Source organism: Pseudomonas aestiva (assembly GCF_039908605.1).
Classification (GTDB): domain Bacteria; phylum Pseudomonadota; class Gammaproteobacteria; order Pseudomonadales; family Pseudomonadaceae; genus Chryseomonas; species Chryseomonas aestiva.
Genome location: NZ_CP150916.1, coordinates 2,872,053 through 3,323,524, shown reverse-complemented (window position 1 = coordinate 3,323,524; position 451,472 = coordinate 2,872,053). Strand labels below are relative to the sequence as shown.

General features: G+C 65.6%; 397 protein-coding genes, 3 tRNA genes and 9 pseudogenes (2 of these 409 cut by a window edge). 205 read left to right on the top strand and 204 right to left on the bottom strand.

What is annotated here, in order from left to right; all coding sequences use genetic code 11:
• From uvrB to flhB, 33 genes and pseudogenes are all read left to right on the top strand, one after another.
• A protein-coding gene (gene uvrB / locus AABM56_RS15445; protein WP_133862415.1) for an excinuclease ABC subunit UvrB crosses the window boundary here: on the top strand, positions 1-1,144 show its 3' portion. 866 nt of this gene lie to the left of the window's left edge; only the last 1,144 of its 2,010 coding nucleotides appear in the window; its start codon lies beyond the left edge, outside the window; it ends in the stop codon at positions 1,142-1,144.
• 221 nt (positions 1,145-1,365) lie between these two features.
• Entirely contained in the window at positions 1,366-2,847 is a 1,482-nt protein-coding gene (gltX, locus tag AABM56_RS15440) for a glutamate--tRNA ligase (RefSeq protein WP_133862414.1), read from the top strand.
• 64 nt (positions 2,848-2,911) lie between these two features.
• Positions 2,912-3,523: a YitT family protein gene (locus tag AABM56_RS15435; protein WP_133862413.1), complete on the top strand. Its 612-nt coding sequence runs from the start codon at positions 2,912-2,914 to the stop codon at positions 3,521-3,523.
• Between the two features lie 113 nt (positions 3,524-3,636).
• Positions 3,637-4,749 (top strand): histidinol-phosphate transaminase, encoded by a 1,113-nt coding sequence (gene hisC, locus AABM56_RS15430; protein ID WP_133862412.1) that lies wholly within the window; start codon positions 3,637-3,639, stop codon positions 4,747-4,749.
• 13 nt (positions 4,750-4,762) lie between these two features.
• Positions 4,763-5,632 (top strand): annotated as a pseudogene (locus tag AABM56_RS15425) (prephenate dehydrogenase/arogenate dehydrogenase family protein); the annotation flags it as partial.
• Between the two features lie 53 nt (positions 5,633-5,685).
• On the top strand, positions 5,686-6,372 hold the full coding sequence (gene cmk / locus AABM56_RS15420) for a (d)CMP kinase (RefSeq protein WP_007160398.1): 687 nt from the start codon (positions 5,686-5,688) through the stop codon (positions 6,370-6,372).
• 140 nt (positions 6,373-6,512) lie between these two features.
• The gene (rpsA, locus tag AABM56_RS15415) at positions 6,513-8,192 is read left to right on the top strand and encodes a 30S ribosomal protein S1 (protein WP_007160397.1); all 1,680 of its coding nucleotides are present in this window, start codon (positions 6,513-6,515) and stop codon (positions 8,190-8,192) included.
• Positions 8,193-8,380: 188 nt separating this feature from the next.
• On the top strand, positions 8,381-8,668 hold the full coding sequence (gene ihfB, locus AABM56_RS15410) for an integration host factor subunit beta (RefSeq protein WP_133862410.1): 288 nt from the start codon (positions 8,381-8,383) through the stop codon (positions 8,666-8,668).
• 245 nt (positions 8,669-8,913) lie between these two features.
• Positions 8,914-9,135 carry a hypothetical protein gene (locus tag AABM56_RS15405; RefSeq protein ID WP_133862409.1) on the top strand — a complete coding sequence of 74 codons (222 nt, stop codon included), beginning with the start codon at positions 8,914-8,916 and terminating at the stop codon, positions 9,133-9,135.
• A 138-nt stretch (positions 9,136-9,273) separates the two neighbouring features.
• Positions 9,274-10,248 carry an NAD-dependent epimerase/dehydratase family protein gene (locus tag AABM56_RS15400; protein ID WP_263258895.1) on the top strand — a complete coding sequence of 325 codons (975 nt, stop codon included), beginning with the start codon at positions 9,274-9,276 and terminating at the stop codon, positions 10,246-10,248.
• Positions 10,245-11,294, top strand: a complete 1,050-nt coding sequence (locus AABM56_RS15395; RefSeq protein ID WP_133862407.1) for a glycosyltransferase family 4 protein — start codon at positions 10,245-10,247, stop codon at positions 11,292-11,294. Before AABM56_RS15400 ends, AABM56_RS15395 begins: the two co-directional genes overlap by 4 nt.
• 10 nt (positions 11,295-11,304) lie before the next feature.
• Positions 11,305-13,287, top strand: a complete 1,983-nt coding sequence (locus AABM56_RS15390) for a nucleoside-diphosphate sugar epimerase/dehydratase (protein ID WP_133862406.1) — start codon at positions 11,305-11,307, stop codon at positions 13,285-13,287.
• Positions 13,288-13,508: 221 nt separating this feature from the next.
• Complete coding sequence (gene rfbB / locus AABM56_RS15385; protein ID WP_133862405.1) at positions 13,509-14,573, top strand: dTDP-glucose 4,6-dehydratase; 1,065 nt, start codon at positions 13,509-13,511, stop codon at positions 14,571-14,573.
• Between the two features lie 72 nt (positions 14,574-14,645).
• Positions 14,646-15,527, top strand: coding sequence for a glucose-1-phosphate thymidylyltransferase RfbA (gene rfbA / locus AABM56_RS15380; RefSeq protein WP_133862404.1), 882 nt, complete (start codon positions 14,646-14,648; stop codon positions 15,525-15,527).
• Positions 15,527-16,063, top strand: coding sequence for a dTDP-4-dehydrorhamnose 3,5-epimerase (gene rfbC / locus AABM56_RS15375; protein WP_133862403.1), 537 nt, complete (start codon positions 15,527-15,529; stop codon positions 16,061-16,063). The genes rfbA and rfbC overlap by 1 nt, the downstream gene beginning before the upstream one ends.
• Entirely contained in the window at positions 16,060-16,974 is a 915-nt protein-coding gene (rfbD, locus tag AABM56_RS15370) for a dTDP-4-dehydrorhamnose reductase (protein ID WP_133862402.1), read from the top strand. The genes rfbC and rfbD overlap by 4 nt, the downstream gene beginning before the upstream one ends.
• A 59-nt stretch (positions 16,975-17,033) precedes the next feature.
• On the top strand, positions 17,034-17,336 hold the full coding sequence (locus AABM56_RS15365) for a ComEA family DNA-binding protein (RefSeq protein ID WP_133862401.1): 303 nt from the start codon (positions 17,034-17,036) through the stop codon (positions 17,334-17,336).
• Between the two features lie 144 nt (positions 17,337-17,480).
• Positions 17,481-17,822, top strand: coding sequence for a flagellar hook-basal body complex protein FliE (gene fliE, locus AABM56_RS15360; RefSeq protein ID WP_132832054.1), 342 nt, complete (start codon positions 17,481-17,483; stop codon positions 17,820-17,822).
• 14 nt (positions 17,823-17,836) lie between these two features.
• Entirely contained in the window at positions 17,837-19,645 is a 1,809-nt protein-coding gene (gene fliF / locus AABM56_RS15355) for a flagellar basal-body MS-ring/collar protein FliF (RefSeq protein ID WP_133862400.1), read from the top strand.
• Positions 19,632-20,642, top strand: a complete 1,011-nt coding sequence (fliG, locus tag AABM56_RS15350) for a flagellar motor switch protein FliG (RefSeq protein WP_133862399.1) — start codon at positions 19,632-19,634, stop codon at positions 20,640-20,642. The genes fliF and fliG overlap by 14 nt, the downstream gene beginning before the upstream one ends.
• Before the next feature lie 67 nt (positions 20,643-20,709).
• Positions 20,710-21,489 (top strand): flagellar assembly protein FliH, encoded by a 780-nt coding sequence (fliH, locus tag AABM56_RS15345; RefSeq protein ID WP_133862398.1) that lies wholly within the window; start codon positions 20,710-20,712, stop codon positions 21,487-21,489.
• A complete protein-coding gene (gene fliI, locus AABM56_RS15340) occupies positions 21,479-22,825 on the top strand; it encodes a flagellar protein export ATPase FliI (protein WP_017642072.1) in 1,347 nt (448 codons plus the stop codon). The genes fliH and fliI overlap by 11 nt, the downstream gene beginning before the upstream one ends.
• Before the next feature lie 6 nt (positions 22,826-22,831).
• Positions 22,832-23,275: a flagellar export protein FliJ gene (gene fliJ, locus AABM56_RS15335; protein WP_133862397.1), complete on the top strand. Its 444-nt coding sequence runs from the start codon at positions 22,832-22,834 to the stop codon at positions 23,273-23,275.
• 44 nt (positions 23,276-23,319) lie between these two features.
• Positions 23,320-23,676: an Hpt domain-containing protein gene (locus tag AABM56_RS15330; RefSeq protein WP_133862396.1), complete on the top strand. Its 357-nt coding sequence runs from the start codon at positions 23,320-23,322 to the stop codon at positions 23,674-23,676.
• 76 nt (positions 23,677-23,752) lie between these two features.
• Positions 23,753-25,153 (top strand): flagellar hook-length control protein FliK, encoded by a 1,401-nt coding sequence (locus tag AABM56_RS15325; protein ID WP_133862395.1) that lies wholly within the window; start codon positions 23,753-23,755, stop codon positions 25,151-25,153.
• 119 nt (positions 25,154-25,272) lie between these two features.
• Entirely contained in the window at positions 25,273-25,794 is a 522-nt protein-coding gene (gene fliL / locus AABM56_RS15320) for a flagellar basal body-associated protein FliL (RefSeq protein WP_133862394.1), read from the top strand.
• Positions 25,795-25,802: 8 nt separating this feature from the next.
• On the top strand, positions 25,803-26,774 hold the full coding sequence (fliM, locus tag AABM56_RS15315) for a flagellar motor switch protein FliM (protein WP_017642077.1): 972 nt from the start codon (positions 25,803-25,805) through the stop codon (positions 26,772-26,774).
• 56 nt (positions 26,775-26,830) lie between these two features.
• On the top strand, positions 26,831-27,286 hold the full coding sequence (gene fliN / locus AABM56_RS15310) for a flagellar motor switch protein FliN (RefSeq protein WP_133862393.1): 456 nt from the start codon (positions 26,831-26,833) through the stop codon (positions 27,284-27,286).
• A gap of 3 nt (positions 27,287-27,289) precedes the next feature.
• Complete coding sequence (gene fliO / locus AABM56_RS15305; protein WP_133862392.1) at positions 27,290-27,703, top strand: flagellar biosynthetic protein FliO; 414 nt, start codon at positions 27,290-27,292, stop codon at positions 27,701-27,703.
• Entirely contained in the window at positions 27,700-28,497 is a 798-nt protein-coding gene (gene fliP / locus AABM56_RS15300; protein ID WP_133862391.1) for a flagellar type III secretion system pore protein FliP, read from the top strand. Before fliO ends, fliP begins: the two co-directional genes overlap by 4 nt.
• Before the next feature lie 28 nt (positions 28,498-28,525).
• Positions 28,526-28,795, top strand: a complete 270-nt coding sequence (gene fliQ, locus AABM56_RS15295) for a flagellar biosynthesis protein FliQ (protein ID WP_027597972.1) — start codon at positions 28,526-28,528, stop codon at positions 28,793-28,795.
• 3 nt (positions 28,796-28,798) lie between these two features.
• Positions 28,799-29,575 carry a flagellar biosynthetic protein FliR gene (gene fliR, locus AABM56_RS15290; protein WP_133862390.1) on the top strand — a complete coding sequence of 259 codons (777 nt, stop codon included), beginning with the start codon at positions 28,799-28,801 and terminating at the stop codon, positions 29,573-29,575.
• A 12-nt stretch (positions 29,576-29,587) separates the two neighbouring features.
• Positions 29,588-30,736, top strand: coding sequence for a flagellar biosynthesis protein FlhB (flhB, locus tag AABM56_RS15285; RefSeq protein ID WP_133862389.1), 1,149 nt, complete (start codon positions 29,588-29,590; stop codon positions 30,734-30,736).
• On the opposite strand, the gene sodC is transcribed toward flhB, so the two are convergent.
• A complete protein-coding gene (sodC, locus tag AABM56_RS15280) occupies positions 30,729-31,256 on the bottom strand; it encodes a superoxide dismutase family protein (protein WP_133862388.1) in 528 nt (175 codons plus the stop codon). The two genes, flhB and sodC, sit on opposite strands and share 8 nt — an antisense overlap.
• A 249-nt stretch (positions 31,257-31,505) precedes the next feature.
• On the opposite strand from sodC, the gene flhA reads away from it, so the two are divergent.
• From flhA to AABM56_RS15210, 14 genes are all read left to right on the top strand, one after another.
• Positions 31,506-33,608: a flagellar biosynthesis protein FlhA gene (gene flhA / locus AABM56_RS15275; RefSeq protein WP_252977320.1), complete on the top strand. Its 2,103-nt coding sequence runs from the start codon at positions 31,506-31,508 to the stop codon at positions 33,606-33,608.
• 10 nt (positions 33,609-33,618) lie between these two features.
• The gene (flhF, locus tag AABM56_RS15270; RefSeq protein WP_133862386.1) at positions 33,619-34,950 is read left to right on the top strand and encodes a flagellar biosynthesis protein FlhF; all 1,332 of its coding nucleotides are present in this window, start codon (positions 33,619-33,621) and stop codon (positions 34,948-34,950) included.
• Positions 34,951-35,042: 92 nt separating this feature from the next.
• Complete coding sequence (gene fleN / locus AABM56_RS15265) at positions 35,043-35,873, top strand: flagellar synthesis regulator FleN (protein WP_133862385.1); 831 nt, start codon at positions 35,043-35,045, stop codon at positions 35,871-35,873.
• Positions 35,870-36,610: an RNA polymerase sigma factor FliA gene (fliA, locus tag AABM56_RS15260; RefSeq protein ID WP_027597968.1), complete on the top strand. Its 741-nt coding sequence runs from the start codon at positions 35,870-35,872 to the stop codon at positions 36,608-36,610. The genes fleN and fliA overlap by 4 nt, the downstream gene beginning before the upstream one ends.
• 87 nt (positions 36,611-36,697) lie before the next feature.
• A complete protein-coding gene (locus AABM56_RS15255; RefSeq protein WP_169853335.1) occupies positions 36,698-37,072 on the top strand; it encodes a chemotaxis response regulator CheY in 375 nt (124 codons plus the stop codon).
• Positions 37,073-37,091: 19 nt separating this feature from the next.
• Positions 37,092-37,880 carry a protein phosphatase CheZ gene (locus AABM56_RS15250; RefSeq protein WP_133862384.1) on the top strand — a complete coding sequence of 263 codons (789 nt, stop codon included), beginning with the start codon at positions 37,092-37,094 and terminating at the stop codon, positions 37,878-37,880.
• Positions 37,881-37,906: 26 nt separating this feature from the next.
• Entirely contained in the window at positions 37,907-40,144 is a 2,238-nt protein-coding gene (locus tag AABM56_RS15245) for a chemotaxis protein CheA (RefSeq protein WP_133862383.1), read from the top strand.
• Between the two features lie 82 nt (positions 40,145-40,226).
• Positions 40,227-41,345, top strand: a complete 1,119-nt coding sequence (locus tag AABM56_RS15240) for a chemotaxis response regulator protein-glutamate methylesterase (RefSeq protein WP_133862382.1) — start codon at positions 40,227-40,229, stop codon at positions 41,343-41,345.
• Between the two features lie 34 nt (positions 41,346-41,379).
• On the top strand, positions 41,380-42,120 hold the full coding sequence (locus AABM56_RS15235; protein WP_133862381.1) for a flagellar motor protein: 741 nt from the start codon (positions 41,380-41,382) through the stop codon (positions 42,118-42,120).
• An 11-nt stretch (positions 42,121-42,131) separates the two neighbouring features.
• Positions 42,132-42,995, top strand: a complete 864-nt coding sequence (motD, locus tag AABM56_RS15230; RefSeq protein ID WP_133862380.1) for a flagellar motor protein MotD — start codon at positions 42,132-42,134, stop codon at positions 42,993-42,995.
• A 35-nt stretch (positions 42,996-43,030) separates the two neighbouring features.
• Complete coding sequence (locus AABM56_RS15225; RefSeq protein WP_133862379.1) at positions 43,031-43,819, top strand: ParA family protein; 789 nt, start codon at positions 43,031-43,033, stop codon at positions 43,817-43,819.
• Between the two features lie 57 nt (positions 43,820-43,876).
• The gene (locus AABM56_RS15220; RefSeq protein WP_133862378.1) at positions 43,877-44,782 is read left to right on the top strand and encodes a chemotaxis protein CheW; all 906 of its coding nucleotides are present in this window, start codon (positions 43,877-43,879) and stop codon (positions 44,780-44,782) included.
• A gap of 73 nt (positions 44,783-44,855) precedes the next feature.
• Positions 44,856-45,335, top strand: coding sequence for a chemotaxis protein CheW (locus tag AABM56_RS15215; RefSeq protein WP_007160357.1), 480 nt, complete (start codon positions 44,856-44,858; stop codon positions 45,333-45,335).
• Positions 45,335-45,751 carry a DUF2802 domain-containing protein gene (locus AABM56_RS15210; protein WP_133862377.1) on the top strand — a complete coding sequence of 139 codons (417 nt, stop codon included), beginning with the start codon at positions 45,335-45,337 and terminating at the stop codon, positions 45,749-45,751. The genes AABM56_RS15215 and AABM56_RS15210 overlap by 1 nt, the downstream gene beginning before the upstream one ends.
• A 27-nt stretch (positions 45,752-45,778) precedes the next feature.
• Here AABM56_RS15210 and AABM56_RS15205 read toward each other — a convergent pair whose 3' ends face one another.
• Positions 45,779-46,702, bottom strand: coding sequence for an aspartyl/asparaginyl beta-hydroxylase domain-containing protein (locus AABM56_RS15205; protein WP_133862376.1), 924 nt, complete (start codon positions 46,700-46,702; stop codon positions 45,779-45,781).
• A 170-nt stretch (positions 46,703-46,872) separates the two neighbouring features.
• Here AABM56_RS15205 and AABM56_RS15200 point away from each other — a divergent pair, with 170 nt between their 5' ends.
• On the top strand, positions 46,873-47,412 hold the full coding sequence (locus tag AABM56_RS15200; RefSeq protein ID WP_133862375.1) for a DUF2058 domain-containing protein: 540 nt from the start codon (positions 46,873-46,875) through the stop codon (positions 47,410-47,412).
• 9 nt (positions 47,413-47,421) lie between these two features.
• On the opposite strand, the gene AABM56_RS15195 is transcribed toward AABM56_RS15200, so the two are convergent.
• Both AABM56_RS15195 and AABM56_RS15190 read right to left on the bottom strand, forming a co-directional pair.
• On the bottom strand, positions 47,422-48,066 hold the full coding sequence (locus AABM56_RS15195) for a YciC family protein (protein ID WP_133862374.1): 645 nt from the start codon (positions 48,064-48,066) through the stop codon (positions 47,422-47,424).
• A 30-nt stretch (positions 48,067-48,096) separates the two neighbouring features.
• On the bottom strand, positions 48,097-48,663 hold the full coding sequence (locus AABM56_RS15190; RefSeq protein ID WP_133862373.1) for a cysteine hydrolase family protein: 567 nt from the start codon (positions 48,661-48,663) through the stop codon (positions 48,097-48,099).
• Positions 48,664-48,940: 277 nt separating this feature from the next.
• On the opposite strand from AABM56_RS15190, the gene AABM56_RS15185 reads away from it, so the two are divergent.
• Positions 48,941-49,726, top strand: a complete 786-nt coding sequence (locus AABM56_RS15185; RefSeq protein WP_133862372.1) for a DUF2076 domain-containing protein — start codon at positions 48,941-48,943, stop codon at positions 49,724-49,726.
• Between the two features lie 58 nt (positions 49,727-49,784).
• On the opposite strand, the gene AABM56_RS15180 is transcribed toward AABM56_RS15185, so the two are convergent.
• Positions 49,785-50,222, bottom strand: a complete 438-nt coding sequence (locus AABM56_RS15180) for an Lrp/AsnC family transcriptional regulator (RefSeq protein ID WP_263258899.1) — start codon at positions 50,220-50,222, stop codon at positions 49,785-49,787.
• A 150-nt stretch (positions 50,223-50,372) separates the two neighbouring features.
• On the opposite strand from AABM56_RS15180, the gene yedA reads away from it, so the two are divergent.
• Together yedA and AABM56_RS15170 are read left to right on the top strand one after the other, a co-directional pair.
• Complete coding sequence (yedA, locus tag AABM56_RS15175; protein ID WP_133862370.1) at positions 50,373-51,281, top strand: drug/metabolite exporter YedA; 909 nt, start codon at positions 50,373-50,375, stop codon at positions 51,279-51,281.
• A gap of 40 nt (positions 51,282-51,321) precedes the next feature.
• On the top strand, positions 51,322-51,987 hold the full coding sequence (locus tag AABM56_RS15170) for a YceH family protein (RefSeq protein WP_133862369.1): 666 nt from the start codon (positions 51,322-51,324) through the stop codon (positions 51,985-51,987).
• Here the strand turns inward: AABM56_RS15170 and AABM56_RS15165 are convergent.
• Genes AABM56_RS15165 through AABM56_RS15140 form a run of 6 tightly spaced genes read right to left on the bottom strand, consistent with a single transcriptional unit; the run spans position 51,975 to position 58,609 of the window.
• The gene (locus AABM56_RS15165) at positions 51,975-53,555 is read right to left on the bottom strand and encodes a BatD family protein (RefSeq protein ID WP_133862368.1); all 1,581 of its coding nucleotides are present in this window, start codon (positions 53,553-53,555) and stop codon (positions 51,975-51,977) included. The genes AABM56_RS15170 and AABM56_RS15165 overlap by 13 nt on opposite strands.
• Positions 53,552-55,225 (bottom strand): tetratricopeptide repeat protein, encoded by a 1,674-nt coding sequence (locus AABM56_RS15160; protein WP_133862367.1) that lies wholly within the window; start codon positions 55,223-55,225, stop codon positions 53,552-53,554. The genes AABM56_RS15165 and AABM56_RS15160 overlap by 4 nt, the downstream gene beginning before the upstream one ends.
• Positions 55,222-56,226 (bottom strand): VWA domain-containing protein, encoded by a 1,005-nt coding sequence (locus AABM56_RS15155; RefSeq protein ID WP_347883446.1) that lies wholly within the window; start codon positions 56,224-56,226, stop codon positions 55,222-55,224. Before AABM56_RS15155 ends, AABM56_RS15160 begins: the two co-directional genes overlap by 4 nt.
• Complete coding sequence (locus AABM56_RS15150) at positions 56,219-56,713, bottom strand: DUF4381 domain-containing protein (protein WP_187979867.1); 495 nt, start codon at positions 56,711-56,713, stop codon at positions 56,219-56,221. Before AABM56_RS15150 ends, AABM56_RS15155 begins: the two co-directional genes overlap by 8 nt.
• Entirely contained in the window at positions 56,710-57,648 is a 939-nt protein-coding gene (locus AABM56_RS15145; protein WP_133862364.1) for a DUF58 domain-containing protein, read from the bottom strand. Before AABM56_RS15145 ends, AABM56_RS15150 begins: the two co-directional genes overlap by 4 nt.
• A gap of 1 nt (position 57,649) precedes the next feature.
• Positions 57,650-58,609, bottom strand: a complete 960-nt coding sequence (locus AABM56_RS15140) for a MoxR family ATPase (RefSeq protein WP_133862363.1) — start codon at positions 58,607-58,609, stop codon at positions 57,650-57,652.
• Between the two features lie 317 nt (positions 58,610-58,926).
• Here AABM56_RS15140 and AABM56_RS15135 point away from each other — a divergent pair, with 317 nt between their 5' ends.
• Positions 58,927-61,017: an LTA synthase family protein gene (locus AABM56_RS15135; RefSeq protein ID WP_133862362.1), complete on the top strand. Its 2,091-nt coding sequence runs from the start codon at positions 58,927-58,929 to the stop codon at positions 61,015-61,017.
• A 58-nt stretch (positions 61,018-61,075) separates the two neighbouring features.
• On the opposite strand, the gene AABM56_RS15130 is transcribed toward AABM56_RS15135, so the two are convergent.
• The 3 genes and pseudogenes from AABM56_RS15130 to AABM56_RS15120 all read right to left on the bottom strand — a co-directional run bounded on the left by AABM56_RS15130 (position 61,076) and on the right by AABM56_RS15120 (position 62,357).
• The gene (locus tag AABM56_RS15130) at positions 61,076-61,291 is read right to left on the bottom strand and encodes a cold shock domain-containing protein (protein WP_166655908.1); all 216 of its coding nucleotides are present in this window, start codon (positions 61,289-61,291) and stop codon (positions 61,076-61,078) included.
• 120 nt (positions 61,292-61,411) lie between these two features.
• Positions 61,412-61,720 (bottom strand): annotated as a pseudogene (locus AABM56_RS15125) (cold shock domain-containing protein membrane protein); the annotation flags it as partial.
• A gap of 166 nt (positions 61,721-61,886) precedes the next feature.
• Positions 61,887-62,357 carry a Dps family protein gene (locus AABM56_RS15120; RefSeq protein ID WP_132832088.1) on the bottom strand — a complete coding sequence of 157 codons (471 nt, stop codon included), beginning with the start codon at positions 62,355-62,357 and terminating at the stop codon, positions 61,887-61,889.
• Between the two features lie 211 nt (positions 62,358-62,568).
• On the opposite strand from AABM56_RS15120, the gene aspS reads away from it, so the two are divergent.
• From aspS to AABM56_RS15045, 15 genes are all read left to right on the top strand, one after another.
• A complete protein-coding gene (gene aspS, locus AABM56_RS15115; protein WP_133861231.1) occupies positions 62,569-64,344 on the top strand; it encodes an aspartate--tRNA ligase in 1,776 nt (591 codons plus the stop codon).
• A 105-nt stretch (positions 64,345-64,449) separates the two neighbouring features.
• Complete coding sequence (locus tag AABM56_RS15110) at positions 64,450-65,196, top strand: YebC/PmpR family DNA-binding transcriptional regulator (protein WP_133861230.1); 747 nt, start codon at positions 64,450-64,452, stop codon at positions 65,194-65,196.
• A complete protein-coding gene (gene ruvC / locus AABM56_RS15105; RefSeq protein ID WP_007160336.1) occupies positions 65,196-65,756 on the top strand; it encodes a crossover junction endodeoxyribonuclease RuvC in 561 nt (186 codons plus the stop codon). The genes AABM56_RS15110 and ruvC overlap by 1 nt, the downstream gene beginning before the upstream one ends.
• A 46-nt stretch (positions 65,757-65,802) precedes the next feature.
• Positions 65,803-66,405 carry a Holliday junction branch migration protein RuvA gene (ruvA, locus tag AABM56_RS15100; protein WP_133861229.1) on the top strand — a complete coding sequence of 201 codons (603 nt, stop codon included), beginning with the start codon at positions 65,803-65,805 and terminating at the stop codon, positions 66,403-66,405.
• 4 nt (positions 66,406-66,409) lie between these two features.
• Positions 66,410-67,462, top strand: coding sequence for a Holliday junction branch migration DNA helicase RuvB (gene ruvB, locus AABM56_RS15095; protein WP_133861228.1), 1,053 nt, complete (start codon positions 66,410-66,412; stop codon positions 67,460-67,462).
• A gap of 51 nt (positions 67,463-67,513) precedes the next feature.
• Complete coding sequence (gene ybgC, locus AABM56_RS15090) at positions 67,514-67,963, top strand: tol-pal system-associated acyl-CoA thioesterase (RefSeq protein WP_263258900.1); 450 nt, start codon at positions 67,514-67,516, stop codon at positions 67,961-67,963.
• A gap of 2 nt (positions 67,964-67,965) precedes the next feature.
• Positions 67,966-68,658, top strand: a complete 693-nt coding sequence (tolQ, locus tag AABM56_RS15085; protein WP_133861226.1) for a protein TolQ — start codon at positions 67,966-67,968, stop codon at positions 68,656-68,658.
• Positions 68,659-68,669: 11 nt separating this feature from the next.
• A complete protein-coding gene (gene tolR / locus AABM56_RS15080; RefSeq protein WP_133861225.1) occupies positions 68,670-69,116 on the top strand; it encodes a protein TolR in 447 nt (148 codons plus the stop codon).
• The gene (gene tolA / locus AABM56_RS15075) at positions 69,113-70,219 is read left to right on the top strand and encodes a cell envelope integrity protein TolA (RefSeq protein ID WP_252977172.1); all 1,107 of its coding nucleotides are present in this window, start codon (positions 69,113-69,115) and stop codon (positions 70,217-70,219) included. The genes tolR and tolA overlap by 4 nt, the downstream gene beginning before the upstream one ends.
• Positions 70,216-71,514 (top strand): Tol-Pal system beta propeller repeat protein TolB, encoded by a 1,299-nt coding sequence (gene tolB / locus AABM56_RS15070; RefSeq protein WP_133861224.1) that lies wholly within the window; start codon positions 70,216-70,218, stop codon positions 71,512-71,514. The genes tolA and tolB overlap by 4 nt, the downstream gene beginning before the upstream one ends.
• A gap of 59 nt (positions 71,515-71,573) precedes the next feature.
• On the top strand, positions 71,574-72,095 hold the full coding sequence (pal, locus tag AABM56_RS15065) for a peptidoglycan-associated lipoprotein Pal (protein ID WP_007160328.1): 522 nt from the start codon (positions 71,574-71,576) through the stop codon (positions 72,093-72,095).
• A 6-nt stretch (positions 72,096-72,101) separates the two neighbouring features.
• The gene (ybgF, locus tag AABM56_RS15060; RefSeq protein ID WP_133861223.1) at positions 72,102-72,929 is read left to right on the top strand and encodes a tol-pal system protein YbgF; all 828 of its coding nucleotides are present in this window, start codon (positions 72,102-72,104) and stop codon (positions 72,927-72,929) included.
• 71 nt (positions 72,930-73,000) lie between these two features.
• Positions 73,001-73,651, top strand: a complete 651-nt coding sequence (gene queE / locus AABM56_RS15055) for a 7-carboxy-7-deazaguanine synthase QueE (protein WP_133861222.1) — start codon at positions 73,001-73,003, stop codon at positions 73,649-73,651.
• A gap of 2 nt (positions 73,652-73,653) precedes the next feature.
• A complete protein-coding gene (gene queC, locus AABM56_RS15050; protein WP_133861221.1) occupies positions 73,654-74,328 on the top strand; it encodes a 7-cyano-7-deazaguanine synthase QueC in 675 nt (224 codons plus the stop codon).
• Between the two features lie 60 nt (positions 74,329-74,388).
• A tRNA-Lys gene (locus AABM56_RS15045) sits at positions 74,389-74,464 on the top strand.
• A 173-nt stretch (positions 74,465-74,637) separates the two neighbouring features.
• On the opposite strand, the gene xerC is transcribed toward AABM56_RS15045, so the two are convergent.
• From xerC to AABM56_RS15020, 5 genes are all read right to left on the bottom strand, one after another.
• The gene (gene xerC, locus AABM56_RS15040) at positions 74,638-75,771 is read right to left on the bottom strand and encodes a tyrosine recombinase XerC (protein WP_133861220.1); all 1,134 of its coding nucleotides are present in this window, start codon (positions 75,769-75,771) and stop codon (positions 74,638-74,640) included.
• Positions 75,768-76,079 (bottom strand): DNA-binding domain-containing protein, encoded by a 312-nt coding sequence (locus tag AABM56_RS15035; RefSeq protein WP_263258902.1) that lies wholly within the window; start codon positions 76,077-76,079, stop codon positions 75,768-75,770. Before AABM56_RS15035 ends, xerC begins: the two co-directional genes overlap by 4 nt.
• A complete protein-coding gene (gene mobH / locus AABM56_RS15030; protein ID WP_347883445.1) occupies positions 75,982-77,631 on the bottom strand; it encodes a MobH family relaxase in 1,650 nt (549 codons plus the stop codon). Before mobH ends, AABM56_RS15035 begins: the two co-directional genes overlap by 98 nt.
• Positions 77,632-77,862: 231 nt before the next feature.
• A complete protein-coding gene (locus AABM56_RS15025; RefSeq protein ID WP_347883444.1) occupies positions 77,863-78,216 on the bottom strand; it encodes a type II toxin-antitoxin system RelE/ParE family toxin in 354 nt (117 codons plus the stop codon).
• A 4-nt stretch (positions 78,217-78,220) separates the two neighbouring features.
• Positions 78,221-78,502: a type II toxin-antitoxin system ParD family antitoxin gene (locus AABM56_RS15020; protein ID WP_263258904.1), complete on the bottom strand. Its 282-nt coding sequence runs from the start codon at positions 78,500-78,502 to the stop codon at positions 78,221-78,223.
• A gap of 125 nt (positions 78,503-78,627) precedes the next feature.
• Here AABM56_RS15020 and AABM56_RS15015 point away from each other — a divergent pair, with 125 nt between their 5' ends.
• Entirely contained in the window at positions 78,628-78,993 is a 366-nt protein-coding gene (locus tag AABM56_RS15015) for a DUF3742 family protein (protein WP_133861217.1), read from the top strand.
• An 18-nt stretch (positions 78,994-79,011) separates the two neighbouring features.
• On the opposite strand, the pseudogene AABM56_RS15010 reads toward AABM56_RS15015, so the two are convergent.
• The 5 genes and pseudogenes from AABM56_RS15010 to AABM56_RS14990 form a co-directional block, all read right to left on the bottom strand.
• Positions 79,012-80,549 (bottom strand): annotated as a pseudogene (locus tag AABM56_RS15010) (conjugal transfer protein TraG N-terminal domain-containing protein).
• A 22-nt stretch (positions 80,550-80,571) separates the two neighbouring features.
• Positions 80,572-80,952 (bottom strand): hypothetical protein, encoded by a 381-nt coding sequence (locus AABM56_RS15005; RefSeq protein WP_133861216.1) that lies wholly within the window; start codon positions 80,950-80,952, stop codon positions 80,572-80,574.
• A gap of 2 nt (positions 80,953-80,954) precedes the next feature.
• Positions 80,955-82,328: pseudogene (locus AABM56_RS15000) on the bottom strand (integrating conjugative element protein).
• Between the two features lie 17 nt (positions 82,329-82,345).
• Positions 82,346-83,292: pseudogene (locus AABM56_RS14995) on the bottom strand (TIGR03756 family integrating conjugative element protein).
• A complete protein-coding gene (locus AABM56_RS14990) occupies positions 83,289-83,726 on the bottom strand; it encodes a TIGR03757 family integrating conjugative element protein (RefSeq protein WP_178083901.1) in 438 nt (145 codons plus the stop codon). Before AABM56_RS14990 ends, AABM56_RS14995 begins: the two are co-directional and overlap by 4 nt.
• An 812-nt stretch (positions 83,727-84,538) precedes the next feature.
• Between AABM56_RS14990 and AABM56_RS14985 the strand changes: the two genes are divergently transcribed.
• Together AABM56_RS14985 and AABM56_RS14980 are read left to right on the top strand one after the other, a co-directional pair.
• A complete protein-coding gene (locus AABM56_RS14985; RefSeq protein WP_263258941.1) occupies positions 84,539-84,781 on the top strand; it encodes a DUF1173 domain-containing protein in 243 nt (80 codons plus the stop codon).
• 85 nt (positions 84,782-84,866) lie between these two features.
• A complete protein-coding gene (locus tag AABM56_RS14980; protein WP_133861213.1) occupies positions 84,867-85,085 on the top strand; it encodes a hypothetical protein in 219 nt (72 codons plus the stop codon).
• Positions 85,086-86,368: 1,283 nt separating this feature from the next.
• Here the strand turns inward: AABM56_RS14980 and AABM56_RS14975 are convergent.
• Positions 86,369-86,713: a hypothetical protein gene (locus tag AABM56_RS14975; protein WP_263258907.1), complete on the bottom strand. Its 345-nt coding sequence runs from the start codon at positions 86,711-86,713 to the stop codon at positions 86,369-86,371.
• A gap of 2,549 nt (positions 86,714-89,262) precedes the next feature.
• Positions 89,263-89,646, bottom strand: a complete 384-nt coding sequence (locus AABM56_RS14970; RefSeq protein WP_133861211.1) for a histone-like nucleoid-structuring protein, MvaT/MvaU family — start codon at positions 89,644-89,646, stop codon at positions 89,263-89,265.
• A gap of 632 nt (positions 89,647-90,278) precedes the next feature.
• Here AABM56_RS14970 and AABM56_RS14965 point away from each other — a divergent pair.
• The 4 genes from AABM56_RS14965 to AABM56_RS14950 all read left to right on the top strand — a co-directional run bounded on the left by AABM56_RS14965 (position 90,279) and on the right by AABM56_RS14950 (position 95,247).
• Positions 90,279-90,737, top strand: coding sequence for a hypothetical protein (locus tag AABM56_RS14965; protein WP_133861210.1), 459 nt, complete (start codon positions 90,279-90,281; stop codon positions 90,735-90,737).
• Positions 90,738-90,984: 247 nt separating this feature from the next.
• Positions 90,985-91,179, top strand: coding sequence for a hypothetical protein (locus AABM56_RS14960; RefSeq protein WP_263258908.1), 195 nt, complete (start codon positions 90,985-90,987; stop codon positions 91,177-91,179).
• Positions 91,180-91,443: 264 nt separating this feature from the next.
• Entirely contained in the window at positions 91,444-91,626 is a 183-nt protein-coding gene (locus AABM56_RS14955; RefSeq protein ID WP_133861208.1) for a hypothetical protein, read from the top strand.
• A gap of 1,524 nt (positions 91,627-93,150) precedes the next feature.
• The gene (locus tag AABM56_RS14950; RefSeq protein WP_347883443.1) at positions 93,151-95,247 is read left to right on the top strand and encodes an EAL domain-containing protein; all 2,097 of its coding nucleotides are present in this window, start codon (positions 93,151-93,153) and stop codon (positions 95,245-95,247) included.
• 134 nt (positions 95,248-95,381) lie between these two features.
• On the opposite strand, the gene AABM56_RS14945 is transcribed toward AABM56_RS14950, so the two are convergent.
• Positions 95,382-96,104: a Crp/Fnr family transcriptional regulator gene (locus tag AABM56_RS14945; protein WP_133861206.1), complete on the bottom strand. Its 723-nt coding sequence runs from the start codon at positions 96,102-96,104 to the stop codon at positions 95,382-95,384.
• Positions 96,105-96,179: 75 nt separating this feature from the next.
• Positions 96,180-96,380 carry a hypothetical protein gene (locus AABM56_RS14940; protein ID WP_133861205.1) on the bottom strand — a complete coding sequence of 67 codons (201 nt, stop codon included), beginning with the start codon at positions 96,378-96,380 and terminating at the stop codon, positions 96,180-96,182.
• A 2,093-nt stretch (positions 96,381-98,473) separates the two neighbouring features.
• On the opposite strand from AABM56_RS14940, the gene AABM56_RS14935 reads away from it, so the two are divergent.
• A complete protein-coding gene (locus AABM56_RS14935; RefSeq protein ID WP_166655897.1) occupies positions 98,474-99,223 on the top strand; it encodes a VRR-NUC domain-containing protein in 750 nt (249 codons plus the stop codon).
• Positions 99,224-100,620: 1,397 nt separating this feature from the next.
• On the opposite strand, the pseudogene AABM56_RS14930 reads toward AABM56_RS14935, so the two are convergent.
• From AABM56_RS14930 to AABM56_RS14920, 3 genes and pseudogenes are all read right to left on the bottom strand, one after another.
• Positions 100,621-100,827: pseudogene (locus AABM56_RS14930) on the bottom strand (Crp/Fnr family transcriptional regulator); the annotation flags it as partial.
• Between the two features lie 38 nt (positions 100,828-100,865).
• A complete protein-coding gene (locus tag AABM56_RS14925) occupies positions 100,866-101,066 on the bottom strand; it encodes a hypothetical protein (protein WP_133861203.1) in 201 nt (66 codons plus the stop codon).
• 248 nt (positions 101,067-101,314) lie between these two features.
• The gene (locus AABM56_RS14920; protein WP_263258910.1) at positions 101,315-109,879 is read right to left on the bottom strand and encodes a glycoside hydrolase family 94 protein; all 8,565 of its coding nucleotides are present in this window, start codon (positions 109,877-109,879) and stop codon (positions 101,315-101,317) included.
• 900 nt (positions 109,880-110,779) lie between these two features.
• On the opposite strand from AABM56_RS14920, the gene AABM56_RS14915 reads away from it, so the two are divergent.
• The 3 genes from AABM56_RS14915 (at position 110,780) to AABM56_RS14905 (ending at position 112,461) form a co-directional block, all read left to right on the top strand.
• The gene (locus tag AABM56_RS14915; RefSeq protein ID WP_133861201.1) at positions 110,780-111,172 is read left to right on the top strand and encodes a RidA family protein; all 393 of its coding nucleotides are present in this window, start codon (positions 110,780-110,782) and stop codon (positions 111,170-111,172) included.
• Between the two features lie 331 nt (positions 111,173-111,503).
• On the top strand, positions 111,504-111,974 hold the full coding sequence (locus tag AABM56_RS14910) for a hypothetical protein (RefSeq protein ID WP_133861200.1): 471 nt from the start codon (positions 111,504-111,506) through the stop codon (positions 111,972-111,974).
• Positions 111,975-112,326: 352 nt separating this feature from the next.
• Entirely contained in the window at positions 112,327-112,461 is a 135-nt protein-coding gene (locus AABM56_RS14905; RefSeq protein WP_263258912.1) for a hypothetical protein, read from the top strand.
• A 67-nt stretch (positions 112,462-112,528) separates the two neighbouring features.
• On the opposite strand, the gene AABM56_RS14900 is transcribed toward AABM56_RS14905, so the two are convergent.
• On the bottom strand, positions 112,529-114,520 hold the full coding sequence (locus AABM56_RS14900) for a bifunctional diguanylate cyclase/phosphodiesterase (RefSeq protein WP_133861198.1): 1,992 nt from the start codon (positions 114,518-114,520) through the stop codon (positions 112,529-112,531).
• A 185-nt stretch (positions 114,521-114,705) separates the two neighbouring features.
• On the bottom strand, positions 114,706-116,622 hold the full coding sequence (locus tag AABM56_RS14895; RefSeq protein WP_347883442.1) for a methyl-accepting chemotaxis protein: 1,917 nt from the start codon (positions 116,620-116,622) through the stop codon (positions 114,706-114,708).
• A gap of 428 nt (positions 116,623-117,050) precedes the next feature.
• On the opposite strand from AABM56_RS14895, the gene AABM56_RS14890 reads away from it, so the two are divergent.
• From AABM56_RS14890 to AABM56_RS14880, 3 genes are all read left to right on the top strand, one after another.
• A complete protein-coding gene (locus AABM56_RS14890; RefSeq protein ID WP_347883441.1) occupies positions 117,051-117,293 on the top strand; it encodes a DUF1654 domain-containing protein in 243 nt (80 codons plus the stop codon).
• A gap of 57 nt (positions 117,294-117,350) precedes the next feature.
• A complete protein-coding gene (locus AABM56_RS14885) occupies positions 117,351-117,875 on the top strand; it encodes a GNAT family N-acetyltransferase (protein WP_133861195.1) in 525 nt (174 codons plus the stop codon).
• A gap of 186 nt (positions 117,876-118,061) precedes the next feature.
• Positions 118,062-121,136: an autotransporter domain-containing protein gene (locus AABM56_RS14880; RefSeq protein ID WP_347883440.1), complete on the top strand. Its 3,075-nt coding sequence runs from the start codon at positions 118,062-118,064 to the stop codon at positions 121,134-121,136.
• 85 nt (positions 121,137-121,221) lie between these two features.
• Here AABM56_RS14880 and AABM56_RS14875 read toward each other — a convergent pair whose 3' ends face one another.
• The gene (locus AABM56_RS14875; protein WP_133861194.1) at positions 121,222-122,142 is read right to left on the bottom strand and encodes a substrate-binding domain-containing protein; all 921 of its coding nucleotides are present in this window, start codon (positions 122,140-122,142) and stop codon (positions 121,222-121,224) included.
• Positions 122,143-122,156: 14 nt separating this feature from the next.
• Positions 122,157-124,142: a methyl-accepting chemotaxis protein gene (locus AABM56_RS14870; protein ID WP_133861193.1), complete on the bottom strand. Its 1,986-nt coding sequence runs from the start codon at positions 124,140-124,142 to the stop codon at positions 122,157-122,159.
• Between the two features lie 380 nt (positions 124,143-124,522).
• Between AABM56_RS14870 and AABM56_RS14865 the strand changes: the two genes are divergently transcribed.
• The 6 genes from AABM56_RS14865 to AABM56_RS14840 all read left to right on the top strand — a co-directional run bounded on the left by AABM56_RS14865 (position 124,523) and on the right by AABM56_RS14840 (position 133,373).
• Complete coding sequence (locus AABM56_RS14865; protein ID WP_133861192.1) at positions 124,523-124,804, top strand: hypothetical protein; 282 nt, start codon at positions 124,523-124,525, stop codon at positions 124,802-124,804.
• Positions 124,805-125,117: 313 nt separating this feature from the next.
• Complete coding sequence (locus tag AABM56_RS14860) at positions 125,118-125,381, top strand: hypothetical protein (RefSeq protein WP_133861191.1); 264 nt, start codon at positions 125,118-125,120, stop codon at positions 125,379-125,381.
• 289 nt (positions 125,382-125,670) lie between these two features.
• Positions 125,671-127,860, top strand: coding sequence for a TonB-dependent siderophore receptor (locus tag AABM56_RS14855; protein ID WP_133861190.1), 2,190 nt, complete (start codon positions 125,671-125,673; stop codon positions 127,858-127,860).
• A gap of 83 nt (positions 127,861-127,943) precedes the next feature.
• Positions 127,944-129,194 carry an enterochelin esterase gene (fes, locus tag AABM56_RS14850; protein WP_347883439.1) on the top strand — a complete coding sequence of 417 codons (1,251 nt, stop codon included), beginning with the start codon at positions 127,944-127,946 and terminating at the stop codon, positions 129,192-129,194.
• Positions 129,195-129,216: 22 nt separating this feature from the next.
• The gene (locus AABM56_RS14845) at positions 129,217-129,423 is read left to right on the top strand and encodes an MbtH family NRPS accessory protein (RefSeq protein WP_133861188.1); all 207 of its coding nucleotides are present in this window, start codon (positions 129,217-129,219) and stop codon (positions 129,421-129,423) included.
• 20 nt (positions 129,424-129,443) lie between these two features.
• A complete protein-coding gene (locus tag AABM56_RS14840) occupies positions 129,444-133,373 on the top strand; it encodes an enterobactin synthase subunit F (protein ID WP_133861187.1) in 3,930 nt (1,309 codons plus the stop codon).
• Here the strand turns inward: AABM56_RS14840 and AABM56_RS14835 are convergent.
• From AABM56_RS14835 to fepD, 3 genes are read right to left on the bottom strand one after another with little or no spacing between them, the layout of a single operon-like run.
• Positions 133,370-134,176, bottom strand: coding sequence for an ATP-binding cassette domain-containing protein (locus tag AABM56_RS14835; RefSeq protein ID WP_133861186.1), 807 nt, complete (start codon positions 134,174-134,176; stop codon positions 133,370-133,372). The genes AABM56_RS14840 and AABM56_RS14835 overlap by 4 nt on opposite strands.
• The gene (gene fepG / locus AABM56_RS14830; RefSeq protein ID WP_133861185.1) at positions 134,173-135,171 is read right to left on the bottom strand and encodes an iron-enterobactin ABC transporter permease; all 999 of its coding nucleotides are present in this window, start codon (positions 135,169-135,171) and stop codon (positions 134,173-134,175) included. Before fepG ends, AABM56_RS14835 begins: the two co-directional genes overlap by 4 nt.
• Positions 135,168-136,163, bottom strand: a complete 996-nt coding sequence (fepD, locus tag AABM56_RS14825; protein ID WP_133861184.1) for a Fe(3+)-siderophore ABC transporter permease — start codon at positions 136,161-136,163, stop codon at positions 135,168-135,170. The genes fepG and fepD overlap by 4 nt, the downstream gene beginning before the upstream one ends.
• Before the next feature lie 126 nt (positions 136,164-136,289).
• Here fepD and entS point away from each other — a divergent pair, with 126 nt between their 5' ends.
• On the top strand, positions 136,290-137,519 hold the full coding sequence (gene entS / locus AABM56_RS14820) for an enterobactin transporter EntS (RefSeq protein WP_347883438.1): 1,230 nt from the start codon (positions 136,290-136,292) through the stop codon (positions 137,517-137,519).
• A 217-nt stretch (positions 137,520-137,736) separates the two neighbouring features.
• Here entS and fepB read toward each other — a convergent pair whose 3' ends face one another.
• On the bottom strand, positions 137,737-138,705 hold the full coding sequence (gene fepB, locus AABM56_RS14815) for a Fe2+-enterobactin ABC transporter substrate-binding protein (protein WP_133861182.1): 969 nt from the start codon (positions 138,703-138,705) through the stop codon (positions 137,737-137,739).
• Positions 138,706-138,979: 274 nt separating this feature from the next.
• On the opposite strand from fepB, the gene AABM56_RS14810 reads away from it, so the two are divergent.
• The 4 genes from AABM56_RS14810 to dhbA are packed head-to-tail and all read left to right on the top strand — an operon-like array spanning position 138,980 to position 143,425.
• Positions 138,980-140,167, top strand: coding sequence for an isochorismate synthase MenF (locus AABM56_RS14810; RefSeq protein ID WP_263258917.1), 1,188 nt, complete (start codon positions 138,980-138,982; stop codon positions 140,165-140,167).
• Positions 140,164-141,789: a (2,3-dihydroxybenzoyl)adenylate synthase gene (locus tag AABM56_RS14805; RefSeq protein ID WP_347883437.1), complete on the top strand. Its 1,626-nt coding sequence runs from the start codon at positions 140,164-140,166 to the stop codon at positions 141,787-141,789. The genes AABM56_RS14810 and AABM56_RS14805 overlap by 4 nt, the downstream gene beginning before the upstream one ends.
• A gap of 8 nt (positions 141,790-141,797) precedes the next feature.
• On the top strand, positions 141,798-142,658 hold the full coding sequence (locus AABM56_RS14800) for an isochorismatase family protein (protein ID WP_133861179.1): 861 nt from the start codon (positions 141,798-141,800) through the stop codon (positions 142,656-142,658).
• A gap of 11 nt (positions 142,659-142,669) precedes the next feature.
• The gene (gene dhbA, locus AABM56_RS14795) at positions 142,670-143,425 is read left to right on the top strand and encodes a 2,3-dihydro-2,3-dihydroxybenzoate dehydrogenase (RefSeq protein ID WP_133861178.1); all 756 of its coding nucleotides are present in this window, start codon (positions 142,670-142,672) and stop codon (positions 143,423-143,425) included.
• 418 nt (positions 143,426-143,843) lie between these two features.
• Here the strand turns inward: dhbA and rapA are convergent, their stop codons facing one another.
• Positions 143,844-146,678, bottom strand: a complete 2,835-nt coding sequence (rapA, locus tag AABM56_RS14790; protein ID WP_263258918.1) for an RNA polymerase-associated protein RapA — start codon at positions 146,676-146,678, stop codon at positions 143,844-143,846.
• A gap of 105 nt (positions 146,679-146,783) precedes the next feature.
• On the opposite strand from rapA, the gene AABM56_RS14785 reads away from it, so the two are divergent.
• The 4 genes from AABM56_RS14785 to AABM56_RS14770 all read left to right on the top strand — a co-directional run bounded on the left by AABM56_RS14785 (position 146,784) and on the right by AABM56_RS14770 (position 148,368).
• A complete protein-coding gene (locus tag AABM56_RS14785; RefSeq protein ID WP_133861176.1) occupies positions 146,784-147,050 on the top strand; it encodes a hypothetical protein in 267 nt (88 codons plus the stop codon).
• Positions 147,051-147,052: 2 nt separating this feature from the next.
• Positions 147,053-147,637 carry an alpha-ketoglutarate-dependent dioxygenase AlkB gene (locus AABM56_RS14780; RefSeq protein WP_133861175.1) on the top strand — a complete coding sequence of 195 codons (585 nt, stop codon included), beginning with the start codon at positions 147,053-147,055 and terminating at the stop codon, positions 147,635-147,637.
• Complete coding sequence (locus AABM56_RS14775) at positions 147,634-147,792, top strand: hypothetical protein (protein WP_007160293.1); 159 nt, start codon at positions 147,634-147,636, stop codon at positions 147,790-147,792. The genes AABM56_RS14780 and AABM56_RS14775 overlap by 4 nt, the downstream gene beginning before the upstream one ends.
• A 129-nt stretch (positions 147,793-147,921) precedes the next feature.
• A complete protein-coding gene (locus AABM56_RS14770; RefSeq protein ID WP_133861174.1) occupies positions 147,922-148,368 on the top strand; it encodes an Hsp20 family protein in 447 nt (148 codons plus the stop codon).
• Between the two features lie 66 nt (positions 148,369-148,434).
• Here AABM56_RS14770 and AABM56_RS14765 read toward each other — a convergent pair whose 3' ends face one another.
• Positions 148,435-149,343 (bottom strand): LysR family transcriptional regulator, encoded by a 909-nt coding sequence (locus tag AABM56_RS14765; RefSeq protein WP_133861173.1) that lies wholly within the window; start codon positions 149,341-149,343, stop codon positions 148,435-148,437.
• Between the two features lie 91 nt (positions 149,344-149,434).
• Between AABM56_RS14765 and AABM56_RS14760 the strand changes: the two genes are divergently transcribed.
• From AABM56_RS14760 to aroQ, 6 genes are read left to right on the top strand one after another with little or no spacing between them, the layout of a single operon-like run.
• Entirely contained in the window at positions 149,435-150,385 is a 951-nt protein-coding gene (locus tag AABM56_RS14760; protein WP_347883436.1) for a ketopantoate reductase family protein, read from the top strand.
• Positions 150,382-150,777: a VOC family protein gene (locus tag AABM56_RS14755; protein ID WP_133861171.1), complete on the top strand. Its 396-nt coding sequence runs from the start codon at positions 150,382-150,384 to the stop codon at positions 150,775-150,777. The genes AABM56_RS14760 and AABM56_RS14755 overlap by 4 nt, the downstream gene beginning before the upstream one ends.
• Before the next feature lie 8 nt (positions 150,778-150,785).
• On the top strand, positions 150,786-151,244 hold the full coding sequence (locus AABM56_RS14750) for a MaoC family dehydratase (RefSeq protein WP_133861170.1): 459 nt from the start codon (positions 150,786-150,788) through the stop codon (positions 151,242-151,244).
• Entirely contained in the window at positions 151,241-152,473 is a 1,233-nt protein-coding gene (locus tag AABM56_RS14745; RefSeq protein WP_133861169.1) for a CaiB/BaiF CoA-transferase family protein, read from the top strand. The genes AABM56_RS14750 and AABM56_RS14745 overlap by 4 nt, the downstream gene beginning before the upstream one ends.
• The gene (aroE, locus tag AABM56_RS14740; RefSeq protein ID WP_133861168.1) at positions 152,470-153,288 is read left to right on the top strand and encodes a shikimate dehydrogenase; all 819 of its coding nucleotides are present in this window, start codon (positions 152,470-152,472) and stop codon (positions 153,286-153,288) included. Before AABM56_RS14745 ends, aroE begins: the two co-directional genes overlap by 4 nt.
• An 8-nt stretch (positions 153,289-153,296) precedes the next feature.
• On the top strand, positions 153,297-153,743 hold the full coding sequence (aroQ, locus tag AABM56_RS14735) for a type II 3-dehydroquinate dehydratase (protein WP_133861167.1): 447 nt from the start codon (positions 153,297-153,299) through the stop codon (positions 153,741-153,743).
• Between the two features lie 325 nt (positions 153,744-154,068).
• Here aroQ and AABM56_RS14730 read toward each other — a convergent pair whose 3' ends face one another.
• On the bottom strand, positions 154,069-154,899 hold the full coding sequence (locus AABM56_RS14730; protein ID WP_133861166.1) for a GNAT family N-acetyltransferase: 831 nt from the start codon (positions 154,897-154,899) through the stop codon (positions 154,069-154,071).
• The gene (locus AABM56_RS14725; protein ID WP_133861165.1) at positions 154,890-155,411 is read right to left on the bottom strand and encodes a cupin domain-containing protein; all 522 of its coding nucleotides are present in this window, start codon (positions 155,409-155,411) and stop codon (positions 154,890-154,892) included. The genes AABM56_RS14730 and AABM56_RS14725 overlap by 10 nt, the downstream gene beginning before the upstream one ends.
• 88 nt (positions 155,412-155,499) lie before the next feature.
• On the opposite strand from AABM56_RS14725, the gene AABM56_RS14720 reads away from it, so the two are divergent.
• From AABM56_RS14720 to AABM56_RS14695, 6 genes are read left to right on the top strand one after another with little or no spacing between them, the layout of a single operon-like run.
• Positions 155,500-157,722 carry an ABC transporter substrate-binding protein gene (locus AABM56_RS14720; protein ID WP_133861164.1) on the top strand — a complete coding sequence of 741 codons (2,223 nt, stop codon included), beginning with the start codon at positions 155,500-155,502 and terminating at the stop codon, positions 157,720-157,722.
• Positions 157,719-158,696, top strand: coding sequence for an ABC transporter permease (locus AABM56_RS14715; protein WP_133861163.1), 978 nt, complete (start codon positions 157,719-157,721; stop codon positions 158,694-158,696). Before AABM56_RS14720 ends, AABM56_RS14715 begins: the two co-directional genes overlap by 4 nt.
• 5 nt (positions 158,697-158,701) lie before the next feature.
• Positions 158,702-160,159: an ABC transporter permease gene (locus tag AABM56_RS14710; protein WP_133861162.1), complete on the top strand. Its 1,458-nt coding sequence runs from the start codon at positions 158,702-158,704 to the stop codon at positions 160,157-160,159.
• On the top strand, positions 160,156-161,808 hold the full coding sequence (locus AABM56_RS14705) for an ABC transporter ATP-binding protein (RefSeq protein WP_133861161.1): 1,653 nt from the start codon (positions 160,156-160,158) through the stop codon (positions 161,806-161,808). The genes AABM56_RS14710 and AABM56_RS14705 overlap by 4 nt, the downstream gene beginning before the upstream one ends.
• Positions 161,805-162,341 carry a GNAT family N-acetyltransferase gene (locus AABM56_RS14700; protein WP_133861160.1) on the top strand — a complete coding sequence of 179 codons (537 nt, stop codon included), beginning with the start codon at positions 161,805-161,807 and terminating at the stop codon, positions 162,339-162,341. The genes AABM56_RS14705 and AABM56_RS14700 overlap by 4 nt, the downstream gene beginning before the upstream one ends.
• Positions 162,338-162,910: a GNAT family N-acetyltransferase gene (locus tag AABM56_RS14695; RefSeq protein ID WP_347883435.1), complete on the top strand. Its 573-nt coding sequence runs from the start codon at positions 162,338-162,340 to the stop codon at positions 162,908-162,910. Before AABM56_RS14700 ends, AABM56_RS14695 begins: the two co-directional genes overlap by 4 nt.
• Before the next feature lie 35 nt (positions 162,911-162,945).
• Here the strand turns inward: AABM56_RS14695 and AABM56_RS14690 are convergent, their stop codons facing one another.
• The 10 genes from AABM56_RS14690 to AABM56_RS14645 all read right to left on the bottom strand — a co-directional run bounded on the left by AABM56_RS14690 (position 162,946) and on the right by AABM56_RS14645 (position 173,966).
• Positions 162,946-164,157, bottom strand: a complete 1,212-nt coding sequence (locus tag AABM56_RS14690; RefSeq protein WP_133861158.1) for a NarK/NasA family nitrate transporter — start codon at positions 164,155-164,157, stop codon at positions 162,946-162,948.
• A gap of 403 nt (positions 164,158-164,560) precedes the next feature.
• Entirely contained in the window at positions 164,561-165,082 is a 522-nt protein-coding gene (locus tag AABM56_RS14685) for a DUF4142 domain-containing protein (protein ID WP_133861157.1), read from the bottom strand.
• Between the two features lie 123 nt (positions 165,083-165,205).
• Positions 165,206-165,961 carry a hypothetical protein gene (locus AABM56_RS14680; RefSeq protein WP_133861156.1) on the bottom strand — a complete coding sequence of 252 codons (756 nt, stop codon included), beginning with the start codon at positions 165,959-165,961 and terminating at the stop codon, positions 165,206-165,208.
• Positions 165,961-166,155 (bottom strand): hypothetical protein, encoded by a 195-nt coding sequence (locus AABM56_RS14675; RefSeq protein WP_017642174.1) that lies wholly within the window; start codon positions 166,153-166,155, stop codon positions 165,961-165,963. Before AABM56_RS14675 ends, AABM56_RS14680 begins: the two co-directional genes overlap by 1 nt.
• Before the next feature lie 94 nt (positions 166,156-166,249).
• Positions 166,250-167,491, bottom strand: coding sequence for an alanine transaminase (gene alaC / locus AABM56_RS14670; RefSeq protein WP_347883434.1), 1,242 nt, complete (start codon positions 167,489-167,491; stop codon positions 166,250-166,252).
• A gap of 133 nt (positions 167,492-167,624) precedes the next feature.
• Positions 167,625-168,197 carry an ANTAR domain-containing response regulator gene (locus tag AABM56_RS14665; RefSeq protein ID WP_027599890.1) on the bottom strand — a complete coding sequence of 191 codons (573 nt, stop codon included), beginning with the start codon at positions 168,195-168,197 and terminating at the stop codon, positions 167,625-167,627.
• 11 nt (positions 168,198-168,208) lie between these two features.
• Positions 168,209-169,405, bottom strand: a complete 1,197-nt coding sequence (locus tag AABM56_RS14660; RefSeq protein ID WP_347883433.1) for a CmpA/NrtA family ABC transporter substrate-binding protein — start codon at positions 169,403-169,405, stop codon at positions 168,209-168,211.
• Between the two features lie 242 nt (positions 169,406-169,647).
• On the bottom strand, positions 169,648-172,029 hold the full coding sequence (locus tag AABM56_RS14655) for a penicillin acylase family protein (protein ID WP_133861153.1): 2,382 nt from the start codon (positions 172,027-172,029) through the stop codon (positions 169,648-169,650).
• A gap of 145 nt (positions 172,030-172,174) precedes the next feature.
• Positions 172,175-172,954 carry a hypothetical protein gene (locus AABM56_RS14650; RefSeq protein WP_133861152.1) on the bottom strand — a complete coding sequence of 260 codons (780 nt, stop codon included), beginning with the start codon at positions 172,952-172,954 and terminating at the stop codon, positions 172,175-172,177.
• Between the two features lie 43 nt (positions 172,955-172,997).
• On the bottom strand, positions 172,998-173,966 hold the full coding sequence (locus AABM56_RS14645) for an alpha/beta hydrolase (RefSeq protein ID WP_133861151.1): 969 nt from the start codon (positions 173,964-173,966) through the stop codon (positions 172,998-173,000).
• Between the two features lie 135 nt (positions 173,967-174,101).
• On the opposite strand from AABM56_RS14645, the gene aroC reads away from it, so the two are divergent.
• The 13 genes from aroC (at position 174,102) to AABM56_RS14580 (ending at position 184,989) form a co-directional block, all read left to right on the top strand.
• Positions 174,102-175,193 carry a chorismate synthase gene (gene aroC / locus AABM56_RS14640; RefSeq protein WP_187979723.1) on the top strand — a complete coding sequence of 364 codons (1,092 nt, stop codon included), beginning with the start codon at positions 174,102-174,104 and terminating at the stop codon, positions 175,191-175,193.
• A gap of 14 nt (positions 175,194-175,207) precedes the next feature.
• The gene (locus AABM56_RS14635) at positions 175,208-176,371 is read left to right on the top strand and encodes an MFS transporter (protein ID WP_133861149.1); all 1,164 of its coding nucleotides are present in this window, start codon (positions 175,208-175,210) and stop codon (positions 176,369-176,371) included.
• A gap of 123 nt (positions 176,372-176,494) precedes the next feature.
• Positions 176,495-177,109, top strand: a complete 615-nt coding sequence (locus AABM56_RS14630) for a methylthioribulose 1-phosphate dehydratase (protein ID WP_133861148.1) — start codon at positions 176,495-176,497, stop codon at positions 177,107-177,109.
• Entirely contained in the window at positions 177,106-177,657 is a 552-nt protein-coding gene (locus AABM56_RS14625; protein WP_133861147.1) for an acireductone dioxygenase, read from the top strand. Before AABM56_RS14630 ends, AABM56_RS14625 begins: the two co-directional genes overlap by 4 nt.
• A complete protein-coding gene (gene mtnC, locus AABM56_RS14620; protein WP_133861146.1) occupies positions 177,654-178,340 on the top strand; it encodes an acireductone synthase in 687 nt (228 codons plus the stop codon). The genes AABM56_RS14625 and mtnC overlap by 4 nt, the downstream gene beginning before the upstream one ends.
• Positions 178,341-178,442: 102 nt before the next feature.
• Positions 178,443-178,658, top strand: coding sequence for a PLD nuclease N-terminal domain-containing protein (locus AABM56_RS14615; protein ID WP_007159012.1), 216 nt, complete (start codon positions 178,443-178,445; stop codon positions 178,656-178,658).
• Positions 178,659-178,754: 96 nt separating this feature from the next.
• Complete coding sequence (gene speE / locus AABM56_RS14610; RefSeq protein WP_347883432.1) at positions 178,755-179,606, top strand: polyamine aminopropyltransferase; 852 nt, start codon at positions 178,755-178,757, stop codon at positions 179,604-179,606.
• Between the two features lie 103 nt (positions 179,607-179,709).
• Positions 179,710-180,051 (top strand): ribonuclease E inhibitor RraB, encoded by a 342-nt coding sequence (locus tag AABM56_RS14605; protein WP_133861144.1) that lies wholly within the window; start codon positions 179,710-179,712, stop codon positions 180,049-180,051.
• A 257-nt stretch (positions 180,052-180,308) separates the two neighbouring features.
• Positions 180,309-181,718, top strand: a complete 1,410-nt coding sequence (locus AABM56_RS14600; RefSeq protein WP_133861143.1) for a circularly permuted type 2 ATP-grasp protein — start codon at positions 180,309-180,311, stop codon at positions 181,716-181,718.
• Between the two features lie 62 nt (positions 181,719-181,780).
• Complete coding sequence (locus AABM56_RS14595) at positions 181,781-182,734, top strand: alpha-E domain-containing protein (RefSeq protein WP_158891247.1); 954 nt, start codon at positions 181,781-181,783, stop codon at positions 182,732-182,734.
• Positions 182,731-183,531: a transglutaminase family protein gene (locus AABM56_RS14590; protein ID WP_133861141.1), complete on the top strand. Its 801-nt coding sequence runs from the start codon at positions 182,731-182,733 to the stop codon at positions 183,529-183,531. Before AABM56_RS14595 ends, AABM56_RS14590 begins: the two co-directional genes overlap by 4 nt.
• A gap of 97 nt (positions 183,532-183,628) precedes the next feature.
• The gene (locus AABM56_RS14585; protein WP_347883431.1) at positions 183,629-184,366 is read left to right on the top strand and encodes a proteasome-type protease; all 738 of its coding nucleotides are present in this window, start codon (positions 183,629-183,631) and stop codon (positions 184,364-184,366) included.
• 533 nt (positions 184,367-184,899) lie between these two features.
• Positions 184,900-184,989: transfer RNA gene (locus AABM56_RS14580), tRNA-Ser, on the top strand.
• A gap of 74 nt (positions 184,990-185,063) precedes the next feature.
• On the opposite strand, the gene AABM56_RS14575 is transcribed toward AABM56_RS14580, so the two are convergent.
• The 3 genes from AABM56_RS14575 to AABM56_RS14565 all read right to left on the bottom strand — a co-directional run bounded on the left by AABM56_RS14575 (position 185,064) and on the right by AABM56_RS14565 (position 187,280).
• Positions 185,064-185,876 (bottom strand): HDOD domain-containing protein, encoded by an 813-nt coding sequence (locus tag AABM56_RS14575; protein ID WP_133861139.1) that lies wholly within the window; start codon positions 185,874-185,876, stop codon positions 185,064-185,066.
• 184 nt (positions 185,877-186,060) lie between these two features.
• Positions 186,061-186,789: a UDP-2,3-diacylglucosamine diphosphatase gene (gene lpxH / locus AABM56_RS14570; protein ID WP_347883430.1), complete on the bottom strand. Its 729-nt coding sequence runs from the start codon at positions 186,787-186,789 to the stop codon at positions 186,061-186,063.
• Positions 186,786-187,280 carry a peptidylprolyl isomerase gene (locus AABM56_RS14565; protein WP_007158996.1) on the bottom strand — a complete coding sequence of 165 codons (495 nt, stop codon included), beginning with the start codon at positions 187,278-187,280 and terminating at the stop codon, positions 186,786-186,788. The genes lpxH and AABM56_RS14565 overlap by 4 nt, the downstream gene beginning before the upstream one ends.
• Before the next feature lie 146 nt (positions 187,281-187,426).
• Here AABM56_RS14565 and AABM56_RS14560 point away from each other — a divergent pair, with 146 nt between their 5' ends.
• Positions 187,427-189,115: a glutamine--tRNA ligase/YqeY domain fusion protein gene (locus AABM56_RS14560; RefSeq protein ID WP_133861137.1), complete on the top strand. Its 1,689-nt coding sequence runs from the start codon at positions 187,427-187,429 to the stop codon at positions 189,113-189,115.
• Positions 189,115-190,500, top strand: a complete 1,386-nt coding sequence (cysS, locus tag AABM56_RS14555) for a cysteine--tRNA ligase (protein ID WP_133861136.1) — start codon at positions 189,115-189,117, stop codon at positions 190,498-190,500. Before AABM56_RS14560 ends, cysS begins: the two co-directional genes overlap by 1 nt.
• A 150-nt stretch (positions 190,501-190,650) precedes the next feature.
• Here cysS and AABM56_RS14550 read toward each other — a convergent pair whose 3' ends face one another.
• Positions 190,651-191,967 carry a DEAD/DEAH box helicase gene (locus tag AABM56_RS14550; protein WP_133861135.1) on the bottom strand — a complete coding sequence of 439 codons (1,317 nt, stop codon included), beginning with the start codon at positions 191,965-191,967 and terminating at the stop codon, positions 190,651-190,653.
• A 138-nt stretch (positions 191,968-192,105) separates the two neighbouring features.
• On the opposite strand from AABM56_RS14550, the gene AABM56_RS14545 reads away from it, so the two are divergent.
• Complete coding sequence (locus AABM56_RS14545) at positions 192,106-193,998, top strand: alkaline phosphatase family protein (RefSeq protein WP_347883429.1); 1,893 nt, start codon at positions 192,106-192,108, stop codon at positions 193,996-193,998.
• Between the two features lie 18 nt (positions 193,999-194,016).
• Here the strand turns inward: AABM56_RS14545 and AABM56_RS14540 are convergent, their stop codons facing one another.
• The 7 genes from AABM56_RS14540 to AABM56_RS14510 form a co-directional block, all read right to left on the bottom strand.
• Positions 194,017-195,132, bottom strand: a complete 1,116-nt coding sequence (locus AABM56_RS14540) for an FUSC family protein (RefSeq protein ID WP_347883428.1) — start codon at positions 195,130-195,132, stop codon at positions 194,017-194,019.
• Positions 195,133-195,240: 108 nt separating this feature from the next.
• Positions 195,241-196,485, bottom strand: a complete 1,245-nt coding sequence (locus AABM56_RS14535) for a TIGR03862 family flavoprotein (protein WP_133861133.1) — start codon at positions 196,483-196,485, stop codon at positions 195,241-195,243.
• A 53-nt stretch (positions 196,486-196,538) separates the two neighbouring features.
• On the bottom strand, positions 196,539-197,780 hold the full coding sequence (locus tag AABM56_RS14530; RefSeq protein WP_133861132.1) for a zinc-dependent alcohol dehydrogenase: 1,242 nt from the start codon (positions 197,778-197,780) through the stop codon (positions 196,539-196,541).
• Between the two features lie 154 nt (positions 197,781-197,934).
• Positions 197,935-198,711 (bottom strand): NYN domain-containing protein, encoded by a 777-nt coding sequence (locus AABM56_RS14525; RefSeq protein ID WP_133861131.1) that lies wholly within the window; start codon positions 198,709-198,711, stop codon positions 197,935-197,937.
• A 12-nt stretch (positions 198,712-198,723) separates the two neighbouring features.
• Positions 198,724-199,650: a histone deacetylase gene (locus AABM56_RS14520; protein ID WP_133861130.1), complete on the bottom strand. Its 927-nt coding sequence runs from the start codon at positions 199,648-199,650 to the stop codon at positions 198,724-198,726.
• Entirely contained in the window at positions 199,647-200,279 is a 633-nt protein-coding gene (locus AABM56_RS14515; RefSeq protein WP_133861129.1) for an exopolysaccharide biosynthesis protein, read from the bottom strand. Before AABM56_RS14515 ends, AABM56_RS14520 begins: the two co-directional genes overlap by 4 nt.
• Entirely contained in the window at positions 200,276-201,892 is a 1,617-nt protein-coding gene (locus AABM56_RS14510) for a histidine kinase famiy protein (protein WP_133861128.1), read from the bottom strand. The genes AABM56_RS14515 and AABM56_RS14510 overlap by 4 nt, the downstream gene beginning before the upstream one ends.
• Before the next feature lie 171 nt (positions 201,893-202,063).
• Between AABM56_RS14510 and tesB the strand changes: the two genes are divergently transcribed.
• The 3 genes from tesB (at position 202,064) to AABM56_RS14495 (ending at position 204,879) form a co-directional block, all read left to right on the top strand.
• Positions 202,064-202,924: an acyl-CoA thioesterase II gene (gene tesB, locus AABM56_RS14505; protein ID WP_133861127.1), complete on the top strand. Its 861-nt coding sequence runs from the start codon at positions 202,064-202,066 to the stop codon at positions 202,922-202,924.
• Positions 202,925-203,036: 112 nt separating this feature from the next.
• Positions 203,037-204,485, top strand: a complete 1,449-nt coding sequence (locus AABM56_RS14500) for an ATPase domain-containing protein (RefSeq protein ID WP_133861126.1) — start codon at positions 203,037-203,039, stop codon at positions 204,483-204,485.
• A gap of 25 nt (positions 204,486-204,510) precedes the next feature.
• Positions 204,511-204,879 carry a response regulator gene (locus AABM56_RS14495; RefSeq protein WP_133861125.1) on the top strand — a complete coding sequence of 123 codons (369 nt, stop codon included), beginning with the start codon at positions 204,511-204,513 and terminating at the stop codon, positions 204,877-204,879.
• Positions 204,880-204,960: 81 nt separating this feature from the next.
• On the opposite strand, the gene AABM56_RS14490 is transcribed toward AABM56_RS14495, so the two are convergent.
• Positions 204,961-205,212, bottom strand: a complete 252-nt coding sequence (locus AABM56_RS14490; protein ID WP_017642209.1) for a CsbD family protein — start codon at positions 205,210-205,212, stop codon at positions 204,961-204,963.
• Positions 205,213-205,348: 136 nt separating this feature from the next.
• On the opposite strand from AABM56_RS14490, the gene AABM56_RS14485 reads away from it, so the two are divergent.
• From AABM56_RS14485 to cadR, 3 genes are all read left to right on the top strand, one after another.
• The gene (locus tag AABM56_RS14485; RefSeq protein WP_133861124.1) at positions 205,349-206,752 is read left to right on the top strand and encodes a hypothetical protein; all 1,404 of its coding nucleotides are present in this window, start codon (positions 205,349-205,351) and stop codon (positions 206,750-206,752) included.
• A gap of 169 nt (positions 206,753-206,921) precedes the next feature.
• A complete protein-coding gene (locus AABM56_RS14480) occupies positions 206,922-207,101 on the top strand; it encodes a hypothetical protein (protein WP_133861123.1) in 180 nt (59 codons plus the stop codon).
• A 222-nt stretch (positions 207,102-207,323) separates the two neighbouring features.
• Entirely contained in the window at positions 207,324-207,794 is a 471-nt protein-coding gene (gene cadR, locus AABM56_RS14475; RefSeq protein ID WP_133861122.1) for a Cd(II)/Pb(II)-responsive transcriptional regulator, read from the top strand.
• 7 nt (positions 207,795-207,801) lie between these two features.
• Here cadR and rimO read toward each other — a convergent pair whose 3' ends face one another.
• Complete coding sequence (rimO, locus tag AABM56_RS14470) at positions 207,802-209,127, bottom strand: 30S ribosomal protein S12 methylthiotransferase RimO (protein ID WP_133861258.1); 1,326 nt, start codon at positions 209,125-209,127, stop codon at positions 207,802-207,804.
• A gap of 306 nt (positions 209,128-209,433) precedes the next feature.
• Here rimO and AABM56_RS14465 point away from each other — a divergent pair, with 306 nt between their 5' ends.
• Positions 209,434-211,275 (top strand): potassium transporter Kup, encoded by a 1,842-nt coding sequence (locus tag AABM56_RS14465; RefSeq protein WP_133861257.1) that lies wholly within the window; start codon positions 209,434-209,436, stop codon positions 211,273-211,275.
• Positions 211,276-211,321: 46 nt separating this feature from the next.
• Here AABM56_RS14465 and AABM56_RS14460 read toward each other — a convergent pair whose 3' ends face one another.
• The 5 genes from AABM56_RS14460 to AABM56_RS14440 form a co-directional block, all read right to left on the bottom strand.
• On the bottom strand, positions 211,322-211,627 hold the full coding sequence (locus AABM56_RS14460; RefSeq protein ID WP_133861121.1) for a hypothetical protein: 306 nt from the start codon (positions 211,625-211,627) through the stop codon (positions 211,322-211,324).
• A 96-nt stretch (positions 211,628-211,723) separates the two neighbouring features.
• A complete protein-coding gene (locus AABM56_RS14455; protein WP_347883427.1) occupies positions 211,724-212,998 on the bottom strand; it encodes an AcvB/VirJ family lysyl-phosphatidylglycerol hydrolase in 1,275 nt (424 codons plus the stop codon).
• Positions 212,999-213,005: 7 nt separating this feature from the next.
• Entirely contained in the window at positions 213,006-215,663 is a 2,658-nt protein-coding gene (gene mprF / locus AABM56_RS14450; RefSeq protein WP_347883426.1) for a bifunctional lysylphosphatidylglycerol flippase/synthetase MprF, read from the bottom strand.
• 191 nt (positions 215,664-215,854) lie between these two features.
• Positions 215,855-215,931: transfer RNA gene (locus AABM56_RS14445), tRNA-Met, on the bottom strand.
• Positions 215,932-216,021: 90 nt separating this feature from the next.
• The gene (locus AABM56_RS14440) at positions 216,022-216,168 is read right to left on the bottom strand and encodes a hypothetical protein (protein WP_166655896.1); all 147 of its coding nucleotides are present in this window, start codon (positions 216,166-216,168) and stop codon (positions 216,022-216,024) included.
• A gap of 171 nt (positions 216,169-216,339) precedes the next feature.
• On the opposite strand from AABM56_RS14440, the gene AABM56_RS14435 reads away from it, so the two are divergent.
• The 3 genes from AABM56_RS14435 to dinB all read left to right on the top strand — a co-directional run bounded on the left by AABM56_RS14435 (position 216,340) and on the right by dinB (position 218,114).
• Positions 216,340-216,666: a hypothetical protein gene (locus AABM56_RS14435; RefSeq protein WP_347883425.1), complete on the top strand. Its 327-nt coding sequence runs from the start codon at positions 216,340-216,342 to the stop codon at positions 216,664-216,666.
• Positions 216,667-216,689: 23 nt separating this feature from the next.
• Positions 216,690-216,923: a hypothetical protein gene (locus AABM56_RS14430; protein WP_017642220.1), complete on the top strand. Its 234-nt coding sequence runs from the start codon at positions 216,690-216,692 to the stop codon at positions 216,921-216,923.
• A 93-nt stretch (positions 216,924-217,016) separates the two neighbouring features.
• Entirely contained in the window at positions 217,017-218,114 is a 1,098-nt protein-coding gene (gene dinB / locus AABM56_RS14425) for a DNA polymerase IV (RefSeq protein WP_133861117.1), read from the top strand.
• A 4-nt stretch (positions 218,115-218,118) separates the two neighbouring features.
• On the opposite strand, the gene AABM56_RS14420 is transcribed toward dinB, so the two are convergent.
• Positions 218,119-220,887, bottom strand: coding sequence for a response regulator (locus AABM56_RS14420; protein WP_133861116.1), 2,769 nt, complete (start codon positions 220,885-220,887; stop codon positions 218,119-218,121).
• A 212-nt stretch (positions 220,888-221,099) separates the two neighbouring features.
• Between AABM56_RS14420 and AABM56_RS14415 the strand changes: the two genes are divergently transcribed.
• The 5 genes from AABM56_RS14415 to mazG all read left to right on the top strand — a co-directional run bounded on the left by AABM56_RS14415 (position 221,100) and on the right by mazG (position 227,539).
• Positions 221,100-221,990: an alpha/beta hydrolase gene (locus AABM56_RS14415; RefSeq protein WP_178083900.1), complete on the top strand. Its 891-nt coding sequence runs from the start codon at positions 221,100-221,102 to the stop codon at positions 221,988-221,990.
• Positions 221,991-222,070: 80 nt separating this feature from the next.
• Positions 222,071-222,970, top strand: a complete 900-nt coding sequence (cysM, locus tag AABM56_RS14410; protein WP_007158967.1) for a cysteine synthase CysM — start codon at positions 222,071-222,073, stop codon at positions 222,968-222,970.
• The gene (gene rlmD, locus AABM56_RS14405) at positions 222,957-224,321 is read left to right on the top strand and encodes a 23S rRNA (uracil(1939)-C(5))-methyltransferase RlmD (RefSeq protein ID WP_133861115.1); all 1,365 of its coding nucleotides are present in this window, start codon (positions 222,957-222,959) and stop codon (positions 224,319-224,321) included. Before cysM ends, rlmD begins: the two co-directional genes overlap by 14 nt.
• Positions 224,322-224,384: 63 nt before the next feature.
• Positions 224,385-226,625 carry a GTP diphosphokinase gene (gene relA, locus AABM56_RS14400; protein ID WP_133861114.1) on the top strand — a complete coding sequence of 747 codons (2,241 nt, stop codon included), beginning with the start codon at positions 224,385-224,387 and terminating at the stop codon, positions 226,623-226,625.
• A 68-nt stretch (positions 226,626-226,693) separates the two neighbouring features.
• Positions 226,694-227,539 (top strand): nucleoside triphosphate pyrophosphohydrolase, encoded by an 846-nt coding sequence (gene mazG / locus AABM56_RS14395; RefSeq protein ID WP_133861113.1) that lies wholly within the window; start codon positions 226,694-226,696, stop codon positions 227,537-227,539.
• 421 nt (positions 227,540-227,960) lie between these two features.
• Here mazG and AABM56_RS14390 read toward each other — a convergent pair whose 3' ends face one another.
• Complete coding sequence (locus AABM56_RS14390) at positions 227,961-228,275, bottom strand: EscU/YscU/HrcU family type III secretion system export apparatus switch protein (protein WP_133861112.1); 315 nt, start codon at positions 228,273-228,275, stop codon at positions 227,961-227,963.
• Positions 228,272-229,846 (bottom strand): flagellar hook-length control protein FliK, encoded by a 1,575-nt coding sequence (locus AABM56_RS14385; RefSeq protein WP_133861111.1) that lies wholly within the window; start codon positions 229,844-229,846, stop codon positions 228,272-228,274. Before AABM56_RS14385 ends, AABM56_RS14390 begins: the two co-directional genes overlap by 4 nt.
• Before the next feature lie 107 nt (positions 229,847-229,953).
• Between AABM56_RS14385 and ccmA the strand changes: the two genes are divergently transcribed.
• Genes ccmA through AABM56_RS14335 form a run of 10 tightly spaced genes read left to right on the top strand, consistent with a single transcriptional unit; the run spans position 229,954 to position 237,665 of the window.
• Positions 229,954-230,559, top strand: a complete 606-nt coding sequence (gene ccmA, locus AABM56_RS14380) for a cytochrome c biogenesis heme-transporting ATPase CcmA (protein ID WP_133861110.1) — start codon at positions 229,954-229,956, stop codon at positions 230,557-230,559.
• Complete coding sequence (ccmB, locus tag AABM56_RS14375) at positions 230,556-231,227, top strand: heme exporter protein CcmB (protein ID WP_133861109.1); 672 nt, start codon at positions 230,556-230,558, stop codon at positions 231,225-231,227. The genes ccmA and ccmB overlap by 4 nt, the downstream gene beginning before the upstream one ends.
• A 10-nt stretch (positions 231,228-231,237) precedes the next feature.
• A complete protein-coding gene (locus AABM56_RS14370; protein WP_133861108.1) occupies positions 231,238-231,984 on the top strand; it encodes a heme ABC transporter permease in 747 nt (248 codons plus the stop codon).
• Positions 231,981-232,157: a heme exporter protein CcmD gene (gene ccmD / locus AABM56_RS14365; RefSeq protein WP_133861107.1), complete on the top strand. Its 177-nt coding sequence runs from the start codon at positions 231,981-231,983 to the stop codon at positions 232,155-232,157. Before AABM56_RS14370 ends, ccmD begins: the two co-directional genes overlap by 4 nt.
• The gene (ccmE, locus tag AABM56_RS14360; RefSeq protein ID WP_133861106.1) at positions 232,154-232,609 is read left to right on the top strand and encodes a cytochrome c maturation protein CcmE; all 456 of its coding nucleotides are present in this window, start codon (positions 232,154-232,156) and stop codon (positions 232,607-232,609) included. The genes ccmD and ccmE overlap by 4 nt, the downstream gene beginning before the upstream one ends.
• Positions 232,606-234,567, top strand: coding sequence for a heme lyase CcmF/NrfE family subunit (locus AABM56_RS14355; protein ID WP_133861105.1), 1,962 nt, complete (start codon positions 232,606-232,608; stop codon positions 234,565-234,567). The genes ccmE and AABM56_RS14355 overlap by 4 nt, the downstream gene beginning before the upstream one ends.
• Positions 234,567-235,100: a DsbE family thiol:disulfide interchange protein gene (locus AABM56_RS14350; protein ID WP_133861104.1), complete on the top strand. Its 534-nt coding sequence runs from the start codon at positions 234,567-234,569 to the stop codon at positions 235,098-235,100. Before AABM56_RS14355 ends, AABM56_RS14350 begins: the two co-directional genes overlap by 1 nt.
• Positions 235,097-235,555 (top strand): cytochrome c-type biogenesis protein, encoded by a 459-nt coding sequence (locus AABM56_RS14345; RefSeq protein WP_133861103.1) that lies wholly within the window; start codon positions 235,097-235,099, stop codon positions 235,553-235,555. Before AABM56_RS14350 ends, AABM56_RS14345 begins: the two co-directional genes overlap by 4 nt.
• Positions 235,549-236,733, top strand: coding sequence for a c-type cytochrome biogenesis protein CcmI (ccmI, locus tag AABM56_RS14340; RefSeq protein ID WP_263258931.1), 1,185 nt, complete (start codon positions 235,549-235,551; stop codon positions 236,731-236,733). Before AABM56_RS14345 ends, ccmI begins: the two co-directional genes overlap by 7 nt.
• A 35-nt stretch (positions 236,734-236,768) precedes the next feature.
• Positions 236,769-237,665, top strand: a complete 897-nt coding sequence (locus AABM56_RS14335; protein ID WP_133861101.1) for a hypothetical protein — start codon at positions 236,769-236,771, stop codon at positions 237,663-237,665.
• Here the strand turns inward: AABM56_RS14335 and AABM56_RS14330 are convergent.
• Positions 237,591-239,696, bottom strand: a complete 2,106-nt coding sequence (locus AABM56_RS14330) for an NAD(P)-binding protein (RefSeq protein WP_133861100.1) — start codon at positions 239,694-239,696, stop codon at positions 237,591-237,593. The genes AABM56_RS14335 and AABM56_RS14330 overlap by 75 nt on opposite strands.
• Positions 239,697-239,866: 170 nt before the next feature.
• Between AABM56_RS14330 and AABM56_RS14325 the strand changes: the two genes are divergently transcribed.
• Together AABM56_RS14325 and AABM56_RS14320 are read left to right on the top strand one after the other, a co-directional pair.
• Positions 239,867-246,472: a response regulator gene (locus tag AABM56_RS14325; RefSeq protein WP_133861099.1), complete on the top strand. Its 6,606-nt coding sequence runs from the start codon at positions 239,867-239,869 to the stop codon at positions 246,470-246,472.
• 6 nt (positions 246,473-246,478) lie between these two features.
• Positions 246,479-247,393, top strand: coding sequence for a diguanylate cyclase (locus tag AABM56_RS14320; protein WP_133861098.1), 915 nt, complete (start codon positions 246,479-246,481; stop codon positions 247,391-247,393).
• On the opposite strand, the gene AABM56_RS14315 is transcribed toward AABM56_RS14320, so the two are convergent.
• The 8 genes from AABM56_RS14315 to AABM56_RS14280 all read right to left on the bottom strand — a co-directional run bounded on the left by AABM56_RS14315 (position 247,390) and on the right by AABM56_RS14280 (position 256,203).
• Positions 247,390-248,436: a diguanylate cyclase gene (locus AABM56_RS14315; RefSeq protein ID WP_133861097.1), complete on the bottom strand. Its 1,047-nt coding sequence runs from the start codon at positions 248,434-248,436 to the stop codon at positions 247,390-247,392. The two genes, AABM56_RS14320 and AABM56_RS14315, sit on opposite strands and share 4 nt — an antisense overlap.
• A gap of 96 nt (positions 248,437-248,532) precedes the next feature.
• A complete protein-coding gene (gene cheB, locus AABM56_RS14310) occupies positions 248,533-249,570 on the bottom strand; it encodes a chemotaxis-specific protein-glutamate methyltransferase CheB (RefSeq protein WP_133861096.1) in 1,038 nt (345 codons plus the stop codon).
• Positions 249,567-251,753, bottom strand: coding sequence for a hybrid sensor histidine kinase/response regulator (locus AABM56_RS14305; protein WP_133861095.1), 2,187 nt, complete (start codon positions 251,751-251,753; stop codon positions 249,567-249,569). The genes cheB and AABM56_RS14305 overlap by 4 nt, the downstream gene beginning before the upstream one ends.
• Positions 251,750-252,277 carry a chemotaxis protein CheW gene (locus tag AABM56_RS14300; protein WP_133861094.1) on the bottom strand — a complete coding sequence of 176 codons (528 nt, stop codon included), beginning with the start codon at positions 252,275-252,277 and terminating at the stop codon, positions 251,750-251,752. The genes AABM56_RS14305 and AABM56_RS14300 overlap by 4 nt, the downstream gene beginning before the upstream one ends.
• Positions 252,274-253,521, bottom strand: coding sequence for a protein-glutamate O-methyltransferase CheR (locus AABM56_RS14295; RefSeq protein ID WP_133861093.1), 1,248 nt, complete (start codon positions 253,519-253,521; stop codon positions 252,274-252,276). Before AABM56_RS14295 ends, AABM56_RS14300 begins: the two co-directional genes overlap by 4 nt.
• Positions 253,518-253,973 carry a chemotaxis protein CheW gene (locus tag AABM56_RS14290; protein WP_133861092.1) on the bottom strand — a complete coding sequence of 152 codons (456 nt, stop codon included), beginning with the start codon at positions 253,971-253,973 and terminating at the stop codon, positions 253,518-253,520. Before AABM56_RS14290 ends, AABM56_RS14295 begins: the two co-directional genes overlap by 4 nt.
• Positions 253,974-253,975: 2 nt before the next feature.
• On the bottom strand, positions 253,976-255,781 hold the full coding sequence (locus tag AABM56_RS14285) for a methyl-accepting chemotaxis protein (RefSeq protein WP_133861091.1): 1,806 nt from the start codon (positions 255,779-255,781) through the stop codon (positions 253,976-253,978).
• 221 nt (positions 255,782-256,002) lie between these two features.
• Positions 256,003-256,203, bottom strand: coding sequence for a general stress protein (locus AABM56_RS14280; RefSeq protein WP_133861090.1), 201 nt, complete (start codon positions 256,201-256,203; stop codon positions 256,003-256,005).
• Between the two features lie 642 nt (positions 256,204-256,845).
• Here AABM56_RS14280 and AABM56_RS14275 point away from each other — a divergent pair.
• From AABM56_RS14275 to cysE, 3 genes are read left to right on the top strand one after another with little or no spacing between them, the layout of a single operon-like run.
• A complete protein-coding gene (locus AABM56_RS14275; RefSeq protein WP_133861089.1) occupies positions 256,846-257,388 on the top strand; it encodes a helix-turn-helix transcriptional regulator in 543 nt (180 codons plus the stop codon).
• Positions 257,389-257,397: 9 nt separating this feature from the next.
• The gene (locus AABM56_RS14270; RefSeq protein WP_133861088.1) at positions 257,398-257,964 is read left to right on the top strand and encodes a GNAT family N-acetyltransferase; all 567 of its coding nucleotides are present in this window, start codon (positions 257,398-257,400) and stop codon (positions 257,962-257,964) included.
• A 15-nt stretch (positions 257,965-257,979) separates the two neighbouring features.
• Positions 257,980-258,768, top strand: coding sequence for a serine O-acetyltransferase (gene cysE / locus AABM56_RS14265; RefSeq protein ID WP_133861087.1), 789 nt, complete (start codon positions 257,980-257,982; stop codon positions 258,766-258,768).
• On the opposite strand, the gene AABM56_RS14260 is transcribed toward cysE, so the two are convergent.
• Genes AABM56_RS14260 through AABM56_RS14245 form a run of 4 tightly spaced genes read right to left on the bottom strand, consistent with a single transcriptional unit; the run spans position 258,750 to position 264,134 of the window.
• Positions 258,750-259,490, bottom strand: coding sequence for an NUDIX domain-containing protein (locus tag AABM56_RS14260; protein ID WP_133861086.1), 741 nt, complete (start codon positions 259,488-259,490; stop codon positions 258,750-258,752). The two genes, cysE and AABM56_RS14260, sit on opposite strands and share 19 nt — an antisense overlap.
• Before the next feature lie 5 nt (positions 259,491-259,495).
• Positions 259,496-262,051 (bottom strand): mechanosensitive ion channel domain-containing protein, encoded by a 2,556-nt coding sequence (locus AABM56_RS14255; RefSeq protein ID WP_347883424.1) that lies wholly within the window; start codon positions 262,049-262,051, stop codon positions 259,496-259,498.
• 20 nt (positions 262,052-262,071) lie between these two features.
• Positions 262,072-263,115, bottom strand: a complete 1,044-nt coding sequence (locus AABM56_RS14250) for an AraC family transcriptional regulator (RefSeq protein WP_133861085.1) — start codon at positions 263,113-263,115, stop codon at positions 262,072-262,074.
• Positions 263,112-264,134, bottom strand: coding sequence for a hypothetical protein (locus AABM56_RS14245; protein ID WP_133861084.1), 1,023 nt, complete (start codon positions 264,132-264,134; stop codon positions 263,112-263,114). The genes AABM56_RS14250 and AABM56_RS14245 overlap by 4 nt, the downstream gene beginning before the upstream one ends.
• 196 nt (positions 264,135-264,330) lie before the next feature.
• On the opposite strand from AABM56_RS14245, the gene AABM56_RS14240 reads away from it, so the two are divergent.
• From AABM56_RS14240 to AABM56_RS14230, 3 genes are all read left to right on the top strand, one after another.
• Positions 264,331-266,385: an NADPH-dependent 2,4-dienoyl-CoA reductase gene (locus AABM56_RS14240; protein ID WP_347883423.1), complete on the top strand. Its 2,055-nt coding sequence runs from the start codon at positions 264,331-264,333 to the stop codon at positions 266,383-266,385.
• Between the two features lie 287 nt (positions 266,386-266,672).
• Complete coding sequence (locus AABM56_RS14235; RefSeq protein ID WP_178083899.1) at positions 266,673-267,986, top strand: chromosome partitioning protein ParA; 1,314 nt, start codon at positions 266,673-266,675, stop codon at positions 267,984-267,986.
• 11 nt (positions 267,987-267,997) lie between these two features.
• Positions 267,998-268,921, top strand: coding sequence for a 1-aminocyclopropane-1-carboxylate deaminase/D-cysteine desulfhydrase (locus tag AABM56_RS14230; RefSeq protein ID WP_133861082.1), 924 nt, complete (start codon positions 267,998-268,000; stop codon positions 268,919-268,921).
• Here AABM56_RS14230 and AABM56_RS14225 read toward each other — a convergent pair.
• Positions 268,894-269,874: a DUF1853 family protein gene (locus AABM56_RS14225; protein WP_133861081.1), complete on the bottom strand. Its 981-nt coding sequence runs from the start codon at positions 269,872-269,874 to the stop codon at positions 268,894-268,896. The two genes, AABM56_RS14230 and AABM56_RS14225, sit on opposite strands and share 28 nt — an antisense overlap.
• A gap of 40 nt (positions 269,875-269,914) precedes the next feature.
• On the opposite strand from AABM56_RS14225, the gene AABM56_RS14220 reads away from it, so the two are divergent.
• The 3 genes from AABM56_RS14220 to AABM56_RS14210 are packed head-to-tail and all read left to right on the top strand — an operon-like array spanning position 269,915 to position 272,624.
• Entirely contained in the window at positions 269,915-270,799 is an 885-nt protein-coding gene (locus AABM56_RS14220) for an NAD(+) kinase (RefSeq protein ID WP_007158929.1), read from the top strand.
• Positions 270,799-271,758, top strand: a complete 960-nt coding sequence (locus AABM56_RS14215; protein ID WP_133861080.1) for a metallophosphoesterase — start codon at positions 270,799-270,801, stop codon at positions 271,756-271,758. Before AABM56_RS14220 ends, AABM56_RS14215 begins: the two co-directional genes overlap by 1 nt.
• Positions 271,755-272,624 carry a rhomboid family intramembrane serine protease gene (locus AABM56_RS14210; RefSeq protein ID WP_347883422.1) on the top strand — a complete coding sequence of 290 codons (870 nt, stop codon included), beginning with the start codon at positions 271,755-271,757 and terminating at the stop codon, positions 272,622-272,624. The genes AABM56_RS14215 and AABM56_RS14210 overlap by 4 nt, the downstream gene beginning before the upstream one ends.
• Here AABM56_RS14210 and AABM56_RS14205 read toward each other — a convergent pair whose 3' ends face one another.
• Positions 272,625-272,948, bottom strand: a complete 324-nt coding sequence (locus AABM56_RS14205) for a hypothetical protein (protein WP_133861078.1) — start codon at positions 272,946-272,948, stop codon at positions 272,625-272,627.
• A 69-nt stretch (positions 272,949-273,017) separates the two neighbouring features.
• A complete protein-coding gene (locus AABM56_RS14200) occupies positions 273,018-274,784 on the bottom strand; it encodes a thiamine pyrophosphate-requiring protein (RefSeq protein WP_133861077.1) in 1,767 nt (588 codons plus the stop codon).
• A gap of 111 nt (positions 274,785-274,895) precedes the next feature.
• On the opposite strand from AABM56_RS14200, the gene prmB reads away from it, so the two are divergent.
• Both prmB and AABM56_RS14190 read left to right on the top strand, forming a co-directional pair.
• Complete coding sequence (prmB, locus tag AABM56_RS14195; RefSeq protein WP_133861076.1) at positions 274,896-275,810, top strand: 50S ribosomal protein L3 N(5)-glutamine methyltransferase; 915 nt, start codon at positions 274,896-274,898, stop codon at positions 275,808-275,810.
• Positions 275,811-275,860: 50 nt separating this feature from the next.
• On the top strand, positions 275,861-277,180 hold the full coding sequence (locus tag AABM56_RS14190) for a DEAD/DEAH box helicase (protein WP_133861075.1): 1,320 nt from the start codon (positions 275,861-275,863) through the stop codon (positions 277,178-277,180).
• 55 nt (positions 277,181-277,235) lie between these two features.
• Here AABM56_RS14190 and AABM56_RS14185 read toward each other — a convergent pair whose 3' ends face one another.
• From AABM56_RS14185 to AABM56_RS14170, 4 genes are all read right to left on the bottom strand, one after another.
• A complete protein-coding gene (locus AABM56_RS14185; RefSeq protein WP_133861074.1) occupies positions 277,236-279,068 on the bottom strand; it encodes a bifunctional diguanylate cyclase/phosphodiesterase in 1,833 nt (610 codons plus the stop codon).
• 114 nt (positions 279,069-279,182) lie between these two features.
• The gene (egtD, locus tag AABM56_RS14180) at positions 279,183-280,145 is read right to left on the bottom strand and encodes an L-histidine N(alpha)-methyltransferase (protein ID WP_133861073.1); all 963 of its coding nucleotides are present in this window, start codon (positions 280,143-280,145) and stop codon (positions 279,183-279,185) included.
• Positions 280,146-280,148: 3 nt separating this feature from the next.
• Entirely contained in the window at positions 280,149-281,432 is a 1,284-nt protein-coding gene (egtB, locus tag AABM56_RS14175) for an ergothioneine biosynthesis protein EgtB (RefSeq protein ID WP_133861072.1), read from the bottom strand.
• A 98-nt stretch (positions 281,433-281,530) separates the two neighbouring features.
• On the bottom strand, positions 281,531-282,760 hold the full coding sequence (locus AABM56_RS14170) for a carbohydrate porin (protein ID WP_133861071.1): 1,230 nt from the start codon (positions 282,758-282,760) through the stop codon (positions 281,531-281,533).
• A gap of 208 nt (positions 282,761-282,968) precedes the next feature.
• On the opposite strand from AABM56_RS14170, the gene AABM56_RS14165 reads away from it, so the two are divergent.
• Complete coding sequence (locus AABM56_RS14165) at positions 282,969-283,913, top strand: NAD(P)-dependent oxidoreductase (RefSeq protein ID WP_133861070.1); 945 nt, start codon at positions 282,969-282,971, stop codon at positions 283,911-283,913.
• A gap of 231 nt (positions 283,914-284,144) precedes the next feature.
• Entirely contained in the window at positions 284,145-288,491 is a 4,347-nt protein-coding gene (locus AABM56_RS14160; protein WP_347883421.1) for a DEAD/DEAH box helicase, read from the top strand.
• A gap of 3 nt (positions 288,492-288,494) precedes the next feature.
• Here AABM56_RS14160 and AABM56_RS14155 read toward each other — a convergent pair whose 3' ends face one another.
• Positions 288,495-289,220, bottom strand: a complete 726-nt coding sequence (locus AABM56_RS14155) for a TorF family putative porin (protein WP_133861068.1) — start codon at positions 289,218-289,220, stop codon at positions 288,495-288,497.
• Between the two features lie 469 nt (positions 289,221-289,689).
• Here AABM56_RS14155 and AABM56_RS14150 point away from each other — a divergent pair, with 469 nt between their 5' ends.
• Positions 289,690-289,821: a hypothetical protein gene (locus AABM56_RS14150; RefSeq protein ID WP_007158915.1), complete on the top strand. Its 132-nt coding sequence runs from the start codon at positions 289,690-289,692 to the stop codon at positions 289,819-289,821.
• Positions 289,822-289,903: 82 nt separating this feature from the next.
• Here the strand turns inward: AABM56_RS14150 and AABM56_RS14145 are convergent, their stop codons facing one another.
• From AABM56_RS14145 to AABM56_RS14125, 5 genes are all read right to left on the bottom strand, one after another.
• The gene (locus tag AABM56_RS14145; RefSeq protein ID WP_133861067.1) at positions 289,904-290,668 is read right to left on the bottom strand and encodes an ABC transporter ATP-binding protein; all 765 of its coding nucleotides are present in this window, start codon (positions 290,666-290,668) and stop codon (positions 289,904-289,906) included.
• 34 nt (positions 290,669-290,702) lie between these two features.
• Positions 290,703-291,815 carry a succinylglutamate desuccinylase/aspartoacylase family protein gene (locus AABM56_RS14140; protein ID WP_133861066.1) on the bottom strand — a complete coding sequence of 371 codons (1,113 nt, stop codon included), beginning with the start codon at positions 291,813-291,815 and terminating at the stop codon, positions 290,703-290,705.
• 37 nt (positions 291,816-291,852) lie between these two features.
• A complete protein-coding gene (locus tag AABM56_RS14135) occupies positions 291,853-292,563 on the bottom strand; it encodes an ABC transporter permease (protein WP_347883420.1) in 711 nt (236 codons plus the stop codon).
• Positions 292,560-293,300, bottom strand: a complete 741-nt coding sequence (locus AABM56_RS14130; RefSeq protein WP_133861065.1) for an ABC transporter permease — start codon at positions 293,298-293,300, stop codon at positions 292,560-292,562. Before AABM56_RS14130 ends, AABM56_RS14135 begins: the two co-directional genes overlap by 4 nt.
• A gap of 102 nt (positions 293,301-293,402) precedes the next feature.
• Positions 293,403-294,182 (bottom strand): transporter substrate-binding domain-containing protein, encoded by a 780-nt coding sequence (locus tag AABM56_RS14125; RefSeq protein WP_133861064.1) that lies wholly within the window; start codon positions 294,180-294,182, stop codon positions 293,403-293,405.
• A 501-nt stretch (positions 294,183-294,683) separates the two neighbouring features.
• Between AABM56_RS14125 and AABM56_RS14120 the strand changes: the two genes are divergently transcribed.
• The gene (locus AABM56_RS14120) at positions 294,684-295,148 is read left to right on the top strand and encodes a hypothetical protein (protein ID WP_133861063.1); all 465 of its coding nucleotides are present in this window, start codon (positions 294,684-294,686) and stop codon (positions 295,146-295,148) included.
• Here AABM56_RS14120 and AABM56_RS14115 read toward each other — a convergent pair.
• The 27 genes from AABM56_RS14115 to AABM56_RS13985 all read right to left on the bottom strand — a co-directional run bounded on the left by AABM56_RS14115 (position 295,088) and on the right by AABM56_RS13985 (position 327,640).
• A complete protein-coding gene (locus tag AABM56_RS14115) occupies positions 295,088-296,191 on the bottom strand; it encodes an FUSC family protein (RefSeq protein ID WP_133861062.1) in 1,104 nt (367 codons plus the stop codon). The genes AABM56_RS14120 and AABM56_RS14115 overlap by 61 nt on opposite strands.
• 2 nt (positions 296,192-296,193) lie before the next feature.
• Entirely contained in the window at positions 296,194-297,915 is a 1,722-nt protein-coding gene (locus AABM56_RS14110; protein ID WP_347883419.1) for an ATP-dependent DNA ligase, read from the bottom strand.
• Entirely contained in the window at positions 297,912-298,931 is a 1,020-nt protein-coding gene (locus AABM56_RS14105) for a ligase-associated DNA damage response exonuclease (protein WP_133861060.1), read from the bottom strand. The genes AABM56_RS14110 and AABM56_RS14105 overlap by 4 nt, the downstream gene beginning before the upstream one ends.
• A 60-nt stretch (positions 298,932-298,991) precedes the next feature.
• Positions 298,992-299,738, bottom strand: a complete 747-nt coding sequence (cobA, locus tag AABM56_RS14100) for a uroporphyrinogen-III C-methyltransferase (protein WP_133861059.1) — start codon at positions 299,736-299,738, stop codon at positions 298,992-298,994.
• A 253-nt stretch (positions 299,739-299,991) separates the two neighbouring features.
• Complete coding sequence (locus tag AABM56_RS14095) at positions 299,992-301,662, bottom strand: bifunctional protein-serine/threonine kinase/phosphatase (RefSeq protein ID WP_133861058.1); 1,671 nt, start codon at positions 301,660-301,662, stop codon at positions 299,992-299,994.
• Between the two features lie 73 nt (positions 301,663-301,735).
• Positions 301,736-303,769: a M13 family metallopeptidase gene (locus AABM56_RS14090; protein ID WP_347883418.1), complete on the bottom strand. Its 2,034-nt coding sequence runs from the start codon at positions 303,767-303,769 to the stop codon at positions 301,736-301,738.
• Positions 303,770-303,919: 150 nt separating this feature from the next.
• Entirely contained in the window at positions 303,920-305,371 is a 1,452-nt protein-coding gene (nuoN, locus tag AABM56_RS14085; protein ID WP_347883417.1) for an NADH-quinone oxidoreductase subunit NuoN, read from the bottom strand.
• Between the two features lie 7 nt (positions 305,372-305,378).
• Positions 305,379-306,911, bottom strand: a complete 1,533-nt coding sequence (nuoM, locus tag AABM56_RS14080) for an NADH-quinone oxidoreductase subunit M (protein ID WP_133861056.1) — start codon at positions 306,909-306,911, stop codon at positions 305,379-305,381.
• A gap of 27 nt (positions 306,912-306,938) precedes the next feature.
• Positions 306,939-308,786: an NADH-quinone oxidoreductase subunit L gene (gene nuoL, locus AABM56_RS14075; protein ID WP_133861055.1), complete on the bottom strand. Its 1,848-nt coding sequence runs from the start codon at positions 308,784-308,786 to the stop codon at positions 306,939-306,941.
• Positions 308,783-309,091 (bottom strand): NADH-quinone oxidoreductase subunit NuoK, encoded by a 309-nt coding sequence (gene nuoK, locus AABM56_RS14070; protein WP_007158894.1) that lies wholly within the window; start codon positions 309,089-309,091, stop codon positions 308,783-308,785. Before nuoK ends, nuoL begins: the two co-directional genes overlap by 4 nt.
• Before the next feature lie 25 nt (positions 309,092-309,116).
• Complete coding sequence (gene nuoJ, locus AABM56_RS14065; protein ID WP_133861054.1) at positions 309,117-309,629, bottom strand: NADH-quinone oxidoreductase subunit J; 513 nt, start codon at positions 309,627-309,629, stop codon at positions 309,117-309,119.
• A gap of 9 nt (positions 309,630-309,638) precedes the next feature.
• Positions 309,639-310,187, bottom strand: coding sequence for an NADH-quinone oxidoreductase subunit NuoI (gene nuoI, locus AABM56_RS14060; RefSeq protein ID WP_017642306.1), 549 nt, complete (start codon positions 310,185-310,187; stop codon positions 309,639-309,641).
• Positions 310,188-310,197: 10 nt separating this feature from the next.
• Positions 310,198-311,208: an NADH-quinone oxidoreductase subunit NuoH gene (gene nuoH, locus AABM56_RS14055; protein ID WP_133861053.1), complete on the bottom strand. Its 1,011-nt coding sequence runs from the start codon at positions 311,206-311,208 to the stop codon at positions 310,198-310,200.
• Positions 311,205-313,922 (bottom strand): NADH-quinone oxidoreductase subunit NuoG, encoded by a 2,718-nt coding sequence (gene nuoG, locus AABM56_RS14050; RefSeq protein ID WP_347883416.1) that lies wholly within the window; start codon positions 313,920-313,922, stop codon positions 311,205-311,207. The genes nuoH and nuoG overlap by 4 nt, the downstream gene beginning before the upstream one ends.
• A 138-nt stretch (positions 313,923-314,060) precedes the next feature.
• Positions 314,061-315,410 (bottom strand): NADH-quinone oxidoreductase subunit NuoF, encoded by a 1,350-nt coding sequence (gene nuoF / locus AABM56_RS14045; RefSeq protein WP_347883415.1) that lies wholly within the window; start codon positions 315,408-315,410, stop codon positions 314,061-314,063.
• On the bottom strand, positions 315,407-315,907 hold the full coding sequence (gene nuoE / locus AABM56_RS14040; protein WP_187979635.1) for an NADH-quinone oxidoreductase subunit NuoE: 501 nt from the start codon (positions 315,905-315,907) through the stop codon (positions 315,407-315,409). The genes nuoF and nuoE overlap by 4 nt, the downstream gene beginning before the upstream one ends.
• 2 nt (positions 315,908-315,909) lie before the next feature.
• Positions 315,910-317,694 carry an NADH-quinone oxidoreductase subunit C/D gene (gene nuoC, locus AABM56_RS14035; RefSeq protein WP_309740159.1) on the bottom strand — a complete coding sequence of 595 codons (1,785 nt, stop codon included), beginning with the start codon at positions 317,692-317,694 and terminating at the stop codon, positions 315,910-315,912.
• Positions 317,695-317,745: 51 nt separating this feature from the next.
• The gene (locus AABM56_RS14030; RefSeq protein ID WP_007158886.1) at positions 317,746-318,420 is read right to left on the bottom strand and encodes an NADH-quinone oxidoreductase subunit B family protein; all 675 of its coding nucleotides are present in this window, start codon (positions 318,418-318,420) and stop codon (positions 317,746-317,748) included.
• Positions 318,421-318,430: 10 nt separating this feature from the next.
• Positions 318,431-318,844, bottom strand: coding sequence for an NADH-quinone oxidoreductase subunit A (locus tag AABM56_RS14025; RefSeq protein ID WP_347883414.1), 414 nt, complete (start codon positions 318,842-318,844; stop codon positions 318,431-318,433).
• 259 nt (positions 318,845-319,103) lie between these two features.
• A complete protein-coding gene (locus tag AABM56_RS14020) occupies positions 319,104-319,865 on the bottom strand; it encodes a secretin N-terminal domain-containing protein (RefSeq protein ID WP_347883413.1) in 762 nt (253 codons plus the stop codon).
• On the bottom strand, positions 319,862-320,392 hold the full coding sequence (locus tag AABM56_RS14015; protein WP_347883412.1) for a histone acetyltransferase HPA2: 531 nt from the start codon (positions 320,390-320,392) through the stop codon (positions 319,862-319,864). Before AABM56_RS14015 ends, AABM56_RS14020 begins: the two co-directional genes overlap by 4 nt.
• A gap of 12 nt (positions 320,393-320,404) precedes the next feature.
• Positions 320,405-321,583, bottom strand: coding sequence for a cupin domain-containing protein (locus AABM56_RS14010; protein ID WP_347883411.1), 1,179 nt, complete (start codon positions 321,581-321,583; stop codon positions 320,405-320,407).
• 58 nt (positions 321,584-321,641) lie between these two features.
• The gene (gene purB / locus AABM56_RS14005) at positions 321,642-323,012 is read right to left on the bottom strand and encodes an adenylosuccinate lyase (protein ID WP_347883410.1); all 1,371 of its coding nucleotides are present in this window, start codon (positions 323,010-323,012) and stop codon (positions 321,642-321,644) included.
• An 87-nt stretch (positions 323,013-323,099) separates the two neighbouring features.
• On the bottom strand, positions 323,100-323,720 hold the full coding sequence (hflD, locus tag AABM56_RS14000; RefSeq protein WP_347883409.1) for a high frequency lysogenization protein HflD: 621 nt from the start codon (positions 323,718-323,720) through the stop codon (positions 323,100-323,102).
• On the bottom strand, positions 323,717-324,826 hold the full coding sequence (gene mnmA / locus AABM56_RS13995; RefSeq protein WP_347883408.1) for a tRNA 2-thiouridine(34) synthase MnmA: 1,110 nt from the start codon (positions 324,824-324,826) through the stop codon (positions 323,717-323,719). The genes hflD and mnmA overlap by 4 nt, the downstream gene beginning before the upstream one ends.
• Before the next feature lies 1 nt (position 324,827).
• Positions 324,828-325,280: an NUDIX hydrolase gene (locus AABM56_RS13990; RefSeq protein ID WP_280306471.1), complete on the bottom strand. Its 453-nt coding sequence runs from the start codon at positions 325,278-325,280 to the stop codon at positions 324,828-324,830.
• A gap of 128 nt (positions 325,281-325,408) precedes the next feature.
• The gene (locus tag AABM56_RS13985) at positions 325,409-327,640 is read right to left on the bottom strand and encodes an NADP-dependent isocitrate dehydrogenase (protein WP_347883407.1); all 2,232 of its coding nucleotides are present in this window, start codon (positions 327,638-327,640) and stop codon (positions 325,409-325,411) included.
• A gap of 423 nt (positions 327,641-328,063) precedes the next feature.
• Here AABM56_RS13985 and AABM56_RS13980 point away from each other — a divergent pair, with 423 nt between their 5' ends.
• Entirely contained in the window at positions 328,064-328,273 is a 210-nt protein-coding gene (locus AABM56_RS13980; protein ID WP_280306473.1) for a hypothetical protein, read from the top strand.
• A 423-nt stretch (positions 328,274-328,696) separates the two neighbouring features.
• Here AABM56_RS13980 and AABM56_RS13975 read toward each other — a convergent pair whose 3' ends face one another.
• Positions 328,697-330,163 carry an inorganic phosphate transporter gene (locus tag AABM56_RS13975; RefSeq protein ID WP_133861038.1) on the bottom strand — a complete coding sequence of 489 codons (1,467 nt, stop codon included), beginning with the start codon at positions 330,161-330,163 and terminating at the stop codon, positions 328,697-328,699.
• 82 nt (positions 330,164-330,245) lie between these two features.
• A complete protein-coding gene (gene queD / locus AABM56_RS13970; RefSeq protein ID WP_347883406.1) occupies positions 330,246-330,602 on the bottom strand; it encodes a 6-carboxytetrahydropterin synthase QueD in 357 nt (118 codons plus the stop codon).
• 172 nt (positions 330,603-330,774) lie between these two features.
• Here queD and AABM56_RS13965 point away from each other — a divergent pair, with 172 nt between their 5' ends.
• Complete coding sequence (locus AABM56_RS13965) at positions 330,775-331,392, top strand: hypothetical protein (protein ID WP_347883405.1); 618 nt, start codon at positions 330,775-330,777, stop codon at positions 331,390-331,392.
• Here AABM56_RS13965 and AABM56_RS13960 read toward each other — a convergent pair.
• The 3 genes from AABM56_RS13960 to AABM56_RS13950 form a co-directional block, all read right to left on the bottom strand.
• A complete protein-coding gene (locus tag AABM56_RS13960; RefSeq protein WP_133861035.1) occupies positions 331,347-333,218 on the bottom strand; it encodes an ABC transporter ATP-binding protein in 1,872 nt (623 codons plus the stop codon). The two genes, AABM56_RS13965 and AABM56_RS13960, sit on opposite strands and share 46 nt — an antisense overlap.
• A gap of 94 nt (positions 333,219-333,312) precedes the next feature.
• Positions 333,313-333,864: a peptidylprolyl isomerase gene (locus AABM56_RS13955; protein WP_133861034.1), complete on the bottom strand. Its 552-nt coding sequence runs from the start codon at positions 333,862-333,864 to the stop codon at positions 333,313-333,315.
• A 65-nt stretch (positions 333,865-333,929) separates the two neighbouring features.
• Positions 333,930-334,820 carry a LysR family transcriptional regulator gene (locus tag AABM56_RS13950; protein WP_133861033.1) on the bottom strand — a complete coding sequence of 297 codons (891 nt, stop codon included), beginning with the start codon at positions 334,818-334,820 and terminating at the stop codon, positions 333,930-333,932.
• Between the two features lie 172 nt (positions 334,821-334,992).
• Here AABM56_RS13950 and AABM56_RS13945 point away from each other — a divergent pair, with 172 nt between their 5' ends.
• The 3 genes from AABM56_RS13945 to rarD all read left to right on the top strand — a co-directional run bounded on the left by AABM56_RS13945 (position 334,993) and on the right by rarD (position 337,414).
• On the top strand, positions 334,993-335,583 hold the full coding sequence (locus tag AABM56_RS13945; protein ID WP_133861032.1) for a DUF3060 domain-containing protein: 591 nt from the start codon (positions 334,993-334,995) through the stop codon (positions 335,581-335,583).
• Positions 335,584-335,657: 74 nt separating this feature from the next.
• On the top strand, positions 335,658-336,509 hold the full coding sequence (locus tag AABM56_RS13940) for an EamA family transporter (RefSeq protein ID WP_347883404.1): 852 nt from the start codon (positions 335,658-335,660) through the stop codon (positions 336,507-336,509).
• Positions 336,506-337,414 (top strand): EamA family transporter RarD, encoded by a 909-nt coding sequence (gene rarD / locus AABM56_RS13935; protein WP_133861030.1) that lies wholly within the window; start codon positions 336,506-336,508, stop codon positions 337,412-337,414. The genes AABM56_RS13940 and rarD overlap by 4 nt, the downstream gene beginning before the upstream one ends.
• Here the strand turns inward: rarD and AABM56_RS13930 are convergent.
• Genes AABM56_RS13930 through puuE form a run of 4 tightly spaced genes read right to left on the bottom strand, consistent with a single transcriptional unit; the run spans position 337,411 to position 340,356 of the window.
• Positions 337,411-337,911, bottom strand: a complete 501-nt coding sequence (locus AABM56_RS13930) for an ureidoglycolate lyase (RefSeq protein ID WP_133861029.1) — start codon at positions 337,909-337,911, stop codon at positions 337,411-337,413. The two genes, rarD and AABM56_RS13930, sit on opposite strands and share 4 nt — an antisense overlap.
• Positions 337,908-338,915 (bottom strand): allantoicase, encoded by a 1,008-nt coding sequence (gene alc / locus AABM56_RS13925; RefSeq protein ID WP_133861028.1) that lies wholly within the window; start codon positions 338,913-338,915, stop codon positions 337,908-337,910. The genes AABM56_RS13930 and alc overlap by 4 nt, the downstream gene beginning before the upstream one ends.
• 23 nt (positions 338,916-338,938) lie before the next feature.
• Entirely contained in the window at positions 338,939-339,451 is a 513-nt protein-coding gene (gene uraD / locus AABM56_RS13920; protein WP_133861027.1) for a 2-oxo-4-hydroxy-4-carboxy-5-ureidoimidazoline decarboxylase, read from the bottom strand.
• Complete coding sequence (puuE, locus tag AABM56_RS13915) at positions 339,448-340,356, bottom strand: allantoinase PuuE (protein WP_187979621.1); 909 nt, start codon at positions 340,354-340,356, stop codon at positions 339,448-339,450. Before puuE ends, uraD begins: the two co-directional genes overlap by 4 nt.
• Positions 340,357-340,572: 216 nt before the next feature.
• Between puuE and uraH the strand changes: the two genes are divergently transcribed.
• On the top strand, positions 340,573-340,944 hold the full coding sequence (uraH, locus tag AABM56_RS13910) for a hydroxyisourate hydrolase (protein ID WP_347883403.1): 372 nt from the start codon (positions 340,573-340,575) through the stop codon (positions 340,942-340,944).
• Between the two features lie 69 nt (positions 340,945-341,013).
• Here uraH and AABM56_RS13905 read toward each other — a convergent pair whose 3' ends face one another.
• Positions 341,014-342,060 carry an SGNH/GDSL hydrolase family protein gene (locus tag AABM56_RS13905; RefSeq protein ID WP_133861024.1) on the bottom strand — a complete coding sequence of 349 codons (1,047 nt, stop codon included), beginning with the start codon at positions 342,058-342,060 and terminating at the stop codon, positions 341,014-341,016.
• 194 nt (positions 342,061-342,254) lie between these two features.
• Positions 342,255-342,578, bottom strand: coding sequence for a helix-turn-helix transcriptional regulator (locus AABM56_RS13900; protein ID WP_133861023.1), 324 nt, complete (start codon positions 342,576-342,578; stop codon positions 342,255-342,257).
• Between the two features lie 92 nt (positions 342,579-342,670).
• Between AABM56_RS13900 and AABM56_RS13895 the strand changes: the two genes are divergently transcribed.
• Positions 342,671-343,768, top strand: coding sequence for an NADH:flavin oxidoreductase/NADH oxidase (locus AABM56_RS13895; RefSeq protein WP_347883402.1), 1,098 nt, complete (start codon positions 342,671-342,673; stop codon positions 343,766-343,768).
• A 213-nt stretch (positions 343,769-343,981) separates the two neighbouring features.
• Here AABM56_RS13895 and guaD read toward each other — a convergent pair whose 3' ends face one another.
• The 4 genes from guaD to xdhA are packed head-to-tail and all read right to left on the bottom strand — an operon-like array spanning position 343,982 to position 349,962.
• Positions 343,982-345,292 (bottom strand): guanine deaminase, encoded by a 1,311-nt coding sequence (gene guaD, locus AABM56_RS13890; protein ID WP_347884128.1) that lies wholly within the window; start codon positions 345,290-345,292, stop codon positions 343,982-343,984.
• A 17-nt stretch (positions 345,293-345,309) separates the two neighbouring features.
• A complete protein-coding gene (xdhC, locus tag AABM56_RS13885) occupies positions 345,310-346,134 on the bottom strand; it encodes a xanthine dehydrogenase accessory protein XdhC (RefSeq protein ID WP_133861021.1) in 825 nt (274 codons plus the stop codon).
• Positions 346,131-348,530: a xanthine dehydrogenase molybdopterin binding subunit gene (gene xdhB, locus AABM56_RS13880; RefSeq protein ID WP_347883401.1), complete on the bottom strand. Its 2,400-nt coding sequence runs from the start codon at positions 348,528-348,530 to the stop codon at positions 346,131-346,133. The genes xdhC and xdhB overlap by 4 nt, the downstream gene beginning before the upstream one ends.
• A complete protein-coding gene (xdhA, locus tag AABM56_RS13875; RefSeq protein ID WP_133861019.1) occupies positions 348,523-349,962 on the bottom strand; it encodes a xanthine dehydrogenase small subunit in 1,440 nt (479 codons plus the stop codon). The genes xdhB and xdhA overlap by 8 nt, the downstream gene beginning before the upstream one ends.
• Before the next feature lie 312 nt (positions 349,963-350,274).
• On the opposite strand from xdhA, the gene AABM56_RS13870 reads away from it, so the two are divergent.
• Entirely contained in the window at positions 350,275-352,845 is a 2,571-nt protein-coding gene (locus AABM56_RS13870) for an EAL domain-containing protein (RefSeq protein ID WP_347883400.1), read from the top strand.
• On the opposite strand, the gene AABM56_RS13865 is transcribed toward AABM56_RS13870, so the two are convergent.
• Positions 352,842-353,480, bottom strand: a complete 639-nt coding sequence (locus AABM56_RS13865) for a LysE family translocator (RefSeq protein ID WP_347883399.1) — start codon at positions 353,478-353,480, stop codon at positions 352,842-352,844. The two genes, AABM56_RS13870 and AABM56_RS13865, sit on opposite strands and share 4 nt — an antisense overlap.
• Before the next feature lie 181 nt (positions 353,481-353,661).
• Entirely contained in the window at positions 353,662-355,113 is a 1,452-nt protein-coding gene (locus AABM56_RS13860) for an efflux transporter outer membrane subunit (RefSeq protein WP_347883398.1), read from the bottom strand.
• A 98-nt stretch (positions 355,114-355,211) separates the two neighbouring features.
• Here AABM56_RS13860 and AABM56_RS13855 point away from each other — a divergent pair, with 98 nt between their 5' ends.
• The 5 genes from AABM56_RS13855 to AABM56_RS13835 all read left to right on the top strand — a co-directional run bounded on the left by AABM56_RS13855 (position 355,212) and on the right by AABM56_RS13835 (position 362,421).
• On the top strand, positions 355,212-355,829 hold the full coding sequence (locus tag AABM56_RS13855; RefSeq protein ID WP_133861015.1) for a TetR/AcrR family transcriptional regulator: 618 nt from the start codon (positions 355,212-355,214) through the stop codon (positions 355,827-355,829).
• Between the two features lie 76 nt (positions 355,830-355,905).
• Positions 355,906-357,021 (top strand): efflux RND transporter periplasmic adaptor subunit, encoded by a 1,116-nt coding sequence (locus AABM56_RS13850; RefSeq protein WP_133861014.1) that lies wholly within the window; start codon positions 355,906-355,908, stop codon positions 357,019-357,021.
• On the top strand, positions 357,018-360,116 hold the full coding sequence (locus tag AABM56_RS13845; protein ID WP_347883397.1) for an efflux RND transporter permease subunit: 3,099 nt from the start codon (positions 357,018-357,020) through the stop codon (positions 360,114-360,116). The genes AABM56_RS13850 and AABM56_RS13845 overlap by 4 nt, the downstream gene beginning before the upstream one ends.
• A 65-nt stretch (positions 360,117-360,181) precedes the next feature.
• Entirely contained in the window at positions 360,182-361,468 is a 1,287-nt protein-coding gene (fabF, locus tag AABM56_RS13840; RefSeq protein WP_133861012.1) for a beta-ketoacyl-ACP synthase II, read from the top strand.
• A 338-nt stretch (positions 361,469-361,806) separates the two neighbouring features.
• A complete protein-coding gene (locus tag AABM56_RS13835) occupies positions 361,807-362,421 on the top strand; it encodes a TetR family transcriptional regulator (RefSeq protein WP_133861011.1) in 615 nt (204 codons plus the stop codon).
• Between the two features lie 143 nt (positions 362,422-362,564).
• Here the strand turns inward: AABM56_RS13835 and AABM56_RS13830 are convergent, their stop codons facing one another.
• The 3 genes from AABM56_RS13830 to AABM56_RS13820 are packed head-to-tail and all read right to left on the bottom strand — an operon-like array spanning position 362,565 to position 365,348.
• A complete protein-coding gene (locus tag AABM56_RS13830; protein WP_133861010.1) occupies positions 362,565-363,491 on the bottom strand; it encodes a sugar ABC transporter substrate-binding protein in 927 nt (308 codons plus the stop codon).
• Between the two features lie 46 nt (positions 363,492-363,537).
• Positions 363,538-364,326: a TIM barrel protein gene (locus tag AABM56_RS13825; protein ID WP_133861009.1), complete on the bottom strand. Its 789-nt coding sequence runs from the start codon at positions 364,324-364,326 to the stop codon at positions 363,538-363,540.
• 5 nt (positions 364,327-364,331) lie between these two features.
• Complete coding sequence (locus AABM56_RS13820; protein ID WP_347883396.1) at positions 364,332-365,348, bottom strand: Gfo/Idh/MocA family oxidoreductase; 1,017 nt, start codon at positions 365,346-365,348, stop codon at positions 364,332-364,334.
• A 182-nt stretch (positions 365,349-365,530) separates the two neighbouring features.
• Between AABM56_RS13820 and AABM56_RS13815 the strand changes: the two genes are divergently transcribed.
• Positions 365,531-367,516 carry a sigma-54-dependent Fis family transcriptional regulator gene (locus AABM56_RS13815; RefSeq protein ID WP_133861007.1) on the top strand — a complete coding sequence of 662 codons (1,986 nt, stop codon included), beginning with the start codon at positions 365,531-365,533 and terminating at the stop codon, positions 367,514-367,516.
• Positions 367,517-367,588: 72 nt separating this feature from the next.
• Here AABM56_RS13815 and AABM56_RS13810 read toward each other — a convergent pair whose 3' ends face one another.
• From AABM56_RS13810 to cydP, 7 genes are all read right to left on the bottom strand, one after another.
• Positions 367,589-369,550, bottom strand: a complete 1,962-nt coding sequence (locus AABM56_RS13810; RefSeq protein ID WP_347883395.1) for a methyl-accepting chemotaxis protein — start codon at positions 369,548-369,550, stop codon at positions 367,589-367,591.
• Between the two features lie 478 nt (positions 369,551-370,028).
• Entirely contained in the window at positions 370,029-371,990 is a 1,962-nt protein-coding gene (locus AABM56_RS13805) for a methyl-accepting chemotaxis protein (protein WP_347883394.1), read from the bottom strand.
• A gap of 216 nt (positions 371,991-372,206) precedes the next feature.
• Positions 372,207-372,503: a cyd operon YbgE family protein gene (locus tag AABM56_RS13800; RefSeq protein ID WP_133861251.1), complete on the bottom strand. Its 297-nt coding sequence runs from the start codon at positions 372,501-372,503 to the stop codon at positions 372,207-372,209.
• On the bottom strand, positions 372,490-372,606 hold the full coding sequence (gene cydX / locus AABM56_RS13795) for a cytochrome bd-I oxidase subunit CydX (protein WP_007158843.1): 117 nt from the start codon (positions 372,604-372,606) through the stop codon (positions 372,490-372,492). Before cydX ends, AABM56_RS13800 begins: the two co-directional genes overlap by 14 nt.
• 25 nt (positions 372,607-372,631) lie before the next feature.
• Entirely contained in the window at positions 372,632-373,771 is a 1,140-nt protein-coding gene (gene cydB / locus AABM56_RS13790) for a cytochrome d ubiquinol oxidase subunit II (RefSeq protein ID WP_133861004.1), read from the bottom strand.
• Positions 373,772-373,781: 10 nt separating this feature from the next.
• The gene (locus tag AABM56_RS13785; protein ID WP_347883393.1) at positions 373,782-375,395 is read right to left on the bottom strand and encodes a cytochrome ubiquinol oxidase subunit I; all 1,614 of its coding nucleotides are present in this window, start codon (positions 375,393-375,395) and stop codon (positions 373,782-373,784) included.
• A 33-nt stretch (positions 375,396-375,428) separates the two neighbouring features.
• Positions 375,429-375,572: a cytochrome oxidase putative small subunit CydP gene (cydP, locus tag AABM56_RS13780; RefSeq protein WP_166655895.1), complete on the bottom strand. Its 144-nt coding sequence runs from the start codon at positions 375,570-375,572 to the stop codon at positions 375,429-375,431.
• 260 nt (positions 375,573-375,832) lie between these two features.
• Between cydP and AABM56_RS13775 the strand changes: the two genes are divergently transcribed.
• Both AABM56_RS13775 and AABM56_RS13770 read left to right on the top strand, forming a co-directional pair.
• Positions 375,833-376,093, top strand: coding sequence for a hypothetical protein (locus AABM56_RS13775; protein WP_133861002.1), 261 nt, complete (start codon positions 375,833-375,835; stop codon positions 376,091-376,093).
• A gap of 56 nt (positions 376,094-376,149) precedes the next feature.
• On the top strand, positions 376,150-377,151 hold the full coding sequence (locus AABM56_RS13770; protein ID WP_133861001.1) for a dipeptidase: 1,002 nt from the start codon (positions 376,150-376,152) through the stop codon (positions 377,149-377,151).
• 27 nt (positions 377,152-377,178) lie between these two features.
• On the opposite strand, the gene AABM56_RS13765 is transcribed toward AABM56_RS13770, so the two are convergent.
• From AABM56_RS13765 to AABM56_RS13740, 6 genes are all read right to left on the bottom strand, one after another.
• Complete coding sequence (locus AABM56_RS13765) at positions 377,179-378,366, bottom strand: NAD(P)/FAD-dependent oxidoreductase (RefSeq protein ID WP_263259136.1); 1,188 nt, start codon at positions 378,364-378,366, stop codon at positions 377,179-377,181.
• 150 nt (positions 378,367-378,516) lie between these two features.
• A complete protein-coding gene (locus AABM56_RS13760; protein ID WP_347883392.1) occupies positions 378,517-380,985 on the bottom strand; it encodes a PAS domain-containing protein in 2,469 nt (822 codons plus the stop codon).
• Positions 380,986-381,203: 218 nt separating this feature from the next.
• Complete coding sequence (locus tag AABM56_RS13755) at positions 381,204-382,652, bottom strand: amidase (RefSeq protein ID WP_347883391.1); 1,449 nt, start codon at positions 382,650-382,652, stop codon at positions 381,204-381,206.
• Positions 382,653-382,673: 21 nt separating this feature from the next.
• On the bottom strand, positions 382,674-383,891 hold the full coding sequence (locus tag AABM56_RS13750; RefSeq protein ID WP_133860997.1) for an MFS transporter: 1,218 nt from the start codon (positions 383,889-383,891) through the stop codon (positions 382,674-382,676).
• A gap of 10 nt (positions 383,892-383,901) precedes the next feature.
• Positions 383,902-384,828, bottom strand: coding sequence for a transporter (locus AABM56_RS13745; RefSeq protein ID WP_133860996.1), 927 nt, complete (start codon positions 384,826-384,828; stop codon positions 383,902-383,904).
• Between the two features lie 65 nt (positions 384,829-384,893).
• Entirely contained in the window at positions 384,894-385,862 is a 969-nt protein-coding gene (locus AABM56_RS13740; RefSeq protein WP_347883390.1) for a helix-turn-helix domain-containing protein, read from the bottom strand.
• 183 nt (positions 385,863-386,045) lie between these two features.
• Here AABM56_RS13740 and AABM56_RS13735 point away from each other — a divergent pair, with 183 nt between their 5' ends.
• Positions 386,046-387,038: a dienelactone hydrolase family protein gene (locus tag AABM56_RS13735; RefSeq protein WP_347883389.1), complete on the top strand. Its 993-nt coding sequence runs from the start codon at positions 386,046-386,048 to the stop codon at positions 387,036-387,038.
• Between the two features lie 260 nt (positions 387,039-387,298).
• Positions 387,299-387,748, top strand: coding sequence for a DMT family transporter (locus AABM56_RS13730; protein ID WP_133860994.1), 450 nt, complete (start codon positions 387,299-387,301; stop codon positions 387,746-387,748).
• A gap of 127 nt (positions 387,749-387,875) precedes the next feature.
• Here the strand turns inward: AABM56_RS13730 and AABM56_RS13725 are convergent, their stop codons facing one another.
• The 6 genes from AABM56_RS13725 to AABM56_RS13700 form a co-directional block, all read right to left on the bottom strand.
• A complete protein-coding gene (locus AABM56_RS13725; protein WP_187979593.1) occupies positions 387,876-388,778 on the bottom strand; it encodes an allantoinase PuuE in 903 nt (300 codons plus the stop codon).
• Positions 388,779-388,830: 52 nt separating this feature from the next.
• Entirely contained in the window at positions 388,831-389,700 is an 870-nt protein-coding gene (locus AABM56_RS13720; protein WP_347883388.1) for a MurR/RpiR family transcriptional regulator, read from the bottom strand.
• A gap of 36 nt (positions 389,701-389,736) precedes the next feature.
• Positions 389,737-390,972, bottom strand: a complete 1,236-nt coding sequence (locus tag AABM56_RS13715; RefSeq protein ID WP_347883387.1) for a cysteine desulfurase-like protein — start codon at positions 390,970-390,972, stop codon at positions 389,737-389,739.
• Between the two features lie 20 nt (positions 390,973-390,992).
• On the bottom strand, positions 390,993-391,727 hold the full coding sequence (locus AABM56_RS13710; RefSeq protein ID WP_347883386.1) for an amino acid ABC transporter ATP-binding protein: 735 nt from the start codon (positions 391,725-391,727) through the stop codon (positions 390,993-390,995).
• On the bottom strand, positions 391,724-392,401 hold the full coding sequence (locus AABM56_RS13705) for an amino acid ABC transporter permease (protein WP_133860989.1): 678 nt from the start codon (positions 392,399-392,401) through the stop codon (positions 391,724-391,726). The genes AABM56_RS13710 and AABM56_RS13705 overlap by 4 nt, the downstream gene beginning before the upstream one ends.
• A 64-nt stretch (positions 392,402-392,465) precedes the next feature.
• On the bottom strand, positions 392,466-393,242 hold the full coding sequence (locus AABM56_RS13700; RefSeq protein ID WP_133860988.1) for a transporter substrate-binding domain-containing protein: 777 nt from the start codon (positions 393,240-393,242) through the stop codon (positions 392,466-392,468).
• Between the two features lie 508 nt (positions 393,243-393,750).
• Here AABM56_RS13700 and AABM56_RS13695 point away from each other — a divergent pair.
• Positions 393,751-394,983 (top strand): glutamate carboxypeptidase, encoded by a 1,233-nt coding sequence (locus AABM56_RS13695; protein ID WP_347883385.1) that lies wholly within the window; start codon positions 393,751-393,753, stop codon positions 394,981-394,983.
• A gap of 56 nt (positions 394,984-395,039) precedes the next feature.
• Here AABM56_RS13695 and AABM56_RS13690 read toward each other — a convergent pair whose 3' ends face one another.
• Positions 395,040-396,011, bottom strand: a complete 972-nt coding sequence (locus AABM56_RS13690) for an endonuclease (protein WP_347883384.1) — start codon at positions 396,009-396,011, stop codon at positions 395,040-395,042.
• 221 nt (positions 396,012-396,232) lie between these two features.
• Here AABM56_RS13690 and AABM56_RS13685 point away from each other — a divergent pair, with 221 nt between their 5' ends.
• On the top strand, positions 396,233-396,427 hold the full coding sequence (locus tag AABM56_RS13685) for a hypothetical protein (protein WP_187979588.1): 195 nt from the start codon (positions 396,233-396,235) through the stop codon (positions 396,425-396,427).
• Positions 396,428-396,564: 137 nt separating this feature from the next.
• Here AABM56_RS13685 and AABM56_RS13680 read toward each other — a convergent pair whose 3' ends face one another.
• From AABM56_RS13680 to AABM56_RS13660, 5 genes are all read right to left on the bottom strand, one after another.
• The gene (locus AABM56_RS13680; protein WP_347883383.1) at positions 396,565-396,819 is read right to left on the bottom strand and encodes a DUF2790 domain-containing protein; all 255 of its coding nucleotides are present in this window, start codon (positions 396,817-396,819) and stop codon (positions 396,565-396,567) included.
• A gap of 165 nt (positions 396,820-396,984) precedes the next feature.
• The gene (locus AABM56_RS13675) at positions 396,985-398,157 is read right to left on the bottom strand and encodes an MFS transporter (RefSeq protein WP_347883382.1); all 1,173 of its coding nucleotides are present in this window, start codon (positions 398,155-398,157) and stop codon (positions 396,985-396,987) included.
• A 77-nt stretch (positions 398,158-398,234) separates the two neighbouring features.
• Positions 398,235-398,723 (bottom strand): DUF3237 domain-containing protein, encoded by a 489-nt coding sequence (locus AABM56_RS13670; RefSeq protein ID WP_347883381.1) that lies wholly within the window; start codon positions 398,721-398,723, stop codon positions 398,235-398,237.
• A gap of 41 nt (positions 398,724-398,764) precedes the next feature.
• On the bottom strand, positions 398,765-400,099 hold the full coding sequence (locus AABM56_RS13665) for an alginate export family protein (RefSeq protein ID WP_347883380.1): 1,335 nt from the start codon (positions 400,097-400,099) through the stop codon (positions 398,765-398,767).
• Positions 400,100-400,226: 127 nt separating this feature from the next.
• A complete protein-coding gene (locus tag AABM56_RS13660; RefSeq protein ID WP_347883379.1) occupies positions 400,227-401,435 on the bottom strand; it encodes a serine hydrolase in 1,209 nt (402 codons plus the stop codon).
• A 198-nt stretch (positions 401,436-401,633) separates the two neighbouring features.
• Between AABM56_RS13660 and AABM56_RS13655 the strand changes: the two genes are divergently transcribed.
• From AABM56_RS13655 to AABM56_RS13640, 4 genes are all read left to right on the top strand, one after another.
• On the top strand, positions 401,634-402,254 hold the full coding sequence (locus tag AABM56_RS13655; protein WP_347883378.1) for a helix-turn-helix domain-containing protein: 621 nt from the start codon (positions 401,634-401,636) through the stop codon (positions 402,252-402,254).
• Positions 402,255-402,641: 387 nt separating this feature from the next.
• The gene (locus tag AABM56_RS13650; protein WP_273862194.1) at positions 402,642-402,992 is read left to right on the top strand and encodes a CidA/LrgA family protein; all 351 of its coding nucleotides are present in this window, start codon (positions 402,642-402,644) and stop codon (positions 402,990-402,992) included.
• Positions 402,985-403,668, top strand: coding sequence for an LrgB family protein (locus tag AABM56_RS13645; RefSeq protein ID WP_187979580.1), 684 nt, complete (start codon positions 402,985-402,987; stop codon positions 403,666-403,668). The genes AABM56_RS13650 and AABM56_RS13645 overlap by 8 nt, the downstream gene beginning before the upstream one ends.
• 188 nt (positions 403,669-403,856) lie before the next feature.
• Positions 403,857-404,078: a hypothetical protein gene (locus AABM56_RS13640; RefSeq protein ID WP_133860976.1), complete on the top strand. Its 222-nt coding sequence runs from the start codon at positions 403,857-403,859 to the stop codon at positions 404,076-404,078.
• A gap of 138 nt (positions 404,079-404,216) precedes the next feature.
• On the opposite strand, the gene AABM56_RS13635 is transcribed toward AABM56_RS13640, so the two are convergent.
• The 6 genes and pseudogenes from AABM56_RS13635 to AABM56_RS13610 all read right to left on the bottom strand — a co-directional run bounded on the left by AABM56_RS13635 (position 404,217) and on the right by AABM56_RS13610 (position 408,926).
• Positions 404,217-404,462, bottom strand: a complete 246-nt coding sequence (locus AABM56_RS13635; RefSeq protein ID WP_347883377.1) for a hypothetical protein — start codon at positions 404,460-404,462, stop codon at positions 404,217-404,219.
• Positions 404,463-404,813: 351 nt separating this feature from the next.
• A pseudogene (locus tag AABM56_RS13630) lies at positions 404,814-405,050 on the bottom strand (SDR family NAD(P)-dependent oxidoreductase); the annotation flags it as partial.
• A gap of 69 nt (positions 405,051-405,119) precedes the next feature.
• Positions 405,120-405,611: a DUF4126 domain-containing protein gene (locus AABM56_RS13625; protein WP_347883376.1), complete on the bottom strand. Its 492-nt coding sequence runs from the start codon at positions 405,609-405,611 to the stop codon at positions 405,120-405,122.
• Between the two features lie 168 nt (positions 405,612-405,779).
• Positions 405,780-406,208, bottom strand: a complete 429-nt coding sequence (locus tag AABM56_RS13620) for a nuclear transport factor 2 family protein (protein ID WP_187979577.1) — start codon at positions 406,206-406,208, stop codon at positions 405,780-405,782.
• Between the two features lie 343 nt (positions 406,209-406,551).
• Complete coding sequence (locus AABM56_RS13615; protein WP_347883375.1) at positions 406,552-407,277, bottom strand: RNA methyltransferase; 726 nt, start codon at positions 407,275-407,277, stop codon at positions 406,552-406,554.
• A complete protein-coding gene (locus AABM56_RS13610; protein ID WP_347883374.1) occupies positions 407,277-408,926 on the bottom strand; it encodes an NAD(P)/FAD-dependent oxidoreductase in 1,650 nt (549 codons plus the stop codon). Before AABM56_RS13610 ends, AABM56_RS13615 begins: the two co-directional genes overlap by 1 nt.
• A 245-nt stretch (positions 408,927-409,171) precedes the next feature.
• Between AABM56_RS13610 and rlmE the strand changes: the two genes are divergently transcribed.
• Positions 409,172-409,798: a 23S rRNA (uridine(2552)-2'-O)-methyltransferase RlmE gene (gene rlmE / locus AABM56_RS13605; RefSeq protein ID WP_187979574.1), complete on the top strand. Its 627-nt coding sequence runs from the start codon at positions 409,172-409,174 to the stop codon at positions 409,796-409,798.
• 338 nt (positions 409,799-410,136) lie between these two features.
• Positions 410,137-410,508: a hypothetical protein gene (locus tag AABM56_RS13600; protein ID WP_347883373.1), complete on the top strand. Its 372-nt coding sequence runs from the start codon at positions 410,137-410,139 to the stop codon at positions 410,506-410,508.
• Positions 410,509-410,628: 120 nt separating this feature from the next.
• On the opposite strand, the gene AABM56_RS13595 is transcribed toward AABM56_RS13600, so the two are convergent.
• From AABM56_RS13595 to AABM56_RS13585, 3 genes are all read right to left on the bottom strand, one after another.
• A complete protein-coding gene (locus tag AABM56_RS13595; protein ID WP_347883372.1) occupies positions 410,629-412,287 on the bottom strand; it encodes a methyl-accepting chemotaxis protein in 1,659 nt (552 codons plus the stop codon).
• Positions 412,288-412,637: 350 nt separating this feature from the next.
• The gene (locus tag AABM56_RS13590; RefSeq protein WP_347883371.1) at positions 412,638-413,648 is read right to left on the bottom strand and encodes an alpha/beta hydrolase; all 1,011 of its coding nucleotides are present in this window, start codon (positions 413,646-413,648) and stop codon (positions 412,638-412,640) included.
• Positions 413,649-413,720: 72 nt separating this feature from the next.
• A complete protein-coding gene (locus AABM56_RS13585) occupies positions 413,721-414,473 on the bottom strand; it encodes a DeoR/GlpR family DNA-binding transcription regulator (protein ID WP_347883370.1) in 753 nt (250 codons plus the stop codon).
• A 104-nt stretch (positions 414,474-414,577) separates the two neighbouring features.
• On the opposite strand from AABM56_RS13585, the gene AABM56_RS13580 reads away from it, so the two are divergent.
• Positions 414,578-415,174, top strand: a complete 597-nt coding sequence (locus AABM56_RS13580) for an NUDIX domain-containing protein (RefSeq protein ID WP_273862184.1) — start codon at positions 414,578-414,580, stop codon at positions 415,172-415,174.
• Between the two features lie 36 nt (positions 415,175-415,210).
• Here AABM56_RS13580 and AABM56_RS13575 read toward each other — a convergent pair whose 3' ends face one another.
• Together AABM56_RS13575 and AABM56_RS13570 are read right to left on the bottom strand one after the other, a co-directional pair.
• Positions 415,211-415,771, bottom strand: a complete 561-nt coding sequence (locus AABM56_RS13575) for a DUF1993 domain-containing protein (protein WP_347883369.1) — start codon at positions 415,769-415,771, stop codon at positions 415,211-415,213.
• Positions 415,772-415,809: 38 nt separating this feature from the next.
• Positions 415,810-416,443: pseudogene (locus AABM56_RS13570) on the bottom strand (pyridoxamine 5'-phosphate oxidase family protein).
• Between the two features lie 306 nt (positions 416,444-416,749).
• Here AABM56_RS13570 and AABM56_RS13565 point away from each other — a divergent pair.
• Positions 416,750-417,454, top strand: a complete 705-nt coding sequence (locus tag AABM56_RS13565; protein ID WP_347883368.1) for a glutathione S-transferase family protein — start codon at positions 416,750-416,752, stop codon at positions 417,452-417,454.
• Positions 417,455-417,562: 108 nt separating this feature from the next.
• Here AABM56_RS13565 and AABM56_RS13560 read toward each other — a convergent pair whose 3' ends face one another.
• Both AABM56_RS13560 and AABM56_RS13555 read right to left on the bottom strand, forming a co-directional pair.
• Entirely contained in the window at positions 417,563-418,708 is a 1,146-nt protein-coding gene (locus AABM56_RS13560; protein ID WP_347883367.1) for a mechanosensitive ion channel family protein, read from the bottom strand.
• Positions 418,709-419,203: 495 nt separating this feature from the next.
• Positions 419,204-421,219, bottom strand: a complete 2,016-nt coding sequence (locus tag AABM56_RS13555; RefSeq protein WP_347883366.1) for a U32 family peptidase — start codon at positions 421,217-421,219, stop codon at positions 419,204-419,206.
• 359 nt (positions 421,220-421,578) lie between these two features.
• On the opposite strand from AABM56_RS13555, the gene AABM56_RS13550 reads away from it, so the two are divergent.
• Positions 421,579-422,952: an MFS transporter gene (locus AABM56_RS13550; RefSeq protein WP_347883365.1), complete on the top strand. Its 1,374-nt coding sequence runs from the start codon at positions 421,579-421,581 to the stop codon at positions 422,950-422,952.
• A 75-nt stretch (positions 422,953-423,027) separates the two neighbouring features.
• On the opposite strand, the gene AABM56_RS13545 is transcribed toward AABM56_RS13550, so the two are convergent.
• Positions 423,028-423,927, bottom strand: a complete 900-nt coding sequence (locus tag AABM56_RS13545) for a LysR family transcriptional regulator (protein ID WP_058790481.1) — start codon at positions 423,925-423,927, stop codon at positions 423,028-423,030.
• 97 nt (positions 423,928-424,024) lie between these two features.
• Here AABM56_RS13545 and AABM56_RS13540 point away from each other — a divergent pair, with 97 nt between their 5' ends.
• Both AABM56_RS13540 and AABM56_RS13535 read left to right on the top strand, forming a co-directional pair.
• The gene (locus tag AABM56_RS13540) at positions 424,025-424,645 is read left to right on the top strand and encodes an RraA family protein (RefSeq protein WP_133860938.1); all 621 of its coding nucleotides are present in this window, start codon (positions 424,025-424,027) and stop codon (positions 424,643-424,645) included.
• Between the two features lie 15 nt (positions 424,646-424,660).
• Positions 424,661-425,530: an NAD(P)-binding domain-containing protein gene (locus tag AABM56_RS13535; protein ID WP_347883364.1), complete on the top strand. Its 870-nt coding sequence runs from the start codon at positions 424,661-424,663 to the stop codon at positions 425,528-425,530.
• 66 nt (positions 425,531-425,596) lie between these two features.
• Here AABM56_RS13535 and AABM56_RS13530 read toward each other — a convergent pair whose 3' ends face one another.
• Positions 425,597-426,481 (bottom strand): LysR substrate-binding domain-containing protein, encoded by an 885-nt coding sequence (locus AABM56_RS13530; RefSeq protein ID WP_347883363.1) that lies wholly within the window; start codon positions 426,479-426,481, stop codon positions 425,597-425,599.
• A 147-nt stretch (positions 426,482-426,628) separates the two neighbouring features.
• Here AABM56_RS13530 and AABM56_RS13525 point away from each other — a divergent pair, with 147 nt between their 5' ends.
• The 4 genes from AABM56_RS13525 to AABM56_RS13510 all read left to right on the top strand — a co-directional run bounded on the left by AABM56_RS13525 (position 426,629) and on the right by AABM56_RS13510 (position 430,771).
• On the top strand, positions 426,629-427,501 hold the full coding sequence (locus tag AABM56_RS13525) for a transketolase (RefSeq protein ID WP_347883362.1): 873 nt from the start codon (positions 426,629-426,631) through the stop codon (positions 427,499-427,501).
• Between the two features lies 1 nt (position 427,502).
• The gene (locus tag AABM56_RS13520) at positions 427,503-428,504 is read left to right on the top strand and encodes a transketolase family protein (protein ID WP_282282843.1); all 1,002 of its coding nucleotides are present in this window, start codon (positions 427,503-427,505) and stop codon (positions 428,502-428,504) included.
• Positions 428,505-428,512: 8 nt separating this feature from the next.
• On the top strand, positions 428,513-429,358 hold the full coding sequence (locus AABM56_RS13515) for an NAD(P)-dependent oxidoreductase (RefSeq protein WP_347883361.1): 846 nt from the start codon (positions 428,513-428,515) through the stop codon (positions 429,356-429,358).
• A gap of 84 nt (positions 429,359-429,442) precedes the next feature.
• On the top strand, positions 429,443-430,771 hold the full coding sequence (locus AABM56_RS13510; RefSeq protein ID WP_347883360.1) for an MFS transporter: 1,329 nt from the start codon (positions 429,443-429,445) through the stop codon (positions 430,769-430,771).
• Between the two features lie 108 nt (positions 430,772-430,879).
• Here the strand turns inward: AABM56_RS13510 and AABM56_RS13505 are convergent, their stop codons facing one another.
• Positions 430,880-431,812: a LysR family transcriptional regulator gene (locus AABM56_RS13505; RefSeq protein ID WP_347883359.1), complete on the bottom strand. Its 933-nt coding sequence runs from the start codon at positions 431,810-431,812 to the stop codon at positions 430,880-430,882.
• A gap of 103 nt (positions 431,813-431,915) precedes the next feature.
• Between AABM56_RS13505 and AABM56_RS23130 the strand changes: the two are divergent.
• A pseudogene (locus AABM56_RS23130) lies at positions 431,916-433,441 on the top strand (NADH-quinone oxidoreductase subunit L).
• Positions 433,438-435,885: a DUF2309 domain-containing protein gene (locus AABM56_RS13490; RefSeq protein ID WP_347883357.1), complete on the top strand. Its 2,448-nt coding sequence runs from the start codon at positions 433,438-433,440 to the stop codon at positions 435,883-435,885. Before AABM56_RS23130 ends, AABM56_RS13490 begins: the two are co-directional and overlap by 4 nt.
• A gap of 96 nt (positions 435,886-435,981) precedes the next feature.
• On the opposite strand, the gene AABM56_RS13485 is transcribed toward AABM56_RS13490, so the two are convergent.
• From AABM56_RS13485 to AABM56_RS13475, 3 genes are all read right to left on the bottom strand, one after another.
• On the bottom strand, positions 435,982-436,395 hold the full coding sequence (locus AABM56_RS13485; RefSeq protein ID WP_347883356.1) for an NUDIX domain-containing protein: 414 nt from the start codon (positions 436,393-436,395) through the stop codon (positions 435,982-435,984).
• A gap of 105 nt (positions 436,396-436,500) precedes the next feature.
• Entirely contained in the window at positions 436,501-436,704 is a 204-nt protein-coding gene (locus AABM56_RS13480) for a hypothetical protein (protein ID WP_347883355.1), read from the bottom strand.
• A 185-nt stretch (positions 436,705-436,889) separates the two neighbouring features.
• A complete protein-coding gene (locus tag AABM56_RS13475; protein ID WP_347883354.1) occupies positions 436,890-438,044 on the bottom strand; it encodes an epoxide hydrolase family protein in 1,155 nt (384 codons plus the stop codon).
• 87 nt (positions 438,045-438,131) lie between these two features.
• Between AABM56_RS13475 and AABM56_RS13470 the strand changes: the two genes are divergently transcribed.
• Positions 438,132-438,740, top strand: a complete 609-nt coding sequence (locus AABM56_RS13470; RefSeq protein WP_347883353.1) for a TetR/AcrR family transcriptional regulator — start codon at positions 438,132-438,134, stop codon at positions 438,738-438,740.
• Between the two features lie 118 nt (positions 438,741-438,858).
• Here AABM56_RS13470 and AABM56_RS13465 read toward each other — a convergent pair whose 3' ends face one another.
• Entirely contained in the window at positions 438,859-439,809 is a 951-nt protein-coding gene (locus AABM56_RS13465; protein WP_347883352.1) for a LysR family transcriptional regulator, read from the bottom strand.
• 100 nt (positions 439,810-439,909) lie between these two features.
• Between AABM56_RS13465 and AABM56_RS13460 the strand changes: the two genes are divergently transcribed.
• The gene (locus tag AABM56_RS13460; RefSeq protein ID WP_347883351.1) at positions 439,910-441,163 is read left to right on the top strand and encodes a cation:dicarboxylase symporter family transporter; all 1,254 of its coding nucleotides are present in this window, start codon (positions 439,910-439,912) and stop codon (positions 441,161-441,163) included.
• 4 nt (positions 441,164-441,167) lie between these two features.
• Here the strand turns inward: AABM56_RS13460 and AABM56_RS13455 are convergent, their stop codons facing one another.
• The 12 genes from AABM56_RS13455 to AABM56_RS13400 form a co-directional block, all read right to left on the bottom strand.
• A complete protein-coding gene (locus AABM56_RS13455; protein WP_347883350.1) occupies positions 441,168-442,760 on the bottom strand; it encodes an argininosuccinate lyase in 1,593 nt (530 codons plus the stop codon).
• Positions 442,761-442,819: 59 nt separating this feature from the next.
• Positions 442,820-444,058, bottom strand: a complete 1,239-nt coding sequence (locus AABM56_RS13450; RefSeq protein WP_263259162.1) for an OprD family porin — start codon at positions 444,056-444,058, stop codon at positions 442,820-442,822.
• A 247-nt stretch (positions 444,059-444,305) separates the two neighbouring features.
• The gene (locus tag AABM56_RS13445; protein ID WP_133860913.1) at positions 444,306-444,989 is read right to left on the bottom strand and encodes a DUF1989 domain-containing protein; all 684 of its coding nucleotides are present in this window, start codon (positions 444,987-444,989) and stop codon (positions 444,306-444,308) included.
• Between the two features lie 19 nt (positions 444,990-445,008).
• Positions 445,009-445,668 (bottom strand): amino acid ABC transporter permease, encoded by a 660-nt coding sequence (locus AABM56_RS13440; RefSeq protein WP_133860912.1) that lies wholly within the window; start codon positions 445,666-445,668, stop codon positions 445,009-445,011.
• The gene (locus AABM56_RS13435; RefSeq protein ID WP_218568707.1) at positions 445,668-446,321 is read right to left on the bottom strand and encodes an amino acid ABC transporter permease; all 654 of its coding nucleotides are present in this window, start codon (positions 446,319-446,321) and stop codon (positions 445,668-445,670) included. Before AABM56_RS13435 ends, AABM56_RS13440 begins: the two co-directional genes overlap by 1 nt.
• Positions 446,322-446,324: 3 nt before the next feature.
• Positions 446,325-446,966, bottom strand: a complete 642-nt coding sequence (locus tag AABM56_RS13430; protein ID WP_133860911.1) for an urea carboxylase-associated family protein — start codon at positions 446,964-446,966, stop codon at positions 446,325-446,327.
• A gap of 10 nt (positions 446,967-446,976) precedes the next feature.
• Entirely contained in the window at positions 446,977-447,594 is a 618-nt protein-coding gene (locus AABM56_RS13425) for a DUF1989 domain-containing protein (protein WP_133860910.1), read from the bottom strand.
• Between the two features lie 8 nt (positions 447,595-447,602).
• Positions 447,603-448,451, bottom strand: a complete 849-nt coding sequence (locus AABM56_RS13420) for a transporter substrate-binding domain-containing protein (RefSeq protein ID WP_263259163.1) — start codon at positions 448,449-448,451, stop codon at positions 447,603-447,605.
• 200 nt (positions 448,452-448,651) lie between these two features.
• On the bottom strand, positions 448,652-449,536 hold the full coding sequence (locus AABM56_RS13415) for a MurR/RpiR family transcriptional regulator (protein ID WP_133860908.1): 885 nt from the start codon (positions 449,534-449,536) through the stop codon (positions 448,652-448,654).
• A gap of 130 nt (positions 449,537-449,666) precedes the next feature.
• Positions 449,667-450,374, bottom strand: coding sequence for a FadR/GntR family transcriptional regulator (locus AABM56_RS13410; protein ID WP_133860907.1), 708 nt, complete (start codon positions 450,372-450,374; stop codon positions 449,667-449,669).
• A gap of 64 nt (positions 450,375-450,438) precedes the next feature.
• Complete coding sequence (locus AABM56_RS13405) at positions 450,439-450,777, bottom strand: L-rhamnose mutarotase (RefSeq protein ID WP_133860906.1); 339 nt, start codon at positions 450,775-450,777, stop codon at positions 450,439-450,441.
• Between the two features lie 39 nt (positions 450,778-450,816).
• A protein-coding gene (locus AABM56_RS13400; RefSeq protein ID WP_133860905.1) for a zinc-binding alcohol dehydrogenase family protein crosses the window boundary here: on the bottom strand, positions 450,817-451,472 show its 3' portion. Its footprint extends 355 nt past the window's final position; the window shows 656 of its 1,011 coding nt (coding positions 356-1,011); its start codon lies off the right edge, out of view — the gene reads right to left on this strand; the stop codon is at positions 450,817-450,819.

The window sequence follows — 451,472 nt, the reverse complement described above, 5'->3', positions numbered from 1 at the left end:
TCGCTTCGACCTGGAAATGATCCTCGAACTGGGCTATTGCAACGGTATCGAGAACTACAGTCGCTACCTGTCCGGGCGGGGTCCGGGCGAGCCGCCACCCACTCTCTATGACTATCTGCCGAGCAATGCTCTGCTGGTGATCGACGAATCCCACGTCACCGTTCCGCAGATTGGCGCCATGTTCAAGGGCGACCGCTCGCGCAAGGAAACCCTGGTGGAATACGGCTTCCGCCTGCCCTCGGCGCTGGACAACCGGCCCCTGAAATTCGAGGAGTGGGAGGCCGGTGCGCCCCAGACCATCTTCGTTTCGGCTACCCCCGGTCCCTATGAGGAAGAGCACGCCGGCCGCGTGGTCGAGCAGGTGGTGCGCCCCACCGGCCTGGTCGACCCCATCATCGAGATCCGTCCGGCCACCACCCAGGTGGACGATCTGCTCTCCGAGATCCGCCTGCGGGTGGCCCAGGAGGAGCGGGTGCTCTGCACCACCCTGACCAAGCGCATGGCCGAGGACCTCACCGACTACCTGGCCGACCACGACGTACGGGTGCGCTACCTGCACTCGGACATCGACACCGTGGAACGAGTGGAGATCATCCGCGACCTGCGCCTGGGTACCTTCGACGTCCTGGTAGGCATCAACCTGCTGCGCGAAGGCCTGGACATGCCGGAAGTCTCCCTGGTAGCGGTGCTCGACGCGGACAAGGAAGGCTTCCTGCGTTCCGAGCGTTCGCTGATCCAGACCATCGGCCGGGCGGCGCGCAACCTCAACGGCAAGGCCATCCTCTATGCCGACAACATGACCGGCTCCATGCAGCGCGCCATCGACGAGACCGAACGCCGGCGCAACAGGCAGCTGGCCTTCAACGAAGAACACGGCATCGTGCCCCAGGGCATCAAGAAGGACATCCGCGACATCATGGAAGGCGCCGCGGCCCCGGGTGCCAAGGGTAAGCGCCGAGTGGCCAAGGCCGCCGAGGACCAGGGCGAATACGCCGCCGAACTGCGCTCGCCGAGCGAGATCGGCAAGCGCATCCGTCAGCTCGAAGAGAAGATGTTGCAGCTGGCGCGCGACCTGCAGTTCGAATCCGCCGCCCAGCTGCGCGATGAGATCCAGGCACTGCGCGAGCGCCTGGTCCAGGTCTAGGAGCCTGTACCTGTTCTGCTACGCGTCGGCCAAGCTGCGTTGAAAATAGCTTCGGAATGCTCATTTACCCTTCGTAAACTCCGCTTCCTCAGCTATTTTCGCCTTGCTTGGCTCTAGCTCGCGAGAACATGAACAGGCTCGGGCTTTCCGCCAACTGGCAGCGCCAGGGCTGGCGCTGCTACCATTCCGCCTTTGTCCCTTCGCGTTTTTCGAGAAAGCCGATGACCACCGTTCGCACGCGCATCGCGCCGTCGCCCACCGGCGACCCGCATGTCGGTACCGCCTATATCGCCCTGTTCAACCTCTGCTTCGCCCGTCAGCACGGCGGTCAGTTCATCCTGCGCATCGAGGATACCGACCAGGTCCGCTCGACCCGCGAATCCGAACAGCAGATCTACGACGCCCTGCGCTGGCTGGGCATCGAGTGGGACGAGGGCCCCGACGTCGGCGGCCCCCATGGCCCCTATCGGCAGAGCGAGCGCGGCGAGATCTACTGGAAGTACGCCCGGGAGCTGGTGGAGAAGGGTCATGCCTTCCTCTGTTTCGCCACCCCGGAAGAACTCGACCAGATGCGCGCCGAACAGCAGGCACGGGGCGAGACCCCGCGCTATGACGGTCGCGGCCTGCGGCTGACCCCGGAAGAGGTGCAGCAGCGCCTGGACGCCGGCCAGCCCTATGTGATCCGCATGAAGGTCCCGGAGGAGGGCGTCTGCGTCGTCCCCGACCTGCTGCGCGGCGAGGTCGAGATCCCCTGGGATCGCATGGACATGCAGGTGCTGATGAAGGCCGACGGCCTGCCTACCTACTTCCTCGCCAACGTGGTCGACGACCACCTGATGGGCATCACCCACGTCCTGCGTGGCGAGGAGTGGCTGCCCTCGGCGCCCAAGCTGATCAAGCTCTACGAATACTTCGGTTGGGAGCAGCCCCAGCTCTGCTACATGCCGCTGCTGCGCAATCCCGACAAGAGCAAGCTTTCCAAGCGCAAGAATCCCACCTCGGTGACCTTCTATCAGCGCATGGGCTACCTGCCCGAGGCCATGCTCAACTACCTCGGCCGCATGGGCTGGTCCATGCCCGACGAGCGTGAAAAATTCACCCTGGACGAGATGGTCGAGCATTTCGACCTTCAACGCGTTTCCCTGGGCGGTCCGATCTTCGACGTCGAGAAGCTCTCCTGGCTCAACGGCCAGTGGCTGCGCGAGCTGAGCCCCGAGCGCTTCGCCGCCGAGGTGCAGCAGTGGGCGCTCAATCCCGAGTACCTGCTCAAGATTGCCCCGCTGGTGCAACAGCGGGTCGAGACCTTCAGCCAGATCGCCCCGCTGGCCGGCTTCTTCTTCAGCGGCGGCCTGAATCTGGAGCCGGCGCTGTTCCAGCACAAGAAGCTGTCCGCCGATCAGGTCCGCCTGGTCATGCAACTGCTGCTGTGGAAGCTCGAAGCCCTGCGCCAGTGGGATAAGGAACGCATCACCGCGGTGATCCAGGCGGTCGCCGAGCACCAGCAGCTCAAGTTGCGCGACGTCATGCCGCTGCTGTTCGCCGCCATCACCGGTCAGGCCAGTTCGGTCTCGGTGCTGGATGCCATGGAGATCCTCGGTCCGGACCTCACCCGCTTCCGCCTGCGCCAGGCGGTCGAGCTGCTGGGTGCGCCTTCCAAGAAGGAAACCAAGGAGTGGGAGAAGCTGCTGGCCGAACTCGGCTGACAGTCTCCCGGCCGACCCCGACCCCGACGTCGGGGTCGGCTTCCCCTCGCGCCAGGATGGCCCCATGACCTCCGTGACTCCCCAACGGCACAATCTGCTCGAAGATGTGCTGGCCTTGCTCAGCGCGACCCTGATGATCGCCCTGGCGGTCAACCTCTATCGCCAGGCCGGCCTGCTCACCGGCGGTACCGCAGGCCTGGCCTTTCTCGCCCAGTACGGCACGCGCCTCTCCTTCGGTCAGGCGTTCTTTCTCATCAACCTGCCGTTCTACTGGCTGGCCGTGCGGCGCATGGGCTGGGCCTTTACCCTGCGGACCCTGGCGGCCGTGACCCTGGTGTCGCTGCTGACCGAGTTGACCCCGCACTTCATCGCTTTCAGCGCACTGCAACCCCTCTATGCCGCGGTGATGGGCGGCGTCCTGATGGGCGTGGGGCTGCTGATCCTCTTCCGTCATCAGGCCAGCCTCGGCGGCATCAACATTGCCGTGCTCTATCTGCAGCAGCGCTATGGCTGGCGAGCGGGCAAGGTGCAGATGGGCATCGATTGCCTGATCGTCCTTCTGGCGCTGTGGGTCGTCGAGCCCGGCGCCATCCTCGTCTCGATCCTGGGCGCCGTGATCCTCAATCTGACCCTGGCGATCAACCATCGGCCCGGGCGTTACAGCGCCATCAGCTAGGGGCTTTCCGTCGCGCAGGCGCAACTTCGATTGGTCCGCGACCCGCCTTGGCTTTAAGATGGCGCCCATTTTCGGCGGCCCGACCGTCGTCATTGCAAGTTGAAGAGGTCTCCATGAGCTGCGATTTCCTGGCACAAGCCCTTCCCGGCGTACAGAAACTTTCGCCCTACGTGCCTGGCAAGCCTGTCGATGAACTGGCCCGTGAACTGGGCATGGCACCGGCCAGCATCGTCAAGCTCGCCAGCAACGAGAACCCGCTCGGCCCCAGCACCAAGGCCCTCGAAGCCATTCGTGCCGAACTGGCCGAGCTGACCCGCTATCCGGATGGCGGCGGCTTCGACCTCAAGCAGGCCCTCAGCCAGAGATTCGGTGTGGCCGCCCCTGGCATCACCCTGGGCAACGGCTCCAACGACATCCTCGAACTGGTCGCCCGGGCCTATCTGGCGCCCGGCTACAACGCCGTGTTCAGCGAGCATGCCTTCGCCGTCTATCCGCTGGTGACCCTGGCCATCGGCGCCGAAGGCCGCAGCGTCCCGGCCAAGGACTACGGGCATGACCTCGACGCCATGCTCGCCGCCATCGATGCCGAAACCCGGGTGGTCTTCATCGCCAATCCCAACAACCCTACCGGCACCTGGTTCGACGGCGAGGCCCTGGCACTCTTCCTCGCCCGCGTACCCGAGCACGTCCTGGTGGTACTGGACGAGGCCTATATCGAATACGCCGAGGGCGACGAGCTGCCGGACGGCCTGGCATTCCTTGCCCAGTACCCCAACCTCGTCGTCTCGCGTACCTTCTCCAAGGCCTATGGCCTGGCCGCCCTGCGCGTCGGCTATGCCTTCTCCTCGCCGATCGTGGCCGACGTCCTCAATCGGGTGCGCCAGCCGTTCAACGTCAATAGCTTGGCCCAGGCCGCGGCCTGTGCGGCCCTGGCCGACAGCGACTACCTGGCCCGCAGTCGGGCCCTCAACGATGCGGGCATGGCCCAGCTGGAAGCCGGTTTCCGCGACCTCGGCCTGGCGTGGATTCCTTCCCGTGGCAATTTCATCGCCGTGGACCTGGGGCGCGACGCCGCGCCGATCAACCAGGGGCTGCTGCAGGAGGGCGTCATCGTGCGGCCCGTCGCCGGCTATGGCATGCCGACCTTCCTGCGCGTCTCCATCGGCACCGAAGCGGAAAATGCCCGTTTCCTGACGGCGCTGAGCAAGGTCCTGGGTCGTGGCTGAAGTGGCCACCCTTCTGATCGACCGTCTCGTCGTTGTCGGCCTGGGCCTGATCGGCGGCTCCTTCGCCAAGGGCGCTCGCGCCAGTGGTCTCTGTCGTGAGGTGGTCGGGGTCGATCGCGATCCCGAGACCCGCCGGCTGGCGGTCGAACTGGGTGTGGTCGACCGCTGCGTCGCCGAGCTGGACGATGCCTGCCCGGGTGCCGACGTCATCCAGCTCGCCGTGCCCATCCTGGCCATGGAGCGCGTGCTGGCCGATCTCGCGGCCTTGCCGCTGCAGGGTGCCATCCTCACCGACGTCGGCAGCGCCAAGGGCAACGTGGTGCGCGCCGCTCGCCAGGCCTTCGCCGGCCAGTCGCTGCGCTTCGTGCCGGGTCATCCCATCGCCGGCTCCGAGCGCAGCGGCGTCACGGCAGCCAACGCGGCGCTGTTCAATCGGCACAAGGTCATCCTCACGCCACTGGAAGAGACCCTGCCGTCCGATCTGGACAAGGTCGACCGGCTCTGGCGCGCCATAGGGGCCGATGTCGAACACATGACCGTCGAGCATCATGACCAGGTCCTCGCTGCCACCAGCCACCTGCCGCACCTGCTGGCCTTCAATCTGGTGGATTCCCTGGCCAAGCGCAGCGAGAACCGCGAGATCTTCCATTACGCTGCTGGCGGTTTCCGCGACTTCACCCGCATCGCCGGCAGCGATCCGACCATGTGGCACGACATCTTCATCGCCAATCGTGAAGCCGTGCTGCAGGCCCTGGACACCTATCGCGCCGATCTCGACGAGCTGCGCGGCGCCATCCAGGCCGGCGATGGTCAGTTCCTCATGGAGGTGCTGACCCATGCCCGCGGCGCGCGCGAATATTTCGGGCGCATCCTCGCCAGTCGTACCCAGGCCGGCGCTCAGGTCGCCGTCCATCAATCTCTTACGGAGGGGCACTCATGAGCAGTACCGCACCCGTCATCACCCTCGATGGCCCCGGCGGTTCGGGGAAGGGCACCCTCGCGGCGCTGGTTGCCCGCCAGCTGGGCTGGAATCTGCTGGATTCCGGCGCGCTCTACCGCTTGCTGGCCTTCGCCGCCCGCAACCATGGCGTTGACTACACCAACGAGGAATCGCTCAAGTTGCTGGCGGCCCACCTGGACGTCCAGTTCCTTGCCGGGCATGAGCACGGCCAGCGCATCATCCTCGAAGGGGAGGACGTCACCGACGTCATCCGTACCGAGGAAGTCGGCGCCGGCGCCTCCCAGGTCGCTACCCTGCCCGCCGTGCGCGATGCCCTGCTGCAGCGCCAGCAGGCGTTCCGCGAGGCGCCCGGTCTGGTCGCCGATGGCCGTGACATGGGCACCGTGGTGTTTCCGGACGCCGAGCTGAAGATCTTTCTGACCGCCGGTGCCGAGGAAAGAGCACAGCGGCGTTATCTTCAGTTGAAGCAGAAGGGCGAAAATGTTAGCTTGCCTGCCCTCCTGGAAGAGATCCGTGAGCGGGACGCCCGCGATAGTCAGCGTAGCGTTGCTCCGCTCAAGCCGGCCGACGATGCCGTCGAGCTGGATTCCACGCATCTCTCCATACAACAGGTATTGGAACGCATCCTGACCCTGGCCGCCGAGCGCGACCTGGCGGGATGAAGGCCGAGACTCATCCGAGTCGTCGGTGAAAGCTACCGGGAACCAGTCGCATCCCGGCAGCCGGATGGTAACCACTCACCCCGCATGGGCTGGTCATGCGGTAGCCGGATACATCGGGTATCCATACAACAGGTATGAACATGAGCGAAAGCTTCGCAGAACTCTTTGAAGAAAGTCTGAAATCCCTCGACATGCAGCCGGGCGCCATCATCGTCGGCACCGTGGTGTCGATCGATGGCGACTGGGTTGTGGTCGATACCGGCCTGAAATCCGAAGGCCTGGTTCCGCTCGAGCAGTTCTACAACGAACAAGGCGAGCTGACCATCAACGTGGGTGACGAAGTCCACGTAGCCCTGGATGCCGTCGAAGACGGTTTCGGCGAAACCAAAGTGTCTCGCGAAAAGGCCAAGCGCGCCGAATCCTGGCTGGTCCTGGAAGCCGCGTTCAGCGCCGACGAAGTGGTCAAGGGTGTCATCAACGGCAAGGTCAAGGGCGGTTTCACCGTCGACGTCAGCGGCATCCGCGCGTTCCTGCCGGGCTCCCTGGTCGATGTCCGTCCGGTGCGTGACACCACTCACCTGGAAGGCAAGGAACTCGAGTTCAAGGTCATCAAGCTGGACCAGAAGCGCAACAACGTTGTCGTTTCCCGTCGCAGCGTCTTGGAAGCCGAGAACAGCGCCGAGCGTGAAGCCCTGCTGGAATCCCTGCAGGAAGGCCAGCAAGTCAAGGGTATCGTCAAGAACCTCACCGACTACGGTGCGTTCGTCGACCTGGGCGGCGTAGACGGCCTGCTGCACATCACCGACATGGCCTGGAAGCGCATCAAGCATCCGTCGGAAATCGTCAATGTCGGCGACGAGATCGACGTCAAGGTGCTGAAATTCGACCGCGAGCGCAACCGCGTCTCCCTGGGTCTGAAGCAGCTGGGCGAAGATCCGTGGGTCGCCATCAAGGCCCGCTACCCGGAAGGCACCCGCGTTCAGGCGCGCGTCACCAACCTCACCGACTACGGCTGCTTCGCCGAGCTGGAAGAGGGCGTGGAAGGCCTGGTGCACGTGTCCGAAATGGATTGGACCAACAAGAACATCCACCCGTCCAAGGTCGTTCAGGTCGGCGACGAAGTGGAAGTCATGGTTCTGGATATCGACGAAGAGCGTCGTCGTATCTCCCTGGGCATCAAGCAGTGCCGCGCCAACCCGTGGGAAGAGTTCTCGGGTCAGTTCAACAAGGGCGACCGCATCTCCGGCACCATCAAGTCGATCACCGATTTCGGTATCTTCATTGGTCTGGAAGGCGGCATCGACGGCCTGGTACACCTGTCCGACATCTCCTGGAACGAAACCGGCGAAGAAGCCGTGCGTCGCTTCAAGAAGGGTGACGAGCTGGACACCGTGATCCTGTCCGTTGACCCGGAGCGCGAGCGCATCTCCCTGGGCATCAAGCAGCTGGAAGACGATCCGTTCTCCAACTACGCCTCCCTGAACGAGAAAGGCACCATCGTGCGCGGTACCGTCAAGGAAGTCGATGCCAAGGGCGCTGTCATCACCCTGGCCAACGAGATCGAAGGCGTCCTGAAGGCGTCCGAAATCAGCCGTGACCGCGTCGAAGACGCCCGTAACGTGCTGAAGGAAGGCGACGAAGTCGAAGCCAAGATCATCAGCATCGATCGCAAGAGCCGCGTGATCAGCCTCTCCGTCAAGTCCAAGGACGTTGACGACGAGAAGGAAGCCATGAGCTCCCTGCGTAGCAAGCAAGAGCCTGCTGCTGGCCCCACCACCATCGGCGACCTGATCAAGGCGCAGATGGAAAGCCAGAACTAAGTTCGAGCTTGAATAAAAGGCGACCCTTCGGGGTCGCTTTTTTTTGGCTGGCGAAAAGTGGGCAGGGTGGTCATGGCCCGTAAAAAGTTGCCGGGACCAAAGTCGCCCGCTTGACTTTTCAAAAATCCGTCGGCGTGCTAAAAGTCCTTGGAGGTGATCTAGCCGCTTGATAACGAAGGAAAAAATCCATGACCAAGTCGGAGTTGATCGAGCGCATCGTTTCCTATCAGGGGCAGTTGTCGTCCAGGGATGTCGAACTGGCGATCAAGACCATGCTGGAGCAGATGGCCCAGGCACTTTCCACTGGAGACCGTATCGAAATCCGCGGCTTCGGCAGCTTTTCGCTGCACTATCGCGAACCCCGTACGGGGCGCAATCCCAAGACCGGCGAGTCGGTACTGCTGGACGGCAAGTTCGTTCCGCACTTCAAACCAGGCAAGGAGCTGCGGGACAGGGTCAACGAGCTGGAGCCATAAAGCCGTCGTCCACTGCCGGTCTTTTCTCTATCTGCCCGACAAGAGTTTGATTTTCCTTGTTTTTTTGGCTAGCTCGAAGTCGTCAAAAAAGCGTTATTCATAAGGTTGGTATCGGTATTTTGACGTTTACAAAAAAAGTCAAGCCGTTTTGATATTTTTGTAGACGGGTTCCGATTTTTGTATGAGACTTCCTTCACATAAGGTCTTGGGTGACCTCGTAGTCCACGCCGAGTGAGGAAGTTGTCATGCGCCACTATCTTTTCATCTGGATCGGTATCGCCGCCTGCTTCACCAGCATGCACCTCGGTCATCCCTTCCTCGCTGTAGCCGCTCTGGCCGGTAGCTGGATGGTTGCCCTGTTCCTGCAGCCCGCTCAGCGCGTCGAGAGCTTCTCGCGCCACTACGTTGGCCAGCCGACCGCTCGCTTCCAGGCCGTCGAAGTCCAGGCTTCCGCCAAGACCTTCTAGGTTCTCAAGTTTTTCGGCCCGCCGAGCTCAGGTTCGGCGGGCTTTTTTATGCCTGCGTTCTGCGTGGCTAGGCCCTCGCGGGGCAATGTCTTACCATAAGCGCCCTTTCCTGGCTGACTGGCACGGCGCAACGCATTGATGGAACGCAAGATTCTGGTGACTGGGGCGGGGGGCTTCGTCGGCGCAGCCCTGGTTCGGCAGCTACAGGCCAAGGGGTATCCGGTGGTCGCCGCGCAGCGCCAGCCGGCAGCTGCCTCGATCGCGGGCGAGGTGATTCCGGTGATCCGTGAGTTGTCCGCCGATACCGACTGGTCCGCGCCCCTGGCAGGGGTGGATGCCGTCATCCATCTCGCCGCCCGGGTCCATCAGCTGGGCGAGCAGCCAGGCGTGGTCAGCGAGGCTCGCTACGATGAGGTGAATCGGGCGGCAACCCTCAAGCTGGCCCGGGATGCCCAGGCTGCCGGCGTCCGTCGCTTCATCTTCGTCAGCAGCATCAAGGTCAATGGTGACTGGACCCTTCCCGGCAAGCCCTTTCGCGCTGACGATCTGCCCGCACCCACCGATGCCTACGCGCGTTCCAAGGCCGCTGCCGAACAGCAGCTGCTGGCGCTGATGGCCGAGACCGGGCTGGAAGTGGTCATCGTGCGTCCACCACTGATCTACGGGCCTGGGGTAAAGGCCAATGTGGCCCGTCTGCTGGACACCCTGGCGCGGGGCGTACCGCTGCCACTGGGGGGCGTTCGGCACAACAGGCGCAGTCTGCTCGCGCTGGAGAATCTGCTCGATCTGTTGATCCTGTGCATCGCGGCGCCCAAGGCGGCCGGGGCCATCCTGCTGGTCAGCGACGATGAAGATCTCTCCACCGCCGAGCTGCTCGAATCGCTGGCCGAAGGCCTGGGTCAGAAACCCCGGCTGATCGCCGTTCCGTCCGCCTGGCTCGAATGGGGCGCCAGATTGCTGGGGCGGGGCGAGGTGGCGCAACGTCTCTGTGGGTCGCTGCAGGTCGACATCCGGCCCACCAAGACCTTGCTGGGCTGGCAGCCCCCGCTGTCGGCGCGGGCTGCCTTGCGTGCGCTGGGCGCGCAACGGGCCGGTGCGGAGGGTCGGAAATGATGCTGTTCCTGTTGCTCCTGGCTGGCGGCTGCAGCTGGCTCGGCACGGCGGCGCTGCGCCGCTATGCCCTGTCCGGAGGCCTGCTCGACGAACCCAACGCGCGCAGTTCGCACCAGGTGGCGACGCCTCGAGGCGGCGGCCTGGCGATCGTCGTGGTGTTCGTGCTCGGCTGTGTGGTGCTGCGACTGCTGGGGCAGCTTGATCCGGCTTCCTGCGGCGTCCTGATAGGAGCGGGGCTGCTGGTGGCAGTGCTCGGCTTCGTCGACGATCATCGGCACGTGGGCGCCGGCTGGCGTCTGCTGGGTCACTTCCTGGCGGCGCTCGCTGCCCTGCTGTGGCTGGGCGGCTATGGCGCGCTTCCTGCGCAGCTGTCCGCTGTTCTGGGGCTGCCCGGCTGGCTGGTGATGACCCTTGGCGTCCTCTATCTGGTCTGGCTGCTTAATCTCTACAACTTCATGGACGGTATCGATGGTATCGCCGGCGTCGAGGCGCTCGTCGTCTGTCTGGGCATGGCGCTGATCTATGCCGTGACCGGCCAGGGCGCCTTGCTGGGCGCACCCCTGCTCCTGGCGGCGGCCGTGGGTGGCTTCCTATGCTGGAATTTTCCGCCAGCGCGCATCTTCATGGGTGATGTCGGCAGTGGCTTTCTCGGTCTGATTCTCGGCATGCTGTCGTTGCAGGCGGCACTGGTGGAGCTGTCGCTGTTCTGGGCCTGGCTGATCCTGCTCGGCGTCTTCGTGGTCGATGCGACCTGGACCCTGTTGCGGCGGCTGAGCCGGGGCAAGAAGCCCTACGAGGCTCATCGCACCCACGCCTATCAGTGGGCCTCCCGTCAGCATGGCGCCCATCGCCCGGTGACCCTGACGGTACTCGCCATCAACCTGTTCTGGTTGCTGCCTATCGCTTTGCTGGTGGGGCTGGGGCTTTTAAGTGCCATACTGGGGCTCTTGCTTGCCTATGGGCCTTTGCTTTGCCTGGCCCTTCGATACCATGCTGGGACCGATGAGGTAGCCATGGCTGCGCAGTCCACCGGATTCAGGGATTAGGGACACTGACATGTTGCGTGACCATCTGGTCAAGCTGAACCGGCGTACCAAGAGAGTCATCCAGGTCGCGGTCGACCTGTTGCTGATCTGGCTCTCGCTCTGGTTGGCCTTCTATCTGCGCCTGGGTTCCGTGCAGATGATCGAGCCCTTCAGCGGGCACGCCTGGCTGTTCATCACTGCGCCGGCCATCGCCATTCCCCTGTTCATCCGCTTCGGGATGTATCGCGCGGTCATGCGCTACCTGGGCAACGACGCCCTGATCGCCATCGCCAAGGCGGTGACGCTGTCGACGCTGCTGCTGTCGGTAGTCATCTACTGGTATCGCGACCTGCCGGAGATCGTTCCGCGTTCGATGATCTTCAACTACTGGATCGTCAGCCTGATCCTGATCGGCGGCCTGCGTCTCGCGCTGCGCCAGTATTTCCTGGGCGACTGGTATCGCGCCATTACCGTGCCCTTCATCAAACAGCCGGACGAACTGCCACGGGTCGCCATCTACGGCGCCGGCTCGGCGGGCAATCAGCTGGTCGCGGCGCTGCGCATGGGCCGGGCCATGCGTCCGGTGGCCTTCATCGACGATGACAAGAGCATCGCGAATCGCATCATTGCCGGTCTCAAGGTCTACACCCCCAAACACATCCAGCAGATGATCGATGAAACGGGCGCCGAGGAGATCCTTCTGGCGATCCCGTCCGCTACTCGTGCACGGCGGCGTGAGGTTCTCGGTCTGCTGGAACCCTATCCGCTGCACGTCAGAACCGTGCCGCGGATCAGCGACCTGGCCTGCGGTAAGGTACAGGTGGACGACCTCCAGGAGGTCGATATCGCCGATCTGCTGGGACGGGATCCGGTGACGCCCCGGCCCGAGCTGTTCGCCCGTTGCATCACCGCCCAGGTGGTGATGGTGACCGGGGCAGGGGGATCCATCGGCTCCGAGCTGTGCCGGCAGATCATTGGCCAGAAACCGCGCACCCTGATCCTGCTCGACCACGCCGAATTCAACCTCTACAGCATCCACCGTGAGCTGGAGACCTATATCCAGCGCGAAGCGCTGCCGGTCACCCTGGTGCCGGTGCTGGGCTCCATTCGCAACGCGCCGCTGCTCCTGCAGGTGATGCGGCACTGGAAGGTGGCCACCCTCTACCATGCGGCAGCCTACAAGCACGTGCCCATGGTCGAGCACAACATTGCCGAGGGTTTCGGCAACAACGTTTTGGGCACCCTCAATGCCGCCCAGGCGGCCATCCAGGCTGGCGTGACCAGTTTCGTGCTGATCTCCACCGACAAGGCGGTACGGCCCACCAACATCATGGGCAGTACCAAGCGCCTGGCCGAGATGATCCTGCAGGCCCTGAGTCGCGAGGCGGCGCCCGTGCTGCACGGGCAAACGGATGGTATCCATCAGGTCAATCGCACCCGCTTCACCATGGTGAGATTCGGCAACGTGCTGGGCTCGTCCGGTTCGGTCATCCCGTTGTTCAGGACCCAGATCCGCAAGGGTGGGCCGGTCACCGTCACCCATCCCAAGATCACGCGTTTCTTCATGACCATCACCGAGGCCGCCCAACTGGTCATCCAGGCGGGCGCCATGGGCGAAGGCGGAGACGTCTTCGTGCTCGACATGGGCGAGCCGGTACGCATCGTCGAACTGGCCGAGCAGATGATCAAGCTATCGGGCCTGAGCGTCCGCTCGCCGGCCAATCCCCATGGCGATGTCGCCATCGAGTTCACCGGGCTGCGACCCGGTGAAAAACTCTATGAAGAGTTGCTCATCGGTGACGACGTGAGTCCGACTTCCCATCCGAAGATCATGCGTGCCAGCGAAGACTTCCTGGCCTGGGATGCCTTCCGGGCAGCCCTCGTCGAGCTGAGTCGCGCGATCGATGCGGGTGATTATCTCCGCGTCCGGCAACTGTTGCGCGACACCGTCGCCGGCTATTCGCCAGAGGGCGACATCGTCGACTGGCTGCACGGCAAGAGATCCATCGAGTGATCCCGTCCACGCTTTCTTTCAGCCTGGATTTGAAGCCGAGCACAGAAGCGGCAGCCGCCCAGCGCTAGGCTGAACTTTCTTTTCCTGCCACTGTTTAACTCAGGTCTTTGGGTACATAGCCGCGGCTGTGACCCAAGCCAGGGATGGCTGCGCCGTCCTCCGATGTCTCGTCCGCAGCGCCGGGCGCGATGATGTACAAATCGATATAGGCAGGATTCAGGATGAAGGTACTGGTAACAGGTGGCGCGGGTTTCATTGGTTCCGCCGTGGTACGTTTTCTTATCAATGAGACCCAATGCAAGGTTGCCAACGTCGACAAGCTGACGTACGCCGGTAACGTGGATTCCCTGGCCGAAGTCGCCGACTCCGACCGCTATGAATTCCACCAGGTGGACATCTGCGACTTCGCCGCCCTGCAGCAGGTCTTCGCGTCCTTCCAGCCCGACGTGGTCATGCACCTGGCTGCCGAGTCCCACGTGGACCGCTCCATCGAGGGCCCTGCCGCCTTCATCCAGACCAACGTGGTCGGCACCGGCGTCATCCTCGAGGTGACCCGTGCGTACTGGAACGACCTGGCGCCTGAAGCCAAGGCAGCCTTCCGTTTCCACCACATCTCCACCGACGAGGTCTACGGCGACCTGCACGGTACCGACGACCTCTTCACCGAGACTACGCCCTATTCCCCGAGCTCGCCCTATTCGGCCAGCAAGGCCGGCAGCGACCATCTGGTACGTGCCTGGGGTCGGACCTACGGCCTGCCGGTACTGGTGACCAACTGCTCGAACAACTACGGTCCCTATCACTTCCCCGAGAAGCTGATCCCTCACGTCATTCTCAATGCCATCCATGGCAAGCCGCTGCCGATCTATGGCGACGGCTCCCAGGTACGTGACTGGCTGTTCGTCGAAGATCATGCCCGCGCCCTCTATACCGTAGTGACCCAGGGCGAGGTCGGCGAGACCTACAACATCGGTGGCCACAACGAGAAACGCAACCTGCAGGTCGTCGAGACCATCTGTGACCTGCTCGAAGAACTGGCTCCGCAGAAGCCCGACGGTGTCGAGCGCTATCGCGACCTGATCACCTTCGTCAAGGATCGTCCCGGTCACGACATGAGATACGCGATCGACGCCAGCAAGATCGGCCGCGAGCTGGGCTGGACGCCGGCAGAGACCTTCGAGAGCGGCATGCGCAAGACCGTAACCTGGTACCTGAACAATCGTGAGTGGTGGCAGCGGGTACTGTCCGGCGCCTACCGCCTCGAGCGTCTCGGCGAAGCCGTTTAACGATCCTATCGCGGACACGCCCGCGGGCGTGTTCGACCGACAGCAACAGTCAATTTTCAGAGGACGATTGCCATGAGCAAATACAAGGGAATTCTGCTGGCCGGTGGCTCCGGTACCCGTTTGCACCCCATTACCCTGGGCGTGTCCAAGCAGTCGCTGCCGATCTACGACAAGCCCATGATCTACTATCCGCTGTCCGTGCTGATGCTGGCCGGTATCCAGGAAGTCCTGATCATCTCGACGCCGGCCGACCTGCCCGGCTTCCAGCGCATGCTCGGCGACGGCAGCCACTTCGGCATGCAGCTGAGCTACGCGGAGCAGCCCAGCCCGGACGGCCTGGCCCAGGCCTTCATCATCGGTCGCGAATTCGTCGGCGATGACAACGTCTGCCTGGTCCTCGGCGACAACATCTTCTACGGCCAGCACTTCAGCGAGACGCTGCTCAAGGCTGCCAGCGTGGACAAGGGCGCCACCGTCTTCGGCTACTACGTCGCCGACCCCGAGCGTTTCGGTGTGGTCGAGTTCGACGAGCAGGGCAAGGCCCTGAGCATCGAAGAAAAGCCCAAGAAGCCGAAGTCCAACTATGCCGTCACCGGTCTGTATTTCTACGACAACGACGTGCTGGACATCGCCGCCAACATCAAGCCGTCGCCCCGGGGCGAGCTGGAAATCACCGACGTCAACAACGAGTACCTGCGCCGTGGCTCGCTGAACGTTTCCCTGCTGGGCCGCGGTTTCGCCTGGCTGGACACCGGTACCCACGACGCCCTGCTGGAAGCCGGCCACTTCGTCCAGACCATCGAGAAGCGTCAGGGTCTGAAGGTCGCCTGCCTCGAAGAGATCGCCTTCCAGAAGGGCTGGATCACCTGCGAGCAGATGGCCATGCAGGCCGAAGCCCTGAGCAAGACCGGTTACGGTCAGTACCTGGCGCGGCTGTGCAAGGAGCAGGACTGATGCAGGTCTTCGACACCGCGATCCCGGACGTCAAGCTGATCGAACCCAAGGTCTTCGGTGACGACCGCGGCTTCTTCCTGGAGTCCTTCCAGGCGGAGCGCTATGCCCAGCAGGCGGGGATCACCCTGCCGTTCGTGCAGGACAACCATTCGCGTTCCGCCCGGAACGTGCTGCGTGGTCTGCATTTCCAGCGCAGCAAGCCGCAAGGCAAGCTGGTGCGCGTGGTGCGCGGCGAGGTGCTGGACGTGGCCGTCGACATCCGTCGCGGTTCGCCCACCTTCGGCAACGTGGTCGCCGAGATCCTCTCCGAAGACAACAAGCGCCAGCTCTGGATACCGCCGGGCCTGGCCCACGGCTTCGTGGTGCTGTCGGAAACCGCTGATTTTGAATACAAGTGCACAGATTATTACGATCCCTCTGATGAAGGGTCTTTGATCTGGAATGATCCGGATCTGAATATCGACTGGCGGGTAACGGATCCCATCCTGTCCGCCAAAGATGCACAAGGCCTTCGATTGGCGGAGCTGTATAGATGAAGATACTGGTTACCGGAGCTAACGGTCAGGTCGGACGCTGTCTGACCGATCGTCTTCAGCGTTCAGAACTGGCATGGGAGGCCCATGGACGTGCCACTCTGGATATCGCTGACGAAGGCTCGGTAACCAGCCATCTCGAGCGGTTCGCTCCGGACGTCGTGATCAATGCGGCCGCCTACACGGCGGTCGACAAGGCCGAGCAGGAACCCGAGATCGCCGCCCGCGGCAATATCGAAGGTCCTGCGGTGCTTGCCCAGGCCTGCGGCGCCGCCGGCATCGCCCTGCTGCACCTGTCCACCGACTATGTGTTCGACGGTACCGCCACCGAACCCTATCAGGTCGAGGATCCGGTCAGTCCGTCCGGGGTCTACGGCATGACCAAGCTGGAAGGGGAGAACCGCGTGCTCTCCGCCTGCCCGCGCTCGGTGGTGCTGAGAACCGCCTGGGTGTTCAGCGAGCACTGCAACAACTTCCTCAAGACCATGCTGCGGCTCGCTGCCGATCGTGACGAACTGCGGGTGGTGAGCGACCAGGTGGGTTGCCCGACCTACGCCGGCCACATCGCCGATGCGCTGTTGCAGATCGCCGTCCAGGCCGAAGCCCGGCCTGAGCAGACGGCCTATGGCCTCTATCACTTCGGCGGCGACAGCGGCCTGAGCTGGTGCGACTTCGCGCGCTACATCATCGATGCCGGCGAGGAGCTAGGCATGCTGGAACGGGCGCCGCTCATCACCGGCATCGCCACGTCCGAATTTCCCACCCTGGCCAAGCGCCCGGCCTATTCCATGCTGGATTCCAGCGCGCTGGAGCAGCACTTCGGCATCCCGCCGAGCGACTGGCGCCAGGGCGTTCGCCAGACCCTGCTGGCCCTCCAGACCGAGCATGCCCAGGCAGGGTCTCTGGTGAGTTGACCGTCTGACCCTTTGCGTTAAGCTCTCCGGATCAAACAGCGGAACAGGGAGGTTCCTCTATGAGATTCGTCTGGATAGTGACGTTGCTGGCCCTGTTCGGTCCCTGGGCCAATGCCTGTGAGCCTGGCACGGGTGCTGCACCCAAACCTGCCGCGAATGCCAGCCTGGCACCCCTGAACATCAATGTCGCCGACGTCACCGCGCTGCAACGGCTGCGGGGGATAGGGGCCGTCAAGGCACAGGCGATCGTCGACCATCGCCAAGCCCATGGCGCCTTTGCCTCGGTGGACGAGTTGCTCGAGGTCAAGGGCATCGGCAAGGCCCTGCTGCAGCGCAACCGTGAACTGCTCAGCGTCGACTGATTTTCGGCAAACTTTAACCGTCCCTCTGCACCTTTTTCCCAAGCCATTGTTCTGGCTGGATTTTTAGGATCTGGCACAGGCATTGCTCTATCTCTGACACGAGTGGGTACGGCGTCAATTTCCCGTGCCAGAGGAGCAGAGCAAATGGTTCAAGGTGTCGAGTTCAATCGGTTGATGCTGGAAATGCGTTCCATGCAGACCGAAGCCATGGCCCGGTCGAAAGCCGTGGTAGCTCCGGCTGCCGGCGCGGAGCAGGTCCAGGGTCCGAGCTTCGCCGACATGCTCAGCAAGGCCGTGGGCTCCGTCAACGAGACCCAGCAGACCGCTGGCGAGATGGCCAAGGCCTTCGAGCTGGGGCAGGGCGGCGTCGACCTCACTCAAGTCATGATCGCTTCGCAGAAGGCCAGCGTCTCCGTGCAGGCCTTGACCCAGGTGCGCAACAAGTTTGTTCAGGCGTACCAAGACATCATGCAAATGTCGATTTGAGGACGGTCTAGAAAATGGCTGAAGCTCTCACCAACGCACCCGTCCCGACGACCAAGCCCGAGGCTGAAGACAAGCCCAAGAAGTCGCTGCTGGGGCTCAGCTTTCTCGACAACCTGTCCGACATGCCGCTGCTGCGGCAGATGGGGCTGCTGATCGGCCTGGCCGCCAGCGTCGCCCTGGGCTTTGCCGTGGTGCTCTGGACCCAGCAGCCGGACTATCGGCCGCTGTACACCAGCATGAATGGTCTCGACGCCAATCAGGTGCTGCAGGCCCTGGGCGCGGCCGACATCGGCTACAAGGTCGATCCGAATTCCGGCGCCCTGCTGGTCAAGTCCGACGACCTCGGCCGGGCGCGCATGAAGATGGCCGCGGCCGGCATCACCGCCTCCGATGGCAATGTCGGCTTCGAGCTGCTGGACAAGGAGCAGCCGCTGGGCACCAGCCAGTTCATGGAGGCGGCCAACTATCGGCGCAGCCTGGAAGGCGAACTGGCCCGGACCATCTCCAGCCTCAACAACATCAAGGGCGCCCGGGTGCACCTGGCGATCCCGAAGAGTTCGGTGTTCGTCCGTGACGAGCGCAAGCCGAGCGCCTCGGTACTGGTCGAGATGTATCCCGGCCGTACCCTGGATGCCGGTCAGGTCATGGCCATCATCAATCTGGTCGCCACCAGCGTGCCGGAACTGGACAAGTCCCAGGTCACCATCGTCGACCAGAAAGGCCAGCTGCTGTCCGACCAGCAGAATCTCTCCGAGCTGTCGATCGCCGGCAAGCAACTGGACTACACCCGCAAGATGGAAGGCTCCCTGACCCAGCGCGTGCAGAACATCATGCAGCCGGTGCTGGGCAACGGCCGCTTCAAGGCCGAAGTGGCCGCCGATGTGGACTTCAATGCCGTGGAGTCGACCTCCGAGCAGTTCAATCCGGATCAGCCGGCCCTGCGCAGCGAGCAGCAGAACAGCGAGCAGCGTCAGACTTCCGGCGGCGGCGCCCAGGGCGTGCCCGGTGCCCTGTCCAACCAGCCGCCCGGTCCGTCTTCGACCCCGGAGAAGGCCGGTGCCCAGGGTGGTGGCGCCAACTACATCGCTCCCGGCCAGCCGCTGCGTGACGCCAACGACCAGTACATCTACGACAGCAAGACCAGCCTGCCGGCGACCCTGCCGTACCCAACCGACAAGCGTGAGCAGAACACCCGTAACTACGAGCTGGACCGCAGCATCAGCTACACCCGTCAGCAGCAGGGCCGTCTGCGTCGGCTTTCCGTCGCGGTGGTGCTGGACGATCAGGTCAAGGTCGATGCGGCCGGCAAGGTCAGCCATCAGCCCTGGACCCCCGAAGACCTGGCTCGCTTCACCCGTCTGGTGCAGGATGCCGTGGGCTTCGACGCCAGCCGTGGCGACAGCGTGAGCGTGATCAACGCGCCCTTCGCCCCGGTGCAGCAGGAAGAGATCGAGAGCATTCCCTTCTACCAGCAGCCCTGGTTCTGGGGCGTGGTCAAGCAGGCCCTCGGCGTCCTCTTCATCCTGGTGCTAGTCTTTGGGGTGCTGCGCCCGGTGCTGAAGAATCTGTCCGGTGGCAACACCAAGGACGCCGCTGCCCTGGCCGCTGCCGGTGGTGCCGGTGCCCTGGGTGCCGGTGGTCTGGATGGCCTGTCGGACGATCTGGCCGACGACAAGGTGAGCCTGGCCGGTCCGGCGCCGCTGTTGCTGCCGAGCCCGAGCGAGGGCTATGACGCTCAACTGACCGCCATCAAGCAGCTGGTCAACGATGATCCGGGCCGTGTCGCCCAGGTAGTGAAGGATTGGATCAATGGCGACGAATGAAGCGCAACTTTCCAAGGTAGAGAAGGCCGCGATCTTCCTCCTGTCGCTGGGCGAAGCCGATGCCGCGCAGATCCTGCGCCACATGGGGCCCAAGGAGGTGCAGAAGGTCGGTACCGCCATGGCCCAGATGCGCAACGTCAACCGCGAACAGGTCGAGCGGGTGCTGGGCGACTTCATCGAGGTGGTGGGCGACCAGACCAGTCTGGGCGTGGGCGCCGACGGCTACATCCGCAAGATGCTCACCCAGGCCCTGGGCGAGGACAAGGCCAGCGGCCTGATCGACCGCATCCTGCTGGGTGGCAACACCAGCGGTCTGGACAGCCTGAAGTGGATGGAGCCGCGGGCGGTGGCGGACGTGATTCGCTACGAGCACCCGCAGATCCAGGCCATCGTGGTGGCCTACCTGGATCCCGACCAGGCGGCCGAAGTCCTTGGCCACTTCGATCACAAGGTGCGCCTGGACATCGTCCTGCGCGTCTCCTCGCTGAACACCGTGCAGCCGGCGGCGCTCAAGGAGCTGAACCTGATCCTCGAGAAGCAGTTCTCCGGCAGCGCCAGCACCACCCGTACCGCCCTGGGCGGCGTCAAACGTGCCGCCGACATCATGAACTACCTGGACAGCTCGGTCGAAGGCCCGCTGATGGACGCGATCCGCGACGCGGATCAGGATCTGTCGGGGCAGATCGAGGACCTGATGTTCGTCTTCGACAACCTGTCCGATGTCGACGATCGCGGCATCCAGGCGCTCCTGCGCGAGGTGTCCTCGGATGTGCTGGTGCTGGCGCTCAAGGGCGCCGACGATGGCATCAAGGAGAAATTCTTCCGCAATATGTCCAAGCGCGCGGCCGAGCTGCTGCGCGACGACCTGGAAGCCAAGGGGCCGGTGCGACTGTCCGAGGTGGAGGGGGCGCAGAAAGAGGTGCTCGCCGTGGCCCGCCGCATGGCCGACGCCGGCGAGATCGTGCTCGGCGGCAAGGGTGGCGAGGAAATGGTCTGACGGCTTGCCGGGATTGGCCTGTGCTTTGCTAAGGTCTGGTCAGTAGCGGTTTTCTGACGGACAGGTAATGAGCAAAGAAGCGGCGAGCGAACTGATCAGGGCGCGGGATCTGGAAGCCTTCGACGTCTGGCGACTGCCAGCCTTCGACAGCTTCGACACGCCTGCAGAAATCCCTGTGCCCGCGGCAGCCGAGCCCGAGCCCCAGCCGGAGCCCCAGATCGAAGAGGTCCCGGTCGAAGAGGTCCAGCCGATCACCCTCGAAGAGCTGGAGGCGATCCGCCAGGAGGCCTACAACGAGGGCTTCGGCACCGGCGAGCGCGACGGCTACCATGCCGGCCAGCTCAAGGCGCGCCAGGAAGCCGAGGCGGCGCTGACCGCTCGCCTCGCCAGCCTGGAAACCCTGATGAGCCATCTGCTCGATCCCATCGGCGAGCAGGACCAGGCCCTGGAGGCCGGCATGGTGCAGCTGGTCCGGCATATCACCCGCGAAGTCATCCAGCGCGAACTCACGCTAGACTCCAGTCAGTTGGTTCAGGTGGTGCGCACGGCGCTGAAGCTGCTGCCCATGGGTGCCGAGAACATCCGCATCCAGGTCAGCCCCCAGGACTTCGAGCTGATGAAGGCCTTGCGTGACCGCCACGAAGAAAAATGGCGCATCCTCGAGGACGAGACCCTGATGCCTGGCGGTTGCCGGATCGAGACCGAGAGCAGCGTCATCGACGCCAGCATCGAGACCCGTCTGACCCAGGCGCTGACCCAGCTGGCCGAACAGCAGCGCCACCAGGCGACCCAGCCCCAGGAAGCCGATCTGCACATCGACATCGAGGATGCCTCCCATGCGTCTTGAGCGTCTGAGTTTCGAACGCCGCCTCAGCGGCTACGATGAAGCCATCCGGGTGGAGCAGCAGCCGGTGATCGAAGGCCGCCTGCTGCGCATGGTCGGTCTGACCCTGGAGGCCGAAGGCCTGCGCGCCGCCGTCGGCAGTCGCTGCCGGCTGATCAATGGCGGTGGCTATCAGCCGGTGGAGGTCGAGGCCGAGGTGATGGGCTTCAACGGCAACAAGACCTTTCTCATGCCGGTGGGCAGCCTGGCCGGCATCGCGCCCGGCGCCCGGGTGGTGCCGGTGCCGGATACCGGTCGCCTGCCGATGGGCATGTCAATGCTGGGGCGCGTACTGGATGGCCTGGGCAACGCCTTGGACGGCAAGGGCCGCATGCGCGCCGAAGACTGGGTGCCGATGGACGGCCCCACCATCAACCCGCTCAAGCGCGAACCCATCAGCGAGCCCCTGGACGTTGGCATCCGCAGCATCAACGGTTTGTTGACGGTAGGTCGCGGCCAGCGTCTCGGCCTGTTCGCCGGTACCGGCGTGGGCAAGAGCGTGCTGCTCGGCATGATGACCCGGCTGACCAAGGCCGAGATCATCGTGGTCGGGCTGATCGGCGAGCGGGGCCGCGAGGTGAAGGAATTCATCGAGCACATCTTGGGCGAGGAGGGCATCAAGCGGGCGGTGGTCGTGGCCTCGCCGGCGGACGATGCGCCCCTGCTGCGCCTGCGCGCGGCCATGTACTGCACCCGCATCGCCGAATACTTTCGCGACAAGGGCAAGAACGTGCTCCTGCTGATGGATTCCCTGACCCGCTATGCCCAGGCGCAGCGGGAGATCGCCCTGGCCATCGGCGAGCCGCCGGCGACCAAGGGCTACCCGCCGTCGGTGTTCGCCAAGCTGCCGCGCCTGGTGGAACGGGCCGGCAACGCAGAAAAAGGTGGGGGTTCGATCACGGCGTTTTATACTGTGCTCTCGGAAGGCGACGACCAGCAGGATCCCATCGCCGACTCGGCGCGTGGCGTGCTGGATGGTCACTTCGTGCTGTCGCGGCGGCTGGCCGAGGAAGGGCACTATCCGGCGATCGACATCGAGGCGTCCATCAGCCGGGTCATGCCCCAGGTGGTCAGCCCGGAGCATCTGCGCAACGCCCAGCGCGTCAAGCAGCTCTGGTCGCTCTATCAGCAGGCCAAGGACCTGCTCAGCGTCGGTGCCTATGTGCCCGGCGGGAATGCCGAAACGGATCTGGCGATCGCCCGCTATGCGCCCATGCAGCAGTTCCTGCGCCAGGGCTTGCGCGAAAGCGAATCGCTGGAGCAGAGTTCCGCCAATCTCCAAGCCGTATTGGGAGGCTGATAGATCATGAAAGGCAGAGCCGAGCGTCTGGGTCCGGTGGTGGAGATGAGCGAGCGCGACGAGCGCGACGCCGCCCAGCGCCTGGGGCAATGCCAGCAGCAACTGGCCCAGGCCGAGTTCAAGCTGGGTGAATTGCAGCGCTATCGCGAGGATTACCAGCAGCGCCTGGTGGTCAATGGCAGCCGTGGTGTCACCGGGCAGTGGCTGATCGGCTATCAGCGCTTTCTCAGCCAGCTGGAAGAGGCGATCGGCCAGCAGGAGCGCAACGCCCAGTGGCACCGCGACGTGGTGGCCAAGGCGCGTACCCAGTGGCAGGAGCGCTATGCCCGCCTCGAAGGCCTGCGCAAACTGGTCGAGCGCTATCGCCAAGAGCAGCGCCAGGTCGAGGACAAGCGCGAACAGAAACAGATGGACGAATACGCCCAGCGGGCGCGCTCGACCTATATCTAGGCCGGGCCCCGCCTTCGTTCCTTTTCTTGTCAGTGAGAATGCCGATGTTTTCCTCCCATCTCGATCCGGAAACGCTCGACGCCCTGCGCGACTGCATGGAGGAGGAGTACGTCGATCTCATCGAAACCTTTCTGCTCGATTGCGAAGAGCGCATCGCCGAACTCAAGCGCAGCGTGATCGGTGGCGATGCCGAGCAGGTCCGCCAGTTGGCGCACAGCTTCAAGGGTAGCGCCGGCAACATGGGCGCCGCGCCTCTGGCCCAGCTGTGTCGGGACGTGGAGGAGGGCGCGCGGCGCCGGGCGACCACCGCCGAACTGGCCATGGGCGTTTCCGCCATGGAGCGCGAATTCGCCATCGTCCGCATTCTGTTCAAGGTCGAGCGGCAACGCTACGCGGGCTGACCTCGTCAAAGCGCTGGCGTTTCCAGCTGGCGCGCAACTTGCTAGATACCCGGAAACCCGTCGTTCGGAGCTCTCCATGGCCGTCGTGCCCGATTTCCTTTTGAATACCGCCACTTCTCCAGCCGGTACCGGCCGGGCGGCGGCCAAGACCCCTTCCCAGTATCGCCCGGCAGCCCAGGAGCGGTTCGCCGATGTCTTCGCCCAGGAGCAGCCGCGTGAGCCGGTGCGCAGCGAAAAGCCGCGCGACACCAGCGACAGCAAGGCCCCGACCCAGGCGCGCAAGAACGAACCCGGGCGAGCCCGGGATGGCGATGACCGGGTGAAGCGCTCCAGCAATGACGACCGCACGGCGGACGCCAAGCCCGAGGTCGACAGCACCGCCAAGAGCGACGCGCCGTCGGCAGCCGCTACCGACGACAGCGGCAAGACCTTGCCGGTGGCCCAGGGCGAAGACGCCAAGGCGCCGGTGGACGCGGTCCTGGATCCGCTGTTCATGTTCGGCATGACCGGTCAGTTCCCGCAGCCGGTAGCTACACCTGTGGCAACGCCTCAGCTTCCGACCGGGACGGCCGCGGACGCCGCAGCCACCGCCACTGCCCAGGCCCTGGATCCGGCGGCGCTGCTGGGCGCTGCCGTGGCAACCGTAGCCCAGACGACCACCCCGGGTGTCGGCACGGGCACTACGGCCACTCCGGCCAAGCCCGGCGAGCAGCAGGCCGCGGACGATGGTCTGGCGCAACTGCTGGGCCAGGTACCCCAGACCCAGGGTGACGCCGCCAAGGCCGCCACCAACGCCAACAACCTGGCGGCCACTCAGCTGCAAGGCTTGCTGCCGGCTGATGGCGCTCCCGCTCAGGTGGCGGATCAGGCGGCCAGCGCGGCCCTGGCTGCGACCCTGGACAAGGGCGATGGGCAGGACGCGGCGGTACCGAGCAAGAGCGATGCCTTCGCCGACAAACTCACCGCCCTGTCCCAAGCCCTCAGCACGCCCGCTGCGACAGCTCGCCCGGTCACGGCCACGGTGCCTGGCCAGCCGCTCAGCCCGCAGGCAGGTAACTTCAGCGAGGCGGTGGTCGACAAGGTCATGTGGATGTCCAGCCAGAATCTCAAGACCGCCGACATCCAGATGGAGCCGGCGCAACTGGGCAAGCTGGAGGTGCGCATCGACATGACCCAGGACCAGACCCAGGTCACCTTCGCCAGTCCCCACGCCGACGTGCGCGAAGCGCTGGACAACGGCAGCCAGCGCCTGCGCGAACTCTTCGCCCAGCAGGGCATGAACCTCGCCAACGTCAACGTTTCCGATCAGTCGTCCGGTCAGGCCTGGCAGCAGTCGCAGCAGGGCGGCCAGAGCGATAGTTCGCGTCGCGGCAGCCGCGGCGCGGGCGGGGGCGAGGACGAAGCGGTGGCGAATGTCGCCGAAACCCGTGGCGCGGCGACGCTCGCGGCGCGCAGTCTGGTCGACTACTACGCGTGACGGGCCGCTGGTTGCCAGGTGACAGCCTCGGCCGCACCTGCTATATCCCCTTCGTATCAATAGGTTAGCTGCGTCACCCATCAGGGGTGACGCGCAGCACAGGATTCGGTCGAGCACTTATGGCGAAGAAGCAGGCCCCTGCGGCAGAGGGTGCAGCCGCGGAAGGCAAGGGCAAGGGCAAGCTCAAACTCATCATCATCATCGTCGTGGCCCTGCTGCTGGTCATTGGCGCCTCGGTGGGCGCGACCTGGTTCCTGCTCGGCAAGAAGAGCGCGGAGCCCGAGCACGCCGCGCCGGCCGCTCCGGCGGCACCCGTGCACCTGGCGGCGGTCTACCAGGCGCTGGTGCCGGCCTTCGTGGTCAACTACAACGCCGACGGTCGCCAGCGCTACATGCAGGTCACGGTGACCCTGATGGGGCGCGACCAGGCGCAAATGGAGGCGCTCAAGGCGCAATTGCCGCAGGTCCGCAACCAGCTGGTCATGCTGTTTTCCGGCCAGGACTTCAACAGCCTCCTGACGCCGGTGGGCAAGGAGATGCTGCGCCAGCAGGCCACCAGCAAGGTTCAGGAGCTGGCGAAGAAACTGACCGGCCAGACTGCCATCGAACAGGTATTGTTCACCAATCTCGTCCTGCAATAGGTAACGCCATGGCCGTGCAAGATCTGCTCTCTCAGGATGAAATCGATGCCCTGCTGCACGGGGTCGACGATGGCATCGTCGAGACCGAGACCGATGCCGAGCCGGGCACCATCAAGGGCTATGACCTCACCAGCCAGGATCGCATCGTCCGCGGACGCATGCCGACCCTGGAGATGATCAACGAACGCTTCGCCCGCTATACCCGGGTCAGCATGTTCAACCTGCTGCGGCGTTCGGCCGACGTCTCCGTGGGCGGGGTGCAGGTCACCAAATTCGGTGAATACATCCATTCGCTGTACGTCCCCACCAGCCTCAACATGGTCAAGATGAAGCCGCTGCGCGGTACCGCGCTGTTCATCCTCGATGCCCGGCTGGTGTTCAAACTGGTGGACAACTTCTTTGGCGGTGACGGCCGCCACGCCAAGATCGAGGGCCGGGAATTTACCCCCACCGAGCTGCGCGTTGTGCGCATGGTGCTCGACCAGTGCTTCGTCGATCTCAAGGAAGCCTGGGGCGCCATGCTCGACTGCCAGTTCGAATACATGAACTCCGAGGTCAACCCGGCGCTGGCCAACATCGTCAGTCCCAGCGAAGTGGTGGTGGTGAGCACCTTCAACATCGAGCTGGATGGCGGTGGCGGCGAACTGCACGTGACCATGCCCTATTCGATGATCGAGCCGATCCGCGAAATGCTCGATGCCGGTTTCCAGTCGGACGTGGATGACCAGGATGAACGCTGGGTCAAGGCCCTGCGCGAGGATCTGCTCGATGTGCGCGTGCCGCTGGAGGCGACGGTTGTCCGGCGCCAACTCAAACTCCGCGATATCCTCAACATGCAGCCAGGCGACGTGATTCCGGTGGAAATGCCGGAGGAGATGCTCATGCGAGCCAACGGCATGCCCACCTTCAAGGTCAAGATGGGCGCACGCAAGGGCAACCTGGCCCTGCAGATTCTCGAACCGGTCAGCCGCGGCCGCTGAGCGAAAACCGTTTTTTCCGTCCGGGCCGCGGCCCGGCGTAGCACGAGACCCACACGATGGCAGACAACCCCGAAGAACAAGCCCTGGCGGACGAGTGGGCCGCGGCCCTGGCCGAAGCCGGCGATGCCAGTCAGGACGATATCGATGCCCTGATGGCTCAGGGTACCCAGGTCGAAGCCCCCAAGCCGCCCAAGGCGCCGGTGGAAGAATTTGGTCAGAGCAGTGGGGGTTTGGCAGTGACTGGCATGGAAGGGCCCAACCTGGATGTGATCCTGGACATCCCGGTGACCATCTCCATGGAGGTCGGCCACACCGACATCTCCATTCGCAACCTGCTGCAACTCAACCAGGGCTCGGTCATCGAGCTCGACCGTCTGGCTGGCGAGCCGCTGGACGTGCTGGTGAATGGTACGCTGATCGCCCACGGTGAAGTGGTGGTGGTGAACGAGAAGTTCGGGATCCGCCTGACCGACGTCATCAGCCCCACGGAACGTATCAAGAAGCTGCGGTGATCCATGAAGAGTCTGCTCCTGCCGCTGGGTCTCCTGCCCCTGACCGCGCGTGCCGCCGAAGCCACCTCGCCGGGGCTGGATGTGGGGGCGCAGGTCGGTCAGCTGCTGCTCGGCCTGCTGCTGGTGATCGCGCTGATCCTCGGTCTGGCCTGGCTGGTGCGTCGGGTGCAGCAGCAGGGGCCGCGTGGCCAGCAGGTGATCAAGGTGATCTCCACCCAGCACCTGGGGCCGCGCGAGCGGCTGGTGCTGGTGCAGGTCGGCCAGGAGCAGCTGCTGATCGGCGTCGCTGGCGGACGGATCACGCCGCTGCACAGCCTGCGCGAGCCGGTGCGACTCGGCGAGACCGAGGCGCCGGCGCCGGAATTCGCCCAGCGCCTGCTGGAACTCATCAGCCGCGATCCCAAGGCGAAACCATGATTCCTTCGCGTCTACCGGCCGGTCTGGGGCGCACCCTGGGCTGGCTGCTGGGCCTGGCCGTGCTGCTGTTCGCGCCCCTGGCGCTGGCGCAGCAGGCCGGGCAGGCCAATCCACTGTCGATTCCGGCCATTACCCTGAGTACCAACGGCCAGGGTCAGCAGGAGTACTCGGTCAGCCTGCAGATCCTGCTGATCATGACGGCGCTGAGCTTCATTCCAGCGTTCGTCATGTTGATGACCAGCTTCACCCGCATCGTCATCGTCTTCGCCATTCTGCGTCAGGCGCTGGGTCTGCAGACCACGCCGTCCAACCAGGTACTGGTGGGCATGGCGCTGTTTCTCTCGCTGTTCATCATGGCGCCGGTGTTCGACCGCATCAATACCACTGCCGTGCAGCCCTACCTGAACGAACAACTCAGTGCCCAGGATGCCATCGCCCGCGCCCAGGTGCCGATGAAGGACTTCATGCTGGGGCAGACCCGGCAATCGGACCTGGACCTGTTCATGCGGCTGTCCAAGCGCACCGACATTCCCAGTGCCGATCAGGCGCCCTTGTCGATCCTGGTGCCGGCCTTCGTCACCTCCGAACTCAAGACCGCCTTCCAGATCGGCTTCATGATCTTCATTCCCTTCCTGGTCATCGACTTGGTGATCGCCAGCGTGCTCATGGCCATGGGCATGATGATGCTGTCACCCATGATCATCTCGCTGCCGTTCAAGCTGATGCTGTTCGTGCTGGTGGATGGCTGGGCGCTGATCATGGGTACCCTGGCCAGCAGCTTCGGTACCGTCTAGCGGTGCCCCCTTTGCGTGGAGAAGCGAAATGACCCCTGAAGTCGCCGTCGATCTGTTTCGCCAGGGCCTCTGGCTAACCGCGCTGCTGGTGGCCGTGCTCGTGGTACCCAGCCTGATCGTTGGCCTGATCGTGGCGGTGTTCCAGGCGGCGACCCAGATCAACGAGCAGACCCTGAGCTTTCTGCCGCGGCTGATCGTCACCCTGTTGACGCTGATCGTGCTGGGACCCTGGATGGTCAGGCAGCTGATGGAGTTCATCCAGACCTCGGTTGCCAACATCCCGCGGCTGATCGGCTAGCCCATGCTCGCCCTCAGCGACGCCCAGATCGGCGGCTGGGTCGGCAGCTTCCTGTTTCCGCTGTTTCGCATCGCCGCGCTGTTGATGACCATGCCGATCATCGGCACCACGCTGGTCCCGGTGCGGGTGCGCATGTATCTGGCCCTGGCCTTGAGTCTGGTGCTGGTACCGACCCTGCCGCCGATGCCGCAGGTGGATGCCATCAGCCCCCGGGCTTTGCCGCTGATCGTCGAGCAGATCCTCATCGGCGCGGTGATGGGCTTCAGCCTGCAGCTGTTCTTCCACGTCTTCGTGGTGGCGGGGCAGATCATCTCGACCCAGGCGGGCCTGAGCTTCGCGTCCATGATCGACCCGGTCAACGGCGCCTCGGCGCCGGTGATGGGCCAGTTTTTCACCATGCTGGTGACGCTGCTGTTCCTGGCCATGAACGGCCACCTGGTGGTATTCGAGATCCTCGCCGAAAGCTTCGTCACCCTGCCGGTGGGGGATACCCTGAGTGTCGAGCACTTCTGGCAGGTCGCCGGGCGGCTGGGCTGGGTATTGGGCGCCGGTATCCTGCTGGTGCTGCCGGCCATCACCGCGCTGCTGGTGGTCAACATCGCCTTCGGCATCATGACCCGCGCAGCACCGCAGCTGAACATCTTTTCCGTCGGCATGCCGCTGATCGTGGTGCTGGGCATGGTCATCGTCTGGCTCGGCACCGCCGACATCCTCTCCCACTATGAAAGTCTCGCTAGCGAGGCGCTGCAGTGGCTGCGCGAACTCGCCCGAGCCCGCTAGGAGATATGCCACATGGCTGAATCCGATGGCGAAGACCGCACAGAAGACCCCACGGAGAAACGCAAGCGTGATTCCCGGGAAGAGGGTCAGCTCCCGCGATCACGCGAACTCGGTACGGTGGCGGTCATGCTCTCGGGGGTCGGCGGCCTGCTGATGTATGGCGCCTTTCTCGGCGGCAAGCTGCTGGAGGTGATGCGCAGCAACTTCTCCCTGCGGCGGGAAGAGGTCATGGACGAGCGCTTCATGGGCACCTTCCTGCTGGCCTCGGGCAAGGCGGCGATGATCGGCATGCTGCCGATGATCGCCCTGGTGGTGATCGCCGCCATCATTGGTCATATCGCCCTGGGCGGCTTCCTGTTTTCCGGCAAGGTGCTGGCGCCCAAGCCGAGCCGGATGAATCCCATGTCCGGCATCGCCCGGATGTTTTCCAAGCATTCCCTGGTGGAACTGCTCAAGGCGCTGGGCAAGTTCTTCATCATCCTGGGCGTGTCGGTGATGGTGCTGATGAGCGAACGCACGGCGCTGCTGCAGATCGCCAAGCTGCCGACCGAACAGGCGCTGCTGCACAGCATGCAGGTGGTGGGGCATGCCACCCTGCTGCTGGCCCTGGGGCTGCTGATCATCGCCGCGGTGGACGTGCCTTTCCAGATCCTCAGCAATCGCAAGAAGCTGATGATGACCAAGCAGGAGATCAAGGACGAGTACAAGGACAGCGAGGGCAAGCCCGAGGTCAAGGGCAAGATTCGCCAGATGCAGCGGCAGATGGCGCAGCGGCGGATGATGGCCGAGGTGCCCAACGCCGATGTGGTCATCACCAACCCGACCCACTTCGCCGTGGCGCTCAAGTACGATGCGGCCAAGGGTGGGGCGCCGGTGCTGGTGGCCAAGGGCAGCGATTTCACCGCGTTGAAGATCCGCGAGATCGCCCAGCAGCATCAGGTCTCGCTGCTGGAGTCGCCGGGGCTGGCGCGGGCGGTGTACTTCTCCACCGAAGTGGACCAGGAGATTCCGGCCGGTCTCTACGTCGCCGTGGCCCAGGTCCTGGCCTATGTCTATCAGCTCAGGCAATTCCGCGCCGGACGCGGGCGCAAGCCCAAGCTGTCCGATCTGCCCATCCCGCCGGATCTCCTGCGGGATGAGGAGGGGAAGGCGCCTACTTGATGACGCCGCAGGCGACGCGCGCGCCGCCACCGCCCAGCGGCTTGGGCTGGTCGGCGTAGTTGTCGCCACCGGCATGCACCATCAGTGCATGGCCCTTGAGCTCTTCGAGGCGCTTCAGGCGCGGCGCCAGCACCGGCTGGGTGGCCTGGCCGTCGGCGGTCACATAGAGCGCCGGCAATTCGCCCAGGTGGCCGTCGTCCGACCAGGGCGCGCTGTGCTTGCCGGTGTTGCGCGGATCCAGATGGCCGCCCGCGGCGCCACCTGCGGTCAGGGTGCCATTCACCTCGGCCGCGCCGCAGTTGGGCTTGGTATGGACATGGAAGCCATGGATGCCGGGCTCCAGGCCCTTGAGATCGGGCGTGAAGACCAGGCCGTACTTGGAACGGGTCACCTGTACGCTACCGACGCTTTCGCCCACACCGTCGGTCGTGACCTTGTTCAGCGGGATCGTCAGGGATTCGGCCGCCTGGGCGGTTCCGACCAGGCAGGTAGCCAACAGCGTCGCGGTCCAGATTCTCATGATGATGTTCCTCGGATAGGCGCGCTAGCGCAGGTCCCTAGACAGACTCATGGCCGCCGCCCGCGGTTCAGCCGACGATTCCGGCGATCCGTAACCAGTCCTGTATCACCCCCGGGAAAACCTCGCTGATTCAAGGTCTTGAGCAGTTGGCCCGGAGCTTGCTCAAGCCCCTGCGAACAGTGCGCTGCGTCAACTTTCCGTGACGCCGGCACCGGCAAGCGAGGAATGGGTGTGAAAGTCGACAAATCCATGATGATGGGCAACATGCGCGGTCTGGCTCGCGGCAACCTGGGCGTGCCGCTGGCCGTCCTGGCGATGCTCGCCATGATGACGCTGCCGATGCCGCCTTTCCTGCTGGACGTGCTGTTCACCTTCAACATCGCCCTGTCGATCGTGGTCCTGCTGGTCAGCGTCTACGCCCTGCGGCCGCTGGACTTCGCGGTCTTCCCGACCATCCTGCTGGTGTCGACCCTGCTGCGCCTGGCGCTGAACGTGGCCTCGAGCCGCGTCGTGCTGCTGCACGGCCAGGACGGCCACGATGCCGCGGGCAAGGTCATCCAGGCCTTCGGCGAGGTGGTGGTCGGCGGCAACTACGTGGTCGGTGCGGTGGTGTTCGCCATCCTCATGATCATCAACTTCGTGGTGGTGACCAAGGGTGCCGGCCGTATCTCCGAGGTGTCGGCGCGTTTCACCCTGGACGCCATGCCCGGCAAGCAGATGGCCATCGACGCCGACCTCAATGCCGGCATAATCGACCAGGTCGAAGCCAAGAAGCGTCGGACCGAAGTGGGCCAGGAAGCCGACTTCTACGGGTCGATGGACGGTGCCAGCAAATTCGTCCGCGGTGACGCCGTCGCCGGTCTGCTGATCCTCTTCATCAACCTCATCGGCGGCATGGCCATCGGCATGGCCCAGCACGGTCTGCCGTTCGGCGAAGCGGCGCGCATCTACGCCCTGCTGACCATCGGTGACGGCCTGGTCGCCCAGGTCCCTTCGCTGCTGCTGTCGGTCGCCGCTGCCATCATGGTGACCCGGGTGTCCTCGGCGGAGGACATGGGCCAGCAGGTCAATCGTCAGATGTTCGCCTCGCCCAAGGCGCTGGCAGTCTCGGCCTTCATCATCATCGCCATGGGCCTGGTCCCGGGCATGCCGCACCTGCCGTTCCTCGGCCTGGGCGGTGGCGCCGCCGCCGGTGCCTGGCTGATCTACAAGCGCCAGCGCCAGGCCAAGCAGACCGCCGAGGTGGAAGCCAAGAAGCAGCAGGACCTGGCCCCCGTACAGCGTCCGGCCGAGGCCAAGGAGCTGGGCTGGGATGACGTGACCCCGGTGGACATGGTCGGTCTGGAAGTCGGCTACCGGCTGATCCCCATGGTCGATCGCAACCAGGGTGGCCAGCTGCTGGCGCGGATCAAGGGCGTGCGCAAGAAGCTGTCCCAGGACCTCGGCTTCCTCATGCCGTCGGTGCACATCCGCGACAACCTTGACCTGCTGCCCAACGCCTATCGTCTGACTTTGATGGGCGTCAGTGTGGCCGAGGCCGAGATCTATCCGGATCGCGAACTGGCCATCAACCCCGGTCAGGTCTACGGCTCCCTCAACGGCGTCGCCGCCAAGGATCCGGCATTCGGTCTGGAGGCCGTCTGGATCGACGTCACCCAGCGCGACCAGGCCCAATCCCTCGGCTACACCGTGGTCGATGCCAGCACCGTGGTTGCCACGCACCTCAATCAGGTGCTCTTCAAGCACGCCCACGAGCTGATCGGTCACGAGGAAGTCCAGCAATTGCTGCAGGTGCTGGCCAAGAGTTCGCCCAAGCTGGCCGAGGAACTGGTGCCCGGCATCGTCTCCCTCTCGACCCTGCTCAAGATCCTCCAGCAGCTGCTGCAGGAGCAGGTACCGGTCCGCGACATCCGTACCATCGCCGAAGCCATCGCCAACGTCGGGCCGCGGAGTCAAGATCCCGCCGCCATCGCGGGTGCCGTGCGGGTCGCCCTGTCCCGCGCGATCGTCCAGAACATCGTGGGAATGGAGCCTGAGCTGCCTGTTATCACCCTTGAGCCAAGGTTGGAACAGATGTTGCTAAGTAGTATGCAGAAGGCCGGTCAAGGCGCCGAGGACGGCATGTTCCTCGAGCCTGGCATGGCTGAAAAACTGCAGCGTTCCCTTATCGAGGCAGCGCAGCGTCAGGAAATGATGGGTAAGCCAGTGGTGCTGCTGGTGGCCGGTGCGATCCGCGGGATGATGTCCCGCTTCGCCCGGATGGCGGCACCGAACATGAGTGTACTGGCCTACCAGGAAATTCCGGACAACAAGCAGGTCACCATCGTCGCTACCGTTGGCCAGAATGGCTGAGGTCTAGATCATGCAAGTCAAACGTTTCTTCGCTGCCGATATGCGTCAAGCCATGAAGTTGGTACGCGACGAGCTGGGCCCGGATGCCGCCATCCTCAGCAACCGCCGGGTCGCCGGCGGGGTCGAGCTGACCGCGGCGCTGGACTACCAGGCTCCGGCACCGGCCGCGCCCAACGCGGAGCTGCAGGCGGAGTTGCGCAAGACCCATGCGAAGATCGCCCAGGCCCATGCCGACCTCAGCATCCGCGCCCCGGGCGTGCCCTCGGCCGCGCCGAAGGACAAGCAGCTGCTGGGCGCCATCAGCGCCGCCGACAGCCGTCGCGAGCCGGTGATCGCCCCGCCACGTGCCCCTCAGCCCACCGCCGCCGCTGCGCCTGCCGCCAGTGCCGCGCCGGAAGACCGCCGCGCCCTGGAAGCCATGCGCAGCGAACTCAGTGGCCTGCGTGAACTGCTGGAAGTCCAGCTTGGCTCCATGGCCTGGACCCAGGTGCAGTCCACCCGTCCGCAACAGGCCGGCCTCTGGCGCCGTCTGCAGCGCATGGGCCTGCCCGCCGATCTGGCTCGCCACCTGCTCGACAGCGTCGCCAAGATCCAGGACCCGCGGCATGCCTGGCGCATGCTGCTGGCCAATTTCGCCCAGCTGGCCAAGACCACCGACGCCAAGATCCTGGAGGAGGGCGGTGTTGTCGCCTTCGTCGGTCCGGCCGGCATGGGCAAGACCACCACCCTGGCCAAGCTCGCCGCCAACTACGTGCTCAAGTACGGCCCCCAGAGTCTGGCGCTGGTCAGCATGGACAGCTTCCGCATCGGTGCCCAGGAGCAGATCAAGACCCTCGGCCGCATCCTCGACGTGCCGGTCACCCTGGTCGATCCCGGCCAGTCCCTGGCCCAGGCGCTGGCACCCCTGGCGCGCAAGCGCCTGGTGCTGATCGACACCGCGGGCATGCCCGCCAATGATCCGGCGCTCAAGGTGCAGCTCGAAGCCCTGGCCAACCGCCAGTTGAAGATTCGCAATTATCTGGTACTGGGTGTCACCAGCCAGAGCCAGGTGCTCAAGGCGGCCTACCACAGCTATCGGCGCTGCGGCCTGAGCGGCTGCGTGCTGACCAAGCTGGACGAAGCCGCCAGCCTCGGCGAAGCCCTGGGCCTGGCCATCAGCCAGCGTCTGCCGGTGGCCTATATCGCCGACGGCCCGCGTATCCCGGACGACCTGCATCCGGCCCGCAGCCACCAGCTGGTGAGCCGTGCGGTGAGCCTGCAGGCCTCCGAGGAGCCGAGCGAAGAAACCATGGCCGGCATGCTTGCCGGCCTGTATCAAGGCAATGCCCGCCGCGCCGGTTAGCGCAGACGAACGGTAGTGGTGCATTGCATGCCTGGGCACGCCAAATGCACTTAGTCTAAAGTGTGACGGATTTCAATCAAAGGTATCAGGCAATGGGTAGCATGCATCCCGTCCAAGTCATAGCGGTCACGGGCGGTAAAGGCGGTGTCGGCAAGACCAATGTGTCGGTCAACCTGGCCTTGGCCCTGGCCGATATCGGGCGGCGCGTCATGCTGCTCGACGCCGACCTGGGCCTCGCCAACATCGACGTTCTGCTCGGCCTGTCGCCCAAGCGCACCCTGGCCGACGTCATCTCCGGCGAGTGCGAGCTGCGCGACGTGCTGCTGCACGGCCCGGGCGGCATCCGCATCGTTCCGGCGGCCTCGGGCACCCAGGCGATGGTCAATCTGACGCCGGCCCAGCACGCCGGTCTGATCCAGGCCTTCAGCGACATCAGCGAGAACCTCGATGTGCTCATCGTCGATACCGCTGCCGGCATCGGCGACCAGGTGGTCAGCTTCGTTCGCGCCGCCCAAGAAGTCCTGGTGGTGGTGTGCGACGAGCCCACCTCCATCACCGATGCCTACGCCCTGATCAAGCTGCTCAATCGCGACCATGGCGTCACCCGTTTCCGGGTTCTGGCGAACATGGCGCTGACGCCCCAGGAAGGTCGCAATCTCTTTGCTAAGCTGACCAAGGTGACCGACAGATTCCTGGATGTCGCCCTGCAGTATGTGGGCGCCATTCCGTTCGACGAGGCGGTGCGCAAAGCCGTACAGAAACAGCGCCCCGTGTTCGAAGCCTTTCCGCGTGCCAAGGCCTCGCTGGCCTTCCGTGCGGTAGCTCAGAGAGTCGATGGCTGGCCGTTGCCCGCCAATCCGCGCGGCCATCTCGAGTTCTTTGTCGAGCGCCTTGTGCAACCAGCCATCGGTACCCACGCATGACAGCATCCAGCGGGCTTCGCATGTACAGCAAAACCTCGGAACGTACCCAGCAGGAGCAACTCATCAACCGCTACGCGCCGTTGGTGAAACGCATCGCCTACCACCTCCTGGCGCGTCTGCCGGCCAGCGTGCAGGTCGAGGACCTGATGCAGGCCGGCATGATCGGTCTGCTGGAGGCCTCGCGCAAATATGACGCCGGCAAGGGCGCCAGCTTCGAGACCTACGCCGGCATCCGCATCCGCGGCGCCATGCTCGACGAGGTCCGCAAGGGCGACTGGGCGCCGCGCTCGGTGCACCGCAACACGCGCATGGTCACCGACGCCATTCGCGCCGTGGAAGCGCGCACGGGTCGCGACGCTAAAGATTCCGAAGTCGCGGCCGAACTTAAATTGAGTCTGGATGAGTACTACGGCATCCTTGGCGACACCATGGGGAGTCGCCTGTTCAGTTTCGACGACCTCATGGAGGGTGGTGAGCATGGGCTCGAGGAGAGCGGTTCGCATGAACTCGAACCCGGTCGCGGTCTGGAAGACGAGCGCTTCCGCAAGGCCCTGGCCGACGCCATCGCCAATCTTCCGGAGCGTGAACGTCTGGTGCTCTCGCTGTATTACGACGAGGAACTCAACCTCAAGGAAATCGGCGAGGTGCTGGGCGTGAGCGAGTCACGCGTCTGCCAACTTCACAGTCAATGCGCGGCACGCCTGCGGGCGCGGCTGGCGGAATGGCGTTCGCGTTAACCGGCTGGTACTCAGGCTACTACGATTGCTTAGGCGCGCCTTGCGGCGTGTGTGCGGATTAGGACGGAGGTCGACTTGGACAAGAACATGAAAATCCTCATCGTGGATGATTTTTCCACGATGAGACGCATCATCAAGAATTTGCTGCGCGATCTGGGATTCACCAATACCGCCGAAGCAGACGACGGCAACACCGCCCTGCCGATGTTGCAGAGCGGCAACTTCGATTTTCTCGTCACCGACTGGAACATGCCCGGCATGACCGGCATCGACCTGCTGCGCCAGGTACGCGCCGATGCGCGCCTGAAGACCCTGCCGGTGCTGATGGTGACCGCCGAGGCCAAGCGTGAGCAGATCATCGAAGCCGCTCAGGCCGGCGTGAATGGCTATGTGGTCAAGCCTTTCACCGCCCAGGTGCTGAAAGAAAAGATCGACAAGATCTTCGAGCGGGTGAACGGCTGAAGAAAGCCGCGGGGACGTTATGGATCAGCTTGGCACCAACAGCTTCAGCGACTTCGAGTCGAATCTAAAACAGCACGCCCAGGAGCTGGTGAAATGCCTGGAAAGTGGCGACTTCACCCAGGCGGTGCATGTCATCAATGAACTCAACCAGTTGCGTGACCGGGGGCTCTACCAGGAAGTCGGCAAGCTGACCCGCGAGTTGCACAACGCCATCGTCAACTTCGAGATCGATCCGCGCGGCATGGCCGGCGAAGAGGTCTCCCAGATCAGCGATGCCACCGATCGTCTCTCCTACGTGGTGAAGATGACGGAGAACGCCGCCAATCGAACCATGGATCTGGTGGAGGAGAGCGCGCCCCTGGTGGGCAACTTCGGCGACGAAGCCCGTGCCGTGCATGCCGACTGGAAGAAGTTCATGCGCCGGGAAATGGGCGCGGACGAATTCCGCGAGCTGGCCAAGCGCGTCGATGCCTTCCTCAGCCACAGCGAGAGCAGTGCCGAACAACTGTCGGCCAAGCTCAACGACATCCTCCTGGCGCAGGACTACCAGGACCTTACCGGTCAGGTGATCAAGCGCGTGGTCAATCTCGTCGGGCAGATCGAGAAAGACCTCGTCAAGCTGGTGATGATGGCCAGCCAGGTCGATCGCTATACCGGCTTCAGTCACGATCACAGCGCGCTGATCGAACAGAATCGAAAAGAAAAGACGATGAAGGGTGAAGGTCCGCAGATTCATGCCGATAAGCGTGAAGACGTCGTGGCCGCTCAGGTCGACGTCGACGATCTTCTATCCAGTCTGGGCTTCTGACCCAGACCCTCTTGGGGAGTGCAGGAATGAGCTTCGACGCCGATGAAGAGATCCTCCAGGATTTCCTGGTAGAGGCCGGCGAGATTCTCGAACAGTTGTCGGAACAATTGGTCGAGCTGGAAAGCCGTCCGGATGACATGGATCTGCTGAACGCCATTTTTCGTGGCTTCCATACCGTAAAGGGCGGTGCCGGTTTCCTGCAGCTCCATACCCTGGTCGAGTGCTGTCATATCGCGGAAAACGTTTTCGACATCCTGCGCAAGGGCGAACGCCGCGTGGATGCCGAACTGATGGATGTGGTGCTGCAGGCGCTGGATTCCGTCAATGAGATGTTTGGTCAGGTTCGGGAACGCGAAGAGCCGACCCCGGCCTCGCCCGAGTTGCTGGCGGCGCTGGCCCGCCTGGCCGATCCGGCCGGCAGCGAACCGGCGCCGGTAGCGGCTGCGCCCGTAGCTGCCACTCCGGTGGTCGCGGCACCGGCGCCCGCCGCTGCTGCTGCAGCTGCCGAGCCGGAATTGAGCGATGCCGATTTCCAGAATCTGCTCGATGCCCTGGGTAGCGAGCCGAGTGCGGCAGCGGCAGCGCCTGCGACCGCCGGTGGTGACGACATCACCGATGACGAATTCGAAGCCCTGCTTGATCAGTTGCACGGCAAGGGCAAGTTCCATGACGCGCCGGCCGCTGCGCCGGTTGCTGCCGCAGCGCCTGCTGCCGTTGCCGCAAGCGGTGATGACATCACCGACGATGAATTCGAGGCCCTGCTGGACGAATTGCACGGCAAGGGCAAGTTCGTCGCGAACGAGGCCGCGGCACCGGCCGCAGCAGCCCCGGCTGCAGCGGCTCCGGCGGCGGCGGGTGGTGACGAGATCACCGACGACGAATTCGAATCCCTGCTCGACGAATTGCACGGCAAGGGCAGATTCAGTGGTCCCGCGGCAGTTGCCGACACTGTAGCCGCACCTGCTGCTGCTGCGCCGGCACCGGTAGCTGCGCCTCAGCCTGCACCTGCACCCGCGCCGAAACCGGCTCCGGTTGCCGAGGCCGCGGTGCCCAAGCCGGCAGCGGCAGCGCCCGCCGAACGTCCCACCAGCGAGGCGGAGACCACCGTGCGGGTCGATACCGCACGGCTGGACGAGATCATGAATATGGTCGGCGAGCTGGTACTGGTGCGTAACCGCCTGGTGCGTCTGGGCCTGAACAGCGGCGACGAGGCCATGGCCAAGGCCGTGTCCAATCTCGACGTGGTCACCGCCGATCTGCAGACCTCGGTCATGAAGACGCGGATGCAGCCGATCAAGAAGGTCTTCGGCCGCTTCCCGCGCCTGGTCCGCGATCTGGCGCGCAGCCTGAAGAAAGAGATCAATCTGGAGCTGGTCGGCGAAGAAACCGACCTGGACAAGAACCTCGTCGAGGCCCTGGCCGATCCGCTGGTGCACTTGGTGCGCAACGCGGTCGACCACGGCATCGAAGGACCGGCCGAACGTGAAGAGAACGGCAAGTCCCGCGCGGGGCGTGTAGTGCTCTCCGCCGAGCAGGAAGGCGACCATATCCTCCTGTCGATCTCCGATGACGGCAAGGGCATGGACGCGGATCTGCTGCGCAACAAGGCCGTGGAAAAAGGCCTGCTCGACCGCGACGCGGCCGATCGCCTGACCGAGACCGAGTGCTTCAACCTGATCTTCGCCCCGGGTTTCTCCACCAAGGCCGAGATCTCCGACATCTCCGGTCGTGGCGTGGGCATGGACGTGGTCAAGACCAAGATCAGCCAGCTCAACGGCACCCTGAACGTCTACTCGACCAAGGGCCAGGGCTCCAAGATCGTCATCAAGGTGCCCCTGACCCTGGCGATCATGCCGACGCTGATGGTGATGCTGGGCAACCAGGCCTTCGCCTTCCCGCTGGTCAACGTCAACGAGATTTTCCACCTCGACCTGTCCCGCACCAACGTGGTGGACGGCCAGGAAGTGGTGGTGGTGCGCGACAAGGCGCTGCCGCTGTTCTACCTCAAGCGCTGGCTGGTGCCCAATGCGGCCCATGTGGAGCAGGGGGAAGGGCATGTGGTGATCCTCTCGGTGGGCACCCAGCGCATCGGCTTCGTGGTCGATCAGCTGGTGGGCCAGGAAGAGGTGGTCATCAAGCCACTCGGCAAGATGCTGCAGGGAACGCCCGGCATGTCCGGAGCGACCATCACCGGCGACGGGCGCATCGCGCTCATCCTCGATGTGCCCAGCATGCTCAAGCGCTACGCCCGTCGCGGACTCTGAGTCGGCCCGATACGAGCGGCGTCGGGCCCTGGGCCTGGCGCCATCGGGCGGCCTGCGCCGCCCCAGTTAGGAGTTTCAACGTATGCCGGTAAAAGTACTGGTGGTGGACGATTCCGGCTTCTTCCGGCGTCGGCTCAAGGAAATCCTGGCGGCCGATCCCAACATCTCGGTGGTGGGCACGGCCAGCAACGGGCGCGAAGGGGTCGACCAGGCCCTGGCGCTGCGACCCGATGTCATCACCATGGACTACGAGATGCCGATGATGGACGGCATTACCGCGGTCCGCCACATCATGCAGAAGTGCCCGACCCCGGTGCTGATGTTCTCCTCGCTCACCCATGAAGGCGCCCGGGTCACCCTGGATGCCCTGGATGCTGGCGCGGTCGACTTCCTACCGAAGAATTTCGAGGACATCTCGCGCAATCCCGCCAGTGTGCAAAAGCTGCTGTGCGAGAAGATCCACCATATCGCCCGTTCCAACCGGCGCTTCGCCGTGGCCCCCAGCGTCGCGCCGGCTACGCCCGCGAGTACCGCGACCGCGCCGGCCACCGCTCGCCCGGCGGCGCGTCCGGTGGCGCCCAGCAGCGCTCCTGCCAGTCATGCAGCCACGGCTCCGGCTTCGCCGCCGCCCAAGCGCAAGCACTATCGCCTGGTGGCCATCGGCACCTCCACCGGCGGCCCGGTCGCTCTGCAGCGGGTGCTTACCCAGCTGCCAGCCAATTTCCCGGCACCGCTGGTGCTGATCCAGCACATGCCGGCGGCCTTCACCAAGGCCTTCGCCGAGCGCCTGGACAAGCTCTGTCGCATCAGCGTCAAGGAAGCCGAGGACGGCGACCAGTTGCGTCCGGGACTGGCTCTGCTGGCACCCGGTGGCAAGCAGATGATGGTGGACGGCCGCGGCACGGTAAAGATCCTGCCCGGCGACGAGCGCCTCAACTACAAACCCTGCGTCGACGTGACCTTTGGCTCCGCGGCCAAGGCCTATGCCGACAAGGTGCTGGCGGTGGTCCTGACCGGCATGGGCGCCGACGGCCGCGAAGGCGCGCGGATGCTCAAGCAGGTCGGCAGCCAGGTGTGGGCCCAGGACGAAGCCAGCTGCGTCATCTACGGCATGCCCATGGCCATCGCCAAGGCCAATCTGGCCGACGCCATCTATGGCCTGGACGACATCGGCAGACACCTGACCGAGGCCTGTTCGTGACGGCAGGCGGTCTCTGGCCAGAAGGGCATTGAGCGTGGACGTTCTCAGTCTCATCGGCATCCTGCTGGCCTTTACCGCCATCATGGGTGGCAACCTGCTGGAGGGCGGTTCCTTTACCGCCTTGGCCAACGCTCCGGCGGCGCTTATCGTGGTCGGCGGCACTCTCGGTGCCGTCCTGTTGCAGACCCGCCTGCCGGTACTGCGCCGGGCCCTCACCATGCTGGCCTGGGTATTCGTACCGCCACGGCTGGACCTCGTTGGCGGCATCCGCAAGGTGGTCAACTGGAGCAACGTTGCGCGGAAGGAAGGCTTGCTGGGTCTCGAACCCCTGGTCGCCCGCGAAGCCGATCCCTATGCCGCCAAGGGCCTGCAGCTGCTGGTGGACGGCACCGAGCCCGAGGCCCTGCGCAGCATCCTCGAGGTGGATCTCTACGGCCAGGAAGATCGCGACATCGCTGCCGCCAAGGTTTATGAAGCCATGGGTGGCTATGCACCCACGGTCGGGATCATCGGCGCGGTGATGGGTCTGATCCATGTCATGCAGAATCTCGCCGATCCCTCCCAGCTGGGCAGCGGCATCGCCGTGGCCTTCGTCGCCACCATCTATGGTGTCGGCTTCGCCAACCTGCTGTTGCTGCCGGTCGGCAACAAGCTCAAGGCGCTGGCCCAGCAACAGTCCCGCTACCGGGAAATGCTGCTGGAAGGGCTGATGTCCATCGGCGAGGGTGAGAATCCCCGCTCCATCGAAATGAAGCTGCAAGGTTTTCTGGACTAGGAGGACGCCGCATGCCTCGTCGCCGCCGCCGTCCCGAAGAACACGAGAACCACGAACGCTGGCTGGTCTCCTACGCGGACTTCATTACCCTGCTGTTCGCCTTTTTCGTGGTGATGTATTCCATCTCTTCATTGAACGAAAGCAAGTACAAGGTGCTTTCGGACAGCCTGTCGGGCATCTTCAGTCAGCCGGAGCGCTCGCTCAAACCCATTCCCCTCGGCGATCAGCGTCCCGCGGGCGTGACACCGACGGTGATGGACGCCAGTGCCGCTCAGCCGGCCAGGGGCACCCCCAGCGACCCGCTGCAGCAGATCGCCGACAGTGTGCGCGCCACCTTCGGCGATCTCATCGCCGGCGACCAGTTGAATATCAAGGCCAGTGAGATGTGGCTGGAGATCGAACTCAGCTCCAATCTGCTGTTCGCCAGCGGCGACTCCCTGCCGAGCAATCCCGCCTTCGGCCTCATGGAGAAGGTGGCCAAGATTCTGGCGCCGTTCAAGAATCCGATCCAGGTACAGGGCTATACGGATGACCGCCCCATCAGCACGGCGCTGTATCCCACCAACTGGGAACTGTCCGCGGCGCGGGCGGCCAGTATCGTGCGGCTGCTGATCGGCAACGGCATCGCGCCGCAGCGCCTGGCCGTGGTGGGCTATGGCGCCTATCAGCCGGTGGTCGACAACACCAGCGACGTCAATCGCGCCCGCAATCGGCGCGTGGTTCTGCTGATCTCGCGCAATCTCGACCTGTTCCGGCCACAGAGCACCTTGCAAAATCCGTCGACTGGCACACAATCTGCAGGATCGCCTGGAGAACTGGCGCCCGGGGTGGCGCCTGTCAAATCTTCGTCGCCGGTCACCAAGCCGGCACCTTGACCCGGCTGGTCGTGTCGTCGGGAGGAAGTCTGCACATGAGAGTCTGGGCTGTCGCCAATCAGAAGGGTGGGGTGGGCAAGACCACCACCACCGTTGCCCTCGCCGGGTTGCTCGGCGATGAAGGCAAGCGCGTCCTGCTGGTGGATCTCGATCCCCACGGCTCACTGACGAGCTATTTCGGTCAGGATCCGGACAGCCTCGAACACAGCGCGTTCGACCTGTTCCAGCACGGTGGTCAGGTTCCGGAGGGCCTGCCGAAGCGGCTGCTGCTGCCCACCAGTCATCCGCAGCTGTCGATGCTGCCGTCCAGCACGGCGCTGGCTACCCTGGAACGTCAGTCGCCCGGCCAGAGCGGCCTGGGCCTGGTGATCTCCAAGAGCCTGGCACAGCTGTGGAACGACTTCGATCATGTGCTGATCGACAGTCCGCCGTTGCTCGGCGTGCTGATGGTCAATGCCCTGGCGGCCAGTCAGCATCTGGTGATTCCGACCCAGACCGAATTCCTCGCGCTCAAGGGGCTCGAGCGCATGGTCAACACCCTGACCATGATCAACCGCTCGCGCAAGCAGGCGCTGCCCTACACCATAGTGCCGACCCTGTTCGACCGCCGTACCCAGGCCTCCATCGGTACGCTCAAGGTGCTGCGCAGCACCTATCCGGCGCAGCTGTGGCAGGCCTTCATTCCCATCGATACGCGGCTGCGCGACGCCAGTCGTTCCGGGCAGGTGCCGTCGCGCTACGAGATGAACAGCCGCGGCGTCATTGCCTACCGGGCGTTGCTGCGGCATCTGCTCGACGGCGCGCCCAGCAGCCAGGTCGCCTGATTCAAGTTTTCCACCCTGCCGGCCGATAGGCTGGACAACTCACCCACGTAGATCGCCATGAGCCAACCGACGTCTCTCGACAATCGTCCTCAGCGTGTCCTCCAGGGCTATCTCGATGCCCTGTTGCTGGACGCGTTCCTGGAACTGCCGACCGCCGAATCCACGCCGGTCGTGGCTTCCGTGGTGGCACCGGCGGCGCCGATCGCCAGCGTGAGCGAAGACGAATTCGCCGCCGCGGTGCGCGAGGAGCTCGAACGGGATGCCGCGTGGCAACCCCGGGTCGTGCCGCTGGCAGCCCGCCGTGCCGGCGTCGCCCTGCCCGAGGTGCTGCAGCCTGCAACCCAGGTGCCGTTGCCGCCGGAAACCGACATCGAGCTGGACTGGCGCGTCCCCGAACTGGCCCCCGCCGCCGAGCCGGCGCGTCCGGTGGTGGAGGGCATTGCCCTCGGTACCCCGGCGGTGCAGCCCGCCGCCGCGGCTGGCGTACCGCCCGGCGCCGTGCACCTGGAAGGTCGCCCCGAGTGGGGCGAAGAACCCTTCGAATGCCTGCTGTTCGACGTGGCCGGCCTGACCCTGGCCGCGCCCCTGGTGTGCCTGGGCTCCATTTACCCGCTGACCGACGAAGAGTTGACGCCGCTGTTTGGTCAGCCAGACTGGTTCCTGGGCCTGCTACCCTGCCAGGCAGGCAACCTGCGCGTGCTCGACGCGGCGCGTTGGGTAATGCCCGAGCGCTACCGCGACGACTATCGCGAAGGCCTGAAATTCGTTATATCGCTGCAAGGCCTGGACTGGGGCCTGGCCGTGCATGGCGTCAGCCATTCGGTACGGCTGGATCCCGCCGAGGTCAAATGGCGGAATCAGCGCGCTACCCGGCCGTGGCTGGCCGGTACGGTGATCGATCAGATGTGTGCGCTGCTGGATGTGGCGGCGCTCGCTGAACAGGTGGTGGGTGGCCGTCGCTAGGGCTGTCCGCTGCAACTAACCGGCGGGTTCGCCCGCTTCGCCGCACGTGCGGTATTTGACGAGGCTAGGGAACATGAAAAAAACGTCCGCACAGGGTTCCGAAGATCCGGTCCTGCAATGGGTCACCTTCCGCCTGGATAACGAGACCTACGGCATCAACGTGATGCAGGTCCAGGAAGTCCTGCGCTACACCGAAATCGCTCCGGTCCCGGGTGCGCCGAGCTACGTGCTGGGCATCATCAACCTGCGCGGCAACGTGGTGACGGTGATCGACACCCGTCAACGCTTCGGTCTGCTGCCCACCGAGGTCACCGACAACACCCGTATCGTCATCATCGAGGCCGACAAGCAGGTCGTCGGCATCCTGGTCGACAGCGTGGCCGAGGTGGTCTATCTGCGGCAGTCGGAGATCGAAACCGCACCGAACGTCGGCAATGACGAGTCCGCCAAGTTCATCCAGGGCGTGTGCAACAAGAACGGCGAGCTGCTGATCCTGGTCGAGCTCGACAAGCTGATGACCGAAGAAGAGTGGTCGGAGCTGGAAAGCATCTGATGCTCGTCGGGCTGATCCTGCTCAGCGTTGCCCTGGGGCTGGCCTGTGCCGGCCTCGGCGGTTGCTGCTGGTTGCTCTGGCAGCGCCAGCAGCAACAGGCGGCCAAGCTGGCCGAGCGGGAGGCCCTGGTCGACAAGCGCATGCAGATCCTGCTCAAACGCCTGGAAACCTACCAGGCCGGGCAGGTACGCATGGGCGAACAGGTGCAGGGGCTGGCCCAGGTGGTGGCACCCTTGCCCGATCGCCTGACCCAGATCGAGCAGAGCGATCCCACCAGTCTGTCGTTTTCCCAGGCGGCACGCCTGGTGGGGCTGGGCGCCAGCGCCGACGATCTCACTCAGGCCTGTGGTCTGTCCCAGGCCGAAGCCGAGCTGGTGGCGCGGCTGCATCGGCAGCGCCAGCAGCGTTCCGGCTGATCAGGCCGGTGGCGCAGGATCGCTGCCTCAGCTGACGATCCAGTGGTAGAGCGCAATCACCACCAGTACCGCCAGCACTGGCTTGGCAATGCGGTAGGCCTTGGGGTGGCGCCGCTTGAACTTCTTCACGCCACCCCCGATGCGATCCCCAAACCTCTTGCTGAAGGCATAGGCCTGGTTGATGCCGCCGACGCGCTCCCCTTCGACGTTCTGCGGCGCCGTGGCGCTGCCGAGGAAACGGCTGACCGCCTGATTGACGCGGGTCAGCAGACGGTTGCGCAGCGGACGCTCGACGTCGCAGAAGAGGATGACCCGGGTCTGATCGGTCTCGTTCTTGACCCAGTGCACGTACGTTTCGTCGAACATCACGTCTTCGCCGTCGCGCCAGGCATAGGGCTGGCCGTCGACATAGATGCGACAGGCGTCCGAGTTCGGCGTGGCCAGGCCCAGGTGGTAGCGCAGCGAGCCGCCGAAGGGATCGCGATGGGGATTCAGATGGCTTCCACCCGGCAGCAGGGCGAACATGGCGCCCTTGACGTTGGGGATCTGCCGCACCAGTTCGACGGTCCGCGGGCAGAGCGTCTGGGCGGAAGGCAGCGGCTCGCCATACCAGGTCAGGTAGAAACGCTTCCAGCCCTTCTTGAAGAAGGAACCGAAGCCGGCGTCATTGTCCTTTTCCGCGGCGCGGATATAGCCCTCATCGAACAGCCGCAGGGCTTCGACGCGAATCTCCTGCCAGTTGTCCTTGAGCACGTCCAGCTCGGGAAAGCGGCTGCGATCCAGATAGGGCTTGGACGGCACGCTGGAAAACAGGTACATCAGGGCGTTGTAGGGGGCGAACACCGCCGAGTGGTTGACCAGCTGCCGCAGGAAGGGCAGCCGAGCGCGTCCGCGAAGGTGGACGAAGAGCACGCTGGCGACGAAGAGCAGGACGATCGCGAAGGTAATCATGGGCGAATTGTGATCGGCAGCGCCCGAACCAGGGGCGGATAGGTAATGACCGCATTATTTCACCCCAGAGAAAGGCTTGCACTCGCTTCGTCGGCTGCGCAGGATGGACACCCTGGCGCGCGGCCGCTTTCGAGCCGCGCCCCCTTGGATGATCTAGACGAGTCGTATCGATGAGCATGTCCCTACGCGACCAGCTGCTGAAAGCCGGATTGGTCAATGAAAAGCAGGCCAAGCAGGCCGTCAAGCAGAAGCAGAAGCAGACCCGCATGGAGCATCGCGGGCAGACGGAAAAGGACCGCTCCCAGGAGCTGGCCGTCCAGCAGGCCCAGGCGGAGAAGCTGGCCAAGGACCAGGAGCTCAATCGCGCTCAGGAAGACAAGAAGAAGCGCAAGGCCGAGCAGGCACAGATCAAGCAGTTGATCGAAACCAGCCGCCTGCCCAAGCTGAGCACCGAGGACTACTACAACTTTGTCGACGACAAGAAGGTCAAGCGTCTGTCGGTCAACGTCATGATGAGAGACAAGCTCAGCAAGGGCAGTCTGGCCATCGTGCGCTACGAAGGCCGCTACGAGGTGGTGCCCCGGGCTACCGCCGAGCGCATCCAGGAGCGCGATCCCAAGCGGGTGGTGCTGCTCAACGTGCAGAGCGGCGAGCCGGATCCGGACGATCCCTATGCCGCCTATCAGGTTCCGGATGACCTGATGTGGTAAGTGGCCAGGTCAGGCGTTCTGCCTGACCAGCATGTAGATGCGGTAGACGGCGATGCTTGGGATCAGCTGCAGGAAGCCCGAAAGGGTCTGCAGTGCGATCTCCGTTACCGCGGCCTCGGCGAAATGCCGGGTGATCCAGGCGTCGAGCAGCCAGGCCGGCAGGACCGTGGCCAGGATGCACGCCAGCAGGGTGAAGAAGTGCCCGCGGCTCAGCCGGAAGCTGCCACGCAGGGCGTCCAGCGGCGCCCGCCCCTCCAGCACCAGCAGATTCTCGGCGAAGGCCAGCTTGGCCATGATCAGAAAGCCCGGCACGATCAACAGCGAGAAGCCCAGCATCACCAGCCCCGAGGTCAAGGCCGCGAGGAGAGCGAAGCGTGGCCAGAGCAGCAGGGCGGCGCCCCAGGCGCCGCTCAGGCGCGGGGTATTACCCTGGGTGCGTGCCTCCAGAAAGATCAGCAGGGCGGCGGTGTACAGCGGATAGCAGAGCAGGCTCACCAGCATGTCCCACAGGCCGCCACTGGCGCCGAAGCGTTCCAGCACCTGATAGCGCAGCAGGGCTTCGAGCAGGAGCCAGGGCAGGGTGAGGACGGCCAGGGGCCGCAGATTGCGGGCAAAGAAAGACAGCGAGTCGCGCAGGATATCGACAGGGTTCATGCAGCTCTTCCAGACGGGCAGGAGGGCAGTCTAGCAGGGCGACCCGTTCGTCCGCAGACGTTCGAGCATGGCCGCGCTGGAGGTGACGGTGGCGTATTCGCCGTGCAGATTGGCCATGGCCATCGCATGGACCTCCTCGGCGCTACGCGGCCGACCGGCGAAGTCGGTCTTGGCGAAGGTGTAGCAGGCGTCTTCGGCGACCCAGGTGGTGAAATCGAGATTGCCGGCGCTGCGCGCGGTGGCCTCCACCGAGTTCTCGCTGGCCACGCCGCAGATCAGCAGTGAGGCTATGCCGCGCTGGTGCAGCCAGTGCTCCAGGCCACTGTTGGCGAAGGCGTCGGGGACCTGCTTGTCGAACACCGTCTCGCCGGACAGCGGCGCCAGCGCCGGCTGGAATTGCACGCCGGGCTGTCCCGGCCAGAACACCGAAGTCGGACTGCGCGACAGGTGCCGGACGTGTAGCAATGGCGCTCCGGCCTGACGCCAGGCCGCCAGCAGGTCGCCCATGCGCAGCTCGGCGTCCGGGTGGTTGCGTGGGCCCAGATGGGGCGCGCGGATCCCCTGTTGCTGGTCGATGAGGATAAGCAGCGGCGGCATGGGCGAGTCTCGCGGGGAAAGCGGCAGACTCCCCCAGCACAGGCCGGTTGTCCAGTCACCGGCGCGGCGCTGGAACTCGTCACCCCGCTGTCCCTTCAGAAGAGAGATGCCAAGGCGGGGAGGGCTGGCTGAATCCGCGCTGAACATAGCGCGGGTCCTGCTTGAAAAGCTGCTACAACGCCTCTATCTGGCATAGCAGCGCAGGCTGCTGCGCCTTTCGATATCCAGGCCGTTCCCAGGGGAAGGCCGCCAGTAGACCGTCTGCGGGAGGGTCATCATGCAACGCGAAGAAAGCCAGCTGATCGAAGGTCTGTTCGACCGTCTCAAGACCACGGAAGCCCAGACCGCACCCCGTGACCGGGAAGCCGAGGCGCTGATCCAGCAGCGCCTGCGCGAGCAGCCCGCGGCTCCCTATTACATGGCCCAGGCGATGCTGATCCAGGAGGCCGCCATCAAGCGGCTGGATCAGCGCGTCAAGGAACTGGAAAGTCAGATGGCCCAGGTCCAGCAGAATCGTCCAAGCAGCGGTGGCTTCCTCTCCAGCCTGTTCGGCGGTGGCAGCAGCCAGGCAGCGGGCGGTCAGGCACCGGCCAACGCCGCGCCGTCGCGCGGTTGGAATGACCCGGGTCCGGTAGCGCCGCGTCCCGCCAATCCGGGTTATGCCCAGCCCAATCCCGGCTATGCCCAGCCCGCATCCGGCTATGGCGCGCCCCAGGCCGCGCCTTCCCGCATGGGCGGCTTCATGGGCGGCGCGCTGCAGACCGCGGCCGGGGTAGCCGGTGGCGTGCTGGCGGCCCAGGCCATCTCGGGCCTGTTCCATCACTCGCAACCCGAGGAGATCGTCAACGTCATCAACGAGACCCCGACCGCCGACCAGGGCCTGGCCGATGCCGGCTCCCAGGGAGGCTGGGCGGACAACGCCAGCTACGACAATGGCGGGGGTTTCCAGGATGCCGGTGGCTTCCAGGATAACGCCGGCTTCCAGGACGCCGCCGACTATGGCGATACCGGCGGTGGTGGCGGCTTCTTCGACGACAGTGGCGACGACGACTCCTTCATCTAGGGGAGCGCGCTCTGCCAGCCCTGGTGCCGCGAGGCGCCGGGCCTTTTTATGCGCGTCTTCAGCTGGGCATGAGCGGCAGCGGGCGCTCGAAGGGCGTCGACAGCACCACCACGGTCCGGCTCATGCCGAATCGGGTCAGCTGATCGATGAGGCTCTCCAGTTCGCCCATGTCGCGTACGGCGACCCGCAGCATCAGGCAGTCGTCGCCCGTGACCCGGTGGCAGGCGAGCAGCTGGGGGAGGGCCTCAAGTTTCTTCAATACCGGGCCCTGGCTGGTGCTGTGCAGGCGCAGCGAGATCAGGCATTCGGTGCCGTAGCCCAGGGCGCCGCGGTCGATACGGGCGCCATAGCCGGTGATGATGCCGGCGTCTTCCAGCTTGGCGATGCGTTCGGCGATGGCCGGGGCGGAGAGGCCCAGCCGGCGCCCCAACTCCGCGTAGCTGGCGCGTCCGTCCACCAGCAGCAGGTCGATGAGCCGACGATCGATATGGTCCATATCCGTTTCCCTGCCTTCGAATCGAAGGTCGCCATCCCTAAAAGTATGCTGAATCAAAGGCTAGTCGGCCGTTTCTCTCTTGACTGTATCTTAGCCGGCGCATCACGTGCTTCTACAATGGCAGCCTGACCCCTCAGGAAGCTCTCGCGCATGGACACCTCCGCCTCGCCCTGCCTCGCGCCGCCACGCCTGCCCAGCTGGCTGCCGCTGCTGGCAGCCTTCTTCGCGCTCTATGTGGTCTGGGGTTCCACCTATCTGGTGATTCGCATCGGCGTGGCCCATTGGCCACCGCTGTTGATGGCGGGGCTGAGGTTTCTCATCGCCGGGAGTCTCCTGCTGGGCTGGTTGCGCTGGCGCGGGGCGCCCTGGCCAACGGCGCGCGAGACCGCCGCGGCCGCGGTGATCGGCATCCTGCTCCTGGGCGTCGGCAACGGCGGGGTGACCCTGGCCGAGCATTGGGGCGTGACTTCCGGTATCGCCGCCTTGTCGATCGCCACGGTCCCCCTGTTCACCCTGCTGTTCGGTCTGCTCTGGGGGCAGCGCAATACCCTGCTGGAATGGGCCGGCATCGCCCTGGGCCTGGTGGGGATCGCCCTGCTCAATCTGGGCGATACCATGAGCGCCACGCCGCTCGGGGCAGCGGTGATCCTGCTCGCCGCGGCCGCCTGGGCCTTCGGCTCGATCTGGAGTCGCTACCTGCCGTTGCCGCGTGGCGCCATGGCCAGCGCGGTGGAGATGCTGGTGGCGGGCGCGGTGCTGCTCGGCGCCAGCTACCTCAGCGGCGAGCGCCTGCAGCACTGGCCGGCCCTGGGTGGCTGGCTGGCGCTGGGCTATCTGGTGGTGTTCGGCTCGCTGATCGCCTTCAGTGCCTATCTTTATTTGCTGGGGCGGGTACGGCCGGCGGCCGCCACCAGCTACGCCTACGTTAATCCGGTGGTGGCGGTGCTGCTAGGTACCCTGTTCGCCGGCGAACGGATCGGTGCGGCCGAAGCGCTGGCCATGCTGGTCATCGTGGGCGCGGTGGTGCTGATCGGGCTGCCGCAGTGGCGACGGCTTTGAGAGCAGGCTAGGCTGGCGCGTCATCCAAGCGGAGTCCGCCATGAGCCAAGCAGTCACCCCCGCCTTTGCCGAAGAGCCGCTGGAGGCTACCGAGATCCGCGTCCTCGGCAGTCTCATCGAGAAGCAGCTGACCACCCCGGAAAGCTATCCCCTGACCCTCAATGCCCTAGTGCTGGCCTGCAACCAGAAGACCAGCCGCGAGCCGGTGCTCAACCTCACCCCGGGCGAAGTGGGGCAGGGACTGCGACGTCTGGAGGAACGCGGCCTGGCCCGCCTGGTCATGGGCAGCCGGGCGGATCGCTGGGAACAGCGGCTGGACAGGGCCCTGGAACTCCCTCCACCCCAGTGGGTGCTCTGCGCCCTGCTGTTCCTGCGCGGGCCCCAGACCCTGGGCGAATTGCTGGCCCGCAGCGGCCGGATGCACGCCTTCGATGATACCGAGCAGGTGCGCCACCATCTGGAGCGGCTGATCGCCCGCGGCCTGGCCACCGGCCTGGGGCGACAGCCTGGCCAGCGCGAAGAGCGTTATCTGCATCTGTTCGGCAACGCGGCAGAACGCGATGCCCAGGTTGCGCAGCTGGGTAGTGCCGCCGAGAGCGCTACCCCTGCCGGCGGACGCGAAGGCCGGCTGGAGGCGCTGGAAGCCCGTATCGCCGCCCTCGAAGAGCGGTTGGCGCAGCTGGAAGAAGCCGCTCAGCGCGGATAGAGCGGTGGCAGGGTGTCGTGCACGGCTGCCGGCGTCAGCGGCGGCAGGGCATTGATCGCCTGCCAGAGCGTCTCGCCCTGCCAGCGCTGACCGGCTTCGCTGTAGAGCGCCCCATTGAGGTCGTCGAGCGCGGCGGCCAGGGGCTCGAAACGTGCCCCCATGGCCGCCAGGGTTTCCGGTTGCTGTCGGGCCCAGGCGTCCAGGGCATGACGGGTGACGTGGGGATCGTTGCTCTGGCAGGCGCGGCGCAGCTCTTCGCGCTGCAGGCGGCTGTCGAGATCGGGCACGGTCGGCAACACCGCCGGCTGACGGCGGGCGCGCCACCAGAGGCCGAAGCCGAGCAGGGTGGTCAGGGCGAAGAAGGCCGTCGCCAGCTGCCAGCGCCAGAGTCCGCGGTCACTGCCGGTGATCTTGGCCGCCGCTGATGCCACCGGTTGCAGCGTCGGATCCTCGGCGACCACCAGGGGCTGGGCGGGCAGGGTGGCGCGTTCGAGGGTATCGGTCTCGGTGTTCCACCAGACCACCTCCACCGGCGGCAGGACCTTGTCACCCGTGGATGTGGGAATCAGGGCGACCCGTTCCTCGCGTTGCCCGACCAGCCCGCGCGCCTGGGTCTGCAGCGACAGCCGCGGTTGCTCGGCATAGCGCTTCACGCCCTCGATCTCGGGCAGCACCAGCGGGGGGAGCTGACCGGGTGCCAGGCCTTCGGCACGCAGCTGCAGCGTGCGGGTCAGGGCGCTGCCCTCGCGGGCGTCTTCCGGCGCGGGATTCCATTGTTGCGTCAGGGTCAGGCTGCGCGCCGGCACCCAGGGCGTCTGCGGCGGATAACTGGCCGGTTGTGGCAGAACCTCCAGGGTCAGCGCCGGGGTGCGCAGCTGGATAGGCTGGCCAGCGCGCGAGCTGTCGTCGAGGCCACCGGCGAGGGTGGCGCTGAAGGTCTGGGGCGGCAGCACCAAGGTACCGCTCTGCAGCGGATGGATGGCGTAGCGCCATTCGATCACGCCATGCCGTACCCCCTCGACGTCGCGCTCGTAGACCTGGGGGGTGCCGAGCAGATCCACCCTCGCATCGCTGGGATTGGGCGGGGTGAGCACATGGTCGTCATAGAGCGCCACGGCGTGGTAGAGGCGGATGGTCAGGATGGTCTCCGCCTGCACATAGAGCCGGGTGCGCTCCACCGCGGCTTCCAGATAGACCGGTTCGCGGGCCTGGCGCCTGGCGGCAGTGGCCTCCACGGTAACGGTCAGCGGCTGGCTGCGGGCGCCGTCCAGGGTCAGGGCGGGAATGGTCAGGGCGCCGCTGGCTTTGGGTTGCAGGGTCACGTTCCAGCGCGTGGTCACCCGCTCACCGGGCGGCAGGCTGTTCTGCCGCACCCCGAGCACGCGGAAGTCCTGCTCGAGCGGGCCGAGATCGGGCTTGCCGAACTGGGCGGGGTCGGTGGTCTCGAGGATGAGCTCCAGCGTCTCGTTCTGACTGAGCTGGTTCCGCTCCAGACGGGCGCTGAGATCCGCCGCCTGGAGCAGGGGCGCGAGCAGCGCGAGGGGCAGCAGCAACGGATAGGACTTCATTGCAGCGCGTTCTCCTCGCGTTGTTGTTGCTGGTACCAGAACTTGCGGCGCAGCAGCTCGGCCGGGTTGTCGGGGATCTCCCGCAGCCACTGTTCGGCCGCCTGACGCTGTTCTTCCGCCAGGGGATCTTCGGCATAGGCGGGACTGACGAGCCAGTCCGCGCCGGCCTGGGCCTGCTGCTGCGGGCTGGCCGCGGCGGCTGCAGCGGACGGCGGGGTACCGCTATTGGCCGGTTCGTCCGCCTGGGCGCTGCTCTGGCTGGCGTTCTGCGCCTTGCGACTGCGGGCGGCGGCCTCGGCCTGGGCTGCGGCGCGTTGGGCGAGCAGGCGTTCGAGGCGATTGCGATTGCGCAGGGCGGGGGTCAGATCCGGGCGCAACACCAGCGCCGCCCGGTAGGCGCGCAGGGCCTCTTCCAGGCGTCCGGCCATGGCCAGGGCGTTGCCGCGATTGTAGTGGCCGTCCGCCGACGGATCCCGGGCGAAGGCCGCGGCGGCGCCGCTGAAGTCGCCGGCGCGATAGAGCGCCACGCCGCGCCAGCGCTCGTCGCTGAAGAGCTCGGCGGCCGCGCCAGCCTGGTCGTCGGCCAGCAGCTGCAGGGCCTGCTGGTCGCGACGCAGCCAGAGGTCGTCCCAGCTGCCGGCCTGCGCCGGAGGGGGCGTCAGCAGCAGACAGAAGGGCAGGCTCAGCAGCCAGCCGCGGCGCGCGCCGCAGGCGACCAGGAGCAGCAGAGGCAGCAGCAACAGGTAACCCTGGTCGCGCCAGTCCGCGGGGGCCCGGCCGTCGCTGGCTCGCACAGCGCCGGGACGCTCCAGCAGGCCGAGACGGCGCAGGTCGCCGTCGTCACGCTGCAAGCGCTGATAGTGCCCGCCCAGTGCCTGGGCGACGCCCTGCAGGTGGCCTTCGTCCAGTCGGGCGATGCGGATGCCGCCGGCGGCGTCGCTCAGGTAGTTGCCGGTCTCGGCGGCCACCGGCGCGCCCTGGGGCGTACCCGGGCCGAGGATTGCCAGCTGGCGCAGCCGACCCTGCAGCTGGCGCTCGATACCCAGGCGCTCGCGGTCGTCCAGGTCGCTGGCGATGAGCAGCAACCGGGCACTGGCGCTGGGCGCCGGACCGAGCAGCTCCAGGGCCTGGGCGATCCCCAGGTCGGCGCGCTGCCCGGGCACCGGCATGATCGACGGCCGCAGCGCCTTGAGCAGGTTGTCCATGGTCGGCAGGTCGTCGGTCAGGGGCACCAGGGTGTGGGCGCTGCCGGCATAGACGACGATGGCAGTCTCGCCGTCCTGGCGCGCCTTGAGCAGATCCTGCAGCTTGCGCTGCACGGCCAGGAGGCGGTTCGGGGTGACGTCGGTGGCGAGCAGGTCGGGCGTCAGCGCCAGCACCACCACCAGCGGATCGTTGCGGCGAAAGCTCTGGGCTTCGCTCTGCTGCCAGCTGGGGCCGGCCAGCGCCACGCAGGCCAGCACTCCGGCCAGGCCCAGCAGCACCAGGCCAAGGGGCGAGCGCTGGCGATCGCTGTCACTGAGCAGCCAGGGTTGCAGCGCCGGAGGCAGCAGCGCCTGCCAGTGCCCGTGGCGATGCCGGCGTCGGCGCAGCGAGCCGATCACCAGGGCGACCGGCACCAGGGCCAGTAGCCACCCGGGACGCAGGAACAGCGGCAGCCAGTCGTTCATCGGGCCTTGCCTCCACGCTGCCAGCGCTGCGGCCACGGCAGGCGGCCGAGCGCCAGGGCCAGGGCCAGGCCGAGCAGCAGCGCCCCGGCCAGCGGCCAGGGATAGAGTTCACGGGTGGGACGGGCCTGGTCCGGCTGCTGGCGGATGGGTTCGAGGCGATCGAGCTGGCGCGACACGGCGGCCAGTTCGGTGCTGGATCTCACCCGGAAATAGGCGCCGTTGGTGACCTCGGCGAGGTGACGCAGCATGGGTTCGTCGAGATCGCTGGGTGTCGCACTGGCGCCCAGGGTGTCCGGATCGGCACCGATGCCGAGGGTATAGACGCGTACCCGCTCGCTGGCCGCCAAGCTGGCCGCCACCTCGGGCGTCACCACGCCGCCGTTGCTGGCGCCATCGGTGACCAGGATCAGGGTGCGGCTGTTGTCCGGCCGCTTGCGCAGGTGCTTGACCGCCAGGCCCACGGCGTCGCCCACCGCCGTGTTGCGCCCGGCCAGGCCGATCTGGGCTTCTTCGAGGAGGGCATGCACGGTGCGTCGGTCGGCGGTCAGGGGCGCCTGCAGATAGGCCTGGGAGCCGAACAGGATCAGGCCGACACGATCGCCCTGGCGACTGTCGATGAAGCGGCCGAGCAGTTGCTTGACCAGCGTCAGGCGGCTGACATTCTCGTCGCCTAGCGGCATGTCCGGGGTGTCCATGGACCCGGAGACGTCCACCGCCAGCAGGAGGTCGCGCCCGCTTACGTCCAGCGGCTGGGATGGTCCCACCCATTGCGGGCGCGCCGCGGCGGCCAGGATCAGTAGCCAGCCCAGCAGAAAGGGCAGCAGGCGGCGAGTGCCGCTCAGGCCGCCGGTGTGACGGATGCGTCCGCCCAGGTGTTCGAGTTCACCGAGGAATTCCACGCGCAGGGCCGCCTGGCCGCTGTCGGCCGCGGGCAACAGCACGCGCAGCGCCCAGGGCAGCGGCAACAGCAGCCACAGCCAGGGCCAGGCGAATTCAAACATGCTTGCGGATCCAGGTGGCGACGGCGTCCTGCAGGCCGTCGATGACGCGGTCATTCAGGCGGCAGTCCGGGCGATAGCCGCCGTCCACCAGAATCATGTAGCGCGTCAGGCCGGCCGCCGGGCAGCGCGAATCGAGAAAGGCCAGCCAGTCGCGGCCGCTCAGGGTCTGGCTGAGCTGATCCGGATAGCTGGCGCGGCAGAGGCGCTTGAGCAGCGCATTCAGCGCCTGCAGCCAGGGTCCGGCCGGCGCGCCATAGGGACGCGGCAGGCGGGCCAGTTCGGCCAGGGCGGTGGTACGCAGATCCTCTTCGGTGGTCGCCTCGACGGGGAGCGCGCTGTCCAGCGGCCGCCGGCCGCGACGGTGGCGCAGAAAGAAACCCAGGGCCACCACGACCAGCAGCAGCAACCACCAGCCCGGCGCCGGTGGCCACCAGGCCGGTTCCGCTGGCAGCCGCAGCGGCTCCAGCGTCGGCAGGCCGGGGGTCACGAGGTGTACCCCGGGCGATGTTGCCGCAACAGGTGCCGCAGCTGTTCGACCAGATCGTCCGCCGTGGACAGCGGCAGCAGCGGAATGCCCAGGCGCAGGCTGAGTTCGGTCCAGCGTTCACGGCGCTGCGCGGCCTGCTCGGCATAGCCCTGGCGGACGTCGGCGCGATCGGTATCCAGCTCGACCTCGGCCTGGCCGCTGGTGAAACGCAGCAGGCCGGCCTGAGGCAATGCATGATCCAGCGGATCGGAGAGCGGCAGCAGGACCAGGTCACTGTGCCGCGAAAGCAGGGTGAGGTGCTGCTCGGTGGCCACGTCCAGGCTGCGCTCGTCGCAGATCACCAGCGCCAGGCTGCCGGGACGCAGCACCTCGCGAGCACGGCGCAGGACCTGGTTGAAGGTGATGCGCGGCACCTGGGCCAGGGCCGGGTCCTGCAACGCCCGATTGGCGTTGACCAGGTGATCGAAGAAGCGCAGCAGATTCTGCTTGCTGCGCCGTGGGCGCACCTCGTGCAGGCGTTCGCCGCCGAAGATCATGCCGCCGATACGGTCGTTGTGCTCCAGCACCGCCCAGCCGATCAGCGCGGCCAGCCGCCCGGCCAGCACCGACTTGAATTGCTGGCGGGTGCCGAAGAAGGTCCGTGGACTCTGCTCCAGCAGGAGATAGACCGGGCGCTCGCGCTCTTCATGGAACAGCTTGGTATGGGGTTCGCGGGTGCGGGCGGTGACGCGCCAGTCGATGGCCCGGACGTCGTCGCCGGGCTGATAGGCGCGCACCTGGTCGAAATCCACCCCGCGGCCGCGCAGGCGCGAATGGTGCAGGCCGATCAGCGGGCTGCGGCGTCCGGCGGCGGAAAACAGCTGCACCTCGACCACCCGGTGGCGCATTTCGATGAGCTCGGCCAGGCTCAGTGTCACGCCGTTGCGCTCGGCCATCTCAGGCCACGGCCACCAGATCGAGGATGCGCTGCACCACCCGGTCGTGATCGATGCCGGCGGCTTCCGCCTCGAAGGACAGGATGACGCGGTGGCGCAGGACGTCGAAGACCACCGCCTGGATATCCTCCGGGCTGACGAAGTCCCGCCCGGCCAGCCAGGCATGGGCGCGGGCGCAGCGATCCAGGGCGATGGAACCACGCGGGCTGGCGCCATAGGTGATCCAGTGCGCCAGGTCCTGGTCGAAGCGCCCCGGGGTGCGGGTCGCCATGATCAGCTGGACCAGGTATTCCTCCACGGCATCGGCCATGTACAGCCCGAGCACCTCGCGACGAGCCGCATTGATCTCCGCCTGGGTGACGCGCTCGGTTGGCAGGGTCTCGCCGTCCAGGGCCTCGCCACGGGCCTGGGCCAGGATGCGACGCTCCACGGAGGCGTCGGGGTAGCCGATCTTGACGTGCATCAGGAAGCGATCGAGCTGGGCCTCGGGCAGCGGATAGGTGCCTTCCTGCTCGATGGGATTCTGGGTGGCCATCACCAGGAAGAGGTCGGGCAGGGCATAGGAGGTGCGGCCGATGCTCACCTGGCGTTCGGCCATGGCTTCCAGCAGCGCGGACTGCACCTTGGCCGGTGCCCGGTTGATCTCGTCGGCGAGCACCAGATTGTGAAAGATCGGCCCCTGCTGAAAGGAGAAGGTCGCCGTGTCCGGGCGATAGATCTCGGTGCCGGTGATGTCGGCCGGCAGCAGGTCGGGCGTGAACTGGATGCGGTGGAAATCGGCCTCCAGGCCTTCCGCCAGGTCCTTGATGGCCTTGGTCTTGGCCAGCCCCGGGGCACCTTCCACCAGCAGATGACCATCCGCCAGCACCGCGATGAGCAGGCGCTCCACCAGGGTTTCCTGGCCAAGGATCTGGCTGGTCAGGTAGGTGCGAAGCATCTGCAGAGCGTCACGGTGAGCCATGGGACATCCTGAATACGGCACTGGAGCGGTCAAGGGTGCTGGATTTTACTGCAAGCGGCGGCTGCCGCCCATGCCTGTGCTGACGTCGCAACCAGAGCAGTCCTTGACGAAATTTTGACGAGCTCCTGCTCAGGCTGGGCGATTGACGACGCGGTGGAGGTCTCGCTTCGGCCAAGCCCGAGCGGCCAACACTGGCGCGATCGCGCCGGAGGGTTAAACTCCCACGCCTGCCGACCGCGCCCGAGGCCTCTGCGTGGCCGATCCCGAGCCGCTGGCCACGCGCCGCGAATCCCTGCTGCTTTTGACAAGGTGTTTTCATGTCGCAAACGGAAGTCCCCCAATCCCCGCGCACCCCCGGCATCCGCCCGGTGCCGACGCTGGGCAGCCACCTGAGCTTCGTCCTGGGCTGCGGCCTGGCGCTGCTGGTCATGTTCACCCTGCTGCGCCTGGCATTGCTGGCCTACAACACCGACCTGATCGGTGATTCGCCCTTCGCCACCTTCGCCGAGGCCTTCTTCAACGGCGCGCGCTTCGACCTGCGCCTGGTGGTCTATATCTGCGTGCCCTCGCTGCTCTGCCTGTTGAGCGCCAGAGCCATGGCCGCGCGCCGGTTGCAGGCCGGCTGGTTCACCCTGGCTGCCAGCCTCTGCCTGCTGCTGGGCGTCGGCGAGCTGAATTTCTATCGCGAATTCCACCAGCGCCTGAACAGCCTGGTGTTCCAGTACATGCAGGAAGACCTGCACACCGTCACCAGCATGATCTGGAACGGCTTCCCGGTGGTGCGCCTGCTGCTGGCCTGGGCTGTGGCGACCCTGCTGCTGGGCCTGGTGTTCTTTGGCGTCGAGCGGGCCACACGGCGTCATGTCGCGGCGCGACCGGCCGCCTGGTATCGCCGGGGCGCGGTCTTCATGCTCTGCCTGGTGGTAGCCGTCATCGCCGCCCGTGGCACCCTGAGGTCCGGGCCGCCGCTGCGCTGGGGCGACGCCTATACCACCGATTCGATGTTCGCCAACCATCTGGGTCTGAACGGCACCCTGACGCTGATCAATGCCGCCGAGAACAGCTTCTCCGATCATCGCGACAACAGCTGGAAGGCCACCATGCCGGCCGCCGAGGCGCTGGCCACCACCCGGCAGCTCCTGCTGACCCCGCGTGACGAACTGATCGACGCCGACAAGGCTGCCGTCCGCCGGATCTACACCCCGCCCACCGATGGCCAGCTGCCCAAGCTGCGCAACGTGGTGGTGATCCTCATGGAAAGCATGGCCGGTCGCTATATCGGTGCTCTGGGCAACGAAGACGGTATCACCCCCAACTTCGACGCCCTGGCCAAGCAGGGCACCCTGTTCACCCGCTTCTTTTCCAACGGCACCCATACCCACCAGGGCATGTTCGCCACCATGGCCTGCTTCCCCAATCTGCCGGCCTTCGAGTACCTGATGCGCATGCCCGAGGGCGCCCACCAGTTCTCCGGTCTGCCGCAACTGCTCAGCACCCGCGGTTTCGACGACGTCTACGTCTACAACGGCAACTTCCAGTGGGACAACCAGTCCGGCTTCTTCAGCAACCAGGGCATGACCCGCTTCGTCGGTCGCGAAGACTTCGTCAATCCGGTGTTCATGGACCCGACCTGGGGTGTCTCCGACCAGGACATGTTCGACCGCTCGGTGCAGGAACTGGACGCCCTGGCCAAGGCGCCGGACGGCAAGCCCTTCTATGCGCTGCTGCAGACTCTGTCCAACCACACTCCCTATGCACTGCCCAAGGACCTGCCGGTCGCCCCGGTCACCGGCCACGGCTCGCTCGACGAGCACCTCACCGCCATGCGCTATGCCGACTGGTCGCTGGGGCAGTTCTTCGCCAAGGTCAAGCAGGAGCCCTGGTACCAGGACACCCTGTTCGTCATCGTTGGTGACCATGGCTTCGGCAACAACGAGCAGATCACCGAGATGGACCTGTCGCGCTTCAACGTGCCGCTGCTGCTGATCGGTCCGGGCGTGCAGGAAACCTTCGGCGCCCGTCGCGACACCGTGGGCAGCCAGATCGACGTGGTACCCACGGTACTGGCCCGCTTCGGCAAACCGACCCAGCACCAGTGCTGGGGCCGCGACCTGCTGGGCCTGCCCCAGGGCGATCCGGGTGTGGCGGTGATCAAGCCCTCGGGCAGCGACCAGACCGTGGCCCTGGTCACCGGCGATCGCATCCTGGTCAAGCCGCGTGATCGCGATGCCGTGCTCTATCGCTATCACCTGGGCACCCAGGCCGGTGGCGAGGTGCTCAAGGGCGACGCCAGCGCGCCCGAGCTGCAGAAGCGCCTGGAGGCCTTCATCCAGATCGCCACGGCAAGCCTGCTCGGCAACACCACTGGCATGAACGACAGCAAGGCAGCGGCCGCCCAGCGGCAGTAGTCTCGCGCGCCCATGAAAAAGGCCGCCCATGGGCGGCCTTTCTTTTGGCTGGTACGGATCAGGCCGCGATGATCACGTCCTCGGCCTGCAGGCCCTTGTCCCGCTGGATCACCGAGAACTCCACGCGCTGGCCTTCCATCAGCACCCGATGGCCTTCGCCACGGATCGCGCGGAAGTGCACGAAGATATCGTCGCCGGTATCGCGGGAGATGAAGCCGAAGCCCTTGGAGGTGTTGAACCACTTCACCGTGCCGCGCTCGCGGTCATCGGCCAGCGGGCGTGCCGGGGCGGCCGCAACGGGCGCCGGACGCGCCGCCTGGCGCGGGCGCGCCTCGGCATCGACCACCGGCGCACTGCCGGCCTGGCCGCGAAACTTCTCCGGCAGGCTGGCCAGGGCGGCGACCAGGGTCAGCGCCAGCGGCACCAGCTCGGCCGGCAGGCCGCCGATCTGCTCGAGGGGCGCCAGCAGTATGAAGGTCTGGGCCACGACGGCGAGCACCAGCAGGACACTGGCGAGTTTCTGGGCGCCGCTGCTGCGGCTACGGGAGAAGGGTGTGAAGAGGAGGGTGGCAAGACCCAGCAGGGCCAGGTGGATGGACTCGGGTTGATCGAAGGACGAGGTATCGGACTGCAGTCCGGGAATCGCCGATAACAGGAGCGCAGCAGCGCCCACCACGACATGGACAGTAGATAACGTGTTCAATGTGAAATCACCTTGGGATAGATAACACGGGTCTGCCGAAACTGCCGGAGCGGTGCCCGACAGCGGAATGACCCGGCGCGAAAAGCGCGTCCTTATTAAACCCAAAAGGTGAGGGCCGCTCAATCATGGCACCGTCGCGGGCCGTGGCCCGAGACGGTAGCCGGACTCAGGCGGCCAGCAGGCTGCGCAGCATCCAGGCGGTCTTTTCGTGGGTCTGCATGCGCTGGGTCAGCAGATCGGCGGTGGGCTCGTCGCTGACCTTGTCCAGCAGCGGGAAGATGCCCCGGGCGGTCCGCACTACGGCTTCCTGGCCCTGCACCAGCAGCCGGATCATCTCCTGGGCGTCCGGTACGCCTTCCTCTTCCTTGATGCTCGACAGCCGGGCGTAGGCGGCATAGGTGCCCGGCGCCGGGAAGCCGAGGGCGCGAATGCGCTCGGCGATGTCGTCCACGGCGACCGCCAGCTCGGTGTACTGGGTCTCGAACATCAGGTGCAGGGTGTTGAACATCGGCCCGGTCACGTTCCAGTGGAAGTTGTGGGTCTTCAGATACAGGGTGTAGGTGTCGGCCAGGAGGCGCGACAGGCCCTCGGCGATCTGGGCACGATCTTGTTCGGCGATTCCGATGTTGATTTCCATGCTGACGGCTCCTGTGCGTCGGTTGCGAAGGGCTCCGAGGCTATCACAGAACCGCTGGCCGTTTAGCCAGTGTTCGCGTGTCGAGCTGCGCGCCCGGCTACGGTAAAATCGTGACGGATGATATAGAATCTCCCGTTCAGTCGAGCACCCGGTCCTGCCGGCCCGGTGCCTCCACGCATTCAGCCTGTTCTAGAGAAGCGAAACCACGACCATGATGCGCAGCCACTATTGCGGCCAGTTGAACGAGAGCCTGGACGGCCAGGAAATCACCCTCTGCGGTTGGGTCCACCGCCGCCGTGACCACGGCGGGGTCATCTTCCTCGACATCCGCGATCGCGAAGGCCTGGCCCAGGTGGTGTTCGATCCGGATCGCGCCGAAACCTTCGCCAAGGCCGACCGCGTGCGCAGCGAATATGTCGTCAGGCTCACCGGCAAGGTGCGCCTGCGTCCCGAAGGCGCGCGCAATGCCAACATGGCCTCCGGCGCCATCGAGGTGCTGGGCTACGAGCTGGAAGTGCTCAACGAGGCGGAGACCCCGCCGTTCCCGCTCAACGAGTACACCGACGTCGGTGAAGAGACCCGCCTGCGCTATCGCTTCATCGACCTGCGTCGTCCGGAGATGGCCGAGAAGCTCAAGCTGCGTTCGCGCATCACCTCCAGCATCCGCCGCTACCTGGACGAAAACGGTTTCCTCGACGTGGAAACCCCGATCCTGACCCGGGCCACCCCCGAGGGTGCCCGCGACTACCTGGTGCCCAGCCGCACCCATCCCGGCAGCTTCTTCGCCCTGCCGCAGTCGCCCCAGCTGTTCAAGCAGCTGCTGATGGTCGCCGGCTTCGATCGCTACTACCAGATCGCCAAGTGCTTCCGTGACGAAGACCTGCGTGCCGACCGCCAGCCGGAATTCACCCAGATCGACATCGAGACCAGCTTCCTCGATGAAAAAGACATCATGGACATCACCGAGACCATGGTGCGCAACCTGTTCAAGGAAGTGCTGGACGTCGAATTTGGCGAGCTGCCGCACATGACCCTGGCCGAAGCCATGCGTCGCTTCGGTTCCGACAAGCCTGACCTGCGCATCCCGCTGGAGCTGGTGGACGTGGAAGACCAGCTCAAGGACGTCGACTTCAAGGTCTTCGCCGGTCCGGCCAACGATCCCAAGTGCCGCGTCGCCGCCCTGCGGGTACCGGGCGGGGCGAGCATGCCGCGCAAGCAGATCGACGACTACACCAAGTTCGTCGGCATCTATGGCGCCAAGGGCCTGGCCTACATCAAGGTCAACGAGCGCGCCGCCGGCGTCGAGGGCCTGCAGTCGCCCATCGTCAAGAACATCCCGCTGGACAACATCAACGTCATCCTCGACCGCGTCGGTGCGGTGGATGGCGACATCGTGTTCTTTGGCGCGGACAAGACCAAGGTTGTCTCCGAAGCCCTGGGCGCGCTGCGCATCAAGCTCGGCCACGACCTCAACCTGCTGACCTGCCAGTGGGCGCCGCTGTGGGTGGTCGACTTCCCGATGTTCGAGGAAAACGACGATGGCAGCCTGACCGCCATGCACCACCCCTTCACCTCGCCCAAGTGCGACCCGCAGGCGCTCAAGGCCAATCCGGGCGCAGCCCTGTCGCGGGCCTACGACATGGTGCTCAACGGCACCGAGCTGGGTGGCGGTTCCATCCGTATCCACGACAAGAAGATGCAGCAGGCGGTCTTCGAGGTCCTCGGCATCAGCGCCGAGGAACAGGAAGAGAAATTCGGCTTCCTGCTGGACGCCCTCAAGTTCGGTGCACCGCCCCATGGTGGCCTGGCCTTCGGTCTGGATCGCCTGGTGATGCTGATGACCGGCGCCTCCTCGATTCGCGAAGTCATCGCCTTCCCGAAGACCCAGAGCGCGGCCGACGTCATGACCCAGGCGCCCGGCGCCGTCGATGCCAAGGCCCTGCGCGAGCTGCACATCCGCCTGCGCGAGCAGCCCAAGGCGGAATAGGTCCTATCGGAGGAGGGCGCCCAGGTGGATGCCCTCCATTTCCCTTTTCAGTGCGCCGCGGCCCTCGCCGCCGGTGCCGTCATCGTCAAGAGATTGGAGTAGCTTATGGCCGGTCATTCCAAGTGGGCCAACATCAAGCATCGCAAAGAACGCCAGGATGCCAAGAAAGGCAAGATCTTCACCAAGATCATCCGTGAGCTGACCGTGGCCGCGCGCCAGGGCGGCGGCGTTCCTGCCGACAATCCCCGCCTGCGTCTGGCGGTGGACAAGGCGCTGACCGCCAACATGACCCGCGACACCATCGACCGGGCCATCGCCCGTGGCGTGGGTGCCGGCGAAGGCGAGAACGTCGAGGAACTGACCTATGAAGGCTACGCCCCGAGCGGTGTCGCCATCATCGTCGAAGCCATGACCGACAACCGCAACCGTACCGCGGCCGAAGTTCGCCACGCCTTCAACAAGTGCGGTGGCAACCTGGGTACCGACGGTTCGGTGGCCTATCTGTTCGAGCGCAAGGGCCAGATCAGCTATGCCCCCGGCCTGGACGAAGACGCCCTGATGGAAGCGGCCCTGGAAGCCGGTGCCGACGACGTGGTGGCCAACGACGATGGCTCCATCGACGTCTTCACCAGCTTCGCCGACTTCATCGCCGTCAACGAAGCCCTGACCGCCGCCGGCTACAAGGCCGACGAAGCCGAGGTGACCATGATCCCCTCGACCTCCGCGACCCTGGATCTGGACACCGCGCAGAAGGTGCTCAAGCTGATCGACATGCTCGAAGACCTGGATGACGTGCAGAACGTCTATTCCAACGCCGACATCCCCGAGGATGTCATGGAGCAGCTCGGCTGATGTCCCTCTACGAGCGCCTGCCGCCCGATGCGCCCGGCACCCTGGTGCTGGGCATCGACCCGGGCTCGCGGCTGACCGGCTTCGGCGTGGTGCGCGACACCGGGCGGGGCTGCGAATACGTGGCCTCCGGCTGCATCCGTACGGGAAACGGTCCGTTGCCCGAGCGGTTGCAGATCGTCTATCGCGGCGTGCGCGACGTCATCGCCCAGTACGGGCCGGTCACCATGGGTATCGAGCAGGTGTTCATGGCGCGCAACGCCGATTCGGCGCTCAAGCTGGGACAGGCCCGGGGTGCGGCCATCGTCGCCGGTGCCGAGGGTGGCCTGGAGATCTCCGAGTACACCGCGAGCCAGGTCAAGCAGGCCGTTGTCGGCAACGGCGGGGCGGACAAGCAGCAGGTGATGCTGATGGTCATGCACCTGCTGCGGCTGACCGAAAAGCCGCAGATCGACGCCTCCGATGCCCTGGCCATTGCCCTGTGCCATGCCCATACCCGGCAGAGCCTGGTGCCCCATGGTCTGCTGGCCACCCGTCGCCGCGGCGGTCGTCTGCGGCTCTAGTCCTATTCGCTCAACCCTCTCGCTCCAACGTTAGGAAGGTAACCCTGTGATCGGTCGTCTACGTGGCACCCTAGCGGAAAAGCAGCCGCCGCATCTCCTGCTCGACGTGGGCGGAGTCGGCTACGAGGTCGAAGTGCCCATGACGACCCTTTATCGGCTGCCGGCCCAGGGTGAAATCGTCACATTGCATACCCACCTCGTGGTACGGGAAGATGCGCACCTGCTGTATGGGTTCGGGGAAAAGCGCGAGCGTGAGCTGTTTCGCGAGCTGATCCGGCTCAATGGTGTCGGCCCCAAGCTGGCCCTGGCGTTGATGTCCAGTCTCGAGGTGGATGAATTGGTTCGCTGCGTGCAAGCCCAGGACACGGCCGCCCTGGTCAAGGTGCCAGGGGTGGGCAAGAAGACTGCCGAGCGCCTGCTGGTCGAGCTGAAGGACCGCTTCAAGGCCTGGGAAAGCCTGCCCGGCATCGCTCCCCTGGTCCTGCCGAACCAGGCCGCCGTCGTGGCCAGCGCCGAGGCCGATGCGGTCAGCGCCCTGGTCGCCCTGGGCTTCAAGCCCCAGGAAGCCAGCCGCGCCGTCGCCGCCGTGGAGGGGGAAGACCTTTCCAGCGAGGAACTCATCCGTCGCGCCCTGAAGGGCATGGTCTGATCCCATGATAGAAACCGATCGCCTTATCTCGGGCACTGGCCGCGACCGTGAGGAATTCCAGGATCGCGCCATCCGTCCGGTGCGTCTGGCCGACTACATCGGCCAGCCGGTGGTGCGCGACCAGATGGGGCTGTTCATTCAGGCCGCGAAGGGCAGGGGCGAGGCCCTCGACCACACCCTGATCTTCGGCCCACCGGGCCTGGGCAAAACCACTCTGGCCAACATCATCGCCCAGGAAATGCAGGTTTCCCTGAAGAGCACCTCGGGCCCCGTGCTGGAACGCCCGGGCGATCTCGCCGCGCTGTTGACCAACCTGGAAGCCGGTGATGTGCTCTTCATCGACGAGATCCATCGACTCTCACCCATCGTCGAGGAGGTGCTCTATCCGGCGATGGAGGACTATCAGCTCGACATCATGATCGGCGAGGGTCCGGCGGCTCGCTCCATCAAGCTGGATCTGCCGCCCTTCACCCTGGTCGGCGCGACCACCCGCGCCGGCATGCTGACCAATCCGCTGCGCGACCGCTTCGGGATCGTCCAGCGTCTGGAGTTCTACGGCACCGCGGATCTGGCCACCATCGTCACCCGCTCGGCCGGCATTCTCGGTCTCGCCATCGAGGCCGAGGGGGCCATGGAAATCGCCCGCCGGGCGCGTGGCACGCCGCGGATCGCCAATCGCCTGCTGCGGCGGGTGCGGGACTTCGCCGAGGTGCGCGGGCAGGGTCACATCAGCCACGACATCGCCAGTCGTGCCCTCGATCTGCTGGACGTCGACGCCCAGGGTTTCGATCACCAGGATCGCCGTCTGCTGCTGACCATGATCGACAAGTTCGACGGTGGTCCGGTGGGCGTCGACAGTCTCGCTGCCGCCATCAGCGAAGAGCGTCACACCATCGAAGATGTGCTGGAACCCTATTTGATCCAGCAAGGCTATATCATGCGCACGCCGCGCGGACGGGTGGTGACCCGCCATGCCTATCTGCACTTCGGGCTCAATTTGCCGACGCGTCTGGCCCAGGGTGGTACACCCGATCTGTTCGAAGTCAATGGTAATTAAATGCAGTTGCGAACATTTCTGATTGGCAACGGCGAGGCTAGGTTCTAGAGTATGCACGCGCAATCGCGGAGCCCGTCGCCGTCCGTCCTCAGGTGTCGTGTCTACTACGAAGATACCGATGCCGGCGGCATCGTCTATTACGTCAACTACCTCAAGTTCATGGAACGCGCCCGCACCGAGCGACTGCGCGCGCTGGGCTATGTCCAGTCCGAACTCGCCCGGGATGGTCTGCTGTTCGTCGTCCATAGCAGCGAAGCGCGCTACCATGCGCCCGCGCGACTGGATGACGAGCTGCTGATCGGTGCCGAGGTGGTCGAGGCGAAGCGCGCCAGCCTCAGGTTTCACCAAGAGGTCCGGCGCGCCAGGGACGCTGTCCTGCTCTGTGAAGGGTGGGTGACGGTCGCCTGTGTGCGTGCTGACAGCTTCAGGCCCAGGGCTATCCCTGCAGCCATGCGAACGGTTCTTGCCGGAAATCCGGCGTCAATTCAATCAGGAGATTAAGCGTGCAACCCAACGTCGACCATACGTCCATGTGGAGCCTCATTGCCAACGCCAGCTTGGTGGTGCAACTGGTGATGCTCATCCTGGTCGCAGCCTCTGTCACGTCCTGGATCATGATCATCCAGCGCGGCAATGCCATGCGCGCCGCCAAGCGTTCCCTGGATGCCTTCGAAGAGAAATTCTGGTCGGGCATCGATCTGTCCAAGCTGTATCGCCAGGCCGGCAGCAACCCCGATCCGGACTCCGGCGTCGAGCAGATCTTCCGCGCCGGCTTCAAGGAATTCTCCCGCCTGCGTCAGCAGCCCGGCGTGGATCCCGATGCCGTGATGGAAGGCGTCTCGCGCGCCATGCGCGTCGCCATCTCCCGTGAGGAAGAAAAACTCGATCAGGCCCTGCCGTTCCTGGCCACCGTCGGTTCCACCAGCCCCTATGTGGGTCTGTTCGGTACCGTCTGGGGCATCATGAACTCCTTCCGCGGCCTGTCCACTGCCCAGCAGGCGACCCTGGCCACCGTGGCTCCCGGCATCGCCGAAGCCCTGATCGCCACCGCCATCGGTCTGTTCGCCGCCATTCCCGCCGTCGTGGCCTACAACCGCTTCGCTGCCCGCTCGGAAATGCTGATCAACCGCTACTACACCTTTGCGGACGAATTCCAGGCCATCCTGCACCGCAAAGTCCACACCAGCGACGAATAAAGAGGTATCCCATGGTCCCTCGCCGCAAGAAACGCAAGCCCGTCGCCGAGATGAACGTGGTGCCCTACATCGACGTGATGTTGGTGCTCCTCGTCATCTTCATGGTGACGGCGCCCATGCTCAACCAGGGCGTCAAGGTCGACCTGCCCAAGGTCGACAGTCAGGCCCTGCCGCAAGACAACGACAAGCAGATCCTCACCGTCTCGGTGAAGGCCAACGGTACCTACTACTGGAACGTCGGTTCCGAGGTGGATACCGATCAGAAGGCCAAGTCCGAGACCGCGGTGTCGCTGCCCCAACTGAGTCAGCAGGTCGGTGCCATCATGCGTCAGCGGGCGGACACCCAGGTGTTCATCCGGGGTGACAAGGCTGCCAACTACGGTGTCGTGGCCGGCGCCATGGGTGCCTTGCAACAGGCCGGCGTGCCCAACGTCGGGTTGATTACCGAGGCGCCTTGATGCGACACCGCGAGCGTTCGTCGTCCGAAAGTTATTTCTGGCCGGTCATCTGGGCAGTCGCCCTGCATGTGCTGATTTTCGGCCTGCTGTTTGTCAGCTTCGCCTTCACCCCTGAATTGCCCCAGTCGCGTCCGGTCGTCCAGGCCACCCTGGTCCAGCTCAAGTCCAAGAGTTCCGCGCAGGTGCAGACCGAGCAGAAACTGGCGGGGGAGGCGAAGAAGACCGCGGCCAAACAGTACGAGCAGGAGCAGCTGGAGCAGCGCCGCGAGCAACAGGAAGCCCAGCGCGAAGCGGCGGCGGCCAAGGCGGCTCAGCAACAGAAGGAAGCCCAGCAACAGGCCGCGGAACAAAAGAAAGCCGACGACGCTCGAAAGGCGCAGCAAGCGGAAGCGGCGGCCAAAGCCGCCGAAGCCAAGGCTGAGGCCGAGAAACAGTCCGAGGCCGCCAAGGCGGCTGCGGAAGCCAAGCAGGCTGTCGAGCAGAAGAAGCAGGCGGATATCGCCAAGAAGAAGGCCGACGAAGCCGCCAAGCAGAAGGCAGCCGACGAAGCGGCCAAGAAGGCGGCGGCCGAAGCAGCCAAGCAGAAATCGGCGGAAGAGGCCAAGCAGAAGGCGGCGGCAGAAGCGGCCAAGAAAGAGGCTGCAGCCGAGGCTGCCAAGAAGAAAGCGGCAGACGACGCCAAGAAGAAGGCTGCCCAGGCAGCTGCACGCAAGGCGGCGGAAGACAAGAAGGCACAGGCGTTGGCCGAATTGCTGTCCGATGATACCCAGCGGCAGCAGGCACTGGCCGAAGAGCAGGGCGACGAGGTGGCATCGAGCTTCGATGACCTGATCGTGCGTCTGGTCAGCGAGCAGTGGACGCGACCGCAGTCGGCGCGCAACGGTATGAGCGTCGAGGTGCAGATCAACATGCTGCCAGACGGCACCATTACCAGCGCGACGGTTACCCGCTCCAGTGGCAACAAGGAATTCGATAATTCAGCGGTATCGGCCGTGCGTAACGTCGGTCGTATCCGTGAGCTGCAGCAGCTGGATCGCAAGACCTTCGATCAGCTGTACCGTCAGCGCCGCATGATCTTCAAACCGGAGGACCTGAGTCTGTGAACACCCTGATCCGTTACATCCTGCTGGGCCTGGTCCTGGTGGTGGGCTCCGCCCAGGCGGCCGATCCGCTGGTGATCTCCAGCGGTAGTGATCGTGCCATTCCGATCGCCGTCGTGCCCTTCGGCTGGCAGGGTGGTCAGCCGCTGCCGGAAGACCTGGGCAATATCGTCAGCGATGACCTGCGCAACTCCGGGGTGTTCTCGCCGATTCCACGCCAGAACATGCTGAGTCAGCCGAGCCAGGCCAGCGAAGTCATCTTCCGTGACTGGAAGGCGCTGGGCGCCAATTACGTGCTGGTAGGCAATGTCGTGCCCAACGGTGGCCGCCTGCAGATCAGCTACGCCCTCTTCAACGTCTCCACCGAACAGCAGGTCCTGACCGGCAACGTCGGCGGCAGCACCGATCAGCTGCGCGACATGGCGCACTTCATTTCGGACCAGGCCTATGAAAAGCTGACCGGGGTGAAAGGTGCCTTCTCGACGCGCATCCTCTATGTGACCGCCGAGCGCTTCTCCGCCACCAACACCCGTTACACCCTGCAGCGCGCCGACTATGACGGTGCGCGTGCCGTTACCCTGCTGCAGTCGCGTGAGCCGATCCTGTCGCCGCGTTTCGCGCCGGATGGCAAGCGCATCGCCTACGTTTCCTTCGAGCAGCAGCGCCCGCGCATCTTCATGCAGTACATCGACACCGGTCGCCGCGAGCAGCTGACCAACTTCGAAGGCCTGAATGGCGCGCCAGCGTTTTCGCCCGATGGCAATCGCCTGGCATTCGTGCTGTCCAAGGATGGCAACCCCGAGATCTATGTGATGGATCTCGGCTCGCGTGCCATTCGTCGTGTGACGAATGACTCCGCCATCGATACCGAGCCCTTCTGGGGCAAGGATGGCCAGACCATCTATTTCACCTCCGACCGTTCCGGCAAGCCGCAGATCTACAAGACCAGCGCCAATGGCGGGGGTGCTGAGCGCGTGACTTTCGTCGGTAACTACAATGCCAACCCGAAACTTTCGGCGGATGAAAAGACCCTGGTCATGGTGCATCGTCAGGAAGGTTTCACCAACTTCCAGATCGCTGCGCAGGACCTCCAGCGCGGCTCTGTGCGGGTACTTTCCAACACCAGCCTCAACGATTCGCCCACTGTTGCGCCCAATGGCACCATGCTAATCTACGCCACCCGCCAGCAGGACCGAGGCGTACTGATGCTTGTCTCCATCAATGGTCGCGTCAGGATTCCTATTCCCACCGCCCAGGGTGACGTGCGCGAGCCTTCCTGGTCTCCTTACCTGAACTGACGGCTAATTAGAAAAGTCCTTAGTTACACCAACATTGCGGTTCTTTTAGGAGTTACATGATGGAAATGCTGAAATTCGGCAAGTTCGCTGCGCTGGCTCTGGCCATGGCCGTGGCCGTAGGCTGTTCCTCCAAGGGCGGCGACGCCTCCGGTGAAGGCGCTGGTGCTGGCGCTGGCGCCGGTGCTGTCGACCCGAACGCTGGCTACGGCGCCAACTCGGGTGCCGTCGACGGCAGCATGGGTGACGAAGCCGCTCTGCGCGCCATCACCACCTTCTACTTCGAGTACGACAGCTCCGACCTGAAGCCGGAAGCCATGCGCGCTCTGGACGTTCACGCCCGTGACCTGAAGGCCAGCGGCCAGCGCGTCGTTCTGGAAGGCAACACCGACGAACGCGGTACCCGCGAGTACAACCTGGCGCTGGGCGAGCGTCGTGCCAAGGCCGTTCAGCGCTACCTGGTGCTGCAGGGCGTGTCCCCGGCTCAGCTGGAGCTGGTGTCCTACGGTAAAGAGCGTCCGGTTGCCGTCGGTCACGACGAGGCTTCCTGGGCTCAGAACCGTCGCGTCGAGCTGAAGAAGTAATAAACGATGTCCAAGCGCCTGCAGTTCTTGATCGCCCTGACCCTTGGTGTACCGGTTGTCGCCGGGGCTCAGGTTCCCGTACAGGATGGTAGTTATGGCGTTGCCCAGTCCGCTGGGCAAGGCTATGGCAACGCAGGCGCGGCCAGTGCCGGAAACGGGGCTCCCGTTTCCGGCATGGGTCAACTGTTCATGCAGTTGCAGCAGATGCAGGACGATATCGCGCGCCTGCGTGGCCAGGTCGAGGTTCAGGAAAACGAGATCCGCCAGCTCAAGCAGGAAGGATTGGATCGTTACCAGGATCTGGATGGCCGTATTTCCCAGCTTTCTTCCGCTCCTGCCAATGCAGGTGCCGGAGCCGCTGCGGGTGCCGCCCAAGGGGGTGCCATCGCGGCCAACAATACGCCGACCCCACCTGCTTCCGCAGGGGCACCTGCCGCCAGTAGCGAACCGGGCGATCCAGCGAAGGAAAAGCTGTACTACGACGCTGCCTTCGATCTGATCAAAGCCAAGGATTTCGACAAGGCCAGTCAGGCGTTCAACGCCTTTCTGCGCAAATATCCCAACAGTCAGTACGCCGGCAACGCCCAGTACTGGCTGGGTGAAGTGAATCTGGCCAAGGGCGATCTGCAGGCCGCAGGCCAGGCTTTCGCCAAGGTCAGTCAGGCCTATCCCACCAGCAACAAGGTGCCGGATTCGCTCTACAAACTGGGTGGGGTCGAGCAGAAGCTCGGCCGCACCGATCGGGCCAAGGGCATGTACCAGCAGGTCATCAGCCAGTATCCCGGAACCTCCGCTGCGCAACTGGCGCAGCGGGATCTGAAAAGCCTGCCCTAGCGCAGGCTTTTTTCTTCTATCTACCGCAACGGAGGCGGATGGCCTGTGTAGCTGTCACGCCCGTGGCTTTCATGCAAAAAGATACCCTACGTCTTACCGAAATCTTCTATTCGCTCCAGGGTGAAGCCCGCACTGCCGGTCTTCCCACCGTCTTTGTCCGCCTCACCGGCTGTCCCCTGCGCTGCCACTATTGCGACACGGCCTATGCCTTCACCGGCGGCGAGATCCATCACCTGGATGCCATCCTGGAGCAGGTCGCGAGCTACCGGCCGCGGCACATCTGCGTGACCGGTGGCGAGCCACTGGCCCAGCCCAATTGCCTCAAGCTGCTCGAACAACTGTGCGATGCCGGCTACCAGGTGTCCCTGGAAACCAGTGGCGCCCTGGATGTCAGTGGCGTGGATGTGCGCGTGAGCAAGGTCGTCGACCTCAAGACGCCAGGGTCGGGGGAGGTGGGGCGCAACCTGTACGCCAACCTTGACCACCTGACGCCCAATGATCAGATCAAGTTCGTCATCTGTTCCCGCGAGGACTATGACTGGGCGGTTTCCAAGCTGATCGAGTATCGCCTGGAACAGCGTGCGGGCGAGGTACTGTTCTCGCCCAGCCATGGCCAGGTGGTGCCGCGTGAGTTGGCGGAGTGGATCGTGACGGACAATCTGCCGGTGCGCTTCCAGCTGCAGTTGCACAAGATTCTCTGGAACGACGAGCCGGGACACTGAGCATGAATCAGCCTAAAGCGGTCATCCTTCTCTCTGGCGGCCTGGATTCCGCCACCATCGTCGCCATGGCCAAGGCTCAGGGCTTCGCCTGCTACACCATGAGTTTCGACTACGGCCAGCGCCATAGAGCCGAGCTGCAGGCCGCCGAGCGCGTGGCGCGCCAGCTGGGGGTCGTCGAGCACAAGGTGATCGGCCTGGATCTCAACGGCATCGGCGGCTCGGCGCTTACCGATCCGGATATCGCCGTCCCGGAGACCCCGGGTGAGGGCATCCCCGTCACCTACGTGCCGGCGCGCAATACCGTGTTCCTATCGCTGGCCCTGGGTTGGGCCGAGGTGCTTGGCGCCCGTCATCTCTTCATCGGGGTGAACGCGGTGGACTACTCCGGTTATCCGGATTGTCGGCCGGAATTCGTCGAAGCCTTCGAGCGCCTGGCCAATCTCGCCACCAAGGCCGGTGTGGAAGGGGATAGCTTCAAGATCGAAGCCCCGCTGCAATTCCTCTCCAAGGCGCAGATTGTCCAGGCCGGCAGCCAGCTGGGCGTGGACTATGGCCAGACCGTCTCCTGCTACCAGGCCGACGACGAAGGTAAGGCCTGCGGGCGCTGTGACAGCTGCCGCCTGCGCGCCGACGGCTTCAAGGCGGCGGGAATTTCGGACCCTACGCGCTACCACTAAAAAATTTTCATCTAGGGTGTTGATTCTCCTGAGAAAATCGCTAGAATGGCGCCCACTAACGGGTCGTTAGCTCAGTCGGTAGAGCAGTTGGCTTTTAACCAATTGGTCGTAGGTTCGAATCCCACACGACCCACCATCTTCACCAGAAACCCTCCGCAATGGAGGGTTTTTGCGTCCTCGCAGCTAAAAACAAGCAGCCGTCTGGAGCGGAATCTGGCCCCGCGGTTTGATGATGTCAAATTGAATCATCTCGCTTCCTAGGCCTATTCCGTCTGGTTTAGGCAGGACATCTGTTTCCCTTCTGCTCTGCTATCCACGCCTCACTACCGCTGTAAGCGGACGCGCGCCATTGCTGATCCATTCTGCAAGCTGATCAAACGCCTCAGACGTCGAAGGTCCGGAGATGCTCGTCGGCTGCTGAAAGGGCAGCGAGGCGGATTGCTTGGATGGATCCAGTCGCTGTTCCTGGTGTTGCCGGGTGCTGTAATCAACTCGAGCGATCAGGCTCTTTGGTACCTTCTCAGCACGCTCTTCGAGGACATGACGCATCTGGTGTGGATCCGTCTCGATGTATTCCATCGTGGTAGCGATGCTCGAGTGGTTCAGCAGGGCTTTGGCTACGTGAATGTTGCGATCAGCTTGTCGCATTAGGTCAGACGCTAATGTGTGCCTGAACTGATGCGGAGTCATCCGGGTTCCTACTATCGCCGTCAGCTTTCTGTACATTGCCTCAATCTGATTTATATCCATAGTTTCTCGTCTGTAGTGCGAGGAGAACCTATTGACGTTAAATGGCTGATCCGTGGCTTTGAAATGCAAAGAATCTGCCCACGCTACAACGCGGTCTATGTACTCATAGAGGGGCCCAGGAATCGGTAAAAGAAACTCTTTATGAGTCTTGTCTCCTTCGCTTCGAATATTAATGGTTCTACGTCTCAGGCAGATGTCTCGTTTCTGTATACTCAATAAAGAGTTCAGACGGATTCCGGTGTAGTGAAAGGTCTCGTAGACAGATAGCCAGAACCAAGCTGGGGTTATGCTGCTTCGTTCGCCTGATACCCGTTCGATCTCTTGTAGCCTGATAAGCTGGTTGCGACCCTGGATAATAGCCTCGTGAGGCACAGTTTTTTTCTGCTTTCTGGGTGGCACTACTGAGGTGTCAGTGAAAGGATTTTTGCGAAGCGACAATAAGTCTTGAGAAATGGCGTAGCCGAAAAGGGTTTTGAGATGACTTGCATAGGTGTTCCAGCTGCGCTTGGCTAGGCCAGAATCCAAGGCCTCCTTGCGCCAGATTAGAACATCCCTATGATGGAGTTTTTCGAGTTCGACGTCATTGCCAAATCTTCTGCTTAATGCCCGGGCTGCTGCTAGGTAGATAACTCTAGTTGCTGGCCTGAGATCGTGAGTATCATTGTATTCGCTAGCGATATCGATGATATTCAATTTTCGCTAGCTCCCATATCCTGCAATCGCAGGCTAATATTATCGAATGGCGGATGCGTGAAGATTGCATCAGGGTCCTTCAAGATATAGCCTTTGAGCAGTTTGGATTTCCGCGGGCCGATGACCTCGCATGTCCATATATTTAGATTGTCCGGTGTCTTGCGGTTAGTTTTGAGTTTTTCAAATCCGCGTTGAACTAGCTGCCAGGATTCAATCCCTCTCGCCTTGGCTTCCCTCTGTAGGTGAGGATGCTCCAAGGCATAGCGCTTGAATAATCCGGGGCTGACGAGAAACGCAGTGCCATCCACTATGTGAATCAGTGCTTTGGCGTCGTTGATCACAAGCGTGTGTGAAAGCACGCCCTGCCGCCCAAGCTATGAAAGCTTGGCCGAGATCAGCTGTGTCCTTGGCCGAAATTGCCTCTTCAGCTGAGTGCTCGGCGATGCAATCAGTGAAGCTGTTTCGCGTAAAGTCGGGGAGCAGCTGAGAAGTTGGAATTTCTGAAGATGAAGCCGCTTCACCAAAGAGCTCATCTGCTAGTGCAAGGGTCTCGTCCATGGGGTCCAAACCGGTCTGGAATGCGGGCGGCGGCAGTGTTTCGGATGAAGGCACCTCTTGTGAAGATGTGACATGTATCATGCTTTGTGGTATCGGGAATGGTGGCGTAGCGATATCGCTCACGGGTGCAGGCCGCTGCTGATCTAGCTCGGTGTCCTCCGGCTGCTCGAGTGTGAAAGTGCCGGTAAATGGAGCTGGTCGATCCGCAGGATCTGGCCAAATCAACGCGGGGGAGACCTTGAGTAAGGTGAAGGTGTTCTTCCAGCCGTGGCCGGTGTCGATCGTTGCCTTCCAGATAGCCTTGTCCTGAGCGTTGACCTGGATGATGGCCTGGTCTTGGATCAGGTTGAAGAACGGTGCATTCGAGGTGGGCATACCTTCCACGCCTTGGGAGAGCATCAGTGCCCGCAGCTGGTCTGAGGCAGGCTTGCTGACGAGCCATAGCGCATCTTGGGTCAGCCACCCGTCAGAGGGCCCTTCGGGCTGGTTCAGCTTGAACTTCTCAATGACCGGGGTGCGCAACCCGTTAGCCAGTTGACGCTGGATCGTATTCTTGGGGGCCTCCATCGCACGTTGCGGGTTGGCGCCGAGCTCCTGGGCGACACTCGCCTGGTCTGCCTGGACGATAATCTCGCCCAGTACGCCGGCATGCTGGTATTGCCCGGCCAAGACGAAGATCAGCGATGACCATAGCTCGCGATAGCCACTGAGCCAGTCCAGCACGTGGGGAGGCAGCACCTGGAAATAGACGAGTGCTGAGGCAGCGCCATGAAGCTGGTAATCGCGACCTTTGACGTATCTGAAGCGGTAGGGCTGCTCAATGCGACCGTGCCAGGGGTGCCATGGCTTGCCATCCTCGAGGACGACTTCGATGTCGACGGCAATCTTGCCCAAGTCGTGGAGGAGGGCGCCGTAGGCTACCGCTGCTGACCACGCTTCGGCCTGGGCTGCTTGTGACTCAGGCGGTGCGCCAATGGGGAGGAGGTAGTTCTGCCTGATCTTCAGTGCGTAGGCGACGATCTCCAACCCGTGGTCGAGCAGGCCTTCGGGATAGGCATGGTGGTGGTTTTCCGAAGCTGGAAGCTGCTGGACCAGATCAGCGTAGCGCCCGAGAGGATCTCGATAGAGTGAGGCGAACTGCTCGCGGGACAGCGACGTCCGCTGCCAGATGTTCTCGATGAGCTTCTGCCGGCGGGGGAGCACCAGGATATCCTGGCCTGCAGACGGCTGGGTGAAGCCCTGTTTGCTGCACCCTGCAGGCGCGGAGGGTGGGGCTTTCTTCCTGAAAAAGAGATCGAACATGGCATGCCCTTGGTAGTTCTTGGGCCTGCGTTGTCGATCAGCAGCGGTGAGCGAACAATGGTAAACCGCTATCACGGCTCGGAAGGTTGGGAAGGCGGATGGCTACTATGGTCAGGAGCCTGGGCACCCTTTGCTGTTCGAAGCCGAAGGCGGAGCCCTTTCTGGTAGGGCTTTTACCCTTAGAGCCCCCTTCCACTCGCTCCTTTGCTCCAGCCCATTTGGCCCTTTCGGTTACTGGGGCTGGCCAGATGTTCCTTGGGCTCCATTAGGTCGTGCAGCCAGGCGCACTATCTCGATGACGTCGTCAGCCGCGATCCGGTAGAACACTACATGACGTGGCTGGCCGACGCGCTGCTCGGACGGAATACCCCTTTGGGCATGGGCCAGGTGGATGCTGCGCAGGCCCTCGTGCAGCTCATCGCGGGCACGACTCACAGGCCCGCAGAGATCGGTTGCAATCAGATTGAAGCTGCGTACTAGCAAGCTCTGGTAGCGCTTCCGGGCAGATGGGCCGAATTGCTGAGCGGAATACACCAGGATGTCGGCCAGGTCCTGTCGGGCCTTGGCGGAGATACGGTACTTCATCGGTTCAGTGGCCTATGCGGCTGTCTTCAACCGCCAAGCCTTCCAGGTACTGCTCCAGGTCCCCCCCGCTCACCTCGTCGAACCTTCCCTGCTCCAGCTGCTCGAGGGCTGAGCCCGTAGCGTTGCGCAAGGCTTCAACCTTGGCCGAGACCATTGCCTCTTGCTGAATCAGCAGACGGAGTCCGTTTCGAACTACCTCGCTGGCATTTTGGTAGCGACCGCTCTCAACCAGCCGGTCAATTTCACGGGAGAGCGGCTCGGGAATGACGATGTTTCGGGTAGGCATGGCGACTCCGGGTTAGAGCAAGGACAGCGCATGGCATTTTATGCCATGGCGGTTGCGGCGTCACCGATTGCGGCGTATAAGTGCCGTCGTAGAGCCATCGCGCTCCATGGAATGAGGCAGTAGCCATGACCACTCGCAAACCGGGATCTTCCGAAGATTGGACTCACCTTGGAAAGCTGGATACGAGCCGTTTGCTCGTACGGGCTGAAGGCGCCATTTGGACCGGTTTGGCTGGGGTGGGTGTTCCGGCCGGCATCATCAAGGTGTTGAAATGGTCGATGCGCGGTGCTGTATTGGCAGCTGCCGCAGTCTATTCCATTTACTTATTTATCCCCGTCGTTCTCGTATGCGCAGCGCTTTGGGTGATTACTCATTCTCCGCGAGGTGAGGACGTTTCTAAGTCCGAGAGCCCAAATGAGATTCTCGAGCTTCGGGAAGGACATACTGGGTACGGTTGCTACAATGACTCCAATCTGAAAGTTCACGATTGAAGCCATTGTGCTGTCCGGCTAAACACCCGTTCCGCGCTTCACAAATGAATCTGCTACGCGGCCGCTTGTATCCTTTGCCGATGCGGCATCGGTACTGAATCCGCTGATTACGCCGCCAAGCTGGTAGCCAGCCCAGCTAAGTGCCGCAATCCAAAACGCCGGCAGCACCAAGAACATCGTCCCCATCACGAAGTCCAGCAGCAAGTCGCCCTGGGCGTTGTTCATGCCCATCATGATGTTGAAGTTCAGATGGGGTGAGGCACCCATGATGTTGCCGTACAGGGCGTCGAGGATCGTGCTGTCGACCCAGCGGGCCAGCTGCAGCCAGAAGTCGACAAAGATCAGTGCGAACTGGGCGAAGGTCAGCGTCATGGCAACCTTCAGATCATAGGTGCCCAGCACCAGCACGATGGGGATGCAGACGATGAACGCCATCTTCAGGAAGGCCAGGACCATCGGCGCAGCCTGGCGAACACTGTCGATGGCCGGGTACATCGCTAGCGATCCCACTGCCTGACCTGCAGTGGCTGTGACGCGTGAGATGCTGCTGCCAATGCTTCCGCCTACCTGGCCACCGTAGTCTCCATAGACCTGCCCTTGGGTCAGCACCTGCTTACGGGGCGATACCAGATCGCGTATCACCTGGTCCTCTACCTCTTGCTGGTTCATCAGTTTCGCCCACTGGGCGAGCTGAGTGATCAGGCTGGGCTCCACCGCCGCCAACAGCCGCGCACGCAATCCGATTGTGCCGTCAGACCACCACTGCGAGCACGTTGGGTAGCCGCCGCCCCCGGTGGTCTCGGCCAGTCCCGCATCCCGCGTTTGGTCATAGGACCAGGCCTTGCGCGGTGTGTGTGAGCGAAACCCTGAAGCACTATCGCTGTAGTAGCCGCTGGTGCTCAGAAAGAACTTCGAGCCAATCCAGCTGACATCTTCGAACTGCGAGGCGGACAGGTTCGGCTGCGTCATGAACAGCTTGGCTCGGGCCTGGGCGTAGCAGTCATTTGTGAAGTCCGCGACCTCCTGGGCCAGCAGCGGATTGCCGATCCGGGTAGCGTTTACCTCCATGCGTAGCTGTTGCAGATCCAGTCCGCATGGAATACCGGCGACCGCACCCGCGGTAAAGCCCTTCGAAAGGGCATGTACCACTGCCCACCAGATGGGAATCCGGGCGCTCTTGCCATTGAGGGTGCTGAAGCTCGTGCCCCATCCCGTCTCAGATGGCTTCAGCACGTCGACCTGACACTGCTTGGAGCGTGTCTTATCGTACTCAAGGGTGGAGAAACTCAGCACCGAGTTCGGCAAGGGCATGAGCCCGAGCATGATGACGAAGATGGCGACATAGAATCGGTTTTCGATCCGCCCCAGGCTCAGCGCTCCCTTGTTGCCGTCATCCTGGCCTTCGCCGCGGGCGCGCAACCGCTCCTGGATGACGATTGCAGCAAAAGGCGCTGCGAACAGGCCGGTGCTCCCGATTAGATCCCAGATGGCGCCATAGATCAGCCGCCCACCAGGGTCAGGTAATACTCGAGGTAGTCGTTGGTGTAGAGAACCATGGGTGTCTTTCTCTGCGTGGCGCTACAGGTGGAGTTGCAGTTCGTAGAGCGTAATGACGGCGATCGCCAACCACTCACAGCGGGCCAGGCGCCCGGCACCTTCTGGCAGCATTCGCAACCTCTGGCGAACTGGCCACCAGCCGGCCGCCAAGGCTGCATACACGACCAATCTCCAGACCTGCAGACCGCTACGGTGGGCCTCCGCCCACTGCCGGTAACCCGCAACGTCGCCAAACAGCTGTTGGATCAGCAGACTGCAGGCCAGCGCCAGCAGCACCGTGGTGAGCAAGATCACCGCTACCCATGCGAAGCCCTTCAGGCCGCCCTTGGCGAGTCGCAACACCGAGTTCTGCTTCCGCTCGCGGCTGATCTGCGGACGGCTCTCCGAAGAAACATTGCTCATGATTATTCGCCCTTCTTGACGGGTTTTTCGACGCGATCCAGTCGGTTCGGCATGGGGTCGCCCTGGAAGATGGTCTTGGAAGCATCCTTGCGCAGCGCAGCGCGCTGCAGGATGGTGGTGGGCGAGTTGCCGGCCAGCTCCCGGCGCATGTCCAGCTCGGTCTTGAGGTTCTGGATCTCGGCCTGCAGGTTGGCGGCGTTCTGGTCGACCTGCGTCTGGTCGACCTGGTTGGCGGCGACGTTGGGCTCCTGGCGGCCAGCGGCCAGGGTACGAACCAGCGACAGCGCCTTCTCGATGACATCCGCCAGAGAGACCTCGGACACAAGCCGCTTGGCCAGCACGTCCTGGTCCTGCTCGGTGCGCAGCGATTCGATGATGCCGCGGGTAATCGGGATGGAGTTGCTACCGGCCGCGGCCAGGTTCTCGGCTGTCATCGGTTGGGTGCCGGCGATCAGCGCATTCACCGCCTTGAGCTTGGTGTCGTAGGTTTCCTGAATCAGCGGGGTGAGGCCGACCCCAGCTTGGGTCACGGTCTTCTGGCAGTTGTTGCAGGTCTGCTGCTGTTGCTCGCCCAGGACGCGGGTGGCGAAGGTCGCGGCCTCCTGCGGCGACGAGCAGGTGCTGCAGACGAGACCGCCGTTGCAACTGCTGGCCGGGATCGAGCCAGTGGCGGTGGGTGAGCGGCCACTGAGCATGTTGTAGCCGGCCTTGGTGACGTCGCCGATCACCTTGATAGGCTGCTGGCCGCTGCCCCCGGCTTTGCTCCCACCGACCCGGGTGACGCCCTCATTCCCGCTCTTCTGCTCGACCTGGTTGATTGCGGCCACCGCATCACTGGTGCCGGCAGCGGCCGACTTCATCGCTTCACCCTCGGCGAGCTTGTTCCAGCCGACCTGGCCGCCGGCGACATCGAGCATCTTGTCGGCGATCGCGCGGCAGGTGCCCTTCGAGCGATCGAAGTCCAGGCGTGCCTGGCCAATGCCGTTGGTGATGAGGTTGTACAGCCCCGGGTTGGCACGCTGCAGGATCAGGCCGGGAAGGGAGCCTACCGCGGCGGTGGCGTTCTGTATCACCGAACTCATGATGGTCTGGAAGCCCTAAGTGGCCCCGTTGAGCTGGTTCTGCAGGGTGTTGGTGATGCTCATGTTTCCGCAGATCAGGTTGGTGTTCCAGCCTCCGCCAATCTGGATGCTGTCCATGTTGCCGACGCTGCCCATCGACACTGCGTTGCCGCCGCCGATGCTGTAGAGCACGTCGTCACCGATGACGCTGCCTTGGGACTGCACACGGTAGGGCTCGGCCGCCTGGACAGCACTGCCGAGGAGATGGCTAGCCAGGCAGGTGCTGGCCAGCAGGGTGAGGCGAGTGGTACTCATGATCGACGGCTCCCTGATCATTTAAAGTCGGTGCTGCCCAGGAAGACCTGGCCTTCACGCTTGCAGCAGCTGTAGGGGCGCCACAGCGCCCAGGCATAGGCGCCCACGGCGTCCTGGACGTGTGGGCCCGGTTAGGGAAGGCTGCACAGCTCTGGCTCAGCGTGGGTGTGAGCTCCTGCCACTTGCCGGTGGTGGCGTTGCCCTCAAGCAGCTCGCCTGCAGGCCAGTAGCCGTCCTCGGCCTGTGCCAGCAGCGACTGGTAGACGTGGATCTGGCCAGAGCGCGTGACCACGTCGCCGGCGCGCTGGGCCATGACCGCTGCGGCCTTGTAGTCATCGGGCTGATGCAGGAAACCGCTGCGTGGATAGACGTTGCCCCAGAGGTCGCCGGACAAGGTGCCGCCCACTTCGCGCTTGCCCGGGATGAGGGCCTCCGGATAGACGGCCTCGGGGATGCCGTACCGCCAAGCCAGGTAGTCGTAGTTGCTCAGCAGATACGGCATGTAGGCTGTACCGGTGCCCTTGCAGACATAGCCAGAGCCGCTGGCGAACTGGCTGAAGGCGTAGCCGCCCGGGTGGCCAATGACATCCGTGTTCTTGAAGCGAGCGCTGATGGTGGCGTTGGCCTGGGTCGCGCTGTCGCCCGGGTCATTGCCACCGGCGGCGACACTGCTGACGGGGCTGAAAGAGGCCATCTCCGTCCACGGGTTCTCGCCGGTATTGGCATAGCTGGACACGACGGCATCGGGCACGAAGTGGCGTACCTTGGCCGAGGTCTTAACCTTGCAGCCGTAGGGGGTGCAGAACAACCAGTAGCAGACGCCAACCACCTTGTATTTAAGACACTCGGGAGAGAGCGAGGATGACACGATGGTTGCGGTGGTGACCGTCGCGGTGGCCTGCAGGCTGGTAGCGAGCGGGATGGCCAACGTTAGGCGCCGCAGGCGTTGCTGAGACCGACTCATCGTTCACTACTCCGATAGCGCTCAATGCTGGCCAAGGCAGCCGCCACGTCAGGCTGGCCGTAGACCACGTACCGGCGATCCACTACCACTGCAGGGAGCTTTGTGATGCCCAGGCTCCAGACGTCGGCGACGTCCTGGTGGGCTTTGGCGAGCTCCCGACCCAGCTGCTGCGTGGACGCCGAGCGCATCCGTTGCTGCATGATGGCCGCGGCTTGACGCGGGTCTGCCGGCAGGCCTTCAGAGAGCTTCTGCTCCAGGCGCTCCGGGGCATCCAAGAGCACCACATGGGTGCCGATGTTGTTGGTGAGGGGATGAGTGGCGTCGGAGATTGCAAGCACGTCCGCTGCAGCGAAAGGTGCGCTGCAGGCGGCAAGGGCACAGATCAGCCAGCGGAGCGCTGGCTCAGCAGGGTAGCAGGAGGGTAGGGCGGACATGCGAAGTACCAGGTATAGGGATGGCTGGTACAGGAAACGTGATCAGACGAGCTGGGTCAGTGGAAAACCATATCCAGGTCGCTGGAGGTTGAGTTTTTAATAGACGCCTAGGCGGAGTCTGCTACCCATCGCGCCTTTACTCGAGCCGAGGACAGCCAGCCTACCGTCATGCCGTCTCCGTCGTTCTGAGCGCTCTATCTTCAGATGGGGTGGCCTCTTAAGGCCTGCCAGTTAAAGCTGGATTCTCTGATCTCCTGTAGCCATCGGAAAAAGAAGCCCAGCGCTATGGCTGGGCTCGATTTACATTGGACCAGAGTTAGCGAGGAGCAGGATCTTGGTCGTCGTCTTCGCCCGTCACCGGATCTTCAGGAGCGTTCGGATCTGCATCTGGCTGAACGACCGGATCTATGTCGTCCGGAGGTAAAGGCTCAACTGAGTCGGGCTCAGTTGCATGCGCTCGTAGAGATCTTGCTGAAATCGTCTCTGGTCCGAGCAGGGACCGTGCAATTAACGCTGCCGCACTTGGCGAGCTGGATCTTTGCCACCTACTGGTTGGATTGATCATTTGTACCTCACAGTGAGGCCGAAAATGGCCTCACCAGTTTGGAAGTAGCAAACCCGAACATGTTCAGGGGCCACTACTACCGGCGGTCTTAATGGTCACGGGGCAGGCTTTTCGTTCCTATCGGCCGCCTCGGACCGATTACAGCCCGTTGCCACCGGCTGCAATCGACCCAAAGCAGCCGTTACCGTAGGGCAGCTAGCAGCTAGCAGCCAGAAGCGGACGTCGACAAGCGACCGCTACCGCTCCGATCGTTCAGCGCCTTGGCAAAGCTCATCAAGCGGATGTGCCCGAGGTGGCGCTGATGCCGGCTAGCGAACAGTGGATCGCGCTCGATTCAGACCTGAAAGGCAATATCGAGCAAAAGCTGCGGGATGAAGAACGCCAGTTCGACAAGCCGCTGCGCTATGACGCCGATGAGTGCACAGTCTTCCCAGACATCTGTCTGCTAGACGTGCAGCAAGACTTCGCCCTTGAGGTCTTCGGCATGTAACCTGGAAGAGATGTTACCTTTGACCTGGAATGCTGAGCCCTTCCCGCCGTCCATCCCGCCGGCTTCGCTGGCTTGGAGCTCCTCGATGCAGCTGCACGAAGTGAGACATCTCAAAGAAGTTAATACTCGTAGTGATGCGGAGGCAGCTCTCGCCGACGGCTGGCACTTGCTTGCCGTGATGCCAAATCCTCAGGCGGCAGCAGGGTACGGCATGGCCGTCTACGTGCTCGGCAAGAAGTCCGAAAACTGGGAGGAGCGCGCAGTCCACAGTGCCGAAGACACCGTTATAGAACCCCGTGAGTGACTACTAACTGCACATAAGCAGGCGCTAGCACCTAGGCGGGATTTGATGGTAAGGCCCTAGGGCTGGCGTAAGCGCGACTATGCAGACCACGAGAATTGAGCAGACTGGTGGACGCGCTATAACAATGGCATACCGCGATATTGGTCGCTCTAGCGCCTGATCTGCGCCGCACCATTGTGAGCATATCTAGTGAGGTTAGGCAGCGTGCTCTATTCCTGCAATTGCGCGTGATAGAGGTCAAGCGCACTAGACACCCAAGATCAAGGACGGAAAACGCTATCCGGCATGCTTAAATAAGCTCTTGCGAATCACCACCTGTCTTGCGACCGCTGCAGCCCATCTATGTCAATAGCTTCCCGGCGCAGGAGACGCAGGGCTAGCGCGGGTCTAAGGAAGTCGGGACCGATTGCTGTGTTGCTGGAACATTCCAGTAACCTGGCTGTGTATATATGGACATCCACCTTAACTGGATACTCGCGGACCCGTGCGTGCAGCTGTTCAATCCTCGAAGAGGATTTGTGGGCCACAGCTGTCTTCGCCTTGGCGATCTAACCCGCTCGGATCAGGCGCGTTTCGTAGCCCTTACCGGAAAACGCCGCTATGAAATCCAGGTTCATCTGAGACACTGCACGCATCGTTCATTTCTAAGGCTTTATTGCCGCCGGCGGCGGCCGGGAAGAGCAGCGAATGGTCAGCCTGCAGGCCGGCCTTGGCGATCCGCTCGCTTAGTGCAGCAGCATTCTCTGTTTGTCCCGACGCACTGATGTACAGTTGTGATCCTGTGGATTTGCTGACGGACGAGCTCAACCACGTGCGTCAGTGCCTGGGCCAAGAGCAAAGCGCAAGCCGTATCTTAGCGACATCAAAGCCAGCGCCCTGCGAAATGCCGTTAATCGCCCAACTCTGGCACATTCATGCTCGAAAACTGACCTCCAGAGACCTGGTTAAGGTTTCATGCTGATCCGTCAAAACGCTTCTGCGACCGTAAGACATTCTATGCGAGGTCCCTATGAAGTGCCCTTCACTAGCTCAAGTACTTATTAGAGCTGACTTTGCCCGTTCGTCCAGCGCGTGCTTCTATCTATTCATGCAGCTGTAACACGTTAAGCGTGGATAGATATTGAACTTCGTGGCAGGGCGGTCAGAAGGAATCAGCACCTTGCTAAATGACCTTCAGGCACATAAAAGGTAGTTCCACCAAATAATCCCGACAACGTTACTAGTCCTCGGGCTATCCATAGCCTAAAGCGCTGTGGCGACTACCGAATTAATGATTGTAGACTTTATCTTTGCGCTTTCTTTTTCTTATGTAATGGAATCACATTCGCCAGCCCATAGGTTTCCCGTTGCGAAGCGCAAGGTACTGGCTCAGGAGTTTCCGGCAGCTGAGTAGGACCGGCCTTGATGCGCCCCATCAAATCTGCAGCGATTTCTATCATAGAAGATATATCCAAGATGGTTCTCGAATTGCTCTCGGAAGCGGCAGCGCGATGTGTTATGGAATCGATCACCTCTATGCGCCAGCCTTTGTAAAAAACATTAGATTGTCTTAGGCTGATTTCGAAATTACAGGGAAAGAATTCCCGAATGTACGAAATAGGAATCCACTTCTGCTCGTCGCGTTTCATTCCTGCCCCCTCCGCCTTACCATGCCGCGCATCGATAATTGCACATCACAGCAAGACTTACACGCGCAAAAGGTAAAAATGCGAGCTGCATAACTACCGAGCCGATATGAGCGAGCGTGATGGTCGGGTGATCGGCAGAAGTTCCGATCGACGGTGATAGTGGCCACTGAACAGAAAGCTCTAGGGCGCTTATCATATCAGGCAGTCTTGCAGATGAGAGTTGTAATTAGCGGAAATTTTAGGATGCTAAACGATAGCGGCATGCATCTCGGATATGTGCAGTCCACACTAGAATAAAGGTAACCCCGGAAAGCTGAGATACGGAGACAAAAGGCCGAGAAGCTTCGTCCGCATTTCCTATCAGGCTTACCTCCGGTAGCTGATATGCAGAAAAAGGTGGAAACGTGACAATAAAGGCTGCCGATAGTAGTGGCCACTGAACGCCTGCTTTTTGTCCACTTCTAACTATTGAGGCCATTGGCGATTTCCTTGTGAGGTGGTAAATGATTGTCCCAACCAGTAGGTTGCAAAGATTCAGTTCGCCGACCCCCTCAGCCCTGCTCGCAAGAGAATTGCATGGACCATATGTGATGTCGTCCGTATTCCTGAGCACGCATGCAGCCGAGCCTTTGGGGCTCGGTCAGATAGATCCAGCCGGCGAGGATAATGTTGTTCCAGACGCTTTCGATGAACCAGTCATAGGTGAGAATGACAACAAGCGCCAACCCACTGGTAGTTTGTAAAAGGATGAAAATTAGCCCAATCATAGTGCTGGAATTTTCGTTTCTAGAGACAGAAATTCTCAAAAGCTATATTAATGAATTAGGCTACCCCGAGGTCCGATTTAATACACTCATAGCGCCGTGTTAATTTAGAATAAACATTAGGGGTATAGTGATAGACGAGTCTAAATTTCAAGAAATACTAGAAATAATAAAAGCCCGCCAGATTTGGCGCTACAAGCTAGATTAATCCGGATTTTATGTGAGGTCCGGCGTTAGTTGGTATAACAATCATCAGAGGGTACAACGTGAACGTCTTTGATCGAATAGAGAAAGCAACTGTGAAAGCTAGAGCCTCCTGGAAGTCGGTAACGCTCCAGTTGAGCGACGAGGAATACGCCCAGTGGTTAGGCTGTAATCCACTTGTGGGGAACCCAATGTTTAGCGGTGGAATGGCAGCGAAACAACATCGCGACAGCGGGTCAGGTCCGCTTCGTGTATATCTAGAAAATGGGTCAAATTTCACTTTTATATCCGTCTAAAGAAAGAATAAGGTGGATTGTGGCTTTGTTATATACAAATAAATCGCTCCTAAAATTTGGCCTGTGCTGGGACTTTTCCATGCAACCGAAAGGGGCAGTGATGATGCACATCTAGATGGGCTAAACACCGCGTCGCGGTCAGGCGTTTTACCCGGAAGGTGTGCGTATACGACCTCCTTGGGCGCGCGAAAACGGGAAAGCCCCACCCTAGGCCCGCTCGTCCCGCCAGGTATGGATCACCAATCTGCTCCATTCGAGGCTGCAAACTGTAGAAACACCCAATGCTACGACGGTCTAGGGCGTTGCCCCGCACCGCAGCAAAGGCAGGCGAAATCTGATCTCTGCCGAACCTCCGGCTTTCCTATGTGGCGGCTATGGCGCAGGCTCTTCGCTCTCTCTAACAATCTGCAGCAGGCGAGCGCGGCGGCTTTCCAATTTGCCAATCTGACGCTCCAAGGCTCTCCAGGCGCTAGCGCTGCGTGGCTGAGGTCCCCGGGCAGGCCTGGGCGTCTTCGATCAGCCGCATGCAATCCGGAAAGCCACGAATCTTCAAAAGGCTGAAGCCGGCGCTTAGCAGTCGCTGCAGCTGCCGGACCTGAGCTACCCCGCTGGCTGGGAAGTGGCGGTATATGCAGGATGGAGTGCATAGACTCGAGCCGCAGGATATGACGCTGAGCACGCGAGAGGGGGCGTCGCGGTCGTCCGGGATGAGTCGGCCACCGCGGGGCCCGTGACGCTGGTTCTCCTCATGTAAGAACTGGACGTAGCGCAAGCGGTGACGCTGTACTTCCGCCGTTAGGACATACCGCTCAGCGACCAGAACACGATTGGCGCGTTGGGCTTGCCCCAGACACTGACGCACCTGGTCGAACTCTTCGGTCAGCAGAGCAACGAGGTTGCGGCAGTACATCAGCTCCACAGGGCGGAACAGGCACTGCTGCTATTCGAAGCTGTCCTGCTCATCACCAAACATGTCCATAGCGGCCCACCTGCTCAATCCCTGAAGCCATGACCTTCTGATACTCAACAGAACGACCGGGACAACCGTGGCAGAGACGAGGGATGGGGCGCAAAATGAATACGGGATAGACCTTCTTTCAGGATACTGTATGGCTGGACAGTAATCAGCGAAAGGGTTCCCAGCAAGCTTCACCCCGGCGAACGGTAAAGGCGAAGCAGTGGCTAATGATGCGTTGGATCTTTTCCTCGTTGGGACTGAGAAAGTACTGATAGTGCAGCGACTCGACCAAGTATGAGTCGCTGCATGATTCGGCAGCGGGCGTGATTACTTGCTCTGAAGCCAACCTTCGACCGCGTCGGCGCCGTGCTTAGCCTTCCAGGCTTTCAAAATCTTGTGGTTGCCACCCTTAGTTTCGATGACTTCGCCAGTTTCCGGGTGCTTATAGCGTTTCAACTGGCGGAACCGGCGCTGCTTCGCTGCCAGCGTAGATTTGCTCTTGCGACCAACGCTATTGGTGGTACCGGCATCGGTGTCGAGGATGGCAATAACGTCACGGAGCGACTTTTTGTGTTCGCCTAGCAAAGCACGCAGTTGCTTTTCGAAGTCAAGCTCTTTCTGCAGGCGCTCATCGGTGCTTAGCTGTTCCAAGCGCTGCTTCAGTTCTTCAATAGCAGTTTCGGTTTGACGGTATTCTTGGATCAAGGACATTTTGATCTCCTCCAAATTTAGTCAGTGGCTGTTGTTATAGCTTTTTCATCTGTAAATGGCTAGAGCAAAGATGAAATAATTTTTCTGGCGTTTTAATAGATGGCGGTGTTGCTGATCAGCAGTAGGCTGCGATAGATTAAGTATAGTTGGGTGCGATGGATCGCTATCCTGATCAGCGTGTCGGACCCCGACGTCCGAACGTCTATCAATGTGCTCTAAGCTAATACGATATTCTATGGGCATTACATGGAATGATTTGCGTACTCGCCTTAAACTCTGGTATTTCAGCCAGTTGCTAATAAATAGTTTTTTGCAACCGCGCTTGAGCTAGACACATCTTCATTCCATAATTTTCTATAAGCGTATCTTTAAGCTTCGTCCTTGTGCAATCCGAGACGGCGTTTCATGAGGATTACTACGACGTAGGTCCGCCCGCTTCAATCCCGGTGCTCCGCTAAACTGATGCGTGTTGGGAGTGGAGAGATCGAAAGATTTGTCTCGGAGGCGGAGCGAGAGGTCAGTACGTTCCAGGGTTATGACGGCCTCCGTGTGTTGAGACGGGCGGTCGGGAACGATACCTATCGGATGCTATCAGACTGCCATTAAGGCTAGCTCTTGCATGGACATTCACTATGGATCGTGTCGTCGCACAGATTCCTCAGTCTCTCAACTGGGATTATCTCATCGCACTGGAAAGCAGCCTTAAAGCGCGTGGCGTTATGAACACAAGGGTTCAGGCCGAGTTGGATCATCATGCGCTTAATCTGGCCCGCCGCTATTTGCTGAAAAAAGGCAGGCTCGGTAAGGGACCCTTCTCAGCCGCGGAGGAGGAGATTCTCGATGTCCTCGCCGAGGCCGTAACGACGTTGCGGCGCTCGGGACGTTTACCGCATAACATCATCAAGAGCCTCTGCGCTGGTGGGCTAATTGCCGCGGTTCAGCGCAGCGTCTCCCATTCCGGTCTGCTTCAGTGTCGCACCGATTTCGAGTCCGATGCGGTGATGCGGAGTATCTTCGAAGCTATCGTAAATCGCCATCCGACAGCGTTCAGTGCTGAAACCGTGAAACTTGCGGGTCTATATGGAGTATAGCCCGCGCGCCGCCATCCGTGATTGGATACTATGTCGCATGGCACCGGAACAGCATGTGCTCAAGTGCCAGTTTGTTGGCTAGCAAACCGCGAGTAGGCGGTCAATTTTCCGATAGAGATCGCCTAGTCGACACCGGCGTAAGTGTTGGATCTCCCGCCTAATAGTCAATTTTTGGCGGGTGGTACTATCAACCGGTTCCCGTTCTTCAAAGAGACTGCGGAGGCCGCTGCCGCTAAAGGAGTCGAGCGTGAATACTCATACCCAAGCCCGCGCTGAGTCACGCCGTCGCATCGATGCCTCCCAGACCATGATGAATGCCGAACTCGCCAAATCGACGCAATTTCGTAGGCAACAGAAGAACCCGTTCTGGATCCTCTTACCCGTGATCGGTGGCATTGCTCTGACTGGCCTAATGGCGTGCTTGGCCCAACTGCTGAAGTGATCGATACCGTTAAGGCGGCTCTGGAGTGGAGAGGTCGTTGTGGGCAGTCGGTCTGAATGAGTGCTGCAACCCCTCGGCCGCCTAGGTAGTGCCTGGCTCTTGCCAGGGCTCGCTGACCCGCGGGATCCGGACCCGAGAACGTGTGCAGAGAGGCATCCGGTCACCAGTCACTGCTTGCTTTAGACCGCTGGTAATAGTGGCCACTGAACGGCGAGCATCGTAACACTTCTGATGTAGGCGAGTGTCGCATACAGGAGAACATAGATGGCTGATGAATCTAACACACGGACAAACGCCGGAACGCGGCCGGAAGATTTACGACCTACCCTGGAAGAAACGCAAGCCATGAATGCTGAATTACGTTTAGAGAAAATGGCGAAGCAGCGCCAACGAGAACTGTCGGACCGTTCGATAACAGCTGACAGGAACGACAAGTTGGTTCCCTAGTGTGGCGAACTGAGTCAGTTACTTTTTTGGTAATAAAGAGCCGCTTTTCTTCAATGCTCATCCTGTCGATGCGCTGGTTGATTTTCTGGGGAGTGGGCGTTTTACCGATAGGCGTTCGTAGGCGAGCCAGGCGATTGACCTATTCTGTACTGGCATCTGGCTCTTTCCGAAGCTTTGATCTCCCTGAATCCCCTCAAAGGACGTCGACTCCTTGAGCTCAAGCACCTACCACGGATAGTGGTCGGACGGGCGACGGCTGCCTGGCTCGCAGCTACTCACCGACCAGCCTTGCTGTGAGGCGCATCATCGTCATGGCTGTCGTAATGACCAGAGTCTGGTGATCAGATATCCAAGGCCAGACGCCGAATGCCTCATTCAAGTTTGCCGCTTGCGTCACTGATAGCAGGGAAATATGAGTAGCGGAAGCTCCTTTTTTCTTACTTATAATACGGCTCAAAATATACCGTGAGCACTGAACGCATGCGTTTAGTTGCAGAATTTTATTATGGCGAGTCTGTAATTGGCACGAAGGCTTGGGCATAACAAGTCCAAGGCGTCGGTGAATGGCTTCGTTGGCTGGAATTAGGTGGCGCTGTCAGGGGGGAGGGGATTCCCTCTTATTGCCCGGTTTTATCGGCGCCGCGTAATGGATAGGGCGCTCATAGGCGTCCCGCTCTTGATGTAGAGGGCGGATAAATAACTAAGAATGGCCCATGAAGACGTGTGGCAGCCAAGTGTCCTTCAATTGGAATGCTTGGTGTGCTTTTGTAATAGTATGATTGGATGCAGGGCTGATCCTGTCTGCAAGATTTAGCTGTTCCTGCCGGTGGTAGTGGTTGACAGCATTGCTGTAGAGGCCATTTTCTGTCCGTATTCATGGCTGGGTATTTAAGCCGCTATGAATTAAGTGCGAATGCCAGTGGTTGCGGTATTTGTTGCATTTGGTTGTTCTGTGACTGCACGCGTCGCGTGTGGCACGCGCATGGGTTAATAGGGGGGATATGCCAAAAGATTCAGCGTCTACAGAAGGTATATTGTATTTTTTGCTGATCGGCGTGGTCTTGCTGGTACTGTTGTCCAGTCTTGTTTTCGATTTTTGGTAGAGGACCGTCTTGAGTGACCTGAGGATCTCTCTGAGAAGAGGGAAGTGGCTCTCCCTGATGTTGGCAATAATCGAAGACCCTTAAGGGTTCTAAGTGACTTTGGATTTTGAAGGGGATGCTTAGGTTATTATTTTTTGCGACGGTCTCCTATTGGCAGTGTCTTTGATTTTTATAGAAAAAGTCGATTTTTAAGCAAGTAGACTGCAGGGTTTTAGTGGGTACTCCACCCAATGGTACTCTTGACTCCGTGCCAGGATGCGTGTGAGGTATAGGATGTATTGAAGATTATGAGGTCTTTGTATGGTTCAATACAATTTGATGATTGTTATTTTATAGATGGATTCAGTCGGGCGCGCGACGTGATTCATGGCGCCATTGTGTGGTGAATATATTAAAACAGGCTGGCCAGACAGAGGTGGTGATGGACGTCAATCTGATGGTTGTTTCTACGAAGACACGAGTCACTGGATTCATAAAAAGAATTGGTTCTACGTCTACTGTCTTTGGTGTTTCCCATTTTAATAGTGTTGGTTCTGCGCTTGAGACGCTCAAGCGTGAAGAGGGGACAGATGTTATCGTCTTGGTATTGACAAAGAGCACCTTTAAGCCCGTTAAAATTCTAGAGATCTTAAGCGCCGCTGCCAAAAAAAGGTCTCCTATTCCTGTTCTGCTTTTAGTGCCGGAGTCATTCCGCGAACGTGTAGATTTCGCCCTTCAAGAAGGCGTGCACATCTATATAGGTGATGACTTATCCGATCCTCGCCTCCTGATACAGGTGTTACAAGACGTCTGGACAGGTTCTGAAGGATACCGCGTACGCAATAGCGCTCTGGCGAGAGCAAAGATCACCCTGGATTCCATTAGTGACGGAGTCATAGGTACTGACGGTGCAGGAAAGGTTGAATATATCAATCCCGCCGCTGAGAAGCTGACCGGATGGCCGAAAGAGCTGGCAAAAGGGAAACCTGTCAGCGATGTCATGAAAGTCAAGCTTGATGGGGCATTTGGCGATATACCTCATCCGGTAGAACTGGCGCTGAGTAAGCGTGCACCTACAGGATTGAGTGCAGGTGCTGTCCTCCTCAGGCGTAACGGTGGAGCAATAGATATCGAGGACTCCACCGCGCCGATGATCGATGAAAATGGGGCAGTAACGGGGGCGGTCATCGTGTTCCATGATGTCTCGATGGAGCGCGCCATGAAAGCCAAGATGACTTATCTGGCGGAGCATGATCAATTGACCCATCTGCCCAATCGCCTGTTGTTCCGCGACAGGGCAGCACAATCTTTGCGATCCGCTGTTAGGAACCGTTCAAACGTCGCAATAATTTTTCTGGATTTGGACAACTTCAAGGGGATAAACGATTCCTTTGGGCACTCGTTAGGCGATAAGCTTTTGGTTTCGGTTGCTGCTCGATTGTCGGGCTGTGTGCGGGAAGAGGATACGGTAAGCAGGCAGGGCGGCGATGAGTTTTTAGTGTTGCTCGCAGGACTCAAGAGTCGCGAAGCTGCCGAAAAAGTCGCGAAAAAAATTATATCCAGTTGCAATGAGCCTCATTTCATAGATGACCAAGAAGTTCATATTACGATCAGCATGGGTGTAGGGTTTTCTCCGCAAGAGCATGTCGATATAGATTCGCTCATTGCCCAGGCTGACACTGCCATGTACCGGACGAAACAGAACGGCCGAAACGGGTATACCTTCTTTAGCGATGAGATAGGCGCTCAGGCCCAGGAGCGGCGGAAAATCGAGGAGGGTCTACGTCAGTGTATCGATCTTGACGAGATCAGGCTTGTCTATCAGCCTAAGATCGATCTTTCGAACGGTGCGGTGGTGGGTGTTGAAGCGTTGATGAGATGGCGCAATGACGTTTTGGGAGAAGTTGCGCCGAATAGTTTTATTCCCGTCGCTGAGGCGACGAGACTGGTGGTGGCGTTAGGTCGGTGGGCGATAAAGGAAGCCTGTACCCAAATAGGCCAGTGGAAGTCGGTGGGTTTAGGTGAGATCAAAATCGCCGTCAATGTGTCGGCGTTGGAGTTGGAAGACGACTCCTACGCAGACTTCGTTTCTACGGTGTTGAGCGATTGTAAGCTGGATCCGGGTCTACTGCAGCTCGAAGTAACGGAGACGATTTTTATAAAGGATTTGAGCGAGTGCTTGATAAGGTTGGAGGTGCTGAAAGAGGCAGGCGTTCTGCTTGCGCTCGATGATTTTGGTACCGGTTATTCGAGCTTTTCATACTTGACCCGTATGCCCTTTGATTTTCTAAAAATAGACAGGTCATTTGTTCATGATATCGGATTGGATAGCGGCAGAGTGGCGGTGGTCGGTGCCATGCTCTCAATGGCGAAAAGCCTAGGCCTGACGGTCATAGCTGAAGGCATAGAAACCTCTGCCGAAGCAGATTTTTTTATGAATAGCGGGTGCGATCAGGCCCAAGGGTTTTTCTTCAGTAAACCCTTGGAGGCCATGGATATGTCCTACTTTCTTAGCCAGCATCGCTTGTCTAGCGCTTAATCTCTCCAGAAATGCCCTGTGCCTAATGCGCTGGGTCGTGGCACCGGCTCGGAAAGTCAGACTGGATGTTCGATGGGCTTTTTTGCCTAAAGGCATGTTGACGATCCAATCACGCTGCAAGGGCTGTACGTGTCTTAACTGCGTATCGGCAGATATGACAGCAGGCGATCGGTTTCCTTTTTCACTACGTCATAGCATTCGCAACTCAGCTGTTCGAGTTGCTTACGGTCGAGTACCGTGATGTGCCCGCGGCTGTATTCGATAACGCCTCGGCGCTGCAGTTTGCCCGCGGCCTCGGTGACCCCTTCGCGACGTACGCCGAGCATGTTGGCGATCAATTCCTGGGTCATGTTCAGCTGATTGCCAGGCAGACGATCCAGCGACAATAACAGCCAACGACACAGCTGCTGGTCTATCGAATGGTGGCGGTTGCAGACCGCGGTTTGCGACATTTGGGTGATCAGTGCCTGGGTATATCGCAGCATCAGCACCAGCATGTCACCATGTCGATCGAATTCTTCCGTCAGGCGCTGCCCTTGCAGCCGATACGCATAGCCGCCGCTCTGTACCACGGCACGGCTAGGTGTGCTCTCGCCGCCCATGAATAACGAGATGCCCATCAAGCCTTCATTACCCACCACGGCAATTTCCGCCGAGGCGCCGTTTTCCATCACGTTGAGCAGCGAAACGATCGAGTCGGTGGGGAAGTAGACGTAGCGTACGGACTCCCCAGATTCATAGAGCACCTGACCCAGCGCCAGATGGACGAGCTCCAGGTGCGAAGAGAGCCGTTGCTGGACGTCTTCAGGTAGAGCAGCCAACAAGCTATTGCGCTGCGGCTTGGAGTCTTCGGGCATGGCTTCTCTTCGGCAGTGCGGTCGGATTGAGCCGTCACTATACGCCTGGCGTCACCCACGCATGCTCCCTTGGCCTCAGGTGCTGCTGGGACGGCTCGCCGTATTGGCGATGTTAATCAGGTTTTGACCGCGGGCGTGTGCAGACTTGTAGCGATCCAGCTCGCTGCGCGACGCCTCGAGGAAGGTGACGGTTACAGAGTCCGCCGGCCTTACGTTGTGCCTGGTGGCCCGGATAATATTGCCCGGATTTTTTGAAACGACGAAATAGGCGAGCATAACGGCTTCCTCGTGGCTGTATGAGCTATCTTGCTGTGTGGCTCGCAAAAGGCGAAGTGAGACACGACCGATGCCTTCGCTCAGCATCTTGCAGGACCCGTTAAACACTGCTGCAAGGAAATCCACTCTTCGGGCCTAGACCCACTGGAGGATTCTTTCAAAGGATGCCTAATCACCGTTTATATCTGTACCGGTACGCCCCTGTTCAAGTGGTGTCAGGATGGCTGCGCTAACGACCAAACCCAGCCAAGCTGTTGATGCTGATTTAGGTGGTAGGTAACGATAGAGGGAAGTGATCCAAGGCTTCCTGGAGATGAGTCCACTTGGAATGAGCGGTGCGGCCAAGCATGGGTTTGGCCTTGAACAGGGCCGTCTACGATAGGAAGCGCTTTATAGGGGTCACGCCCGACGAGAGAGTCCGTCATCTTCATGCACTCCTTGGTATATAGGTCTGGACCGTTGGTACAAGTCCATGCAAGACAAAACTCTTGTTCTTTGCTGAGTTTGCCTGCGTCAGCGAGAGCTTGCTCAAGATCGGTTTGAACCTAGAGCTTGAGGTCAGCGGCGTGAGCGATTTGAAGTGTTTCAGCAAAACGATTGGCCAAATCCGCTTCCAGGTTGGTGAGCCTGAGCTGAGACCGTACCGTAAGGACCATGATTACCTCCTGTGCGTCTATTCCCAATACGGTAGTGAGTATCCCGCGACAAACCACTCTAGCGGCAGCGATAGCTGTAGGATTCAGCATGTCCGGGCAGCGCCTCCGCGGGTACGCAATCTACCAAGGATCAAATAGGAAAAACGGCGAAAATACAATGACGAGCGTTCCTGCAACTGCGATGAACAGCAGGACACCAACGTAGGCGATGTTTTTTCTCGATCTCAAGATTTTCCGTGCCACAACTCCCCGACTTCACGGACTTCACTCCTGGCTTTTCCTTAGACTGCTCATTATCTCTTTTTCCTTCCATGGCCGACCGGTGGGTCTCGCGCCTACCTTAGCAATCAGCGCCGAGATGAAGGTCACGCTAGTCGGCAGCAAAGTCGTCCGTGGATGCAGACCGAGAACTATGGACGCTGTCTTCGCGCCGGCTATGCCTTATGTGCGTTCCAGAGCGGGAGTACACGACCCTCGGTGTGGAAGTCCTGCCGCTCCAGGCCGTCCTGCTGGTTATCGACGACTTAGGCGCCAGTCGTGAAAACGACTTCGAGCGTATGAGCATCTTTGAAGTGGTGAACAAGCGCTACGATGAGATGAAGCCGACTGTCCCTCTCGGTTGCCAAGTTCGAGGAGAGCGTAGGGGAACGCGCTTCTGACCGGCTCCGCGAGGGTGGCGGCTTCGTCCTGTTCGAGTGGGAAAGCACTCGCCGAGGTGCCGCAGGAAGGCCTACTGGTTCGTTCTGTTCTCTGGCCGACCGCCGTTCGCAAAGGTCGGCGCCCAAGTAACCCTCGACGATGCGCTGACCTCGGCTCGCATCATCTGGCCGGAGGCCGACGTAGCATGATGTTCACCAAGCAAAAGATGACCGAAGCCCGCCGCCTGACCTATGACCAGGGATTCAATCGTGGCTCCGTCACGGACCCCTAGATCCAGCAGACCGAGGCTCATGTCCACTTCCGCGAGCAGGAGCTGGCCCAGTCGGTGAAGCGCGAGCGCAATGCGCCGGCACCGGCACCGGCACCACGCCGCTCGATCGGCGACCTTTTGGTCGATGGCGATGAAGGGTAAGACACTTAGCGCCGCAGAGAAGCGCTTTCATAATGCTGTGTACAGCCTGGGCTGCATCGTACGTCGGCTGGATGGGCGCCTGAACCTACTCGTGAGCATCCGCCTGCTACCGCTGCGCGCTGGCCGCCATCATGATTGAACCGGCATGCCCGGCTTGATTGCCATCCACCCTTGGAATCGCCGATTCGAGAACCGTTACGGTGCCCAAGACAAGCTGCTGCAGCACTGCTATGGGCTGCTGGCCAAAGCGGTGCTGCATGACCGCCGCCCTCATGCCCTGAGCCCCGCCGTGCTAGTCGTGCCCAAAGACCCGCCGCAACGACAGGGAAGCCATTGAGCAAAAACAACTATTCGACTCGCTCTACGTGCAGTACCCGAAAGAGTCGAAACTGATATATCACGTCCCTAAAGGCTCCAAACGATACGCCACTACGGCAAAGAAGTTGCAGGGGCAGGGCGTAACGGTCGGCATTCCGGATATCTGCATCGATCTAGCGCGCTGCGGCTATTTCGGTACGCGGATTGAGTTCAAGCTGAACCGTGTGCACAAGAGCCCTGTTTCCCCGGCGCAGCATGAGACGCTGCATCATCTGAGCGAAGCAGGTTTCTTGGCTCGGGTCTGCGTTGGCTTTGAGGATGCGCCTAGCCATCACCGCTTATTTGCGCCTGTCCAGAATCGAGGTCATCCAGTGATCACTATTCAGCACACAATCCACGACATAGCCGCCCAGATCTTGGGGCGGTCCCTAGTCGTTCTGCCAAGCCACCTCGATAAGGCGCACGTAGCTGCTCCTGATAACGCTCAGGAGCTTGTCGACGAAGTACACGCTATTGCTGCGCTTCGCATGGGTACTGCTACGGACGATGAGCTGCTCCGAAGGTACCGCGTACTGGAGGAGCAGCGCAGCCAATGCTTCGTCCGTATATCTACCGCCCAGGGTCAGCGCTCTGGTCGAGATCAGGGTGATCGGTTCCTGTCTGGGAAAGACAGCAGCACCATCGACAGAGCGGCGCAGGAAAAAAACCAGCGTGACATGTCACGCGCCCAGAGCGAGAAGGCCCTGATCACTGATGAGATCGACCGAAGGGCCAATGCGCAAGTAGCACGGCGCTGACCTCACTCGGGAGGCAAAGCCGATTTCGCGTTGCATGATAGGTCACAGGCGAGGCGTCACCAAAGGCGTCATCTACGAGCGGGCGTGCAACGCCTGTGCTGGTACCGGCTGGGTTGACTACACCCCTGGCCAGGTGCTGCCCGCAGAGGATCTGGTCTTCACCCTGAGCCACCGCCTCCTGCACTTGGAACAGCTGCTGGCCACCCTGCAGTGGATTCAGCACGACGAATCGAGCAACCGCCGCGGCCCGCATGGCACGCATTGCACCGGAGACTCACCATAAGCTACTACTGTGACACCCTGAGTGCAGTCGTCCGCTGCCTGTCCGCCCAGATCATCGACAACACCAACAAGCAGGCCTGACAGAAGCTCTATGACGCCGGCTACCTGGAAGTGCAATCTGGCAGCCGCCTTAGCCCGCAGGAGCAGCGCGACTTGGACTGCCTGCTGCACGCTCCGCTGCACCGCCAGCTATCTTCCCTGGACTGGACTGGACTGGTGGCCAAGTACAGCACGGGCAAGGCAGGCAAGGTCGATGCCATGGATTCCTGATCCCGCGCACTTAGTCACCATCGCCACGGCTGTTTGTATGGAAGGCGGTCACCGCCTGGGCGATCCCTGAGCTACGCGGGGTAGAATGGCGCCGATCCACAGACATAGTCGTCTTGCTCAGAGCATTCTACTGCATGAATATCTGGGACCCGGATGCACGCCCCGAGCAGACGTGCTGCCGGTGGTACGGTGGCATCGGTAAGCGCTGCGAGGATCTAGTGACCCAGGCGCTTAGTCGTACTAACACCGTGGTAACAGAAGAAGGGTTACTGGGTCATATTGCCGCTCGACGGTAGCGAGCGCTTGAGCAATTATTTCCCTATCTTGCCAATTTTGTGCGTAAAGAGATGCTGACGACTTTGGAGCCCGGCCACTGAGTCGGGCTTTTTTATGCCTGCTCTAAAACAAAAGCCGCACGAATGTGCGCGGCTTTTGCGTATCTGGAGGGGAAAGAGGTTACCACCGACGGTGTTACGAGCCCTGCCGGCGGCCACCAACCTGCAGGTGTAGTGTAAAAGTCGGAGAAAAACTCGTAGTGAGCTGCCTGAGTCGCTTGCTTACGGTAGTGGCGAGCAGAATTGGATTGGCGGTGGTGGCAATCATTCTATCGGCGCTGCCTTCAGTGTTCTCACCGTGCCGACTTCGAGCACGTAATCAGGGAAGCGTCTTCGTTAGGCAGATCCATGCTGATGAAGGCGAGCTGAGCTTATTCGAATCAAAATTCAAGACCGAGACTGCAACTGCTGGCCAAATGCGTGTTTCTTTCCGGGCTGCCCCGGATGAGGACGCGCAACCGGATGTGACTTTGAATGCCGCGACTCCTATCGGTGCTCGTATTCAGTGCTGCGCTCGAGTACCGTGATGTGCCCGCGGCTGTATTCGATAACGCCCTGGCGCTGCAGTTTCCCCGCGGTCTCGGTCATCTCTTCTCGACGTACGCCGAGCATGTTAGCGATCAATTCCTGGGTCATGTTCAGCTGATCGCCAGGCAGACGATCCAGCGACAATAACAGCCAACGACACAGCTGCTGGTCTATCGAATGGTGGCGGTTCTATACACCTGGCGTCACCCACGAATGCTCCCTTGGTGTCAGGTGCTGCTGGGATGGCTCGCCGTATCGGCGATGTTGATCAGGTCCTGGCCGCGTGCGTGTGCAGACTCGTAGCTAGCCAGTTCGCTGGGCAACGCCTCGAGGAAGGTGACGGTTGCGGAGTCCGCTGGCCTGACGTCGCGCCTGGTGACCCGAATGATGTTTCCCGAACTTTTTGAAACGACGAAGTAAGCAAGCATAACGGCTTCCTCATGGGTGTATGAGCGATGTTGCTGTGTAGTGCCCTTCTGGGAGTTCGCGAGGCAGGTCGCCGTGCTTTTGTTCGTAGACCAGACCAGCCGCTCGTTCAGATGGCCCTGTCCCAGTCGTGAATATCAGGGATATCCTTGCATGATGCGGCTTTTCGCCGGTCCTGCGTCGTCAAGTCCTGTCCCTCTGTCTCGCGCGCTGCTGCGAAGGGCTCGGAGCGCTCTGGCATTGCGCAGCTCTAGTTGTCCGGCCAGCGCACATCGACCTGATGCTCCAGGCCATCGTCGATCAAATCGATGCTGTCGCCTTGCACCATCGTGCCGTCCATTTGAATGGTCGGCCGGGGCAGGTCACCGCGGGAAAGCGCAATGCGGTAGAGGGTGGTGCCGAACCGGTACTCCATGCTGAAGGTCGCCCACTCTGCCGGCAGCACCGGGCGGATGCGCAACTGGCTGCCGCTGCGTTGCACGCCGAGGAGCGACTCGACGATCAGCCGATACATCCAGCCGGCCGAGCCGGTGTACCAGCTCCAACCGCCCCGTCCTTCGTGGGGCGGCATGCCATAGACATCGGCAGCCACGACATAGGGCTCGACCTTGTAGATGGCGGTGGCATCTTTCCCGTGGCCGACTGGATTGATCATCCGCAGTAGCTCCCATGCCCGGCCACTGTCTCCCAACTCGGCAAACGCCATGCCCGCCCACACCGCCGCATGGGTGTACTGCCCACCGTTCTCGCGAACACCGGGTACATAGCCCTTGATGTAGCCAGGATCGAGTACACCCTGGTCGAAGGGCGGATCAAGCAGCTGCACTAAGCCGAGATCACGACGCATGAGGTGCTGCTCCAGAGACGCCATGGCCGCGCGTTGGCGCGGCTCCGACGCCGCGCCTGACAGCACCGACCAGCTCTGGGCGATGGAGTCGATGCGGCATTCATCATTGCTGGCCGAGCCCAGAGGCCTGCCATCATCGAAGTAGGCGCGGCGATACCAGTCTCCGTCCCACGCGTGCGCATCGAGGCTGAGGCGCAACGTCTCGGCCTCTTCTTTGCAGCGCTTGGCAAAGGCGGCATCGTCATGGAGCAGGGCGGTTGTGGCGAAGCGGCGGAGCACGTCGTAGCCAAAGAAACCGAGCCAGACGCTTTCACCCTTGCCCCCTTCGCCGACGCGATTCATGCCATCGTTCCAGTCGCCGTCACCCATCAGCGGCAAGCCGTGAGCGCCACGCGCCAAGCTATGCTCGATAGCCCTCACGCAATGCTGGTACAGCGTCTCTCGTAAAGGGGAGCGGGTCGGCAGGTCGTAATAGGACTGTTCACCATTGTTCAGCGCGCGTCCTTCCAGGTAACCCACGCTTTCCAAGAGGACACTGGCATCACCTGTGACCTTGACGTAGCGGCTGGTCGCCCAGGCCAGCCAGAGATAGTCGTCGGAGCAGCGGGTACGCACACCCCGATCCAGGGGCGGGTGCCACCAATGCTGCACGTCGCCTTCGATAAATTGATGGGCAGCACACAGCAGCAGGTGCTGGCGAACCGCGGCCGGGTCGGCGTGCAGCATAGCCATGCTGTCCTGCAACTGATCGCGGAAACCGAACGCCCCGCCGGATTGGTAATAGCCACTGCGGGCCCAGAAGCGGCAGGCGATCACCTGATACATCAGCCAGCCATTGACCAGTACGTCCACGGCCGGCTCCGGCGTAGTGATCTGCAGCTTGCCCAGCGTGTCGTGCCAGTGCTCGCGGACGCATTGCAATTCCGCTTCTGCAGTGACGTTGCCCCGCATGCGTAGCACCAGATGCGATGCCGAGGTGGCATCCTGCGCCGCGCCGAGCCGGAAGGTGACGCTGCGCTTCTCGCCAGGAGCCAGTTGCATATCCACCCGTAGGGCAGCGCAAGGATCGAGCCCTGGGCCGCTGCGCCCGGACAGGTGGGGCTGAGCCATCGCTGCCGGCGCCGCGAGATGTCCGTTGCGGCCGATGAAGTCACAGCGGCCGGCGGTACTGCTGGCGATCGGCATATCGACATCGAAGAAGGCCACCCGGCCTGGGAACTCGATGGAGTAGCTGTTGCGTGCCAGGAGCGCGCCGCTGTTCGGGTCGGCCTCGCTGACCACGTGCATGCAGGATTTCTCGCGAAGGTCTCCGAGGACCCAGGCCACGTAGCCGGTGATCGACAGTCGCCGGGGTCGATCTGAAGTGTTATGGATTTTCAGGTGTGAGAACTTGACCGGATCCTGTAACGATACGTAGACCCACAGTTCGCTGCGAATACCGTCTTCTTCGTGTTCGAACACGCTATAGCCAAAGCCGTGCCGGGTCACGTAGGTACCCTTGCCAGGGCGGGGCAAGGGCGTGGGCGACCAGTAGTGGCCGCTGTCTTCGTCGCGTAGGTAGAAGGTCTCGTCGCCTGGGTCGCTGACCGGATCATTGCGCCATGGGGTCAGGCGGAATTCGTGGGCATTTTCATACCAGGTGTAGGCGTTGCCACTTTCCGATATCACGCTGCCGAAGTTGGGGTTTGCCAGCACGTTCACCCAAGGCGCTGGCGTGCGCTGTCCAGCATGCGAGTGAATGACGTATTCCTTGCCATCGGCGCTGAAGCCGCCATGGGGGTTGCCGAGGATCAGGGACGCACCGTCCAGCGGAGTCGCAGCCGTCGGAACGACGCTGGGCAATAGCTTGGCATCGAAAGCCGGTAGCCTCGGTTCCGCGCGGCGCCGGTGGACCTGTTCGGCGAGACTGCCGCGCTCGTCGCTGAGCACCAGGTGAGCGACCGCCAGCATCAGCACACGATCCTCATGGGAGAGCTGTTGCGCCGGCCGGACGAAGATGCCACCTGGCCGATCGATCAAGTGCGCCTCGCTGCCCGAGGTGACCAGCTCCATGATCGAATCCTGCAGTTCCTGACGATAACCCGCTTGGTCTTCGTTCCAGATCACCAAGTCGACACTGAGCCCTTTGTGTCGCCAGTAGGCGTGAGCCTGCACCAGCTTGCGCACCAGATCGATATGGATAGCCGTGGAAATCTGCAGCAGCACTATGGGTCGGTCGCCCGAGATCGCCTGGCCCCAGAGGCCGCTTTGATTGCGCTGATTGGCCGCGAGGATATTCGGTGCGGCCCGCAGTGAGGGATTGGTATAGATGATGGACGCAGCCATCTGCTCGAACAACCGCGCCTCGGCGTGGGAGGTGTTGAGCTGGCGCAGCAGCACCTGGCTGTGGGTCCAGCTCAGGTCGAAGACGCGATCAGCGAGGCGGCGGTCGCGGTATTTGTTGATCAGCTGGAGGCAACCCTCACGGTTGTCGCTCACGCCGGTCACCAGATCGATGGTGGCGATCTGGCCTGGATCGAAGGTGATCCGGCAGCGGATGGCCACGATGGGATCGATCACCGCGCCGGCGGTACCGGAAAGCGCCTCGGCATCCATGGCGGCAGGGTGCGTCAAATTGCGCCCACGACCGATGAAGCGGGCTCGATCGGTTTCGTAGGAGATCGCCGCGATGTCCGCATTGTGGACCGCCAGCAGGTGACACAACCACGGCACCTTTTCATCACTGGAGCGTGGCCGCCGGCTACACAGGATGGCCTGCAGCGGGGTGAGCAGTTCGCTTTGCACGAATAGCTTGCTGAAGGCCGGGTGCAAGGCGTCGCTCAAGGCGGGGGCCAGGACCACTTCCGCGTAGCTGGTAAGCTCCAGGGTTCGGCGCCGTCCACTGCGATTGCTGATGTGCAGGCGCCGTAACTCGATGTCGTCTTCCGGCGAAACGACAATTTCGGTATGGACATCGAAATCACGTTCGCGGACCCGAAACTCGGCCCTGGCATCGGTGAAGATTGCCTCGAAGCCCTCCGTCCTGCGTAAGGTGGGCTGGTGCGCCGAGGACCAGAAATCGCCGCTGTCCACATCGCGGAGGTAACAGAAGGTGCCGGTGTCGTCGCAGGTGATGTCTTCCTGCCAACGCGTGACGGCCAGGTTGTCGCGACGGCTGTAGCCGCCGCCGGCATTACTGATCATCACATGGTAGCGGCCGTTGGAAAGCAACTGCACGGCCGGGTGCCGCCGGCAAGGATCGGTGTAGACCCGCAGCTTGTTTTCACTGGCGCGGGAGACCTGGCCTTCCAGCGCGGCATTGGCGGTGTGCAGGTACTGCGCGGCACTTCTAGGCGCCCGCTCCTGCAGCAGCAGGGACGTGGCCTGGAACTGCGGATTGGCTTCGAAGCGACGCTGCATGGGCCGCTGGCGCAAGACATGGGTCAGTGACAGCAGGCTCATGCCCTGGTGGTGCGCCATGAACGACTGGATGAGTCCGGCGTGCTGCCCTGGAGGGAGGCGGGCGCTGGTGAAGTCGATGGCTTCATACAGGCCATAGCGGCCAGCCATGCCCATGCCGGCCAGGCGTTGGAGATTCTTGCATGCGGCTTCTGGCGCCACCATCAGCGCCAGAACCGAGGCATAGGGTGCCATCACCAGGTCTTCGCCCAGCCCGCGCTTGAGACCGAGCCCGGGCACGCCGAAGGCCCGGTACTGGTAGTTGAGTTGCGCGTCCAGGGTGCTGTAGCCGGACTCGGATACGCCCCATGGCAGGCCCAGTTGCTGGCCGTATTCGATCTGTCTCGCCACGGCCGCGCGGCAGGTCTGGTCGAGCAGGGTGCCGGCATAGGTGGGCATGACCAGCATCGGCATCAGGTACTCGAACATCGAGCCGGTCCAGGACAGCAACACGGGATTGCCGCCGTTGCTCGTCAGCAGCCGGCCGAGGGTGAACCAACTTTCCTGTGGCAGTTGGCCCTGCGCGATGGTCAGGAAACTGGTCAGACGTGCTTCCGATGCCAGGAGATCGTAGTAGCCGCCGTCCAGGCGTTGTTCCTCGACGTTGTAGCCAATGGTCAGCAGCTCGCGTTGCGGGTTGTAGAGAAAGGTGAAGTCCATGTCGGCCAGGTCGGCAGTGATATCCGCCAGGCGCAGCGCGGTGCCGATGCGCTCCTTGGCCTGGGCGATCACCGCCCGTACCCGAGGCTGTTCGTCGATGGCCCACCGTGTGACATCCAGCTGCGCCAGCTCATGCCAGCTGGCCGATGCCAGGGGGGATCCAGGGAGGGTGAGGCTGGCCACCTCGCTATGGAGATCCTGGCATTGCGCGAACAGCGCCTGGCGCCAGTAGTCGGCTTCGGGAGCCGCTTCCAGCACGGGTTTCAGAGCCTCGGCCCAAACGATGAGGCGCTGCAGGACGCTACTGATCTCGTTCAGACCCTCAAGCGTATGGGCGGCCGCCAATTCGTTGTACGCACCGGCGAGCAACTGCTCATCCAGTTCTCTCGCCTGTACTGCCTCTCGCAGCACGGCAAGGCAGTCCGCCAGGCCACTGCACCAGTCAACGCTGAGCAGTGGCGCGTGCGGCAATTCATAAAGCCCGGAGCGCAGCGTCAGTAGCAGGCCAGCCAGATTGCCGCTGTCCACCGTGGACACGTAGCGCGGCGGCAACGGTTGCAGGGTCTGGGTGTCGTACCAGTTGTAGAAGTGGCAGCGATGACGCTCCAGCCGCGACATGCTGGCCAGTGTCTTATCCAATCGTGTGAGCAGTCGGCCCCCGCTCAGGTAGGCGAAGTCATGGGCCGCCAGGTGGGAGAGCAGCGCCATGCCCATGTTGGTCGGCGAGGTTCGGTGGGCGGTCACCGCCGTTGGCTGCTCCTGAATGTTGTCCGGAGGCAGCCAGTTATCGCCAGGGCCCACGTGATCGTCGAAGAAGGCCCAGGTCTTGCGCGTCAGGCCGCGCAGGAATTGCTGCTCCGCGGGAGAAGGCGTGAACACCGATGGGCCACTTGGCTGGCTCACCCGATAGGCGACGGCCGGTGCCAGCAGCCAGGCCAGCAGGAAAGGCGCGGCGATTGCCGATACCCAGGGGGCGTCACCCAGCAGCAAGACGGCAGCCACGACGATGGCCAGCAGGGGCGCCACCCACATCAGCCGATACAGGCCCGGCAGGTCGTTGCGGCTGCTACGCTCCACTTCGCGGGACGAATTCCATTGCAGGAGATGGCGGCGACTGATGGTCAGGCGCCACAGCGTGCGGCCGATGGCGTCCAGGCTGCTGAAGGCTTCGAACGGTAGCCACACCAGGCTCAGCAGCGCACGCGTGATCTGCTGGATGGCACTGCGAAGGACCACCTTCAGGTGCTGACCGAGCTGGATGTCCGGGGCTTTGTGCGGCAGCTCCAGCAAGGCGCTGATCAGGGGGTGGGTGATCACCAGCAGCAATACGCCAAGGCTCCACGCCAGTGCGTGAGCGCTGGCAAACCAACCCCATAGCAATACCCCGAGAAAGGCGGCTGGCTCCAGGCTACGACGCAGGTTGTCGATGATCTTCCAGTAGGCCAGGTGCGTCAGGCGATTCGGCTCCAGGCTACCGTCGGATTTCGGTGTCCAGGGCATCAGCCACGGCAGTAACTGCCAGTCTCCGCGTATCCAGCGATGACGGCGTTTGGCGTCGGCGCTGTAGCGCGCCGGATGCTCTTCATAGAGTTGTACATCACTGATGAGGCCGGAGTGGGCATAACAGCCCTCGATCAGGTCGTGGCTGAGAATACGGTTTTCGGGAAAGCGGTCCTGGAGGGCATGTTCGAAGGCATCCACGGCATAGATCCCTTTGCCGATGAAGGAGCCGTTGCCGAACAAGTCCTGGTAGACGTCGGAGACGGAGCGTGTGTAGGGGTCCACGCCAGCGTCGCTGCCGAACAGCTGAGCGTACGTGGAGCGAGCGATGCTCGGCAGGCTGATGCCGACACGAGGTTGCAGAATCGCGTAGCCGCTCGTGATGCGTTTCTGGCGCCCATCGAAGCGCGGTTGGTTGAGGGGGTGGCAGATCGCACCCAGGAGCTGCCGCGCCACCTCGCGCGGCAGTTGGGTGTCGGTATCCAATGTGATGACGTAGCTGATCCTCGGTAGAGCAGAGAGGTTGCCGACGACCAGGGAGAAGCGCCCAGCGCCATGCCCGCGTAGCAGCGCATTGAGGTCCGCTATCTTGCCGCGCTTGCGCTCGTGGCCTATCCAGCGCTGTTCGGTGGGATTCCAGCGCCGCGGGCGATGCAGCAGGAAGAACCGTGCCGCGCCGGTTTCCGGGTACTTCAGGTTCAGGGCTTCGACCGCCTGGCTCGCGTAGTGCAGTATCGACGCGTCACTCTCGAGGACTTCGCTCTGGGCATCCATGAAATCGGTGAGCAAGGCGAAGTGCAGGTTGGCGTCCCGATTGGCGAGAAAGCGTACCTCCATGCCATCGATCAGTTCTTCCATGTCCTGAACGCTACCGATCAGCGTTGGCACCACGACCAGCGTGCGTGCCTCGGGGGGAATGCCGGCGCTTAGATCCAGGCGGGGCAGAATGTCCGGCAGCAGCGTCAGGGTCACCAGGCGGTTGACGAGCGCGATGGCCAGCTGGCTGGTCATTACCACGATCGGCCCGCCAAGCAGCAGTATCGTCCAGAGGCCCCATCCGTCCGCTCTCGACCAGGTGAAGAAAGGCCAGGCCAACAGCACGCTGAGCGCCATGACGGGCACGACAAAGAACGCCATGGGCGCGCCGCGCAGTATCCTGCGACAGCGCTCCATCAGGGAGCGCCGGGCACCCAGCTGTATTTCCAGGGTGGCCAGCCCCGCGCCTACCAGGTAGAAACCGACGTGCCTCTGCACTGGATCCTGTTCGGCTGCGGCGTCGCAGAGCCCGATGGCCGCCTGCGCGATGTCGATCTCGGAATGCGAGCAGCTGCGCGCCAGGCGCTCGATGGCGTGGCGGTAGTGATCGCGAGTGGCGAAATCCATGCGGCGGTAGATGTCAGCCGGGTCCTTGGCCAGCGCTTGTTCGACGCCGCTCATGCGCTCGACGAACTCGCGCCAGTCCACCGCCGATAGCAGCCGCAAGCTGTTGATGCTGTTGCTGATCGACACCTGCTCCGTGGCCTGCAGTTGGCCATCGAGATGAATAAGGCGTTCGACACTTTGGCCGGACTCCGCCAGGGCCTGTTCGACCCAGGTCATCGGCAGAACCAGTGAGGTACTCTGGCCCTGCAAACGTCGCGAGAGCTCCGCAACGAAGGCGCTGGTCATCGGCGGCGCAGAGCGTGCGAGATCGGCTACCAGCAGCACGACGCTCTTGGCGTCGTGCTCCGCCGTCGAAATGAAACGGTCGGCCCAGTTATCGGCGAGGTTGCGATCGGTCCAGCTGGCCATTACCTGCGACGCGACACGTCGAAGATTTTCGATCAACGCTAGGCGCAACATGATGGGAATGGCCCACAGCTCGCCCAGGGTCAGGGGCGTCACCGTTTGATAAGCGGTGACGAAACAACTCAGATTCTCGCTGTCGACGCGGCCGTCGCCATGGGAAATGGTCTCCAGCGCGATGTCATACACCCGCGGAAAGGTGCGCGAGGGGCCGTCTTCCAGACCGGGCAGCTCACGGCAGTAGCCTTTGGGCAGGTGTTTCTGGGCGGTGCGTATCTGCTCTTCGACCAGATAGAAATTGTCGAGTAGCCAGGCGGCCGCTGGCGTGGCGCGTTGACTGGACAGCGCGGCCACTGCCATCGCCTGGCCACTGCTGGCTAGTACGGCGGCATTCTCGGCAAGGCGATGAAGCAGGGCGTCCGAGGTGGTATGGGTACTCAGCTGATGTTGTCGGGCGAGATGAGCGCCGTGGGCCGCCATTTGCTCCAAACTGAACAGTTCTGCGCGTAAGGCTGGCTCATACTGGAAGGTGCGCGGTGCGGAATGCCACAGCCGTTGGATTGCTCGAAGCCATTGCCTAGCCATGTTTTCCTTAGCATTCAACGCGAAACTTAGACAACGACGCGGAGATGCCTTTCACGCTATTGCCGCGGGTACGACACCTTGAGGTGGTACCCATTCAGTGTGGAAGTCTGGATGGGCGGCGTCTGTCTGCTGGCACACATAGCGCTGGGCCCTGATGGCGGTTTGTGAGGTACGGCGCACACTGTCAGTTGGACGACCTCTTAGGAGTCGCCATTGCCAGTGGCTGGGTGGGGCTTCTTCGCGCTGCTGGCCGTTAGCTGCATTCCGTCAACGGCAGCGTTGAGTCGAGAGCTGTCATTGGCTGATTCCGGTTTTGGTAATTTCAGGATTTCGGAAACCGACATCCGATTTAGGAGAGGTGTCGCAGCGCGCTGGAGATTCTGGCGGCCGTAATGGTGTTCCTGCTGTTCAAGGACTTCAGGGTCAGCGAAAGCGCCTAGTCTGTGAAAACCATAGGCAAGCCCTGGGGCTTGGGTGTCAGGTGGCTCTGACGGATGCAACTCGTGAACATCCCCGCCGCCTGCTTCCAGCCCTTGAGGCCGCTCGCTGACGTCCTCCAGCCGACCCGCCATCACCTGTAGTAGCCCGTCTCGCATTTCGATGGCGCCATCCACGCGCAGCTGTGACGCCAACCGTTCACGTTGTTGGCGGTCCGCCAGGATTCGCCATACCACCCCATTGACGATTTCGTACCGCAGCAGGGGAAGCAGGTGCGCTGAGCGTTGGTGCGAGCGATGTCGTCCTGGCCGAGACCGGATCAAGGCTGCCCTCGGCATCCCCGGAGGATCGGGGCGGAGCCCGCGAGGTCAGGCGTCCGGGGCAGCCCCGGAAAAGCGCGGCTAGGCCTCGGAGCGTTGCTGCTGTTAGTTTGCCTTTTCTACGACCGTGGACGCGAAGACAATGACAGACCGCCAGTTGATCATCCCCGACAGCATGAAAGGGCTTGTCGAACGTGCGGGTTATGTACCGGCCGTGAAGGTCGGCAAGACGCTCTATTGCGCAGGGCAGGTGGGCCGTACGCCGGAGCTGGAGGTTATCCTGGATCCCGAGCAGCAATTCCGGGCGGCCTGGGACAATCTTCGCATTGTCTTGGCAGCGGGTGGCTGTACGTTCGAGGACGTCGTGGAGTTGACGACTTTCCACGTCGACCTGCATAGGCACATGCCGGTCTTCAGGCGCGTGAAGGATGCGGTCTTTCCCAGAGCGATGTGCGCCTGGACCTGCATTGGCGTCGCCGAACTGGCCCGTGCCGGACTCCTCGCGGAAATCAAGTGCATCGCCGTGCAGCGATAGGCCCTGCCGCACTCGGCTGTTCGGCCTGATGGCGCTGCCTGTGCAGGGCCTCGCTCAGCTCGGTAACTGCCTTGGGGAGTCGGAGCATTCGGCTGCTCAGCCAGGTGTTCGGGGTTCTGGCTGCCGTGAAGGCGCAACGGCCGCTTCGCCAGAGCGTTCTTTCCTGTCTCCCGCGTGGTATCGCCGGCAGAATGTCGGCTGCGCCTTGTCCGGGTTGCGGAAACAGCTGAAGGGCTGCAGCGCTCAGGATCGGATAGTCAGGTGAGCGGTCCTTCATTCGCCTCCGCGAACCCTGGAGGCGATCGTTCCAACCCATTCAGGAAGCACTGTGATGAATAAAGATGGCAGCGAAACCTCGGCGGGCTATCTCTTGCTGGGCTACGTCGATGCCCGCCTGTTGGCGCTGTACCGGGCCGGGGTAGTGCCCAGGCTCGAACTCGCGCGTACCCCGGCTGCGCTGACCGCTACGGGGCAGGCCGCCGAAGCGGCGGTCCCGCTGTATATCCAGCAGGGCGCTGCGCACGACGTCCTGCCCGGGTCGGGCACGAGCGAGTCCGCTCAGCCGGTTGAAGCGGATGAACCAGGGTCTTTCCCCGCGCAGGACAGCCTGGCCCGCCCTGTGGCGGAGGATGCCGAATGGCATTCCTTCAATGCACTTGAACAACAACTGGAGCTGCCGGACGAGGGCGCGGAGGACTACTCCCTGGAAGAGCGGCTCGAAGCCACCCGCCTGGCGTTGGCGGCGCTCGAAGCGGGGGAGGAGGTCAGCGTTCCGCTGCTCAGGCAGGCACCTGAGAAATAGTGGCAATTAGCCATATATAGGGCTAAGGTTAATAGCCTTAACCTCAGACTGTGTCATCCTAAGTACCTTCTCCGCCGTTTCTTGCACTATGACCGCCTCACGAAGACCTCCTCGCGGTGCAGGCCGCACGGCCAAGCCTGATTCCCTCCGCGCTGCTCATGAGCAGATCACACGCAACAGCGGGACCCTCGCCGATATCGCCGATCTGATCGAGATGGAAGGCAAGGCCAGGCCAGGACGTCAGCCGCCCGGGCAGCCCACCCGCGCCCGGTCCGAAGCCGCCAACTCGGCAGAGACGTCCAAGGCAAAAGTTGCAGGGGATAACAGCGGCGGCCGTTTCCTGGTGCAGCCCGTGTTCGGGATACCGCTGGTGGCGCTGCTGGTCTGCGCCCTGATCCTGGGCGCTGCGGTAGGGGTACCGCTAGGCGTGGTCACCTATGGAAGCGCGCTCTGCACGGCGGTGCTGGATAGCCTGGCGATCTTCTAGACGAACCGTAGGCAGGGCATCGCTGCCGGCCCCCGGCAGGGCGCCGGAAGTCGTTTAGCGCTAGGCGTCAGGCTTCCAGCGACGCCGTGAGCTGGAATTCCTGACCGCTAGGAGCCGCCGCGGGTCTGCCCAGCAGATACCCCTGGGCGAGCCGGACGCCCAGCTGCTGCAGCTGCGCCAGTTGTTCAGGGGTTTCCACGCCTTCGCAGAGCACCTCGAGTTTCATCGCCTTGCCCAGCAGCAACAGGGAGGTCAGGACCTGGCCACGCTGTTCCTCGTCCTCGATCGCCAGGATCCGGCGATCGAGCTTGATCAGCTGGAAGGGCAGTTCGAGGATGGGGCCGAGGCCGGCAAAGCCGCTGCCGAAGTCGTCCAGGGCCATGCGGATGCCCAGCAGCTGGAGCAGGGCGAAGGACTGGCGGGTCTTGGTATCTATGACCAATTCCACCCCTTCGGTGACCTCCAGGACCAGGCGGTTGGGCGCCAGGCGCGAGAGCCTGAGGGCCGCGGATACCCGCTCATGCAGGATGGGATCGGCGAATTGCAGCGGCGACAGGTTGATGGAGATGCTCAGGTGTGGAGGCCACTGACTGGCCACGAGACAGGCCTCCTTCACCACCCACTCGCCCAGGGCGATGATGAAATTGCCCTGTTCCGCGAGCGGGATGAAAACCTCTGGCGAGACCATGCCCAGGGTCGGATGCTGCCAGCGCAGCAGCGCTTCGTAACCCGTTACCTGCCGGGGCTCGACGCGATAGATGGGTTGGTAGTGCAGCAGGAATTCGTTGCTCGCGAGTCCCTTGCGGACATCCTCCGGGGTGAGCAGCGCGGCATGGTCGAGCGGTGCGCCCAGGATGGCATCGACGCCCCCTTCGAAGACCTGGTCCCGGCCCTCGCGCTTGGCGCGATAGAGCGCGCGGTCGGCACAGTCCAGCAGGTCGTCGGCGCTGCTCAGACCGGCCAGGCCACTGCGGGCGATGCCGATGCTGACGGTGACCCGGGTCTTGTCGTCCTGACGCCCCTGGTGCGGGATCTGCAGGTCGCGAACGCGTTCCAGGATGGCCTCCGCCACGTCCAGCGCCTCGGCCGGGCCGACCCGGTCCAGGAGGACGACGAACTCCTCGCCACCATAGCGACCGATCCTGTCACCCGGGCCCAGCCCGACCGCCAGGGCCTTGGCCACGGAGCGCAGGCAGTCATCTCCGGCGAGGTGGCCGTAGTAGTCGTTGTAGCGCTTGAAGTGATCCACGTCGATCAGCAGCACGGCGCCTTGCTCTCCGGCCAGGCGACGTTGCCAGAAGGCTTCGAGGAGCGGGCGGAGCTGACGACGATTGGCCAGCCCGGTGAGGGAGTCGGTTTCCGAAAGGATCTGCAGATCCTGATTGGCCGAATTGAGAGACGCCAGGCGGACTTCTTCGCGCAGCTTGTAGAGGTAGGAGCGGCGCCCTTCGACGTTGAGCCAGTAACTGGCCAATAGCGAAAAGAACGCCATCACGATGGCGTTGGTCATCATCAGCCCGCCGACGATCGGTGACACCGGCGCTTCATGGACGGCAAGGGCGATCACCGACAGGGCGAAGCCGTTGAACAGCAGGGCCGGCAGCAGCGGACTCTTCATGCAGGTGTTGACGAAGGCCAGCATCAGCGGCCAGGTGAAGATGAACAGTGTCTGATTCATCTCCCCGCCCGGTGGGCCGTTGATCACCATGTTGTAGACCACCACCAGGCCGACATAGAACGGCAGCGAGGCCAGGGTTTCGCGCCAACGTGTCGGCACCACCTGCAGCAGCACCACGACCAGCAGCGCGAAGGGGGTGGCGATCCCCAGCATCTGGGCGGCCGCCCAGGGCAGGGCGTCTTGCAGCAGGAGCCACCACCAGATCAGAAAGCTGTCGTAGCTCAGGGTGCCGATCAGCAGGCAGCGAGTGAGGTGCCGCGTGCGCTGCTTGTGGATATCCAGCTGAAACAGGCGCTCCAGCACCGAGACGAAGGCAAAGGGCCCGACCGGCACAGCAAGCGTCTGATCGACAAGCCGACCCAGCTCTGGTGAGGTTTTCATGCGTGACCTGGACTGACAGAAGAGATATCAATGTGCGATAAGTGACATTGATAATATCAATATGATGGCACCTGGTGACTGGCCGCTGGCGCAAGGATTCAGCCGAAATGACCGGCGGTTGAGTTGGAGAACCTGACGGTGCGAGCTCTTGCCGCAGGCTGCTGCGGCAAGAGCTCGGGCTGTTGTCAGACCTGGAAGCGGCGGGTCATTTCCTGCAGCCGGACACCGATGCGCGCCAGCTCCGTGCTCGAGGAGGCGGTCTCCTCGCTGGCGGCGGCAGTCTGCTCGGAGATGTCGCGGACGTTGGTCACGCTGCGGCTGATTTCTTCACCCGCCGTGCCCTGCTGCTCCGCGGCGCAGGCGATCTGCTCGTTCATCGACTCGATGTCCTTGACCGAGCGGGTGATGCGCTTGAGCAGCTCGCCCGCTTCGCGCGACAGGCCGACGCTGCTGTCGGTCACCTGCACGTTATGATCGAGCACCGCCGCCATGCGGTCGGTGCTCTGGTGCAGACCGGTGATGAGCTGGGCGATCTCGTCCGTCGAGGAGCGGGTGCGCTGCGCCAGGCCGCGGACCTCGTCGGCGACCACGGCGAAGCCGCGTCCCGCCTCGCCGGCGCGGGCGGCTTCGATGGCGGCATTGAGCGCCAGCAGATTGGTCTGCTCGGAAACCGCCTTGATCACGTCGAGCACGCCACCGATGCTGTCGGCATGATCGCGCAGGGCGGCCATGGCGATCTTGGTCGACGCCATTTCGCCGGCCAGCAGTTCGATCTGGGCGACGGCCTTGTTGACGGCCCGGTCTCCCTGCTGGGCCTGCTGACTGGCCTCCAGCGCCGAGCGCGCGGCGGCCCCGGCGTTGCGCGCCACTTCGTGGGTGGTCGCCGTCATTTCCTGCATCGCGGTGGCGATCTGATCGGTCTCGACCTTCTGGGATTGCACCCCGGCACTGGTCTGCTCGGTCACCGCCGACAGCTGCTCGGCGGCACTGGCGACCTGGACGACGCCATCCTTCACTTCGCCGATGAGTCCGCGGAGGTTGGTGGTCATCTGCTGCATGCTGATCTGCAGCGCGCCCAGTTCATCCTTGCGGGTCACCTCCAGCTGACGGGTGAAGTCGCCGTTGGCGACCGTCTGTGCCAGGAGAACGGTGTCCTTCAGCGGGCGGACGATGGAGCGGGTGATCAGCCAGGCGCCCAGGAGGCCCAGAGCGATCGCGATGGTCAGCCACACCAGCAGCAGCTGGCGTGCACCGCTCACATCCGTCAGCTGGAATTCCTTCTGGATCGCGGTGAGCTTGTCGGCGACCGACAGCAGCGTGGTGATGGTGGTAGTGATACCGGCCTGACCCTGGTCCACCTGGGCCTGGGTGGTGATCAGCTGTTGCAGGCGCTGCTGGTAGCCGTCGAGTTCGCTGCCAAGCTTCTGCAACGCCTCGGTCGGCAGGGTGCTGGTCGTAGCGAGTTGTTTGACCTTTGCCTGGATACCGTCTAGGGCGCCATGGGCAGCGGCCTCGTTGTCCTTGGTGGGCGTGGTGGCATAGCTACGCAGGGCAATGCGCATCCGCTGCAGGTCGATGAAGAGGGCCGCTACCTGCTGACGGTCTTCGACTCGCCCTTCCTGGGCATTGGCCGCCGTGGCCAGGGCCAGCAGATAGGTGTTGGCCGCTTCCGCCGTGGCGGTCGCCGCCTGCTGGACGGTCGCACGCTCCCGCGTGGCCGTCACTACCTGGGTGTAGAAGTCCCGATAGCGCTTGAGTGCGGCCCGGGCTTCGCTCAGCAAGGCCTCGTTGGCGTTCGAGTTGAAGTTGGGGATGATGCTCTGCAACTGGGCTTCGAGCTTGTCGAGCGCGGCCAGCCATTTGGCCGCCTGGGCCTCGTCGGCCTTGACGATGTAGACGAGTCGCTCGATGCGCATATCGCGCGCCAGGGTGCTGAATCCGGAGATGTCGCCGATTCTTTCGCTCCGATCGCGCAGGGCGTCGGTAGCCTGCCATCCGGTGTAGGCCACCAGCAGGATCATGCCGATGAGCAGGGAGAAGCCGAGTGCCAGCTTGGCCCGGACGCTGATGTTGCTGAGGAAATTCCAGCCATTGTGCTGCATGTGGACTACCTGGAGAGGAGGGCCGGGTGGAAGCACCTCAGCCGGATTAACGGTGATTTGTTATCGCGATAGCTTTAAGCCCTTGGACGGGCTCTGAATACCTGACGCCATGGAGGTGCCGTCAGTCGCTGCTCGCGGGGGGCGCGGCGCGCATCAAGAGCGCCCTGAGCGTTGTGGATGGGTCTGACCCTAGCCAAGAAAAAGTGATCCATGTCACACCTTATCCAGAGATGTCTGGTGGCTATTCCTGGATGGACGGCGTGTCGCCATCATGGGGAACCCGGGTTTCCTCGCGGGCCGACACAGGGCAAAAAGGGTCCTCCGGCTTAGACCTCCAGGGGCTGCCGGCGGATCAGGGAGGCGGGCGACTTGCCAATCGCCTCAGTCGAGAACTACTGTATAAAAGAACAGTTATGGAGCCCGCGCCCATGGCCCAGAGCCAGCCATCCCAGCTGACCTCCTATGATCGCCTGACGATGCGGGTGTCGCGGCTGGTGAACAACGCGCGCGGGGTCATCGACAAGCACGTGAATGTGGAGCGCCTGGAAGCGAGCAGCGAGGACTGGGAATTGTTGCTTGAAGCCTTTGGCGAGACCGAAGGCCTGATCGTGGCTCATCGCGATGACGGCAGCATCGACCTGTTCTGGAAGGTCAGCTACGACGATTTCTGAGCGGTCATGACAGAGCGCAGGCTTCGCAAGCGGCTTGGCGCTGGAAGGAGGTTGACCATGAATATCCAGCGCCTGGGGCCTGCCTGGGCCCCCGTCTACCGGCAACTGATGCTGGACGCCTATGCCCGACATCCGGAAGCCTTCACCTCCAGCCCCGAGGAGCGGGCGGCGCTGCCGCTCGACTGGTGGGTGCGTCGGCTGCAAGAGGATGACCAGGCGCAAGAGCAGGTCTGGGGCGCAACCCGGGACGCGGAGCTGCTGGGCGTTGTCGGTCTTGGCCGCGAGACGCAGGAAAAGGTCCGGCACAAGGCGACCCTGTTCGGGCTGTACGTTCCTGATCGTTACCGGCGTCTGGGAATCGCCAAGGGCCTGCTGGACGAACTCCTGACCCATGCGCAGGGGCTGCCCGGGCTCAGGGTCGTTCAGCTCACGGTGACCGAGGGTAATGATGCCGCGCTGGCGCTGTACCGGCAGGCGGGCTTCAACCTCTTCGGCAGCGAGCCGCAGGCAATAGCCGTGGGGGATGGCTTGCTTACCAAACTGCACCTCTGGTGCGATCTGGACAGGTTGCGCCGCGGCTAGCGCGTCCCTGCCATCCACCACACCGCGATCCTTTCCCGGCCGGGCGCCAGATCGCGGTCCCTTGGGTCATGGGATGTCGTGAAACTGCCTCCAAATCGCCGCCACACCGTCATATCACCGCTCTAGGCTCGCCGCCCCAAGACAGCTTGTAACAAGTTGTATCCACAGGGCCAAGGAGAAGAGCTGGTGAAACGTTCAGGTAACAAACCCGCGGTGTTGACGGTCGCGTTCGCGGCCTCGCTGTTGGCGCTTTCGGTGCAAGCGGCCAGCCGTTCGGGCAACAACGCCATCAATGGCGTCGACCTGCTGTCAGGCTACAACAGGCTCTGGACCCCCGGCGCCACCTGGAACACCGGCACGCCCACCGCCTTCGGGGCGCCCATCCTGCAGCGCAATATCCAATACGTGGTCGACCTCGCGAAGACCCGCACCCAGGCCCAGGAGATAGCGGCCTACTACGACGACCGCCGCGACCAGAGTTACAGCCTGATCAGCGGCCTGGGTTCCCTGGCCAATGGCTACCTGGCCGGCTCCGGCGCCCTCACCACCATCCCGGTGTTCGACGCCTCCACCCAGACCACCAAGTACAACGACAACGGCAACGGCGCCGGCGACGCCAACGCGCAACTGGGCAAGGTGGTGCAACTGGTCCAGGCGATCCGCAACGATGCCTCCACCACTCCGGCGAAGAACGCCTACCAGTATCCGCGGCCCTGGCGGCAAGCCAGCGTGGACATCGTGCCGCTGTCGTTGCGCCCGGCGCTCAGCACCACGCCGCAGAGCGACGGCGGCTTTCCCAGCGGCCATACCAACGCGGCCTACCTGGCGGCAATGGGCTTCGGTTACGCCGTACCCCAGCGCCTGGGTGAAGAACTCTTCCGCGCCTCGGAGCTGGGCAACAACCGCATCATCGCCGGCATGCACTCGCCGCTGGACGTGATCGGTGGCCGCATCACCGCCACCTACTTCGCCATCGACAACCTGGTCAACAACGCCCAGCTGCGCAGCGATGCCTTCGCCCAGGCCCAGGCCTACTTCGCCCAGCAGTGCGGCGGCGACATCAACACCTGCGTGGACGGCATCGATCCGGCCACCGACCAGCAGTCCCAGCACGCCCAGGACAAGGCGCTGTACACCGCCCGCATGACCTACGGCTTCGCTCCCGTCGGTCCGACCAACCTGGCGCCGGTGGTGCCGGTCAACGCCGAGGTGCTGCTGGAGACGCGCTTTCCCTATCTCACCGCCAGTCAGCGCCGCGACATCCTGGCCAGCACCGAGCTGTCTTCCGGCTATGTGGTCATCGACGAATCCAACGGCTACGGTCGCCTCAACCTGATGGCCGCGGCCGACGGCTACGCGGCCTTCACCGGCAATGTCAGCGTCAACATGGAGGCCAGCCAGGGTGGCTTCAACGCCCGCGACGCCTGGCGCAACAACATCGCTGGCAGCGGCAGCCTGACCAAGAACGGCAGCGGCGAACTCACCCTCAGCGGCGTCAACACCTACAGCGGCGGGACGGTAATCAATGGCGGCACCCTGCGTGGCCATGCCCAGGCCTTCGGCAGCGGCGACATCACCGATAATGCCACCCTGGTGCTGGACCAGTCGGTCAACAGCAGCCTGGTCAACAACCTGCACGGCAGCGGCAGCCTGGTGAAGACCGGGGACGGCTCCCTGAGCCTGACCGGCAACAGCGACTTTTCCGGTACCACCCGCGTCAACCAGGGTCGCCTGGCCATCAACGGCAACCTCGGTAATTCGGCGGTCACCGTCAACACGGGCGCCATCCTTGGCGGCACCGGCAGTCTCGCCAGCCTGCGTGTGGCCGAGGGCGGCATCCTCGCGCCCGGCAACTCGGTGGGGCAACTCAACGTCAACGGCAACGCCGTCCTCGACCAGGTCTCGACCTATCAGGTCGAGACCGATGCCAGCGGTCGCGCCGATCGCCTGATGGCCAGTGGCAGCATCACCGTCGACGGCGCCACCCTGGCGCTGGTTTCCAGCCCCTCCTGGCAGCCGCTGGGCAGCTATCAGCTGCTAAGCGCGGGCAATGGCCTGAGCGGTCGCTTCGGCCAGATCCAGTCCGACTTCGCCTTCCTCACCCCGACCCTGAGCTATGGCGCCAGCCAGGCGACCCTGAGCCTGGCGCGCAATGGCGTGGCCTTCGCCGAGCTGGCCGAGGGCCGCAACGCCCGCGCCGCCGCAACGGGCCTGGATAACGCCGGTGCCGGCAATGCCGTGTGGAATCAGGTGGCCGCGACCAACGCCGCCGGCGCCCGGAGCACCTTCCAGAGCCTGGGCAACGAGCTGCACGCCTCGACCAACACCGTGCTGGTGGAAAACAGCCGGCTGGTACGCAATGCCATGAGCGATCGCCTGAGCGACGCCCAAGACGAGCTGCCGTCCAGTTCCGGCATCCAGGGGCTGGCCGGCAGTCGCGAGCGCGGGCTGGTCTGGACCCAGGCCCTTGGCGCCTGGGGTCGCAACGACGGCAGTCACGACGCCAGCAGCCTGGACAGCCACAGCCGTGGCCTGCTGATCGGCAGCGACGTACCCCTGGACAGCGGTTGGCGCGTCGGCGGGCTGGTGGGCTTCGGTCACACCGATCTCGACCTGCGCGGCGAGTCCGGTTCGGCGGACAGCACCGACTACCACCTGGGCTTCTATGCCGGCCAGCAGTGGGACGCCCTCAGCCTCAAGCTGGGCCTGGCCCACAGTTGGCACTCGGTGGAAGCGCGGCGCAACCTGGCGATCCTCGGTAACGACCAGCGCCTGGCGCCGGACTACGATGCCGGTACCAGCCAGGCGTTCGGCGAACTGGCCTATCGGATCGAGCAGGGCGGCGTGAGTCTGGAGCCCTTCGCCAATCTGGCCCAGGTGCATCTGCAGACCGATGCCTTTCGCGAGCGCAGCGGTGCGCTGGAGCTGGACAGTCGGCGGCAGACCACTGATGCGACCTTCAGCACCCTGGGCCTGCGCCTGGCGGCCAAGCCACTCGGTGGGCTGAAGGTGGTGCCGAGCGCAACCCTGGGCTGGCGCCATGCCTTTGGCGACACCACCCCCGAGCACGAGTCGGCCTTTGCCGGTGGCCCGGACTTCAAGCTGGTGGGGGCACCCATTGCGCGGGACGCGGCGGTGGTGCGCGGCGCCCTGGACCTGGCGCTGAGCGAGACGGTGTCGCTGGGATTGGGCTATGACGGCCAGTTGAGCAGCCATACCAAGGACCAGGACCTCAACGCCCGGCTCAGCTGGCGCTTCTGAGGAAAGGCGCCTGACTGTCCGAAAGGACAGGGAGCCTGGCCCGCGCAGGAGGCTGCCGGAAACGGACAGCCTCCTGCCGTGAGGGCTAGAAGGACGCCAGATTGTCCGGCGTGATCAGCTGGAAGGGGACCCGGGTGAGATTGCTGCTGGTGGAGCCGTTGGCCAGCCGCAGGGCCATGTCCACCGCGCCCTGGCCCTGGCCCTTGGCGTCCTGCAGCACGCTGACCGCCAGCTTGCCCTCGCGCATCTCCTGCAGCCCGTCGGGGGTGCCGTCGATGCCGCCCACCAGGTATTTCGCCAGCGGCTTGCCGGCCTTTTCCAGACCGCGGATCGCGCCGATGGCCATCTCGTCGTTGTTGGCGGCGACGATTTCGAAGGCCACGCCCTTGTCGACCCACTGCAGAACGCGTTCGGTCGCCTCACTGCGCTGCCAGTTGGCCGAGGCCTTCACCACCACCTGCATGTCGGGGTACTTGGCGACGACCTTCTCGACGCTTTCGGTGCGCAGCTTGGTCGCCGGGTGGGCCGGTTCGCCCATCAGGATGGCCACCTTGCCCTTGTAGCCGGCACGGCGAGCCAGCTCCTCCATCTGCATCGTCGCGGCCTCCACCTCGTCCGAGCCGACGAAGCCGGCATAGGCGGGCAGGGGAGAGACGCTGGGACGATAGTTGATGAACACCAGCGGCACCTTGCTGCTCATCGCCAGCGACAGCATCTCCTGGGTATGGCTGTCGTCGATGAGATTGACGATGACCGCATCGACATGGGCCGCGATCAGGTTGCGGTACTGGCGTAGCTGCAGGGCGCTGTCACTGTTGGCGTTTTCCAGGAAGACGTCCGCGTCCAGGGTATGGGCGCGTTCCTCGACATTGTTGATCAGCAGGGTGCGGAAATTGTCGCGCTTGGAGGTCAGGACGCCGATCAGCGGGGCGCTGGCGTGGGCCAGGTTGGCGCAGGTGGCGGCCAGCACGAGACCGGCGAGAAGGCGAAGCTTTGGCTTGAACATGAGTCGGTCCCCGGTCAGACACTGAAACGTTGCAGCAGCTCGCGCTGCCGGCTGGCCATGAGCGAGAGGTCCTCGCTGCTCTGCGCGGCGCTGTCGGCACCTTCTGCAGCCCTGAGCGCGGCATCGTTGATCTGCACCATCATGCGGCTGGTTTCCTGCACGGTGGCGCTCTGCTCTTCGGTGGCGGCGGCGATCTGGGTATTCATCTCGCGGATGGTGCCGACCGCCTGGCTCATGCTCTGCAGGGCTTCCCGGGCGGAGGAGGCGAGTTGCACGCACTCCCCGGACTGGGCACGGCTCACCCCCATGATTTCCACCACCGAATGGATCTTCTGCTGCATCTGTTCGATCTGTTGCTGGATCTCGCTGGTGGAGGCCTGGGTACGACTGGCGAGGGAACGTACCTCGTCGGCGACCACGGCGAAGCCGCGGCCCTGCTCACCGGCGCGAGCGGCTTCGATGGCGGCGTTGAGGGCGAGCAGATTGGTCTGCTCGGCGATATTGCGGATGGCGTCGACGATGCCGTCGATGCTCTGGCCATAGCCCTGCAATTCATCGGTGGCCTGGGCGGCGACCTGGATCTGCCGCGCCTGGCGTTGGATGCTGTCGATGGTCTCGGCGACGGTGGTACCGGTCGCCGTGCTCAGTTCGAAGGTGTGGTCGACCGCATCCTTGGTGTCGATGGCGCGCTGGGCCACCTCGGCCACGGTGCTTTCCATCTGGGTCATCGCCGAGGCGGCGGAGCCGAGCCGCTCGCTCTGCTCCTCCACGGCGCGGGTGGTAGTGGCACTGATGTCGGCATTGGCCTGGGCGGTACGCCGGAGGTCGTCGGCCGACTGGGTGAGGGTCTGAACCGTGGTCTGCAGCGAGCGGATCAGCTCGTTGAGATAGCCGCCCAGTTCGCTGAATTCGTCCTTGCGGCGCACATCGAACTGGACCCGCAGATCGCCGGCCGTGACCTGGCGCAGCGAGTCGCGGAACGCCTGCAGCGGTCGCCGCAGACCGCGGGCGACCCACAGGCCGATGATCACGGCGGCGCAGATCGCCAGCAGGGCAACGATCGCCAGGACCTGGCGGCTGGTGGCCACGCTGGCATCGGTATCACCCTTGGCTTGTTGCGCGACGGCGACGGCACCGGCGCTGAGGGTGCGCAGCGCATCCAGGGTCGCCTGCAGGGCGGTGCCGGTGCGCTGGCGCTGAGCGTCGAACTGGGCCTCGGCCGCGGCCTGTCGCTCATAGGCCTGGCGCAGGCCGTCGGGCGCGGTCATCTCGTGCAGCAGCCGGGTGACCATCACCCCCACGATGCGTGCGCTGCGCTCGTCGATGGCGGCCAGGGCGCGCAGCCGATCGGTGATGACATCCTGCTGCTGGTTGAGCGTCACCGCCAGACCTGGCAGATCCAGGCGGGCCGCCTGAGCGGCGAAGGCGGCATAGGTCTTGTCCGTCTCGATCAGCAGCATCTGGGCGGCGCGAACTGCCGCGCTGGCACCTTCCGCCTTCTGTTGCGCACTGTAGGCCTGCAGGTAGCTGGACAGGCGATTGGCCTCCGGCGTGGCATAGCCCTGCAGGGTCCGGGTGGCACGGCGCACCTCGACCAGCTGGCGATAGCTGTCGATGAGGATTTTTGCCTGGTCGCCATAGGCGTTGCCCAGCTTCTGCTCCTGAGCGAGCGCCTGGATCAGCGGGTCGTGGCCGCGCAACAGCGCCGGCAAACGCTGGTGCAGCTGCAGGTAGTCGGCGAACTGCTGCTGGAATTGCTGCTCGTGCGTGGCGATCGGCGCGGAATCGGTCTCGGCCAGCAGGCTGAGCAGGGTCTGGTTGGCGCCCAGCAGCTGCACGTTGATTTCGCCGACGGCCTGGCCGAGCGGCGCGGATTGCTCGGTGATGACCGCCAGCCGCTCATGGATGGACTGGGTACTGGTGAAGCTTACGGCGACGATACCCAGCAGCAGCAGCACCAGAAGAGCGATGCCGCCGACTACCCGTTGAAGAAGCGTCATGGTTGTTCCCTGCTTTGTTATCGGTGTAGAGGCAGGAGGCCATTGGCGGCAGGTGTCATCGTGCGTCTCGATGCCTGTCCATGGCCAACATCCCCGCAGCCTAGTCTTATCGCCTGACCTTTCCGCAGGGTCTGCAGACGTGCGGCCTGCGCCGGGCGATCAGCTGTCGTCGACACCCGCCAGCGCTCGCGCCAGAGCCTGGCGTGCCGTTTCGCGTGCTGGACGGGCAGCTGCATCCCCTGACGGCGAGGCACGGGTCGGGGGCTCAAATAGCGCCACCGTGCGACGGACACCTCAGGTTGCGATGCTGGAGTGCTCGGCCAGAAACCAATCCGGGCTTCGTCAGGTCCCTGAAAGGTCTCTTTTCTCAGGAATACCCGATGTCCAAAGCTCTGCTGTGCTCCCTCGTACTGGCTACCGCCGCAACCCTGACGGCGTGCGACAAGACCTCCGAAGACCACGCCCAGGACGCTCAGACCCATAGCCAGAAGGCCCAGGAGAAGGCGGCCGAAGGCAAGGTCGAGCGCGCCTCCAAGGAGCAGGCCAAGGCGCAGGAAGACCGGGCCCAGGCCAATGAAGCCGCGGCCACCGAAGGGCGCAACACGCCTCCCGATTCCGCCGTGCCCGGCTATATCAAGACGCCCGGCAAGGAAAATCCTTGAGTCTCGACCGCGGTCGGCGGTCGGTTCAGGACCGGCCGTCGAGGGGGCGACGCGAGTGGCAAGGCCTGCCGCAAGAGGGCTTAGCGCCTTCTTTGCTGTCCAGCGAAATCGGGGCGTGACGCTCTCGCTGGCGGAACATCCGGAGAGCGGGAGGAGGAGGGCCAGGGCAAAGGTCTGATCGGCGGCGCGGGGAACGGGCCTCGGCGTGCCGACGACAGCCATCGTCGAGGCGAGCAACGGCTGTTTACATCCGGGCCAGGACGATTAGAGTAGGGGCCACTTCGCCATCATTCGTCCAGCCTCCGGAGCCGCCATGAGCCTTTCGCGACCGATCCACTGGTATCGTGCCCGCAGCACGCTCGAAATCGTCGCCCTGGGCCTGGGCGTCATCGCGCTGGTGATCGCTGTCGATCAGGGCCTGCGCAACTCGCCCTCGGAACACCTCGCCGACTATCACGCCTGCAAGGGTGACGGTGGCCTGGCGCGAATGAACGCCATCGGCGAAATCGTCTGCCGGCTGCCCAGTCCGGTGATCGGCCAGGTGGCAGCCAAGACCCCGGCGGTCTCCGGCCTCTAAACCACCGCCAGGCTTCGCACTGCGCGGCCCGTTCAGGATCAGCCCGATCCTGTGACCGGACCTTTTCGGCCCGGTGATGCCTCTTTCCTGCATTCCTTCCTGATGCCGTCCTGAACTCTGGGCGTGGATCACGGCTGCCTGGCATTCGCGATGCGAACAGCTATTGCTTACCGTAACATTTGATAATGAGAGTTTTTATCATTTAAAGTGCTGGCCCTCGCGGGATCCCGCGAAGAGCAGCCTTCAAGTGCACGGCGTCGGCTGCAACGCCACGGTCACAAGGATCACCATGAACACCCAAGGAACCCTCTGCCAGCCCGTCCGCCTTCGCCGCGGGGCTCTCCGTCAGCTGCTCCTGATCGGCGCGCTGATTCCCTTTCCGCTGACGGCCCTGGCCGCCACGGTGGCCGAGCAGAACGCCACGGAACTGGACACCCTGACCATCGAAGGCAACCGCCTCTACGACATGGCGCCCTCGGAACAGACCGGCGGCTATACCGTGGATTCGGCGACCGTGGGCACCAAGACGCCGGCCGCCCTGCGTGACATTCCCCAGTCGATCACCTCCTACACCAGCGACTACATCAAGGACCGCAACTTCAACACCCTGGACGAGCTGGCCAAGTCCACCGCCGGCCTGCGGGTGCTGACCAACGACAGCGGGCGTTCCTCCATCTATTCGCGTGGTTACGAGTACGACGAATACAACATCGACGGCCTGCCGGCGCCCATGACCAGCATCTTCGGCACCGTACCCATCCTCTCGCCCTTCGACCGGGTCGAGATCATGCGCGGGCCCTCCGGGCTGTTCAACAGCACCAGCGAGCTGGGCGGCATCGTCAACATGGTGCGCAAGCGCGGCACCGAGGACTTCCAGGGCCATATCACCGGGCGCTACGGCTCCTGGGACACCAATTACCAGGAGATCGACCTGGCCGGTCCGCTCACCGAAAGCAAGAATGTCCGCGGTCGCTTCGTCGCCTCCCGCGCCGACACCAATGGCGAAGTGGACTACAACGCCAACACCGACCAGAGCTACTACGGCGACCTGGACATCGACCTGTCCGACGCCACCCAGATCTCCTTCGGCCTGATCCATCAGGTCAAGAACCTCACCCCGCACAACGGCTATCCCACCGACACCCAGGGCAATCTGCTGGACTTCAGCCAGTCGCGCTTCCTGGGAGCGGACTGGAACTACTTCGACGGCAAGACCACCGACGGCATCTTCGAGCTGACCCACAGGTTCGATAACGGCGGCTATGGGCGCATCGCCGCGCGGGCGTCGCACCGGGAGGCGGATTACCTCTATGCCTTCACCGGCGGGGCGGTGCAGGCCAACGGCAATACCAGCATTCGTGCCAGCACCCGGGACTTCGAGCAGGACGCCTATTCCCTCGACGCCAGCTACAGCCAGCCATTCGAGGCGCTGGGGCAGGTCAGCGAATTCGTTGTGGGTACCGACTACAAGCACTACGACACCGATTACCAGAACGGCAACAGCGTCCTGGGTACGGTCAATGTGAACAGCTATTCGCCGACCCGCTTCGCCAAGCCGGCTCGCGCCTACCAGACCGACTTCAGCAGCGAGGATCGCGAATTCGGCCTCTATTCCAAGGTCACCTTCCGCCCCATCGAGCGCCTGGCGCTGATCGGTGGCGCCCGTGTTTCCTGGTACAGGGGCGATGCCTACACCACCACCCTGGCCAGTGGTGCCGAGGCGGGCGAGAGCCAGAAGCACAGCGGTTTCGTCACTCCCTATCTGGGTACCGTCTACGACCTGGACGACTACCATTCCCTCTATGCCAGTTATTCCAAGGTGTACAAGCCGCAGAACGAGCTGGATGCCCAGGGCAAGGCCATCGATCCGCGCGAGGGCGACCAGTACGAAGTCGGCATCAAGGGCAGCTACTTCAATGGCGACATGAATGCGCGCCTGTCGATCTTCCAGCTGACCGACGAGAATCGCGCGTCCACGCCTTTCGATGCCAATGGTCTTGCGATCACCACCTATTCCGAAGCGTCCGGCAAGACGCGGGTGAAGGGGGCTGAGATCGAGGTCAGCGGCAAGCTCACCGAGCAGTGGGAAATGCTCGCCGGCTACACCTACATGGATACCCAGAACCTCAGCGGCGATGGCAACACCCTGTTCGAAGCCATGCCCAAGCACATGGCCTCGCTGTGGACCAAATACACCCTGGCGGGTGGTCCGCTGACCGGGCTGAGCATCGGTGGCGGGGTGACCGCCATGAGCGATTTCTCCCAGACCAACCAGACCTCCGGGGTCACCGTGTCCGCCCCCGGCTATGCCACGGTGGATGCCAAGTTCTCCTATCCGGTCACCAAGCAGCTCACCGCGACCCTGGACGTGAACAACCTCCTCGACAAGGAATACTGGTCGCGCGTAGGTTCGGTTTCCACCTTCAACTTCCAGGGCCCCTCGCGCAGCGTGATGGTCGGCGCGCGTTACGACTTCTGAAGTTCAGGCCGACCCGGGTCGGGCTCAGGTCGGCCAAGGCGCTGCACGCCGTGACGATCTCTTCCACGATGTACCGAGATGCGATGAAAGATTCACTCTTCCAGCAGGACGATGTCGGCAGCGAGCCCTGGTGGCAGGCCGTGGCCTGCCGCGGCACGCCGCTGATCGAACCCACTGTGGCCGGGCGCTATCGCCTGACCTTTGTCTGGCGCGATCCCGAAGGGCTGGCCGAGCGTTCCAGCACTCAGCGGGTCTGGCTCAATGTCACCGGGGTCACCGACCATCATCAACCGGGCCTGCCGCAGAGCCTGCGGCGCCTGCCAGGCAGCGATGTCTGGGCCTGGGAGACCGAGCTGGAGGGCGGCTGGCGCGGCAGCTATTGCCTGATCCCCAGCGCGGAGCCGGCGCCCTTCGAAGGCGAGGCCCAGCCCGATCTCCACGGCATCCGCCTCTGGTGGCGCAGCGTCTTTTCCCTGGCCCAGGCCGATCGGCTCAATCCCCGGCGTGCCTGGCAGGGTGGGCGCGGGCTGGCGGTGTCGAGCGTGCACCTGCCGGAGGCGCCTGCGCAGCCGGCCTGGGCGGCCTTTGATATCGATCGCAGCCTGGCGCCAGCGGCCTGGCCGAGTCTGCAGCAGTACCAATGGACGAGTGCTCGGCTCGGCAACAGCCGCCCGGTATGGATCTTTGCCACCGGTAATACCACCCCTTTGAAGCGACCGCTGGCCATCCTGCTGGATGGGCAGTTCTGGGCGCAGACGATGCCCATCGGCGCGCCGCTGCAACAGCTTACCGCTGCCGGGCAACTGCCGGAGGCGGTCTATCTGCTGATCGACAACAGCGACCGCGCCCTGCGTGGTAGCGAGTTGCCCTGCAATCCCGAATTCTGGCTGGCGGTGCAGGAAGAGCTGCTGCCGCAGGTGCGCGACTGGGCGCCTCATGCGCAGTCACCGTCCTCGACGGTCGTCGCCGGGCAGAGCTTCGGCGGTCTGGCGGCGCTCTATGCCGCGCTGCACTGGCCGGAGCGCTTCGGCTGCGCCCTGAGCCAGTCCGGTTCCTTCTGGTGGCCGCAGCGCGGTGCGCCGGGACGGCTGTTCGAGGCACTGGCGAGCGGGCAGGGGAGCACGCATTCCTTGCGGCTGTTCATCGAGGCCGGGTTGCGCGAGCCGGCCATCCTCGAAGCCTCCCGCGCCCTGGTCCCACGCCTGCGCGAGCAGGGTCACGACCTCGACTATCGCGAGATCGATGGGGGCCATGATGCCCTCTGGTGGCGCGGCGGGCTGCTCGACGGTCTGGTCCGCCTCTGGCAACCCCTGCTCGCCGACGCCCCTCGCTAATCCCCCTTTTCCAGGAGCTCCGATGGACGCCCCCAATCCCTTCGACGATCCCGCCCAGGTGCTGTTGATCCTGCGCAATGCCCGCGGCCAATGCAGCCTCTGGCCAGAGGCCATGGCCGTGCCCACCGGTTGGGAACCGGTGTTCGGGCCGGCGCCGCGCCTGGCCTGCGACGACTGGCTCACCAGCCACTGGCGCGATGTCCGCCCGGTCGCCTCCCTGCCTTCCTGACTGGAGTTCCTGTGTCTTCCATGCCCCGTTCACGCTTTCCCGAGCTGCCGCTGGTCGCTGCCCAGCCCGGCATCTGGCTGGCCGATCAGCTGTCGCCCCATGCCAACGCCTTCGCCGTGGCCCACCTGGTCGAGCTGCGCGGGCCGATCGACGCCCAGGCGCTGATGGCGGCCATCGTCCAGGGCCTGGGGGAGCTGGACAGCCTGCGGCTGACGTTCGCCGAGCGCGAGGGCGAGCTGGTGCAGTGGATCGACAGCGCCATGGCCATCCCTGCGCCCGAGTGGCTGGACCTGCGTGGGGCAGCCGATCCGGAAGGCGTAGCGCGCGCGGCCATCCGCACCGATCTTGACGGCGACCTGCGGGCCACCAGTGGCGGTCCGCTGTGGCTCAACCGGATCTACCAGCTGGGCGACGATCACCTGTTCTGGTACCAGCGCTATCACCATTTGCTGATCGATGGCTATGGCTTCGCCGCCCTGGCCAAGCGGGTAGCGGCCCTGTACAGCGCCGCGATGCGCGGCGAGACGAGTGAGCCTTCGCCTTTCGTGTCCTTTGCCGAGGTAGTGCGCGAATATCAGGACTATAAGCAGTCGGCCGTCCGCGAGCGCGACGAAGCCTTCTGGCGCGAGCGTGGCGCGGCCTTGCCGCCGGCGGCGTCCTTGGCGCCGGGTGGTCTGGCGGGGCAGGTGCCGACCCCACGCGTGGTGGAAGCCCGCGCCCGGGTGGCCGCCGCGGTGTTCACCAGGCTCGCCGAGCAGGGCAGGGCTCAAGGGGTGACGCCGGCCGATCTGGCCGTGGCCCTGGCCGCTACCTGGTTCGCGCGCCTCAGTGGCCAGCCGGCCTTCAGCGCCGGCTTCATCTTCATGAGACGCATGGGTTCGGTGGCGCTCAAATCCGGTGGCGCGACGCTCAACGTCCTGCCCCTGGGCGTGCGCACCGACTCGACCCAGACGCTGCCGCAACTCGCCGCCATGCTGGCCGCCGAGCTGAAGAAGGTGCGCCGTCACCAGCGCTACGACGCCGAGCAGATCGCCCGCGATCTTGGCCGTCCGGGCGACGCCGAGCCGCTGACCGGACCGGTCATCAACCTCAAGCTGTTCGATTTCGCCCTGGATTTCGCCGGGGTGCCGGGCATCACCCACGAACTGGCCTCGGGGCCGGTGCGCGACCTGGAGATCGCCCTCTACCTGGAGGCCAGCGGCGCCCTGGACATCAAGCTGCTGGGCAACGCCGAGCGCTACGCCGCCGATCTGTTGCAGGGGCACGTGGAGCGGTTCGGCCTGCTGGCCGGGCAATTCGCCGAGCAGCCCGGTCTGGCCCTGGGCGCTGCAGACCTGCTGGCCCCGGCAGATCGCACCTGGCTGGCCGAGATCAATGCGACCAGGCAACCGCTGCCCGAGGCTACCTTGGCGACCCTGCTCGCCGACCAGGCAGCGCGCACCCCTGCTGCGCCGGCACTGGCCGATCTGCAGCGTGCCTTCAGCTATCGGGAGACGCGCCAGCAGGTGCTGGCCCTGGCCCAGCGGCTGAGCCATGCCGGGGTAGGGCGGGGCGACATCGTCGCGGTGGCCCTGCCGCGTTCGGTGTTCCTGTCCCTGGCGCTGCTGGCGACGCTCGAACTGGGCGCCGCCTACCTGCCGCTGGACAGCGGCTATCCCGACGAGCGCCTGCAGCTGATGCTCGACGACGCGCGACCCCGGGTGCTGGTAACCGATGCCAGCCAGCGCGAGCGCTTCCCGGCGCTGGGCGAAGATCGGGTGCTGATTCTCGATGCGCCCCTGGAGGAGCTGGACCACGAGCCGGTGTTCGCCGGACCGCGTCCAGGCGATCCGGCCTATCTGCTCTATACCTCCGGCTCCACCGGCCGCCCCAAGGGCGTGGTGGTCGGCCATGCCGCCATCGTCAATCGCCTGCTGTGGATGCAGGACAGCTATCCCATTGGCGCCGGCGACACGGTCTTGCAGAAGACGCCGAGCAGCTTCGATGTGTCGGTCTGGGAATTCTTCTGGCCGCTGCTGGTGGGCGCCCGGCTGTACCTGGCGCCGCCCGAGGCGCATCGCGATCCCGCGGCGCTGCAGGAATTGGTCACCCGCGAACGGGTGACCACGGTGCACTTCGTGCCCTCGATGCTGGCGGCCTTCGTCGCCAGCCTGGACGAGTCGGCCGCGGTAGCCCGCTGCGCCAGCCTGCGCCAGGTGTTCTGCAGCGGTGAGGTGCTGCCCACCGAGCTGGCTCGTACCTGGGAGCGCCGCGTCGGCGCGCCCTTGCACAACCTCTATGGCCCCACCGAAGCCGCGGTGGACGTCTCCTATCATCCGGCCCACGGCGCCGCCCTGGCGGCCGTCACCGGCAGCAGCGTGCCCATCGGCAAGCCGGTGTGGAACACCGGGCTGCACGTCCTCGACGAACGCTTGCGACCGGTCCCGCCGGGTGTGGCGGGAGAACTCTATCTGAGCGGGGTGCAGCTGGCCGATGGCTATCTGGGCCGTCCCGAGCTGACCGCCGCGCGCTTCATCGCGGCGCCGGACGGGCAGGGCGAGCGGCTGTATCGCACCGGCGACGTGGCGCGCTGGCTGCCGGAGGGCGTCGTCGAATACCTGGGCCGCAGCGACGACCAGGTGAAGATCCGGGGTCAGCGCATCGAACTGGCGGAAATCGATCATGCCCTGCTGGCGCTACCCGGCGTGGCCCAGGCGGTCACCCACGCCCGGGTGCTGGGCGAGGCGGCCGTTACCACCGGCGGCGATGCCCGTCAGCTGGTGGGTTATCTGATCGCCCAGCCGGGTGCCGCGCTGGACCTGGAGCGCCTGCGGGCGCGGCTGGGCGAAAGCCTGCCGCCGCATCTGGTGCCGGTGGCGCTGGTCGAGCTGGAGGCCTTGCCCCTGGGCGCCACCGGCAAGCTGGATCGCAAGGCCCTGCCGGCGCCCCAGGGCGCGGCCAGGACCGCGAGCCGTCCCCTGGCGCCGGGGCTGGAAAGCGACCTGGCGGCGGCCTTTTCCGAAGTGCTCGGGTGCGCAATCGTGGGTGCGGACGATGATTTCTTTGCCCTGGGTGGCCATTCGCTGCTGGCCATGACCCTGGCGGCCAACCTGCGCCGGCGCCTGGGGCGGCCGGTATCCATCGGCCAGATCATGGTGGCCTCCAGTGTCGCCCGCCTGGCGCGGCAGCTGGAGCAGGACGCGGCCAGCGCGGCGCGGGCCGGCTTCGAGACCCTGCTGCCGCTGCGCCCGGGCGACGGCCCGACGCTGTTCTGCTTCCATCCGGCCTCGGGGTTCGCCTGGCAATTCAGCGTACTCGCGCGCCACCTGGATCCGCACTGGTCGCTGCTCGGTATCCAGTCGCCGCGTCCGGACGGTCCCCTGGCCCAGGGCGCCGATCTGGAAGCCGTCATCCAGCGCCATCTGCGTACCCTGCGCGAGGTGCAGCCGCACGGCCCCTATCATCTGCTCGGCTATTCCCTGGGCGGCACCCTGGCCCAGGGCCTGGCGGCGCGGTTGCAGGCAGCAGGGGAAGAGGTCGCCTTCCTCGGCCTGCTCGACACCTATCCGCCGGAAACCCAGAACTGGCAGGAACGCGAAGGCCAGCGCGAGCTGGATCCTGAGGTGCTGGCCGAGGTCAATCGCGAGCGCGAGGCCTTCCTCGCCGCCCAGCAGGGCCTGGCCGATCCGGCGCTGGGGGAGGGGGCGGAGCTGTTCGCCACCATCGAGGGCAACTACGCCGATTCGGTACGGCTGTTGGCCACGGCGCGCAGCGCGCGTTTCGACGGCGAGGCGCTGATGTTCGTCGCCCGCCGCACCCTGCCGGCGGGAATGGACGTCAAGGCCACCTGGGCGCCCTGGGTCACCCGCCTGCAGGCCCACGAGGTGGACTGCGCCCACGTCGACATCATCGCCCCGGCCCAGCTGGCGCAGATCGGCCCGGTGCTGAATCGGGCGTTGAAAGGACTCTAGCCAGCCGAGCGCCGCGCCAGGGGTACCACCATGGGGGTGCCGGCCACCGGGTCGTCGATGATCAGGCAGTCCAGGTCGTAGACCGCCTTGATCAGCGCCGGGGTGACCACCTCGCGCGGGCGGCCGGTGGCCAGTACCTTGCCGTCGCGCATGGCCACCAGGTGGGTGGCGTAGCGACAGGCGTGGTTGAGGTCGTGCAGCACCATCACCAGGGTGTGGCCCTGCTGGCGATTGAGGTCTTCCAGCAATTCCAGCAGGTCGATCTGGTGAGTGATGTCGAGCCAGGTGGTGGGCTCGTCGAGCAGCAGCAGCGGGGTTTCCTGGGCCAGGGCCATGGCGATCCATACCCGCTGGCGCTGGCCGCCGGAGAGGGTGTCCACCGCCCGATCGGCCAGCTCGAAGACACCGGTGGCCTGCATGGCGTGGGTCACCGCGCGCTCGTCGTCGGCGCGCACGCCACCGAACAGCGTCTGGTGCGGATAGCGCCCGCGAGCCACCAGGTCGCGCACCGAGATGTCACCCGGGGCCTGGGAGCTCTGCGGCAGCAGGCCCAGGCGGCGGGCCACCTCCTTGGTGCGATAGCTCTGGATCGCCTGGCCGTCCAGCCAGACCTGGCCCTGGCTGGGCGCCAGCAGCCGGCTGAGGGTGCGCAGCAGGGTCGACTTGCCGCAGCCGTTGGGGCCGATGATGACCGTCAGCTCGCCATCGGGGATGGTCAGCGAGAGGTCCTCGGCGATCAGCTTGCGGCCGTAGCCCAGGGTCAGGCGCTCGGCGTGCAGGCGCGAAGCGGGGGCGTCGTTCATGAGCGGCGGGACTCCCAGATGAGCAGGCCGATCAGGTAGAGCCCACCCAGGCTCACCGTGACCAGGCCGACCGGCAGGACATAGGGCAGGAACAGGCGCTGGGCGAGCAGATCCGCGCCCAGCAGCAGCACCGCGCCGGTGAGGGCGGCGGCGGGCAGCGCCAGGCGCTGGGTGCCGGTCAGGCGGCGGGCGATCTGCGGCGCGGCCAGGGCGATGAAGGAGATCGGTCCGGCCACCGCGGTGCCGGCGGCGGTGAGCACCACCCCCAGGCCCAGCAGCGACAACCGCGTGCGTTCCACCGGCACGCCCAGGGCGCAGGCGGTGTCGTCGCCCATCTCCAGCAGGAACAGCCGGCGGCTCAGCGCCAGGCTGGCGGCGCCCGCCAGCAGGATGAAGACCACCGCCGGCCAGGCCTTGGCCCAGGTCAGGCCATTGAGCGAACCGGCGCTCCACAGGCCGGCGCTGAAGGCGGCCTCCAGGGAGGCGTGGACGATCAGCCAGGTGTTGAGCGCCATCAGCAGGGCGCGCACGCCGATGCCGACGATGATGAGTCTCAGGGTATCCACGCCGCTGCCACGCCAGGTGAGGGCATAGACCAGCGCCGCGCTGAGCAGGCCGCCGATCAGGGCGGCGGTGGTGCTCCAGAGGATGCTGGCCTGGAACAGCACCAGGGCGACCAGCACCCCGCTGTAGGCGCCGGTGTTGAAGCCCATGATGTCCGGGCTGCCGAGGGGATTGCGCAGCAGCGACTGGAACAGCGCACCGCTGAGGCCCAGGGCGGCGCCGATCAGCAGCGCCAGGGCCACCCGCGGCAGGCGCCACTGGGTGACCACCAGTTCGATGCCGCGCGGCGCCTCGCCGAGCAGCGCGGCCAGCACCTGGGAAGGGCTCAGGGCCAGGCTGCCGCTGCCTAGGGCGAACAGCGCCAGCAGCAGCGCGCCGCCGAGCAGAGCGAGCAGCACGCCGGGCAGGCGCAGGCGACCGGGGCGGTTCATGCCCGGCCTCCCTGGCGCTGACGGCGCGCCAGCCAGATCAGCAGCGGCGCGCCGAGGAAGGCGGTCACCACCGAAACCCGCAGCTCGTTGGTGACCAGCAGGCGGCCGACGATATCGGCCGTCAGCAGCAGGCTGGGAGTGAACAGCAGGACAAAAGGCAGCAGCCAGCGATGGTCTTCGCCGATGGCCCAGCGACCCAGGTGCGGCACCATCAGGCCGACGAAGGCGATGGGTCCGACTGCGGCCGCGGCGGCGCCACAGAGCAGGGTGATGGCCAGCAGGCCGAGCAACTGGGTCTGGCGGACCCGGGTGCCGAGGGCCACGGCCAGATCGCTGCCCAGGCTCAGGGCATTGAGCGCCGGGGCCAGCAGCAGGGCGATGACCACGCCACCCAGCACCGGCAGGCTGGCGCTGCGCAGCAGCTCGAGCTGCCGCACGTCCAGAGAGCCGAATTGCCAGAATCTCAGCTGATCGTAGACCTGGGGATCGAGCAGGGCGATGCCCGAGCTGACGCCTTCGAGCATGGCGCCCAGCGCTACCCCGACCAGTACCAGGCGCATGGGATTGAAGCCGCCGCCACCGGCGATGCCGGCCAGCAGCACCACCAGGCTGGCCAGCAGGGCGCCACCGAAGGCGAAGCCCAGATACTGCTCGGGACCGCTGGCACCGAACAGAGCGATGCCCAGCACCACGGCGAAACTGGCACCGGCGTTGACGCCGAGGATGCCGGGGTCGGCCAGGGGATTGCGCGTCAGCGCCTGCATCAGGGTGCCGGCCACGCCCAGTGCCGCGCCGGCGAGCAGGCCGGCGAGGGTCCGCGGCAGCCGCGCTTCGCGCACGATCAGACAGGCCGGCTCGCTGCAGCCCTGGCCCAGTGCCTGCCAGACGTCGGCCAGCGGGATGGCGGTGGCGCCGAGCGCCAGGCTGGCAGCCATCACCAGGAGCAGCAGGAACGCGACGCAGCCGAGGATGAAGAGGCGGCGCCCGGTCATCCGCGGCGACCGACGGGAAGGGGAGTGGATGAGAACAAGGCGTATTAACACATGATAGTCTGTATTACATGCTAACAGCCTTGCCCCGGCGGCTCGATAGCGTCCCCTGTGTTTTTCCGGTGATTCATGTCCAAGACGTCCTTCGTGCTCGACTTCGGCCTGCTCAGGTCCCACGCCGCCTTTCGCACCCTGTTCATCGCCCGCCTGGTGTCCGTGCTGTCCCTCGGCCTGCTGGCCGTGGCGATCCCCATCCAGGTCCAGGCGCTGACCGATTCGCCGCTCAAGGTGGGCCTGGCGCTGAGCATGGCCGGCATCGGCATGTTCGTCGGCCTGCTCACCGGTGGGGTACTGGCCGACCGCCTGGAGCGGCGCCGCCTGATCCTGGCGGCACGCTCCATCTGCGGGCTGGGCTTCATCGGCCTGGCGGTCAACGCCAGCCTGCCCGAGCCGTCGCTGACCGCCATCTACCTGCTGGCGCTGTGGGACGGCTTCTTTGGCGCCCTCGGCGTCACCGCGCTGCTGGCGGTCACGCCGATCCTCGTCGGTCGTGAATCCATGGTGCAGGCCGGTGCCCTGAACATGCTCAGCGTGCGGGTGGCGGCCATCGTCGCGCCACCGCTGGGCACCCTGCTGATCGCCCAGAGCGGCGTGGCCTGGAACTACGGCCTAACCGCCTGCGGCACCCTGATCACCCTGCTGGTGCTGTTGCGCCTGCCGCCGTTGCCGCCGCCAGAGCAGCCGCGCGAGACGCCCTGGGAGGCCCTGGGCGGCGGCATCGTCTTCCTGTTCGAGAATCGCCTGCTGGGCTCGGTTGCCCTGGTCGGCGCCCTGGTGACCATGGCCAATGCGGTGCGGGTGCTCTATCCGTCGCTGGGCGAGAGTTGGGGGCTGGATACCGCACACCTGGGCTGGCTCTATGCCGCCGCGCCCCTGGGTGCGGCCATCGGCGCCCTCACCAGTGGCCGACTGAACCAGGCGCCACGCCCGGGGCGTACCCTGCTGATGACCGCGGTGGCCACTTTTCTGGCGGTAGCGGTGTTCGCACTGTTGCCCGGCTTCTGGCTGTCCGCGCTGTGCCTGGTGCTGTTCGGCTACCTGGGCGCGCTCAATGCCCTGGTGCAGTACGCGCTGATCCAGCGCCTGACGCCGGATCGCCTGCTGGGGCGCATCAATGCGCTGTGGACGGCGCAGAACATCGGCGGCGAGGCCATTGGCGCGGCGCTGTTCGGCGGCCTGGCCAGCCTGATGCTGCCGGCGCAGGCGGCGTTCGTCTTCGGCCTGGTCGCCACTGGTGTGGCCGCCCTCTGCTGGACGCTGGCCCGAGGTCTGCGTAGGGCTGAAAGCCTCGGCACCTGATCCGCTTCGGTGCGCCTGGCGTAGCGTGGAAAACCGCGCAGCGTTTTCCACTGGGGGCTCATGGCGATCAGCGATGGACAAGACAGATCGCGGCCATGGGCCGCTCCTACAGGCTAGATGGTACCTCTAGGAGCGGCCCATGGCCGCGATCACCAAAACACCGATGTCTTGTAGGAGCGGCCGCATCGGCGGACCGCCCTGGCCACGACTGCTCTATTCAAGGCTTGGCGTAGCGCTGTTCCAGGCGATCCAGCAGCAGGTTGGCGCTATAGGGGTCGAGACGGAAGGTCTCGGCGCCCAGGGCTTCGACACGGTTGTCCTTGACCGCCGGCAGGTGCGCCAGCAGCGGATTGCCGCGTACCGCCTCGGCTTCCTTGGCGTCCGCGGCGAACAGCAGGAAGGTCTGGCCCGTGAGACCGGTGGCGACGTTTTCGCCGGCGAGCTGAAGGATGTCGTGGCGCTGCCCCTGGCTATGGCCGGTCTCCAGTCCCGCCGGCAGCGCCGCCAGTTCGAAGCCCAGGCTTTCCAGCAACTGGCCCTGGGAGGAGGCGGCGGTCCAGAGATTGGCCTGGCGTGTCGCCGGGTTGTAGACGAATGCCGATACCGGTTGCGGCGGCAGCTGCAGGCGCGCCTTGAGCTCGGCGACGTGCCGGTCGAAATCGGCGACCACCTGGCTGGCGGCGTCCTCGCGGCCGGTGGCCTGACCGAGCAATTCCACCACCTGTTGCCAGCTGCGATTGTCGTAACCCACCACCAGCACCGGGGCGATGGCCTTGAGTTGCTCGACCAGGCGCAGCGCCGAGTCGTTGCCGGCGGCGCTGACCAGGATCAGGTCCGGTGCCTCGGCGGCCACGGCTTCGGCATTGGCTTCGCCGATGTACAGCCGTTTCACGTCACGCTGCTTGGCGACCGCGCCCCACTGCCGCAGGAAGCCCTGGTCATCGGCGAATCTGTTGTTGGGCGAGGTGGCACCGCTGGCCACCACCGGTGCGCCGATGGCGAGCAGGGAGCCGGTGAGGGTGACGCTGGTGGAGACGATGCGTTGCGGCTGGGCGGGCAGGGTGACCTGACTGCCGTCGGTGCTGATCTGCCGGGGCCAGTCCGCCGCCCGAGCGGTACCGCCCAGCGCCAGGGTCGCGAGGACCAGGGTGGTGAGAATGCGAAACACTGACGACAAGCTGAACATGAACGCCTTCCGGTTGTAAGATAATCACTCTCATTTTCAAAGAAGCGCTCCCTGGCAGCAAGTCGTTCCGGTCCAACCGCCGATATACCGGCGGGGAAGGGCAGTAGATAACCCTCAGGCGGCCTTCCGTCCGGTGGATATTTATCTTTATTTTCAAGGATTTGCCGGATAAACGGGAATTTCGTTCGGTTCCTAACGAATTGACTTTCCAGCAGCCGGTGCGTTAGCTTCTGCTTATTGATAAGCATTATCATTCGTGTAGAGGTTCATCGAAATGACGAGCAAGAGGGCCGAGAGGGTCGGAGAAGTAGACGCCGATCGTCGGGAACAGGCCGCATTCCTGTTCCAGTCGGGTGATCGCGTCCTGCAGGGGCGGGGTGTCTGTGCCCGGGTCGAGACACCGGCCAGCGGCGGTGCGCACCGTGACAGCCTGTTCCTCCACGCCGTGGAAGAGGCTTTCGCCCGTGCCCGCCAGGCCGGCATCGCCGAGCCGGTGATCATGGGCGCCATTCCCTTCGATACCACCCGGCCCTCATGCCTTTATGTGCCCCGGGAGCATGCCTGGGTGGCTCGCCCGGCGCCGGTCAGCAGCGCGCCAGTCGCCCCGGCGCAGGTGCGCGAGGTGCGCAACCTGCCCAGTGCGGATGGTTTCTGCCTGGCGGTGGAGGAAGCCATCGAGGCCTTCCGCCGCGGCGAGCTGAGCAAGGCGGTGCTGTCGCGGATCCAGGAGATCCACCTGACCGAACCCGCCGACGTGGAAGCCATCCTCGCCAATCTGGCGCGGCAGAATCCCACCGGCTATCAATTCCGCATCCCCGTCGCCGAGGGCGGCGAACTGGTAGGGGTCAGTCCCGAATTGCTGGTGCGGAAGCAGGGCGCCCAGGTCCATACCAATCCGCTGGCGGGTTCGGCCAGGCGCCGCGCCGATCCGCAGGAAGACCAGCGTGTCGCCCGCGACCTGCTGGAGTCCAGCAAGGATCACTACGAGCACCGCCTGGTGATCGAGGACATCCGCCAGCAACTGGCGCCGCTGTGCAGCCGGCTGGACGTGCCCGAGGGACCTTCGCTGCTCAGCACCAATGCCATGTGGCACCTGTCCACCGCCATCGACGGCGAGCTGGTCGATAGCCGGACCTCGGCGCTGCAACTCGCCTGCCGCCTGCACCCGACCCCGGCGGTCTGCGGCTTTCCCACGGTGGCGGCGCGCCAGCTGATCCAGCGTATCGAGCCCTTCGACCGCGGCCTGTTCACCGGCATGGTCGGCTGGTGCGATGCCCAGGGCAACGGCGAGTGGGTCGTCACCATCCGCTGCGGCACGGTGCAGGGCGACTGGCTGCGGCTGTTCGCCGGCGCCGGCATCGTCGAAGCCTCGGATCCGGCGGCGGAGTGGGCCGAGGTCACCGCCAAACTGGGCACCATGCGTGCCGCCTGTGGTTTGCTCGACGAGGAGAACCCCACGTGAGTCTGGAATTCACCCCCTGGCCGGACGACCTGGCGGCGCGCTATCGCGCCCTGGGTTACTGGCCCGATCTGCCGATGACCGAAATCCTGGCGCGCAGCCGCGCGGCGCTGCCGGACGCGCCGGCGATCCTCTGCGGCGAGCGGCAGCTGAGCTATGCCGAGCTGGACGAGCGCTCCAGCCGCCTGGCCGCCCACCTGCAGGCCGCCGGGCTGCGGCGCCACGACACGGCCCTGGTGCAGCTGCCCAACGTGGCCGAGTTCTATGTGGTGTTCTTCGCCCTGCTCAAGGCTGGCATCGCCCCGGTCAAAGCCCTGTTCAGCCACCAGAAGCTGGAGTTGCTCGCCTATGCGCGGCAGATCCAGCCCCGGCTGCTGATCGCCTCCCGCGAGCACAACCTGTTCCGCGACGACAACTTCCTCGCCGAATTGCGCGACGTGGCGCCGGGCCTCGGCGAGGTGCTGCTGGATGGCGCCGACGACGCACGCAGCCTGCAGCAGCGTCTGGATACCCCGCTGGACGGCTTTCAGCTGACCCCTACCGCCGGTGGCGAGGTGGCCTTCTTCCAGCTCTCCGGTGGCAGCACCGGCACGCCCAAGCTGATTCCGCGCACCCACAACGACTACTACTACAGCCTCAGACGCAGCGTCGAGATCTGCCGCCTGACCCCGGCGACGCGCTTTCTCTGCGCGCTGCCGGCGGGCCACAATTACACCCTCAGCTCGCCCGGCGCCCTGGGCGTCTTCATCGCCGGTGGCTGCGTGGTCATGGCCCGCGATCCCGAGCCGCTGCGGTGCTTCGCGCTGATCGAACGCCATCAGGTGGATTGGGTGGCCCTGGTACCGCCGGCGGTGGCGCTCTGGCTGCAGGCCGCGTCCGCCCCCGAGCAGCGCGCCCGGCTGGCCAGCCTGCGCGTGGTGCAGGTGGGCGGTGCCAGCTTCGCCGAGGCCCAGGCCCGCCGCGTGCCCGTGGAACTGGGCTGCCAGCTGCAGCAGGTGTTCGGCATGGCCGAGGGCCTGGTTAACTACACCCGTCTGGACGACGAGCCCGAGCGCATCTTCACCACCCAGGGCCGTCCCATGAGTCCGGACGACGAGGTGCGCATCACCGACGAGGACGGCCAACCGGTGCCCGACGGCGAGCCGGGCCTGCTGTCCACCCGCGGTCCCTACACCTTCCGCGGCTACTACCGCAGCCCCGAGCACAATGCCCAGGTGTTCGATGCCGAGGGTTTCTACTTTTCCGGCGACGTGGTCCAGCGCGATGCCGCCGGCTATCTCAAGGTGGTCGGCCGGGTGAAGGACCAGATCAACCGCGGCGGCGAGAAGATCGCCGCCGCCGAGATCGAGGGGCTGCTGCTGCGCCATCCCGGCATCACCCACGGGGCCCTGGTCGCCATCGCCGACGAGTTGATGGGCGAGAAGAGCTGCGCCTGCCTGGTGGTGAGCGATCCGGCACTCAAGCCGGTGGCGCTGCGTCGCTACTTGCGCGAGCAGGGCGTGGCCGAATACAAGCTGCCCGACCGTTTCCAGTTCCTTGACCAGCTGCCGCTCACCGCCGTCGGCAAGATCGACAAGCGGCGCCTGCGCGAGCAGCTGCAGACCCCTTCCACCGAGCGTTCCTAAGGTTTCCCATGGCTATCCCCCGTCTTGCTTCCTATCCCTTGCCCCAGCCCGACGGCTTTCCCGTCAACAAGGTCGACTGGACACCGGCGGCCGACCGCGCCGTGCTGCTGATCCACGACATGCAGCGCTATTTCGTCGAGTTCTATGGCGACAGCAGCCCGCTGATCGACCAGGTGGTGGCCAACATCGCCGCGCTGCGTGCCTGGGCCGATGCCCAGGGCGTGCCGGTGGTCTATACCGCCCAGCCCACCGACCAGCCGCCGGCCGATCGTGCCCTGCTCAACGACATGTGGGGGCCGGGCCTGACCCAGGCCGATCCCGCGCTGCAGCAGGTGGTGGACGAATTGGCACCCAAGGACGGTGATGTGGTGCTGACCAAGTGGCGCTATAGCGCCTTCCACCGTTCCAATCTACAGGACCTGATGACCGAGTGGCGGCGCGATCAGCTGATCGTCTGCGGCGTCTATGCCCATATCGGTTGCTTGACCACCTGCACCGACGCCTTCATGCGGGATATCCAGGCCTTCCTGATCGGCGATGCCGTGGCCGACTTCAGCGAGGAAGAGCACCGCATGGCGCTGCGCTACGTGGCGACCCGTTGCGGCAGTACCCTGAGCACCGCCCAGGTCACCGGCGGCGCGGTAACCCTGGACGAAGCCTGGCTGCGTGCCCAGGTCCAGCCGCTGCTGGACGCCGACGACGAAGAACCGGCGCTGGACGACAACCTCACCGATTTCGGCCTGGATTCGGTGCAGGTCATGACCCTGGTGGGCGAGTGGCAGAAGCGCGGCCTGCCGGTCACCTTCGCCGATCTCGCCGCCCAGCCGACCCTGCAGGGCTGGCTGGATCTGCTGCGCGCGCGCGCCTGAGGACTCTCCTGATGACGCAACTGGATTTCACCGGCAAGCGCGTCTGGGTGACCGGCGCGGGGCAGGGCATCGGCTTGCAGGTGGCGCGCCGCTTCCAGGCGGCCGGCGCCGAGGTGGTCGGACTCGACCGCCAGTTCGCCGAGCGCAGCTATCCGTTCCGCACCCAACTGCTGGATGTCGCCGACGCGGCCCAGGTCGAGGACGTCTGCCAGGCGCTGCTGGCCGAAGAACGCCGTCTGGACGTGCTGGTCAACGGCGCCGGCGTGCTGCGCCTGGGCACCAGCGACAGCCTGAGCCTGGACGACTGGCAGGCGCTCTTGGACGTCAACGTCTCCGGTCCCTTCTACCTGTTCCGCCAACTGGTGCCGCTGTTCAAGGCCCAGGGCCAGGGCGCCATCGTCAACATCGCCTCCAATGCCGCCCATGTGCCGCGCCTGCAGATGGCCGGCTACTGCACCTCCAAGGCGGCGCTGGTGTCCCTGAGCCACTGCGTGGCCCTGGAACTGGCCGGGTCTGGCGTGCGCTGCAACGTGGTCTCGCCGGGCTCCACGGCGACCCCCATGCTGGCCGGCATGCTCGGCTCGCCCGAGGGCTATCAGCGCCTGGTGGACGGCCTGCCGGAAGACTTCAAGCTGGGCATCCCGCTGCGCAAGATCGCCCAGCCCGACGAGATCGCCAACACCGTGCTGTTCCTCGCCTCGGACCTGGCCAGCCATATCACCATGCAGGACATCGTGGTGGACGGCGGCGCGACGCTGGCGGCGTGAGGGTCTTGCGTAGGTTGGGTTGAGCGCCATCGCAGCCCAGCGCGGTGGGTTCGACTCCGTCCGTTGGCTTCGACGATGGAGCCGTCTCAACCCAACCTACGGCCGGGCGCGCTGAGCGATCCCGAGCTTGCCGGAGCTGATGAAGCGGAGCGCTCGCTCGGATAACCCCCTCTCCCCTCGGGAGAGGGTTGGGGTGAGGGCGCGCCCAGCTATGGAGTCCAGTGGAAAAGGCTGCGCCGTTTTCCACGCTACGGGCGTCCGCAGTTCCGTAGGTTGGGTTGAGCGCCAGCGCAGTGGGTTCGACTCCGTCCGTGGGCTTCGACGATAAAGCCGTCTCAACCCAACCTACAAGGTCACGCCCAGGCGCGAGTCTCGTAGGTTGGGTTGAGCGCTAGCGAAGCCCAACAGTGCGACCGGCCTAGCCCGCCACCAGCACCCGAATGGCTTCCAGGCGCAGCGAGGCCTTGTCCAGGTAGGTCAGGCCTTCTTCGCGCTGCTGGCGCAGGCGGTCGATCTCGTCCTGGCGGACGCTGGAATTGACCGCGCGCAGGGCTTCCAGGCGGGCGATTTCTTCGTCCATACCCGACACATAGGCCTGGCGGGCCTTGGCGACGCGTTCCTCGTGGCGGGGCAGGGCCTTGTCTTCGCCACCACCGATCAGCTTGGCCAGGGAGTCACGCTGGGCCTGGACGAACTTGTTGGCGCTGGTACGCGGCACGCTTTCCAGCTGATCGTTGAGGGTCTCGAAGGCCACCCGGGCAGCCAGGTCGTTGCCGTTGGCATCCAGCAGGCAGCGGATCGCCAGCGGCGGCAGGTAGCGACCCAGTTGCAGGGCGCGCGGCGCCACTGCCTCGCTGATGTAGATCAGCTCCAGCAGCACGGTGCCCGGCTTGAGCGCCTTGTTCTTGATCAGTGCCACGGCGGTGTTGCCCATGGAGCCGGACATCACCAGGTCCATGCCGCCCTGGGCCATGGGGTGCTCCCAGGTCAGGAATTGCATGTCTTCGCGAACCAGCGCCACGTTGCGATCGTAGGTGATGGTCACGCCTTCGTCGTCGCCGAGGGGGAAGCCGGCGTCGAGCATCTTCTCGCTGGGCTTGAGGATCAGGGCGTTGTCGGAGTGGTCCTCGCTGTCGATGCCGAAGGCGTTGAACAGCTCTTCCATGTACATCGGCAGGGCGAACTGGTCGTCCTGGTCGAGGATGTCCTCGACCAGTTGCTCACCGGCGCCGGCGCCCGAGGAATTGAGTTCCAGCAGGCGGTCGCGACCGTTGTGCAGTTCCGTCTCCAGCGCGGCGCGCGCCTGGGCGCCCTGTTCCAGCAGTGCCTGCCAGGTGGCGTCGTCGCCACCGGCCAGCTGCTCGTCGAGCTCGCTGGCGAAGCGCGCCTGGAGGGCGCTGCCGGTCGGCGAGGTGGCCAGAAAGGCGTTCAGCGCCTGGTGGTACCACTGGAACTGGCGTTCCTGGCGGCTGCCTTCCAGATAGGGCACGTGCAGCTGGATGGTGTGGCGCTGGCCGATCCGGTCGAGACGGCCGATGCGCTGCTCCAGCAGGTCCGGGTGGGCCGGCAGGTCGAACAGCACCAGGTGATGGGCGAACTGGAAGTTGCGGCCTTCACTGCCGATCTCGGAGCAGATCAGCACCTGGGCGCCGAATTCTTCGTCGGCGAAGTAGGCGGCGGCGCGGTCGCGTTCGAGGATGCTCATGCCTTCGTGGAAGGTCGTGGCGGGAATGCCGGACTTCAGCCGCAGGGCGTCTTCCAGATCCAGGGCGGTTTCCATGCGCGCGCAGATGACCAGCACCTTGTGCGGCTTGAGCGCCTTGAGGGTGTCGATCAGCCATTCGACGCGGCCATCGTGACGCCACCAGCGATCGTTATCGTCTTCCGGGGCGAATTCGGTCTCCGGCTGCAGCGACTGGCCGGGCATGACGCCCTCGTCCAGGTAGGCATCCGGGAAGGGCAGGGCGTGGGCGTGCAGCTCGCGCTCGGGGAAGCCCTTGACCGCGGCGCGGGTGTTGCGGAACAGCACCCGGCCGGTGCCGTGGCGATCCAGCAGCTCGCGCACCAGGCGCGCGCGGGCGTCGGCGTCGCCGGCTGCGGCCGCCGCCAGCAGGGTCTCGCCTTCCTGGCCGAGGAAGCCGCCGATGGCGTCCTGGGCGGCCGGACTCAGGGCGCCGGCGTCGAGCAGTTCCTGCACGGCTTCGGCCACCGGGCGGTAGTGCTGGGACTCCTGCTGGAAGGCGGCGAAGTCATGGAAGCGGCTGGGATCGAGCAGGCGCAGACGGGCGAAGTGGCTGTCCTGGCCCAGTTGCTCGGGGGTCGCGGTGAGCAGCAGCACGCCGGGGATGACCTCGCCGAGTTGCTCGACCAGGCTGTATTCGCGACTGGCGCCCTCGGGGTGCCAGACCAGGTGGTGGGCTTCGTCGACCACCAGCAGGTCCCAGCCGGCGGCGAAGGCGGCATCCTGGGCCTTTTCGTCGCGCACCAGCCAGTCCAGGGAGACCAGGGCGAGCTGGGCGTCCTCGAAGGGATTGCCGTCTTCGCTGGCCATGAAGCGCTCGGCGTCGAACAGCGCCACTTCCAGGTTGAAGCGGCGGCGCATCTCCACCAGCCACTGGTGCTGGAGATTTTCCGGAACCAGGATCAGCACCCGACTGGCGCGACCGCTGAGCAGCTGGCGATGGATCACCAGGCCGGCTTCGATGGTCTTGCCCAGGCCCACCTCGTCGGCCAGCAGGACGCGCGGGGCGACCCGGTCGGCCACGCTGCGGGCGATGTGCAGCTGGTGCGGGATCGGCTGGGCGCGGGTGCCGCCGAGGCCCCAGAGGCTGGACTGCAACAGGCGGTTGCGATGCTCGTGGGTGTGATAGCGCAGGCCGAACCAGGGCAGGGGATCGATCTGCCCGGCGAACAGGCGGTCGCTGGCCAGGCGGAACTGGATGAAGTTCGACAGCTGGGCCTCGGGCACGCTGCGTGCCTCGCGCTCGGCGGTGAAGCCGTGGTAGGTCAGCAGGCCGTCCGCTTCGGAGACCTCGCGCACGGTGAGCTTCCAGCCCTCGAAGTGAGTCACCTCGTCGCCCGGGGCGAAGCGCACCCGGGTCAGCGGGGCGTTGCGCTGGGCATACTGGCGCGTCTCACCGGTGGCTGGATAGAGCACCGTGAGCAGGCGGCCGTCCAGGGCCAGGATGGTTCCCAGGCCCAGTTCGGCCTCACTGTCACTGATCCAGCGTTGTCCCGGTTGATGCGACGCCATGTGGAAGCTTCTCCCCAGCTATCAAAAAGCCGGCTATTTTAGCGAAAGCGGAGTCAGAAGCCTAACGCGCTCTTTGCCGCAGTCCGCGAATTCGAGGTCCCCGTCATGATCCCTGCCATTCCGCCGCCCGGCGTGACCCCGCCAAATCAGCTGGATCCCGCCCCGGTGCGGCCCGCCAGCGCCCCCATAGCGCCCGTGCAGCCGGCGGCCGAGACCGCCCACGCACCCCTGGAGGACGAAGCCACCCTGGACCGCGAGGCGCGTCGTCGTCGCCGGCAGCGCGAAGCCCTGCGCCAGGGCTTCGGCGCCGAGCGTGCCCAGGCCCTGGAAGAGCCGGAGCAGGTGGGCGCCCAGGTGGATCTGCGGGTCTAGCCATGGTCGAGCGCCTGGAGCTGGACGATGCCGAGCTGATCTTCCAGCCGCACTGGCTGGCGGCGGAAACCGCCGACGCCTGGCTGCGGCAACTCGACGCCGAAACGCCCTGGAACCAGCCGCAGGTGCGGGTGTACGGGCGCTGGCACCCGGTGCCGCGGCAGGTGGCCTGGTACGCCGACCCGGGCGTGGTCTACGGCTACGCCGGCCTGGACCACGCCGCCTTGCCCTGGACACCCCTGCTGCAGCGGATTCGCGAAGCCGTCGAGGCGGCCTGCGGCCGGGGCTTCAACGGCGTGCTGCTCAATCGCTATCGCGATGGCCAGGACTCCATGGGCTGGCACAGCGACGACGAGGCCAGTCTCGGCGCCAATCCGCTGATCGCCTCGCTCAATCTCGGGGCCGCGCGGCGCTTCGACTTTCGCCGCAAGGGCACCACCCACATCGGCCATTCCCTGGAACTGGGTCACGGCAGCCTGCTGGTCATGGCCGGCGCGACGCAGCATCATTGGCAGCACCAGATCGCCAAGACCCGCAAAGCCAGCGGGTTGCGGCTGAATCTCACCTTTCGCCGGATAGCCACATGAGCGACGACAGCAATCTCATCGACTTCACTACCGAGCGTGGCAAGCGCATCCACGACCTCAAGGAGCGCCGCCTGCAGGAGGTGCGCTCGGCTTTTGAACAGGCGTTGCCGCTGACCGCGGCCAAGAAGAAAAAGCGCAAGCCGAAGAAGAAATAGCGATGCTACCGTTCGTCGGGTTTCGCCCTTGAAATTTTTTGGAGAATTCCTATCTAGGTTCGTGCGGGATGCCGAAATCGGGTCCCGCAGGCAACAACGAAACTTGCTGAACCTATCAGGAGATTCACCATGAGCAATGTACTGTCCCTGGCCCCGCTGTTCCGTCATTCCGTCGGCTTCGACCGGTTCAACGACCTGTTCGAATCCGCCCTGCGCAACGACGCTGGCAGCTCCTATCCGCCCTACAACGTCGAGAAGCACGGTGACGATCAGTATCGCATCGTGATCGCCGCCGCCGGTCTCCAGGAAGATGACCTGGACATCGAAGTCGAGCGTGGCGTGCTCACCGTCAAGGGTGGCCGGCGCGAAAACAGCGCCGAGAGCGTGACCTTCCTGCATCAGGGCATCGCCCAGCGCGCCTTCAAGCTGTCCTTCCGCCTCGCCGACCATATCGAGGTGAAGGGTGCCGATCTCAATCATGGCTTGCTGAGCATCGAACTGGTGCGCGTGATCCCGGAAGAAGCCAAGCCCAAGCGCATCGCCATCTCCGGCCAGCGCCCGGCCCTGGACAACTGATCGTCCAGGCGTCCTGACCAAGAGCCCCAGCCCCGCGCTGGGGCTCTTTCGTTTGTGGCGACTGCGCTAGCGATGGTGGCTGAAGAGCTCCAGCAGCACCCCGCGCAACCAGCGATTGCCGGCATCCTGGTGATAGCGCGCGTGCCAGTGCTGCCTGACCGCGAAGCCCTCGACTGGCAGCGGGCATTCGTGGACCCTGAGGCCGTAAGTCTGCGCCAGGGTGGTGCCGATGTGCCGCGGCAGGGTGACGATGAGGTCGGAGTTGCCGACCACCGCGCCGACGCCCAGAAAGCCGGGTAGCTCCAGCACGATGCGGCGCTGCACCCCGGCGCGCAGCAGGCCCGCTTCCAGCAGCTTCTGCCCGGTGCCGGCGCTGACCAGCACATGGCCCTCCTCGGCATAGGCCGTGGCCGTCAGTTGCTCGCCGAGGCGCGGATGGCGGGCGCTGACCAGACACACCCAGTCCTGGGGAAACAGCAGTTGCTGATAGAGGCTGCCGCCCAGCCAGGGAATGAAGCCGACCGCCAGGTCCGCTTCGCCGATTTCCAGCGCCTGTTCGGTGTTGCCGTCGATCCGTGCGACTTCCAGCCGCACCCCGGGCGCCACCTCGCGCAGCTGCGCCAGGATCCGTGGCAGCAGGGTGATGTGACTGGCATCGCTCAGGCAGAGGCGAAACAGCCGCTGGGCAGTGGCGGGCTCGAAGGCGACCTCCCAGGCCACCAGCCGGCGCAGGGATTCGAGCACTTCGCGACATGGGGTGATCAGGGCCTCGGCTTGCGGCGTGGGTTTCATGCCGCCAGGCGTGCGTACGAACAGCGGATCGCGCAGCTGCTGGCGCAACTTGCCCAGCCAGAGGCTGATGGTGGGCTGGCTCTGGCCCAGCTGTTCGGCGGCCCGGGTCACGCTGCCGGTGCGGTAGAGCACCTCGAACAGCATCAGCAGCTTGGGCTCGGGCAGGCCATCCGTGGGTAGCATTATCAGAATTCCTGATGGGCGAATTGAGCTCTTTGTATAGCTCAATAGCAGGCGCGGGCCTAGGGTAGGGCGAAAACAAGGAGCCCGATCCATGAAGATCTGCATCCTCGGGGCCGGTGCCCTGGGCAGCACCTTTGGCGCCTGGTTGAGCGAGGCGGGACACGAGACCTGGCTGCTCAACCGCCCCAATGCCCATATCGAGGCGGTGGCGCGTGACGGCCTGGACATCGAGACCGCCGATGGCCGTCGCCGGGTCCAGGTGCGGGCGGCGGTCGGCGCCGAGGCGGTCGGGGTAGTGGATCTGGTGGTGGTGCTGGTCAAGTCCTTCGCCACCCGCGCGGCCATGAGCCATGCCCGGGCGCTGGTCGGTCCGCATACCCTGGTGCTGTCGTTGCAGAACGGCCTCGGTCACGAAGAGCTGCTGGCCGAGATCGTCGGCCAGGAGCGGGTGATCGCCGGCAAGACCTATGTCGGCGGCGTGCTGCTCGGCCCCGGGCGGATCCGTAGCGGGGTGGCGGGCAAGCGCACGCTCATCGGCGAACTCGACGGTCAGCTCTCGGCACGCGTCCAGGCCGTTGCCGCCGTCTTCGAGGACGCCGGGCTGGCCACCACGGTCAGCAGCAACATCCGCGGCACCCTCTGGGACAAGTTGCTGGTCAACGTCGCCACCGGTGCCCTGACCGGCATCACCCAACTCACCTATGGCCAGCTCTACAGCGAGCCGCAGCTGCGCGACACCGCCTTGCAGGCGGTCGCCGAGGCCATCGCGGTGGCCCGCGCCGCCGGGGTCGAGCTGGGCCTGCGCGAGCCCCAGGCGGCCTGGGAGCTGGCACGCGAAGGGTTGCCGCCGTCCTTCAAGACCTCCCTGCTGCAGAGCCTGCAGAAGGGCTCCATCACCGAAATCGACTTCATCAACGGCGCGGTGGTGCGGCTCGGCCAGCAGTACCGCGTGCCCACGCCGGTCAACGCCACCCTGGTCGCCTGCATCAAGGGTATCGAGCGCGCCCTGGCCGACCGACAACAAGAGGACGCCAAACCATGAGCATTCCCAAGGCCTATCTGGAACACGTGGCCATCTGGGTGAAGGACATCCACTGGCATATCCGCTTCTTCCACGAGGTGTTCGGCATGACCCTGCGCGAGGTGCAGGGCACGGTCGAACAGCCCAGTCAGTACTGGACGCTGGGCGGGATGCAATTCATGAGCAAGCCTGACTTCGAAGGCGCCGAGGGGCGCCTGGGTCATCTGGGGCTGATGTGCGAGAACCTCGAGGCCGCCCTGGCTGCGGCCCGGCGCTTCGAGGGGGTGGAGCAACTGCCCCAGGGCCACAACTGGCTGCGCCTGCCTGACGGCCTGGCGCTGGAATTCATCCAGGCCGTGCCGGCCCGCGCCGTGCACGACGCCCTGGCCGTCAACGCCCGCCAAGCCGAGTGACAGCGACCATGACCGTACAGGAAAAATATTTCGAGGATGCCCGCGAGGGCGACGAGGCGCTCACGCCGAGCTACCAGGTCACCAGGGAGCGCATCCTGGCCTACGCCGACCTCACCGGTGACCATACCCCGGTCCATGTCGACGAGGCCTATGCCAATGCCAGCCACTTCGGCGGCCTGGTCGCCCATGGCCTGATGGGGCTGTCCATCGCCGACGGCCTCAAGACCCAGTGCGACTACCGCTTCCTGCCAGGCATGTCGCTGGGCTGGACCTGGGACTTCCTCCTGCCGATCCGCGTCGGTGACGAATTGCACGTCAGGGTGCGCGTGGGGTCCATGCGCCCGAGCAAGAGCAAGCCGGGCTGGGGCATCGTGGTGCTGCCCTCGGAGCTGATTAACCAGAAGGGGGAAGTGGTCCAGCGCGGCGAACACCGGCTGATGGTGCCGCGGCGGGAGGGCGTGGTATGAGCCAGCCACTGCCGCTGCACGGCCTGAGGGTCATCGACTACAGCCACTTCCTCGCCGGCCCCTATGTGGGGCGCTGCCTGGCGGCCTTGGGCGCCGAGGTGATCAAGGTGGAGCGCCCGGGCAGCGGCGATGCCGGTCGCCAGCACGCCTTCGTCCTCGATGACCAGCAGAGCGGCTATTTCCTGCAACTCAACATGGGCAAGCAGGGCGTCAGCGTCAACATGAAGGACCCGCGCGGCAAGGCCTTCATGCAGCAGCTCTGCGACAGCGCCGACGTCTTTATCGAGAACTACCGACCCGGCGCCCTGGACAGGCTCGGCCTGGGCTATGCGGAACTGTCGGCGCGCAATCCGCGACTGGTGTACTGCTCGATTTCCGCCTACGGCCACACCGGCCCCGACGCCCATCGCGCCGGCTTCGGGCTGATCGCCGAGGCCAAGAGCGGCATCATGCAGATGGTTGGCACGCCGGGCGAGGCGCCGCCGCTGCTGCGCATCTCCCTGGGCGACATGTACACCGGCGCCCATGCGGTGGCCGCCATCAATGCGGCGCTGCTGGGCCGGGTCACCAGCGGGCGCGGCCAGCATATCGATATGGCGCTCTACGACACCCTGGTGTCCATGCACGAGTACGCCGTGCAGTGCTACACCCTGTCCGGCGGCGAGATCCTGCCGCAGCAGACCGGCCACGACATGCCCACCTCGACCCTCTATGGCGTGTTTCGCGCCCAGGACGGCGACCTGGTGATCGCCGCCCAGGTGGACGAATCCTGGAAGCGCTTCGCCGCCCTGGTCGAACAGGACGCGGACCAGCCGGGCTTTGGCAGCGACCTGCGCTTCCATACCTCCACCGGCCGCAACGCCCATCGCGAAGCCATCCTGCCCATCGTCAAGGCCTGGGTGGCGGCCAATCCGGTCGCACGGCTGCTGGCCCTGCTCGACGAGATCGACGTGCCCTGTGCCAAGGTGCAGCGCATCGACGAGGTGATCGAGGATCCCCAGATCAAGGCGCGCGGCATGATCCAGGAACAGCAGCACCCGCGCTTCGGCACCCTGCGCATGCCCAATCTGCCGTTCCGCTTTTCCGACTGTGACACCACCATCCAGCAGGTGGCGCCGGACCTCGGTGAGCACAACGCTGCCGTCGCCCAGAGCCTGGGCTACAGCGCGGAAGACATCGCCCGGCTGCAGGCCGACGGCGTGCTGTTCAGCCAGGAGCCCTGCGCATGACCGACCACTACGCGGTGATCGGCCGCCCGATCAACCACACCAAGTCGCCGCTGATCCATGGCCTGTTCGCCGCCGCCACCGGGCAAGACCTGGAATACGGCGCCATCGAGGGCTCGCCGGAGGACTTCGCCGGCGACGTGCAGCGCTTTCGCGCCCAGGGCGGGCAGGGCCTGAACGTGACCGCGCCGTTCAAGCTGCAGGCCTTCCAGCTGGCCACCGAGTCCAGCGAAAGGGCACGGCTGGCGCGGGCGGCCAATGCGCTGAAGTTCGAGGGCGAGCGGGTGCTGGCGGAGAACTTCGATGGCATCGGCCTGCTGCGCGACATCGAGGTCAATCTCGGTCAACCCCTGGCCGGCACGCGGGTGCTCTTGCTGGGCGCCGGTGGTGCGGTGCGCGGCGCCCTGTTGCCCTTTCTCGCCGCCGGACCGACCGAATTGGTGATGGCCAATCGCGATGGGCGGAAGGCGGCTGAGCTAGCCCAGGAGATCGGGCACCCGCTGCTGAGCGTGCGGAGCTACGCGGCTCTGGAAGGGGAGACCTTCGATCTGGTGATCAATGCCACCTCGGCCAGTCTGGTCGGCGAACTGCCGCCGGTACCGGCCGGGGTCTTCACCCAGGCGGCGCTGGCCTATGAACTGGCCTACGGCAAGGGTCTGACTCCCTTCCTGCGTCTGGCTCGGGAGCAGGGCGTGGCGCAACTGGCGGACGGCGTGGGCATGCTGGTGGAACAGGCCGCCGAAGCCTTCGCCTGGTGGCGCGGTGTGCGCCCCGAGACCCGGCCGGTCATCGACCAGCTGACCCTTCCCCTGACCTGAGCGGACCCATGAAGATCCTGATGCTGCACGGTATCAACCACAACATGTTCGGCAAGCGCGATCCGCTGCAGTACGGCACCGTGACCCTGGCCGAGATCGACGCCAGGCTAACGGCCCTGGGTGCTGAACTGGGCGTCGAGGTGGAAAGCTTCCAGAGCAACCACGAAGGGGCGATGGTGGAGCGCATCCATCGGGGCTATGAGGAGGGCGTCGACGCGGTATTGATCAACGCCGGCGCCTGGACCCACTACAGCTATGGCATCCGCGACGCCCTGGCGATCCTTACCGTGCCGGTGGTGGAGCTGCACATGTCCAACATCCACGCGCGTGAGAGTTTCCGCCATCACTCGGTATTCGCCGAGATCGTGCTGGGGCAGATCGCCGGCTTCGGCGTGGACAGCTACCTGCTGGCGCTACGCGCGGCAGTGAGCGCGGCCCAGGCGCGCAAAGCCTGAGCCGCCGCCCCTCACCCCGACCCTCTCCCAGAGGGAGAGGGGGCGCTCCAACGGATCCCGCGTAGCGTGTAAAACCGCGCAGCGTTTTCCACGCGCAAAGGTGTTGGCTGAGGTCATGTTGGGCTTCCCTGCGCTCAACCCAACCTACGGCAGGGTTTCGTAGGTTGGGTTGAGGCGGCTCCATCGCCGAAGCCCAACGGCCGGGTAAGAAGTCGTGCGCAGTCTATCGCGGCCATGGGTCGCTCCTGCAGTGTAGGAGCGGCCCATGGCCGCGATAAATCAGGGTCGGGAGGCGCGGGCTTTCTTCGGCATGAAAGCCGATTTGCTATTCTCTGCCGGCACCTGCCCACAGCAGGGTACCTATACCGGCCTCTACGGCGAACCCCGCCTTGGCATAGAGCCGTTGCGCGTGATGTTCGCTGTCGGCCACGATCACGAAGGCGTCCACGCGATGTCGTTGGTGCCGAAGTACCGTGCCGAGCAAGGCCTGACAGAGTCCGCGTCGACGCCAGTCCAGCCGCGTGGTGACCGCTTGAAAACGGCCCAGCCGGCCCAGGCGATAGAGGCCAAGATAGGCCAGCAGCAGGTCCTCGCCATCAAATACACCCCACCAGTCGCCAAGGCCGCTGTCGCTCAGTGATCTGTAGCGTCGCGCCTGGTAATCCAGATAGCGCCGATGCGCTTCTGGATGTTCCGCGCCCGGAGTCACCTCTGCCTGGAGCTCACGCCACTGTTGCCAATCGGCCGGCTGTTGAAAGGTTCTGATGTGGAGCCCCTCAGGCAGGACCGGGGCGGGCGGCAGGGCATCGGCGGCCAGACGCATCGAGACCAGGCGCTGATAATCGTAGCCACAAGGCAGGTCCGCCGGTGGCCCCTTGGCCTGCGGCTCTGGCCAGACGAACGCACGATGCCCCAGGAGCTGCGGGCTGCCGAGCAGTTGCTCGAAGTCCGCGGACCAGGCCAGCACCTGCTGGGTGGTCGGGCGCTGGTCCAGCATGAGGTAGTTGCCGAAGTAGTAGTCAGAACAGTCCGGTGTGCGGATCGCCACCTGATGCTCGCCATAGCTGAGGCAGGTATCGGGCGCCAATTGTAGCTGGGTGAGAAGTCCTGCGTTGGCGCGAATGGAGGCGGGGAGTCGCAACGGATTCACGGGCATTCGTCGTCCTCTCGTGGCGACATTGCCTCACCCGCATGCGGCCCCAACTCCCGCTGCGGACACTCCCGCCACTGCCTATCCCCCAGACCTGCGGTGTATTCCGGATGCAGTGGATAGTGCAGCCGATTGTCCGCCCGGTTGGTATCGCCCACCACCAGCAGTTCCACCGGCTCCGTGGTCTCGTTGATGAAGGTATGGGCGACACCGTCGCCGGCCTTGAAGCCCACGCCGTCGCCCGGCTTGAGTCGGTGGGCGTGGCCGTCGATCCAGGCGGTGGGATGACCGGCGATCACATAGACGAATTCGTCTTCGGTGGCCTCGGCATGGGGCCTTGAGGTACGTCGGCCGGGTGGCAGCCATTCATGGTGGATGCCCAGGCGGGCGAAGCCGAAGTGGCGGCCGAAGGCGGCGCCCAGGGAAAAGCGCTCGTCACTGTCGGGATAGCCGGGGCCGTCCGGAGCCTGCAGCTGGGACCAGTGGGCGATCTTGTCGAAATCTTTCCGGGATTGCATGGGGTGCTGCGCCTCGCGGGAAAATAGCTCAAGCTTGGTGGTTTAGGCGGATGCTGCCGCCTCAGGTCTCTTTCGGTGCAGGAACGCGATGCCCAGACTGTCCAGACAACTCCTCGCACTCCTGACCCTGGCGCTGCTCGGTGGCTGTTCACCCGATACGCCGATCAACAGCCCCTACCGCGCTGGAGCCGAAGGCCAGAATACCCTCTATACCGCCTTCACCACCCGTTCGCCGAAGTACCTGGATCCGGCCAGTTCCTATTCAGGCGACGAGACCAACTTCACCTACAACATCTATGAACCCCTCTACGGCTACCACTACTTCAAGCGGCCCTACGAACTGATCCCTCGCGGCGCGGAGCGGGTGATCGCACCCTATTACCTGGACGCCCAGGGCCGGCGCTTGCCGGATGATGCACCGCCGGCGCAGATCGCTCAGAGCGTCTACGACATCCCCATCCGCCGCGACGCCCGCTACGCGCCCCACCCGGCCTTTGCCCGCGATGCCCAGGGCAATTACCGTTACTTCCCGATCAAGCCGGACGATCTGGCCGATCGCTACCAGATCCCTGACTTCCCCGAGACCGGCAGCCGCGCCCTGACCGCCGCCGACTACGCCTACGGCCTGCGCCGCCTGGCCAGTCCGCGGCTGGTCTCGCCCAGCTATGCCATCTTCGCCGAGCACCTGGTGGGCATGCAGACGTTTGGCGATGGCCTGCGCGCCGCCGACAAGGCCCTGCGCGCCAGCCTGCCCAAGGGCGCGCCGCTGCCCTGGCTGGACCTGCGCCAGGGCGAGTTGCCCGGGGTCGAGGTGCTGGATGAGCACACCTTGCGCCTGCGGGTGATCGGCAAGTACCCCCAGTTCAACTACTGGCTGGCCATGACCTTCGCCGCGCCGGTGCCCTGGGAGGCGGATCGCTTCTACAGTCAGCCGGGCATGGCCGAGCACAATCTCGGTTTCAACAGCTGGCCGGTGGGTACCGGACCCTATCGGCTGGCCGAATCCATCCCCAATCGCCGCCATGTGCTGGCGCGCAATCCCAATTATCACGCCGATCCCTATCCCTGCGAGGGAGAACCCGAGGATCGCGAACAGGGCCGGCTGGACGACTGCGGCAAGCCCATGCCGCTGATCGACCGCGCGGTGTTCAGCCTGGAAAAGGAAGGGGTGCCGCTGATGGGCAAGTTCATCCAGGGCTACTACGACACCCCCCAGGTCGAGCGCGGCGAATATGGCGTGGCGCTGCGCACCAAGGCGGGCGACTCGGCCGACTCCGCCGAACTCTATCGCGAGCGCGGCCTCAAGTTGCCCACGGCGGTGGAGGCATCCAACTGGTACCTGGGTTTTAACTGGCTGGATCCGGTGGTGGGGCAGGGCGCCACACCCGAGCAACAGGCCCGCAATCGCAAGCTGCGCCAGGCGCTGTCCATCGCCTTCGACTGGGAGAGCTACATCACCGTCTTCCTCAACGGCAACGGCCTGGTCGCCAATGGCCCGCTGCCGCCGGGCGTGCTGGGCTACGAAGCGCCGCCGGCCGGCAGCAACCCGGTGGTCTATCGGTTGGTGGACGGCAAGCCCGAGCGGCGGCCCATCGAAGAGGCCAGGCAACTGCTGGCCGACGCCGGCTATCCCGATGGCCGCGACGCCAGGAGCGGGCGGCCGCTGATCCTGCAATACGACGCCCAGAGCAGTGGCGACAGCGCCATGTTCGACTGGATGCGCCAGCAGACCGCCAAGCTGGGTATCCAGCTGGAATTGCGCGGCTCGGACTACAACAGATTCCAGGACAAGATGCGCAAGGGCGCGGCGCAGATCTTCTTCTGGGGCTGGAACGCCGACTATCCCGATGCCGAGAACTTCCTCTTTCTCTTCTACGGTCCCCAGGGCAAGGCCAAGCACGGTGGCGAGAATGCCGGCAACTACAGCAATGCCGAATACGACCGGCTGTTCGAGCAGATGAAGAGTCTCGACGATGGTCCGGAAAAGGTCGCCCTGATCCGGCGCATGGTCGCCCTCGTGCAGCAGGACGCACCCTGGCTGTTCGGCTGGAATCCCCTGTCGGCCGGGGCCTATCAACAGTGGGTCTACAACGCCAAGCCGACCCAGATGGTGCGCGATCAGCTGCGCTATCTGCGCCTGGACCCGGCGCTGCGCGAGCGCAAGGTGCTGGAGTGGAACCGGCCGGTGCTCTGGCCGCTGTGGCTGCTCTTGGGCCTGGCATTGCTGCTGGCCTGGCCGGCCTGGCGCAGCCTCCGGCGCCGCGAGCGCCAGACCGCCTTTGGCGACGACACCGGGGAGGGGCGGTCATGATCGGCTATCTGCTGCGGCGCCTGGCCTATGGCGTGCTCATCCTGATCGGGGTGAATCTGCTGACCTTCCTGCTGTTCTTTACCGTCAACACCCCGGACGACATGGCGCGCCTGGCCATTGGTGGCAAGTACGTCACCGCCGAAGCCATTGAGGACTGGAAGGCAGAGCACGGCTACGACAAGCCACTGCTCATCAATACCACCCGTGAAGGGATGGAGCAGTTTACCGATACCCTCTTCTTCGACCGGTCAGTCAGTCTGCTGGTGTTCGACTTTGGCACCTCCGACAGCGGTCGCGACATCGGCCGGGAGATCACCGAGCGCGCCGGGCCGAGCCTGGCGCTGGCGCTGCCGACCTTTGTCCTCGGTCTGGTCGCCAGCATCGGTTTCGCCCTCCTGCTGGTGTTCTTTCGCGCCACCCGCCTGGACTTCTGGGGCGTGGTGCTCTGCGTGCTGCTGTTGTCGATCTCTTCGCTGTTCTACATCATCGCCGGCCAGTGGCTGTTCGCGAAGATCCTGCGGCTGGTGCCCTATTCGGGTTATGAGGAAGGCTGGAATCTGCTGCGCTTCCTGGCGCTGCCGGTGCTGGTCGCGGTGATTTCCGGGTTGGGCAGCCAGGCGCGCTTCTATCGCGCGCTGTTTCTCGAAGAGATCGGCAAGGACTATGTGCGCACCGCCCGCGCCAAGGGCCTGGCCGAGCGCCAGGTGCTGTTGCGCCATGTACTGCGCAATGCGGCGCTGCCAATCCTTACCGGCGTGGTCTCGGCCATTCCGCTGCTGATCATGGGCAGCCTGATCGCCGAATCCTTCTTTGGCATTCCCGGCCTGGGCAGCTACACCATCGACGCCATCAATGGCCAGGACTTCGCCGTGGTGCGCACCATGGTATTCCTCGGCTCGGTGCTCTACATCGTCGGCCTGATCCTGGCGGACCTGTCCTACACCCTCGCCGATCCGCGCGTTCGCTTCAGGTAGCCGCCATGCCTAAATTCGTCTTGCTCTGGACCGACCTCGCCCTCTACCTGCTGGTGGCCGGTACCCTGGTCTACGCCTGGCGCGCGCGTCGCCAGCCAGCCTTGCGCGCCAGTTGGCGGCGGGTGCTGCAGGATGCGCCGGCGATGAGCGCAGCCGTGGTGCTGGCCAGCTTCGTCGCCATCGCCCTGCTGGATTCGGTGCACTACCGGCCCCAGTTGCCCGCCACGCCCGGCGCCACGGCGCCGATCTATTCCCCCACGGTGCTCTCGGCCCTCGATGGCCTGCTGGCCGACACCAGCCTGACCCTGCGCGAAAAGACCTATTCCGCGCCGCTCGCCACCCATCAGTTCACCAAGGAAACCCTGGGCACCAGCGCCGAGGGCCTGCCGCTGCGCGACTTCCCGCGCCTCAAGCATGCCGCTACCACCTTGAGCGATCCCGCTACCGAGTGGCGGGGCGATCTTCTCAAGCGACTGACGTTGGGCCTGCTCGGCGGTCTGGCGCTGGCCCTGGCCACCGCGGCCCTGGCGACGGCACGGTTGCGCGAGACGGGTGGTTTCGCGGTCCGCTGTGGACTCATCCTCCGTGGCCACACCGCCACCCCCTGGCGCGCCATCCTGCTGACCTGGCTGGGCGTCTGCCTGGTGACCGGCAGCGTGATCGCCCTGGCCAGCAACTATCACGTGCTGGGCACCGACAGCACCGGCAACGACGTCCTCTACCAGTCGCTCAAGAGCATCCGCACCGCCTTCGTCATCGGCAGTCTGACCACCCTTGCCATGCTGCCGCCGGCGATCGGCTTCGGCCTGGCCGCCGGCTATTTCAAGGGCCGGGTGGACGACGTCATCACCTACCTCTACACCACCCTGACCTCCATCCCCGGGGTGCTGCTGGTGGCGGCCTGCGTGTTGATGATGCAGGTGTTCATCGACCGCCATCCCGAGCTGTTCGACACCGGTGCGGCGCGGGCCGACCTGCGCCTCTTCATGCTCTGCCTGATCCTCGGCCTCACCGGCTGGGCCGGGCTGTGCCGTCTGCTGCGCGCCGAGGCGCTCAAGTTGCGCGAGCTGGAATACGTCCAGGCCGCACGAGCCTTTGGCGTCTCCCACTTCACCATCCTGCGCCGGCACCTGCTGCCCAACGTCTTCTACCTGGTGCTCATCACCCTGACCCTGGAGTTCTCCAGCCTGGTGCTCTACGAGGCGGTGCTGTCCTACCTGGGCATCGGCGTCGACCCGACCATGAATTCCTTTGGCTCCATGATCAATGATGCCCGGACCGAGATGTCCCGTACCCCGATGATCTGGTGGAATCTGCTCAGCGCCTTCGCCTTCATGCTGACCCTGGTGCTGGCGGCCAATCTGTTCGCCGATGCCGTGCGCGACGCCTTCGATCCGCGCAGTCGCCGGTTGAGATCTGCCTGGCTCAGGCGCCGTCCCGGCCAGGGTGAGGTGCAGCCATGACCCCGGTGCTGGAGATTCGCGATCTGGAGATCCTGGTCGAGGGCGAGGAGGGCACACGGCAGGCGGTCCGTGGCCTGAGCCTGGCCATCGCCCGTGGCGAGACCTTCGCCCTGGTAGGCGAGTCGGGCAGTGGCAAGAGCGTCACCGCGCTCTCGCTGTTGCGGCTGCTGCCACCGTCGCTGGGTATCGCCCGCGGCGCGGCGCTGCTGGCCGGGACCGACCTGCATCGACTGCCGGAAGGACGCCTGCGCGAACTGCGCGGCGGGCGCGTCGGCACCATCTTCCAGGAGCCCGCCACCAGCCTGAATCCGGTCATGCGCATCGGCGAGCAGATCGAGGAAACCCTGCGCGCCCATACCGCGCTGCGCGGTGCCGCCGCCCGTGCCCGGGTGGTGGAATGGCTGCGCCGGGTCGGCATTCCCGAGCCGGAGCGGCGGATCGACGACTATCCCTTCCAGTTCTCCGGTGGCCAGAAGCAGCGCATCATGCTCGCCCTGGCACTGGCCGCCGAACCGGACCTGCTGATCGCCGACGAACCAACTACGGCGCTGGACGTCACCGTCCAGGCGCAGATCCTCGCGCTGCTGGCCGACATCCAGCGCGAACTGGGCATGGCCATCCTGCTCATCACCCACGATCTGGCGGTGGTGCGCCAGGTGGCCGATCACGTGGCCCTGATGCGCCATGGCGAGATCGTCGAGAGCGCCCCGGCCGCGGAGTTCTTCGAGGCGCCCCGGCATCCCTATGCCCGCGAACTGTTCGCCGCCATTCCCACCTTCGCCAAGCGCGGCCAGACCCTGGCCGGCACCCCGCGCGCCCTGCCGCAGCGCCAGCCGGGTGCGCGGCTGCTGGAGGTGCGTGAGCTGGCCGTGCACTATCCGCTCCGCCGCGGGGCCTGGGGCCGAACGCGGGACTGGGGCAGGGCGGTGGACGGGGTGAGCTTCGACCTGCACGCGGGCGAGACCCTGGCGCTGCTGGGCGAGTCCGGGTGCGGCAAGACCACCACCGGCAAGGCGCTGCTGCGGTTGCTCGATGGACCGCGCATCAGCGGCAGCGCCCAGCTGGGCGGCGAGGACCTGCTCACGGCCGACCGGCGCACCCTGCAGCGACTACGGCGGCAGATCCAGATCGTCTTCCAGGATCCCTTCGCCTCGCTGGATCCGCGCATGCGCATCGGCGCTACCCTGGAGCAGGGATTGCTGGCGCTGCGTCCCGAGCTGGATGCCGCCGAGCGCCAGCGCCGCACTGCCGCCCTGGTGGAGCGGGTCGGGCTGCCCGGCGACACCCTGCAGCGCTTCGCCCACGAATTTTCCGGCGGCCAGCGGCAGCGCATCGCCATCGCCCGGGCGCTGATCGTCGAGCCGCAGGTGCTAGTATGCGACGAACCCACCTCGGCGCTCGACGTCTCGGTGCAGGCGCAGATCCTCGATCTCTTGCGCGAGCTTCAGGCGGAGCGGGGGCTTGCCTATCTGTTCATCACCCATAATTTCGGCGTGGTCGAGTACCTGGCCGATCGCATCGCGGTGATGGACGGCGGCCACATCGTCGAACAGGACAGCGCCGAACGGGTGCTGCGTGCGCCCGCTCACGCCATGACCCAACGCCTGCTGGCCGCCGTGCCGCGCCTGGATTTCGGGACCCCGCCATGAATTTTCCACCGCGCATCGCCCTGGCCGACTTCGCGCTGGTCTGGCCGCAACCGCGCCTGGCCGAGGCTTTCGCCGAGGCGCTGAACTGGAGCTATGCCGAGCATCGCCGCTTCCTCGGCTGGGCCCGGGAACACACCACGGTCGCCCAGGCCCGCGACAGTCTGCTCGCCGCGCGCGGTGCCTTCACCCTGGCCCAGGGCGAGAAACGCTACTTCCTGGTGAGCGGTGACGCGTTGCTCGGCTGCCTGGGGCTCACGCCACTGGACGGCGGGCGGCGCTACGAGATCGGCTACTGGCTGCACAGTCTGCATACCGGCCAGGGCCTGATGACCGCCGCGCTGCGCTACTTCGTCGAGCAGCGCGGCGAAGTGGGGCTCTATCTCACCACCTCGGCCGCCAACGACTCCAGCCAACGGCTCGCCGAACGGGTGGGTTTCCGGCGCGTGCGGGTGCTGGAAAACGATCGGCAAGGTCCGGACGGGCAGCGCTGCGCCACCTGGGTCTATGAATTGCCACCGCAGGTGAAGCCATGACCGCCCTGAGCGTTCCGCTGCAGTATCCGCCCCGCTTCGCCGTGAACGAGGCGGTGGAACTGATCGACCTGACCCTGGCCGATCCTGGCGCGGTAGCCGACTACTATCGGCGCAATCGCCAGCACCTGGCGCTGTCGATGCCACGGCGCTCGGATGCCTTCTATACCCTGGCTCAATGGCAGGGGCAGGTAGCGGCGTACCGCGCCGGCGGCCCGGGCCTGAGCGAATTGCGCCTGGTGCTGCGGGCGGGGCCGCTGGTGATAGGTACGGTGAATTTCAGCCAGGTGGTTCGCGGCGGTTTCCAGGCCTGCTACCTGGGCTATGGCCTGGATGCAGCCTGGCAGGGACGGGGGCTGATGCGCCAGGCGGTGCGCCTGGGGAGGGACTTCGTCATCGCCGATCTGGGCCTGAATCGGATCATGGCCAACCATCTGCCGGAGAACCTGCGCAGCGCTCATCTGCTGACCCGCCTCGGCTTCGAGCGCGAGGGCCTGGCGCGGCGCTATCTGGAAATCGACGGGGTCTGGCGGGATCACGTACTGACCAGCTATGTCCGTCCCGCCCCCTGAATGAAAACCGGCGGCACCTGGCCGCCGGACTTCTCTCAGACCCGCGCGGCGGTGACGGCCGCCGAGCCCCAGGTGGTGCGCCAGCGGCGCTTGACGCTGAGCAGGCCGAACCAGGCGAGCACGCCGAGGGCAGCGAACAGCCAGAGGCCCAGCTGATAGTCGCCGGTGGCCTGTTTGACCGCGCCCAGGCCGGCGGTGAGGGCGAAGCCGCCGATGCCGCCCGCCATGCCGATCAGTCCGGTCATGACGCCGATTTCCTTGCGGAAGCGCTGGGGGACCAGCTGGAACACCGCGCCGTTGCCGGCGCCCAGGCTGAGCATGGCGACCACGAACAGCGCAAGGGCGGCCATGGCGCTGGGCAGGTGGAAACCCACGGCGGCGATGCAGATGGCCGCGACGGTGTACATGCCGAGCAGCGCGCGGATGCCGCCGATGCGGTCGGCCAGGGCGCCACCCAGGGGCCGCATCAGGCTGCCACCGAAGACACAGGCCGCGGTGTAGTAGCCGGCAACCACCGGCTCCAGGGCGTACTGGTCATGGAAGTAGCCGGGCAGGGTGCTGGCGAGGCCGAGGAAGCCGCCGAAGGTCACGCTGTAGAAGAACATGAACCACCAGCTGTCCTGGTCGCCCAGGGCGCGGCCATAGTCCGCCAGCTTCTTCGGCGCCGGGCGTTCCGGGGCGTTGCGGGCGCAGAGCACGAAGACCACCAGGGTCAGGATCAGCGGGATCAGCGCGAAGCCGAACACGTTGGTCCAGCCAAAGGCCTTGGCCAGCGCCGGGGCGAAGAGGGCGGCGAACACCGTGCCGGAGTTGCCGGCGCCGGCGATGCCCAGGGCCTTGCCCTGATGCTGCGGCGGATACCACTGGGAGGCCAACGGCAGGGCCACGGCAAAGGAGGCGCCGGCGAAACCGAGGAACAGGCCCAGCACCAGGGTCTGCTCATAGCTGTGCACGCCATGCTGCCAGGCCACCAGCAGCGCCAGGATCACCACCACCTGGCCGATGATGCCGGCGGTCTTGGGCGACAGCCGATCGGCGACGAAGCCCAGGATCAGGCGCAGGACAGCGCCGGCGAGGATGGGCGTCGCCACCATCATGCTGCGCTGCTGGGTGGTCAGCTGCAGGTCGGTGGCGATCTGCACGGCCATGGGGCCGAGCACGTACCAGACCATGAAACTCAGGTCGAAGTAGAGGAAGGCGGCGAACAGGGTCGGCGCATGGCCGGCTTTCCAGAAACTGGGACTCATGGAGGCACCTCGGGCACGTCACGGGCATGAAAAAGGCGCCAGTCACCCTTGCCCGTTGCCGGGAGGTGAACTGACGCCTTTGTCGATTGGGGTGACCGCCGTTGGCCACCCCTACCCAGGTCTTTGCAAGAGCGAAGCCAAGTTGCGCAAGCCTGGTGTTTATCGCCGCCCACGGCGCTGGCAGCGTCTAAAGAGGACGACGTGCTGCACAATGATCGAGCGCAGGTGCGGCAAGCTGCTCTCTATTAGCGCCTGGCATACCCGTACGGATCACGGCCCTGGTGATTCATCCTGCTCTTGTAGGTTGGGTTGAGCGCAGCGAAGCCCAACACTGCCTTTGCGTCATGGCACTGCTGGGCTTCGACGATAAGGCCGGTTTAACCCAACCTACGATCCGCCGCTGTTACTTCGCGTACTTGGTCTGCAGCGCCTTGGCTTCCTGGAGGTGGTGCTCCAGCTTCGGCAGGGTCTTCTCGGCGAAGGCCTTGAGCGCGGCGTCATCGCCGGTCTTGGCTTCGTTGCGGAAGATCTCGATGGTCTGCTCATGGGCCACGACCTGGTTGTTGGCATAGGAGCGATCGAAGGAATCGTCACGCACCTGCAGGATCATGGCCTTGGCCTTGTCCATCAGCTCGGCGTCGGTGGAGACTTTCAGCTTCTTCTCCTGGGCCAGGCTCTTGAGCTGCTCGTTGGCCTTGGTGTGATCGTCGATCATGCTCTGGGCGAAGGTCTTGATGTCCTGGGACTGGCTCTTTTCCAGGGCCAGCTTGCCTGCTTCGATCTCGGCGATGCCCTTGGCCGAGGCGTCGTCGACGAATTCGGCCGGAGACAGCTTGTCGGCGGCCTGGGCCAGACCGGCACCGGCACCGGCAGCCAGCAGGATGGCGAGGGACAGGCTGGAGGCTTTCTTCAGCATGGGCGTCATGGACGTGCTCCTGATTTTCTTGGCAGTAAGGGAAGGGCGTCACCGGCTGGCAGTGAACGCGCCTGCAAAATGGGACCTGCCTAAAAAGTCATACGTTCCCTGAAGAAAGCGTGCGAAGCCAGATCAGGTGCGGCTTACGCTTGAGCGAAACGCTTCGTAGGCGTCGAAATCGAAGCGCGTCGCCGAGACGATCTGGCTCTGTTTCAGGGTCAGGTAGATGTCCTTGCCCTTGTCCGCATAGTGGGTGGTGAAGGTCACCCAGAGTTTGTCCTTGTCGCGGTAGCCACTCATGATCGGCTTGATGCAGACGTCCTGGTCGGCCCCTTCCGTTTCGCTAGGCTCGCCGAGGGTAGTGATACGACCGACATACACCTTGCGCTCTTCCAGGGTCAGCATCAGCGTCTCCCTGTTGATGGAGGCGGTCATCAGCAGATCGTCCAGCGGACTGTCCTTGAGGATCCCGGCGAGGATGAAGGTACGGTAGTTGTCCTCGCTCAGGCCGTACTTGCGCTTGATGGTCCAGCGCGCCAGCGCGGCCCAGGCGCCGGGGATCAGCAGGGCGGTCACCGTCACCACCAGGATCCAGGCGGCCTGCAGCGGGTCATCCAGGGTGCCGGTGCGGCGCAGCAGCTCGGCGAGACCGGCGAAGTAGTCGAGAGAGAAGGTTCGCGCGCCCCATGACCAGTGGCGGCCCTGCAGGACTTGGGCGATGCCCAGGTGCAGGATCACGGCGAGCAGGGTGCAGAACAGCCCGAAACGGGCGCTCTGCAGATAGAGGTACTGGCCCTCGTAGCGATGCAGGCGATAGAAATAGAGCGGATGCTTGTGGCAGACGAGAAAGCCACTGACCAGGATCGGCAGGAGCAGCAGCAGGAACATCAGCGGTTGATGAGCCGCCGGGCGCGGTCCAGGTCTTCCTTGAATTCGGGGGAGTCGAAGACCTCCGCCGGATCGATGCGCAGGGTGCCGCGGCCGACCACGCGCATGGACTTGTAGGAGTTGTTGATGCTCGCGGCCAGCTTGAGATCGTCCGCGGAGGGCGATTTGAGCAGGTTGAACAGGCCTTTCAGCATGACGATATCCTGGGGATGCACTAGGCGCTTATAGCTTGGAACACCCGGACTGACAAGAATTCGCCGCGCCGCCAGTCGACGGCGCGGCGAAGACTCAGGCCGGCTCGACGCCGGATTTGCGCGGGGCCGCCTTGGGCAGCAGGCCGTCAGCGCGGAACATCTGCTTGATGCCGCGCACCGCCTGGCGGATGCGGTCCTGGTTCTCGATCAGGGCGAAGCGCACATGGTCGTCGCCATAGTCACCGAAACCCAACCCCGGCGAGACGCAGACCTTGGCCTCGGCCAGCAGCTTCTTGGCGAATTCCAGCGACCCCAGGTGGGCATAGGGCTCGGGAATCCTGGCCCAGACGTACATCGACGCCTTGGGATTCTCGACCATCCAGCCGGCTTCATGCAGGCCGCGCACCAGCACGTCGCGGCGCTGCTGGTACTGCTGGGCGATGTCGCGCACGCACTGCTGGTCGCCCTCCAGGGCGGCGATGGCGGCCACCTGCAGCGGGGTGAAGGTCCCATAGTCGTGATAGCTCTTGATCCGCGCCAGGGCGGCGACCAGCTCGGGATTGCCGACCATGAAGCCGATCCGCCAGCCGGCCATGTTGTAGCTCTTGGACAGGGTGAAGAATTCCACCGCGATGTCCTTGGCGCCGGGCACCTGCATGATGGAGGGCGCCTGCCAGCCGTCGAAGACGATGTCGGCATAGGCCAGGTCGTGCACCACCAGCACGTTGTAGCGCTTGGCCAGTTCCACCACGCGCTCGAAGAAATCCAGCTCCACGCACTGGGCGGTGGGGTTGGAGGGGAAGCCGAGGATCATCATCTTCGGCTTGGGAATGCTCTCGCGGATGGCCCGCTCCAGTTCGGCGAAGAAGTCCATGCCCTGCACCAGGGGCACCGAACGCACCTGGGCGCCGGCAATCACCGCGCCGTAGATGTGGATCGGATAGCTTGGGTTGGGCACCAGCACGGTGTCGCCGGCATCCAGGGTGGCCAGCATCAGATGCGCCAGGCCTTCCTTGGAGCCGATCGTGACGATGGCTTCGCTGTCGGCATCGATTTCCACCTGATAACGGTCGCGATACCAGTGGGAGATGGCGCGACGCAGACGCGGAATGCCCTTGGAGCTGGAATAGCCGTGGGTGTCTTCGCGCTGGGCGACCTGGCAGAGCTTCTCGACGATGTGCGGCGGGGTCGGACCGTCGGGATTGCCCATGGACAGGTCGAGGATGTCCTCCCCGCGACGGCGCGCGGCCATCTTGAGTTCGGCGGTGATGTTGAAGACATAGGGGGGCAGGCGATCGATGCGCGCAAAGCGGCGCACGGGACTGGAATCAGTCATGCGTTCCTCGAAGTACGTAAGCGCCCGGAACCGTCCGAGCGACGTGGGTCACAGGAGGTGACCTGCCGCGGACATTAGCCGCAGGTCGCTGCGCTTGTCGAGGAAAAAATCTGACTGGTCCGCGCGGCCTGTCTCAGCCGAGCAATTCGCTCATGGCGATGATCTGGTCGGCCACCTGGATCAGCTTCTGCTGCTTGCTCATGGCCTGGCGGCGCATCAGGGTATAGGCCTCGTCCTCGCTGCAACCGCGCATCTTCATCAGCAGGCCCTTGGCCTGGTCGACCTTCTTGCGCTCCAGCAACTGCTGCTCGCGGGCCTGGAGTTCGGCGCGCAGGGCCTGGTCGGTCTCGAAACGGGCGCGGGCCACATCGATGATGGCCTGCAGGCGGCTGGTCTGGATGCCCTCGACGATGTAGGCGCTGACCCCGGACTGGATGGCCCGGCGCATCACCGCCGGGTCGTGCTCGTCGGTGAACATGACGATGGGGCGTGGCCGGTCGCGGGTGACCAGGCAGACCTGTTCCATGACGTCGCGACCGGGTGATTGGGTGTCGAACAGGATGACGTCCGGCCGCAGGGCCTCGATGCGCGCGGGCAGGTCGATGGTCAGGCCGGATTCCTCGATGACCTCGAAACCGGCTTCGATCAGCGCGGCCTTGAGACGGCCGACCTGCTTGGGGGTGTCGTCGATGAGCAAGATGCGCAAGGTCGTTCTCCCTAGTGATCGCTGAGCGCGTGGATGGCGAAGCTGCGGGCGTAACCGGCCGGATCGCTGCCGTCCCAGATGCGACCGTCGAACAGGGTGCTGCGGCGCCGGGTCGGCGGCACCGCCAGACCGAGGTCGGTGGCAGCCTGCCGGTACAGTTCGGTGCATTGCACAGCCTCGGCGATGGCCAGGTAATCCGGCTCCTCGCGTAGCAAACCCCAGCGGCGGAACTGGGTAAGGAACCAGAGGCCGTCGGACAGGTATGGCGGATTGACCGTGCCCTGGCGATGGAAGGCCAGGGGATGCTCGTCCTCCCAGTGGCCATCGAGGCCGTCTTCGTAGTGACCGAGAAAGCGCTGGGCGAGCAACGCCGGATCGGTATCCACATAGTCGGCGCCGCTGATCAGCTGGGCGGTGCCCAGGCGATTCTCACGACTTTCCTCGATGAAGCGGCTGGCATCGAGCAGGGTGCGGATCAGCGCCCGGGCGGTGTTGGGATAGCGCTCGGCGAAGCTGCCGGTGCAGGCCAGCACCTTTTCCGGGTGGTCCGGCCAGATGGCCTGGGTGGTGGTCAGGGTGAAGCCCTGGCCGCGCGCCACGGCGGCAGCGCCCCAGGGTTCGCCGACGCAGAAGCCGTCGACTCGGCCGGCAGCCAGGTGCTCGGGCATCTGCGGCGGTGGCACCAGTGCGGTACGCACGTCCTTGAGGGGATGAATGCCCTGGGCGGCGAGCCAGTAGTAGAGCCAGAAGATATGGGTGCCGGTGGGAAAGGTGTGCGCCAGGGTCAGCGGCCTGGCATCCGGCTGGCGAATCCGCTCGACCAGGGAGGCCGTATCCCGGACGCCTTCCCGGGTCAGGCTGCGGGCCAGGTTGAGGCTCTGACCGTTCTGCGCCAGGCTCATGAGCACCGCCATCGGCGTGGCGGCGGCACCGCCCAGTCCGAGCTGGGCGCCATAGACCAGGCCATAGAGGCAATGCGCGGCATCGAGCTGGCCATTGAGCAGGTTGTCGCGCAGCGCCGACCAGGAGGGCTGGCGGTGCAGATTGAGTGTCAGGCCATGGGGTTCGCCAAAGCCCTGGGTCGCCGCCACGATCAGCGAGGCGGCATCGCTCAGGGGCAGGAAGCCCAGATTGAGCTCGGGCTTTTCCGGGGCATCCGAACCCGCGACCCAAAGATGCGCGGCGTGGGGGGAAGGCTGGGCAGGCATGGTGTCTCCGGCGGCTGACGGACGTCCAGGCACCGCTTTGTGCACCGCTGTGGACGTCTCGGCTTGGGCCTGCACCATTTTGGTGACAGGCACGGCACCATCACCGGGCGCTCTCACGGCCACGGCGCCTGCCGGACAGCGCCTCTGCGGCGGTCCGCGGCGCGGCGGGAGGAGGGGCGCCGGCTGAGGTCTGCCAGAGACGGGGCAAAACCCGCGCCAAGTCACGGGTTGCCAGGGGAGGATTACCTCTGCGGGATCAGTAGCAGGCGATCACGGCCATAGACGCGCTCCAGATTCTGCGGCTGCAACGGCAGGCTCTGGTATTGGCCGCGGGTCCAGCCCTTGCCCGGGGTGCCGGCCTGGCTCGCCTGCAGGGGCTCGGCCAGGCCGAAGTCCACCACCAGGCGCAGCGCCGGCGCCAGCCAGGCCTGATCATCGCCACCCCAGTGGCTGGCGGTCAGGTCCAGGGTCGAGCCGTCGCCACCACTGGCATTGCCATCCAGTCGGTGCAAGCGGCCCCACTGCCAGGCGGCGCGATCGCTGCCCAGCTTGGCCTCGCAGGTTTCGACGGCCCCGGCCAGCGCGCGGGCGAAGATCGCCGGCTTGTCTTCACGGGCAGGCGTGCCGACGTCATCCCAATAGGGGCTGTCGTCACGGGCCAGGAGATGATCGACGATGGCGTTGTAGCCGGTGTCGCTGAGGGTGGTGAAGGCCTGCCAGGCCGGGCTCTTGGTGCCCCCGAATTCATCGGCGAAGGTCTTTTCGGCCAGGGCCTGCAAGAAGGCCTCGTAGAGCGCCGCATCCGCGGAGCCGGCGGCCAGGCGACCGTCGAAGCCCTGCAGACGGCGCAGGGCTTCTTCCGCCTGCTGGCGCTGGGTGGCCGGCAGGGCGGCGATGGCCTGGCGCAGTGGCGCGGCGAAGCCGGGGGCGTCGAGCTGGGTCTTGAGCTTGGCGGCCAGGGTGGTGGTCTGGTCCTGCTGCAGGGCCATGGCGTCGCGGGTATCGAGGCGCGCCGAGCGCCCGGCCAGTTGTGCCAGGCGCTCCTGGCGCTCGGGGCCCGACCAGTTGCTGGACAGCTGCATGCCGTAGCCACGCGGCACCACGCGCTGGTTGGCGGCGCCCAGCCAGCCCTGGGCCGGGTCCTGATCGTAGGGGTGCAGCATGGGGTCGGCGTAGCCATCCCAGGCATAGCGCTCGTCCCAGCCGGGCGAGGGCAGCAGCCCCAGGCCGCTGCGGCGATTGGGATAACGGCCGGTCACCTGCCAGCCGACATGCTCGGCATCGGCGAATACCAGATTCCAGTCACTGGCGCGCAGCTCGCGAGCCAGTTCGAAGGCGCGCTCCACGTCCTTGGCGCGGGTGAGGTCGAAGAGGGCGTCCAGGCTCTTGTCGGCTTCCAGGCGACTGCTGCGCAGGGCCAGGCCGTAGCCGTTGGCGTCCGGCGCCAGGGCCAGATTCAGCAGCGGACCGCGCGGACTGGTGTAGAGGGTCTCGCGCCGCGGCTTTTCACCGCGGACGAAAAAGGTCTCCACCCGCTCGCCGGCCGGCTGCCACTGGCCGCCGCTCTGCACCTGCAGGCGACCGCCCTGGCGCTGCAGGCGTTCGAGGTAGAGGTCCTGACTGTCGCCCATCAGGGTCGCGGCGCCCCAGGCCAGCTTGCCGTTGTAGCCGTCGAGCAGCAGCGGCAGGCCGGGCAGGGTGGTGCCCACGGCCTCGAAGCGCGGCGCCCTCAGGGTCACCAGGGTGAAGGGCGACTGGCCGGCAAAGGCGCTGGCCTTGTCGACGCCGAGCAGGCTGCGACCGCTGCGGGTATGGCCCGGGGTGGCGGCCCAGGCGGTACCGGTGGGGCCGCCGAAGGGGGCGAGCGCCGCCAATTGCCGCTGGACCTGCAGCAGGGCGTCGAGTCCGGGCAGCTGGCCGCGCAGATTCAGGCCGCGCAACTTGGCGGTCTCTTCTTCCGGTAGAGGTTCGTCGGGGTAGGTGGGCAAGAGCCAGGCCAGGCGTTCGGGACCGACCTGGGCGGCCAGGGCCAGCGCCGCGGTTTCCTTGCGCAGGTCCACCGCCTGGGCGAAGTTGAGCAGTTCGAAGAGCAGGGCGCTGTCTTCGGCTTTCCAGTATTCGGCGCGGTAGTCGTGGCCATCCAGCGCGACCCGCTCGCCGGCGCGATAGAGATAGGCGTTGACACCCCGGGCATAGACCTCGAAGAAGGTCTTCATCCGCGGCGAGGCGTTGCCGTAGGCCACCTGGGCGGCCTTGCGCAGGTCCACGGCACGCATGAATCTGTCGCTGTCCAGGCGGCTTTCACCGTAGGCTTCGGCCAGCCGCCCCTGGGCCAGCAGGCGCAGCTCGACCATCTGCGCCAGGCGTTCGCTGGCGTGGACGTAGCCGAGGGCGAAGAGGGCATCGTGAAAGGTGGTGGTCTCGATCAGCGGCTGGCCGTCGGCATTGCGGCGCACCGAGGCGGTCTGCGCCAGACCGCGCAGCGGCAGGCTGCCCTTGAGTTGCGGCTGGCCGCGGGGCGACGGCTCCTCGGCGAAGTACTGGCAGCCGGCAAGGGCGGTCAGCAGGCCGAGAGTGGCGAGGCGCAGCGGCGCGCGCGAACGAAACGGGAGAGGCGAGACCATGAACAGCGGACACTCCGAGCGGATGGATGCGAACGGGTGGCTACGTTAGCAGGGTCCACCGGGGGAGCAAGCCTCGGGCGAGGGGTGGCGTCCGGGCGCTGCCGACAGGTCATCGGGAAAGGCGCCTGGCGCGGCACCAGACCGCTCAGCGCAGCGCCATCCAGATCAGCAGTGCGGCCTGGAACAGGCAGAACACCGCCAGGCAGCCGATGGCGAATCTCAAAGAGATGTCATCACGACGATAGAGGGCGATGCGGTCCTCCAGCTGGCGCAGACTGGCATCGCGCTCGTCGATCACCCGATCGCATTGCTCCAGCAGGGTGGCGCCGTCCAGCAGCGACAGCAGTTGCACCTTGTCGGTATTCCAGTCCTCGCGCAGCTGGCTGACCCGGGCCGCCCGGCAGAGCTGCTGGCGCTCGTCGTCTGCCGCCGTCTCGACGGTGAAGCCTTGGGCGCCGAGCACGTGGTCGCGGCGCTTGCGGCTGTCTTCGTCGAGGGCGTCGCGGCGCGCCAGGGGCAGGTCCTGCACCCGGTAGTGGTTCCAGCGCAAGCGCGCCCAGGCGGCCGCCCGGGCCAGCAGGAAGCGGCCCAGACCGCGCTCCTCGGGCTCGATCTGCAGGCCGCGTTCGGGGCCCAGGCGGATTTCGCCGAGGCGATGGTCGACCCAGACCTCCAGCACGTTCACCTCGCGGTGCAGCAGCTGGCCGGGAATCTGCACCGTCAGCCGCAGCAGGCTTTCGTCGTCGCCATGGCGCTCGACCAGGCCGAGTTGCACGAAGCGCAGGGGGCGCACGCCCACCCGCCGATCCGCCGGCTGCGGCATCAGCCGCAGCAGCTGAAAGCGCTCCGGCGGCAGGCGGGCCCAGGGATGGGGCTCATTGGGGACGGCTTCGACGGCCGGCGATGCTTGATCGGGGGTTTCCACGGGCGGACTCCAGCTGGCGCGCCTCCTGGGCGCCTGTGCCGGCTTATCGGCCAGGGTGCGGGGAACCTGAGCGCGCGACGAAGGCGGTCACGCGCTCGACCAGCGCGCGGGCCAGCGGCAGGTTGGGGTTGTCGTAGGTGGGCAGTTGCGCCTGAATGTCCGCCGGAGCGATGCGCAGCACGTGGTTCATGCCGGGAATGATCGCCAGTTCGGCATCCGGCTTGGCCCGCTGCAGGGCGCGGGCATCGTCCACCTCCACCTGCACGTCATGGGTACCCTGGACGATCAGCGCCGGGGCGTGGATGCCGGCAAAGGCCCTGGCCGGATTCTGGCGGAACAGCGAGATCAGATAGGGCTGGACGCTGGGACGGAACAGCACCAGCAATTCCTTCGGCACCTCGGGCACCGGCGTGCCGCGCAGCAACTGGTCGATGATCCACTGGGCGCTGGCCAGGCCGGCGGGCGACAGCTTGCCGGCCAGCTGCTCGCGCAGCACCACGTCGATGGGCCGGCCACTGCCGGCCAGGGTGACCACGCCGGCGACCGGCACCCGGTCGGCGGCCAGGCTGGCGATCAGGGCGCCTTCGCTGTGACCGAGCAGGACCACCTTGGAAAAGCGCGGATCGGCGCGCAGCAGCCGGATCCAGCCGACCAGGTCGTCGACATAGCGCTCCACGCTGAGACGACTCTCGTCCGGCTCGGCGCCGCGACTCTCGGCCACCCCGCGCTTGTCGAAGCGCACGCTGGCGATCCGCTGCCGGCCCAGGGCCTCGGCCAGACGCTGCAGGGCGGCATTGCGGGCGCCGGGGGCGTTGCCATTGCGGTCGATGGGGCCCGAGCCGGAAACGAAGAGCACCACCGGTTGCGGACGCTCGCTGCGGGGCAGGATCAGACTGCCCTTGAGCACGCCGCTGCCGGTGTCGAGCTGGAGGGGGCGGTAGAGCACGGGATCGGCCGCCGTGGCGAGGGCGGGCAGGGCGAGGCACAGCAGCAGGGAGAACAGCAGACGCATGGCAGGAAGGGCACCGGAGAGCTGGGGTGTGGGGGCCTATCCCGCACACAATCCGTGTAAAAGACCACGGCGCGTGTAAAATCGCCCATTCCCAATTTGAATCCATACCTTTCACCCGTAGCGCGGAGCCCTCGCATGTCCGGCAATACCCTCGGCACGCTGTTTACCGTCACCACCGCCGGCGAAAGCCATGGCCCGGCGCTGGTCGCCATCGTCGACGGTTGCCCACCCGGACTGCCCCTGGACATCGCCGACCTGCAGCGTGACCTGGATCGGCGCAAGCCCGGCACCAGCCGCCACACCACCCAGCGCCAGGAAGCGGACGAGGTGGAGATCCTGTCCGGGGTCTTCGAGGGCGTCACCACCGGTACCCCCATCGGCCTGCTGATCCGCAACACCGACCAGAAGTCCAAGGACTACTCGGCGATCAAGGACCTGTTCCGCCCGGCCCATGCCGACTACGCCTACCACCACAAGTATGGCCTGCGCGACTACCGCGGCGGCGGTCGCAGCTCGGCGCGGGAAACCGCCATGCGCGTCGCGGCCGGCGCCATCGCCAAGAAGTACCTGGCCACCCAGGGCATCCGGGTGCGTGGCTACATGAGTCAACTGGGCCCCATCGAGATCCCCTTCAAGACCTGGGACAGCGTGGAAGAAAACGCCTTCTTCAGCCCCGATCCGGACCGGGTACCGGAGTTGGAGGCCTACATGGATCAGCTGCGCCGCGATCAGGACTCGGTGGGCGCGCGCATCACCGTGGTCGCCGACGGCGTGCCGCCGGGTCTGGGCGAGCCGATCTTCGACCGCCTCGACGCCGAACTGGCCTATGCGCTGATGAGCATCAACGCGGTGAAGGGCGTCGAGATCGGCGCCGGCTTCGCCAGCGTCGCCCAGCGCGGCACCGAGCACCGTGACGAGCTGACCCCGGAGGGCTTCCTGTCCAACAATGCCGGAGGCGTGCTGGGCGGTATCTCCTCCGGTCAGCCCCTCGTCGCCCACCTGGCGCTGAAGGCCACGTCCAGCATCACCACTCCGGGGCGCTCCATCGACGTCCATGGCAATCCGGTGGATATCATCACCAAGGGTCGCCACGATCCCTGCGTGGGCATCCGCGCCACGCCCATTGCCGAGGCGATGATGGCCCTGGTGCTGATGGATCACCTGTTGCGTCACCGTGCGCAGAACGCCGAGGTGAAAGTGCACACGCCCACCCTGCCGCAACTCTGATCCGCGGACGGACGATGCCGGTTCCCTATTGGCGGCTGTCGGGCTTCTACTTCGCCTACTTCGCGCTGCTGGGGGCCACGGCGCCCTACCTGGGGCTGTACTTCCACCACCTGGGCTTTTCCGGCACCGCCATCGGCCAGCTGGTGGCCATCCCCATGCTGATGCGGGTACTGGCGCCCAACCTCTGGGGCTGGCTGGCCGATCGCACCGGCCGCCGGCTGAGCATCGTCCGCCTCGGCGCCGCCTGCACCCTGCTGTGCTTTTCCGGTATCTACCTCGGCCAGGGCTTCGCCTGGCTGGCGCTGATCATGGCCGGCCATGCCTTCTTCTGGCACGCGGTGCTGCCCCAGTTCGAAGCCATCACCCTGGCCCATTTGCGCGACCAGCCACAGCGCTATGCGCGCATCCGCCTCTGGGGCTCGATCGGCTTCATTGCCGCGGTGGCGGGGCTCGGCTGGGCCTTCGAATACGTCAGCCTGGATCTCTATCCGGCCTATCTGCTGCTGGTGATGGCGATCATTCTGCTGGCCTCGCTGGCGGTGCCAGGGGTCAAGGTCGATCCAGGCCAGCGGCCCGAGGCGCCGGCCGAGCCCTTCCTGACGACCCTGCGCCAGCCGCGGGTGCTGGCCTTCTTCGCTGCCGCGGCGCTGATGCAGCTGTCCCACGGCCCTTACTACACGGTCTTCACCCTGCATCTGGAAGAACTCGGTTATGGCCGCGGCGTCATCGGTCAGCTCTGGTCGCTGGGCGTGGTCGCCGAGGTGCTGATCTTCCTGGTGATGCCGCAACTGCTGGCGCGGATCGCTCTGACTACCCTGCTGGTCGGCGCCTTTCTGATCGCCGCCGGGCGCTGGCTGCTGCTGGGCGCCCTGGCCGACCAGTTGCCAGTGCTGTTGTTCGCCCAGCTCCTGCATGCGGCCACCTTCGCCTGCTTCCACGCCGCCGCCATCCAGTTCGTCCAGTCCCATTTCGACCGGCGCCGCCAGGGCCAGGCCCAATCGCTCTACGCGGCACTTTCCGGGGCTGGCGGTGCGCTGGGCGCGCTGTATGCTGGCTATGCCTGGCAGGTATCCGGCGCCCTTGCCGCCTTTGCCGGCGCCTCCCTGGCGGCGTTGGCAGGCGCCTTCCTCATCCTCTTGTCCGTTAGGTCCAGTACGAAAAGTGCCTGCGCTCGGTGATGCTTCGTTGAAAAACACTTCGGAATGCTCATTTACCTCTCGTAAACTCCGCTTCCTCAGCGTTTTTCGCCTCGCCTGACCATCGCTCGGCGACTTTTCGTACAGAACCTAGGAGAACCCTCCATGATCCAGCAGCGTGAGCAACTGGCCCGGGAAATCATCGACGCCGGTCGCTTCCTCTATGGCCGCGGCTGGTCGCCGGCCACTAGCAGCAACTATTCGGTACGGCTGTCCGACAGTCGCCTGCTGCTGACCGTCTCCGGCAAGCACAAGGGTCAGCTGGAGCTGGACGACGTGCTCGCCACCGATCTCGACGGCACGCCGCTGGAGGACAAGAAGCCTTCGGCCGAGACCGCGCTGCACACCCAGCTCTATCGCTGGCAGCCGGAGATCGGTGCCGTACTGCACACCCATTCGGTGAATTCGACGGTGCTCTCGCGCCAGCTCGAAGGCGATCGCCTGCTGCTGGACGGCTACGAGCTGCAGAAGGCCCTGCATGGCGTCACCACCCACGACGTGCGAGTGGAGATCCCGGTGTTCGACAACGACCAGGACATCCCGCGTCTGGCCGACCAGGTGCAGACCTGGCTGGACGTGCATCCCGACTGCGTGGGGTACCTGATCCGCGGACACGGCCTCTATACTTGGGGGCCGCGCATGGCCGATGCCCTGCGCCACGTGGAAGCCTTCGAATTCCTCTTCGAATGCGAACTCAAGACCCGGAGCCTGCGTCCATGAGCCGACTGACCGTCTACCACGATGCCGAACCGCGCCAGCCGCTGAAGGTGATCAGCGATGGCGACCACATCGCCGCCACCCTGGCCGAGGTCGGGGTGCGTTTCGAGCGCTGGCAGGCCACCGCCCCGGTGGCGCCGGGCGCCAGCCAGGAGGAGGTGATCGCCGCCTACCGGCCGGAGATCGATCGTCTCATCCAGGAGCGCGGCTACCAGACCGTCGACGTCATCAGCATGCATCCCGAGCATCCGCAGAAGGAGGCGCTGCGCGCCAAGTTCCTCGAAGAGCATCGCCATAACGAGGACGAGGTGCGCTTCTTCGTCGCCGGTCAGGGCCTCTTCACCCTGCACATCGACGACCAGGTCTATGCCGTGCTCTGCGAGAAGGACGACCTCATCTCGGTGCCGGCCGGTACGCCGCACTGGTTCGACATGAGCGAGTCGCCGTCCTTCGTCGCCATCCGCCTGTTCGACAATCCCGATGGCTGGGTCGCCCACTTCACCGGCGTCGACATCGCCCGGCGCTTCCCGCGCCTGGAGGTAGAGGCGTGACGATCAAGGCCATCCTCACCGATATCGAAGGTACCACCAGCGCCGTCAGCTTCGTCTTCGACGTGCTCTTTCCCTATGCCCGTGAGCACCTGCCGGCCCTTGTGCGCGCCCATGCCGGAGAGCCGGCGGTGGCCGAGCAACTCGATGCCGTGCGCGCCGAAGCCGGCGAGCTGGACGCCGACGTGGAGCGGGTGATCGCCATCCTGCTGGAATGGATCGCCACCGACCGCAAGGCCACACCGCTCAAGGCGCTGCAGGGTCAGGTATGGGAGCAGGGCTATCGCGCCGGCACCCTCAAGGGCCACGTCTATCCCGACGCCGTCCAGGCCCTGCGCCAGTGGCACGCGGCGGGGCTGCCGCTGTACGTCTATTCCTCCGGATCGATCCAGGCGCAGAAGCTGATCTTCGGCTGCTCCGAGCACGGCGATCTCACGCCTTTGTTTTCCGGGTATTTCGATACCCTGACCGGCGGCAAGCGCGACGCCGCGTCCTATGCGCGCATCGCCTCGGCCACCACCCACGCGCCGGCGGAACTGCTGTTCCTCTCCGATGTGGTGGAAGAGCTGGATGCCGCGCGCCAGGCCGGTCTGCCGACCTGCGGGCTGGTACGTGCCGGTGGCCAGCTGGGCGATCATCCGTGCGTGGCGTCCTTTGCCGACATCGATCTCGCCGGACTCACCTGAAGCCCACGGCCGGCCTCGCTGCCAAGCGAGCCGGCCGAACTCGACGCCCTCATCGCCAGTCCCAATTGACGAGACCTGTGTCCTCGCAACGGGAGTCGCGACATGATCAATTCCACCATCGGCGGTGTACTGGGCTTCATCGTCTTCCTGCTCGACATCTGGGCCATCGTCAACGTCATCCGCAGTGACAGCACCAGCAACGCCAAGATCGGCTGGACGGTGCTCATCATCGTGCTGCCGGTGATCGGCCTGATCGCCTGGGCTGCCGCCGGACCCCGCGGCAATCGCTCGGCCACGGCACCCACGCACAAGGGCTAGCCAGCACAACGCTGGAGCCTGTCACATCCAGCTCTTACAATGCCCGGCTTTTGGCCGGGCATTGTCTGTCTCGGCCAGCCACCTGCGGAGATCGACATGAGCGACTACCTGGAAACCCTCTACGACGGCTACGGTCAGCGATTCACCGTCGAGCGCATGCTGCACGAGGTGCGCACCGAGCATCAGCACCTGGTGATCTTCCAGAACGCCGTGCTGGGCAAGGTCATGGCCCTGGATGGCGTCATCCAGACCACCGAGGCCGACGAATTCATCTATCACGAGATGCTCACCCACGTCCCCCTGCTGGCCCATCCGGCGCCCAGGCGGGTGCTCATCATCGGCGGTGGCGACGGTGGCATCCTGCGCGAAGTGGCCAAGCACCGGGGTGTCGAGCACATCACCATGGTCGAGATCGATGGCTCGGTGGTGGCGATGTGCAAGGAGCACTTCCCCGGTCACTCGGCAGGCGCCTTCGACGACCCGCGGCTGAAGGTGGTGATCGACGACGGCATGAATTTCGTCGCCAATACCACCGAACGCTACGACGTCATCATCTCCGACTCCACCGATCCCATCGGACCGGCCGAGGTTCTCTTTTCGGAGAACTTCTATCAGGCCTGCCATCGTTGTCTGAACGACGGCGGCGTGATGGTGGCCCAGAACGGTACTCCGTTCCTGCAACTGGACGAGGTCAAGACCACTGCCAGCCGCATGTCCGGGCTGTTCGCCGATTGGCACTTTTATCTGTCGGCGGTGCCTACTTACATAGGGGGCGTCATGACCCTGGCCTGGGGTAGCAAGGACTCGACCTTGCGTCGGCAGAATGCCGAAACCCTGGCGCAGCGCTACAGTGATACAGGCATCCAGACCCGTTATTACACTCCGGAGCTGCATGCCGCAGCCTTTGCTCTACCTCGATACGTGCTGGAGACCATCGGCAAGGCGTAAGCCCTGGCGGTCGCTGCACCGTTCGAGTTCTCAGCCGCGACTCGCCAGGCGTCGGTAGCGACGTCCAGCGAGACGATCATCCGAACCAGAGGAGGGAAGTCCTATGTCCTTGTCGTTTGCCGATGATGTGAGCTTGAACCTGCTGCAGCGGATGAAGGAGGGCGGCTTCGATTTCGCTCGCTTCCATCCCATCGATTTCTTCGCCATATTCGCCGATGAAGGCAAGGCCCGCATCGCTGCGGACCAGTTTCACGGCGAATCCCTCAACGCCCAGGTGCTCCCCCATGAAGAGGGCGGCTGGCATCTGCAGGTCAGCAAGGTGATGTTCGCCACCCACGCCACCATCGATGATTTCGAAAGCGATCTCGAGGCGGTGGTGGCGCCTCTTGGCGGTCAGCTCGATGGCTGGGGCGTCACCCAGGAAGTCAGCCGCAGCTCCGCCTGATCCTGCACGTCCCGAGGCGGCATCCCAGACGGGGTGCCTGTCTCATCTCCGGTTACCGCTCGGCCCCTCAATCATCGCACTTTCCGCGCAGCGCACCGTCTTAGGGTCATGACGGAGACGTTGCGGTGCATGCGCACGCTTACGTGCCTGGGTTTGGTGCATCGTGCGACTCGCAGCCGCGCAAGGGCTTGATCTTGAAGGCTCTGGCGCTGGCACGCGGCTTGCGAAGCTGCACCGTGGGTGACAAGGAGATCGGCATGAGCCGCCAACTGTATAACGAGATGTATGACGTCCAGGCGCAATGCCGACCGCATTATGGTCGCTATGCCCAGTGGCTGAGCGAGACACCCCCGGAACTCCTGGCCCAGCGGCGGCGTGAAGCCGATCTGCTGTTCCATCGCGCCGGGATCACCTTCACCCTCTATGGCGACGAACAGGGCACGGAACGCCTGATTCCCTTCGACGCCCTGCCGCGCGCCATTCCCGCCAGCGAATGGCAGATCATCGAACGCGGTTGCATCCAGCGTGTTCAGGCGCTGAATCTCTTTCTGCACGACCTCTATCATGACCAGCGCATCATCAAGGCCGGGGTCATTCCCGCCGAGCAGGTGCTGGCCAACGACCAGTATCAGCTGGCCATGCAGGGGCTGGACCTGCCCAATGGCATCTACGCCCATATCGCCGGGGTCGATCTGGTACGAGATGGCGATGGCGCCTACTACGTGCTGGAAGACAACCTGCGCACCCCCAGCGGTGTCTCCTACATGCTCGAAAACCGCAAGATGATGATGCGGCTGTTTCCCGAGCTGTTCACCCTGGAGCGCATCGCGCCCATCGACCACTATCCGAACATCCTGCTCGATACCCTGCGCAGCTCCACCCCGGTCAACAACCCCACGGTGGTGGTCCTTACCCCGGGTCGTTTCAACAGCGCCTATTTCGAACACGCCTTCCTCGCGCGCGAGATGGGCGTGGAGCTGGTGGAGGGTGCCGATCTGCTGGTGCGCGACGAGCAGGTGTTCATGCGTACCACCTCTGGCTTCCGCAAGGTCGATGTCATCTATCGGCGTCTCGACGACGCCTTCCTCGACCCGCTGGCCTTCAATCCCGATTCCATGCTCGGCGTGCCCGGTCTGCTCGCCGCCTATCGCGCCGGCAATGTCATCCTGGCCAATGCCATAGGTACCGGGGTGGCCGACGACAAGTCGATCTATCCCTATGTGCCGGAGATGATCCGCTTCTATCTCAGCGAAGAACCCATCCTCTATAACGTGCCCACCTGGCAGTGCCGCAAGCCGGAAGAACTGTCCCATGTGCTGGCCAACCTGCCCGAGCTGGTGGTCAAGGAAGTCCATGGTTCCGGCGGCTACGGCATGCTGGTCGGCCCCACCGCCAGCAGCCTGGAGATCGAAGCCTTCCGCGCGCGGCTCAAGGCCAACCCCAGTGCCTACATCGCCCAGCCGACTCTGTCGCTGTCCACCTGCCCGACCTTTGTCGAGAACGGCATCGCACCGCGCCACATCGACCTGCGGCCCTTCGTGCTGTCCGGGCGCAAGACGCGTCTGGTGCCCGGTGGCCTGACCCGGGTCGCCCTGCGCGAAGGCTCGCTGGTGGTGAATTCCTCCCAGGGCGGCGGCACCAAGGACACCTGGGTGGTCCAGGACTAGATCGCCACAGAACAGCGGCCGCTCCGGCGGCCCCGCAAGGACCTTTGAAAGGCGACCCCACCATGTTGAGTCGTACCGCTGCCGATCTGTACTGGATGTCCCGCAACCTGGAGCGCGCCGAGAATCTCGCGCGGATGCTGGACGTCAGCTATTCGCTGTCGATGATGCCGCAGAGCGGGCAGGGCGGAGGCCTGGATGAACTGGCCATGCCACTGCTCATCACCGGCACCCTGGATGACTACCGGGAAAAGCACGGGGCCCTGCACCCCGAGCGCCTGCTGCACTTCTTCGCCCTGGACGAGCGCAACCCCGGCAGCATCTATTGCTGTCTGCAGGCTGCGCGCAGCAATGCCCACGCGGTGCGTGGGCGCATCACCGCCGACATGTGGGAGAACGTCAACTCCACCTGGCTGGAGATGCGCGAGATCGCCGTTACCGGCCTGATCCGCTTCGGCATCAGCCGTTTCTGCGAGTGGGTGAAGGAGCGTTCCCACCTTTTCCGTGGCGCCACCGTCGGCACCATCATGCGAAACGACGCCTATCGCTTCATCCGCCTGGGTACCTTCGTCGAACGCGCCGACAACACCCTGCGCATGCTCGACGCTCGCTACCAGGTGCTCGGCGAAGAGGAAGCGGAAGCCATCAGCGATGCCTCCGCCCGCGGCTTCTATCAGTGGAGCGCCCTGCTGCGCGCCCTGAGCGCCTTCGAGGCCTATACCGAGCTCTATCGCGATGCCCTCAACGTGCGCAACGGCGCCGAGCTGCTGCTGTTGCAGGAAGACCTGCCGCGCTCGCTGCTGGCCTGCGTGATCGAGCTGCACCGGGTGCTGGTCAGTCTGCCCGGCGAGAACGGTCGCGAGGCCAAGCGCCTGGCGGCAGGTCTGGAGGCAAGACTGCGCTACACCAGCATCGACGAGGTGCTCGAAGAAGGCCTGCATGCCTGGATCGGCGATTTCATCGTCCACGTCCGCCAACTCGGCAGTGGCATCAACACCGCTTACCTGGAGATCGTATGAGACTCGCGATCCATCACGAAACCCTGTATCGCTACGCCGACCTGGTCCGCGCCAGCATCCAGTACCTGCGTCTCACGCCACAGGACGACGCGCGACAGAAGATTCTCAGCTGGGAGCTGGCACTGCCGCGCCCGGCGCTCGCGCAGCGCGATCCCTTCGGCAACATTCTCCATGTGCTGACCCTGGACACCCCGCACGACGCCATCACCATCACCGCCAGCGGCCAGGTGGAGATCGACGAGACCTTCGAGGCGGAACCCTGCCAGGCCTCGGCCTTTCCCTTTCTGCGTCAGACCCGGCTGACCGAGGCCGACGAGGCGCTTACCGCCTTCGCCCGCGAGGTCTGCGACGGTCGCCGGGATCGCGCCACCCTGATCCAGCTGATGGAGCATTTGCACGAGCGCATGACCTATGTGCCCGGCTCCACCGAGGTGGACGGCAATGCCGCCCAGGCCTTCGCCAAGGGGGCCGGGGTCTGTCAGGACCATGCCCATGCCTTCCTGGCCTGCGCCCGCAGCCTGGGCATCCCGGCACGCTATGTGTCTGGCTATCTGTGCACCGACGACAGCGCGCACCTTTCCAGCCATGCCTGGGCGGAAGCCTGGCACGACGGCGCCTGGTACAGCTACGACGTCACCAATCGTCTGATCCGACCGGAGCGGCACCTGCGCCTGGCCATCGGCCTGGACTACCTGGATGCCTGTCCGGTGCGCGGCATGCGCCGCGGTGGCGGGGTGGAGCACATGGAGGCCAAGGTGCTGGTCGAGCCCTTGCAGCAGGCGCAGCAACAGCAATAATCAGCGCTGCCCACAGCAGACGAGAAGGCGGCCACGGGCCGTCTTTTCTTTTGGGGGCGCGTCTGTTGCGTCGACCGTTCCATCACCCGAGGTTCGCATGACCTATTGCGTCGCCATGAAACTGCAAGATGGCCTGGTATTTGTCGCCGACTCCCGCACCAATGCCGGAGTCGACAACATCGCTACCTTCCGCAAGCTGCATCTGTTCCGGATCCCCGGCGAGCGCCTGATCGCCATCCAGTCAGCGGGCAACCTGGCCACCTCCCAGGCGGTCGTGAGTCTGCTCCGGCAACGGCTGGACAGCGAGCGGGACAACCCCCACGGGGTGCCCACCCTGTACGACGCCGCCCGGCTGCTGGGGCAGACCCTACGGGAAGTCCTGCAACGCGACGCCGAGGATGCACCCCAGGGGCACGGCCTGGATCTGAGCTGTTCCTTTCTGCTGGGTGGGCAGATCCGCGGCGCGGCGCCGGAGCTGTTCAATCTCTATCCTCATGGCAACTTCATCAGTGCCACCGAGGACACGCCTTACTTCCAGATCGGCGAGAGCAAATACGGCAAGCCCATCCTGGATCGGGCGCTGACCTTCGCGACGCCACTGGAGGAGGCCCTGCGCTGCGCACTGCTGTCCTACGACGCCACCATTCGCAGCAATCTGTCGGTCGGGCTACCGCTGGATCTGGTGGTCTATCCGCGTGATCGACTGGCGCAGGTGAGTAGTCATCGGATCGACGAACACGATCCCTACTTCCAGGCCTTGCGCAAGGGCTGGGGGGAGGGGTTGCGTGATCTGCTGGCAGACTTGCCGGCAGCCCCTGCGGACTATTGGCGCTAGGGATCAGCCAACGAACCGCGAGAGGTTGGGGATGACCAGCACTACGGTGGTGACGATGAGCACGAAACTCGCCTGACGCCACTTGGGGACGGGATTCTTGAACATGACTCGGGGCCTTTATTGTTAGCTGTTTAGAGCCTTTACGTCTTCAGCGGGAAGCGCTTGCGCAACAGCGGCATGCAATTACTGATACCCGCAGGCTTGAGCACTATCCAGTAGCTATAGAACATAAATTTCAGTTTTGTGTCGGTAACCGGCCAGGCGGTTATCAGAAATGTCGTACCAGGCGATTTTTCCTTTGCTTTCAGCCGATTAGAAAAATGCTTGCGACGCTACCGTTGGTCGGAGGTATCAGTGACTCAGGGCCAGGGGAAAGCGACCAACCGGTCATCCCGTGAACGGGGCAGGGCGGAGCCCCTTCCAGGTCGTGAATGCAAATGCATGAATAGATTGAAGAAAAAGCTTGCCATCGAAATCGCCTTTGCCTATAGTTGCGCGCCTCGGTGATGCAGATGCAGCCGCCGAGCAAATCTGGTGAGGTGTCCGAGCGGTTGAAGGAGCACGCCTGGAAAGTGTGTATAGGAGAAATCTTATCGAGGGTTCGAATCCCTCCCTCACCGCCAGATCTGAGAGAACCCCTGAGAGCCCAGCTCCAGGGGTTTTTTCTTGCCTGCGATTTGGCTAGGCGAGCCGAGCGTCAGGCGGCCTGGGCGAAGGTCGCGGCGGTGTCCCGGGCGTTGGGCAGCACGGCCGTCAGCTGCTCCAGGTCGATGCTGGCGAACAGCGGGCCGCTCAGGTCCTGCACCTTGCTGTCGCCGGCGTTCTCGTGGAGCACCTCGGCCACGGCGACCGCCTGGGCCACGATCAGCGCATAGCCATTGCCTTCCGGTGCCTGCAACGGGCGGGCCTGGTAGCCGATGGCGTCGCGTAGCACCTGGGGCAGCTGCCAGCGGCGCGCCAGCTCTGCGCCTACCTCCGGATAGCCAAATCCCAGTTGCAGGGTTTCGTCCGCGGCGCGATGGCTGCTGGCGGTGGCGCGGCCGGCCAGGCTCGGTGCCAGCTCCGGCGCGCCGCTCTGGATCAGCAACTCGCCGATGTCATGCAGCATGCCGCAGGTAAAGGCGGTTTCCTGATCCAGGCCGGCCTGCTTGGCCAGCGGCTTGCACAGGCTGGCGACCAGGAAGCTGTTGTACCAGAAGGCCTGCAGATCGAAGCCGGGCGCGGATTTGAAGCCGCTGGCGAAGGCCGAGGCCAGCACCAGGGTGCGCAGGGTGTTGAAGCCCAGGCGCAGGGCGGCGTCTTCGATGCTGGTGGATTCACGGGCGCCGCGGAAGCGCGCCGAATTGGCCAGGCGCAGTACCTTGGCGGCGATGACCGGATCGCGCGCCACGGTGCGCGACAGGGTTTCGATGCTGGTGTTGGGGTCGTCGAACTGCCGGATCAGAACCTGCGCCACCTCGGGAACGTTGGGCAGGTTGTGCAGCTGGGCAAAGAGGGTGTCGAGTTGCATGGGCGTCTCCGCGGAAAAGGGTTACATCTCCTTACACCCTCGTCATCGGTCGTCTGTGCGGATTTCTGTAGCTGTCATGTGACGATCGGTCGCAGCCCGGGCGGCCAATACCGGCTAGCCGGGAAAAATTGCTTTGCTGGTCAGGGACCTGCCGCCAGCGAGCCAGGCCTGCCTGGCTGCGCCCTTACCGTTCGTCGAGGGCGAAATCGATCTGGGTCAGGCCCGCTTCGCTGGCTTCCAGCACCCAGCCGCGACGGTCCCAATCGCCCAGCACGATACGTTCGGCCGGCTGGCCATCGAGTAGCAGTTCATGGCGGGCGGGCCTGTGGGTATGGCCGTGGATCAACGTCGTCACCCGGGCGGCGCGCATTTCCCGCTCGACCTCGGCCTCGGTGACATCGGTGATGTCCATGGCCTTGGCCCGGGTCTGCTGGCGACTCTCGCTGCGCAGCTTGCGTGCCAGCTTCTGGCGACTGGCCAGTGGCAGGTGGCGCAGGACGAAGAGGGTGAGGGGGTTGCGCAGGATGCGGCGCAGCTTCTGGTAGCCCTCGTCACGGGTGCAGAGGGTGTCGCCATGCATCAACAGCACCCGGCGGCCGTGGAAGTCGGCGATATGGCGATCCGGCAGCAGGCGGCAGCCGGCCTGGCGGCAGAAGGCCTTGCCGATGAGGAAGTCGCGATTGCCATGCATCAGGTAGACGGCCGTGCCGCTGTCGGCCAGTTGGCGCAGGGCGGTGGCGATTTCCTGCTCGAAGGCACCCATGGCGTCGTCGCCGATCCAGGCTTCGAACAGGTCGCCAAGGATGTACAGGGCCTCGGCACCGCGGGCACGGGTTTCGAGGAGATGCAAAAACGCCCGGACCAGGTCCGGGCGTTGCGGTTCGAGATGCAGGTCGGAGACCAGTAAAATCACTCGACGATCTCGGCCTTCTCGATGATCACGTCTTCGCTCGGCACGTCCTGGTGACCGGCCTTGCTGGTGGTGGCGACGCCCTTGATGGCGTTGACCACGTCCATGCCCTCGACGACCTTGCCGAACACCGCATAGCCCCAGCCCTGGCTGGTGGGCGCGGTATGGTTGAGGAAGGTGTTGTCGGACACGTTGATGAAGAACTGCGCCGAGGCGGAGTGCGGGTCCATGGTGCGGGCCATGGCGACGGTGCCGATCGCGTTGGAGACGCCGTTGTTGGCCTCGTTCTTGATCGGAGCGCGGGTCGGCTTCTGCTTCATGCCCGGCTCGAAACCACCGCCCTGGACCATGAAGTTGCTGATCACACGGTGGAAGATGGTGCCGTCGTAGTGACCGCTCTTGACGTATTCCTTGAAGTTGGCCGCGGTTTCGGGCGCCTTGTCCTCGAAGAGTTCCAGGGTGATGACGCCGTGGTTGGTGTGCAGCTTGATCATGGCAGCGAATCCGTAGCTAAGGGGGACAGCATCCAGACCCGGCGAGGGCCTCAAGGGTTTCGCCGGGACTTGACGGGTTGGGCTATGATACGGGTTTACCTTTGCCCGGCCTACCCTGGCCGTGCGTCTGCCCAGTTAAGGATCCCATGAGCAAGCCGACTTCCGACTCGTCCACCGCCGCCAAAGCCGCCCCCGCGCATTTCCTGCGGCAGATCGTCCAGGCTGACCTGGACGCCGGCAAGCAGGCCAAGATCGTCACCCGTTTCCCGCCCGAGCCCAACGGCTACCTGCACATCGGTCATGCCAAGTCGATCTGCGTGAACTTCGGCCTGGCCAAGGAATTCGGCGGCGACTGCCATCTGCGCTTCGACGACACCAACCCGGCCAAGGAAGACCAGGAATACATCGACGCCATCAAGAGCGACGTGCACTGGCTGGGCTTCGACTGGGCCGGCGAGGTGCGCTACGCCTCCGCCTACTTCGACCAGCTCTACGCCTGGGCCGTCAACCTGATCGAGCAGGGTCTGGCCTATGTCTGCGACCTCACCCCCGAGCAGGCCCGCGAATACCGTGGCAGCCTCACCGAGCCGGGTCGCAACAGCCCCTTCCGCGACCGTTCGGTGGCCGAGAACCTGGACCTCTTCGCCCGCATGAAGGCCGGCGAATTCAAGGACGGTGAAAAGGTGCTGCGCGCCAAGATCGACATGGCCTCGCCCAACATGAACCTGCGCGATCCCATCCTCTATCGCATCCGCCACGCCCATCACCACCAGACAGGCGATGCCTGGTGCATCTATCCGAGCTATGACTTCACCCATGGCCAGTCCGATGCCCTGGAAGGCGTGACCCACTCCATCTGCACCCTGGAGTTCGAGGATCATCGCCCGCTGTACGAATGGTTCCTGGCCAAGCTGCCGGTGCCGGCCCAGCCACGCCAGTACGAATTCGCCCGCCTCAATCTGAACTACACCGTCACCAGCAAGCGCAAGCTCAAGCAGCTGGTGGACGAAGGCCACGTGCACGGCTGGGACGATCCGCGCATGTCGACCCTGTCGGGCTATCGCCGTCGCGGCTACACCCCGGCCGCCATCCGCAACTTCTGCGAGATGATCGGTGTGACCCGCTCCAACGGCGTGGTCGACGTGGCCATGCTGGAATTCGCCATCCGCGAGGACCTGGACCAGAACGCCCCGCGCGCCATGTGCGTGCTCAAGCCGCTCAAGGTGGTGATCACCAACTACCCCGAGGGCCAGGTCGAGAATCTGGAACTGGCGCGCCATCCCAAGCAGGATCTGGGTGTGCGCCAGCTGCCCTTTACCCGCGAGCTGTACATCGACCAGGGTGACTACGAAGAGAATCCGCCCAAGGGCTACAAGCGCCTGGAGCCGGGTGGCGAGGTGCGCCTGCGCGGCAGCTACGTGATCCGCGCCGACGAAGCCATCAAGGACGCCGACGGCACCGTCGTCGAACTGCGCTGCAGCTACGACCCGGACACCCTCGGCAAGAATCCCGAGGGCCGCAAGGTCAAGGGCGTGATCCACTGGGTGCCGGCCGAGGGCAGCGTGGAGTGCGAGGTGCGCCTCTACGATCGTCTGTTCCGTTCGGCGCAGCCGGAGAAGAGCGAAGAGGGCGGCAGCTTCCTCGACAACATCAACCCCGACTCCCTGGTGGTGCTCCAGGGCTGCCGCGCCGAGCCGTCGCTGGCCCAGGCCCGGCCGGAAGACCGCTTCCAGTTCGAGCGCGAGGGCTACTTCTGCGTCGATCCCAAGGATTCGGCGCCCGGCAAGCCGGTGTTCAACCGCACCGTGACCCTGCGCGATTCCTGGGGGCAATGATGGCGCTGCACCTCTACAACACCCTGACCAAGACCAAGGAAGCCTTTACGCCGCTGGTGCCGGGGCAGGTGCGGATGTACGTCTGCGGCATGACCGTCTACGACTATTGCCACCTGGGCCATGGTCGCAGCATGGTGGCCTTCGACGTCATTACCCGCTGGTTGCGTCATAGCGGCTACGACCTGACCTACGTGCGCAACATCACCGACATCGACGACAAGATCATCAACCGCGCCAACGCCAACGGTGAGCCGTTCACCGACCTGGTGGCGCGGATGATCGAGGCGATGCACGAGGACGAGGCGCGGCTGAATATCCGCAAGCCCGATCAGGAGCCGCGCGCCACCGAGCACATCGACGGCATGCACGCCATGATCCAGACCCTGATCGACAAGGGCTACGCCTATGCCGCGGGCAATGGCGACGTCTACTACCGGGTCAATCGCTTCGCCGGCTACGGCAAGCTGTCGCGGCGGCGCATCGAGGACCTGCGCATCGGTGCCCGCATCGAGCCGGGCGAAGCCAAGGAGGATCCGCTGGACTTCGTGCTGTGGAAGGCCGCCAAGCCGGGCGAGCCGAGCTGGCCGTCGCCCTGGGGCGCCGGGCGGCCGGGCTGGCATATCGAGTGCTCGGTAATGTCCACCTGCTGCCTGGGCGAGACCTTCGACATCCACGGCGGCGGCAACGACCTGGAATTCCCGCACCACGAGAACGAGATCGCCCAGAGCGAGGCGGCCACCGGCAAGACCTACGCCAACGCCTGGCTGCATTGCGGGATGATCACCATCAATGGCGAGAAGATGTCCAAGTCGCTGGGCAACTTCTTCACCCTGCGCGAGGTGCTGGAAAAGTACCACCCCGAGGTGGTGCGCTACCTGCTAATCGCCAGTCACTACCGCAGTCCGATCAACTACTCGGAAGACAACCTGCGCGAGGCCAAGGGTGCTCTGGAGCGCTTCTACCACTCGCTCAAGGGCTTGCCCCAGGCGCCGGCGCAGGGCGGCGAAAGCTACGCCGAGCGCTTCGCCAGGTGCATGGACGACGACTTCAACACCGCCGGCGCCTGCGGTGTGCTGTTCGAGTTGGCCCGCGAGATCAACCGCCTGCGCGAGAGCGATCCTGCCACGGCGGCTGGCCTGGCCGGGCGGTTGCGCGAACTGGGTGAGGTGCTGGGCGTGCTGCAGCTGGAGCCGGAGGCCTTCCTGCGCGCCGACGCGGCGGGGCGGGTGGATGCGGCCGAGGTCGAGGCGCTGATCCAGGCGCGCCTGAACGCGCGCGCGGAAAAGAACTGGGCGGAATCCGACCGCATCCGCGACCAGCTCACTGCCCTGGGCGTGGTGCTGGAAGACGGCAAGGGCGGCACCACCTGGCGCCTGGTGGAATAGGTCTGCGATCAGCTGGATGACGGTTCTGCGTCATCCAGCTGATCTGGCCTGGTCCACCGTCCCATCCCGGGAAAACGCTGCGCGGTTTTCCGGACTACGGAGTGCGTCGTAGGATGGACAACGGCGAAGCCTTGTCCATCGCTCCAAACCTCAGGGCTTTTTGCGCGGCTTGCCGAAACCGGGCGACTTGCGTACCGACTTGACCTTCGGCTTGCCGTCTTCCACCCAGCGACCCAGGGGCTTGTCCGACACCGGCGCGCCCACCTTGGGCTTCTTCGGCTTCTTGGGTTTCTTCACGACCAGGCCGTTGGGTCGGGTTTCCGGGACCCGGTGATCGGGGATGAAGTCCGGTTCGTCGCGGCGCTGCAGGACCTGGCCGATCAGCGTCTCGATCGCGGCCAACTGCTCCACTTCATCCGCGCAGACCAGCGACACGGCCTGGCCCTGGTTGCCGGCACGCCCGGTCCGGCCGATGCGGTGGACATAGTCCTCGGCGACGATGGGCAGGTCCAGGTTGACCACCAGCGGCAGGTCCTGGATGTCCAGGCCACGCGCAGCCACATCGGTCGCCACCAGGATGTCGGCCTCGCCGGCCTTGAAACGGGCGAGGGCGCGCAGCCGCGCGGGCTGGGGCTTGTCGCCATGGATGGATTCGGCGGCCAGACCTTCGGCCTGCAGCGCCTCCACCAGTTGCTCCACACCCTTGCGGGTCTTGGCAAACACCAGCACCTGGCCATGGCGACCGCTGCGATGGAGGTGCAGGAAGAGTTCGGTCTTGCGCTTCTTGTCGACCGGCACCACCCACTGCTTGACCGTGACGGCAGCGGTGTTGCGCGGACTCACGTCGATCGTCTGGGGATCGCGCAGCACGGGCGCGGCCAGCTGGCGCACGGCGTCGGAGAAGGTCGCCGAGAACAGCAGGGTCTGGCGCTTGCGCGGCAGCATGACGAACAGCTCGCCCAGTTGCCGCGAAAAGCCCAGGTCGAGCATGCGATCGGCTTCGTCCAGCACCAGCAGCTGCACCTGGTCGAAGCGCACGGCGTTCTGGCTGAACAGGTCGAGCAGGCGCCCGGGGGTCGCCACCAGTACGTCCACGCCCTTGCGCAGCTTCATCATCTGCGGATTGATGCTGACGCCGCCATAAGCCACTGCGGTGCGCAGCGGCAGATGCTGGGCGTAGTCGCGCAGACTGGCATGGACCTGTTCGGCCAGCTCGCGGGTGGGGGTAAGGATCAGCGCACGGATATGGTTGGGCGCCACCGCCGGGCCTTCCTGCACCAGTCGCTGCAGGAGCGGCAGGCCGAAGGCGCCGGTCTTGCCGGTGCCGGTCTGGGCGGCGGCCAGCAGGTCGCGACCGGCCAGCACCGCCGGGATGGCCTGGCGCTGGATCGGGGTAGGGGAGCTGTGCTCCAGGGCGCTAAGCGCCTGCAGCAGCGGATCTATGAGGCCGAGGTCGGCAAAGGTCATGACGGGCCCGCAAGGCGACGAAAAGGGAGCGAATTCTAGGCCGACTGTGACGCGTGCTCAAACTTTGTAGCCAAGCGGCGGCTGCAGGCGGAATCCCGGCACGGCATAGTGGTCAGTTCCGTGGCTACAGGAGACCCCATGAGCGCTACCCCTACCTTGCCCCCGGTCCTGGCCGGCCCGCTGCTGCGGCGCACCGAGGCCTCCCGGTTGCTGCTCTGGCTGGTGACCACCACGGCCGAGGTGCCTGTCCCGCGGCTGTGGCAGGGCGAGGTCGAGCTCGGGGCCCAGGCCGAGGTGCGGTGCCTGCGCCTGGGCGAGCACGCCTATCTGCAACTGATCGATGTCCGGCCCGACGCCGCGTTGCCGGTCGACGCCTTCATCCAGTACGACGTGCGGCTGGCCGCAGGCGGAATTGGTGATTGGGCGCCGCACCTGCTCTCCACGCAGGGCGAGCTGCCACGCTTCGTGCTGCGCGCGCGCTTCGATCACCTGCTTCACGGCTCCTGCCGCAAGCCTCATCATGCCTCGGCCGATGGCCTGATCGCGGTAGATCGCCTGCTGCAGGCCTGCACGGCCCCCGCGGAGCGGCCCGCGGCTCTGCTGCTCACCGGCGATCAGGTCTATGCCGACGATGTCGCCGGGCCGATGCTGTTGGCGGTGCAGGCACTGATCCGCCGCCTCGGCCTCCATGGCGAGGGTCTCGAAGGCGCGGTGGTGGCGGACAGCGACGCGCTGATGGCCCATCCGGCCAACCTCTATCATCGCGAAGACCTGCTGCCGGCCTTCAAGTCCAACCGGGCGCTGCGTGAGAAATTCTTCGGCGGGGTGGAAAAGCCGATCTTCACCTCCACCAATGCGCACAATCACCTGGTGACGCTGAGCGAGGTGCTGGCGCTCTATCTGATCTGCTGGTCGCCGACGCCCTGGACCCTGATCGAGGTCATGCCGCCGGCGCTGGACGCCAGGGACCAGGAGCGTTACGCCGCCGAATCGCGCTGCATCGACGGCTTCGTCGCGACCCTGCCCCAGGCGGCACGAGCCCTGGCCTGGGTACCGACGCTGATGATCTTCGACGACCACGACGTCACCGACGACTGGAATCTGTCCGCCCGCTGGGAGGAGACCGCCTACGGCCACCCCTTTTCCCGGCGCATCCTCGGCAATGCGCTGCTGGCCTATCTGCTCTGCCAGGCCTGGGGCAACGCTCCGGAAGCGGTAGCCGAACCCCTCGCGGCCACTGCCCGCCTGCTGGACACGGCGGGCGACGACGGCATGCTGGATTGCCCGGTGCAGAACAGCTGCATCGACGATCTGCTGCGCTTCCAGGGTTGGCATTATGTGCTCAAGACCGATCCGCCGCTGATCGTGCTGGACACCCGCACCCGTCGCTGGCGCAGCGAAAGACGCCTGGAGCATCCGTCGGGCTTGATGGACTGGGAAGCCCTCTGCGAATTGCAGCAGGATCTGCTGGACCATCCCTCGGCGGTGATCGTCTCGGCCGCGCCCATGTTCGGCGTCAAGCTGATCGAGGCGGTGCAGCGTATCTTCACCTGGTTCGGCCAGCCGCTGATGGTGGATGCCGAGAACTGGATGGCTCATCCCGGTGCGGCCAAGACCATGCTCAACATCTTTCGCCACCGGCGCACCCCGGGCAACTACGTGGTGCTCTCCGGCGACGTGCACTATTCCTTCGTCTACGACATCCGCATCCGTGACCGACGGGGCGAGCCGCGGCTCTGGCAGATCACCAGCAGCGGCATCAAGAACGAATTTCCGCCGCCCCTGCTGGCGACCCTGGACCGGCTCAATCGCTGGCTCTATGCGCCCTGGTCGCCGCTCAACGGCTTCACCAAGCGTCGCCGCTGGGAGCTGCAGCCACGCCTGCCCGATCGCCGCGAGGCCGGCGAGCGGCTGTGGAACGGCGCCGGTATCGGCCAGGTGCTGCTGGACGAGGAAGGGCGGCCGGCGGTGATCCGCCAGCACAATGCCGATGGCTCGCCGGCCACCGAGTTCGTCGAACGCCCGGCCTGAGGTCAGCGCGGCCGCTTGCTAGGTTCTCGAGGGGGACAGGCGCCTGATCAGCCAGGTCGAGATCCAGTACAGCGGCTCCAGCACCAGAAAACCCAGCAGGATACCGCCCAGCCGCGCCATGCCTGCCACCGGGTCGATATGGTCATAGTGGTCAGGCACCATCACCACCAGAAACGCCAGCGCGAACTGCATGCCGAGATAGCCGATACCGAGCGGGCCGTTCTCGAGGTGTCTGCCGATCAGCACGCCGAGCGCGACGCCCGCCAGCGTCAGCCAGAGACTTTCCTGGCTGACCAGCAGCAGAATGGCCGCCAGGCCGCCGCCGAGCAGGCAGCCGAGCATTCGATGCAGCAGCCTTCTGGAGACTGCCTTGCCGGCGCTGCTCAGGCCGTCGAAGGGAACGACCATGACCGCCAGGATGGTGATGGCGGCCTGGCTGATGTCCACCGCGATCTTCCCCGTCGCGCCCAGCGCCAGCAGGGCCAGGGCCAGACCGCCCTGTAGCGCATGGCGCAATGCCAAGGGTTGCCAGACACCCAGGGTTCGCGGCGCTGAGGCTACCGTGGTCGGTACCCTGGGCCATAGGCGGGCACGGACGCCGTAGGTGGAAAGCGCGCTCACCAGTACGCAGGCCGAGGTGCCGAGCGCCACTTCCAACAGGCGCGACAGGGCGTATTGCTCGAGCTGAGCGGGTGCCTGGAGGCTCGCCAGGACCACCATGGCGTAGGTGAGGCCGCCCAGCAACCAGGCGTAGCCATAGCGGCCCACCAGGGTCAGATAGAGGGTGATGCTGCCCACGGTGCCCAGCAGTAGAGCCTGCTCGTAGGGGTTCAGCTGCAGGTGGCGCAGGACGAGCAGGGCACCTGCGGCGCCGATACAGGTACCCAGCACTCGCAGGCAGCCGCGTGCGCAGCTGTCGCGGACATCTGACCTCATCACGATATAGCCGCTGAAAGCCGCCCAGCCGACATGCTGAACCCAGGCCAAATGGCCGAGCAGGATCGCCAGCAAGACCGAGGTCAGGGTTTCCAGTTCGTCGACCAGGCGGCGACGGTCGCGGCCGAACTGGCGGAGATCTCCCGCCAGATCGCGCAACAACTGCCTGAATTCCGACAACGCCTGGGAAGGTGGCATGGATCCATGATGATCGCCGTGGTCGCTGCCTATGCTACCGCGCCCGGTCGCCGTCTGGCATCACCGGGGCCGGCCGCGAGCGGTAGAGCGGCATCGCGCCGGGACTGCTCAGGCCGACCTGCCACCAGCGGCCAGCCAGCGCAGCACACCCTGGCCCGCCGCCCGGCCACTGGCAAAGCAGGCCGTGAGCAGATAGCCGCCGGTGGGTGCTTCCCAGTCGAGCATCTCGCCCGCACAGAAGACGCCAGGCAATTGCCGCAGCATCAGGCCCTCGTCCAATGCTTCCAGGGGCACGCCGCCCGCGCTGCTGATGGCTTCCGCCAGGGGGCGCGGTCTGACCACGGTGAGCGGCAGGGCCTTGCAGGCCTGAGCCAGCCGAGCCATGTCCTGAAACGTTTCCGGTGGGGCCAGCTCGCGAAGCAGGGCGGCGCGGGCACCGTCGATCCCGGCGTGACGCCGCAGATGATTGGCGAGGGACTGGCTGCCGCGTGGCTTGGCGAGTGCCCGCTCGAGCTCGGCGAGGTCGCGCTGGGGTGCCAGATCCAGGGTCAGGGTTGCCTGGCCGTGACGTTCGATGGCCGAGCGGATCTCGGCGGACAGCGCATAGACCAGACTGCCTTCGATACCGGTCTCGGTAAGGACGAATTCGCCCTGGCGCGGCGGTTGGCCGGGCAGGGCCAGGGCGGCCGGCTTGATCGGCGCGCCGGCGTGACGTGTCCTGAGAAAGTCACTCCAGCCAGCGACCTCGAAGCCACAGTTGGCCGGTTCCAGCGCTCGCAGTGTAACGCCACGTTCGGTCAGCAAGGCCTGCCAGGCACCGTCCGAGCCCAGGCGCGGCCAACTGCCGCCGCCCAACGTCAGTACACAGGCCTGGGACTGCAAGAGGCGCTCGCCTTCCGGGGTCGCCAGGCGCAGTCGGTCCTCGGCGTCCCAGCCCAGCCAGCGGCTGCGGGTGTGGATGCGTACGCCCTGGTCGCGCAGCCGATGCAGCCAGGCACGCAACAGCGGCGCGGCCTTCATGTCGGTGGGAAACACCCGCCCCGAGGTGCCGACGAAGGTCTCGATACCCAGCTCATGGATCCAGGCGCGCAGGGCATCGCTGTCGAAGGCATCGAGCCAGGCGCTGACGTCGCCTTCGCGCTCGCGATAGCGCTGGCGGAAGGTGGCCTGCTCCTCGGCATGGGTGATGTTCATGCCGCCCACGCCGGCCAGCAGGAACTTGCGGCCCACGGAGGGCATGGCGTCGAAGAGGTCCACGGGGATGCCGGCGGCGGCCAAGGTCTCGGCCGCCATCAACCCGGCAGGACCACCCCCGATGACAACGACGGCAGGGGTGGCGGGGGAGAGAGACATGGCGGCATCCAGGAGCTACGGAAAGCCGCCATTGTACGCGAGGTGCCGGGCTCTTAGACCACGCCAGCCTGACCCAGGGGCGCCGCCAGGGGTTCTTCCAGTCGCTCCGGAATCAGGGGCTCCGTGCGTCCCGGCGTCAGGATCACCTTGCGGCAGTCCTCCTGCTTCTTGTCGAAGATCTTGTAGCCCTCGACCGCCTGCTCCAGGGACATCCGGTGGGTGATGATGGCCTCCGGTGCCAGGTCGCCGCGGTCGATGTGTTCCAGCAGTTCCGGCAGATAGCGCTGCACGTGGGTCTGGCCCATCTTGAAGGTGAGACCCTTGTCGAAGGCGTCGCCGAACAGGAAGCCATGGATGAAGCCGGCATAGACGCCCGGGACACTCACGGTGCCGCCACGGCGTACCGCGGCGATGCACTGACGCAGGGCCTTGCCGCTGCTGCCTTCCAGCTTGAGGTTGGCGAGGATGGTCTCGGTGGTGCTGCCCTTGGCCTCGAAGCCAACCGCATCCACCACGCCGTCGACGCCGCGCTTGCCAGGGGTCTGCTCGATGATGGTCGCGGCCGGGTCATCGTCTTCGTCGAAGTTGATCGGGATGACGCCATAAGTCTGCTGGGCATAGGCCAGGCGATAGGGATGGTGATCGACCATGAAGATGCGCTCGGCACCCAGCATCCGCGCACAGGCCGCGGACAGCAGGCCGACCGGCCCGGCGCCGTAGATGGCGATGCTCGATCCCTGGCCGATGCCGGTGTTGAGCACCGCCTGCCAGGCGGTGGGCAGGATGTCGGAAAGGAACAGTACTTTCTCATCGGCCAGGGTGCCGGGTACCTTGAAGGGACCGGTGTTGGCCTTGGGTACGCGCACGTATTCGGCTTGGCCGCCCGGTACGCCGCCGTAGAGGTGGCTGAAGCCGAACAGGGCGGCACCCGGCGGAATCTGCTTCTTGTTGAGGATGGCGCCACGACCGGTATTGGTGGTCTCACAGGCGGCATAGAGATCCTGGTTGCAGAAAAAGCAGCTGCCACAGGCGATGACGAAGGGGATCACCACCCGGTCGCCTTTCTGCACGGCCGTGACCTCTGAACCGGTTTCCTCGACGACGCCCATGAATTCGTGGCCGAAGATGTCACCGTGCTCCACGGTGGGAATTTTACCGCGATAAAGGTGCAGGTCCGAGCCGCAGATGGCCGTGGCGGTCACCCGCAGGACGATGTCGTCAGCGTCCTGGATGGTCGGATCAGGCACGGTATCGACGCGGACATCGTGGGCACCGTGGTAGGTCAAGGCTCGCATGGCGGTCTCCGTAGGGCGGTAAGCACCTAGGATGGAGGCCGCCGCCAGCCGAGCGGTTCCGCGGCCTCGGACCGGTGGTATGGCACCTTGATAGCGACCGATCGCGGCTTTTCGCCGCCAGTGCCCAGGCTAGAGCCGGGCAGGCGCAGCGGCGTCAGCGGTTGCGGATATAGACGGCCTTGCCCGCGCTGCGATCGGCAGGGTCGCGTTCCTGGACCTCGAAACGATCGCCATGGGCCTTGACCAGACCGCTGAACTTGCGATGCCCATAGAGGCGGGCGTCGAAATCCGGACGCACCTTGCCCAGGTTGGTGCCGACCAGGCCCAGATTGGCCCAGCCGCCTTCGTCGGAGGCGTCTTCCACCGCCTGTTCGATGAGCTTGAGGATGGTGCTCAGCTTGGGCTTGCCGCGATTGGTGGTGGCCGGCTTGTCGGTGGTACTGCTAGCTTCCCGCGGCTCTTCCCGCGGCTTGGATCTGAGGATCTCGGTGTAGATGAATCTGTCGCAGGCCGAGACGAAGGGGTCCGGGGTCTTTTCTTCGCCGAAGCCATAGACCATCAGCCCTTCCTCGCGCAGCCGCGCCGCCAGGCGGGTGAAGTCGCTGTCGCTGGAAACCAGACAGAAACCATCGAAGCGACGGGTGTAGAGCAGATCCATTGCGTCGATGATCAGGGCGCTGTCGGTGGCGTTCTTGCCCTTCGTATAACCGAATTGCTGCACCGGCTGGATGGAGTGGTCGAGCAGCACCTTTTTCCAGCTGTTGAGTTGCGGTTGGGTCCAGTCGCCATAGATGCGCTTGACGCTGGCCACACCGAAGCGGGCAATCTCGGCCATGAGACCGTCGACGATGGCAGCCGGCGCGTTGTCGGCATCGATCAGTACAGCCAGGCGCGCCTGGCTGGATTCAGAGGTCTTGACTGTCTTGCTCATGAAAACTCCTGTTCAGGTCAGACCCAGTTCCTGCCAGACCTGGGTCGCGGTGTGATGGAGAATGCCGTGCCGGCGGGCCAGGGCCTGGCGATCGGCGGAATAGCCGCCGCCGATGACTCCCACGACCGGTATATCCGCCGCCAGGCAGCGTCGCAAGACGAAACCGTCCCGGGCGGCGAGACCGGCATCGGTGAGATCCAGATAGCCCAGGGCGTCATCGCGGTGGACGTCGACGCCGGCGTCGTAGAGCACCACGTCGGGTTGATGAAGGGGCAGCAGGTAGCCCAGGGCCTCGTCGAGAACCTGAAGATAGCCGGCGTCGTCCAGGCCGCGGGGCAGGGGGATATCCCAGTCGCTTTGCGCCTTGCGCGCCGGATAGTTAATGGCGCAGTGCAGCGAGACGGTGACGGCGTCCGGCACCTCGGCGAGGATGCGTGCGGTGCCATCGCCCTGGTGGACGTCGCAGTCCAGGATCAGCACCCGCCCGGCGCGCCCACTTTCCAGCAGCGACAGCGCCAGGATCGCCAGGTCGTTGAAGATGCAGAAGCCGGCTGGATAGTCGTGGTGCGCATGATGGGTACCCCCGGCGAGGTGACAGGCCAGGCCATGGCGCAGCGCCAGCTCCAGGGTGAGCAGGGAGCCGCCCACGGCGCGGATGGTGCGGCGCACCAGGGCTTCGCTCCAGGGCAGGCCCAGCTGGCGCTGCAGCGGCGGCGCCAGCTCGCCGGCCTGGAAGGCGCGGATGTAGGCGGGCGCATGGGCCAGCGCCAGCAACTCGTCCGGGCAGAGCTCGGGCCGCTGCCAGTTGTCCGTGCCGAGAATGCCGCTGGCGCTCAGGTGCTCGTGCAGCAGGCGGAATTTCTCCATCGGAAAGCGATGGCCTGCGGGGAAGGACGGACTGTAGTCCTCGTGGTAGACCAGTGGCAGGCGCGTGCTCAAAACACCAGGAGCTCCAGGATGAACCAGAGGATGCCGGTGCAGAAACCCAGTGCCAGAAGGAACAGCAGACCATCGCGGGCGATCAGCGACAGGGCGAAGGAGGTCAATGCCAGTCCCGCCGTGGTGTTGGCGAAGGGCACCAGATCCAGTACCGGCATGGTCGCGGCGATCAGGATGCAGAGCAGGGCGGTGACGAAGTGCGCCGGGCGCGAGGTGAGCACCCGCAGTCGCGACTTGACCACCTTGTCCACCCAGCGCGCCGGCCGCTGCAGCAGCCGCAGCGACTTGCGCAGCTTGCCGCGCGAAACCGAGCGCTGCAGCACCCAGCGCGGCAGCCAGAAATGATCCCGGCCAAGCAGCAGTTGGCCACTTACCAGCATCACGAAGACGGCAATGGCGGTGGCGATACCGGGAATGCCGGTCAGCGGCGAGATCGCCAGTACCCCCGGCAGGAGAATCATGGGGCCGAAGGAGCGGCTGCCGATGGCATCGATCAGGTGCTGCACCGAGACCTGGTTCGGGCTGTTACCCACCCGCTCCAGGCAGGCCAGAAAGCTCTGGAGGTCTACCGGGCCATCCTGCCCGGCATCGCAGCTGGCGGGCTCGTGCTCCAGGGCCTCGTCCTTCATGGCTGGCCGCTGTCCAGCATGCGACGGATCCAGCGGGTCAGGTCCTGGCGGCCATAGGGCTTGTTGAGAATCGGAAAGCGTTCGCCGTTGCCTTCCTCGAGTTCCAGCGCGTTGTTGGCGTAACCCGTGGTCAGCAGGATGCGCAACTCGGGCTGCCGCCGCTGGGCCTCCTTGGCCAGCATCACGCCATTCATACCGCCCGGCATGATGAGATCACTGAACAACAGATCGACGGCGGGCTCGCGAGCGAGGATGTCCAGCGCCTGCTGGCCATTGTGGGCGACCAGCACCTGGTAGCCGGTTTCTTCCAGGATGGCCTGGGCCAGCGCCGCCACGTCCGGTCGGTCATCCACCACCAGGATGGTCTCGGAGCCACCGCCGTCTTCGTGCGGGGTCGGCAGGGGTGCCGGATGCTCACGCGCCTCCTCTTCGGAAACCGGGAAGTAGAGACGCACCGAGGTGCCTATGCCGACTTCGGAATAGAGCCTGACCAGGCCGCCCGACTGCTTGAGAAAGCCATAGACCATGGACAGGCCCAGGCCGCTGCCCTGGCCTTCGTCGCGGGTGGTGAAGAAGGGGTCCAGGGCGCGCCCGAGCACGTCGGTGGACATGCCGCTGCCGGTGTCGGTCAGGGCGATGCAGACATAATGCCCCTGGGCCAGGCCACCGTGGGCCAGGTCCTGGCCATTGACCTCGACGTTGAGGGTCTCCAGGGTCAGGGTGCCGGCGCCTCGCTCCTGCATGGCCAGGCGGGCGTTGTCGACGATATTGAGCAGCGCCGTTTCCAGCTGGATCGGATCGAGACGGCAATTCCACAGCGCCGGTGCTGGTCGGAAGATGAAGCGGAAGGGCTCACCCAGCGCCTGGGTCAGGCGCCCCTGGCGGGCATTGATGAGCTTGTTCAGGTCCACCGCGCGCCCGGTCAGGCGTTGCTTGCGAGCAAAGGCCAGCAGCTGCTGGGTCAGGGTCGCCGCTCGATTCACCGCGTCGCGGGTGTTGTCGACATGGCGCTTGGCCTTGTCCTTGTCCAGTTCCGGACGGTCCAGGTTGATCCTCAGGATATCCAGGTAGCCGACCATCACCTGCAGCAGGTTGTTGAAGTCATGGGCGATGCCACCGGTGAGTTGGCCCAGGGCTTCCATCTTCTGCGCCTGGCGCAGGGCGTCCTCGGCATCGCGCCGACGGGAGACATCCAGCTGCGAGGCGAAGTAGTAGCGCAGGTGCCCCTCGTGATCGAACACCGGCGAAATGAACAGCGCGTTCCAAAAGGTCGAGCCGTCCTTGCGGTAGTTGAGCAGCTCAATGTCGCAATCGCGTTGCTCGCGTACGGCATTGCGGATTTCGGCGATGTGCTCCGGACGGGTGTCAGGCCCTTGCAGGAAGCGGCAATTGCGCCCCATCACCTCGTCCAGGGCATAGCCGGTGGTACGCAGGAAGGACTCGTTGGCGAAGATGATCGGATTATCCGGCTGATGCGGATCCGTCACGATCATCGGCATCCGGGTCTTCTTCACGGCGGCGAAGAAGATGTCGTCGTGTCCGAGGCCCTTGCCCAGCTCCGCGATCTGCGCTGCGGAAGGGTGGGGAGACGAAGCGTTGGCGGTTTCGGTCATGGAAAGGAAGCCTGCGAGCGGACAGCGATACCTTCATTGTGACCGCTTATGCGGCCACAAGCTCCACCAGTTATCGTCATACGATGAGCAATGTGTCTGGAAGCACGGCGAACGCACAGGATTTGACCGGTTTTGCGTATGATGATCGCTCTCTGTCAAGGAACCCTCCCCATGAGTAAGGTGCTGGACAACCTGGTCGATCTGCTGACCCTCGAATCCCTGGCCCCCGATCTGTATCGCGGCGGCAGCCAGGATCTCGGCTTTCCCCAGCTCTTTGGTGGACAGGTGCTGGGTCAGGCGCTGTCGGCGGCCAGCCAGACCGTGCCGGTGGAGCGCCGCGTGCACTCGCTGCATGGTTACTTCCTGCGCGCCGGTTCGGCGGTGGAGTCGGTGACCTACCAGGTGGATCGCATCCGCGATGGCGGCAGCTTTTCCACCCGCCGGGTCACCGCCTTCCAGGGCGAGCAGCCGATCTTCTTCTGCAGCGCCTCCTTCCATGTCGAGGAGCCTGGCTTCGAACACCAGACGACCATGCCGGAGGTGCCCGCACCCGAGACCCTGCAGTCGGAGATCGCTCATGCCCAGCGCTATGCCGAGCTGATCCCCGCGCCGCTGCGCGACAAGCTGCTGGGGCCACGGCCGATCGAGATGCGCCCGGTGGTCTTTACCGATCCCTTCAAGCCGGAGCCGACCGAGCCGGTCCGCCACGTCTGGTTCCGCGCCACGGGCGATTTGCCGGACCAGCCGGCGCTGCACCGCTACCTGCTGGCCTATGCCTCGGACTTCAACCTGCTGCCAAGTTCGCTGCTGCCTCATGGCACCAGTTTCTGGGATCGCTCGCTGCAGATCGCCAGCCTCGACCATGCGGTCTGGTTCCACCGCGATTTCCGTCTGGACGACTGGCTGCTCTATGCCATCGACAGTCCCTGGGCCGGTGGCGCGCGTGGCCTGTGCCGCGGCAGCATCTACAACCGCGCGGGCCAGCTGGTGGCCTCGGTAGCCCAGGAAGGACTGATTCGCAAACGCGGCTAAGACCAGGCCCCCTGGCTGGCTATTTCGGTAGCACCCTTATAGGCTCTTGCCTGCGAAGCACCGGGCGCCTGTCCAGGCGTCCCAGACACATCATTAGTTTGAGGCATCGTTCTTGAATCGACTCGAGCGCGTCGTAACCGGTATCCAGGGGCTGGATGAGATCTTGAAGGGAGGCCTGGTCGCAGGCGCGTCCTATGTCATCCAGGGCCGTCCGGGCTCCGGCAAATCGATCATGGCCAATCAGATCGCCTTCAACCATGTGCGCGGCGGTGGCCGGGTGCTGTTTGCGACCATGCTGTCGGAAACCCACGAGCGGATGTTCCAGTTCTTTTCCACGCTGGATTTCTTCGACCGCTCGTGCATCGGGGATCAGGTCCAGTACCTGAGTGCCTTCGACACCATGGAAGGCGAGGGGCTGGATGAGGTCGTGCGCCTGCTGCGGCGCGAGATCAGCCGGCAGAAGGCCAGTCTGCTGGTGGTGGATGGCCTGCTCAATGCGCGCTCGCGTGCGGAAACGCCCATCGACACCAAGAAGTTCATCGCCGAGTTGCAGGGGCATGCGGCCTTTGCCGGTTGCACGGTGATCTTTCTCACCAGCGCGCGTCTCGAAGATGGCAGCCCGGAACACACCATGGTCGATGGCGTGCTGGACCTGCACGAGGAAGAGATCGGCAGTCGCACCATCCGCCGCCTGGCGCTGCGCAAGACCCGCGGTAGCGGCGCGTTGCCGGGCTTCCACGAATTCACCATCTCCGATGCCGGCATTACCGTGTTTCCACGGTTGGAAACTCTCTATCGCGATCCCTCGGTGGGCGCGACCTATCGCCTTGGGCACCAGCGGGTAACCAGTGGCGTGGCTTCGCTAGATGCCATGATCGAGAACGGGCTACCGGAAAGCTCGACCACCTTGCTCATGGGGCCTTCGGGTGCCGGCAAGACGTCCATTTCGCTGAATTTCCTGGCCGCCTGCACGCCCGAGGCCCCCGGTCTGATGTTCAGCTTCTATGAACCGCCGGAGCGGCTGCAACTCAAGGCCGACGCCCTGGGGCTCGATCTGGCCGGGCGTATCGATCAGGGCGCACTGCACATGCACTGGCAGCCCACGACCGAGTTGCGCCTTGATGAAGTGGGTCTGAAGCTGCTCGCGCTGGTCCAGCAGCACGGCATCAGACGGCTGGTGATCGACAGCCTGGGCGCCATTGCCCGCTTCGCCCTGCCACAGGGGCGGCTCATCGAATACTTCAGCGCATTACTGAACGAGCTGCGTACCCAGGGCGTCACAGTTCTAGCTACCTGGGAATTACGGGACATGTTTGGCGCGGACATAGCAGCGCCGGCCCCCGAACTTTCCAGCATGGTGGACAATCTGATCTTGCTGCGATTCGTCGAGGCCGAGGCGGAGATCAAAAGAGTTCTGTCCATCCTCAAGGTGCGGGATAGCCTTTATGACCCCTCGCTACGCGAGATGGTGATAGACAACTCGGGAATCGAACTGAAAAAGGCGTTCAAAGACATGGTGAAGGTGCTTTCCGGTTCAGCCATGCCCTCAATACAACCATGATCGCGTCGGCTGGGAGAGTCTCCACATGACGACGATACTGGTAGTCGATGACGAATTTCTGATAGCGGACATCCTGGCCTTCGCTCTTGAAGACGAAGGCTACATGGTGGTCAAGGCGAGCAACGGCCGCCGAGCGCTTGATGTCTTCGATCGAGAACTACCGTCGCTGGTCATCACCGATTTCATGATGCCGGTGATGAATGGCCGTGAGCTGGCGGAAGCGTTACGTGAACGCCAGGGCCTGCAACACCTGCCCATCATCCTCATGAGCGGGGCCCAGGCACACCTGGCCCAGGAGAGTTCGGAGCTGTTCGATGCCGTGTTCCAGAAGCCGTTCAACATCGGCGAAATCGTGGACGCGGTACACAAGCACCTGGTAACGCTGGAACGTTAATGGGCTCCACAGCAAAAAGGCCTGTCTAGACAGGCCTTTTTGCTGTGGAGCTGGCGCAGTGGCCAGCCCCGGCGTCTCCGATCAGGAGCGCGAAAGCAGTACGCCCAGCACGAAACCGACACCGCCGGCGATGGCCAGGGCAGTGAAGGGCTTGTCGGCGGTCACATTGCGCGCGCAGTCGATGGCCTGCCCATATTGCTCCTGCAGCTTGCCTTCCAGTTGACGGGCCTTGCCCTCGGCTTGCCAGTCGGCATTGCCGGTCGCTGCGCCGAAACTGTCCTGGACCTTGCCGGTAGCGTCCTTGGCATTGCCTATGATCTGATCGGTATTCATAAATGCACCTCGTGTGGGGAAACGGGGGAGGTCATGCCAAACGGCATGCTTCCTTTATTGATCCGCGCCAGACGCATTTCGTTCAGGTCAATTTGCTGTTCGCGACATCTTTCGCGGTTCCCTGTCGAGAGGATTCATGATCTCCAGCCGTCTTTCCGTCCTTTGCCTGCTGTTGCTACTGGCTGGCTGCAGCACCCAGCAGCCGCCGGTCGAGTCCCCGACCAGTGCCGATGACCTCTTCACCCGTCCGGTCAGCGCCGAAAGCGTTCTGCGCGAAGGTTCACGCCTGCAGCTGGCACTTGCCCTGGCAGAGGGCGGTTCCGCCTTGGTTTCTCTGGATTGCGCGGCCGACCAGGCCGAGCTGCTCTACCTTGATGGTGCTCAGCGGGTCTATCCCGGACGGGTGAATGCCTATGCCGTGCCCCTGCCGCTGAGCGCTGCCAAGGTCGCGACGCTCAGGCAGCGTCCCGATGTGGCGGCGCTCTGCGCCCAGCCGGTCAACACCGACTGGCGCGCCCTCGCCAGTGGCCCTGGCGGTGACACCCTGGTGATCGACCGTAACAGCCTGGTGGATGCCAACGGAATACGCCGCTTCTGGGGCGGTCAGCAACTGGCCGTCGCGGTGCAGACGCCGCGCTATGGCGCTCCGGTGCGTCAGTGGCGCGAATCCCTGGCCGCCGATTGCACGGCGCGTCGTTACCTGCTGCTGGCGCGCTACGGCCTGGACGACCGCGGGCGGGTGACCGACAGCCAGCTGGGCGCCCAGGGCCAGGAGGCCTTCACGGCGGCGCCGGTCGAGCGGCGTACGCTGCTGGAAGCCGCCTGTGATCGTCGGGACGCCTTACTGGCCACGCCACGCCTGGATGGGGTCAAGGCTGCCGACACCGCACCGGCCGCACCACCGCCCCTCGGCGAATTGCCCGCGCCGCAGGCTCAGCCCCTGCAGGCGTTGAAGGCGCAGGCGTTACCCGCGCCGCGTCTGGCCGTCCAGCGCTTCGTGGAGGAGGGCGAAAGTCGCTACGAAGGCCAGACCCATGCCTATCGCGAAGAGGTGCAGGTCAGCCCTGGCCCGCAGCCCGGACTGCTGCGCTTCAGTGCCCAAGGCAAGGCTGCCCGGGTCGATTCGCTCAACTGGCGCGGGCTGATCGATCTGGTACGTCGTACCCGTATCGACAACGGCAATCTGCCGGTGGAAGAGGTGGCCAGCCTGGACCAGCTGAGCTTCAGCGGCGACTGGCGCGCCCTTGCCGTGGGTAGCCAGGTAGGCTATCAAGCGCGGCAATCCCTGACCGGCAATCTCAAAGGCACCGAGCAGCGCGAAATCAGGTTGTCCTGCAAGGTGGTGAGCGAAGGCGAGGCACGCAAGGTACTGGCCAGCCTCAGCGGGCGGGCCAAGACCCTGGAGTGCCAGCATGGCGAGACGGGGAGCGGGCCGCGGAGTCGCTGGACCTATCTGGAAGACTACGGCTTCTTTCAGCTGACCAGTGTCGGCGCCGGCCGTGCCATGGGGCTGGAAAAGCACCTGAAGGAGCTGCGATAGCCGAACCAGAGCCCTTGGCCGAAAGACGGACGCTCAGGAAAGGTCTGGAAGTTCCCAGGCGATATTTTCCTTATAGGTAAAGATCACTCTCTCAAAGCGCTCTTTTTGGCGAATTAGTACCTGGAGTACGCTGTGTCTATCGAAACAGCACAACCAAGAGGTATTCGCTATGAAAGTCCTGGGTGTCCAAGCCATCGTCGCCGTCCTGTTCCTGGGCCTGCTGTCGGGTACGGCGTCCGCAGCCAGCCGCGACGTATCGAACAAATCGATCCGTGCCAATGCGCAAACGCAGTTCCAGTCGGAGCATCCGAACCGGGTCTCCGCGCTCTACCAGAACAACGCCAACTAGTCTGGCGGCTGTCTCGACGCCCCGGCGACCCACTCATCGCCGGGGCGTCGTGCTATCTAGCGAGCTGCCAGGGACACGTCTCAGCCATTTCCCCGAGCGATTTTCGTCCCCGCCAGCCTCCGGCAAAGCCGCGGTTCAGCACCTTCCTGACGGCCGTCGTCTCTTGCTCTGCAGCGGTCGGCGGCGCAGGCTGGGCGTCCGTCAGCAGAACGAGACAGAGTGATGAAGATCGGCGAATTGGCCAGACGTACCGATTGCGCGGTCGAGACCATCCGCTACTACGAGCGGGAGGGGCTGCTGAGCCCGGCAGCGCGTAGCAGCAGCAACTATCGCAGCTATGACGACACTCAGGTCGAGCGTCTGGTATTCGTCCGCCATTGCCGTTCGCTGGACATGACGCTGGAGGAGATTCGGGCCTTGCTGGCCCTGCGCGACACCAGCGAACCCGGCTGTGCCCAGGTGGATGCCCTGATCGGCGCCCATCTGCATCATGTCGAAGTGCGCATCCGCGAATTGAATCAGCTTCGCGAGCAACTGGTGACTCTGAGGCGTCACTGCCAGGGAGAGGGCGAGGGTGACCGTTGCGGCATCCTGCGCGAACTCGGTCAACCGGCGGCGCCGTCAGCGACTACTGCCAGTTGCAGTGCGGCCGGACACGCCCATGTGCCCGGCACCCACCGTCTGCACGACTAGCCACGACTCAGAGCGTCTCTGTCCAGAGGTCGTACTCGTCGGCGTCGGTGACCCGGACCCAGACCTTGTCGCCCGGCTTGAGGGGATTGGCGCTGTCGACATAGACGTTGCCATCGATTTCCGGGGCATCGGCGTAGGAGCGGCCGATGGCGCCTTGCTCGTCCACCTCGTCGATCAGGACCTCGATCTCGCGACCGATCTTGAGCTGCAGGCGCGCCGCGGAAATGGCCTGCTGGTGCGCCATGAAGCGCTCCCAGCGCGCCTGCTTGACCTCGTCCGCCACCGGCTCCAGGCCCAGTTCGTTGGCAGGTGCGCCTTCGACCGGTGAATACTGGAAGCAGCCGACGCGATCCAGCTGGGCTTCGGTGAGCCAGTCCAGCAGGTACTGGAAGTCTTCCTCGGTCTCGCCGGGGAAGCCGACGATGAAGGTGGAGCGGATGGTCAGCTCAGGGCAGATCTCGCGCCAGCGCTTGATGCGCGCCAGGGTCTTGTCCTCGAACGCCGGGCGCTTCATCGACTTGAGCACCTTGGGGCTGGCGTGCTGGAAGGGGATGTCCAGGTAGGGCAGCAGCTTGCCGGCGGCCATCAGCGGAATGACGTCGTCAACATTGGGGTAGGGGTAGACATAGTGCAGGCGCACCCAGACGCCCATGCCCGACAGCGCCTCGCACAGTTCCAGCATGCGCGTCTTGACCGGCTGGCCGTTCCAGAAGTCCAGCCGGTACTTGAGGTCGACACCGTAGGCGCTGGTGTCCTGGGAGATCACCAGCAGCTCCTTGACGCCCGCCTTGACCAGGCGCTCGGCCTCGGACAGCACGTCACCCACCGGGCGGCTGACCAGCTTGCCGCGCATGGAGGGGATGATGCAGAAGCTGCAGCTGTGGTTGCAGCCTTCGGAAATCTTCAGATAGGCATAGTGGCGCGGGGTCAGCTTGATGCCCTGGGGCGGCACCAGGTCGATCAGCGGATTGTGCTCCAGCTGCGGCGGCACCACCTCGTGCACGGCGTTGACCACCTGCTCGTACTGCTGCGGCCCGGTCACCGCCAGCACGCTGGGATGCACGCCGCGGATGTTGCCCTCGTCCACGCCCATGCACCCGGTGACGATCACCTTGCCGTTCTCGGCGATGGCCTCGCCGATGGCGTCCAGGGATTCGGCCTTGGCGCTGTCGATGAAGCCGCAGGTGTTGACCACCACCACGTCGGCGTCTTCATAGGTCGGCACGATCTCGTAGCCTTCCATGCGCAGCTGGGTGAGGATGCGTTCGGAATCGACGGTGGCCTTGGGACAGCCGAGGCTGACGAAACCGACCTTGGGGGCGGACGTTTGGATGGACATGGGCTAACCTCGGCGGGCGCTCAGGAGGCGCCTTGATCAAAAAACGCGCGATTCTAGCCATCTCTGCCGCCGCTTGGAAGGGGCAGGCGGGTCCTGGCGACCGCGCAGAGCTTTTTGCCGACCAAGGAGTCTATGGTGCTGGAAGCGCTGCGCCGAGAGGTTGCGCGCGCCACGCTACCGGCCTTTTCAACTTGATCCTGACGCCGCTTCGGCGCAGGATGCGCCGATTTTAGACTCTAGGAGCCCTGCATGAGCCGTCCGGAACACGAGCACGGTGGTAAAGCCCCTTCGGCCTTGGGAATGATCGTGCTCGCCACCGGCGTGGTATACGGCGACATCGGCACCAGTCCTCTCTATACCCTCAAGGAAGTCTTTTCGCCGCACTACGGCCTGCCGCTGAATCACGACAGCGTGCTCGGCATCCTGTCGCTGATCTTCTGGTCGCTCATCTGGGTCGTCACCCTCAAGTACATCACCTTCGTCATGCGCGCCGACAACCAGGGCGAGGGCGGCATCATGGCCCTCACAGCCCTGGCTCGCCGCGCCGCCCAGGGCTCGCCACGCCTGGCCACCACCCTGGTCCTGCTGGGGCTGTTCGGCGCCGCGCTCTTCTACGGCGACAGCATGATCACCCCGGCGGTCTCGGTGCTGTCGGCGGTGGAGGGCCTGGAGCTGGCCTTCGATGGCCTGGACGCCTGGGTCGTACCCATTGCCCTGGTGATCCTGGTCGGCATCTTCGCCATCCAGAAGCGCGGTACCGCCACCATCGGCAAGTTCTTCGGGCCGGTGATGGTGCTCTGGTTCACCACCCTGGGCGCCCTGGGTGTCTATGGCATCGTCCAGCAACCCGAGGTGCTCAAGGCCTTCAATCCCTACTGGGCGGTGCAATTCTTCGTCGACAACCCGGTGAAGGGCTTCATCGTGCTGGGTGCGGCGGTGCTGGCGCTGACCGGCGCCGAAGCGCTCTATGCCGACATGGGCCACTTCGGGCGCAAGCCCATCGCCCGGGCCTGGCTGCTGCTGGTGCTGCCAGGGCTGGTGCTGAACTACTTCGGCCAGGGCGCGCTGCTGCTGGCCGATCCCGCGGCGGTGCGCAATCCCTTCTATCTGCTAGCTCCTGAGTGGCTGCTGCTGCCGATGATCGGCCTGGCGACCCTGGCTACCGTCATCGCCTCCCAGGCGGTGATCACCGGCGCCTTTTCCATGACCCGCCAGGCCATCCAGCTGGGCTACATCCCGCGCATGCAGGTCCAGCACACCTCCAGCCAGGAGCAGGGGCAGATCTACATCCCGCTGATGAACTGGGCGTTGATGCTGGGGGTGATTTTCCTGATCCTGACCTTCCAGTCCTCGGCCAACCTGGCCGAAGCCTACGGCGTGGCCGTGACGGGGACCATGCTGATCACCAGCTGCCTGGTGTCGGCGGTGATCCTGCTGCTGTGGAAATGGCCGCGCTGGATCATGGTGCCGCTGCTGATCGGCTTCCTGCTGGTGGACGTGCTGTATTTTTCCGCCAATGCGCCGAAGATCCTCTCCGGCGGGTCCTTCCCGGTTATCGCCGGTGTCATCATCTTCATCCTGCTGACCACCTGGAAGCGGGGCCGGCAACTGGTGGTGGAACGCCTGGACGATGGTGCCCTGCCGCTGCCGATCTTTATCAGCAGCATTCGCGCCCAGCCACCGTTCCGCGCCAAGGGCACCGCGGTGTTCCTCACCGCCCGCACCGATGTGGTCCCCCACGCCATGCTGCACAATCTGCTGCACAACCAGGTGCTGCACGAGCAGGTGGTGCTGCTCACGGTGCGCTACGAGGACCGTCCGCGGGTATCGCGCGGCGAGCGCATCGAGGTCGAGGACTTCGGTGACGGCTTCTATCGGGTAGTGTTGCACTATGGCTTCATGGACGAACCGGACATCCCCCTGGCGCTCAGCCACTGCCCCTATCCAGGGCTGGATTTCACTCCGATGCGTACCACCTACTTCCTCAGTCGGGAGACGGTGATCGCTTCCAAGCGGCTGGGCATGGCGCCCTGGCGGGAGAATCTCTTCGTCTTCCTGATGAAGAACGCCAACGGCAACCTGAGATTCTTCAAACTGCCGGTGAACCGGGTGATCGAACTGGGCACCCAGGTCGAGATCTAGTCCGGCGCAGCAAGAAAAAAGGCCCCAGCAGGGGCCTTTTCTTTGCCTAGTTGAACACCGGCGGCGGCAGGGCGTCGGGATCGGTGATGAAGGGCATCTGCCAGCTGTCGAGGGTCTGACCACGGCCTTCCAGCTCGCTGCGGACCGTGCCTATGTAGCCGGCCAGGCGCAGGGGATCGCTGTAGTCGCCCTCGCTGAGCCGTTCTTCGGTGTAGAGCGTCTTGCCTTGGGCATCGACCACGCCCAGGGCCAGGTCGTGGCCATCCGTGCCGGAAGACACCACGCAGCCAAGGGGCTGAAAGGCATCCACCAGGATCTTGCTGGCGGCATCGGCGGAAAGCGGTGTGCTCATGTCGGGAGTCTCCGTGGCTGTTGCAGCCATAGACCGCGGGAGACCGGCCCCTTGTTCCAGCCGTTCGTCCGGGCCCGCAGGCCCGGACGAAATACGCTATTGCGGCGTACGGGCCTCGATGGCCTTGACCATGAAGTCGGCCAGCTTGTCGTAGTTCTCGTCGAAATGGTGACCGCCCGGGCGACCCAGCTTCTCACCCGGCTGACCCGCCTGGGTGCAGCCGCTGTCGTCCTTCTCTTCCTCGCCATAGACGCAGAACAGCTTGGCGGCGGGAATCTTGCTGGTTTCCGGCAGGGTATCGGCTTCGTCACCCGGCTTGCCCAGCCAGCCTTCCACGGCGATCTCGAAGTTGCTCTTGCGGCTGAAGGCCAGCAGCAGCAGCGAGCTCACCTGGTCCTGATCCGCCTTGGGCAGGCGGTTGTAGACCGCTGGCAGGATGTCGGCGCCAAAGGAGTAGCCAGCCAGGACGAAGTGCCTGGCGTTCCACTTCTCGCGGTATTCCTGCATCAGGTTGGCGAGGTCGGCGGCGACCTGCTCGGGACTCTTGTGCTGCCAGAAGTAGCGTAGGGAGTCCACGCCAACGACCGGATAACCGGCCTCGTTCATGGCCTGGGCCGAGAGCCGGTCGATATCGCGCCAGCCGCCGTCACCGGAGTAGAAGATGGTCACGACGTCGGGATGGCCGGGCTTGACGTCCGGATCGGCCGGCATCTCGATGGTCGGGATGTCGTTGTGCTGGCCCAGCAGGCGATTCTTCAGCTGGGTGCGCAGCACCACCGGCAGGGCAGTGCCATAGTCGGCGATGGTCAGGTCGGCATTGCTCTGCTGACGCACGAAGATGGCCGAATCGTCGGTCGGATGATCGTTCCAGGCGATGTGCCATTGGCCAGCGGCCGCCTTGGCCGGCAGGGCGTCGGGGCAATCCAGGGTTTCCAGATTGAAGCCCACGCTCAGGGCCGCCGCCTTCGGGTTGTCCTGGGTCGTCAGCCAGCGCCAGGCTCGGGCGGCGCCCGGGCCGATGCCGCCGACGAAGGTCGGGGCGCCACTCAGCTGCTTGGCCGCCTGGGTGAAGTCGTCGTTCTGCGCTTGGCAGCTGTTGGCGACTCTGACCTCGTACTGGACGATCTCGGCGCCGGTGTTGGTCGCCAGGCCCAGCAGGTCGGCATCCGCCAGTTGCAGGTCCGAAGGCGTGGCCAGGACCACGCGGGCATGCGGCTCGCCCTTGGGTGCGGCCATGGTCAGCAGGCGACCATCCGGCTGCTCCAGGACCATGACCTGGGGCGCCGACGGCCAGCGATGAAGCCACCACCAGCCCAGACCTCCAGCGATCAGCAGGATGACGAGCAGTACTGCGAGTGCACGTTTCAGCATAGGAGTCTCAACGTTTGACCAGGCCGGTATAACCCCCGGCGATTAGGGCGGCGGTATCGGCGAAGGCGACCAGGGGATCCAGGCCGGCGGGCACCGCCATGTAGCGCGGTTCCCATTCCGGATCGAACTTGTCCTTGAAGCGACGCAGCCCCTGGAAGTTATAGAACTGTTCGCCACGTCTGAACACCATGGCCCCCAGGCGCTGGGTGATGGGAGCGCCACGGCGGGGGTGCAGACCGGCCAGCGGGACCATGCCCAGGGAGAAGCGGGCGAAGCCGGCAGCCTTGAAGTGCAGGATCAGCCCCAGCATGAGGAATTCCATGGTCTGCTTGGGCGCATCCGCGGTGACCCGCATCAAGTCGATGCTGGCCAGGTCGGGGCGTTCGGTTTCCAGCAGGTTGGCGAAGGCCACCGCCTTGTCCTGGAAGCGCACCACGGCGATACGAAAGTGCTTGAGGTAGGTCGGATCGAAACGACCCAGGGAAAAGCCCTTCTCGCGCACCTGCTTGCTCTCCAGCCAGACGTCGGAGATGGCCTTGAGCTCGTCCAGCGGCGCTTCGCCCGGGGCGTGGAATTCGATTGCCAGGCCGTCGCGCTGGCCGCGATTCCAGGTGTATCTCAGGTCCTTCTTGCCCTTGCTGTCGAGATCGAAGGCATGCAGGTCCACCCGAGCCTCTTCGCCAAGCTTGAGCGCCGTGAGACCGATGTCCATGTAGAACGGCAGGTTCTCCGCCCGTACCTGATAGAACACCGGCCGGGCATGATGCAGGTCGCAGAGATCGCGGAATTTCCAGATCAGCTCGGCGCGAGGCTGGGAGCGGCCGATGGGATCGAAGAGGGCGATCAGACTGCGGCCCCGTCGTCCGTACATCAGGAAGGCATCGTCGCTGTCGTGGAAGAGCAGGGCCTTGTCACCGGTCATCACCAGGCCGCCATCCGGCTGACTGGATTTGCGCACGATGCCGAAGGCCCGCTCGAGCTCGGCGCTGGTGGGGGCTTCGATCGGCGGCGGCGCAGCGCGCAGCAGCCAGCCCAGGGCGATGATCAGCAGCAGGACCGAACTGCCCAGGGCGGCACGCAGGCCGCGTGGGGCATCGGCATCCAGCGCGAATTGCCACCAGAGGCGGGTGTCGTAGGGCACGTCCTGATAGGCGAACAGCAGCAGCCACACCGAGGCGGCGACCACGCAGATGCTGGCGGTCACGTACAGCGGCGAGAAGGGCTGTTCCATCAGCCGGCTGCGGCGATAGAAGGATTTGCGGAAGATGGCGAGCAGCGCGGCCGTGATCGCCAGAATGGAGGCTTCCTCCCAGTCGAAACCTTTCAACAGGGACAGCAGGCAGCCCAGCAACAGCAAGACCAAGGTCACCGCCCAAGCCGCGGAGAGGCGCCGGCGCAATCCCTGCGCCAGCAATAGACAGACGACGCCGATCAGGCTCGCGCCCAGGTGGGAGGCATCGATCAACCGCTGGGGCAGCAGGAAATCCATGCCCTCCAGGCGGGTGTCTATTTCAGGGGTGACCCCAGAAAAAAGCAGTACCACCCCAGAAAAAAAAACCAGGATGGCGAGGATGGGTGCCGCCAGGCCGGAGGCGACCCGTACGGCCGGACTGTTCGACAGCAGGCGGCGGCCTTCGCTGAACAGCAGCACCAGGCAGGCGATCACGAAGGGCAGCAGCACATAGAACAGGCGGTAGACCACCAGCGCCGCGGCCAACTGGGCGGCGCCCAGCTCGTTGGCGAAGGCGGCCAGCAGGACAGCCTCGAACACGCCGACACCGCCCGGAACGTGACTGAGCACCCCGGCGGCCAGCGCCAGCAGGTAGACCAGCAGGAAGGCACCGAAGGGCGGCGCTGTGGGCAGCAGCAGATAGAGCACCATCGAGGCGGCGGTCACGTCGAGGATGGTGATCACCAGCTGCAGCACGGACAGCCGCAGGGTCGGCAGGCGCAGGGCACGCTTGCCGATGCGGAAGTGCAGGGCGTGGGCGCAGGGCTGCTCGGGCACCCGCCAGCGGCGCAGGGCCAGGATTCCGACGGCATAGCCGAGCAGGATCAGGGCGGACACGGTGATGATCACCGCTTCCGGAACGCGCAGGGCCTGGGTGGACGCCGGCAGATTGGTCAGGGCGGCGATGGCGGCCAGGGGCGGCAGCGCGGTGCCCAGCGCCAGGCTGGAAAACACCGTCATCTGCGCCACTTCCAGAGCGCTGAGGCCCTGGCGGGCATAGAGGCGATAGCGCACCGACCCGCCGGACAGCATGGACAGGCCAACCGCATTGCCGATGGCGAAGGCGGTAAGGCCGCCCATGGTCCAGGCGCGTGCCGGCAGCTTGACGTCGGCGAAGCGCATGGCCGACCACTCGTAGCCTAGCAGGATGGTGAAGCCGGCGGCTGCGGCGATCAGCGCGCCGATCAGGGAGTAGTGTGGAATATCGTGAAGGGCATCATGGAGAGCTTCGCCATCGATGCTGCTCAGCAGATGCCAGCAGACCACCAGGGCGGCGGCGAACAACACCAGCGTCAGACCCAGTTCGATGGGTTGCCGGTAGGCCGTCAGGCGCTCCAGGAGGCGCCAGGGCAGCGCCTGAGGGGGCGACACAGGGTGGTCCGCAGGGGATGCCGGCTTCGAGGAGACCTCTTTGGCTGGATCAGGTGCAGTCATGCAAACTCCTCTAGACAGGAACGCGCGTCAGATTACTGGTCGCGCGCGGTTTGCCAAGCCTTGTACAGATAAAAAAAGCTCTATACCAACCTTTGTAGCTCTTGTAGCCACAGAGTTCGCACCGCCTGGATCTGAACCGGGTCAAATTCAGGGCAAAAAAAAACCACTCAAGAGAGTGGTTTTTTCGAATTTGGTTGCGGGAGCTGGATTTGAACCAACGACCTTCGGGTTATGAGCCCGACGAGCTACCAGACTGCTCCATCCCGCGTCCGATGTGGCTCAGTATAGGGCCAAGAAAAAATTCGTCAAGAAAAAATTTAATATTCATCAAAGGCTTATTTACCAAGCAGGGACGAGCCTACTTGTCGCCATCGCTTTTCTGCATCTGCACCGACGCCTTTTCGCCGCTGGAGCGATTCTGCTGATCCGATTGGTCGCGATCGAAGCAGCCACCCAGCATGAGGCTGAGGAGCAGGGCAGAGGACACGAGTAGAGGGCGCTTCATGGGGGTTCTCCTAGAGGTACGTCCTCAGTCGACCCATCTAGCCGGCAAAGGGTCCGGAAACCCGATGAGAGCCCCTACGCGATCAAGTGAGAAGGTGATAGCAAAACGCCGCTAAGGGCCAGGGCAGGTGGTGGCCATGTGCTATCCTCGATGGGTGTTATGGAGAACCTCATGCACCCTACCCAGGATTCGAGTCGTCTGGATCAGCGCATCATGCGCGTGATGGATCACGATATAGCGACACTGGTCGCCCAGTTGTGCAATCTTTCCCTGGCGCTTACCGGCAGCAGTGCCAAAGGTGCTTCGGAGATGGCACTTCAGGTCGTGGAGAAAGTCGAATTGCTCGTCGACGACATGCAGACGCTCCGCGCTGCGGCACAGGAATTGCTGGACACCTCGTCCCGTCATGTTCGCTCCGGCCATATAGAAGATCGGACCGTCATCGCCGGCGACGAGGGTGCACCTTTCGACGATGGGCAGCGCGACCGAACCGTTTGACCAGGAAAGTCCAAGGGGCCGCCATGAATCTGCTGCTGGAAACCTTGCTCCAACATCTCCAGGGCCTGGGTCGCATCGAGTTCTTCGAGCGCAGCGAGCATTTCGCGCGGTTGATGATCACCACGCCCGACGGCGTGATCGCCGAGCGCCACCTATATTACGATCAGCTCCACCATGCCCATGACCTCAAGGCGGTGGTGGATGAGCTGCGCGAAGAGGTCGTCCATCGGCAACGCCTGCTGCAAGACGTCGGTTAACGGGCGATTCGTCGTCCGCCATGGACAAATCGGGGCGGTCTTGGCTTACTGTACGGATAATCAGCCGCCAAGCCCGGCCCGGCATCTCTCTCCATGGCTCCGGACAGTCCTCCCGCCCAGCTCCCACCCAAACGCCAGCGCAAGATCATCCATGTCGACTGTGACTGCTTCTATGCGTCCATCGAGATGCGCGACGATCCGCGCCTGGGCGGCAAGCCGCTGGCGGTAGGCGGGACCCCTGATCGTCGTGGAGTCGTCGCCACCTGCAACTACGAGGCCCGGGCCTTCGGCGTGCGCTCCGCCATGTCGTCCCACCAGGCGCAGAAGCTCTGTCCAGACCTAGTGTTCGTCAAGCCGCGCTTCGAGGTCTACAAGGGGGTATCACGGCAGATCCACGGCATCTTCCAGGACTACACCGAGCTGATCGAGCCGCTGTCACTCGACGAAGCCTATCTGGATGTCACCCAGTGCGAGCTGTTCAACGGCAGCGCCACCCTGATCGCCCGTGATATCCGCAGGCGGGTGTGGCAGGAGTTGAACATCACGGTGTCCGCCGGGGTGGCGCCCAACAAGTTTCTCGCCAAGATCGCCAGCGACTGGAAGAAGCCCAACGGGTTGTTCGTCATCGCCCCGCACGAGGTGGACGACTTCGTCGCCGCCTTGCCGGTGGCCAAGCTGCATGGCGTGGGCAAGGTCACCGCCGACAAGCTCAAGCGCCGCGGCATCGTCCTCTGCAGCGACCTGCAGACCTGGTCGCGCTTCGATCTGCTGCGCGAGTTCGGCAGCTTCGGCGAGCGCCTCTGGTCACTGGCCCATGGCATCGACGAGCGCCAGGTCAAGGTGGACAGCCAGCGGCAATCGGCCAGCGTGGAGCGCACCTATGACCGCGATCTGCCCGATGCCACCGCCTGTGCGCAGGAGTTGCCCGAGTTGCTGGCCAAGCTCGAAGAGCGGCTGACGCGCCTGGCCGATCGTTATCGCCCGGAGCGACCCTTCATCAAGGTCAAGTTCCACGACTTCACCCAGACCACCCTGGAACAGCAGGGCGCCGGTCGTGATCTCGACAGCTATCGGCGCCTGCTGGAGCAGGCCTACCGGCGGGGCAATCGGCCGGTACGGCTGCTCGGGGTGGGCGTGCGCCTGACCGATCTGCGCGAGGCGGCGCTGCAGCTGAGGCTGTTCGAGGACTAGCCCGCTAGAGCGGGCTCTTGGCCTGGGCGGACAGATTGACGATGGCCGCGTCCAGTTCTTCCAGCGCCGGGCTGGAGGTCGGCGCGCCCTGCTTGAGCAGGGTTTCGCTGTGCTGGCAGGCGGCGCGGAGCTGGGGCACGCCGCAATAGCGGGTGGCGCCATGCAGGCGGTGGACGCGCTCGATGAGGGCGATGCGGTCACCGTCTTCGCGGGCCTGGCGAATGGCCTGACGGTCCGCCGCCAGGGAGGCGAGCAGCATGCTCAGGAGATCCTTGGCCAGATCCGGCTTGTTGGCCGCCAGGCGCAGGCCTTCGTCCGCATCCATCACCGCCAGCGTGGAAATGTCCTGGCCACCACTGTTGAGGCTGGTGACCTCGGGCGCCGAGCTGTGCAGCAGGCGCAGGCCGGTCCACTTGAGGATGACCTGGGCCAGCTGCCGATCGCTGATGGGCTTGGTGAGGTAGTCGTCCATGCCGCTCTGCAGCAGGGCGCGCTTCTCGTTGGCCATGGCGTGGGCGGTAAGGGCGACGATGGGCACCGGGGTGCCGCCTTCGCTGGCTTCCCAGTCGCGGATCGCCTCGGTGGCCTGGCGGCCGTCCATGCCGGGCATCTGCACGTCCATGAACACCAGATCGAAGCGCTCCTGCTGGACGGCTTCCACCGCCGCGTAGCCGCTTTCCACCGCGGTGACCTGGGCGCCGAGATCGGTCAGCAGGGTTTCCACCAGCAGCAGGTTGGCCGGGTTGTCGTCCACGCAGAGCAGCCGCGGCGGGCGGTCGGTGATGCCCAGGCCGCCGCTCTCGTTGCGTTGCGGGCGCTGGTTGAGCAGCTCGGCCACCGCCTGCTCGAGCTTGCGGCTGCAGGCCGGCTTGGCGTGCAGCTGGCAATGGACATCGGGCAGGGAGGCATGGAACACCGCCTGGTCGGTGGTGGGGCAATAGACCAGGGTATTGCAGTCCTGGCGACCCAGTTCCCAGATGCGCTCGGTGAGCAGATCCGGCGGAATGCTGCGGGCACTGACACCGAGCACCGCCAGGCTGACCGGCAGCTTGCCGGAGGCCGGGTGGGCGACCGCTTCGCTGAGCTGCTCCAGGGTCTCGAACGGCTCCACGCTCAGACCGCATTCTTCCAGCTGGTGCTGCAGTGCCTGGCGGGTGAGGGGGTGGGGCTCCACCAGGCCGACGCGGCGACCGGCCAGGGCGATGCGCTTGTGGCTCTCGACGCTGCCGTGGGCCTTGGGCAGGTTGAGGGTGATCCAGAATTCCGAGCCCTCGCCGGGAATGCTCTCCAGGCCGATCTCGCCCCCCATCTGCTCAATCAGGCGCTTGGAGATGACCAGGCCGAGTCCGGTGCCGCCGGCCTGCCGGGTCAGGGAGTTGTCGGCCTGGGAGAAGGCCTGGAACAGCATCTGCCGGTCTTCGTCGGTGAGGCCGACCCCGGTGTCCTGGACGCTGATGCGCAGCTGGGCATGGTCGTCGGTCTCTTCCTCGACCATGGCGCGCACGGCGATGGTGCCGGAATGGGTGAACTTGATGGCATTGCTCACCAGATTGGTGAGCACCTGGCGCAGGCGCTGCGGATCGCCGACCAGGTGGGTCGGGGTGTCGCGGTAGACCAGGCAGACCAGCTCCAGGTGCTTTTCATGGGCCGAGGGCGCCAGGATGGTCAGGGTGTCCTGGATCATGTCACGCAGGTTGAACGGCAGATTCTCCAGCACCAGCTTGCCGGCTTCGATCTTCGAGAAGTCGAGGATCTCGTTGATGATGCCCAGGAGGCTCTCGGCGGAATTCTGGATGGTGCTCAGGTAATCCTGCTGGCGCGGGGTCAGCTCGCTTTTCTGCATCAGGTTGGTGAAGCCGATGATGCCGTTGAGCGGGGTGCGAATCTCGTGGCTCATGTTGGCCAGGAATTCCGACTTGATGCGGCTGGCTTCCAGCGCCGCCTTGCGCGCCAGGTCCAGTTCGATGTTCTGGATCTCGATGGTTTCCAGATTCTGGCGGACGTCCTCGGTGGCTTGGTCGATGTTGTTCTGCATCTCGAACTGGGCGTTCTCCATGGCTTCGGCCATGCGGTTGATGCCGGTCGCCAGTTCGTCGAATTCGGGGCTGCCGAGCTGGGTCGGCAGGCGCGTCTCCAGGCGACCCTCCTGCAACTGGCTGACGCCGTGGGCGATCACCTGCAGGGGCCGGTTGATCCGGCGGCCCATGCGCACCGCGATGAAGGCGGTGAAGGCCAGGCCGAGCAGGATCAGCAGAAGGCCAGCCACCAGGTTGCGATAGCCGCGCAGCAGGGTGGCGTGATGGGAGAGTTCGAGCTGAATCCAGCCCAGGGTCTGGGGCGTGGCCGGACTGCCGTCGCTGCGGGTCAGACGCAGATCATGGGTCTGCACCGGCAGGTTGAAGTGGGTGATGTCCAGCCCGGATCTCATGCTGATGGTCTGGTAGTCGCGCCCGGTGAGCTCCACGGTCATCGAAGGACCGGCGTGGGCGAGGAGGTTGCCGTCGGCATCCAGAAAACTGATCGCCCGGACATCGGCCTGGTCGAGGGCGCGCTGGGCGATACGGTTGAGCTGGTCGTTGTCGCCGGTGCGCATGGCCGGGGCGATGAGTGGCGCCATCTGCTGGGCCACCAGCTGGCCATGCTCGATGAGCTGGCTGCGCATGTCGGACAGCTGCACCCAGCTGAAGTAGACCCCCAGCAGGGCCGCCATGCAGCAGGTCGGGAGGACGCTCAACAGCAGGATGCGCCCCTTGAGTCCCAATTCGTCCAGCACTGCGCGTCCCCCGAGGAAATTTGGCGAGTCTAACCCCTTTACCAAATGTAAAGAGAGTCTTTGCGAAAGGGGTCGCACCCCCTGACGCGCCGATTCGCGAAAATCCGCGAAGGCTGCCACGGTCCCTGGCCGGGGTGCACAACCATTGACCCCATCGGCGGTCTGGTAGGGACTGCCGGTCGTTCCGGTGCGGTTGCGTTCGAGGAGATCCTTTGAAGAAGAGTTGCAGTCTGATGCTGGCGGGCGCCCTGTTGCTGGGAACCGGCTGGATGGCGTCGAGCCAGGCCCAGGAGCCGAAGAAGACCACCCTGGTGGAGCGGGGGTCGATGTACTACAGCTTCGAGACGCACCTGCTCGACTCGGCGGACGGCAAGCGCCGCTATCGGGTCTATATCGGCATTCCCAAGCAGCCGGCGCCGATGATGGGGTATCCCGCGCTGTTCCTGCTCGACGGCGATGCCGCCCTGGCGCAACTGCAGGATGTCTGGCTGTCCCCCCATAAACTGAAGAGCGCGCCGGTGCTGGTGGCCATTGGTTACGCCGATGCCGCGGACGCCATGCAGGAGCGCACTTACGATTACACCCCGGCGGTGGGCAATGGCCGCATGCGCGACGACGTGCGCAAGGACTGGCCGGCGGGAGGCTCGCGGGCCTTTCTCGACCTGATCGAGCAACGCATCAAGCCGCTGCTGACCCAGAGCGTGCCGGTGGACCCCAATCGCCAGACCCTCTGGGGCCATGGCTACGGCGGACTGTTCGTGCTCGACACCCTCTATCGGCAGCCGCAGACCTTCCAGCGCTACGTGGCGAGCGATGTCGCCTATGGCTGGCAGCAGGGCTACATCCTCAAGCGGGCAGAAGAATTCCAGGGCGTGGGCGGCGCCCGGCCGGTACAGCTCTGGCTGTATTCCGGTACCGAGGACCTGACCCGCAAGGTCACCCCCGATGCCGCCAGGCGGCTGGCCGAGCGCCTGGGTGGACTGCCGGGGATGCAGGTGACCCCCCAGGTGCAGCCCAACCTGGGGCCGGAGGGCATTCTGTCGCTGAGCCTGCCCGCCGCCCTGGAGGTGGCCAGCGACGGCGCCGCCACCCGCCGGCCCTAGCCAGGCGCCGGATGGGTAGGGTCGGCGAGGCTTTGGGAGTATCATGGAAGGCTTTCACCCCTGGCGGAACGAGCTGATTCATGAGTCTGCACTATCCCACCATCGCCGATTGCATCGGTAACACGCCGCTGGTGCGCCTGCAGCGCCTGGCCGGCGACACCCGCAGTACCGTGCTGCTCAAGCTGGAAGGCAACAACCCGGCGGGTTCGGTCAAGGACCGCCCGGCGCTGTCGATGATCCGCCAGGCCGAGGCCCGTGGCGACATCCAGCCCGGCGATACCCTCATCGAGGCCACCTCCGGCAATACCGGGATCGCCCTGGCGATGGCCGCCGCCATCATGGGCTACCGCATGATCCTGATCATGCCTGACAACTCCAGCGCCGAGCGCAAGGCGGCCATGACCGCCTATGGCGCCGAGCTGATCCTGGTCAGTCGGGAAGACGGCATGGAAGGCGCGCGGGATCTGGCCACGCGCATGCAGGCCGAAGGCCGCGGCAAGGTGCTCGACCAGTTCGGCAATGGCGACAATCCGGTGGCCCACTACCTGGGCACCGGGCCGGAGATCTGGCGCCAGACACATGGCAGCATCACCCATTTCGTCAGCTCCATGGGCACCACCGGGACCATCATGGGCACCTCGCGCTACCTCAAGGAGCAGAATCCCAAGGTGCAGATCGTCGGTCTGCAGCCGGAGGAGGGCGCGGCCATCCCCGGCATCCGCCGCTGGCCGGAGGCCTATCTGCCGAAGATCTACGAGGCCAGCCGCGTGGATCGCATCATCGACATGGGGCAGCAGGAGGCCGAAGACACCATGCGTCGCCTGGCCCGGGAAGAAGGCATCTTCTGCGGCGTGTCGTCCGGCGGTTCGGTGGCGGGCGCCCTGCGCATCGCCCGGGAAGTGGACAATGCGGTGATCGTCGCGATCATCTGTGACCGAGGCGATCGCTACCTGTCGACCGGCGTCTATGACGCGCGCTAAACGAGGCGGCGGCGGGCTGCGCTTTCAACCAGCCGGTGGCGCCCGGGCGACCGGGGTACCGACCGGCAAGCGGCAGCTGCTGGGCATCGAGCGGCTGTCCCATGACGGGCGTGGCATCGCGCGCGAAGGCGGGCGGACCTGGTTCGTTGCCGGTGCCCTGCCGGGCGAGCAGGTCGAGGCGCGGGTGCTCGGCGCCCGCAGTCAGGTGGTCGAGGCCCGTACCCTTCGGGTGCTGGAGGCCAGTCCGTTGCGGCGTACACCGCCCTGCAGCGTGGCCGACCGCTGCGGCGGTTGCACCCTGCAGCACCTGCCCCATGCCGATCAGCTGACCCTCAAGCAGGAAGCCCTGGCCGAGCAATTCCGCCGTCTGGCCGGGGTGCAGCCGCTGGCCTGGGCCGCGCCCATGGTCGGTCCCGAATTCGGCTATCGCCGCCGCGCCCGCATCGCGGTGCGCTGGGACGAACGCCAGAGCCGCCTGGAAGTGGGCTTTCGCGCCGAGGCCAGCCAGGACATCGTCACCCCCGACGACTGCCTGGTACTGGTGCCGGAGCTGCAGCCATTGCTGCGCGCGCTGCCTGACCTGCTGAGCGGGCTGGAACAGCCCCAGGCGATCGGTCATGTGGAGCTCTTCCAGGGCACGGCAACGGCCATGCTGGTGCGCCATACCCGGGCGCTGCTGCCGGGCGACCAGGCGCGCCTGCGCGACTTCTGCGCGGCGGCTGGCGTCCAGCTCTGGTGGCAGGGCAAGGGCGAGCCGCAGCCGGATCAGGCCGACGCCAGGCTGGGCTTCCGGCTGGCGTCCTGGGACCTGACCCTGGCCTATCAGCCGGGCGACTTCGTCCAGGTCAATGCCGCCATCAACGAGGCCATGGTCGCCCAGGCGCTGGACTGGCTGGCGCCGACGGCGGATGACCGGGTGCTCGATCTGTTCTCCGGGCTGGGCAACTTCGCCCTGCCGCTGGCGCGGCAGGCAGCGGCGGTTACCGGTATCGAAGGGGTCGCGGCGATGACATCCCGGGCAATACAAAATGCACGTGACAACGGCATCGGCAACGCGCACTTTCTACAGGTGGATCTGTCGAACCCGCTACCCGCCGATCTGGGCAGCCATTCGCTGGCCCTGCTGGATCCGCCGCGCGACGGTGCGCTGGAAGTGGTTCGGCAGCTCAGCGGCCTGGGTATCGGGCGGCTGGTCTACGTCTCCTGCAATCCGGCCACCCTGGCACGGGATGCCGGGGAGCTGGTCCGACAGGGCTATCGCATGACAAGAGCGGGCATTCTCGACATGTTCCCGCAGACCGCCCATGTGGAAGCCATGGTGCTGTTCGAAGCGGGCAGGATGCCCGGGTAACGACGGCTCGCCAACCGATGCGAGCCAATCCGGCGAGAAGGCTACGCCGTGAGGAAGGGGTAGATGGTACAGGTCAGAGCGCATCAGCCAGTCAACGTCGATGGCAGCATCAACCTCCACGCCTGGCTGGATCATATCCAGAGCGTGGATCCGAATCTCGATCGCGAGGCCTTGCTGGACGCCTGCGGCTTCGCCCGCACGGCGGAAGAGAATTCCGGCCAGGTCGAGCACACCTGGGCGGAGGGGACCTCCAGTTTCCATACCGGCCTGCAGATGGCAGAGATCCTGGCCGACCTCAAGCTGGATCAGGACAGCCTGATCGCCGCCATCGTCTACCGGGCGGTGCGCGAGGGCAAGGCGACCCTGGAGTCGGCGGCCGAGCATTTCGGGCCGGTGGTGGCCAAGCTGATCGAAGGCGTGCTGCGCATGGCGGCGATCAGCGAGAGTCTCAATCCGCGCAAGTCCATGGTGCTGGGCAGCCAGACCCAGGTCGACAACCTGCGCCGCATGCTGGTGGCCATGGTCGACGACGTGCGCGTGGCCCTGATCAAGCTGGCCGAGCGCACCTGCGCCATTCGCGCGGTCAAGAACGCCACCGAAGAGCGCCGCAACCGGGTGGCCCGCGAGGTCGCCGACATCTACGCGCCCCTGGCCCACCGGCTGGGCATCGGCCATATCAAGTGGGAGCTGGAGGACCTGTCCTTCCGCTACCTGGAGCCCCAGCAGTACAAGCAGATCGCGACCCTGCTGCATGAACGGCGGCTGGATCGCGAGCAATACATCGCCGACGTCATGCAGCAGCTGCGTGACGAACTCACCGCCACCGGCATCAAGTCCGACCTCAGCGGGCGCGCCAAGCACATCTATTCCATCTGGCGGAAGATGCAGCGCAAGGGCCTGGAGTTCAGCCAGATCTACGACGTGCGCGCCGTGCGGGTGCTGGTGCCCGAGGTGCGTGACTGCTATACCGCGCTGGGCATCGTGCATACCCTGTGGCGGCATATTGCCCGCGAGTTCGACGACTATATCGCCAATCCCAAGGAGAACGGCTACCGTTCCCTGCATACTGCGGTGATCGGTCCGGAGGGCAAGGTGCTGGAGGTGCAGATCCGCACCCATGCCATGCACGAAGAGGCCGAACTGGGCGTCTGCGCCCACTGGCGCTACAAGGGAACCGACGTCAAGTCGGCCTCCAACCACTACGAAGAAAAGATCTCCTGGCTGCGCCAGGTGCTGGAATGGCACGAGGAGCTGGGCGACATTGGCGGCCTGGCCGATCAGCTGCGGGTCGACATCGAGCCGGACCGGGTCTACGTCTTCACCCCCGACGGCCACGCCATCGACCTGCCCAAGGGCGCGACGCCGCTGGACTTCGCCTATCGGGTGCACACCGAGATCGGCCACAACTGCCGCGGGGCCAAGATCAACGGCCGCATCGTGCCGCTGAACTACCAGCTGCAGACCGGCGAGCAGGTGGAGATCATCACCGGCAAGCAGGGCTCGCCCAGCCGCGACTGGCTCAACCCCAACCTCGGCTACGTCAACACCTCGCGGGCCCGGGCCAAGATCGTCCACTGGTTCAAGTTCCAGGCGCGCGACCAGAACGTGGCCGCTGGCAAGGCCATGGTCGAGCGCGAGCTGTCGCGCCTGGCACTGCCCCCGGTGGACTTCAACACCCTGGCCGAGAAGGTCAACTACAAGGGCTCCGAGGACATGCTCGCGGCCCTGGGCGCCGGCGATCTGCGCCTGGCCCAGGTGATGCACGCCGCCCAGCAGCTGGTGGAGCCGGACAAGGGCCTCGATACCCTCGATCACTTGCCGCGCAAGCCCACCAACAAGCCGGGCAAGCGTGGCGATGTGCAGATCCAGGGCGTGGGCAACCTGCTCACCCAGATCGCCGGCTGCTGCCAGCCGGTGCCGGGTGATGCCATCGTCGGCTACATCACCCTCGGCCGTGGCGTGACCATCCACCGGCAGGACTGCGCCAACGCCCTGCAGCTGGCCAGTCGCGAGCCGGAGCGGACCATCCAGGTGAGCTGGGGCCCGGTGCCGGTGCAGACCTATCCGGTCGACATCGTGATCAAGGCCTTCGACCGCTCCGGTCTGCTGCGCGATGTCTCGCAGATCCTGCTCAACGAGCGGATCAACGTGTTGGCGGTGAATACCCGCTCCAATCGCGAGGAAAACACCGCCAACATGCTGCTGACCATCGAGATCCCCGGCCTGGACGCCCTCGGCCGCCTGCTCGGGCGCATCTCCCAGCTGCCCAACATCATCGAAGCCCGGCGCAATCGCGCTGCCTGAGAGATGTGACGACGACCCCACGAGGCGCCTCCTGGCGCCTCGTTCTTTTCCAGTAACAGGATTCATCCATGTACCAGCTCGACGATCTGCTGCACCTCATGGCCCGGTTGCGCGATCCGCAACACGGCTGCCCCTGGGATCTGCGCCAGGACTACGCCAGCATCGTGCCCCACACCCTGGAAGAGGCCTACGAGGTCGCCGACGCCATCGCCCGGCGGGATTTCCCGCAGGTGCGCGACGAGCTGGGCGATCTGCTGTTCCAGGTTGTCTACTACAGCCAGCTGGGTCGCGAGGATGGCCATTTCGACTTCGCCCAGGTGGTCGATGGCATCACCCGCAAGCTGGTGCGGCGCCATCCCCATGTCTTTCCCGACGGCGACCTGCATGGCCCGCTCGACCTGCCGCGACTGGACGAGGCGACCATCAAGCGCCGCTGGGAAGAAATCAAGGCCGAGGAGCGCGCGGAAAAGGCCGCGGCGCCGGAGCAGCTCTCGCTGCTGGATGACGTGCCGGCCGCGCTACCGGCCCTGAGCCGTGCGGCCAAGCTGCAGAAGCGTGCGGCCAATGTCGGCTTCGACTGGGCCGACGCCATGCCGGTGGTGGCCAAGATCCAGGAGGAACTGGACGAGGTGCGCGAGGCCATGGCCAACGGCCAGGCTGCCCAGGTGGCGGAAGAGGTCGGCGATCTGCTGTTCGTGATGGTCAATCTGGCGAGGCACCTGCAGGTCGACGCCGAGGACGCCCTGCGCCAGGCCAACGCCAAGTTCGAGCGCCGCTTTCGCTATATCGAGGAAGGCCTGAACGCTCAGGGCAGAACGCCCCAGGAGGCCAGCCTGGAAGAGATGGATGCACTCTGGGACGCCGCCAAGGTGACCGAGAAGGGCGCCGTCGGGCATTCGTTGCGGCGGGGGTAGGTCGATTTCGCTGGCTGGATTGCTTGATCGCGGTCATGGCGGTCCGCCGATGTGGGCGCCCTTGCAAACGCATCATTCCCCGTAGGAGCGGCCCATGGCCGCGATAAAACGATTCGTAGTGTCGTCGCGTGGAAAACCGCGCAGCGTTTTTCGCTGGGAGTGACTGCCGGGGGCACCCTCACCCCAATCCTCTCCCGGAGGGAGAGGGGGCTGTCCGAGTGGGCGTTCATCTCCATCAGCCGCGGCAAGATCGCGATCAGCCGTAGCGTGGAAAACCGCATGGCGTTTTCCACGGGCAGGCCGCCTCGAAGGGTGGATAAGGCTGCGCCGTTATCCAGGCTACACGGCAGATCGCGGCCATGGGCCGCTGCTACTGACCCCGGCCGCATCGGCGGACCGCCATGGCCATGAGGACCGATTCCTACGGCATCCGCTCCCATCCGGGCGACAGATCCGGCTGGTCGGCCAGGTGCGCCGGGCACTTGCCCTTGAGGTGCCAGGCGAAGGCGATGATCTCGGCCAGGGTGCGATAGAGCGCCTCGGGGATCTCGGCGCCCAGCTCCAGGCGCGCCAGGATGCGCACCAGGTCGGCGTTCTCGTAGATGGGCACCTCGTGCTCCCGGGCCGTGGCCAGGATGAGTTCGGCCAGTTCGGCATCGCCCTTGGCGGAGAGGATGGGGGCGCTGCTGCCGTCATAGGACAGCGCGATGGCCTGGCGGGCGGCGGTTGTACTCATGCGGTGTCGTCGATCCAGCGTTGTTCGAGGGTGGTGCGCGGATGGCGTGCGGGGCGGCCCTGGCGGCTGCTGAGGTCGCCGACCACGAAGCCGGCCGCCAGCAGGCGTTCGCGCAGATGGGGCAATTCGGTATCGATCAGCGTCGCGGTGGCGCCTTTTTCCGCCCAGAATTCGCTCGACAGCCGGCCGCTGGCCAGTTGCGCCCGCACCTGCAGCGGGCCCAGCGGCGCCAGGTCGAAGGCCAGTTCCACCTTCCACAGGCTGTCGCGGGCTTCACCACGGTTATCCGGCGGCGGTCGTTCTTCCTGGAAGCGCACCTGCACCGCGCCGAGGCGCTCGCCATCGCGCCAGGGAATCTCGGTCTGCCAGGTGGAGAGGTAGTAGCCATCGGGCAGGACCTGGGTCTGGGCCAGGCTGGCCAACTGGTGGGTCTGCAGGCGGGCGATGACGCCCGTGGCCAGTTGCAGCAATTCGTCGAGCTCGGCGTTGGCGGCACTGAGGCCGCGACCATCGCGTTCGCCCAGGGGAAAGTCCAGGGCGGTGGGTTGGCGACTGGCGGTGGCGGCGTCCCCCAGCGCCCGGCGCAGGGCATCGGGCAGATTCTGCTGGGCGGTCTGGATCGCGACCTGGGGATTGCGCAGGGCCTCGCCCGGCACGCTGGCCAGCAGGCGATCCACCAGGCGCAGCAGGTTGGCCTTGAAGTCCTCCTGGAGATCGGGACCGCCGCGATCCAGCAATTGCTGCTCCAGTTGCAGGCCACTGCGCGCCAGGGCGCGGGCCCAGCCCTGGGGCGTGCCCAGGGCCTCGGCGGTTTCCAGATTGGCCAGCAGGGACTTGAGCGCCGCGCCCACCGACGGTGGCAGCTCTGCCTCGGGGACGTCCTCCAGCCATTGCAGCAGGGCATTCATCGACAGCTGGCGCTGCTCCTGGCCCTGCAGTTGGCGATCGATGTCGAGCTGGTCGAGGCGCTGCGCCATGGGCAGCACCGTGACCTCCTGGCTGTCCTTGATCACCACGGTCAGCAGGCTGCCCACCGGTACCGGGCGGGGCGATTCCAGCTTGAGCTGGCGACCTTCGAGAGTGGAACTCAGGGCCTTGGCGATCACCTCGTAGGTGGGCGTCGCGCCGGGTGGCTGTTGCAGCAGGCTGCTCAGCACCCGCAACTGCAGGGTCGTGCCCACCGGCAGCTGGCGCAGATCCAGTTGCTGCAGCGGCGGCGGTGGTGCGTCGCCCTCCAGGCTCTGCAGCAGCACCGCCAGCTGGGTGGAGCCGAGGGTGCTCACCAGCAACTGGCTGCCCACCGGCAGGTTGTTGGTCGGACTCTGGGTGGTGAGCAGGACGCTGCCACCCTCGGCCAGCTGCAGTTGCAGCAGGAACTGGAAGCTCTGGCCGGCCGGACGGGTAGCGAGTACCTCGGCGGTCGCGGTGCTGCCGGGCGGAATCAGGTCGTCGAGGGATTGCAGGGCCTGCAGGATCTGCGCCCCCGCGTCCGATGCCTGCGCCGCCGCGGCCCGGACGGGCAGGGCGGGCGTGACGCCGACGCTGGGTTGGATCGCGGAGATGGAAGTCATCGGGCAGGTCCGGTGGAATCGCCTGTGTATAATGGCGCGCCTTCAAGGGCGTGTGCCGGGTTAACGGCCAGCGCCCGACCGACTTTAGTGCCGTGAGATCCCCTGTCTTGAATCAGCCCCTGCTCGACGCCGTCGCGCTCCGTTGCGAACGGGGCGGTCGCCTGCTGTTCGACGACCTGAGTCTGAGCGTGGCGGCGGGCGAGTCGCTGCAGATCGGGGGCGTCAACGGCAGTGGCAAGACCAGCCTGCTGCGCATCCTGGCGGGACTGCTGCCGGCGGACGCGGGCAAGGTACGCCGGCCCGCCGCGGCCGAACTGCTTTGGCTGGGCCATGCGCCCGGCATCGCCGAGGGGCTGACGGCGGTGGAAAATCTCCACAGTCTGGCCAATCTGTGGCGCCCGACCACGAGTGAGGCCTGCCGGGTCGCCCTGGCAACGGTAGGCCTGGCCGACTGGGCGGACGAGCCCTGTGGGCAGTTGTCGGCCGGCCAGCGTCGCCGCGTTGCCCTGGCCCGGCTCCAGTTGCCCGAACCGCCGCGGCTCTGGCTGCTGGACGAACCCTTCACCGCCCTCGACGCCAGCACCTGCACGCAGCTGGAAGCGCGCCTGCGCGCCCATTGCGCAGCAGGCGGCGCCCTGGTACTGACCAGTCACCGCGAACTGGAGGTCGTCCCCGAAGGGCATCGGCTGCTCTGGCTGGACGGTGGCCGATGAGCGGCGCCTGGTTGGCCTTCCTCAGGCGCGAAGGGCGCCTGGCCTGTCGCCGTCCGGCGCTGTGGCTCACGCCCCTGGCCTTCCATGCCCTGGTGGTGACCCTCTTTCCCCTGGCGCTGGGCCCCGATAGCCAGCAGCTGGCCGCCCTGGCACCAGGCCTCCTGTGGATAGCGCTGCTGCTGGCCTTGCTGCTCGGCCAGGAAGCCCTGTTTCGCAGCGACTGGCAGGATGGCTCGCTGGAGCTCTGGCTGCTGGCACCCCAGCCCCTGCCGCTGCTGGTGCTGCTCAAGCTGCTGGTGCACTGGTGCTTCGCCGGCCTCGGCCTGGTGGCCCTGACGCCGCTGCTGGCGCTGATGCTGGGGCTGCCCGCCGCGGCCCTGCCGGCGACCCTGTCGGCCCTAACCCTGGGCAGTCTGACCCTGACCCTGATCGGTGCCATAGGGGCGGCCCTCACCGTGGGCCTGGCCCGTGGCGGGCTGCTGCTGGCGCTGCTCAACCTGCCGCTGCAGATCCCGGTGCTGATCCTTGGCGCCAGCACCCTGGACGCGGCGCGTCTTGGCCTGCCGGTGACGGGGCTGCTGCTCTGGCTGGGTTGCCTGACTCTGCTGGCCCTGACCCTGGCGCCCCTGGCGGTCGCCGCCGGCCTGCGCATCGGCGCGGCCCAATGACGAGGACGACATGAACTGGACCTGGCTGCACCGCCTGGGCTCTCCCGCCATCTTCTATCGCCTGGCCGGCCGCCTGCAGGGACCCTGCCTGGCGCTGGCCGGGGTGCTGCTGGCCGTCGGTCTGGTGTGGGGGTTGTTCCTGGCCCCGCCGGACTACCAGCAGGGCGACAGCTTTCGCATCATCTATGTGCATGTGCCGGCCGCCTTTCTGGCGCAGTCCTGCTATCTGCTGCTGGCGGTCGCCGGAGCCATCGGCCTGGTCTGGCGCCTCAAGCTGGCCGACGTGGCCCTGCGCGCGGCCGCGCCGATCGGCGCCTGGATGACGGTGATCGCCCTGGCCACGGGGTCGCTGTGGGGCATTCCCACCTGGGGCACCTGGTGGATCTGGGACGCCCGGCTCACCTCGATGCTGGTGCTGCTGTTTCTCTATCTGGGCGTGATCGCCCTGGGGCAGGCCATCGAGCATCGCGAGAGCGCCGCCCGTGCCTGCGCCATCCTGGCCCTGGTGGGCTCGGTCAATCTGCCGATCATCAAGTATTCGGTGGAGTGGTGGAGCACCCTGCACCAGCCGGCCACCTTCAGCCTGGTGGCGCGGCCACCGATGCCCGCCGCCATGTGGCTGCCACTGCTGGTGATGGTGCTGGCGTTCTATCTGTTCTTCGCTGGCGTCTTGCTGCAGCGGATGCGCCTGGAGGTGCTCAGGCGCGAGTGGCGCAGTCGCTGGGTACGCCTGGAGCTGGGCGAGGAGGGTGCGTGAGCGGAGTGGAATGGGCGCAGGTCCTGGGCATGGGGCGCCACGGCGTCTATGTCTGGCCGGCCTTCGGCCTGACCCTGGTCATCCTCGGCGGTCTGCTGCTGCACGGCTGGCAGGCGCGTCGCCGACTGCAGCGGGCCTTGCGCCAGCGCTGGCGGCGGGAGCGGCGGCCATGAATCCGGTCCGCCGTCGTCGGCTGCTGTGGATCCTGCTGCTGTTGCTGGGCGTAGGGGGCGCGGCGGCGCTGGCCCTCAGCGCCCTGCAGCAGAACATCAACCTCTTCTATACCCCGAGCCAGATCGCCCGGGGCGAGGCGCCGCCCGCTACCCGCATCCGCGCCGGCGGCATGGTGGAGAAGGGCAGCCTGGTGCGCGCCGCGGATTCCCTGGCGGTGACCTTCGTCATCACCGACTTCCAGCAGGAGGTGCGGGTGAACTATGCCGGCATCCTGCCGGATCTGTTCCGCGAAGGGCAGGGCGTGGTGGCCCTGGGCCGCCTCGACGACCAGGGGCGTCTGGTCGCCGATCAGATCCTCGCCAAGCACGACGAGAAATACATGCCGCCCGAGGTGAGCCAGGCGTTGCGCCAGGCCGGGCGACCGCTGGACGGCGCGAGGCCGACGCCATGATCCCGGAACTCGGGCAGCTCTGCCTGCTGCTGGCGCTCATCATGGCCCTGGTGCAGGGCACCCTGCCACTGCTGGGCGCCTGGCGCGGCCAGGCCGACTGGATGCGCCTGGCGCGCCCGGCCGCCCTCGGCCAGTGGCTGTTCCTGGCACTGGCCTTCGCCGCCCTGACCTGGGCCTTTCTGCAGGACGACTTCTCGGTGGCCTATGTGGCGGCCAACTCCAACAGTCGCCTGCCCTGGTACTACAAGGTCAGCGCCACCTGGGGTGCCCACGAGGGGTCCCTGCTGCTGTGGGCGCTGATCCTGGCGGGCTGGAGTCTGGCGGTGGCGTGCTGTTCGCGGTCCTTGCCCCAGGCCCTGCTGGCGCGGGTGCTGGGCATCCTCGGGCTGGTGGCCACGGGATTCCTGACCTTCCTGGTGGCCACTTCCAATCCCTTCGCGCGCCTGCTGCCGCAATTCCCGCGGGAGGGCAACGACCTCAATCCGCTGCTCCAGGACCCGGGGCTCATCCTGCATCCGCCCATGCTGTACATGGGCTATGTCGGTTTCTCGGTGGCCTTCGCCTTCGCCCTGGCGGCTTTGCTGGAAGGGCGCTTGGACGCCGCCTGGGCGCGCTGGGCACGGCCCTGGACGCTGCTGGCCTGGGCCTTTCTCGGCTGCGGCATCGTGCTGGGCTCCTGGTGGGCCTACTACGAGCTGGGCTGGGGCGGCTGGTGGTTCTGGGATCCGGTGGAAAACGCCTCCTTCATGCCCTGGCTGGTGGGCACGGCGCTCCTGCACTCCCTGGCGGTGACCGAGAAGCGCGGTCTGTTCAAGGGCTGGACGGTACTGCTGGCCATCGCCGCCTTTTCGCTCAGCCTGCTGGGGACCTTTCTGGTGCGCTCGGGGGTGCTGACCTCGGTGCATGCCTTCGCCAGCGATCCCACCCGCGGCGTCTTCATCCTGGCCTTCCTGCTGCTGGTGGTCGGCGGCTCCCTGGCGCTGTTCGCCTGGCGCGCGCCGGCGCTCGGCGGCTCGGCGGCCTTCAGCCTGGCCTCCCGCGAAGCGCTGCTGCTGATCAACAACCTGATCCTGATTACCGCCGCCGCCACGGTCCTGCTCGGTACTCTCTATCCCTTGATCATCGACAGCCTGACCGGGGCCAAGCTGTCGGTGGGGCCGCCCTATTTCAACCTGCTGTTCGTGCCGCTGATGGCGCTGCTGATGCTGGCCCTGGGCGTCGGGGTGCTGGTGCGCTGGAAAAGCAGCCCGGGGCGCTGGCTGGTGCGCCTGCTGGCGCCCGTCCTGCTGGCTTGCGCCGTCCTGGCGGGGCTGGCCGGCTGGTGGCTGGAGCAGCCCAAGGCGGCGATCCTGGCGGTGCTGGCGCTGGCGGCCTGGATCCTGCTGACCGCGCTGCGCGACGTGCTGGGCAAGGTGGTGGCGCTGGGCTGGCGCCGTGGCCTGCGCAGTCAGCCACGCAGCTACTGGGGCATGCACCTGGCCCACCTGGGGCTGGCGGTGCTGGCCCTGGGGGTGGTGCTGGCCAGTCAGCTGGATGTGCAACGCGATCTGCGCCTGGCGCCGGGCGAGCACGTCGAACTCCAGGGCTATCGCTTCGGCTTCGCCGGCACTCAGCATTACGAGGGGCCCAATTTCACCGCCGAACGCGCCCTGCTGCAGGTCGAGCGCGAGGGGCGGGTGGTCGCCCTGCTGACCCCGGAAAAGCGCCGCTATCTGGCCAGCGGCGCGGTGATGACCGAAGCCGCCATCGACGCCGGCCTGACCCGCGATCTCTATGTGGCCCTTGGCGAGCCGCTGGGGCAGGGCGCCTGGGCCGTGCGCCTGCAGATCAAACCCTTCGTCCGGCTGATCTGGCTCGGTGGCCTGCTCACCGCCCTGGGTGGCCTGCTGGCCCTGGCCGATCCGCGCTATCGCCGCCGGCGATCCTCTTCCCCTACCGCTGCCGCGGAGTCCGCCTGATGCGCCGTCGCCTGTTGCTCTGCCTGCCACTGCTGGCCTTCCTGGTGCTGGCCGGCTTGCTCTTTCGCGGACTCTATCGCGATCCCCAGGCCCTGCCGTCGGCGCTGGTCGGCCAGCCGTTTCCGGCGTTCTCGCTGCCGGGCGTACAGGACGAACGACTGTTCACCCGGGAGGATCTGCTCGGCCGCCCGGCGCTGGTCAATGTCTGGGGCACCTGGTGCGTGGCCTGCCGGGAAGAGCATCCGGTGCTCACTCGACTCAAGGCCGAGGGCGTGGTGATCCATGGCATCGACTACAAGGACGACCAGGCCAGCGCCCGCCGCTGGCTGGCGGAATTCCACGATCCCTACCAGCTCGATATCCGTGACGACGAAGGCCGGCTGGGGCTGGACCTGGGTGTCTATGGCGCGCCGGAAACCTTTCTCATCGATGCCCGCGGCGTGGTGCGCTATCGCCATGTCGGGATAATCGATCAGCGTGTCTGGGACACCGACCTCGGGCCGCGCTACCGGGCCCTGGTGGCGACGCCATGAGGGTCGGCTGGCTGCTGCTGTTGCTGGTCTGGTCGACCCTGAGCCACGCGGCCATCGACCCCTATGGCTTTCGCGACGACGCCGAACGCGCGCGCTTCCAGGCGCTGACCCGCGAATTGCGCTGCCCGAAATGCCAGAACCAGGACCTGGCCGATTCCAATGCGCCCATCGCCGGCGATCTGCGCCGCGAGATCCAGCGCCTGATGGCGGCCGGGCAGAACGATGACGAGATCGTCGCCCACCTGGAGCAGCGCTATGGCGAATTCATCCGCTATCGGCCGCCCTTCGAGGGTCGCACCCTGCTGCTCTGGCTGCTGCCGGGCCTGGGTCTGCTGGGCGGCGCCGGGCTGCTGCTGGTCCTGACGCGGCGCCGCCGCCCGGAGCAGACGCTGAGCGACGCCGAACGCCAGCGACTGGCCGCGCTGCAGGCCGAGGAGGAGGAGCCAGGATGCTGACCTTCTGTGGGCTGGCGGGACTGCTGCTGATCCTGGCGGTGCTGATCCTGCTGGTGCCGCTGCTGCGCGGTGGACGCGTCATGGCGGACCAGCGGGCGGTGCTCAATCGCTCGCTCTATCAGGAACGCCTGGCCGATGCCAGGGCGCGGGCCGCACGGGGGGAACTGGACACCCAGGCGCTGGCGCTGGCCGAAGCCGAGGCGGGCCGCAGCCTGCTCGCCGACAGTCCGGTTAAGGGTTCTTCGCCGCTGCGCCACGGTCGGCGCCTGGGTATCACGGTCGCCCTGGGCGGCCCGGCCCTGGCCCTGGGGCTCTATCTGCTGCTCGGCGCCTGGCCGACGCTGCAGCTGAGCCAGCGCCTCGCCGCGGCGCCGGCTTCGCCCCAGGCGCTGCTGGCCGACCTGCAAGCGGCGACGCGACTGCAACCCCAGGCGACCGACAACTGGTATCTGCTGGCACGGGCCTATGCCGGCCTGGGTCGCTACCAGGACGCCGTGGCTGCCTTCGAGCAGGTCATCCAGCGCGATGGCCGGCGCGCGGAAGTCCTCGGGCAACTGGCCCAGGCCCGTTTCTTCGCCGCAGGGCGTCAGCTGGATGCGCGCACCCAGGCCCTGGCCGACGAAGCCCTGGCCGCCAATCCTGGCGAGCCCACCACCCTGGGTCTGCTGGGCATGGCCGCCTACGAACGGGGGGGCTACGCCAAGGCGGCCGGCTACTGGCAGCGCCTGGTCGCCGTGCTGCCACCAGGGGATCCCCTGCGCGACACCCTCGCCCAGGGCGTCGCCCGGGCGGAGGCGGCGGCGCGGGCCGCCGGTCAGGCACTGACCACGCCGGGGCTGGACGTGGAGGTCAGTCTGGCGCCCACGGTGGCGCAGCGGGTGCGGCCCGAGGACAGTGTCTTCGTGCTGGCGCTGGCGGTGGATCAACCCGGCCCACCGCTGGCGGTGCGGCGGTTGAGTGTTGCCGATCTGCCCCGCCGGGTGCGGCTGGATGACCGCGACGCCATGCTGCCCCAGCGCAAGCTGTCCGACCATCGACAGATCCGACCGGTCGTGGTGATCGCCCGGGGCGGCGATCCGCTCAAGGGGGACTGGCGACACGAGGGGCCGCCACTGGAGCTCTCTTCCAGTGCGTTCAGCCTAATGCGCGTGGAAGCCGCTGATGCCATTGCGCCATGATCGGGCGGAATCTTGATATGCAGGGCAGGGAATGCATGTACACCTATGAAGACGCCGTCACGGCGACCGGCGAGCTCTGTCGCCAGATCGAGAACGTCCCGTCCCGGCGGCGAGCGGTGCGCGAAGACTTCTATCAGCGTTTTGGCGATACCGACAATGACGGCTTGAGCTATGGCGACTCGGAACTGGCCTTTCTCGACTGGGAAATCCAGGCCGGTGTCCTGGATCCCGTAACCGGCAGCGCCTGGTGGCGCAACGTCAATCTGCACTTCATCTACCTGGCCGAGCTGGCCGGCTGCCTGGCGCAGCATGGGCTGCCCGGCGACCAGGCGCCCTATCCCACGCGCTGCTGGCTGACCTTCATCGCCGATCCCACCCCGCGGCACTGGTACCGGGCGCACAACGCCTCCATCCTGGCCGGCTTCGCCCTGCATCAGGCGGACGCGCGCGCGGAGAATGAGGTCGGTCAGCTGTTTCTCAACATCACCCTCTACCGACTGATGTTCGCCCAGGCGCTGGTGGAAGAGGCGACGCTGTTCGCCGAGCTGGGGGCCTTGCTGGCCGATCCGCGCGGCTTCTCGGTCAAGTTGCTGGTCAGCCTGGCCGAGTTCTATCCGCCGCACTATCCCCTCACCGATGCGGATCGCGAGGTGATCGAGGGCCACGGCCTGGGTATCGAAGAGCTGGGCGTACGCCTCATGGATGGCTGGATTCGGCTGGAATTGCCTCGCCTCTACAGCGAGGCCGCGGCCTGGAACCAGGCGCCCGAGCTGCTGGACTACCTGGATGGCACCGCACCGTGCTATCCGCCTGCCGTGGACCGCGGCGCCGAGCGCGCAGCGATCCAGGCGGTCGCGCTACTGGAAGGCGTCCTCGCCGGGCAGGACCTCGCGGTGGCCGAGCAGGGCGCGAGCGGTCTGCAGGCCGGATAGGGTCGCCGATTCCACGCAGCCCATGTTGAAGCCGTTGTCGATCCAGTCGCCGGTCAGATAGAGGTTGCGGCAGACGCTGCCGTCGGTGGCCAGGCGATAGCGGCTGCTGCCGGCCACGCTCTGCACATAGCGCTCGCTGGGATCGACGTTGGCCCGCCAGTATTGATAGTCGAAGCGCGCCGGTCCCTGGACCTCGACGGGCGCCAGCAGGAAGTCCCAGCGATAGCCCACCGGGGTCACGGCTGCCGGCCAATAGGCGCCCAGTTTGCCGTTCATGAGGTCGAGGAAGGCCTGCTTCACCTTGGTAGCCTCCTGCTGCGGATAGTCATCCTTTTTGCCGATGGGCGGGGCAGCCTTGGCAGCGAAAACCCCGCAGAAATAGCTGATGTCCGCCGGTGGCGTGCCGCTCGACCAGTCTTCGCGGTCCACCAGGTAGCTGACATCCGCCCAGGAGTCCATCGCCTGGGCGGCGAAGCCCAGCAGCTCGGGCGCCTGCCCACCCTGAGGCGAGCCACTCCAGCCCAGTTGCCAGGCGTCGCGGTTCTGCCAGAGCTGTACCGCCTGGGTGGCGACGGTGGCCACCTGCCGGCTCATGCGCGCGAATGCCGGGTCCAGGGCGCAGAGGCTGGGGGCGAGGTCGGCCAGGCCGGCCACGGAGATCCCCAGCACCACCTCGTCGAAGTCGCGGTCGACCTGCAGCTCCAGCTGCTCGACGCCCTGCCAGCCACTCCAGTTGGATTCCAGATTGATCTGGCCGTCCTGCAGCTCCCGGACGATCTGCTCGTCGAGCTGCTCGTACAGCGGCGCCGAAGGCCAGCAGGGCAGCCCCTTGACGTCCACCAGCGGTTGGTAGGCGTCGCCCTTGAGGGTGACCTGGCGCTGGATCTGCAGGCGTGTCACCCGTGGCCCCTGACCGTCGTCGGCGGCTTCGATGGCGGTGACCTGGTGGAAGAAGCGGAAGTCCACGCCACGGCGGGCGAGCACCTCGTAGTAGGGCGCGAAGACCACATCACCCATGCCGGCCTGCATGCGCCAGATGAAGGAGCCCTTGGCCGTGGTCAGGGCCAGCAGGGCGGCACGCAGCACGGTGCCGGCCTCGACGTCGGGCTGGGCGAGGTCGCCGTCGCGATAGGCGAAGATGCCGCCGTGCAGGGACTTGAGCACCGCGCCGTCCAGGGTCGCGGCGCTGGCGCCGTGGCGGCTCAGCCAGGCCTGGAAAGTCTCTTCGTTGAGCGCTGCGAAGCCCTTGGCATAGACCTCGTCGGCGAGCATGCCGATCAGCACGGTCAGGCCGAAATCCATCAGCAGCCACAGCCGGTGGGCCTTGACGTGGGTCTGGCTGCGGTCGTGCAGGATGTCGCCGAGCAGGCCGCGGAGCCTGCGCAGCAACGCCAGCAGCACGGGATGGTCGACGCCGTCGGGCAGCGCCGTGCGGGCCTGCTGCAACTGGTGCTCCGCCTCTTTGAGGGCCAGCTCCTGCAATTCCTCGCGGCAGTGCGCGCGCAGCCGGGCGAACAGGCCGCCTGGCGTGGTGGCGGCCGGGGTGTCGTCCACCTCGCCCAGCCGCAGCAACCACTCCAGCAGATCGCCGAGGGCGGCCATGAAGGGCTTGGGATTCCAGCCCTCGCCGGGCTTGCCGGGCAGGGCCAGGGTATCGATGGGCCAGGTGGTCCACTGTCCCTGGAAGGCATCGGCGAAGGCGGTATGGGAATGCGGGAAGAAAGCCTCGTCGAGGGTCGCCAGCGGCGCGCCGGCAGGCCGGTCCAGTTCCTCGTAGCACTGCCTCAGGCTGTGGAAGGCATTGTAGTAGAAGCCGAACCAGACATGGATGCCATGTTCCTCGATGCGCTGGTGGTCGGTCGCCTTGCGTCCGCTGGCCCCCTTGCCGCCGAGACGCCAGCCCTGCTGGTACAGGGTGATCTGGTAACGGTCCTGCCAGTTGGGCTCACTAGTAAGACGAAAGGCGGTAGTGACGGCGGACACGCCGCCGCCCAAGATGGCGATCTTGCGGACAGAAGGTACAGCGTCCATGCGTATTGCTCCGAAGTGTGCAAATTGTTGCACCAGTGGACGTAAGCCAGATGATGGCTAGGGTAATATCACTTTATCGAAAAGTTCCCTTGAGACTTTAGCAAGGCAACGGAAATAGTTGAGGCGCTGGCCCGGTATCGCCCGGTCGGCCGAGGATCGAGGCGAGCGCGGTGTTGAGGATTCCAGGCTACAGCTGCAAGACGCGGGTGAGCGAAAGCCGCCATGCCCTGATCTACCGCGGCACGCGCCTGGCCGATGGTCAGCCGGTGATCCTCAAGCAGCTGGCCGCCGACTATCCCACGCCCCAGGCCCAGGCCGGGCTGCGCCATGAATTCGAACTGACCCGCCGGGCCAGTGCCAGCGGGGCGGTGAGCGCCGCTCTGGAACTGCTGGAATACCAGGGTCGGCAGGTGCTGGTGCTCGAAGACATCGGCGGCACCGACCTCGCCGGGTTGCTCGCCGCCGGGCCGCTGGCGCTGGACGACTTCTTCGACTGGGCGCTGGCCATCGTCCGTGCCCTGGCGCGGCTGCACCGGTTGCGCATCGCCCACAACGACCTCAATCCGCGCAACATCGTCTGCAACTGCACCACGGGCAGCCTGCGGCTGACCGATCTGGGCATCGCCACGGCCTTTGGCACCGTCCAGGGCAGCGATGCCCGCCTGGAGGGCTCGCTCACCTATCTGGCCCCGGAGCAGAGCGGGCGGACCGGGCGCCACCAGGACTATCGCAGCGACTACTATGCCCTGGGCGTGACCTTCTACGAGATGCTCGCGGGCGAGCCGCCGTTTCGCGCCCAGGACCCCCTCGAACTGGTGCATGCGCACCTGGCGATGCGTGCGCCCTCGCTGGTCGAGCGGGTGCCGACGGTACCGCCGATGCTGGCGGCGCTGGTGGACAAACTCATGGCCAAGGCCGCCGAGGAACGCTACCAGGGCTGCTACGGCATCCTGCGCGACCTGCAGCGCTGCCAGGCGGCCCATCAGGCCGGTGAGCGGGCACCCTTCGCCCTCGGCGAGCAGGACCCGCCGGCCCGGCTGATGCCGGTACGCACCCTGCAGGGCCGCGGCGCCCCGCTGCGCCTGCTCGAAGAGGCGCTGGCGCGGGCGACCCTGGGCCGGATCGAAGCGGTCTTCGTCAGCGGCAGTTCCGGGGTGGGCAAATCGGCGCTGGTGCAGGCCTTCGTCCGCCGTCAGGGTGAGCGGGTGCTGCTCGCCCACGGCAAGTTCGAGACCCTTGGCAGCGGCGTGCCCTATGGTGCCCTGCGCCAGGCGGTGCGTGAGCTGGTCGAGGTCGGCCAGAGCCTGGGTGAGGCCTTCGCCGATCGCCTGGTCGAGGCCCTGGGTGGCAACGCCGGGGTATTGACCGAGGTCTCGCCCGAGCTGGCCACCTGGCTCGGACCCCAGGCACCGGTGGCCGAACTGCCGCCGCACCAGGCCGAACAACGTTTCGACGAAGCCGTGATCGCGCTGCTGCTGGCCTTTGCCGCCGATACCCGGCCGCTGCTGCTCTGGCTGGACGACCTGCAGTGGGCCGACAGCGCGTCGCTACGCCTGATCGAGCGCCTGCTGGCGCGGACCGACCAGGGGCCGTTGCTGCTGGTGGCGACCCATCGTGAAGAACAGCTCGCCGGTAGCGCCCTGGAGCGCCTGCTCGGCGCGGCGCTAATCCGCACCCTGTCGCTGGGTCCGCTGTCACGGGTGGAGATCGAGCGACTCATCGCCGAACTGCTGCCGGCGCCGGCGGACGAGCAGGCGGCCCTGGCCGGTCTCTGCCTGGACAAGACCCTCGGCAATCCCTTCTTCATCGAGCAGTTGCTGCGCAGTCTGCAGCAGGAAGGCCTGCTGGAATTCGACGGCGAGCACGGTCAGTGGCACTGGGAGCTGGCCCGCCTCCAGGCCCTGGACGTCTACGACAATGTCGTCGACTTCATGGTCGGCAAGCTCAAGGAGCTGCCGGCGAGCACCTCGCAACTGCTGCAGTGGGCAGCCTGTCTGGGCACCCATTTCTCCAGCGATCGCCTCGCCGCGCTGATGGCGGAATCGCCCGCGGACATCCGCCGTCTCTGCCAGGCGCTGGTGCAGGAAGGCCTGCTCACCGAGCCCGAAGGCGGTCCGGCGGGGGAGCAGACGCCCACGCACTACAGTTTCCTGCACGATCAGGTACGCCATGCCGCTCACTCGCTGCTGGCGCCCGCCGAGCGCGAGCGGGTCCACCTGCGCGCCGGTCAGCTGTATCTCGCCGAAGGCAGCGCCACGCGGCTGGACGCGGTCAATCACCTCAACCTGGCGCTGGCGCTGATCGAGACGCCCGCCGAGCGGCTGCAGCTGCTGGAACTCAATCTGGATGCCGCGCGCAAGGCGCGCCAGGCCAATGCCTATCCCGCCGCCCAGGAGTTTCTGCGCACGGCGGTCGCGCTGATCGACGATGCGGCCTGGGAGAGCCGCCATGAGCTGCTGTTCCAGCTGCATCGGGAATGGGCCGAGGTCGCGCACCTCTGTGGCGATGCCAACGAGGCCCTGCGCATCTGCGAAGTGCTGCTGCCGCGGGCGCTCACCATCTTCGAGGAAGCCGGGGTGCGGGCCCTGCAGATCGACCTCTACAGCGGCCTCGGGCGCTTCACCGAAGCCCTGGTGGTGGCCAAGGCCGGCCTCCAGGTGCTGGACGAACCCTGGCCGGAAGCGCCGGACGCAATCAACCAGGCCATCGGTGCCGACAGCGCCGAGGTCGAGGCCTGGCTCGCCGAGCGCAGTCCGGCGGCGCTGCTCGACCTGCCGCGCATGGAGGATCCGCGTGCCCAATTGCTGATTCGCCTGCTGGGCCTGCTCTGGGGGCCGGCGATCAACGTCGACCTGCCGATGAGCCTGCTGGCGGTCATGCGCATCGTCAAGCTGTCGATCCAGTACGGCAATGGCGATCTCTCGCCCTTCGGCTATGCCAACTACGGCTCGCTGCTGTCGGCCTTCCACGGTCGCTACGAACTGGGTTACCAGGTCGGGCGCCTGGCCGTCGACCTGGTCGACCGCACCGGCAATCTGCCGCTCAAGTGCAAGGTCTACACCATGTTCGCGGTGACCAACAGTCCCTGGTCGAGCCCCATCGCGGACAACGTCGCCCTGCTGCGCGAGGCCCTGGCCGCCGGTCAGCGCACCGGCGAGATCATCTTCACCGCCTACAGCGCCTTCCACATCCTCAAGCACCTGCAGCACGCCGGGGCCCCGCTGGACGACATCCTCGGCGAAACCGCCGAGATCGAGCGGATCCTGCTGGGCATCGGCGATCCCAACACCCTGGAGATCTTCACCATCCTGCGCCAGTCGCTGCGGCTGCTGCAGGGGCTCACCCCAGGTCAGGAGAGCTGGGACGAAGAGGGTCAGGACGAAGCGGCGCTGGTGCGGCAGATGCAGGACAGCGGCCATGTGCTCTGTCTGAACTACTACGACTTCAACAAGATGCAGGCGGCGCTGCTGTTCCGCCGGCTGCCCCAGGCGCGGCAGCACGCCGAAGCCATGGAAGCCTCGCTGGCGGCGAGCTTCGGCTGGTTCAGCATCGCCGAGCACGCCTTCTATCAGGCGCTGATCCTGCTGGCCGAGGGCGAACTGGCGGGTGAGGTGCTGGCCAAGGTCGAGGTCGCCCAGGAACGTCTGAACGGCTGGGCCGCGCACTGCCCGGAAAACTTCGCCCACAAGCGTGACCTGGTGGCGGCCGAGCGGGCGCGCCGCGAGGGCCGGGTCGAAGCGGCCATGGATCTCTACGAGCAGGCCCTGGAATCCGCGCGGTTGCACGGCTTTCGCCAGGGCGCGGCGCTGACCGAGGAACTCTATGGGCGCTTCTGGCTGGAACAGCAGCGTCCGCGGATCGCCCGGACCTACCTGCAGGACGCCCAGCGCAGCTATCTGCACTGGGGCGCCGCGGCCAAGGCCCAGGCGCTGGAAAACGAATTTCCGCACTGGTTGCGCGCCGCCGAGGCCACTGCCCTGACGGTGCAGCGGACCCATAGTCAGTCCACCAGCGAGATGATGCGGCTGGACTGGCTGTCGGTGCTCAAGTCGCTGCAGACCATCTCCAACGAACTGGCGCTGGATCAGCTGCTGGCGCGGATGATGCGCATCATCCTGGAGGAGGGCGGCGCCCAGCACGGTCTGCTGCTGTTGCCCGAGGTCGGTCGCTGGCTGGTGCAGGCCTCGATCTGCAGCGGCTCGGCCGAGCCCAAGGTGCTGCAGGGTCTGCCGCTGGCGCTGAACGAACAGGACTCCGGCGAGGGCCTGGTGCCCCTGACCCTGGTGTCCCACGTGATCCGTCATCGCGAACCGGTGATCCTCGATGATGCCGCCCGCGCCGGCCGCTTCGTCCGCGACGCCTACATTCGCGCGCGGCGCCCGCGGTCGGTCTGTTGCCTGCCGGTGCTACGCCAGGGGCGCCTGATCGGCATCCTCTATCTGGAAAACAACCTGCTGGCCCAGGCCTTCACCCCGGGTCGGCTGCAGGTGCTGGGCATCCTGGCCACCCAGGCGGCGATCTCCCTGGAGCACGCGCAGATCTACGAAACCCTGGAGCAGCGCGTCGGCGAACGGACCCTCGAACTGGACCAGGCGCGCATCCGGGCCGAGGAAGCGGCGGCCGCCAAGTCGCTGTTCCTGGCGACCATGAGCCACGAGATCCGCACCCCGCTCAACGCGGTGATCGGCCTCAGCCGCCTGACCCTGGGCACCCGGCTGTCCGGCGAACAGCGCGGCCACGTCGGCAAGATCCTCGACTCCGGCGAGACCCTGCTGGGGGTGATCAACGACGTGCTCGACTATTCGCGCAATGAAGCCGGTGGTACCCAGCTCGAACAACTGGGCTTCAACCTGGCCAAGGTGCTCGAACGCACGCTCAATCTCTGCGCCATCAAGGCCCACGAGAAGGGCGTCGAACTGGTGCTGGATTGCGGTCCGGACATTCCCCTGGCGCTGGAAGGCGATCCGTTGCGCCTGCAGCAGGTGCTGGTCAATCTGCTGAGCAATGCGGTCAAGTTCACCGAGCGGGGCCATGTGCTGATCCGCGTCGGTGCCGTCTGCGAAGCGGGCCGGGCCCATTTCAGCCTGGCGGTGGAAGACACCGGCATCGGCCTGACCGAGGCGCAGCAGGCGCAACTCTTCCAGCCCTTCACCCAGGCGGATGGCTCCATCAGCCGTCGCTATGGCGGTACCGGCCTGGGCCTGGCGATCTCCCGCCAGCTCACCGAACTGATGGGCGGCACCCTCGAGGTCCATAGCGAAGCCGGGCGCGGCTCCTGCTTTACCCTGCGTCTGACCCTGCCGGTGGTGGGCGAGCCGGAGCGACTGCCCAGCCAGACGCCGCGGCAGGTCCTGCTGGTGGACGACCACGGCCTGGCCCGGCGTACCCTGGGGCAACGCCTGCGCGAACTGGGCATGCAGGTGGTGGAGGCGGAATCCACCGAACAGGCCCTGGCGGCCATGGCCACGGCGGTCTTCGAACTGGCCATCGTCGACTGGCGCCTGGGCGCCGAGGATGGCCTGGCGCTGGCGCGCCAGTTGCGCTTCCGTCAGCCGGAGCTGGCGCTGACGCTGCTGGCCTCGCCCTACGAGGCGGAAGAGGTGCGCAGCCTGGGCGAGGATCTGCCGGGTCTGGAACTTCTTGACAAACCGGTTACCGGTCCCGCCGTGCAGCGACTGCTGTCCGGGCTGGGCCTGACACCGGTGACCGCGCCGACGGTGGGCCAGAGCGTGGTGGATCTGCAGGGCATTCGCCTGCTGCTGGTGGACGACAACGCCATCAACCGCCAGGTGGTCATCGGCTTCCTGCAGGGCAGCGGCATCCTGATCGACGTGGCCGAAGATGGCCAGGCGGCGCTGGACCAGCTGGAGCGGCAGCGCTACGACCTGGTGCTGATGGACGTCCATATGCCGCGCCTGGACGGCCTGTCGGCCACCCGCGAATTGCGCACCCGCCCGGCGTTGGCCGCGCTACCGGTCATCGCCATGACCGCCAACGGCCTGCCCGGCGATCGCGAGCGGTGCCTGGATGCGGGCATGAACGATCACCTGGTCAAGCCGCTCGATCCCGCCGAGCTGTTCCGCATCATCGCCGCCTGGGCCAATCTCGAGCAGCTGCAGCGCGCCGAGCGCAAGGCGGTGGAAGAGGGGGGGGATGTGAAGGAGGTCGGCGTGCTGGCACGCGCGCGGGCCAGTGCGGTGCTCGAACCCGAGTCGGCGCTGCGCCTGCTGCGCGGCAGCGCCGAGCTCTATGAGCAGCTGATGCGGGATTTCCGCGTGCAGCAGGCCGAATTGCCTGGGCGGATCGCCGCCTGGCGCGCGGCCGACGATGTCACCGCGCTGTTCGAATGCGCCCACGGCCTGCAGGCCACCGCCGCCTACGTCGGCGCCATGGACTTGCAGGAAGCGGCGCAACGCCTGACCACCCGGATCCGGCTGGCCCAGCCCATTGGTGAGGAGGTGCGCCGCCTGCAGGCCGAGGCCGAGCGGTGCCTGGCGTCGCTCGACGAGATCCTGGTCGAGGTCGCCGGCGGCGAGGAGGCCGCCGTCGAGGAACTGGAAGCCCTGCTCGAACGCCTGGTCGGACTCCTGCAGACGTCGGATTTCGCTGCCGAGGAGGTGCTCGACACCCTGCTGCGCGCCTGCGTGAGCACCCCGCACAGCGCCGATGTGGTACGGATCCGCGAGTGGGTGAACGACGTCGAGTTCGAACATGCCGCCGATGCCACCGCGGATCTGCTGCGGCGAGTGCGGCAGGCCGGACAACGGTCGGGATAGTTGCCGATGGAGGGGCGTCGTCCCGAGCTGCCGTTGATCCTTATCGTCGACGATCAGAAGAGCAATCTGCGCGTCCTCGGTGATTTGTTGCGCAACGAGGCGCGCATCATGCTGGCCAAGAGCGGGGTCCAGGCACTGACCAAGGCCGCCCGCGAACACCCGGATCTGATTCTGCTGGACGTGGTGATGCCCGGCATCGACGGCCTGCAGCTGATCCAGCTGTTCAAGCGCCGCGCCGAGACCAGCGCCATCCCGGTGATCTTCATCACCGCGGCCAACGACCTGCACCGCGAGGTGGAGTGCTTCGAGCTGGGCGCCAGCGACTTCATCCAGAAGCCCTTCAATCCACTGGCCGTGCTGGCGCGGGTACGGCTGCACCTGCAGCTGGCCCGTCAGCGGCGGCTGCTGGAGGAACTGGCGCACATGGATCCACTGACCGCGGTGGGCAATCGCCGTCGCTTCGACGAGCAGCTGACGATCGAGTGGCAGCTGGCGGTCAGCCGGCGGGGTTCGCTGGCCATCGCCATGCTCGATATCGATTACTTCAAGCAGTACAACGATACCCACGGCCACGGCGCCGGGGATCAGGCGCTGGCGCGGGTCGCCCAGGTGCTGGAGCAGCGCATCCGCGAGCGGGATTGCCTGGCGCGCTATGGCGGGGAGGAATTCGTGCTCCTGCTACCGGGCGCCACGCGCACGGCGGCGGAAGCGGTGCTGGAGCGCTGCCGGCAGGGCATCGCCGAGTTGCGCATCGCTCATCCGCTGGCGGAGGACCGCCTCTGGCTGACCATGAGCATGGGCTTGGCCTGCTGCAATCCGACCCCCGAACAGACTCCCGACGGGCTGCTCAAGGCCGCCGACAACCTGCTCTACCAGGCCAAGGCCGAAGGGCGTAATCGCCTGGTCAGTCGCAGCTTCTAGCCGATTGGCGAAACGCCCTGGGCCGCCAGCTCCTTGCCGCCCTTGACCAGATGCACCCGGTTGCGGCCTTCGGCCTTGGCCTGGTACAGCGCCTGGTCGGTGCATTCGATGAAGGCTTCGTGATCGTCGCCGCTCTGCGGCTGGACGCTGCCGACGCCGATGGAGATGGTGACGAAACCGAGGTCGCTGCCGGAATGCGCCACCTGCAGCCGTTCCACCCCGGCACGGCAGGCTTCGGCGACCTTGAGCGCACCCTCGGCGTCGGTCTCCGGCAGCACCATGGCGAATTCCTCGCCGCCGTAGCGGGCCACCAGATCGGCCGGGCGCTTGAGTTGCTCGGTGAGCACCGCCGCCACCTTCTTCAGGCAGAGATCGCCGCTGAGATGGCCATAGGTGTCGTTGTAGCGCTTGAAGTGGTCGACATCGCACAGCAGCAGCGCCAGCGGCTGGCGATTGCGCCGGGCGCGCAGCCATTCGCCTTCGTAGGTCTGGTCGAAATGACGGCGGTTGTTGATGCCGGTGAGGCTGTCGATGGCCACCAGCTTCTGCAACTGGATATTGGCTTCGGCGAGCTGGCGCTGGCTCTCGCGCAGGAAGCGAAAGGCCTCGTCGCGCTGGGCGCGCAGGACGTGGGCCTCGGAGTGGTAGCGCACCCGCGCCAGCAGTTCCAGCTTGTCGGGCAGCTTGACCAGATAGTCGTTGGCACCGGTCGCGAAGCTCTGCGCCTTGACCTGGGGATCCTCCTTGGAGGAGAGCACCACGATGGGCACGTCGCGCAGCGCCGGTTCGGCGCGGAAGCGCCTGACCGTTTCCAGACCGTCGATCTCGGGCATGATCAGGTCCTGCAAGACCACCGTGGGCTTGAGTTGCAGGGCCATGTTGACCGCCTGGTGCGCGTCCAGGCAGTAATGCAGCTCGATGTCGGGCTGATCGGCGATCATCCGCCGCAAGGCTTCGATGATGATCAACTGATCGTCCACCAGCAGCAGGCGCACCTTGGGTGCGGTCAGGCTGTCCTGGGCGTTACCCTCATGCGTGGCCATTACTGCGAGTCCTTGTGCGGGCGGGGTCGGGCGTCCCGCGTCTCTTCTTGGCCAATCCCTGCCACTGCGCCGTCCAACGCTCCTGTTGGCGACCTTTCATGTCATGTTACGCGAGCCGTTGCCGAAGCGTCTTTGCAGCCAGGCGCCGATCTGCGCGGGGCTGAGAATGCGCTCCGCGGCGCCCATTCTAACCGCAGCCGCGGGCATGCCGTATACGGCACAGCTGGCCTCGTCCTGGGCCAGGGTCGGGCAGCCGCTCTGGCGCAGGGCATAGAGGCCGGTGGCGCCATCGCGGCCCATGCCGGTCAGCAGGATGCCCAGGGCCTTGCTGGCCCGCAGCGGGTGGCTGGCGAGCTGGGTAAAGAACACATCCACGGAGGGACGATAGGGGTAGTCCACCGGCTCGGCGGTATAGGCGAAGCGGCCGCGCTCATCCAGCAGCAGGTGGTCGTCACCCAGGGCCACGGCGACGTGGCCGGGCTCCGGCAGGGCGCCGGGCATGGCGGCGGTGACCGGCCAGGCGATCTGGGTGCCGAGCCAACCGATGAAACTGGGGGCGAAGCGGCGGTCGATATGTTGCACCAGTACCACGCTGGCCTCCTGGGTGGGCGCCCAGGCCTCGAACAGGCTGACCAGGGCCGCCGGTCCACCCGTGGAGGCACCGATGGCCACCAGGCTGTCGCGGGTGGCCTCGGCCGCGGTGCTCGGCGTGGCAGCGGTGGCCTGGGGCGGGCGCGAGGGTCGTTCGGGCAGCCGCACCAGGGGTTCGATACGGGCGATCTTGCGCAGCAGGGCGCCACCATCGGCACCGCCGCTCAAGGCCGGGGTAGCGGTCACGTCGAGGGCGCCGGCGCCCATGGCGCGAAACACCCCCTCGCAGTCGTCGGGGGTGGCGGTGACCATGAGGATGGCGCAGGGCGACTGCGCCATGATCCGGCGCGTCGCCTCGATGCCGTCCAGGCGGGGCATCTGCAGGTCCATGAGGATCAGATCCGGGCGGTCCTCGGCGCAGCGCGCCACGGCTTCCTCACCGTCATGGGCGATCCAGGCGACCGTATGGCGCCCGTCGCCGATCAGCAGGCGACGCAAGGCCTCGGTGGCAAGCAGCAGATCGTTGACGATGGCGATTCTCATGGGGCTCCGATGAGGTCCTGCACGGCGGTGATCAGGGCGTCGTCGTGGAAGCTGCCCTTGGTCAGATAGTAGTCGGCACCGGCCTGCATGCCCTTGAGCCGATCTTCCGGACGATCCTTGTAGGAGACGATCATCACCGGCAGGGCATGCAGACGCGGATCGCGGCGCACCAGTTCCACCAGCTCGATACCGTTCATGCGCGGCATGTCGATGTCCGACAGCAGCATGTCGAATTCACCGGCGCGCACGGCGTTCCAGCCGTCCATGCCGTCCACCGCCACTTCCACGTGATAACCCTGGCCTTCCAGCAGCTTGCGCTCCATCTCGCGCACGGTGAGGGAGTCGTCCACCACCAGGATCCGCTTGACCCTGCGGCTGTCGAGGGCGGCGCCGCTCTGCACCTGCCGCAGGCGGCCCTCGCCGAGCAGACGCTCGATGCCGGTGAGCAGGTCGGCGACGTCCAGCAGGAGCACCGGACTGCCGTCGTCGAGCAGCGCCCCGGCGATGACCGAGCGCAACTTGCCGAAGATCTCGTCCAGCGGCTTGAGCGCCAGGCCCTGTTCGCCGCGCAGGCGATCCACCACCAGCCCGTAGCGCCGGTCACCACCGCCGATCACCAGCACGGCGAGATCGCCAGTGGGCGGCGCGCCATCCAGCTCCAGCAGCTGATGCGCCGCGACCAGCCCCAGGCGATCCTCGCCGAGCAGGAAGAAGGCCTTGCCCTCCAGCGAGTGCACCTCGGCCGGATCTAGGCGCAGCACCCGTTCGATGCGATTGACCGGCAGGGCATAGGCCTCGCCGGCGATGTCGACGATCAGCGCCCGGACGATGGAGCGACTGACCGGTACCAGCAGGTGGGTACTGAAGCCCAGCCCCGGCCGGGTTTCCAGGCGCACCTCGCCATCCAGGGCGCGAATGGCGTCGGCCACCACGTCCAGGCCCACCCCGCGACCGGACAGCTCGGTCACCGTCTCCTTGAGACTGAAGCCGGGCAGCAGCAGGAACTCCAGCAATTCGGCCGGGCTCAGCTCGGCGGCCACCGGCGCCGGACTCAGGCGCCGGGCGATGACCGCGGCGCGGATGCGCTCCAGGTCCAGGCCGCGGCCGTCGTCGTGCAGGCTGACCTGCAGGCGGCCGGCGACATGGCGGGCCTCCAGGCGGATCTGGCCGCACTCGGGCTTGCCCAGGGCGCGGCGTTCGGCCGGGGTTTCCAGGCCGTGGTCGACGGCGTTGCGCAAGAGGTGATTGAGCGGGCTTTCCAGTCGCGCCAGCACCTCCCGATCGATCAGGGTGTCGGCGCCGTCCACCTGCAGCATGGCGTCCTTGTCCAGGCCCCGGGCCAGGTCGCGCACCAGCCGCGGAAAGCCCTGGACGGCATCGCGCAGCGGGCGCATGCGCACCCCCAGCACCTCGTCCAGCAGACCCTGGCAGACCCCGAGCAGGCGCCGCTCGTAGGCTTCCAGCGCCTGCAGCTGCTGCTGATAGCGATCGAGCAGGCCTTCCTGGCGCTGACGCACTTCGCTGCTGACCGCCTGGGCCTGGCCAAACAGGCCCTGCAATTCCGCACGATAGCCCTGGAAACCCTGGACCAGGCCATGCAGGCCGAGGCCCATGACCCGGGCTTCGCTGGTGAGGGCGAGAATCTGGTTGAAGCGACCGCTGTCCACCCGCAGCGGGTCCCGGCCGCGCTCGGCATCGGGTGTTGGTTCTTCTGGTACGGCGGGTGCAGGAGCCGGTTCCCGCGGGGCGACCGCGGTCGCTGGCAGCGGTTCGCCTGCGCCGGCGCTCAGGGCCTGCGCCAGCGCCTGCTGGCTGGCTCGCTGTTCGCGCTGCCAGCGCTGGCTGGCGGCCTCGTCCAGGCGACTGACCTCGCCGAGAACGTCGACGCAGCGAAACAGCCGATCGAGGTCCGCCGGACCGAGCTGGCGACGTCCGGCCTGGACCTCGACCAGACAGTCCTCCATGGCGTGGGCCAGTTCCACCAGGCCGTCGAGGTCGACGATGCGCGCCGCGCCCTTGATGGAATGGGCCGCGCGCATCATCGGCTCGATCACCCCGGTGTCGCTGGGGTCGCGCTCCAGGCGCAACAGACCGGCATCCAGCGCCTGCAGGTGACTCTGCACCTCGCTGGCGAAGAGATCGTAGAGCGACATCTCGCGCACATCGCGCGGTGGCTGACTCATCGCAGCGCCTCTTCCAGGGCGCGCTCCAGGCGCGTCAGCTCGAGCAGGCCGACCTGGTGCGCGCCCTCGCGATAGACGCCGCCCAGGTAGCTGAGCAGGTCGCCGCCCAGGGTGGCTGGCGGCGGCTGCACCTCGCCAGGGGCATAGCGCTGCAGGCCCAGTACCTCATCCACCTGTACCGCCCAGTCGCGGCGGCCGATATGCAGCAGCAACAGGCGCGGAAAGCCGCGGGTCTGTTCAGCTGGCGCCACCGCCAGCAGCAGCTCCAGGGCGATGCAGGGCTGCAGCTGACCGCGTACCGGGACGATACCGCGCAGCAGTGGCGAGCGCCGGTGCGGGACGCGGTGCACGGCGGTGGGTTCGGTGGCGGTCACCAGGCAACTGCCCGGCAGCCCCAGCCATTCCGCGCCGAGGCGAAAGACCAGCGCACTGGCCGAGCGCGCCTGGCGATCGTCCAGCGGCTCGGCATAGTGCTCGGCCCAGGCGGCGCGCTCCAGGGCGCTGAGTTCACGGTTCAGGCTCATGCCTCGTCACCGGCGCGGGTCTGGATGCGCGCGGCACGTTCGCGCAGGCGTCCGGCTTCGTCGAGTCGGCCGGCTCTTTCACAGATCAGCGCCAGGCGACAGAGGGCGGGGTAGTGGCCTGGCTCCAGATAAAGTGCCTGGCGCAGCGCCCGCTCGGCTTCGGCGGCGCGGGCGTCGGGCAGGATCAGCGCCAGCAGGAAGTGGGCACCGGCCTGGCTGCGATCCGTCTCGAGCAGGTTGCGCAACAGCGCCTCGGCTTCGGTGCCGCGCCCGGCATCGGCCAGGCGCCGGGCTTCTTCGAGCGGCGCAGGGGCGGCGGAGACGGGGGTAGCCGGGGCAGGTGAAGGCGTGCTTCTGGCGCGCAGGCGCGCAGGCAGGTTCGCCGCCGCGGGTGGGCGCGGCGCGGCCTTGCGCCGTGGCGGCGCAGCCGGTGTGGGCGGGCGCGGTTGTTCGGGGACGGCGGCCTGACGTTTGACCAGGGCGGAGGCGTGGGCCACGCCCAGGCTGGCGAAGCCGTGACGCATGGCGCTGACCATCTCCGAACTGCCGACGCAGAGCAGGCCGTCGTCGTGCATGAGCGCGGCCAGGTGACTGAGGGCGCGGCCCTGGGTCTGGTCGTCGAAATAGATCAGCAGGTTGCGGCAGAGCACCACGTCGAAGGCGGTGCCGTCGCGCAGGCTGCCCAGCTGCAGGATGTTGCCCTGGCGAAAACGCACCTGATTGCGCACCCGTTCGGCCAGGCGATGGCGATCGCCCTCGGGTTCGAAATAGCGATCGCGAAAGCTCAGGTCGCGGGCGCGAAAGGAATTGCGCCCATAGAGGCCGCGGCGGGCGCGCTCCAGGGACGGCTCGTTGATGTCCACCGCGGTCACCTCGAAGGCCGCAGCCGGCAGACCGGTATCGAACAGCGCCATGGCCAGGGTATAGGGCTCTTCCCCGGTGGAGCAGGGCAGGCTGAGCAGCCGCACCGGCACGCCACTGCGGGCATGGCGTTCCTGGGCGAAGCGGGCGGCGTGGGCGATGGCCTGGGGATCGCGAAAGAACCAGGTCTCGGGAATGACCAGCAGGTCCAGCAGATCGGCGAATTCGGCTTCGTCGTCGAGGACGCGCGCCATGTAGCCCTCCGCATCGCCCTCCTGGCGCTCGCGCAGGCGCTGGCGGATGGCGCGCCCGAGCATGTCGTCGGCGATGGCCAGGCCGGTACGCGCCCGCACCAGGGGCGCCAGCCGCGGATCGAGCTTCACGCGGCCTCCTGGAACAGCAGGGCGGCGAGGGCCGGTGAGAGCAGGCGATCCGGTTCCAGCCACATCCAGAGGCCCTCGGGCGTCTCCAGCACCTCGCCGAGCCAGGGATAGTCGGGTAGTCGGACACCTGCCGGTCGCGGCACGCTGGCGGAGATCCGACGCACGCCGGCGACGCCTTCCACTACCAGTCCGAGCGGCCGGCTGCGGCCATCGGGCAGGGTGAAGTCCACCAGCAGGATGCGGGTGTCCTGGCGCGCCCGGGCACCCGGGCCGCCGCTCATGGCGGTGACATCGACCACCGGGATCGCCGCGCCGTGCAGGTTCATCAGGCCGGCGACGCCCGCCGGCGCAGCAGGGAAGCGGGTGAGCTGCAGCAGGGGCAGCACCTGGCGGATCGCCGTCGTCGGCAGGGCCGCCGCGGCATCGGCCAGCTGGAAGATCAGGATCTGCATGGTCAACGGGTGACCGAGAAGGTGGCGACGCTGCTCTGCAGGTCCTGGGCCGCCTGTTGCAGATACTGGACCGCTTCGCTGGTGGCCTTGAGCGCCTCGGTGGTCTGCTGGGTGCTGTCGTTGAGCTGGGTGATGGTCTCGGCGATCTGGCCGGCACCCACCGCCTGGGACTGCATGCCCTCCAGGACGATGTCGAACCGCGCCGGCAACTTCTGCACGTCCTCGATCACCCCGGCCAGCTGATCGCTGACGCTGGCCACCTCCTGCACGCTGCGGCGGATCTCCTCGGAAAACTTGTCCATGCCCATGACGCTGGCGGAGACCGCGGAGTTCATGTCCTTGAGCATCTGCTCGATGTCGTCGGTAGCCGCGGTGGTCTGGTCGGACAGGCGACGGATCTCGGTGGCCACCACCGAGAAGCCGCGGCCCGCCTCACCGGCCTTTTCCGCCTCGATGGCGGCGTTGAGCGACAGCAGATTGGTCTGGTCGGCCACCTTGGTGATGGTGGTCAGCACCTTGTTGATGTGGCTGGACTTCTCCGACAGGGCGGCGAGCTTGGCGTTGATCGAATCGGTCGCCGCCACCATGCGCTGCATGGTGCCGTCCATGCTCGCCAGGCTGCTGCGCGCCTGCTCCGCGCCCTCGGTGGTCTCGTCCGCCACCTGCACGGCTTCTTCCATGGTGCGTACCAGGGCATTGGCGTTGGCGGCGATCTCGCGCGTGGTGCTCAGCACCTCGACGCTGGTCTGCGCCTGCTCGATGCTGGTGGCCTCCTGCTGGCGCGAGGAGGCGGCGATCTCGGTGGTGGAGGAGGTCACCTGGATGCCGGCGCGCTGCACCTTGGCGAGCATGCCGCGCAGGTCCTCGATCATCTTGCTCAGGCCGCGGGCCAGTTGGCCGATGGCGTCGTCGCCGCTGACCGCGGTCCGTCCGGTGAGGTCACCGGCGGCGGCCTTGTTGACCAGCCCGAGCAGGTCGTCGACATCGGCGCGCAGGCGCTGCATCAGCGCCTGTTCGCGGGCGTGGTCGTCCTGGATCTGCTGCGCCATCTGATTGAAGGCCAGACCGACCTGGGCGAGTTCGTCACGGCCCTGGACCGCCACGCGCGCGCTGCTGTCGCCCGCGGAAATGCGCGCCACGGTATCGGTCAGCCGGCGCACCGAACGCAGCAGATGATGGGACAGCAGCCAGGCGATGAGGGCGGCCAGCACCACGCAGAGGGCGCCGCCGGCGACCAGGGTCCAGGTCAGCTGGTCGCGTACCTGCTCGGTATGACCCGCGCGTTGCGCGTACAGGCGGCGTTCTTCATCGGCGATGGTCTGGATCTGCTGACGCATGGCCGCGACCTGATTGGTCAGGGTGGTGATCAGGGGCTCGTTGGCCAGCTGCACCGCTGACAGATTGCCGGTATCACGCAGGCGCAACAGGGGTTCGAAGGTCTGCTGGCGCCAGGTGTCGAGGTCCGCGGCAAGGCGAGCGAAGCGCTGCTGTTGCTCAGCATTGTCCTGGGTCAGCTGCTGCGGCACGCGCACGGCTGCGGCCAGTGGAGCCAGCGCCTGCCGCGCAGCGTCGGCATCCGCGGTTGAGCCGGAATACCAGTAGTTGCGCAACTTGGCCCGGGTCTCGAGCAGATTGTTGTCCAGCGTGGTGACCGACAGCAGCACCTCGGCGGTGTGCCTGTCCCAGCGATTGGCGTCCACCAGGCTCTGCAACGCGGCATAGGTCAGCCAGAGCAGCAGGACCACCAGGGCGATGATGGCGGCGAAGCCGGCGAAGAGTTTGTTCTGGATGCGAATGTTGTTGAGCATGGGCACCGGTGCAGACGGACAGAGGCAGAAAGAGTGAGCCCTGGGGAGCACTCGGGTTGTCCGATAAAAGTAGCACGGTCATGCATTTGTGTGAGTTGTAACGCACTTCGGGGCTCAGGCGCCTGAGGTGCCAGCAGCGATGGAACAGCAATAACAGAAAGGGCAGCCTGCCAGGTCTTGCCATGCCTGGAGGGCTGCCGGGCGGCATCGAGGAACGCGGGTCAGGTCGCCTCGACGTCGTTCGCCGCTTCGGGTCGGCGAGTGCCATGGCTGTTCTGACCACCCTTGCGCCCGGCTTCGGAAGCCCGGGTCGGATTGTTGGCGAAATTGCCGCCGCTGGCACGTCCACCCTTGCGACCAGCCTCGGCGGCGCGATCGCGGTTGTTGGCGAAGTTGCCTGGATTGCTGCTCTTGTTGGCCATAAGAACTTCTCCCACTTTCAATTATTGAAGAGTCGAACGCTGCGCTCCCCAAAGGCTAGGCGTTTCGGTTATTGAGAGTAGGGGGCGGAAGGCGAGTTCGAGCGAGGTGATAAAGGGATACTTTGTTATACGAGGTGCAAGTTAAATATAGACTTTTATTTAACGATGGCCTGGCCAGAGCCGTCAGGCCAAAGGTTGTACAGGGGCTGTAGAAGAATCGGCGAGCGGAGCGACAGTATTCCAGCAGGCTATCTGTCATGGCCGAAATGTCTTGATGCATCTGGCTGCAGGGCGTATCCGGGTTGAGCTTTGCCGCAGTCTGACTCAGACGCCTTGGCCGAGAGCTTGTTCTTTCTTCATGGGTAAATTTATCGCCGATTCGATAGCGCCATTTCTCGCGCTGTTACAGGGTAACGCTGTTCGCCTGACGATAAAATGAGGGCGAACAGCCAAGCTAGAGCGCTCGACCAAGTAATCAAGTCGATCAGTCAGGTTGCTGGACAGTCGGTGATATAAGTTCTTCCGATAAAGTTTAATGCGATAGGAAGTTCGTTGATACGTCTGATAAGGCAGGTCTTGCAAAAAAGCCCTTTCCAAATTTTCCCGAATGTGAGAAAAAATCCCTAAAATTGGGAGATGACCATGCTAGATCAACGTCTTGCCGTCCGGCTGAAGGCCCTGCGTCTGGAGCGCGAGCTGTCACTGGAGCAGTTGGCAACCCTGAGCGGGGTCAGTCGCGCGACGCTGTCTCGGCTGGAAAATGCCGAGGTCAGTCCGACCACGGCGGTCCTCGGGCAGCTCTGTTCGGCCTACGGCCTGACCCTGACGCGCCTGCTGCATAGCGTGGAAGGCGCCTATCCGGCCCAGGTCGAGCGCCAGGCGCAGCAGATCTGGGCCGATCCCGAGCAGGCCTTCACCCGCCGTTCGGTCTCGCCGCCGGCCCAGGCCCTGGCGGGTGAAGTCATCGAGAGCCAGCTGAGGCCGGGCGTGGACATCCGCTATCAGGCATCGCCCCGGCCAGGCCTCGAACACCATCTGCTCCTGCTCGAAGGCCAGTTGCAGCTGTGGATCGAAGAGCAGCCCTATCGACTGGGCGTCGGCGACTGCCTGCGCTATCGGCTCTGGGGTAGCAGTCGCTTCCTGAGCGGCCCGGCGGGCGCCCGTTATCTCCTGTTCATGATCTGAGGTGTGTCCATGAGTGCTTCCCTGCGGATCGAACAGCTCGACGCCGCCGCTTTCACGAGGCATCTGAATGAATTCCAGCAACTACTGGCCGCCTGTGTCGAGCAGGGCGCCAGCATCGGCTTCATCCTGCCGCTGGCCGACGTGGTGAACCGGCGCTTCTGGACCGAAGCCGTGGCCCCGGGCCTGACCCGGGGCACCCGGCTCTTGTTCGCCGCGCTGCAGGACGGCCGCGTGGTCGGCAGCGTGCAACTGGTGCTGGATACCCCGGCCAATCAGCCGCACCGCGCTGACGTGGTCAAGTTGCTGGTGCATCCGGACTGCCGTCGCCAGGGCCTGGCGCGTCGGCTGATGCAGGCGGTGGAAGCGGCCGCCCAGGCCCAGGGGCGGGAATTGCTGACCCTGGACACCCGCAGCGACGACCATGCCGAGCCGCTCTATCTGTCCCTCGGCTATCAGGTGGTCGGCAGGATTCCCGGCTATGCCCTGGATGCCCGCCAACCCGAACGCCGTGACAGCACCACCCTGATGTACAAGACGTTACCGGCCGCGCCCGCTAAGCTGGGCGCTCCCAGTTAAGGACCCTGTCCCGCCATGCCGCCTCGCTCCGCTCCCGAACTCTGGCAACTCCTGCGCGCCCAGGCCGAAGCCGGGCGCCGCGACGCCCCGGCCCTGGCCGAGGGGCTGACGCGAGCGCTGCTGCAGCCGGTCGATCTGACCGCCGCCCTGGTCCGGCGCTGCGCCGAGGCCCTGGCGGAGAATCCAGGGCAGGCCGAGTCACTCGGCGAACGCTTCGCTGCCCTGCACGCCGAGTGGCCGGCGCTGACCCTGGCGGCCTGCGCGGACCTGGAAGCGGTGCTGGCACGGGATCCGGCCTATGCCAGCCTGCTGGAGATCTTCCTGTTCTCCAAAGGCTTCCTGGCGCTGCAGACCCAGCGCCTGAGCCATGCCCTCTGGCACAACGGCGAGCGGCTGCTGGCCCTGCACCTGCAGGCGCGCTGCAATCGGCTGCTGGCCATCGACATCCACCCGGCGGCGCGGCTGGGGCGCGGCATCATGCTCGACCACGGTACCGGCATCGTCATCGGCGAAACCGCGGTGGTGGAGGACGACGTCTCCATCCTGCAGCAGGTGACCCTGGGCGGCACCGGCAAGGAGCAGGGCGATCGCCATCCCAAGGTGCGGCGCGGGGTGATGATCGGCGCCGGGGTCAAGATCCTCGGCAATCTGGAGATCGGCGAGGGCGCCAAGATCGGCGCCAACAGCGTGGTCCTGCATCCGGTGGCGCCCCACACCACGGTGGTGGGTATTCCCGCTCGCCCGGTAGGGCGTCCGCGCGATGCCCATCCGGCCGAAAGCATGGATCAGTCCTTCGACGGCTGAGCCAGAAAGACCTCGGCCTTGGGATAGCGCTCGCTGTTCAGCGCGCTCGACCGCAGGCCCTCCGCCTGCGCCAGGCTGCGTACCAACTCGCGGTTGAAGGCACTGTTGCCCGGATCCGCCAGGTAGTCGGGCAGCGCCAGCCAGCGGGCGTCCTCGATCTCGTCCGGATCCTGGATGGCGATGTCGGCACTCAGGGGGTCGAGGCGGCAGACCACATAGAGATTGGATTTGCCGAAGCGGTAGGGGTGGGTGGTCACCAGGCCGACCACGCTGCGAAAGGAGCTGTGGATGCCGGTTTCCTCCCAGACCTCGCGGATCACCGCCGGCCCCAGGTCTTCGCCCAGCTCGACATGGCCCCCCGGCAGCTTGTAGCCCTGGCTGCCGCGTTCGCGGATCGCCAGCAGTTCACCACGGGCATTGAGCACCAGGCCGCCGACGCCCAGGCTGTGGGTCGGGACGAAGGGCGCGAAGGCGCTGGACGTACCGCGCCAGACCAGCGTGAGTTCCTGTTCCAGGCAGTTGTGAAAGACGAAACCGGCGCGGGTGGCCACCCCGACCAGCTCGCCAAGGGCCAGCGGCAGGGTCAGCCAGATCAGATTGCGTCCGTCGCGGCGGGCGCTGTCGAGCAACTCCGCCAGCGCCGGGGCAAAGGCCTCGCGGGTGGACGGCAGCGAGGCGGCGTCGATGATCAGGCCGTTGAAGGCGTCTTGACGGTATTGCACAGCTGTTACTCCGCAGGCCGTGGCTGGATGGGCGAGGAGGGCACGATACCGGCTTCGCTGGGCAGCAGCAGGCTGGCACGCGGATTGGCGATCTCGATGCCGCGTTCGCGGAAGCGTTCGAGGATGCGGCGGTTTAGTTCGCGCTGCACGCCCCAGCGGCCCTTGTCGAGGCATCTCATCTGCCCGGCGATGGTCACCATGGAGCCGTCGACGGCGTCCACGCCCCAGATCTCCAGATCGGCGAGGATCAGCTCCTTGAAGGCCTCGTCGGCGCGCATGCCGGCGCCGATGTCTTTGAGTTCAGCGATGACGCGCTCGATGTCCTCTGCGTAGCCCACGCTGATGCGCAGGGCGGCGTTGCCCAGCCCACGGTTGATGTTGTTGACCGCCGACACCGAGCTGAAGGGCACGATGTGCAGGGAGCCGTCCCCGGCGCGCAGGCGCACGGTGCGGATCGAGAGGTACTCCACGGTGCCCGAGACCCCGGCCACAGTGACCCAGTCGCCCACCTGCATGGCGTTTTCCAGCAGCAGGAAGATACCGGTGATGAAGTCCTGCACCAGCTTCTGCGAGCCGAAGCCCAGGGCCACGCCGATGATGCTGGCGCTGGCCAGTAGCGGCGTGGTGTTGATGCCCAGTTCGCTCAGCGCGGTCAGGCCGACGATCAGCGCGACCAGGATGAACAGCCCGGTGCGCAGCATGGGCAGCAGGGTACGCAAGCGGGCGGCCCGCACTGTGTCGCCGCGTTCGTTCCAGCTGCTCAGTCGACGATTCACGGTGGCGTTGGCGCCTTCCCAGACCACCACGGCGATGACGGCGGCGATGAGGATGGTGAGAAAGGCGGACAGCAGGCTGCGCCCAATGCTGCCATCGTCGAACCAGTCCAGCACGCTCCAGCCCCAGGACTGGAACAGGGCCAGGACGGTGATCAGGGTGACGATCACCCCCACCAGCCAGCGCGCCAGCGGATAGTAGCGCTGCAGGTGCAGATCGGTAGCGCTGCCGCCTTCGGTGGTTGCGGGCTGGAACAAGCGACCCAGCAGGCCGAGCAGGAATACCGCCGCCAGGCGCCCGAGGATCACGATGCCGGCGGACAGCGCGACGAAATTCATCAGCCGCGGCAGCCCGTTCTCGATGTCCAGTGCCCACATGGTCCAGCCACCCATGACGAACACGGCGGCGAATACGGCCCAGACCTGACCCAGCCAGGCGCGCAGCACGGTCAGGGCGCCACTGCCATCCTGGCGCCCGGCGATACTGGCGGCCACCGGCCGGCGGACATGAAAGATCAGTCCCACCACCAACAGATGGGCCAGCAGCGAGACCAGCTTGACGATGGCTTCGCGGCCCTCTTCGTTGGCACCCAGGATGTCCGCGGCCTGGGCCATCGCCAGGCCGAAGGTGATCAGGGCCACGAAGGCGTGCAGCCAGCGCAGCAGGGTACAGGCGAGGGCGGTCCTGACCTTGAGCAGGCGGATGCCGTGGGCGGCGGGATCGATCAGCAGGCGGATGACGATCAGCGCCAGGCGGGTGGTGAGATAGGCACCGAGGAAGCCACCGACTAGCTCGCGCTGATTGGCATCCGCGCCCACCAGATAGTGGATCAGCAGCGCCGCGGTGGCCCAGAAGGCCAGTAGCGGCAGCAATTCCAGCAATAGCAGTCCCAGGGCGAAGGGCAGGTGCCGCAGGGTGGTCCAGTGCTCCTCTGCGCTGGGTCGGGCGCGGTTGGCGGATGCGGGATCGGTGGCAGTGGACTCGGTCGCCGGTGCTGCGCTGTCGGACGGGGCGATGGGCACCTCTTCGAGTTGATCCACGCCATCACGCTGAGTCTTGACCAGGGCCACCGCGGCTTCGGCCGGGCGGGTAGCGGCCTCCTCGACCGCCGGTGCCGACGCTTCAGCAGGGGACTGCTGGGCCGCCTGCTGCTGGGCCTGGCGCCGGGCGCGGGTGTCGGCCAGATCGGCATGGCGCTGCAGCCGTTGCCGCGGGCGCCGGAGCGCCCGATGGATCAGCCACTCGCCCACCAGGCCGGCGGCAAAGAGGGTGGCCAGGGTCAGCAAGGCCTGCAGCAGGGCGCGACGACCCGCTTCGGACGTGAAGCTGGCGCGCGACCAGTCGGGCAGGGTACGCACGGCCCGCTGCACCTGGTTCAGCTCGCTGCCCAGGTTGTCGGCCCAGCGACCGACGCGACTGAGGGTCTGGGCGATCAGGCCATTGGCTTCCAGCGGTACCAGCGCCTTTTCCTCGCCTGGCGCCGGGGCGGCTGCCGCTGGCGCAGTGGCGGCGGTTGCCGTAGCCGCCGGCGCCGCCTTCGTCCCGGTCGCGCTCGCCGGCTGGCTGGCGATGGCCTGCAAGGTCAGGATCAGCTCCTGGCGCCGCTGCGGATCCTGCAGCAGGGCCGCGACCTGGCGCGCCTGCTGAGGATCGAGACCAGTCGGGGGCGGGGCAGGGGTTTCGGCGGCGCGCAGGGGCAACGCCAGGCACAGCAGCAACAGGGCGAGCAGGAAGTTCGGCATGGGGCGATAGCGGTCCTGATGAAGGATCAGCCAGTTAGGACCCACGATCCTCGCCTATGCTCCCTTCAGTTGGCCACTCCCTGCCGCTGGAGACGCCGCCAGTCACCAGGCGTCTGCTCGGTCCAGCGCTTGAAGGCGCGCTGGAAGGCGGCGGGGGAGGCGAAGCCGAGCAGATAGGCGATCTCGCCGAAGCTGGCCTCGGTATCGCGGATATAGGCCAGCGCCAGGTCGCGGCGGGTCAGGTTGAGCAGGGTGCGGTACTGGGTACCTTCTTCGGCCAGCTTGCGCCTCAGCGTCCAGGACGGCAGACGCAGCCGGCTGGCGATCTGCTCCAGGGTCGGCTCGCCGTGCCGTAGCAAGGGCCCCATGACTTCGACCACCCGCTCGGTGAGGCCGCGGGTGCGGGTCAGGCGGCCGTGTTCGGCTTCGCTCAGGGCCAGCAGCTGGCGCCAGGTGGCCGGGCAATGCTCGGACCCGGTCAGGGCCAGGGTCGCGGCATCGAGCAGCAGCGCATTCTCGGCGGCGCCGAATTCCACCGCGCAGCCGAAGGCGGCCTCGTAGGGCGCCACGTCCGCCGGTGCGGGGTATTCGATGAGGACGCGGCGCGGTTGCAGCGGGCGCCCGGCGACGGCGCTCAACAGCGCCAGCCAGGCGCTGAGCACCACGTCCACCACGAAGCGGTTGTAGCCGTTGTAGGGGCTGATGCTATAGAAGTGCAGCCAGGCGTCGCGGCCCTGGGCGGCATAGCGCGACCGGCCCCGGTAGTTGCGGCCATAGAGCGGTTCCAGTTCGAGCAGCGTCTCGGCGGCGTGGCGCACGTCCGGTGCCTGGCCCACGGTGATGCCGGCGAGACCGAGAAAGGCCGGCCGCATCGCCCGGCCCATGGCCAGGCCCAGCGCCGAATCGCCAGTCAGTTCCAAGGCCGCATGGCCCAGGCGCATGTAGTGGGGGATCGACAGCCGTCCGCCAGGTTCGGCCAGCCGCGCCGCGGTCAGGCCGAAGCGTGCCAGCAGGCCGGCGGCATCGGCACCCCGCTGGGCGACGGCTGCCGCCAGCGCCAGCACGAAGCCGGTGGAGAGGTCGCCCAGGCGCAGCGCCGGCGCGCTCATAGCCGCAGATTGATCAGCTTGCTCCCGGCCTGGGCAGCATCGGTGGCCGCTGTCGCATCCGGGGTGAAGGCCTGGCTGCCGCCGCCGGCCTGCCATTCCCAGAGGCGGCCGCGCAGCTGCACTTCCAGGGCGGCGCGGATGCCGGCGGCGCGCAGGCGCTGGATGTCGAAGGGGGCCGGTGCCGGGGTGGCGCCCGAGGCGAGGGCGGGAATCGCCAGCAATTCCACCTGGGGAGCGTCCAGCACGCCGGCGCGACCGGTATCGCTGCCCTGGATGACGCCGAGACGGCCCAGCGGCGTCTCCAGTCGCAGCAGCGGCGGGCTGAGATCGTCGCCGTTGTCCCTGGCCGTCAGCGGTCGCACCAGCGGTTGGCCGAGCACCTTGCCGTCGGGTCCGAAGACCAGGGTGACATTGCGCAAAGGTCCCGTACCCACCTGCAATTCGCCGTCCACCAGGGTCGGACCGGGCAGGACGATGGAGCCGGCCACCAGGGTGACGCCGTACTGGCGGGCGAGGCCGCCGAAGAGCTGCTGGTAGGCGCTGGCCATGTCCCAGGCCTTCATGCGCAACAGGCTGTCGGCCAGGCGCCGGTCACCCTCGGCCTGGAACCAGGCGCGAGCCATGCGCAACGGATTGCCCAGCAGCAGCCACTGGATGGCCTCTTCGCTGCGTGCCGCGGCATAGACCTCGGGCTTCTCGCCCATCAGCGCCAGGGGCGTGCCCAGGTGCTCGGGCAGCACCACGATGGTCTGGGCGCCGATCAGGCCCAGGCGCCGCGCATTGGCCAGATAGGCATCGAGCTTGAGGCGCAATCGCTCGGGATTGCCATAGTCCAGGGCGACCAGTTCGGGCTCGATCCCCAGCAGGTTGCCGGTGGTGGCCGCCGCTGGCGTGGTGGTCAGGTCCACCGCCAGGCTGCTGCGCAGATCCGACAGGTAATGGAAGGCTGGCCGCTGGGCCACCCAGCCCGCCAGCACGGCGAACAGGGCGATCAGCACCAGGAACACGAGCTTGCGCATCGGCACTCCAGAGCGGTCCCGGCCTCCCGGGCCGGGCGAGATAAAGGTGCTCAGGGTAGGAGACCAGGCCGCCACTGCCAAGGGGCGGCTGTACATTTGGGTAAAGAGGTTGTCATTTCCGGTGATTGAGGCCAGCCCGCGCTGCTCCTATCGTGGCGCCAGGCTTTCCCAGAAAGGCCAACCACCGGAGACCGCCATGATCGAGCTTGCCCCCCGTAATACCACCCCTTCAGATAGCTATCCGCATCTGCTCGAACCCCTGCCCGTGGGGTCGATCACCTTGCGCAACCGGGTGGTGATGGGGTCCATGCACACGGGGCTGGAAGAGCGGCCTGGCGGCTTCGCGCGGATGGCCGCCTTCTTCGCCGAGCGGGCGCGGGGCGGGGTGGGGCTGATCGTCACCGGGGGCATAGCGCCGAACGAAGAGGGGGCGGTGGCCAAGGGCGCGGCCAAGCTGACCACTCCCGAGGAGGCCGAGCACCATCGGCCGGTGACGGACGCGGTGCATGCCGCCGGCGGCCGTATCTGCCTGCAGATCCTGCACGCCGGTCGCTATGCCTATAACCCCCAGCTGGTGGCGCCCTCGGCGCTGCAGGCACCGATCAATCCCTTCACCCCACGCGAGCTGGATGAGGCCGAGGTGGAGGGGCAGATCGCCGCCTTCGTCCGCTGTGCCACGCTGGCGCAGCAGGCCGGCTACGACGGCGTCGAGGTGATGGGTTCCGAAGGCTACTTCATCAACCAGTTCATCGCCGCGCGGACCAACCACCGCACGGATCGCTGGGGCGGCGACTTCGCCAGTCGCTGCCGCTTGCCGCTGGCCATCGTCACAGGCATCCGCAGGGCGACCGGCCCGGATTTCCTGATCATCTTCCGCCTCTCGCTGCTGGATCTGGTGGAACAGGGCAGCACCCCCGAGGAATGCCTGCAACTGGCGCTCTGGCTGGAAGACGCCGGGGTCAGCCTGATCAACACCGGCATCGGCTGGCACGAGGCGCGCATCCCCACCATCGCCACCCTGGTGCCGCGCGGCGCCTTCGCCGCCGTCACCGCCCAGCTCAAGGGCCGGGTGCGGGTGCCGCTGATCGCCACCAACCGCATCAACACCCCGGAGGTGGCCGAGGCCATCCTCGCCGCCGGCCAGGCCGACCTGGTGTCCATGGCCCGGCCGCTGCTGGCCGATCCGGACTTCGTCGCCAAGGCCGCCGCTGGCCGCGCCGACGAGATCAACACCTGCATCGCCTGCAACCAGGCCTGCCTGGACCACACCTTCGCCGGCAAGTTGACCAGCTGCCTGGTCAATCCGCGCGCCTGCCACGAGACCGAGTTGCAGATCCTGCCCGCCGCCGAATCACGCCGCTTTGCCGTGGTCGGCGCCGGGCCGGCCGGCCTGGCCGCCGCCTGCACCCTGGCCGAGCGCGGCCACCAGGTGGTGCTGTTCGAGGCCAGCGAGCGCATCGGTGGCCAGTTCAATGTCGCCAGGCGCATTCCTGGCAAGGAAGAATTCGGCGAGACCCTGAGGTATTTCCAGCGGCGTCTGGAGCGACTGGCGGTGGATGTCCGCCTCAACCAGCGCGTCAGCGCCGCCGAATTGCAGGCCGAGGGCTTCGCAGGGGTGATCCTGGCCACCGGGGTGACGCCGCGGGTGCCGCCCATTCCGGGGGTCGACCATCCCAAGGTGCTGGGCTACCTGGACGTCCTGCTTGAACGCAAGCCGGTAGGGCGGCGGGTGGCCCTGATCGGCGCCGGCGGCATCGGTTTCGACGTGGCGGATTTCCTCACCCACGGCCATCAGGACGCGGAGCCCATCACCGCCTTCTACCGCGAGTGGGGCATAGATCCCAGTTTCAGCAGCCGCGGCGGGCTGGCCCCGGCGACGCCGCCGGCCGTGCCACGCGAAGTCTGGCTGCTGCAGCGCAAGCCGGGCAAACCCGGCAAGGGGCTGGGCAAGACCACAGGCTGGATCCACCGCGCGCGCCTGCAGCAGCGTGGCGTCAAGGCCATTGGCGGGGTGGAATACCTGGGCATCGACGACGCCGGCCTGCGCCTGCGCCTGCCCGATGGCGGCGAGCAGGTGCTGGATGTCGACAACGTCGTGCTCTGCGCGGGCCAGGAGTCCCTGCGCGAGCTGGAAGACGAGTTGCTCGGCGCTGGCGTGGCGGTGCATCGGGTCGGTGGCGCGGATGTCGCCGCCGAGCTCGATGCCAAGCGCGCCATCGATCAGGCCACTCGCCTAGCCGCCCAGCTGTAACTCTTCGTTGCAATCAGGGATGATTTCTGTGATCCACTCCGCATAACATCGGTTCCGGACCGACCCTCGTCCCAATGTCTGGTCTCTCTTCCATCCCGCCGACCAGGATTGGCTAAGCTGCCGTCCTGACGCGTCGGGTGGGGGCCCGGCGCGTCGAAGGAGTTGGGCGGCGACGCGGGTCTACCGTGTCGCCGCCAGAGGTCGGCGGGCGGACGCAGGTCCGGTCGCCAATTGGCGAGACGCCGGCCTCGGTATTCATGTGGGATCGACAGAGCACGCGGCGAGAGATGGCAGAGACGTTGAACGTAGAGACGGTACTGACCCCGGTGGTGCTGGGGTTCGGCGACCAGGGTGTGAATCGCGCCTTGCTGTTTCCCGATTTTCAGGCGCTCTGGCAGGGCGACCAGACGCTGCTCGACTGCGCCGGACGGCGCCATCGCTTCGTCTATCTGCTGCTGGACGAGCACCGCCGGGTCAAGGCCGCGGTGTTTTTCCTGCTGGCCTTCGATGCCCAGGGCAAACCGTTGCCGGAATGGGACCTGCCGCTGGGCGAGCTGGCCGAGCGTGGCGATGTCGGCCCCGACCTGGGCGCCGGACCGATCCGTCTGGCCAGTCGCAGCCATTGCCCGATTTCCTGGCACCAGGGCGATCTCTGGGATCCCCGCAGCGAGACCGAGCACGACGACTGGCAGGCGATCCGCGATTGCCTGGGCCTGGTCGCGCCGCGCGATGGCGAGGTGGAGCTGGCCGGGGAATACCACCCCAGCGCCGCCGACGGCATCGATGTCGAGGCCCGTCTCGAACGGGTCCGCCGCATCCTCGCCCAGGAACACCAGGAGGCGCTGGACAAGCTGATCGCCGGTCAGCGTACCCGGCTGCTGACCCTGACCCGCCAGCACCAGGAAGACCTGGCGCGTCTGCAGCGCGACGCCGACGAGGTACGTGCGGCCAAGGCCGAGCTGGAGGTGCGCTATGCCGCCCTGGCCCAGCACCTGGAGCAGCAGCACGAGCAGGCTCGCCAGCAGCGCGAGGAACTCAACGAGCAGATGCGCACCCTGGAGCGCAACGCCCTCTACAAGATCGAGGCGCTGCGCATCCAGTCCGAAGCCGAAAGCGAGGCCCGGGTGGCCGCCGCCGTGGGCGAGCTGAAGAACCAGCTGACCATCCGCGAGGTGGAACTCAAGTACCGCGACGAGCTGGACGGCCAGTTGCAGGAAGACATCCGCCAGCTGCGCGAGCGCTGCGCCCAGCTGATCGGCGACAGCAACGAAGGCCAGCTGGAGCGCCTGGCGCGCCAGGGCATCCTGTTCGTCACCTTCCAGCCCGGCGCCGGTCATCTGATCCTCAGCCGGCAGGACGTCCCTCGCTTCAGCGCCGATCCCCTGGGTTACGTCGCCGAGCACTGCAAGGTCAGCCGGGAGCAGTACCAGCGCTGGCTGGAGCATCACCAGCAGCCGGTCTGCCAGGCCGAGGTGGAAGGCGAGCGCTGCGGGCGGCCGGTGGTACGGGTGGAGCATCCCGCCCAGTTCGATCCGCTGCGCTCGACCCTGTGCGCCGAGCACCGCGGCGATGACAGCGATGGTGACGTCGCCAATCTCTGACTCCCTGGTTGATGATCTTTCCTTCGCCCGCCGTGCTCCAGGAGGTGCAGCTCGCCATCCTGGCGGCGCGGGACCTGCGCCTGGCGGTGCTGCGCCTGGATCAGCGCCCGGCCGGGCATAACGGCAACAAGGCCTACAAGCTGCGGCCCTGGCGCGAACGCCTGGCTCGGGGCGAAGGCCGCGGGCTCATCAGCCTGGGTGGTGCCCACTCCAATCATCTGCATGCGCTGGCCGCCCTGGGGCGGGAGGAAGGCTTCGCCACCGTCGGCCTCTTGCGTGGCGAGCCCTGCCGGACGCCCACGGTCGAGGATCTGCAGGCCAATGGCATGACCCTGCACTGGCTCGGCTATGGCGGCTATCGCCGCCGCCATGCGGCCGACTTCTGGCAGCCCTGGCAGGCGCGCTATCCCGGGTTGCTACCCATTCCCGAAGGCGGCTGCGACGCGCAGGCCGCCGCGGCCTGCGCGGCCATCGTCACGGAGCTGCGGCAGGGACTCGCCGCCCTGGGCTGGCCCGATTGCCAGCAACTCTGGCTGGCTGCCGGCACCGGTACAACCTTGGCCGGGGTGATCCGCGCCGCCGATCCCGCCTGGCAGGTGGTGGGCGGCCTGGCGGTGCCACCCGGGCATGGCGTCGAAGCCACGCTCGACCGGCTGCTCGCGCAGCACACCGGCGCCGATTGGCGCCTGCTGGACGCCAGCCGCGGCGGCTTCGGCCGTCTCGATGCCGAGCTGGCCCGGGCCATGGCGGAATTCGAGGCGCAGACCGGGATCGCCCTGGAGCCGCTCTATACCGGCAAGCTCTGGCTAGCGCTGCGCCAGGCAATCGAGGGCGGCGCGCTGGCGCCGGGCAGTCGCCTGGTGCTGGTCCACAGCGGTGGTCTCCAGGGCCGCCGCGCGCTGGAAACTCAGCTGGCGGCGTTGGCCGGCGGCTGAACCGGCCAGCCCGCAGGCACCAGGAACAGTCGCGCCTCTTCGTCGCCGCGTGCATCGCGCCGCACCAGCAATTGCGGCCAGCTCGGCTCGCCGTCCGGCAGCGGCAAACAGGGCGTATCGGCGACCGCGGGCGCCAGCCAGTGGCCCTTGGGCAGCACTTCCCAGGGGCCGTCCGGCAACAGCTGCCGCTCGCACCACAGCTGAGGTTGCTGGGGTGGCAGGGCGCCAACCGGCCAGGGCAGGGTTCGTTCGAGTGGCTGGAACAGATAGCCGCCCAGCCACAGCGCCGCCCGCGGCGGGGCGATGTCCAGCGCCGTCAGGCTGGCCTGGGCCAGGGGCGTGGCCGACAGCGGCAGCTGGCGCTGGCGCAGGTGTGAGAGTTTGCGCGCCAGCTGGTCTTCGCCACCGGGACCCAGCCAGCGCGGCGCGTCTGGTGGACCTTCGCCCAGGTAGAACTTCACCGCCAGTTCCAGGTGATGGACCCCCTCGGCGTCTTCCACCAGCAGGTCCAGTTCGCCCAGGGTACGGTCGCCCTCGCGCAGGGGCAGGTTGGCCGCGCGCAACCTCAACCCAGGGGCGCGCGCCAGGGCGAATTGCCAGAGTCTTTCGTACTGGCGACCCAGGCGGCGGTCGCTGCCCTGGGCGAGCCAGGCCGCCAGCGCCTGGGGTGCCGCGTCCTGTTGCCGCAGCCAGTCTGCCAGTCTGCCGGGATGATTCGCCCAGTCGCTGGCGACCAGCGGATGGCGGGTGTCGGCGGCTTCCAGCAGCGGCGTGGCGATCAGGGTCCAGGCGAGGTCACGTACCTGGGGCTGGCTCAGGCGGCGGGGCAGGGCGTGCAGCTCGGCGAAGGGCGTCATGGTGCCAGCATAGGCCAAGCCGGACCGCTGCGGATCACCGGCGGCGACCCGCGGTCGGATGAGGGCGGTTTGCCGCTGCCACGGCCTTTCGCCCATACTTTCCGCACTTTCCAGCCAACGGGGCCGCCGGCGCGTCATGGACTCCTTTCGTAACATCGGCATCATCGGTCGACTCGGCAGCACCCAGGTGCTGGACACCATCCGCCGGCTCAAGACCTTTCTGCTGCAACGCGGGCGCAACGTCATCCTGGAAAACACCATCGCCGAGGTCCTGCCCGGGCATGGCCTGCAGACGGTGTCGCGCAAGCTCATGGGCGAGATCTGCGACCTGGTGATCGTGGTCGGCGGCGACGGCAGCCTGCTGGGCGCCGCCCGCGCCCTGGTGCGCCCGCGGGTGCCGGTGCTGGGCATCAACCGCGGCAAGCTGGGCTTTCTCACCGATATCCGTCCCGATGAACTGGAGACCAAGGTCGCCGAGGTGCTCGACGGTCAGTACCTGATGGAGACGCGCTTCCTGCTCGACGCCTTCGTCGAGCGTGGCGGCGAGATGATCGGCCAGGGCGATGCCCTCAACGACGTGGTGCTGCATCCGGGCAAGTCCACCCGGATGATCGAATTCGAGTTGTACATCGACGGCCAGTTCGTCTGCAGCCAGCGCGCCGACGGCCTGATCGTCGCCACCCCCACCGGCTCCACCGCCTACTCGCTGTCGGCCGGCGGCCCCATCATGCATCCCAAGCTGGATGCCATCGTGGTGGTGCCCATGTATCCCCACACCCTGTCCAGCCGGCCCATCGTGGTGTCCGGCGACAGCACCCTGTCGATCCTGGTGTCGCCGAACATGACGATCTATCCGCAGGTCTCATGTGATGGCCAGAATCATTTCACCTGCGCACCCGGCGATACCGTGACCATTCAGAAGAAGCCGCACAAACTCAGGCTGATCCATCCGCTGGATCACAACTACTACGAGATCTGCCGGACCAAGCTCGGCTGGGGCAGTCGGCTGGGAGACGACTGATGCCCCTGGGCTACGATCTGATCGGCGATCTCCACGGCTGCGCCCATACCCTGGACCTGCTGCTGGAGCGCCTTGACTACCGGCAGGTGGACGGCGTCTGGCAGCACCCGGAGCGCCAGGCGATCTTTCTCGGTGACCTGGTCGATCGCGGCCCGCGCATCCGCGGCTCCCTGCGCCGGGTGCGGGCCATGGTCGAAGGTGGCCATGCCCACTGCATCCTCGGCAATCACGAACTCAATGCCCTGGCCTGGCACACCCCGGCGCTGCCCGGCACCGGCCAGACCTGGGTACGCGAACACACGCCGCGCCATCGCCAGCTGATCCAGGAGACCCTGGCGGCCTTCGCCGACCATCCCGGCGAGTGGCAGGACCACCTGCGCTGGCTCTACCGGCTGCCGCTGTGCAAGGACTTCGGGCACTTCCGCATCGTCCATGCCTGCTGGGATCAGCGGCTGATCGACGAATTCCTCCACCACTATCCGGATGCCTGCATCGACGAGGACTTCGTGCGCCAGTCCATCGTCGGTGGCAGCATGGCCAGCCGGGTCGCCTCGCGCCTGCTCAATGGCGTCTCGCTGCCCTTGCCCCATGGCCTGCGCCTCACCGGCAGCGATGGCTATGTGCGGGCGCGCTTTCGCACCAAGTTCTGGGAAAGCGATCCCCAGACCTATGGCGACGTGGTCTTCCAGCCCGATGCCTTGCCAGCGGAAATCGCCTGCGAACCCTTGAGCGACGAGGAAAAGGCCGGGCTGCTTTGCTATGGCGAGGATGAGCCGATGCTGTTCGTCGGTCACTACTGGCGCGATGGCCATCCCGAACCCCTGCGGCCGAACCTCGCCTGCCTGGACTACAGTGCGGTCAAGTACGGCAAGCTGGTGGCCTACCGCCTCGACGACGAACGCCAGATCGACCCGGCCAAGTTCGTCTGGATCGACGTGCAGCGCGAGGAGGGGCGATGAACCAGCCGCAACCCGTGCTGCGCGTGCCCCTGGGCCGTGACCTGTTGGGCTTCACGCGCCTGCTGCGGCGCCTGCAGATCCGCCACCGGGTGGTGGAAGAGGGCGACAGCCAGGTGCTCTGGGTGCTGGACCCGGCGCGGATCGAAGAGACCCGCAGCCTCTATGAACGCTATCCCGACGGCGATCCGCGCGGCGAGGTCCAGGCGACGCGTGGACCGCGGGGCTTCGGGCTGCTGGCGCAACTCAAGGCCAGTCCGGTCAGCGCCGTCTTTCTTGCCGTCACCCTGCTGCTGGGCCTGGCCACCGAACTGGGCGACAACCTGGCGTTGATCCACTACCTGACGCTGCAGGAATTCCGCCTGATCGATGCGGAGCACATCGCCTTTCTCGATCTCGACGCCAGCCTGGCCCGCGGCGAATGGTGGCGACTGGTCACCCCGATCTTCCTGCACTTCGGCCTGCTGCATCTGGCGATGAACGCCCTCTGGTACTGGGAGCTGGGTCGCCGCATCGAATTCCGCCAGGGCGGCCTGCTGCTGCTGCTCCTGACCCTGGTGTTCGCCGCCGGCTCCAACCTGGTGCAGTACGCCTGGACCGGGCCGGCGCTGTTCGGCGGCCTGTCCGGCGTGCTCTATGGTCTGCTCGGCCATTGCTGGGTGTTCCAGTGGCTGGCGCCCAATCCGGCCTATCGCATGCCCCGTGGCGTGGTTGCCATGATGCTGATCTGGCTGGTGATCTGCCTGACCGGGGTCTTCGATCTGCTCGGTTTCGGCTCCATCGCCAATGGCGCCCATGTCGGCGGTCTGGTGCTGGGTTGCCTCACCGGACTGCTGGGCGGTGGCCTGGCCCGCCTGCGACAGCGCTAGCTAGCGTCGCCGCTTGAGCTCGGGAGCGAGGCTCAAGGCATTGCGATAGCGCCAGCGCCGCTGGCTGCGGCGGCGCAACCAGAACCCGACCAGCAAGAGCAGCGCGCCGCCGCCCAGGACGCCCTGGGCGGTCTCGCGGGTCAGGGTCAGATAGGGGGTCAGCTGCGGCAGCTGCAGCAGGGCGGCGCCGCCAGCCAGCAGCGCCGCCAGGCCGGTCAGCACCGAGAAGGTGCCGAGGCCGGCGGTGAGGGAGGTCAGGAAGGGCCGCCGCAGGCGCAGCGGCGGCGGATCGAAACGGTCGTGCTCGGGCAACTGCATGCTCATACCCCAGGCTCTGTAAGGCCGCCGAGGTTATACGCCTCGGCGTTGCTTGGCGAGCCTGAGCGGCGCGGGCTAGCGCAGCAGCTGCCGGGCTCCCTGCTTGAGCATGTCCCAGCGATTCGGATCGCCACTGGCGATAGCGCCGAGGAAGGCCCTGGCCTGCTCGAAGCTGATGTGCGGCGGCAGCGGCGGCACGCTGGGGTCGGTGACGAATTCCAGCACCACCGGGCGATCCGCTTCGAAGGCCTGCTGCCAGGCATCGGCCACCTCGTCCGGGCGATGGATGCGCAGGCCCTTGAAGCCGAGCAATTCGCCATAGCGGGCATAGGGGAAATCGAGCACATCCTGGGCCGGGGCGAATTTGGGATCCCCGGCCAGGGCACGCTGCTCCCAGGTCACCTGATTGAGATCGCCGTTGTTGAGCACCATGACGATGAAGGTCGGATTGCTGAATCTCTTCCAGTACTGCTGCAGGGTGACCAGTTCGGCGTTGCCGTTCATCTGCATGGCGCCATCGCCCACCAGGGCGATCACCGGACGATCCGGATGAGCGAACTTGGCCGCGATGGCATAGGGAATGCCGCAGCCCATGGTCGCCAGCTTGCCCGACAGCGACCCCAGCATCTGCCCGCGCATGCGGATGTCGCGGGCATACCAGTTGGTGTGGGAGCCGCTGTCGCCGCAGAGGATGGCATCCTGTGGCAGCTGGCTGGAAAGTTCGTGGAACACCCGCTGCGGATTGATCGGCTCGGCGGGCGCCAGGGCGCGCTGCTCGATGGAGTGCCAGGAAGCGGCCACGCTCTTTTCGATGCGCGCGCGCCATTTATCGTGGGGTTTGCTCTCCAGCAGTGGCAGCAGGCGTCTCAGGGTCTCGGCGGCATCGCCCAGCAACGGCTGCTCGATGGGATATCTCATGCTGATGTTGCGCGCATGCAGGTCGATCTGCACCGCTCGCGCCTGGCCTTCCTGAGGCAGGAATTCGGTATAGGGGAAGGTCGAGCCGACGATCAGCAGGGTGTCGCATTCCTTCATCAGCAGATCGCTGGCCTCGGTGCCGAGCAGGCCGATGGCGCCGGTGACATAGGGCAGTTCGTCGGAGAGTACGCCCTTGCCCAGCAGCGCCTTGGCCACCCCGGCGCTGAGCTTCTCGGCCACCGCCATCATCTCGCTGCGCGCCTGCAGGGCGCCGGCGCCCACCAGCAGGGCAACCTTCCTGCCGGCATTGAGGATGTCTGCCGCGGCCTGCAGGTCGTCTTCCTGGGCATAGGGTCGCGGCGGGATGGCCCCGGCACCGGAAAGGACATTGGCGTGCTGGTGCGGCGGACTTTCCACCGCCGGCAACTGCTGGATGTCGTTGGGGATGATCACCGTCGCCACCTGGCGCTCGGCGATGGCCACGCGGAAGGCGCGGTCGATGACATGGCGCAGCTGCGCCGGATGCACCACCGTCTCCACATAGGCGGAGACGTCCTTGAACAGGGTGTGCAGGTCGACCTCCTGCTGATAGTCGCTGCCCAGTGAAGAGGCGGCCTGCTGGCCCACCAGGGCCACTACCGGCATATGGTCCATCTTGGCGTCGTACAGGCCGTTGAGCAGATGGATGGCCCCGGGCCCGGAGGTGGCCAGGCAGACGCCCACCTCGCCGGTGAACTTGGCATGGGCGCAGGCCATGAAGGCGGCCATCTCCTCGTGGCGCACCCGCACGTAGTCGAACTGGTCGGCTACCCGACCCAGGGCGCCCATGATGCCGTTGATGCCATCGCCGGGGTAACCGAAGATGCGCTCGACGTGCCACTGGCCGAGGCGCTCCCAGAGATGATCGGCTACGGTCTTGCTCATGACGTTCTCCTCGTTGAAGGTCTAGGCTTAGGAAGAAGGGCCCGGACGTTAAGTTCCTGCAGCCGGACCGGGCGCGGGTTAGAATGCGCGGCTGATCATCCGGAGCCTTTCATGAGCGAATCCCGCCTGCGCACCTTGCGCGACCACATCCGCTGGGCCGTCAGCCGCTTCCATGCCGAAGAGCTGTTCTTCGGCCATGGCCACGACAACGCCTGGGACGAGGCCCGCGCCCTGGTGCTGGGCGCCGTGCACCTGCCCTGGGACACCGCCGATCGCTACCTGGACTGCGCCCTGGAAGACGACGAGCGCTACGAACTCGGGGTGCTCCTGCACAAGCGCATCCAGGAGCGTGTGCCGACCGCCTATCTGCTCGGCGAAGCCTGGTTCTGCGGCCTGCCGTTCACCGTCGACGAGCGGGTGCTGGTGCCGCGCTCGCCCATCGGCGAGCTGATCGACGCGCAATTCGCGCCCTGGCTGCCGGCCGCGCCGGCGCGCATCCTCGATCTCTGTACCGGCTCGGGCTGCATCGGCATCGCCTGCGCCTATGCCTTCCCCGAGGCCGAGGTAGCCCTGGGCGATCTGTCCTACGACGCCCTCGAAGTGGCCTGGCAGAACATCGAGCGCCACGGCCTGGAGGATCGCGTCTATACCGTCCAGGGCGACGGCTTCGCCGGATTGCCAGGGCAGCGTTTCGATCTGATCGTCAGCAATCCGCCCTATGTGGATGCCGAGGACTTCGCCGACATGCCGGCCGAATACCAGCACGAACCGGCCCTGGGCCTGGCCTGTGGCGACGACGGCCTGGACCTGGTGCGGCGGATGCTGGCCGAGGCCGCGGATCACCTCACCGAGCTGGGCATCCTCATCGTGGAGGTGGGCAACAGCCAGGTCCACGTCGAGGCGCTCTATCCGGAAGTCGATTTCACCTGGCTCGAATTCGAGCGCGGCGGCCATGGCGTCTTCCTGCTGGCCGCCGCCCAGTGCCGCGAGCATCAGGCGCTGTTCCGCAGCCGTCTGGTCCCCTGATCACCTGCGGTCGCCCGCGGCGGCCGCCCTTTTTTTACCGAGGTCTACCCGTGTTTACCGAACTCGCTCTGCACGAGCGCCTGCTCAAGGCCCTCGATACCCTGGGCTTCAAGACGCCCACTCCGGTCCAGGCCGCTGCCGTGGGCCCGGCCCTGGCAGGTCATGACCTGCGCGTCACCGCCCGCACCGGCAGCGGCAAGACCGCCGCCTTTCTGTTGCCGCTGCTGGATCGCCTGCTCAAGGATCCCAAGCCGCGCTCCGGCGCCCGCGCGCTGATCCTGCTGCCGACCCGCGAGCTGGCCCAGCAGACCGCCAAGGAAATCGAACGCTTCGGCCAGTTCACCTTTCTCAAGGCCGGCCTGGTGATCGGTGGCGAGGACTTCCGGGTCCAGGCCGCCGGCCTGCGCAAGAATCCGGAGATACTGGTGGCCACCCCCGGTCGCCTGCTGGAGCAGCGCAACGCCGGAAACGTGAACCTGAAAGACATCGAGATGCTCGTACTCGACGAAGCCGACCGCATGCTCGACATGGGCTTCTCCGAGGACGTGCTGCAGATCGCCGCGAGCTGCGAGCGGGAGGGTCGCCAGACCCTGCTGTTCTCCGCGACCAGCGGTGGCAACAGCCTGCGTCAGGTGGTCGAGCAGGTCCTGCGCGAGCCGCAGAATCTCATGCTGGACCGCACTGGCGAACTGAACGAAGCCGTGGTGCAGCAGGTAATCCTGGCCGACGAGCCCCCGCACAAGGAACGCCTGCTGCAGTGGCTGCTGGCCAACGAGACCTATCGCAAGGCCATCGTCTTCACCAACACCAAGGTGCAGGCCGATCGCCTCACCGGCCGCCTGGTGGCCGAGGGCCTCAAGGTCTTCGTGCTGCACGGCGACAAGGACACCAAGGACCGCAAGCTGGCCGTGGAGCGGCTGCAGAGCGGCGCGGTCAAGGTGCTGATCGCCACCGACGTGGCTGCTCGCGGCCTGGACGTCGAAGGCCTCGACCTGGTGATCAACTACGACCTGCCGCGCAGTGGCGACGAATACGTCCACCGCATCGGCCGCACCGGGCGCGCCGGCGAGGCCGGCCTGGCGATCTCCTTCGTCACCCATGGCGACTGGAATCTGATGTCCAGCATCGAGCGCTATCTCAAGCTGAGATTCGAGCGCCGTCACCTGCCGGGTCTCAAGGCCAGCTACAACGGCCCGAAAAAGCTCAAGGCGTCGGGCAAGGCTGCCGGCGTGAAGAAGAAAAAGACCGAGGGCAAGAAGGACGGCAAGGCCAAGACCAAGGCCAAACCCAAGTCCGAGCGCCGCCCCGGCGCCCTGGTGCCGACTTCGGCCGACGGCTTCGCGCCGCCGCGCAAGCGCACCCAGGAGTGATCCCGCGCCGGACCTGAGGCGCCACCCCGCGGCGCGACCGCGGGGCAGGGCGGGCTCAGTGCTTGGCGGTGTTGTCGAACAGCTGGAAGACCGGTGCGCGACGGGTCGAGCGTTGCAGATCCGGTTGCTGGATCAGCAGCCAGGCCTGCAACTCCGGTTCGGGCATGGGCTTGCCGATCCAGAAGCCCTGGCCTTCGTCGCAGCCCATGGCCAGCAGGCTGGCCAGGGCCTCGGCGGTCTCGATGCCTTCGGCGGTGATGCGAAAGCCCAGCTGGTGGGACAGTTCGATCAGCGAGCTGACGATCAGCCGGTCCTTGGTGCGATGGGTCAGTTCGCGCACGAAGCTGCGATCGATCTTGATGGTGTCGGCCGGCAACTCGCGCAGGTGCGAGAGGTTGTTGTAGCCGGTACCGAAGTCGTCGATGGCGATGCCGATGCCCAGCTCGCGCAGGGCGGCCAGCTGGCGATGGATCAGCGCCACGTCACCCAGCAGGGCATTCTCGGTGACCTCCAGTTCCAGGCGCCGGGGATTGACCGGATAGCGCTGCAGCAACTCGGTGGTCTGCTCGGTGAAGTCCGGATCGTTCAGGTCATGGGCGGAGATGTTGATCGCCACGCCCAGACTCCGACCTTCCCGCTGCCAGGTGTAGGCCTGGCTGATGGCCTGCTGCATCACCCAGCGACTCAGGGCGGTGATCAGCGCGGTCTTTTCCGCCAGTGGAATGAATTCCGCCGGACTGACCGACCCCAGGTGCGGATGCTGCCAGCGCAGCAGTGCCTCGACGCTGTGGCAGCGACCGGTGGCCAGATCGATGCGCGGCTGGTAGACCAGGCTCAGCTGATCCTCGGCGCGCAGCGCCTGGGGCAGGGCGCTGAGCAGGGCGAAGGCGCGGCGGTAGGCGGCATCGTGCTGCGGATCGAAATGCCGGCAGCCGCGCATCTCGGCGCGGGCATCGTCGGCGGTGGCGATCAGGGCGCGCAGCCAGTCGGTGGGGTGATCGTCGGTCAGGGACATGATTCCCAGGCCCAGGCGGGTCTGGATGGGAATGCCGTTGTAGTCGAGCACCCCGGTCAATTCCTCCTGCAGGCGTTCGAGCAGCGCCTGTTGCGCGGTCTCGTCGGCGTCGTGCAGCAGAAAGCCGAAGCGGGCCGGCCCCAGGCGATACAGGGGTAGCTCGACCGGCAGCAGACGGCGCAGGTGCTGCTTGATGGCGCGTTGCAGGCCATCGAAGTGGGCCTGGCCCATGGCCTTGATGAAATCGTTGAGATAGCTCTGGGCGAACAGATCGGCCGCCACGGCCACCACGCGGGTGCCGGAACGGGTCAGGGCTTCGGCATCCTCGATGAAGCGTTGGCCATTCGGCAACTGGGTGACCGGGTCCCAGAAGGCTTCGGTGCGCAGCAGTTCGATGTGCTGGCTGGCAAGGGCCGCCAGTTGCTGCAGCGCGATCAGCCGATCCTGGGGCAGGGCGGCACGGGGTGCCGAATCGAACAGGCAGAGGCTGCCGAGCATCAGCCCTTCGGTCGTGCGCAGCGGTGCGCCCAGGTAATAGCGGATGTGGGGCGCGCTGGTGACCACCTGGAGGTCGGCGAAGCGGGCGTCGTTGCGGGCGTCTTCCACCTGCAGCGGCAGGCTGGTTTCCTGCAGGTGCTGGCAGAACGACTGGGTGCGCGGCACGGTCAGCGGCGCGCAGCCCACGGTGGCGCGACAATGGACCTGCTGGCCGTCAAGAAAGCAGATCATGGCGTAGGGGACATCGAACAGCCGCGCGCAGAGCTCGGTGAGATCCTGGAAGGCACGGTCGGAAGGGCGGTCGATCAAGGCGAGATCGCGCAGCAGTGCAAGACGCTGGCGTTCATTGGCCGCAGTGAGTGGAGCAGGCTCCATAGCAACGTCTCGGTGCGCTGTAGTAGCAGATTGCTACTTAGAGCGTGATCGGGTCGAGAGTTCCCTCACTACCCGCCTCACACTCTGCTAGTCGTCATTTATCTGTCAAAAGGCTCAGGCCGCGAAGTAGAAGACGGCAAACAGCGCCTGGGGGTCGGTCCACACCCGCACCTGTCTGAAACCGGCGTCTTTGGCCAGCGCGCGAAAACTCTCCAGGCTGTACTTGTAGGAATTCTCGGTATGCAGACGTTCGCCTTCACGGAAGGCGAAGCGGCGACCTTCGAGACGTACGGTCTGGTCACGGGTGCTGACCAGGTGCATCTCGATGCGCGCCTGTTCTTCGTTGAAGAAGGCCAGGTGCCGGAAGCGCTGCGGATCGAGATCGGTGTCCAGCTCGCGGCGGATGCGTTCCAGCAGGTTGAGATTGAAATCGGCGGTCACCCCGGCGGCGTCGTTGTAGGCCGCATCCAGCCGCGCCCGGTCCTTGATCAGGTCCACCCCGATCAGCAGGCCCCCGGTGGCCGGCAGCATCCGGTGCAGGTTGCGCAGGAAGACGCCGGCTTCTTCCGGGGTGAAGTTGCCGATGCTCGAGCCCGGAAAGAAGGCGATGGGACGCAGGCCGTCGAGACTGTCGGGCAGGGTCATGGGTCGACTGAAGTCGGCGCAGGCGGCGCTGACGTCCAGCCAGGGGTAGTCGGCCGCCAGCCGCTGGGTGCTGCTGAGCAGGAATTCCCGGGAGATGTCGATGCCCAGGTAGCCGGCCGGGTGCATGGCTTCCAGCAGCAGGCGCACCTTGCGGCTGGCACCGCTGCCCAGTTCGACCAGGGCGGCATCGCGTCCGGCCAGGCGCGCGATCTCACCGGCCACCGTGGCGAGGATGGCCTCTTCGGTACGGGTGGGATAGTACTCGGGCTGCCGGGTGATGGCCTCGAACAGCTCGGAGCCGCGCTGATCGTAAAAATATTTCGGCGACAACGCCTTCGGGGTCTGGGCAAAGCCCTGGAGCACATCGTCCCGCAGCGAGCTGTCGGCGACGCTCACCGGTTGCTGATCGAAGAAGCGCACGGCTAGGGCCATGGGTCAGACCTCTCTGGCCAGGCGCAGGCCGGAAAACTGCCAGCGCATGGTGGGATAGAAGAAGTTGCGATAGGAGGCGCGCACATGGTCCTGGGGCGTGGCGCAGCAGCCACCGCGCAGGACCATCTGGCCGGACATGAACTTGCCGTTGTATTCGCCCAGGCTGCCCGGCAGCGGTTTGAAGCCGGGGTAGGGGCGGAAGGCGCTGCCGGTCCATTCCCAGACATCGCCGAACAGCTGGCGCATGCCCTGGCTCGCGTTGGCGACCGGCTGCAGGTGATCCTGCTCGACGAAGTTTCCCTGGATCGGCTGGCGCGCCGCCACGGTCTCCCATTCCGCCTCGGTGGGCAGCCGGGCGCCGGCCCAGCTGGCGTAGGCATCGGCTTCATAGAAGCTCAGGTGGCAGACCGGTGCAGCCTGATCCACCGGAGTCAGGCCGCCCAGGGTGAAGTGATGCCAGACGCCATCGAGCTTCTGCCAGTACAGCGGCGCCTGCCAGCCGAGGCTGCGGATGGCCGCGGCGCCGTCGGACAGCCAGAGATCGCTGCGGCCGTAGCCATTGTCTTCGATGAAGGCCAGGTATTCGCCATTGGTGACCAGCCGATCGGCCAGCTGGAAGTCATCGACGAACTGGCGGTGGACCGGCGTCTCGCAATCGAAGGCGAAGCCGTCGCCGCCATGGCCGACATGCCGGACGCCGCCTGGATGGCTTTCCCAGCCCAGGGGCGCTATCGGCGCTGTGGGCCCCTTGGCCAGGTCGGCGCGATAGACCGGGTGCAGGGGGTTCTGCGCGAGGATGTGCTTGATGTCCATGAGCAGTAATTCCTGGTGCTGCTGCTCGTGGTGCAGACCCAGCTCCAGGCGTCGGGCGATCTCGACGGCGTGTTCGGCGGGCGGCGCGCTGAGCAGTTCGGCCATGGCGGTGTCCACCGCCGCACGAAAGCGATAGACGTCGTCCACGCCCGGTCGCGACAGGTGCCCGCGGGCCGCCCGGGGAAAGGGCTTGCCATGGGTCTCGTAATAGGAGTTGAACAGGTAGTCGTAAGCCGGATTGGGCGTCTGGTAACCCTTGAGGAAGGGCTTGAGGATGAAGGCCTCGAAGAACCAGGTGACGTGGGCCAGGTGCCATTTCGGCGGACTGACGTCGGCCATGCTCTGGATGACGTAATCCTCGACGGTGAGCGGGGCGCACAGGGCCTCGCTGGCCCTGCGCACGCGCTGGAAGCGGTCGAGCAGGGTGGTGGCGGTGTCACTCGCTGCGGGCAGCTCGCGGGCGAGAGGATTCATGGCGTTCTCCCTGGTCGGCCTTTTGGTTGTCAGGAAACCGACCGGACGCCATAAGTTTAGTTCGCCCGGTTATGACGGGCGGTCTCGCTTGCCGCTCTCTACCACCAGGTTTCCAGCTGCACACCGAAGTTGTTGCCGTGGCGGGCATCGCCGAAGGCACCGCTGTCTGACAGCGCCGTGCCGGCCACGGCAGCGTCCTGGGCGCCGCGGTTCCAGCTGGCGTAGGTCCAGTAGAGGCGGATCTCCGGTCGGTCCATCAGCCCCATGCCGCCCAGCGCCAGGGTCGGCGCTACGGTGACCTTGTTCAGCGTGCGGGTGGCACCGCTGTCGGGGTGGATCTGGTCGTGGCCGAACTCCACCTGCAGCTTGAACAGCCGGGTGAAGGCATAGCTGGGCCGCACGCCAAAGGAATACCAGGTCTGGCCGCCATCGCCCGGCGCCCGGTCGCGCTGGTAGAGCGCCAGCAACTGGCCGCCGAAGCGCGGGGTGAGCTGCCAGCGCGGCGATTCGAGTACGCGCAGGCTTTCGTAATCGCGGTCGGCGGTCAGGCTGCCGGTGGCGCCCAGACCGGTGCCCGGACCGCGGCCGTATTGCACGGTGAAGACATTGACCCCGCCAAAGAACTGCGACTGCTTGTGCTCGGCGGTGGCCGACCAGCCGCTGTGGGCGTTCTGCACCTGGCCGGGGCGCTGGATATAGGACAGCCCCAGTTCGATCTCGCCGCCGGGATTGGTCTTGATGCCGCCCAGGTTCAGATCGTGGCGATTGGCCTTGTCCGGCTGGTCGACGTTGTCTTCGCGACTGAAGGCGTAGCTCAGCCGCAGGCCGCTGTCGCCCAGGCCGTAGTCCTCGACGCCGAAACCGGTGCCGCTCGGATTCCAGTAGTAGAAGTCGTTGATATGGATGTCATGACGCTTGTAGTAGCGGCGACCGGCCCAGAGTCCGCCGCCATTGAGCGCCGGCAGGCTGAGACTGGTCCAGATCTGCGGCAGGCGGACGTTGCCGTTGTCGCCACTGAAGGTGGGGGTCTGGTCATAGACGTTGTAGAGGCTGGCCATGCCATGCACCTTGAGTTCGGTGCCATCGACGCCCCTGTACAGGGTCTGGTGCAGTTCGAGTTCCCAGTAGGTCTCGCATTCATTACCCAGGCGGTACTTGGCGGGTGCGCCGGGCAGCTGGAAGCAGCTCTGCTTGCCGCCTTCCGCAGCGCCACCGACACCCACCCGGCCGTAGCCGCTGAATTCCAGCGCCACGGCGTTCAGTGGCAGGCTGCCGGCAAGCAGGGCGAGGCAGGCGCCGGTGCCGGCCTGGCGAAAAACTCTACTCATACCCAAAAATCCCTCTGTGGTTTGGCGAACGCCGATCGGACCTGATGCCAGGTCGACAAGTTGCACGAAAACCTTGTCCTATCAAGGACTTGGATCGAGGTCGAGACCTGGGCGAACAGGGCCGAAAGCGGCGGCCTAAAGAGAATGGTTGACGACCATGCCTCCCGCTGGCGACGCTGGGGTTTTTGGCCAGGGAAAGTATTACAAGATGAAACCGACGCTGCTGATGGCCCCGCAATTGCCCCAGGGACTGGTCGACCAACTCGAGGCTCACTACCGGGTACTGGGTCCCTTTCCTTCAGCCGATCCTGCGGCCTTGCCTGTCGGTGCCGAGGAGGCGGTGGCCCTGCTGACCATTGGCGGCCTGCCGACTCGCGCGGCCTTGCTCGACGCGCTCCCGGCGTTACGCCTGGTGGCCTGCTATGGCACCGGCTACGAGGGCGTGGAGCTGGCGGCCTGTCGCGAGCGCGGCATCGCCGTGACCACCGCCGGTGACGCCAACGCCACCGCCGTGGCGGAATTCACCTTTGGCCTGATCCTGGCCAGCGCCCGTCGCCTGTTGCAGGGCGATGCCTTCGTCCGCAGCGGTCGCTGGCAGGGCAATGCCGTCGAGCGCATGCCCCAGGTGCCGGGCCTGGCCGGGCGGCGCCTGGGCATCTATGGCCTGGGCGAGATCGGTCGGCGCATCGCCCGCCACGGCGAGGCCTTCGACATGGAAATCGGCTACTTCAATCGCTCGCCGCGGGAGGGGCTGGACTATGCCTATCATGGCAGTCTGCTTGGTCTGGCGCGCTGGAGCGATGTGCTGGTGGTGGCGGTCCGCGCCAGCGCCGAGACCATGGGCGCGGTGGATGCCGGGGTCCTGGCCGCGCTTGGTGCGGAGGGCCATCTGGTCAATATCTCTCGCGGCAGCGTGGTCGACGAAGAGGCCCTGGCCGAGGCCCTGGAGCAGGGAGTGATCGCCGGCGCGGCGCTGGATGTCTTCGCCCGCGAACCCGAGGTGCCCGAACGCCTGCGCCAGCAGCCCAACCTGGTGCTCAGCCCCCATGTCGCGGCCAATGCGGCCTCGGCCCAGCAGGCCCAGCAACAGGTGATGCTGGGCAACCTCGAAGCCATGCTGGAGGGGGGCGAATTGCGCAATCGCATCGCCTGAGAGCCTCTTGAAAGTCCGCTGCGCGTCGGCCAAACGGCGTTGAATACACCCTGGATCGCCAGCCCGGTCGGAATGCTCATTTACCAATCGTAAACTCGCACGCGAGCCCGGTCCGCTTCCTCAGGTCTCTTCGCCTTGTCTGGCTCTAGCTCGCTAGACTTTAAACAGGCTCTTGTTCGCCACCGGTCGGCTTGGGTTGTGGCCCCTGCTGGCCACTCCCATATTGAGCGCATGACCTCGAACTCGCCTGCCGCCGTCTTGGCGGACTTTCACGACGCGCCGCGCAGCTGGTTCACGACGCGCTTTCCCGCCCCGACCGAGGCGCAGCTGCAGGCCTGGCCGGCCATTCGCGCCGACGCCTCGGTGCTGGTGGCGGCCCCCACCGGCTCGGGCAAGACGCTGACCGCCTTCTTCGCCGTGCTGGATGGCCTGGTCCAGGAGGCGTTGCAGGCAGACGGCCTGCCCGAGGCCTGTCTCTGGCTCTATGTGTCCCCGCTCAAGGCCCTGTCCAACGACATCCGCCTCAATCTCGAAGAACCCCTGGCCGGCATCGGCGCGGCGCTGGACGCGCGGGGGTTGCCGCCGCTGGCATTGCGCACGGCGGTGCGTACCGGCGATACCCCGCAAAAGGAGCGGGCGGCCATGCGCCGGCGGCCGCCGCACCTGCTGGTCACCACGCCCGAATCCCTCTATGTACTGCTGGGTTCGGATTCCGGGCGACGAATGCTGGCCAGCGTGCGCGGCGTCATAGTCGACGAGATCCATGCCATCGCCGATGGCAAGCGCGGCAGCCACCTGACCCTGAGCCTGGCGCGACTGGAAGCCCTCACCGGGCAGTCGCTGCAGCGCATCGGCCTGTCCGCCACCCAGAAGCCGCTGGCCGCCGTGGCCGCCTTTCTGGTCGGGCGCGATGCCCAGGGCCAGCCCCGCCCCTGTACGGTGATCGACATCGGCCACCAGCGCGCCCGCGACCTGGCCCTGGAGGTGCCGCCCATTCCCCTGGAGTCCATGCTGTCCACCCAGGCCTGGGAGCTGGTCTACGACCGCCTGGCCGAACTGGCCGAGGCGCACCGCACCACCCTGGTGTTCGTCAACACCCGTCGCCTGGCCGAGCGCATGGCGCGCCAGCTGTCGGATCGCCTCGGCAGCACCCAGGTCGCCGCCCACCACGGCAGCCTGGCCCGGGAGCAGCGACTGGACGCCGAGCAGCGCCTCAAGCGCGGCGAATTGCGCCTGCTGCTGGCGACGGCTTCCCTGGAGCTGGGCATTGACATCGGCGAGGTCGACCTGGTCTGCCAGATCGGCTCGCCGGGTTCCATCGCCGCCTTCCTGCAACGGGTCGGTCGCGCCAACCACCAGGTCGGCGGCCTGCCCAAGGGACGGCTGTTTCCCACCTCGCGCGACGACCTGGTGGAGTGCGTGGCGCTGCTCGACTGCGTGCGTCGCGGTGAGCTGGATACCCTGCACATCCCCGTGGCGCCCCTGGACGTCCTGGCCCAGCAGCTGGTGGCCGAGGTCGCCTGCCAGGAGTGGTCGGAGACGGGCCTGCTGGCCGTGCTGCGCCAGGCCGAGCCCTATGCCGCGCTGAGCGAGGCCGATTACCGGGCCGTGGTGGAGATGCTCAGCCAGGGCTATACGGATCGCCGCGGTCCGCGCGCCGCCTATGTTCATCGGGACGCGGTCAACGGTCTCCTGCGTGGCCGCCGGGGCGGCAAGGCGACTGCGGTGATGAGCGGTGGCACCATCCCCGAGAGTGGCGATTTCAGCGTGCTGCTCGAACCCCAGGGCCATACCGTTGGCAGCGTCAACGAGGATTTCGCCTTCGAAAGCCTGGTGGGCGACGTCTTCCAGCTGGGCAACACCGCCTACCGCATCGTCAAGATCGAAGGCAGCAAGGTGCGGGTGGAGGATGCCAAGGGACAGCCGCCCAACATCCCCTTCTGGCACGGCGAGGCGCCGGGGCGCAGCGATGAGCTGTCGGCTGGCCTCGCGCGGCTGCGCGCGGAACTCGAACCCCTGCTGCCCGCGGCCGGCGAACCCCCGGAGCCGGCCATCGCCCGCCTCGGCGCGGCCTATGCGCTGGAGGAGGGCGCGGCGCGCCAGCTGGTGGACTATCTCGGTCGGGCACGCCAGGCGCTGGGCGCCTTGCCGACCCAGCAGACCCTGGTGATGGAGAGATTCTTCGACCAGGCCGGCGGCATGCAGCTGATCATCCATGCGCCCTTCGGCAGCCGCATCAACCGCGCCTGGGGCCTGGCCCTACGCAAAAGATTCTGCCGCAATTTCAATGTCGAGCTGCAGGCGGCGGCGACCGAGAACGCCCTGATCCTGTCGCTGGCCACCAGCCACAGCTTCGTGCTCGACGAGGTCTGGCGCTACCTGCATCCGGCCACCGCCGAGACGGTGCTGATCCAGGCGCTGCTCGACGCCCCGCTGTTCGCCGTGCGCTGGCGCTGGAATGCCACCACGGCCCTGGCCTTGCCGCGCTTCAGCGCCGGGCGCAAGGTGGCCACCCAGGTGCAGCGCATGCGCAGCGAAGATCTCCTGGCCACGGTCTTTCCCGACCAGGTCGCCTGCCTGGAAAATCTCGCCGGCAAGCGGCAGGTGCCGGATCATCCGCTGGTCCGCCAGACCCTCGACGACTGCCTGCACGAGTCCCTCGACAGCCGCGGTTGGCTGGCCCTGCTGGCACGTATCGCCGGTGGCCAACTGACCCTGCTGACCCGCGACCTGCCCGGACCTTCGCCACTGGCTGCCGAGATGCTCACGGCCAAACCCTATGCCTATCTGGACGACGCCCCCGTCGAAGAGCGGCGGACCCTGGCGGTGCAGAATCGCCGTTTCGGCGGCGCCGATCCGGACGAGCTGGGCGCCCTGGATCCAGCGGCCATCGACCTGGTTCGAGCGGAGGCCTGGCCGCGGCTGGAGAGTGCCGATGACCTGCACGAAGCCCTGCTCGGGATCGGCTTTCTCACCGAGGCGGAACTGGCACCCCACCAGGCCCAGGCCCGCCAGTTGGTCAAGGCCGGACGGGCAGGGCGGCTGCGGTTGCCGGCGGCGACCCTCTGGATCGCGGCCGAGCGACTGCCGTTGTTCCAGGTGCTGTTACCTGGCGCCGCCACGGAGCCGGTGCTCAGTGCGCCGCCAGGTTTCGCGGCGCCCGCGGATGCCGAGGTGGCCCTGGTCGAGGTACTGCGCGCGCGACTCACCGCGCTGGGTCCGGTAGACCAGGACGAGCTGGCCGCCAGCCTCGGGTTGCCGTCGGCGCAGCTCACGCCGGCGCTGCTGGCCCTGCAGGGCGAGGGCTATGTCCTGCAGGGGCGCTTCACTGCGGCAGGCGGTAGCGTGGAGTGGTGCGAGCGGCACCTGCTGGCGCGGATCCATCGCTACACCCTGGGGCGACTACGCAAGGCCATCGAGCCGGTGGCCCTGGCCGACTACCTGAGATTCCTGCTGGAGCACCAGCAGCTGGCCGGTCCGGCGAGCCTGAGAGGCAACGAGGGCCTGGAGCAGGTGATCGGCCTGCTGGAAGGCTTCGAGGTCGCCGCCGCCGGCTGGGAAGGCGAGATCCTGCCCAGTCGCCTGCCGGACTATCAGTTCACCTACCTCGATGACCTCTGCCGCGCCGGTCGCGTGGTCTGGCTGCGCCTGCCCCAGGCGGGGCGTGGCGGTAGCGGACCGGTCAAGGGTTCGCCCATCGTCCTGCTGCCGCGGCGCCACCTGGTCGACTGGAACAGCCTGACCGAGCCCACCGGCAGCGAGATGCTGTCACCCAAGGCACAGCGGGTGCTGGAGGTGCTGACGCAACGCGGTGCCTCCTTCTTCGATGAGCTGCTCGGCGCGGCGCGCCTGCTGCGCAGCGAGCTGGAGACCGCTCTGGGCGAGCTGGTGGGGGCCGGTGCGGTCAACGCCGACAGCTTCGCCGGTCTGCGCGCCCTGCTGCAGCCGGCAGCCAAGCGCGGCAGCGGTCGCAGCGGTTTGCGCCGCGGGCGCATGGCGCTCTATGGCGGGATGGAGGATGCCGGCCGCTGGGTCGCCTTGCGGCCGGCCGAGGCGCCGGACGATGCGCGGCTGCCGGATGCGCTGCTGGAGCGCCTGGTCGGGCTGCTGCTGCGTCGCTATGGCGTGCTCTGCTGGCAGCTGCTGCAGCGGGAGAGCGCCGTCTTGCCGCCCTGGCGGGATCTCCTGCGTGCCTGCCATCGCCTGGAAGCCCGCGGCGAGATCCGCGGTGGTCGCTTCATTGCCGGGCTCTCCGGCGAGCAATTCGCCGATCCGGCCGCCATCGCCCCCCTGCGCGAGTGGCGCCAGCGCCCGGCGGAAGACCTGTGGGTGTGCGTCTCGGCGCTGGATCCGCTCAACCTGGTCGGTACCCTGCTGCCCGGCGCCAAGGTACCCGCCGTGGCCGGCAATCGCCTGCTCTATCGCGACGGGGTGCCCATCGCCGCGCGGGTAGGGACGAAGGTCAGCTGGCTGGTGGAGCTGGAAGCCGGGGAACAGGTGCGGGCGCGGCAGGCCCTGCAGCAACTGGGGCGGGAACGACCCCAGGTGGGCATCGGGCGCAGCCTGCTGCGGCAGTAGCGACTAGAAGAAGGGGTGCGAGGCCTTGAGCATCAGGGCGCTGTCGCAGTAGGTATTGTGGCCCGAATACACCGAGCAGTCGGCGCCTCTCAGGCTGGTGCCGCTGTAGGTCAGGTTGAACAGGGTGTTCACCCACTTGCGGCTCAGATTCACCGACCAGTCGTTGAAGCTGCGTACCATGCCGCCGCTGTCGAGGGTCGAGGGCACATCCAGTACGTAGTTGGTGTACTTGAGCGAAACCCCGGTCTTGATCAGCGGCAGCGTACCCAGGTCGGCATAGACCGAGGCGTTGTGGCGCCCCGGGTCATTGGCGAAGGCCGCGCCCAGGCGCTTGCCATAGACGGTCATCCCGGAATACAGCTCGCGGCTGGGATCGACGTTCTGGATCAGGTTGCTGTAGTTGATCACGCCCAGCTCGTAGCCATAGCCAGGCGCGAAGCGGTGCTTGTAGCCCGCGTAGGTGTCCATCTCCAGCAGTGGCGCGTCCGCGGACGAGGCGTTGTTGGTCGTCCACTGGCCGAAATACAGGCCGCTGTCGTGGGTGAGATCGAAGCCCCCGCCCATGCCGGCGGAGTTGGGCGCGACCAGACCCTGAGCCATGCTGCGTGACGGCGCCGTGCCCATCTTCAGATCGAAATCCCCTACCTCGCGCTGCATGCCCCAGCTGGCCGCCAGCGCCGGACTGGCCAGCAGCCCGAGCGCGATGAAGAGAGGTAAGGATCTGGTCATGGGAGCACTCCTGCCGTGCCGGTCACGCTAACTGGAGAAAGAATGTGATGGGGATAACAACAAGCAGGGAGAACATCGAGGTGCGAGCACCCTGATGACATCGTTGTTATTGGATGAGAAACCGCGGCTAACCCGTTATCGTCCGGCGATGATAACCAACGACAGCGGCATATTTTCACCATTCGTCAGTTTTCGAGTCGAGAATTGAACTCGATAGCAGTATCAAGACCGACAGATTTGATATGGGTTCCAACAACAATCGGCGAGGTTGACCAGGCTGGCGTCTGAGCGGCATTGGCGCTGTCTTCGGGCAAAAGACACACTTTTTGACAAAGCGCAGCCCTGTTGCGACGAACAACCGCACGTTGGTGGATTGAATCGAACCAGAAAGACTCAATATTGTGGAGGAGGGCAGCGAGGTCTGCCCACTATGGCTGTCCCTGATTGAGCGCTGGCTCGAGGAGTTTCCATGAACGACCGTATACAAGCTCTGATGCTGGACCTGCTCGCGCGACTCGGTCTGGTCAAGGCCATCCCGATTCCCAGCCGTGAACGCGAGCAGCTGGCTGCCCAGCGTCGTCGCCAGCAGCAGCGCCGCTAAGCGCCACCAGCCTTGACGGACGCGAACCCGGCCGGCTGGAGCCGACCGGTTCGCGCGCGGTACCCCGGGTGGGGACCCAGGGTTACTTGAGGTTGCCGCTGAGGAACTGGCGAAGGCGCTCGCTACGCGGGCTCACCAGCACTTCGCTCGGCGGACCTTCTTCCTCCACCACTCCCTGGTGCAGGAACAGCACCTGAGAAGACACCTCGCGGGCGAACGCCATCTCGTGGGTCACCATGAGCATGGTGCGGCCTTCTTCCGCCAGCGCGCGGATCACCTTCAGCACCTCGCCGACCAGCTCCGGGTCGAGCGCCGAAGTGGGCTCGTCGAACAGCATAATCTCCGGCTCCATCGCCAGGGCGCGGGCGATGGCCACCCGCTGCTGCTGGCCGCCGGAAAGGAAGGCCGGATACTGATCGGCGACCCGCGCTTGCAGACCGACCTTGTCCAGGTACTTGCGCGCGCGTTCTTCGGCTTCCGCCTTGCTGATGCCCAGCGCCTTGCGCGGTGCCAGGGTGATGTTGTCCAGCACGCTCAGGTGACTCCAGAGATTGAAGTGCTGGAAGACCATGGCCAGGCGGGTGCGCAGATTCTGCAGCTGGGCCGCGTCGGCCACCCGGACGGCGCCGCGATCCTCGGCCATGCGGATGGTCTCGCCATCCAGGGTCATGGTCACGGCGTTGGGCTGCTCGAGGAAGTTGATGCAGCGCAGGAAGGTGCTCTTGCCCGAGCCACTGGCGCCGATCAGGCTGACCACATCGCCGGTCTTGGCCTTGAGCGAGACGCCCTTTAGCACTTCGTGGTCGCCGTAACGCTTGTGCAGGCCTTCGACGGTCAGTTTGTACATGGATAGGAATTCCACAGCTGAAAAGGGGTAGGGGTCACGGCGAGAGCAGGTAGCCGCTGCGATAGGCCTCGGTGCCCGCCACATGGGCGATCACCATGCCGGCCGTGGCCATGCGGCGATTGGAACGCGCATAGAGGATGCCGGCGACCGCGCTGCGGACCTCTTCGACGCGGTCGCTGATGGGGTCCACGACCTGCGCCAGCACCTGGCCGACCGCGATGCGCTCGCCCACCTGGGCCTTGAGCACCAGCACGCCACCCTGGGTGGTCGCCACGGGCTCCACGGCCGCCAGCGGCGTGGCCGGTTGCAGCAGCGGCGGCAGGGGGACGGCGGCGCCACTCAGGAAGCCCTGGTGGCGCAGGTAGTTGACGATGGCCTCGGCATCCGCCGCGGCGAGTTCGTCACGCACGTCCAGCTGGCCGCGCAGCTCCAGGGTCACCGACAGGCTGCCCAGGGGCAGGCGCTCGCCAAAGCGCTGGTTGAGGTTCCACCAGAGCAGGGTGAAGCATTCATCGAAGGACTGGCCGCCCGAATCGGTGGCGAGCAGGCTAGCTTCGGAACCGAAGTAGCGTGCCAGCGGCTCGACCTGGGGCCAGGCTTCCGGCGTGGTGTAGAGGTGGGCGACCGCGTCGAAATCGCAGTGCAGATCGAGCACCACCTCGGCGTCGCAGGCCAGGCGCTGCAGGGTCAGGCGCTGACTGTCGAGCTGGGTGGTGGCGGCTTCCGCGGCCAGGGCGGTGCGGAAGGCCTCGCGCACCAGGGCCTGGTTGGCGCTCACGTCGTCGCCGAGGCGTTCGGCGATGGCGGCTTCGACCTGGGCGGTCATGTCGCGGAAGCGGCGATTGAAGTTCTGCCCGCTTTCCAGCTCGTAGCGACCGAGGTGGACGTCGGCGACCTGCTGATCCTGGCCGATGGGGTTGGCCACCGGTACCAGGACCACCTCGGCCAGGAGCTCGCCGGCGGCTTCCAGCGCCCGGAGGCGCTGCTTGAGGTGCCAGGCGGTGAGCATGCCGGGCAGTTCGTCGGCATGCAGCGAGGCCTGGATATAGACCTTGCGGCCACTGTCGGCGGGACCGAAGTGGAAGCTGTGGATGCAGCGCTCGGTGCCCGGGACCGGGGCGACCAGCGGATGGGTGAGATGGCGCATGACAACTCCGGGGCCGCGCCGGGCGCGGCCGCTTGGGTCAGTGGGTCGGGCCGAGGAAGGCCAGCCAGCGGCGCTCCGCCAGGCGGAACAGGCCGATCAGGATGAAGGACACCGCCAGGTACAGCAACGCGGCCAGGCCGAAGGCCTGGAAGGTCAGGAAGGTGGCGGTGTTGGCATCGCGGGCGATCTTGAGCAGGTCCGGCACCGTGGCGGTGAAGGCCAGGGTGGTGGAGTGCAGCATCATGATGACTTCGTTGCTGTAGAAGGGCAGCGAGCGGCGCAGCGCCGAAGGCAGGATGACGTGCACGTACAGGCGCCAGCCATCCAGGCCGTAGGCCTTGGCCGCCTCGACCTCGCCGTGGGGGGTGTTGCGGATGGCCCCGGCGAAGATCTCGGTGGTGTAGGCGCAGGTATTCAGGGCGAAGGCCAGGATGGTGCAGTTCAGGCCGTCGCGGAAGAAGCTGCCCAGCATCGGCTGGTCGCGCACGAAGCCCAGGCTGTAGATGCCGGTGTAGCAGATCAGCAGCTGCAGATAGAGCGGGGTGCCACGGAAGACGTAGGTATAGAAGCCGATCGGCCAGCGCAGCCAGCGGCGCTCCGAGACCCGTGCCACCGACAGCGGCACCGATACGATGAAGCCGATCACCACCGAGGCCACCAGCAGCCAGAGGGTCATGGCCAGGCCGGTGATGTGGTAGCCATCGGTCCACAGCAGGGGTTTCCAGTATTGCTCCAGGAGTTCGATCATCGCTTGGCCTCCCGCACGCCGACGTGATAGCGCCGTTCCAGGGCCCCGAGGATGGCGTTGGTCACGGCGGTGATGAGCAGATAGATGACGCCGGCGACGATCAGGAAATAGAACAGCTTGAAGGTGCCCTTGCCGGCCTCCTGGGAGGCGCGGACCAGATCGGCCAGGCCGATGATGGAGACCAGCGCGGTGGCCTTGAGCAGCACCTGCCAGTTGTTGCCGATGCCGGGCAGGGCGAATCTCATCATCTGCGGAAAGGTGATCAGGGTGAAGGTCTGCCAGCGGCTCAGCCCGTAGGCCAGGGCGGCCTCGCCCTGACCGCGCGGCACGGCGAGGATGGCGCCGCGAAAGGTCTCGGTGAAGTAGGCGCCGTAGATGAAGCCGAGGGTGGCGATACCGGCGGCCATGGGATCGATGTCGATGTAATCCCAGCCCATGTAGTCGGTGAGGGCGCCCAGCCAGTTCTGCAGGCTGTAGAAGATCAGCAGCATCAGCACCAGATCGGGCACGCCACGGATCAGGGTGGTGTAGCTCTGGGCAATGAAGCGCAGGGGCGCGAGGCGCGACAGCTTGGCCGAGGCGCCGAGCAGGCCGAGGATGACCGCCACGATCAGCGCGAAGCCGGCGAGCTTGAGGGTCGTCAGGGTGCCTTCCAGGATCAGCGGGCCGTAGCCATGCAGGCTGAGCGTGCCCAGTCCGATGGACTGCAAGAAGGAGTCGAAGGAATTCTGCTGCATGCGTCTTGGGAAAATCGCCTGGTGAGGCCGCCGGCGCGGTGGGCGCCGGCGGTCATACGTAAAACGCCCCCGGTGGCACCGGAGGCGTTTGCCGAACCGACCTTACTTGGGATCGTAGAGGTTCAGGTCGCCGAAGTACTTCTTCTGGATCTTGTCGTAGGTGCCGTCGGCGTGGATGGCCGCGATACCCTTGTTGACGAAGGTCTTGAACTCGTCGTTGCCCTTGCGGATACCGATGGCGGTATCGGCCGGCAGCAACTCGTCATGGATGGCGGTGTTGGTGTAGCCCTTGCCCTGGGGCGACTTCATGAAGCCACCTTCGGCCTGCAGCATGTCCTGCATGGCGACGTCGATACGACCGGACACCAGGTCGGCATAGACCTGATCCTGGTTCTGGTAGCTCTGGACGTTTACGCCGTTGGGCGCCAGCTTCTGCTTGGCGAAGGTTTCCTGGATGGTGCCCTGCTGCACGCCCACGGTCTTGCCCTTCAGGCTTTCCGCGGTGGCCTGCAGGTTGGCGCCTTCCTTGGTGACCATGGAGGAGGGGCCCGACCACAGCAGGTCGGAGAAGTCGATCTGTTCGGCACGCGCCGGGGTCTTGGTCAGCGAGGACAGGATGCCGTCGAACTTGCGCGCGCGCAGGCCGGGAATCAGGCCGTCGAAGTCACTCACCACCCACTTGCACTTCACCGCCAGCTTTTCGCAGATGGCGTTGCCCAGTTCGATGTCGAAGCCGACGAAGCTACCATCGGCGGCCTGGGATTCGAAGGGCGGATAGGTGGTATCCACACCGAAGCGGATCTCTTTCCATTCCTTGGCCATCGCCGAACCGGCGGCCAGACACAGGGCGAGCGCAGAGAGAGTCAGCCAGCTTTTTTTCATGTCGGATCCTAGTGCGAATGTGGATGAAATCATGGCGCCAGTACGACGCCCGTGCCCTCGCGGGAGCAATAAGCTTACCAGTCGGCGAAGATCGTCCCAAATCTGTACGCGGTTGCCGCGTTGGTTACATCCTGTAGCAGCCGACCCCGCCGAGCGGCGCGCATTATGCACCGGAAAGGCGCGGCTTTCCTGCCCGGCGCGGACGAACGCACCGCTTTGGGTCTAAAAAAATACGCATGCGCCAAAGGTGGGCAGAAAGGTAGCAGAAGGTCCGCTTCGCTAAGACATCGTATCTGTTCGGTAGCAGTCACGGAGTGCAGCTGTGTGCAAAGGAAACGGGAGCGAAGCCGGATGAGCGATGGCGAAAAGAAGATGACCCCCCGCAGGATTCCGGCGCCGAGCGGCTACCGGTGCCGCCATGTCCGCGCGTGGGTAAGGGTATGCGGCCTGCCCGGCTGCCATAAGGCACTGGGCTAGCCGGTGGCGCGGAGCCTGGGCAGGTTGCTGGCGCTGGTCCTCCTGGCCGCGCTCTATGGGGCGCTGCATGACCAGCTCAGCTACGGCCTGGGGCCGGATTACTTCGATTGCCTGAAATTTGCGCAATTCGGGCTGCTCGATAGCGAGCTGGCGCCCCGCTGGCGAGTGGCCCGGGTCGGCCTCCAGGCCGGCGCGGCGGCAGGACTGCCGCTGGGCCTGGCGCTGCTCTGGCTGGCGCGCGGACGTCCTGGCGGTGACCGCTATCTGTGGCGCGGCAGCGCGGCCGTGCTGCTCGGGGCGCTGGGTTGCGCCGTGCTGGGCCTGGGCCTGGGCTGGCTCGCCCTGGAGCTGGGCAGCGTCCTGCGGGTGCCGGACTGCGTGCAGGACCGCAGAGGTTTCCTGCTGGCGGCCTGGATGCACGATGGCAGCTACCTGGGCGCCCTGTTGGCTTTGCTGGTGTTCGCCTGGCGCAACCGGCGGCGCCGCTGAAACCGCGCGAGGATTCGCGCGACGCCGGCTTCCAGCGCCAGAAAGAGCAGGGCGACCGTACCGCCGAGCAGGGTGCTGCCGATCCGCTCACGGGCGATGCTCGCCTCGGGGGCGCCGGCCAGGGCGACCATCAGCACCGTGGTGCCGGTGATGAACAGCGTCTGCAGCGAGTAGCGACCGTCCTGCAGCAGATAGGCGCCCGCCGCACACAGCAGGCAGGCAGCGGCCAGGACGGCGGGCGTGTTGTCGAGCCAGACCACCGCGCCCGCCAGCAGGCAACCGGCCAGGGTGCCGCCCAGCCGACCCAGGCCGCGCCGCCAGGTATCGCCCAGCCGCGGCTTGAGCACCAGCAGGGCGGTCATCGGCGCCCAGTAGCCGTGGCCGTAATCGAGCAGGCCGGTCAGGGTCTGGCAGAGGGCGACCACGGCGGCGGCATAGAAGCCGTAGCGGCCGAGCCGAAATCTGTCCTCGAACAGCACCACCACCTCCCTGAGATGGGCCTTGAGGGAACCGGTGCGCAGCCGCCATTGGGAGCGATAGAGGGCCTTTTGTACGAGGGCGAAGAACAGCAGTTGCAGCAGTCCGCCGCCGAGCACCAGTCCACCCCGCAGCAGGGCCTGGTGCAGATCGCCGGGAAAGCCGCCGGCTACCAGCAGGGCCACCGTCCACTGCTGGGTGATCCACCAGGGGCCATTGCCAACGGCGAACAGCCAGGCGCAGCAGGCCGCCCAAAGGGCGCCGGCCAGGACCAGCGCCAGCAGCTGCTGACCCAGCAGGGAGCCGACCACGGCGGAAAAGGCCATGCCCAGCGCCGCCACCAGCATGGGCGCCAGGGGCTCGGCGGCAAAGCTCTTGTAGGCGCCGAAGCCGACGGTATAGGCGCCACCCAGGGCCACCACGCAGGGGAGCCAGGCCCCGGTCCACCCGCCGGTGAGCAGGATCGCCACCAGGGCCGGCAGGCAGGCGAGCGCCAAGGCCCAGCGCGGTTCCCGCTGCGCGCCCAAGGCGCCAGCGGTCACCGGCGGCGCTGTCTGGCCAGCCATCGCTAGGCCAGCAGATTCTGCAGGATATCGAGGGTGTCGGCTTCGGCCACCGGCTTGTCGTGACGCCAGCGCAGCATCCGTGGAAAGCGCACGGCGACACCGCTCTTGTGGCGCTTGGACAGGGCGATGCCCTCGAAACCCAGCTCGAATACCAGGGTCGGCTCGACGCTGCGTACCGGACCGAATTTCTCCACCGTGGTGCGCCGGACGATGGCGTCCACCTTGCGCATCTCTTCGTCGGTGAGGCCGGAGTAGGCCTTGGCGAAGGGCACCAGGGTGCGTTCGCTACTCTCCGGCGTACCGTCCCAGACGGCGAAGGTGTAGTCGGAATAGAGACTGGCACGCCGTCCATGGCCGCGCTGGGCGTAGATGAGCACCGCATCCACCGAGAAGGGATCGACCTTCCATTTCCACCAGGTGCCCATGTCCTTGGTGCGGCCGACGCCATACAGCGAATCCTTGGCCTTGAGCATCATCCCTTCGACCCCCAGGGTGCGCGAAGCCTCGCGCTGGCGGGCAAGGTCCTGCCAGTCTTTGCCGTGCAGCAGCGGCGAGGGGCGCAGCAGCGGACTGGCGCAGCGCGCCACTACCCCTTCCAGTTCGGCGCGACGCTGGCGTTGCGGCTGGCTGCGCAGGTCATGGCCCTGCCATTCCAGCAGGTCGTAGGCGAGCAGGATGACCGGTACGTCTTCGAGGATCTTCTTGCCCAGGGTCTTGCGCCCGATGCGTTGCTGCAGCAGCGCGAAGGGCTGCACGCCGAAAGGGATGGGCGCGGCCGGATCGCGGCCGTCCTGCTGCTCGCTCACTTCCTCGCTGCTGAGCAGGGCGTCGGGCGCGGCGTCTTCCTTCCAGACCACGATCTCGCCGTCGATGACGGTGCCATCGGGTAGCGATTCCGCGAGGGGATGCAGTTCGGGAAAGCGATCGGTGACCAGATCCTCACCCCGCGACCAGATCCACAGGCGACCGTCGCGCTTGACCAGCTGGGCGCGGATGCCGTCCCACTTCCATTCCACCTGCCATTCCTCGGCCGGCCCCAGTTGCGCCTCGAACTGCTCAACCGGCAATTGCAGGGCGTGGGCCAGAAAGAAGGGATAGGGCTGGCCGCCACGCTGGGCATGCTCGTCCGGACTTTCCGGGGCGACCAGGCGGGCATAGCCCTCGGCGGTGGGGCGGTGGGACAGATCGGTGTAGCCCACTAGGCGCTGGGCGACGCGCTTGGGGTCCAGGTCCGCCAGAGTGGCCAGGGCGCGGGTCACCAGCAGCTTGGAGACACCGACGCGGAATTCGCCGGTGATCAGCTTGATGCAGACCATCAGGCTCTGCCGATCCAGCTGGCCCCAGAGCGGCGGCAGGCGCTCGGCCAGCTCCTCCGGTGGTAGGCCGCGCAGGGGCAGCAGGTACTCCTCCAGCCAGAAGGCCAGGCCCTCGGCATTGGCGGCATCGGCGGTGGGAATCAGCAGTGCCATGGTTTCGGCCAGGTCGCCCACCGCCTGGTAGCTTTCTTCGAACAGCCACTCGGGCAGCCCGGAGAGGGTCATGGTCAATTCACGCAGCTGCCGGGTCGGCACCAGCCGGCGGGGGCGGCCGCCGGCGAGGAAGTACACCGCCCAGGCGGCATCCGCCGCCGGGGCGCTGCCGAAATAGTCCACCAGCGCCGCGAGCTTGGCATTGCTGGAGGTGGTGGCGTCGAGACGCCCATAGAGTTCGGCGAAGGCCTTCATGCCTGGGCCTCCGCGGTGACGGGGGTATCGTCTTCCTCACCGTATTCGGTGGTGAAGCCCTGGGCGTCCAGGCCCTGGTCGCGCAGGTAGCGCACCAGGGTGGCGACCGAGCCATGGGTGACCATCACCCGCTCGGCGCCGGTCTGCTCGATGGCCCACAGCAGGCCCGGCCAGTCGGCGTGGTCGGAAAGCACGAAGCCGCGATCCACGCCGCGCCGGCGGCGGGTACCGCGCAGCATCATCCAGCCGCTGGCGAAGGCGTCGCTGTGCTCGCCGAAGCGGCGGATCCAGGTGCTGCCGCCGGCCGAGGGCGGCGCGATGATCAGCGCCTGGCGCAGCGTCGGGTCGCTCTTCTTGAAGTCGCCGGCATAGTGGGTTTCCGGGATGCGGATGCCGGCTTCGCGGTAGACCCGGTTCAGGGGCTCCACCGCACCATGGGCGAGGATGGGACCGATCTCCGGATCCAGGCCGTGCAGGAGCCGTTGCGCCTTGCCGAAGGCATAGCTGTAGAGCACGCTGGCCAGCCCCTGGGCCTGGTTGGCGCGCCACCAGGCGTTGACCTCGGCGAAGATCTCCGCCTGGGGGCGCCAGCGATAGATCGGCAGGCCAAAGGTGGATTCGGTGATGAAGGTGTGGCAGCGCACCGGCTCGAAGGGGGTGCAGGTGCCATCGGGTTCGACCTTGTAGTCACCCGAGGCCACCCAGACCTCGCCGCGGTATTCCAGGCGCACCTGGGCCGAGCCCAGCACATGACCGGCCGGGTGAAAGCTCAGCCTGACCCCGTGGTGATCGATGACCTCGCCGTATTCCAGGGTCTGCAGGTTGATGTCGGCACCCAGCCGGGCGCGCAGGATGCCGGCGCTGCCGGAGGTGGCGAGATAGTGGCCGTTACCCACCCGCGCATGGTCGCCATGGCCATGGGTGATGACCGAACGCTCCACCGGATGCCAGGGATCGATGTAGAAGTCGCCGGGCGGGCAATAGAGGCCGTCCGGTCGGGCGATGACGAGGTCCATGGGCGCCGCTCTGCAGGGGAATACCCATAGGAACGGCGGCCAGGCCCCGGAGTTCGCCGCTCAGGCCTGGGCGGCGAAGCTCAGGGCCTGTTGCAGGGCGGCCTGGCCGACCACCTCGCCGATCACCAGGATCGCCGGACTGCGCAGCTGGAAGAGGGCGGCGTCCACCTGCAGGTCCTGCAGGGTCGAGCGGCACTCGCGCTGGTCCGGCAGGGAGGCGTTCTCGATCATGGCCACCGGTGTGGTCAGCGCGAGACCGCCGTCCAGCAGGCCCTGCTGGATCTCGGCCAGGCGGGCCACGCCCATGTAGACCACCAGGGTGGTGCCGGTGGCGGCCAGGGCGGCCCAGTTGGGCGCCGTGTCGTCCTGGGTATGGGCGGTGACCAGGGTCACGCCACGGGCCACGCCTCTCAGGGTCAGGGAGATGCCGCAGGCGGTGGCACCGGCCAGGCCGGCGGTGATGCCGTTGACGATCTCGCTGGCGACGCCACGGGCGGCCAGCCATTCGGCTTCCTCGCCGGCACGACCGAAGATGCAGGGATCGCCGCCTTTGAGCCGGGCCACGCAGCGGCCCTGGCGGGCATAGCGCAGCATCAGTCGGTGGATGAAGGCCTGGGGCGTGGAACGGCAGCCGCCGCGCTTGCCGACGCGGATCACCCGGGCGGTAGGGCAGTGTTCGAGCACCGCCGGATTGACCAGGTCATCGATCATCACCACCTCGGCCTCGCCCAGGGCGCGCACCGCCCTGAGGGTCAGCAGCTCGGGATCGCCGGGGCCGGCACCGATCAACCAGACTTTCCCGCTCATGTAGTGACCTCTCGTTTCCAGGGTGGCGACTGTAACGTAAAAAAAAGGCGTCCCGCTGCAAGCAGCTGGGACGCCTTTGTCCGGAGGGTCTTTCCTCGCCGTTGAAGAAAGACCTATGTGTATTGTGGAATTGCAGACTTCATGCCAATGCGCGGATCCGTCCTTTCCGGCGGTTTACCACTGGAAAGGGGGCAGCGGGCTGCCCCTTTTGGGCGCAGCGTGCTGCAAAGCAGGGCATGACGCCGCGAGGTCTTCAGTGCCGATAGAGCCAGAGCAGCACCAGCAGCAGATTCAGCAGCAGCGAGCAGGCGGCCACGATCTGCCAGGTGCGCAGGGGATCGCGCTGCAGCAGCGGCAGCGGGCGGGCCAGGGGTTGACGCTCGCCCTGCTCCAGCAGCAGCAGGGCTTCCTCGGCGGTTTCGAAGCGATCGGCGGGGTCGACCGCCACGGCGCGCTGCAGCCAGTCGTCGAGCCAGGCCGGTACATCCGGACGCCGGCGCAGGGCACTGGCCGGCGCGCCGAAACGTGGCCGCTGGAAGGGCTCGACCTCGCCGTAGGGATAGCCACCGGTGAGCAGCTGATAGAGGGTCACCCCGGTCGCATAGAGATCCTGGGCCGGACTGGGCTCGGCGCCCTCGAAGGACTCCGGCGCCCGGTAGCTGGGAGTGCCCGGGCTGTCATGCAGATCCTCGGACAGCTGCGGACAATAGGCCAGGCCGAAGTCCAGCAGGCGCAGTTCGCCATCCTGGCCGCGATGCAGGTTGTCCGGCTTGATGTCGCGGTGAAGGATGTTGCGTCTGTGCAGCTGGCCGAGGGCCCGCAGCAGGCGGGAGGCGACGTCCAACCAGTCGGCCAGGGCCAGGGGGCCTTCGCTGCGTAGCTGCTGCGCCAGGGTACGACCGGCATATTCCCGTTGCACGAAGTAGAGATGCGCCCGCCGCGGCAACGGATGGACCTCGACGAAGGCGCGCCCGGCGACCCGGCGCAGGAACCACTCCTCCATGAGCAGGGCATGACCGGCCAGGGTGTCGCATTGCAGCGCCGCGGGCAGGGTCTTGAGCAGCCAGGGACGACCGCCCTCGTCCTTGACCCGGTAGAGCAGTGATTGCCGCGACTCGGCCAGACGCTCCACCACCGTCCAGCCTTCGAAGTGCTGGCCGGGCTTGAGCGCCGGCAACGGCGGCCAGGTATCGGCGCTGGCCAGGGTATCGGCCAGGGACACGTCAGGGAGGCGGTCGACCCGTACCAGCAGGGCGCTGGCGTTGTCCTGGCCACCGGCATGCAGGGCGCCGGCCACCAGGGCCTGGGCAGTGGCCTCCAGCTCCGCGACGCCATCGACCAGGATGCGCCTCATGCTGTCTTCACCCAGCGCGGCCCAGACGCCGTCGCTCACCAGGAGCAGGGTTTCGCCGGCTTCCAGCTCGCCTTCGCGAAAGTCCACCACCAGGTGGTTTTCCAGCCCCAGGGCGCGGGTCAGCACATGCTGCATGCCGGCCTGCTGCCAGACGTGGTCGACGGTGAGGCAGCTCAGCCGGTCGCCGTGCCAGCGGTAGGCGCGGCAGTCGCCGACGTGGGCCAGGGTATAGCGCCGCCCGCGGATCACCAGGGCGGTGAGGGTGGTCAGCAGTGGCTGGCCATTGCCCGCAGCCTGCAGCCAGCGATTCTGCGCCAGCAGCAACCGCTCCAGGGCCTGGGCCACCGGCCAGGTCTCCGGCGTGGAATAGTAATCCTGGGCCAGGGCCTGGAGGGTGGCGCGGGCGGCCAGGCCACCGTCGGGACAGCCGCTGACGCCATCGGCGAGGGCGAACAGATGCCCCTTGGTCGCCGCCAGCGCCGCGCTGGGCTGGACACTGCGCAAGGCGTCCTGGTTTTCCTTGCGCGGACCGGTCGCAGTGGCTTCGGCGAAGGCGAGTTCTAGAGGCATGTAGGGGGCGCCAGAGAGGAGAGGAGACCGGCGATGCAAAAGCGATACCCGACCACCGGACGCCCCTGATCCCTCACCAGATTTCCACGCGTTTCTCGTCCGGCCGGACCATGGCATCACCCGCCTTGCAGCTGAACGCCTTGGCGAAGGACGGCATGTTGGACGGCGCGCCAAGCGCGCGGAATCTCATGGGCGCATGGGGGTCGGTGTTGAGGAACAGGCGCGCCTGCTCTTCACGGATCGAACCGCGCCAGACCCGCGCCCAGTTGAGGAAGAAGCGCTGCTGCTGGGTATAGCCATCGATCTTCCGGTTGGCTTCCTCCGGCTTTTTCGCCAGGGCCAGTTGCAGGGCGTCGTAGGCCGCATTGATGCCGCCGAGATCGCCGATGTTCTCGCCCAGGGTGAGCTTGCCGTTGACGTGCAGCTCCGGATGATCCGGCAGCGGCTGGTAGTTGTCGAACTGCTCCACGAGTTTACCGGTGCGGGCTTCGAAGGCCTTGCGATCGGCCGGGGTCCACCAGTCCACCTGGTTGCCGGCGCCGTCGAACTTGCTGCCCTGGTCGTCGAAACCATGGCTGGCCTCGTGACCGATCACTGCGCCGATACCGCCGTAGTTGATGGCATCGTCGCCGTCCGGATAGAAGAACGGCGGCTGCAGGATGGCGGCGGGGAAGTTGATGGTGTTGTCGGTGGGGCTGTAGTAGGCATTCACCGTCTGCGGGTACATGCCCCATTCCTGGCGGTCGGTGGGCTTGCCGATCTTGTCCAGGTCATGGCGATAGTTGAAGCGCGAGGCGGCTTCCAGGTTGGCATAGAAGCCCTGCGGCTTGAGGGTCAGGCCGCTCCAGTCGCGCCAGCGCTCGGGATAGCCGATCTTGGGCAGGAAGCTGTCCCACTTGGCCAGCGCCTTCTGCTTGGTCTCCGGACTCATCCAGTCGAGCTGCTCGATGCGCGCCTTGAGCGCCAGCATCACGTTGTCCACCAGTTCCTGGGCCCGCGCCTTGGCCTGGGGGGAGAAGTGCTCCTGCACATAGAGCTGGCCGAGACCTTCGCCCATGGCGCCGTTGACCGCGCGCAGCACCCGCTTCCAGCGTTCGCTCTGCTGCTGCTGGCCACTCAGGGTCTTCTGGTTGAATTCGAAGCTTTCCTGCTGGAAAGGCTTGGACAGCAGCGGCGCGGCGTCGTCGATCACATGGGCACGCAGATAGGCCTGCCACTGCTCGACGGGAGTCTCGGCCAGCATCCGGTCGAATTCGGCGAAGAAGCCCGGCTGGGACAGCGAAAAGCCCTGCTGGCCGGTGACGCCCTGGCTGGCGAAGAAGGCCTGCCAGTCGAAGTGCGGCGTGACCTTGTTGGCTTCGGCGAAGCTCAGGTAGTGATACTGGTTCTCCGGATTGCGCAGCTCCACCGGCTTGACCGAGGCCCGCGCCAGGCGACTTTCGAAGGCCAGCACCAGTTCGGCCTGGGCGGCCGCCTTGGCCTTGGGCACTCCGGTCAGCACCAGCAGCCGGGCGATGTGGCCGAGATAGGCCTGGCGCAGCTTGGCGTAGTCGGCTTCGGTGTAATAGTCGGGCGTGGGCAGGCCCAGGCCGCCCTGGTAGGCGTAGGCGATCTGCTGCTTGGCATTCTGATAATCGGCGCCGGAGCCGAAGGAGAACACCTGCATGTCGCCACGGGCGAAGCTCTGTTGCAGGTACTTCACGACATCAGCCGTGGTGCGCAACCCGTCGATGGCCGCCAGTTCCGCCTGGATCGGCCGATAGCCGGCGCGCTCGATGGCGGCCTCGTCCATGCCCGAGCGATACAGCCAGCCGACCTTCTGTTCCACCGAGCCTGCTTGCGCGCGGTCCGCCGTGCGGGCGGCGCGCTGCAGGATGGCGTGCTGGTCGTTGAGCGATTTTTCCCCCAGGGCCATGAAGGACCCCCAGCGTGACTTGTCCGGCGGGATCGGATTGGCCGCGACCCATTTTTCATTGACGAAGGTGTCGAGGTCGCTACAGGCGGTGGCGGGGTCACCCAGTTCGGTGACGTCGAAGACCGGAACGGCGAAGGCCTGGCTGCCGAGCAGCAGGCCGATGGCGAGGGTGAGGGGTTTCAACGCAGGCATGGGAGAAAAGGGTCTCCAGGAAAGGACGGGGAAAGCAGGGTAGGGCGTCGAGGGTAGCGGTCGGGGCGCGACCCTGCCAAGGGCGGGTCTCTTGCGGACCCTAGAAACGACGATCCCCGCCGAGGCGGGGATCGTGGGCGACGCTCTGGATCAGAACACCGTCAGCTGCGCCAGTTGCAGCAGCGGCTGCGGATAGACGCCGAGGATGAAGGTCGCGATGGAAATGGCGATCAGCATCACGCCACCGGCGCGCTGACCCCAGTTCATCGGCGCATCGTGGCGCTGCAGGCCCTGCTCGGTCAGGTACAGGGTGACCATCACGCGCAGGTAGTAGAACAGGCCGATGGCACTGCCCAGCACGATGGCCGCGGTCTGCCACCACATGCCCGCTTCCACGCCCACGGTGATGACGTAGAACTTGCCGATGAAGCCGGCGGTGAGCGGGATGCCGGCCAGGGATAGCATCATCACCGTCAGCGCCGCGGTCAGGTACGGACGGCGCCAGAACAGGCCGCGGTACTCGAACAGGGCATCGGCGTCACGCTGACCGTTGCTCGGGCTGGACATCAGGGTAATCACGCCGAAGGCGCCCAGGCTGGTGAAGACATAGGTCACCAGGTAGACCGCCACGGCCTCCATCGACAGGCCTTCGCCCGACGCCACCGCCACCAGCAGGTAGCCGAAGTGGGAGATGGAGGAATAACCCAGCAGACGCTTGAGGTTGCTCTGCATCAGCGCCAGCAGGTTGCCCACCAGCATGGAGGCGATGGCGATGAAGGCGATGGCATCGTGCAGCCAGCCGTCTTCGGTGGCCATGGGCATGGTCTGGAACACCCGCACCAGCACGGCGAAGACGGCGACCTTGCTGGCGGTGGCCAGGAAGGCACCGACCGGAGCCGGGGAGCCCTCGTAGACGTCCGGGGTCCAGAGGTGGAAGGGCACCAGCGACAGCTTGAAGCCGAGGCCGACGATCAGCATGCCGAGGCCGATTTCCATCAGCAGGCCGGTGCTCGCCGGAGCGTCCATCTGCATGCCGATGTCGGCGAAGTTCAGACTGCCGGACTGGGCGTAGAGCAGGGCCATGCCGAACAGCAGGATGGCCGAGCCGGCGGCGGACAGCACCAGGTACTTCATGCCGGCTTCCAGGGAACGGCGATTGAAGTAGCTGTAGGCCACCAGGCCGTAGACCGGTACCGACAGCAGTTCCAGGCCGATGAACAGGCCGGCGACGTTCTGCGCCGCCACCAGCACCAGACCCCCGGTGGCGGAGATCAGCAGCAGCAGGTACAGCTCTTCGCGGTTGCCCGGATAGCCTTCCATGTAGGCATGCGACAGGGTCATGCAGGCCAGGGTGGCGATCAGGATCAGCGCCGTGTAGAAGCAGGTGAAGCCGTCGATACGCAGCAGCGGGGTGACGTCGATGGCACCGACGCCGAGGGCCGGGATGCAGGACAGCAGGGCCAGGTTGAGACCGATCACGCCCAGGGTCGGGATGATGGTGTGATCCCGCCGCCAGGCGATGCCCAGCATCACCACCACGGCGGTGAAGCCGGTGATGATGATCGGCAGGAGGGCGATGAAGTGTTCGTAGGTAAAGGTCATGGCGCTCTTACCGGGCGGAAACGAGAGAGGAGAAGGCTTCGCCGAGCCACTGCTGGACACCGGCCATGCTCGCGGCCGAGGTATCCAGCACCGGCTGCGGATAGACGCCGAGCAGCACCAGCAGCACGCCAAGCAACAGCAGCATCGACAGTTCCCGTGCGTTCAGACCCGGCAGGGCGCCTTCGGCCTTGGCCGGACCGAAGTAGGCGCGGTGGATCATGATCAGCGAATAGACCGAGGCGAACACCAGGCCGAAGGTGGCGATGACGGTGATCATCGGCACCACAGGGAAGGCGCCCAGCAGGATCAGGAATTCGCCGACGAAGTTGCCGGTACCCGGCAGACCCAGCGAGGCCGAGGCGAAGAACAGACTCAGGGCCGGCAGGTAGGGCACCCGCGCCCAGAGCCCGCCCATCTGGCGCATGTCACGGGTGTGCATGCGCTCATAGAGCTGGCCGCAGAGGATGAACAGACCGGCGGCGGAGAGGCCGTGGGCGATCATCTGCACCACCACTCCCTGCAGCGCCTGGGGGCTGCCGGAGTAGATGCCGATCAGCACGAAGCCCATGTGCGAGACGCTGGAGTAGGCCACCAGGCGCTTGATGTCGGTCTGGGCGAACGACAGGATGGCGCCGTAGAAGATGCCGATGATGCCCAGCCACATGGCGATCGGCGCGAATTCCGCCGAGGCGTTGGGGAACAGCGGGATGGCGAAGCGCAGCAGACCGTAGGCGGCGGTCTTGAGCAGGATGCCGGCGAGGTCGACGGAACCGGCGGTCGGCGCCTGGGCGTGGGCATCGGGCAGCCAGGAGTGCAGCGGCACCACCGGCAGCTTCACCGCGAAGGCGATGAAGAAGCCCAGCATCAGCAGGTATTCCAGCTTGGGATCCAGCTGCAGTTGCAGCAGGTCTTCGTAGTCGAAGGTCAGGACGCCGGTGGCACCGTAGTTCACCAGCACCAGGGCGACGATCGCCACCAGCATGATCAGGCCGCTGGCCTGGGTGAAGATGAAGAACTTGGTGGCAGCGGTGATGCGGCTCTTCTTGCCGTCCGCGGAGCTATGGCCCCACAGCGCGATCAGGAAGTACATCGGCACCAGCATCATCTCCCAGAAGAAGAAGAACAGGAACAGGTCCAGGGCCAGGAACACCCCCACTACGCCGCCGATGATCCACAGCAGGTTGAGGTGGAAGAAGCCGACGTGGCGCTGCACTTCGCGCCAGGAGCAGGTGACTGCCAGCACACCGAGCAGGCCGGTGAGCAGGATCATCAGCAGCGACAGGCCATCGAGGCCGAAGTGCAGGCTGATGCCGAAGCGCGGAATCCAGTTCATCTGGAATTCCGCGGTCCAGGCGGTTTCGGCGCCAGGGGCCGGAGCCAGGCTGTAGTCGCCGTGGGCCCACAGCCAGAGGCCGAGCACCAGCTCCAGCAGCATGGTGAACAGGGCGATCCAGCGGGGCACCAGCGGGCCGGTCTTTTCCGTGAGGAAACAGAGCAGGCCGCCGATGAAGGGGATCAGGATTAGCCAGGGCAGAAGCATGACGTGTACTTATCCTTAGTCAGGGGGTCAGGCCAGCAGCAGCGCGCCGAGCAGCAGCACGGCGCCTCCCACGATGGAAGCCGCGTACCAGCGCAGACGGCCGTTCTCGGTGATGCTCAGTGCCAGGTTGCCGCCGCGCGCCAGCATCGGGATCAGGCCGATGGCCTGGTCGAAGGGATCGTGACGCAGCAGGCGGGTCAGCAGCAGGTACGGCTTGACGAAGATCAGGTCGTACAGCCAGTCGAAGCCCCAGGCGTGGTACCACCAGGTCCCGAAGAAGCGACCCGGCGCACTCTTGGCCAGGCCGTTCACGAAGGAACGCTTGCCGAGGAAGAGCAGGGCGGCCAGCAGGATACCGGCGATGGCGATGGCCCCCGAGGTGATCTCCAGGGAGTGCTTGGCTTCGCCACCGGCATGGCCGATGGATTCCGGCAGCACCCCGGCCAGCGGCGGCACGATCATCGCGCCGACAAAGGTCGAGAGCACCAGCAGTACCGCCAGCGGCAGGTTGTGGGCGATGCCGTGGCCGGCATGGGCCTCGGTGTGCGCCTTGCCATGGAAGGTGATGAAGATCAGGCGGAAGGTGTAGATCGAGGTCAGGAAGGCACCGGCCAGGCCTGCGTAGAGCAGGTAGGTATGACCGCTGGCCATGGCTTCCCAGAGGATCTCGTCCTTGGAGTAGAAACCGGCGGTCACCAGCGGCAGCGCCGCCAGGGCCGAACCACCCACCACGAAGCTGGCGTAGGCCAGGGGGATCTTCTTCCACAGGCCGCCCATCTTGAAGATGTTCTGCTCGTGGTGGCAGGCCAGGATCACCGAGCCCGAGGCGAGGAACAGCAGCGCCTTGAAGAAGGCGTGGATCATCAGGTGGAAGATCGCCGGCTGCCAGGCCCCGACACCCAGGGCCAGGAACATGTAGCCGATCTGGCTCATGGTCGAATAGGCCAGGATGCGCTTGATGTCGGTCTGCACCAGGGCGGCGAAACCGGCCAGCACTAGGGTCACGGCACCGATGATGCCGACCAGGTGAAGGATTTCCGGCGCCAGCAGGAACAGGCCGTGGGTCCGAGCGATCAGGTAGACGCCTGCGGTCACCATGGTCGCCGCGTGGATCAGGGCGGAGACCGGGGTGGGGCCTGCCATGGCGTCGGCCAGCCAGGTCTGCAGCGGCAGCTGGGCCGACTTGCCGACGGCACCGCCGAGCAGCGCCAGGGTAGCCAGCACGATCAGCGGATCACCGCTGGCGAAGACGTCAGGGGCCTTCTGCAGCAGCTCCTGGATGTCCAGGGTGCCGAGGGTCATGAACAGGATGAACAGACCGAAGGCCATGAAGACGTCGCCGACACGGGTGACGATGAACGCCTTCAACGCCGCGTTGCCGTTGGCGCGCTCGCTGTAGTAGAAGCCGATCAGCAGGTAGCTGCACAGGCCCACGCCTTCCCAACCGAAGTACAGCAGCAGCAGGTTGTCGCCGAGAACCAGCAGCAACATGCTGAAGATGAACAGGTTGGTGTAGGCGAAGAAGCGCGAATAGCCCTCTTCACCGCGCATGTACCAGGACGCGAACAGGTGGATCAGGAAGCCGACGCCGGTGACCACGCCGAGCATGGTCAGCGACAGGCCATCCAGGTAGAGAGCCATGTTGGGCGCGAAGCCCTCCACGTTCATCCACTGCCAGAGGACGATGGTCAGGTGGCCGTCGGCGGGCGGGGCGACGTGGAAGTTCCAGCCGACCCAGGCGGCGACCAGCGCCGCCAGGCCCACCGAACCCACGCCGATCAGCGCGGAAAGATTCTCCGACAGCCGACCGCGGGAGAAGGCCAGCAGGAAATAGCCGACCAGGGGAAAGGCGAAGGTGAGGGGTAGCAGGTTCATCCGTGCATCTCGCTGGCGGCATCGACGTCGAGGGTGTGGAAGCGGCGATAGAGCTGCAGCAGGATCGCCAGGCCGATACTGGCCTCGGCGGCGGCCAGGCTCAGCACCAGGATGAACATCACCTGGCCGTCGGGAGCGCCCCAACGGCTACCCGCGACCACGAAGGCCAGGGCGGCGGCGTTCATCATGATTTCCAGACTCATGAGCACGAAGAGGATGTTGCGGCGGACCATCAGGCCCACCAGGCCAAGGGCGAACAGGGCGCCGGCGAGGGCCAGGCCGTGTTCCAGAGGTATGGCGTTCATTGGCTGTTCTCCAGTCCTTGGCGACTCACTCGCCGATCCCGTCTTTGACGTCGCTGCGACCCAGGTGATAGGCCGCGACCAGGGCACCCAAGAGCAGCATGGAGGCCAGTTCGACCGCCAGCAGATAGGGTCCGAACAGGCTGATGCCCACGGCCTTGGCTTCCACCGAGGTATGACCGATGGCAGCGCCGCCCGGGGTGCGCGCGAGCACCACCAGCAGTTCCACCAGCAGCGCACCGGCGAGGATCGACGGAGCTATCCAGATCTTGGGGGTCAGCCACTTGCGTTCCTGCTCGGCGACGACCGGCCCGAGGTTGAGCATCATCACCACGAAGACGAACAGCACCATGATGGCGCCGGCGTAGACGATGATCTCCAGGGCGCCGGCGAAGGGCGCGCCCAGGGCGAAGAACACCATGGACACGGCCAGCAGCGAGATGATCAGGTACAGCAGCGCATGTACCGGATTGGTGTTGGTGATCACCCGGAAGGTGGCCAGGACGGCCACCCCGGCGGAGAAATAGAAGGCGAATTCCACGACAGCTCCTTAGGGCAGCAGGCTCTTCACGTTGATCGGCTCTGCCTCGCTCTGCGCGGCACCCTTGGGCTTGCCCGCGATGGCCATGCCGGCCACGCGGTAGAAGTTGTATTCCGGATACTTGCCCGGACCCGAGATCAGCAGGTCCTGCTTCTCGTACACCAGCTCCTGGCGCTTGAATTCGGACATTTCGAAATCCGGGGTCAGCTGGATGGCGGTGGTGGGGCAGGCCTCCTCGCACATGCCGCAGAAGATGCAGCGCGAGAAGTTGATGCGGAAGAACTCCGGGTACCAGCGACCGTCTTCGGCTTCGGTCTTCTGCAGCGAGATGCAGCCGACCGGGCAGGCCACGGCGCACAGGTTGCACGCCACGCAGCGCTCCTGGCCGTCGGGGTCACGGGTGAGCACGATGCGGCCCCGGTAGCGCGGCGGCAGGTACACGGGTTCCTCGGGGTATTGCAGGGTGTCGCGCTTGCGGAAGGCGTGGCCGAAGACCATCACGATGCTGCGCAACTGGGTGTAGGTGCCATGCAGGACGTGCAAGATTTCCTTGATCATGACGAATACCTCACTGGCCGATGGCCGGCGAGGCGCTATAGAGCACCACCGCGCCGGTCACCAGCAGGTTGATCAGGGTCAGGGGCAGGCAGAACTTCCAGCTGAAGGCCATTACCTGGTCGTAGCGCGGACGCGGAATGGACGCGCGCAGCAGGATAAAGATCATGATGAAGAAGGCGGTCTTCAGGGCGAACCAGAAAAACGACAGCCAGGGCAGGGTGTCCAGGAAGGGACCGTGCCAGCCGCCGAAGAACAGGGTCACCAGCAGCGCCGAGATCAGCACGATGCCGATGTACTCGCCGACGAAGAACATGCCCCACTTCATGCCCGCGTATTCGATGTGGTAACCGTCGGCGAGCTCCTGCTCGGCCTCCGGCTGATCGAAGGGGTGACGGTGGGTAACGGCGATGCCGGCGATGAAGAAGGTGCAGAAGCCGAAGAACTGGGGAATGATGAACCACCAGCCCTGATGCTGCGCCTCGACGATATCCCTCATGTTGAAGGAACCGGTCACCGCGACGATGCCCATCACCGACAGACCCATGAACACCTCGTAGGAGAGGGTCTGGGCCGAGGCGCGCATGGCGCCCAGCAGCGAGAACTTGTTGTTGCTCGCCCAGCCGGCGAAGAGCACCGCATAGACGTTGACGCCGGCCATGGCGAAGAAGAACAGCAGGCCGACGTTCAGGTCCGCCACGCCCCAGGTGGGGGTGATCGGAATGACCGAGAAAGCCACCAGCAGCGAGCCCATGGCGATTACCGGCGCCAGGGCGAAGATCATCTTGTCGGCGAACGGCGGCGTCCAGTCCTCCTTGAAGAACATCTTCAGCATGTCGGCGCCAAGCTGGAAGGCGCCGAAGGGACCGACCCGATTGGGGCCGTGACGGTCCTGCCAGAGTCCCAGCAGACGCCGTTCGACGAAGCTCAGCAGCGCCCCGCAGATGACCACCGCCAGGAGGATGACGATGGCCTTGAGGATGCCGATCACCACGGCGATGAGGGTGGGGGTGAGCCAGGTCATGCCGCGGCCTCCTGCAGTCCTTCCACGCTGAGGCCGGCGAAGTCCACCGGAATCCCTTCGAAGCCGGCGGGCAGGCCGACCAGACCCGCCGACAGCTCGGGCTTGATCTGCAGCGGCAGGCGCAATTCCTGACCAGCGACCTGCAGGCGCAGCAGGGCGCCTTCGTTGACGCCCAGGCGGTCGGCATCAGCCTTGGCCAGCGCCACATAGGCGGCCGGGATGCGCTCGCGTACCGGTTCGGCACGGGAAGAGGTCTCTTCGCTACCGAACAGGTGGTACAGCGGCACGGCCTGGAAGCCGGACTCGGCACTGCGTACGGCAGCGGTCGGCACGGCGAACCAGGTCAGGCGATCGCCCTGGGACTCGATCAGACGCACGCCCGGATCGCCGGCGCGCAGGTGACCACCCACCTCGTCCTGGAACTTGTTCCAGGCCTGAGGCGAGTTCCAGCCCGGGGACCAGGCGAAGGGAATTTGCTGACGCGGTTCGACGCTGCCGGCATAGCCTTCCATGGAGAAGGCGAAGGCGGTATCGGCATCCTGAGGCGCACGCGGCTCGTGCACGCTGAGGTTGGCGCGCATGGAGGTGCGGCCGCTGTAGCGATGCGGTTCGCGGGCGAGCTTGAGACCCTTCACCCGGAAGCTGGCGTTGGGCGCAGCATCGCGGATACCGTCCAGCTGCGGCGCAGCGGTGGCCACGGCGTCGGTGACGTGGTCCAGCTGGGTCCAGTCCACCGGACGGTTGTCCAGGGTGTTGCGCAGGGCGTGCAGCCAGCGCCAGCCCTCGCGGATCAGGCTGGAGGGATCGTAGTAGCTCGGCTCATAGACTTGGAAGAAGCGCTGGGCGCGACCTTCCTGGCTGACCAGGGTACCGTCGCCTTCGGCGAAGCTGGCCGCCGGCAGCACCAGGTCGGCGCGCTGGGCGGTGGCGGTACGCTGGTGATCCAGCACCACCAGCACCTGGGCGCGGGCCAGGGCCTGATCCACCTGCTCGGCAGGGGCGCGGCGATAGAGGTCGTTCTCCAGCACCACCAGGGCGTCGGCCTGGCCGTTTTCCAGGGCGGCGAAGGCGTCTTCGACGGACTCGCCGCCGTAGAGCGCCAGGCCCAGGCTGTTGGCTTCGGGCACCACCAGGCTCAGGGAGCCGGCCTTGCCCTTGGCGGCCAGGGCCTTGGCCAGGTTGGCGGCGGCCTCGATCAGTGCCGGCTCACCCAGGGAGGTACCGGACACTACCAGCGGGCGTTCGGCCGCCAGCAGGGTTTCGGCCAGCAGGCGCGCCTGCTCGGCGACTTGGTCGCTCAGGCCGTCGACGGCCGGGGCGCTGGCGTCGATGGCATGGGCCACGGCATGGCCGAAACGGGCCAGTTCCAGCGGCGAACCATGCAGGCGGGCGTCGGCGACGTCGTCCAGGCGGGTTGCGGCGACGCTGGCGATGAACAGCGGATTGCGCTCGCTCTGGCCGATGTTCTGCACGGCGGCATTCAGCCAGGGCTGGATCTTCTGCGCCGCGGCCATGGCCTCAGGCTTGCCCTTGACCGACTGCCGCAGGGACAGCGCCAGACGGGCCGCGGTCTGGGTCAGATCTTCGCCGAGGACAAAGACGGCATCGTGCTTCTCCATGGCGCGCAGGGTGGGGACGGGCAGGGGGCTGGCCTTGAGCACCTGCAGCACCAGGCGGACGTTGGCCAGGTCACGGGCGCTCATGCCGCTGGAGAAGTTGTCGGCGCCGACCAGCTCGCGCAGGGCGTGGTTGCTTTCCAGGCTGGCACGCGGCGAACCGATGCCGATCACCTTCTTGCCGCGCAGCAGCAGGGCGGCACGATCCAGGGCGGCGTCGATACCGGTCTCCAGGCTGCCATCCTTCAGCAGGGCCTGGCGCGGACGATCCTTGCGATTGACATAGCCATAGCCGAAGCGGCCACGGTCGCAGAGGAAGTACTGGTTGACCGAACCGTTGAAGCGGTTCTCGATGCGGCGCAGTTCGCCATAGCGCTCGCCGGGGCTGATGTTGCAGCCCGAGGAGCAGCCATGGCAGATGCTCGGGGCGAACTGCATGTCCCACTTGCGGTTGTAGCGCTCGGAGTGGGTCTTGTCGGTGAACACCCCGGTGGGGCAGACCTCGGTCAGGTTGCCGGAGAATTCGCTCTCCAGGGCCCCATCCTCGACGCGGCCGAAATAGACGTTGTCATGGGCGCCATAGACGCCCAGGTCGGTACCGCCGGCATAGTCCTTGTAGTAGCGCACGCAGCGATAGCAGGCGATGCAGCGGTTCATCTCGTGAGCGACGAACGGGCCAAGGTCCTGATTCTGGTGAGTACGCTTGGTGAAGCGATAACGGCGCTTGTTGTGGCCGGTCATCACTGTCATGTCCTGCAGGTGGCAGTGGCCACCTTCTTCGCAGACCGGACAGTCGTGGGGATGGTTGGTCATCAGCCATTCGATGACCGAGCTGCGGAATTCCTTGGCTTCGGCGTCTTCGATGGAGATGTAGGTCTTGTCGCTGGACGGGGTCATGCAGGACATGACCAGGCGCCCGCGGGTGTCATTCTCGTCGGCGAACTGCTTCACCGCGCACTGGCGGCAGGCACCGACGCTGCCCAGCGCCGGGTGCCAGCAGAAATAGGGGATGTCGAGCCCCAGGGACAGGCAGGCTTCGAGGAGGTTGTCCGCCCCGTCGACCTCGTACGTCTTGCCGTCTACATGGATAGTGGCCATAGGGTTTTCTTCTCACCCGCGCAGGGCGGGTCTGGCTAATGGGAAAACGTTCGCGCTGCCCTGGCGGTCGCCAGTGGCAGCGCCGGCCGGGTCGAGCCCGGCCAGAAAGCGATGGGAGCGGTCCCGAAGGACCGGTCCTCAGATCACGGTCGCGGAAGCAGTCGGACGAGGCTCGCTGGGCGCCTTGCGCACACCGGCCTCGAACTCCTCGCGGAAATACTTGATGGCACTACCCAGGGGCTCGACGGCGCCCGGTGCGTGGGCACAGAAGGTCTTGCCCGGGCCGAGGAAGTTGACCAGTTGCAGGAGGGTATCGAGATCGCCCTGCTGGCCTTCGCCCTTCTCCAGGCTGCGCAGGAGTTTGACGCTCCAGGGCAGGCCGTCGCGGCAGGGGGTGCACCAGCCGCAGGATTCGCGAGCGAAGAACTCTTCCATGTTGCGCAGCAGCGAGACCATGTTGACGCTGTCGTCCACGGCCAGGGCCAGGCCGGTGCCCATGCGGGTGCCGACCTTGCCGATGCCGCCGGCGTACATCTGCGCCGAGAGGTGCTCGGGCAACAGGAAGCCGGTACCGGCGCCACCGGGCTGCCAGCATTTCAGCGTGAAGCCGTCGCGCATGCCGCCAGCATAGTCTTCGAACAACTCCTGGGCGGTGATGCCGAAGGGCAGTTCCCAGACGCCGGGATTCTTCACCTTGCCGGAGAAGCCCATGAGCTTGGTGCCCATGTCTTCGCTGCCTTCGCGGGCCAGGCTCTTGTACCAGTCCACGCCACCCGCGACGATGCCCGGCACGTTGCACAGGGTCTCGACGTTGTTGACGCAGGTGGGCTTGCCCCAGACGCCGACGGCGGCGGGGAAGGGCGGCTTGGAGCGCGGGTTGGCGCGGCGGCCTTCCAGGGAGTTGATCAGCGCGGTCTCTTCGCCACAGATGTAGCGACCGGCGCCGGTGTGGACGAACAGCTCGAAGTCGAAGCCGCTGCCCAGGATGTTCTTGCCCAGCAGGCCGGCGGCCTTGGCTTCTTCCACGGCGCGCCGCAGGTTGGCGGCGGCATCGACGTATTCGCCACGCAGAAAGATGTAGCCACGGTAGGCCTTGAGCGCCCGGGCACTGATCAGCATGCCTTCCACCAGCAGGTGCGGCAGCTGCTCCATGAGCAGGCGGTCCTTCCAGGTGTTGGGCTCCATCTCGTCCGCGTTGCACAGCAGGTAGCGGATATCGAGGGATTCGTCCTTGGGCATCAGGCCCCACTTCACGCCGGTGGGGAAACCCGCACCGCCGCGGCCCTTGAGGCCGGAGTCCTTGACTTCCTGGACGATGGCGTCCGGCGCCAGCTCGGTCAGCGCCTTGCGCGCCGCGGCGTAGCCGTTCTTCGCCTGGTATTCCTCCAGCCAGACCGGGGCGCCGTCTTCACGCAGGCGCCAGGTCAGGGGATGGGTCTCGGGAGTACGGGCGATGCTGTTGGCAGGCCCGAAGGAGGTCAGTCTCATGCGTATCCCTCCAGCAGTTTGGCCACGCCCGCAGGTTGGACATCGCCATGGGTGTCGTCGTCGATCATCAGCGCCGGGGCCTTGTCGCAATTGCCCAGGCAGCAGACCGGCAGCAGGGTGAAGCGGCTGTCGGTGGTGGTCTGGCCCAGGCCGATGCCCAGCTGGCGCTGGATCTCGCCGACCACGGATTCGTGGCCGCCGATGTAGCAGGTCATGCTGTCGCAAACGCGGATGATGTGCCGACCGACCGGCACGCGGAAGATCTGGCTGTAGAAGGTCGCCACGCCCTCGACGTCGCTGGCGGGAATGCCCAGCACCTCGCCGATGGCATAGATGGCGCCATCCGGCACCCAGCCACGTTCCTTCTGGACGATCTTCAGGGCTTCGATGGACGCCGCGCGCGGGTCCTCGTAGTGATGCATCTCGTGCTCGATGGCCGAGCGCTCGGTTTCGCTCAGGACGAAACGGTCGGTTTGGATCAGGGTTTCGGTGCTCATGCTCAGCGGTCCACGTCGGCCATGACGAAGTCGATACTGCCCAGATAGGCAATCAGGTCGGACACCATGCTGCCGCGGATGACGGCCGGGATCTGCTGCAGGTGCGGGAAGCTCGGCGTCCGGATGCGGGTGCGGTAGCTCATGGTGCTGCCATCGCTCGTCAGGTAGTAGCTGTTGGCGCCCTTGGTCGCCTCGATCATCTGGAAGGCTTCGCCAGCCGGCATCACCGGACCCCAGGACACTTGCAGGAAGTGGGTGATCAGGGTCTCGATGTGCTGCAGGGTGCGCTCCTTGGGCGGCGGCGTGGTCAGCGGGTGATCCGCCTTGTACGGGCCTTCGGGCATGTGCTGCAGGCACTGCTCGATGATGCGCAGGCTCTGGCGCATCTCCTCGACGCGCAGCATGCCGCGGTCGTAGCAGTCGCCATTGTGGGCGATGGGCACTTCGAATTCGAAGTTCTCGTAGCCGGAGTAGGGGCGGGCCTTGCGCAGGTCGAAATCGAGACCGGTGGCGCGCAGGTTGGGGCCGGTGACACCCCACTCCAGGGCTTCCTTGGTGTTGTAGACGGCGACGTTCTTGGTCCGGCCGATGAGGATGCTGTTCTTCATCGCGGCCTTTTCGTACTCGTCCAGGCGCTTGGGCATCCAGTCGAGGAATTCGCGGACCAGCTTGTCCCAGCCGCGCGGCAGGTCGTGGGCGACGCCACCGATACGGAACCAGGCCGGGTGCATGCGGAAGCCGGTGATGGCCTCGATGACCTTGTAGGCACGCTGACGGTCGGTGAAGGTAAAGAACACCGGGGTCATGGCACCGACGTCCTGAATATAGGTGCCCAGGTACAGCAAGTGGCTGTTGATGCGGAAGAACTCGGCCATCATCACGCGGATGAAGTCGACCCGCGACGGCACCTTGATGCCGGCGAGCTTTTCCACCGAAAGGACGTAGGGCAGGTTGTTCATCACCCCACCCAGATAATCGATCCGGTCGGTGTAGGGGATGTAGCTGTGCCAGGACTGGCGCTCGGCCATCTTCTCGGCGCCCCGGTGGTGGTAGCCGATCTCCGGCACGCAGTCGACGATCTCTTCGCCGTCCAGCTGCAGGATGATGCGGAAGGCACCGTGGGCGGAAGGGTGGTTCGGACCCAGGTTGAGGAACATGTAGTCGGAATTCTCCGCATGTTCCTTCATGCCCCATTCTTCGGGCTTGAATCTCAGGGTCTCCTGCTCGAGATCCTGCTTGGCGGCGTTCAGCGCATAGGGATCGAATTCGGTAGCCCGCGCCGGATAGTCCTTGCGCAGCGGATGCCCCTGCCAGTTGTCGGCCATCAGCATGCGCTTGGGCAGCGGGTGGCCGTCGAAATGGATGCCGTACATGTCCAGCACTTCCCGCTCGTACCAGTTGGCATTGGGGTAGATGCCGGTGGCGGTGGGCAGGCGCAGGTCATTGGCGGACAGGGCCACCTTGAGCATCACATCGCTGTTTCGGTCGATGGACAGCAGGTGGTAGAAGACGGTGAAGTCTGCGTTGGGCAGGCCGCGGCGGTGAGTCCGCAGGCGCTCGTCCACGCCATGCAGGTCATAGAGCATGACGTAGGGGCGGGGCAGGTTGCGCAGGAAGCGCAGTACTTCGATGATTCTTTCGCGCGCCACCCAGATCACCGGCATGCCGGTACGGGTGTCTTGCAGGGTCAAGGCGTCGGCGCCGAATTGGCCCTGGAGTTCGCCAACCACCGACGCATCGCCGGCAGGGGCGGGCGCAGAGGCGGACAGAGCGGTGTCTGCGGTCATGATGTTCCGTCGCTAATCGATCGTCGTCAGCGTGCAGGTCCCGAAGGGGACTTACACTTCGTCTGGGCTGCGCAGGTTGGTGACCTGGATGCGGCGCTCGCGGTTCTGCTCGCGCTGCGAAGGCATCTCGGCGCGATAGATACCCTGGTCGCCCACCACCCAGGAAAGGGGGCGGCGCTCTTCACCGATGGAGTCCTGCAGGAGCATCAGGCCCTGCAGGAAGGCTTCGGGGCGAGGCGGGCAGCCGGGCACATAGACGTCGACGGGCAGGAACTTGTCCACGCCCTGAACGACCGAGTAGATGTCGTACATACCGCCGGAGTTGGCGCAGGCGCCCATGGAGATCACCCACTTGGGTTCCAGCATCTGCTCGTACAGGCGCTGGATGACCGGGGCCATCTTCATGAAGGGTGTGCCGGCGATGACCATGAAGTCGGCCTGACGCGGCGATGCCCGGATGACTTCGGCGCCGAAGCGGGCGATGTCGTGGGGCGCCGTGAAGGCGGTGGTCATTTCCACATAGCAGCAGGACAGGCCGAAGTTGTACGGCCAGAGGGAATTCTTGCGCCCCCAATTGACCGCGCCCCGCAGGACATCCTCAAGTTTGCCCATGAAGATGCTGCGGTTGACCTGACTTTCCACAGGGTCGGCTACGGTTTCCCGTTGGCCGGCCGGATAGCGGTCTACTGCCGCATCGGGATCGATCCGGGTGAGATTGTATTGCATTGCCAAAGCCTCATTGTTTCGACTTCGCCTGCCGCTCGCGACGGCTCGCAGGCGCCCAATTGAGCGCTCCGATTCGCCACAGGTAGACAAGACCCGCCAACAGAATTGCTATGAAAATGGAGGCTTCCACGAAGCCGGCCCATCCCGATTCACGGATGGACACCGACCAGGCGAAGAGAAAGAGGGCTTCGACGTCGAAGATCACGAAGAGCATCGCGACCAGGTAGAACTTGGCAGAGAGACGGAGACGGGCACCCCCGGTGGGGACGATGCCGGACTCGAAGGGATCGTTCTTGCTACGGCCCACGGCTTTGCTGCCGAGCAGGCTCGAGACTCCGAGCATGAAGGCGATCAGACCAACCACGCCCAGGAGAAATACCGCGAAGCTCCAGTTGTGGGTCAGTAGGCTGATCGACTCAGACATGCTTTGAATCCTTAATTATTGGGTATCAGGCGCTATCAGTGCGACACGGTGTCGCAAGACAGACAGATTTTATGCTCTATCGATTCATTCTGTAAATTTATTGGTCCAAAAAGATTCTATTGGACTGCTTTGAATCAAACTAAACAGAACTTCAGATTCATTTGAGAATGAATATAAGAATTATTCTCAAATAAACTTTTATGTTCTTCTGAAGCCTAGATTGCCAAGCGCCGCGAGAGTTCTCCCGTTCGCCGGTTGGTTAGTCGATGAGGTCGGCGCGAATGCTCAACTGGCGGTCATCATGACCCTCGGTCGAGTAGTAGCGGGTAAGGCCGTTCTGGTCGCCCTCGACCTGCTGCCGGAAGCCCCCTAGATCCAGCCATTGCCCGAGGGGGCCGCTGATGCGGGTGGCGGCGCTCTGGGTCTGCACCGCGCCCGGGCGCATGGCCGCGGCGCGGTCATCGACGCTGCTGATGTCCAGATGCACCAGGTTGCCGCTCAGACGGGCGGTGACCTGAAACCCCCGTTCGAGACGGCGGTAATCGGTCTGAGCGTAGCTCTGTCCATAGGGGGAGGTCTGGTAGGTGGTGACCGGGACGTCTTCGCCGAAGCGAATGAAGGCAGGATAGCCCTCGGTGACCTGGACGCGCTGGGCGCCATCCTCTCGCTGGTCGGTGCTGTCCTCGATGATGCGCACCTGGGGCGAGCGTACGTTGCCGTTTACCGAGTATCCCTGACTGGCACCCGAACTGCCGGCGCGGGTAGCCAGGGTGATGAGCAGGCGCCGCGGCTGGGTATCCAGCTGGGCCAGCAGATTCTTGATCTCGGCGAGCTTGGCCGGCTCGGCGTTGACGATCAGCTGGTTGCCATAGACATTGACCTTGCCTTCGCCGCCGAGGACGGCTTGCAGGGTGGGCAGGAGATCGTCGGCGGTGCGGTACTGCAGGGGAATGACCTCGGTACGAGGCGTGGCCCAGGCGGTGGCCGTCAACAGCAGCAAGAGCGCCAGCAAGCCCTTCACAGCACCATCCTCCGCAATTCCTGATCCGGCTGGCTGATGGCCCAGAGACGATCGAAGACCTGTTGCTGGACCTTGACGGCGACACGGTCGCCATAGCGGACGAAGCCGGTGGGGGCGCTGCCCGTGCGGCGCAGCAGGGCCTGGTCGTCGACGATCAGGCAGCTGCCTTCCGGTTGCCGATCGGCCGGTAGCCGCCGGATCAGCAGATTGCTGGTCAGGCGCTGCGCCAGGGCGATGAGTCGATGCCCCTGGCGCACGGCACTGGCGCTGTCGTTGATCAGGATGCGTACCTGATGCCGCGGATGGCCCAGCAGCAAGTGCTTGATCGCCGCCTCGACGTCGAGGTTGTCGTAGAGGGGCGCTTCCAGATCGGGCGTCTGGAGGCACAGCTGGCGACTGGCTTGAGCGATGAGACGGACGCTGTGCTCACGCAGGGCGTCCAGGCCTTCGAGGCGCAGGGCGAGGTCCTGGCCGAGCTGGGGTTCGGGCAGGATGCCCAGGGTCAGATCGGCAAAGGACTCGTCCACGGCGGCTCCCTATCACTCGTCGTCGTCTTCTCCGGCGAAGATCAGACTGCCCTGCTGGAGCAGTTCGCGGATCAGGCGCATGGCATCGTCGTCCTGCAGCCAGGGCGCGAGATTGGCCTCGTGCAGGACCTCCGCCGAGCATAGCAGGTCGAGCAGCGGTTGCAGTCGCATGGGCAGCAGGCGGCTCTGACCGCTGGCAAAGACCATCACCTCGTCTTCCAGGCGGCTCCAGGCGATGCGGCCACTGGGGTTGCGCATCAGCAGTGCGCCTTCGTCGAGTTCCTTGCGCAGCTGCTTGGCGCTGAGGTTTTCCCCGGCGACCCGCTCCGGGTACCGCGGCTCGGTCATGTGCTGGCCGAACCAGGCCAGCAGCAGGCGATCATCGCTCAGGTGGCGTTCCATCAGGCCGCGCAGGCGGTTGATGGCCTCGGGCGGGATCTCCGCCGGATGCTCGCTGGCCGGCGCGCAACCGGCGTCGCTGTAGCGCTCGTCCTCGGGGATGAACTGGGCGAGGAAGTCGGTGAAGTGGGTAAGCACTTCGCCGGCACTGGGCGCGCGGAAGCCAATGGAGTAGGTCATGCACTCGTCTTCGGCGATGCCGTCATGGGCCAGGCCCGGCGGCAGGTAGAGCATGTCACCCGGTTCCAGGACCCATTCGTCGGTCTGCTGGAAATCGGCGAGGATCTTCAGCTCCAGGCCGTCGATCAGCGGGCTGTCGGCGGTGCATTGCTGGCCGATGCGCCAGCGGCGGCGGCCATGGCCCTGCAGCAGGAAGACGTCGTAGTGATCGTAGTGGGGGCCGACACCGCCACCGGGGGCGGCATAGCTGACCATGATGTCGTCGACGCGCCAGTTGGGCAGGAAGCGGAAGGATTCCAGCACCTCCGCCACCTCGGGCACGAACTGGTCGACCGATTGCACCAGCAGGGTCCAGTCCCGCTCGGGCAGGCCGGCGAAGGTGTCTTCCGGCAGCGGGCCGCGGCGCAGCTCCCAGGTCTGGTCCTGGCCGATGATCAGACGGGATTCGATTTCCTCTTCCAGCGACAGGCCGGCCAGTTCGTCGGGCTCCAGGGGATTCTGGAAGTCCGGGAGGGCCTGGCGGATCAGCAGGGGTTTCTGCTGCCAGTAGTCGCGGAGGAATTCTCGGGCGGTCAGGCCGCCGAGCAGTTGCAGGGGTTGATCCGGGTTCATGCACACCTCGCGCAATGAAAAACGCCCGGCGAGGCCGGGCGTAGAAAAAGGATGATCTTCAGACCCGACGGGCCTGTTCGGCAGCGTTGCCGATATAGCCGGCCGGGGTCAGCTGGCGCAGTTCGGCCTTGGCGGCCTCGGGGATCTCCAGGCCGTCGATGAAATCCTGCAGGGCGCTGGCGCTGATGCCCTTGCCACGGGTCAGCTCCTTGAGCTTCTCGTAGGGGTTGGCCACGCCATAGCGGCGCATCACGGTCTGCACCGGCTCGGCCAGGACTTCCCAGCAGGCGTCCAGGTCTTCGGCGATGCGGGCAGCGTTGAGTTCCAGCTTGCTGATGCCCTTGAGGGTGGCTTCGTAGGCGATCACGCCGTGGGCCAGGCCGGTGCCCAGGTTGCGCAGCACGGTGGAGTCGGTCAGGTCGCGCTGCCAGCGGGAGATCGGCAGCTTGCTGGCCAGGTGCTGGAGGATGGCGTTGGCGATACCCAGGTTGCCTTCGGAATTCTCGAAGTCGATGGGATTGACCTTGTGCGGCATGGTCGAGGAGCCGATCTCGCCGGCCACGGTCTTCTGCTTGAAGTAGCCGAGGGAGATGTAGCCCCAGATGTCCCGGTCGAAATCGATCAGGATGGTGTTGAAGCGGGCGATGGCGTCGAACAGCTCGGCGATGTAGTCGTGCGGCTCGATCTGGGTGGTGTAGGGATTCAGGGTCAGGCCGAGATCGCCTTCGATAAAGGTGCGCGCATTGGCTTCCCAGTCGACGTCCGGGTAGGCGGACAGGTGGGCGTTGTAGTTGCCCACGGCGCCGTTGATCTTGCCCAGCGGGCGGACGGCGGCGATCTGCTCGATCTGGCGCTCCAGGCGATAGACCACGTTGGCCAGTTCCTTGCCCAGGCTGGTGGGGGAGGCGGGCTGGCCATGGGTGCGCGAGAGCATGGGCACGTCGGCGAAGCGGTGGGCCAGCGCACGGATCTCGCCGGCGATCTGGCGCATCAGCGGCAGCAGCACCTGGTCACGACCTTCGCGCAGCATCAGCGCATGGGACAGGTTGTTGATGTCCTCGGAGGTGCAGGCGAAGTGGATGAATTCACTCACCGCAGCCAGTTCCGGCAGGTCGGCGACCTCTTCCTTGAGCAGGTACTCGATGGCCTTGACGTCGTGGTTGGTGGTGCGCTCGATGTCCTTGACCCGCTGCGCCTGCTCGACGCTGAACTCGGTGGCCAGCTTGTCCAGCAGGGCATTGGCCTCGGCGGAGAAGGGGGCGACCTCGGGAATGCCGGTGTGGGCGGCCAGGCGCTGCAACCAGCGAACCTCGACCTGGGCGCGGAAACGGATCAGGCCGAATTCGCTGAAGATGGGGCGCAGGGCGGCGGTCTTGCCGGCGTAACGGCCGTCGATGGGCGATACGGCGGTGAGCGAGGAGAGCTGCATGGGCATTCTCTTGGTAGCGGGGGAGAAAGGGGCGGAATTCTACACGCAAAGGCCGGGGCTGTAGTACCGCCGCCGGCCAGTCCGGGATCAGCCGTTGCGCAGGGGATAGAGGTTGTCGAGCAGCTTGCGGCGATTGAGCACCAGCTGCCAGCGATGGCCGCCGAGCTGGCGCCACAGGCGGGCGGAACGGATGCCGGCCAGCAGCAGGGCGCGCACCCGCGAGGCGGTGGCGGACTGCTGCAGGTAGCGCGTCTCGCCGTGCACCTGGATGCGCTGCTTGAAGGTGCTCAGGGTGTCCTCGTAGAGGCCACCGCAGGCGGCGATGACGTTCTCGTGCGCCACGCCGAAGTGTTCGACCTGGGACTGGATCTGGGTGAGGCGCCGGCCGATGAGGTCGAGCAGGTCGCCGCGCTTCTCCAGCTTGCGTTCCAGGGCGGTCATCGCCAGGGCATAGCGCAGGGGCTCGCGCTGCAGGCTGTTGGGATTGCGCTCCAGGGTGCTGGAGAGGGCACCCAGGCCCTCGCGCAGGGGGGCGACGCTGCCGCCATAGACGTCCAGCGTGCTGCCCGGATCCCGTACCAGCAGGCTGCCAAGCAGGCAGGCCAGGGGTTCTTCGGCGACCTGGCCGGTGCGCGCCAGCTGGTCCACCAGCAGGGCGGCCTGGAAGACGCCGCCCAGGGCGATGAGTTGTTCCTGGGTACGATTCATGTGGCGGGCGCCTCGGCGCAAGCGGGTTGGTAGTGTTCGATCACGCCGCCGCCCAGGCAGACATCGCCGTCGTAGAAGACCACCGACTGGCCGGGGGTCACGGCGCGCTGGGGTTCGTCGAAGACCACCCGGTAGCCGGCGCCCTGGCGCTCGATCCGGCAGGGCTGGTCCTGCTGGCGATAGCGAACCTTGGCGGTGAGGCGGCGCGGCTGGGCGAGCTCCAGGTCATTGACCCAGAACATCTCGCCGACGGTCAGGGACTCGGCGAACAGCCAGGGGTGGGCATTGCCCTGGCCAACGATCAGCACGTTGCGCGTCAGGTCCTTGCTCAGTACGTACCAGGGATCGTCGCCGGCGTCCTTCATGCCGCCGATGCCCAGGCCCTGGCGCTGGCCGATGGTGTGGTACATCAGGCCGTGGTGGCGGCCGATGACCTCGCCGGTGGTGGTCTCGATGTCGCCCGGCTGAGCCGGCAGGTACTGCTTGAGGAAGTCGCTGAAGCGGCGCTCGCCGATGAAGCAGATGCCGGTGGAGTCCTTCTTGCGCGCGGTGGCCAGGCCATGCAGCTCGGCGATGGCGCGGACCTCGGGCTTTTCCAGTTCGCCCACCGGGAAGAGGGTGCGCGCCAGCTGCTCGCCGCCCACGGCGTGGAGGAAATAGCTCTGGTCCTTGTTGGCATCCAGGCCCTTGAGCAGCAGGGTCTGGCCGTCGACATCGCGACGACGCACATAGTGGCCGGTGGCGATCAGGTCGGCGCCCAGGGCCAGGGCGTAGTCGAGGAAGGCCTTGAACTTGATCTCGCGGTTGCAGAGGATGTCCGGATTCGGCGTCCGGCCAGCCTTATATTCGGCGAGGAAGTGCTCGAAGACGTGGTCCCAGTACTCGGCGGCGAAGTTGGCCGTGTGCAACTTGATGCCGATGCGGTCGCAGACCGCCTGGGCGTCGGCCAGGTCTTCCTTGGCGGTGCAGTACTCGGTGCCGTCATCCTCGTCCCAGTTCTTCATGAACAGGCCCTCGACCTGATAGCCCTGCTCCTTGAGCAAGAGGGCCGAGACCGAGGAATCCACTCCGCCGGACATGCCGACGATGACGCGGGTGCCGTTCACTTCAAAAACCTCTCATATCTACGATCATCGACAGGGGATAGCGGTGGCCGTCCAGATATTTCTCGATGGCGTCCAGGACCAGGGGGCTGCGCAGCCGTGCCTGTTCGGCGCGGATCTCGTCGAGCGTCAGCCACACCGCGCGGGTGATGTCGGCGTCCAGGGCGCGCCCGGGTTCGTGGGCCAGGGGGCGGGCATGGAAGGCCGTGCGGTAGTAGGTGACGCCATTGGCTGGCGCCACATAGAGGCCGATGCCGATCACGCCCTGGATCTCCACCTGCCAGGCGGTTTCTTCCAGGGTCTCGCGGTGCGCCGCCTCGATCAGGCTCTCGCCCGGCTCCAGGTGCCCGGCCGGCTGGTTGAGCACCAGGCGACCCTGCTTCTCTTCTTCCACCAGCAGGAAGCGACCGGCGTCTTCCACCACGGTGGCCACGGTGACGTGGGCGTGCCAATCCATCTCGGACTCCGCTATCGGTAATCGCGCAGTATACGCCTTAAGCTTTGCCGGTCCCAAATGCAGCGAACCCCGGCCAAGGCCGGGGTTCGCCGAATCAACCTTTCTGGCTGCGGACGCAGCCTTCAGGTTCAGCCCTTGAGCTGTTCCAGGGCGGCGTTGAGCGTGGCGCTCGGACGCATGGCCTGGCTGGTCTTGGTCTGGTCGGGGTGGTAGTAGCCACCGATGTCCACAGCCTGGCCCTGGACGCCGTTCAGCTCGGCGACCACCTTGGCTTCGTCGGCGGTCAGCGACTTGGCCACTGGCGCGAACTGGGCCTTGAGCTCGGCGTCTTCGCTCTGCTCGGCCAGGGCCTGGATCCAGTACAGCGCCAGGTAGAAGTGGCTGCCGCGGTTGTCCAGTTCACCGGTCTTGCGCGACGGCGACTTGTTGCTGTCGAGGAACTGGCCGTTGGCCTGGTCCAGAGTCTTGGCGAGGATCTTGGCCTTGGCGTTACCGGTGGTTTCGCCCAGGTGGTTCAGGGATTCGGCCAGGGCCAGGAATTCGCCCAGGGAATCCCAGCGCAGGTGGTTTTCCTGCACCAACTGCTGGACGTGCTTGGGCGCGGAGCCGCCGGCGCCGGTCTCAAACAGGCCGCCGCCGTTCATCAGCGGGACGATGGACAGCATCTTGGCGCTGGTACCCAGTTCCATGATGGGGAAGAGGTCGGTCAGGTAGTCGCGCAGGACGTTGCCGGTCACCGAGATGGTGTCCTCGCCCTTGCGGATGCGCTCCAGGGACACGCGGGTGGCTTCCTCGGGCGACAGGACGCGGATGTCCAGACCGTTGGTGTCATGGTCCTTGAGGTAGCGCTCGACCTTGGCGATGACCTGAGCATCATGGGCGCGGTTCTGGTCCAGCCAGAAGATCGCCGGGGTGCCGCTGGCGCGGGCACGGTTGACGGCGAGCTTGACCCAGTCCTGGATCGGCGCGTCCTTGGTCTGGCACATGCGCCAGATGTCACCGGCCTCGACCGGATGCTCGAAGACCACCTTGCCCTGGTCGTCGGTCACGCGCACGGTGCCGTCGGTGGGGATCTGGAAGGTCTTGTCGTGGGAACCGTATTCCTCGGCCTTCTGCGCCATCAGACCGACGTTGGGTACGCTGCCCATGGTGCTGGGATTGAAGGCGCCGTGCTGCTTGCAGTCCTCGATCACCACCTGGTAGACGCCGGCATAGCAGCGGTCGGGGATGATGGCCTTGGTGTCCTGCAGGTTGCCTTCGGTGTTCCACATCTTGCCGGAGTCACGAATCATGGCCGGCATGGAGGCGTCGACGATGACGTCGCTCGGCACGTGCAGGTTGGTGATGCCCTTGTCGGAGTTGACCATGGCCAGCGCCGGACGCTGGGCGTACTGGGCGTCGAAATCGGCCTTGATGGCGGCCTGGGTGGCTTCCGGCAGGCTGGACAGGCGGGCGTAGAGGTCGCCGATGCCGTTGTTGCGATCGAAGCCGGCTTCTTTCAGGGCGGCTTCGTGCTTGGCCAGCACGTCCTTGTAGAACTCGCCGACGATGATGCCGAACATGATGGGGTCGGAGACCTTCATCATGGTGGCCTTCAGGTGCACGGAGAACAGCACGCCCTTGGCCTTGGCGTCTTCGATCTGGGCGGCGATGAAGCTCTGCAGGGCCTTGCGGCTCATGGTCGAGGCATCGACGATCTCGCCGGCCTTGACCGCGGTCTTCTCTTTCAGGACCTTGCTGCTGCCGTCCTTGCCGATCAGTTCGATCTTCAGGCTGCCGGCATTCTCGATCGTGGCCGAGCGCTCGCTGCCATAGAAGTCATGGGCGTCCATGTGGGCGACGTGGGACTTGGAGTCGGCGCTCCAGGCACCCATGCGATGGGGGTGCTTGCGGGCGTAGTTCTTGACCGACAACGGTGCGCGGCGGTCGGAGTTGCCTTCGCGCAGGACCGGGTTCACGGCGCTGCCCTTGACCTTGTCGTAGCGCGCCTTGACGTCCTTTTCCTGGTCGTCCTTGGGCTCGTCCGGATAGTCCGGCAGGGCGTAACCCTGGCCCTGCAGTTCCTTGATCGCGGCCTTGAGCTGCGGTACCGAGGCGCTGATGTTGGGCAGCTTGATGATGTTGGCTTCGGGAGTGGTGGCCAGTTCGCCGAGTTCGGCGAGGTGGTCGGAGATGCGCTGCTCTTCCTTCAGGTACTCGGGGAAGAGGGCGATGATGCGGCCGGCAAGGGAGATGTCACGGGTTTCGAGGGCGACGCCGGAGGAGGCGGTGATGGCCTCGACGATGGGTAGCAGCGAATAGGTCGCGAGGGCGGGCGCTTCGTCGGTCAGGGTGTAGATGATCTTCGACGTGGTGGACATGTCTTGCTTTAACTCCTCTTTATCACAGCTGTGGCGCGAAGCCGGGCGAGCGAGGATCGACCCTTGAGTCGATAGACGCCCCAAGAAGGCGTTATCGGGCCGCGCGACAGGCGCGGCGGCGATGGACGTGCGATGCGACAAAGCGTCGCTGCGGAAATTGCGGGATCGGCCGATACAGCCAGCGGAACCGGCAGGGCCTGCAGCGACCCGTCAGTCGGCGGAGTATACCAGCGCGGCGCCTGGCGTGCATTCGCACCGCTGTGGCTGGGCCATGGGGAAATGTTGCCAGCGCGATCGATCCGACAGAAGCGAACAGCCACATCGGGGATTCAGGTCAAGAGGCTTGACCATTCGACGGCTGGCGCTGCACGGCAGTTGCTTAAGGGACTAAACTATTGCCCCTCTTAATTTGATGAGGTCGTTATGAAAACCAAGGACAACACGTCCAAGAGTCGTTCCTGGGCCATCGTCGGGCTGGAAACGCTCGTCATCGTCGCCCTGTCGCTGTACGTCGCCTTTGGCGCCGGGCTGTTCGTCAAGCATCACTGCTGGGATACCCTGACCCCGCAGCAGCAAGACCAGATCCTCGAGCAGATGAGCCGCAGCGCTCAGGAAAATACCCTGCTCACCTGATTCGCGTCGGTTCGAATCCCTTCCTTTCAAACAATAAGAATCTTACTTTTTCCCCACGCACTGCCCAGGTGTCGAGGTGGCCTCGTCACGTCCGCATCGCTAGCAGACCAGGTGTTTGCCTGGACTCACGGGGGAGGTGGGCATGGCCGTGGGCAGCGCCCTGGGCGCGGACGTCGCCACGGGTCTGGCGCGGCGTGCCAGACGCAGCATGGCCCAGAGTATGGCCAGCGCCAGGGCTAGCCAGCCAAGTACCAGGAGAAGGATGTAGGTCGCAGGAGTCATTGACGTTCACCGTACGGCTGTCTCGGAAAGGTGTTTCTGCTGGGACACATTTCAGTAGACTCGTCAATAACTATCCTGTTCGGGCTTTCCCGACGAGGGGTCCGACCGGGCGCCGCTCGCGCGGGGCCCGGTCGGTACGGGTCACAGGAACAGGTGGGCCAGCCAGAACAGACCGGCGGAGAGAGCCATGGAGGCTGGCAGGGTCAGGACCCAGGCCATGAGGATATTGCGCACCGTGCTGCCCTGCAGGCCGCTGCGGTTGGCGACCATGGTGCCGGCGACGCCCGAGGACAGCACGTGGGTGGTGGAGACGGGCAGGGCGAAGACGTTGGCCATGCCGATGGCGGCCACGGCCGTCACCTGGGCGCTGACGCCCTGCGCATAGGTCATGCCCTGGCGACCGATCTTCTCGCCCACGGTGAGCACCACGCGGCGCCAGCCGACCATGGTGCCAATGCCCAGCGCCAGGGCGACCGCGATGATGACCCAGAAGGGCGCGTATTCGGTGGTGCTGGTGAGGTCTTTGCGCAGGCGGCTGAGGTCGTCGCGATCGCGCGCGGTCAGCACCGGCAGCTTGCTCACCTTCTTGGCGGTGTCGTCCAGGCACAGCAGGTAGCGGCGCACCTGCTGACGATGGTCGTCGCTCATGGCGCGGTAGTCGGTGATGCCTTCCAGATCGGCCAGCAGTGCCTGCAGGGTCGGCACGGTCATGTGCGGGGCGCAGCGGAATTCCTGGGGCAGGTCGCGATTGCCGGGCACTTCGGCGAGGAAGTCCTTGAGGTTGTCGCCCTGGCGCTCGTAGAACTGGCCCAGGTGGATGGCCGCATCGCGGGTGCGCTCGATCTGGTAGGTGGTGCTGTCCAGGTCCAGCACGAACTTGGCCGGGACGATGCCGATCAGCACCAGCATGATCAGGCCGATGCCTTTCTGGCCGTCGTTGGAGCCGTGCACGAAGCTCATGCCCATGGCCGAGAGGACCAGCATCAGGCGATTCCAGAAGGGCGGGTGCTTCTTGGCATCCACTTCGCGGCGCTGTTCCGGGGTCTTGTGCATCTTCGACAGCGGCCGCCAGCGCTTGAGGGCGAGCAGCAGCAGGCCGGCGACGGCGAAGCCGGCCAGCGGCGAGAAGATCAGCGACAGGCCGATGTCGATCGCCTTCTGCCAGTTCACGCCTTCGCTCACCGGCAGGCCGGTCAGCAGGGCGTTGGTCACGCCGACACCGAGGATGGAGCCGATCAGGGTATGGGAGCTGGAGGCGGGGATACCGAAGTACCAGGTGCCCAGGTTCCAGGTAATGGCCGCGGCGAGCAGCGAAAACACCATGGCCAGACCATGGCCGGTGTTGACGTTGATCAGCAGTTCGACCGGCAGCAGGTGGACGATGGCGTAGGCGACGCCGACACCACCGAGCAGCACACCGAGGAAATTGAAGATGCCGGAGAAGAACACCGCGAGGTGCGGTGGCATCGCCTTGGTGTAGATCACCGTGGCGACGGCGTTGGCGGTGTCGTGAAAGCCGTTGATGAATTCAAAGGCCAGCACAAAGGCCAGGGCCAAGACGAGGCTGATGGCGACCCAGGCATGGAGTCCGCTGAAAAGTTCGAACATGGGGATACGTCGACAGTTGGCAGGCGCGAATTATGGCAGAAAAATGACTGCCGCCATCGCCACCTTGAATGGGAGGGGCGAATTAGTCGCCGCGGTAGATGCAGCCGCAGGTACAGGTCTCGTGGACGCGAACCTGGTTGAGCTCGGGTAGCAGAGGCTTGAGCTGTTGCCAGATCCAGCGCGCGAGCACTTCGCTGGTGGGATTCTCGAGGCCCGGGATGTCGTTCAGATAATGATGGTCGAGACGCTCGTACAGGGGTTTGAAGACGGCCTTGATGTCGGCGAAATCCCGCACCCAGCCGGTATGGGGATCGATGGGACCCTCGATGTGCAGGCCTACCTTGAAGGAATGCCCATGGAGACGACCGCACTTGTGCCCGGCCGGAACATTGGGCAGGAAGTGTGCGGCTTCGAAAACGAATTCTTTGAAAATTTCCACGATAACCACTCGCGTTGGGCCACGGTGTGTGGCGGCTGCGGGGCGGCAGTCTATCAGCTCGACAGCGGCTTGCCGAACCTGCGGCGGCGGGCGCCGGAACCGGCGGAATTCCGATTTGCCTTCGCCGGTGGGCTTAGGCAGTCTCCCGGTCTTTGTCCGGACGAGAATCCCTATGCGCAGCAGCAATCCCCGTACCTTCTGGGTGCTCCTTGGCCTGGCCGCGGTCTTTGGTCTAGTTGGTCTGATCGGCAATCAGGTGGGCTGGGAGCGTGTGGAGATCGGCTATCGGACGGTACCGTCGCCCAGCGGCCTGGACATTGGCGTAGCGGGGCAGGTCATCACCGGCCTGCCATCGCTGTGCATCGCCCTGGCGCTGGTTACGGTGGTGACGGCGCTGATCATCCGCGGTGGCCGCCGCTTCCGTTCGCGGCTGCCGCTGCCGGTGACGGCCGGCATTCTCTGGGTGCTGCTGGCGGGCCTGCTGGTGCTCTTCTATCCCAGCACCCTGGCGTTCCAATGGGAGAATCATCGCAGCGCCGCGGATATCGACTTCTATGTGCTGCAGGAACGCCAGGGTCCGTTCCAGGGTACGGCGCAGAAGAGCCAGCGCCTCGGCTACTACCAGGACTGCGGCAAGACCGGGCAGGCCGCCTGCCCGATGTTCGACTGCGTGGTGGAGAAGCGCAGCTGGCTGGGTGGGCTGCAGAAGATCGAAGGCTTCTATCCGGGCCTGGACCAGCAGCATCAGCTGGAGCTGCTGCGCACCCGCTGCCTGCCCGGCACGCCATGACCGACGAAGCCGCCGGTCTGGTGGCGCCATAGACGGGCATAGAGGCCGTTGTAGGCGATCAGCTCGTCGTGGGAGCCCATCTCGACGATCTGGCCGCGCTCCATGACCACCAGGCGATCCATGCGCGAGATGGTCGACAGCCGGTGGGCGATGGCGATCACCGTCTTGCCTTCCATCAGGGTTTCCAGGCTTTCCTGGATCGCCGCTTCCACCTCGGAGTCGAGGGCGGAGGTGGCTTCGTCCAGCAGCAGGATCGGCGCGTCCTTGAGCAGGGTACGGGCGATGGCGATGCGCTGGCGCTGACCGCCGGAGAGCTTGACCCCGCGTTCACCCACCTGGGCATCCAGCCCGGTACGGCCATGGGCGTCGGTGATGCGGGCAATGAAGTCGTCGGCCTTGGCCTTGCGCAGGGCGGCGTGCAGCTCTTCATCAGTTGCTTCGGGACGACCGTAGAGGAGATTCTCGCGGATCGAACGGTGCAGCAGCGAGGTGTCCTGGGTAACCACGCCGATCTGGCACCTCAGGCTTTCCTGGGTGACGTGGGCGATGTCCTGGCTATCTACCAGGATGCGACCGCCTTCCAGGTCATAGAGGCGCAAGAGCACGTTGATCAGCGTCGACTTGCCGGCGCCCGAAGGGCCGACCAGGCCGATCTTCTCGCCCGGGGCCACGTCGAGGGTCAGGCCTTCGATGATGCCGGCGCCCTTGCCGTAGTGGAAGGCGATGTCCTCGAACAGCACCGCGCCCCGGGTCACCTGCAACGGCTTGGCGTCCTCGGCGTCGCCGACCTGGCGCGGCTTGGCGATGGTGCTCATGCCGTCCTGCACCATGCCGATGTTTTCGAAGATGCCGTTGACCACCCACATGATCCAGCCGGACATGCTGTTGATGCGGATTACCAGGCCGGTGGCCAGGGCGATGGCCCCCACCGAGATGACGCCCTGGTGCCAGAGCCAGAGGGCGAGGCCCGTGGTGCCGGCGATGAGGAAGCCGCTGAGGATGGCGATGGTCACGCCCATGGCGGTGATCAGCCGGGCAGCACTCTCGGCCTTTTCGGTCTGCTCTTCCATGGCCTGCCGGGCGTATTGCTCCTCCTGGGCCGAGTGGGAGAACAGCTTGAGGGTTGAGATGTTGGTGTAGCCGTCGACGATACGCCCGGAGAGCTGCGAGCGGGCTTCGGAGGCAATGGCCGAACGCTCCTTGGTCTGGGGCACGAAATACCAGAGGGCGATGACATAGCCGATGATCCAGAGGATCAGCGGGACCATCAGCCAGACATCGGCCTGGGCGAACAGGATCAGCGAGGTGACGGCGAAGATCAGCACGTGCCAGATCGCGTCCACCGCCTGCACCGCCGAGTCGCGCAGGGAAACACCGGTCTGCATGATGCGGCTGGAGATGCGCCCGGCGAAGTCGCTGTGGAAGAAGCCCAGGCTCTGCTTGAGCACGTAGCGATGGTTCTGCCAGCGGATCAGGGTGGTGAGGCTGGGGGTGATGGTCTGGTGCACCAGCAGGTCGTGCAGGCTGATGAACAGGGGCCGGATGACCAGGGTGACCACCGCCATCCAGATCAGGGTCCCACCGTGTTCCTGGAAGAACACCGTGCTGTTGGGCGCACTGCCCGCGAGGTCGACGATCTGGCCGATGAAGTTGAACAGGGCGACTTCGACGAGGGCGCCGATCAGCCCCACTGCCAGCAGCAGGGCGAAGGCCGGCCAGGCTTGCTTGAGAAAGTGGAGATAGAAGGCGCCGATCCCAGTGGGCGGCATTTCATCGGGGGCTTCCCGAAACGCATCGATGATGCGTTCGAAGCGGCGAAAGATCATGCGGGGTCCTTGTGGGGGGAGACGGCGTCTCGCACTGGGGCCTCGCCTGGTTAACCGGACGACCGCCAGCGGATCGTCCGGCAGGACGGGTCGGCTACAGCCGTTTGGCAGCGAGAATCATCACCGGTTCACGGGGAATGTCGCGCAGCATGCCCTGGCGGGTGGTCTGGACCCCAGCGATCTGGTCGACGACTTCCATGCCACGCACGACCTTGCCGAATACCGCGTAGCCGAAGTCGCGCGAACCGTGGTCCAGGAAGGCATTGTTCTCGACGTTGATGAAGAACTGACTGGTGGCGGAGTTGACGTCCGAGGTCCGCGCCATGGCCAGGGTGCCACGCAGATTCTTCAGGCCGTTGTCGGCTTCGTTCTTGATCGGCGCCTTGGTGCGCTTTTCCTGCATGTCGCGGGTGTAGCCACCGCCCTGGATCATGAAGCCGGGGATGACGCGATGGAACAGGGTGCCCTTGTAGAAGCCGCTGTCGACGTAGCCCAGGAAGTTCTCGGTGCTGACCGGTGCCTTGGCCGCATCCAGCTCGACCTCGATGTCACCCTTGTTGGTGCTGATGAGCACGTGCGGATTGTCCGCGGCCCAGGTGGTGGAGGCGACGAACAGGGCGCAGGCGGCAAGCAGGGCTTTGAACATGATGAATCCTTGAGTGGCAGAGACGACTGGCGAACGATAGCAACCCGGCTGGCACCCCGCCACGGTCAGCGTGGCAGGGCATGCTTGCGCAGCAGGTTCATGAGGATCTGTGACGCCGGGCCCAGCTCGTGCTGGCGGGTCTTGTAGAGCTGGAAGGGATGGAAGCGCTGGGCGCCCTGTTCCAGCGGCAGCGGCTTGAGCAGGCCGGCGTCGAGATCGGTCTGGATGGCGTCCCGCGGCAGCCAGGCGAAGCCCAGGCCGTCGCGCAGGAAGGTGGCGGCGGTGCTGATGCTGCCCACCGTCCAGCGTTGTTCGGCAGCCAGCCAGCCGGCATCCCGGGGCTGGGCGCGGCCGCTGTCGCGGATGACGATCTGCAGCTGCTCTTCCAGATCGGCGGTCACCAGGGTGCGCTGCAGCAGGTGCAGCGGATGCTCGGGATGGGCGACGGCGACGAATTCCACGTTGCCCAGGGAGGCGCCCAGATGGGCGGCGATCACCAGGCCGGTGATCGCCAGGTCCGCCGAGCCGTCGAGCAGGGCCTCCTCCACCCCGGACAGGACCTCTTCGCGCAGGCGTATGCGGCAACCACGACTCTGGGGCATGAATTCGCGCAGGCAGAGCAGCAGCGGACGGGTCGGGTAGGCGGCGTCCACCACCAGGCGCACCTCGGATTCCCAGCCCTGTTCCATGTGGTAGGCCAGTTCCTCCAGCTGGCTGGCCTGCTGCACCAGGCGCCGTGAACGGCGCAGGAGCACGGCGCCGGCATCGGTCAGCACGGCGCGGCGACCTTCCAGACGCAATAGCGGCACGCCGAGCTGCTCCTGCATGCGGGCGACGGTATAGCTGACCGACGACTGGGAGCGATGCAGCACCTCGGCGGCCTGGGCGTAGCCACCGTGGTCCACCACCGCCTGCAGGGTTCGCCACTGATCGAGGGAAACGCGAGGAGTCTTCATCGAGCGCTCTGGAGCCACGAAAGGGCGCATGTTAGTGCCTAGGGTGGCAATGGCAAAACGCGGCGTCCATCACGGCACGAAAAAATTCCGCCCGCAGGAGCAAATGTCTCGTCGGCGCCACCCTCCAAGCCAGCCGATGAGTTTCCCACTCTAGGCAAGACAAGGAGTCTCCATGTCGTCATTCAAGGCATTGCTGGGTTGCTGTCTGGTCATCGCGCCGCTGCTGGTCCAGGCCGAGGAATCCCGCGCGGTGGCGGCCGAGCCGATCGATATCGACGGCATGAACATCAGTCGCACCCTCGACTGCGAAGGCCGGGACGTGTCCCTGTCCGGCGAAGGCAATACCCTGACGTTGAAAGGTCAGTGCGGCACGGTGGCGGTCTACGGCAGTCATCATCGGCTGGTGCTCGACGGCGCCCAGGCGCTGACCATCCATGGCCTGGGCAGCGTCACCACGGTCAAGGGCGCGGTGGCCAGCCTGAGCATCGGCGGTGGCTACCAGCAGGTGCAGGCCAACGTGCGCGGCAGCGACGGCCTGGCCAAGGTCGATGCCTATGGCTACGGCGCCAAGGCGCGCCTGACCCTGCTCAGCCAGGCCGACATCGCCGTGGGCGGTTCCAATCAGCAGGTCTACTGGTCGCGCGCCGCAGGCGTGGCCGAACCCAGGACCCTGGTCTCGGGCAGCGACAATGTGCTGCAGGCCAATCAGTCGGTAGCGGCGCTCAGCGGCGGCGAGCCCTCGGGCCTCAACGCCACCCGCTAGCCGGCGACTAGCCGGGGGTTTCCCTCCGGCGACGGGCACGTTAAGGTCGCGCACCTTTTTCGTGCGTCGCCGCCATGCCTTATCTCCTGCTCGTCACCCTCATCTGGGCGTTTTCCTTCAGCCTGATCGGCGAGTACCTCGCCGGTCGGGTCGACAGCGACTTCGCCGTGCTGGTCCGCGTGGCCATCGCCTTCGTGCTGTTCCTGCCGTTCACCCGCTGGCGCGGGGTGCCGGGACGCTTCGCCCTGGGGCTGATGGCGGCGGGCGCGCTGCAGTTCGGCATCACCTATCTGTGCCTGTACCGCAGCTTCGCGGTGTTGACGGTGCCCGGGGTGCTGCTGTTCACCGTGCTCACGCCGATCTACGTGACCCTGCTGGACGATGCCTGGCAGCGGCGCTTGCGCCTCTGGTCGCTGCTGGCGGCGGTGGTGGCGGTGGGCGGCGCGGCGCTGATCCGTTTCCAGCCACTGACCGGTGACTACCTGCTGGGTTTTCTGCTGCTGCAGGTGGCCAACCTGACCTTTGCCGCCGGCCAGGTGCTGTGCAAGCACCTGGGCCATGCCTATGCCGGACAGGGCGCCCTGCATCGCTACTTCGGCCTGTTCTTTCTCGGTGCCCTGCTGGTGGCGGCGCTGTCCTTTCTGCTGTTCGGCAATCCGGCGCGGCTGCCCAGCACGGGCCTGCAATGGGGCGTGCTGGTGTGGATGGGCGTGTTTGCCACGGCGCTCGGCCTGTACTGGTGGACGCTGGGTTCGTTGCGGGTCAACGGCGGCACCCTGGCGATCATGAACGAGGCCCATGTGCCGGCCGGTCTGCTGGTCAGCCTGCTGATCTGGCAGCACCCGGCCGATCTGCCTAGGCTGTTGCTGGGCGGCGGGATCATCCTGCTGTCACTGTTCATCAATCGTCTGGGGCGCCCGTCATGAATGTGCTGTCCGGCAAGGGCCTGGGCCTTTCGGTGCTGTCGTCGGTGCTGTTCGCGCTGATGCCGGTGTACTTCGCCTGGCTGGCGCCGCTGGATGGCCTGCAGGTCGTGGCCCTGCGGGTGGTCTGGTCGTTGCCGATGGTGCTGCTGCTGGTGGTGCTGCTGCGGGAGGGCAGGGCCCTGTGGGCCACACTCAAACGGCTGGTGCGCGAGCCCCGCCTGTGCCTGGCCATCCCGGCGGCGGCGCTGCTGATGGGCATCCAGTGGTGGGTGTTCGTCTGGGCGACCATGAATGGCGAGGCCATGGCCATGTCGCTGGGCTACTTCCTGCTGCCCCTGGCCATCGTGCTGACCGGACGCCTGGTCTATGGCGAGCGCCTGCGGCCGCTGCAGCAGGTAGCGGTGGTGTGCGCGCTGCTGGGGGTGGTCAACGAGGTCTGGGTGACCGGGGCGCTGTCCTGGGTCAGCCTGCTGCCGGTGGTGGGTTATCCGCCGTATTTCGTCCTGCGCCGCTGGATGGCGGTGGATGCGCTGTCGGGCTTCGTGCTGGAGATGTGCTGCCTGCTACCCTTCGCGCTGCTCGCCCTGCACTGGTCCTCGCCCGGCGCCATCCTGCAGCAGACGCCCTGGCTGTGGGCGCTCCTGCCGGGCCTGGGCCTGCTCAGTGCCATCGCCTTCGCCGCCATGCTGGCGTCCAGCCGCATGCTGCCGCTGAGTCTGTTCGGCATCCTCAGCTATGTGGAGCCGGCGCTGCTGGTGTTCGTCGCCCTCTATGTGCTCGGTGAGCAACTGCCGGAGGGCGCGATCTGGACCTATGGTCCCATCTGGTTGGCGGTGGCCTGGGTCTGCCTGGACAGTGCGCGCCTGCTGCGCAAGCAACTCAGGCGCGCGCCGGTGGCGCCCTAGAGCGCCAGGATCGGGCATTCCTGCGCGGCGAAAAAGAACTCGTCGCAGTTGGGCAGGCTGCCGGCGCGATCAACGATGAGGAATTCATCTTCGTCGCGCAGGGCCAGCACCGGATGGTGCCAGACCCCGGCGTGGTAGTTGATGCCCTGCTGGCCATCGGCGCGAAAGACGCGGATGGCGCGGGCATCCGGCTCCGTTGCGGGTGGCGCCACCACCACCAGAAAGGGCTCGCCGCGCAGCGGCACGAAGGCCTGGCTGCCGTGGGGATGGCGTTCGAGCATGGCGATGGTCAGCGGATAGTCCAGGCGCCGGGCGCGAAAGATGCTGATGATCGCCGCGCCGTCCGCCGGTCCCGTCGCGACCCGGGCCAAGGCGTGGTATCTCCGGGTCGAGCCGTTGTTGATCGGATACCAGTCCCGGCCCGCCGTCTCGATGACCTCGCCGAAGGGCGCGAAGCCCTCGGCAGTCAGCGGCTCGATGCGCAGTGGCCGACTCATGCCTGGCCCCGTGCCACCTTGCCGAACAGTCGCAGCCGGCTGACACCGCCGTCCGGAAAGATGTTCAGGCGCACGTGAGTGATGGGGCCAAGGTCGCGGACCTGCTCCCGGAAGCTGTGCTCCTGGTGCATCTGCAGCTTTTGCGGCGGCAGCAGCTCCTTCCAGAACAGACTCTGGGTCTCGATCTGTCCATCGGTACCGCCGCGGACGAAGGCGCCCTGGATCTGGCAGCTGTCCGGGTAGTTGCCCTTGAAGTGCAGGGTGTCCACCAGGATCTCCTCGACGGTGCCGGCATGGCCCAGGGCGATGATCACCCAGTCATTGCCGGGGGTGCGACGGCGCGCGGTTTCCCAGCCATCGGCCATGCTGTCGGCGCGACCGGGGTTGAGGATGTTGCTCATGCGGCCGTAGTGCTCGTCATTGCAGGCCAGGGCGCGCCCGCCATTGAGCGCGGCAGCCAGGTCCAGTACCTCGTCTTCGGCCTGGGCCGACCAGTCGCGATGGGGAATGCCATAGACGCGCAGGCGTGCCACACCGCCGTCCGGAAAGATGTTCAGCCGCAGGTGGGTCCAGGGGCGGTCATCGGCGATGGCATGGTAGTGGTGGCTATTGCCCTGCATCTCGATGGCCGGCAGCACCTCGGTCCAGGCAGCGTCTTCGGCCGGATCGCCCTCGGCGCAGAAGCAGGCTTCCAGGGAGGCTGAGGGCGGATAGTTGCCGGTGAACCAGCGGGTGTCGATGTCGACGCCCTTGATCGAGCCGGGCACGCCCAGGCGGATCACCGCGTGGTCGTAGCCTTCGAAACGCTTGCGTCGCGATTCCCAGCCGTCCATCCATTTGCCGTTGTCGTCGTAGACGCCTTCCTTCCACTCGGGCTCGTGGGGCTGGAGCATGCGGTCGGCGGCGGCGAACCAGTCGTCGGTGACGCTGATGACGCGGGTGCCGAGACGGGCGTCGGCGAGGTTGAGGTACTTCTCGAAGGGCGCGGCATAGGTGCGTTTCATGGAGTGCTCTTGTCGGGGAAGGGTCAGAGGGTCTGCAGGCGGAAGAGGGCGATGCGATCGATCTCGGCCAGGGCGCGCTGGAATTCCTGCTCCGGGCTGTTGGGCAGGCGCTCTTCGAAGGCCGCCAGGATCAGATGCCGGTTGCTGCCCTTCACCGCCATGATGAAGGGGAAGCCGAATTTGGCGCGGTAGGCGTCGTTGTGGCGGGTGAAGCGCTCGAGCTCGTCCGGGGTGCATTGATCGAGGCCGGCACCGGCCTGTTCGCCACTGCTGGCGGCGGTCAGCTCGCCGGCCAGGGCCGCGCGACCGGCAAGATCCGGATGTGCCTGGATCAGCGCCAGTTGCTCGGCGTGACTGGCCCGGGCGACCTGGGCGGCGAGGCGCTGATGCAGGGCGTCGACGCTGTCCGGCAGCGGCTGGCCCTCGTCGAAGGCGCGCTCGGCGACCCAGGCGGAGTGCTCGTAGATGCCGCCGAAGGCCGCGACGAAGGCGGCGCGATCCAACTGGCTGGGCGTGACGGTGTGGAAGGCGCTCATGCCGGCGGATGCTCCCTGTGCCAGTGACGGGCGATGTCCACCCGGCGGGCGAACCAGACGCGCTCATGGCTCTGGGCGTATTCGAGGAAGCGCTTGAGACCCACCAGGCGGCCGGGGCGACCGATCAGCCGGCAGTGCAGGCCGATGGAGAGCATCTTGGGCGCGCTGGCACCTTCCGCGTAGAGGGTGTCGAAGGCGTCCTTGAGGTACTGGAAGAATTGCTCGGCGGTATGGAAGCCCTGGACCTGGGTGAATCTCATGTCGTTGGTATCCAGGGTGTAGGGGATCACCAGGTGCGGCTTGCCGGTGGGCGTATCGGGCTCCCAATAGGGCAGGTCGTCGTCGTAGGTGTCGCTGTCGTAGAGAAAGCCGCCTTCCTCCATGACCAGGCGCCGGGTGTTGGGACCGGTCCGGCCGGTGTACCAGCCCAGCGGACGCTCGCCGGTCAACCGGGTAAGGATCTCGATGGCGCGCTGCAGATGGGCGCGCTCTTCGGCTTCGTCCAGGTACTGGTAGTCGATCCAGCGATAGCCGTGGCTGCAGATTTCGTGGCCGGCCTGGACCATGGCGCGGATGACCTCGGGGTGGCGCTCGGCGGCCATGGCCACGGCAAAGATGGTCAGGGGTACCTGGTGCTTGGCGAACAATTCCAGGATGCGCCAGACGCCGGCGCGACTGCCGTATTCGTAGAGCGACTCCATGGACATGTTGCGTACGCCCTGCAGCGGCTGGGCGGCGACCATCTCGGAAAGAAAGGCCTCGGATTCCTTGTCGCCGTGCAGGATGTTGCGTTCGCCACCCTCTTCGTAGTTGAGCACGAAGGACAGGGCGATGCGGGCGTCACCCGGCCAGCGCGGGTGGGGCGGCTGGGCACCGTAGCCGATGAGATCGCGGGGATAGGTCATGGGAAGGGCATCCTGGCAGTCGAGATGTTTTGTATACAATGTTTGGCGGCCTTTGCCGAGTCCCAGCAAGAATCCTGCCCAACTGGTCTGACCGGCCTGAAGACTTTCGTGCGCTGGAGAGCGATGATTCCTTGGCCAGGGCGGGGCCAAGGACTGTATACAATCGGCGGGTAGAAAACTGCTAGGCTGGATCATCCCCCTTGCAGGAGTTCTCCCATGTCCGTTTCATCCCTTGGTAGTTACCTGACTACCCATGTGCTGGACACCACCGGCGGCTGCCCCGGCGCGGACATCGCCGTCCGTCTGTACCGCCTGGATGGGGTGTCGCGGCAGGCTCTGGGTGAAGTGCGGACCAATGCCGATGGCCGCGGCGATGTACCGCTGTTGCAGGGCGAAGCCTTCACGGCGGGTACTTACGAGCTGGAATTCGCGGTGGGTGACTACTATCGGCGACGGGGGACGACGCTGGAGGAACCGGCATTTCTCGACACCGTGGTCCTGCGCTTCGGCATCGCCGATGAGGCGGCGCACTACCATGTGCCGCTACTGGTTTCGCCCTACAGCTATTCGACCTATCGCGGCAGTTAGGAAAGACTGCTCTGCGGCGGTGCGCGCAGGGGTGAGCCGGCACCAGCCTGGGGCGTGGATCCGCTCAGGCTAGTGGAAGGTCGGCTCGCTGCCCAACCGGGCGCTGGCCAGCAGCGGTCGGTCCGGCACGGCACTGTCTGGCCAGGTCTGGGCGATGCGTTCCAGCACCACCTGGGCCAGCATGCTGTGGGTACGGCCGGCGAAATGGCCCCGGGCGCCGAAGATATAGGCCTGGTCAGCGCCCGGTTCGACGTAGCTGTCCGGATCGCAGAATTCGCGACCGGGCAGGCAGGCATCGCCTTCGGCATGGGTGAATCCATAGTTGCCGTAGTGGGCGAAGACCTCTTCCATCACCCGGTAGGCATCCACCAGCAGCAGGCGGTCTCCGGCCGGCAGGTTGGCCTGCAGGGTGTCGTTGTAGAGCTTCACCAGATCATGATTGCGCTGCGCCACCTGCTCGGTCCAGGGCTCGAGATAGGGCGCCTTGCCGTAGTCGGTGTTGTTGAGCACGACCAGCCGCTGGGCACCCAGGCTCAGCAGGTAGCGCAGCAGCTTGACCTCGTTCAGGGCCGTATGGCGGATCCGGGCCTCGACCTGCGCGCGTACCTCCGGAGTCAGCGGGGCATCGGCCATCAGCGCGGCCTTGAGCGTCTTGTCGTAGAAGGGGCCGATGATGTCATTGCCGCCGATCTGCACCAGCACCAGGTCCTGCTGGCGGAAGCGGCCATGCTGCATCTCGAAATTGCGGATCTGCTGGGAAAACGCCAGCGGCGCCTCGTTGTGGTCGAAGCCTGGCTCGGTGAAGCTGCCGGTCACGGCGCCGCCCTCGGCGTAACAGAGGCCGTCGGGATCGCTCGGACCCTCGTGACCATAGCCTTCCACCTGACGATTGGGGCCCAGTTCGATACCGTAGGCGTCGGCAATTTCCTGGGGGTAGGTGCGCCCCGGGTTGGTTGCGTAGATGTGGCCGAAGGTGCCGCAGTCCATCAGGCTGTCGCCAAAGGCGATGACCCTCTGGATGCCCCGCGCCTCGGCGATGGGCTCAGGGCTGGGTACGAGGGCGAGCAGCGTGGCGACACCTGCGAGTGCGGTCGCCAATCCCCAGTGCTTGCCCATCGTCTACCTCCCGGCAGCGTCCAGCGTCGGTGCTGCCTTTATCTTTTGCAACCTTCATACCGGGAAGAGCGGAAAACCAAGGTCGGAGTTCCCGGCGCCCGGACCAGGCGAAGCGGCAGCCGACGACCAGCACGGAATGGCAAGAGCGATGGGCAAGTCCGAGGTTTTGCAGCTAAGGCTGCCCTACGAGCGAGCTAGTCCGGCTTGATCACGGGATCGGAAGACTGCGCCAGGATGGCTGCCATCAGCCCGGGGAAACGCTGATCCAGGTCGTCGCGCCGCAACTGGTTCATGTGCGTGGTACCGGCGTTGCGGGTATGTACCAGACCGGCGTCGCGCAGGACGCGGAAGTGGTGCGACATGCTGGATTTCGGACGGCCCCCATCCAGTTCGCCACAAGTGGCCTCGGCGACCCGCGCCAGGTAGCGGACGATGTCCAGACGCACGGGGTCGCTGAGCGCATGGAACAGGCGCTCAAGGGAGAATTCGTCGGGACTGGGATGTTTGAAAGGGCGCATGCGCTAATCATACACCGGGGGTTGGCGATTATGTTATGTTCGATTAATATCGAAATAACGAAACAACATCCGCCTCATTGGAGACCGCTCAGATGTCCGCATTGTTCCAACCCTTTACCCTGAAGGACGTGACGCTGCGCAACCGCATCGCCATCCCGCCCATGTGCCAGTACAGCGCCGTCGATGGCGTGATCAATGACTGGCACCAGGTACACTATGCCGGCCTGGCCCGCGGTGGTGCGGGCCTGGTGGTCGTCGAGGCCACGGCGGTCTCGCCGGAAGGCCGGATCACCCCCGGTTGCACCGGCATCTGGTCGGACGCGCACGCCCATGCCTTCGTGCCGGTGGTCCAGGCGATCAAGGCCGCCGGTTCGGTACCGGGTATCCAGATCGCCCACGCCGGTCGCAAGGCCAGCGCCAACCGCCCCTGGGAATGCGATGACCACATCGCCGCCGACGACGCCCGTGGCTGGGACACCATCGCCCCGTCCGCGGTGGCCTTTGGCGCCAATCTGCCCAAGGTGCCCAAAGCCATGACCCTGGACGACATCGCCCGGGTTCGCCAGGACTTCGTCGATGCCGCCAAGCGTGCCTATGAGGCCGGCTTCGAGTGGCTGGAGCTGCACTTCGCCCACGGCTACCTGGCCCAGAGCTTCTTCTCGGTGCATTCCAACCAGCGCGACGACCAGTACGGTGGCGACCTCGCCGGCCGCAGCCGCTTCCTGCTGGAAACCCTGGCCGCGGTGCGCCAGGTCTGGCCGGAGCACCTGCCGCTGACCGCGCGTTTCGGCGTGATCGAATACGACGGTCGCGACGAAGAGACCCTGGCCGAATCCATCGAGCTGGCCCAGGGCTTCAAGCGCGAAGGCCTCGACCTGCTGAGTGTCAGCATCGGCTTCTCCACCCCGACCGCCAACATCCCCTGGGGACCGGGTCTGCTGGCACCCGTCACCGAACAGGTACGCAAGGCGACCGGCCTCAAGGTGGCCTCGGCCTGGAACATCGACACCCCGGCGCTGGCCAACCAGGTGGTGGCCGATGGGCAACTGGATCTGGTGATGGTAGGTCGCGCTCACCTGGCCGATCCGCACTGGCCCTACTATGCGGCCAAGGCTCTGGGCGTCGACCAGCCGTCCTGGGTGCTGCCGGCGCCCTACGCCCACTGGCTGGAGCGCTATCGCACCAGTTGAGTCGGTCTAGGCTGAACATGAAAACCGCCCCTCGGGGCGGTTTTTTGTGCGTATGGGATGGGGGTGGGTTTTGTTGGGCTTCGCTGCGCTCAGCCCAACCTACGGTAATGGGTAGGTTGGGTTGTGGGGGCTCCATCGCCGAAGCCCAACAGTGCCGTTTTGCTCCACCCGTGGAAAACGCTGCGCGGTTTTCCACGCTACGGGGTGACGGTATCAGGCGTCGCGACTGTGTACCCGGCGACCGGCGGCATGGGTTTCCCGTATCACCCGGTCGTCGCCCAGGGTGGTGAGGACGAAGAGGGTTTCTTCCAGGCTCCTGGACTGTTGCAGGCGGTAGTCGAGCAGCGGGGTGGCCTTGAGGTCGAGCACCACGAAGTCGGCGTCGTGGCCGGGGGCCAGGCTGCCGATGCGCTCGTCCAGGCGCAGGGCGCGGGCGCCGCCCAGGGTGGCCAGGTACAGCGACTTGAAGGGATGCAGGCGATGGCCGCGCAATTGCTGCACCTTGTAGGCTTCGCCGAGGGTCTGCAGCAGCGAGAAACTGGTGCCGGCGCCAACGTCGGTACCCAGGCCGACGTTGACCTTGAAGGCTTCCATCCGTTCGAGATCGAACAGTCCGCTACCAAGGAAGAGGTTGGAGGTTGGGCAGTGCGCCACCGCTGATCCGGTGTCGTGCAGGCGCTGGCACTCGGCGTCGCAGAGGTGGATGCCGTGGGCGAACACCGAGCGCGGGCCGAGCAGCTGGAAGTGATCATAGACGTCCAGGTAGTGGCTGCGCTCCGGGAACAGCGCCTTCACCCAGTCGATCTCCTTGAGATTCTCGGAAAGGTGGGTGTGCAGGTAGACGTCCGGGTGCTCGGCCAGCAGGCGGCCGGCGGCTGCCAGCTGTTCCGGGGTGCTGGTGGGGGCGAAGCGCGGGGTGACGGCATAGTGCAGGCGGCCCTTGCCGTGCCAGCGCTGGATCAGCGCCTTGCTGTCGGCATAGGCGGAGTCGGCCGTGTCCTGCAGATAGTCTGGGGCATTGCGATCCATCAGCACCTTGCCGGCGATCATGCGCAGGTCGAGGCGTTCGGCGACCTGGAAAAAGGCTTCCACTGACTGCGGATGGACGCTGCCGAACACCAGGGCGGTGGTGGTGCCGTTGCGCAGCAGTTCACCGACGAAGACCTCGGCCACCTCGGCGGCCTTGGCCGGATCGACGAAGGCGCCCTCGGTGGGAAAGGTGTAGGTGTCCAGCCAGTCCAGCAACTGTTCGGCGTAGCTGGCGATCATGCCGGTCTGCGGATAGTGGATATGGGTGTCGATGAAGCCGGGGGTGATCAGGGCGTCGGGGTGCTCGATGACCTGGGTGCCGGCGGGCAGGGTGGGCAGCAGCTCGGCGGCCGGGCCCATGGCCTGGATGCGGCCGTCCGCGACCAGCAGCAGGCCGTCGGCATGGTATTCGTAGGAGGCGTCCAGCCCCACCTCGGCCGGGTCGGCGAGGCTGTGGAGCAGGGCGGCGCGATGGGCGATGGCGGTCATAACGATCTCAAATAGGGCTAGAGCTAATTGGGGGTGGCAGTGACCAGGCGCAGGGGCAGATCCGCCTGCTCGGCCTGGCGGCCGTAGTAGGCGATTACCTCGCCGGCCACGGCGATGGCGATCTCCAGCGGCAGCTTGCCCTGGACCTCGGGCAGGCCCAGCGGGCAGCGCACCGTGGCCAGGCGGTCGGCGCCGTGGCCGCGCGCCGCGAGGCGGTGGCGGAACTTGGCCCACTTGGTCCGGGAGCCGATCAGACCGAAATAGCCATGGTCGCCACGGGCGAGGATGGCGTCGGTCAACTCCAGGTCCAGGGGGTGATTATGGGTCATGACGATGTAGTAGGCACCCGCCGGCATCCGGGCGATCTCGTCTACCGGCTCGTCGGTCAAGCGCTTTTCCACGCCGGCGGGCAGGACGGCGGGAAATTCCTGGGCGCGCGAATCCACCCAGCGCACCGCGCAAGGCAGCCCGGCCAGCAGCGGCACCAGGGCGCGGGCGACATGGCCGGCGCCAAAGACGATCACCGGGACGTCCTGTGCCAGCTGGGGTTCGAAGAGCAGGGTGGTGACGCCCCCGCAGCACTGGCCGAGGCTGGCGGCCAGGGAAAAACGCTCCAGGCGCGGCTGGCGCGTACCGGCGGCGAGCATTTCCCGGGCGATCTCCACCGCGCGGTATTCCAGGTGGCCGCCGCCGATGGTCAGGTGCTGCGCTTCCCGGCCCACCAGCATCTTGGTGCCGGCCTCGCGGGGCGTGGAGCCCTGCTCGTCGGCCACGGTGATCAGCACGCAGGGTTCGCCGCGCGCCTCGAAGTCGGCCAGCAGGGCCAGCCAGCCACGTCTGCTGTTCATGCGGGCTCCTCCGTGGTGGGGACCGGGGCGGTCTGCAGCTCGGCGGCCAGGCGGCGCATGCGCTCCACGCCCCAGAGCACCCGTTCCGGGGTGGCCGGCGCGTCCAGCGCCGGATGGAAGCGGTAATCCGCCACGCTGGCCACGGCGTCCTGCAGGGCGCACCACACCGAGATGCCGAGCATGAAGGGCGGTTCGCCCACGGCCTTGGAGTGGAACACCGTGGCCTCGGGATTCTGCCGATTCTCCACCAGCCGCACCCGCAGGTCCGGAGGTACGTCGCTCACCGCCGGGATCTTGTAGGTGGAGGGGCCGGCGGTGAGCAGCTTGCCGGCATCGTTCCACACCAGTTCTTCCATGGTCAGCCAACCCAGACCCTGGACGAAGCCGCCTTCGACCTGGCCGATGTCGATGGCCGGATTCAGGGAGGCGCCGACGTCATGGAGGATGTCGGTGCGCAGCAGGCGGTATTCGCCGGTGAGGGTGTCGATCAGCACCTCGGAGCAGGCGGCGCCGAAGGCGTAGTAGTAGAAGGGCCGCCCGCGGGCCTGGTCGCGGTCGTAGTGAATCTTCGGTGTGCGGTAGTAGCCGGTGCTGGACAGCGATACCTGGCCGACATAGGCCAGCTGGATCAGCTCCTCGAAGCTCAGCAGCCGGTCGCGCACCCTGACGTGGCCGTTGCGGAAGTCGACCTCTTCAGGCCCGACGTGGAAGTGGCGGCTGGCGAAGTCGATCAGGCGGTCCCTGATGGTCTGGGCGGCGTTCTGCGCAGCCTTGCCGTTGAGGTCGGTGCCGCTGGAGGCCGCGGTGGGCGAGGTGTTGGGCACCTTGTCGGTGTTGGTCGCGGTGATCTGGATGCGGGCTATGTCGACTTGGAAGACCTCGGCCACCACCTGGGCGACCTTGGTGTTGAGCCCCTGGCCCATCTCGGTGCCGCCATGGTTCAGGTGGATGCTGCCATCGGTGTAGACGTTGACCAGGGCGCCGCCCTGGTTGAGAAAGGAAGAGGTGAAGGAAATACCGAATTTCACCGGCGTCAGCGCCAGGCCCTTCTTCAGTACCGGACTGCCCTGGTTGAAGGCGCGAATGGCTTCGCGCCGCGCCTGGTAGTCACTGCTGGCCGCCAGGTCCGTGGTCATCTCGTCGAGCAGGTTGTCTTCCACCACCTGGTGGTAGTGGGTGAGGTTGCGCGTCTCCTTGCCATAGTAGTTGCGCCGCCGCACCTCCAGCGGGTCGAGGCCGCGATGGCGGGCGATGGCGTCCATGACGTTCTCGATGGCCAGCATGCCCTGGGGGCCGCCGAAGCCGCGGTAGGCGGTGTTGGACGCCAGGTGGGTCTTGCAGCGGTGGCCGGTGATCTGGGCGTTGCCGAGGAAATAGGCATTGTCGGCATGGAACATGGCGCGATCGATGATGGCGTTGGACAGGTCGGGCGAATAGCCGCAGTTGCCCGCCAGTTCGAAGCGGATGCCCAGCAGCCGGCCGTCTTCGTCGAAGCCTACGTCGTAGTCGACGTGGAAGGGATGGCGCTTGCCGGTCATGTGCATGTCTTCGAATCGCGGCAGGCGCATCTTCACCGGGCGCCCGGTGAGATGGGCGAACACCGCGCAGAGCGCCGCCGGCATGCCGGCCTGGCTTTCCTTGCCGCCGAAGCCGCCGCCCATGCGTCTCATGTCGACGGTGACCCTGTTCATCGACACCCCCAGCACCTCGGCCACCTGCTTCTGCACCTCGGTGGGATTCTGGGTGGAGGAATAGACCAGCATACCGCCGTCTTCGGTTGGCATCACCGAGGCCACCTGGGTTTCCAGGTAGAAGTGCTCCTGGCCGCCAATGGCCAGTTCGCCCTGCAGGCGATGGGGCGCGGCGGCCAGGGCGGCGGCCGCGTCACCGATTTGATGGCTGTGGCTGGGGGAGATGAAGTGTTCGCGGCGCAGCGCTTCCTTGACGTCGAGGATGGCCTCCAGCGGCTCGTATTCGACGAGGGCGGCCTGGGCGGCGAGGCGAGCGGCGTCGAGGCTGGTGGCGGCCACCGCCAGCACCGGCTGGCCCAGGTACTGCACTTCGCCATCGGCCAGCAGCGGATCGCCGGGCAAGACGGCGCCGATGTCGAGTTGGCCGGGTACGTCGGCGGCGGTGATGGCCAGGGCCACACCGGGGATCTGGTAGCAGGGCGCGAGATCGATGTGTTTGATCCGCGCATGGGCGTGCTCGCTCATCCGCGCATAGACGTGCAGCTGGTTGGGAAACTCCAGGCGGTCGTCGATGTACAGGGCCTCGCCGCTGACATGCTTGTCGGCGCTCTCGTGCTTGAGCGGCTTGCCGACGCCGGTGGCCAGGCCGGCGGCGAAGGCCGCGGCCATTTCCTCGGGGGTACGGGCGGGCAGGGTGCTAGACATGAGCGGTGACCCTCGTGGCGAGCGCGGGCTGGGTGGTTTCCAGGTGACATTTGCGCAGCAGGTTCTGCGCCGTCAGCAGACGGTATTCGCGACTGGCGCGGAAATCCGACAGCGGGGTGAAATCCTCGGCCAGGGCCTGGACGGCGCGCTCGATGGACGCGGCGTTCCAGGCCTGGCCGAGCAGCGCCTGTTCGCAGCGCGCTGCCCGCCTGGGCGTGGCCGCCATGCCGCCATAGGCGATGCGCACGCTGGCGACGCGGCCCTGCTCCAGCTCCAGGGCGAAGGCGGCGCAGACCGCGGAAATATCGTCATCCAGTCGCTTGGACACCTTGAAGGCGCGGAACACCAGGCCATCGCGTGACCGTGGCACCCGTACCGCCTGGATGAATTCGCCCGGCTCCAGGGCGGTCTGGCGATAGTCGAGGAAGAAGTCGTCGAGGGCCAGTTCGCGCAGCCGTTCGCCCTGGCGCAGCAGCACGCTGGCGCCCAGCGCCAGGAGCAGGGGCGGACTGTCGCCGATGGGTGAGGCATTGCCGATATTGCCGCCCAGGGTGCCCTGGTTACGGATCTGCAGGGAGGCGAAGCGCTGCAGCAGGGCGCCGAAGTCCGGGTAGTCGGCGGCCAGGGCGGCGGCGCAATCGGCCAGCGGGGTGGCGGCGCCGATCTCGATGACCTCGTCGCTCAGGGTAACGCCGCGCAATTCGGGCAGGTTGCCCAGGTATATCAGGGTCTCCAGGCGGCGATGCTGCTGGGTGACCTCCAGGGCCAGGTCGGTGCCGCCGGCCAGCAGGCGCGCCTCGGGATGGGCAAGGTAGAGACTGGCCAGTTCGCTCAGGCTGGTGGGGCTGTGGCAGCGTCGACCGTTTCCTTCCAGGCGCGTAGCGGGCGTAGGCGCCAGGGCCTGGAGACGCTCCAGGGTCTGCTGCTCGCGGGCATCGAACTGATCCGGCTGCCGGCCGGCGCAGGCCTGTTCGGCCGCGGCCAGGATCGGCCGGTAGCCGGTGCAGCGACAGAGATTGCCGGCCAGGGCTTCGTGGGTCGCGGCGTCATCCGGCGTGGCCACGTTCTTCTGCAGGGCGAACAGCGACATGACGAAGCCCGGGGTGCAGTAGCCGCACTGGGAGCCATGGCAGTCGACCATGGCTTGCTGCACCTGATGCAGACGGCCCCGGTGCTTGAGGTCCTCCACACTGATCAGCTGCCGGCCGTCCAGCGCCGCCACAAAGGTCAGGCAACTGTTGACGGTGCGATAGCGCAACCGGTCGCCGTCGGGCTCGGCCAGCACCACCGTGCAGGCGCCGCAATCGCCCGAGGCACAGCCTTCCTTGGTGCCAGTCTTGCCACAGCGCTCGCGCAGGTACTGCAGCACGGTGAGGTTGGGGTCGAGCTGCTCTTCGCTGCGCAGCTCCTGGTCCAGCAGAAACCTGATCACGGCCGCTCTCCACCTGGTCTCGAATGCCTTGATGGTGGGTAAAGCTGACCGGTAGGTCAACAATTGCCCGGTCGAGTGGAGCGCTGCTGTCGTTTTTGGGCAAGCGGCCTGGCCAAGGCCGCGCCGTCCTGGCGCGCCCAGTGCCGTGTTGCACGCCAATGGTGCAAGACAAGCGCTCTAGGCTGCGTTTCTCCGGAATATTTATGCCGGCGCTTCAAGGCCATCACAGCAGTGCCGATATAAAGGCAGACGATTACGGCCTGGCCGCCTGCCGTCAACATCCTCGTACAACCGTTGCCACAGGTCGCTATCGTGCCTACCCAACTCAATCGCGTCGCCCGTCAGGCCTCCCTGGGTTTCTTCGCCCTGGTCACCCTCATCTTCACCCTGGCCGGGTGGATGCTGTTCGACCTGTGCGCGCGCATCGACGAGCAGCAACGCCATCACAGCGAGGCGGATGCCCAGCGGGCGCTGGAGACGCGGCTGGACAAGCTGGGCCGGGTGCTGACCGATTACTCCTTCTGGATCGAGGCCTATGCGCGGACCAGCAAGAAGGTCGACGTCAACTGGGCCTACGAAGAAGACAACGTCGGGCCATCCCTCTACAGCGGCTATGGCGTGAATGGCGCCTTCATCCTGGCGCCCTCTGGTGTCACGCGCTATGCCGTGGTTGGCGGCGGTCGCAGCAAGCTGCAACTGGATACCTGGCTTGGCGACGACCAGGCGCCGTTGCTGGCTCAGGCCCGGGAGCGCTCGCTCAAGGATGGCTATGCCCAGGGCTATTTCCTGATCGAGGGCAAGCCGGCCAGCGTGCTGGCCGCGGTCATCCGCCCGGATGCCACCTACCAGGACTTCAAGCGGCTGTCCTACATGGTCTTCGTCGACATCCTCACGCCGGACAAGCTTGCCCAGCTCGGCCAGACCTTCGAATTGCCCGGGCTGACCGCGGAGCCAGGGGAACTGCCCGCCGTGGCGGAGCGGCCGACCCTGGTGGTGAAGTCCGATCCGGGTATCGCCGTGACCTTGCACTGGCGGGTGCATGGCATGGGGCAGGGTCTGCTGGCGCAGTTCCTGCCGTTGCTGGCGGCGATGTGTGGTCTGGCGCTGCTGCTGGTCTGGTACCTGCGCCGCCGGATCGGCCTGGCGGCACGGCAGACGGATGTGGCCGAAGATGCCCTCAGGCACAGCGAGCAGCGCTTCCGCACCGTTTCCGAGGCCTCGTCCGACTGGATCTGGGAGAGCGACGCCGAGCAGCGGCTGGTCTATCTTTCGGAGCGCTTCGTGGCGGTGACCGGCTTCAGTCGCGAGGACTGGCTGGGCCGCCCGCTGCACGGACTGCTCGGCTATCCGCCGAGCCAGGTGGAAGAGGTGGCGAGGACGCCGCTGGCGGCCGGCCGCACCCGGCGCCCGCTGCGCTGCGAGATGCGCGACGCCCAGGCCAAGCTCAGGTACTGCCAGCTGACGGCGCAACCCATCATCAGCGGTGGCCTGCTGGCCGGCTTTCGCGGCACCGTGTGCGACGTGACCGAGGAGATCGAGGCCAAGGCGCGCATCGAACACATCAGCCAGCACGATGCCCTGACCGGACTGGCCAACCGTCATCAACTGCACCGCTACCTGGCGCAGCGCTTCGCCGAGGGCGTCAACGCCAGTCAGCCGCTGCATCTGCTGGCCCTCGACCTGGACCGCTTCAAGCCGGTCAACGACGCCCTCGGCCATGGCGCCGGCGACCAGGTGCTCTGTCAGGTCGCCCGGGAGTTGCGCGCCAGCGTGCGCGAAGGCGATCTGGTCACGCGCATCGGCGGCGATGAATTCGTCATCGCGGTGAATGGCTGCCTGAGCGCCGAGCAGGTGAGCGTGCTGTGCAACCGGATGCTGGAGGGCATCGGCCGGACCATGCGCATCGACGAGCACGACATCAACATCGGGGCGAGTATCGGCATCGCCCGGGCGCCCCAGGATGGCCATGGTGCCGAGGATCTGCTGCGCTATGCCGACATCGCCCTGTACGAAGCCAAGGCGGCGGGGCGTAACACCCTGAGGTTCTATGAGCCCACCATGAATCAGCGCATCCTCGAGCGGCGCCAGCTGGAGACCGAGTTGCGCCTGGGGTTGCAGCGACTGGAATTCGAGCTGGATTTCCAGCCGCGCTTCGCCGCCAATGGCCAGCGCTTGCTGGGCGCCGAGGCGCTGGTGCGCTGGAATCATCCTGTCCGGGGTCGGCTGGCGCCCGCCGAATTCATCGGGGTGGCGGAGGAAACCGGGCTGATCCTGGGGCTGAGCGACTGGGTGCTGCAGGAAGCCTGCAGTCAGGCGCTGGAGTGGGCGCCGGAGTTGATCGTGTCCATCAACCTGTCACCGCTGGAGTTCCAGCGCGATGACCTGATCGCGCGGATCAGCAAGGTCCTCCTGCGCACCGGTATCGAACCGGCGCGGGTCGAGTTGGAGCTGACCGAGAACGTCCTGCTGGACGATGCCGCCGGTGCCCTGGAATTGATGAAGAAGCTCAAGGCCCTGGGCGTGCGGCTGTCCATGGACGACTTCGGCACCGGCTATTCCTCACTGAGCTATCTGCGCACCTATCCCTTCGACTGCCTGAAGATCGATCGCAGCTTCGTCTCCAACATCGAGGTGAGCGAGAGCAATGCCGCCATCGTCGAGGCCATCGTCAGCATGGGGCGGGCCCTGTCGTTGACGGTGGTGGCCGAGGGCATCGAGACCGCCGGCCAGCTGGCGCGCATCGCCGACCTCAAATGCGACCAGGCGCAGGGCTTCCACCTGCAGCGACCGCTGTCCCCAGCGCGTTTTGCGGCCTTGCGGCAGGAGCAGTCTCAGCCGCGGGAAGCGTCGAGCGACGCCAGCCGGACCCTGGTCGCGCACTAGGCGCCTGGGGACCCCAGGGCCGCCCCCAGCAACAGCGCGGCGAACACCAGAAAGAGCGCGCCAGCCGCCCGCTGCAGCCGGGCGAGGGGGGTACCCGAGGTCAGGCGGGCACTCAGGACTGTCGCCGCCACGGCGTAGCTGCAATGGATGATGAAGCTCATCAGGCTGAAGGTCGCCACCAGCAGCACCAGCTGCGGCAACACCGGGCGATCCACCTGGATGAAGGGCGGAAACAGCGCCAGAAAGAAGAGGATCAGCTTGGGGTTGGTGAGGGACACCAGCAAGCCCTGCAGGAGGTGTCTGCCACCGCTGACCGAAGGCCGAGTGGCGGCAGGCTGCCGGCCTTGGGCCGCGGGACTGCGCAGACGCCGCAGCCCCAGCCAACCCAGGTAGAGCGCGCCGACCAGCTGCAATCCCTGCAGGGTCCGCGGCGAGCTGCTTACCAGGGCGCCGAGCGCGGTGCTGGCCAGGATGGCGACCAGTAGTATGCCCAGCACCACCCCGAGGATGCCCGGCAGGGCGCCGCGCAGCCGCAGCTGCAGCTGCAGCGCATTGGTGATCGTGAGCAGTACGCCCGGGCTGGGGCTGGCGATGGTGAGGCCGCACAGCAGGAGGTAGAGGGCGAAGTGTTGCATTAACGTGTCTTAACCTGCTGGCATGGGACGACCGGAATGGCTGTCTACCTGGGGAGCTGACCGGTGCCGGCCATGGGTACCCAGTATGGCCGGCCGGCTTGCAGGGGTCGCGATGCAGAATCTCGGCTTTTGTACCGGACAGCCGCTCGGGCTGGCCCGGTGCAGCAGGTGCCGTCTTCTGCTATCTCAGGCTTAGGGCGGCGGGGGAAGCGGGTTGCCAGCCTCCACCCAGCGCCTTGAAGGTGCTTATTGCCGCCTGTGCGGCTGCCGTTTGCGCCTGGGCACGCGCATCGGCCGTGCGGAGCAGGCGCTCATCGGCCTGCAGAACGTCGACCAGGGGCAGCACACCCTTCTGGTAGGCGAGGGCGGCGGCCTGGCGGGCTTGGCTGAGCGAAGCCTCGCCCGCCGTCAGCAGAGTGACCTGCTCTTCGCGCTTCAACTGGCCGGTCAGGGCATCTTCCACGTCTTCGGTGGCGCGCAATGCCGCCAGCCGATAGGCCGCCAGCGATTCTGCGCGCTGTCCCTCGGCCGCCTGGATCTGCGCATCGATCCGGCCGAAGTCGAACAGCCGCCAGCGTACGCCCAGGGCACCGAGCGCCTGATTGGCGTCGTGGCTGAAGAGATTGCCACTGGAAATCGTGGTGGCGCTGCCGAGCAGAGCGCTCAGGGAGATCTTGGGGTAGTACTCGGCCATTGCGGTGCCGATCCGAGCATTGGCGGCGGCCAGGCGGCGCTCGGCCGCGATCAGGTCCGGACGTCGACGGAGCAGGTCGGCGGGCGTGCCTGCCGTTTCGATGCGGGGGGCGTCGGGAATGGACGCGGCGCCAGCCAGTTGGGTACGCCAGGTGCCAGGTGGCGCCGCCAGCATCACGTCCAGTGCATTCATGGCCCGCTCCAGCGAGAACTCCAGGCCGGGTATCGAGGCCTGGACCTCGGCCAAGCCTCCTTCGGCCTGGCGTAGCTCCCGGTCGGTCGCCAGGTCCTTGCCGTTCAGTAGCCTGACCATCGACAGCAAGCCCTGCTGGGTGTCCACCTGATGGCGAGCGATCGCCAGGCGTGTCTGCAGTCCGCGGATGTCGACATAGAGATCGGCGGTCTGGGCAGCCACGGCAAGGCGCACGGCACGGGCACCCGCCACGCTGGCCTGGTAGTCGGACTGGGCGGCTTCACGACCTCGGCGCAGACCGCCAAACACATCCAGCTCCCAGCTTGAGTCAAGATTGGCCTCATAGGAAGAACCGCTCCTGGCGTAGCCGGGCGCTGAATCGAGCACCCGTCCAAGCGGTGTTTCCAGCGACTGATAGGCACGACCGGCTTGGCCACCAAAATCGCCTGCCGGCAATAGCGCGGCATCGGCTGCCCTAAGGCCAGCGCGAGCCTGGGTAATGCGTGCGTCGGCCTGGACCAGATCGAGATTCTGCGCGAGGGCCTGGTTTACCAGGCGGCTCAGGAGTGGATCGTTGAAACGGTCCCACCAACCCGCGAGCGCCCGATCGGCCAGGGTCGCTGGCACCGGCTCCCGCTGGAAGCTTGCCGGAAGCGCAACTTCAGGGGCGCGGTAGTCAGGCCCCACCGTACAGCCGCTCGCCAGGGTGGCGCTGGCGAGCAGAATAATCTGGAGTCTGGAGCGCATGGGCCTTTATCCTGAGCAACGCCTGAACGGTTTTAGTGACTAAAGTGTATATTGGTCACCTTCCGCATCATTTTGCAACTGCCGGAACACCCAACCCCATGACTACCGAATCCGTTTCCCCTGGCCAAGCTCGTGGACCGGCCGAGCACGACGTTCGCCACCAGATCATGGTGGCAGCGAAAGACCACTTCAGCCACTACGGCTACGAGAAAACCACGGTGTCCGAACTCGCCCGGAGCATCGGGTTTTCCAAGGCCTACATTTACAAGTTCTTCGATTCAAAGCAGGCGATTGGCGAGGCCATCTGTGCGGATTGCCTGAGCGGAATCGAGGCAGAGGCCAGGGCCGCGGTGGCCTCGGCTACCCAAGCCCCCGAAAAGTTGAGAAGGCTGTTTCAGAGCCTTCCGGCGGCAACCCTGCGGCTGTTTTCAGACGATCGAAAGCTTTACGAAATCGCCATTTCTGCGGCGTCGGGCCGCTGGCCGGCCACGATCAGCTACGAAGCGCGGATGCAGGAGCTGCTCAAGGAGATCCTGGTGCAGGGCCGCGGGGAAGGACAGTTCGAGCGCAAGACGCCGATCGACGACGTTACGATGGCGACCTATCTCGTGTTGCGACCCTATCTGAATCCGCTGATGCTTCAGCACAGCTTCGAGCATTTCGATGTCGCTCTTACCCAGTTGGCCAACCTGGTGCTGCGTAGCCTCTCGCCCTAAATTGTCTTGTGACTATTGACTAAAATGGTCACTAGTATCAAATTGCGCGCTCTGCTGGCATCCTCTCGGAGCTTCCATGTTCGCGCGCCGTCTGCTTTCCACCGCTGTGGGGGCTACCGTCCTTTCGCTGTCCCTTGGCGGGTGCGACGCCCCTTCCCAGGGCGATCCCCGCACGCAGGCGCCTTTGGTGCGAGCTGCGGTGGCGGAGCCCGCCGAGCGCGCTGGTCGTACCTTTACCGGCATCGTCGCCGCGCGAGTGCAGAGCGATCTGGGCTTTCGCGTCGCCGGCAAGGTCGCCGAACGGCTGGTGGACATCGGTGAAACCGTCAAGCGCGGGCAGCCGCTGCTGAAGCTTGATCCCATCGATCTGCAACTGGCCCTGCAGGCGCAGCGCGAGGCCGTGGCCGCGGCCCAGGCGCGGGCCCGCCAGGCGGTGGACGATGAGGCGCGCTACCGGGATCTACGGGGCACGGGGGCGATCTCGGTCTCCGGCTACGATCAGATCAAGGCTGCGGCGGATACGGCCAGGGCCCAGCTCAAGGCTGCCGAAGCCCAGGCGGAAGTCGCCCTCAACGCCAGCCGTTACACCGTCATGGTGGCCGATGCGGATGGCACCGTGGTCGATACCCTGGCCGAGCCCGGGCAGGTCGTAGCCGCTGGACAGAGCGTGGTGCGCCTGGCTCGTGCGGGCGCCCGGGAGGTCGTCGTCCAGCTGCCGGAGACCTTGCGTCCGACGCTTGGCTCCCTGGCCCAAGCCAGCCGTCTGGGCGCTGCGGAACAGCCGGGACCGGCTCGGTTGCGCCAGTTATCGGACAGCACCGACCGCGAGACGCGTACCTTCGAGGCGCGCTATGTGCTCGAAGGGACGCTGGCCAGTGCGCCCCTGGGCACCACCGTGAGACTGCGCATTCCGGAAGAGTCCGGGCATCGGGCGAATGCCTTGCAGGTGCCGTTGGGCGCCCTGTACGACGCGGGCAAAGGCGCGGGGGTCTGGCGTATCCAGGGCTCGCCCGGGCAGGTCGCCTGGGTACCCGTGCAGATTCGTCAGGTGTCGGATGACACCGCCCTGGTGGACGGCCCCCTCCTGCCGGGTGACAGGGTCGTGGCCCTCGGCGTTCATCTCCTTCACGAGGGCCAGGCGATCCGCCTGGCCACCACTGCCAACAGTGCCCTGGAAGGTAAGCAGCCGTGAGCGACAGCCGATTCAATCTGTCGGCGCTGGCCGTCCGCGAGAGCTCCATCACCCTGTTTCTGATCCTGCTGATCTCGGTCGGCGGGGTACTGTCGTTCTTCAAGCTGGGCCGGGCGGAAGATCCGGCCTTCACGGTCAAGGTCATGACCATCATCACGGCCTGGCCGGGGGCCACGGCGCAGGAGATGCAGGATCAGGTCGCCGAGAAACTGGAAAAGCGCCTGCAGGAATTGCGCTGGTACGAGCGCTCGGAGACCTATACCCGTCCGGGCCTGGCCTTTACCACCTTGACGCTGCTCGACAGCACACCGCCGGCCGAGGTGCCCGAGGAGTTCTACCAGGCGCGCAAGAAGATCAGTGACGAAGCCAGGACCCTGCCCGTCGGGGTGAGCGGGCCAATGGTCAACGATGAATACGCCGACGTCACCTTCGCGCTCTTCGCGCTCAAGGCCCGGGACGAGCCGCAACGGCTGCTGGCACGCGAGGCGGAAACGCTGCGCCAGCGTCTGCTGCATGTACCGGGGGTCAAGAAGGTCAATATCCTGGGTGAGCAGACCGAGCGCATCTATGTGGAGTTTTCTCACGATCGCCTGGCGACCCTGGACGTGGCACCGCAAGACATCTTCGCCGCGCTCAATGCCCAGAATGTCCTGACGCCCGCGGGCTCCATCGAAACCCGCGGCCCCGAGGTCTTCGTCCGTCTGGATGGCGCCTTCGAGCAGCTCGATGCCATCCGCGACACCCCGGTGATCGTCAAGGGCCGCACCTTCAAACTGGCAGACATCGCGACGGTGACGCGTGGCTATGAAGATCCGGCCACCTTCGTCATCCGCAGCGGTGGCGAGCCGGCGCTGCTGCTGGGTATCGTCATGCGCGACGGCTGGAATGGCCTGGATCTCGGCAAGTCACTTGAAGGCGAAGTCGGCAACATAAACGCTGAGATGCCCCTGGGCATGAGTCTGACCAAGGTGACCGACCAGGCGGTCAACATCGCCTCGTCGGTCGACGAATTCATGATCAAGTTCTTTGTCGCCCTGCTGGTGGTGATGGTGGTGTGCTTCGTCAGCATGGGCTGGCGGGTGGGCATCGTCGTGGCGGCCGCGGTCCCCCTGACGCTGGCGGCGGTGTTCCTCGTCATGGCCGCCACCGGCAAGAATTTCGATCGCATTACCCTGGGCTCGCTGATCCTGGCCCTGGGCCTGCTGGTGGACGATGCCATCATCGCCATCGAGATGATGGTGGTGAAGATGGAGGAGGGCTATAGCCGCGGCAAAGCCTCCGCCTATGCCTGGAGCCACACCGCCGCTCCCATGCTGGCCGGTACCCTGGTGACCGCCGTGGGCTTCATGCCGAATGGCTTTGCCCAGTCCGCGGCGGGTGAATACACCAGCAACATGTTCTGGATCGTCGGCATCGCGCTGGTCACCTCCTGGGTCGTGGCGGTGGTGTTCACGCCTTACCTAGGCGTCAAGCTGCTGCCAGAGACCAAGACGGTCGAGGGTGGCCATGGTGCGCTCTACGACACGCCGCGCTACCACCGCTTCCGCCGCGTTCTCGGCCAGGTGATTGCCCGCAAGTGGCTGGTCGCGCTGCTGGTGATCGGCCTGTTCGTGTCCGCCATCCTGGGCATGGCTGTCGTCAAGAAGCAGTTCTTTCCCATCTCCGATCGTCCCGAGGTGATGGTGGAGGTGCAGATGCCCTATGGCACCTCGATCAGCGAGACAGAACGGGCGACCGCCAAGGTCGAGGCCTGGCTTGCCCAGCAGGACGATGCCCGGATCGTGACCTCGTACATCGGGCAGGGTGCGCCGCGCTTTTTCCTGGCGATGAGCCCGGAACTGCCGGATCCGTCCTTCGCCAAGATCATCATCCGCACCAACAACCCGGAGGCCCGCGAAGCGCTCAAGATGCGGCTGCGCGAGGCCATCGCCGCCGGGCTTGCGCCGGAGGCACGGCTGCGGGTCACCCAACTGGTGTTCGGGCCCTATTCGCCGTTTCCGGTCGCCTTTCGCGTGAGCGGTCCCGATCCGCAGGTGCTGCGGCGGGTGGCCGCGGAGGTGGAGCAGGTGATGCGTGCCAGTCCGCTGATGCGTACCGTCAACAGCGATTGGGGCACGCGGACGCCGGTGCTGCGCTTCAGGTTGCAGCAGGATCGCCTGCAGGCCATGGGCCTGAGCTCCAGCGCCGTCGCGCAGCAGCTGCAATTCCTGCTCAGCGGCATGCCGGTTACGGCGGTCCGCGAAGACATTCGCACCGTCCAGGTGGTGGCGCGCGCGGCGGGCGACGTTCGCCTCGATCCGGCGCGGTTGGGCGATCTCACCCTGGTCGGCGCCCAGGGCCAACGCATTCCGCTGTCGCAGATCGGCGACCTTGAGGTGCAGCTGGAAGAGCCCCTCATGCGGCGGCGCGATCGGGTGCCAACGATCACCGTGCGCGGCGATATCGCCGAAGAGCTGCAACCGCCGGACGTTTCCACCGCCGTGCTCCAGCAGCTGCAGCCGATGATCCAGCGCTTGCCGGCGGGCTATCGGATCGTACAGGCGGGCGCCATCGAGGAGTCGGGCAAGGCGATGGCGGCGATGCTGCCGATCTTCCCGCTGATGATCGCCTTGACGCTGCTTATCATCATCCTGCAGGTGCGTTCCATGGCCGCGATGATCATGGTCTTCCTGACCAGTCCCCTGGGGCTGATCGGGGTGGTACCGACCCTGATCCTGTTTCAGCAACCCTTCGGCATCAATGCCCTGGTCGGGTTGATCGCGCTGTCGGGCATCCTGATGCGCAACACCCTGATCCTGATCGGGCAGATCCACCAGAACGAGCAGGACGGCTTCCCCCCCTTCCAGGCGGTGGTCGAGGCGACCGTGCAGCGCGCAAGACCGGTGATCCTCACGGCGCTGGCGGCGGTGCTGGCCTTCATCCCCCTTACCCATTCGGTGTTCTGGGGCACCCTGGCCTACACCCTCATCGGCGGCACCCTCGCGGGCACCGTGCTCACCCTCGTATTCCTGCCGGCCATGTATGCCATCTGGTTCAGGATCAGGCCACCCGTCCGCGGTGATTCCCTGTCCTCCGATCTGCCAATTGCGCCTTGATCGGGCGCGGACAAGACACGAGGTCGCCCGCGGGCGCCTCGTCCATCGAGAGAAGAGGTAAGGCAATGCAAGGCAACGACAGAACACGCATCGTGGTGACCGGGCTGGGCACGGTCAGTCCGCTGGGCTGTGGCACCGACCAGGTCTGGTCTCGGCTGCTGGCGGGGCGCTCGGGCATAAGTCCGCTGCCGCCCGCGGTCAGCGACGGGGTGGGCAGTCTCATCGCCGGTCAGGTGCCGAGCCGCGCCGACGATCCGGAGGCGGGATACGACCCCCTGGTGGCCATCGCCGCCAAGGATCTGAAGAAGATGGATCGCTTCATCGAGTTCGCTCTGGTGGCGGCCCAGGAAGCCCTCGGCCAGGCCGGCTGGCAGCCGACCAGCGAGGCGCAGCGCGAGCGCACGGCGACCATCATCGCCTCTGGGGTGGGCGGCTTCGGCGCCATCGCCGAGGCGGTGCGGACCACCGACGCCCGCGGCCCGCGGCGGCTCTCGCCCTTTACCGCACCGTCGTTCCTGGCCAACATGGCGGCGGGCAACGTCTCCATCCAATACGGCTTCCGCGGTCCGCTGGGTGCGCCCATCACCGCCTGCGCCGCCGGTGTCCAGGCCATCGGCGACGCCGCCCGGCTGATCCGCAGCGGCGAGGCCGACATCGCCCTCTGCGGCGGGGCGGAGGCGGCGATCAATCGTGTGAGCCTGGGCAGCTTCGCCGTCGCCCGCGCCCTGTCCACGGGATCCAACGAGCGTCCGCAGGAGGCCTCGCGCCCCTTCGACCGGGAGCGTGACGGCTTCGTCATGGCCGAAGGCGCCGGGCTGCTGGTGATCGAGACCCTGGAGCATGCGCTGGCAAGGGGCGCCACACCCCTGGCCGAACTGGTGGGCTACGGTACCAGCGCGGATGCCTACCACCTCACCGCCGGCCCGGAGGACGGCGGCGGCGCTCGTCGCGCCATGGCGCAGGCGCTGCGCCAGGCCGGTATCGACGCGACCCAGGTCCAGCACATCAACGCCCACGCCACCTCCACCCAGGTGGGCGACAAGGGCGAGCTGGCGGCCATCCGTGCGGTGTTTGGCGACGCGTCCTCAGTCGCCATCACCTCGACCAAGTCGAGCACCGGGCACCTGTTGGGCGCCGCGGGGGGCGTGGAAGCCATCTTCACCGTGCTCGCGCTGCGCGACCAGATCGTGCCGCCGACCTTGAACCTGCACCACCCCGATCCGGCCGCGGAAGGCCTGAACCTTGTCGCCCTGCAGGCACGGCAGCTACCGATCGAATATGCCCTGTCCAACGGCTTCGGTTTCGGCGGGGTGAATGCCAGCGTGCTGTTCAGGCGTTGGATGGGGAGCTGATAGTTGCTGAACGCGCTTGCACGGGTGGCCCGGCCGGCCACGCGCGCGGCGGTGCACATGATTTTTGGACTCGCGTAGCGGTAGGAACGGCGTTTCCCTGCGTCGTTTCAGATAAGAAATGAGTCCACCAGGAAGAGAAGGCTCTCTTCCTGTTTTTCTCCAGCCGCTGTCCAAAACCTGACTGGGCAGCCGGCACCCACGTAGTTCCCTGGAATGACGAGTGCGTATTGATGAAAGTACCGAAGAGATGCGCTAGATAAGCATACATGCAAGAATGTTTGTAAAAGACAGGCGAAACGTTAGACTGCCAAAACAGACGCCTTTGAAACGAGATAGCCATGCGCCGTACTAAAGAACACGCTGAGCAGACACGCCAGACCATTCTGGATGCAGCCGAGGCGTTGTTTCTCACCAATGGTGTTTCACGCACCAGCCTCGAAATGATCGCCAGAGAGTGCGGGTTGACTCGAGGAGCGGTGTATTGGCACTTCAGGGACAAGGCGCAGCTGGTCCACGAGATGCTCAATCGCATCCGCATTCCGCTTGACGAAGTCACTCAGCAGCTGAGTATGGATGGGGAGGGCGATTGCCTGATGAGGCTGTACGAACTGTGCGTCGAGTGCATGGAGAAATTCGTTCAGCCGGGACGGGAGCGTCGTGTCATGACCATCCTGATGCACCGTTGCGAGTTCACTCAGGAACTGCAGGAAGTCGAACAGCGGGAAAATGCCCTGACCCGCGAATTCGTGGCGCTCGTCGAGCGCCTCTTCGATGGCCAACGGCAGCGCCTGGAGGCCGCGGTGACGCCGAGAAGTGCCAGCCTACAGCTGCATAGCCTGTTTTGCGGCACGCTGGCTGGCATCCTTCGTGACCAGGACATCTTCGCGCCGCTCATGGATGTACGGCTGATCTTCACCCTCTACTTCAGGTCGCTGGTGAAGGACTGGCCCTGACGGTGGACGAGCGGCGCGCCAGCGGAGCAAGGGACCGGCACTGACGCCTTGCTCCCACTGGACGCGGTACTGAGCTGTCCCGGGCGTTGGTTTTCAGCCTTCGAGGGGACGCTTCCCCGTTCAGGCCGGTGCGCTCCCGGTCGCTACTTGAAACGAGCGGTGTAATCCGCCAGGTTGCCGGGCGTGATCAGCTCGTACGGCACCCAGACATCCGCCTGGACCGGTTGCTTGCGGATCATCTTGAGCGCGGATTGCACCGCCTGCACGGCCTGGCCTCTTGGGTCCTGGAACACCGAGGCGGCCAGCAGTCCGCGCTTGATGGCCGCCTGCCCATCGGGTAGACCATCCACCCCCACCACCGGAACCTGACCCTTGCCCATTCCGGCCTGTTGCAGCGCCATGGCGGCGCCGATGGCCATCTCGTCGTTGTTGGCGACAATGGCGTCGAAATGGGTCCCGGCCGTCAGCCAGTTGCTGGTCAGGTCCATGCCCTTGCTGCGGTCCCAGTCCGCGTTCTGCTGGGCGATCACCTTGATGTCGGGATAGGCCTTGAGCGCTTCCTTGAGACCTTCGGAGCGGCCGCGGGTGGCATTCTGGGTCAACTCGCCCATGATCAGGGCGATGCTGCCCTTGCCGTTCAGCTGCTTGGCGATGAACTGCCCCTGCAACTGCCCGGCCTGCAAGTCGTCCGAGGCCACGGCGACCACCCCGGCGAGCAGCTTGGGATCGTCCGGGCGCCGGTTGACGTACACCAGTGGAACCTTGGCCGTGGTGGCGGCGCGGGTAATGTTGACGGTGGCGGCGGTGTCCACCGGCAGCACGATCACGGCGTCCACGTTCTGCGCCAGGAAGCTCTGCACCTGGTTCAGCTGGCGAACGACGTCGCCCTGGGCATCCTCGAATTGCAGGCTGATCTTTTCCGCCTTGCCCGCCTCTTCCAGATTGCGGCGGACATAGGTCATGAAGTTGTCGTCGACCTTGGCGATGCTGACCCCGATACGGTAGTCGGCGAGGGCCAGGGGCGTCAGGGCGAAGGCGAAGGCGGCGCACAGCAGGTTGCGAAGCAGCATGTTCAGTTCCTCTTGTTGTTATGCGAGCGGAAGCATCTATCGGGGACTACAGGGTGAAGGCCGTTCTGAAGCGCTCCAGGGCACGCTCGGTATCACCTTCGGCAGCCCAGCCTTCGAGGCCGACCACACCGCGATAGCCGAGCCTGGCGAGGGCCCGGGCAATGGCCGGGTAGTGAATCTCGCCGGTCCCCGGCTCACAGCGCCCTGGGACATCGGCTACCTGGATTTCCCCGATCGCCGACCCGGCCCGACGGATCAGCTCGATCAAATTCCCTTCGCCGATCTGGGCATGGTAGAGGTCCAGGTTGAGCCGCAGGTAGGGACTGGCCACCGCCTCGATCAGGGCCAGGGTGTCTTCGGCGCGGGCGAAGGGCACACCGGGATGGTCCACCGCGGTATTGAGGTTCTCCAGCAGGAAGACCCGGCCGGCGGACTCGCCCAGGCGGGCGATCTCGGCGAGGGTGTCACGCGCCGCCAGCCAGTGATGGCCGCTCACCTCGGCCAGCGGCTTGACCGGCAGGCCGCGCGGGTCCAGGCCGGTGCCGTGCAGGTTGAGCGAAGGGCAGGCCAGGCGCTCGGCCACGGCCAGGGATTCCCGGGCACTGGCGAGCAGGGCGGCACGGCCTTCGGCACTCACCAGGTCGCCTGAGACATAGCCGGTCATGGAGGTGAAGCGCGCGCCGGTGGCGGCCAGGGCGTCGATGTCGTGGCGCGTCCAGTCCCAGATCTCCACGGCGAAGCCCAGGGCATGCAGGCGGCGGACCCGCTCGACGAAGGGCAGGTCGAGAAAGACCATTTCGGCGCTGACGGCCAGGATGAAGGGCGATGAGGTCATGGGCTTCACTCCGCGACGGCGACCGGCTGGCCGGTCTGCACCGATTCGATGGCGGCCAGGGCGATGGCCAGCGCCGCCCGGGCATCGTGGCCGCCCACCGGCACCGAGGTGCCCTCGCGCACGGCATCGACGAAGGCACGCAGCTCGGCCAGGTAGGCGTCGCGCAGCAATTCGGCGTCGGAGCGCTGGGTGGTCTGGCTGATGCCTTCGGCGCCGTAGCAGACCAGCTCGCTGGTCCGGGCGTCCCCGGCGGTCAGCATGCCCGCGCTGCCGAACACCTCGCCGCGCACGTCGTAGCCGTACACCGCCTGGAAGTTGGCCTCGGCGGTGGCGATGGCGCCGTTGTCGTAGCGAATGGTCACCACGGCGGTGTCCAGTAGGCCGCGGTCACGGAAATCGGGGCGCACCAGGGCGTCGGCCACCGCGTAGACCTGCACGGCGCGGGCGCCCGGATTGAAGAAGTTGAGGGTGTCGAAGTCGTGGATCAGGGTCTCGAGGAAGATGGTCCATGGCTTCACCGCCGCCGGATCGTGCAGCGCCGGATCGCGGGTGAGGGAGCGCAGCAGTTGCGGTGTGCCGATCCGCCCCTGGACGATCAGCTCCCGAGCGCTGCGGAAGCTGGTGGCGAATCGCCGGTTGAAGCCCACCTGCAGGGCCACGCCAGCCTCCGCGCAGGCGGCGATGGCCCGGTCGGCCTCCTCCAGGGTCACGGCCATGGGCTTTTCGCAGAACACCGGCTTGCCGGCGCGGGCGGCGGCCACCACCAGCTCGGCATGGCTGCGGGCCGGGGCGACGATGACCACGGCCTCGACGGCGGGGTCCTCGATCAACGCCTGGGGGTCGGTGTGGATATGGGCGACATCCAGGGTCTCGCCAAGCCGGGCAGCGGCGCCGGGCGCCGGATCGGCCAGGGCGACCAGCCGCGCGCCATGCAGGTGCCGGGCGAGGGCGGTGGCATGGAAGGTACCCATGCGACCGGTACCGATGAGGCCGAGGGCGAGGGGGGTGTTCGTCTGGGGCATGAGGCGTTCTCTTGTGGTTGTTATAGGCGTGGGCGATGTGCCCGACGGGGAGGGAGCAACCGCCATGCCAGGGCAGGAAAGGCAGCCAGGTCGCGGGCTGCCGGACTTGCCAGTCCGCATTTATGTCTATAAAAAAGACATGTCCAGCTGGACATGTCCAAAGATTGGACGAGGAGCCGAAGATGCAGGAGCAGGTCGCCCCGAGCGAGCTGACGCGGGAATTGCAGTTCGTCAGCGAGCTGCAGCGGTCGTCGGTCGCCGAAGGTGTCCAGCGCGAGCTGGATGCCGCCTGGACCGACTGCCTGGCGGGGGCCACGGAACTGGTCCCGGTGCGGCCGGTGATCCGGGCGTCCTGGCTGCGCAGCCGCGCGGCGGGCATCGTCGCGGAGGAATTCCACTACGAATTCGTCGAGTCGCAGGAACTGGCCCGCCGGCTGCGGCGGCAGCGCGAGCTGCTGGACATCGCCGCGCCGGTCATGGCCGAGCTGTTGCGCTACAACCCGGACGGGCACCTCAACCTGGCAGATGCCGAGGGCGTGACCCTGGCCGCCTGCGGGCTGGATCTCACCCCGCTGGGCAGTCGTCTGCTGGAGTCGGTGCAGGGCACCAACTGCACCGGCCTGGCCCTGCGCGAGCAGCGACTGGTGTTCGTCCTGGCGGGCGAGAATTTCAAGCGCGAGCTGCGCGAACGGCGGATGCACTGCGCCTCGGCACCGGTCCGCGACACCCAGGGACGGCTGCTCGGCGCCCTGACCCTCACCGCGGCGGTGGGCAACTTCCACTGCCATACCCTGGGCACGGTCCAGGCCGCGGCCGATGCGATCTCCCGCCAGCTGGCGCTCACCGCGCTGCTGGACGAGCAGCAGCGGGTGCTGGAGGTCCTCAACGAAGGCGTCATCCTGCTCGACGACGACCGCTGCATCCGTAGCCTGAACGGCTATGCGCGGCGCCTGCTGCAGCTCGACGATCCACAGCGGGGGCGCCCCTTCGCCAGCCTCATCACCCAGGACACCGACCTCGACCTCTGGCTGGATCGTCGCTGGGAACGCCAGGACCGCGACCTCACCCTGTTGCTACCAGACGGCAGCGGTTTGCCGTGCCTGGCCTCCGCCGCGCCCATCGCCCAGGGCGGCTGGGTGCTGTCGCTGCGAGAGAACCGCCGCATCCGCGAGATCACCCGCCAACTGCTGGGCACCCGGGCGCGTTACAGCTTCAACGATATCCAGGGTCGCTCGCCAGCCTTGCAGAACGCCTTGCGCGTGGCTCAGGCAGCCAGCCACAGCGAAGCCACGGTGCTGGTACTGGGAGAAAGCGGGGTAGGCAAGGAGCTATTCGCCCAGGCGATCCACAACGCCAGTGTCCGTCGCCATGGCCCCTTCGTTGCGGTGAACTGTGGCGCCATTCCACGCGACCTGGTGCAGAGCGAGCTGTTCGGCCATGTCGAGGGGGCCTTCACCGGGGCTGCTCGTGGCGGTGCGGCGGGAAAGTTCGAGCTGGCCGATGGCGGCACGCTGTTTCTCGACGAGATCGGTGACATGCCCCTGGAGGCCCAGGCGAGCCTGCTCCGGGTGCTGCAGGAGGGCGAGGTGACCCGGATCGGTGCCAAGAAGGCCCAGGCGGTGGACGTCCGCGTCATCGCCGCGACCCATCGCGACCTGGCCCAGGCCGTGACCGGCGGGAGCTTCCGTGGGGATGTCTTCTACCGCCTCAATGTGCTTCCCCTGCAGGTACCGCCATTGCGGGAGCGCCGCGAAGACATTCCGCTGCTGGTGGCTACTCTGCTCAAGGCGCTGAGCCGTCATCTGGAACGGCCGCCGCCGGCCATCGCGGACGAAGCGCTGACGTTGCTGCTGGCCCATAGCTGGCCCGGCAACGTGCGGGAGCTGGAGAACGTCATCGAACGGGCGGTCAATCTGGCCCAGGGGCCGCTCATACAGCCGGGAGACCTGCCACCTTCGATGGTCGCCAACACGCTGTCCACGGATACCGAGGGCGAGCGCCTCACCCCCCTTGAAACGGGGCAGCGGGACCTGATCCGTGCCACCTTGCAGCAGACCCGCGGCAACCTTCGTCAAACCGCGACCCGGCTCGGGATCTCGCGCGCCGGGCTTTATGTGAAGCTGCGCCGCTACGCCTTGAATCCGGCGGATTTCCGGCCAGGACGCTGAAGTCCGGCAGCGGCCGACCGCAGCGAGCCAGGTTCTGGCGAGCGCGTCCCGGCCTGCCGCTCGCTGGCAGCATCAGGTCACGTGGAAGCGACCCACCAGTGCCTGCTGCTGTTCGGCCAGGCGGGCCAGTTCGCGGCTGGTGACGGCGGTCTGCTCGGCGCCGGCGCTGACCTGGATGACCAGTTCATGGATGTCGCTGACGTTGCGGCTGATGTCTTCGGCGACCTGGCTCTGCTGCTCGGTGGCCGAGGCGACCTGGATGGTGCGGTCGTTGATCAGGGTCACGCCCTCGGCGATCTCGCTCAGCAACTCACCGGCGCGGAGCATGTTGCCGGCGCCGGTCTGCACCAGGCCCAGGGTCTCCTGCATGGCCTCGGCGGCGCGGTCGGCGCCGCTCTGCAGGTGGCTGATCATCTGCTGGATGCTGCCGGTGGATTGCTGGGTCTTTTGCGCCAGGGAGCGCACCTCGTCGGCCACCACGGCAAAGCCGCGACCGGTCTCACCGGCGCGCGCCGCCTCGATGGCCGCGTTCAAAGCGAGCAGGTTGGTCTGCCCGGCGATGCCATTGATCACGTCCAGCACCAGGGAAATGGCGTCGCTCTCCTGCTTGAATTGGACAATGATCTGCGCAGTGCGCTCGGCCTGGACCGATAGCTCCTGCACCAGGCCGATGGTGGCCTGCAATTCGCGGCGACCCTGACGGGCGTTGGCTTCCACCTGGCGCGAGCCCTCGGCGGCTTCGCTGGTACTGCAGGCGACGTCCTTGACCGTGGCGCTCATCTCGGCGATGGCGATGACCACCTGATCGGTGCCCAGGCGCTGCTGGGCGACGTTCTGGCTGGTCTTGATGGCCACGGTCGAGGCCTCTTCGGCGGCGGTGGCAACCTGCAGGGATGCCGCCCCGATCTCCTGGCTGAGCTGGCCGAGTTCCTGGCTCATCAGATTGAGGTTGCCGGTGATGGTGCCGAATTCGTCCCGGCTCTGGTAGCCGCAACGGGCGCTGAGGTCGCGGGTCGCCAGGCGGGTGAGGGTGCCGTTGACCTGTTCGACTGCCTGCCTGATGGTGCGGATGACCAACCACGCCAGCACCGAGACGGCCAGCAGCAATACCAGCATCAGGCCGAGGGTGGTGCGGAGATCGCGGCTGGCGCCGGCGCGTGTCAGCTCGGTGGTGGCGATGATGTCTGCGCCCAGTTGCGTTTCCAGCGTGCCCAACTGATCGATGCGCCGGGTGGCCAGGTCGAACCAGGTGTCCGGCTGCACATTCAGCGGTCTGCCCGGCGTCGTGAAGAGCGCACGCCGCTGCAATTGCGCCAGCTCCAGGGCAGCGGGCTGCTGGAGGATGTTGTCGAACTGCTGGACGACCTCGGGTGCGGACCTCTGCCTGAAGGCGTCGGCATAGGCGGTGAATTCGCCGAGCGTGCGCGCGATCTGCACCAGTATCGGCAATTCCAGCCGATTCCTGCTGAAGGCTATGCCCAGCAGCGCGCGCTCGCGGCCAGCCCGTTCCTTCATCTCGACGAACAGATTCAGGGCATTCAGGGCGCGCTTGATCGCCGGATCCGCCACCTCGGCTTCGAGCTTGCTGTTGTAGCCGATCAATGCCTGGATCATCTCGGTATAGGCGGCACTGGACTGGGTCCCGCTGATCGTCAGGCCGTCCACGGTGGTGCGCACACCGGGCAGGCCGTCGAGGAGCTCCAGCACGGGTTGCAGGGCGGCATCGTCGCCGGCCGCGAGTGCGCGCAAGGCGCCTTGGGCCTGGTCGCTGTCCTGGCGATAGGTCCGCAGGTCACCCCGCAGGGCCGTGCCGCCACTGCTGAGAAAGATGCCGCTGGCGCCCCGTTCACGCTGCAGGCGGGTGATCAGGGCGCTGACGCCTTGCGCCGTGGCGCTGGCGGTCACGGTGTGATCCAGGTTCTCCAGTATCTGGTAGCGCTCTGTAAGGAAGAGACCGCAGATCAGCAGAAAACCGGTCAGGGGCAGAAGCAGGATCAGCAGCAGCTTGGTACTCAGGGCGGCGTTCTTCAGCATCGGTCAGTCCTTTGAGAGAGGACCATCGCGCCTGCTGGACGCGACGGTTCAGTTCCAGAAGAGATCACCGCGCAGGCATCGCCGGATGAAAGGATTCGGCTGATCAAGTCTGGCTGTTGATTGCCGAAAAAATCCTGGCGGCAGCGGCCTGCGAATGACTGCTCATAACGCCTGCAAGTAGCGTGCTAGAGGGGTTAGGTGATGCGGAGGTGCCGTTGCGAACGGCTGCTTTGCCGCCCGAGCGGAGAGGCGCTTGCGGCAGAGACGGGCGGCCGGAGGAGCGCACCGCCGCAGACGTCTGACGTCCGGATGGGTCGCGGTGAGCGAGGCGGGACAGTCAAGGGCGGGAAGACCAGCGGCAGGCGACTGGGCAGTCCGAGGAGGGTGTCGCGGGCGGGAACGGGCGGTTGCAGCGAATGGGGAGCGGGGAGGACCTGGATCGGTCCTCCGCTCTGGCGGTCGAGCGCCGGGAGGGGGTTCAGGCCACCCGGAAGCGGCCGACCAGCGCCTGCTGTTGTTCGGCGAGACGCGCCAGTTCGCGACTGGTGACGGCGGTCTGCTCGGCACCGGCGCTGACCTGGATCACCAGGTCATTGATGTCGTTGACGTTGCGGCTGATCTCTTCGGCGACCTGGCTCTGCTGCTCGGCGGCCGAGGCGACCTGGATGTTGCGGTCGTTGATCAGGGTCACGCCCTCGGCGATCTCACCCAGCAGCTCGCCGGCGCGGACCACGTTGCTGGCACCGGTCTGTACCTGGCCTAGGGTCTCCTGCATGGCCTGGGTGGCGCGGTCGGAGCCGCTCTGCAGATTGCTGATCATCTGCTGGATGCTGCCGGTGGATTGCTGGGTCTTCTGCGCCAGGGAGCGCACCTCGTCGGCCACCACGGCGAAGCCTCGACCGGCTTCACCGGCGCGGGCGGCTTCGATGGCGGCGTTGAGGGCCAGCAGGTTGGTCTGCTCGGCGATGCCGCGGATCACGTCCAGCACCGAGGAGATGGCGTCGCTCTCGTGCTTGAGTTCGCCGATGATCTCCGAGGTCCGCTCGGCCTGCACCGACAGCCCCTGCACCAGGCCGATGGTGGCCTGCAATTCGCGGCGACCCTGGCTGGTGTTGCCCTCTACCTGGCGCGAGCCTTCCGCGGCTTCGGTGGTGCTGCGGGCGACGTCCTTGACCGTCGCGCTCATCTCGGCGATGGCAGTGGCCACCTGGTCGGTGCCCAGACGCTGCTGGGCGACGTTCTGGCTGGTCTGGAGGGCGACGGCCGAGGCCTCTTCCGCAGCGGTGGCGATCTGCACGGTAGCCGCGCCGATCTCCTGGATCACCTGGCCCAGCTCCTGGCTCATCAGGTTGAGGTTGCCGGTGATGGTGCCGAACTCGTCCCGGCCCTGATAGGCGCAGCGGGCGGTGAGGTCGCGGGTGGCGAGGCGGGTGAGGGTCGCGTTGACCTGCTCGACCGCCTGCTTGATGTTGCGGATGATCACCCAGGCCAGGGCCGAGACGGCCACCAGCACCAGCAGCACCAGGCCGAGGGTGATCCAGAGGTCGCGACTGGCCTTGGCGCGGGCCTGCTCGGCCTGGGCGCCGGCGCTGGCGCCGAGGTCCGCCTCGACCTTGCCCATCAGATCGATGCGCTGGGTGGCCAGGTTGAACCAGTCTTCCGGCTTGACGCCCAGGGCGTCGCCCAGGGGGACGGTGAAGGCCAGTTGCTGGAGGCGGCTGACTTCCTGGGCGCTGGGTTGCTTGAAGGTGTCATCGAGCTGGCGGATGAAATCGGGCGTGGCCTTGCGCTCGAAGGCGTCGGCATAGGCGGAGAATTCGCCCAGGTTGCGGGCGAAGCGCGACAGCAGACCGGCGTCGAAGCGATTCTGGTTGAAGGCCAGGCCCAGCAGCACACGCTCGCGACCGGCGCGCTCCTTCATCTCGACGAACAGGTTGAGGGCGCCCAGGGCGCGCAGGATGGCCGGATCGTCGACACCGGCTTCCAGCGAATGGGTGTAGCCGATCAGCGTCTTGATCAGATCGGTATAGGCCGCACCGGACTGGGTGCTGTTGAGCGCCAGGCCGTCGACCCTGGTGCGCAGATCGGCCAGGCCGTCCAGGGCGCGCAGCAGGCTCTGGATAGCGGCATCGCTGCCGCTGGCCACCGCCTTGAGCGCGCCATGGGCCTGGTCGCTGTCCTGGCGGAAGGTCTTGAGCTTGTCCTGCATCGACTTGCCGCCGCTGCCCAGGAAGACGCCGCTGGCGCCCCGCTCACGCTGCAGGCTGGTGACCACGGCGCTGATGCGCTGCGCCGTGGCGCTGGCGGTCACGGTGTGCTCCATATCCTTGAAGGTTTCGTAGCGGTCGGCGGTGTAGAGTCCGGAGATCACCAGGAATCCAGCCAGCGGCAGGAGCAGGATCAGCAGCAGCTTGGTACTTAAGGGGGCATTCCTGAGCATCGTGGCATTCTCTGAGGCGTTTAGCGGGTACGCCGGCGGCAAGCGAGGAGCCGGCACGGGCAAGATCGATTCCGGTTATGTCGGCACCCGCAGACGAACCTTGATAGTCAGATTATTCATCCACGGGAGTGAGGCGGCGCGAGTAGCGCGGCCAGGCGGTACGGCGGCTGATGAAGACGGCGCCCGGGAAGGCCGGGCGCTATCGTCAGACGTCAATCAGCCCAGTTGCGCCTGGAAGAGCAGAACGTAGCCGAGCATCAGCAGCGGCCAGCCCAGCACCGGCCCGAACACCAGGCGCCACAGCCAGAGCCGCGGCACGAAACCGACGCCATGGACCAGGCCGGCGGAGACACCCAGCATGACCCCCATCAGCAGTGGATGGCTGTAGTGGCCGCTGGCGTCGAGCATCAAGCCCGGGTGAATCATCAGCAGCAGCGCCAGGGGCGCCGCCAGCAGCAGGGACAGCGTCCGTCCTAGTGGGTGGACGCGGGGCAGGGCCTCAGCACTCGGCATCGTCATGGACATCGAGCTCCCGGGTGCTTTCCAGCCAGAGGGCGTTGATGATGCCGAAGCTCGCGGCGAGCAGGACACCGAGGATCCAGGTGAAGTACCACATGAAGGAGTCTCCTTGAGATCGGTGATCAGTAGAGGCCGTGGGGGTTGGCGTCGATGAAGCGGTCATCGACCTTGCACCACATGCGCACGTAGCTCCACAGGGTGTAGGCCAGGATAAGCGGCACGAAAATGGCCGCGGCGACGAACATGATGCCCAGGGTCTTGTGGCTGGAGACGGCGTCCCAGACCGTCAGGCTGGAGGCCGGGTCCAGGCTCGACGGCAGCACGAAGGGAAACAGCGCGCAGCCGGCGGTGGCGAGGGTACCGACGATGGCCAGGGACGTGCCGGTGAAGGCCAGGCCGGCCTGGCGCCAGCTGCTGCCGAGCAGGGCCAGGACGCTGCCGAGCGCCGCCAGCACCGGGGCGAGCAGGGTCAGCGGCTGGGTATGGTAGTTGGCCAGCCAGCCCGGATTGCCGGCGGTCACCACCTTGTGCAGCGGATTCAGGGCGCTGCCCGGATCACCCTGGCTGACCAGCACGTAGCCGTCGAAGCCATAGGCCAGCCAGACACCGGCCAGACCGAAGGTGACGAAGTGGAGCAGGGCGCTCAGGCCGGTGGCGCGACGGGCGCGCTCGCCCAGCGCCTGGTGGGTGCGCAGCATCAGCCAACTGCCGCCATGGGCGCAGAGCATGGCCAGGCTGACCAGGCCGCTGAGCAGGGCGAAGGGGTTGAGCAGGGCGAAGAAGCTGCCGCTGTAGGTGGATCTCAGGGTGTCGTCGAGCTGGAAGGGTACACCCTGGAAGAGGTTGCCGAAGGCCACGCCGAACACCAGTGCCGGGACCAGGCTGCCGGTGAACAGGCCCCAGTCCCAGGCGCTGCGCCAGCGGGTGTTGTCCAGCTTGCTGCGGTAGTCGAAGCCCACCGGGCGCAGGAACAGCGCGAAGAGCACCAGCAGCAGCGCCCAGTAGAGGCCGGAGAAGGCCGTGGCATAGACCAGCGGCCAGGCGGCGAAGAGGGCGCCACCGGCGGTGATGAACCAGACCTGGTTGCCGTCCCAGTGCGGCGCGATGCTGTTGATGGCGGCGCGGCGCTCCTTGTCGGTCTTGCCGATCAGGGGCATCAGGATCATGGCACCCATGTCGAAACCGTCGGTGAGGGCGAAGCCGATTAGCAGCACGCCGATCAGCACCCACCAGGTGAGCTTGAGCACTTCATAGTCGAACATGGCGGTCTCCTCAGACGTTGGCCGGAGCGGCGGGCCTGGCCACGGCGGCCTGGTGCAGGGCGTCGCCGACCTGGGCAGCGCGTTCGTGGTAGTAGCGACCACTGTGCAGGCTGCTCGGGCCGAGGCGGGCGAAGCGGATCATCAGGTACATCTCCACGATCAGCAGCAGGGTGTAGAAGATCACCAGAGCGCCGATGGAACCGAGCAGATCGCCCGCGGCCAGGGTCGAGGCCGACAGGTGGGTAGGCAGCACCTCGCTGATGGTCCAGGGCTGGCGGCCATGCTCGGCGACCCACCAGCCGGTCTGGGTGGCGATCCAGGGCAGCGGCAGGCTGAACAGGGCCCACTTCAGCAGCCAGGGCTTCTTCAGCTCGTTGCGCCGTGTCGAGGCCCAGAGGGCGCAGATGAACAGCGCCAGCATCAGCACGCCGCTGGCGACCATGATGCGAAAGGTCCAGAACAGGCTGGCGACGCCGGGAATGGTGTCCCGCGCGGCCTGGCGGACCTGCTCGGGGGTGGCGGTGACGGGATCGTTGACGTATTTCTTCAACAGCAGGCCATAGCCCAGGTCGTGCTTGCGCGCGTCGAAGGCGGCGCGGGTGGCGGCGGAGTCATCGCCGGCGCGCAGTCGCTCCAGCAGGGCGTAGGCCTGGGCGCCATTGCGGACGCGGGCCTCGTATTGAGTGACCAGGTCCTTGATGCCGGTGACCTGTTCGGTGGTGGAGCGGGTGGCGATCAGGCCCATCAGATAGGGGATCTTCACCGCATAGTCGGTGCGCATCTCCTGTTGATTGGGGATGCCGAACAGGGTGAAGGAGGCCGGGGCTGCCTCGGTGTTCCACTCGGCTTCGATGGCGGCCAGCTTGACCTTCTGCACCTCGCCCACGCGATAGCCGGATTCGTCGCCCAGCACGATCACCGAGATGACCGCGGCAGTACCGAAGGCGGCGGCCACGGCGAAGGAGCGCCGGGCAAAGCCGATGTCGCGACCCTTGAGCAGGTAGTAGCTGGAGATCGCCAGCACGAAGATGGCGCCGGTGACATAGCCCGAGGCCACGGTGTGGACGAACTTCACCTGGGCCACGGGGTTGAGCAGCAGGGCGCCGAAGTCGACCAGCTCCATGCGCATGGTCACGTAGTTGAATTCGGCGCCGACCGGATTCTGCATCCAGCCGTTGGCCACCAGGATCCACAGGGCGGACAGATTCGAGCCCAGGGCCACCAGCCAGGTGACCAGCAGGTGCTGACCCTTGGACAGGCGATCCCAACCAAAGAAGAACAGCCCGATCAGGGTGGATTCCAGGAAGAAGGCCATCAGGCCCTCGATGGCCAGGGGCGCGCCGAAGATGTCGCCGACATAGTGGGAGTAGTAGGCCCAGTTGGTGCCGAACTGGAACTCCATGGTCAGGCCGGTGGTGACGCCCAGGGCGAAGTTGATGCCGAACAGCTTGCCCCAGAACTGGGTCATGTCCTTGTAGACCTGTCTGCCGGTCATCACATAGACCGACTCCATGATCCCCAGGATCACCACCAGCCCCAGGGTCAGGGGCACGAAGATGAAGTGATACAGCGCGGTCATGCCGAATTGCAGGCGTGACAGGTCCACGACGGATTCCGAGATCATCCCGGCAATCTCCTCAAGCTAAAGGAAGGGGTGCTAGTCCAGCAGGTGGGCGCTGACCGCCTGGGTGGCGTCGGGCGGGACCGTGGGGGCGCTGAACCAGAGGCTCCTGATCACCATCAGCAGCGCCAGCTTGATCAGCAGGATGACCAAGAGTTCTTTGACCAGGCGTCCGTTCATGGCGACCTCGTGAGCCGTGGCGCCGCTCCGGGGCGGAGTGGCGACTGCCTGCAGGATGCGCCTGCTGGCCCTGGGCAAAACTGATCCAGATCAATTGGCCAGTGGCCAGCGCCTGGGGCAGGTTGTCGCAGCCGTTCAGGTCGGGTTCAGAGGGGTTAAGACAGCGTTAAGACGCCTGGGCGCAAGGTGGAACCGTGACTGACGCCGGACCGCCTGCCGCGGCGACGCCAGCCCCCGTGTTCAAGACAGGAGAATCCACCATGAACGTCTTCAACAAGATGGCCGCACTCGCCCTGCTCAGCACCGCCAGCTACACCGCCATGGCTGCCGAGATCAACGAAAGACGCGCCCAGGCCGCGCTGCAGCCCAAGCCGGTGCAAGCCGAAGTCGTGGCGGTTCAGCAGCAGGCAGCGGCGCGCTGGGATCAGGTGCTCGATCCCCAGGCCTATGGCCAGGCCGCGGTGCGCTATCAGGCGCGGGCGGTCGATCCGGCGCTGTTGCGGGGCGTGACCTTCGGCTAGCGGCCCAGTCTGCATGCTATGTTGAACCCCTCGAGACGGGTGGAGAGGGGACGAAGATGCAGACGGTCGCAGCCGGGGAAGCGGGACTCAAGCCGCTACGCTGGGAGGCGCATGCCTGCCTGCCACTGGTGCCGGGGCAGGATATGTCCGGCTTGAGTCGCTATCACGAGGCCGGCTTCCATCACGTGTCGCTCAACGTGGGCATGGACATGACGCCTTTCGCGACGGTGCTGCGCACCCTCGCCGGCTTTCGCGCCTGGCTGGCCCGGCACGACGCGCACTTCTGTCTCGTCGGCACGGTAGCCGACCTGCAGCGTGCGCGCGAGCAAGGCAAGCTGGCGGTTTCCTTCGATCTCGAAGGCTCGACCATGCTGCTCGACGACCCGGCGATGGTCGGGCTCTATGCCTCCCTAGGGGTGCGCCAGATGCTGCTCGCCTACAACCGCGATAACGCCTGCGCCGGGGGTTGCCACGGCGCAGGCGGCGGTCTGATGGCACTGGGTCGCGCGGTGGTGGCGGCCGGCAATGCGGCGGGCATCACCCTCGACTGCGCCCACGCCAGCGAGCGCGCCAGCCTAGAGATCATGGCGGTCTCGACGCGGCCGGTGGTCTTTTCCCACACCAACATCAAGGCGCTGCATGACCATCCCCGGACGATCAGCGACGAGCAGATCCGCGCCTGTGCCGACCAGGATGGGGTGATCGGCCTGACCGGGCTAGGCATCTTTCTGGGTGATCCCGCGGCCTCGGTGGCTAGCTATGTCCGCCAGATCGACTACCTGGCGGAGCGGGTCGGGATCCGGCATATCGGCATCGGACTGGATACCGAGCTGTGCCCGGCCGACCATGACCTTCCCGCTGGTGTCGACGCTGAAGACTGGTGGCCGGCACGCCACTATGGACAGCCGCACGGTCATACCCAGCTGCAACCCGAGGCGCTACCTGAACTGGTCAGCCAACTGACAGGTCGGGGCTACACCACCGCTGACATAGACGCCATCCTGGGCGGGAATTTCCTGCGCATCGCGAGCCAGACCTGGCCGTCTGCGGCTACCTGAATCCAGTCGTAAGGCGCTTTCCCTGGCCTAGACGTACTGCGCCGCCGCATAACCCGAAGCCCAGGCCCACTGGAAGTTGAAACCGCCCAGGTGGCCGGTGACGTCCAGTACCTCGCCGATGAAGTACAGGCCGGGCGACTTGAGCGACTCCAGGGTCTTGGACGAGACCTCGCGAGTGTCGACGCCGCCCAGGGTGACCTCGGCGGTGCGATAGCCCTCGGTGCCCGCCGGGACCAGTTGCCAGTCGTGCAGCCGCGCGGCGATGGCCTTGAGTTCGTCGGGGGTGTATTGCTTCAGGGGTTTGGACTGGAACCAGCTGTCGGCGAGCAGGGTGGCCATCTTCTTGGTGAACAGCTCGCCCAGCAGGGTCTTGAGTTCGCTGTTGGGGCGCGCCTGGCGCTGCTCGGCGAGCCATTGGGCGAGGTCCAAGTGCGGCAGCAGGTCGATGCTGAGGCTGTCGCCCGGTTGCCAGTAGGAGGAGATCTGCAGGATCGCCGGACCGCTGAGGCCGCGGTGGGTGAACAGCAGATTCTCGACGAAGCTCTGGCCGTTGCAGCTGATCCGGCAATCTTCCACCGCCGTGCCGGACAGGGCGCTGCAGAATTCCTTGAGCTGCGGATCGGTGATGGTGAAGGGCACCAGGCCGGCACGGGTCGGCAGCAGCTGATGGCCGAACTGGCGGGCGACCTGATAGCCGAAGCCGGTGGCGCCCAGGGTCGGGATCGACAGGCCACCGGTGGCGATCACCAGGGATTCGCCGCGCACCGGGCCCAGGCTGGTCTGCAGCTGATAGCCGCCCGGGTCGAGGCGGGTGATCTCCTGCACCGGGGTCTCCAGGCGGATGTCGACGCCGCCGCGCTCGCATTCGTCCAGCAGCAGGGCGAGGATGTCGCTGGCCTTGTTGTCGCAGAACAGCTGGCCAAGCTTCTTCTCGTGATAGGGCACGCCGTGCTTGGCCACCAGGGCGATGAAGTCCCACTGGGTATAGCGGGCCAGGGCCGACTTGCAGAAATGCGCGTTCTGCGAGAGGAAGTTGGCGGGCTCGCAATAGAGGTTGGTGAAGTTGCAGCGGCCGCCGCCGGACATGAGGATCTTCTTGCCGGCCTTGTTGGCGTGGTCGAGCACCAGGACCCGGCGCCCGCGCGCGGCGGCGCTCAGGGCGCACATCAAACCGGCCGCGCCGGCACCGATGATGATGACCTGGGTATCGAACACTGCGACTCCTTACCGATAGAAAGAGGGCCACTGGCCCGCGGCGGCGCATGTTACCCGATCGCCGGGGCGGGGTGGGGGGCCGCTGTCGGCGCGTTCCGGTACGCCGTCGCGCCCGACCCTTCCGGGACGTAGCGGTCAGCCAGCCGCGCGCTAGGTGGTCAGGTGCGTCTCGCGCTCGGCGAGGATCTCCTGCAGCCGGCGAGACAGGGCGTCCGCCGAGTAGGGCTTGTGGATCAGCTCGAAGCCCTGGGCGCCATGGGTCGCCAGCACGTGGCTGTAGCCCGAGGTCAGCAGGATCGGCAGGCTGCGATAGAGGCGTCTGATCTCGATGGCCAGTTCCAGCCCGCTCATGCCGGGCATGACGACATCCGAGAAGACCACATCGAACCGGCCAGGCTGGTCGGCGAGCAGGGCGAGGGCGCGCTCGGCATTGGCGGCCAGCACCGCGTGGTAGCCGAGATCGCTCAGCAGGTCGACGGCGAAGCTGCCGACCTCGAGATTGTCTTCAACCACCAGGACGGTGACCCCGCCGCCATCGGCGGTTGCCACGGCATCGTCCAGGGGCGGTGGCTGTCCGGTTGCCGGCGCGATCGGCAGATAGAGGTGGAAGGTCGTGCCGCGACCGACCTCGCTGGTGACCCGCACCTCGCCACCGGACTGCTTGATGAAGCCGAACACCTGACTCAGGCCGAGACCGGTGCCCTGGCCGACTCTCTTGGTGGTGAAGAAGGGTTCGAAGATCTGTTCCAGGTGCTCCCGGACGATGCCGCTGCCGTTATCCGTCAGGGCGACGGCCACGGCCGGGAGGGCCAGGGCCGGCTGGGTGGCAGTGGCCGGAATGCTGGCGACGGTGCCGACGCTGATGGTCAGGCGCCCCGCATCGCTCATGGCGTCCCGGGCGTTCACCGCGATGTTCACCAGGGCGGTATCGAACTGGCTGGGGTCGGCATAGACCAGGCAGGGGTCGTCGCTGACCTCGAGTGCGATGCCGACCTGCGAGCCGAGCAGGGTTTCCAGCATGTCGCTCATGGCCAGGACATTGTCCCGGGCGGAAAATACTTCGGGAGCCAGCGTCTGGCGGCGGGCGAAGGCCAGGAGTTGCCCGGTCAATCTGGCGGCGCGATCCACGGTGGTGGAGATCGCCTCCAGATAGCGTTCGCGGCGGGCGTCGCTGAGGTTGGGGCGCTTGAGCAGGTCGCAGGAGGTGCGGGCGACGGTGAGCAGGTTGTTGAAGTCATGGGCCACGCCACCGGTGAGCTGGCCGATGGCTTCCATCTTCTGCGCCTGGCGCAGGGCATCCTCGGCGGCCGCGAGATCCAGCGTCTGCTGGCGTTGCTGGGTCACGTCGCGCACGGTGGCGTAGATCAGGTCGCCATTGCGCGTGGCATTCCAGGAAAACCAGCGGTAGGACTCGTCGCGGTGGCGATAGCGATTTTCGAAGTTGGCCAGCGCGATGCCCTGCTTGATATCCCGGAACGCCTGGCGAGTGGTGACGAGATCGTCATCGTGGACGAAGGTCAGGAAGGGGCGGGCCTTGAGCGCTTCGAGCGACCAGCCCAGGGTCGCCGTCCAGGCCGGGTTGAGGTTGACGAAGAAGCCCTCGAGGTCAGCCACGCACAGCGGATCGGTGGAGCGGTTCCAGATCTGATCACGCTCGGCGGTGCGCTCCGAGATGCGTTGCTCCAGCTCGTCGTTGAGCGCCGCGATGGCTTCGGCCCGGGCCTGCTGGGCCTGCTGGGCGAGGATGCGACTGCTGATGTCGCGGGAGATGCAGACGATCTTCACCTCGCCGGTGCCGGCCACCACGAAGGGTGAGCAGGAGACCTCCCACCAGCGCGGCTCGCCGCGGGCGGTGGGGCAGAAACCTTCGACCCGGGTGGTCTGGCCGGTAGCGGCACGCGCGACGGCGTGGCGGATCTTCGCGACCTCCGCGTCGGGCCAGAGCGCGGCGTACTCGCGGCCCATCACCTGATCGACGGACTGCAGCTGGTTGAGCTCCAGGCCCTGGGCGTTCATGAATTCGATATGACCCCCGGCGGAGAGGACCTTGACGCAGTCCAGGCTGGCCTGGAGCAGGCTGCGGGAAAAGCCCTCGCTGTGCAGGACGTTGCGAGCGGCAACAAAGCGGCGCTGGGCGCCGATCTCCAGCGCGATCATGCCAGCGAAGAGTTCGAAGGCGGACAGGATCTCGGGGCTACTGGGTTTGGCCGGCTTGGGGTCGATGGCGCAGAGGGTGCCGAAGAAACTGCCATCGTCCAGCACGATGGGGACCGAGATATAGCTGCGCAGGCCGTAACGCAGCGGCGTGTGATGGTCGCGATAGCAGTTGTCCTGCGCCACGTCGTCGATCACCACGGGCTGGCGATGATCGCGGATCTCGTCGCAGATGGTCGACTTGAGCTCCAGCTCGCCACCGGGCTCGAGGCCGAAGCCGATCAGGTCGAGGGTGCTGCAGGCGATCCAGCGATCATCGGTCACCCGGGCGACGGCGGCGAAGCCCATGCCGGTCATCCGGCAGACCACATCCAGGATCTTGGGTACCGCGGCGATCTCGGCGATGAGATCGATGTCCTGGGTCAGGCCATACGAGGGGACTGGAGTCGAGGTGAGGATGCTCATCGGGTCGCTCGTACGGTGCCCTGCCCGGGCAACGGGGAAGATGGCGAGCGACAGTCTGAAGCCTCCGGCACGGATGCCAGAGGGATTCGTCACAGGCCGTGCGCGGCCAGTATAGCGAGCATCCAAGCGAAGCGGGTGACGGGATGCCCGCCAGTTTGCGATGGGCATCTCCGTCTCTCACCTGAGACCGTGGCGGGCCTTGCCGTGCGCCCCGGGCCTCAGCGACTGCCCGCCAGCGGCGGACGCCGTCCCGCCCAGGGTTGCGCGCGCTCCAGCTGGGCGGCCAGCGCCAGCAGGGTGCCTTCCTCGCCAAAGCGCGCGGCGAAGTGGCTGCCCAGTGGCAGGCCATTGGCGGTCCACCAGAGCGGCACCGACATGGCTGGCTGGCCACTGGCGTTGAACAGGGCGGTGAAGGGCGAATAGCTGTGGAAGGCGGCGATGGCCTCGGCCAGCGAGCGTTCCTGGTGGTCGCCATCCAGCTCGCCCAGGCGCGGCGGTTCGCGGGTCAGGGTGGGGGTGAGGATGACGTCATGGTCGGTGAGAAAGCGTGCCAGGGTCCGGCCCAGGGCATGCAGGGCTTCCACCGCGGCGGCGTAGCGATGGGCGGGGATGTCGCCCCGTTCGCGCAGGATCACCCGGGTACGGGCGTCCAGCTCCTCGTCGCTGACCGGGGCACCGCGCATCGCGCCGAGCACCTGCAGGTAGTGACGGGTGCTGGGACCGATGATGTCGAACACCTGGTCGAGAAAGCGGGGCAGGTCCACCGGCAGGGTCGCCGGCTCGACGTGGTGGCCAAGGCTTTCGCACAGTCGGGCGGTGTGGCGCACCGCGGCCAGGGCCTCGGGTCCGCTCGGCCAGGGTGCCAGGTGCTCGACCAGGGCGATGCGCAGCGGGCGGGGATCGCGCTCCAGCAGGCTGGCGAAGGGTACGTCGTGGGCCGGTGCCGCATAGGGCGCGCCCAGGTCGGCGCCAGCGGTGGCATCCAGCAGCAGGGCGTTATCGCGCACCGACAGGCTCATGGCGTGGGGCGTGCCCATGCCGGCCCAGCCTTCACCGACCATGGGCCCGGAAGGCATCCGTCCGCGGCTGGGCTTGAGGCCGAAGATCCCGCAGCAGGACGCCGGCACCCGCAGCGAGCCGCCGCCATCGTTGCCATGGGCGAAGGGCACCACCCGCGCGGCGACCAGGGCAGCCGCGCCGCCACTGGAGCCACCGGCGCTGTGGGCCGGATTCCAGGGATTGGCGGTGGCGCCGAAGCGCCGCGATTCGGTGCTGTAGGAGGTACCGAATTCCGGCGAGGTGGTGGTGCCGACGAACAGGCAGCCGGCCTGGCGCAGGCGGCTGACCAATTCACAGTCGAAATCCGGGCGGGCGTCGCCCAGGGCCAGGGAGCCATTGGTCATGCGGGCGCCCGCCAGGGGGGTGAAGAGGTCCTTGACCAGGGTCGGGACTCCGGCGAAGGGGGCCTCGACATCGAGCGGCGCCCGGGCCGCGGCGCGGGCCTGGTCATAGAGTCGTTCGCTCACGGCGTTGAGACCGGGCTCAACGGTATCCAGGCGCTCGATGACCGCTTCGAGCAATTCGCTCGCCGTGATCTCGCGCTGCCGCAGCAGCGTCGCCAGGCCGTGGCCGTCCTGGGTGTCCAGCAGGGATTGCAGGCTGTGCATGGAAAAATCCTCGATCAGAATTCAGGAAGAGCGCGACGGAGCGGGCAGGGCGGCCTTGCGCCGCAGCAGGGCGACGGCCGCCCAGACTAGCGCGGCGACCAAAGCGGCGCTGGCGAGGGTACGGATGGCCAGGTGCAGATCGCCGGTGAAGGGCAGGAGCACTGCCACCACCAGGGGACTGGCGAACTGACCCAGGTAGAGGCAGCCGGTGTAGCCGCCCATGCCGCGGCCCCGGGCCCGGGCGCTCAGGGCGCCCATCACCGGTGCCATGGTGTTGGGCACCAGCATGCCGACGCCCAGGCCATGGAGGGTCACTGCCACCAGCACGGCTTCGTAGCTGCGCGCGTTCACCAGCAGCCAGAGGCCGCTGCCCATGCAGGCGAGCAGCACGGCGTTGCAGCCGGCCAGGCCCCACCTGCGGCGCAGCAGCGGCCAGAGCAGCGGGCCGCCCAGGGTCGCCAGCAGGCCAAGGCCCGCCGAGGCGCCGATCAGGGTGCTGGAGGTGATGCCCAGTTGCACCAGCAGCAGCGGACTCTGGATGGGCACTACCACGCTGAGCACCATGCCGGCGAAGACCAGCAGGTAGTTGACGATCAGGGGCAGCGGCGCACTGTGCTGGGGGCCTTCGTCGGCGCCGCTGGTGACCTGGGCGCGGATTGGTTCCCACAGCAGCCGCAGCATGAACGGCACCAGCAGCAGCGGTAGCAGATAGAGGTAGAAGGGCGTGCGCCAGGAGTGCTCGCCCAGGGCGCCGCCAACCACATAGAACAGCGAGCCCACCAGGCTGATGGCGATGACCTGGCCATTGACGTAGGCCAGCCGCCGGCTGCCCTGCCAGTAGTCGGCGATCAGGGTCACGCAACAGGTCATCACCGCGGCCTCGGCCAAACCGAAGACCAGGCGGGTGAGGGTGATGGCCGGCAATGATTGCAGCAGCGCCGGCAGCATGCCGAGCAGGGCGTAGCAGAAGGTGGCGATGATCAGCAGCCGCTTGCGACCCAGGCGGTCGGCCAGCCAGCCGGCCAGGGGCGCGAAGAGGGCGATGGCCAGGGCCGGCCCGGTCATCGCCAGGGGGATCAGCAAATCGGCGCGGGGTTCGATGGGACCGAATTCGGCGCCCAGCTTGGGGATGATCGGGGCGACCATTACCGAACCCATGATGGTCAGGCTGCTGCCGAGCAGGAGCACGGCACCCTGGCGCCGGCCGGGGGTGGGGCGGGAGGAGGCGGTGGCGGTCATGGACGGATCCTCAGAAGCTGTGGGAGAGCCGCACGGCGAAGGCGTAGCCTTCGGCGCGGTTGCGGGCGTCGACCTCCTTGTAGAGGTGCACCCAGACCGGTGGCAGGCCAGGTTGGAAGAAGCTCAGCGCCGGTCCCAGCGCCAGTACCCGGGCGCGATTGCTGCGGGTGAGGCCGGGGGCGTCGTCGTCGGTGAGCTGGCGGTAGTAGTAGCCGCCCAGGCCCGCGGTCCAGGGGCCGAAGTGCTGACCCACGGCGAATTCGTGGCGGTATTCCGTGCCGCTGCGGTAGTCGGTGGCGGGGTTGCGGCTGTTGAAGTCGGTCTGGAAGCTGGACGACACCTCGAAGCCCGAATCGCTGATGTAGCTCAGGTTGAGCATCGGCGAGACGGTCCAGTGGTTGGTGCCCGGATTTACCAGTCGATTCTTGTCGTAATCCCCGGTGGGCGCCTGCACCTGGAGCCAGAAGTTCACCCCCAGGTTGCGCGAGGGCTCCCACTGCAGGATCAGCGGAATGACCTGGATGTCGGCCTGGCGGAAGAGCGTGGCGCTGTCGGCAAACACCGGCACGCCGTTGGCCTTGACGGTGAGGTCCGCGTCCATCCTGAAGAAGGGCTGGACCCCGCCAAAGCCATAGCGAGCGCCCAGGACGCGGGTATCGGTCATCTTCAGGTAGGCCAGGCCCAGGGAGAGGACGTCGATGGAAAAGTCATTGCCGTTGTCGCGACCGTGGCTGTCGCGGATGGAGGTGGCGCGATAGAAGTTGCTGCGCAGACCCAGGGTGCCGTGGGGCGTCGGTGGCGGGGTGAAGCCGGCGCCGAAATCATAGACGCCGAAGGCGGTGGTGGGCGAGCCGCTTTCGGTGGCGTGGGTCGCGGCGGTCAGCCCCAGAGCGGCGAGGCCGACGGCAAGGGCGTGGAGCGGACGGGTAACGTTCATGGAGTTCCCTCTTCTTATTGGCCACTCGAGCCTGAGGGAAAGCCGTTATCCGCCGTTAGCCAGATTCAGCACTTCTGCGTGGCGGTCTTGAGGGTGGTGGAGGGCAACTGGCCGAACAGCCTCCGGTAGTCGCGAGCGAAGCGGCTGAGGTGGCAGAAGCCCCACCGGGCGGCGACGTCCTGCACCGATTCGCCTGCTCCCCGGCGCAGAGCGCGATGGGCCGCATTGAGACGTAGGGTGCGCAGGTAGGCGACCGGATTGATGCCCAGCGCCTCCTGGAAGCAGTACTGCAGCTTGCGGCGGCTGGCACCGACGCGATTGCACAGCTCCAGGATGCTGGGCGGCTGGTCCGGATGGGCCAGGGCGTATTCCCGCGCCCGCCGCACCATGCGCAGCCGCGCGCTAGGTGCCAGCTCATGGGGTTCGCTGGTGTCGAGCAGATCGAGCAGGTGCAGCAGCACGGTGTCGCGCAGGGTCGCGCGGGTGCGCGGATGGTCCAGCCAGGTCTGGATTTCCGCTTCCGGGGCGAAGAGTTGATGGGCCAGGGCGGCCAGCTCCCCATGGGCACAGCCGGTAGGCAGGCGATAGCAGCCGGACAGGTCGCGCACGTCGAGAGCGCTGTGCTGGCAGGCCAGCAGGCGCGCCATCTCGGCTTCCTGCAGATTGATGCAGAGCAGATCGAGATTGGCCGGGGTACGCAGCTCCGGCAGATTGTCGCCACGCGCCACCAGTAGCTGGGCCTCGTGCAGGGTATGGCCGCCGCAGTGCAGGGCGCCGGCGTCACGCATGGGCAGGCTGAAGGTCAGGGTGTTCCCCTGGGCCTCGCCGCTCTTGAGCATGGCCTGGTTGGAGCGATCCCGCAGCAGGCTGAGGTCGTCCAGCCAGAGGTCGCTGAGCTCGCCCTGAAAACGACCCGACGACAGCTGATCGTATTGCATGTGCCAGCCCTCGACGCAGAGCGCATGCTCGTCGATGTCACCGGTATACCGATGCCGGACGCGCGGCGGTAACGCGAGGGAGCCGTCTTGGTGCATTTGGGAAACCTTTTGGGTCGCAAAGGGCCGTTGGCGCGGGAGCTACAAGTTTCGTACCTCAAGGCCGGTTTACGCGACAAAGGTGCCAAATTCGGCTAGTGCGGCGGGTTCTGCTTACCGCCTCTCCAGCAGAGCGACGCCAATTGGCTACCCTGGGAGGACCCTACAAGAAGGATGCAACCGATGCCCCATCTGTCCGCTGGATCTTTGCGCCCCGCGCTCGCGGCCATTGCCTGCCTTGTCAGTGCCACCGTCTGTGCGACCACCTCGCCGGCAACCGATATCCCCGCTCGGCAAGAGGTGCTGACCTTCACCTCGCTGACCCTGAGCGATCAGCAATTCCTGACGGGGGACAAGGGCGGCACCGAGGTGCTGCTCGGTGGCGTGCTGTCGCTGCCGCCAGGCAAGGGCAAGGTCCCGGTGGTCATTCTCCAGCATGGCTCGGGCGGGGTGGGTGCCAACATCACCTACTGGCAGCGGCAGTTCAATCAGGTCGGCATCGCCACCTTCGCCGTGGATGGCTTCTCGGGCCGGGGCATCACCAGCACCGCCACCGATCAGGCCCAGCTGGGACGGCTCAATTTCGTCTTGGATGACTATCGCGCCGGCGCCCGGCTCGCGCGGCACGCGCGGATCGATCCGGGCAAGATCCTGCTCATGGGCTTTTCCCGCGGCGGACAGGCTTCGCTCTACGCCGCCCTGGAGCGCTTCGACAAGCGCTGGAAAAGCCAGGATTTCCAGTTCGCCGGCTACCTGTCGTTCTACCCCGACTGCTCGATCACCTTTCGCGAGCAGGACCAGGTCGTCGCCAAGCCGCTGCGGGTCTACCACGGCCTGGCCGACAACTACGATCCCTATTCCCGCTGCGAGGGCTATTTCGCGACGCTCAAGCAGCAGGGGGCCGACCTCGGGGTGCATACCTATCCCCATGCCGAGCATGGCTTCGACAGCCCCTATGCCTGGAGTCCGGTGGTGGTCGCGAAGGGCAGCCAGACCGTGCGTGACTGCCGGATCGCCGAGAACGCCAGGGGCGAGTTGATCAACCAGCAGACCGGCAAGGTCTTTTCCTACCGGGACAGCTGCGTCGTGCTGGGTCCCAGGGTCGGGCCTGATGCGGAGGCGACCCGCCAGGCCACCCGGGATGTATTGGAGGCGGTCAAGGCAATCGTGAAATAGGCCTGACGCCGCCATCGGCCCTGGCGGAGGAGGGCGCAGGACCGCACCAGGACTCGCGCGAGTCGCCTGACGAAACCGGCATCGATCCAGGCGGCGGGTCAGGCCTGCTGGTCGAAAAAGCGGCCAATATCCCGGGGTAGAGCCTTCAGGCACGAGCGAGACGGCACTTTTACAAGATGTGTCCAGTCGTAACTCAGGCCTCGCCCGGCCACTGAATCGGCCCCGCGCCTCCTCCATGCTCCGCTCCGAGACGACTCCTGATGAATACTGCGAACTGGGCTTATATCCTTATCGTCGTTGCCGGATTCCTGCAGGCTGCCGGTGCGGCCATGAACGGCTCGCTCAACAAGGCGCTGGTCAATCCCTGGCTGGCGACCTCGGTGTCCTTCGTGATGGTCACCTTCGTCGCGATCGGGCTGTTCATCTGCATGCCCAGGCCGCTGCCCTCGGTGAGCCAGCTCGGCGACATGCCCTGGTGGGCGCCCCTGGGTGGCATCGCCGGCGCGGTAGCGGTATTCGCCGGTCTGCTGTTCATCCAACGCCTCGGCGCGGCGCCGGTGAACGGCGTCACCATCACCGCCAACCTCATCGCCAGCCTGGCCATCGATCACTTCGGCCTGTTTTCCATGGAACAGCATGCGGTCAACGGCTGGCGGCTGCTGGGCGCGCTCCTGATGATCGCCGGGGTCGTCCTGATCGCGCGGTTCTGAAGCGGCACCCCGCTAGTCGCCGGCACGCGGCGGTCCCCTTGTCCCCGGGACGGCTGTCGTCATCGCGTCCGGACGGTGACGACAGCGCGGAGACCGCCAAGGCGCCTCCAGACGCGCTGGGATCAGCCTAGCCGTCAGCCCTTTCCAGCCAGGCGCGGGCGATCTCTTCGCGGGTCGCGAACCACACCCCCTCGGACTGCCTGGCGTATTCGATGAATCTCTTGATCGCCCGGACCCGGCCGGGGCGGCCGACCATGCGCGGGTGCAGGCCGATCGACATCATGCGTGGTCCGGTCGCGGAGTCCTCGTAGAGGACCTCGAAGCTTTCCTTCATGTATTCGAAGAAGTCCGAGGCCTGGGACAGGCCGGGCGAGTTCCAGTAGCGGAAGTCGTTGACGTCGGCGGTGTAGGGCACGACGAGATGGCGCCTGCCCTCGACCTCGACGAAATAGGGAACGTCGTCGTTGTAGGCGTCGGAGTCGTAGAGGAAGCCGCCTTCCTCGGCCACCAGCCGGCGGGTGTGGATGCTGGCGCCATAGCGGCAATACCAGCCGACCGGCCGCTTGCCACAGGTGCGTTCGAAGGATTCGACGGCGAGGCGGATGTGCTCGCGCTCTTCTTCTTCGCTCAGGCGAAAGACTTCTTCCCAGCGATAACCATGGCTGCAGATCTCGTGGCCACCGGCGACGGCCGCCTTGGCGACCTCGGGATTCTGTTCGAAGGCCACCGCACAGGCATGGAAGGTCGCGCGCACCGCCTGTTCGTCGAGGATATCGAGGATCCGCCAGATGCCGACGCGGGAGCCGTATTCATACATGGATTCCATGGCCAGGTTGCGGGTGCCGGCGGGGATGGCGTAGCTGCCCCATTCGGTCATCGACTCCTGGTCCGGATCGCCCATGGCGAGCGAGCGCTCGGAGCCTTCCTCGTAGTTGATCACCAGGCTGATGGCCAGACGGGCGCCGTTGGGCCAGGTACCTTGCGGGCGTTGTCTTCCATAACCCACCAAATCGCGTGCAGGTGACAGCATCGGGGTCTACTCCTGAAGTGCTAGTTGTGAACTACAAGGTGAGCGCAGGGGCTCAGCAGTCGATGTCCTTCAGTCGTTCATGATCGAAGGTGCCATCGGTATCGCCCTGGCTGAAGGCGAGTCCCATGGCCAGGGTCTGGGCGATGCAGAAGGAGGCGGTGAGGGAGCGAAAGCCGAGCAGCTCCGCATCGTTGACCTCTATGACCGTCTCCGCCATTTTGCCGATCGGGCTCAGCACGGTGTCGGTGATGGCCACCAGCGTCACACCCGCCTCGCGCGCCTGCCGGCAGGCCTCGACGGTATCCCTGGCGTAGGGCGGAAAACTCACGGCGATCAGCAGATCGTCATGGGCGATGGCGCTGACCTGTTCCGGCAGGGTGCCGCCACCGCCGCTGATCTGTACGGCGCGGCGGCCCACCCGGCTCAGGGCGTAGCTCAGGTAGGCGGCCACCGGGAAGGCCCGGCGCAGGCCGATGACGAAGGTGATGCGCGCGACCTGCAGGTGGGCGATGGCGGCTTCGATGTTGGCCTGCTGGTCGCCTTCCGCCAGGTGTTCCAGGGACACGATATTGGCCTGGCTGAATTCCCGCAGGATGGCGCCGACGTCGCTGGGATCGTCCAGCAGCTTTTCCCCGCCGTAATGCCGGATGCGCTCGCTGTGGGTATCGGCGGCCTGTTGCAGCGGCGCGCGAAACAGCCGCTGCAGATCCTTGAAGCCGGCGAAGCCCAGCGCCTGGGCCAGGCGGATGTAAGCCGTCGGGGCGATGTTGGAGCGCCGGCCCAGCTCGGCGACCGTGCTGAGGGCGATCTCGTGCGGATTGTCGATGAGGAAGCGGGCCGCGTCGCGCAGCCGCTCCGACAGGTGCTCGTGCTGGGCGGCTATACAGTCGCGCAGCTCCGCAAGGGTTTCCGGTAAGGCCATGAAAAACGCTCGGCAGAGGGAAAGGAGAGGCGCCGGTCAGCGCAATTCGGTGATTGCCTGATCCAGCGCGGTGATGAGGCGATCGATCTCTTCGAGCGTGTTGTAGTGCGCCAGGGACACCCGCACCACTCCACCTAGGGGCGCCAGGCCAAGGGCCTCGATCAGGCGTCGCGCATAGAAGTCGCCGAAGCGGATACCGATGCGCTGCTCGTCGACCTTGAGCACCACGGCTTCCGAGCGCACCCCTTCCACCACAAAGCTGATGGTGGGTACACGCGCCTGGACGCCGGTCTTGCCGATGACCCGAACCCCGGGGCGCTGGCGCAGAAAGCCCAGCAGTCGCTCGGCCAGGGCATCTTCCTGGATCTCGAAGGCGTCGAATGCTGCCTGCATTCGCTCGCGCTCGCTACCCTGGACGCCAAGACGGTCGCCGATGTCGAGCAAATAGTCGGAGATGCCGATGCAGCCGAAGGACAGCTCGTAGTTGACGTTGCCGGGCTGCAGTTTGTAGGGCACCACGTCCTGGCCGATGAAGAAGTGGTTGAGGCTGGGAAATTCCAGCAGCAGGTCGCGACGGCCCCAGAGCACGGCTAAGTGCGGGCCGAAGGTCTTGTAGAAGCTGTAGACATAGAAGTCGGCGCCGCTGGCCTGCACATCGACCAGCCGGTGCGGCGCATAGGCCACCGCGTCCACGCACAGCTGCGCGCCCACCGCATGGACGCGGCGGGCGATCTCGGCGACGGGATTGATCGAGCCGAGGATGTTGGAGGCGTGGGTCACGGCCACATAGCGGGTCTTGTCGCCGAGCAGCGCCTGCAGGTCGTCCAGTTCCAGTTCGAGGCTGTCGGGATCGACCTGCCAGACGCGCAGGGTGGCGCCGCGGTCTTCGCAGAGCCGGACCCAGGGGCCGATGTTGGCTTCGTGGTCGCAGTTGGTGACGATGATTTCATCACCGGGCGCGATCGAGAGTGCGATGGCGCGGCAGAGTATCTGCAGCAGGTGGGTGGTCGAGCCGCCCATGATGACTTCGTCGGGATGGGCCGCGTTGATCAGCTGCATGACCGAACGACGCGCCTGCATCACGCGCTCGCCGGCCGCGACCGAGGGCGGGTAGGAGGCGCCCAGCTGGACGCTGCTGTTGAGCAGATAGTCGGCCACCCGCTCGGCGACCCCTTGCAACACCAGGGAACCGCCGGCGTTGTCCATGAAGACGTAGTCGTCGGCCAGACCGGGAAACTGCTTGCGAACGTATGCGATATCGAGGGAATTCACGCGACTCTCTCCAGCCAGGATCAGTGGTGCAGGATGGCCTGCAGGAAGGCCCGGGTGCGGGGTTCCTGAGGGGCGGTAAAGAAGGGTTCCGGGGTGTTCTGTTCGACGATGCGACCGCTTTCCATGAAGATCACCCGATCGGCGACGCGCCGGGCGAAGCCCATCTCATGGGTCACCACGACCATGGTGACGCCGGAGCGGGCCAGGTTCTGCATGACGTCGAGCACCTCGCCGACCATCTCCGGGTCCAGCGCCGAGGTGGGCTCGTCGAAGAGGATGGCGCGCGGCTCCATGGCCATGGTGCGGGCGATGGCGACCCGTTGCTGCTGGCCACCGGACAACTGGCTTGGGTACTTGTGGGCGTGATCGCCCATGCCGACCTTGACCAGCAGATCCCGCGCGCGGGCATGGACCTCGCGCCGGTGCAAGCCGCGTACCCGGATCGGCGCCAGCGACACGTTGTCGAGGACGCTCAGGTGCGGATAGAGGTTGAAGCTCTGGAAGACCATGCCCACTTCGCTGCGGATACCGGCGAGGCGCGGCCCGTTCTCGACCCGTTCGCCCGCGACGCGAATATGGCCCTGCTGGTAGTTTTCCAGCAGGTTGATGCAGCGGATCAGCGTCGACTTGCCGGAGCCGGACGGGCCGAGGATGACCACCACCTCGCCTTCCTCGACCTGCAGGTTGATGTCGCTCAGCGCCTGGAAATTGCCGTAGTACTTGTCGAGGTGTTCGATGTCGATCAGGGTGTTCATGCGGTCTTGCCTCCCGCGCCATTACGTCTTTCGACCCAGCTGACCAGTTGCACCATGGGCAACAGCAGCAGCAGATAGAGCAGGGCGGCGCCCACCAGCGGGGTCGGGTTGGCCGCCAGGGCCTGGGCCTGGGTCGCCTGCTTGAGCAGGTCGGGCATCGCCACCACCGAGGCGAGGGCGGTGTCCTTCATGACGTTGATGCAGTTGCTGGTCATGGGCGGCAGCACGATGCGGATCGCCTGGGGCAACACGACGTCGCGCATGGTGTTGAAGAAGCTCATGCCCTGGGCGGCCGACGCCTCGAACTGACCGCGGGGAATGGCTTCGATGCCCGAGCGAAAGATCTCGGCGCTGTAGGCGCAGGACACGAGGGAAAGCGCGCTGGCCGCTGCCGCGAAGGAAGACAGGCGGATCCCGACGAAGGGCAGCGCGTAATAGATCAGGACCAGCAGGACCAGCAGCGGGATGGACCTCATGATGTCGATGTAGATCCGCGCCAGCAGCCGCACCGGCGCGTAGGAATACAGACGCAGCAGGGCCAGCAACAGCCCGCCGACCAGACCCAGGACGATACTCACGAGGCCCAGCAGAACGGTCACGCCCAGGCCCCGGATCATCAGGGGCAGCGATTCGACCAGCACGTTCCAGTTGAAGAAGGTTTGCAGAAGATCCATGGGATACCTCGGTCACGGCCCAGGGCGAACGAACCTCGCCCTGGGCCTGCAGCAGCGGCAGGGCTTACTTGGGCGCGGCGGAGACCTTCAGGGTGCTCGACTCCTTGGCGGCCTCGGTACCGAACCACTGTTTGTGGATGGCGCCCAGGGTGCCGTCTTCCTTCATCTTGCTGATGATGTCGTTGACCTGATCGCTCATGGGCCAGCCCTTGGCGTGCATCAGCGAATAGCGTTCACCCGTGGGAATGCGGGCGACGATGGTGAATTGCGGCTTGTCCTTGATGTAGTAGAGCACGGCGGGGATATCGCTCAGGTAGCCATCGATGCGCCCGGAGCCCAGGTCCAGCATGGCCGGTGACAGTCCCTCGTAACGCGAGACGTCGGCGAACCTGTACTCGTTCTGGTGCTGGCCGATCCACATGTCGCCGGTGGAGCCGGTATCGACACCGACGACCTTGCCCTTCATGTCCTCAAGGCTCTTCACCTTGGATTTGGTCAGGGCGGTCAGCGACTGGTCGCTGTCGAAGTAGGGTTGGGCGAAGGCGACCGATTCCAGGCGCTTGGGCGTGATGGTGATGGACGAGATCGCGATGTCGACGCGTTTCGATTGCACCGCGCTGAACAGCCCGTTGAAGGGAATGTTGACGAAATCCACGCTCTTGCCGGCCCGCTTCGCCACTTCCTTCACCACATCGACTTCGAAGCCGACGAAGTCGCCCTTGGCGTCCTGAAACTCCCAGGGCACGTTGCCGACGTTGGCCCCCACCGTCCAGTCGGCTGACCAGGCGGGCAGGGCTACTGCGGCGGTCATGAGCAAGCCCAACGCTATCTTCGCTTTCATCTTCACTCCCTATTTTCCGGTGCTGTCAGTGGCTTTTCCTTACAACGTCGAATCGAGAGTAAGGCAGTGAATTGTTTTATTCAATGGTAAATGTTATTGGATTTTTTGCTCCAAAATCGTGCGGAGGATTGCCGCGGAAGCCGCCTTGGCAGGGTTGCGGACGGGGCTGCACGGCGGGGACGCCAGAGGAAAGGTCGGCGCCAGACGCCTTGGGCCCGCGCGGCAGTCCGTGCCTGAAAATGAGGCACGGGGCCTCCGGCTCGGGGACGCGCCGGGGCGCTGGGCATGCCGTCCGGCGGCTGGGCTTTGCAGCGGCGGGAAGAAGGCGCATCCCGCTGGCCCGCGGGGCCACCAGGTAGCTGACGAAGCCCGGGACCGGCCAGGTCCTTCCGTGACAACGGCTGGACCCTCTACCCGGGACGGCCGGGAAAATGCTCCGGTTTCCCCTATGTCCTTGTTGCGACTACAGTTGTCTGACTAATCCAACAAGGCCAACAAGGAAAGTCCGATGTCCGCTCCGTTCTTGCGCACCACCCTCGCTGCCGTTCTCACCTGCTGTATCGCCCTGCCCGCCAGTGCCGCGCTCGACGCGCGCATCCAGACCGCCGCGGAACAGGCCAAGGCGCCGACGCTCACGTTGCTGGAGCAACTGGTGAACATCGACTCGGGGTCCGGCTACGCGCCCGGCCTCACCGAAGTGGGCAAGCTCGTCAGCGCGGAATTGCAGAAACTCGGCGCCACGGTGCAAGAGGTGCCCAACACCGCGCCGGACCAGAGCAAGCACCTGGTCGCCACGCTCAAGGGCAGCGGCAAGGCGAAGATTCTCCTGCTGGCGCACATGGACACGGTGTTCAAGGAGGGCACGGCCAAGGCCCGGCCGTATCGCACCGATGAAAAGCGCGCCTATGGTCCGGGCGTGTCCGACGACAAGGGCGGCATCGTGGTCGCCCTGGCGGCGCTGGAGATTCTCAAGAAGCTCGACTTCAAGGACTACGGGCAGATCACCCTGTTGCTGGATGCCAGCGAGGAAACCGGCTCCCAGGCCGCCACCGAGCTGATCGCCAGCACCGCCAAGCAGCATGATGTGACGCTGAATCTTGAGCCGGGTCGGCCGGCCGATGGCCTGGTGGTGTGGCGCAAGGGCAGCGCCACCGCCGTGGTGGAGGTCAAGGGCAAGGCGTCCCATGCCGGCGTGTCTCCGGAGCTGGGGCGTAACGCCGCCACCGAAGTCGCGCACCAGGTGCTGCAGCTGGGCGACCTGGGCGATGCGGAGAAGAAGACCTCGGTCAACTTCACCGTGATCGAGGCGGGCGAGCGCATCAACGTGATTCCCGATCACGCCGTCGCTAAGGCCGACGTCCGCGCTGCGCTGCCCGAGGAATTCGACCGGGTGGAAAAGGACCTGGCGCGGATCTCTGCCAACAAGCAGATCCCCGACACCGAGGTGACCACTCGGCTGGAGCGTGGCCTGCCACCGATGCCGCAGACCGCGGCGAGCGATCGGCTGCTGGCCATGGCCCAGGGCATCTATGGCGAGCTGGGCCGCACCCTGACCGTCGAAGGCAGCGGTGGCGCCGCGGATGCCAGCATCGCCGCCGGTGCCGGCGTGCCCACCCTGGACGGCTTCGGCATCGTCGGCGGCAAGCTGCACACGCCCGAGGAATACGTGGAACTGGACAGCGTGACGCCGCGCATCTATCTGCTCACGCGGATGCTGGTGGAGCTGTCCAAGGGGCAGTAACTGCCGAAGCGGCTCAGGACCCCTGGGTGCTGCCGGTCAGCGCCCGGGGCTGGCGATCAGGGCGCGCAGTTGCCCGCCTTGGTGAAGCCCGCCGCCTTCGCCTCGGCTTCGGAGGCGAACTTGACCTGGTTCTTCGGCGCCACCTGGGCGTAGCTCGGGCAGCCTTGCGGCAGGTGATAGACGTGACTGTTGCGGTTGCCGATGATCGCGCCCTGGCCGGCCGCGGCGGGGCTATCGCTCCTGACCGGTGCTGACGGCGCTGGCTTGGCTGCCGGCAGGGGGCTGACGATTCCTTCGCCAACCGGCTGGTAGCCCAGCGTCCAGTGCCGCTCGCCGGACACGAAGGGGTTGCCATGGCCCATCACCGCGGCGATGCGGCTGTCCCGTTCGCGCTCCCAGGCGGTGACCGGTTGCTGCTTGTCCCAGGCCATCAGCAGTTGTTGCTGCTGGCGCGACATGTTCAGGCCGTAGCGATCGAACATATAGAAGGTGACCCGGGCGACCAGGCCCTTGACCTCGTCGCGCGGTTCGGCGGCGCGTTCCTGGAAGTCGACCTTGGTCGTGCACCGGCCGTATTGCGGCTGCACGCCCTGGGCCATGCCGTAGTTGAAATTGGCCCGGTCACCATTCACCTCGCCCACGGCGGGGTAGAGGTTGAAGAGGTCGGCCTCCATGGCGCGGAACACCGGGTCATCCGCCACGCAGTGTTCCCGTCCGCCGTTCTGCCAGCACTGGCGCTGATGACCGAAGGTCCAGGCCGGCACGATGTGCTCCCACTCGGTGCGTTCGCCGCGGGTTTCCTGCTTGCGCGCCTGGAAGCCGCAGGAGGCGGCATCGAGCCGTCCCCCGGACTTGCCGACCCACTCCCACTTGCAGCCGCAATAGAGGTCGCCCTGGGCGCTGGTGTTCTGATCGAAATAGACTTTTTGTCTGGCGATTACCTTGGCCTCGACAAAGGTATCGGGCGCTGCGGCGAGCGCGGAGGAGGCCACCAGTGTGGTCAGGAGAAGCGAAAGCAAAAGGCGCATGTATCTTCACAGCTCGATTAGGGCGCCGAATTGTATAGCTTTTGCCTCGCTGATAGCGGGTGCAGGGTGCGGAAGTCTCGGGGCAGACGCTCTAGCTCGGGGGCTGGACAACCTCAGGTCGAAACTCACCTTTCAGCAACAATGAGATTCGCTAAGATTTGTGAACCAAATCTCAAAAACTTGTCTGATGACGCAGTCTGCACTTCTGTCCGGAGTTTTCTATGAATGGCCCCACCCCCTGCTGTGATCTGGGCGGTATGAGCACCTTGGTGCTGGAAGATGAGCTGGCCGAGCGCAAGACGCGGCTGGCCGAGGCCCAGGCCGATGTTCAGCGCCAGTTCCTGTCCTATGCGGACGACCACGCCTGCATCGCCGTGCTGGAGCGGGCGCTGGCCAAGGCCTATCGGTTCTTCTAGCGGTCCGTCCGCCGATCCGTTGCGTTCTCTACCCGCCCGATATTCCTGGGTTCCGGGGGCAGAAGAGGACGATGCAGAAGGCCTCTCGGCTAGCGCGACGGTGGCCGCCGCGCTTCGGTACCGGTTCGAATAACGCCTCAATTCTGGTTGTAGCAGCCATTGCCAGACACCAGATAGTCCAGTTCATGCTCCCGGCCGGCGTGATCCAGATAATCGAGGCGGGCCGGCACGATCCCGCACTGGGCGTCCAGGTCGGTCTGGCTGACGACCCTGTCGACGTCGAGCGGGACGAAGAAACCGGGCTGGTCATGGATCAGGGCGGGATGGTCGGGAGCAGCCAGGGCGGAGCCGGTGGCGAGCAGACCGAAAAGACCGAGCAGGAGCGCTTTCATGGAGAGTCCTCTTGAAGGGGTGGGTAGCGAGTCGCTGACCGGACCACTCTAGGAGGACAGGGGGGACGCCAGGCTGACCGGGTGATGACAAATCGGTCATGGAAGTTGTCGCCTGGCCGCACGGCCGGCCGTGATATTCGCGCGGCCCCTGCGTGCGCGCACCGCTCACACAGAGCAGTCCAGCGCCTTGCCCGGCACCTGGCGGCGTCCCCAGGACAGCATGACGAGCACCAGGACGCAGCCGATCAGGATGGCGCCCGCCGACAGCACGAAGAGACTGCGCCGGTCGTTGCCTTCGATGAGCAGACTCAGCAGGGTCGGCGCCGCGGCGGCCGAGGCGACCTGCACCACGCCGACCAGCTTGGTCAGGCGCCCGCTCGGATCATGGGTCACGACCGAGGACATGTAGTAGGACAACGCCAGGTTCCAGCCGAAGTTCATCAGGAACACCGCGAGCATGAGATCCGCCGCCGTGTGGATGCGCGTGGCCAGCAGATAGATGGCGCCGAGCACGGCCAGGGAGCCGGTGAGGATCATCGGCACGCGGCCCAGATGGCGCCCGGCCACGCTGGGCAGGGCCGCACCGGGCAAGCCGCCGAGCAGACCGATGCTGATCGCCCAGCCGATGTCCACCGGTGCCACCCCGGCATCGCGGGCGATGCCTTCGACGAAGCCCCACAGCGAGTAGATCGACAGCTGCAGGAACAGCATGCCGAGCAGCGAGCAGACGCCGATCACCGTCAGCCCGGACCGCAGCGGTGCGGAGGAGACCTGTCGCTCTTCCGGGCTCTGCCTGGCCGGCAGGCAGAGACTCAGCAGACAGACCAGGGCGAACCAGGCGGCCAGGTAGTAGATCGCCCCCGCGAAACCCTGCCACTCGGCGATCATCGGCATGAGCACCGCGCTGCTGGCGAACAGGGCGGTCTGCACGAACAGCAGGATGCCGAAGGACCTGTCCTGGCCCGGCATGCTGCCCAGCCAGTAGATGGCATAGGAGTAGAGCACCCCCGAGCAGATTCCCGAGAGGCCGCGCAAGGCCAGTAGCGGATCGAGGGCGGTGACGCTGGCGGTCGCGGCGTTGGCGAACAGCAGCAGCAGGGCCGTGCTCAGGGCCAGGGTGCGCGGCCCCAGGAAGCGGATCATCAGCAGGTACAGCAGCGTCCCGACGATGGAGCCGCACATCTCGACGGACAGGGTCCAGCTCTGCTGCGCCAGGGTCAGGTCGAGGCGTTCGGTCAGCAGTCCGATGAAGATCGGCTGCACGCCGATGACGAGAATCGAGGCGGCGGCGATGGCGATGCACGCGGCGCGCACCAGGGTTTGCTTGGCGATGGTCATGGTCGTTTACCTGCAGGCTCGGCCACCACGTGGCCTGCCGCTTCAGTAGAAAGCCTGGCTGTAAGAGGGGTGGCCGGTCAGGTGAGGCGATAGCAGTGGATGGCCACCTGGTCGGCGGCGGGATAGCCCACCTTGCCGATCATCACGCTGCGGGTCAGCCAGTCGAGTCTGCCGCTCGCCACCTGGAAGCGCGGTGTGCAACTGCAGTGATAGTCCTCCTCGGCGATCGGCCAGAGGCCCTGGGCGACCTGCGCCTGCCCCCTGTCGCTGAGGGTGATGAGGCCGGTGTTGTGGATGTTGATCCACTCGCCTTGGTCGCTGCGCAGGCTGTAGCGCGCGTCCAGCTCGCCCACGCCGTCGCTGCGCAGCAGATAGAAGTCCGCGCCGCCGGCGACCACTTCGCCGCGTACGTTCACGCCCTCGAAATGCCCGCCGGTGATTCGATAGTTGCTGCGCTGGCCATCCGTGCAGGGGCCCAGGCCATCGGCCGGGTCGATGAGCACCTGCAGGCTCAGCACCCATTCCAGCGTCGGCACGGCGATCCCGGTTGGTGTCTTGGTATTCATCACGCTCTCCTGTGCCCCACGGGGGCTGTGGTGACTGGTGGTCAGTAGCGATAGGTGAAATACAGCTCGAGGGCGCTGAAGCGATCGTTGTCGCCGAACGCCTGGCGGGCGGCCGACCTGGCCTGCACCCAGTTGTACGAGAGCGAGCCGTAGAACTGCCGGTTAGGCGTCCAGTCGAGGTACACCGCGGTCTCGTCGGCGAAGCGCCGATCGCTGACCGCGGCGCCGCGGAAGTTGGCCTGGTCGAGCCAGAACTGGTAGTGGATGACGCCCAGGGTGAGGGCGTCGCTGAGCCGGTTCTTCAGCGAGAACTGCTGGACGCGCTCGTTGCTGTTGAACAGCAGGTAGTTGCCCACCACGTCGCCGATCAGCCAGGTACTCCAGTCGGTGAAACCCTTGCTCAGCGGATCCCAGGCCTTCTGGCGGTTGTCGGTCGGGTTGTCGTCGCCGGAAAAGACGGCGTAGCGATAGCCGAGGGTGGGCGTGAGGGGCAGGTCTTGGAACTGGTAGTCGGCCTGGGCGTACCAGGCCCTGGCGTCGTAGCTGAGGGCGCCGTCACCACCACGTTGCACCGCGTATTCGCCATTCAAGGTGAGATTCGGCAGGCCCGGCAGGTGACCGCGCAGGGCCCGCAGGTTGTACACCCGCATGCCGTCGCGGCGTGCCGCGGTGCTGTTGTTGCTGGCCAGGGTATCGACCGTCATGGCCAGGGCGCCGAGGGTCACCTGGCCGTCGAGGTCGTAATCCAGGTTGGCGCCGCTCAGGCGGAAATCGCCATAGTGATCGTCGGTGCGCAGGGTGAACGCCTGTGCCTGGGCCGGGCCATGCCCCCACGCCAGGATCGCCGAGTCGCGGAAGGCGGTGCGCGGACCGAGCCAGTAGGCGCCATCGCCGAACAGATCGAGATTGCCGTCCATGACGATGAAGCCGGTGCCGACCATGAAGTTCTGGCGGCCGGCGGTGAATTTCCAGTCACCCGCCTGTACCCCGGCGTAGCCTTCTTCCGGAGCGAAGCGGCCGTCGGAGCTGCGGGTGAAGCCACCGGCATCGCCGTCGCCAAGGGTAGTGGCGCCGACCACCGAGCCGCCGGCGAGCAGGTGGAGCCTGTCGCTGAGCGAATAGTCGAGGGTGACGCCAGGCTTGACGTAGAACTCCTGCCAGGCAATGCGGCTGCCGTCGTTCCTGCCGCTGCGGGCATCCACGCGACCGGTGCCGAAATTGACGCCCCGGGTGGTGATGGAACCGGCGCCCGCCGTCAGGTTGAACTCGCCTTTGAGGTGTTCGTTTTCGAATGGATAGCCCGCCAGGGCCGGCTGGCTGGCCAGCGGCAGGCCGAGCGCCAGCAGCACGCCGGGAAGGCGCTTGGTTGTGCACATATAGAGCTCCTGACTATTTTTCTTGTATTACAGGGCAGTGAAGGGTGGCCAAGGCGACCACCGAATACCTGGCGCAGCAGGTGGGAGCGCTGGCGGGCCGGCGCTCGTCGATCTCGTTAGGGATGGATCAGCCGCGCAGTCGGGCGGCGATGGCGCGCAGCAGCCGTACGGTATCGATGTCCAGTTCGGTGACCGCTTCGGGTAGTGAGGATTGCTTGACGATCACCACGTCGGCGGCGCGGTCGACGAACAGGTACTGGCCGTGGATACCGCTGGCCATGATGGCCGGACTTTCGTCGTTGAAGACATACCACTGGCTGCGGTAGGAGGCGCCCGGGGTCCAGTCGGCGAAGTCCTGGTGCACGCCATAGATAGCCGGATCCCCGCCCGCCGCGATGGCCTCGACTACCGCCTGATCGATGACCTGCTGCCCGTCGACCCGACCGCCGTTGGCCAGCATCAGGCCGAAGCGGCCCATGTCGCGCAAGGTGGCGTTGAAGCCGGCACCGGCGACGCTGCGACCCCAGGGATCGGCCATGAAGTAGGCGTCGCGCTCGCAGCCGAGGTGCTGCCAGATCCGTTGCAGCTGTTCGGCGCAGCCCAGGCCGCTGGCGCGCTCCATCACCCAGGCCAGGACCTCGGTGGTGGCGGTCACGTAATGGAAGAGGCCGCCGTGCTCGCACCTTTTGCGCAATGACGGCAGGTACTGGTACAGGGATTCGTACTGGGCGTAGTCGGGCAGGGCCGGTTTGAAGCCACAGGCATAGCCGTACTGCGAGCTTGCCGAGGTGGGATCGTCGTAGAGCTCGGTGTAGTGGACGCCCACGGCCATGTCGAGCAACTGGCGGACGCTGGCGTCGCCGAAGGCGCTGCCGGCCAGTTCCGGCACGTAATGCTGGGTCGGCGCCTGGGCATCGAGCACGCCGTCGTGGATGAGTTGCTCGCCGAGCACCCCGATCAGCGACTTGGTGACCGAGAACATGATGTGACGGTCGGTGGCGATCTGGCCGTTGAAGTAGCGCTCGTACACCACGCGGCCCTGGTGCAGCACCAGAAAGCCGTCGGTCTTGCTGGCCTGCAGATGGTCGAGGGCGCTGACGCTGCGGCCGCAGCTGCTCTGGAATCTCAGCGCTTCGAGGGCCACGGGCGCATGGGCCAGCACCCTGTCCGATCGCGGCCCGGCAGCCACCTCGATGGTGGGGCGCAGGCGCGCCAGGTTGCGAAAGCCCCAGCGATTGAACGGCGGTGACATCCAGTTGGCCCAGGTCACGCGCTGGTCCGGCTCGGCCGGAAAACCCTGCATCAGTACGGGCTCTTGTTCTTGTTGGTCGTACATCTCGCTGACTCCCCGATTCCGGGAAACCAGGGAGCGGTCGAGGCTCTGGTTCATCAGACTCATCCTGGCAGTGGCCCTGCGTAGAGCAGGTACGGGAAAATAATTAACCCTGTTAATTTATTTAGTCAATAAAATATTTTTCATACTCAAGCCCCGCCAGCTATTCTCCATCGCACCCCAAGGGAATCAGGAGCGACGGTGAGCGGCCTACGCGAACGTCAGAAGGAATTACGCCGCACCGCCATCTCGGCCGCGGCGGTCAAGCTGTTCCAGCTTCAGGGCTTTCGCGAGACCACCGTCGAGCAGATCGCCCGCGAGGCCGGCGTCTCGGCGCCCACGGTGTTCAAGTATTTCGGCAGCAAGCACGAGATCATCCTGGAGATGATCAAGGAGTCCGATCGCCGGGCCCTGATCGACGTGCGCCGGCACCTCCGCGACGTCGCGGATCCCGTCGATGCGCTCTGCCACCTGGAACACCTGCTCGTCAGCTACGCGCTGGACGTCCTGCCCGCCGCCCTCTGGCGCGAATTGCTGCCGCTGGTGCTGGTGGGGGGCGACAGCGGTCTGCCCCAGGCCTACCGGCAGATGAACCGCGGCCTGCAGGACGAGATCGCCAAGGTGCTGCGCGAGCTGCAGACCGCCGGCAAGCTGCGCGCCGATCTGGACGTGGAGCTGGCGGCCTTCCTGCTCAACGACTACTCGCATCTGCAATTGCTGCGCCTGACGGCCAGTGACGAGATGGATCGCGAAGGCCACGCGGCCACCGTGCGCAACACCACGCGCCTGATCTTCGAAGGCATGCGCGCGGTACCGGCGTGAGGCGCTAGTGGCTGCATCAGCCTTGGTTGTCTTCCCGGACCGGCTGGCGTCTCGACAGGTCTCGCTCAGGGAACGTGACGGGATATCCGGCGAGCCGATTGCGAGGTCAGGGAGAAGGCGAAGCGGATCGCGGCGCCAACCCAGCAGTGAGCCGAACAGGATGGGTATCTTTCGCTGAGCTCGGCATGGATTTGCCCAGCCATTTTCAGATGGGCCTATAGTGAGGCCGCGCGTAGCAGGGGAACGTCAGACAGCCTGACCGGCAGTGATCACCGCTCTTGCGGAAGGGGCGACAGCCAACGGACCGGTCCGGCTGGCGCGGGCCTGGCATAGCTGCGCGGGCGCATAGTGCGGACTGTTTGGAATAACAAGGCATTCGGGGTGGTTATGAACGTAACGGGCTTCCTGACACTGGTGGGTTGCTACCTGCTTGGCACCTATATGACGAATTTCATCGGCGGCATTCCGGCCAGTGTCATAGGGATCATCGTGCTTTTCGCCCTGCTGATCCTGCTGCGCAGGGTGCCCGAAGGGGTGGAGAAGATGGCGGGCAATCTGCTTGGTTATCTTCCCCTGATGCTCGTGGTGCCGGCGGTTGGCATCGTCGATTTCAGCGGCCTCGAGACCTCGGTGTGGTTGCGCCTGGTGCTGGTCATCGCCCTGTCCCTGCTGGTCACCGTGCCCCTGTGTGGCTGGCTGCTGCAGTACCTGATCGGTAGAAACAAAGACCATGTCTGACCCGGCCCTCGCTTCCCTGCTCGCCCTGTCCCTGACGCTCGCGGCCTATCAACTGGCGCTCGTGCTGCAACAGCGCCTGCGCCTGGTCATGCTGCAACCGGTGCTGATCACCACCGCCATCGTCGCGACCGTGCTCTTGATCGGCGGGATTCCCTACGACAGGTATCGAAGCGCCAGCGGCTTGCTTTCGATGCTGCTCGGACCCACCACCGTGGGCCTCGCCGTTCCGCTCTACAAGAACGTCCAGCGCGTGACGGCACTTTGCACGCCGCTGCTGATAACCCTCACGGTTGGCGGCGTGGTAGGTGTTTCCCTGACCCTGGCCCTGGGCTGGCTGTTCGGCCTGCCGGAGACACTGCTGATGAGTCTGCTGCCGAAGTCGGTGACCATGCCGATCGCCTTGCCCCTGGCGGATCATTTCGGTGGCGTCGCGCCGCTGACCGCGGTGATCGTGATGCTGACCGGCGTCATCAGCACCACGCTGGCGCTGCCACTGCTCAAGGTCTTCAAGGTCGAGGATCCCGCGGCCCGCGGTCTGACCCTCGGCATGAACGGCCATGCCATAGGCACCGCCCATGCCTTGCGGGAAAGCCAGGAGACGGCGGCGTTCTCGGCGCTGGGCATGATCCTGCTCGGGATCGTTACCGCTCTGGTGCTGCCGCTGGTGCTCGGTTGAGCGCCAGTGCCGCCAGGAGCGGGCCGACCGGAAGCCCTGAGTCGACGAACTCGAAGCGCTGCCAACTGCCGCTCAGTCATCATTCTTGACACTTCATGCGATAACCGTTATGTGAATAACGCCCCCGCGGAAGATGATAGCACTAGGCCAGCCGGCGATCGGCAGCCGTGCTTACAGGGACAGACGTCATGGGCATGGAAGACAAGGAATTTCAGACCACCCTCCAGCAACTCGGTCAGCTGAATCTGGACCGGATCATGGAGCAGGCGCGCGTTGATCGAGACTTCATGAATCGCGTGGTGACCGTGCTGGAAGAGTGTGGGGTGGACGATCGTACCGACGAGGAAAATTCCCTGCTCGAATGGGCCCGTGCCTTCCAGCGCCTGCCGGGTAAGGACGCCGGCCGCTAGGCGTCTTCGCGCTGGCCCGGTTTCCGCAGCCAGCCGTCCTGGTCTGCCGATGCTCTGTCGATTGGCGTGCGCCGCACCGTCTGGTATTTCGAACGCCGGGCAGGGCGGCGGCGCGTTCAGGCAGAAAGGTCCGGCGGATCAGCGCTGATCGGTGGCGTCGTGAGCGCTGCTTCCTGCGCCCGGGTCCAGCGGCAGGGGCGCCAGCAGGGCCGTCTCGGCTACCATGTCGGCAACCCGCTCATTGAGATCCTGCACGGCCTGCAGGACAGCGCGGACGTCCGGATCGTCGCAGTCCACCGTGCCCAGCCGCCTGGCGTTTTCCTGTAGTTGGCGATGCAGGCTAAGCAGCGCCTCGCGGGCGTGGCTCTGGGAATCAGGGTGCATAGGGCGTCGGGCTTCGATCAGGCAGATGTCATAAGGCCACTATGATTCGTCCGTTTGAATATCGCAATAATTGATCCGCTGGCTTGGTCCTGTCTAGACGAGCGGTCAGGAAGCCAGTGAAGCGGCTTGGATCTCCCTCCTGATGCCATTCCTGTTTCCGAGCACCTACCCTCTACCCGGATGTGCAGGAGCAACGCATCGATCCTTCGCCTGGGATGCAGGGGCAATGCCTTTCAGACCACCGTCGACACGTGCCATACGGCCGAGCGGGATCAGCCTGTTCAGCTGCTCCCATACTTCCGCCGAGGTCGCGGCGCAACGACGTTGATGCGGATGTTGCGGGGTGCCAGTTCATTGGCCCAGGTGCACGAAGGAGCGCACTGCGGCCTTGCTTGCGCCATAGACGCCATAGCCGTGGGTGCCGATCGCCGCGGCGATGGAGTCGATCAATACGATGGCGCCGCCATTGGGCATGCTCGCCGTCGCTGCCTGGGTGGCGAAGAGCAGGGCGCGCACGTTGAGCGCGAAGGTCCGGTCGAAGTGCTCTCCGCTGATGCTCTCGAACGGCGCGAACTCCGACAGGCCTGCGGCGGCTACCGCCCGGCTCCAAGCACCCTGTTGCGTCCCGTGGCTTGTGCGCGATGCTTTGGTCCTCGCCTAGCTATCCCGCAGTGCTCGACGCAACCCGGCCCTGGCCAGCGAGAAAGCCAGGCAGTCTTCGGCCAGGCCGAGGCCGGCATTGAGCCAGGCGTTGCGGGCGTAGCCCTTGCGCAGATCGATCGCTACCTTGGCGGCGACACAGGCAGCGGTTGCCCCGATCAGTGCAGGCAGCAGTCGCAGTTGCCGCTGCGCACCGGCGAGTGCCGCGGCACTGATGCCACCGGACAGGGCACGGACCAGCATTGAGGGCGCAATGGTGCGGTCCGGCGCGAAGGGCAGTTTGTCGCCCAGGAGCTCCGCCGCAGCCAGGGGTATCCCGTACTGACGTACTCGAGACGACGCGAGGGTAGGTGCGGGTTCGTCAGCGCTCGCGATATCCTCACGCCCCGCCAGCGCCCCGCTGACCAGGGTCGGCGCCAGCATGCTGCGCATGCCTGTCACCACACCAATGGCCAAGGCGCCCCACAAGAGATTGCTGGCTGTCGTCATGGTCGATTCTCCCGGTAGTCATACCAATACGGACCGGGTGTGTGCGGACCTGTTCAGATTACCGGGTCCGCAGACATTCGCGGCTCGTGCGTGACGTTGCAGGAACGCCGCCGAGGCCTGGCGACGTTCAGTCAACGTTGGCGCTACAACGACTGACGCCTGGGTCGATCAGAAGCGGAATGCCTGGCGCCCGATCAACAGCCAATGGCCTTTCTGTTTCTGCCAGATCTGAAAGTTCTCGATCTCGGTCGGCACTACCTTGCCACTGTTTACGGCCTGAGCTGAAAAGTGGTTGCGCACCAGCGCGACGTCCCCGGATAGGGTGATCTTCTGGTTGAGCATCTTCAGCTCGTTGAATGCGCTTTTGCCCGTCTCGATGTCGGCGATGAACGCCTGCTTGTCCTGGATGTTGCCGCTCGAATGTCCATAGGTCAGGTTATCTGCGGTCAGCGCCTTGAGCTGCGCAATATCCTTGTGCCACATGGCCTGGGTCAGCTGGTCGACGGCGGAGGCGACGTCCTTTTCATCACTTGTTGCTGCTGCGACATAGCCACTGAACAGGCAGAGGAAGCCTACCGCTAGTTTCAACTTTTTCATGCTCGGATCCTTTTGTTGTAGTTGTCGGAAATGCCAGGTGGCGGGAGCCACAGATCACACGGTCTTGTCTGTCATCGTATGACTATTCGATTGTGCCTGGCTGGAGGGCGCAAGACCAGTCCTGGGCGGCTACCCGGAAAGTGCCTGTCTGAAGGCCGGTTTCCTGGTAGTCGGGACATCGGTATGAGCGGAGGCCTGTTGCCGCTTGCACCAGGTGGCGCCGAGTCGAGAGATCGGTACTGCCGACGGGATGGCCATCCGGCCGCGTTCACCTCAGCAAGGGGACTGGCGGCTCGTCCTCTGCCGTCCAGACGCCAATGCGCCCGGTACTCGTGGCTGATCGCTACCGACTCAACTCATAGGCGCACATGTTCACCGTGGCCGCCAGATTCAGGGACTCGATGGCGCCCGAGCCGGCGATGGTGAAGGGCTGGGCGTTCAGGGCCGCGAGGTGCTCACGGGGAACGCCACGGGCTTCGTTGCCGAACAGGTAGCAGTCGAAGGCTGCGAAAGCGGCGGACTGCACCGGCGTGCCCTGCATGTCCAGGCAGGCGAGGCGGGGGAAGCGCTCCTGCAGGCCGTCGAGTTCGACGTCCAGCTCCAGCGGCGTGTGGAAGATGGCGCCCATGCTGGCGCGGACCACCTTGGGATTGTAGGGGTCGACGCTGCCCGGGCTGAGCAGGCAGCGGAAGCGCCCGAACCAGGCCAGGGTGCGCAGGATGGTGCCCAGATTGCCCGGGTCCTGGATCTCGTGCAGATAGACGGCGCGCTCGCCCTCGACCGCTGCTGCCACAGGCTCCCGGGGCATTGGCACCACCGCGAGGATACCCTGTGGGGTCTTGGTATCGGCAAGCTGCGCCATCTGCCGATCGCTGATCGGGTGCGTCCGGAACGGACTCTGCCAGTGCTCGTAGGCGCCCGTCACATAGAGTTCGGCCCGCTGCAGCTGGGGATTCCCCAGCGCAGCCTTTTGCAGTTCCAGCGCCAGGTGCTCGCCCTCCACCAGGAAGTGACCGAACTCGGCACGGTACTTCTTCTGGTGGAGCTTCCTGATGTCGTCGAGCTTCATCAGCCAGCGGCCCGAACCAGCGGAGCGGCCTGCGCGTCGCCTTCCGCGAGCATCGCCTTGGCCAGGGCTTCGGCGACCTTGATGCCGTCCACGCCAGCAGACAGGATGCCGCCCGCGTAGCCAGCGCCTTCCCCGGCCGGATACAGGCCGCGCAGATTCAGACTCTGCAGGCTGTCGTTGTCGCGGGTAATGCGCACCGGCGAGGAGGTGCGGGTCTCGATCCCGGTCAGGATGGCGTCATGGCGGTCGAAGCCGCGGATTTGCCTGCCGAAGGCGGGCAGGGCTTCGCGAATGGCCTCGATGGCGTAGGCGGGCAGCGATGGCGCCAGATCGCCCAGGCGCACACCGGGCTTGTAGGAGGGCTCGACTTCACCGAAGGCGGTGGAGGGCACACCGCGAATGAAGTCGCCGACCAGTTGGCCAGGCGCCGAATAGTCGCTGCCGCCCAGTTCGTAGGCGCGCGATTCCAGGCGCTCCTGCAGTTCGACGCCGGCCAGCGGATCACCGGGGAAGTCCTGCGCGGGATTGATGCCCACCACGATGCCGGAATTGGCATTGCGTTCGTTGCGCGAGTACTGGCTCATGCCATTGGTGACCACCCGGCCCGGCTCGGAGGTGGCGGCGACCACGGTGCCGCCCGGACACATGCAGAAGCTGTAGACCGCGCGGCCGTTCTTGGCGTGATGCACCAACTTGTAGTCGGCGGCGCCCAGTTCCGGGTGACCGGCGTACTTGCCCAGGCGGGCCTGGTCGATCATGCCCTGGGGGTGTTCGATGCGGAAGCCGACGGCGAAGGGCTTGGCTTCGATGTACACGCCCTGGCGATGCAGCATGCGGAAGGTGTCGCGCGAGCTGTGGCCCAGGGCGAGCACCACGTGGCGGCTGTGCAGGGTCTCGCCATTGGCCAGCACCACGCCTTCGAGCTGGCCGTCGTTGATCAGCAGATCGGTCACCTTGGTTTCGAAGCGGACTTCGCCGCCGAGGGCGATGATTTCCTCGCGCATGGCCGCCACCACCCCGGTCAGGCGGAAGGTGCCGATGTGCGGCTTGCTGACGTAGAGGATCTCTTCCGGCGCGCCGGCGCGGACGAATTCGTGCATCACCTTGCGAGCGTAGAACTTCGGATCCTTGATCTGGCTGTAGAGCTTGCCATCGGAAAACAGGCCCGCTCCGCCTTCGCCGAATTGCACGTTGGATTCGGGGCTCAGCACCTTCTTGCGCCACAGCGCCCAGGTGTCCTTGGTGCGGCTGCGCACCTCCTTGCCGCGCTCCAGCACGATGGGCTTGAAGCCCATCTGGGCGAGCAGCAGGGCGGCGAACAGGCCACAGGGACCGAAGCCCACCACCAGCGGGCGCTCGGCCAGATTCGCCGGGGCCTGGCCGACCGGGTAGTAGCCGGTGTCCGGTGCCGGGCGCACGTGCAGGTCATTGGCCAGGCGCGCCAGCACCGCCGCCTCGTCGCGCACCTCCAGGTCGATGATGTAGATGAACAGGATGACGCTGTTCTTCTTGCGCGCATCGTAGCTGCGCTTGAACACGGTGAAATCGAGCAGGTCGGCGTCGCTCAGCTTCAGGCGCTGGAGGATGGCCTGGCGCAATTCGGCGGGGGTGTGGTCAAGCGGCAGCTGCAGTTCGTTGAGGCGAATCATGGCAATAATCCTGGCCGGTGACTCCGGCAAAGGAAGGGACGAGGAGGGGTAGGGCGGCGATTGTACCCGGCGGCCCCGGCGCTGTCAGGCCGGGACGATGGGCGCTCCTTTGGGCGGTCTGACGGACGCTCGGGCGATCGCCGATTCGTCCAGCCGCGTTATCGGCTTATAATCGCCGCCACTTCGCGGCCGGCCGGACCTGGCGAACGGCCGCTTCTCACCCGCTTTCCCGTGGTAGTTCCAACATGAAAAGATCCAAAAGCAGCCGTCGCTGGCTGGATGAACACGTCAACGATCCCTACGTCAAACGCGCTCAGAAAGACGGCCTGCGCTCGCGCTCCAGCTACAAGCTGATCGAGCTCAACGAGAAGGACAAGCTGATCCGTCCCGGCATGCTGGTCATGGACCTGGGCTCGGCCCCGGGCGGCTGGTCGCAGGTGGCGGGTGGCATCGTCGGCGAGAAGGGCCGCGTGGTGGCCACCGACATCCTGCCGATGGGGGCCCTCGACAACGTCGACTTCGTCCAGGGCGACTTCACCGACGATGCCGTCTTCCAGAAGATCCTCGGCATGCTCGAGGGCCGCCAGCCCGACCTGATCGTCTCCGACATAGCGCCCAACATCAGCGGCGTCGCGGCCGCCGACCAGGCCGCCGCCATGTACCTGGTGGAGCTGACCCTCGACATGGTGCGCCAGGTGCTCAAGCCCGGCGGCAACTACGTGGTCAAGGTGTTCCAGGGCGAAGGCTCCGATGTCTTCCTGAAAGACGTACGCACCTCCTTCGAGAAGGTGTCGATCCGCAAGCCCGAAGCCTCGCGTCCCCGCTCGCGCGAGGTCTATCTGGTGGGCAAGGGTTTCAAGGGCCAGCTCTAGCCCTTGCCGCCGGCGCGGGCCTGTTCGCTGGCCCGCCGGGTTGATCGTCCGCTCCGTATTAATACCTGCCGCTACTCACTGCGGGTCTGCGCCGGATGCTGGATCAGCGCGCAGCGCATCGGCGCGTCCGGCGAAAACCGATTCCCCTCTCAGGAGATGCTGAAAACCCCGTAGTCAGGGCCAGCACGGACGGCCGTTCCTCTTGGTCCAGGTCGCGCAACTGTGAAGCGATGTTTCCGGCGGGAGTTAATTCCCGGGCGACTGCTAGGGTTTCCTCTTCATCTGCGCTTAAGCAGGGGTTGCGGTGAGCCTGTGCAGAAAACTGGGGGGCGGAAGAGATGGATAGCTATGTATTCGAGACCGCCAGAAGATTGCTGACGGAGGTCTACGGATCGCTGTACGAGCTGGAAAGCGGGCAGGGCTTCAGGTGCGTAAAGGCCGAACGCGGCCAGATCTTCCTGTATCGGCCGGTCGCCGGACTGGCCGAGGGCAATCTGGGCGAGATTGCCTTCGAGGTCGAATCCCACGCCAGGCGCGCGGGCCGAGGGATCGTCGAAACCCGCCAGTTCTTCAGGCAGTTGAAAGTCGACAGTGGCCACGCCACCGAACGCGACAGTCGCTACGACTGGCCGCGGATCGGCTTCACCACGAAAGAAGAAGTCACGCCTGTCGTGCTTCAGCTGAAAGCCTTTCTCGGCGTATGCAGCTGAGACTCTCAGGTAGATAGCGCGGCCAGGAATCCTGAATGCGTCCGCCGGCCGTCCTGGCAGCGAAGGTGCTCACCCGGGGTGAACACCCTCGTCGAAGGGCAACGTATTGCCGGCCCGATCTCAGGCCGGCTCTTCGAAACGGGCATAGCCCACGGGTATGCCGCCTTGGGTAACATGCCGCGAGCTGTCGACCAGCGCAGCGGCGCGCTTGGCCAGCCCCGGTCCCGAGCGTTTGGGAGCGGGGCGCGTCAGGTCCGGCCCGCCCAGGGCGCTGTTCAGGGTGAAGAACTCCATCAGTTGCTGGAGCAACTCGGCCTGGCTGCTCATCTCTTCGGCAGTGGCGGCCAGTTCCTCGGACGCCGAGGCGTTCTGCTGGGTGACCTGACTGAGCTGCAGCATGGCGCCGTTGATCTGCTCGACGCCGGAGGTCTGCTCTTCCGAGGCGGCGGTGATCTCCTGCACCAGGTCGGAGGTCTTGCTGATGGAGGGCACCATCTCGTCCAGCAGCGCGCCGGCACGCTCGGCCAGGGCCACGCTGCCCTGGGCGACGTTACTGATCTCCTGGGCGGCGACCTGGCTGCGCTCCGCCAGCTTGCGCACCTCGGAGGCCACCACGGCGAAGCCCTTGCCATGCTCGCCGGCCCGCGCCGCCTCGATGGCGGCGTTGAGGGCCAGCAGGTTGGTCTGGTAGGCGATGTCGTCGATGATGCTGATCTTGGCCGCGATGGTCTTCATGGCTACCAGGGTGTCCCTGACGGCCTGGCCGCCTTCGTTCGCCTCGCGGTTGGCCTTGCCGGCCATGCCGTCGGTGACCTTGGCGTTCTCGGTGTTCTGGGCGATGGACGCCGACATCTGCTCGACGCTGGCGCTGGTTTCCTCGACCGAGGCGGCCTGTTCGGTGCTGGCCTGGCTGATGCTCTGGGCGGTGGCGGAGATTTCCTCCGAGGCGCTGGCCAGGCCATCGGAGGCGCTGCGGACATCGCTGATGATCTGCGACAGGCGCTGGTTCATGCCGTCCATGGCGCGCAGCAGCGCGGCGGTCTCGTCCCGGCCTTCGGCGTCGATGCGCTGGGTGAGGTCGCCCGCCGCCAGGCGATCAGCGATCGCGACGGCCGCGCGCAAGGGGCGGGTGATGCTGCGACTCATCAGGAAGCCGAGCAGGATGCCAAAGGCCACGCCCACCGCGATGATGCCGATCAGCATGACCCGGCTGCGGGCATAGATCTGGTCGGTGAGGTCGTTGGCATCGCTGGCGTTCTGCTCCTTGCGCTTGGACAGCTCGGTCATCAGCACGCCCACCTGATCGCCAAAACGGCGGACGCTGACCAGCTGATTGTCCAGCTCAGGATCGGCATCACGCAGCGTCCGCTTGCCGGCGATCGCCATGGCCTGGTCCAGCTGAGAGGTATAGCTGCCCAGCAGCTCGTCGATCTGCCGGAAATTGGCGGCCGATGCCTCGCTGCTGAACAGGGGGCGGGCCCTGGCGAGATTGTCCCGCACGTTGGCGAGGCCCAGCTTGACCTCCGCCTGGGCACGAGTGCGATCCTCTTCGGAGGTTGCCAGCAGGTAGTTGCTGCGCGCGCGGCCGATGAAGACCAGATTCATGTTGGCCTCCTTGATGTAGGAAAGGCCGAGCAGCTCGTTCTGATAAAGCTGAGTCGCGAGATCGTTGATCTGACTGCTGTTGCTGAGGCCCGCCAATCCCACCACCAGGCTGATGGACGCCACGGCGATGAAGGACACGATGAGGCGGGTGCCAATCCGGAAATTCTTGAACATCTGAAAGCTCCTCGGAGAAGGACTAGCGGTCACAGCTAGCTGCAAGCGACGACGGGATAGTGACGTCAATAGTCAGGCTTTCGGTGCGAATATCTGGAAGTTTATGGTGGCTCTTTGCCGCTTTTACAAATGACAGCCAATTCGCCGAACTTCCCTGAAGTTTGGTCAATAAACGTTGTTGCAATAGCTTTTCGGAGGGGTAGACGTAGCGACGGCGATCCGAGAGCTCATCGATCAGCTGGCCTGATCATTCGTCTTGGCACCCGAACGCCTTACTCGCGCCTCGTCCATGACCGCCTCGGCCGGTGAGCCTTGGCGCGTGCGCCAGGCGGCGATCGCAGCACCTGGCTTTAGGCCTGGTGTTGCCACAGGGCCTCGACGAAGCCGCGAATCTCTTGGGCCAGGTCGTCATCCTCTGCTGTTCCGCCCATGAAACCGCCGTGGGGCATGCCTTCCCCGAGGTAGAACTCGACAGGCACCCGGGCGCGGCGCAGCCCACGATGCAAGCGCGCCGCGTTGGACAGGAACAGGTCGCGGGTACCCGTTTGCAGGAAGGTGGGCGGCAAGCCTTCCAGCCGGCCGAACAGGGGAGACAGATAGGGATGGGCGAGATCCGCGTCGCCCGCATAGAGTTGATTGATGGGCATCAGCGGGAGGGGCAGCATCACATCCACATGGCGGTTGGTGTGGAAACTGTCTCCGGATTCGGTCAGATCGACTTCCGGCGACAGCAGCACCAGCCCGGCGGGCATCGGCAGACCTTCGTCGCGACCGCGCAAGAGCGTCGCCAGCGCCAGGTTGCCACCCGCCGAACGTCCGATGACAACGATATCGGCGGGGGAGTACTGGCTCAGCACATGCCGATAGGCCGCAAGGCAGTCATCCAGCGCGGCAGGATAGGGAAAGTCAGGCGGCAGGCGATAATCCACGCCGAAGCACCGAACGCCGTAGCGGTCGGCCTGTTGCTGCGCGCCGACGCGGCAGGCCTCGCCACCGCCGAACAACAGGGCACCACCGTGCAGGTCGATACAGGCTCGCTGGGGGTGTGCCGATCCTTCGGGCGTGGCGACATGGATTTCGGTTTCACCGAGGATCAGGGTGTCGACACTGGCGCGGGGGTAGCTCGCCATGCCTTTCACCGCCACCGCATAGTGGTCGTTCACCTGGTCCTTGAGCGCTTGCCAGGCTGCCTTGTCCGCTAACGGCGGTAGCGGCTGAAGCGCATTGACCGGTAGACCCTGGGCAGTGACCAGGCGTTGCAGCGCAGCCCTCGCCGGCGCGCTGATCGAGGTGGGAAAGGGCACGATGCGTTGCGGCACCGACACGCCTTCAGACGGAAGGGTGGTCACGGCCTTGGCCATAAGCGACTCCGGTATTGGGTGCAGTGGGGGGCGGCGATGGAGGGACGAGTCGCCATTCCCGGTAGTCGGGCATCAGGCATGGATCACGGACACTGCAGCACTCAGCGCGCCGAGCACCTCATCGTCAGGCGCCGCATCCGTTATTAGCGTACTGACGTCGGCCAGCGGGATGATGCCGTAGGGGGAGGCCGCGCCGAGTTTTTCCCGCGTCGCCAGAACGAAGGTCTCCGCCGCCTGGCGGCTGATGATCCGCTTGATCGCGGCTTCTTCGCCATTGCCCGTAGTGGCGCCGGTTTCCAGATGCAGACCGGTCACGCCCATGAAGTAGCTGTCGACCCGCACCCGGGCGATGGCCTCCGCGCAGGCCGCCCCCAGGGTGACGATGGAATGCTTGAACAGGCGGCCGCCCACGAGCTCGACCTCGATCAGCGGATGCTCGACCAGCTCCACCGCGATGTTCGGGCTATGGGTTACCACGGTGATCGCAAGATCCTTGGGCAACTGGCGGACGAGTTGGACATTGGTCGTGCCGCCATCGAGAAAGACGATCTGCCCTGGCTGGATCAAGCGCGCACCCGCCCGGCCGAGGGCCACCTTGCTGGCCGTGGAAGCCTCTTCGCGCTTGGCGTAGTCCGCGACCGCCGCCGAAGCCGGCAAGGCACCGCCATGCACGCGTTGCAGCATGCCGTCAGCCGCCAGTTCCCGCAGATCGCGGCGAATGGTGTCTTCCGAGACCCCCAGCTGCTGGCTGAAGGTCTTGGCGACCAGCCGTCCTTCCTGGCGCAGTACCTGCTGGATAAGCGCCTTGCGTTCACGGGTGAGCATCCGGGACTCCTGCACGAAAATTCTTGACGTTGCACGAAACTGCACGAATTCTAGCGCGAAGCCCCAGGGCGGTAAACACCGCTCGCCAATCCAGAGGACTGCCCATGAGCATCGCCCCGCGTATTCGTGTCGAAGAGGTCGAGGTTTTATCTGACGACTGGTTCGTGCTGAAGAAAACCACCTTCGCCTTCCTGCGCAGTGACGGCACCTGGCAGCGGCAATCGCGAGAGACCTACGATCGCGGCAATGGCGCGACCATCCTGCTCTACGATCCCCAGCGGCGCACCGTGGTGCTGACGCGCCAGCTGCGCTATCCGGCCTTCGTCAACGGGCACGACGACCTGCTGATCGAGGCGCCCGCCGGCCTGCTTGACGCCGCCGAACCCGAGGTGCGCATCCGCGCCGAGGTCGAGGAGGAGACGGGCTTTCAGGTGCGGGAAGTGCGGCAGGTGTTCGATGCCTTCATGAGTCCCGGTTCGGTGACCGAGCGGTTGCATTTCTTCGTCGGCGAGTACGCTCCGGGCGATCGCAAGTCGGCCGGGGGTGGCAATGTCGCGGAGGGCGAGGACATTGCCGTGCTCGAAGTCGAGCTGGAGGAGGCGCTGGCGATGATCGATGCCGGGATCCTGCGCGACGGCAAGACCATCATGCTGCTGCAGTACGCGGCCCTGAGGCTCATGCCGCGCCTGGCGATCAGCTGATCGCCAAGGCTACCTCGGGCGTTCGCCGCCTGGCGGCTAGGACGACGCCCCAGGGCGCAGGTAGGGCAGCACCTGGGCGATATAGTCGGCCTTGCCCAGCTCCACGCCCTGGGCGCGCAGGATGGCGTAGGCGGTCATCACGTGGAAGTAGAACTGCGGCAGGGCCCAGTCGCGGACGTACTGTTCGGCCGTGAAGTCGAATACCAGGCCCTGGGGCAGTTCGTGGGCGACCGGTGCGCCTTCCTGGATGGGAAGGCCTGTGCCTGAGATCGCCTCTATCCTGTCCAGGGTTTCGCGGATGCGGGTCTGTGCCTGGGCGAGGGTGCCCGGTTGTTCGCCGGCGTTGCGGCCTTCGTTGAGCAAGTCTGTCAGTTCGGGCGGAAAGGCCTGGTCGTGCAGTCGCAATACGCCTTCCTGGGCCTGGACGCAGGCGAAGCGGATCTGGGTGGCGAGGGGAAACATGTCAGGCGCCAGGCGGGCGGCCAGCAGCGTCTCGGCTGTGCCATCCGGCCGTTGGGCCTCGGCCTTGCCGAGCCAGGCCGACAGGGCGCCAAGCAGATTCCTGTAGGTGGGGATGAGAATATCCGTGAAGGTCATGGCGGGTCCTTGCTGGGTCCGGAAGCGGGTGGGTCAGCCTAGTAGAGGGTGTTGGCGATGCGCTGCGGCAGGGCCCGGTCGTAGGCATCGCCGTCTATCTGGGTCGGACATAGCTGCTTGAGGATCGACCCGGGAGAGGGCAGGGCACTGCGCGGCAGGTGCCGGGTGGCATCCCACAAGCCGGCCCTGATCACCGCGCGGCTGCACTGGAAGTAGACACTGCTGACTTTGATCTCCAGTACCGTCCGCGGGCGCTGGCCCTTGACCTCGAAGCGCGCCAGCAGCGCCGGGTCGACGGCTATACGGGCGGTGCCGTTGATCCGTAGCGTCTCGCCAATGCCGGGAATCAGGAACAGCAGCGCTACCTGGGGATCCTGGAGGATGTTGCGCAGCGTATCCAGGCGGTTGTTGCCCCGGCGATCCGGCAGGTAGAGCGTCCCTGGCGTCCTCGACCTGCACGAAGCCGGGCGCATCGCCGCGCGGCGAGGCATCCAGTCCCTGGGGCCCTGAGGAGGCCAATACCACGAAGGACGCCGCCTCGATGAAGGGCTGGTAGGCAGGGTGAATGTGGTCTGTTTCCTTGAGGATCGAGGGTGCCGCGACCTCGCCGTAGAGACTTTCCAGCGATTCCAGCGAGGTGATGTAGTCCTGTTCCTGGTTGTCCTGCTCCATGTGAGACTCCTGGTTTGAGGTGCTCTGCGCGCCTTCTCACGCGTGGCTCTTCCGGTGCCAGGCGTTCGCGACAGGCGAAGGGTTGGCTGAACTGTAGCCGATACGGTGGAGGAGAGCCCGGGCTGTGGGCAGGTTCCCGCGAGCGTCGCTTGGCTAGGGATCTTCGCCATAGCGACCCAAAGAAAGCGCAAGCGGTTGGGTACTTATAGCGGTTTGCCGCTGTCCCAGAAGACCTGATCGGCGCCTGTACCTGTTCCAACAGTCGCCCACGAACCCCCCCATTGGTTGACCAAGAGGAACCTCCTGATGACCCAACCCTTACGCCTGTACGAACTGACCGGCGCCGACGACAGCTGCCGCTTCAGCCCCTATTGCTGGCGCATACGGCTGGCGCTGGCGCACAAGGGGTTGCCGGTGGAGACCGTGGCCTGGCGCTTCCATGAGAAGGAGGCCATCGCCTTTTCCGGCCAGGGCAAGGTGCCGGTGCTGGTCGACGGTGACCAGTGCGTGAGTGACAGCTGGACCATCGCCGAGTATCTGGATCGCCAGTACCCTGAGCGGCCTGCCCTGTTGGGCGATGCCTCGCTCAAGGCAACGACGCGCTTCATCAACCAGTGGGTCGCGGACAGTGTCCATCCGGCGCTGGCGCGCTTGATCCTGCCCGACGTCCATGGGGTGCTGGATGAAGCCGACCAGGACTACTTCAAGCGGACGCGCGAGGCGGCATTTGGCGTGTCGCTGGAGGCCCTGGCTGGGCAACGCGAAACCTCGCTGCAAACCTTCCGCGACGTCCTGAAACCCCTGCGCAGCACCCTGGCGGTGCAGGATTACCTGGCCGGCGAAACGCCGGCCTATGCCGATCACATCGTCTTCGGCGCCTTTCAGTGGGCGCGGATCGTCAGTGCCCAGGCGTTGCTGGCTCAGGACGATCCCATCACCGCCTGGTGCGAGCGGATGCTCGACGCCTACGCTGGCGTTGCGCGCCACACACCCGCGGCAGCCGAACGGTAGTTCGCCGCCGCGCCTGAGCCGGCGGCTCGCCCGGGCCAGCCGTCGAGGCGTCCACCATAACGAACGTCCCGACGGCAGCGCCGGCACCCCTGGGTTCCTGGCGGAATGCTACTGGATCACTGGCCGGTGCTGGCCAACCGACTCATTCTCTTCCTGCCGATCCCGCTCGGCCGTGAAGTTCCCGGGCAGGGATTCGACATACAGGCTTCTGCTGGAGAGGGCGAAGCGCACGCCGATCTTGGCGAAGGCTTCCATCATCTCCAGATTGATCGCCTGCTGGATGTCCATGTACAGGTTGTAGCTGGCATCCAGGACGATGTAGACGACCTCGAAGTCCAGCGAGCTATCGCCGAAGGCCAGCAGATGAGCCCGGTCGAAGCGCGTCTTGTCCTGCCGCTGAATGATGTCTTTCAGGGCGGCAGTAACCTGCCTGATCTGCTTCGGCTGGCTGGCATAGGTCAGGCCGAATTTGAAGACGATGCGACGCTCCTGCAGCTTCTTGTAGTTCTGGATGGTGCTGCCGATCATCTCGGCGTTCGCCATGACGATCTGTTCGCCGCCCAGACTTCTGATCCGGGTGGTCTTCAGGCCCACGTGCTCGACGGTGCCCGCCAGCGAGCCGACGACGATGAAGTCGCCCACCTCGAAGGGCTTGTCCACCGCGATGGAGAGGGAGGCGAACACATCACCCAGGATGTTCTGCACCGCCAGGGCGATGGCGATGCCACCTACGCCGAGGCTGGCGACAAAGGCGGTGATGTTGACGCCGAGATTGGACAGCATCGCCAGGCCGACCACGGCCCAGAGCAGCACCTTGGCGCCCCAGAGTGACAGGGTGGCCAGGGCGCTGCCCTGGTAGACGTCCGCCTGGCTGTGCTTGACGAAGTAATGGTGCAGCGCCAGGGCCACCGCCCGGTTGGCCCACAGCCCGGCCTGCAAGGCCGCTACCACGAACCAGAGGCTGCTGACCCGCGTCAGCCAGCGCTCGGGGAGATCCAGTATCCCCACGCCGATCAGGATGGCGGCCAGCAACAGCAGGGTATTGCTGGTGCTGGAGAGCACCTGGATGGCGATATGGCTGACATGGGCACCCGGTTTCTCGGCGCGGGTCCGCAGATTTCTCAGGACGAAGCCGATAGCGGTACGGGCGAGGGTGAAGCTGAGCAGGATGATGCACAGCATGGCGAGCCAGTTGGCCAGCGAGATGCCGAGCAGACTGGTCGATAGCAGGGTGTTGAAAAATCCGAGATCCATAAAGCAGGGGGTCTTCTAGCCGGTTCAGAAATCGCCACGACTCGGCCGCGCAGGCGCGGTCGCGACTCGTTTTATCCCAGCGCGCTCTTGGTCAACTGGAACACAGGACGCCGTCCGCCGGCTCGGCCATTCAGCCAGGAAACCGCGGTAGGCATCAGCCAGGTTGGAGTCCATTGCGGCGGTGCCGTGCACTTTTTTTCAGGGTTCGGGACCGTTCGGCACGTGCCGGTCAGTCGGCTATCAAGCGCGAGCGCCTCTGGCCCGGTGGTTGCGGCGGCCGGTGCCAAGGTGACAAAAAGTAGACTCACCCACTCTCGACGGCAGGTGGTAAAGGAGAGGGACAGGCGGGAGGATCGAGCGCCGGTCGCGCTCAGGGAAGCAGCAAGTGGCGGCCCGACCGGGTGACCGACAGCGTTCCGGCCGGCTGGGCCCCCGGGGGTGATTACCTGGTGTGCGAGACCTCGGTGCAGATCAGTCCCGAGCGCCTTGCCGGGCTCAGTGACTGTATCCGGTCGGCTTGTTGCGGATGGTCTTGAGCAGGTCTTCCGGGCTGATGCTGGCCAGTGCCTTGGCCGCGGCCTGGCTGCCCGGCAGCGGCAGGTCGAGGATATGGCCCTTCATCTTGCCCACCACATGCATCTCGCAAGGCTTGCAGTCGAACTTCAGGGTCAGCACCTCGTCGCCGTGGACCAGTTGCATGGGCGCGACCTTGGTGCGCACGCCGGTGACGCCCTTGGCCTGCTTGGGGCAGAGGTTGAAGGAGAAGCGCAGGCAGTGCTTGGTGATCATCACCGGCACCTCGCCAGGCTCTTCGTGGGCCTCGTAGGCGGCGTCGATCAGTTGCACGCCATGGCGGTGGTAGAAGTCGCGGGCCTTCTGGTTGTAGACGTTGTAGAGAAACGACAGGTGCGACTCGGGATACACCGGCGGCGGACTGGTCTCGGCCTTGCGGCGGCCGCGCGGGTAGGCGGCGATGCGCGCCGCGGTCAGCTGCTCGATGGCCTCGCGGCGCAACGCCTTGAGTTGCGAATTGGGTACGAAGAAGGCCTGGGGGGCATCCAGGGTCACGTTTAGCGCGTGGTACTCGGTGGTGCCCAGCTGGGTCAGCAGATCGCGCAGCCCATCCAGCGCCTGCTCCGGCTTGTTGGCCATGCCGAAGGGACCGTCCAGGGCAACGGTGACGCTCACGCCTTCCTCGCTGATGGCGGTCAGCTGCAATCGCTGCTCGCGCAGCTCGGCCTGCCAGCGCACGCCGATGCGGCGCTCGGCGCTGGTCTTGAGCAGGGCCTGCTGCCAGTTGTGGTCAAGGTTGCGCGACAGCGGATGATTCGGTCGCAGGCGGAACAGCCCCTCGGGCATCTCGTTGGGTTCGACGCGATAGCGATAGCGCTTCGCCCCGTCTTCTTCGAATTCACCTTTCAGTTCGGCAACGTTGGCGCGGAAGCCCACCACCTCGCGCTTGACCAGCACGTTGAGCCCGTCGCCGTTGGACAGCGGCTCTTCGGTCACGGCGATGAAGTCGCGCTTGCTGACCTTTTCCACCTGACCCACCGGCAGCCCGGTAAAAGTCGGCGAGTCGAAGGCGCCGATGTCCACCTTGCGGTCGGTGACGAAGTAGTCGGTACTGCCGCGGTGGAAGGTCTTGTCCGGATCGGGCACGAAGAAGTGCGCCGTGCGGCCGCTGGAGGCGCGCGCCAGGTCGGTGCGGTCTTCGAGGATCTCGTCGAGCAACTGGCGGTAGTAGGCGGTGATGTTCTTCACGTAGCCCATGTCCTTGTAGCGCCCCTCGATCTTGAAGGAGCGCACGCCGGCCTCGACCAGGGCACGCAGGTTGGCGCTCTGGTTGTTGTCCTTCATCGACAGCAGGTGCTTCTCGAAGGCCACCACCCGACCCTGGTCGTCCTTCAGGGTGTAGGGCAGGCGGCAGGCCTGGGAGCAGTCGCCCCGGTTGGCGCTGCGGCCGGTCTGGGCATGGGAGATGTTGCACTGGCCGGAGAAGGCCACGCACAGGGCGCCATGGATGAAGAATTCGACGGCCGCGTCGGTCTCGGCGGCGATGGCCGCGATCTCCTGCAGATTCAGCTCGCGCGCCAGCACCAGCTGGGAAAAGCCGGCCTGATCGAGAAACTTGGCCCGCGCCAGGGTGCGGATGTCGGTCTGGGTGCTGGCATGCAGCTCGATCGGCGGGATGTCCAGTTCCAGCACGCCCAGGTCCTGCACGATCAGCGCATCCACGCCGGCGTCGTACAGCTGGTGGATCAGCTTGCGTGCCGGCTCCAGCTCGTCGTCATGCAGGATGGTGTTGATGGTGGTGAACACGCGCGCGTGATAGCGCCGGGCGAATTTCACCAGCTCGGCGATCTCGCTGACCTCGTTGCAGGCATTGTGCCGCGCCCCGAAGCTCGGCCCGCCAATATAGATGGCATCGGCCCCATGCAGGATGGCCTCTCGCGCGATACCGACATCGCGGGCAGGGCTGAGCAATTCCAGATGGTGCTTGGGCAGGGACATGGCGGTTCTTCTCGATCAGGCGTGGCACGGCAAGGCGCGCATTGTAGCGGGCGAGGGGGAGGAGGGCACGCCTGGGGTGCTGGGTGGTTGGCGGCAGTCCATCAACTGGAAAGAGGATCTACAGACTCGTCTGCCGATTATGGGTTATCCGTGTTTCCGGCCGGCATCCCGGTGAGGGGAGCGCGGCGGGGCAGACGGAGTTGCGGCTGCCAGGCGCTCAAGCACCGACATTCCACCGGATATGGCGTAAGCGCATTCCAAAGGGGAATGAATGCCTGTTCCTCTTTATCGCTTTTTTCCATTAATTGGTCGTCGTAAAACCTCCGTCACCTTTAATAAACATAAAAATCGGAGGACTCATGACCGAATCCCTGGCTTCAAAGCCGGCGCCGGCAGTAGCGGAACGGTCAGCGCTACAGACGCGGTCCAGGACCCGCTACCGCTGGGTGGTACTGGCGGTCATCGTGGTCGTGTACATGCTCGCTGCAGCCGATCGGGCCAATATCGGCATCGCCCTGCCCTATATCCAGAAGGAATTCGGTGCGACCAATGCCGAGGTGGGTCTGCTGGTCAGTGCCTTCTTCCTGTTCTACTCGCTGGGTCAGATACCGGCAGGCTTCCTGCTGAGCAAGGTCAGCGTGCGCGTGGTCGCTCCCGCAGCGATTGGGCTGACGTCGCTGGTGACGCTGCTGATCGGCACCTCCCACAGCATCGGCATGCTCAAGCTCTATCGCTCGGCCCTGGGCGTGGCAGAAGCTGCCTTGCCGCTGTCGATGCTGAGCACCATCAACCGCTGGTTTCCGCCGCGGGAAAAGGGCACGGCTACCGGGGCGTTCCTGTCCGCCGCGAAGATGGGTGCGGTGATCGCACCGCCACTGGGGGCGGCGCTGATTCTGCTCGATGGCTGGCGCACCATGTTCATTGCCTTCGCCCTGCCAGGCGTGCTGCTGGCCTTGCTCTGGTGGTGGCTCGTCCCCAATGACCCGCGGGCCTGCAAGCAGGTCAGTGACGCCGAAGCCGAGCACATCGAAGACCAGACGACTGCGCACAGCGAGTCGGTCCGTAAGCACCGGGATTTCGGCAGGCTCGACCGCGCGCTGCGCTATGAGCGCACCCCCGTCCTGGATACGTCCCGCTCCGTGTTCAGATCCTGGAACATCTGGGGATGTGGTCTGGGCTACCTGCTCATGACCGGTGTAGTGAACGTGCTCCTGGCCTGGCTCCCCAAGTACCTGGGTGAGGTGAAGCACTTCGAACTGATGCAGGTCGGCTTCGTGGCGTCCTTGCCCTTCGTTGGCGGGGTACTTGGCAATATCGTCGGCGGCTGGCTATCGGATCGAATCCTGGACCGCCGTCGCAAACCGACCATGATGATCAGCGCGGTAGCGACCTGCGTGATGATGGTCGCGCTGGTTTACGCGCCCAATGGGCTGCTCGCGGTCGGTCTGTTGCTGTTCGGTACCGGCTTTCTGCTCAATATCGGCTACTCGTCGTTCTCGGTCTATTCGATGGGACTGACGACCAGAACGACCTATCCGGTGGCTGCCTCCGTGGTCAACAGCGCGGGCCAGGCAGGGGGTGCCATGGCGCCGCTGATCACCGGCTTCCTGCTGGACAGCTACAGCTGGACGGCGGTGTTCATCTTCCTCGGTGTCTGCTCCCTGGCCGCGCTGGCCTTCGTGCTGACCATTTCCGAGCCGGCTACCGCGCCTGTCGGCGAGTCGGATGCCTAGCGGGTCGAGTGGCCTGGCAAGGTCTTGACCGTTGCCCCGCGAAAGTTACGCGCGGGGCGATGCAGCGGTCCCTGACTAACGCTGCAACTGTTTCGTGAAGTCGCAGAGTTGCGTCGCCAGCGTGGCGATCTCGGCGACGAAGGTCGAGGGCCGGTCGTTGCGGTACATCGCCATGTAGGGAACCGGTGGCAGCTCGGGATCGGTCTCGACGATGACGAGCTTGCCTTCGTCCACCAGCGGCCGAAAACACTCGCGCGGCAGATAGGTGACGCCCAGGCCCGCCGAGGCCAGGCCGAGCATGGCGGTAAGGCTGTCGGAGGAGAGGATCCTCGGCAGCTCTATGCCGCGTGCGTGCAGCCAGCGGTTCACGAACAGGCCGGATCCGGACTTCTTGCCCTGCATCAGCATGGGATACTTGGCCAGCTCGGCCAGGCTCACCACGCCTGAACTCCGCACCAGTCCCGGCGCGGCCATCCAGGCATTCTCCACGGTCGCCAGGGGCACGCTGGTGACCTCAGGTGCCGTGAAGGTGTCCGGGATCACGATGAGGTCGACCAGGTCGTCCATAAGCCGCTCGTGCAGGTTGCGACTCATGTCGACCTCGGGTTCCACTGTCAGCCCGGGGAAGTCCGCGACCAGTCGTGTGACCAGGCGCGGTAGCCAGGTCCAGGCGGTGAGTTCGGTAACGCCCAGTCGCAGGCGGCGCGTGGTGACGTGCTTGCCATCCTTGAGCGAGGTGATGCGTTCGTTCAGATCGAGCATCTCCCGCGCGATGACCAGCAGCTCCTCGCCCTCGGCGGTGAAGCGGGCACCCCGCTGCGAGCGATCGAACAATTGCAGGCCGGTGGAGGACTCCAGCTCCTGCACCCGTTTCGAGATGGCCGACTGGGTGGTGTTGAGGTGTTCTGCAGCCCTTTCGAAGGTACCCAGACGTTCGATCCAGTGCAGCGCCAGCAATTGCCGTAGCGTGACCATTGGCATTCCTTCAGGGCATGAGTGGTCATACCTTAATATCGCTTTTTCTATTTGGCTACCGGCCTATCCTCGACGTCACCCAACAAGAGGAGCCCCCATGAACGTCATCGCTTCCCGTCCGACCGCGCTGGTCGAAGCCTTCGCCCGCACCTCCACCTCGATCATCAGCGACTGTCTCGACCGGCTTCCAGGCGCTCGGCTGCGGCCCTTCCACCGGATCGAAGGCACCATGGCGGGCCTTGCGCTCACCGTCAAAGTACCCGCCGGCGACAATCGGGCGATCCACCAGGCGCTGGAGCTCCTCGTCCCTGGCCAGGTGCTGGTGGTCGATGGCGGCGGCGACCTGAGTCGCGCCCTGATGGGCGACATCATGGCGGCTATCGCGGAAAAGCGCGGGGCCGCGGGGGTCGTCGTCGATGGGGCGATCCGCGACCTGGCGACGATCAGCAAGGGCAGCTTTCCCATCTTCGCGCGTGGGGGCTATCACCGGGGCCCCTACAAGAACGGCCCGGGCGAGATCAACGTGCCGGTGAGCATTGGCGACATGATCGTGTCGCCAGGAGACCTCGTCGTGGGTGACCATGACGGCATTGTCGCCTTTCCCATCGCCCAGGCGGCGGAGTTGCTCGACCGTTGTCTGGCGACCGAGCGCAAGGAAGCGGAGATGCTCGCGCAGATTGCCGCTGGAACCTACCGGGGCGCCTACGCGGCCCATTGATTACGGAAGAAGAAAATGAAGCTAGCGATTATCGGCGCAGGCGAAGTAGGTCTTACCTATGCGCACCCCTGGGTGGCCGCGGGACATGAAATCCTCTTGTGCGACCTCAAGCCCTCACCCAGAGCCCAGGCCTTCGCGAAAGAGCACGACCTGGCACTCGTCACCTCGATAGAGGACGCGGTGGCCGCTTGTGACGTCGTCGTCTCCTGCGTTTTCGGCACCGTCTCGTTCCCGGTCGCCGAGCAGGCGCTTGCCCTTATGCAGGCGGGTACGCTGTTCATCGACATGACCACCGCGGATCCGGAGCAGATCAGGCGAGCCGCGGCCATCGCGGCCGAGCGCTCGATCCCCTATGTGGACGTGGCCATCCTGGGGGCCATCGCGTTGACGCACGCGAAGACCAATCTGCTGGGCGCCGGCATCGGCCTGGAGCGCGCTGTTGCGCTCTTCGCTGAAGCCGGTGCACCGCTCAAGCCGGTCGAGGGAGGCGCCGCGGGCGATGCGGCCGCCCTGAAAATCCTGCGCAGCGTGTTCACCAAGGGCCTGGAAGCCCTGACCATCGAGTGCTTCATGGCGGCCGAGAAGCAGGGCGTCACGGAACAGCTCCACGATGCTCTGAGCGATATCGACCAGGCTTCGCTCAGGGACTTTCTCGGCGCCCTGATCAGGACGCATGTGGTGCATGCTCCGCGCCGTCTCAAGGAAGTGGAAGAGGCCGAACGCCAACTGCGGGCTGCCGAGCTGCCGGTGGCGGTGCTGCCCGGGGTCAGGGAAGTGTTTGCACGGACAGCCGCTCAGCTCGCACACGAGCCTGTCGACACGGCATCGCCGACCCTGGACCAGGCCTTTGCCTGGCTGTTCAAGGCCAATGGCGTGGTGAGGTAGCGGTGCAGCGCCGAGCGAAGCTCATCGCTCGCCGCTCTTGCCGACCTAGGCGAGCCTTATGCCGGGTCAACGAACCCCCAACTCATCCAGCAGCCATTTCTTGAAGACTTCCGCCGCTTCTTTGCGGGTCCGGCTCTTGGGGTAGGCGAGAAAGTGGCCTACGTACTGGATGTCGTGGGTCAGGCTGCGCAAGGGGGCTACCAGGCGACCCTCCTGCAGTTCCCGTTCGGCCAGCAGCGTGGATTCCAGGACCACGCCCATGCCATTGACCGCGGCGGCAATCGCCATGGCGCTGCGGTCGAAGCGCAGAGCATAGTGGTGGGCGGGGAGCAGGTGGTTGGCCTCGAACCAGCCCTTCCACTGCAGCATCTGCACATCGCACTGGATCAGGGTGTGCTGGTGCAGGTCTTGCGGCGCCTTGATGACTGCGGCCAGCGCGGGGCTGCAAAGCGGGGTGAGGTGCTCGACGGCCAGGGGCACGTGTTCGCAGAAATCCTGCCGCGGTTCGCCATAGACGATGTCGAGGTCGAAGTCGTCATTCTCGAACCGTGCATAGTCGGTACTCGCCGAGAAGCGCAGATCGATGTGGGGATGTTTCTTCACGAAATCCGGCAACCTGGGCAATAGCCACTGGGTCGCGAAGCTGGGCGCGGTGTGCAGCCGCAGCGGCGGCGGTTCATCCGTCTGAATGAGCGAAAGTCCTCGATGCATCTCGCCCAGCCCGCGCTGAACGTGTTCGAGCAACAGGCGGCCCTTGGTGGTGAGGCGGACTTCGCGCGTGCTGCGTTCGAACAGCGTGAGCTCGATGCTTTCCTCGAGCTTGCGAATGGAGTGGCTGACCGCGCTGGAGGTGATACCCAGCTCCTGGGAGGCCATGGCAAAGGATTCGGTTCTGCCAGCGGCTTCGAAGACTCTGAAGGTCGTCAAGGGTACGCGTCTGAGCCGATTCATACGTGAGCTGAATTCATCCATTGCTGTTAAAAACTCCTTTGTCGGTCGTGTTTTTTCGATGTTAGCTTGGATTTCAGGCCACTCGCCGTGCTCAGCATGAATTCTAAGCACCTGTCGTGAGTGGGTCTGCACATCGAGGAATCCATAATGACAATAAGATCTGTAGCCACTGCTCCGGCAGTGGAGCCGCTCGAGCGTCTGGCCTATCACGCCTGGCGCATCCGCCGTTTTGCCTTGCGTATGGGTGAAGTCCAGGGCCAGGGTTATGTGGGCCAGGCCCTCGGTTGGGCTGACGTCCTGGCCGTTGCCTATTGCCACGCCATGGATCTCGACCCCAGCGATCCTGAGTGGGAGGGTCGAGATCGGTTTCTGCTCTCCCATGGCCATTACGCGATAGCGCTCTATGCCGCCTTGCTGGAGGCGCAGGTGATTCCCGAAAGTGAGCTGGAGAGCTATGGCGCGGATGACAGTCGGCTGCCGATGTCGGGAATGGCCACCTACACGCCAGGCATGGAGATCTCCGGTGGATCGCTTGGCCAAGGGCTGGCGATTGGAGTTGGCATGGCGCTGGGACTGCGGCTGAAGAACAACCCGGCGAGGGTCTTCAACTCCATGTCCGATGGCGAACTCGACGAAGGAGCGACCTGGGAGGCCGCAATGTCGGCTGCGCACCATGGGTTGAGCAATCTCATTGCCCTGGTGGACTTGAACAGACAGCAGGCTGACGGCGATTCCAACGACATCCTGGGATTCGAACCGCTGGTGGACAAGTGGCAGGCTTTCGGCTGGCACGTCCAGCGCGTGGACGGCAATGATCTGGCCGCCGTACTCGCGGCGTTCGATAGCGCCATGGCGCTGACCGAGTCCAAGCCCCGGGTCATCCTGTTCGACACCCTGATGGGCAAGGGCGTGGACTTTCTCGAAGCTCGGGAAAAGAACCACTTCATTCGCGTCGAGCCCCATGAATGGCAGCAGGCGCTCGACGTCCTCGATCGCCACTATCAGCAGGGAGCGCAGTGACATGAGCGTCGATACTCTCAAGAAGCCACGCCTTACCACCTCGGCGATGATCGCCTCGATTGCCAGCGAGGGGCAGCGTACCGAGGCGGCGCCCTTCGGGCAGGCGCTCATCGCGGCAGCCAAACGGGATTCGCGTATCGTCGGGATGACCGCGGATCTTTCCAAGTACACGGATCTGCACATCTTCGCCCGGGAGTTTCCCGAGCGTTACCTGCAGATGGGCATGGCGGAGCAGCTCTTGATGGCAGCTGCTGGTGGTCTGGCGAAGGAAGGCCTGGTGCCGTTCGCCACGACCTACGCCGTGTTCGCCACCCGCCGGGCGTATGACTTCATCCATCAGGTCATCGCCGAAGAGCATCTGAACGTCAAGATCTGCGCGGCCCTGCCAGGGCTTACCACCGGATATGGCCCGAGCCACCAGGCCACCGACGATCTTGCGCTGATGCGCGCGATACCCGGTCTGACCGTGGTCGATCCCTGCGACGCGCTGGATACCACCCAGGCGGTCGCGGCCATCGCCGCTCACCAGGGGCCGGTCTACATGCGCCTGCTGCGGGGCAAGGTGCCGATGGTCCTGGACCAATACGACTACCAGTTCGAGCTGGGCAAGGCTAAGTTGCTGCGTGACGGGCGCGATGTGCTGATCGTGTCCAGCGGCATCATGACCATGCGGGCGCTGGAAGTCGCTGAAGCCATGGCGGATGGCAGTGCCGACGTAGCGGTGTTGCATGTACCCACCATCAAGCCGCTGGATGAGGCCACCCTCATCGAGCAATGCCGCCGGAGTGGACGGCTGGTCATAGTGGCCGAGAATCACAGCACCGTGGGCGGCTTGAGCGAGGCGGTCGCGCTGACGTTGTTGCGCGCCCGCGTGCACCCGGAGTTTCGGCAGATCGCCCTCCCTGATCAATTCCTCGACGCCGGTGCCTTGCCGACACTGCACGATCGCTACGGCATTTCTACGGCCGCCATGGTCGCCCGCATTCAAAGCTGGTTGGGTTAGGAGGCAGTATGAACGTAGCTTTCGTAGGGCTGGGCGCCATCGGCTTGCCCATGGCGGTACAGATTCAGCGCGCCGGGCACCGGATCATCGGCATCGAGCTGTCGGAGGCGTCGCGCAAGCGGGCTGCGGCGGAAGGGCTGGAAGCGGTCGCCGAGTGGCAGGCGCTGATCGATGCCGACGTCGTGGTAGTGATGGTGGCAACGCCAGCGCAGTTGGCCTCCCTGGTCAGCCAGTGCAGTGGGCTGCGTTCCGACCAGCACTGGATAATCATGAGCACCGTGGGACCGGCGTCCGTCCGTGAGCAGGCGAGCCGTCTTCAGGCGCTAGGTGTTCAGGTCGTGGATGCACCGGTCACCGGCGGGGTAGCCCGCGCCCTTACTGGAAGCCTGCTTATCTTCGCCTCGGGGGCGTCTGCAGCCGTAGCCCGTTGCGAGCCGGTCTTGCAGGCAATGGGCGAGGTCAAGAATGCCGGTGTCCAGGTGGGCGATGGCCAGGCGATCAAGGTGGTCAACCAGCACCTGTGCTCCGTGCACCTGGTGGCGGCCGCCGAGGCGCTGAGTCTGGCACGCGCCCTGGGGCTGCAGCCGGAGCAGGTGCTGGCACTGGTCGAGAAGGGCGCAGGCGGCTCCTGGATGCTTAGCGACCGAGGCCCGCGCATGCTGGAAGGCACGGACACCCGTGTGACCAGCATGGTGGACATCTTCGTGAAAGACAGTGGGCTGGTCGCCGAGGCCGCCCAGGCCTGCCAGGCCGCGGTACCGCTGCTCGATACCGCCCATGCCCGTTTCCAGGCAGCGGCCGCAGCGGGGCTCGGTCAGCGGGATGACAGTCGCGTCATCGAGACTTGGCGCTAGCGCCGACGGTTCACAGTTTCTCGGCTTCACCACCAGAGGCAGACACCTGCCTCATTACAACAACAATAGGTAGCGGAGTTATCCATGCACCCTTCAGATAGCAAGGCCATGCCGGCTCGGGACAGTGCCGGAAAAGTGTCTTTCGCCTCCATGATCGGATCGGCGGTGGAGAGCTATGACTTCTTCATCTACGGGACGGCCGCTGCCGGTTGGTTCGGCAGCGTGTTCTTCCATACGACGGAACCCATCGTCGGTATCCTCGCCGCCTTCGCCACCATGGCGGTGGGCTTCTTCATGCGACCCCTAGGGGGTTACCTGGCCGGCCACTACGGAGACCGCATCGGGCGCAAGGCCATTCTGCTCTGGTCGCTCCTCGCCATGGGCGGCGCCACGGTATTGATCGGCGCCTTGCCGACCTACGAGCAGGCCGGGCTGGTCGCGCCGTTGTTGCTGATCCTGCTCCGGATGATCCAGGGAATCGGCTTCGGTGCCGAGTGGGGCGGGGCGGTGCTGATGGCCTGCGAGCATGCCCCGCCGCACCGGAGAGGCTTCTTTGGCGCCGTACCGCAGATCGGTATTCCGCTGGGCCTGTTGATGGCCAATGGCGCCTTCCTGGCATCCGGCGCGCTGTTCGAGGGCGACTGGGTCTGGCGAGCGCCATTCCTGGCGTCGGTGGTGATGGTCGGCGTGGGCATGTACATCCGCATGGGGGTCAGCGAATCCCCGGAATTCGAAAAGATGAAGGCGGAGAACAAGCTGGTGAAACAGCCAGCGCTCGAGGTGATCCGCAGCGACTGGAGAAAGATCCTGCAGATCATCGGTCTGCGGCTCGCCGAGACCGGGGGCTACTACCTGGCGACCAGCTTCATGCTCTCCTACGTCCTGCTAGCGGGGGTCGCGACCAAGGAAAACGTGCTCTGGGGGACCATGATCGGGTCGGCACTCGGCCTGCTCAGCCACCTGCTGTTTGGTGCCCTGAGCGATCGGATCGGGCGCAAGCCGGTGTTCCTGCTGGGATCGCTGTTCACCATTGCATTCGGCATACCCCTGTTCCTGCTGATCAACAGTGGGGTCTTCGTCATGGTCATCGTCGCGGTGGCGCTGTCCCTGCTGCTTAGCCACGATCCGATCTTCGCCGTCGAAGCCAGCTGGTTCACCGAGCAATTCCCGCCCAATGTGCGTACCTCGGGTATTTCCCTGGGCTACAACGGGGCCTCCATGATCGCGGGCCTGCTGCCGTTCCTCGCGACCGGGCTGTTCGCGGTGGTGGGCTGGATGGGACCTGCGCTCCTGTTCAGTTCGCTTGGCGTCATTTCTACCTTCTGTGCGCTGCGAATGCCGGAAACGGCGCCTGCGGTCGCCAATACCAAACGGCAGTCGGTACTGGCACCGCAGCCCGTCACGCTGGGCTGATGCCGGGCTTGCGAGCGCGACGGCGTCGTGAGTGAGGCGGGGCTTCAACCCCAATGTGGCTAGCGCTTCCGCTTTGCACAGTTGCCTGACTCCGCCGCAATGGCGGGGTCAGGCAGGGTCTCCTGGCGCAGCTTCCAGCGGCTCCGGCACCAAGACGGCATCCGTCACCGCCGCCCGCCCTAGCAACTCCTCCAGAATACTCAGCCGAAATTGCCGCTGCAGCGTCACCGCATAGAAGCGTTCGGCGATCTCGGGGACTTCGGCGTAGAGCTGCAGCGCGCCGCTGCGCAGTTCGTCCTGCACCACCACGGCGGGCAGCAGGGCCAGGTCGCCGGAGTCGCGGGCCAGCAGACGCAGCAGGGCCATGTCGTCGACCTCGGCGCAGATGCGCGGCGTCAGCCCCTGGCCGCTGCAATAGACGTCGAACTGGCTACGCACGTCGCTGCTGCGCCCGGGCACGATCAGGCGGGCCTGTTGCAGGTCCCGGTGGAGGTCGAAGGGGCGGCTGTCCTGGCGCGGTGGACCGATCAGGCACACCGGCTGGCGATGGAGCAGGCGGCATTGCCAGGTGCGCTGGCTGTCGGCGCTCACCGCCTGGTTGGTCAGCACCACGTCCAGCTTGTGCAGGGCCAGGCGCTCCAGCAATTCGTCCACGCTGCCGGATTCGAGGGTCAGCACCAGGTCCTCACGACCGAGGAAGGGGCGCAGCAGGTTTTCCTGGAAGTTGCGCGAGAGCGTTGCCACGGAGCCGATGCGCAGTGTCTGGTTGGCTTCCTGAGTGTTCTGCAAGGTGTCCTGCAACTCGCTGCCCAGGGCGAAGATCGTGTCGGCGTAGTCCAGCACCAGCTGCCCGGCTTCGGTCAGCCGCAGGCTCCGTCCGGAGCGGATGAACAGGGGATGGCCGAGCTGGTCTTCCAGCACGCGGATCTGGGTAGAGAGGGCGGACTGGGAGACATGCAGCGCCTCGGCGGCACGGGTGAGATTGCCTTCCTTGGCGACGGCCCAGAAGTAGTGCAGGTGATGGAAATTGAGTCGGCGCATGCTTCGTTCTTAAAAAGTGAACGTTAGGTTCTGATCAATCTATTTTAAATAATTCGTACACATCCGGACACTGTCGCTATCTGGTGTTCATGGAGTGTGCACGATGTCTGGCCCGCTGTTTTCCCTCGTCCCACTGTTGCCCTGGGTCTATGCCCTGGCGCTATTGCCCGCGCTCTTCCTCGCTTCACCGAGCCAACTCTGGATACCTGCGCGGGTCGCGGGTTATCTGGGTGTCTTGCTGGTGCTGGCGGCCTGGCTACAGGCGTTCGTCGGCACCCGGCATCTTGATCGCCTCGGCCTGGCGATGGCCGGACTCATCAGCCTGCTGGCGCTGGTGATCATCGAGTATTCCCGGCGCTATCTGGAGGGGGAAGCAGGGCAGCGGCGCTACGTGCTCGCCCTGCTGGCCACCCTGGCGGCGGTGGCGACGGTGGTCACCAGCGGCAACCTGCTGTTGATTGCCGGGGCCTGGATCCTCTCCAGCCTATGCCTGCACCAACTGCTGACCTTCTACCCCGAGCGCCCGCAGGCGGTCGTCGCGGCCCACAAGAAATTCCTCGCCAGCCGCCTCGCCGATGTCAGCCTGCTGATGGCGACCCTGTTGCTGGTGCAGGCCGGCGGTAGCAGCCGGCTCGCGCTGATCCTCGCCGCGGTGAACGCCCAGGTGCAGGCGGGGGGTGCGCTCGGTTGGGAGCTGCAGGGCGCGGCGCTGCTGCTGGCGTTGACAGTGATCCTGAAAGCGGCCAGTTGCCGGTGCATGGCTGGCTGATCCAGGTGATGGAGGCTCCCACGCCGGTCTCGGCCCTGCTGCATGCCGGGGTGGCCAACCTGGGCGGCTTCGTGCTGCTGCGCTTCGCCCCGCTGTTTTCCGCCGCGGTTCCGGCGCAGAGCCTGCTGGTGCTGGTCGGCGGCCTGACCGCGGTCCTCGCGGCCCTGGTGATGATGACCCGGATCAGCATCAAGGTCCGCCTGGCCTGGTCGACCTGCGCGCAGATGGGCCTGATGCTGCTGGAATGCGGGCTGGGGTTGTACGAACTGGCGCTGGTGCACCTGCTGGCCCACTCGCTCTACAAGGCCCATGCCTTCCTGGCCGCGGGTGAGACGGTCGCCCACGCCCGCCAGCATGCCCTGCAGCCGCAGGCCGTAGCGCTCGACTTGAACGGGCTGGTGCGCGCACTGCTGGTGGCCGCGCTGATGCTGGCGCTGCTGCAAGGGCTTTGCGCCTGGCTGCTGCCCGGTCATGCGCTGCCCCTGGTGGGCCTGACGCTACTGGCGATCGGCCTGGCGCCCTGGACCCTGCGCCGCGACCAGCCAGCCCATGGCTGGCTCATGTTCGGCCTGCTGCTCGGCGCTTACCTGCTGTGGCATCAGGCGGCCGGCTGGATCCTCGGCCAGCACCTCGCTGCGGCGCCGCTGCCGCTGGCCCTGGTGGCGATGGTCATGCTGGTCGGGCTCTACCTGCTGCAGGGACTGCTGCTGGCCCGGCCGCGCGGCGCCCTGGCGCAACGTCTCTATCCGATGGCCTTCGCCGGCTTCTACCTGGATGAGCACTTCACCCACCTGACCTTTCGCCTGTGGCCGGCGCGTGTGCCCCAGCCCCTGAGCGCAACCCTTGGAGACCGCGCATGACTGCCTTCGAAACGTTTTCCAGCCCCAAGCACCAGGCGCTGCACGAGGCGGTCCGCCAGGCCTGTGCGCGCATCGCGCCGACCTGGCCGCTGGATCGCATGATCGCCGTCAACCCGCTGTGGGAGCGGCGCGATCAGGCCTGGCAGAGCGTGGCTGCGCAGCTCTGGCAGCGCGCCGGCAGCCGCCTGACCCTGGACGCCGCCGACTATCGCCAGGCCTGGCAGGACGGTCGCATCGCCGAGCGCCATCTGCAGCAGGCACTGGCCGAGCAGGGGGAATCCTGCAAGCCGGTAAGGCTGCTGGAGGTACTGGAGGCCCCCGCGGAGGTCGGCCACGGTCTGCCGCTGCTGGAAGACTTGGCCGAGCCGGGGATCCCGCTTCCGGGCTGGCCGGCGCTGATCACCCACCAGATCGGTCAGAGCTGCGCGGCCTGGTTCGATCACGAGCAGGCGGATTGGCGTCCGGCAGAGGGTGGCGGGCTCTATCAGACCTGGCGCGCCAGCCTGCTGGCCGACCAGGGCCTGAGCGTCCTCAGTGGCTGCCGGGATCTGCACCAGCGGATCGCAGCGTTGCCGGCGCAACCCGAAGCGGCCCTGGAGGCGGCGGTCGAACACCTGGGACTGCCAGCCCCAGACTGGGCGGCCTGGTTCGACTGCCTGCTGCTGCGCAACCTGGGCTGGGCCTCCTGGTGCGCCTATCGGCGCTGGCAGGCCCGGCTGCAGGGCGAGGACGACCAGACGGTGCTGGAGCTGCTGGCCATCCGCGCGGCCTGGGAGTGGCTGGTGGATGATCGCCGGCGCGATGCCGAGAGCCGCTGGCACAGTTGGCGCGCGGCCTGGGTGGAGGGCTCGCAGCGGATGCCTTCGGCCAACTGGCAGGCCCTGCAGCTCTGGCAGCGCGCCGACGAGCTGGCCTGGCAGGAGCATCTGCAGCAGGCGCTGTGCCAGAGCATCCCGGCAGCCTTGCCCCCGGTGCCGCTGGCCAAGCTGTTCTTCTGCATCGACGTGCGTTCCGAGCCCCTCAGGCGTGCCCTGGAGCTGACCTGTCCGGCACTGGAAACCGGCGGTTTCGCCGGCTTCTTCGGGCTGCCCATCGCCTATACGCCGCTGGGTACCGGTGCCACGCGCCCACAGTTGCCGGGCCTGCTCGCGCCGCAACTGCAGGTCAGCGAGGGCAGTGGCGATGCCACGCGGGATCGCCAGCTGGCACAGCTGCGTCAGGGGCGCCTGGCACGGCAGGGCCGCTGGCGGCTGTTCGAGCGGCTGCCGGCCTCGACCTTCACCCTGGTGGAAAGCATGGGGCTGGGCTACGCCGGGGCGCTGCTGGGACGGACCTATGGCCTGGCCGGTGGCGCGCCTTCGCCCGAACTCAGCGCCTGGCGCCGTCATGAACGGCAACAACTGCAGCCACAGCTACCGGTGATGTCCCGGCTGCAGCAGGTCGACCTGGCCGAGCGCATTCTCAAGGCCATGGGCCTCAACGGGCCGGTGCCGTCCCTGTTGGTGCTGCTCGGCCACGGCAGCCAGAGCGCCAATAATCCTCAGGCAGCGGGTCTGGACTGCGGTGCCTGCTGTGGTCAGAGCGGCGAGATCAATGCGCGGCTACTGGCCGGCCTGCTCAACGAACCCGAGGTGCGCGACGGGCTGCGGGTGCGCGGCCTCGACCTGCCGCCGCACTGCCAGGTGCTGGCCGGGCTGCACAACACCACGACGGATGAGGTGCAGGTCTTCGGGTACGAGGGGCTTCCCGCAGAGCTCCAGCCCAGCTGGCAGCGCCTGCGGCTGGCGCTGGACAGCGCCAGCGCCGAGGTGCGGCGGCAGCGGGCTGGCAAACTGGGCCTGGCACCGCTGCCGGAACAGCCGGACAGATTGCTCGGGCAGCTGCGCTGGCGCGCTCGGGACTGGGCGCAGACCCGGCCGGAATGGGGCCTCGCCGGCAATGCCGCCTTCATCGCCGCGCCGCGGGCGCGCACCCGCGCGGTGGACCTGGAGGGTCGCGTCTTCCTGCACGACTACGACTGGCGGCAAGACCGGGAGGGCAGGGTGCTGGAGCTGATCATGACGGCGCCCATGGTGGTGGCGCACTGGATCAACCTGCAGTACTTCACCTCGACCACCGACAACCTGCGCTTTGGCAGCGGCAACAAGTTGCTGCACAACGTGGTGGGCGGCCATATCGGCGTGTTCGAAGGCAACGGCGGCGACCTGCGCATCGGTCTGGCGCGCCAGTCGCTGCACGACGGCCAGCGGTGGATGCACCGTCCGCTACGCCTGCACGTGGTGATCGAGGCGCCGCGCGCGATGATCGATCAGGTGATCGCCAACCATGCCGTAGTGCGCGATCTGGTGCGCAACGGCTGGTTGCACCTGCTACGTCTGGATGGCCTGCCGGCTGGCCTCGAGGTGCGTACGGCCGGGGGATGGCGGCCCTTGCCCAAGGTCTGACGCTGGCCGGCGCCAGGCCGCCCGATGCTTCAGGCGGCCTGGCCCGAGCTGGCATGGCAAAGCTGAAATCCGTGGCCAAGGGCGCAAGGCCGCTTGCTAAGGGTGCAGTTGGCGCCCGAGCAGTGGAAGGATCACGTCGCGGGTCAGGGGCGCCAGCGGCAGATCGCCGGGTTCGTCTACGGCTACCCACACCGCCTCTTCTATTTCGGCGGCAGGCACCGCCTGGACTTCCGCGCCCATGGCTACCTGATACAGCGCGCAATCGACCCTGAAACCGGGTTCATTGGCGGCCGGCGCCTGGTAGTTGCCGAGAAAGGTCGCAGCCTCTGCCGTGATGACCAGGCCAAGCTCTTCCCCCAGCTCGCGGATCAAGGCCTCCAGGGGTTGCTCCCCCGGATCCACCTTGCCGCCCGGTTGCATGAAGGCGGTGGTGCCCCGCTTGCGCACCAGCAGCACCTGCTGGCGGTCGTTCATGAGGATGGCGGCGGCGATGTGCAGGGTAGGGGTCAAGGTGAGCGTCCCGATCAAGGTGGGCGGGTCACCGTGCCGGGAGACGGACAGAAAGGCAACCGTCGGTGATTCTGGCTACCCCTGGCTTGGGGTCCTGCGTGGCGCTCAAAGGTCGGCATGCAGTGCATAGCCATTGAACCCGGCAGCGAACAGCAGGGCGCCCCAGAGGAAGAGGTCCGTCTGCAGGAACTCGCGCTTTATGTAAACGAGCTTCATGCCGTGTTGCAGAGACAGGGAGGGATCGACCAGCCACCCCAGCAGGACGGTCGCCACGCCCAGTAGCATGGCGATAGCGCCGATACGCTTCACGACCTGCCTCACCTTAATAACCCTCTCCGCGAAAACGGCATTCAGCGAATGATCGCCGGGAGTCAAGGGTATTGATCGATAAAGGGCCGCGTGTAAAACTTCCTGAACGCTTGTAAACAAGTGTTAAAGCGCGACCCGGGGCCTTTGCGTGAAACTGCTACGGCACAGTCTTGGAGCGGACGCCCTCAGCGCATCGCCCGGAAGGCCTCCCGCAGGTGACCGACGAATTCTTGCGGATTCTCCATCGCCGCGAAGTGCCCGCCCTGATCGGCTTCCGCGAAGAACCGCAGATCGGCGAAGCGCCGCTCGGCCCAGCGGCGCGACAGCCGCAGTTGCTCGCCGGGGAACATGCTGACGCCCGCGGGCAGGGGCAGCGGCGCGCTGGGCATGCCGTTCGCCATCTCGCGCCTGGCCTCCCAGTAGAAACGCGCCGAACTGGCGCCGGCATTGGGCAGCCAGTAAAGCATGATGTCATCGAGCAGATGATCCAGCGGCAGGACGCGCTCGGGTTCGCCTGCGCTGTCCGAAACGTCCTGGAACAGGGCGTAGATCCAGGCCGCCAGGCCTACCGGCGAGTCGGCCAGGGCGAAGCCCACCGATTGCGGGCGGGTGGTCTGCACCTTCATGTAGCCCGCGTATTCGCGCTCGTAGCGGGCGGCGTCGGCGAGCATCCGCTGCTCGTCCGGCGTGGCCGCTGCGACCTCCTCGGCAGTGGGCTGGAACATCACCATGTTCAGGTGCACGCCGGCCAGGCCCGCCGGGCGCATATGGGCCAGGGCGGTGGTCACCGCGGCGCCCCAGTCGCCGCCCTGGGCCAGCCAGTGATCGCCGTAGCCGAGTCGGCGCATGAGTTCGATCCAGGTCAGGGCCGTGCGGCTCACTCCCCAGCCGGGCTCGCTGGGCTGGTCCGAGAAGCCGAAGCCGGGTAGCGCGGGAATGACCAGGTGAAAGGCGTCCGCGGATTCACCGCCATGGGCGACTGGATCGCTCAGCGGCCCTATCACGTCGCGAAACTCCAGCACAGAGCCTGGCCAACCGTGGGTGAGCAGCAGGGGTGTAGCCGTCGGTTCGGGAGAGCGCACATGCAGAAAGTGGATGCCGAGGCCGTCGATCTCGGTGCGGCTGCTGCCCCAGCCGTTCAGCAGGGTCTCGGCCGCCCGCCAGTCGTACCCGCCGCTCCAGCGCTCCACCAGGGCCTGCAGGCGCTCCCGTTGCGGCCCCTGACTGCCATCGTGGACGGTCTCGCGGTCGGGCCAGCGTGTAAGCCTGAGTCTTGCTGCCAGCTCATCGAGCTGGGCTTCAGGTATGCGGATGGGGAAGGGCTGGATGAGATCGGTCATGGAGAGCCTCGCAAGAAAGGGCGCAGTCGAATAACTGAACGTTATCGTTCAGTTTACAGGTGCTGTCAATCCGCTTAAGGTTCGCCCATGACCGAAATGACCAAACCACGCGGCGGGCGACCCCGGCGCGAAGAGGCCGGCGATGTCGATCGCCGCCTGCTGGACGCTGCCTTCGAACTCTTCCTCGCCCAGGGCTTTGCCGGGACCTCCTGCGAGGCGGTGGCGCGACTGGCCGGTGCGGGCAAGGCCAGCCTCTATGCGCGCTTCGCCAACAAGGATCAGCTGTTCGAGGCGGTGATCCGCCGTCATTCGGCAACCCTGCCGCAGCTCGAACCCTTGGCCTCCGGCCTGCCGCTCGCGGAGCGTCTGCGGCTGGCCGGTCAGGACATGCTGGAGCACGCCTCGCGGCCGGAGACCCTGGCGATGATGCGCCTGGTGATCGCCACGGCCGATCGCTTTCCGGCAGTAGCGGCCGAAGCGACCCGGATCGGCTGGGAGGCGGGTCGCCTGCGGGTGCGACAGGCCATCGAGGCGGGCCCGGATCAGCCGGACGATGTCGAGCGGCTGCTCGAGGGATTCATCGATCTGGTCTTCGCGCCGCATCAGTTGCGGGCGCTGCTGGGCGATGATCCCAGGGCACTGCGGGCTCAGGCGGCGGAGCGGATCGAGCGGGCCATTCGGCTGTTGCTGGGGTGAGGGTGTCTGGCGGCTCCCGCTCGGTCGTTGGCTGGCACATCGAACCAGCCATGCCCGGATCGGAATAACCGGGCAAGCTTCCAGGTTCGCAAGGAGGAGATGGGCTACTGCGCGGCGTTCAGCCCCGCGCCCGCCGCTGTGGTCTGCCCGCCAGGTGCCGGGCCAGGACGATGAAGTTCTGCAGGGCGGGCGAGGGATTGAAGGCGCGACAGGCCAGGGTGATCGGGGCGGCCAGCCGGGGGCGGGCGTCCAGGATGGGGCAGTAGCAGATGCTGGACCTGTGCAGTTCGGTCATGGACGCCGGTACCGCGGAGATGCCGGCGCCGGCCGCCACCAGGCTCAGGTTGGTGAGCATGCGATCGACTTCGAAGGCGACTCTGGGTTCGAAGCCGGCATGGCGACAGGCATCCAGCAGCTTGGCATACATGCCCGGCGCGCCTGGCTTGCGCACCAGGATGAAGGCTTCATCGGCCAGGGCCGTCAGCGGCAGTCCGCGTTGCGCCAGGCTGTCCAGCGTCGCTGCGCCGATCCCCGTGATGAGTCGATGATTACTCGGCAAGGCGAGCAGCATCGCCTCATTGAGCAGGCGGTGATAGGTGACGCCGTCCGGCGCGCTGACCGGGGCGCGCAGGATGCCGAGGTCCAGGCGGCCTTCCGCCACCCGCTGGGTGAGGCCCTGGGCGTTGTCCTCGGCGATGACGATTTCCACGTCCGGGTAGCGCTCCCGGTAGGCGCGGATGACGCGGGGGATCAGCGCATGGGCGGCCGCCGAACTGGTGAAACCCAGCGTCAGGGTGCCGTCGATGCCCTTGGCGACCCTCGCCGCGCGATGCGCGCCCTGGCCGACCCGGGCCAGGATGTCACGGGCCTCCTGCAGGAAGGCCGCGCCGCCAGCGGTCAGCACGACACCCTTAGGGTGACGCAGGAAGAGGGCGAAGCCGAGTTCGTCTTCCAAGGCCCGGATCTGCTGGCTGAGCGGCGGCTGCTGCATGTGCAGGCGCGCGGCGGCGCGGGTGAAGTGCTGCTCTTCGGCCACCGTGACGAAGTAACGCAGATGCCGCAATTCCATTCGCTCGCTGACCTCGCTGACGCCGGTCTGGATGACCGATCGGTTAGGATGGGGCGCAAGGTGTCTGGCGCCTCGCACAATAATAACGACAGGAATCCGGATGATCGCGCGGATCGCTCGCAACGGCAGTGTGCAGCTAGGCGTGGCGCTCGCCAGCGGGCTGCTGCTCGGTCTCTGGCGTCCCGAGCTGGCCGCGGCCATGAAGCCCTTGAGCGATCTGTTCCTGCGCACCCTTGGCCTGGCCATCCCGCTGCTGATGTTCGCGCTGATCGTGTCGGCCATTGCCCGCCTGGGTCGGGGCGTCGGCGCCATGGCGGCGCGCATGGTGCTGTACTTTCAGGTGATGTCCCTGCTGTCCCTGCTGGTTGGTCTGCTCGTCGGTCTGGTGATCCATCCCGGCAGCGCCGTCGCGCCTGGCCCGATATCGATCAGCTGGGGCAGTGCCGAACCGGCGGACCCCCTGTTGCCGGCTGCTCCCTCGTCGATGCCAGGTCTGCTCGACAGTCTGCCAGGTACCCTACTGGGCGCCTTTACCCAGAGCGCCATATTGCCGCTGCTGTGCCTGGCCATCGCCCTGGGACTCATCCTGCGTGCCCTGGGTGAGCATGGCACACCCTGGCTCGCCGGGATCGAGCGGACCCTGGGGTTCATGCTGCGGCTGCTGCGCCTGTTCCTCCGCCTGGCGCCGCTCGCCGCCTTTGCGGCCATGGCCTTTACCGTTTCCCGTTATGGCGGCGCCTCCCTGTGGCCGCTGTTGAAGTTTCTGCTCGCGGTCTATCTGGCCGCCCTGTGTTTCGTCTGCGGCGTGCTGGGGCTGGTGGCGCGGCTCTGTGGCTTTTCCCTGCTGCGCCTGATCCTCTGGCTGAAGCACGAGTTGCTGCTGGTGGCGGTGACCGGTTCCTCGGTCGCGGCCTTGCCCCTGCTGATCGGCCGCCTCGAACGCGCCGGTTGCCCGACGGAGCTGGTGCGGTTGTCATTGACCACCGGCTACACCTTCAACCTGGCAGGCTCGAATCTCTATATCGCCGTGGCGCTGCTGTTCCTCACCCAGTTCGCCGGGATCGAGCTGTCGGCCGCGCAGTTGGCGAGCTTCCTGCTCGTCGGTCTGATCACTACCCTGGGCTCCACCAGCGTCGCCGGCTCGGCCTTCCTGACCCTGGCGGCGATCCTGTCGATCCTGCACTTCGTGCCAGTGGAGGCGGTCGGCCTGCTGCTGGGCGTCGAGCGGCTGATGAAGTGCCGCTCGCTCACCAATGTGCTGGGTAACTGCGTCGCTTGCCTGGCGCTGGCGCGCTGGCAGGGGACGCTGGACCGGCCGCAGCTGGCGGCGGCGCTCGCCCGTGGACGGCACTAGGCGATCACGGCTTCAGCAGCTTGGCAAAGGCCTGATCGAGCGCGGTGTCGGCCTCGGCGAGCCGCTGACGCCGGGCCTTGGTCCAGTCGACATCGGTCTGCAGGGCCTGCTTCGCCTCGCCGAGCATGCGCTGCACCTCGGCCGGTTGCGGACCGCCGGTACCGACCCGGGTCTTGACCATGCTGGTCGGCGAGAGGGCATTGCGGAATTCGGCCTCCTGCAGCGGCAGGCTGGTTTCCTTCCACTGGTACTTCTCAGCGGCCTGGGTGTAGAGCTGCCGGGCCTTGGCGAAGGGGAAAGTCTTGGGCGTGTAGCCTTCGTTGCGGGCCTCGGTGACGATCAGCGAGGCGAAGCTGTGACCGATGCGGAAGGGCACCTTGTGCGCTCGTTCCAGGGTGTCGGCCAGCTCCATCGAGGTGGTCCATTCGTGCTCCAGCTCTTCCAGGGCGCGCTGCGGATTGACCTTCAGGGCGTCGAGCACGCGGTCCATGCTGGTGAACATGCCGATGGCCGAGTCATAGAAATTCAGGTCGTCGAAGGCGAACTTGTAGTCCGTCATGCCGGTGGTCACGTTGTGCGCGCGCAGGGTGATGGTCTGCGCCAGGCCGATGGTGTCCGAGGCGGCTTCCCGGGTGCGCATCAGCAGTCCGGGATTGCGCTTCTGCGGCATGGCGCTGCTGGTGTAGGTGGAGCCTTCCTCCAGCAGCAGCCAGGGGCGGATCTGGTGGTACTGGGTATGGATGTCGCCGATCATCGCCCCCAGCCGGATCGCCGAGGAGGCGGCGATGTCGGCCGCCTCGATGGGGATGTCATAGGTAGAGACCTGGCTGGAATCCAGCGAATTCTGCCGCACCCCATCGAAGCCGAGCAGGGCGGCGAGACGCTCGCGGTTCAGCGGATAGGCAGAATTGGCCAGCACGGCGGTACCCATCGGGCTGAGGTTGAGGCGCTGATAGAGCTGGGCGATGCGCTGGGCGTCGCGGGCGAAGGAATCGGCGTAGGCGAGCAGATAGTGGGCGTAGGAGATCGGCATCGCCTGGACGCCGTTGGTATAGGCCGGCACCAGGGTATCGACGTTGGCGGCGGCCAGGGTCAGCAGGCGCTGACGGGTCGCGTTCACGGCGTCGCTGTAGGCCAGCACCTGGCCACGCAGGGACGCCAGGCGGTAGGTGGCATAGATGTCCTGGCGACTGCGGCCCGAGTGGATCAGCGAGGCTTCCGGCCCGATCTTGTCGGTCATGATCTTTTCCAGCTGGAGGATGTCGGTGGGTCGCTTGCCGTCCGGCTGCCCTCCCTGGTCGATGGCGAATTCGACCCCGCTGGCGATCTTGCGCCCCATTTCCGGGGTAACGATGCCTTCCTCTGTCAGCATCACGATGGAGGCTTTGTTGATGCGGTTCAGCCCGTCGAACTGGTCTTCGACGCCGCCAGCGCGGGTGCCACTGTGGGTCACGGTGCCGCCGATCCTGGCGACCTCGGCCTTGCACTCGGCGGTGGTCTTGCAAGGGGCGTCAGCGGTATTGGCGGCCAGTGCCGGGGTACCGGCGGCCAGGGCGACGAGCAGGGCGAGCGGCAGCAAACGCGGGGTAACGGGCATGGAGGAAAGTCCTGTCGGGATGGGATCGAGGCCGGCGCGGTCCGCAGCCGGCGGTGGGGTCAGAGCAGGGGCAGGGTGTAGCTGAGGATCAGGCGGTTCTGGTCGAGCTCGGTGTCGTTATGGCTGCGGTAGCTGCCATTGCGCCAACGCACCTTGAAGTTCTTCAGCGCGCCGGTCTGGAAGGTGTATTCCAGCTCGGTATCGCGTTCCCACTCCTGACCGGCGACACCGCCGGGCCCGTCGAAATGGTCGCCCCTGAGATAGCGCGTCATGAAGGCGAGGCCCGGGAGGCCCCAGGCGGCGAAGTCGTAGTCGTAGCGCACCTGCCAGGAGCGCTCGCCCGGATTGGCGAAATCCGGCGACAGCATCACGTAGTTGACCAGGTACGAATCGGTGCCGTTGAGATGGGGGAAGCCGGTTTCGCCGTGCATCTGCTGGTAGGCGGCGCCGAAGGCATGGTGACCCAGGTTGTAGGTGAACTTGGCGCCATAGGCATCGTTGTCGACGTTGCTGCCGCCGTCCTTGCGCGAGCGGGCATAGCGCAGATCCGTCTCCAGCGACTGGCCCTTGCCGAGCGGCAGGACGTGCAGCACGTTGAACATATGCTGTTCGTAGTTCTGGTCGAGGTGACCGTAGTCGTAGACGGTAGTGAGCTGCTGGCTCCATTTGTAGCTCAGGCCGGCGAAATCGAACTGGTCGGACGCGCGGCCGCCGCTGATACCGCTGCCGGCTACGGTCATGTCCTCGTTGGCGCTGTCGTTGCGAACGCGGTTCTGGGTCAGCCGCCCGGCGTTGAAGGTCAGGTTGTCCAGTTCCTTCGACACCAGCTGGGCGCCCTGGAAGGTCTGCGGCAACAGGCGGGAGTTGCTGCTGCGGATGGTCTGCAGCCGGGGGATCAGGGTGCCGACCTGCAGGGTGCTCCTGGACACCCGCACCTTGCCGGTCAGCCCGAGCTTGCTGTAGTCGTCGGGCGCTCGCCGGTCGCCCACCGGCAACAGACCGGTGTTCTGCCGGTCCGGCCCCGAATCCAGCTTGAGGCCGAGCATGCCCAGGGCGTCGAGGCCGAAGCCCACCGGCCCCTCGGTGAAGCCGGATTCGTAATCGAGAATGAAGCCCTGGGCCCATTCCTCCCGCTTGGATTGCCGGGCGCCCGACTGGCGATAGTCGCCGTTGAAGTAGAAGTTGCGCAGTTCCAGGTCGGCCTTGCTGTCGGCAAAGAACTCGGCGAAGGCATCGGAGGGTAGAAAGGAGGCGAGGGCGGCGGTACCGACCCCGAGGGCTAGCGGTGGCATGCGCATGGTGAGATTCCTTGACGCGTTATTGTTATTGGGCGCGTTTCGTCGTGAGGCGGTGGCCGCTCACGACGGGAACCTTAAGGACTTTGCTGAAAGATTAAAAATATATGAAAAGTCGGTGCTTGATACTTTAAGGATATGGTCAGCGCGCCTAGTTCTCGATCAGCCTGATTGATTGCCTACTGGACGTAGCCCACCGGGATGCTGGCGGGGCCTGGCGTCTCCCGAGGTGACGCCAGGCCAGCGCGGCTCAGCCCGAGCGTGCCGCCAAATGGGCGGGCACCCAGGGACCCCGGAGCGGAATATGGGGATAGACGTCGTCGAGGATGCGCAGCTCGGCGTCCTTGGGCGTGTTGTCGCCTTCCCCCTGGATGCTGACGATATCCTGGGGGCAGGCCGAGAAGGCGACGAAGCAGTCCATTTCCGCGCGCAGGGTGATGAAGTCGCCTGGGCGGGTCACCGTGGGCAGGGTGTCCAGGTGGATATTGTCCGGCTGTACCCGGATGTTCATGAAGATATTGAAGGAGGCGAGGCTGCGCCGGGGCGGCGTGACGCCCAGTTCCAGCATGCCCTCGACCAGGTTGTCGGTGCAGTTCCGGTGGTAGTGGCTGCACCCGAGCAATTCGTAGCGACGGCGGTCGCAGGCCGCCATGAAGGTATCGTGGACCCCCGGGGAGGTGTCTTCGACCACGGTCAGGATCGGGTGGCGCTCGCTGGTGACGAAGCTGTCGCCGACCACGGGATTGAGGTGCTGGGTATAGACCCGGGTGGCCTCCATGCACATGTATTCGTTGAGGTCATAGGCATTCCAGGCCCAGCAGTCGACGACCTGGGTACCGTGGGTATTGATGACCTGCACGCTTTGGCCGGCGCGTAGGCGGACGGCCTTGCCGTGACCGGCGGGTACGACGATGGAAGCGAGGGGATGTGACATGGATGAACCTCGTGGGTGACTAGTGGATGCGATGGCGGGTGAGGCGGCGCTCCCAGGCGCCGGCGGCCGCATCGATGGCAAGTGTGACCAGCCAGTAGCTCAGGGCGACCGCCAGATAGATTTCCAGGGGGGCGTAGCTTTCCGAAATGGCCTGCTTGGCCGCGTACATGAACTCCTCGACCGAGACCACCGACAGCAGCGCCGAATCCTTCAGCAGGCCGATGAACAGGCCGGTCGCCGGCGGCAGGGCCACGGGGAGCGCCTGGGCCAGGGCGACATGGCGGAAGCTCTGCCAGCGGGACATGCCCAGGGCGCTGCAGGCCTCGAATTGCCCTGGCGGAATGGCCGCGAAGGCGGCGCGCAGCACCTGGGCCAGATAGGGACCGTAGTACAGGGTCAGGGCCGTGACCCCCACCAGGGGCGAGGACAGGGTGAGGCCGTATTCCGGCAGGATGAAGAAGAGCACATAGATCAGCACCAGCAGCGGCAGGCCCAGGATGAGGTCGGTGTAGCCGCGCGCCAGCAGCTGGAGCAGTGGTTGGCGGCCGCGCAGCCGGATCCAGGCCAGCAGGGCGGCCAGGAGCAGGGCGGGCAGCGCCGTGATCAGGGAGAGTTGCAGGGTGTAGACCAGGCCGGCGAGCAGCGACGGGGCGTAGGCCAGGATGATGCCCAGATCCATCAGGCGTTCCTCGCGGTGGCGAAACGCCCTTCCAGGCGCCGAGCGAGCAGCAGGATCGGCCAGCACACCAGCAGGTAGCCGGCGACGACCGGCAGCATCACCGGTCCGGCCTCGTAGGTGCGGGCGATGATCAGCTGTCCGGCGTAGGTCAGCTCGGTCACGGCGATCACGGACGCCAGGGGCGTGGTCTTGACGATCAGCGTGAATTCGTTGACCAGCGCCGGCAGGCTGCTGCGCAGCGCCTGGGGTGCCAGGACGTGACGCCAGCACTGCAGGTGGGAGAGTCCCAGGGCCAGGGACGCCTCGGTCTGGCCACTGGCCAGGTTGCGATAGCTTCCCCGCAGGATCTCCGCGGTATAGGCGGCGCTGTTCAGGCCGAGCGCGAGCACGGCGGCCAGCAGCGGTTTGCCGCCCAGGCCGAGCAGCGGCAGCGAGAAGAACACCAAGAACAGCTGGACGATGGAAGGCGTTCCGCGCATCAGGCTGATGTACAGGCTGCCCAGCCGGCTGGGCAGCCAGGCCTGGTGTTGTCGCAGCCACCAGATGAGGTGACCGACGCTGAAGCTGAGCAGCGCCGCGGCCAGCGTCAGCTCGAGCGTGACCAGCAATCCGGGCCCCAGCTCCGGCAGGATCTTGAGCATCTGTTCCAGCACGGCTTACTCCGGGAAGTCGCTCAGGCTTTCCGCGACCGCGAGCGCCACGGCGCCGACCTGGTCGTTGCCGGGAATGCCCGTGCAGCAGGTCGAGACGACGAAGAGCATGTCCTGCACCACGCGGCAGGTGATCCGGTCGCCCGCCTTGGTCCGGTTCGGCTGGGGATGCAGGCTGCCATCGCGTTCCAGCACGACATGCATGAACAGGTTGACGGGGTCCGGAAGCTTGGGCTGGCGCCGACCCAGCCGCGCGAGCTCGGCCTGTACCGCTTCGACGCAGCCGGTCTGCGCATAGCCGCGGCTGCGCAGGAAGGCGCTGGTGGAGGCGGGCAGCAGCAGGTCGTGGGTGCCCAGGCTGTCCTGGCCCAGGACCATCACCGGGCGCCGCCGATTGTTCACCAGCCGCATGCCCGAGCCGAGGACATAGGAGTTGCTGAAAACCCGTGTGTGATGGACCGAGAGATGCACCAGGGGATCCTCCTCGCTGAAGCCGAACAGGCTGGCCACCACACCGGCGTCCAGGGCTTCGATGCGCAGCAACTGACCCCGCTTCACGGCGATCGAACCGGCGCTTCCGGCGCGGATCTCGACCCGCTGCACGGGCAGCGGCGCGCGTTCGTCGAGGTGTTCTTTCATCAACAGCATGGGGCGGTCCTCAGGCGGGAGTGGGGGCGGTGTCGGCGATGCGGATATCAATGGGCGTCACGTGCAGGCCATTGCCCGGAATGATGTCCTGCGGACAGGAGGACACGGCGCAGACCAGGTCCTTGAGTGCCCGGAACACCACGTGATCGCCTGCCTTGCTCCTGGGGTCGGTGACCTGCATGCGGCCGTCGGCGGTTACCGGTCCGTTCTGGAACAGGTTGAAGGGCTCCGGCACGTTGACCGCCAGCAGGCCGTAACCGGCCAGGCCTTCGTGCAGGTTGTCCAGGCAGTTACGGTGGCCATCCACACCGAAATCGACGCTGAAGCGGGTCGGATCGCAGGCGGGCACGTTGGCATCGTGGACGCCAATGGTGTCGGCGATCACTTCCAGCAGCGGCTCGTCGGCGGTGGAGTAGAGGCAGTCGCCGACCGCGAAGAACAGCGAATTGAGCCGGCGGCGGGTGTGCACCGGGGACAGCTGCTCCTCCAGGCGGCCCCGCACGACGGCGACGAAGTCCGCCGCCTGCTGACCGTCGGTGTCGATGATGGTGAGGTACTGGCCGGCACGGATCTCGAAAGTCCGGCCGTGCCCGGCCGGGACGTGCACGTGATGGGTTGGGCAAGGCATGGGAAGACTCACTGGCGGGGGATGAAGTCGGCGGTGGGCAGGTCGAAGCTGACCCCGAGATAGCGCTGTTGCAGCGTTTTCAGTTCGCCGGATTGCTCGAGGGCGATGATTTCATCGCTGATCACCTTGTTCAGGCGCGCGTCGCCCTTGCGGGTGGCCCAGCTGATCCACTGGCTGTCACCCAGTTCGCCGACCTGCTTGACCTTGCCGGGCAGCTGCTTGGTCAGACCGCCCAGCACGGTGAGATCGTCGAAGACGAAATCGGCGCGGCGGGTCATGAGCGCGGCCAGGGTCTGGTCGACGCTGTCGACACTGATGATCTTGATCGGCGGGAGCTGCCGCGCCTTCAGTTGACCGTTGAACTGCTTGAGCAGCTGTTCAGGCGCGGTGGTGGCCTTGACCGCAGCGGTCAGGCCGGAAAGGGCTTCGACGGTCAGCGGGGTGGCCGTCACCCGGGTCTCGTCGGCCCGCACCAGGACCGCGTTGACGCTCTTGCCGAAGGGCACGGTGAAGAGAACCTTGGCGGCGCGCTCGGCGGTAACGTTGAGCGAGGAGCCTTCGGCGTCGACGGAGCCGGCGATCAGCGCCGGGATGATGCCGCTGAAGGCCATCTTCTGGTATTCGAGCGCGACGCCCAGGCTGGCGGCCACCCGCTGCATGATTTCCGGTGTATAGCCAACGATGGTGCCGCTGGCGTCCGTGTACTCGTAGGGCGCGAAGGTGGGATCTATGGCCACCACCAGCTTGCCGCGGGCTTTCACGTCATCGAGGGTATCGGCGCTGGCAGCGCCCAGCAGGCCGAGCCCGAAGGCCAGGGCGGAAAGCGTCATGGCACAGCGGTAAGCAAGAGAGGTCATGGGAGCGCCTAGGTCGGAGGGGTGACCCAGGCCTCATCGCAGAAAGCATGCCATCTCGGGCGGCTGCCGTAGCGAGCGCCGTAACCCCTTGAAGAAACTAATGTTTCTTTTTAAATGTATTGGAAACTTTTGTTTCTTATGTTTCGGGACGGATTCGCTCCGCTGCCTTTATCCGGTGCATGACGAATTGAAATGGTGCGTCAGCGGGGGTTGTCCAGCTCTTCCAGTTGCTGGTGCAGACGCTCGGCGGTCTCCAGGTGGGAGATCTTGCGGCCAGTCAATTCCTTGCCGACCAGGGAGCACAGCAGATTGGTGATGGCCGAGACGCTGCTGTTGCTGTCGAACATCAGGGTGCTTTCGGTGTGGCAGCGGATCACCCAGTTCGCCAGCTGAGCGGGGCTACCGGCCAGGACATCGGCCAGGTAGAGCATGCGGACCCCCAGCTGGCCCATCACGGCCATGGTCTTCTCGAGTTGCGGCATCCTTCGCCGCAGCCCGATGCAGATGGCGACATCGTCCGGCCCCAGGCTGGCGAGATATTCGGCCAGGCTGTCGCCGGGTGAGGGCAGCAGCAGGATGTCGCCGCGGACCTGGATCAGATGGCTGCGGACCATGTGGGCGATGGTCTGGCTATGCCGAAAGCCGATGATGACCACCCGCCGGGCACCGACGATGGCATGCACGGCGGCGAAGAGTTCGTCCTGATTCAGCGACTGATAGGTCTGCCGGACGTTGGCCAGTTCCTGCTCCAGATGATGCTGCAGGAGGTCATCGACCGTGCGCTCGGCGGCGCCACGGTCCTGCAGATAGAGCGGTGAGCCCTCTCCACGCAGCGTCCGGGCCTGGCGCCGGGCTTCTTCGTAGGAGGCATAGCCCAGCGTACGGAAGAAGCGTGTGGCGGTGGCCTTGGAGACGCCGGCACGGGTGGCTAGCTCGGTGGCGGTCTGCATGGCGAGCTGGCCAGGCGCGGCCAGGATCACGTCGGACAGCTTCTGCTCCACGACCGACATCTGTTCGTAGCGTGCCTTGATTCGACTCTCCAGGGAGGTGGGTGGCGGTAGCCGAGTCTGGTCGGATGGCAGCATCGAGCGGCTCTGGTCTGCGAAGGGAGGCTGCAGTCTAGCGGCAAAGGCGTTGCCGAGCGTAGTGCTCCCAGGTAGCCGCCGACGCTGGCGGTGCGGCAGGTATTGAGCCAGGCCCGCGGACGCGGCGTCCTCAATCCTCGCTGGAGGCGAAGCCCTCGAGCCAGCGCGCTTCCGAACAGAGCAGGTGGTGGCGCATGGCTGTCTGGGCACCGATCAGGTCGCGGGCTTCCACCGCGCGCAGGATGGCTTCGTGTTCGGCCACGGCGACGCCCCAGGTCTTCTGGCTTTCGGTCTGCTCGGCGACGTGGGTGGAGAGGGGGCTGTGACGCTCGTCGAACAGCGAGGTGATGATGCGTACCAGCGTGGAGTTGCCGCTCATCCGGGCCAGGCGGCAGTGGAACTTGCGATCGTCCTCCATGGGCGAAAGTCCCTGGGCGATCTTGTCGCTCATGTTCTGGATGCACTTCGCCAGGTAGCGGTAATCGGCCTTGCCACCCAGGGAACAGGCCAGCACGATGGTCGCGCCCTCGATCATGGCCCGGGCGTGCATCAACTCCGAAGGACTTTCGCCAAGGGTGGAGGTCCGGGCGCCATTGTTCAGCAGCGCGGCGTTCACATAGATCCCGGAGCCCTGGCGGACCTCGATGCTGCCTTCGATTTCCAGGGCGATCAGGGCTTCGCGCAGCGACGGCCGGGAGACGCCCAGCAACAGCGCCAGGTCGCGCTCCGGCGGCAAACGGGCGCCGGCTTCGATGGCGCCCTCGCGGATATGCTGGCGCAGGCGATCCGCGATCTTCTGGTAGAGCTTTCTTTCGGTGGTGGCAGTGGGCAGCGTCATCGATGAAACCTGCATCTTCAAGGGCTTCAGTATCTCATGGGCTACCCGGTTCGGCGCCAGCGGCTCAGGGCAGGGCGGCCAGCTCGAACAGCGGGGTCGCCAGCTGCCATTTCTCCGATCCCGCCTGGGGCGAGGACAGCTGATAGCGCGCCATCAGGGTTTCCCATTCCTGGATCCTGGGATTGCGCTGTTCCAGCTCGTGCAGGCGGTCGAAGGAGAAGTCCGGTCCGGCTTCGAGCAGCATGGTCAGCCGACAGCCGAGGCGCCAGATGGTCATGTTGGCGACGCCGGCTTCGCGCAGATGGGCGATGACCTCGGGCCAGACCGCCGCGTGCTGGCGTTCGTATTCGGCGATGAGCGCGGGGTCGTCCCGCAGGTCCAGCAGCAGACAGTAGCGTGTCATGTTCTCGCTCCTCGGCCGGTGCTGGCCGATCAGACCCGTTCAGATTTCGACGATGGCTTTGACGACGCCGCGGGCCGGGTCCAGTAGCTCCGCGAAGCGGGTGGGGAGTTCGGCCAGTTGCAGGCGGTGGGTATTGAGTGCCGCGTCCGGGATCAGGCCCTCGCGCAGGCAGCGCTCGACATGCTGGAAATCCTCGGCGGTGGCGTTGCGACTGCCCAGCAGGGTGGTCTCGCGCTTGTGGAACTCGGGATCGGCGAAGCGGATGTGATCCTTGACCACCGAGATCAGCACATAGCTGCCGGCATGGGCGACGAATTCGAAACCCCGCTCGATCGCGCGGGCGTTGCCAGTGGCGTCGAACACCACGTCGAAGAAGTCGCCGTCGGTCAGCCGCGCCAGTTCGTCCTTGTCGCCGTCACCGACGGTGACCGTGGCCGCGACCTGCAGGTGCTGGCGACAGAATTCCAGGCGATCGCTGCGGGTGTCCAGGACGGTGACCTGGGCCCCGGCGATACCGGCGAAGATCGCCGCCGCCATACCGATGGGCCCGGCGCCCACCACCAGCACGCGCTGTGCCTGGCCCAGGCCCGAACGGCGCACGGCATGGGCGCCGATGGCGAGAAATTCCACCATGGCCGCCTGGTCGAGGGTGAGGCCTTCGGCCTTGAAGACGAAGCGGTCGGGCAGACTGAGGT

What these genes read in the sequence shown, in the direction of transcription:
- gltX (WP_133862414.1), top strand. Translation starts at nt 1,366, where the DNA reads ATGACCACCGTTCGCACGCGCATCGCGCCGTCGCCCACCGGCGACCCG.
- AABM56_RS15435 (WP_133862413.1), top strand. Translation starts at nt 2,912, where the DNA reads ATGACCTCCGTGACTCCCCAACGGCACAATCTGCTCGAAGATGTGCTG.
- hisC (WP_133862412.1), top strand. Translation starts at nt 3,637, where the DNA reads ATGAGCTGCGATTTCCTGGCACAAGCCCTTCCCGGCGTACAGAAACTT.
- cmk (WP_007160398.1), top strand. Translation starts at nt 5,686, where the DNA reads ATGAGCAGTACCGCACCCGTCATCACCCTCGATGGCCCCGGCGGTTCG.
- rpsA (WP_007160397.1), top strand. Translation starts at nt 6,513, where the DNA reads ATGAGCGAAAGCTTCGCAGAACTCTTTGAAGAAAGTCTGAAATCCCTC.
- ihfB (WP_133862410.1), top strand. Translation starts at nt 8,381, where the DNA reads ATGACCAAGTCGGAGTTGATCGAGCGCATCGTTTCCTATCAGGGGCAG.
- AABM56_RS15405 (WP_133862409.1), top strand. Translation starts at nt 8,914, where the DNA reads ATGCGCCACTATCTTTTCATCTGGATCGGTATCGCCGCCTGCTTCACC.
- AABM56_RS15400 (WP_263258895.1), top strand. Translation starts at nt 9,274, where the DNA reads ATGGAACGCAAGATTCTGGTGACTGGGGCGGGGGGCTTCGTCGGCGCA.
- AABM56_RS15395 (WP_133862407.1), top strand. Translation starts at nt 10,245, where the DNA reads ATGATGCTGTTCCTGTTGCTCCTGGCTGGCGGCTGCAGCTGGCTCGGC.
- AABM56_RS15390 (WP_133862406.1), top strand. Translation starts at nt 11,305, where the DNA reads ATGTTGCGTGACCATCTGGTCAAGCTGAACCGGCGTACCAAGAGAGTC.
- rfbB (WP_133862405.1), top strand. Translation starts at nt 13,509, where the DNA reads ATGAAGGTACTGGTAACAGGTGGCGCGGGTTTCATTGGTTCCGCCGTG.
- rfbA (WP_133862404.1), top strand. Translation starts at nt 14,646, where the DNA reads ATGAGCAAATACAAGGGAATTCTGCTGGCCGGTGGCTCCGGTACCCGT.
- rfbC (WP_133862403.1), top strand. Translation starts at nt 15,527, where the DNA reads ATGCAGGTCTTCGACACCGCGATCCCGGACGTCAAGCTGATCGAACCC.
- rfbD (WP_133862402.1), top strand. Translation starts at nt 16,060, where the DNA reads ATGAAGATACTGGTTACCGGAGCTAACGGTCAGGTCGGACGCTGTCTG.
- AABM56_RS15365 (WP_133862401.1), top strand. Translation starts at nt 17,034, where the DNA reads ATGAGATTCGTCTGGATAGTGACGTTGCTGGCCCTGTTCGGTCCCTGG.
- fliE (WP_132832054.1), top strand. Translation starts at nt 17,481, where the DNA reads ATGGTTCAAGGTGTCGAGTTCAATCGGTTGATGCTGGAAATGCGTTCC.
- fliF (WP_133862400.1), top strand. Translation starts at nt 17,837, where the DNA reads ATGGCTGAAGCTCTCACCAACGCACCCGTCCCGACGACCAAGCCCGAG.
- fliG (WP_133862399.1), top strand. Translation starts at nt 19,632, where the DNA reads ATGGCGACGAATGAAGCGCAACTTTCCAAGGTAGAGAAGGCCGCGATC.
- fliH (WP_133862398.1), top strand. Translation starts at nt 20,710, where the DNA reads ATGAGCAAAGAAGCGGCGAGCGAACTGATCAGGGCGCGGGATCTGGAA.
- fliI (WP_017642072.1), top strand. Translation starts at nt 21,479, where the DNA reads ATGCGTCTTGAGCGTCTGAGTTTCGAACGCCGCCTCAGCGGCTACGAT.
- fliJ (WP_133862397.1), top strand. Translation starts at nt 22,832, where the DNA reads ATGAAAGGCAGAGCCGAGCGTCTGGGTCCGGTGGTGGAGATGAGCGAG.
- AABM56_RS15330 (WP_133862396.1), top strand. Translation starts at nt 23,320, where the DNA reads ATGTTTTCCTCCCATCTCGATCCGGAAACGCTCGACGCCCTGCGCGAC.
- AABM56_RS15325 (WP_133862395.1), top strand. Translation starts at nt 23,753, where the DNA reads ATGGCCGTCGTGCCCGATTTCCTTTTGAATACCGCCACTTCTCCAGCC.
- fliL (WP_133862394.1), top strand. Translation starts at nt 25,273, where the DNA reads ATGGCGAAGAAGCAGGCCCCTGCGGCAGAGGGTGCAGCCGCGGAAGGC.
- fliM (WP_017642077.1), top strand. Translation starts at nt 25,803, where the DNA reads ATGGCCGTGCAAGATCTGCTCTCTCAGGATGAAATCGATGCCCTGCTG.
- fliN (WP_133862393.1), top strand. Translation starts at nt 26,831, where the DNA reads ATGGCAGACAACCCCGAAGAACAAGCCCTGGCGGACGAGTGGGCCGCG.
- fliO (WP_133862392.1), top strand. Translation starts at nt 27,290, where the DNA reads ATGAAGAGTCTGCTCCTGCCGCTGGGTCTCCTGCCCCTGACCGCGCGT.
- fliP (WP_133862391.1), top strand. Translation starts at nt 27,700, where the DNA reads ATGATTCCTTCGCGTCTACCGGCCGGTCTGGGGCGCACCCTGGGCTGG.
- fliQ (WP_027597972.1), top strand. Translation starts at nt 28,526, where the DNA reads ATGACCCCTGAAGTCGCCGTCGATCTGTTTCGCCAGGGCCTCTGGCTA.
- fliR (WP_133862390.1), top strand. Translation starts at nt 28,799, where the DNA reads ATGCTCGCCCTCAGCGACGCCCAGATCGGCGGCTGGGTCGGCAGCTTC.
- flhB (WP_133862389.1), top strand. Translation starts at nt 29,588, where the DNA reads ATGGCTGAATCCGATGGCGAAGACCGCACAGAAGACCCCACGGAGAAA.
- sodC (WP_133862388.1), bottom strand. Translation starts at nt 31,256, where the DNA reads ATGAGAATCTGGACCGCGACGCTGTTGGCTACCTGCCTGGTCGGAACC.
- flhA (WP_252977320.1), top strand. Translation starts at nt 31,506, where the DNA reads ATGATGATGGGCAACATGCGCGGTCTGGCTCGCGGCAACCTGGGCGTG.
- flhF (WP_133862386.1), top strand. Translation starts at nt 33,619, where the DNA reads ATGCAAGTCAAACGTTTCTTCGCTGCCGATATGCGTCAAGCCATGAAG.
- fleN (WP_133862385.1), top strand. Translation starts at nt 35,043, where the DNA reads ATGGGTAGCATGCATCCCGTCCAAGTCATAGCGGTCACGGGCGGTAAA.
- fliA (WP_027597968.1), top strand. Translation starts at nt 35,870, where the DNA reads ATGACAGCATCCAGCGGGCTTCGCATGTACAGCAAAACCTCGGAACGT.
- AABM56_RS15255 (WP_169853335.1), top strand. Translation starts at nt 36,698, where the DNA reads ATGAAAATCCTCATCGTGGATGATTTTTCCACGATGAGACGCATCATC.
- AABM56_RS15250 (WP_133862384.1), top strand. Translation starts at nt 37,092, where the DNA reads ATGGATCAGCTTGGCACCAACAGCTTCAGCGACTTCGAGTCGAATCTA.
- AABM56_RS15245 (WP_133862383.1), top strand. Translation starts at nt 37,907, where the DNA reads ATGAGCTTCGACGCCGATGAAGAGATCCTCCAGGATTTCCTGGTAGAG.
- AABM56_RS15240 (WP_133862382.1), top strand. Translation starts at nt 40,227, where the DNA reads ATGCCGGTAAAAGTACTGGTGGTGGACGATTCCGGCTTCTTCCGGCGT.
- motD (WP_133862380.1), top strand. Translation starts at nt 42,132, where the DNA reads ATGCCTCGTCGCCGCCGCCGTCCCGAAGAACACGAGAACCACGAACGC.
- AABM56_RS15225 (WP_133862379.1), top strand. Translation starts at nt 43,031, where the DNA reads ATGAGAGTCTGGGCTGTCGCCAATCAGAAGGGTGGGGTGGGCAAGACC.
- AABM56_RS15220 (WP_133862378.1), top strand. Translation starts at nt 43,877, where the DNA reads ATGAGCCAACCGACGTCTCTCGACAATCGTCCTCAGCGTGTCCTCCAG.
- AABM56_RS15215 (WP_007160357.1), top strand. Translation starts at nt 44,856, where the DNA reads ATGAAAAAAACGTCCGCACAGGGTTCCGAAGATCCGGTCCTGCAATGG.
- AABM56_RS15210 (WP_133862377.1), top strand. Translation starts at nt 45,335, where the DNA reads ATGCTCGTCGGGCTGATCCTGCTCAGCGTTGCCCTGGGGCTGGCCTGT.
- AABM56_RS15205 (WP_133862376.1), bottom strand. Translation starts at nt 46,702, where the DNA reads ATGATTACCTTCGCGATCGTCCTGCTCTTCGTCGCCAGCGTGCTCTTC.
- AABM56_RS15200 (WP_133862375.1), top strand. Translation starts at nt 46,873, where the DNA reads ATGAGCATGTCCCTACGCGACCAGCTGCTGAAAGCCGGATTGGTCAAT.
- AABM56_RS15195 (WP_133862374.1), bottom strand. Translation starts at nt 48,066, where the DNA reads ATGAACCCTGTCGATATCCTGCGCGACTCGCTGTCTTTCTTTGCCCGC.
- AABM56_RS15190 (WP_133862373.1), bottom strand. Translation starts at nt 48,663, where the DNA reads ATGCCGCCGCTGCTTATCCTCATCGACCAGCAACAGGGGATCCGCGCG.
- AABM56_RS15185 (WP_133862372.1), top strand. Translation starts at nt 48,941, where the DNA reads ATGCAACGCGAAGAAAGCCAGCTGATCGAAGGTCTGTTCGACCGTCTC.
- AABM56_RS15180 (WP_263258899.1), bottom strand. Translation starts at nt 50,222, where the DNA reads ATGGACCATATCGATCGTCGGCTCATCGACCTGCTGCTGGTGGACGGA.
- yedA (WP_133862370.1), top strand. Translation starts at nt 50,373, where the DNA reads ATGGACACCTCCGCCTCGCCCTGCCTCGCGCCGCCACGCCTGCCCAGC.
- AABM56_RS15170 (WP_133862369.1), top strand. Translation starts at nt 51,322, where the DNA reads ATGAGCCAAGCAGTCACCCCCGCCTTTGCCGAAGAGCCGCTGGAGGCT.
- AABM56_RS15165 (WP_133862368.1), bottom strand. Translation starts at nt 53,555, where the DNA reads ATGAAGTCCTATCCGTTGCTGCTGCCCCTCGCGCTGCTCGCGCCCCTG.
- AABM56_RS15160 (WP_133862367.1), bottom strand. Translation starts at nt 55,225, where the DNA reads ATGAACGACTGGCTGCCGCTGTTCCTGCGTCCCGGGTGGCTACTGGCC.
- AABM56_RS15155 (WP_347883446.1), bottom strand. Translation starts at nt 56,226, where the DNA reads ATGTTTGAATTCGCCTGGCCCTGGCTGTGGCTGCTGTTGCCGCTGCCC.
- AABM56_RS15145 (WP_133862364.1), bottom strand. Translation starts at nt 57,648, where the DNA reads ATGGCCGAGCGCAACGGCGTGACACTGAGCCTGGCCGAGCTCATCGAA.
- AABM56_RS15140 (WP_133862363.1), bottom strand. Translation starts at nt 58,609, where the DNA reads ATGGCTCACCGTGACGCTCTGCAGATGCTTCGCACCTACCTGACCAGC.
- AABM56_RS15135 (WP_133862362.1), top strand. Translation starts at nt 58,927, where the DNA reads ATGTCGCAAACGGAAGTCCCCCAATCCCCGCGCACCCCCGGCATCCGC.
- AABM56_RS15120 (WP_132832088.1), bottom strand. Translation starts at nt 62,357, where the DNA reads ATGGAAATCAACATCGGAATCGCCGAACAAGATCGTGCCCAGATCGCC.
- aspS (WP_133861231.1), top strand. Translation starts at nt 62,569, where the DNA reads ATGATGCGCAGCCACTATTGCGGCCAGTTGAACGAGAGCCTGGACGGC.
- AABM56_RS15110 (WP_133861230.1), top strand. Translation starts at nt 64,450, where the DNA reads ATGGCCGGTCATTCCAAGTGGGCCAACATCAAGCATCGCAAAGAACGC.
- ruvC (WP_007160336.1), top strand. Translation starts at nt 65,196, where the DNA reads ATGTCCCTCTACGAGCGCCTGCCGCCCGATGCGCCCGGCACCCTGGTG.
- ruvB (WP_133861228.1), top strand. Translation starts at nt 66,410, where the DNA reads ATGATAGAAACCGATCGCCTTATCTCGGGCACTGGCCGCGACCGTGAG.
- ybgC (WP_263258900.1), top strand. Translation starts at nt 67,514, where the DNA reads ATGCACGCGCAATCGCGGAGCCCGTCGCCGTCCGTCCTCAGGTGTCGT.
- tolR (WP_133861225.1), top strand. Translation starts at nt 68,670, where the DNA reads ATGGTCCCTCGCCGCAAGAAACGCAAGCCCGTCGCCGAGATGAACGTG.
- pal (WP_007160328.1), top strand. Translation starts at nt 71,574, where the DNA reads ATGGAAATGCTGAAATTCGGCAAGTTCGCTGCGCTGGCTCTGGCCATG.
- ybgF (WP_133861223.1), top strand. Translation starts at nt 72,102, where the DNA reads ATGTCCAAGCGCCTGCAGTTCTTGATCGCCCTGACCCTTGGTGTACCG.
- queE (WP_133861222.1), top strand. Translation starts at nt 73,001, where the DNA reads ATGCAAAAAGATACCCTACGTCTTACCGAAATCTTCTATTCGCTCCAG.
- queC (WP_133861221.1), top strand. Translation starts at nt 73,654, where the DNA reads ATGAATCAGCCTAAAGCGGTCATCCTTCTCTCTGGCGGCCTGGATTCC.
- mobH (WP_347883445.1), bottom strand. Translation starts at nt 77,631, where the DNA reads ATGTTCGATCTCTTTTTCAGGAAGAAAGCCCCACCCTCCGCGCCTGCA.
- AABM56_RS15025 (WP_347883444.1), bottom strand. Translation starts at nt 78,216, where the DNA reads ATGAAGTACCGTATCTCCGCCAAGGCCCGACAGGACCTGGCCGACATC.
- AABM56_RS15020 (WP_263258904.1), bottom strand. Translation starts at nt 78,502, where the DNA reads ATGCCTACCCGAAACATCGTCATTCCCGAGCCGCTCTCCCGTGAAATT.
- AABM56_RS15015 (WP_133861217.1), top strand. Translation starts at nt 78,628, where the DNA reads ATGACCACTCGCAAACCGGGATCTTCCGAAGATTGGACTCACCTTGGA.
- AABM56_RS15005 (WP_133861216.1), bottom strand. Translation starts at nt 80,952, where the DNA reads ATGAGCAATGTTTCTTCGGAGAGCCGTCCGCAGATCAGCCGCGAGCGG.
- AABM56_RS14990 (WP_178083901.1), bottom strand. Translation starts at nt 83,726, where the DNA reads ATGTCCGCCCTACCCTCCTGCTACCCTGCTGAGCCAGCGCTCCGCTGG.
- AABM56_RS14980 (WP_133861213.1), top strand. Translation starts at nt 84,867, where the DNA reads ATGCAGCTGCACGAAGTGAGACATCTCAAAGAAGTTAATACTCGTAGT.
- AABM56_RS14975 (WP_263258907.1), bottom strand. Translation starts at nt 86,713, where the DNA reads ATGAAACGCGACGAGCAGAAGTGGATTCCTATTTCGTACATTCGGGAA.
- AABM56_RS14970 (WP_133861211.1), bottom strand. Translation starts at nt 89,646, where the DNA reads ATGTCCTTGATCCAAGAATACCGTCAAACCGAAACTGCTATTGAAGAA.
- AABM56_RS14965 (WP_133861210.1), top strand. Translation starts at nt 90,279, where the DNA reads ATGGATCGTGTCGTCGCACAGATTCCTCAGTCTCTCAACTGGGATTAT.
- AABM56_RS14955 (WP_133861208.1), top strand. Translation starts at nt 91,444, where the DNA reads ATGGCTGATGAATCTAACACACGGACAAACGCCGGAACGCGGCCGGAA.
- AABM56_RS14950 (WP_347883443.1), top strand. Translation starts at nt 93,151, where the DNA reads ATGGACGTCAATCTGATGGTTGTTTCTACGAAGACACGAGTCACTGGA.
- AABM56_RS14945 (WP_133861206.1), bottom strand. Translation starts at nt 96,104, where the DNA reads ATGCCCGAAGACTCCAAGCCGCAGCGCAATAGCTTGTTGGCTGCTCTA.
- AABM56_RS14940 (WP_133861205.1), bottom strand. Translation starts at nt 96,380, where the DNA reads ATGCTCGCCTATTTCGTCGTTTCAAAAAATCCGGGCAATATTATCCGG.
- AABM56_RS14925 (WP_133861203.1), bottom strand. Translation starts at nt 101,066, where the DNA reads ATGCTTGCTTACTTCGTCGTTTCAAAAAGTTCGGGAAACATCATTCGG.
- AABM56_RS14920 (WP_263258910.1), bottom strand. Translation starts at nt 109,879, where the DNA reads ATGGCTAGGCAATGGCTTCGAGCAATCCAACGGCTGTGGCATTCCGCA.
- AABM56_RS14915 (WP_133861201.1), top strand. Translation starts at nt 110,780, where the DNA reads ATGACAGACCGCCAGTTGATCATCCCCGACAGCATGAAAGGGCTTGTC.
- AABM56_RS14910 (WP_133861200.1), top strand. Translation starts at nt 111,504, where the DNA reads ATGAATAAAGATGGCAGCGAAACCTCGGCGGGCTATCTCTTGCTGGGC.
- AABM56_RS14900 (WP_133861198.1), bottom strand. Translation starts at nt 114,520, where the DNA reads ATGAAAACCTCACCAGAGCTGGGTCGGCTTGTCGATCAGACGCTTGCT.
- AABM56_RS14895 (WP_347883442.1), bottom strand. Translation starts at nt 116,622, where the DNA reads ATGCAGCACAATGGCTGGAATTTCCTCAGCAACATCAGCGTCCGGGCC.
- AABM56_RS14890 (WP_347883441.1), top strand. Translation starts at nt 117,051, where the DNA reads ATGGCCCAGAGCCAGCCATCCCAGCTGACCTCCTATGATCGCCTGACG.
- AABM56_RS14885 (WP_133861195.1), top strand. Translation starts at nt 117,351, where the DNA reads ATGAATATCCAGCGCCTGGGGCCTGCCTGGGCCCCCGTCTACCGGCAA.
- AABM56_RS14875 (WP_133861194.1), bottom strand. Translation starts at nt 122,142, where the DNA reads ATGTTCAAGCCAAAGCTTCGCCTTCTCGCCGGTCTCGTGCTGGCCGCC.
- AABM56_RS14870 (WP_133861193.1), bottom strand. Translation starts at nt 124,142, where the DNA reads ATGACGCTTCTTCAACGGGTAGTCGGCGGCATCGCTCTTCTGGTGCTG.
- AABM56_RS14865 (WP_133861192.1), top strand. Translation starts at nt 124,523, where the DNA reads ATGTCCAAAGCTCTGCTGTGCTCCCTCGTACTGGCTACCGCCGCAACC.
- AABM56_RS14860 (WP_133861191.1), top strand. Translation starts at nt 125,118, where the DNA reads ATGAGCCTTTCGCGACCGATCCACTGGTATCGTGCCCGCAGCACGCTC.
- AABM56_RS14855 (WP_133861190.1), top strand. Translation starts at nt 125,671, where the DNA reads ATGAACACCCAAGGAACCCTCTGCCAGCCCGTCCGCCTTCGCCGCGGG.
- fes (WP_347883439.1), top strand. Translation starts at nt 127,944, where the DNA reads ATGAAAGATTCACTCTTCCAGCAGGACGATGTCGGCAGCGAGCCCTGG.
- AABM56_RS14845 (WP_133861188.1), top strand. Translation starts at nt 129,217, where the DNA reads ATGGACGCCCCCAATCCCTTCGACGATCCCGCCCAGGTGCTGTTGATC.
- AABM56_RS14840 (WP_133861187.1), top strand. Translation starts at nt 129,444, where the DNA reads ATGCCCCGTTCACGCTTTCCCGAGCTGCCGCTGGTCGCTGCCCAGCCC.
- AABM56_RS14835 (WP_133861186.1), bottom strand. Translation starts at nt 134,176, where the DNA reads ATGAACGACGCCCCCGCTTCGCGCCTGCACGCCGAGCGCCTGACCCTG.
- fepG (WP_133861185.1), bottom strand. Translation starts at nt 135,171, where the DNA reads ATGAACCGCCCCGGTCGCCTGCGCCTGCCCGGCGTGCTGCTCGCTCTG.
- fepD (WP_133861184.1), bottom strand. Translation starts at nt 136,163, where the DNA reads ATGACCGGGCGCCGCCTCTTCATCCTCGGCTGCGTCGCGTTCCTGCTG.
- entS (WP_347883438.1), top strand. Translation starts at nt 136,290, where the DNA reads ATGTCCAAGACGTCCTTCGTGCTCGACTTCGGCCTGCTCAGGTCCCAC.
- fepB (WP_133861182.1), bottom strand. Translation starts at nt 138,705, where the DNA reads ATGTTCAGCTTGTCGTCAGTGTTTCGCATTCTCACCACCCTGGTCCTC.
- AABM56_RS14810 (WP_263258917.1), top strand. Translation starts at nt 138,980, where the DNA reads ATGACGAGCAAGAGGGCCGAGAGGGTCGGAGAAGTAGACGCCGATCGT.
- AABM56_RS14800 (WP_133861179.1), top strand. Translation starts at nt 141,798, where the DNA reads ATGGCTATCCCCCGTCTTGCTTCCTATCCCTTGCCCCAGCCCGACGGC.
- dhbA (WP_133861178.1), top strand. Translation starts at nt 142,670, where the DNA reads ATGACGCAACTGGATTTCACCGGCAAGCGCGTCTGGGTGACCGGCGCG.
- rapA (WP_263258918.1), bottom strand. Translation starts at nt 146,678, where the DNA reads ATGGCGTCGCATCAACCGGGACAACGCTGGATCAGTGACAGTGAGGCC.
- AABM56_RS14785 (WP_133861176.1), top strand. Translation starts at nt 146,784, where the DNA reads ATGATCCCTGCCATTCCGCCGCCCGGCGTGACCCCGCCAAATCAGCTG.
- AABM56_RS14780 (WP_133861175.1), top strand. Translation starts at nt 147,053, where the DNA reads ATGGTCGAGCGCCTGGAGCTGGACGATGCCGAGCTGATCTTCCAGCCG.
- AABM56_RS14775 (WP_007160293.1), top strand. Translation starts at nt 147,634, where the DNA reads ATGAGCGACGACAGCAATCTCATCGACTTCACTACCGAGCGTGGCAAG.
- AABM56_RS14770 (WP_133861174.1), top strand. Translation starts at nt 147,922, where the DNA reads ATGAGCAATGTACTGTCCCTGGCCCCGCTGTTCCGTCATTCCGTCGGC.
- AABM56_RS14765 (WP_133861173.1), bottom strand. Translation starts at nt 149,343, where the DNA reads ATGCTACCCACGGATGGCCTGCCCGAGCCCAAGCTGCTGATGCTGTTC.
- AABM56_RS14760 (WP_347883436.1), top strand. Translation starts at nt 149,435, where the DNA reads ATGAAGATCTGCATCCTCGGGGCCGGTGCCCTGGGCAGCACCTTTGGC.
- AABM56_RS14755 (WP_133861171.1), top strand. Translation starts at nt 150,382, where the DNA reads ATGAGCATTCCCAAGGCCTATCTGGAACACGTGGCCATCTGGGTGAAG.
- AABM56_RS14750 (WP_133861170.1), top strand. Translation starts at nt 150,786, where the DNA reads ATGACCGTACAGGAAAAATATTTCGAGGATGCCCGCGAGGGCGACGAG.
- AABM56_RS14745 (WP_133861169.1), top strand. Translation starts at nt 151,241, where the DNA reads ATGAGCCAGCCACTGCCGCTGCACGGCCTGAGGGTCATCGACTACAGC.
- aroE (WP_133861168.1), top strand. Translation starts at nt 152,470, where the DNA reads ATGACCGACCACTACGCGGTGATCGGCCGCCCGATCAACCACACCAAG.
- aroQ (WP_133861167.1), top strand. Translation starts at nt 153,297, where the DNA reads ATGAAGATCCTGATGCTGCACGGTATCAACCACAACATGTTCGGCAAG.
- AABM56_RS14730 (WP_133861166.1), bottom strand. Translation starts at nt 154,899, where the DNA reads ATGCCCGTGAATCCGTTGCGACTCCCCGCCTCCATTCGCGCCAACGCA.
- AABM56_RS14725 (WP_133861165.1), bottom strand. Translation starts at nt 155,411, where the DNA reads ATGCAATCCCGGAAAGATTTCGACAAGATCGCCCACTGGTCCCAGCTG.
- AABM56_RS14720 (WP_133861164.1), top strand. Translation starts at nt 155,500, where the DNA reads ATGCCCAGACTGTCCAGACAACTCCTCGCACTCCTGACCCTGGCGCTG.
- AABM56_RS14715 (WP_133861163.1), top strand. Translation starts at nt 157,719, where the DNA reads ATGATCGGCTATCTGCTGCGGCGCCTGGCCTATGGCGTGCTCATCCTG.
- AABM56_RS14710 (WP_133861162.1), top strand. Translation starts at nt 158,702, where the DNA reads ATGCCTAAATTCGTCTTGCTCTGGACCGACCTCGCCCTCTACCTGCTG.
- AABM56_RS14705 (WP_133861161.1), top strand. Translation starts at nt 160,156, where the DNA reads ATGACCCCGGTGCTGGAGATTCGCGATCTGGAGATCCTGGTCGAGGGC.
- AABM56_RS14700 (WP_133861160.1), top strand. Translation starts at nt 161,805, where the DNA reads ATGAATTTTCCACCGCGCATCGCCCTGGCCGACTTCGCGCTGGTCTGG.
- AABM56_RS14695 (WP_347883435.1), top strand. Translation starts at nt 162,338, where the DNA reads ATGACCGCCCTGAGCGTTCCGCTGCAGTATCCGCCCCGCTTCGCCGTG.
- AABM56_RS14690 (WP_133861158.1), bottom strand. Translation starts at nt 164,157, where the DNA reads ATGAGTCCCAGTTTCTGGAAAGCCGGCCATGCGCCGACCCTGTTCGCC.
- AABM56_RS14685 (WP_133861157.1), bottom strand. Translation starts at nt 165,082, where the DNA reads ATGACGCCCATGCTGAAGAAAGCCTCCAGCCTGTCCCTCGCCATCCTG.
- AABM56_RS14680 (WP_133861156.1), bottom strand. Translation starts at nt 165,961, where the DNA reads ATGTTCCTGCTGCTGCTCCTGCCGATCCTGGTCAGTGGCTTTCTCGTC.
- AABM56_RS14675 (WP_017642174.1), bottom strand. Translation starts at nt 166,155, where the DNA reads ATGCTGAAAGGCCTGTTCAACCTGCTCAAATCGCCCTCCGCGGACGAT.
- alaC (WP_347883434.1), bottom strand. Translation starts at nt 167,491, where the DNA reads ATGACTGATTCCAGTCCCGTGCGCCGCTTTGCGCGCATCGATCGCCTG.
- AABM56_RS14660 (WP_347883433.1), bottom strand. Translation starts at nt 169,405, where the DNA reads ATGCCTGCCCAGCCTTCCCCCCACGCCGCGCATCTTTGGGTCGCGGGT.
- AABM56_RS14655 (WP_133861153.1), bottom strand. Translation starts at nt 172,029, where the DNA reads ATGGTCTCGCCTCTCCCGTTTCGTTCGCGCGCGCCGCTGCGCCTCGCC.
- AABM56_RS14645 (WP_133861151.1), bottom strand. Translation starts at nt 173,966, where the DNA reads ATGCGTCTGCTGTTCTCCCTGCTGCTGTGCCTCGCCCTGCCCGCCCTC.
- aroC (WP_187979723.1), top strand. Translation starts at nt 174,102, where the DNA reads ATGTCCGGCAATACCCTCGGCACGCTGTTTACCGTCACCACCGCCGGC.
- AABM56_RS14635 (WP_133861149.1), top strand. Translation starts at nt 175,208, where the DNA reads ATGCCGGTTCCCTATTGGCGGCTGTCGGGCTTCTACTTCGCCTACTTC.
- AABM56_RS14630 (WP_133861148.1), top strand. Translation starts at nt 176,495, where the DNA reads ATGATCCAGCAGCGTGAGCAACTGGCCCGGGAAATCATCGACGCCGGT.
- AABM56_RS14625 (WP_133861147.1), top strand. Translation starts at nt 177,106, where the DNA reads ATGAGCCGACTGACCGTCTACCACGATGCCGAACCGCGCCAGCCGCTG.
- AABM56_RS14615 (WP_007159012.1), top strand. Translation starts at nt 178,443, where the DNA reads ATGATCAATTCCACCATCGGCGGTGTACTGGGCTTCATCGTCTTCCTG.
- speE (WP_347883432.1), top strand. Translation starts at nt 178,755, where the DNA reads ATGAGCGACTACCTGGAAACCCTCTACGACGGCTACGGTCAGCGATTC.
- AABM56_RS14605 (WP_133861144.1), top strand. Translation starts at nt 179,710, where the DNA reads ATGTCCTTGTCGTTTGCCGATGATGTGAGCTTGAACCTGCTGCAGCGG.
- AABM56_RS14600 (WP_133861143.1), top strand. Translation starts at nt 180,309, where the DNA reads ATGAGCCGCCAACTGTATAACGAGATGTATGACGTCCAGGCGCAATGC.
- AABM56_RS14595 (WP_158891247.1), top strand. Translation starts at nt 181,781, where the DNA reads ATGTTGAGTCGTACCGCTGCCGATCTGTACTGGATGTCCCGCAACCTG.
- AABM56_RS14590 (WP_133861141.1), top strand. Translation starts at nt 182,731, where the DNA reads ATGAGACTCGCGATCCATCACGAAACCCTGTATCGCTACGCCGACCTG.
- AABM56_RS14585 (WP_347883431.1), top strand. Translation starts at nt 183,629, where the DNA reads ATGACCTATTGCGTCGCCATGAAACTGCAAGATGGCCTGGTATTTGTC.
- AABM56_RS14575 (WP_133861139.1), bottom strand. Translation starts at nt 185,876, where the DNA reads ATGCAACTCGACACCCTCTTTGCCCAGCTGCACAACCTGCCCAACGTT.
- AABM56_RS14565 (WP_007158996.1), bottom strand. Translation starts at nt 187,280, where the DNA reads ATGATCAAGCTGCACACCAACCACGGCGTCATCACCCTGGAACTCTTC.
- AABM56_RS14560 (WP_133861137.1), top strand. Translation starts at nt 187,427, where the DNA reads ATGAGCAAGCCGACTTCCGACTCGTCCACCGCCGCCAAAGCCGCCCCC.
- cysS (WP_133861136.1), top strand. Translation starts at nt 189,115, where the DNA reads ATGGCGCTGCACCTCTACAACACCCTGACCAAGACCAAGGAAGCCTTT.
- AABM56_RS14550 (WP_133861135.1), bottom strand. Translation starts at nt 191,967, where the DNA reads ATGACCTTTGCCGACCTCGGCCTCATAGATCCGCTGCTGCAGGCGCTT.
- AABM56_RS14545 (WP_347883429.1), top strand. Translation starts at nt 192,106, where the DNA reads ATGAGCGCTACCCCTACCTTGCCCCCGGTCCTGGCCGGCCCGCTGCTG.
- AABM56_RS14540 (WP_347883428.1), bottom strand. Translation starts at nt 195,132, where the DNA reads ATGCCACCTTCCCAGGCGTTGTCGGAATTCAGGCAGTTGTTGCGCGAT.
- AABM56_RS14535 (WP_133861133.1), bottom strand. Translation starts at nt 196,485, where the DNA reads ATGTCTCTCTCCCCCGCCACCCCTGCCGTCGTTGTCATCGGGGGTGGT.
- AABM56_RS14530 (WP_133861132.1), bottom strand. Translation starts at nt 197,780, where the DNA reads ATGCGAGCCTTGACCTACCACGGTGCCCACGATGTCCGCGTCGATACC.
- AABM56_RS14525 (WP_133861131.1), bottom strand. Translation starts at nt 198,711, where the DNA reads ATGAGCAAGACAGTCAAGACCTCTGAATCCAGCCAGGCGCGCCTGGCT.
- AABM56_RS14515 (WP_133861129.1), bottom strand. Translation starts at nt 200,279, where the DNA reads ATGAAGGACGAGGCCCTGGAGCACGAGCCCGCCAGCTGCGATGCCGGG.
- AABM56_RS14510 (WP_133861128.1), bottom strand. Translation starts at nt 201,892, where the DNA reads ATGACCGAAACCGCCAACGCTTCGTCTCCCCACCCTTCCGCAGCGCAG.
- tesB (WP_133861127.1), top strand. Translation starts at nt 202,064, where the DNA reads ATGAGTAAGGTGCTGGACAACCTGGTCGATCTGCTGACCCTCGAATCC.
- AABM56_RS14495 (WP_133861125.1), top strand. Translation starts at nt 204,511, where the DNA reads ATGACGACGATACTGGTAGTCGATGACGAATTTCTGATAGCGGACATC.
- AABM56_RS14490 (WP_017642209.1), bottom strand. Translation starts at nt 205,212, where the DNA reads ATGAATACCGATCAGATCATAGGCAATGCCAAGGACGCTACCGGCAAG.
- AABM56_RS14485 (WP_133861124.1), top strand. Translation starts at nt 205,349, where the DNA reads ATGATCTCCAGCCGTCTTTCCGTCCTTTGCCTGCTGTTGCTACTGGCT.
- AABM56_RS14480 (WP_133861123.1), top strand. Translation starts at nt 206,922, where the DNA reads ATGAAAGTCCTGGGTGTCCAAGCCATCGTCGCCGTCCTGTTCCTGGGC.
- cadR (WP_133861122.1), top strand. Translation starts at nt 207,324, where the DNA reads ATGAAGATCGGCGAATTGGCCAGACGTACCGATTGCGCGGTCGAGACC.
- AABM56_RS14465 (WP_133861257.1), top strand. Translation starts at nt 209,434, where the DNA reads ATGATCGTGCTCGCCACCGGCGTGGTATACGGCGACATCGGCACCAGT.
- AABM56_RS14460 (WP_133861121.1), bottom strand. Translation starts at nt 211,627, where the DNA reads ATGAGCACACCGCTTTCCGCCGATGCCGCCAGCAAGATCCTGGTGGAT.
- AABM56_RS14455 (WP_347883427.1), bottom strand. Translation starts at nt 212,998, where the DNA reads ATGCTGAAACGTGCACTCGCAGTACTGCTCGTCATCCTGCTGATCGCT.
- mprF (WP_347883426.1), bottom strand. Translation starts at nt 215,663, where the DNA reads ATGACTGCACCTGATCCAGCCAAAGAGGTCTCCTCGAAGCCGGCATCC.
- AABM56_RS14440 (WP_166655896.1), bottom strand. Translation starts at nt 216,168, where the DNA reads ATGAAGCGCCCTCTACTCGTGTCCTCTGCCCTGCTCCTCAGCCTCATG.
- AABM56_RS14435 (WP_347883425.1), top strand. Translation starts at nt 216,340, where the DNA reads ATGCACCCTACCCAGGATTCGAGTCGTCTGGATCAGCGCATCATGCGC.
- AABM56_RS14430 (WP_017642220.1), top strand. Translation starts at nt 216,690, where the DNA reads ATGAATCTGCTGCTGGAAACCTTGCTCCAACATCTCCAGGGCCTGGGT.
- dinB (WP_133861117.1), top strand. Translation starts at nt 217,017, where the DNA reads ATGGCTCCGGACAGTCCTCCCGCCCAGCTCCCACCCAAACGCCAGCGC.
- cysM (WP_007158967.1), top strand. Translation starts at nt 222,071, where the DNA reads ATGAGTCTGCACTATCCCACCATCGCCGATTGCATCGGTAACACGCCG.
- rlmD (WP_133861115.1), top strand. Translation starts at nt 222,957, where the DNA reads ATGACGCGCGCTAAACGAGGCGGCGGCGGGCTGCGCTTTCAACCAGCC.
- relA (WP_133861114.1), top strand. Translation starts at nt 224,385, where the DNA reads ATGGTACAGGTCAGAGCGCATCAGCCAGTCAACGTCGATGGCAGCATC.
- mazG (WP_133861113.1), top strand. Translation starts at nt 226,694, where the DNA reads ATGTACCAGCTCGACGATCTGCTGCACCTCATGGCCCGGTTGCGCGAT.
- AABM56_RS14390 (WP_133861112.1), bottom strand. Translation starts at nt 228,275, where the DNA reads ATGAGTACAACCGCCGCCCGCCAGGCCATCGCGCTGTCCTATGACGGC.
- AABM56_RS14385 (WP_133861111.1), bottom strand. Translation starts at nt 229,846, where the DNA reads ATGACTTCCATCTCCGCGATCCAACCCAGCGTCGGCGTCACGCCCGCC.
- ccmB (WP_133861109.1), top strand. Translation starts at nt 230,556, where the DNA reads ATGAGCGGCGCCTGGTTGGCCTTCCTCAGGCGCGAAGGGCGCCTGGCC.
- AABM56_RS14370 (WP_133861108.1), top strand. Translation starts at nt 231,238, where the DNA reads ATGAACTGGACCTGGCTGCACCGCCTGGGCTCTCCCGCCATCTTCTAT.
- ccmE (WP_133861106.1), top strand. Translation starts at nt 232,154, where the DNA reads ATGAATCCGGTCCGCCGTCGTCGGCTGCTGTGGATCCTGCTGCTGTTG.
- AABM56_RS14355 (WP_133861105.1), top strand. Translation starts at nt 232,606, where the DNA reads ATGATCCCGGAACTCGGGCAGCTCTGCCTGCTGCTGGCGCTCATCATG.
- AABM56_RS14350 (WP_133861104.1), top strand. Translation starts at nt 234,567, where the DNA reads ATGCGCCGTCGCCTGTTGCTCTGCCTGCCACTGCTGGCCTTCCTGGTG.
- AABM56_RS14345 (WP_133861103.1), top strand. Translation starts at nt 235,097, where the DNA reads ATGAGGGTCGGCTGGCTGCTGCTGTTGCTGGTCTGGTCGACCCTGAGC.
- ccmI (WP_263258931.1), top strand. Translation starts at nt 235,549, where the DNA reads ATGCTGACCTTCTGTGGGCTGGCGGGACTGCTGCTGATCCTGGCGGTG.
- AABM56_RS14335 (WP_133861101.1), top strand. Translation starts at nt 236,769, where the DNA reads ATGTACACCTATGAAGACGCCGTCACGGCGACCGGCGAGCTCTGTCGC.
- AABM56_RS14330 (WP_133861100.1), bottom strand. Translation starts at nt 239,696, where the DNA reads ATGGACGCTGTACCTTCTGTCCGCAAGATCGCCATCTTGGGCGGCGGC.
- AABM56_RS14320 (WP_133861098.1), top strand. Translation starts at nt 246,479, where the DNA reads ATGGAGGGGCGTCGTCCCGAGCTGCCGTTGATCCTTATCGTCGACGAT.
- AABM56_RS14315 (WP_133861097.1), bottom strand. Translation starts at nt 248,436, where the DNA reads ATGGCCACGCATGAGGGTAACGCCCAGGACAGCCTGACCGCACCCAAG.
- cheB (WP_133861096.1), bottom strand. Translation starts at nt 249,570, where the DNA reads ATGAGAATCGCCATCGTCAACGATCTGCTGCTTGCCACCGAGGCCTTG.
- AABM56_RS14305 (WP_133861095.1), bottom strand. Translation starts at nt 251,753, where the DNA reads ATGAGTCAGCCACCGCGCGATGTGCGCGAGATGTCGCTCTACGATCTC.
- AABM56_RS14300 (WP_133861094.1), bottom strand. Translation starts at nt 252,277, where the DNA reads ATGAGCCTGAACCGTGAACTCAGCGCCCTGGAGCGCGCCGCCTGGGCC.
- AABM56_RS14290 (WP_133861092.1), bottom strand. Translation starts at nt 253,973, where the DNA reads ATGCAGATCCTGATCTTCCAGCTGGCCGATGCCGCGGCGGCCCTGCCG.
- AABM56_RS14285 (WP_133861091.1), bottom strand. Translation starts at nt 255,781, where the DNA reads ATGCTCAACAACATTCGCATCCAGAACAAACTCTTCGCCGGCTTCGCC.
- AABM56_RS14280 (WP_133861090.1), bottom strand. Translation starts at nt 256,203, where the DNA reads ATGGCCAACAAGAGCAGCAATCCAGGCAACTTCGCCAACAACCGCGAT.
- AABM56_RS14275 (WP_133861089.1), top strand. Translation starts at nt 256,846, where the DNA reads ATGCTAGATCAACGTCTTGCCGTCCGGCTGAAGGCCCTGCGTCTGGAG.
- AABM56_RS14270 (WP_133861088.1), top strand. Translation starts at nt 257,398, where the DNA reads ATGAGTGCTTCCCTGCGGATCGAACAGCTCGACGCCGCCGCTTTCACG.
- cysE (WP_133861087.1), top strand. Translation starts at nt 257,980, where the DNA reads ATGCCGCCTCGCTCCGCTCCCGAACTCTGGCAACTCCTGCGCGCCCAG.
- AABM56_RS14250 (WP_133861085.1), bottom strand. Translation starts at nt 263,115, where the DNA reads ATGAGCGCGCCGGCGCTGCGCCTGGGCGACCTCTCCACCGGCTTCGTG.
- AABM56_RS14245 (WP_133861084.1), bottom strand. Translation starts at nt 264,134, where the DNA reads ATGCGCAAGCTCGTGTTCCTGGTGCTGATCGCCCTGTTCGCCGTGCTG.
- AABM56_RS14240 (WP_347883423.1), top strand. Translation starts at nt 264,331, where the DNA reads ATGATCGAGCTTGCCCCCCGTAATACCACCCCTTCAGATAGCTATCCG.
- AABM56_RS14235 (WP_178083899.1), top strand. Translation starts at nt 266,673, where the DNA reads ATGGCAGAGACGTTGAACGTAGAGACGGTACTGACCCCGGTGGTGCTG.
- AABM56_RS14230 (WP_133861082.1), top strand. Translation starts at nt 267,998, where the DNA reads ATGATCTTTCCTTCGCCCGCCGTGCTCCAGGAGGTGCAGCTCGCCATC.
- AABM56_RS14225 (WP_133861081.1), bottom strand. Translation starts at nt 269,874, where the DNA reads ATGGGCGAAAGGCCGTGGCAGCGGCAAACCGCCCTCATCCGACCGCGG.
- AABM56_RS14220 (WP_007158929.1), top strand. Translation starts at nt 269,915, where the DNA reads ATGGACTCCTTTCGTAACATCGGCATCATCGGTCGACTCGGCAGCACC.
- AABM56_RS14215 (WP_133861080.1), top strand. Translation starts at nt 270,799, where the DNA reads ATGCCCCTGGGCTACGATCTGATCGGCGATCTCCACGGCTGCGCCCAT.
- AABM56_RS14210 (WP_347883422.1), top strand. Translation starts at nt 271,755, where the DNA reads ATGAACCAGCCGCAACCCGTGCTGCGCGTGCCCCTGGGCCGTGACCTG.
- AABM56_RS14205 (WP_133861078.1), bottom strand. Translation starts at nt 272,948, where the DNA reads ATGAGCATGCAGTTGCCCGAGCACGACCGTTTCGATCCGCCGCCGCTG.
- AABM56_RS14200 (WP_133861077.1), bottom strand. Translation starts at nt 274,784, where the DNA reads ATGAGCAAGACCGTAGCCGATCATCTCTGGGAGCGCCTCGGCCAGTGG.
- prmB (WP_133861076.1), top strand. Translation starts at nt 274,896, where the DNA reads ATGAGCGAATCCCGCCTGCGCACCTTGCGCGACCACATCCGCTGGGCC.
- AABM56_RS14185 (WP_133861074.1), bottom strand. Translation starts at nt 279,068, where the DNA reads ATGGAGCCTGCTCCACTCACTGCGGCCAATGAACGCCAGCGTCTTGCA.
- egtD (WP_133861073.1), bottom strand. Translation starts at nt 280,145, where the DNA reads ATGGCCCTAGCCGTGCGCTTCTTCGATCAGCAACCGGTGAGCGTCGCC.
- egtB (WP_133861072.1), bottom strand. Translation starts at nt 281,432, where the DNA reads ATGAATCCTCTCGCCCGCGAGCTGCCCGCAGCGAGTGACACCGCCACC.
- AABM56_RS14170 (WP_133861071.1), bottom strand. Translation starts at nt 282,760, where the DNA reads ATGAGTAGAGTTTTTCGCCAGGCCGGCACCGGCGCCTGCCTCGCCCTG.
- AABM56_RS14165 (WP_133861070.1), top strand. Translation starts at nt 282,969, where the DNA reads ATGAAACCGACGCTGCTGATGGCCCCGCAATTGCCCCAGGGACTGGTC.
- AABM56_RS14160 (WP_347883421.1), top strand. Translation starts at nt 284,145, where the DNA reads ATGACCTCGAACTCGCCTGCCGCCGTCTTGGCGGACTTTCACGACGCG.
- AABM56_RS14155 (WP_133861068.1), bottom strand. Translation starts at nt 289,220, where the DNA reads ATGACCAGATCCTTACCTCTCTTCATCGCGCTCGGGCTGCTGGCCAGT.
- AABM56_RS14150 (WP_007158915.1), top strand. Translation starts at nt 289,690, where the DNA reads ATGAACGACCGTATACAAGCTCTGATGCTGGACCTGCTCGCGCGACTC.
- AABM56_RS14145 (WP_133861067.1), bottom strand. Translation starts at nt 290,668, where the DNA reads ATGTACAAACTGACCGTCGAAGGCCTGCACAAGCGTTACGGCGACCAC.
- AABM56_RS14140 (WP_133861066.1), bottom strand. Translation starts at nt 291,815, where the DNA reads ATGCGCCATCTCACCCATCCGCTGGTCGCCCCGGTCCCGGGCACCGAG.
- AABM56_RS14135 (WP_347883420.1), bottom strand. Translation starts at nt 292,563, where the DNA reads ATGATCGAACTCCTGGAGCAATACTGGAAACCCCTGCTGTGGACCGAT.
- AABM56_RS14130 (WP_133861065.1), bottom strand. Translation starts at nt 293,300, where the DNA reads ATGCAGCAGAATTCCTTCGACTCCTTCTTGCAGTCCATCGGACTGGGC.
- AABM56_RS14125 (WP_133861064.1), bottom strand. Translation starts at nt 294,182, where the DNA reads ATGAAAAAAAGCTGGCTGACTCTCTCTGCGCTCGCCCTGTGTCTGGCC.
- AABM56_RS14115 (WP_133861062.1), bottom strand. Translation starts at nt 296,191, where the DNA reads ATGGCTGGCCAGACAGCGCCGCCGGTGACCGCTGGCGCCTTGGGCGCG.
- AABM56_RS14110 (WP_347883419.1), bottom strand. Translation starts at nt 297,915, where the DNA reads ATGAAGGCCTTCGCCGAACTCTATGGGCGTCTCGACGCCACCACCTCC.
- AABM56_RS14105 (WP_133861060.1), bottom strand. Translation starts at nt 298,931, where the DNA reads ATGGACCTCGTCATCGCCCGACCGGACGGCCTCTATTGCCCGCCCGGC.
- cobA (WP_133861059.1), bottom strand. Translation starts at nt 299,738, where the DNA reads ATGAGCGGGAAAGTCTGGTTGATCGGTGCCGGCCCCGGCGATCCCGAG.
- AABM56_RS14095 (WP_133861058.1), bottom strand. Translation starts at nt 301,662, where the DNA reads ATGCCTCTAGAACTCGCCTTCGCCGAAGCCACTGCGACCGGTCCGCGC.
- AABM56_RS14090 (WP_347883418.1), bottom strand. Translation starts at nt 303,769, where the DNA reads ATGCCTGCGTTGAAACCCCTCACCCTCGCCATCGGCCTGCTGCTCGGC.
- nuoN (WP_347883417.1), bottom strand. Translation starts at nt 305,371, where the DNA reads ATGACCTTTACCTACGAACACTTCATCGCCCTCCTGCCGATCATCATC.
- nuoM (WP_133861056.1), bottom strand. Translation starts at nt 306,911, where the DNA reads ATGCTTCTGCCCTGGCTAATCCTGATCCCCTTCATCGGCGGCCTGCTC.
- nuoL (WP_133861055.1), bottom strand. Translation starts at nt 308,786, where the DNA reads ATGAACCTGCTACCCCTCACCTTCGCCTTTCCCCTGGTCGGCTATTTC.
- nuoK (WP_007158894.1), bottom strand. Translation starts at nt 309,091, where the DNA reads ATGAACGCCATACCTCTGGAACACGGCCTGGCCCTCGCCGGCGCCCTG.
- nuoI (WP_017642306.1), bottom strand. Translation starts at nt 310,187, where the DNA reads ATGATCAAGGAAATCTTGCACGTCCTGCATGGCACCTACACCCAGTTG.
- nuoH (WP_133861053.1), bottom strand. Translation starts at nt 311,208, where the DNA reads ATGACCTGGCTCACCCCCACCCTCATCGCCGTGGTGATCGGCATCCTC.
- nuoG (WP_347883416.1), bottom strand. Translation starts at nt 313,922, where the DNA reads ATGGCCACTATCCATGTAGACGGCAAGACGTACGAGGTCGACGGGGCG.
- nuoF (WP_347883415.1), bottom strand. Translation starts at nt 315,410, where the DNA reads ATGAGACTGACCTCCTTCGGGCCTGCCAACAGCATCGCCCGTACTCCC.
- nuoE (WP_187979635.1), bottom strand. Translation starts at nt 315,907, where the DNA reads ATGAGCACCGAAACCCTGATCCAAACCGACCGTTTCGTCCTGAGCGAA.
- nuoC (WP_309740159.1), bottom strand. Translation starts at nt 317,694, where the DNA reads ATGACCGCAGACACCGCTCTGTCCGCCTCTGCGCCCGCCCCTGCCGGC.
- AABM56_RS14030 (WP_007158886.1), bottom strand. Translation starts at nt 318,420, where the DNA reads ATGCAATACAATCTCACCCGGATCGATCCCGATGCGGCAGTAGACCGC.
- AABM56_RS14025 (WP_347883414.1), bottom strand. Translation starts at nt 318,844, where the DNA reads ATGTCTGAGTCGATCAGCCTACTGACCCACAACTGGAGCTTCGCGGTA.
- AABM56_RS14010 (WP_347883411.1), bottom strand. Translation starts at nt 321,583, where the DNA reads ATGAACCCGGATCAACCCCTGCAACTGCTCGGCGGCCTGACCGCCCGA.
- purB (WP_347883410.1), bottom strand. Translation starts at nt 323,012, where the DNA reads ATGCAGCTCTCCTCGCTCACCGCCGTATCGCCCATCGACGGCCGTTAC.
- hflD (WP_347883409.1), bottom strand. Translation starts at nt 323,720, where the DNA reads ATGAATCGTACCCAGGAACAACTCATCGCCCTGGGCGGCGTCTTCCAG.
- AABM56_RS13990 (WP_280306471.1), bottom strand. Translation starts at nt 325,280, where the DNA reads ATGGATTGGCACGCCCACGTCACCGTGGCCACCGTGGTGGAAGACGCC.
- AABM56_RS13985 (WP_347883407.1), bottom strand. Translation starts at nt 327,640, where the DNA reads ATGTCCACCACGTCGAAGATCATCTACACCCTGACCGACGAAGCGCCC.
- AABM56_RS13980 (WP_280306473.1), top strand. Translation starts at nt 328,064, where the DNA reads ATGAAAACCAAGGACAACACGTCCAAGAGTCGTTCCTGGGCCATCGTC.
- AABM56_RS13975 (WP_133861038.1), bottom strand. Translation starts at nt 330,163, where the DNA reads ATGTTCGAACTTTTCAGCGGACTCCATGCCTGGGTCGCCATCAGCCTC.
- AABM56_RS13965 (WP_347883405.1), top strand. Translation starts at nt 330,775, where the DNA reads ATGCGCAGCAGCAATCCCCGTACCTTCTGGGTGCTCCTTGGCCTGGCC.
- AABM56_RS13960 (WP_133861035.1), bottom strand. Translation starts at nt 333,218, where the DNA reads ATGATCTTTCGCCGCTTCGAACGCATCATCGATGCGTTTCGGGAAGCC.
- AABM56_RS13955 (WP_133861034.1), bottom strand. Translation starts at nt 333,864, where the DNA reads ATGTTCAAAGCCCTGCTTGCCGCCTGCGCCCTGTTCGTCGCCTCCACC.
- AABM56_RS13950 (WP_133861033.1), bottom strand. Translation starts at nt 334,820, where the DNA reads ATGAAGACTCCTCGCGTTTCCCTCGATCAGTGGCGAACCCTGCAGGCG.
- AABM56_RS13945 (WP_133861032.1), top strand. Translation starts at nt 334,993, where the DNA reads ATGTCGTCATTCAAGGCATTGCTGGGTTGCTGTCTGGTCATCGCGCCG.
- AABM56_RS13940 (WP_347883404.1), top strand. Translation starts at nt 335,658, where the DNA reads ATGCCTTATCTCCTGCTCGTCACCCTCATCTGGGCGTTTTCCTTCAGC.
- rarD (WP_133861030.1), top strand. Translation starts at nt 336,506, where the DNA reads ATGAATGTGCTGTCCGGCAAGGGCCTGGGCCTTTCGGTGCTGTCGTCG.
- AABM56_RS13930 (WP_133861029.1), bottom strand. Translation starts at nt 337,911, where the DNA reads ATGAGTCGGCCACTGCGCATCGAGCCGCTGACTGCCGAGGGCTTCGCG.
- alc (WP_133861028.1), bottom strand. Translation starts at nt 338,915, where the DNA reads ATGAAACGCACCTATGCCGCGCCCTTCGAGAAGTACCTCAACCTCGCC.
- uraD (WP_133861027.1), bottom strand. Translation starts at nt 339,451, where the DNA reads ATGAGCGCCTTCCACACCGTCACGCCCAGCCAGTTGGATCGCGCCGCC.
- puuE (WP_187979621.1), bottom strand. Translation starts at nt 340,356, where the DNA reads ATGACCTATCCCCGCGATCTCATCGGCTACGGTGCCCAGCCGCCCCAC.
- uraH (WP_347883403.1), top strand. Translation starts at nt 340,573, where the DNA reads ATGTCCGTTTCATCCCTTGGTAGTTACCTGACTACCCATGTGCTGGAC.
- AABM56_RS13905 (WP_133861024.1), bottom strand. Translation starts at nt 342,060, where the DNA reads ATGGGCAAGCACTGGGGATTGGCGACCGCACTCGCAGGTGTCGCCACG.
- AABM56_RS13900 (WP_133861023.1), bottom strand. Translation starts at nt 342,578, where the DNA reads ATGCGCCCTTTCAAACATCCCAGTCCCGACGAATTCTCCCTTGAGCGC.
- AABM56_RS13895 (WP_347883402.1), top strand. Translation starts at nt 342,671, where the DNA reads ATGTCCGCATTGTTCCAACCCTTTACCCTGAAGGACGTGACGCTGCGC.
- xdhC (WP_133861021.1), bottom strand. Translation starts at nt 346,134, where the DNA reads ATGAACAGCAGACGTGGCTGGCTGGCCCTGCTGGCCGACTTCGAGGCG.
- xdhB (WP_347883401.1), bottom strand. Translation starts at nt 348,530, where the DNA reads ATGTCTAGCACCCTGCCCGCCCGTACCCCCGAGGAAATGGCCGCGGCC.
- AABM56_RS13865 (WP_347883399.1), bottom strand. Translation starts at nt 353,480, where the DNA reads ATGCAACACTTCGCCCTCTACCTCCTGCTGTGCGGCCTCACCATCGCC.
- AABM56_RS13860 (WP_347883398.1), bottom strand. Translation starts at nt 355,113, where the DNA reads ATGCGCTCCAGACTCCAGATTATTCTGCTCGCCAGCGCCACCCTGGCG.
- AABM56_RS13855 (WP_133861015.1), top strand. Translation starts at nt 355,212, where the DNA reads ATGACTACCGAATCCGTTTCCCCTGGCCAAGCTCGTGGACCGGCCGAG.
- AABM56_RS13850 (WP_133861014.1), top strand. Translation starts at nt 355,906, where the DNA reads ATGTTCGCGCGCCGTCTGCTTTCCACCGCTGTGGGGGCTACCGTCCTT.
- fabF (WP_133861012.1), top strand. Translation starts at nt 360,182, where the DNA reads ATGCAAGGCAACGACAGAACACGCATCGTGGTGACCGGGCTGGGCACG.
- AABM56_RS13835 (WP_133861011.1), top strand. Translation starts at nt 361,807, where the DNA reads ATGCGCCGTACTAAAGAACACGCTGAGCAGACACGCCAGACCATTCTG.
- AABM56_RS13830 (WP_133861010.1), bottom strand. Translation starts at nt 363,491, where the DNA reads ATGCTGCTTCGCAACCTGCTGTGCGCCGCCTTCGCCTTCGCCCTGACG.
- AABM56_RS13825 (WP_133861009.1), bottom strand. Translation starts at nt 364,326, where the DNA reads ATGACCTCATCGCCCTTCATCCTGGCCGTCAGCGCCGAAATGGTCTTT.
- AABM56_RS13820 (WP_347883396.1), bottom strand. Translation starts at nt 365,348, where the DNA reads ATGCCCCAGACGAACACCCCCCTCGCCCTCGGCCTCATCGGTACCGGT.
- AABM56_RS13815 (WP_133861007.1), top strand. Translation starts at nt 365,531, where the DNA reads ATGCAGGAGCAGGTCGCCCCGAGCGAGCTGACGCGGGAATTGCAGTTC.
- AABM56_RS13810 (WP_347883395.1), bottom strand. Translation starts at nt 369,550, where the DNA reads ATGCTGAAGAACGCCGCCCTGAGTACCAAGCTGCTGCTGATCCTGCTT.
- AABM56_RS13805 (WP_347883394.1), bottom strand. Translation starts at nt 371,990, where the DNA reads ATGCTCAGGAATGCCCCCTTAAGTACCAAGCTGCTGCTGATCCTGCTC.
- AABM56_RS13800 (WP_133861251.1), bottom strand. Translation starts at nt 372,503, where the DNA reads ATGCCGAGTGCTGAGGCCCTGCCCCGCGTCCACCCACTAGGACGGACG.
- cydX (WP_007158843.1), bottom strand. Translation starts at nt 372,606, where the DNA reads ATGTGGTACTTCACCTGGATCCTCGGTGTCCTGCTCGCCGCGAGCTTC.
- cydB (WP_133861004.1), bottom strand. Translation starts at nt 373,771, where the DNA reads ATGTTCGACTATGAAGTGCTCAAGCTCACCTGGTGGGTGCTGATCGGC.
- AABM56_RS13785 (WP_347883393.1), bottom strand. Translation starts at nt 375,395, where the DNA reads ATGATCTCGGAATCCGTCGTGGACCTGTCACGCCTGCAATTCGGCATG.
- cydP (WP_166655895.1), bottom strand. Translation starts at nt 375,572, where the DNA reads ATGAACGGACGCCTGGTCAAAGAACTCTTGGTCATCCTGCTGATCAAG.
- AABM56_RS13775 (WP_133861002.1), top strand. Translation starts at nt 375,833, where the DNA reads ATGAACGTCTTCAACAAGATGGCCGCACTCGCCCTGCTCAGCACCGCC.
- AABM56_RS13770 (WP_133861001.1), top strand. Translation starts at nt 376,150, where the DNA reads ATGCAGACGGTCGCAGCCGGGGAAGCGGGACTCAAGCCGCTACGCTGG.
- AABM56_RS13760 (WP_347883392.1), bottom strand. Translation starts at nt 380,985, where the DNA reads ATGAGCATCCTCACCTCGACTCCAGTCCCCTCGTATGGCCTGACCCAG.
- AABM56_RS13755 (WP_347883391.1), bottom strand. Translation starts at nt 382,652, where the DNA reads ATGCACAGCCTGCAATCCCTGCTGGACACCCAGGACGGCCACGGCCTG.
- AABM56_RS13750 (WP_133860997.1), bottom strand. Translation starts at nt 383,891, where the DNA reads ATGACCGCCACCGCCTCCTCCCGCCCCACCCCCGGCCGGCGCCAGGGT.
- AABM56_RS13745 (WP_133860996.1), bottom strand. Translation starts at nt 384,828, where the DNA reads ATGAACGTTACCCGTCCGCTCCACGCCCTTGCCGTCGGCCTCGCCGCT.
- AABM56_RS13740 (WP_347883390.1), bottom strand. Translation starts at nt 385,862, where the DNA reads ATGCACCAAGACGGCTCCCTCGCGTTACCGCCGCGCGTCCGGCATCGG.
- AABM56_RS13735 (WP_347883389.1), top strand. Translation starts at nt 386,046, where the DNA reads ATGCCCCATCTGTCCGCTGGATCTTTGCGCCCCGCGCTCGCGGCCATT.
- AABM56_RS13730 (WP_133860994.1), top strand. Translation starts at nt 387,299, where the DNA reads ATGAATACTGCGAACTGGGCTTATATCCTTATCGTCGTTGCCGGATTC.
- AABM56_RS13725 (WP_187979593.1), bottom strand. Translation starts at nt 388,778, where the DNA reads ATGCTGTCACCTGCACGCGATTTGGTGGGTTATGGAAGACAACGCCCG.
- AABM56_RS13720 (WP_347883388.1), bottom strand. Translation starts at nt 389,700, where the DNA reads ATGGCCTTACCGGAAACCCTTGCGGAGCTGCGCGACTGTATAGCCGCC.
- AABM56_RS13710 (WP_347883386.1), bottom strand. Translation starts at nt 391,727, where the DNA reads ATGAACACCCTGATCGACATCGAACACCTCGACAAGTACTACGGCAAT.
- AABM56_RS13705 (WP_133860989.1), bottom strand. Translation starts at nt 392,401, where the DNA reads ATGGATCTTCTGCAAACCTTCTTCAACTGGAACGTGCTGGTCGAATCG.
- AABM56_RS13700 (WP_133860988.1), bottom strand. Translation starts at nt 393,242, where the DNA reads ATGAAAGCGAAGATAGCGTTGGGCTTGCTCATGACCGCCGCAGTAGCC.
- AABM56_RS13695 (WP_347883385.1), top strand. Translation starts at nt 393,751, where the DNA reads ATGTCCGCTCCGTTCTTGCGCACCACCCTCGCTGCCGTTCTCACCTGC.
- AABM56_RS13690 (WP_347883384.1), bottom strand. Translation starts at nt 396,011, where the DNA reads ATGCGCCTTTTGCTTTCGCTTCTCCTGACCACACTGGTGGCCTCCTCC.
- AABM56_RS13685 (WP_187979588.1), top strand. Translation starts at nt 396,233, where the DNA reads ATGAATGGCCCCACCCCCTGCTGTGATCTGGGCGGTATGAGCACCTTG.
- AABM56_RS13680 (WP_347883383.1), bottom strand. Translation starts at nt 396,819, where the DNA reads ATGAAAGCGCTCCTGCTCGGTCTTTTCGGTCTGCTCGCCACCGGCTCC.
- AABM56_RS13675 (WP_347883382.1), bottom strand. Translation starts at nt 398,157, where the DNA reads ATGACCATCGCCAAGCAAACCCTGGTGCGCGCCGCGTGCATCGCCATC.
- AABM56_RS13670 (WP_347883381.1), bottom strand. Translation starts at nt 398,723, where the DNA reads ATGAATACCAAGACACCAACCGGGATCGCCGTGCCGACGCTGGAATGG.
- AABM56_RS13665 (WP_347883380.1), bottom strand. Translation starts at nt 400,099, where the DNA reads ATGTGCACAACCAAGCGCCTTCCCGGCGTGCTGCTGGCGCTCGGCCTG.
- AABM56_RS13660 (WP_347883379.1), bottom strand. Translation starts at nt 401,435, where the DNA reads ATGTACGACCAACAAGAACAAGAGCCCGTACTGATGCAGGGTTTTCCG.
- AABM56_RS13650 (WP_273862194.1), top strand. Translation starts at nt 402,642, where the DNA reads ATGAACGTAACGGGCTTCCTGACACTGGTGGGTTGCTACCTGCTTGGC.
- AABM56_RS13645 (WP_187979580.1), top strand. Translation starts at nt 402,985, where the DNA reads ATGTCTGACCCGGCCCTCGCTTCCCTGCTCGCCCTGTCCCTGACGCTC.
- AABM56_RS13640 (WP_133860976.1), top strand. Translation starts at nt 403,857, where the DNA reads ATGGGCATGGAAGACAAGGAATTTCAGACCACCCTCCAGCAACTCGGT.
- AABM56_RS13635 (WP_347883377.1), bottom strand. Translation starts at nt 404,462, where the DNA reads ATGCACCCTGATTCCCAGAGCCACGCCCGCGAGGCGCTGCTTAGCCTG.
- AABM56_RS13625 (WP_347883376.1), bottom strand. Translation starts at nt 405,611, where the DNA reads ATGACGACAGCCAGCAATCTCTTGTGGGGCGCCTTGGCCATTGGTGTG.
- AABM56_RS13620 (WP_187979577.1), bottom strand. Translation starts at nt 406,208, where the DNA reads ATGAAAAAGTTGAAACTAGCGGTAGGCTTCCTCTGCCTGTTCAGTGGC.
- AABM56_RS13615 (WP_347883375.1), bottom strand. Translation starts at nt 407,277, where the DNA reads ATGAAGCTCGACGACATCAGGAAGCTCCACCAGAAGAAGTACCGTGCC.
- AABM56_RS13610 (WP_347883374.1), bottom strand. Translation starts at nt 408,926, where the DNA reads ATGATTCGCCTCAACGAACTGCAGCTGCCGCTTGACCACACCCCCGCC.
- rlmE (WP_187979574.1), top strand. Translation starts at nt 409,172, where the DNA reads ATGAAAAGATCCAAAAGCAGCCGTCGCTGGCTGGATGAACACGTCAAC.
- AABM56_RS13600 (WP_347883373.1), top strand. Translation starts at nt 410,137, where the DNA reads ATGGATAGCTATGTATTCGAGACCGCCAGAAGATTGCTGACGGAGGTC.
- AABM56_RS13595 (WP_347883372.1), bottom strand. Translation starts at nt 412,287, where the DNA reads ATGTTCAAGAATTTCCGGATTGGCACCCGCCTCATCGTGTCCTTCATC.
- AABM56_RS13590 (WP_347883371.1), bottom strand. Translation starts at nt 413,648, where the DNA reads ATGGCCAAGGCCGTGACCACCCTTCCGTCTGAAGGCGTGTCGGTGCCG.
- AABM56_RS13585 (WP_347883370.1), bottom strand. Translation starts at nt 414,473, where the DNA reads ATGCTCACCCGTGAACGCAAGGCGCTTATCCAGCAGGTACTGCGCCAG.
- AABM56_RS13580 (WP_273862184.1), top strand. Translation starts at nt 414,578, where the DNA reads ATGAGCATCGCCCCGCGTATTCGTGTCGAAGAGGTCGAGGTTTTATCT.
- AABM56_RS13575 (WP_347883369.1), bottom strand. Translation starts at nt 415,771, where the DNA reads ATGACCTTCACGGATATTCTCATCCCCACCTACAGGAATCTGCTTGGC.
- AABM56_RS13565 (WP_347883368.1), top strand. Translation starts at nt 416,750, where the DNA reads ATGACCCAACCCTTACGCCTGTACGAACTGACCGGCGCCGACGACAGC.
- AABM56_RS13560 (WP_347883367.1), bottom strand. Translation starts at nt 418,708, where the DNA reads ATGGATCTCGGATTTTTCAACACCCTGCTATCGACCAGTCTGCTCGGC.
- AABM56_RS13555 (WP_347883366.1), bottom strand. Translation starts at nt 421,219, where the DNA reads ATGTCCCTGCCCAAGCACCATCTGGAATTGCTCAGCCCTGCCCGCGAT.
- AABM56_RS13550 (WP_347883365.1), top strand. Translation starts at nt 421,579, where the DNA reads ATGACCGAATCCCTGGCTTCAAAGCCGGCGCCGGCAGTAGCGGAACGG.
- AABM56_RS13545 (WP_058790481.1), bottom strand. Translation starts at nt 423,927, where the DNA reads ATGGTCACGCTACGGCAATTGCTGGCGCTGCACTGGATCGAACGTCTG.
- AABM56_RS13540 (WP_133860938.1), top strand. Translation starts at nt 424,025, where the DNA reads ATGAACGTCATCGCTTCCCGTCCGACCGCGCTGGTCGAAGCCTTCGCC.
- AABM56_RS13535 (WP_347883364.1), top strand. Translation starts at nt 424,661, where the DNA reads ATGAAGCTAGCGATTATCGGCGCAGGCGAAGTAGGTCTTACCTATGCG.
- AABM56_RS13530 (WP_347883363.1), bottom strand. Translation starts at nt 426,481, where the DNA reads ATGAATCGGCTCAGACGCGTACCCTTGACGACCTTCAGAGTCTTCGAA.
- AABM56_RS13525 (WP_347883362.1), top strand. Translation starts at nt 426,629, where the DNA reads ATGACAATAAGATCTGTAGCCACTGCTCCGGCAGTGGAGCCGCTCGAG.
- AABM56_RS13520 (WP_282282843.1), top strand. Translation starts at nt 427,503, where the DNA reads ATGAGCGTCGATACTCTCAAGAAGCCACGCCTTACCACCTCGGCGATG.
- AABM56_RS13515 (WP_347883361.1), top strand. Translation starts at nt 428,513, where the DNA reads ATGAACGTAGCTTTCGTAGGGCTGGGCGCCATCGGCTTGCCCATGGCG.
- AABM56_RS13510 (WP_347883360.1), top strand. Translation starts at nt 429,443, where the DNA reads ATGCACCCTTCAGATAGCAAGGCCATGCCGGCTCGGGACAGTGCCGGA.
- AABM56_RS13505 (WP_347883359.1), bottom strand. Translation starts at nt 431,812, where the DNA reads ATGCGCCGACTCAATTTCCATCACCTGCACTACTTCTGGGCCGTCGCC.
- AABM56_RS13490 (WP_347883357.1), top strand. Translation starts at nt 433,438, where the DNA reads ATGACTGCCTTCGAAACGTTTTCCAGCCCCAAGCACCAGGCGCTGCAC.
- AABM56_RS13475 (WP_347883354.1), bottom strand. Translation starts at nt 438,044, where the DNA reads ATGACCGATCTCATCCAGCCCTTCCCCATCCGCATACCTGAAGCCCAG.
- AABM56_RS13470 (WP_347883353.1), top strand. Translation starts at nt 438,132, where the DNA reads ATGACCGAAATGACCAAACCACGCGGCGGGCGACCCCGGCGCGAAGAG.
- AABM56_RS13465 (WP_347883352.1), bottom strand. Translation starts at nt 439,809, where the DNA reads ATGGAATTGCGGCATCTGCGTTACTTCGTCACGGTGGCCGAAGAGCAG.
- AABM56_RS13460 (WP_347883351.1), top strand. Translation starts at nt 439,910, where the DNA reads ATGATCGCGCGGATCGCTCGCAACGGCAGTGTGCAGCTAGGCGTGGCG.
- AABM56_RS13455 (WP_347883350.1), bottom strand. Translation starts at nt 442,760, where the DNA reads ATGCCCGTTACCCCGCGTTTGCTGCCGCTCGCCCTGCTCGTCGCCCTG.
- AABM56_RS13450 (WP_263259162.1), bottom strand. Translation starts at nt 444,058, where the DNA reads ATGCGCATGCCACCGCTAGCCCTCGGGGTCGGTACCGCCGCCCTCGCC.
- AABM56_RS13445 (WP_133860913.1), bottom strand. Translation starts at nt 444,989, where the DNA reads ATGTCACATCCCCTCGCTTCCATCGTCGTACCCGCCGGTCACGGCAAG.
- AABM56_RS13440 (WP_133860912.1), bottom strand. Translation starts at nt 445,668, where the DNA reads ATGGATCTGGGCATCATCCTGGCCTACGCCCCGTCGCTGCTCGCCGGC.
- AABM56_RS13430 (WP_133860911.1), bottom strand. Translation starts at nt 446,966, where the DNA reads ATGCTGTTGATGAAAGAACACCTCGACGAACGCGCGCCGCTGCCCGTG.
- AABM56_RS13425 (WP_133860910.1), bottom strand. Translation starts at nt 447,594, where the DNA reads ATGCCTTGCCCAACCCATCACGTGCACGTCCCGGCCGGGCACGGCCGG.
- AABM56_RS13420 (WP_263259163.1), bottom strand. Translation starts at nt 448,451, where the DNA reads ATGACCTCTCTTGCTTACCGCTGTGCCATGACGCTTTCCGCCCTGGCC.
- AABM56_RS13415 (WP_133860908.1), bottom strand. Translation starts at nt 449,536, where the DNA reads ATGCTGCCATCCGACCAGACTCGGCTACCGCCACCCACCTCCCTGGAG.
- AABM56_RS13410 (WP_133860907.1), bottom strand. Translation starts at nt 450,374, where the DNA reads ATGACGCTGCCCACTGCCACCACCGAAAGAAAGCTCTACCAGAAGATC.
- AABM56_RS13405 (WP_133860906.1), bottom strand. Translation starts at nt 450,777, where the DNA reads ATGACACGCTACTGTCTGCTGCTGGACCTGCGGGACGACCCCGCGCTC.